This is a genomic window from Halorubrum gandharaense, assembly GCF_054654575.1.
In genome coordinates, this window is the sequence record NZ_BAAIET010000001.1 from 844,049 (window position 1) to 1,298,117 (window position 454,069).

Here is a 454,069-nt window from a genome sequence, read left to right on the forward strand (position 1 = left end):
CCCGATGAGCGGGACGGAAAGCGCCTCCGCGGGCGAGAAGCGCGCCGCGCTCGCCACGAGCACGGCGGGGATGACCGCGTCGCCGAGCCCGATGAAGAAGGCGTCCCGGGTCGGGTCGTCCTCGCCGTCTGGGGTCTTGTCGGCGTCGGGCGTCTCGTCGCTCTCGGCGGCTTCTGCCTCCTTGCCGTCCGCCTCCGTGCCGGCGTCCTCGTCTTTCCCTTCGTGCACGTCGGCCGCGCCCTCGAAGTCGTCGTCGAGCAGCGAGTACGACAGCGTGAGGGGGATCACGAGCACGACGGGGATGTTGAGGTCCATCACGCCCTCGGCCAGCGACAGCATGTGCTCGGTGCCGTACACGGAGATGGCGTCGTAGACGGCGAGGAACGTCAGGAGGATGAGCGCCGGCAACAGCCCGAACGAGATGCCGAACAGGCCGGCGGCGCCGGCGCCCATCAACACCCCGGCGGTGTCGAGGACGTACCACTCGGGGTGGACCAGGAGGCCGACGCCGACCGCCGCGGCGGGGAGAACGGCGACCGCCGGCGACACCAGCGCGGCAAAGACGTACCAGGAGAGCCACGCGGAGACGCCGATGATCAGCAGCCGGATCGCCCAGTCGAAGTCGTACTTGAAGGCGGCCAGCATCAGCCCGGTCATCACGATGATCGCGAGAATGTAGATGAAGCTGTTTGCCGGATTCTCGGGGTCCTCGACCGGCTGGTAGCCGCTGTCGGCGAACTCGGGGACGAGCGCCAGCGCGCCCAACTGGACGACGACGAACAACACGACCGCGAACGCGACGCCGCGGTACTCGCGGGGGAACATCTGCCCGAGCGTTCGACCGCGGGGGGTTTCGTCCTTCCGTTTCCCCGTGACGGGCCGTGGTGCTCCCCGAACCCGCCACCACGTATAAACGGCCTCCATTCGACAGTTTCGCTACATGTCGGACGTGATATCCCACATACCGGACGGACCGTCCTCCTCGCAAGGAGGTGAGCGCTCGTGACCGACGGCGATCCCTCGGCTGGCGCCGACGCGTCACCCGATGCCGGCGTCGGCGGCGCGAACCGCGCCGGCGAGTCGCCGGTCGCCGAGTCGCCGGTCGAGACCGGCGCGGAGGTCGACGTCCACGACGACGACGTCGAGCTGGAGCGCACCATCGGCTTAAAAGGCGGCCTCGCCATCGGCATCGGGACGATGATCGGGGCGGGGATCTTCGTGTTCCCCGGACTCGCCGCCGAGCAGGCGGGGCCGGCCGCCGCGCTCTCGTTCGCCATCGGCGCCGTCGTCGCCCTGCTCGTGGCGCTGCCCGCCTCGGAGCTGGCGACCGCGATGCCGCGCTCCGGCGGCGGCTACTACTTCATCTCGCGGGCGATGGGAACCGCCGCGGGCGCCGTCGTCGGCCTCTCGCTGTGGCTCGGGCTCGTGTTCGCGACGGCGTTCTACCTCGTCGGATTCGGCGAGTACTTCGTCGCCGTCCTCGCCGAGATGGGGATCGACGGCTCCGGCGTGCTCGTCCCCGTCGCCGTGATCGCGGGGATCCTCTTTACGATCCTCAATGCGACCGGGACCGAAAACGCCGCGAAGCTCCAGAACTACGTCGTCGCGCTCCTGCTCGGGATCCTCGTGACGTTCATCCTGTACGGGAGCCTCGACGCGCTCGGCGTCCTCGGCGAGCAGTCCGTGCCCGAGGCGTTCGCGCCCGAGGGCTACTTCCCCGTCCTGACCACCGCCGCGCTGGTGTTCACCAGCTACCTCGGCTTCGCGCAGGTGGCGACGGTCGCCGGCGAGATCAAGAACCCCGAGCGGAACCTGCCGCTGGCGATGGTCGGCTCCGTGATCGTCGTGGGGATCCTCTACGTCTCGGCGATCTTCATCGCGACGAGCGCGTTCGGTCGGGTCCGCCTCGGCGAGTTCGGCGAGACGGCGATGGTCGAGGTCGCCCGCCACTTCTTCGGCCTGCCTGGTGCCGTCGTCATTCTGCTCGGCGGCCTGCTGGCGACGGTGTCGTCGGCAAACGCCTCCGTGCTCTCGACCTCGCGGGCGATCTACGCCACCAGCCGTGACGCCATCCTGCCGGCGTTCGCGAGCCGCGTGAACCTGAAGTACGGCACGCCCCACGTCGCGCTGGCGATGGCCGGCGGCCCAACGGTCGTGCTCGTCTTAGTGGGCCGCGTCGACATGCTCGCGGAGGTCGCCTCCTTTCTCCACCTGATCATGTACGGGCTGATCTGCGTGGCCCTGCTGATGCTCCGCCGGAACCCGCCCGAGTGGTACGACCCCGACTTTGTCGTCCCCGGCGGCCCCGTGATCCCCGTGCTCGGCGCGATCTCGAGTTTCGCGCTCATCGGGTTCATGCAGCGGGAGTCACAGGTGATCGGCGTTGCCATCATGCTCGGCGCCATCGGCTGGTACTACTACTACGCGCGGGACGTGACGCTTAAGGGTGAACTCTAATGTCCGACAACCACACTGACGCTCCGACCGAGACGGCGATGACGCACAGTCTGGCGACCGACGGCGGTCAGTCCGGCGAGCGCGAGCGGGTGCTCGTTCCCCTAAAAGTGCTCGAAGGCGACACCGTCGTCGAGGGACTCGCCGAACTCCTCTCGACGGCCGACGTGGTCCTGCTCGGCTACCACGTCGTGCCCGAGCAGACGCCGCCCGAGCAGATGCGCGAGCAGTACGAGAAGCGGGGACTGAAGTCGCTCTCCGAGCTCGCCGAGACGTTCCGCGACGCCGGCGGGGACGTCGAGACGCGGCTCGTCTTCGGGCGCGAGCGCGAGGCGATCGTCGACCGGGTGCAACGGGAGACGGGCGCGACCGCCGTGCTCCACCCGCACACCGTCGCCGGCGTCGACTCGCTGCTCGTTCCACTGTACGGTGACGTCGATCCCGTGCGGATCGCCCGGTTCGTCGCGAACGTGCGAGGCGACCGCGACATTTCCGTCACCCTCCTTGGCGTCGCGGAGGACGGCGACGAACGTGAGGGCGAGAGCCTCGTCGACACCGCCGCGGCGACGCTTGTGGACGCCGGCGTGCCGGACGCCGCCGTCGAGCGGCACACCGTCGCCGCCGAGTCGCTGTTGGGTGACGCCTCCGTCGACGCGATCATCGACGCCGCCGCCGACCACGACGCCGTGGTGCTCGGCGAGCGCGCCAGTGACTGGCGCTCGCTCGTGTTCGGGGAGTTTCACGAACGAGTCGCCGCCGAGTCGCTCGGCCCCGTGCTGGTCGTCCACCGCCGCGTGCAGGACGTCGAGGAGTAGCGGACCCGCGGATTCACCCATTTTTGCAGAGAGCGAGGCCCGTCGCGCTCACGCGCCGCTCTCGACGGGAATATTTGAATGTACGGAGCGCCGTCGCTCAAAGAGTAGCTGTGTTGAAAAACCGAAAGCACGTCCGTCGCTACAAACGACGAGAGTGTCGCGGTATTACTGTCGAACGACGTTCGTTGCGCGGGGGCCCTTGGGCGAGGACTCGATGTCGAACTCAACCTCAGTACCTTCCGTCAGGTCCTCTCCACCGACGTCTTCCATGTGGAAGAACACGTCTTCGTCGTCGTCGAGGTCGCCGTCGTCAGTCGAAATGAAACCGTAGCCGCCAGTATCGTTGAAGAAATCAACCTTTCCGTTTGCCATTGCAAACAAACATAGTTCCCGCCAAGGGATAACACTTCCGCGGGTCGCGGTATCACGACCCCTGTTCCGGTCGAAGCGGCGCCCCGCGGGTCCACGCAGGACCGCAACGGCGCCGAGACGCCGTCACACCCGGCGGATCCGGTCGGCGGTCACCTCGACCGCCTCGCTGTAGTGGACGATGGGGTCGCCGCCGGGATGCTCGAAGCCGTTGGCCTCGAACAGCGTGTTCGTCCGGAGCGTGGCCTCGCCGCGCTGGAGCGGCCACGGCGCGTGGTCGATGACGCCGGCGTACAGCCGGTTGCCCTGCGCGTAAAACCGGTAGTTCTCCACGAGGAAGGCGTCCAACGAGTCCGGCTCGGCCTCGTACACGTCGCCGACGGGCTCGTAGGTGGCGTCGAACTCTGCCGAGGGAACGCCGGCGTGAACGCGGTCGCTCCGGAAGTGGACCCGGTAGGCGGGCCCGTCGCGCTCCAGCTCGTCGCGGTCGGCGGCGACCGGCTGGCGGCGCACGTCCATCTCGGCGCGGTAATACGGCAGCGCGAACAGCCGGCGTGCGACGGGGACGCCGATCCGGTCGTCGGCGTCGAGGTTGTAGAAGTAGACGCCGGGGCCGTCCGGGCCCTCGACGTACGTCCGTAGGTTGAGCTCCGGAAACGAGAGTCCGAACGGGGCGCCCCGCGGGCGGATGTCCTCCATCTCGAAGGGGACGATCCCGAGGTAGGCGTCGCCATCGTGGGTCGCGACCGACAGCCGGTCCGGCAGCGTCTTCTCGACGACGGCGGGCTCGACCGGCCAATGACAGAACAGTCCGTCGCGCCACGTCATCTCCAGATAGCGGCGACCGAGCATGCCGGCAGTTGGGGCGCCGGCGTGTTAATGACGCGGGCCGTGGATGCCGGTCACGGGCAGCGGATGACGGTCACGGGCAGCGCACTGCCCACTGGACCGGTGGCACAAACGCCCGTTTGTCTCTTGCGACCTTTTACCACAACTGGGTGTGTAGTCGTCGCCGATGAACACGAGACGACTCCTCCTCGTCTGTGCCGTCGCCGGCATGCTGGTGCTCGCCGGCTGTACCGGGGCGGATGATGGCGCTGACGTGGGCGATGCAGGCGACGATGTCGACCGGTCCGCGCTCGACGCGGACGCGGACGCTGAAACCGCCGAAGACGAGGCCTACTCGTTCCAGGACGGGAGTGCCGACGGCGAGCACGTTGCCGCCGTCACAGCAGCCGAGCGACAGCTCATCAGAACCGGCGAACTGGAGACGACCGTTGACGACGCCGCGGAAGCCGACGGAACGGTTCGCGACATCGTCGACGACCACGACGGCTTCGTCAGCGACGCGAGCCGGGAGACACACGAGCGTCGAGGCGAGCAGTTCGCGACCGCCGAGCTCGTGGTGCGCGTCCCCAGCGACGACTTCGACGCCGCGATGGACGACCTGGAAGACATCGGAGAAGTGGAGCGCTCCGCCGTCGAGAGTGAGGACGTCTCCGACGAGCTGACCGACCTCGACGCCCGGCTGGAGAACCTCCGCGTTGAGCGCGACCGCCTGCGCGACCTCTACGAGGAGGCCAACGAGACGGAGGACGTCCTCGCCGTCCAGTCGGAGCTCTCCGCCACCCAGGAGGAGATCGAACGACTGGAGGCCCAGCAGGCCTCCCTTCAGGAGCGGGTTGCGCTCTCGACGATCACCGTCTCGCTGCGCGAGGAGCCGCCCGAACCGGAGCCGGCGGAGACCGAGTCGTGGTACGACACCGGTGTCGCCGCCGCCTTCCTCGCGTCCGTGAGCGGCGTCGGCACGCTCGCGCGGGCGACCGTCGTCGGGGCCGCCTACGTCGCGCCGTACGTCATCGCCGTGGGCACGCCGCTGGCGCTCGTCGGCGTCGTCGCCCGACGGCGGTACGCCGGCGGGCTCGGGGAGCTGGGGGACGGCGGAGCCGGTGGTGAACCGGGCGACGACGACACCGACACTGAAAAGTGAGGCTCGGCCGGCGGCCGGTCAGGGTGCCACGATGTCGACGACCGTCTCGTCGTCGACCACGACGTTGTAGGCGCCCTCGTCGTCGTTCCAGAGGACGAGCCCGTTCTCGACGAAGAGCACGGCGCCGTAGTCGGCCCGCCGGAGGTCCTCGTTGAGCGACGTTTCGCGGGTGCAGACGAGGTAGTGCTCCAACTGCTGGGAGCCGTCGCCGATCTTGTACAGTGGATTGCCGCCGTCGCTCAAGTCGTGGCTGAGCTTTACGGCTAGCAGGTTGACGCGGTCCGTGACGTGGTCTTCCGACTCCGCCATCCGGGCCACGCGACCGGGGCTCGCCCGCACGTCAGCCCGCCGGGCGCCGTCCCGACGGAGGATCGAGTAGGCGTACTGCACGTCGACGTTCAGGAACTCACCGGGCTCCTCGTCGGGGCCGCGGTCGGCGGCCTCGTCGAGCCGGCGCTGGAACGGCGGGACCGCGAGGTCCGGCTTGACGTCGAACGACCAGCCGCGGTCCGTCGGAGTCGCACCCTCCCAGAGCCGGAGCGTCGGTGAGTAGACGGTCGCGTCGTCGCGACGCCCCTCGACCGCGCGCTCGACGTCGCGGAGCCCCGTGGCGGTGTTGAGGTCCGCGGGCGCCAGCGAGACGACGCTGCCGTCCTCGGCGAGCGCGTCCATGGCCGCCTCGACCACGTCCGCGGGATCCTCCAGCTCGGAGAGCACGTTGCCGAACAGCACGAGGTCGAAGGGGTCGTCCGTCGGATGTGCCGGCTCCGGCTCCTCGCCCGGCGGGTGGCCGACGCTCACGTCGCCATCGTCGTCGCCGCCCTCGCCGTCGATATCGGAGGTGTCACCCGCCGGCACCGTCTCGTCCGTTTCCAGTCCGAGGAACTCTTCGACCGTCTCCCGGTGGATGCTCGCCCGGAAGTTTCGCCCCGTGGCCTCCAGCATGTGGTCGAGCACGTCCGCGGCCGCGCTCGGCTCGACGGCGTGGTAGTCGACGACCGCGTCGTCGGGCAGGTAGTCGTGGAGCCCGAGCGCGGGGCCGCCGACGCCGGCGCCCACGTCCAGCACGCGGACCACCCGGTCGAGGTGCGCGTTCTCCGCGAGGTCGTCGAGGACGTAGCCGACCGCCGCGTAGTAGTCCGGCAGGTGGTAGACCGCGTAGCCGAGCGCGGCGTCCTCGCCGTACGCCACGTCGTTGGCGTACAGGTAGTCCGTCTTGAGCCGGCGTACGACCTCCCGGAGCCGGTCGCCCGACTCGTCGACGTGCCAGTTGGCGCCGAACTCGCGGACGAGCAGGTCCTCCAGCTGGAAGGTGTACGCGTCGGGGAACGCGTCGGGCTCCCAGCCCGGCGGGGAAACCGTCTCCTCCGGAACCGGGACGAAGGTTCCCTCCTCCGTCTCACGCAGGCGGAGATCGAACGCCTCCTCGCGGAGGGTCTCGCGGACGACGGCGGGGTGGGCCCCGCCCTCGATGTAGTCGGCGATCTCGTCGGGGTCGATCGGCCGGACGTTGCGCAGATAGTTGGCGTTGTTGCGGACGGCGTCTCTGTCGATCATCGTGGGTCCTTCTGGGTCATCAGTGGGTCCTGTTGGGGTGTCGTGTGTGGTTCGTGGTCGTTCGTGGGCGGTTCGACCGGCTGCTTGGCGCTCACTCGTGTCGCTCCCGGGGCTCGCCGTCGCCGCGCTCGCGGGCGGCCTCGTACAGCGCGGCGAACGCTTCGGGGTCGGCGTCGGCGATCTCGCGGGCGGCGTCGGCCACGTCGTCCGCGCCGTCGAACGCCGCCTGGATCTCGGCGTACACCTCGGGGGCGCCCTCGGTCACCGTGTCGGCGATCTCGTCGAGCGCCGCCGAGACGGGGGTGTGGAACTCCTCGCGGATGTCGTCGCCGGCGAGCCGCCACGCGAGCACGGCGGCGTGTGCGCCCGCCTGCACGGTCTCCATCGCCTCGTCGTGTTCGGCGGGAGTCGTCTCGAACACGTCGTTGCCGCCGGATTCGATGGCCCCCGAGACGGCCGACACGGCCGGCCCGTCCGCGTCGACCACCGCCGCGACGTTGCCGGGAACGCGCGGGGGTGCGAACAGCGGGTGGTAGCTGGCGCGTTCGAGATCTGGCGCGTGCTCGCGGAGTGCGGCGACCGCCTCGGTCATCTCGCCGGAAACGTCGAAGATCGCCGACTCCGCGTTGTCGGCGTAGTCGGCGGCCGCGGCCGGCACTGCCGACATCGGGATGGCGAGACACACCGCGTCGAACGTCGCGTCCGTGTCGGGGGCAACCACGTCCGCGTGCCGGGAGCGCGCGGCGTCGAGCGCCACCTCACGGTCGCGGTCGGCGAACGTGACGGCCGCGTCGACCGGCGAGGCGTCGGCCGTCAGGGTGTCCGCCACCCAACGGCCCATCTCCCCGGCGCCCACGACGAGTAGCTCCATCTGTCATCGGAACGGAGGGCACGAGTGCCTTAAAAGCGTTCGATGCGGCGGCTCCAGCCGTCGTTGGGAGGTGCGATGCTCGTTTTCACGGAACTGGAATCAGCTTCCAAGAAATCGGTTCAGTTCGGCAAACTCGTCGGGTGACAGAATAACCTCGGTCTGGAACTCATCAAATCGTTCAAAATCATCGTCGATCGTCAACACCGTATTTACTCCTTCATCGATCGCAACCTGCGCATAATACCCATCCCATCCATCGATGTTTGCCTCACTCGACTGTGAAAGGCCACCCCGGACTACCGCTTGGGGCATTCGGTCGTACCAATGGATTCGCTTCGCATCCATGAAATTCCGGAGCAAACGCGAAGCATCCGTGTTTGAATATCCATAATACGTCGTGAGAACAGTGTGAGCTCCGAACAGCGCGGCGTACGGAACAACAGCATCGATCTCGCCAGCGATACCCTCCCGAACGTACGAGAGTGCAGCATCACGAACCGGGGCCGTTGAGTGTGCAAGAGCAATCACACCAACGTCGAACAGATACGGACCGCCTGCGTCACTCATTATTGTGGTTCTCCGCTCCTCGCTGGACGGCATCTCTATGCTTTTGCGCAATTGGATCGACTCCGTCAGGAAGCGGCGTCGTCTCCTCTCGGTTTGCCGTCGCTTCCTCAACGAGTTGCTCCATTCGTTCGAGGATTTCGTTGGGGCTGTCTTCAGGTTTCACAACCGCTTTTCCGTCCTCTTCGTGGACATCTACCTCCGTACCGGGGGTAATACCGAGGCGTTCTCGCACCTCCTGCGGGAGAACAATTCGCCCCTTTGAATCCACTTTGGTCATGTTCCCACATACAGTGGGAACGAGTATATCCGTTTTGGTCGACAATGACGCTACTGGTCGAAACACTGAAATGACGCTACGCAAGCTCGCGTGCGCGACCGCCTACTCGTCCAACAGCTGCTGGGCGATCGTGTTCCGGAGCACCTCGCTGGTCCCCTCGTAGATCTCGTTGAGCTTGGCGTCGCGGTAGAACCGCTCTGCGGGGAAGTCCTTGGTGTAGCCGTAGCCGCCGTGGATCTGGATCCCCTCGTTGGCGACCTCGCGGGAGATCTCCGAGGCGTACAGCTTCGCCTGTGCGGCCTCCTTGATGAAGTCCTCGTCGCGGATCTTCAGGTCGGCCGCCTTGTGCATCAGCAGCTTCGCTGCTTGCACTTTCGTGTCCATGTCCGCGAGCTTGTGCTGGATCGCCTGGAAGTCCGCGATGGGGCCGCCGAACTGCTCGCGCTCGGTGGCGTAGTCGGCGGCCTCGTCGAGCGCGGCCCGCGCGATGCCGACGCCGCGCGCGGCGATCGTGATCCGGCCGCCGTTGAGCGTCTTGAGCGCCTGCACGAACCCCTCGCCCTCCTCGCCGAGCCGGCGCTCTTTGGGCACCCACAGGTCGTCGAAGCGGAGCTCGGCGGTCGGACAGCCCTTGTCGCCGAGCTTCTCCTCGGTCCCCTCGACGACGAAGCCGTCGTCCTCCTCGGGCCGGACGACGAACGAGGAGATCCCCTTCCGGCCGGCGTCCGGGTCAGTCTTCGCGAAGACGACGACGGTGTCGGCGACCGAGCCGTTCGAGATCCAGAGCTTGCCGCCGGAGATGGTGTAGCCCTCTCCCTCGCGTTCTGCTGTCGTGGTCATCGCCGGCACGTCGGAGCCGGCGCCCGCCTCCGAGAGCGCGAACGCGCCGATGTCGGACCCCTCGGCCATCGGGGTGAGGTACTGCTCCTTCTGCGCCTCGTCGCCGAACTCGTACACCATGTTGCCGGCCAGCGAGGTGTGCGCGGCGACGACCGTCCCGAGCCCGCCGGAGCCGCGGGAGATCTCCTCCAACCCGATCGCGTAGCTGTGGTAGTCGAGGCCGGCGCCGCCGTACTCGACGGGGAACGGCATCCCCATCAGCCCGAGGTCGGCCATCTCCGCGACGAGGTCGGCGGGGAACTCGTCGGTCTCGTCGATCTCGGCGGCGCGGGGAACCACTTCCTCGTCGACGAACTCCGCGACCATCTCGCGGATCTGCGCTTGCTCAGCGGACAGCGAGAACTCCATGGTCGGACGTTCCGGGCGACCGCCTTAGCCGTTTCCACACGGTTGTACACGCCCACGGCGTTTCCGCGTCGTTCGCCCGTCGACGGAATCGTGTCCGTGTCCGGTTTTCGAGCGGCGACGCGACGGAGTGGCCGCATTCTCGGCGAAAGACGCCCCGCGAGGCTTTTTTATGCGTCGTGCCGTAAGACAGGATATCCGAATGAGCGGACGAGCACACGCTTCAGCCGAGCCCGACCTCGCGTGGTGTCACGAGGCCGTCCAAGGGGTGTCCCGCACCTTCGCGTTGACCGTCGACGTGCTGGACGAGCCGATGGACTCCCACATCTGTCTCGGCTATCTTCTCTGCCGAGTCGCCGACACCGTCGAGGACGCGGGCCACATCCCTCCGGCCGAACAGAGCGCGGTCCTTCGCACGTACAGGGACGCCGTCGACCCGGACACCGCGGCCACCATCGACGACTTCCGCGCGGAGGTCGACGAGTGGCTGCCCGCGCCCGACGAGCGCAACGCCGACTGGGAGGTCGTCGCCGAATCCCCGACGATCATGGCGACGTTCGAGCAGCTGGAGCCCGAGGTGCGGACGGCCATCGTTCCACCCGTCCTGGAGATGGTCGACGGGATGGCGATGTTCGTCGAGCGCCACGCCGACGAGGGCGGGCTCCGCATCACCGACGAGGCCGAACTCGAACAGTACTGCTACTACGCCGCGGGCACCGTCGGCAACCTGATCACCAACCTGCTGACGCGCGACGACCTCGATGACGGCCGCGCACGGCGGCTGCGCGAGACCGCCGAGGAGTTCGGGCTCCTCCTCCAGCTGGTCAACGTCTCGAAGGACGTGTACGACGACTACACCGAGGAGAACAACGTCTACCTCCCCGCCGAGTGGCTGGAAGCTGAGGGCGTCTCCCAGGAGGAGATCATCGCCCCCGAGAACCGCGAGTCGTCCGCTCGCGTCGTCGACCGCACCGCCAATCACGCCCGCTCGTTCCTCGACGACGCCCAGCAGTACCTGGAGGCGATGCCGCTCACCCACGGCAACACGATGGAGGCGTGGTCCGTCCCCTACCTGCTGGCGGTCGGCACCCTTCGCGAGCTCCGCTCGCGTCCCGAGGACGCGCTCACCGAGGCGGGGGTGAAGATCTCCCGTCAGGAGGTGTTCGCGGTCATGTCCGCCGCGGGCGACGCCGGCCGCGACTCGCTCGCCGAGCTCAGAGAGACGATCGCCCGGACGCCGTACCACCGCGCCGTCGGCTCGGCCGACTGAACGCGGCGGCCTCTCGAACACGAGCGACCCTTTTAATGCGAGCGACCCTTTTGAGCGCTCTACGGAGACCACCCGTGGTGGGCCCCGCCCCGGATCCGCGCGCTTTTAGGCGTCCCGATGGAAGGGCGACCATGAGCTTCGAGAAGGAGGACGAGGTCGTGTTCCACGACAAACACAGCGAGTACGACGGCGAGACGGGCACGATCACGCAGGTGATGGAGACGATGTTCGGCGAGGCGACCTACACCGTGAGCTTCGAGGACGGCCAGGAGACCGGCGTCCCCGAGGACGCCCTCGAACTCGTCGCCGAGGAGGAGTAGCGCGCCCACGTCGTCGATGCCCCGAATTCCCTTCCACTACGTCGACCTCCGTACGTTCTGTTACGCCACTGAGGACGAAAAGCGCGTCACGGAGGCGCTACGGACGTTCCTCCCCGAGGACACGGAGATCGAGCGCGCCGAGAGCGTCGGCCACCACGGCGACCGGATCGTCGTGCTGTCCGCGCGCGTCGAGCGCGCCGACGAGATGCGCCACGTCCTCGACCGGCTGGCGGACCTCGACGAGCTGGACCGGGTGCTCGGCGAGCTTGACGAGCGCGTCGACGACAACTGCGCGCTGTTCCTGCGGCTGGACAAACAGGCCGCCTTCCGCGGCGACGTGCGGCTCGGTCCGGGGATCACCCTCCGCTCGAAGGTGGAGGCGTATCCCGCGAAACACGAGGCCGCCGTCGAGAACGCCCGCGAGACGCTCGAACGGCTCGCGGACGACGACGGGTGAGTGGCGTTTCCGCGGCCGAACCCTGTTTTTCGTCCCTGCTCGCAGATGAACCACTGTTGAAGGCTGCTTGTTGAGCGATATCGGGAGTAAGTAGCGCAGATCGGTTGTGATGTCGTTTATCAGTGAGTAAATAGTGTTGCTGACGGCTGTTTATAAGCGACCGACGATACTGCGGTGACCGCCTGCAAAGCCCCAGCCGGCTCCGGTCGATGCGCTCGCTGCGCGCTCAAAAGGGCTCGCACGGCTCGCCCTTTTGAGTGCTTACGTCGGCCGTCTTCCCGGACCACGGGCGAGACGGTCCGATGGACCGACTCGCTGTTTCCCGCCTCCGGCGAGAACGGCTGCCCCTTTGAGTCCCACCCCGCACCGCTCCGCACAGCACCTCACGCCTCCCCAGCCTCGTCGTCGCCTGCGGCGACGACTCCCTCGCGCGCCGGCGAGCACCCGCTGGGCGCTCGCCGGGCGCCTCGCGTCGGCTTCGCCGCCGCGGCCCGCCGGCGCGGGGCGCCGGCGACGCCACCGCACCGCGCTACCATTTATAAGCCAGACGTTACTGCTACTCTCGACCGTTTATATACTACCTCACCACCGACGATCTGCAACACTCACTCCCGGTATCACTCATCTAGGGGTAGCGTTGAACAGCACCGTCGCCGAAATATGTCCCCTGCTGAGGATCGCAACTGAGCCGGTCTCTGTCACTCGGACGACTCGTCCGGCCACTTGATCGAACAGCCCTGCGAGGGGCGGTCCGGGATCTCCACTTCGTCGCCGTCGAGGACCGACTCCACCGCGCCGCGGATGTAGAACTCGGTTGCCTCCTCGTCGGGACTCAGCGCGTCGTCGAGCCGTCCGTGGTATCGGAGCGTCCACTCGTCGTCGGCGTCGCCCGCATCATCATCCACCCGGCCGAACAGGAACGGGTCGGGCGTGCAGACGGCGCCGTACGCGCGGGCGACCTCGGCCGTCTCGTCGCGGAGGTAGGCGTCATAGGCGATCGTCCCGTCGGCGACGTACTCCTGCATCGCCGCCATCGAGTCGTCCGCCTTCTCGGACGCGTCGTTGGGGTTGATCCCGACGACTGCGAGGTCGTCGTAGTCGGCGGCCAGCTCGTTGAGCAGGTCGAACTTCGCTTTCGCGTACGGGCAGTGGTTGCAGGTGAACACGACAAGCAGCGCCTCGGCGTCGAACGAGTCGAGGGTGTACGTCTCACCGTCCGTGCCGGGCAGCGAGAAGCTGGGAGCAGCGTCGCCACGGTCGAGCTCGGAATCGGACTCTTTCAGAACCATGCGATCACGTACCGCGGCATCTCCCTAAGGCGTTTTCCTGCGAGCCGGAGTCCCTCCCCGCGCCTACCGCCCGCCACGAGTGCGGAGGCCGACCGACAGCGCCACCCACCCGCCGACGAGTGCGGCGACGCCGGCGGCAAACACTGCGCCCAGCCGGACCGATATGGCGAGCTCGGCGACCGCGCCGTGGAGCGCGGGGAGCAGCCACACATCGGCGGGAGCACTCCCGGCGTGTTCCACCAGCGTGCCAGCGCTCCACATCCCCGTAACGGCGAACACGGCGGCACCGACGGCGAGGTACGCCAGCCACCGCCAGCGAAGCGCGTCGCCGTCGCCGTGGCGGGCGGCCGCCGTTCGCCGATGGCGCTCGGCGCTTCTGTCAGCCGGTCGGTCGCTCCGGCGAGGGCCGAAGCTCGCGAATCCGGGTGGGTCGTCGTCCTCCACCGGTGCGTCTTCGGTCTCGTCCGGCTTCATTTTGTATTACTGCCTCCGCATTCGCATTTAAGATTTCACGAAGATGAGTAGACCCCGCCAGTTAATCCGTGGCCGGCCTCCGACGGAGGCCGGCGGCCGCCGACCGCGAGCGGCGGCGGGACGACGGCACGGCGACGAGACCCGCCACGCCGACTGACGGGTTTTTGTCCCCGGGGCGGAACTCCCCGCACATGGCGGGATCTCCCGACCCGAGTTTTCGCACCCTTCGGTTCCTCTGTGGCAACGCCGTCGCGATGGTCGCGTTCCTCCTCGCGTACGTCGCCGTCGGCGACTACCTGCTGGCAATCGCGGCCGCGGTCGTCGTCGGCGCGATCGGCTACGCGGCGTCCTCCGTCGTCGTCGACTACGCGCGCGGCGGGTGAATGGAATGTGCCGGGTAGATGCGGCGGGTGACCGCTACAAGTGAGTGCGCCGCGCCCCGAGTTGTATCGTATCCCCGAGGGCGCCGGCGGCCCGTCGAGATGCGGCTCCCGATGTCGGAAACGCCGTCGCCGCTCGGAGGGTGACGCGGGACGAAAAGCGGGCCGAACGGTGGGGAGATTTTAAGGGGCGAGCCGCCGCTCAGTCGTCGCTCTCGACGACGTGCGCGTCCGCAGGCTCGTGGAGCGCGCCGGCGCGCTCCAGCTCGGAGAGGTACTCGTCGGCGTCGATGGCGGCTTTACACCCCATGCCGGCGGCGGTCACCGCCTGCTGGTAGTGGTAGTCGACCACGTCGCCGGCGCCGAAGATCCCCTCGACGGCGGTGGCCGTCTGGTTCGCGCCGTGGCCGTCCCGCGTGCCGAGGTAGCCGTCCTCGTCGAGCTCGACGCCCGTCCCCGCCAGGTACTCCGTGTTCGGGGTGTGGCCGATGGCGAAGAAGACGGCGCCCACCTCGAAGGGGTACTCCTCGACCTGCTTTGCCGTCTCGGGGTCCGTGAGCTTCTCGGTCGGGTGGCCGTCAGGGTGCTCGACGAGCGTCACGTGGTCGACGCCCGTTTCGGGCGTGCCGTGGAGCTCGGTGAGCTCGGTGTTCCAGAGGATCTCGACCTCGCCGTCCTCGACCTTCTCCATGATCCGGTCGATCCACACGTCCTCCGCGCGGAACTCGTCGCGGCGGTGCGCGATGTAGACGGTGTCGGCGAACTTGGTGAGGAAGTTGGCCTCCTCCATGGCGGCGTCGCCGCCGCCGACGACGAGCATGTCCTCGCCGCGGAAGAACGCGCCGTCACAGGTCGCACACGTGGAGAGCCCGTACCCCATCAGCTCCTCCTCGCCCGGGACGCCGAGGGTACGCGCGGAGGCGCCGGAGGCGGCGATGACGGCGTCCGCGGTGTACACGTCGCCGTCCTGCAGCTCGACGCGGAAGTGGCCGCCGTCCTGTTTTTCAACGTCCTCGACGATCCCGTTGCGGGTGTCGGCGCCGAACTTCTGCGCCTGCGCTTTCATGTCGTTTATCAGCTCCGGGCCGGAGATGCCCTCGGGGAAGCCCGGGAAGTTCTCCACGTCGGTGGTGAGGGTGAGCTGGCCGCCCGGCTCGTCGCCCTCGATGATCAGCGGGTCGTTGCTGGAGCGGGCGGCGTAGATACCGGCCGTGAGCCCGGCGGCGCCCGTGCCGGCGATGATGAGCCGGCGGTGTTCGACGACGTCCTCGGTCATAACCGGTGGTTCGCCAGCCCGAAGTATGAGGGTTGCGCTGTCGCGAGCGACTGCCGGTGATACGGTGTCCGGGCGGCGGGACTCCGAAGCTGTCATCCGACGGCGATGTGGCGCCCGTCGGGCGAAACACTCAATCCCCCGGGCGTGGCGGATCCACCCATGCGACTCCACGTCATCGGCCTCGGCGGCGCCGGCGGCCGGATCGTCGACCGGCTGGCCGCCGACCACGACGACCGCTTTCTGACGGGGCTCAACGCCTTCGACACGGACGCGGAGGCCCTCGCAAGCCTCGACCACGTCGGCGAGGAGCGCCGCTACCGGTTCGGGGACGCCGCCGGCGGCGACGGGCTCGGCGGCGACCTCCATGCGGGACGGCAGCTGGGCGAGGCACACGCCGGGGAGCTGAGCCGCGCGATGGACGACGAGAACCCGTCCCGTGCCCAGGCGTTCCTGCTCGTCGTCGGCCTGGGCGGGGCGGCCGGCGCGGGCGTGGCCCCCTCGCTCGCGGCCGAACTCGACCGCACCTACGATGTCCCCGTCTACGCCGTCGGCGTGCTTCCCGCGGCGAGGGAGTCCGAATCCCGAGACGCGGTTCCGGGCTCGGCCGAGGAGCGCCCGCCGGAGCGCCCGCTGGCGACGAAGAACGCCGCGCGGACGCTTGACGCGCTTGCCGACCACGTGGCGGCGATCTTCCCGTTCGACAACGAGGCGTGGCTCCGTGGCGACGAGCGCGTGGAGAACGCCCGCGACCGGCTCAACGAGGCGCTTGTGACCCGCGTCGCCGCCCTCTTCGGCGCGGGCGAGGTGGGCGAGGGCGCCTCCACTCCCCAGCAGGTGCTCGACGCCAGCGACGTGGCGCGGGCGGTCGGATCGGACGGCGAGCTCGCCGCGATCGGCTACGCCACGCAGGCGGTCGAGCCCCCGGAAACGGAGTCGAAGTTCGGACTTGGGCTGTTCGGCTCCTCGGAGCCGGCGAGCGTGGACACGAGCGCGGCCGTCAGCGCGGTCGAGACCGTCATCCGCAAGGCGGCTCGTGGAAAGGGCACCGTCGAAGTCCCCGACGGACGCGCTGACCGAACCCTACTCGTCGTGGGCGGCCCGCCCGAGTGGCTCAATCGCGAGGCGATCGCCGACGGACGGCGGTTCATCGCGGAGGAGACGGGCTCCAGCGCCATCCTCAGCGGGGATGCTCCGGTCCCCGACGGGGAAGAGGTGTTCGCGCTCGTCGTTCGCTCGGGGATCGACGAGCCCGAGCGGATCCGTGCGGTTCGGGCGTCGATCACGTGAGCTAGCGCTCCCGCTCTCGCTCTCGCTCGGTTTCTCGGTCGTGCTCGCGCCGCCGCCAGTCCGCCGCATCCTCCGGCGTCTCCGTCTCCAGCAGGCGGTCGAGCTTGTTCTCGAACTGCTCGTCGGTGAGTTCGCCGGCGGCGTAGCGGCTTCGCAGCCGCTGCAGGGCGTCCGTGGTGTCGGTGTTGACCCCGGCTGTGTCGTTGCCCGACGCTTCCTCATCCGAGTGCTTGCGCGTCATGCCGAGCGTCTCTCGGACGGCGTTCTCGATCTCACGCTCAAAGGAGTCCTCGGCGGGGTCTTCCTCGTCGAACAGCATGGCGACGACCGGGACGATCACGACGTAGCCGAACAGCATGAACGGGAGCCACCAGTCGACGCCGGCGAGCATCAGCGCGAGCCACGTGCCAGTGACGGCGACGGCGGCGATGCCGCTGGCCTCGCGTTTGGCGCGCTCGATGGTGGAGGGAGAGTCGCTCATCGTGTTCCGGTCCACGTCTCACCTCAAAAGGGTGTCGTCGGTGCGGGAGTCGGCGGGCGCCGGCGTGGCCGGCCGCTCACTCGTTCACTTCGACGGTCACGTCGTCACGCGGGACCGCGAGCTTGAACGTGGGAACCGTGCGGTAGACGACTTCGACGACGTTCTTTCGACGCAGGCTCTGGAGCGCGCGGCGCACGTCGCCGGCCTCCGGGTCGACGTCGAACTCCTCGCGGAGCTTGGTGAGGACGCTGACGACGGACTCCGAGCGCTCGTCGTGGTCCGCCACCACCCTGAACACCTGCGATTCGAGCTCCGGGACGCGGATCGTGTCCGGGACGCCGCCTTTCGCGACCTCGTCGGCCTCGATGCCGGGCTCGACGTCGACGAGCTCGTTCGCCTCCGCGGTGGAGCGGATGAGGCTGTCGTCGTCGCGGTAGTAGTACTCCTTCAGGTGGTTTTCGAGGTACTGGTGGACCTCGCTGCCGCTTTCCATCTCCCACGCCTCCTGCAGCTCCGAGTTCTTCGTCGGCTGCAGGCGGACGACGTCCGACAGGTGTTCCAGCTCCTCGTCGCTCAGGCCCATATAGTTGCATGCTCAGGTGCAGGGAGTATGGGCGTTGCGGATTGCGAGGGCGACCGGAGGGAGGGCGAACGAAGTGAGCCCTCGGAAAGCGAGCGGCGCAGCCGCGAGCAGGGAGCCCTCGAAACGGTGAGGGGCGCAGCCATGCGCCCGCCGGCGAACTACCTCCCGCCGCCGTCTCCCCCCCCCCCCTTGGCTGTCCTCCTCTCCCTGGCCTGTCCCACCCGCCGCGTTGGGGAACGGTTTTGTCGTCTCCGGGCGACGCCGCGACCATGACGTGGGAGACGATCACGCTCGACATCGACGACGACGTGGCGACGCTCACCGTCGACCGGCCCGACCAGCTCAACGCCCTGAACGTGGAGACGCTCCACGCGATCGAGGAGGCGCTCGACGAGGCGGCGGCGGCCGACGCCCGCGTGCTCGTGGTGACGGGCGCGGGCGAGGACGCGTTCGTGGCGGGCGCGGACATCTCGAAGATGGTGGAGATGACGACGCCGGAGGCGCAGGCGTACGCCGAGCTCGGTCACCGGGTTGCCGACCGGATCGAGACGTTCCCGGCGCCGGTTATCGCCGCGATCAACGGGTACGCGTTCGGGGGCGGCATGGAGCTCGCGCTCGCCGCCGACCTCCGGGTCGCCTCCGAGAACGCCGTGCTCGGGCAGACGGAGATCGACCTCGGGATCATCCCCGGCTGGGGCGGGACCCAGCGATTGACTCGCCTCGTCGACGACGAGACCGCCCGCCGGCTCGTCTTCTTTGGCGCTCGCGTCGACGCCACCGACGCTCACGAGCTGGGGCTCGTCGGCGAGCTGGTCGCTCACGACCAGCTCGACGACCACGTCGCGGAGCTCGCCGCCGACCTCGCGAGCCAGCCGAAATTCGCCCTGCAGGCGGCCAAGGAGGCGATGAACGCGGTCCATGACGGCTCTCAGACCGTCGGGCTCGCCTACGAGAAGCGGGCGTGGTCCGGCCTGTTCGGGACGCACGACCAGCGGGAGGGGATGCAGGCGTTCCTCGACAAGCGGGAGCCGGAGTTCGAGTAGTTTCGTTTTTCGAGCACTCCGCCCTCATACCTCCTCGCGTGCGTCGATGCCGGTGTAGATGAACCAGGCGACGGCGTAGACGCCGACGAACAGCAGGTACCCGGCGACGAACCCGACGAGCTGACGGCGACCGAGCCCGCCGGGGAGCGTTCGTGCGAGAACCGCGAGCGCGACGACGAAGACGACGAGCGAGAACAGCCCCGACAGCGCGTAGACGCCCAGGTCGGAGGTGAGGCGGTCGCGGAGAGTCACGCGTCGGGGTATGTGGCCCCCTCGAATCACTCCATCGGTCGCGGCGGGCTCTTCGGCGGTCACTCCTCGTGGGGCGAGTCGGGGTCGTGGTGGTCGGGGTTGGTGGGGTCGCCGGAGTCGGCGGGCTCAGCGCTCGCTTCGCCGCCGTCGCCCGCGGTCGCGTACGCGCCCTGCTTCCGGAGTCGGCCGGCGCGCGCCAGCACCTCGGGCGTACGGCAGACCCCGGCTTCGCCGGCGGCCTGCGCGACCGCGCAGTTGTTGCAGTTCTCACACACCACCCGCACGCCAGGATCGCGGCGCTCGCCGAGCAGCCGGGCGGGGAGTCGGGGCTCGGCGTAGAAGGGCCGGGCCATCCCCACGAGGTCGGCGTCCGTCGCGAGCGTGTCGTCGAGTTGCCCGCGCTCGCGGAGCCCGCCCTCACACAGCACGGCGGCGTCGACGCGCTCGCGGACCCGTCGACAGAGGTCCCTGTTCCACCCGGGCTCGAAGTCGTAGAGGTGCGACTCCACCCAGTTGCCGGCGGCGACGCCGAGCGCGCGGGGGAGCGAGCCGAACGCCTCGCGGTAGCCCTCACGGAGACGTTCGTCGCGCCACGCGCGGGCGGGAAACTCCCCGCGGACGACTGACTGGTCCCAGAAGACGCTCGTCCGGACGGGGACGACGGCGTCGTACTCGCCGTCCGGTCCGGCGAGGCGCTCGCAGGCGCGGACCGCGGCGTCGTCGTCGAGATGCGGGCGGATGCCGGGGAGGGATGGGGTTTCAGAGGGCACCTTCGTGAGCAGCGGCACGTCTCCCGCTCGGTTTCGGACTTCCTCAGCGACGAGTTCGAGGAAGGCGACGCCGGCGCCTACCTCGGGGTCGATCCCGAACCGGTCGTCGCGACGGTTGTAGTACGGCGACAGGAACTGCTGGACGATCCCCATGTTGGCGCCGGCGATGTGGACCGCGTCGTAGCCGGCGTCGACACAGCGGGCCGCCGCGCGCCCGAAGTCGGCGGCCAGCTCCTCAACCTCCGCAGTGGAGAGGACGTGTGGCGAGAGGTCGAGGAACCCGAGCCGGTCGAGCGCGCGGAGGAGTTTGGGTGGTCGGGAGACGGCCAGCTGGTCGAGGTCGGGGTTCGATCGGCGATAGCCGGCGTGCCACACCTCCATCGAGCGAAGCCCACCATGTTCGAGCTGGACCGCGATGTGGCTGCCGTGAGCGTGAATCGCGTCGGTGAGCCGGGCGAGCTCGGCGACGAACTCGGGGTCGTGGACTCGCGTCATTCCGGGTGCCGCACAGCCGCCCTCGCCGCGGACGATGGTCGCGCCCTGGTGGATGAAGCCGGCGCCCGCGTCCGCGGCGGGTTCGAGGTCGGCGACCAGCCGGTCGACCGCGTCCGGGCCGTTGCCGGCGTGCTCTAAGAGGGGCGCGCGGTAGAGCCGGTTGGGGAGGCGGAGCCCGCCGAGCTCGACGGGGTCGTCGAGGGTCGGGGCGTCAGGTGGAGCCATCCTCCCCGCCACCGAACGCCGCCTCATTCACGTCTTTGCGGCGCAGGCGCTCGGACGGCTCCAGCTCGAAGACGGCCTCCTCGTCGATGTCGGCGTCCGCGACGAGGTCGGCGACGCGGTCGGGATCGAACGTCTCCGCCTCTCGGGGGTCGATCCCGGCGCCGAACAGCGCGCTCCGGACGGTCTCCTCGTCCTTTAGCGACCGACGCGTGGCGGTCGACCGGGAGACCGAGCCGAGCTCACCGGCGAGCTCACCCTCCTCGCGCACGCGGTCGACGATGACGGATTTCAGCTCCGACCGGACGCTGCTCGCCTCGCCCGAGAGCACGGAGAAGGCGACGTAGCAGTCGACGAGCGCCTCGGTGTCCAGGGCTGCCGGATCGTCGACGTCCGCGGCGTGCTCGCGGGCGACCGCCGCGGCGTCGAAGACGGGCTCCGGGTCGAACGCGTACTCCTGGTCGACGGAGTCCTCCGAGTTGGCGGAGTCCTCCGAGTCAGCGGAGGTCTCCGCATCGGCGGTGTCGCCTGCGTCGCCGCGCACCTCCGCGAGGAAGTCCCCCGGGCCCTCGTAGGGAAGACGGAGCCAGTCGTGTTCGTGCCCTGTCGTCCCGTTCACGTGGGCGGCAACTAGGGAGGGAACATCGGTGTAGTCGCAGTCCGGAGCCGGACACTCCGTCGAGCGCTGGGTCATACGCCACCGTTGGGCGGCATGGGATTTGACGGTTCGCCCCGATTGGGAGACCGTTGCGGATCACGGTGAAGCCGACCGTTCGTCCGGTATCCGTGTCGTCACGCCGTCGGCAACCGTTATTACGGCCCTCCTCGACTCCACCATATGACCGACGACGGGACGGCTGCGGACGACGGGACGGCCGCGGACGACGGGACGGCCGCGGACGACGGGACGGCCGCGGACGACGAGCACGTGACCACCACCGACCGCGCGGGGGCATTCCGGTTCGAGCGGGAGGTGCCGCCGGGCGAGAAGCGGCACTTCAGACAGGCGGTGTCCGAGACGTACCTCGGCGACTCGGTGGAGGTCCCCGTCACCGTGGTGAACGGCGCGCACGACGGGCCCGCGGTCCTGATCACCGCCGGCCTCCACGGCGACGAGCTCAACGGCGTGAAGGTGGCCCAGGAGGCCGCCGCGCGCTACGACCCCGACGACCTCCACGGCGCGCTCGTCGTGGTCCACGTCGCCAACGTGCCGGGCTTCATCGCCCAGCAGCGCGACGTTCCGATCTACGACCAGGACCTCAACCGCTCGTTCCCAGGGAAACCCCGGTCGAACACCGCCGAGCGGATGGCCCACGTCATTCACGAGCGGTTCGTGACCGCTTGCGACTACGGGCTCGACCTCCACACCTCGACGCGCAACCGGACGACGATGTACCACGTCCGCGCGGATATGGCGAATCCCGAGGCGAACCGGATTGCGCGGGCGTTCGGCTCCAACCTGATCCTCGCGGGCGAGGCGGATGCGGGAAGCCTGCGCTCGGTGGCGACGACCGGCGGCACGCCCACGATCACCGTCGAGATGGGGAAGGCCCACCGCTTCCAGCGTCCCCTCATCGACCGCGCCGTCGAGGGCACCGAGTCCGTGCTCGCGGAGCTCGGCGTGCTCCCCGCCGAGCCGGTCGACTGGCCGGGCTGGCTCCGGATCGTCGACTCCGCGAAGGAGAAGACGTGGCTCCGCGCGGACGAGGGAGGGCTCGTCGAGATGGCGTACGACTCCCCGCTGGTGTACGAGGACGACGCCGTCTGCCGCGTCACCGACCACTTCTCGCGTGAGGAGTCCGTCGTGTGCGCGCCCTTTACCGGGCTGCTCGTCGGCGTGCTCCAGAACCCGGTTGCGGCGCCCGGTCACCCCGTGGCGCATCTCGTGAGCGTCGCCGGCGAGACCCTTGACGAGATCGAACGCGAGATCGCAAGCGGGGAGTTCTCCGAACGACCCTGGTCATAGAAGACGGTTGATGACGGCGTTTTAAATGGGCGCCTAGGTGAGGTCGACGGCGAGCGCCGGACGGGTCAATGGCAGAACCTTCTCGTCGCTCCGGTCGTCTCACACCTGTTCTCGATCTCACCCGCACGTTTATTATACGCCTCTCTGTCCGGGAATATGTGAAGCGCAGACGCTACCTCGCGACGACGGCGGCTCTGGCGAGCGTCTCCCTGAGCGGGTGCTCGATGCTCGGCGACGAACTCGACTTGGTGTCGCCGAGCGTGGATCGTGGTTCCGAGCTGGTCCAGCTCACTCACGAGTACGATGGCGACCCGGTTGCGCACGTCTCGTTTGCCGACCGGCCGAGCGCGGCGTCGACACGCCGTCTGCGAACGACGATCGCGCAGCCGGCCAACACCACGATAGCGCGCACCCGTTTCCAGTTCAGGCCGGCACCCGCGGACGGCGACAGCGACTCCCTGTTCGTTCGACCGCTTCGGGCCCGCCGCTCCGACGAGATAGAGACTTTTCGGGAGGACGGGTGGACGGTCATCGAAGGTCGCGAGCACGGTCAGGGGACGGTGAGCTACGAGCTGCTGGCCGACTTCTCGACGGCGGGCGCCGAGGTGGAGCCGTTCACGGTCGAGTACGAAGTCGAACTTGCCGAGCAGGGCCGGTTCGGTGACACGCTTATTGCCCGATATCGGACGACTCTCGCGTTCGAGTGAGACGGCTCTTTGGCTGCTTATAAGGAGATGTTGTGGTGACTGGGACGGCGAGCGCCTCCAAAGACCCAGCCGACTCCTTATAAGCGGGTTTTGCGGAGAGTTCGACGGCGAACGCCTCCAAAGCCACAGCTGACTCCTTATAAGCGGGTTTTGGGGGAGAGCTCGACGGCGAACACCTCCAAAGCCCCAGCCGGCCCCTTATAAGCGGTTGATGCGGTGAGTGCGATGGCGACTACGGAGAACACGACCGCCAAAGCCCCAGCAGGCTCCTTTTAACCGGTAGGTGCAGGGAGTGGGCCGGCGAACACCTCCAAAGCCCCAGTCGGCTCCGGTCGAGGGTTCCGGAAGACGGTCCGGCTCGCGCCTTATCAGGCGCTCGCGGGCTGCGACTTCCGTCGTCCCGCTCGCATACTCGCGGGACACTCGCTGCGCGCTCAAAAGGCCTCTCCGCACCGCTCGGCCTTTTGAGTGCTTGCGTCGTCCGTCTTCCCGGAGCCGGCTGCCCCTTTGAGTCCCACCCGCCCAGCACCGCAACCGCACCTCACACCTCCCCAGCCTCGGCAGACGGGCGCCGGCGGGAAACCGCGCCGCCGGCGACCGCTGCCTCCCTCGCGCTCCGCTCGCGCCCGGTGGGCGCTCGCCGGGCGCGCCACGTGGGATGGTGGGTCGGTCGTCGCCCACTCCCCCGCCAGCTCGCGCCGGGACGCCACCTTATTTACCCCCGCCGTGGGAAGGCTCACGCAATGCTTCAGGGGGTCAACGTCGCGCTCGGGGTGTCGGGCAGCATTGCGGCGGTGAAGGCCGTCGAGCTCGCCCACGAACTCCGCCGGCAGGGGGCGAGCGTCCGGGCGGTCATGTCGCCGGCGGCGACGAACATCATCCACCCGTGGGCGGTCGACTTCGCCACCGACGAGCCGGTGGTGACGGAGATCACCGGCGACGTGGAACACGTCGAAATCTGCGGATACGAGGGCTGGGCGGACGTGTTGTTGTTGGCGCCCGCGACCGCCAATACCGCGGGGAAGGTGGCGGCGGCGGTCGACGACACGCCCGTCACGACCTGCGCGACGACCGCGCTCGGCGCGGACGTGCCCGTGGTGCTGGCGCCGGCGATGCACGAGCCGATGTACGACCATCCGGGCGTGCTCTCGGCGCTCGACACGCTCGAAGCGTGGGGCGTCACGTTCGCGGAGCCGCGCATCGAAGAGGGGAAAGCGAAGATCGCGGCGGAGGAGGCGATCGTCACGGCGGTGGCGCGGGCGACGACGCCGCACAACCTCGCTGGGAAACACGTGGTCGTCACCGCCGGCGCGACCAAAGAGCGGATCGACCCGATCCGGATCCTGACGAACCGGGCATCGGGGAAGACCGGCCGGGCAGTCGCCCGCGCGCTCCACGTCCGCGGCGCGGACGTGACGCTGGTCCACGACGGGCCCGATGTCGAGTACGCGGACGTGATCGCGGTCGAGTCCGCCGACGAGATGATGGCGGCTTCGCGGGAGGCGGCGACGACGGCCGACGCGTTCGTCTCCGCGGCGGCGATCGCCGACTTCACCGCGGACGCCGTGGGCGAGAAGATCCGGTCGGGCTCCCCGCTCTCGCTGGATCTGCGCCCGACGCCGAAGCTGATCGACTCCGTACGCGAGGCTCACCCTGACCTCCCCATCGTCGGGTTCAAAGCCGAGACCTCCGGCGACGACGCGAAGATGGTCGCGGAGGCGGAGCGCATCCGTGACCGCGTCGGCCTCGCGTTCGTCGTCGCTAATGACGCGAGCGTGATGGGCGCCGAGGAGACGCGCGTCCTGCTGGTCGGTGACGATGACGAGGAGGTCGAGGAGGCCACCGGCACCAAAGATGCGGTCGCCGGCCGGATCGCGGACCGCCTCGCCGCGACGCTTGATGCCGGGATGTGACGGGCGCGCCGTCGTTCGAACCCACCCGAGATTGCCGGTGTCTCCACCCGTGACCGGCGGGCATCGAGTTGGGACCCTCACGTGCTGGACCGCTCAGTGGACGTTTGTCCGGGTTTGATTTTGAAAGGCGGATGAACGTCCGAGTGTGTTTGAGATCTGCGAAAATATCGCCGCTAAATTGCCGGAGTGGCGGAATACGAAATAGTTTTCCTGCGGGTGATCCATGTCACGGACAACGAGAGACACCTATGACTGACATTCAACGTCGTTGTGAGACTGCCGACCGTTCCGGGTGGCGACGGGACGGCACTGACGGCACTGACGGCGCGGTCGGCGCGGGCGCCAGGGTCGTCGCAGCCGGCGCAGCCAGCGGGAGGTGGTCGACGTGACCGGGCTGCTCGTGCCCGTATCGCCGTCGCGCACGCTCCGTGCGACGGTGACTCACGCCGTTCACGAGGCGCTCGACGACGGCGTCGATCTCCACCTCGTCCGAACGGTCCCCGGTCACCACGTCGGCGGCGAACCGCCGGATGACGTGGTGGAGTCGCTGGAGGAGGCGGCCGAGTACGCCCGCGAGGCGGCCGCGGACGCCGGCGGCGATCACGTCGTCGAGACCGCGGCGCTTGGCTCGGACACCTACATCGCCGGTCCGCGCGAGCACGTCGAGCTGTTGGTCGACTACGCGACGGAACACGATCTCGATCGCGTCGTGGTGGACCCGTCGTTCTCGCTCGACGCCACCGCGCCGACGCTGTACTCCTTCGAGCGCGTGTTCGAGAGCTCCCCGCTCACCTACGAGCTCGCGCCGGTCGAATCCGGGAGCCGACTCCCGACCCGCGAGGAGTTCGTTCGGGGCGGCATCGTCGGCGCCATCGCCTTTCTGTTCTACATCGCGCTCGGCGGCCCGACGTACCCGTTCGCGCTCGCAACGGGTGTCGTGACTGGCCTGATCGCGGCGATCCTCCTTCGCAACGTCTCCTTCGAATCGACGCCGCCGATCGGCGCGTCGCTCGGGATCGTCGCGCGAGGGTTCGTCTTCGTCCCGTTCCTCCTGTGGGAGATCACGAAGGCGAACGTCATCTTCGCGTACATCGTGTTGCATCCCTCGCTGCCGATCGACCCGTATCTCGACGAGGCGGAGATCGCCGTCGGCAGCGGCATGTCGGTGACCGCCGTCGCCAACGCGATCACCCTGACGCCGGGGACGCTGACGGTCGACGCCGACGGCCACCACGTGCTCGTCCACTCGCTCAACGGCGACGCCCGCGACGACTTCCTCGACGGGCTCCACGAGGGCGCCGTCCGCTACCTCTTTTACGGCAAGGAGGCCAGCGAGGCGCCCAGTCCGCGTGAGCGAGGCAACTACCACCTGATCGCCGGCCCGGATGAGGCGATGGCGACGGATGGGGGCGTGGACGAGACGAACTCGGAGGACTCGACCGGAACGACCGAGTCCGACGAGGTGACAGCATGACCGACCTCGTCAACACCGCGCTGCTGGCAGCCGCGGCGATAACCGTCCTGCTGGCCGCCGTCGTGCTCTACCGCGTGCTCGTGGGGCCGACCACGCAGGACCGCGTCGTCGCGGTCAACGTGATCGGCACCACCATCGTGATGGTGCTCGCGCTGCTCGCCGCCGGCCTCGACCGGCCCGAGTACCTCGACATCGCCATCGTCTACGCCCTGCTCAACTTCGTGTTGAGTCTGGTCGTCGGACGTGCCACCTACGACGATGAGGGGGTGAGCTGGCGTTGGTCCTGAGCTCGTTGACGACGCCGCTCGTGATCCTGTTTGCGGCCATCGGCGTGTTCTTCACGCTGGTGGCGGCGGTCGGCGTGATCCGGCTGCCGGACGTCTACTCGCGGTCGCACGCCGCGACGAAGGCGGACACGCTCGGTGCCGGCTTCGCCATCCTCGCGTCCGCGGTGTACTTCGGCACCCTCGCGGAGGCGTTCCGCGCCGCCGTGCTCGTCCTGTTCGTCTACTACACGAATCCGACGGCCGCCCACGCCATCTCGCGGGCCGCGTACAGTCAGGGCATCGAGGTCTGGACGACTGACGGCGACACGGGCGAGGACGCCCGGGAGGAGGCACAATGAGCCCCCTCGAACTCTCGTTGGTCGGGTTCGTCGTCATCAGCGCGCTGGTGCTGGCGGTCACCCGTGACCTCGTCGGCGCCATCGTGATGTTCGGCGTGTTGACGCTCGGAACCGCCGTCATTTGGGTGCTGCTCGCGGCCCCCGACGTGGCGCTCATCGAGGCCGCCGTCGGCGCCGGCGTCATCTCCGTGCTGTTCGTCATCACGGTGGTGAAGACCACCGGGTTTGCCGACGCGGACGACGAGCTCGAATCCGACCGGCTGTTCAGGCCGGTGAACCTACCGGCACTGACGCTGGTCGGCGCGCTCGCGATCCCGCTGGGCTACGCGTTCCTCGCGCTCGACCCGGTCGGCGCGGCCGACGCGCCGGCGGTTTCCGAGACGTTCCCCACCGGCGAACGGACGCCGTACGCCTACTATCTGGAGGAGACGCTCGGCGAGGCCGGCTTCCCCAACGCCGTGGTTGCCGTGCTCGTGGTGTATCGTGGACTGGACACGCTGGGTGAGCTCATCGTCGCGTTCGCCGCGGCGGTGAGCATCCTGATCGTCCTCGGACGGGAGGACCTGCTATGACCGACGACACTGATCCCACCACGGATAACGGCGACTCGGACGACGACATCGTCGAGGAGGTCGGCAAACCGCAGAAGCGTCGCACGGAGTCGACCGTCTCCGAGAGCCCCGTCGTTCGAACCGCCTCGCGGACGGTCACCCCGTTCGTGATCGCGTTCGGGGTGTACCTCACCCTGTTCGGAACGAGCCTGCCCGGTGGGGCGTTCCAGGGCGGCGTCGTGATGGCCTCGGTGGTCGTGCTCGTCGCCATGGCGTTCGGGTTCACGCCCACCCAGGAGTGGCTCGACGAGCGCGCGCTCGCCGGGCTGTTCGTGCTGGGCGCCGCCATCTTCGGCACCGTGGCGTTCGGCGCCGTCGCGCTCGGCGGCGGCGTACTGGAGCTGTTCGTCTTCCCGCTGTCGGTCGAGAACATGGTGAAGCTGGTCGAGGTCGCCATCGCCGCGCTCGTGGCGGGCGTGATCATCGGCCTGTTCATCTGGCTCGCTGATGGCGTGAAGGGAGGGAAATCCGCATGATCGAAGCCTACCACTACTACTTCGCGTCGTTCACGCTCTTTCTGGTTGGACTGTACATGATGATCGAGAACCCGAACCTGATCCGGAAGATCATCGGGCTCAACCTCTCGCAGATCGCGGTGTACCTCATGCTCGTCACCGTCGGCTACGTGGACGGCGCCTCGCCGCCCATCCTCGCCGCCGGCTTCGAGGAGCCGTTCGCCAACCCGCTGTTGCACGTCCTCGTGCTCACGGCCATTGTCGTCGGCGTCGCGCTCACCGCGCTGGCGCTGGCGCTGACGATACGGCTGTACAAGGAGTTCGGGACGCTCGACGCCCGCGAGATAGAGGCCGCCATCGCGGCCGACGAGACCGGGGGTGGGACGGATGACTGACGCCGTGCTCGCGAGCACGACCGTTCCGTCGATCCGTCCGGCGCTCGTGCTGCTCGTCCCCATCGTCGGGATAGCGCTCATCTTCCTCTCGAAGAACCGCCCGAACGTTCGCGAGGCGTGGACGCTGCTGTCGGCGGCCGCGATGTTCGCCGTCGTCGCCAGCATGGTGCCCGGCGTGCTCGACGGCCAGGTGTACGAGACGAGCTTCGGCGAGTTCGTCGTCGGCATCGAGCTGATGCTCCGGGCCGACGCGCTCGGCATGGTGTTCGCGCTGGTGGCCAGCGGCCTCTACGTCGTCACGGGGCTGTACAGCATCGGCTACATGCGCGGCCACGACGAGCCGTATCAGACGCGCTTTTTCGCGATGCTGCTCGCCAGCGTCGGCGCCGCGCTCGGCGTCGCGTTCGCGGCGAACGTGTTCATGCTGCTCGTCTTCTACGAGATCCTCACGCTGGCGACGTACCCGCTCGTCGCCCACGACGAGTCCGAGAAGGCACGCACCTCCGGCTACAAGTACCTCGCGTACGCTCTCTCGGGCGGGCTCGCCGTCTTCGGCGGGATGGTGGCGGTGTTCGTCCTCACGGGCAGCATCGAGTTCACCCGCGGCGGCATTGAGGGACTCGCCACGGTGGCGAGCGAGGACCCGTGGGCCGCACGGGTCGCGTTCGCGCTGATGGCCGGCGGCTTCGCGGTGAAGGCCGGCGTGATGCCGGTTCACGCCTGGCTCCCCAGCGCGATGGTGGCACCCACGCCCGTCTCCGGGCTGCTCCACGCGGTCGCGGTCGTGAAGGCCGGCGCGTTCGGCGTCGCCCGCACCGTGATCGACGTGTTCGGCCCCGAAACGGTCGCCGCCATCGGGATGGGCGTTCCGCTCGCCATTCTGGCGGGGACGACGATAATCGTCTCCAGCCTGTTCGCGCTCCGGCAGGACAACCTGAAGGCGCGGCTGGCGTACTCCACCATCGCTCAGCTGTCGTACATCGTGCTCGGGATGGCGCTGTTGGCGCCCGAGGCGCTGATGGGCGGACTGCTGCACATCCCCGCCCACGCGTTCGCGAAGCTCACGCTGTTCCTCTGTGCGGGCGCGCTGTACGTCCAACTGGAGGTGAAGTACATCAGCGAAATGGCCGGGATCGCCCGGCGGATGCCGGTGACGATGACCGCCTTCGCGCTCGGCAGCCTCAGCATGGCGGGGATCCCGCTCCTCGCCGGCTTCGTCAGCAAGTGGCACCTGCTGTGGGGCGGCGTCGCCGGCGGCAACCTGCTGGTCGTCGCCGTGCTCGTCACTTCCGGTGCGCTCAACGTGGCGTACTTCTGGCCGATCATCTACACGGCCTTCTTCGAGACCGCCGGCGACCACGGCGGCAAGCCCGTGCTCGCAAACCCGTTCGGTGGTCCCGACGCGAAACCCGTCGGCGACGAGTTCCGGACGGACGGCGGGAAGTCGGGTGACGCACACGATGATGACGACGAAGCGGACCACGACGACCACGATGACCATGGAGACGACCACGATGACCATGGAGACGACCACGATGACCACGAAGAGGGTGACGACCACGGCCACGGACACCACGTCGAGCTCCCGCCGGCGGACGGCTGGGACCGCCCGACGGGGCGCTTCTCGGAGACCACGCTGTTGATGCTCGTTCCCCTCATGACGACTGCGACGCTCATGCTGCTGTTCGGCATCGTTCCCGACCACATGGTGTTCTTCGAGCTGATCGGTGACATCGTCGCCGGCTCCGGTGCCGAGGAGGTGACGGCGCCATGAACGAGCTGCTCGCCGTGCCGCCGGCCGTCTTCGCCGCGCTCGCGCTGATCGGGACGCTCCTCTTACCGCGCCGGGCGGCCCACGCGACGGCGACCGCCCTGCTGTTGGCGGTCGTCGGCTGGGCGCTGCTCGTGCCGGAGGGCACCGGCCCGACGCTCACGTTCATCGGGTTCGAGGTGATCGTCGTACAGGTTGACCAGTTCACCCGCCTGATGGCGATCATCTTCGGCGCCTTCGGTGCCTCGGCGGTCGCGTACGCCTACTTCGCCGATGCGACCAACCGGCACCTGCTGTGGGGGCTCGGCTACGTCACCGCCTCGCTGTGGACGGTGATGGTCGGCGACTGGCTCGGCCTGATCGTCGGCTGGGAGGCGATGGCGATCGCCAGCACGGTGTTCGTCTGGTACTCCGGCGGCGCCGCGATCCGGACGGGCTACCGCTACGCGCTGGTTCACGCCATCGGCGGGAGCCTGCTGCTCGGCGGGCTCGTGCTGTACCTCGTGTCGGTCGGCCCGAGCCCGACGGCGCTCCACTTCGCGGAGACGAACGTCCACGGCTTCGACGTGGGCGTCGGCGGGCTCACGTTCTCGCTCGCAGCGTTGCTGGTCGGCGTCGGCATCGGGCTGAACGCCGCGATCATCGGGTTCCACAGCTGGCTTCCGGACACCTACCCGGCGCCGCACGTGGCGACCTCCGTCTTCTTGGCGTGTTACACCACCAAGACCGCCGTCTACGCCGCCTACCGCGCGTTCCCCGAGGGGAACGTCTACTTCGCGTACATGGGCGGCGCGATGGCGATCTACGGGGCGGCGTACGCGCTCGCCCAGAAGGACATGCGCCGCCTGCTCTCGTACCACATTCAGGGGCAGGTCGGCTTCATGCTGGCCGGCATCGGCGTGGGAAGCTACCTCGGCGTCGCCGGCGGCTTCGCGCACCTGTTCAACCACATCCTCTACAAGGGGCTGCTGTTCATGGCGGCCGGCATCATCATCATCAAGGTCGGCAAACAGAGCCTCGACAAGTTCGGCGCGGCCGGCACCTCCGCGCCCATCGCGCTCACGCTGTTCCTCGTCGGCGCGCTCTCGATTTCGGGCGTCCCCGGCTTCAACGGCTTCGTGAGCAAGGGGCTGCTCACCGAGGCGGTGATCGCCGCGGAGATGGAGACGCTGGAGTGGATGCTGTACGCCGGCAGCGTCGGCACCTTCGCGTCGTTCATCAAGTTCGGCTACTTCGCGTTCCTCGAGGGGGAGTCCTTCGAGATGCCGGACGCCGACCTCGGCCACGCGCTCACCGGCGGCGCGGTCGCCGCCGGCTGTGTGGCGCTCGGCGTCTTCTACCAGCCGCTGTTCGCGATCCTGCCGTTCGCCGGCGAGTGGAGTCTCGACCCGTTCACGGTCGAGAAGTTCACCAAGACGGCGTGGCTCGCCGGCGGCGGCGTCGCCGTGTTCGTGCTCGGCAAGCCGATCTTCGGCCGGCTTCACGGCGGCATCGACGTGAACCGGCTCCACGACCCGGTCGCCTTCTACGGCACTCGCGCGCTGTCGGGCGGCATCGGCGGCCTCTACAACGCCGTCGACCGCCGGGTCGTCTCGGGCGGCTGGTCGCTGGTGGCGGCGGCGGCGACGCCGTCGACGGCGATCAAGCGGGTGTTGCCCGCGTCGCTACACGACCGGTACGAACGCCGGCTCTCGGCGATCCCCGGCAAGACCGGGGCGAAACTCGGCATCGGCCACACGATCTACGTGACTGCCGGCGTGCTCGCGCTCATGCTCGGGTTCGCGCTCTTCCTCTAACAATGACGGGTACTACTCACATTCACACGGACGAGGTTCGGACGCAGGGTCGCGACGAGCACACCGCGCCCGCCGGCATCGGCGGGACGGGGGAGGTGGTCTGATCGTGGAGCACCTCGAGTGGCTCGTGGTCGCCGTCGTCCTCGTGCCGCTGCTGTCGGCCGTGCTACCGGTTGCCGCCAGCCTGCGCTGGAAGCAGGTCGGCTGGTCGATGGCGGTCGCGATCACGGGGGCGACGTTCGCGATGGCGCTCGCCGTCGCGCGGCTCGTCTACGAACACGGCACGATCGCGTACGTCGTCGCCGGCATCGACGGCCGCTCGTTCGGGATCGAGTTCTACGTCGACGAGTTCTCGATGGTCGTCATCCTGCTGACGCTGCTCATCAGCCTCGGCGTCCTCGTGTACACGCGCGTCGGGGGCCCCCGCGGGAACTTCTTCTACGCGGGGTTCCTGCTGCTCGTCGGCGGGATGCTCGGCGTCATCTCCACTGGCGACATCTTCAACCTCTACGTCTTCCTGGAGATCATGGCGATCTCCTCGTACGCGTTAGTCTCCTCCTCGAAGTACCGGTGGTCGACGTACGCCGCCTTCAAGTACCTGCTCGTGGGCACCGTCGGCGCCTCCTTCTACCTGCTCGGCGTCGCGCTCACGTTCGCCGCGACGGGGACGCTGAACATGCAGGACCTGTCGATCCAGATCGCGGAGGCCGGCTACACCGACCCCGTCATCATCACGGCGTTCGTCCTGATGGGCGTGGGGCTGGCCGTGAAGATCGCGCTGTTCCCGGTTCACACCTGGCTGGCTGACGCCCACGCGTCCGCGCCCGACGGCATCAGCGCGGTGATCTCCTCGCTGATGCCCGCGGTCGCCGTCTACGCGTTCGCCCGCATCGTGTTCACCACGTTCACGCCCGGCTTCCTCGAGGCGAACCCGTTCATTTCGCAGGTGCTGCTCGCCGGCGCGCTCGCCAGCCTGTTCGCGGGGAGCCTCTTCGCACTGCTTCAGGACCACATCAAGCTCGTGTTGGCCTACTCGACGGTGTCGCAGTTCGGGCTGATCCTCGTCGGCATCGCCGTCGCCAACGAGACGGCGCTGTTCGGCTCGATCCTGCAGATCTTCGGGCACGGCATCGTGAAGGCCTCGCTGTTCATCCTCGCGGGCATGTTCGCGCTCCGCTTTGGCGGCATCCGCACCGTTGACGAGTACGCCGGCCTCGCGAAGCGCGCGCCGGTGATGGCCGGCGCGTTCGCCGTGCTCGGCATCTCGATGATCGGCCTCCCGCCGACGGTCGGTTTCGTCGGCAAGTGGTACATCGCGCTCGGCGCGTTCGAGGCCGGCCTCCCGATCGTCGCCGGGCTCGTGCTCGTCTCCAGCCTGCTGTCGGCCGGCTACATCCTGCCGTTCATCAACCGGATCTACTTCCACCCGTTCGAGGGCGAGGACGTCGACCGGGCGGCGATCACGAAGGGGATGCTCGCCGCCGTCGTCATCGGCGCCGTGCTCGGGATGACGCTCGGGTTCTTCTCGGCGTCGTTCCAAGCGGTGCTGGAGAGCGCCATTCAGGACCTGATGGCGCACTAGGTGGTGGTTGCTTTTTAAGTCGCTGTGCCGAAATCCGTCGGCTCTGACAAGAACCGCGTGCTGAATACAGGGCGCGTATCTTGCACAGAGGGTTCGAGGAAGATCGGCGGTTCGGATCGGTCTATACAGATAATACGGTACTCACTACGTGCAGATGAGAGGTAGCGTTCACCCTACTTCTTGGTGGCGTGTCTGTTTGAGAGATCTCACCGAGCAATAAACGCCGCCCGCTCCATGACTCTTCCATGATACTCTACGTCGGTCGTTGGAGTGACGTGAACTCAACGTCGTTCTCGATCATGTACTCGCGGAAGTCGTCAATCATCGACCCGAGGTCAACTAATATCCCACGCTCGAATGTCGCTACCACGACTTCGTCCGCTATGAATCCCGTGAACACCACCATCTCGTCCGCGACCTTGATGATGTGAGTTACATCGCCCGCGTCCATATGCGCTTCGTAGGATTTCTTCGCGGTCAACTCGAATAATTCGTCGTCAAATGCCCGCGCCCGCTCCTCGGTCCACTCCAAGTCGTCCCGCTTATACAGCACGGTCTGCTCTCGCGTTTCCGGGTCCATTTCGATGAAGAACCGCAGTCGCTCTCCCGTGTTCTCCCGAACGATCTCACCCATATCTTCTGCGACAGACATACTCACACAATATACCCAAACAATAAAATGATACTGGCGGCACAAGTTCACAGCGGCACAGTTGTCTCCACGACCGATGACGCGCCCAAGATAGCGCCTACGAACAGCAATGCTTGTTTCGCACTTCGAGTAGCACAGATGATTCGGCAAGTCTGAGATGGAATCAACACGACCTCTGTGCTGCATTGACCCTCTATATTCAGCACGACAGCAGAAACATATCACCGCTTGAGGATTTCAACAGAGCCTTTTGAGTAGGTCGTCGTGAGGATGTGCCGTTTTTGCGGATGTAGCGAGGTTGTAAGTGTTCGTGATCGGCCTGTCGGTCGGCTTTTGAGTGGTTGTGTGGTGAGTGCGCCGGCGAACACCGCCAAAGCCCCAGCCGGCTCCTTATAAGCGAGTTGAGCAGTTTAAGCGGCGAGCACGCCGGCAAACACCTCCAAAGCCCCAGCCGGCTCCGGTCGAGGGTTCCGGAAGACGGTCCGGCTCGCTGCTCACGGCTTCGCCGTTCGCTATCGAGAGCTCCCTCCGGTCGCTCTCGCATTGCTCGCGGGCTGCGACTTCCGTCGTCCCGCTCGCAGGCTCGCGGGACGCTCGCTGTGCTCCTCGCTCTCGGCACCGCCCGCTGCGGTGCTTACGTCGCCCGTCTTCCCGGAGCCGGCTGCCCCTTTGAGTCCCGCCCAGCCCCGCGACCGCACCTCACGCCTCCCCAGCCTCGGCAGACGGGCGCCGGCGGGAAACCGCGCCGCCGGCACCCGCTGCCTCCCTCGCGCTCCGGCTCGCGCCTTAGGCGCTCGCCGGGCGCCTCGCGTCGGCTTCGCCGCCGCGGCCCGCCGGCGCGAGGCGCCGGCGACGCCACGTGGGATGGTTGGTGAGTCGTCGTTCAGTATCCCAATCCCAATACGCGGTTCGCCGTCAGCGTTGCGAGCCCGAGCGCCATCACGCCGGTGAGCAGCGCGAAGGCGACGCTCCAGCCCGCCACGTCGGAGACGGCGCCGACGACGACGCTGCCGGAGGCGCCCATCACCATGTAGACGGTGCGGACGAGCCCGAAACCGGCGCCGCGCTCCTCGGCCGAGAGGTGGTCCATGAACCGCGACTGGACGGGCGCACCCCACGACATCGCGAGTCCGACGAGCGAGACGGCGAGGACGACCGGGACGAGCCCGAGTCCGGCCTCGCTGGCGAGGTCGCCACGCGCGACGACGACGAGGGTGCCGTAGCCGAGGACGCCGGCGGCCATCGTCACCATGGCGGCGGCGTCGCGGTCGAGGCGGTCGGACAGGGAGCCAGTGAGCGGCTGCGTGGCGCCGTGGACGAGAAAGTACAACGAGAAAAGGAGCGCCGACAGCGCCGCGGAGAGCCCGCCGCCGATCGAGAGGAACGTCGGCAGGAACGAGGCGGTCGCCTGCCAGGAGAACGCCCCCATCGTCGCCAGCGCGGTGGTGTACATGATCGGGGGTCGCGAGAGCAGCTCGCGGAGCGCGCTCACCTGGAACCGCTCGCGCATCGGCTGGTCGGGCCGGTTCGGCGTCGTCGGCTCGATGCGCCACGCGAACAGCACGAACACGGGGACGGCGACGATCGTCCCGAGCAGGATTCCCGTTCGCCAGCCGTACTGGGCGCCGACGACCGCCGCAAGCGGTGGTGCCGCGAGTCCCGCGATCGGCCCGCCGGCGACGTGGACGCCGATCGCGCGGCCGATGTCGTCGAACTGCTTGGCGAGGAAGGTGGTGGCGACGGAGTAGTGGAGGCCGGCGCCGGCGCCGAGCACGATCGTGAAGACGACGAACGCGCCGATGGTGGGCGAGACGGCGATGAGGACGGAGGCGACGGCGGTGGCGCCGACCGCGGCGAGGATCACGGTGCGCTCGCCGTAGCGGTCGCCGAGCACGCCCGAGGGGAACTGTGCAAGCGCGTAGGCGGCCCACATCCCGGAGAGCGCGACGCCGACGACCGTGTTACTGGCGCCGAAGTCGGCCGTGATCTCCGGCACGAGCGGGCTGATGACGAGTCTGGCGACCATCGTCGCCATGAACGCGAGCGTACAGCACGCAAGCGCCGTGTGGGCGTACCGCCAGTTCACGCCGACGCTTCACGGGGCACGGAAAAGCGGTTTCCGATCCCGGCCGAGCCGGCCGGGTTGAGCGGAGGGTTAGGTGAACACGTGAGAGTGCTGTTCCGTTAGCTCGTCGGTGAACACTGCTTGTTGATCGAGATCGGGAGTGAGTATTGCAATTCGTCGCCGGCGATGCAGTATATAAACGGGCGGGAGTGGAGGTGACGCTCTCCTTATAAATGGTGGTGCGGAGCGGTGGCGCGCCCGGCGAGCGCCCAGCGGGCGCTCGTCGGCGCGCGAGGGAGTCGTCGCCGGAGGCGACGACGAGGCTGGGGAGGCGTGAGGTGCGGTTGCGGTGCTGTGCGGGGTGGGGCTCAAAGGGGCAGCCGGCTCCGGGACGACGGGCGACGTAAGCACTCAAAAGGGCGAGCACCGCGAGCCCTTTTGAGCGCGCAGCGAGCCCCTCGACCGGAGCCGGCTGGGGCTTTTGAAGGCGGTCTCCGTCACCGAATCATCAGCAACTCACCGAACAAACACGACTTATAAAGAGAAATCAACCCCACCAACGCCCTACTTATAAACACCAACACCAACCTCGTACAACTCCTACTCCCGACATCACTCGTTCAGGTGCCGGAGTAAGAGTCCGAGCATGCGAAAACCTGCAGTTGCACAGGGGCCGCTCCTCGTGCCATGAGCGTCGATCGCTACTCGTCGTCGATCAGCGACTGGACGCCGTCGTTCACCTGGGTGACCATCGCCGCCTGGTCGACCACGGCGTCGCGGATGCCGGCGGTTTCGTCGTGGATTTCCTCGGCGTTGCGAGCGGTCTGGTCGACCATCGCGGCGACCTCCTCGGTGCTCGCAGCCTGCTCGTCGGTCGCGGTGGCGACCTCTTCGATGCCGGCGTTGAGCTCCTCGACGGACTCGTCGATCTCGGAGAGGCGGTCGAGCGAGGATTCGACTTCCGTCACGCCGCGCTCGACGGCCTCCTCGTTGTCGTCCAGCTCCTCGACGGCGCTGTCCGTGTGGCGTTCGATGCGGTCGACGAGCGACTCCACGTCGCCGGCACGGTCCTGTGACTCCTCGGCGAGCGTCTTGACCTCCTCGGCGACGACCGCGAAGCCGGCGCCGGCCTCCCCGGCACGGGCGGCCTCGATGGAGGCGTTGAGCGCCAGCAGGTTCGTTCGCTCGGCAATGTCGGTGATCATCTCGACCATCTCGTCGATCTCGGCAACTGCGTCGTCGATCCGGCGGACCTCGTCGCCGACCGCCTCGGAGCTCTCGTCGATCCGGTGTATCGCATCCCGGGCATCTCGCGCGGCGCTTCGCCCTTCGCCGGCGAGCTCGTTCACCTGCTGTCCCTCGGCGGCGACCTCCTCCGCGGAGGAGGCGATCTGCTCGACGGCGGCGCTCATGTTCGACACTTCCGACTGCACCTGGTCCATCCCGTCGTACTGCTCGCTGGCGAGCTCGGAGATCTCGCCCGTTCGGTCGGCCACGTCCTCGGAAGCGTTCTGGAGCTCGACGAGGCCGTTCGCGGCCTCACGAACCTCACGATCGGCGCCGGTTTGCTCGGCGACCGCGACGGTGTCGTCGAGTTCGTCGTTCACGTCCGTCACCGTCCCCTCGAACTCGTCGCTGATGTCCGTTACTGTCTCGTCGCCGTCACCCATTTCCGCGGTTCCCGTCACTTCCCCTGTCTCGGTGCTCTTCATGATACTTAAAATGAACACACGATCATGGATAATGGTTCGCACGTGGCTATCGGCCGTGATAACCTCGGGAAACCGTGATGGCGCCGACGTGGGGCTGGCGAACGGCGAACGCTAGTCGACGCGGAACTCGATGGGGTAGTCCGTGAGGTTCTCGTAGTCGTCCTCGGTGACGACCACGAGGTCCTCGATGCGGACACCACCCACGTCCGGGTCGTAGAGGCCGGGCTCGACGGTGACGATGTGGCCGGGTTCGAGCGTGCTCCCGCCGTTCGAGAGCCGCGGCAGCTCGTGAACATCGAGGCCGATGCCGTGTCCGGTGGAGTGGATGAAGCCGGTTTCCGTCTCCGGGTCGGTGCGGAAGGTGGGCTCGCCGGCGTCCTCGTACACCTCGCAGGCGGCGGCGTGGACCTCTTCGCCGGTGACGCCGGGTTCGATGGCGTCGAGCGCAGCGTTGAGCGCTTCTTCGGTGAGATCGTACCACTCCGCGATCTCCTCGCCCGGCTCGCCGACGCAGAACGTGCGTGTCATGTCGGCGTTGTACTTCGAGGCCTTGTGGCGTGGGAAGATGTCGATGATGATCGCCTCGTTGGCGCGGAGCGGACCGGAGCCGCGGTCGTGCGGGTCCGCCGCCTGCGCCCCGCCGGCGACGATCGTCTGGTCGAGCGCACAGCCGTGCCGGAGCAGCGTCACCTCGATCTCCTCTTTGACCCGCTCGCTCGTGAGCGGGGCGCCTTCGTGAACCAGCATGCCGGGCTCGCCGGCGCCGTCGGTGCCGCCCCCGACCTCCGCCACGTCGTCGACGGCGACATCCTCGCCTGCCACGTCGGCGCTGGCGAGCAGGTCCTCGGCGGCGCGCATTGCGGCCTCGTTGGCCTCCTGAGCGACCCGGACGTGGTCGATCTCCGCGTCGGTCTTCACCGCGCGGATCTCCGTGAGCACGTCGTCGGTGTCGACGCCGACCGCGATGTCGCGGTCGCGGAGCGCATCCGCGGTTCCGACGGGGCCGCGGGAGGGCATGACGAGCGACTCGACGTCCTTGTCCGCCACGAAGTCGGCGTACATATCGTAGCGGGCGTCGGGGCCGCCGTACTCGTAGTCGTAGTCGGAGTGGCGGTCGACCACGTCGGCGTCGGCCTCCTTTTTCGCGCGGCCGTACTCCAGCCCGCTGACGAGGACGTGCACTTCGCCGTCGGCGTACAGCGTCAGAAACGGGTCGGGGCCGGTGAACCCGGAGAGATACAGCTGGTTGGCGTCGTCCTGGTCGGCGTCGATCAGGTAGCCGTCGACGCCCACCTCCGCCAGATAGTCGTCGAGTCGGGAACGGTCCATGGCGAGGGTCCTCGCCCGACGGACAAAGTGATTGTCCTCGCGGAACCGGGGCCTCCGCGGGCCCCCGGTCTGCGCCGCGTCCGCACCACGTTCTGGCCGCGAAACGAATATATATTCGGCAGGTCGCACGGGGTGAAAACGGAGTAACGGATCCGTAACTACCCTGATCCGCCGAAAAATCAGGATTTGGGACGGCTGGATGGTGTTTTCGGCGGCGAGAATAGCCGCCAGCCTTAAGTATTCTCCCTCCTTATCAGGAGGTGAGGAACAGAAACCGAGACCCTTCTCTCGGTCCCGCGATTCCATCCCCTCGATTCCAACACAATGAGCGAAAACGTCCGAACCTATACGGCCGAGCGCGTCGACGAGGACGAGAGCGAGCAGTCCTCGTCAGCCGAGGAGTTGAGCTGTCCCGAGTGTGGCGGCCAACTCGCAACCGACACTGAACACGGCGAGACGGTCTGTGCGGACTGTGGGCTCGTCGTCGAGGAGAACGAGATCGACCGCGGGCCGGAGTGGCGTGCGTTCGACTCCTCCGAGAAGGACGAGAAGAGCCGCGTCGGCGCCCCCACGACCAACATGATGCACGACAAGGGGCTCTCGACGAACATCGGCTGGCAGGACAAAGACGCCTACGGGAAGTCGCTGTCCAGCCGACAACGCGAGAAGATGCAGCGACTCCGCACGTGGAACGAGCGGTTCCGCACGCGTGACTCGAAGGAGCGCAACCTGAAGCAGGCGCTCGGCGAGATCGACCGCATGGCGAGCGCCCTCGGGCTCCCGGACAACGTCCGTGAGACGGCCTCCGTCATCTACCGCCGCGCGCTCGACGAGGACCTCCTGCCCGGGCGGTCCATCGAGGGCGTCTCGACGGCGTCGCTGTACGCCGCCGCGCGCCAGGCCGGCACCCCCCGCAGCCTCGACGAGATCGCGAACGTCTCCCGTGTGGAGAAAGATGAGATCGCCCGCACCTACCGCTACGTCGTTCGCGAGCTCAAACTGGAGATCCAGCCGGCCGACCCCGAGAGCTACGTCCCCCGGTTCGCCTCCGACCTCGGTCTCTCGGACGAGGCGGAGCGCCGCGCGCGAAAGCTCCTCGAAACCGCCAAAGAGCAGGGGATCCACTCGGGCAAGTCGCCCGTCGGCCTCGCCGCGGCCGCCGTTTACGCGGCGTCGCTGCTGACCAACGAAAAGGTGACCCAGAGTGAGGTCAGCGACGTGGCCAACATCAGCGAGGTCACGATCCGCAACCGCTACCACGAGCTGCTCGAAGCCGAAGAGCAGGTCGCGATGCCCTGAGACGGCCGACCCGCAAACTCGCAAACCCGAAGAACCACTGCCCTGCGGAACTGCAAACCCGCAGACTCGACGCGCTCCACCCGCTCGTTTTCCGCTTTTTCGACCGCGTAGCGCCGGCGCCGTTCTCGTCATCGAGGCCCCACCCGTCGCCCGCATTCCGAAGGACCAAATCCGCCCGTCACGAGCCCCACGTATGGAGACGACACGCCACTTCACGGCGACGACGTACGTCGTTCACGACGGCGCCACCGCGCTCCACGAACACACTCGGCTCGGCATTCACCTGCCGCCGGGCGGGCACGTGGACCGTGACGAGCTTCCTCACGAGGCGGCGCTCCGCGAGGTCCGTGAGGAGACGGGACTGGACGCCGAGCTGGTCGCCGCCGAGAGCGACGTGACGGGGCCGAACACCCGTGGCCTCCCCGAGCCGGCCCACCTGCTGCTCCACGACATCAACGTCCACCCGGACGGCTCGGTGGGCCACCAGCACATCGACCACCTCTATTTCGCGCAGGTCGACGAGCGCGCCATCGAGCCCGCCGGCAACGACGAGGCGACCGTCGACGAGTGGGACTGGTACACGCCGGCGGCGCTCCGCGCGGGCGAGTTTGAACCGGATGTCGTCGAGCTTGGCTGCGAGGCGATCGACGCCGTGCGCGACGCGGAGTAGGGCTCCGGTCGGCGTCGACGCCGGGAAGCGACGTCTCGGCCCCGCTTCGTGTCAGACGCGCGTCCTACGCCTCCGGAAAGTATTTGCGTCGGTGCCGGCGACGTAACCTCATATGGACGCACAGCGAATCGAGGACGTTACCGAGTGGGACGCCCGGAGCTTTGCCGACGGCTTCGACGGGCTCCGGCGTCTCGCTGACCGGGACTTCTCCGGTGCGGTGACGAACGGGACGGCGTGGCTGTTCCTGTTGAACGGCCGCATCGTCGGCGTGTTCGACGGCGAGCTCGACGCCTTTGCCGACGCCTCCGGCACCGCCTACGAGGCGCCTCACGACTCGCTGCCGCTGCTTTTCGCCATGCAGGAGCAGGGTGGCACCCCTCGGGCACAGTACTACACCAACGACACGAAGCTCTCCGAGGCGGACGAGAAGCTGACCGCCGGCGGCTTCACCGGCTACGTCGAGCTCTCCGAGAACGTGCTCTCGGGCGACTACTACGTCGCCTACTACGGCGGCGAGTCGCTGTCGGCGGCGTACGTCGGCAACTCCCGTCGGCTGGAGACGGGCGAGACGGCGTTCGAGCTCGCCGACGAGGAGGTGGGAATCTACACCGTCTACGAGGTCGACCTCGACGTTCACGAGATCCCCGAGTCGACCGGCTCCACGTCGGCGGTCGCCGGCGCCGGGACCGACGCCGAAGCCGACGAGGCGGATGCAGGCGACGACGAGTCCGCAGACGACGAGTCTGCAGACGACGAGCCGGCCACGAACGACGACGCAGCGGTCGACGGGACGCCCGTCGACGATGCGGGCACCGGTGCGGAGGGTGACGCCGTGAACGACGACACCGTCGACACCGACGACACCGACGCCGACGCCGGTGCCCCCGAGGATGCCACACCGACGACCGCTGACACCGCGTCGGCCGCGGACACCGACACGCCGCGAGAGACGGGGGATCGCTCGTCCACCGAGGAGCCGGACGACGGGTCGTCGGACGGCACGGATCCGCGGCCGACGACGGTGCAGTCGGCTGAGTCGGCGGACCGGACGGCGTCGTCGGATGGGCAGTCGTCGGATGGGCAGTCGTCGGATGGGCAGTCGTCGGCTGGGCAGTCGTCGGATGGGCAGTCGTCGGCTGGGCAGTCGTCGGATGGGCAGTCGTCGGACGACCGACCGACGGATCAGCCGACTGCACGGGAGCAAACGACGACCGAGGCGTCGAAACGAGAGGCCGGCGACCGGTCAGGAACGACGTCCGGGATTCCGCGGCCGGAGAACGGCGCCTCGGCCGTCGACGAGGACGTCTTTTCGGAGGAGGCGGAGTGGCGGGAGGCGAAGTCGATCCCGGCACTCGACCCCGAGAAGGCGTCCGACGCACCCGAGGAGCGCGCCCCCGAAACCGCCGCGGGCTCCGAGGCGTCCGCCGGTGGCGACGCTCGCAACCGGAGCGCCGGCGGCAAGACTCGTCAGGGTGGCGCAACCGCGGGGAGCGGAGAGTCGTCACGCAGCGCCACGACGGCCGACGAGTCGCCCACGCCCAGCACGCCGAGTGACGCGAATCGCGAGGCGGTCTCCGAGCGACCGTCGGTCCAACGGAACGAGCTCCAACGGCGGGTGCAGCGACTCGAGACCGAACTGGAGGAGGCGGAAGCGGCACGCGAGAGCGCGGCGTCCGAACGCGACGAGGTCGCCGAGCAGCTGGAGTCGACGACCGCCGAGCGCGACCGTCTGGAGTCGGAGCTCGCGGAGCTTCGCGAGGAGCTGGACTCCGTGCGGACCGAGCTCGCCGAGGCGCGGTCACAGCTGCCCGACGGCGACCGGGTGATCTCCAGCGAGGAGGCGCTCGCGGAGACCAACCTGTTCGTGCGCTACGCCTCACAGGGCGGGGCGACGCTGGAGAAGGCCCACGACGGCGGCATCGACCGCGAAGCGCTTCGAGAAAACCTCCAACTGGAACACCACACCAGCTTCGACACCGAGGACGTGCTCGTCGAGGGCGAGCCGTTCGAGGAGTTCCTCCACGGGACGATGGAGTACGGCTTCACGCGCTGGCTCGTCGAGGAGTTCCCCTTCGAGGTGCGCGAGACGGGCAACGAGAGCGCCTTACGCGACCTCTACGACGCACTTCCGGAGGTCGACCGCGCGGAGATCGGCGGCTCCGTCTCGACGACGGTGCAGGAGAACGGCGAGGAACACCGCGAGCAGCGGACGTTCGACCTCGTCTTACGCGACCGGATGGGGAACCCGCTTTTCGTCGCGGACCTCAACGACAGCCGCGACCCCACAGAGGAGGGGACGCTGGAGTCGCTGGCGTCGAACGGCGGCGTCATCGCGGAGTCGAACGACGCCTTCGCCGCCGCGTTCGCGGTGACGGCGAGCTTCTTCGAGCCCGGCGCGCTCGAAACCGCGAGCGACGCGGTCGGCGGCGGCCTGTTGAGCCGCGGCAAGCGCAAGAGCTTCGTGAAGCTCTCGCGCAAGCGCGGCTACCACCTCTGTCTGGTGGAGTCGCGCGACGGCGGCTTCCACCTGACGGTGCCGGACCTCTAGGCCGTCCACAGCGTACTTGCTTCCGGGTGTTGCTCTCCGGATACCGCGCGCTCGCCGGCGCGACGCTCCGGTCGCTCTCGGGGGCGAAAACAAAAGCCGACCAACCGACGGGCGAAACGAAACGTGTCTCTGAAACGGGTTAGTTCTCGACTTCGGCGGCGTCGTCGATCCGCATCGTGCCGAGCTTGTCGATGGTCTCGTCGAGCTTCTCGTCGAGCTCGTCGACGAACTCGTGGGTCCGGTCGGTCGTGATGGCGCCCTGACTCGACGGCTCGATGAGGTTCTCCTCCTCGAGGACGCGCAGCGAGTAGCGGACCTTGTGGTGCGGGTAGCCCGTCTCGTTCGACATCTTCACGATGCCGATCGGTTCGTTCTCGATGACCATCTTCAGCACCTGCAGGTGCCGTTCCAGCATATCTACTTCTTTCTCAAGTCGGTCTATCATGCCACATGTTAACTTGTCATGGCCCCCTTTAAACGTTGCTGTCGGCGGCGACCAAAAACGGGTGACTTGAAGCTTTGACGTGGGAGTAGTTAACGGTTCGGTTTGCCGACGGGAACGCGCCCGCCGACAGGCGTGTGTCACCGAGACGATGCACCACGCCGTTTTCCCTGTGAGCGGCACGAATGGAGATATTTGATGGACGTTTCGATCACTTTGATGCACATCGGTGGATCGCTAGCGGGGGCGGACCGTAATCGGTTTTACCCCCCGTCCGGTATCGGTGCGTGGTATGACAGTCACCATCGTCGGCTCCCAGCTGGGAGACGAGGGCAAGGGCGCGCTCGTCGACCGGTGGGGAGGGGACGCGGACGTAGTGGTCCGTTATCAGGGCGGCGACAACGCCGGCCACACCGTCGTCGAGGGCGGCACCGAGTACAAGCTGTCGCTGGTTCCCAGCGGCGCCGTCCGGGACAAGGTCGGGATCCTCGGCAACGGCTGCGTGGTGAACCCGCGCACGTTGTTCGACGAGCTCGACACCCTGCGCGAGCAGGGGCTCGACCCCGACGTGCGCGTCGCGCGCCGGGCGCACGTCATTCTCCCGTATCATCGGGTGCTCGACGGCATTGAAGAGGAGGCAAAAGCGGACGACGACGCCGGCCAGGAGGTCGGCACCACCGGGCGCGGCATCGGGCCCACCTACGAGGACAAGGCCGGTCGTCGCGGCGTCCGGGTTGCCGACCTGCTCGACGCCGCCGCGCTCCGCGAGAAGCTGGAGTACGCCGTCCCGCACCACCGCGCAATCGTCGAGGACGTGTACGGCATCGACCTGGAGGCGACGGACCGCGCCGAGGCGTTCGACGTCGACGCCCTCCACGAGGAGTTCGTCGCGATCGGCGAGCGCCTGGTCGAGGAGGGGATGACCGTGAACTGCTCGGACTTCCTCTACCGACGGAGCAAGGCGGGCGACCGCATCATGTTCGAGGGTGCCCAGGGCACCCACATCGACATCGACCACGGCAACTACCCGTTCGTCACCTCCTCGAATCCGACCGCGGGCGCGTCCGCCGTCGGCTCCGGGCTCGGCGTGACCACGGTTGGAAAAGGGGAGGTCGTCGGCATCGTGAAGGCGTACCTCTCGCGTGTGGGGTCCGGCCCGCTGCCGACGGAGCTGGACAACACCGACGAGGAGGAGGAGCTTGCGGACTTCATCCGGGAGAAGGGCGGCGAGTTCGGCACCGTCACCGGCCGACCCCGGAGGATCGGCTGGCTCGACGTGCCGATGTTGCGCCACTCCGCGCGCGTCAACGGCTTCACCGGACTCGCGGTGAACCACGTCGACGTGCTCGCCGGCTTAGAGGAGCTGAAGGTGTGTCACGCCTACGAGCTCGACGGCGAGGAGCGGGACACGGTCCCCACCACGACCGAGCGGTGGAACCGCTGTGAACCCGTTTATAAGGAGTTCGAGACGTGGGAGGAGGTCGACTGGTCGGCGGTCGCCGCCGAGGGGTACGAGGCGCTGCCCGAGGCGACGAAGACGTACCTCGACTACCTCGCCGAGGAGCTCGACGCCCCCGTTTACGCGGTCGGCGTCGGCCCGGACCGCGAGGAGACGATCGAGCTCGCGAACCCGTTCGAGAAGTCCGGATAAGGCGAGTATCGGATGTGGAACGAGCCGGCGCTCGCCGGCGTTTCACCCCGACTCGGGCGCTGAACACCTTTTTGAGACACTTATAAACGACCAGCCGGCGCCCCGATTAGCAGCGTCTTTGTGAGGCTGTGGCGTCGCCGGCGCCACGCGCCGGCGGGCCGCGGCGGCGCAGCCGACGCGAGGCGCCCGTGAGCGCCCAATGGGCGCGAACGGCGCGCGAGGGAGGCAGCGGGCGCCGGCGGCGCGGTGCGGAGCCCGCGGGCGCCCGTCTGCCGAGGCTGGGGAGGTGTGAGGTGCGGTTGCGGAGCTGGGTGGGACTCAAAGGGGCAGCCTGCTCCGGGAAGACGGCCGACGTAAGCACTCAAAAGGCCGGGCGGTGCGGAGAGGCCTTTTGAGCGCGCAACGAGGCCCTCGACCGGAGCAGGCTGGGGCTTTGGAGGTGTTTGCCGTCGTGGTTAGCCAGACGGCCGCTTATAAGAGCCGGCTGGGGCTTTGGCGGCGTTCACCGTCGTGCTCCCCCTCAACCCCGTCATCCAAATCCGCTTATAAGCGCCTTATGCCTCCCGTCCGTCGACCACGTCGTCGAAGGCGGTCTCGGGGAACAGCGCGTCGAGGTCGGCGTCGGGCTCGACGAGGTGGTAGGCGTCGCCGCCGTGCGTCCCGGTACCTGGCTCACACGCCACCACGCCGGCGTCCGCCAGGTGGTCGAGGTGCGCGTACGCCTCGCCGGGGCCGTGGAGCACGTGGATCTCCGAGAGCTCGCCGAACAGCTCGGCGGAGACCTCCCAGGGGGTGAGGCCGCCATCCACCCCCTCAAGCACGTCGACCACCTTCCGCGTGCGGTGGCGATGGTGGTCGAGGATGATCGCCGCGCGCCGGCTGGGCTCGTCGATCCGCTCACGATGGCCGGGGTGGGCGGCGTCCCAGTTCCGCCCGACCATCCGCGCGAGGCTGTCGGCGTAGGCGGCCAGCGGCGAGTCGACGCGGGTGTCGGCGCCGCCGACGTTCGGCGTGTAACGCGGCAGGAGCGCGTCGCCGGTGAACGCCTCCACCGGCTCCCCACCCCCATCACCGCCGACCGGCTCGTGGTCGGGGAAGTTTCGCGGGTCGAACTCGTAGGCGACGAGGCCGGCGGTGTGGCCGGGAAGGTGGACCGCCTCCAGTTCGGCATCGCCGAGGACGATGTGGTCGCCGTCGGAAACCGCGGTCACGTCGGCGGGCGGCCCCGCGAGGTCCGCGCTGACGGTCTCGAAAAAGCGCATCAGGCCCTCGCGCTTCGCGTCCGGGAGGCCCCACTCGCCGAGGACGCGGCGCTGGGCCTCCGGGTCCTCGGTGAAGGGCGTCTCGCTGCCGTCGACGAGGGGCGCATCGGCCTCGTGGGCGAAGACGTGCGCGTCGCTTTCGGCCTGTACCGCGCCGGCGAGCCCCGAGTGGTCGGGGTGCCAGTGGGTGAGGAGCACGGCGTCGATGTCGGCCATCTCGATCCCGTGGTCGGCGAGGCCGGCCTCGAACTCCTCGCGCACTTCCGGGAGGGCGACGCAGGTGTCGACGAGCGCCGTCGTCTCGCCGTCGTCGAACAGGTACACGTCGTTTTCCCCCTCGAAGACGGTGTTCCCGAGCTGGATCCGCTTCATGGTCGTCCGTGGACCGGGGACGGTTTCAGGGTTGCTACCCGTCAGCGCGAAGGGCTGCGGGGGCGGCCGTCGGACGCCGTGAACGACTGCCGAGTCGCCGACCCTTTTGAGGGATGATGCCCAACACCGACTATGGAGTATCAACCCGGCGTCTGCAACATCGGTCCCGGCGAGCAACGGAAGCGGCTCGCGCTCGGCGTTCTCTCGCTGCTCGGCGCCGTCGTGCTCGTCGCCGGTATCCTCACGATCGGCTGGCCGACGTGGACGCTGCTGTTCACGCTGTTCCCGCTGTACGGCGCGGCGATGGGGTTCCTGCAGTACCGCGAAAACTTCTGTGTCGGCTTCGCCGGCATCGGCGTCTTCGACGTGGGCACCGGCACCCACGACGTGACCGACCCGCAAGCACTCGAAGCCGACCGCAAGCGAGCCGTCCGGCTCAACACCAAGGCGCTCGCGCTCGGCGCGCTCGGCTCGCTCGTCGTCTACGGCGGCGTGCTCCTGCTGGTGTAGCTGCTGCCGGCCAGACCCCGAGAGTAACCACAAACGTGCACATGGAAAAGCATTAGAACCGGCGAGATAACCACACAAGTGAATGAGCCTGCCCGAGACGGACCACGAGCTCGTGACCGCGGAGCTCGGCCGGGAGCCCACGCCGGCCGAGGCCGCGCTGTTCGAGAACCTCTGGAGCGAGCACTGCGCGTACCGCTCCTCGCGCCCCCTGCTGTCGGCGTTCGACAGCGAGGGTGACGGCGTCGTCATCGGTCCCGGCGACGACGCCGCCGTGCTCGCACTGCCCGAGCCCGACGCCGCCGACGTACCCGCCGGCGACCGGACCGCCGACGACTACGGCGACACCTACGTCACCTTCGGGGTCGAGAGCCACAACCACCCCTCCTACGTGGACCCGTTCGACGGCGCGGCGACCGGCGTCGGCGGCATCGTCCGCGACACGATGAGCATGGGCGCGTACCCGATCGCCTTACTCGACTCGCTGTACTTCGGCGGCTTCGACCGCGAGCACTCGCGGTACCTGCTGGAGGGCGTCGTCGAGGGTATCTCCCACTACGGCAACTGCATCGGCGTCCCCACCGTCGGCGGCAGCGTCGCCTTCCACGACGACTACGAGGGGAACCCCCTCGTCAACGTCGCCTGCGTCGGCCTCACGGACGAGGAGCGGCTGGTGACGGCGGTCGCCCAGGAGCCCGGCAACAAGCTCGTGCTCGTCGGCAACGCCACGGGGCGAGACGGTCTCGGCGGCGCCTCCTTCGCCAGCGAGGACCTCGCGGAGGACGCCGAGACGGAGGACCGGCCCGCCGTGCAGGTGGGTGACCCCTACGCGGAAAAGCGGCTGATCGAGTGCAACGAGGCCCTCGTCGACGAGGATCTGGTGCGCTCGGCGCGGGACCTCGGCGCGGCCGGCCTCGGCGGCGCCTCCTCGGAGCTGGTCGCGAAGGGCGGATTCGGCGCCGAGATCGCGCTCGACCGCGTCCACCAGCGCGAGCCGAACATGAGCCCGCTGGAGATCCTCCTCGCGGAGAGTCAAGAGCGGATGTGCTACGAGATCGCGCCCGAGGATGTCGACCGCGTGCTCGAACTCGCCGAGCGCTTCGACCTCGGCGCCTCCGTCATCGGTGAGGTGACCGAGGGGAACTACGTCTGCACGTTCGCGGAGGGCGGTGAGGATGGCGAAGGGGACGAGGAGACCGATGAGGGAGACGACGCCGACCGCGAGGTCGTCGTCGACGCGGACGCCGACTTCCTCGCGGAGGGCGCCCCGATGAACGACCTCGACGCCGTCGAGCCGAGCCAGCCCGACCGGGACCTTCCGGACCCCGACCTTGCGGAGACGGTCGAGGCGGTCGTTGGCGACCCCACGACCGCGAGCAAACGCTGGGTGTACCGGCAGTACGACCACGAGGTCGGCACGCGGACGGCACTCAAACCCGGCGATGACGCCGCCATCATCGCGGTGCGGGAGGCGGCGGCCGAGAGCGGGGACGATCCCGCCACCGATCCTGCCGACGACGTTTCCGGCAACGGCGTCGGGCTCGCGCTCTCCTCGGGTGCGGTGCCGGCGTGGACGAGCGTAGCCCCGTACGAGGGTGCCCGCGCGGTCGCACTGGAGAACGCGACCAACCTCGCCGCAAAGGGCGCCGTCCCACTGGCGGCCGTCGACTGCCTGAACGGCGGGAACCCGGAGAAGCCCGAGGTGTACGGCGGCTTCAAGGGGATCGTCGACGGGCTCGCGGACGCCTGTTCGGCGCTGGACACGCCCGTCGTGGGCGGCAACGTCTCACTGTACAACGACAGCGTCGCCGGCCCCATTCCGCCGACGCCGACGCTCGCGCTGATCGGGACGAAGCGGGGGTACGAGGCGCCGCCCGCGGCCCTGGATGACGAGGTCGGGGCCGAGGTCGAGGCCGACACCCCCGCGGACTCCGAACTACTGCTCATCGGCCATCCGGGCGACGCGCTCGGCGGATCGCGGTATCTGGCGGCCGCCGGCGGCACCGACCGGTTCCCCGAACTCCCCGAGAATCTCGCGGACGTTGTCGGCACGCTCGCGGCGGTCGCGCGCGACGACGCCACCGTTGCGACCCACGACGTTAGCGACGGCGGGCTCGCGGTCGCGCTCGCGGAACTGGTGACGGACACGGCGGGCGCCGACGTGGAACTCCCCGATCACGTCGCCGCCTTCGAGGAGACGCCCGGACGGCTGGTCGTCCAGACCACCGACCCCGAGGCGACCGCCGAGCTGGCAGGTGACCTCCCCGTCTACCGACTGGGCGAGGTCACGGCGGACGGGACGCTCTCGCTGACGGTGGGCGAGGAGACGGCGACACTCTCGGCCGACGAGCTCCGCGAGCTCCGCGGGGTCATCACCCGCGAACTGGCCTGAGACGCCCCAGAATCGCCTTTTGGAAGCGAAACCGGCGCCCTCGTTGCCGAGCGACACGCTTTAGGCGCTCCTAAAGCAAGTAGGGGTAACGACGGGACGCCGGCAGGACCGGCGCCCGCACCCTTCACTCATGGCACAGACGGACACCGTCTCACGGAACGCGCGTACGACGGAGCGAACGCGGGAATCGTCACGCGAGGAGGTCGACACCGCCGCGGACGCCGGGACGGTGTTGACGCTGGAGAACGTCTCCAAGCTCTTCGGCGAGGAGACCGCGGTCGACGGCGTTTCGCTCGATGTCGAGCGCGGCGAGCTGCTCACCTTCCTCGGCCCCTCAGGCTGCGGGAAAACGACCACGCTGCGAATGATCGCCGGGCTGGAGGAGCCCTCCGACGGCGAAATCACCCTCGCCGACGAGTGTGTCGCCGACGACGGCGTCTTCTGTCCGCCCGAGGAGCGCGACGTGGGCATCGTCTTCCAGAACTTTGCTTTGTTTCCGCATCTTACCGTCCGCGAGAACATCGCGTTCGGGCTCTCGGACCGCGACGGCGAGGAGGCCACCGCGCGCGTCGACGAGCTGCTCGACCTGGTGAGCATGCCCGATCACGGCGACAAGAAGCCCGACCAGCTGTCGGGCGGCCAGAAACAGCGCGTCGCGCTCGCGCGCTCGCTGGCGCCCGAGCCGGACGTACTCCTGCTGGACGAGCCGTTCTCGAACCTCGACGTGCGCCTCCGCGTGGAGATGCGCGAGGAGGTCCGGCGCATCCTGAAGAAGGCGGGCGTCACCGCCATCTCCGTCACCCACGACCAGGAGGAGGCGCTCTCCATCTCCGATCGGGTCGCCGTGATGAACGACGGGCAGATCGAGCAGGTCGGTCGCCCGGAGTCCGTCTTCGAGCAGCCGGAGTCGAAGTTCGTCGCCTCCTTCCTCGGCCGCGCGGCGTTCCTGAAGGGCCACCTGCGGGACGGCAAAGTCGAAACCGGCGTCGGCCGCTTCAACGCGGCGACGCTGGAGGGGTACGACACCGTCTACGACGGCGCGCCCGTCGATGTGCTGATCCGGCCAGACGACCTGCGCGCGACGCCCGCGAACGCCGACGTGGCGGACGGCACGGTCGTCTCCCGGCAGTACGTCGGCCCGTCGTTCATCTACCGCGTCGAGCTCGACTCCGGCGAGTCGGTCCACTGCCTGCACAACCACGTCGAGGAGTTCGAGCTGGACCAGCCGGTGAGCGTCGACCTCGTCGCCGACCACCCGCTGGCGTGGTACCCGCGGTAGCGGATTTCAGCTCCCTCTTGGCGACCCTTTTAACCCGTCAGCGCGCCCAGCGACGCACGTGATCCTCGCGCCCGCCGGCGACGGGCTTCGGCTCGTCACCCAACCCGAACACGCCGTGCTCGCCGGGAGCCTCGCGGAGGCGTGGGGCAGAGAGGTGTTCGCCGCGCCCGACCCGGGTCCCGCGGTGCGGCTGACCGTCCATGCCCACGACGACGGGTGGCAGCCGGTCGACCGTCGCCCGACGCTTACCGACGACGGCACGCCCCGGAACTTCCACGAACAGCCCGCCGACGCTGGATCCGGTTGTACCGCCGCGGCATCGACGAAGTGGCGCGGGCCGACCGCTATGCGGGGCTGCTCGTCTCGCTGCACGGCTCCGGGTTGCGCCGGCGCCGATACGGGCTCTCGCCCTCGTGGGGCGACACGCCGCCGGCGTTCGCGGAGTTCGTGCGCGCGGAGGAGCGTCGCCAGCGGTCGCTCGCGGCCGCGATGCGCGACGACTCGGACGACGACCGGGTGACAGCGGGGGACGCGCGGCTGCTCGACGCGCTTCACGAACACGGAGAGCCGCCCGGATGTTCCTCGGCAGAATTCGAGAGTCGACTCTGGCACAACTACCGGGTCCTCCAGGCGCTCGACGCGCTCTCGTTGCGGATCTGCGGGATGCCGTTCGGGGCGGAGGCGGCGGATTCAGCGGTCGAGTCGTTCAGTGTCGAGCGGGTGCCGACTACGCTTGATGAGGAGGACGTGACGCTTACCGTATCGCCGGCAGCGGATCTCCACGGCGACGACGAGGCCGAGGCCGTCTTCCGCGTCGACCCGTTCCCGTTTGGAGGAGACGCGGTGCGGACCACGCTCCGAGCGCGGCGGCTCGCAAGCACGACGTTCGCGGACGACCGCGCGCTCCGTGAGGCGTACCACGGCGCGGAGACGGAGTCGCTGTCGCTCGTGCTGTTACCGGTGCCGTGAGCAGCTTCAAAACAGTCCAACCCCGTTGCAATGCAATTCTTCCGACGCCGCGGCGAGTCACCTGCTTTGTGGGCCCCGTTGGTTCTTGGTGAAACGCCCGGTCGATGGTGACTGCTTGTTGAGCGATGTCGGGAGTGAGTGTTGCAGCTCGTCGCCGGCGAGATAGCATATAAAGGGTCGAGACCCACAGTGACGCCCACCTTATAAATGGACGCGCGGTGCGGTGGCGCGCCCGGCGAGCGCCGATAAGGCGCGAGCCGGAGCGCGAGGGAGGCGGCGGGCGCCCGCGGCGCGGTGCGGAGCCCGCGGGCGCCTGCCCGCCGAGGCTGGGGAGGTGTGAGGTGCGGCTGCGGTGCTGTGCGGGGTGGGACTCAAAGGGGCAGCCGGCTCCGGGAAGACGGGCGACGTAAGCACTCAAAAGGCCGGGCCGTGCGGAGAGGCCTTTTGAGCGCGCAGCGAGCCCCTCGACCGGAGCCGGCTGGGGCTTTTGAAGGCGGTCGTCACCAGTGCAGTCCCAGCGACTCACCGAACAAACTCTGCTTATAAACGAGAAACAGAACCATCCACAGCTCACTTATAAACACCGCACCAGACTCCGTGATACACCTACTCCCGATATTGCTCACCGAGGATCCTGCATTGACCGCAGAGAGGCTGAAACTCGTCGCTCTCGACGGGCTTCAACGGTACCAGAAATCCGGCAACGATGTCCCCGAATCAGAGCGTGAGGACGGTCGGGATGACGTACGCGATGAGGAGGCCGACGGCGAGGACGGCGACGCCGATGCCGACTTCGCGGCCGCCGAACTCCTGCATGGGGGAGGTTACGCGCGCATCCGGATCGGGCTCGTGCGAGTGGTCTGCCATACGCGAATCGTGCGGGCGCGGGTACAAAAACGCACCTGAAGCGTCGCGGTCGTGACGCGCTCGACGGCGAGGGCGAACGGCGTCGCACCTCGGCGGTACTTTTAAGATGAAGTGTAAAGTTCCCTTTACTGTAAAGCGAGCTTTTCGTCAAGCTGCCTTTACAACCGCCATGACCGAAACCTCCACTCCCGCGACGAATCGGCTCTCCACACGCAAACGCTACAAGCGCCTCTCGACGGCCAGCCTGCTGGTCGGCATGGCTGGACTGTTCGTCGGGGTTTTCCTCGATCAGGTCGTCGCCGGCGTGCTCGTCTACTGGGCGGGCTTCGTCGGGATGATCGTCGTCTGGCGCGTCAGCCCGGTCGAGTTGTACGACGAGCGCGACACGGCCATCGAGCGCCGCACGAGCGAGATCACCCTGAACGCCTTCGGTGTGCTGTTCGTGGCCGCGGCGCCCGGCGGCGTCGCGCTCGAAGCCGCCGGCGTCGTCGAACTCCCGCCCGAGTTCGGCGGCGCGATGTGGACGCTGTTCGCCATCTACGTCACGTTCGGCGTGGTCTACACCTACCTCTCACGACAATGACCGGACAATGAAAAGCGACCTCCGCGAGCGCCGAGAAGCGCGCGGCGAGAGCCAGGCGGACCTCGCAGCCGCCGTCGGCGTCACCCGACAGACGATAAACGCGATCGAGCGCGAGCGCTACGATCCCTCGCTGGAGCTGGCGTTCAAACTCGCTGCCCACTACGACTGTCGGATCGAGGAGCTGTTCGACCCCGAACTCGGCGAGACGTTCACGGACGAGTAGCCCGGACTGCCGGGCTTCCGAAACCCTTACTCCCGCTCCGGCGGGACTGGCTCGTATGAGCGACACGTCCGAATCCGACGGCGAGAGGGCGGCGGTCGACGGCGCTGAGGCCGCCGACGCCGCCGTCGACGCCGACGCAGTCGAACACGTCGCGGAGCTGGCCCGCGTGCACCTCGACGAAGCGGAGATCGAGGAGTTCACCGAGCAGTTCGGTGAGATCCTCGACTCCTTCGAGGCGCTTGACGAGGTGCCCGAGACGGAGCGCGAAGAGGAGCTCGTCAACGTGATGCGCCCAGACGAGGTCGAGGAGGGGCTCACACAGGAGGAGGCGCTCGCGAACGCCCCGGAGACGGAGGGCGGCTTCTTCAAGGGCCCGAAGGTGTCGTAGATGTCGGCAGACGACCCCCACAACGTCTTCATCACCCGCGAGACGGTCGCGGGCGATTCAGATTCCGAGACCTCCATTGCGGGCAAATCGGTGGCGGTGAAGGACAACATCTCCACCGCGGGCGTCCGGACCACCTGCGGCTCCGAGATGCTCGCGGAGTACGTCCCGCCGTATTCGGCGACCGTCGTCGAGCGCGTGCTCGATGCTGGCGCCGACGTGGTCGGCAAGACGAACATGGACGAGTTCGGGATGGGGACGACGACCGAGACCTCCGCGTTCGGCCCGACGGAGAACCCTGTCGACCCCGAGCGTGTTCCCGGCGGCTCCTCGGGCGGCTCGGCGGCCGCCGTCGCCGCCGGCGAGGCCGACCTCGCGCTCGGCTCGGACACGGGCGGCTCCGTCCGCTGTCCGGCCGCCTTCTGTGGCGTCGTCGGCATCAAGCCCACCTACGGGCTCGTCTCGCGCTACGGGCTCGTCGCGTACGCCAACTCCCTAGAGCAGATCGGCCCCATCGCCCCCACCGTCGAGGAGGCCGCCGCGCTGCTCGACGCCATCGCCGGCCCGGACCCGAACGACGGGACGACCCGACCGGAAGGTGAGAACTCGGACTACGCTGCGGCCGCCGACGGCGACGTGGACGGGCTCACCGTTGGGATCCCGACGGAGCTGTTCGAGGGCGCCGACGAGCGCGTCGTTGAGACGGTCGAGGCCGCCATCGACGACCTCGAGGCGCAGGGTGCCGAGACCGTCGAGGTGTCGCTGCCCTCCGTCGAGCACGCCGTGCAGGCGTACTACGTCATCGCGATGTCGGAAGCCTCCTCGAACCTCGCGCGCTTCGACGGCGTGCGCTACGGTCACCGCGCGGAGTCGGAGGGGAACTGGAACGAGGCGTTCGCGGAGACCCGCGAGGCGTTCGGCGCCGAGGTGAAACGCCGGATCCTGCTCGGCACCTACGCGCTCTCGGCGGGGTACCACGACAAGTACTACAAGAAGGCGCAGGACGCCCGCGCGTGGATCCGTCAGGACTTTGAGGACGCCTTCGAGGAGGTCGACGTGATCGCCTCCCCGACGATGCCCGTCCTCCCGTTCGAGCTGGGCGAGAGCCTCGACGACCCGCTGCAGATGTACCTCGCGGACGCCAACACGACGCCGGCGAACCTCGCGAACCTCCCCGCGATCTCCGTCCCCGCCGGCGAGGCCGACGGGCTCCCCGTCGGCCTCCAGCTCGTCGGGCGGAAGTTCGACGAGGAGACCGTTATTCGGGCTGCCAGTGCCGTCGAGGAGTAGGGTTATGAGGGAGTGAGGATGGGCGGTTTGTGGATGTGTGTCACGGTTTTTGTGCAGTGGAATCTGGTGAATCGCTAGACTACACTGCTCTCCGGTGAGAAATCACGTCGTTCGAGGCGTCACGTTGGGACGAATTTGGCTGTGATGTCACTGATTCTGTCAGTGGCGAAGCAGGTGGGCGTTCTCACAACTTCATCAAAACATTAGGCTCCGACACAGTGTGGCGATTCACTAGAGCCACACATTGTGTTGTCTCTGTTGAAATCCTCTTGTACTTGTGCAGTTTGCTGAGAAGCCTGTTTCGCATCGGATCTGTAGAATCCGATAGGCAGAATAACGTTAGATAATATATTCAACCATTTCAGAACTACTATATTTCTACATCTTTTTACAGAGTGATACTAATCTTTATATTCTCGCATGAATATATTGTTTTATGGGTCAGAAAGATCCTGTTGGAGCGAATAGGAGAAAAGTACTCTCAAGTATTGCTGCTCTTGGGTCCCTCGGGACAATTACAGTAGCGCCAGTTTCTGCAGACGAAGACTGGAACGAAGAGCACCGAGATGAAGGAGAATACCCGAAGGGACCGGTAACGGTTACGCACAGCAGACAAGCTGAGAACCAGATTACATATGACGAATACCGGGAAGTTCTAGAGGGGCCCAATAACGGTGATGTTAGACTCAGCGATGGGAGAGTGAAAAACGAACGGATCTACGTAGGTGACGACCGTAACGTCACAGTGAATGAGATTGAAAAAAGGTTCTCAAGTATTCGTTCCGATGCCGATTCCGGAACATGGGAGGTTGACTGTCGTACGCTCCCTCTTATTGGTACGGAAGTCTGTACCGAAATCACATTTGATGTGTATACTTGGGGCATTGAGGTCGATCTTATCATTTATGGGTATCCTCTCTGGGGCGGAGGAGTCGAGTTTGCGGATGGCGCCGCCACTCCCAAATTCAACATTCCGGGGGTTCCGGTCAAAGGGGAAGCCACGATCGGAGCCCGGCAACTCGGCGGATGCGATGCCGAACTAGAAGTTGAGATTGAGTTGGAGGTTCTCAATCGACGAAGTGTTGGGCCGTTCGGCGGTACCAGAGACGTTGACTACTGCTGAAAGAGAACGGAATTCTCCAGATGGTAATTTGTTAACAGTATATAAAATAAAGACACTCAGAAGAAGGAGTCTGTCGTGTCATCGACGCTGAGTAGTTCAGTGATGCCCATTTTTCCATCACGGCAATGAACAAGGTACTTTCCGTCATATGCGTCGATTTCGCACTCTGCATGCCAGTCTTGGAAGCCGTTGCCGGCAATGAGGGACTGAAGATCACGTTGAGTGATTGAGGAACTGGCATGAACTGTTAGGTTCATCACCGCCAAACACTGGCCGGGATTTCTCTTTTGGTGGTAAATTTATGTGCCTAGAGGCTGTATATCATGTATGGCATCAGTACCCTCCCAACCTGATAGCACACAAAATTCGCCTTTGGCGACCGGCGTCCATCTGATCGGGATATTTACTGGATTGGTTGGAGCGGGGTTAGTATACTTTATATCCGATAACGAATTTACGAAACGTAATGCAAAAAACGCCCTCAATTGGCAGATCTTCTTTACTGTTTCTTTCATTGTGTTGCTACTGGTGGCTATGCTAGATACCTTTTTTACCGTCTTGATTGGAATTCTTGGTATTACTTTGTTGTTCTTTATTCTTAATCCCGCTTTCTGTATCTGGGCGGCATACATGGCGAACCAAGGCAAGGACTGGAAATATCCGATAGCGCCACAGTTCATTTAATTTCTGGAGTCACCGTCTTCTGGTCTGTTAAACCTCTCTTGCAGTCGTGTGGTTTGCTGAGATACCACCTCACATCGGGCCTGTAGAATCCGATAGGCAGCGTGGCCTTGAGAAATGCCGGTCTTGAAGGGTTTCAGCAAATCTACATGGCGATAACATCGAGCTTGCACCACCTCCAAACTCGCGCGTCGACTCGCGCTTTTATCAGGTGCTCACCGGGTGCGCCACCGCTGTCACTGCGGTGGTCTCCTCGCCGTCACCTTATAACAGCGACCGCGAGGAGTTCGAGACGACGAGCAGGCTGGAGAGCCCCATCGCCACGGCGGCGAACAGCGGGTTGAGCAGGCCGGTGATGGCGAGGGGAATCGCGATGGCGTTGTAACAGAACGCCCACCCGATGTTCCCCTTCACGCGGCGGCCGGCGGCCCGCGAGAGCCGGAAGACGGTGTCGACCTTCGAGAGGTCGTCGTCGACGATCGCCACGTCGGCGGCGTCGGCAGCCATCGCCGTGCCGCCGCCGAGCGCGACCCCGAGGTCCGCGGCCGCCAGCGCGGGCGCGTCGTTGGTGCCGTCGCCGACCATCACGACCTCGCCGCGTGCGCGGAGGCGGGTGACCGTCTCGGCTTTCCCCTCGGGGGGGACGCCGGCGAACACCTGCGATACGGCGGAATGCTCCTCGAAGACGGTGGCTGCGCGGGCGTCGTCGCCCGTCAACACCACCACTTCGACGCCCGACTCCGAGAGGGCCGTGAGGGTGTCCTCCCACCCCTCGCGCAGTTCGTCGCCGACGACCACGACGCCCTCGGCGGCGCCGTCACGCCCGATCGCGACGGGGACTCGTCCCACGTCGCGGGCGTCCGCGACCGTCTCGCGGATCCGGTCCGGGACGGTCCACCCCTTCGCGTCAAACAGGTCGGGGTGGCCGACGACGACCTCGACGCCGTCGACGACGCCGGAGACCCCGCGGTCGTGGCTCTCGAACGCCTCGATGGTGGGGGTTGGCGCGGCGTCGGCATCACCGCTTTCTGCAGTCTCGCTGTCCGCCTCTCCCGCCGCGACGGCGCCCCCGTCCGCGAGGGGTTTCGGGTGAGCAGCGGCGACCGCCTGCCCGACCGGGTGCGCGGAGCGGGATTCGAGCGCGGCGGCGAGTTCGAGCAGGTCGTCGGGCACGTCCCGGGAGACGACTTCCATCTCGCCCGTCGTGAGCGTCCCCGTCTTGTCGAAGACGACGGTGTCCGCGTCCCGCAGGCGCTCGAAGACGGTGTCGTCGAAGACGACGATCGACTGCCGGAGCGCGTCGCGGATCCCGGCGGCGACCGCCAGCGGCGTCGCCAGCCCGAGCGCACAGGGACACGAGACGATCAGTACGGTGAGCGCGACCAGCATCGCCGTCCCGATGCCGTTGCCGAGCGCGAGGTTGGCGCCCGCGGTCGCGACCGCGAGCACGAGCACGAGCGGGACGAAGATCGTCGCCAGCTTGTCCGCGAGCTTCTGGATGCCGTGGTTGCCCGACTGGAGGTCCCACACGAGCTCGGAGATCCGGTCGAGACTGGAGGACGCGTCGGCGCCAACCGCGACGGTGAGCGCCCCGTCCGCGACAACGGAGCCGCCGACCACCTGCTCGCCCGGCGTCTTGCGAACCGGGAGCGACTCGCCGGTGATCACCGCCTCGTCGACGGCGGCGTCGCCTTCGACGACCTCGCCGTCCACCGGAACGCGCTCGCCGGCGCGCACGAGCACGTGGTCGCCCGGTTCGAGCGCCTCGATGGGGACCGTTTCGGGATTCTCGCGGCCGGCGTTTCCGCCGTTTTTGGTCTCAGCCTCCGCCACGTGCACCCGCCGAGCGGAGTCGACCTGCACGGCCGTGAGATCCGAGAGCATCTCCGTCGCCCGCCGCTTGATCGAGGACTCGTAGTGGTTGCCGACGGTGACGATCACGATGATCGCGACGGTCACGTCGAAGTAGATGGAGGGGCTGTCCAACAGCGCGACCGCGAGGATGCTGTAGAGGTACGCGCTCACGGCCGCGATTGCGACGAGCAGGTCCATGTTCGGCGACCGCGTTCGGGCGCTGACGTACGCGCCTCTGAGAATCGGCTTCCCCGTGAACAGCAGGACGATGGTGGTGAGGATGCCGATGACGATGAAGAAGTAGTTGCCCGAGCTGGACGCCATCGCCGTGTTGAGATACTCCAGCGTGCGCTCGTCGTAGAAGGGGAACGCGAAGTACGTCGGGTAGATGATGACGATGTACTGGAGCATCACGGCCATCCCCACCATCACGCCGGCGGCCAGCCGCGCGGTCGCGAAGTTGTTCGACTGCCGGCGCGCGAAGGCGTCGTCGCGGGGGTACGCGGAATAGCCGAGCCCGGAGACCGCCTCGGAGAGGTCGTTCTCGCTCACGTTCGGACCGTGGTCGATCCGCACCGTGTCGGTGACGTAGCTCGCGCTCGCCGCGCTCACGCCCTTCTCGCGGGTGGCGGCCGTCTCGATGAACGCCTCGCAGGTGGCACAGTGCATGCCGTCGACTTCGAGGAACGTCGCCTCGTGGTCGGCGGGTATGTTCGACTCGTCGTCGGGGCTACCCGACTCGTCGCCGCCCTCACTCTCCTTCGCCTGCCGGGCATCACGCACGTCGGCGGCGTCCACGTCCACGTCGCCGAGCGCGTCGTGCACGTCCCGACAGCCGGCACAACAGAACTGGTTGCCGTCGTCGTCGACTACGTCCGCGCCGGCGACGGGGAGTTCACAGAGCGTGCAGTCGGATTCCGCGGTGGTCGTCGAGTCGGTCATAAGTGGTCAGTGGGAGTAGTGGCAGGGGATGGGTGGTTAGTGGGAGTGGTGCCAGGGGATGGGTGGTCAGTGACCCCCGTGGCCGCCGGCGTCGCCGGCGACTCCGTCGAGGGGGTTCCAGAACGGCAGTTCGGGGTGTGGGACGTGGATGCCGAAGCTCATCAGCCCGTGCGCGAACAGCACGTAGCCGAGCGCGACGAACGCCAGCCCGAGCAGGCGGTGGACCCGCCGGCGCTGGACGGCGTCCACGCTCTCGATGACGGTGCCGTACGCGAAGACGGCCGGCATCGTCCCGATACCGAGCGCGGCCAGCGCGACGCCGCCCGCGACGGGCGACCCGCTGGCGAACGCGTAGAGGTAGGCGGGGTAGAGGATGGGGCAGGGGAGCAGCCCGTGGAGCGCGCCGAGCCCGACGATTCCCGGACCGGCGGCCAGCCGGTCGACGTAGCCCGTCAACCAGCCGGCGACGCGGTTCAGCCCGGGGAGGTGGACGCCGCCGGTCGTTCCGCCGAGCAGGTAGCGGACGCCCACGGCGATAACGAGGCCGCCGACCAGCAGGCCGACGCCGCCACGAACCGTGTCCGCGGCCGCGGTGAGCTCGCCGGCGGTGACGATCACTGCACCCCCGATCGCGCCCAGCGTCGCCCCGATGAGGGTGTAGCTGGCGGTGCGCCCGAGGTTGAACAGCGCGTGTTGGCGCACTTCGTAGGTGGTGAGGTGGCTCCCGCGCCGGCCGTCGGTCGCGTCCGCGGCGGTCGCGGTGCTGCCACCGTCGGTCGCTGTGGCGTCGCCGTCCGACCCCCCGCTCATGCGGTCGGCGTACACTGTCACGAGGGGGCCACACATGCCGATGCAGTGGGCGCCGCCGAGCGCCCCGATGGCGAGGAACAGCAGCACGTCGGCGGCGACCAGCGTGGCGGGATCGAGAGGCACGGGTAGTTCGTGTTGGAGTTACGGTCGTGTGCGGTAATGGGTTTCGTCGTCGGACGGACTACGGGGCGTCCGCCGACCGCTCACGGACTAGAAGGACGGCGAGCACGCCGGCGAGCGCGGTCTCCGCAAGCTTCGAGGTCAGCGCGAGGGAGTCGTGTCTGAGGTGAGTAAGCACGACGGAGACGGGATCGGCGTCGTGACCGTGGGCGCGAATCCCCGGCCAGAACGCGCCGTGGTCGAGAACGGTGTGCCAGGCGACGTAGCCGGCGATGAAGGTGACCATCAACAGGATGCCGCCGACGTACACCGGCGTGGGGTCGAACCCCTGTGCGACCAGCATGATGCCGACAAAAATCCCGACGGTCGCCAGCAGGAACACCGCCGGGCGCGGGTCGGGAACCTGCCCGTAGTGGAGCTGTCTGGCCATCTCGGGAAGCGCCCAGTAGAGGTGGGTGCCGGCGACGACGACCGCGAGAACGGCGGCGGCCCGCCGGAGAAGCGTGTCGGGATTCACTGGTCGGGGCTACGGAACCGACGAATAACACCCTTCTGGTGGAGGCGTCGAACGCCGGCGTCGGATGGTGGCGGTGGTGCGGACGACGACGCTTCGCTTCGCCCACGCCATCTTCCGGGAGGTGAACCGTTATCGGCGGGTGGGGTGAAACGCCGGCGTGGTGGTCCTCGCGCCGGCGCTCGTGCAGCGCCGATTCGTCCGGGTGTGGAAGCGGGTCTTCGCCCTGTCGTGGCCCGTGATGGCCGAGCAGGTGCTCCGCACGCTGATGCGTACCACGGACCTGATCGTCGCCGGCTTCTTCTCGCCGGCCGCCATCGCCGCTGTCGGGCTCGCGGACATCTACGCCCGCTTTCCGCTCCGGTTCGGGATCGGTGTCGGCGACGGCGCCATCGCGCTCTCCTCGCAGGACACCGGCGCCGACGCCACCGCGAACCGGGACCAGGCGGTCACGCAGGCGCTGCTGCTCGGCCTGCTCGGCAGCCTCCCGTTCGTCGCGTTCGGGCTGACGTTCAGCGAGGAGGCGATCGCCGTCCTCGCGGTGTTGATGGAGGAGGGTGCCGCCGGCGACGTGGTCGCGTTCGGCAGCACCTACCTCACCGTGATCATGGTGTCCGCGCCGGCGATCCACGTCAACTTCATCGCCGCCCGCGCGATCCAGGGGACGGGCGACACCCGGACGCCGATGGTCGTCAACGGCGCCGTCAACGCGTGCAACATCGGTGCGACCGTCGGGCTCGCGTTCGGGATCGGCCCCCTCCCGGAGCTCGGCGTCGTCGGCATCGCGCTGGCGACGGCGGTCGCCGACGGGTTCGGCGCGCTCGTCTTCCTCGCGGTCATCCGGAGCTCGCTGTCGCCCATCGCGTACGTCCGACCGGCGGGCCTCGTCATCACCAAACAGCTGGTCGCGATCAGCTGGCCCCGCATCGCGGAGGGGCTCTCGGAGATGATCGCGGAGTTCCCGTTCAACGCCATCCTGCTCGGGTTCGGCGCGGAGGTGAACGCGGCCTACCACGTCGGCCGTCGGATGTACCAGCAGGTGGCCTCGCCGCTCGGCCGCGGGTACGGCGTCGGCGCGAACGTCCTCGTCGGCCAGCTGCTCGGCGAGGGGAAGGCGGACGAGGCCCACTACACGGGGTGGGCCGCAACCGGCCTCTCCGTGCTCACCGTCGGCGGGCTCTGTGCGGCGCTGTTCGTCTTCGCCGAGCAGTTCGTGCGCGTGTTTACCCGTGATCCCGCAACGGTCGGGTACGCCACTGCGTTCGCGCAGGCGTACGCCATCGCCGCCGTCCTCATCTCCGCGTACATCGTGCTCGCCGGCTCGCTCCGCGGCGGGAGCGACACGATCACGCCCTTTATCGCCCGAATGGTCGGCACCTTCGTCTTCCTGCTCGGGTTCACCTACGTGGCCGGCGTGCACCTTGGGTGGGGGCCGACCGCGGCATACGTCGCCATCGTCCTCGACTTCGTCTTCCGCGTCGCCTTCGTCGGTGCCGTGTTCTACCGGCGCCGCTGGGTCAAGCGTGGGACGTCGATGATGGCCGACCGGGGTTCGATAGACGGTGGTGGCGGGGAGTCAGCCGGTGACGAGTAGGGAGTCAGCCGGTGACGAGTAAGGAAGGGAGGCTGCCGGGAGGTCAGTCCTCGGTGTACTCGCTTTCGATGCCACCCTCGACCCCACGCTCGATGTGGCGCCGGCGAGCGGCCTCGACGAACTCCTCGGGAAGCTCGTCGATCTCGCCGGCCTGCACGCCCCACAGCTTGGCGTAGAGACCGTCGCGCTCCAGCAGGTCCTCGTGGCTCCCGCGTTCGACGATGGCGCCGTCCTCCAGCACGAGGACGGTATCGGCGTCCTTGATGGTGGAGAGCCGGTGCGCGATGGTGAACGTGGTACGGTCCTCGGAGAGGCGGTCGAGCGAGCGCTGGATCAGCATCTCCGTCTCGGTGTCGACCGCCGAGGTCGCCTCGTCGAGAATTAAGATTGCCGGGTCCTGGAGGACGACGCGGGCGATGGCGACGCGCTGGCGCTGGCCGCCCGACAGCTTCACGCCGTTCTCGCCGATCCGGGTGTCGTACCCCTTCGGGAGCGAGTCGATGAACTCGTGGGCCTCCGCGGCCTTCGCGGCCTCGACGACGCGCTCGCGGAGCTCGCGGTCGCTCACGTCGTGGTCGACGCCGGTGAACCGGCCGTACCGGATGTTCTCGGCGATGGTGCCGTCGAACAGCGTCGTGTCCTGTGAGACGTAGCCGATCGAGGAGCGGAGGCTCTCGACGGTCACGTCGCGAACGTCGTGGCCGTCGACGCGGACCTCGCCGTCGGTCGGCTCGTACAGCCGAAGCAGCAGTTTGAGGAGGGTGGACTTGCCGGCGCCGGTCGGGCCGACGAACGCGACGGTGTCGCCGGGATCCGCGGTGAACGACACGTCGCGGATCACCATCTCGTCGGCGTCGTCGGGGTCCTGAAGCGCGTTCTCGACGTAGCCGAACGACACGTCGTCGTAGACGACCCCCCCGTCGACCCCGCCGTCCACGTCGCCGAGCGCGACGGCGTCCTCGGCATCCGTGATCCGCACCGGAATGTCGCGCAGGCCGAACACGCGTTCGGAGGAGGCTTTGGCGTTCTCGTACTGGTCGACGATGTTCGACACCTCCGCGAGCGGCGCGACGAACTGCTGGGTGAGGAAGATGAACGTGACGAACGTCCCGACCGTGAGCGTGCTCGTGAACGGGCCGGGCGGCCCCTGTGAGAGCCAGTAGCCGCCGACGAGGAACGTCGCGGCGAACGCGAGCCCGGCAAGGAGCTCCATCCCCGGCCGGTAGACGTAGTTGAGCCGAAGGATGTCCATCGTGCGCTCGAAGTAGTTGCGCGAGGCGGTCTCGACGCGGTCGCTCTCGTACGACTCCGTGTTGGAGGTCTTCACGAGCTCGACGCCCGAAAGCGCGTTCTCCAGTACCGTGTTGAGGTCACCGACGATCGCCCGCTGTTCGACGTAGCGTGGCTCCACCGCGCGCATGAACCACAGGGTAAAGAGGACCATCAGCGGAATGGCCGACAGCGTGACCAACGCGAGCTCCCAGTTGTAGTAGAAGAGCACGCCGGCGATGCCGGCCACCATCACGCCGAGCCGGGCGGAGTTCTGCAGCGCGTTGTCGAGGAACACCTCCAGATTCGAGGCGTCGTTGTTGAGCACGGACATCACCTCGCCCGTCTGCTTGTCGTCGAAGAAGGTCATGTCGAGCCGCTGCATCCGGTCGAAGGAGTCGGTCCGGACCGCGTGCATCACCCGATGAGCGAAGTTGTTGGCGGCGATGCCGTAGATGAAGGTGAACACGCCCGTCACGACGAAGGCGCCGACGATCAGCACCACCGACAGCTCGAACTGTGCCGCCGAATCCGTCGGCAGCCACGCGTCGGGGACCACCGGGAAGGTGAACGCGCCCTCCTCCTCGCGGAACACCGAGTCGATGGCGACGCCGAGCACGACGGCGGGCACCAGACTCGCGACCCGTGCGATCACGTTGGCGACCATCCCGACGACCAGCCAGTGGGCCTCGTCGGCCGCATACTCGCGGAAGAGTCTGATCAGCGGCCGCTCCACCCGGTCGCGGTACACCTCGAACGCGTTCGGCTCCTCGGCACCCATTCACCCGGTCGATGACCCCAGGGGCTTTGGGTCCGTTGGCTCCGGCCGAACGTTCCGGATCGGGCGGAACTGCCGGGCGGTGGGGGTGCCGAGCAGGGCCGTTCGCGACCGCCGCCCTCCCCTCTCCCGACGGACACCTTTTAAGCCGCCGCGGCCGAACGTGCCGGCGTGGACGAACTCGTCGTGAGCACGGAGGTGTACGCCGAGCCGGAGGCGGTGTACGCGTTTCTGCTCGATTTTCCGCGGTACGGCCGCTACTCCGAATACCTGCGTACCGTCCGGACGCTTGCGGGCGACGGCGACCCCGGAACGCGCTACGCGCTGGAGTTCGCGTGGTGGAAACTTTCCTACACCGCCCACTCCGAGGTGACCGGCGTCGAGGAACCGGAGCGGATCGACTGGCGGATCACGAAGGACATCGACGCCGCAGGCTGCTGGCGGATCACTCCGCTTGCCGGCGCCGATCGTGACGCGGTCGCCGGCGATCTGGGTGCGGACGACGACGGAGACGCGGAGTTCGAGGGCACCGCGGCCGAGACCGACGACCCCGTCTGTGAGGTCGCCCTGGAGGTCGAATTCGACCCCGGCTCGGCCAGCCCGGACGCCCTCGATCTCCCCCGGCTTGTCTCCTTCGACTGGGTGCTCAAGAAGACGCTACCCCTTATCAAGGACGAGGCAAAACGCGTCGTTCAGAGCGCGGTCGCCGACCTCGAGGGGAGCGAACGCCCCGTCGACCTCAACGTGTACGTCGACTCCGACCGGATCTGAGCGCTCGGGAGCGGGCGCTTGCCGGCGCCCGCCGGCGTGCGCGAGGAGTGGTTCGGAGACCGCACCGTCGTGTGGCGACGTGACGGGGAGGCCACGAGTCGAAGGCCTTAATATACGGACGGAGAAACTGATGAATGCGAACGAGGGCTCGTAGATCAGTGGTAGATCATCCCCCTGGCACGGGGAAGGCCCGGGGTTCAAATCCCCGCGAGTCCATGTTTTTGCGCCGCGAGCAATATCGCGAGCGGCGCGACGCTGCAACGAGTGGGTATTTAAACCCTACCAGTCGCGCGCAGCGAGCGAAACGAGCGAGCACGTCTGGTTTTGGTTCAAATCCCCGCGAGTCCACTTCCTTCCGCTCAGTTCATCCGCTCCAGTCAGTGGACTCGCTTGGTCCTGTGAGCGGAGAGGGATGTCCCCCTTTCCTTCCAATTATCAGGCAGCGAACCGTTGGTGGAAGCCTTTTTGCCGGCTGGGAGAGTTACTCGGACAATGGCTACCGAGGATCCCGAGGACGTTCCTGCGGACTCGCCGGATGATGGCGAGCCGGCGGGCGCCGCGGAGTCGCCGGCGTCCGGCGGCGGCGCAACCGTGGGATCGTACTCCTGGCGGGAGTTTCTCCGGGAACACGGGCACGCGGATGCTGTTGAGGCGCTGTATGCGGAGATCGGCGACCGTGATGTCGTCGACGAAGAGGACGTGGTTCGTCGCGTCGAGGGTTCGGTCGACGACGCGGAACTGGCGCCGACGGAGACGACGCTTGATGCGGATGCGGTCGTCGGGGAGACTCCCGATGAAGACGACGCGGGCGACACTCCCGAGCGTGTCGTCGCCGCCGAGCGTGACGTTTACCGGGCACCGGAGCGCCGGCCGACCGCCGCGGACTGGGACCGGGCGGGACTCGACCCTGCGGACTTTCTCGGGTTCGATCCCGACGATTTGGGCCGTCGGCTGTGGGCCGGCGACCTCGTGGGCGACGAGCTGTTCGAGCGGTGGGAGGCGCGCTACGACCCCTATTCCGTTCCCGTCCTGAAGGACTACTACACGTGGGACGACTACGAGGCGGAGTTCCATCGCGATGAGGACGGCGAGCTCCCGACCACCGAGGACGAGGACGGGAACGAGGTGCCGGTCGAGTTCACCCACGAGGACAAGACGGAGGCGCTGGGCTTCGACCCCGACCGGATCGAGAACGCGCTGGCGTTCGGCGCCGCCGCGGACGACCACCTCGTGGACGTGGTCGACGAGCGCACCGTGGACGTGAACCCCGAGCTCGACGAGGATGCGTTCTTCTCGACGCCGGAGGGTCACACCACGCTGGCGAACCGGTACGACCTCGAAAAGGCCGTGCCGATGGAGAAGAAGCGCCACTTCCGTGAGGAGGAGCGCTACTGGGTGAACGAGCCCTACGCGTTCATCGTCATCTTCCACTCCACGAAGGAGAACGAGAAGAAGTACTACGCCATCCAGCCGTACATGACGGCGATCGACGCCGACCTCCAGGAGTTCCTCACCGGGAAGCTCCGCACGTCGATCAAGTACTCCGACGAGTCGATCGCCGGCGGCGACGAGGAGTTCCGCGCCGGCGTCATCGCCGACGAGACCCACTCGCTGCTCGAACGCTACGACCTGTACGAGCACGATGCTGGCGACGACGGCGGGATCGCCGCCGACCTCGTCGACCGGTTCGAGATCGACCCTGACGACGGTATCGCGGGCCGGATCGCGCAAGCACTCGGCTACGAGCCGCCGACGCCCTCCACCGCGGAGCTCTCCGGCGTCAGCGCCCGTCCGGAGCCCGCCGTGCTCGAAGAGGACCGCGACACGCTCACGGAGTACCAGGTCGAGAAGCTGCTCTACTACCTCAAACGCGACTTCATCGGGTACGAGCGCATCGACCCGATCAAGTACGACATCAACGTGGAGGACATCTCGTGTGACGGCTACAACGCGCCCGTCTTCGTCTACCACTCCGACTACGAGCAGATCATCACGAACGTCTATCATGGCACTGACGAGCTCGACGACTTCGTGGTCAAGCTCGCCCAGCGGTCCGGGAAGGGGATCTCCAAGCGCCGACCGCAGGTCGACGCCACGCTCCCGGACGGCTCCCGTGCCCAGCTCACGCTCGGCAAGGAGGTGTCCGACCACGGGACGAACTACACCATCCGCCAGTTCAAGGACGTCCCCTTCACCCCCGTCGACCTGGTCAACTGGAAGACGTTCTCGCTCGACGAGATGGCGTTCCTCTGGCTCTGTATCGAGAACCACAAGAGCCTGATCTTCGCCGGCGGGACGGCGTCCGGAAAGACCACCTCGCTGAACGCGGTGTCGCTGTTCATCCCCTCGAACGCGAAGATCGTCTCCATCGAGGACACGCGCGAGGTCGAGCTCCCCCAGCGCAACTGGATCGCGTCGGTCACGCGCCCGTCGTTCTCCGACGACGACAAGGGCGACGTGGACGAGTTCGACCTGCTGGAGGCCGCGCTCCGCCAGCGCCCCGACTACATCGTGATGGGCGAGATCCGCGGCGAGGAGGGGCGCACGGCGTTCCAGGTGATGTCGACGGGACACACCACCTACACCACGTTCCACGCCGACAGCGTGGGCGAGGTGCTCAAGCGGTTCACCACGGACCCGATCAACGTCTCGAAGACGATGTTCACCGCCCTCGATTTAGTCTCCATACAGGCGTCGACCCGGGTGCAGGGGAAGAAGGTGCGCCGGAACAAGTCGCTCACCGAGATCAACCACTACGACGCCGAGAACGACGAGATCAACGTCCAGGACGTCTACCAGTGGCAGGCGGAGACCGACGAGTTCCTCCAGATGGGCGACTCGAACACCTTAGAGGAGATCATGTTCGACCGCGGCTGGAACCGGTCGAAGCTCGACGAGGAGCTCCGAAAGCGCCAGCTCGTCTTGGCGTACCTCATCGACCGCGGGCTCAACTCCTACGCGCAGGTGGCGGCGACGTTCCAGGCGTTCATCAACGACCCGGAGACGATCCTCGCGCTGCTGGCGAACGACGGGCTCGAACGGTCCCTGGAGGACCTCCGGGAGATGGAGTCGGTCCTCATCAACGTCGACCCGGAAAAGGAGAAGATGGTGCCGCGGCCCGACCCCGACGAGGAGGGTCGTGAGGAGGCCGAGCGAATCCTCCGTGATTCCGACGACCTGCTGGAGGAGTACCGCGGGTCGGTGCCCGACTCGGTCGCCGACGCGCTCGTCGACGTGCCGCCGGCGGCCGACGTGGAGGCACGCCCGGACGAGCCACACGAAACCCTCGAAGAGACTGCACAGGAGGCGGAAGCGGTTTCGGGTGAGGTCGCCGGGGCTGAACCGGCGGAGTCGGCGGGGTCGGCGGGGTCAGCAGAAGCGGCGGGACCGGCGGAGCCGGAATCGGGTGTCGACGACGGGACGACCGACACACCCGACGGGACGGCCGGCGTCGACGCGGACGAGGCGTCGTCGGGCGGGCCGCCGGGGCTCGACGCCGCAGCGACCGACGAGGCCGACGGCACTGTGCCCTCCGAGGAGGCCGACGGCTCGGGGATCGACTTCGACGAACCGTTCGGGCAGGGAATCGACGTGACGCAGGGGGTCGATGTCGAGGACTCGTCCGCGGAGACGGAGGAGTCGGCCGTCGACCCCGCTGACGTGGACGAACCGGACCCGTTCGTCGATCCGGAGCCGGAGGATGCGGGCGGTGGTGGGGAGGCGGACGGTGGAGACGGTGACGATGAGGCGGGGGGCGCCGAGGACACCGAGGACACCGAGGACACCGAGGACGCCGAGGACGCCGAGGACGCCGACAACGGTGACGCCACGGAGACCGACGCCGACGAAAGCGAGGCACGCATCGACGAGTGGGGCTTCGGCGAAGTCGAGGACGATGACGCGTAGCGCCGCGGTCGTGTGCGGGGTGGAGGCGTGAGCCTCGACACCGGCGTGAAGGGGGACGGCGACGGCGACGTGCTCGCCGAGCTGTTCTACCCGCTGTTCCAGCTGCTGTTCGACCCGGAGGGGGACTTCATCGACGACGTCGAACGGAAACTCGTCGAGGCGCGAATGCCGGACACCGTCGAGATGTACGTCTCGCGCGCGCTGGCGCTCGGCGTGCTCGTCGGGCTCGCGCTGTGGGCGGTGGGGACGTTCATCGGCTGGGGCGTGTTCGCGGTCGGGCTGGTCTCGCCCGAGACGCTCTCGATCGGGATCCCGGCGCCCGATCCGGCGGTCGCCGAGCTGTTGCGGTCGCTCGTCGTCCCCGTTTCCGTGCTGGTCAGCGGACTCGTGTTCGGCTCCCTCGGGTTCGCGCTCGGCTTCGGCGCGTTGCTGGCGATCCCCTACTCGCGGTCGTCGTCCCGCGAACGGGAGATCAACATGCTGCTCGCTGACTCCGTCTCCTTCATGTACGCGCTGTCGGTCGGCGGGCTCAACCAGCTGGAGATCCTGCGGGCGATGGCGGACGCCGAGGACACCTACGGCGAGGTCTCAAAGGAGTTCCAGTCGATCATCAACGAGACGGAGTACTTCGGGACGGACTACCGGAACGCGATCCGCCAGCAGTCGATGGAGACGCCCTCCGACGAGCTCTCACAGTTCCTCGCGGACATGCTCTCCATCGTCAACTCCGGCGGCGACATGGAGCAGTTCCTGAAGGACAAAAAGGAGAAACACCTCAGAACCTCGAAACAGGAACAGGAGATGACTCTGGAGACGCTGGAGCTGTTCGGCGAGATGTACATGACGCTCTCGCTGTTTCCGCTCCTGCTCATCATCATCCTCGTGATCATGGGGATGATGGGCGAGGGAGACGACACGCTGCTGTACGCAACGGTCTACCTGCTGATCCCGCTCGTGGGCGTCGGGTTCCTCGTGTTGGTCTCGACGGTGAAACAGGACGAGCCCGGCGACGGCTACCTCCAGCCGAAAGGCGGAAGCGAACGGCTCAAACAGTCCAGCCAGGAGAGCCTGATCCACCTCGGGCTGATCGAGAGCTTCGTCGGCACGTTCTCGGTGTTCGACCGGATCAAGAACCGCGAAGGGACGTACAAGACGAAGGAGCTCCTCTCCGCGCCCCACCTGTTCTTGAAGGAGAATCCGCTGTACACGCTGGCGCTGACGATCCCCGCCGCGCTCGTCCTTATCGGGGTCGCCGTCGCGGCGGACGTGGCGCCAATGACCTTCGACGAGTGGGTGGCGCGACCGATCTGGTCGACGTTTATCTGGGTGTACCTGCCGGTGTACCTCACGCTGATTCCGCTGGCGTTCTTCCACGAGTGGCACGAGCGTTCCCGCCGGGCCGTCACCGGAAAGCTCTCGGAGAACCTCCGGAAGCTCTCCTCGGCCAACGACACCGGTCAGACCCTGTTGGAGTCGATTCAGACCGTCTCGGACACCTCCTCGGGCAAGCTCGCCGACGAGTTCGACGTGATGTATGCGAAAGTGAACTACGGGATGAGCCTCCGGGACGCGATGGTGGAGTTCAACAACAAGTACGCCGTCCCGCGGCTCGCCCGGACGGTGAAGCTGATCTCGGAGGCCCAGGAGGCGTCCTCGCAGATCACGGACGTGTTGACGACGGCCGCGCAGGCCTCCGAGAACCAGGACGATATCGAGCGCGAACGGGTCTCCCGCACTCGGATGCAGGTGGCGATCATCCTGATGACGTACATCACCCTGCTGGGCGTGATGGCGATCCTCCAGACGCAGTTCATCGACGTGATGGCCGACCTCGTCGAGCAGGGCGACAACGGAAACGGAGCCGGTGACCAGCCCGGCGACATGGACTTCGGCGGCGGCGTCGACCCTGCAGTGCTCTCCATGCTGTTTTTCCACGCGGTCACCATTCAGGCGGTGCTGTCCGGCTTCATCAGCGGCTATATCCGTAGCGCCGACATCATCTCCGGCGTGAAGTTCTCGGTGATCCTGATGACGCTCGCATTGGGGGTGTGGATCTATGTCGGGTGAGCGTGGTGCCGGTGTGCGCCGAGACGCGCCGAGCGGGGACGACCACGCAGCGTCGGCAACCGCGCCCACCGATCGCGGCCAGACCGTCCTCGACTTCGTCGTCGGGATGTCCGTCTTCCTGCTCGCGGTCGGGTTCACGTTCGCGTTCGTTCCCTCGCTGCTTGAGCCGTTCACGGCCGGCGAGGGCGCGAAGATGGTCGTCGCCGAGCGGAGCGCCGCCCATCTCGCAGAGACGTCGCTCGCGGCGGGCTCCACGCCGGCGGTGCTGTCGACCGAGTGCACGCGCGACTTCTTCGATGAGGTGCCGAACGACGACTGCAACTGGGAGCACAGCGCGGCCGACCTGTCCGCCGAACTCGGCGTCGTGGACCATCACGGACTGAACGTGACCGTGGCCAACAGCAGCGGGTCGCACTCGATCGACTCGGTTCCGCTCGTCGCCGGCGACGAGCCGCCGCCAGGCGCAAGCGTCTCGACGGGGAGCCGGATGGTTGATCTTGATGGGGAGACGTACCGCCTGACGGTGCGGGTGTGGTGACGATGTTCGTCGAACATTTCCCCGACCGGGGACAGGCACATACGCTGGAGGCGTTCGTCGCCGCGCTCCTGCTGGTGGCGGGGCTCATCTTCGCGACGCAGGCGACCGCCGTCACGCCGCTGTCGGCGTCGACCTCCAACCAGCACATCGAGAACCAGCAGGCGATCGGCGCCCAGGACGTGCTGACGACGACGAAGGAGCGCGGCGACCTGCAGGCCGCGCTGCTGCTTTGGGACTCCGAGGACGGAGCGTTCTTCCATCCAGAAGAGGGGAGATCGGCGCCGTACACCAGCGTGAGCGACGTGCGGGACTGGGAGGAGCACGGCGTTGACGACCACCCTCTCGACGCCACGCTCACCGAGGCGTTCGACACCCGGCGGGTCGCGTTCAACGTTGACGTGTATTACCCGGATCCGGACCCGGAGGAGGGTATGGACCAAGAGTCGATGTTCGACATGGGCGACCCGAGCGACAACGCGGCGACCGCGAGCACGCGCGTCGCCCTCTACATGGACGACGAGTTCGGACCTGACGGGGACCGCACGCTCGGGGAGGCCATCGAGAACGGGGAAAGCGACTTCTTTGCCGATCCGTCCGGTGAGGGAAGCGACACGCTGTACACGGTCGTGGAGGTGCGCATCACTGCATGGCAGATGTGAGCGTACCGGTCCCCGCACCGTTCGGGGACGGCGACGACGCCGATGATGTCGAGAGTCGCGCCCAGCTGATCCTGATCACGGGGCTGACGCTGGCGGTGCTGTTCGTCGCCGTCGTGCTCCTGCTCAACACCGTCATCTACACGGAGAACCTCGCGACTCGCGGGATCGACGCCGGCGGCGGCGAGGCCGTCGAGTTCCGGGAGGGGACCGTGGAGGAGGTGTCCGCGATCATGCACCGTGAACACCGCAACGAGGACGGACCGGACGGGGTCGCCGCCGACTTCGAGAGGAGCGTCGGCGCGTACGCTGACGCCGTCCGGGACCATCGCATGGGGGACGGCGTCGTCGTGGACGTCGATGCCACGGTCACGGAGGAGGGACACTTCATCGCACAGGACGAGGTCGACGACGACTACCGTGAGCTGGTTGCGCATGAGAATGCGACCGCCGACGAGGACTGGACGCTCGCGAGCAACGCCACTCGGACGCGGAACTTCCAGCTGACGGTCGACTCCGACTCGCTTTCCGACGAGAGCGACGCGTTCTCCGTCGTCGCGGACGGGTCGATCGTCGGGCCCGGGAGCGTCTGGGAGATGTCGCTCTCGGAGGCGTCCGGAGACGCCGTCAACGTCACCGTCAACCGCGACGGCGACGAGCGCACGCGAACCTTCGACCAGCCGGCGGACGAGGACCTCCACGTCGACGTGACGGGCGGAACCGTGAACGGCGAGTCGTGGGATCCGCTCGTGTGGGCGGAGGGCGTCGAGGACGGCAGTGCGGACTACGACCTCGAATACGAGAACGGCGACAACGCGGACGGCACGTATCATCTCGTCGTCGACCAGCGGGACGAGCCGTCACCGACCGAGGCTGACCCGTTCGACGATGAGTACTCGGACCGGTCCTCGCAGCCGTACGTCGTCGACGCGGTGTACAGCGCCGACGTCGACGTCCACCATCGAACACCGGAACTGGAGTACCGCGACACGGTCGAGGTCGCCCCGGGTGAGCGCGATGACTGACCTGAACGCCTTGGTCGCGGGCGACGACCGAGCCGCCCCCCGCGGAGACGAGCGCGCCGTCTCCGTCTCCGTCGGCTACGTCCTCAACCTCGCCGTGGCGACTCTGCTGCTGTCAGGGCTGTTCGTCGCCGGCGGCTCGTTCGTCCAGGGGGAACGGGAGGCCGCCATCGACGGTGAGCTCACCGTCGTCGGCGAGCGCGTCGCCGCCGACCTGATGACGGTTGACCGGTTAGTGGCGAATGCCGAGGAGCGGTCGGAGCTCGTCGTCGAACGACACGTCGATCTCCCACCACGCGTGTCGGGGAGCCAGTATCGGATTGCGGTCGAGTCCGAAGAGGGGGCGACGAACGGGACGGTCCAGCTACAGGACCAGCGAACGGATGCGGTCGTCGAGATCCCGTTTCGGACGGATAAGAAGGTTAACATTCAGGGCGGGACCGTTGACGGCGGCGATCTAACGATCCGGTGGGACGCTGAGGAGGGTGTGGTGGTGGTCGAGTCGTGATCCCGTTCGACCGCACCCGGGCCGGCGACGACCGCGCGGATTCCGGCGGCCGTCCCGGCGACCGCCCCACGGAGTCCCGCGCCGTCAGCGAAACCGTCGGGTTCGTGCTCGTCTTCGGGCTGATCACGACGACGATCGCCGTTACGTTCACGATGGGGCTCGGCGGGCTCGACGCCGCCCAGACCGCCGAGCGCGACAACAACGTCGAGCGGGCGTTCGACGTGCTCCACGACAACTTGCAGGACATCTCCCGGGACGGCGTCCCGAGCCGAGCGACCGAGCTCCGGCTGGCTGGCGGACAGCTCACGTTCGGGGAGCGGCACGATGTCGAGGCGTACTACGGCGATGATGAGGTGGGATCGATTTACACTCGTTCGCTCGCCTACGCAGGCAGTGGCGACACCGAGATTGCCTACGAGAACGGCGCCGTGTTTCGGAGCGACGGAGACGGATCGGTCATGCTCAACGAGCCGGACCTGATCGTGGGCGACACGATCGTGTTCTCCGCGGTCGACGTCGGAATCGGGTCGGCCACGCGCGTCGTCGGCGGCGACCGGACGGTCCTCGTGGTGGCTGAGCGCGGTGACAGGGGGCCGCACGTCGCGAAAGACGAGACAGTAACTGTCACCCACAACGGTACCCAATATCCGGATGCCTGGGAGCGCTACTACGAGGATTTCGACGACGACCGTGTGGTCGATGTCGAACGAGACGGCGACGAGGTGGTCGTGACGTTCGATGTCGACCGCTTCGTCTTTCACGAGACGGGCGTCGATGTCTCACTCAGTGACTGACGGACTGTCGGGCTACTCGTCCTCGACGTGAACCGGGTGCCTCGTTACGTGGAGGTGGTTGACGCGCGATATCGACTCCCGGTCGACGAAGGGGTCGTGCTGTCCGGCCGCCTCGTCGAACCGGACCTCGAGTTCGGCCTCGTTGAGGTCCATGTCGTCGACGACGAGCGCACCGTCGACGCTGGCAGTCCCCTGGATGTCGGCCTCCGCGTTCGGCGCGTAGAGGATCCCGTTGAAGTCGACGCTCCCCTCGTCGCCGTCCATCTCGATCTCCTCGGTCTTGCTGAAGAACCAGAAGTTCCCGGCCGGGCCGGGGGTATTCCCATCTCCGGTGGTCACCCTCACGGGGGAGCCGTCGGTCCCGAACTCGACGTTATCGTCCGCGTCGTGGTACGTCTCCACCGTCGCGCTCTCGGCGACGGAGATCTCCGCCGGGCTCCCGTCGATCTCGATCCCCTCCTGGAAGTACAGGGTCGCCTCACCCTCGCCGACGACCTCGATCTCGGCGATCGATCCATCTCCGTCCATCTCGAAGTCGTCACGGACCATCAGATGAATTTCGTCACCCTCGTTTCCGGTGTCAAGCGTCATCTCAGCCGGGCTATCGTCCGACTCCATGTCCAGGCCTCCCGAGACCTCCACCGCCAGGTCACCGTCGGACGCGAGGTCAAGCGAGCTCTCCTCGATTTCGACGTCGCCGTCGACGTACGTGTCCTCGCTGATAGTCTCACCGTCCGCCTCAAGATCGTCCTCCTCTCTCGTGGCGGTCTCCGAGAGATTCCGGTCGTCGAACTCCGCGATCCGGTCGTCGACGATGCCGTCGATCACCTCGGAGCCGTCGACGGCGGGCTCGTTGAGATCGTCGCCATTATGATTGGCTGTGTGAACATCCCCCTCGACCCAAATCCCGTGCCTCCCGTCGTCCTCCCAGGAAGATGGGTTCGGGGTGCTCTGGCCGCTCGCGTGGAGGTCGCCGTACACCCATATCCGCTCGTCTGAACTTGAGTCGGCGCCGACGTCGCCGTCGAACCAGACGGTCGCGTTGCTGGTGTTGTACTCGTCTTCGGCGGAGTCGTACGTGCTCACGTTCAACTCCTCGACGTCGCTGTTCGAGAGGTCGAATCCGCTCCCGGCGGTGATGGCGCTGATGGAGTCGGTGACGTCGGACGTCGGAGCCTGTGTGGGGAGCTCGACGCGCACGCGGTCGCCGTCGAGTCGCTCGACGTCGGTCTCGGTGCGGTCCTCGAAGAAGTCGCCCCACGCCTCGTGATACTCGCTCTCGACGGTGATCGTCACGTTACCGCCGACGATCGGGTTGTCGACCTCTCCGTTGGGGAACGTGCGCATGGGGTCGCCGGCGTCGGAAATCTGCACCTCGCCGTCGGTCGTCCCGGACTCGGCAACGGTGACGAGCGGGAGGGAGAGCGTCTCACTACGGTAGTGGAACTCGGGTGGTGATACCATGCGGCTGGTCTCGCCGTCGCCGCGCCAGACGCCGCCGCCCTGATAGGTGACGGTCTCCTCGTCGTGTTCGAGGGTTACGGCACCGAGCGGGACGTTCCGGTTCGTTTCGCTGTTCCCGTCGCTGACGCTGATGTTCAGCCAGCCGGCATCCTCGTCGACGCGCACCTCGGTATCACCGTCGCCGTCGGTTACGGTCACCGACTGACTCGTCGATTCGCCGTGGGCCACGAGACTGGCCTTCGAGTCGACCTGCGTCATCGCGCTCTCGGCACGTTCGAGCTCGGCGGTCGACTGGGCGTCGGAAAGCGCAACGGAGCCGATCGCGACCGTCGACCCGACGACCATCACCGTGATGCCGAGAAGCAGCACTACTCCCAGCACCTCGCTTTGGCCGCGGTCGCCGCGAATCATGCCGGAACTGCGGCGGCACGACACTTGAATCTTGAGGCGGCGGTTCGTCGATGCTGTCCGCGCTCGTGGAGGTGTACCAGGACCAGTGCCGGCGAACAGTCGTCCACGGCGAGGGTTAGCCGTCCGCCACGACTACCGGCGTCCCCGTCACGTGCAGGAACGTCACGCGGGGCAAGTCGGCGCCGAACAGGGGGTCTTGCCCCGTCAGCGCGCGGTCGTAGTGGACGGTCCCGCCGGTTCGGAGCACGGTTTCACCGCCCACCACTGCTCCCTTGATCGTCCCGCCGTTTCGGACTCGAACCGTCCCGGTCCCGCGGGCGTCGCTCGGGGCGTACACCACGCCCGTGAACGTGGCGTCGTTTACCTCGACGGCGGCGTTGCGGGAGCCGTACACCCACAGACGCGTGGCCTCGTCGCCCGGCGTCGTCACCTCGGAGCCGTCCGTGACCTCGATATCTCCGGTGACGAACACCCTGGCCGACCCGCCGTCACCAACCACGCGAACGCGGTCGTTCGACAGTGACAGGTCCCCGTCGACCGCCAGCCGCACGTCTCCGTCGGAGACGTCCAGCCGGAGCGTCCGACCGTCGAGGGTCGCGTCGTCGAGGTAGTACTGCCCCGCTGCGAGCGTGAGCGTACTTCTCGTCTCGTTGAACGTGGTGCCGTCGATGGCGGCCGTGCCGGCGTTGTCGTTGTCGGTCAGCAGCGATGTTCGTTCGGCGTGGATGAACGAGTCGATGGGGGCGGCCTGCGCCACGCTCGCGTTCGCGGCCGTCCAGCCGTCGACTGCCGAGTTGCCGCGGAGCGAGACCCCGTCGCCGTAGGCGGCGTTCCCGGTGACGCGCGAGCCGCCTCCGAGGTCGACGCTCCCACCGACGTTCACGTCGCCGCGGATCTCGGCGGCGCCGCGGAGCCGGAGATCGCCGACGGTCGACACGTGCCCGACACTCGCTTCGGTCTCGTCGTAGGGCCCGACCGTGGAGTTGTAGCCGTCGACGAACGCGGGGGAGCCCGCTGCGGCGATCACCTCGAAGCGGTCGGTTGCGGTGCCGACGGCGGCGTCGTCGATCCGGCGGTCGGGGTCGTCGGTGGCTAGCCTGAGGGTGACGCGCTCGGCGGCGTGGTCGTACGCCACCGTGCCGCCCGTTCGCGCCTCGAAGAACCGTCCCCACGCCAGGTAGTAGTCGCTCTCAACGACGACGTGAACGGTCGCCGCGGACAGCGGGTTGCGGCGGTCCGGCTCATTCGGGACCGGGTACACCGGGGTCGCCGGACCGGCGCGGGTCACCGTTGCGCGCCCGCCGTCGGCGTTCCCGCTCTCGACGAACGGGATGGGCATCGTGAACGTCGTCCCGCGGTAGTGGACCGGCGGCGGCGACACCATGCGGCTGGTCTCGCCGTCGCCGCGCCAGACGCCGCCGCCCTCGTAGGCGACGGTCTCACCCGCCCGGGCATAGGTGACGCGCCCGAGCGACCGGTCCAGCAGGACGCCGTCTTCGGCTAGGTCGCCGGCTTCGTCACGGAGCTCGACGCGGAGGTGGCCCGCATCCGGGTCGACGGTCGTGGTCCCCGAGCGCCCACCGGGGATCGACGCCGACCGCGAGTCGGACGCGCCCGACGACACGAGCGCGGTCTGTGAGGCGAAGTTGGTGAGGGAGGTTTCGGCGCTTCGGAGGTCGGCGTCCGCCTGCCGGTCGCTCAACACGACGGCGCCGACCGCGACGGTCGCCGTGACGACGATCACCGTGATGCCGAGGAGCAGCACCGTCCCGACGAGCTCGGACTGACCGCGACTCTCGGGGGATCGCGGCCGCTGCGAACGGGGGGCGTGGGCGCTCGACGGCGGATCACGGCGCATTCACCTGTTCTAGGCTCGGCTTGGTATATAAGGGGGTCGTGCGGGTGGTCGTCGCCCGCGGCGTCGCCGTACTCGCGAGCGGAGCGAGCGAGGGTCAGTCGCGCCCGTGGGCGAAGCGAACGGGCACGGCGGGATTCGAACCCGCGATCGAGAGGTTAGGAACCTCTCGCCCTGTCCGCTAGGCCACGCGCCCAAACAGGAGAAAACGTCGGTCGTCGTCAGTTGCGCTCGGTTTCGGTCTCGGTTTCCGTCTCCGTCTCTGCTTCCTCGTCCTCCTCCTCGTCGGTCGTGGCGGTCGACGTGGACTCGGATTCGGCCTCGCCGTCCTGCATATCTTTCAGCTCGTCCTCGATCTCCTCACGACCCTTCTTGAACTCGCCCATCGCCTGTCCCGTGGAGCGGGCGAGCTTCGGGATCTTGTTGGCGCCGAACAGCAGCACGAGCACGAGCAGGATGATGAGGACTTCGGGGCCGGCCGGAATGCCGCCGAATAGTGGAATCGCGGTTGCCATCTCTACCCCAGCGTAACCTTGTGGCGATTATAGTCTTTTTGGACCGGCGAATGTTCCCGAAAGAGGCCGCCAAACCGGTCGAGAAGGCGGATACGACCGGCTGCGGGTCCGCTTTCGGCTTCGATGTGGGCGCTCGTCGGCGTTCCCGAGTCGGACCGGTGAGTTCTCGCGGCGGTCGCCGGGCTGTTTCCGCTCGTCATTAGCGCTCGGGGCGGTCATCGCCGGCGTTTTGGACCAACCTGCGGCTCGTGCTCGCGGTGCGCACGGCGGGCGCGGCTCAGGAAGGGTGGGGTAACGGCTCGACGGCCTGCACCAGCTCGTGGTCGCGAACGGGGTCACCCTCGCCGGCGTGGGAGACGACGAGCCGGTCCGGGCCGAGCAGCCGCTCGATCCGACAGCCCGTCATCGCCGCGAACGCGAGGATCTCGTCCACGTCGGTCGTCGCGAGCTCGACGCGCAGTCGCGTGCGCTCGCCATCTCCCCTCGTGGACGGCGCTTTCGGACCCTCGTTCGTCTGCGTCGATCGCAGGGACATCTCAGGAGGAAGAACGTGTCACGGCGGCATGGGTGTGTGTGGGTGTAACACTCATGGTGGTGTCGAAACCGTATTGTTCGTCCGTGTTGAGTGGCCGATATGGTCGATGTCGACGACGACGCCCCGGAGTTCACCGCCTCGCTCGCACACGACGGCATCGAGCCGTTCCGGCTCTCGGACGCGCTTGGCGACGGGCCCGTCGTGCTCGCCTTCTTCCCGGCCGCGTTCTCGAACACCTGCACGACCGAAATGTGCACGTTTCGGGACCGGCTCGCCCGCTTCGAGGAGGTCGGCGGCACCGTGTTCGGCGTGAGCACGGACCTGCCACACGCACAGGAGGCGTACCGCACCAAGCACGATCTCCCGTTCGGGCTCGTGGCGGACGCCGACCACAACGCGATCGAGGCGTACGACGTGGCCGACGACGGCTTCACCCACTACGGCATCGAGACGGTCGCCCAGCGCTCCGTCTTCGTGGTCGACGGCGACGGCGTGGTGGTGTACCGGTGGCTCGCCGACAACCCCGGACAGGAACCCGACTACGACGAGGTCGCCGCAGCTGTTGACGAGGCCGTGTAAGTGGGTGCTTGTGGGAGCGCGACGGCGACCACATCCAAAGCCCCGGCCGACCCCTTATAAGCGGTTGACGGAGTGAGTGCGCCGGCGAACTCTTCCAAAGCCCCAGCCTGCTCCTTATAAGCGGTTGACGGAGTGAGTGCGCCGGCGAACTCTTCCAAAGCCCCAGCCTGCTCCGGTCGAGGGTTCCGGAAGACGGTCCGGCTCGCGCTTTGTAAGCGCTCGCCGGCTGCGACTTCCGTCGTCCCGCTCGCTGCTCACGGCTTCGCCGTTCGCTATCGAGGGCTCCCGTCGGTCGCCCTCGTCCCGCTCGCGGGACCCTTGCTGCGCTCCTCACTCGCTTCGCTCGTTCCGGTGCTTGCTACGGCCGTCTTTCCGGAGCAGGCTGCCCCTTTGAGTCCCGCCCCGCCCGGCACAGCACCGCCGCCTCAGTCCTCCCCAGCCTCGGCGGAGAGCACGCCGGCGGACCGCACCGCCTCGCCGGCGTGCTCCCGCCTCCCTCGCGCGCGTTTCTCGCGCGCGCCGACCTCCCTGTGGACTTTTGTGGGGCGACTTCCGGGGAATAACGCGCTGAGAGGATTGCCGCACCCTTTTAGGTCGGCCGGTCGTGGTCTCCGTGTAATGGCCGACGCAGCAGATGACGCCCACGTCGAGAGACGCGAGTACGACCCCGAGGCGGACCACGCCTTCCCGGACGAGCGCCTCAACGACGTGCTGGCGACGATCGAAGCCGACGAGGAGATCACGACGTATCTGGAGGCACAGAACGTCAACGCCGTCACGCGCAAGGGGTACAACGATCACGGCACGAAGCACATCGAGATCGTGCGCGACCGCGCGCTCCGCCTGTACGACCTGCTGAAACGCGGCGGCGTGGCGTTCAACGGCGCCGCGGACCAGGGACTGGACGAGGCCGACGAGCCGGTGATCATCGCGCTCGCCGCGACGCTTCACGACATCGGCCACGTCGTCCACCGCGACGACCACTCCTACTACTCGATCCCGCTGGCGAGCGACCTCCTCGACCGGTTCCTCCCGCAGTTCTACGACGTGCCGGATCGGGTGCGGGTGAAAGCCGAGGTGCTCCACGCGATCCTCTGTCATCACACCGAGGAGCAGCCGCTCACCCGGGAGGCGGGCGTCATCCGCATCGCCGACGCGCTCGACATGGAGAGCGGCCGGTCGCGCGTCCCCTACGAGGAGGGCGGACGCGGGATCAACACCATCTCCTCGCAGGCGATCGAACAGGTGATCCTCCGGGAGGGCAACGGGAAGCCGGTCGAAGTGGAGATCCGAATGACCAACGCCGCCGGCGTCTACCAGGTCGACTCGCTGTTGAAAGCGAAGGTCCGGGACTCGATGCTGGAGCAGGACGTGCGCATCGTCGCGGTCAACTCCCACGACGGCGAGGACGAGCAGCTCGTCGAGCGCATCGAGCTCTGAGGTCGTGCCGCGCCGTCGTATCACCCGATCGACCGTCTTCTCCCGCCTGGGTCCGGCGTCGTCCGTCGGCCGCGGCACCTCCTCTCCCTTCCACTTCCTCTTCTCCTTCCCCCGCAGGCTCGGAGCGAGCCGTTCCGCGCCGAGTCGCCGGTCGCCGACCCGTTCGGCCGGTGCGGTCCGGCGCGACCCGGGTTACGGGAACAGACCGCGGTACTCGTGGGCGCTCGCCGTGCGCTCCAGCGCGAGCGTGTACGCCGCGGTCCGCAGGTCCGGAATGTTCCCCTCGTCGTAGCGCGCGATCGTCTCGTCGAACGCCTTCCCGATGCGGCGCTCCAGCTCGGCGTTGACGGTTTCGAGCGGCCAGGAGAACTCCTGAGCGTTCTGGACCCACTCCAGGTACGAGACGATGACGCCGCCCGCGTTCGCGAGGATGTCGGGGACGATCTGCACGTCGCGCTCCGAGAGGATCTCGTCGGCAGCGACCGTCGTCGGGCCGTTGGCGGCCTCGACGATGGCCGACGCCCGGATGTCGTCGGCGTTGTCCTCGGTGATGACGCCCTCGACGGCGGCGGGGATCAGCACGTCCACGTCCAGCGTCAGGAGGTCGTCGTTGTCGAGCGCCTGTCCCTCGTCCCAGCGCGTGCGGTCCTCGCTTGCACCCTTGAGGTCGCCGTCGGTGTACTCCTCGATCGTGCCGCCGGCGTCGACGTGCGCCGCGAGCGTCGGCACGTCGAGGCCCTCCTCGTCGTAGACGGCGCCGGTCACGTCGGAGGTCGCGACGATCCGGGCGCCCGCGTCGTCGAGCAGGCGCGCGGCGTGCGAGCCGACGTTGCCGAAGCCCTGGATCGCGACGGTCGCCTCCGAGAGGTCGCGGTCGAGGTACTCGAACAGCCGCTCGGTGATGATGGAGACGCCGCGGCCCGTCGCGGCGACCCGTCCGGGGGTGCCGCCGATCTCCAGCGGCTTGCCGGTGACGACCTTCGGGACCGTGTAGCCCTCGTACATCGAGTAGGTGTCCATCATCCACGCCATCGTCTGCGGATTGGTGTTCATGTCCGGGGCGGGCACGTCGGTCTCGGGCCCGATCATCCGGCGGATCCCCTCGGTGTACCGCCGGGTGAGACTTTCGAGGTCGTTCTCCGTGAGGTCCTTCGGCTCACAGATGATCCCGCCTTTCGCGCCGCCGTACGGGAGGTCGACGAGCGCGGTCTTCCACGTCATCCAGCCGGCGAGCGCCTCGACCTCCCGCTGGGTGACGCTCGGGTGGTAGCGAACGCCGCCCTTGAACGGGCCGCGCGCGCTGTCGAACTGGCAGCGGTACCCCTCGAACACCTCCACGCCGCCATCCTCGAGTTCCACCGGGAGCGTCACCTTGAGGGTCCGCTCCGGGTATTTGAGCCGCTCGAAGATGTCGTGGTCGACATCCGCGTACTCCTCCGCGCGGTCCATCTGTGCGAGCATGTTCTCGAACGGGTCGTCGTCGGCCATCGTCGGGGGAGTCACGGCGGGCGCCCATATCGGTTTCGGCAAAAATCGCCATTGGTACCATGACACACGAACGAACATGAGGGACCGTCGCGTCTCGATGAGCGATCGTCGCGTCCCGCCGAGATATTTAAGCGGGGGGCGATAACGACGCCATATGACTTCACGAATCCCTCCGGAGGGTCGCCGATGACCACCCAGACGCTCCACCCACGCGTGCGGATCGTCTGGGCCGTGCGCGCGGCGATCCTCGCGCTCGTGCTCACGACGCCGTTCGTCGGCGCGTACGTCTACGACTACGTCCCCGTCTGGGTGCCCGCCGCCGCCGGCGTCGTACTCGTCACGCTCGGCGTCGTCCACGCGCTGCTCCGCTACCGGCGCTGGAGCTACGAGATCCGCGAGGACGCGCTGTATCTCGACCGCGGCGTGGTGACGGAGGTTCGGACCACCGTCCCGCTCGTCCGGATCCAGCACGTCGACTCCCGCCGCGGGCCGATCGAGCGCGCCGTCGGACTCGCCTCCTGTGTCGTCTACACCGCCGGCTCGCGCGGCGCGGACGTGCGCATTCCGGGGTTGACCCGGGAGGGCGCCGACGAGCTGCGTGAGGAGCTGAAACGGCTCGCGATCCGCGCTGACGGGGAGGACGCGGTGTGAAACTCGCCACACAGTCGGTGCCGTACCGGACGTTCCAGAAGGTCTCCGGGCTCCTCGTGCTGCTGGTGTTCCTGGGGATCGCCGGGAGCTGGAGCCTCCCCGCGGCCGCCGGGCTTGCGGGGGCCGCGGTCCTCGCGGCGGGCGCCTACGAGGTGGCCTACTGGCAGCGGTTCGACTACGCGCTCACCGACGACACCCTCGACATCGCCTCCGGCGTGATCTCCCGACGAGAACGGGAGATCCCCTACGGCCGGATCCAGAACGTCGACGTGAGCCGCAGCGTCGTCCAGCGCGCGCTCGGCATCGCCGCCGTCGACCTCGAAACCGCCGGCGGCTCCAGCACCGAGGGCTCCATCCGCTACGTCACCCCCGACGAGGCGACCCGGATCCAGCGGGAGGTGCAGCGGCGCAAAGCCGCGGCCAAGCGGGAGGGCGACGCCGACGCGGCGACGGCGGAAGCCGGAACGGCCGACGGTCGGGTCGACGACCGGGACGCCGCACTCGACGAGATCGAGGAGGAGGAGCTGTTCTCCATCTCGCCGGGCGAGCTCGCGCTCGTCGGCGCGCTCTCGTTCGACGGGCGGCTGCTGGGGCTGTTGGTGTTCGGCGTTCCCCTGGTCGCCGGCGGCTCGTACTCGCTCGGCGCCGTGCTGCCCGAGGGGTCGGCCACGCTCGTCACGGCCACGGCGCTGGTCGGGCTCGGCCTCCTGCTGTTCGCGTCGTGGATCCTCGGGGCCGCGGTCACCTTCTCGAACTACTACGGCTTCCGGCTCTCGCGGGCCGGCGACGAGCTCCGCTACGAGCGCGGCCTGTTCCGGCGATACAGCGGCTCGATCCCCACCGAGAAGGTCCAGTCGCTGACGATCACCGACAACCCCGCCAAGCGGCTGCTCGGCTACGCCTCGCTCTCCATCGAGACCGCCGGCTACGCCCCCGGACAGGGCGGCGACTACGGCAGTCAGGCGGCGGTGCCGATCGCCAGCCGCGAGCGCGTGCTCCGCCTCGCCCGCGAGGTCGAGGCGTTCGAGGAGCCCGACTACACCCGACCGCCGGGCCGGATCCGGCTGCGGTACGCGTTCCGGTACACGCTGGTCGTCGCCGCGCTGGTCGGCGTCGCGTTCGCCGTGAACTGGTGGGTCGGCGGCGCCTACCCGTGGTACGCGACCGCCGGCCTCCTGGTCGGGGTTCCGGCCGCGGCCCACCTGAAGTGGAAACACCGCGGCTACGACGCGGGCGAGGACCACCTGCTCACCCGCGACGGCTTCTGGAGCCGGCGCACGAAGGTCGTCCCCCACTACCGGATCCAGAACGTCATCGACACCCGGTCGTTCTTCCAGCGTCGCTGGGGCGTCGCGACCGTGATCGCGGACACCGCCGGCACCGGCTCGCTGACCGGGAGCGACGCCGTCGCCTACGACATCGAGACCGCGGACGCCGAACGCCTCCGCGAGGACCTCACCGACCGCCTCCAGGAGGCGCTCGTCGAGCGCCGCGCGGAACGAACCGGCTTCGAGTGGGGCGACGGGGACGGCGGGGACGGCGGGGACGACGCAACTGTGGACGACGCAACCGTGGACGACGGGGCTGTGGCGGGCGGTTCGCCACCCCCGGAGTCCGCGGAAGCGGCGGACCCCGAAGCCCCCGCGAGTGGCGACGAGGCCCCGACGACCGACGAGGGGACGGCGGTCTCCGAGGCCGAGGAGGCCGAAGGGGTCGACAAGGAGACCGAAGAGGCCGACACGGGAGCTGACGACGAGACGACGGCGATCCCCGAGGCCGAAGGGGCCGAGGGGGTCGAGGCAGCCGACGAGGAGCCCTCGGACGTCGAGGCACCCCCGGAGGGGGTCGTCACCCCGGACTTCTCGACGAGCGACCGCGACTTCTCCGAGCCCGCGGAGACGGTCGACACCGGCGACTACGCGGTCGACCACAAACCCTCCGACACGGACGTGGCACACGGCGTCGGCGCGGCGGACGAGGGCGAGAACGGGGAGGACGACGCGGACGCAACTGACGAGAACGGGGAGGACGACACGGACCGATAGCGACGGCGACGTGCTGTCGGTGCGGGCCCTTCTCGGAGGACCGGCCGGCCACCACGCTTTCCCGCCAGCCGTGAAACCCGTTCACCTGCCATGTCCGCAGTTCCAGCGTCCGAATCCGAGGTAGCGGAGTGCATTCAGCGCTGCTTCGCCGTCGTCGAGCAGTGTGAGTGCTGTCTCGACGACTGCGGCGCGGAGAAGAGCGACCACGACCTCTCGACGTGTCGTGACGTCGCCGACCTCGCCACCCTGTGTGCCCGCCTGCTGGCGCGGGATTCCCCGCGTGCCCCGGGCGTCGCACGGGAGTGTCTGAACGCCTGCAAGGAGTGCCTCGAAGCGTGTGACCACTGTGACGCCGAGTGTTGTCAGGAGTGCGTGAGCCTGCTCGAGGAGTGCATCGAGTCCTGCGAGGCCTGTTGTTGAGCGGTCGTCGTTCGGCCAGTCGCTTTTTCTGACCGCCGAACGCCACCCATCGTCATGAGCGCCGATTCCTGTCCCACGTGCGGAGAAACGTCGACCCCGACCGACGTGGCGACGCTGTTCCACCTCGTGGAGGCACCCACGAACCGGAACGTCGACGACCAGCAATCGTACCGGGTCTGCTGGACGGAAGACTGCCCGACGGTCTACCACGCCGAGTCCACGGACCGGACGTTCACGCGAGGCGACGTTCGCGTGCCGGTGAACTTCAAACTCGACGACGACGCCCAGCCGTACCCGTTGTGCTACTGCTTCGGCGTCACGAAAGCCGACATTCACTACGACCTTCGCCAGCACGGGGACACTGACCTTCACGAATGGGTGGGCAGCCGTGGCGAGCGCGATCTCTGTAAATGCACCTACAAGAGTCCACGCGGCAGCTGTTGTCTCGGCGTGGTGAACGCCGCCGTCGAGGAAGCAGCCGACGACCTCGGCATCGCGGGCGTCGACGCGAACGCGACCTGTGGGCGTGACGCATGCGGAACCTGCGCGGACGAGTGACCCGACGGATCACGGGTTCGCTTCCGCAAGCTGTTCGACCCCATCGGCGATTCGCTCAACGGCGGCGAGGAACCGAGACATGCAGTACGCGCACAGGACCATCCACACGCCCCCGAGAACGGGAAGCACGTACCACCAGCGGACGCGCGACATGTCTGCACTCTCGAACCGCGCTCGGATAAGCGTCCTCCCGAGCTCGTCCCGCCCCCCTGTACTGGCCGCGGAACGACGAACTCGGTTCCCTGTGACGGGGGGCGACAGTGCCGCTGCTCCTCATGGGGCGCCGAACGGGCGCGACCGGCACGGCGGGCGCTCGACGGCGCGGTTCGCTGAAAAAGCGGTGTGGGAATCGCGGGAATCGAGCGGCTACGGCTCGCCGCCGAACGCCTGTGGCTCCTCCCAGCCGTCGCGGCCGGCGACCGTGCGCTGCGGGAAGGGGATGGTGATCCCCTCCTCGTCGAAGCGCTCCTTCACGTTCTGGACGTACTCGGCGCGGATCTTCACGAAGTCCGCACGCGAGGGGTTCTCGATCCAGACGCGCGACTGGAGCCCGACGTACGAGTCGGCCAGCTCGTTCAGGCGGACGGAGGGCGCGGGGTCACGCATGATCCCGTCGTGTTTCTGTGCCTCCTCGATGATGATGGTCGTCGCCGCGTCGATGTCGTCGTCGTAGTCGATGCCGAAGACGAACTTCAGCCGGAGCGTGTCCTTCGCGACGGGGTTCTTCACGACGCCGCTGGTGAGCGTGTAGTTCGGCACCGTCAGCAGCTCGTTGTCGAAGGTTCGCACACGAGTGACGCGAAGCGAGATGTCCTCGACGATCCCCGAGTTGTCGTCCCACTCGACCCAGTCGCCGATGCGGAACGGCTTGTCCGTGTAGATGAACACGCCCGCGACGAAGTTGCGGATCACGTCCTGGAGCGCGAAGCCGATGGCGAGCGTCCCGGCCGCCGCGATGGTCCCCAGCGAGCGCAGGAAGTCGTTCTGTCCGGCAAAGCCGAACGCGACCGCCAGTCCGGCGAACAGGACGATAAACGACGCGAGCTTGTTCAGCGGCTTCCGTGCGTGAACGTCCAGTCCACGCCGTTCGAGCAGGCGCTCGACGGCCGGGCTGATCGCCGACTTGTTGAGCGTCCACACCGCGAAGATGACGAGGACGAAGACGAGGGCGGCCGCGAGGTTCGAGGAGAGCCCGCCCGGTAGCCCGAGCGTGGTCTCGAAGAACTCCTCCAGCGACTGCACCTGTCCCGGTCCCGGTGCCAACGCGGCGCCAAGCATTAGTGGAGCACCGCCGTGTTGCCTCGCGTCTCGACGAGGTCGGCGTTCACGGCGTCGGCGAGCTCGTTGGCGAGCTCGTCTGTCGAGGTGCCGCCCCGGGCCGCGCGCAGGAACTTCACCTTCACCAGTTTCCGGTCGTCGAGCTGGTCCGCGAGTTCGTCGACGACGGCGTCGATGCCGGCCTTGCCGACCCAGACGGTCACGTCCAGGTCGTGTGCCTCCTTCCGGAGCTGCTGGTCGCTCATACGCGTCCAACACGGCCGGGCGCATTGAAACTTGAGGGTTCGACCGTCCCGCGGTAGTCGCACCCACGGGGGGCGTCGTCGCCGGCGTCGCCGACGGTCAACTGCCCCTCAGTCGTGCGGGTATCGCGCCGTCTCGCCGCACTCCAGACAGCGGACGACGACGTGACCGGGCTGGAGCCGGACGCGGCCGGTTCGACCGGGGCGGAGATACACGTCACAGCGCTCGCAGGTCTTTCGCTCGAACTCGCGGGGGACGCCACAGCGGTTGCGCTCGGCGATCCGGCGTGCGAGCCGGACGTACTCGCGCGAGCGGTCGAGCTCGTCGTCGACGACCGCCTCGCGCGCCAGCCCGAACAGGCGCTGGATCCGCTCCTCCGGAATGCCCATGCGGGAAGGCCGCGGGCGGGTGCCAAAGGCGTTGTGAATGTTTGGTGGCCGCCGTGCGCAACGCTCGTGGCTCGTCGTCCGGATCTCGTGTCGACCCCCGCGGGCGACGCCCTTAATCGCCGCAAACCCCAATCTTGGGGTATGTCGGAAGTGTCGGGGATGGACGCGTTCACGCACCTCGGCAGCGAGGTGCGCGACGCGCTCTCCGAACAGGGGTTCACCACGCCCACGGAGCCACAGCGCGAGGCGATTCCGCCGCTCGCGGCGGGGCGGAACGCGCTCGTGCTCGCGCCCACGGGAACGGGCAAGACGGAGACGGCGATGCTGCCGGTGTTTGACGCCCTGGCGCAGGCGCGGCCCTCACCAGGGGATCCGCCGCGGCAGGGAATCTCCGCGCTGTACATCACACCGCTGCGGGCGCTCAACCGCGACATGATGCAGCGGTTGGAGTGGTGGGGCGACCGCCTCGACGTGGAGGTCGCCGTGCGCCACGGCGACACCACGCAGTACCAGCGGAGCAAGCAGGCCGACGACCCGCCTGACGTGCTGATCACGACGCCGGAGAGCCTGCAGGCGATCCTGACCGGATCGAAGATGCGCGAGGCGCTGGCGGACGCGAACCACGTCGTCGTCGACGAGGTGCACGAGCTGGCCTCCGCCAAGCGCGGCGCCCAGCTCACCGTCGGGCTCGAACGCCTCCGCGAACTGGCCGGCCCGTTCCAGCGGATCGGCCTGTCGGCGACGGTGGGGTCACCCGAGGAGGTCGGCCGGTTCCTGGTCGGCTGTGGCAAGCGCGACCCGGAACGGGAGGGCGACCGCGAGTTCGAGACCGTCGAGGTCGCCGTCGGCACCCGGACGGATGTGCGGGTGGTCGACCCCGCGATCACGGAGGCGGACTCCCGGCTCGCCGGGAAGCTCGCCGTCGACGAGACGACCGCGAGCCACGTCCGGACGATCCGGGAGATCGTGCGCGACCACGAGTCGACGCTCATCTTCGTCAACACGCGCCAGACCGCGGAAGCACTTGGCTCGCGGTTTAAGACGCTCGCGGGGGACGGTGAGGACTCCAGGTCCTCCGCTGACTCCGACGACCCCGACGACGACACCGGCCCCACCATCGAGGTCCACCACGGCTCCCTCTCGAAGGACGTGCGGATCGACGTGGAGGACCGGTTCAAAGCCGGTGAGATCGACGGGCTCGTCTGCACCTCCTCAATGGAACTCGGCATCGACGTGGGGCGCGTCGACCACGTCGTCCAGTACGGGAGCCCGCGCGAGGTCGCACGCCTGCTCCAGCGCGTCGGGCGCGCGGGCCACCGCCGCGACCTCGTCTCCGAGGGAACGGTCGTGACGCAGGGCGGCGACGACACGCTGGAGGCGATGGCGATCGCCCGGCGCGCGGAGGCCGAGCTGGTCGAGCCCGCCAGCATCCACCACGGGAGCCTCGACACGGTCGCCAACCAGGTCGTGGGCGTCGTGATGGACCTCGGGGAGGTCCACGCCCGGAAGGCGTACGAGATCGTGACGAACGCCTACCCGTTCCGTGACCTCTCGGAACCCCCGTTCCAGGAGGTGGTTCGCGAGCTCGACGGCAACCACCTGCTGTGGCTCGACGAGGAGACGGACACGCTCTCGAAGTCGGGCGGGACGTGGCAGTACTTCTACGCCAACCTCTCGATGATCCCCGACGAGGCCACCTACGAGGTGTACGACATGTCCTCCCGGCGGGGGATCGGGACGCTCGACGAGCGCTTCGTCGTGGACTTCGCCGGCCCGGGCGAGACGTTCATCCAGCGCGGCGAGATGTGGCGGATCACCGAGGTGGACGAGGAGGAAGAGCGCGTCGAGGTGACGCCCGTCCCCGATCCCGCCGGCGAGATCCCGTCGTGGACCGGCAGCGAGATCCCGGTGCCGACGCCGGTCGCTGCCGAGGTTGGGCGGATCCGCGGGGAGGCCGCGGAGGCGCTCGCGGCCGGGAGCACGCGCGCGGCGGTCGCCGGCGACCTCGCGGAGCGGTATCCGGTCGATCAGCGGACGGTGGAGCAGGCCTTAAAACCCGTCGAGGACCACGTCGAAGCCGGTCATCCAGTTCCCACCGACGAGCGCGTGGTGGTCGAGGGGCAGGCACGGACGATCGCCGTCAACGCGGCCTTCGGCCACGAGGTCAACGAGACGTTCGCACGGTTGCTCTCCGCGCTGGTCGGCCAGCGTGCCGGCTCCTCGGTGGGGATGGAGGTCGACCCCTACCGGATCACCTTCGAGGTGCCCGCCGGCGTCGACCCTGGGACGTTCCTCGACGTGTTGGAGACGACCGATCCCGAGCATCTGGAGGCGTACCTCGAGATCGCCGTCAAGAACTCCGAGTCGCTGAAGTTCACCCTCGCGCAGGTGGCGGCCAAGTTCGGGTCCGTCAAGCGCTACAAGGAGGGTCGGGGGCGGTTCGGCGGCGACCGTCTGTTGGCCGCCCTGGAGGGGACGCCCGTCTACGAGGAGGCACTCCGCGAGGTGTTCCACGCCGACCTCGCGGTCGCGGAGACCGCCGACCTGCTCGCGGCGATGCAGGCTCCGGACGACGACCCGGACGCGATTGAGCTGGCGACTGCCCGTGGCCGGACGCCGCTCGGCACCGCCGGACGCTCGGCGGGCAAGGAGTTCCTCGTCCCGGACAACGCCGACGCGGACGTGATCGAGACGGTCAAAGAGCGGATCCGCGAGGACCGCGTCCGGCTGCTCTGTCTCCACTGTGACGACTGGAGCCACCGGACGAAGGTGCGTCGGGTCCGCGACCAGCCGGAGTGTCCCGAATGCGGGTCGACGCGCATCGCCGCGCTCAACCCGTGGGACGAGGAGACGGAAGCCGCCGTCCGCGCCGCCGAGAAGGACGACGAACAGGAGCGACTCACGAAACGAGCCCACCGCTCGGCGAGTTTGGTGCAGACGCACGGCAAGCAGGCCGTCATCGCGATGGCGGCGCGCGGCGTCGGCCCGCACAACGCCGCGCGGATCATCAACCGACTCCGGGAGAACGAGGAGGAGTTCTACCGGGACGTGCTGCGTCAGGAGCGCGAGTACGCCCGTACGCAGTCGTTCTGGGATTAGACCGGTTGCCCGTTGATCGATGTCGGGAGTACGTCTACCAGATCGTCGCCGGCGAGGTAGTATTTAAACGGCTGAGAGCGGCAGCGACGCTTCCTTATATACGGGGTGCGGTGCGGTGGCGCGCCCGGCGAGCGCCCAGCGGGCGCGAGCCGGAGCGCGAGGGAGGCGGCGGGCGCCCGCGGCGCGGTGCGGAGCCCGCGGGCGCCCGCCCGCCGAGGCTGGGGAGGCGTGAGGTGCGGTCGCGGTTGCGGGGCGGGGTGGGACTCAAAGGGGCAGCCGGCTCCGGGAAGACGGCCGACGCAAGCACTCAAAAGGGCGAGCAGCGCGAGCCCTTTTGAGCGCGCAGCGAGGCCCTCGACCGGAGCCGGCTGGGGCTTTTGAAGGCGGTCCTCACCAGCGTAGCACCAGCAACTCACCGGACAAACTCTGCTTATAAAAGGCGAACAACACCACCAACGCCCCACTTATAAACGCCGCACCCGCTCAGGTGATACACCTACTCCCGGTGTCACTCATCCGGGGATCCTTCGTCGATCTCAAAAACGGCGTTTCAACGAAACCCGTGCCGACTCTCTCGTCGCTAGTACTCCTCGTACGCGAGGTTCATCAGCCACTGCGAGAAGGCGTCGGACTGCGCGTCGATCTCCTCCTCGCCGATGAACGGCGACAGCATGTCGCCGGCCATCAACAGCGAGAAGTCGAGGTCGCGCGCGGCGGGTTCGAGATAGTAGGTGTTGTGCCCGTTGTACACCGTGTCGGTCCGCTTTATCAGGCCGGACTCCTCTAACGCTTCCGCGATGCGACTTCCCTTCCGCGAGGAGACGTCGAGCTCCTTCCAGAAGTCGCTCTGGTGGATGCCGCCGGTCTCGCGGATGAGTTCGAGGCCGGCGTGCTCGTCGTCCGACAGCTCGGCCTCAAGTTCGGACACGCTCATACCCGATGTGGCGCCCGCGAGTCGCTTAAAACTGGCCTTCCGACCGTCGGGGGCGTCGGCGATCCTCACGCTCCGTCAGCTCTTCTCACTCCCCGTCGCCGGCGAATCCCGCCGGGAGCTCGACGGGCTCCGCAGCGGTTTCGCAGGGTGGCCCGTCGGCATAGGCGAACGCGGGCGACGCCCCGGTGCGAATCCGGGTGAACGACCGCGTCCCGAAGCCGTTCTCGTGGATACAGGCGCCGTAGTCGTGGTCGGCAAGTAGGTCGCTCGCCCGGTCGAGCCAGGCGTCCACGTCCTCGCCGGGCTCCGGGTGGACGGCGGCCGCGACGCGCCGCGCGGTCTCGACGCGGTCCTCGGCAATCTCGCGCCGGCGCTCGGGCACTGAAAAACGGGGGCGTCCGTTGATCACGCCGCCCACGTTGCCGACCACGTGAACGCCCGGGTCGAGCCGCGTCACGCTGAGCGCGCCGTCGTATTCGAGGAGGAACGCCGCCCGCGCGTCCGCAAGCACGAGATTGAACCCGTCGTACTGCCGCTCATCAAGCTCGCGCTCGACGCCCCGAACAGCGGCCTCCGCGGTCGGCGCACGCAGGCAGTCGGCGACGAGCAGCCCTCGGCTACGGTCTCCCTCCCGATCCGCGTCGAGCCAGCGATTGGTGACGGCGACGGTCAGGCCGTCCTCGTTCACGCCGATCCACGTGCCGCCGGCGCGAGCGTCGCGTGGAGCGACGTAGCGACGCGGCGCGTCCGAATCACGGTCGCCGGCGTCCGCGTCGGAGGGCTCACGGAGCGCAGGGAGCTCGGCCGGCCGGCCGAGTGCCTCGTCACGGTTGGCGGCGAGCGCGACGGGCGCGTCCGCGAAGACGCGCCACGCAAGCGTCAGGGTGCACACGGGTTGCTCGTCGACCGCGCCGGGGAAAAACGCGCCGCTCGCAGTTACCACTTGTCGACAGGGTGGTCCACGTAAAACCGGACGACGACGGGGAGTGATGGCTGGCCCCACCGCCACCGCGTGAACGACCGTCTCGGAGGCTGAAACCCGGACGGAACGGCATTCAATACTTTACTCGATATAGAATAAATCTTTTGGTGACCCGGCTCTTCCGGTGTCGTATGAAAGCGATCGCGGTGTACGACGACGGCGACGAGCCGGTCGTGGTCGAGAAGCCACGGCCGGAGCCGGACGACGGCGAGGCGCTGGTGCGGACCCTGCGGGTCGGCGTCGACGGCACCGACCACGAGGTGATCGCCGGCGGGCACGGCGGCACGCCCGCCGGCGAGGACCACCTCGTGTTGGGTCACGAGGCGGTCGGCGTCGTCGAGGACCCCAACGACACGCCCTTCGAGAAGGGTGACGTGGTCGTCCCGACCGTGCGACGGCCGCCCAACGGCGCCAACGAGTACTTCGCGCGAGGCGAACCCGACATGGCGCCGGAGGGCAAGTACCACGAACGCGGCATCGTCGGCGCGCACGGCTTCATGGCCGAGTACTTCACCAGTCCGGCAGAGTTCCTCGTGGAGGTCCCGCCCGAACTCGCGGAGTGGGGATTCCTCGTCGAGCCGGCGTCGATCACTGAAAAGGCGGTCGAGCACGCCCGGGCCAGTCGCTCGGCGTTCCACTGGGAGCCCGAGGTCGCGCTCGTGCTCGGCAACGGCTCGCTCGGACTCCTCACGGTGGCGATGCTCGATGACGAGTTCGACCGGCTCTACTGTCTCGGCCGGCGCGAGCGTCCCGACCCAACCATCGACGTGATCGAGTCGCTGGGGGCCACCTACGTCAACTCCACGGAGACGCCGGTGCCCGAGATTCCCGACGTGTACGAGCCGGCGGACTTCGTCTACGAGGCAACCGGTTACGCCCCGCACGCGTTCGAGACGATCGAGGCGCTCGCGCCGAACGGCGTCGGCGCGCTCCTCGGCGTCCCCGGCGACTGGGAGTTCGAGGTCGACGGCGGTGCGCTCCATCGGGAGTTCGTGCTCCACAACAAGGCGCTCGTGGGGAGCGTCAACTCCGGATTCGAGCACTTCGAGGCCGCCGTCGACTCGCTGTCCGCCCTCCCGACCGCGTTTTTCGAGGATCTCGTCACGGGGATCCACCCGCTCGACGAGTTCGAGGCCGCGTTCGCGGATGACGACACGACTATTAAAACGGCGGTCGAATTCGACAGCTATGAAGAACGTTGACGACCTGATCGACAGTGCGGCGGAGCTCGCGGAGCGAGGGCTCTCGAAGGGAGAGATCGCGGACGAACTCAACGTCTCCCGCGAGACCGCCAGCTGGCTCGTCGAGCGCGCCGGTGCCGAGGAACCCGCCGAGGAGACGACGGCGCCGACCGCGACCTCCGACATCCACGTTGACTGGTCGGCGATCGGCCGCGACTCCTCGCGACTGACCTTCGCCGCGAAGGCGATGGCTGACCTGCTCTCAAAGGAGGGCGAGGACGTCGACCTCACGGTGGGCATCGAGAAGGCGGGCGCGCCGCTCGCCACCGCCATCGCCCGCGAGCTCGACACGGACATGGGGACGTACGCCCCCGCGAAACACCAGTGGGAGGAAGGTGACATCGCGGAGCACGGCGGCGGCTTCTCGCGCAACTTCGCCGGAATCCGCGACCGGGACTGCTACCTCGTCGACGACATCATCACCAGCGGCACGACGATGCGCGAGTCGATCGAGGCGATCCGCGCGCAGGGTGGCGAGCCCGTCGCCTGCGTCGTCCTCGCCGACAAGCGTGGCTACGACGAGATCGAGGGCGTTCCCGTCCACTCGCTGATCGACGTGGTGCGCGTCGACCGCGAGTAGACGCCGACCGAGACGGGAGTCTCACGATCCAGCGCAACCCCTTTGCGTCGCCCCGCCCTACTGGCTCCCATGACGTTTAGCCCTGAGGGCGAATCCGACACCGACGACGTACAGGCGCGGGTCGACGAGGCGATCGCCGACAACGACGTGGTGCTGTTCATGAAGGGGAACCAGCTGATGCCCCAGTGCGGCTACTCGAAGAAGGCGCTGGAGCTGATCAGCCGCCACGTCGAGGAGTTCGAGACGGTCGACGTGCTCCCCGCGCTCGCCGAGTATCGCGCGGCGCTCGAAGAGCACAGCGGCTGGGAGACGATCCCCCAGACGTACGCCGATGGCGAGTTCGTCGGCGGCAGCGACGTGCTCGAGGAGCTGGAGGAGCGCGGCGAGCTTGCCGCCGAGCTCGGCGCCGAATAACCCGACGGCGCCGGGGATGTGGTCTCCCTCGCCGGCGACCCATCTCCCGTGTCATCGACTCGCAGTGAAAAAAGGGCAGGCCCTATAAGGCTACGCCCCCTACATCAGGCAGGTACGTTCGCTGCCCCACCGTCGCATCGAACCGGTTGCACCCATCCCACCCACCCCACCCACCACAAACAATGTCAGGCCGCGTGTTCCGACTCCATTCGACGCTTGAACTGCCACTCGAAGACGTAGAAGACTATTTCGAGGACGACCCCGACCTTCCCGCCGAGGTCGACGACGTGGACATCACGCGTCGCAACAACACCCTGATCATCAAGGCCGTTTCCTCCGACGAGGACATCAGCAAGTACACCCCTACTGCACAGCTGAAAGCCTCCGTCACGGAGACGCGCGTCTACGAGGAGGAGCCGCCGCGCGCCGGCGGTCCCCAGTGGATGGACGACGAGGAGGAGGAGATCCCCTCCGAGCTCGTGGAGTTCGCCTGTTTCAAGGGCGACCGCGAGACCGTCCTCCAGAACTCGGCGCTGCAGTACCCGATGTTCCTCGTGTTGCGGGAACTGGCGACGATGGCTGAAAAGGGCACGCTGACCGCGATCACCGAGGAGGGTGGCGACCTGCAGGCGACCCGCATCGTCGAGGGCGAGGAGCGCCCGGCGAGCGTCGAGGTCGTCGAGAGCCCGCAGGGCAACGGCGAGGGCAACGGCGGCGTCAACTGGCGCGACAACGAGTTCATCAGCGACTGAGGCTGTCGGGCGTTTCCCCGGCTGTTCACTGCCGACGAGCGTTCGTTCTCCGACTACTCCTCGCCCGTGAGCACCGCAACCGGCTACTGCTCGCCGGTGATCGTCACCGGACGGTCGGTCTCCTGCAGGAGTGACTGGGAGACGCTCCCGAAGAGGAGCTTCCCCGCCGCCGAGCGCTTGCGCCCGCCGAGCACGATGCTGTCGACGGCCGCCTCGTCGGCGACCGCGAGGATGTCGGCGACCGTGTCGCCGCTGCCGCCGTGGACCTCGACGTCGACGCCGCGTTCCTCGAGGTGGTCGACGGCGCGTCGCACCGACTGGACCCGAGCCGCGGTGCCGAACTCCCGGAGTTCCGCCGGCATTTTCTCGGTCTCACCGTGGAACACGAACAGCACGATCACCTCGACCGACGACGCGGCGTCCGGGAGGGACGCGACGTGTTCCGCCTGTGCGAGCGCCCGGTCCTCGTTCGTGTCGATCGGCATCAACACGCGGTACATGGTCGAGGATTCTCACGCCAACAAGTTAACGTTGGTAGCCGGCGCCTCGCCGTCGAGGGCGGCGACGGGGGTCCGGTGGCCGGCGACGGCGCCACCGCCGGCGGGCGCTTCGGGCGCGTGACGCCGTGGGGTCCCGGACGCTGGGCGCCGGCGTGCCGATCCGGGAGAGGGCGTCACTCCTCGTCGTCGAAGTCGCCGAACGACTCCTCGAACCCTCCCGGGTCGCCGGCGTCGAACGCTTCCGCCAGCTCGTTCGACGCCAGCTCGGCGCGGATGAGGGTGTAGAGTCCGACGGAGATGACGGCCGCCGCGAGCGCGTGGACCGCGTGGATGAGCTCGACGGCGAAGAGGTACACCACGGGCGCCGTCGCGACGAACACGAGCAGGCCGGCTGCGATGATCCTGAAGAACCTCGTGTAGTGAACGACGATCGTGTCGACGTACAGCAGGTACGCGGCGCCGAGCGCACCCAGTAAACCGGAGACCAGGACGAGACTCCAGAGGACGACCTCAACGCTGCCGTGGCCCCCGAATACCGTGGGGACGATCGCGGGCGCCATCGCGTCCATCCCCGTCATTCGTCGGCCCCCTCCTCGTTCACGCGAAGCCCGCGTCGATGGAGCTGCATCATCTTGAACGCAAACACGACGACGAGCAGAAACGCCAGACTCTCAACCGCCAGCACGGAGACCGGCAGGGCAGGCCACAGCGCGAGCGCAGCGTGGTAGATGGTGAACGATGCCATGAACAGTACGAGCACGAACAGCGCGTCGCCGAACGGAGCCCCCCGGAAGATCTGCCACGCAAGGACCGAGAGGACGAACCCCGCGCTCCCGGTGGCAACCGCGAGCAACGTTCCGAACAGGAACAGTGTGCCGCTCATACGGAGGGCATTAATGACACACAGTTAAATTCGTCCCTCCGCACTCCGCCCTGCCCGGAAACACGTTCAAGCGCGCGAGAAACGGCCCGGTCGACGGGAGCCGCAGGGACGATAGCGGCGGGACGAGGCCAGTCGGTCGCTCCGACATCCAGGCGCTGATCGAGACGGAGGTGTCACCGGCGACGGCTGGCGGACTCGTTGCGGCCGAACCCGTCCCCGACGCGCTCGCCGCGACGACCCCTGCGGCGGTCCACGAAGCGGTCGTGGAACGCCACGAGTCGGCAGCCAGTGACCGCAAGATAGCGGCTTCCCCCCGACCGGAACGCCCGTTAGCTGGCGGCGTCGCGGGTCACCGCGGACCGCCGGCGCTTTAGCCACCGACTTCCTTCCACCGCCAATGACGGACACTGACGACTGGGTCAGCCTCTTTTCGGGCGGGAAGGACTCCTCGTGGGCGCTCTACCGCGCGATGGAGGCGGACCTGAACGTCTCGCGACTGTTAACGGTCCACCCGGAGGGGGACTCCTACATGTACCACACGCCCGCGACCCACCTCGCCGCGCTCGCCGCCGAGAGCGTCGGGGTCGAACTGGTCGAGGTCTCGCCCGACGACTTCGGCGCGGACGACGTGGACGACGCCGGCGCGCAGGGCGACGCCGAACTGGAGCCGATGGAGGCCGCGCTGCGCGAGCTGGCGGCCGACGACGGGCTCGACCTCGCGGGCGTCACCGCCGGCGCCGTCGAGAGCGAGTTTCAAACCTCCCGGATTCAGGGAATGTGCGACCGGCTCGACATCGACCTCTTCGCGCCGCTCTGGCAGAAGGACCCCGTCGCGCTCGCCGAGGCGATGCTCGATGCCGGCTTCGAGATCGTGATCGTGCAGGTGGCCGCCTACGGACTCGACGAGTCGTGGCTCGGCCGGACGTACGACCGTGAGGCGCTCGCCGAGCTCCGCGAGCTCAACGCGGAGTACGGCGTCCATCCACTCGGTGAAGGCGGGGAGTTCGAGACGTTCGTGGTCGACGGCCCGCACATGGACCGGCGGATCGCGCTCGACTACGAGACGGTCTGGGAGGGCGACCGCGGGCACATCGACGTGACTGACGCGCGGTTGGAGTAGCGCCGACTACTCGTCGGAGCGGTACGACACGGGTTCGGCATCCGCGTTGTCGATGCCCTTCCGGACCTTCACGCCGACGCCCGAGTCGAACGCCAGGAGCTCGGCGCCGGAGAGCTCCGCACGGCCGACGGCGAACAGCGTGTCGGTCTCGTCGACGACCAGCACCTCGTCGCCGGGGCGGATCTCGTCGTCGGCGGCGTCGACGAACTTCGCGAACGTGTTGCGTCCCTCCCGGACGAACGGCTCGCTCTCTTCGCCGACGACCACGCGGTGGGTCGGCGGGTCGAAGGCGGCCTGGAGTCGGCGGCCGCCGGCGACGCCGACGGTGAACCGGCCGTCGGTGCCGTAGGAGACGAGGCGGTCGCCCTCGGAACTGCCGGGCGTGTCGCTCACGTCACCGACGAGCACCTGTCGGGGTCGGCCGCCGGTCGACTGCCGGACGGTGAGGGTCTCGTCGGGGGGAAACAGCGCGGCACCCGCGCCGGCGCCGAACTGGTAGTCGGCGCTCGTGCGCAGGTCCGCGAGCGTCTCGTCGTCGCTCATGGCCGTTCTTCCCCGGGGAGGTGGAAAGCGGTTGCGACACGCACCGGGGACCATACCGGACTCGGCCGGCTACGTCGGGAGGTACTTCAGCCGGAGGAACGCGTAGGCGCCGAAACAGGCGGCGCCGATGGCGATTCCCAGCGGGAAACTCCCGACGGTGCGGCCCAGCGCGAGCCCGGCGGCGGCCGCGACGACGAACGGAAGCGCGAGCACCTCCAGTGCGTCCACGACGGGATCGCCGTCCAGCTCGTCGTCCCCGCGCGAACGGCGCGCCATTACAGGAGGAACGTCTCCTCGCGCTCGGCGAGGTCGACGAACTCGTCGGCGGCCGCCACCAGCTCGTCGGCGGTGGAGCTGCCGAACCCCATCGCCTCGACGCGGACGCCCTCGTGGCGAAGGTGGGTGCAGAGTCGCGCGAAGTCGCCGTCGCCGGTGACGAGCACGACGGTGTCGACGTGGTTCGCGAGCGAGACGGCGTCGAGGCTCATGCCGAGGTCCCAGTCGGCCTTCTTCGTGCCGTCGGCGAACGTTTTGATGTCCTTGATCTTCGTCTCGAAGCCGATGTCTCGGAGCGCGTCGAAGAAGGACTCCTCCTCGGGGGAGTCGGCGCGGATCACGTACGCGATGGCCCGGACGAGCGTCCGGTCCCGAACGGCGCCGTCGAGCAGCTCGCCGTAGTCGACGTTTCTGGAGTACATGCTCTGTGCGGTGTGATAGAGGTTCTGGGAGTCGGCGAGCACGGCAACTCGCTGACCCGGGTGAATGTCGGTCATATGCTGTTCATCCTGCGGCACGAGTTAGGTGCTTTGGGATCCACGGGGCGCTCGGCGGGCGCACGACCGGGAGCGAGGAGGCCGTGCGTTGCCCGGCGACGACGCGAAATAGCTAACTTCGCCGGCCGATACTCCCTTGGACGGTGTCCCTCTCACGCATGGACCTGCCCGTTTCCCTTCGATTCGTCGGCGCCGCCGTCGCCACCGCGGTCGTCGTGTTCGTCGGCGCGCTCCTGATCGGCTCCGGGATCCCCGGCGTCGTCGACGGGTTGTTCCTGATCGGCGTGGTCGCCGCGCTGATCGCCGTGCTGTTCACGCGCCCGTCCGTCTTCCGGAAACGGTCCATTCGCCGGGCCGAGGAGACGGACGACGAGCGCGAGGACGTGCGCTCGGCCGCCGTCGATGAGGGCCGTTCGGATGACGGTAAAACGAGTCACCGGTCGGCGAGGAACGACCGTGCATCCGCGTCGGCGTCCGCCGGCGGACGCCGGCAAGCGGAAACTGACGGGAGCGATTCGGCGAAGCGTGATCCTGCACGAACGATCCGGATCGGGATCGGACTCATCGCATACGCCGGCGTCCTCCTCGGGATTTCGGTGGTTCTGCAGCTTCTTGCGCTGTGATCGAACGTCCGTCCGCTCCGTTCGATTCTAACGGAATATTTGTTGTCTATACTCTCTAATCTTAAATAAGTGGTTATTGGTTAGAAAGGCTTAAATACGACGTTCCGCATCCATGTGTATGCGCCCCAATGGCGAAGGCGGGAGTGCCGAGAGACGGACTGTGTTGAAGACGGTCGCCGCCGCAGGCGCGGTCGGCGTTGCCGGCTGCACTGGTGACGGCGCACCTGCCGAGAATAGCGACCCCAGCGACCCCGCCGGCGACGACGGCGCCGAAAGCCCGGACACCGAGGGGCTGTCGTGGGTCGGTGCACAGTCGAGCGAGGCGCCGAACTACAACGTCTTCCGCGTCACCGACACCACCTCCGGCAACCGTATCACCCGTGTGCAGGACCCCGCATACGCGTTCGATGAGGACAACGAGTTCGTCCCCCGTCTGGTTCGCGACTACGACGTCAACGACGACTTCACCGAGTTCACGTTCACGATCACCGAGCACGGCGAGTGGAGTGACCCGTACGGCGCGATGACCGCCGAGGACTGGGTGTACTCGATCAGCGAGGTCATTCAGGGCGAGGACAACTGGGCTGCCGTCTCGATGGCCGACGACTTCCGAATGCCGATGGACGAGGTTCCGGACGGCTTCGACGTCGCTTCCGAGCCCGAGGAGGAAGACGGAAGCTACGACGTCTGGTTCAACGTGGAACGGACCGGCGAGTACGAGTTCACGATCGAAACTCCCGACTCGTACCCCGCGTTCATCGAGGAGCCGATCCTCTGGGGATTCCAGGAAGTCGTTCCCAAGGACCTGCTCGAACCGTACGTCGAACAACGGGATGGTGCAGGGATAAACGAGGACGACGAGATCCAGTCCCTGTCGTACACCGGCAACCTCGGCGCGTTCGACATCGAGGTGCTGGAGACCGAGGCCCGCATGTTCGCGGTCGCCGACGACGACTACTACCTCACGAACCACGAGGGCTACGAGGACACGCCGTATATGGACGACTGGACCTACCAGGTCATGCGCGAGGAGTCCACCCGCCTCGCGGCGATCCAGGCCGAGGACATCACGGCCACCGGTATTCCTGCTGCACGCGCCGAGGAGTTCGAGGAGCACGACGAGATTCAGGTCATCGGAACCCCGACCGTCTACTGTCAGAGCATGTTCTACAACATGCGTGACGACGGCTGGGAAGCGCTCAACGTCACGGAGGTCCGGCAGGCGCTCACGATGGCGATCGACCGCGAAGAGATCGTCAGCGACATTCGGGAGGGGTACGGCGACGTGGCGCACACCCTCCAGCCGGAGTACTCCGAGTTCTACGACGACTCCGAGGTCGTCGTCTGGGAGTACGACCCCGACGCCGCCCGCGAGCGCATGGCGGAGCACCTCCCGAACCCCTTCCACTACGACGGCGGTCGCGTCGTCGACGGCAACGGTGAGGAGGTCGTGCTCAACTTCGTGTACGGTGACGCCGCGGAGTCGACCGACCTGATGGCCCGCTACATCCAGCAGGAGCTCGACGAGAACCTCGGCATCGACGTCGAGCTCGACCCCGTTCCGTGGAACACGATGCTCGACGAGTACCTGTACAGCACCTCGCGTGAGTGGGCGTTCATGGCGGGTATCGGCCGGAACTCGTATCCCCGAGCGCCCGAGGCGACGGAGGGATACTGGCGGCCCGGCGAGTCCGCGAACGGCTACGGCTACGATGACCCCGAGGGCGTCGCCGACCTCCTCGCGGAGGCCCAACGAATGACCGACCCCGAGGCGCGTCAGGAGAACCTCTCCGAGGTGTACGGCATCCTGAGCGAGGAGCAGCCGTGGGCGTTCCTCTACTTTCCGCAGGACCTCAACGGCTACCGTCACCACGTCGAGCCGACCGAGGACCCGAGCATCGCGTGGGGATACGATATCACCAACTGGGCGATCGAGGACGAGCAGTAACGACGCCCACGAAATAGCCCCGATCGCCGACTAACACCCCGCATGCTGCGGGTCGCCACCAGACTACGACGACTCCCACCGCACACGAATCATGAAAGCATACATCGCAAAGCGGCTGGCGTGGACCATTTTTGCGACGTGGGTCACGCTGACGATCACGTTCCTCCTCCTGGACTTCTCTCCCATCTCCGCCGGCGGAGCGACCTTCATCGACCAGCAGGTCCAGCAGGGGATGGACTACGAGGATGCGGTCGCGCTGTACGAACAGCAGCTCGGCCACGGGGACACCGCTTTGGAGCGGTACGTCTCCTTCCTCACCGGACTGGCCACCCTCGATTGGGGGCTCTCGACGACGTACAACCAGCCGGTGTTCGACGTGATCGCCAACTCGTGGGTCTACTCGTTCCAGTACGCGGTCCCGTCGACGATCATCGCCGTCGTCCTCGGCTTCGCGATCGGCCTCTACTCGGCGACCCACCAGTACACCAAGGGGGACTACGCAGCCACCCTGTTCGCGTTCACGGGGATCAGCCTCCCGAACTTCTGGTTCGCGATCATGTTGATCCTCGTTGGCGGCGTCTGGCTCGGGTGGTTTCCCACCTACTACACGACCGACGTTCCGGGCATCCTCTCGCTCGCGAACGCCCATCAGCTCATCCTGCCGACGGTCGTGTTGACGACGGCGGCGATCGCCTCGCAGATGCGGTACGCGCGTGCGGAGTCACTGGAGTATGTCCACGCCGACTTCGTGAAGACCGCCCGCGCGAAGGGGCTCAGCGAGAACGAGGTGACGATCAAGCACATCTTCCGTCCGGCGATGGTGCCGCTCATCACGATCCTCGTTGGGGACATCCTCGGGCTGATCTTCGCGGGATCGTACATCGTGGAGGTCATCTTCCAGATTCCCGGTCTCGGACTGGTTAGCTATGAGGCCATCATCCAGCAGGACACGCCCCTCGTGCTGGCGACGACGCTGATCCCGGTGTTCATCGCCATCATCGGCAACCTCTGTCAGGACATCGCCTACACGATGCTCGACCCGCGGATCTCCTTCGGTGATCGCTAATGAGTTTGGACACTGACAACGACGTCGGATTCGAGGACATCGACTGGGAACAGCACGAGGAGGCTATCGGCACCTCGAAAACCCGGCTCGGGTTCTTCCTCACGACGGCCGCGACGGTCCTCGGGTGGGTGCTCGACCACCTGTACGGGAATCACCGGCAGCCGATCTTCGAGCTCGATTTGGGCCCGTTCACGTTCGGCCCCAATCCCGGCAACGTCGACTGGCTGTTCATGCTCACACTGGTGGTGATGTTTTTCTTCGTCGTCCTGCCGCTGTACCGCAACCCGCGGATGACGAAACACTACTGGACGGAGTTCAAAAAGAACAAAGCCGCCGTGGTCAGCCTGGCGTTCCTCATCGGCATCTTCGTGCTGGGGGTCATCGGCCCCTTCATCTTCGGGCGGCCGGAGATCGACATCACGAACTCCCACGTGCCGCCCATCTTCATGGATGGGGGCACGTGGGCCCATCCGTTCGGGACGACCCAATCCGGTGAGGACGTCCTCCAGATCGTCGTCGTCGGCATGCGCGTGAGCATGCAGGTCGGGCTCATCGGCATGTTCATCATCATCGTTCTCGCCAGCGCGGTGGGGACGACGGCCGCCTACTTCGGCGGCATGGTCGACGAGGTGCTGATGCGGTTCGTCGACATCATGCTCACCTTCCCGACGTTCTTTTTGATCCTGTTCGTCGTCTACCTGTACGGGGGTGACCTGTTTACGATCATCCTGATTCTCGGGTTGACCACGTGGACGGGCACCTCCCGGCTGGTGCGCTCGGAGGCGCTCCAGCGCAACGAGGAGCAGTATATCACGGCCGCCGAGAACGTCGGGGCAAGCGAGCGCTGGATCATCACCAGACACCTGATCCCGAACGTGTCGAACACGATCATCACGGCGGCGACGCTGGTTATCCCGTCGCTGATCCTCTATGAGGCCGTGCTGGCGTTCCTCGGGTTCGGAGATCCGAACGTCTGGTCGTGGGGACGGGTCATCTCGGAGGGTCGCGGTGACCTCCAGCCTGCCCCATGGATCGCCACGATCCCCGGGATCTTCCTGTTCGTGACGGTATTGGCGTTCAACTTCCTCGGCGACGCGCTGCGGGACGCGCTCGACCCCCGCCACGAGTAACACCATGAGCGAACCACTCCTTTCGATAGCGAACCTGCACACCCAGTTCCACACCGACGAGGGCACGGTCAACGCGGTCGACGGCGTCACGTTCGACATCGACCGCGGCGAAACCGTCTGTGTGGTCGGCGAATCCGGCTCCGGCAAGTCCGTAACGGCCGAGTCGATCACGCGGTTGATCCCGATGCCGCCGGGCGAGATCGCGGAGGGCGCCGTCTACTTCGACGGGCAGGACGTCACGCAGCTCCCGGAGTCGGAGGTGCGAGCGCTTCGCGGCGGTCGCATCGGCCACGTGTTCCAGAACCCGCAAGGGGCGCTCAATCCCGTCTACACGGTCGGCTATCAGATCCGTGAGGCGATCAACGCCCATCAGGACGTGACGAAGGAGGAGGCACGCCAGCAGGCGATCGACCTCCTCGAATCGACGGGTATCCCGGAAGCCGCGACGCGCGTCGACGACTATCCCCACGAGTTCTCCGGCGGGATGAAACAGCGGGTCGTCATCGCCATCGCGCTGGCGTGTGAGCCGGACCTGCTGATCGCCGACGAGCCGACGACGGCGCTCGACGTGACCATCGAGGCGCAGATCCTCGACCTGTTCCGCGACCTCCAAGCGGAGTTCGACATGAGCATCGTCTTCATCACGCACGACCTCGGCGTCGTCGCGGAGATCGCCGACACGGTCGTCGTGATGTACGCGGGGAAGGTGATGGAGGCGGGTGACGCCCACCGCGTCTTCGAGAATCCGGCTCACCCGTACACGAAGGCGCTACTCGAGTGTCTTCCCGGTACGGAGGGCGAGCTCCGGCCGATACCGGGAACCCTCCCGAGCGCCATCGACCCGCCGGACGGCTGCCGATTCGCCGACCGGTGCAACTACGCCATCGACGAGTGCCGAACCGGCGAGCAGCCGCCGCTGCACCACGTCGACGGCGAGGCGCACAATGTCTCGTGTGTCCACTACGGGGGCAGCGCCGGCGGGCTCCCGCCGGTCGACGAGCTCCCGCCGACCGACGAGACGGACGGCGGGTTCGGGCCCACGGGGGTGAGCGATGACTGACCCGATTCTGGCGGTCGACGACCTCAAAAAGCACTTCACGATGACCGAGGGAATCCTCAAAGACGAAGTGGGGACGGTGAAAGCCGTCGACGGGATCACCTTCGAGATCCGCGAGGGGGAGACGTTCGGCATCGTCGGCGAATCCGGCTGTGGAAAGTCGACGGCGGCCCGGTCGATCCTCCGGCTCGACGAGCCGACGGCGGGCGCCGTGCGCTTCGACGGCACCGACATCACGGCGTACGACAGGACGCAGCTGAAGCGGTTCCGCCGGGAGGCGCAGATGATGTTCCAGGATCCGGAGTCGTCGTTCGACCCCCGGATGTCCGTCGGCGAGTCGCTGTCGGAGCCGATGCGCATCCACGGGATGACCGACACGGAGCTGCGCCGGAGCGTCATCAAGCAGCTGTTGGAGCGTGTCGGCCTGCAGGCCGACGACATCGACCGCTATCCCCACGAGTTCTCCGGGGGGCAGAAACAGCGGATCGGGCTGGCTCGCGCGCTGGTGTTGAACCCGCGGCTGCTGGTCGCCGACGAGCCGGTCTCCGCGCTCGACGTGTCGGTCCAGGCGGAGATCCTGCAGCTGATGGGCGACCTGCAGGACGAGTTCGGCCTGTCGATCCTCATCATCAGCCACAACCTCGGCGTCGTCCGGGAGATCTGTGACCGCGTGGGCGTGATGTACCTCGGCGAGATGGTGGAGGTCGGTCCCACGGAGGAGCTGTTCAGCGACCCACAACACCCGTACACGCGGGCGCTCATCTCCGCGATTCCGTCGGCGGACATCACCGAGGAGCGGAGCCGGGTCCACCTGAGCGGCAACGTGCCGGACCCGTCGAACCCGCCGCGCGGCTGCCGGTTCCACACCCGGTGTCCGGAGGTGGTCCCGCCCGAGGAGTACGCGTTCGAGGAGGGGGTCTGGCGGTCGGTGCTCGACGTGAAACGGGGCGTCGAGATGCGTCGGTTCACCGTCGACCGACTGTACGAGCTCGTACACCCCGAGGAGGCGGCCGCCGAGGATGCGGAGATCGCCGAGACGCTGCCGGTCGGCGACGTGGACGAGAGCCTGCGCCGGGAGTACGGCGTTCCGGCGACGCTGTCGGACGCCGACGCGGAGACGGTGTTCGCCGACGCCATCGAGGCGCTTGCGAACGGCGACGTCGAGCGCGCCGGCGAGCGCCTCGACGCGTTCGAGACGGTGTGTCAGCGTGAGCAGCCCGACCTCGTCGAGGTGGGCGACGACCACGTCGCCTCCTGTCACCTCACGGAACAGGCCGAGGACGAGCGCCCGGTTTCGGAAGTCGGCGTCTCGGACTGACCAGCCGCCGATTTTTCTCCTCTCCCGTCGAACCGGACCGACGAGGCGCAACGGTTAACTTTACGACGGCCACACCATCGGGTGTGACTCACTCCGCGTCCCTTCGCGGCTCGCCGCTCGGGCCAGCGACGCGGCTCTTCTCGAAAAAACGCGCGTGATGCGTCCGACGGCGGGAGTGGCGACCCCGTCCCGGACGACCCCCGACACGCGCCGTTTTCCGACCGACGACGGCCGGCGTCCGCGATGACGCCGGTCGCGCGCGGCGGCACGCGCTCACCGTCGCACAGGACGTTCCGACACGACATCCTGACCACGTCCACCAGACCACATCGACCACACCACATCCACCAACCATGCCAAACACCAGCACGACAACACCGTACACGACCGACGACGCAGCCACTGACGAAGCGACCGACGAACCGTTCGAGGGGGTCTACCCTGCGATGACCACTCCGTTCACGGCCGACAACGAGGTCGACCACGAGCAGCTCGCCGACAATGCCCGCTATCTGGAGGCGGCCGGCGTCGACGGGCTCGTCCCGGTCGGCTCCACGGGGGAGTCGGCGACGATGAGCCACGACGAGCACGTCGACGTGATCGAGACGGTTGCGGCCGCCGTCGAGGACGTGCCCGTCATCGCCGGAACCGGCTCGAACAATACGGCCGAGGCGCTCTCGCTGTCCGAGCGCGCTGCCGACGCCGGAGCCGATGGCCTGCTGCTCATCTCGCCGTACTACAACAAGCCGGAGCCGCAGGGCTTCCTCGACCACTATCAGACCGTGGCCGACGCCGTCGACCTGCCGCAGATCGTCTACAACGTCCCCTCGCGGACGGGGCGGTCGATTCCGGTCGACGTGACGGTCGAGCTTGCCGAGCATCCGAACATTCAGGGGTACAAGGCGGCCTCCGGCGACCTCGGGCTCATCAGCGAGGTCGTCGAGCGCACGCGTGAGGAGACGTTCTCCGTCCTCTCGGGTGACGACCCGCTCACGCTCCCGATGGTCTCGGTCGGCGCCACGGGCACGATCAGCGTCGTCGCCAACGTCGAACCGGAGCGCACCTGCGCGATGGTTGGCTCGGCGCTCGCCGGCGACTACGACCGCGCCCGCGAGCTCCACCACGAGCTCGCGCCGCTGTGTCGCCAGCTGTTCGTCGAGACCAACCCGATCCCGGTGAAGGAGGCGATGCACCTCCGCGGGATGGGCGAACCGCACGTCCGCTCGCCGCTGACGCGCCTCTCCGAGGAGCACCGCGAGGACCTCCGTGAGACGCTTGCGGAATACGAGGGCGGCGAGCCGGAGCCGGTGGAGGCGGAACGATGACCGCGGCCGACGGCGACGACGGCGGCGACGGCGAGACTCTCCGCGTTGCCGTCACCGGCGCCGGCGGGCGCATGGGGCGTGAGGTGATCGAGGCGGCGACTGCGCGACCGGGCGTCGAGGTCGTGCTCGCGGTCAACCGCACGGAGACGGAGCCGGTGGCAGGCGTCGCCGTCGACGACGCCGACCGGCTCGACGAGCTGCTCGCGGACACGGACCCGGACGTGCTGGTCGACTTCACGGGCCCCTCGTCGGCGGCCGCCTACGCCGAGGCGTGTGCCGAGGCGGGCGTGCCCGTCGTGACGGGAACGACCGGCTTCGACTCCTCCGGCACGGAGCGGCTTCGAGCGGTCAGCCGGCAGGTACCCTTATTAAAGGCGTCCAACTTCGCGCGCGGCGTAGCCGCGCTCCGGCGAGCGGTCCGCGAGGCGGTCGCCGCGGTGCCGGGCTACGACGTGGAGCTCACCGAGACGCACCACAACGGAAAGCGGGACGCTCCCTCAGGCACCGCGAAGACGATCCTCGGGGACGTAGAAGACGTGCGTGAGGGTCTCGACGAGCGCGTCCACGGCCGGGAGGGCGACGCCCCGCGGTCGGCCGGCGAGGTCGGCGTCCACGCGCGACGCGCCGGCGACGTGACCGGCGAACACGAGGTGCTGCTCGCGGGTAACCGCGAGACGCTGGAGTTGACCCACCGTGCCGGCGACCGCGGCGTGTTCGCCGAGGGGGCGCTCGACGCCGCGTCGTGGCTCGTCGGCCGGGACCCCGGTCGCTACGACTTCGACGACGTGCTCGACGGAGATGCACGCGAATAATCACCGAACCGAATCCTAAATACCACCACTCATCCACATACGACACAATGACGCTACAATCCGACGTATCCGACCTTTGGCGACGCTATCAGCAAGGACTTTCGGCCGACCAGACGACGACTGACGACGAAGCCGTTCTCGAGGCGTTCCTCGAGGAGCTTGAGGCGGGCGAGGTGCGCGCCGCCGAGAAGACCGGCCGCGACGTGACCTCCTGGGAGGCGAACGAGTGGGTGAAGCGAGGAATCCTCCTCAACTTCGGCCTTCGGAAGACGGAGGCTCGCGAGTACGGCGGAGTCACCTACTACGACGTGCTCCCGCTGCGCGACACCGAGGACCTCGGCGCGCGCGGCACCCGAAACACGCCGGACGGCACCGCGATCCGCCGCGGCGCCTACCTCGGCTCCGACTGCATCATGATGAGCCCCTCGTTCGTCAACATGGGCGCGTACGTCGGCGACGGCACCCTCGTCGACTCCTGTGACACGGTCGGCTCCTGTGCACAGCTCGGCGAGAACGTCAAGCTCGGCGCCAACACCCTGATCGGCGGCGTGCTCGAACCCGTCGAGGACGCCCCCGTGATCATCGAGGACGGCGTCTCGCTGGGTGCCGGCTGCCGGGTTACCTCCGGCTTCCGTGTGGGCGAGAACTCCATCGTCGGCGAGAACACGCTGCTCACCCCCCGAATCCCCGTCTACGACCTCGTCGAGGAGGAGGTCGTCTACGGTCACCTCCCCGCCGAGCGCCGCGCGTTCACCCGGATGGTGGAGTCGTCCGTCGGCGACCACGAGCTGTTCGAGGGCGGCGCCTACAAGCCCGCCGTCGTCGCCACCCACGTCGAGGAGGAGACGCTGGAGGCGACCCGGCGCGAGGACGCGCTCCGCGAATGAGCGATCCCGACTCGAACGGAGCGTCCGCTAACCCCCCTGTCCGTCGGCTCGCCGACTGGGACGCCGAGCGTCTCTCCGGGCTCGCGGCTGAACATGGCACGCCGCTGTACGTCCAGGACCTCGACCGCGTCCGCGAGAACTGCGAGCGTCTGCTGTCAGCGTTTCCCGACGCCGACGTACGCTACGCGGTGAAGGCCCACACCGGGCGGGCGGTGCTCGAAGCCGTCCGCGAGGCGGGCCTCGACGCGGAGTGTGCCTCCGCCGGCGAGGTGGACCGCGCGCTCGCCGCCGGCTTCGGCGGCGACCGGCTCCACTACACCGCGGTCAACCCGCCGGCGCGCGACCTCGACTACGTCGTCGCGGCCGCCGAACAGGAGCCCGACCTCACGGTGACCGTCGGCGCCGCCGATACCCTCGACCGACTGGCCGACCGCGGATTCACCGGACGGGTCTGCCTCCGTGTGAATCCGGGCGTCGGTGCGGGCCACCACGAGAAGGTGCGGACGGGCGCCGCCGCGAAGTTCGGCGTCCCCTACGACCGCGCCGCCCGAGTGGCTCGCGAGGCCGCCGAGCGCTTCGACGTGGTCGGCATCCACGCCCACGCCGGCTCGGGAATCGACGCCGACCAACTGGACAGCCACCGCGAACTGGTCTCCCGGATGGGCGATCTGGCGCGGTCGCTGACGACGCCGTCCGATGGTGACGGGGCGGACGCCACTGACGCCGCGAGCGCCGACCCGCTCTACTTGGAGTACGTCGACGTGGGCGGCGGGTTCGGCGTCCCCTACGAGGAGGATGCCCCCGCGCTCGACCTCCCCGCGGTCGCCGAGGCGACGCGGGAGGCCCTCGGCCCGGTGCCGACCGCCGACGGCGAGGGGGAACTCGACCTCGCCGTCGAACCCGGGCGGTACGTCGTCGCGGACGCCGGCGTGCTGCTGACTCGGGTCAACACGACGAAGCCGACGCCGGGCGAGGACGTGGTCGGCGTGGACGCCGGCATGACGGACCTGCTCCGCCCGGCGATGTACGACGCCTACCACCCGATCCGGAATCTTGGTGGGGCTGACGACGAGCCGGCGCCCGCGGAGCGCTCGGCAACCCCTGTCACGGTCGCCGGACCTATCTGTGAGACCGGCGATACCTTCTGTGAGAACCGAGCGATCGCGCGACCGTCCCGTGGGGACCTCCTCGCGGTCGGCATCGCGGGCGCGTACGGATACGAAATGGCACACCAGTACAACTCCAGACCCCGGCCAGCGGAGGTCGTTCTTGACGCCGGCGACGCCCGCGTGGCCCGACGACGCGAGAGCCTCCCCGACCTCGTGGAGGTGGAACGATGAGCATCCACGCCGTCCCCGTCGAGAAGTACCACGGCACGGGCAACGACTTCCTCGTCGTGGACGCGAGTGAGATGATCGCCGACCGCGCCGCCTTCGCGGAGGCCCACTGCGACCGGGAGACGGGTGCCAACGGCGCGTATTTCGGCGCGAACGGCGGCGCCAACGACGACGACCGCCTCGGCGCCGACGGCGTCCTCTTTTTGAGCATCGAGGAGCGCTACCGCCCGACTCGGGTCGTCATGACGCTGGTCCAGCCGGACGGCTCCACGGCCGCGATGTGTGGCAACGGCGCCCGCGTCGTCGCCCGATGGGCCCACGACCGCACCGGCGAGACGGAGTTCATGATCGACACCCAGGCGGGCACCCGTCGGGCAACGGTCACGTCGGACGGCAGCGAGGCGACCATCGAGATGGGCGTCCCGCGATTCGCACCCGGCGACGTTCCGGTCGACACCGACGAACCGCTCGTCGAAGCGCCCGTGGAGGGGCTTACCGTCACGGCCGTCAACACGGGCGTCCCCCATGCGGTCGCGTTCGTCGAGGACGTGGACGAGATCGACCTGGAGACCGCTGCGCCGCCGGTTCGGCACGCGCCGATCTTCCCCGATGGCGCGAACGTCAACCTCGTGACGGTGGTCGAGGACGGGTTCGGAAACACGCCCAAGTGCGATTCGGAAGCGGGTGAAGACGCCGACGTGACCCCCGTCATCGCCCAGCGGACCTTCGAGCGCGGCGTCGAGGGTGAGACGCGTTCTTGTGGTACGGGTGCGGTGGCGGTCGCCGCCGTCGCCCGCCGACTCGGACTGGTCGACGGGGAGACGATCCGCATCCGTCCGCCGGGCGGCGAACTGGCGATCGAGGTGCCGGAGGGCGAAGCCGCCACCCTCACGGGACCGGTCACCCACGAGTTCTCGGGTGAACTGCCCGCTGATCCGCGATGAGCGGAGGGTCATCCGACCCCGCCGAGGCGTTCGATCCCGTCGCCTTCCTCGCGGACGCCGTGCGCGTCCCCTCGAATGAGGACGTGATAGACATGCGCGACCTGCTCCTCGCCACGCTTGCGGAGTACGGCGTCGACGCCGAGGTCGTGGACGGCAGCTGCGTGGTCGCCGAGAAAACGTCGCCGAACCCCGAGGCAGGACCACACCTCGTCTTCAACACCCACATCGACACCGTCAGCCCGCACATCCCGTTCGAGCGCGGACCGTGCGAGGGCGGCGAGTGTCCGCCGGCGGACGGAGCGGCGGACTCCGATTCCACCGCAGCGACCGAGGTGATCCGCGGTCGCGGTTCCTGTGACGCGAAGGGGCCGCTCGCGGCGCTACTCGCCGCGTTCCTGCGAGCGGAGCCCGAGAGGGGGCGGGTCACCCTAGCGATCACGCCCGACGAGGAGGTGCTGTCGCTCGGCGCCGCCGAACTGCTCGGGCTGCTCCCCGGCAGCGAGAACCGGCTGTCCGACGCCGATTGCGTGGTCGTCGGCGAGCCGACGGGGCTCGACGTTTGTACGGCCGCGAAGGGGCGCTTTCAGGGCACGCTTCACCTCTCGGGCGTCGCCGCCCACGCCGCGGAGTTCGCGGGCGTGAACGCGGTCGCGGCCGCCGAGGACGCGCTCTGCGCGGTACGGACGTTCGACGACGATGCCGAGACACACCCACAGCTCGGCGACCCGAAGCTCACGCCGACCGTCATCGAAGGTGGCGAGTCCACCAATCAGGTGCCGGCCGACTGCGAGCTCGTTCTCGACCGCCGGAGCGTTCCCCCGGAGACCGCCGAGGGGTTCCGGTCGTCATTGGTGGACGCCGTGCGCGGAGAGGTGGCCGATGGGGTTGGTGTGGAGTTCGCGCTCACCGACCGCGAGTCCCCGTTCTTCGAGGCGTTCTCGACCGACACGGACCACGAACTGGTCCGGACGATGGCGAACGCCGCGAGCGCGGCGGTCAACGACCGGGACGCACCCGGCGTGTCCGCCGACGGGGGCGGCGACGTGCGCCCCTTCGGCGCCGCCACGGAGGCCTCCTACTTCGCGCCCGTGCCGACGGTCGTGTTCGGGCCCGGCGATCTCGCGGACGACGCGGGCGCCGTGGCGCACGCCGAGCGCGAGTACGTCCGCGTGCCGGCGGTCGAGGCCGCCGCCGCCGCCGTGACGCGAGCGGTGGACGGGCTGCTCGGATAGCGGGCTTCTGGGCGTCGTCTACCTGACCGTGGTTCAACCTCGCAAGGTTCGTCTGAAACCACCCGTGTCGAGATCAGCCAGCTCGGACGCTGGTATGCTCCAACCCACAAGGGTTCGTCTGAAACGCCCGGTCGCCGTCCCGCTCTCTGCGCCCTCCTCGCTGCTTCAACCCCACAAGGGTTCGTCTGAAACCGACAGCGCTCCCTTCGTCTCGCCGTTGAGACGGTCGCTTCAACCCCACAAGGGTTCGTCTGAAACCGGCGGCCCAGTTGTTGCTCTGAGCGACGACGACGCTTCAACCCCACAAGGGTTCGTCTGAAACTCGATCCCGATGTTGCTGCTGAGCAGTTGGACGTTGCTTCAACCCCACAAGGGTTCGTCTGAAACTGTTGATGACCCGAAGCGCTCACAACGATGCGATGCTTCAACCCCACAAGGGTTCGTCTGAAACGCCGAGCAGCTCGACGAGCACCAAGAGAACGGTGACGCTTCAACCCCACAAGGGTTCGTCTGAAACACGTCGCGAGGCGAGGTGACGAAGGCGCTCAGAGAGCTTCAACCCCACAAGGGTTCGTCTGAAACGCCAGCGTCGAGGACGACGGCGACACGCCAGAACAGGCTTCAACCCCACAAGGGTTCGTCTGAAACGGGGTCCACATCGAGGGCCGGCTGTTCATCGACGGCGCTTCAACCCCACAAGGGTTCGTCTGAAACCGACGAGGAGATCCCGAACATCCAGATGGTGCGGGTGCTTCAACCCCACAAGGGTTCGTCTGAAACCGCTTGGTGTTTGTCGTGTGCGACGACCCGCGCCCGCTTCAACCCCACAAGGGTTCGTCTGAAACTCCGCTCCTCAGGCCCGAGTTTGGCGAGCGGCTGCTTCAACCCCACAAGGGTTCGTCTGAAACGTGTGCTCAGTTCGTTCTCCATCGGCGGTGACGTGACGCTTCAACCCCACAAGGGTTCGTCTGAAACACCCCCCCGACCCGGATGCGGGGTTGGTCTCAACCCGCTTCAACCCCACAAGGGTTCGTCTGAAACGACCTGGAGGGCTTCGAGCGCACCGGCGAGCTCGAAGCTTCAACCCCACAAGGGTTCGTCTGAAACACAACTCGAACGGGTCGATCGTCGTCTTCTCTGGGCCGCTTCAACCCCACAAGGGTTCGTCTGAAACCTCCACGAGTACGTCCGCGCCGTCGTCGTCGGGGACGCTTCAACCCCACAAGGGTTCGTCTGAAACCTCACGTTCCTCTTCGGTGAGTTCCTCGTTGGCCGGCTTCAACCCCACAAGGGTTCGTCTGAAACAGCGAGCTCACCTCGCCGATCTGGTACTGCTTGCGGCTTCAACCCCACAAGGGTTCGTCTGAAACGCCTTGATCGTCGTGGTCGTGTGTCGTGGTCATGCGTGCTTCAACCCCACAAGGGTTCGTCTGAAACCTGCCTACGGCTCTATTCCCTTCGGCTTCGTATCCGCTTCAACCCCACAAGGGTTCGTCTGAAACCGCCGGCGCCTGACGGCTTGCATCAATGCCTGTCTGGCTTCAACCCCACAAGGGTTCGTCTGAAACTTGTCGCAGGAGTCCGTACGGCTCCGTGATGGCGTGCTTCAACCCCACAAGGGTTCGTCTGAAACCAGGCCATCCGTTCTTGGATGCCGCTCTTGGTCATGCTTCAACCCCACAAGGGTTCGTCTGAAACGAGAGAGGGCGACTACGACGGCGTCGAGGAGTTCCAAGCTTCAACCCCACAAGGGTTCGTCTGAAACTCCGCTGCTGACTCCATGCTCGACCGTCCCCTGGAGGCTTCAACCCCACAAGGGTTCGTCTGAAACAACCGTCGATGGGGTCGGGCCGTCACGGGCGGCGGCTTCAACCCCACAAGGGTTCGTCTGAAACATGCTGAGATCGAGAGGACTCACATTGACAACCCCGGCTTCAACCCCACAAGGGTTCGTCTGAAACTGGAAGTCGCTCAAATCGCACGTGAGCGGCCTACAGGCTTCAACCCCACAAGGGTTCGTCTGAAACCAGGAGAACGATAGGCACCAATTCCATGGCGCCCCCGCTTCAACCCCACAAGGGTTCGTCTGAAACGAGCCGGTCGCTCGGTGGTCCGATGGCTGAGACGTGGCTTCAACCCCACAAGGGTTCGTCTGAAACCGTTCCCAGATGTTGGGAATGCTACAGATGGCCTACGCTTCAACCCCACAAGGGTTCGTCTGAAACTGGCCCAGTTTACTCGGCCTTCCAAGACTAACTGTAGCTTCAACCCCACAAGGGTTCGTCTGAAACATGGGTGTCCTGAATGCGGTAGCTTCCAAGTCGGAGCTTCAACCCCACAAGGGTTCGTCTGAAACTGGTCGGTCTTCTGCTCGGTGACAGCGAGCTCGCCGCTTCAACCCCACAAGGGTTCGTCTGAAACGCTCGTCGGGTTCCTGGTGCTCGGCTGGCTCCGGTCGCTTCAACCCCACAAGGGTTCGTCTGAAACCGACGCGGAGATCCTCGAGACGAAGGCCGACGCCGAGCTTCAACCCCACAAGGGTTCGTCTGAAACTACCGCTGCCATCATGACGACGCAAACACAGACGGAGCTTCAACCCCACAAGGGTTCGTCTGAAACGCCGACGAGCTGGAGGACCGCGAGGTGGTGGAGGCGTGCTTCAACCCCACAAGGGTTCGTCTGAAACATGGCCGACTGCGGCATGACCCAGAGCGAGATCGGGGCTTCAACCCCACAAGGGTTCGTCTGAAACTCTCCCAGAGCTACCGCCGAGCCTTCGGTGACGAGCTTCAACCCCACAAGGGTTCGTCTGAAACAATCCCTTTCGCCATCACCTTGTTGATGAGCACCGCGCTTCAACCCCACAAGGGTTCGTCTGAAACGAGTATCTGAACCGTCTCGTCACGGGTCGGGACATGCTTCAACCCCACAAGGGTTCGTCTGAAACCCTTTCGCCCGACGTCGACGCAGCTCGGATTGTGTGCTTCAACCCCACAAGGGTTCGTCTGAAACACGACGGCGTCCACGACGACACGTCCGTCCCCGGAGCTTCAACCCCACAAGGGTTCGTCTGAAACGTCATGGGAGGCGATCAACTTCGGGGCCGGATCGGTCGCTTCAACCCCACAAGGGTTCGTCTGAAACTCGGCCAGCGGCCCGGTCGCGTCGGTGTCGTAGTCGCTTCAACCCCACAAGGGTTCGTCTGAAACTCGCCGGCGCGCTGTGGGTGCTCGTGGCCTATCTCACGCTTCAACCCCACAAGGGTTCGTCTGAAACTGCGGCGTCGCCGAGCACGGTCATCGTCTGGCCGATGCTTCAACCCCACAAGGGTTCGTCTGAAACTGGCCTGGCTCCGCGCGAACGACGGCCTCTATCTGCTTCAACCCCACAAGGGTTCGTCTGAAACGTTGTTGACATCGAACCGTGTCGCTGGCCGACGCCCGCTTCAACCCCACAAGGGTTCGTCTGAAACGCATGTGTGAGTTGCGACGTGTGAAGTATTAAGTATGCTTCAACCCCACAAGGGTTCGTCTGAAACAGAGCCGGCGAGATGACGGTTCAGTATATCGACGGCGCTTCAACCCCACAAGGGTTCGTCTGAAACGAGATGTACACCGGGTGCGACTCCATGCTCACGCCGCTTCAACCCCACAAGGGTTCGTCTGAAACGACCCGCAGATGGCCGCGAAGACGGTCGGGATGCTTCAACCCCACAAGGGTTCGTCTGAAACCTGCGCTACTTCCGCGACGCGCACCTTTCGAAGATGGCTTCAACCCCACAAGGGTTCGTCTGAAACTCGCCACGCCCGAGGGTGGCGTCCAGATCATCAAGGCTTCAACCCCACAAGGGTTCGTCTGAAACGATGGCCTGCGACGGTGCGACGGCCGCGCGGATTAAGCTTCAACCCCACAAGGGTTCGTCTGAAACGTGTTCTACGTCCCCGGGCGGAACGTCACCAAGGCTGCTTCAACCCCACAAGGGTTCGTCTGAAACCGCCGACACCATCGCCGACGGCGTGCTCGGCGTCGGCTTCAACCCCACAAGGGTTCGTCTGAAACCCGATGCTGTTTCTCTATACGCGTATCATGTACGAGGCTTCAACCCCACAAGGGTTCGTCTGAAACGCTCTGAAAGACTCGGCAGGGCGTCGTTCGGGTCGTCGCTTCAACCCCACAAGGGTTCGTCTGAAACACCACGGTTACACCTCTCAACAACACTGTAACCAGCTTCAACCCCACAAGGGTTCGTCTGAAACGACCTCGTACAGCGACTCGACTACACGATCACCGACGCTTCAACCCCACAAGGGTTCGTCTGAAACTCCGAGTACCGCCGAGAGCATCGAAGAGTGGTACGAGCTTCAACCCCACAAGGGTTCGTCTGAAACTTGGTCCGCCGTGGTCGGGATAAGGCGCTCGACGAGCTTCAACCCCACAAGGGTTCGTCTGAAACCCACGTCCGCAACCCCGGCCGCGGCCGTCGCGGCCGGCTTCAACCCCACAAGGGTTCGTCTGAAACCGCGCGTACAGCGCCGGCCGCACTCCGGACACCGGCTTCAACCCCACAAGGGTTCGTCTGAAACCGCTATCATGCTCGAATCGGATGTCCTGGCGGTATTGGCTTCAACCCCACAAGGGTTCGTCTGAAACCACTTCGACACCATCGTCCCGGGCGCGCAGTTCGCTTCAACCCCACAAGGGTTCGTCTGAAACTATACCGTGCGTGCGGCGCGTCTCTCGTCGTGAATTTGCTTCAACCCCACAAGGGTTCGTCTGAAACCACCACGTACGTGGACGAACAGGGCGGAGAGATCATCGCTTCAACCCCACAAGGGTTCGTCTGAAACTGCCCACGCGGTCTGCGTCATGTCCGCAACCTCGAGCTTCAACCCCACAAGGGTTCGTCTGAAACGGTGGCCCTATCTGTCTTACTGTTAACTGTTAATGGGCTTCAACCCCACAAGGGTTCGTCTGAAACTCCCCGCACGGTACCCCCCGATTCAGTAAGTGGGCTGCTTCAACCCCACAAGGGTTCGTCTGAAACCCGGCGAGCCCTGCTTCCGGCACGGGGGTGACGGCGCTTCAACCCCACAAGGGTTCGTCTGAAACTCGTCTTTTTTGAGTTCTCCATCGACCGCTTGTCGAGCTTCAACCCCACAAGGGTTCGTCTGAAACAAGTCCTCGGGTGAAGTCCACAGCAACGCGGCGACCATGCCGCTTCAACCCCACAAGGGTTCGTCTGAAACCGTGTTGTCGTCACTCCCGCCGTATGCGACGTAAGCTTCAACCCCACAAGGGTTCGTCTGAAACCACACCCGCGCATGTGGTCGCCGGTAAACGTCGCGCTTCAACCCCACAAGGGTTCGTCTGAAACAGGTCACACGTCGCAACTCACACGTATGCGCGTGTGCTTCAACCCCACAAGGGTTCGTCTGAAACTGACTGTCAATTTCGTGAGTGCTACTCTCGTCATGGCTTCAACCCCACAAGGGTTCGTCTGAAACTTGTCCTTGTCCATCGTCTACCTCACCATAGCGAGGCTTCAACCCCACAAGGGTTCGTCTGAAACCAGGCACACCAAGAATCCCGCTAATCCACTCGTCGATGCTTCAACCCCACAAGGGTTCGTCTGAAACCGTCAGACCACCTCACACGGCTGCTCTTCGGAAAGCTTCAACCCCACAAGGGTTCGTCTGAAACCACATCCGAGATACGCTCGCGCATGGAGTCGGTGATGCTTCAACCCCACAAGGGTTCGTCTGAAACGTCGGGGACGTCGTCTTCGTCGAGCCAGATCATCGGGCTTCAACCCCACAAGGGTTCGTCTGAAACGAAGCTGATCGCGGGCCCGGCGCCGGTGAAGATGGTGCTTCAACCCCACAAGGGTTCGTCTGAAACTCGTCCTCGCTCGACGAGCGCTCTATCGAGATGAGCGCTTCAACCCCACAAGGGTTCGTCTGAAACTCGTCGAACTCCGGAACGTGGACGTCCACCTCCGCGCTTCAACCCCACAAGGGTTCGTCTGAAACTGTAGTTGTCGTCGCTCTGCGGCTCGCTCCGCGTGCTTCAACCCCACAAGGGTTCGTCTGAAACCAAGAGGCCGTAGTGAACGCGCAGGCCGAGGCGTCCGCTTCAACCCCACAAGGGTTCGTCTGAAACCGATGTAGTACACCGTCTCCGCGAACGGTTCGGCGGTGCTTCAACCCCACAAGGGTTCGTCTGAAACGGCGGTCACCGAACGATCTCTACCATCGTCAAGGCGCTTCAACCCCACAAGGGTTCGTCTGAAACTCGACGCGTTCACGTATAGCGTGTCGCTCGGGGCGCTTCAACCCCACAAGGGTTCGTCTGAAACGAGCGTGGGACTGAGGGGTTCATCATGCACCCACAGGCTTCAACCCCACAAGGGTTCGTCTGAAACCCGGCGCGACCGCCTCAATGCTCGGTGCTGACTTCGCTTCAACCCCACAAGGGTTCGTCTGAAACGCGGAGCCGGTTGAGATATCGGTCGAAGCGTGGGTCGCTTCAACCCCACAAGGGTTCGTCTGAAACCGAGGACATTCCCGGAGAGACCTACATTTGGACACGCTTCAACCCCACAAGGGTTCGTCTGAAACCGACGAGGAGGACATCACGACGCACTCCTTCAAGGAGCTTCAACCCCACAAGGGTTCGTCTGAAACAGCTCGGGATCTCGGCCAGCGGTTGTACCTCTCGAAGCTTCAACCCCACAAGGGTTCGTCTGAAACCGTGCTTGAGTGTGAGAGGTACGAGACATGATCGAGCTTCAACCCCACAAGGGTTCGTCTGAAACGATGGCCGGCGGGCTCCCGGCCGCCTCGAACACGGGGCTTCAACCCCACAAGGGTTCGTCTGAAACCCATCGCCTCTGGACCCACATCGCGTATCAAGCCCGGCTTCAACCCCACAAGGGTTCGTCTGAAACGGTGGCTAATTTGGTCGCCACACACCCTGTATGGCCCGGTTACACTCAAGCGTTTCCGTCGACCCTCAATAACCCCGGAGCCCCCGGGGGGTCGACGGCGCCCGCCGTCGACACTCAGAGAAACCGGCTGTCTTCGGCGGGGTCCTCACCGTAGACGGTTCGGTCGACGAGCGTTTCGGAGGACAGCTCGTAGATGATCGTACTTTCGCCGTCGATCAGGAGGTCCTCGATGGCGTTTCGGAGCGCAGCGAGGTCACCTTCGGTGATGTGCCCTTCAAGGACCGAGTTCTGTACGTGCGTGAGGTACCGGCGGCAGAGCTTCAGCATGAGTTGGGTTCGGTCCGCCTCCATGTCGTACACCAACACCACGTACATTACCACCACCTCCGGAAGCCTTCGTAGCGCTCGCCGGCGAGGAGGTGCTTTTTCAGTTTGTACGCTTCGAGTCGGAGGAGGTACTGGTAGCTCACGTTCCTGTTCAGCTGCGGATGTTCGACGGTCTCTTCTAAGGTCCGTTCAAACTCCTTCGTGTACGTTTTGCGTCCCGATTCCGAGAGCAGACAGGCACCAACCTCCGAGCGGAAGTCGGCGTCCGAGAGCTGCTGCCGGTTGAACAACCGGAACATCACTCTATCGGCGATCACCGGTTTGAACAGGTCCGCGATGTCGAGCGACAGCGAGTAGCGGCGGTCGCCGGGCGCGTGAAGGTAACTCACGGACGGATCGAGCGCAGTCGCGCGGATCGCGGAGACGCAGTTGGCGTACACGAGCGAGTTCCCGAACGAGATGACGCTGTTGACCTCATCCGTCGGCGGGTCGAATCGGCGACCGGTAAACGGGTAGTCGTCGGGGAGGATGGCCGAGAAAGTGCCGTAGTAGGCCTTCTTGGCCGTGGCTTCAACGCCCATCAGCTCGGAGATATCGTCGGCATCGTCCACGCGTTCGGCGGCCGCGTCGAGGTCGTCGAGCGCGCCGGCGAGGTCGCGTCCCCGACTCTCGTAGTACGACACGTTTGCCCGCATGTTGTGAATGCTTCCCGCGACGAATTGACGGGCGATCCGGAGGCGTTGCTCCTCGTCCTCGTAGGCGTTGACCTGGGCGACGACCGTTCGGCCGGACGTCTGTCCCTTCTCCGGCATGACCGACCCGGCGTAGTAGTCCTTCCACCCGAAAACGTGTGCAGCCACACCTTCGTCGTTCAAAAACGAGACACATCGTGTGTTAAAGTCGATCTGCCCGTGCAGGAACACCGCCTCGGCGTGCTCGACCGGAATGTGTTTTTTGTCACCATCGTCGGTGACCACGCGGAGCGTGTCGTCACGTCGTTCGATGCGTCCGTCGGAAAACACGTGATAGTTCTTGTCCATGTTAACACCAACAGAAGTCGTGATACGCACACGACGAGCAGAACGGCTTCTCCGTCGCTTCGGGTGGCGTCTCCCTCGTGACGACGCCGTGTATCCCGCGGATCGCTTTCTCGACTTTCTCGCGACGAGCGTCGTCGAGCTCGACGGGCTGGCGCCGGCGTTCGGTCGGGTGCACGAGCACGCCGTCGCGCTCGTCGTCCGCGAACTCCTCGAGGTACCAGAGGTAGTAGGACAGCTGCATCATGGCCGGCTCCTCAAGCGAGGACGAGGGTTTGATCTCGACGACTCGCCCGTCCTGCAGCAGATCGAGTGAGACCATCCCGAGCGAGAGACTCTCCCGTTCCTCCTCGTAGGCCGAATCGTCGACGTGCGTTCCACGAACCACGGAGGGGTTCTCACGGTCGATCTCCAGATGCCGACTGGCGAACCAGAGCTCGCGCTCACAGACGAAGTAGTACTGCATCATCACCCCGGTTACCCGAAAGGGGTCACCTTCGCGTTCGCCGGCGGCGGTTTTACGGAGACGGTCGACGGGGTCCGTCCCGCCAACTCCCTGGCCGCGGTCGCCGTCGTCGGGTGAATCATCGGAATCGGACCCGGATGCGGTCATAGGAGGCGTGCCTCCACGGTGTCGTCGGGCGTGACGACGCCGTCGGTCTCGTCGAAGTAGCCGGCGAACCGCTCCCTCCGGGCGTCGATGTGGAGTCGGTCGTCGCGATCGTGGATCGGCTGGCAGTGGCTGAACGTCTCCTCCTCATCGTCGTCGTACATCGGCACCGAGACCTGCAACGGCTTCAGCGAGCCGAGTTTCTCCTCGACCGTCTCCCAGTCGTGTTCGCGGTAGGCCATGCGGAGTTCGCGAACGCGGGCTGCCTCCGCTTCCGTTCGGGTGACGATCACCTCGGCGGCCGGCCGTTCGTCGATCAGCGACAGGCGCCCGAGCGTCTCGGCGTTCGCCTGCTCGACGTGGTCGACGTACTCGGGGTCACCGACGCCACGCTCGTCGAGGATCTCGAAGTACGAGTTGACGGCGGTTCGCGTCACCGTGTGCTCGTCCATCGGCGCTCCCTCGTACACGTCGGCGAGCGCGAGCGCGGCGATCTTCGTCAGACTGTCCCCGCCGTAGTCGTACACCGACGTGGACGGCGTCCGCTCGTGTCCTTCCGGCGGTTCGAGCACCCACGTCGTCACGAGTCCGGAGTCCCGGTCGAACGAGCGGTTACATCGGCCAGCCGCCTGAACGATACTGTCGAGCGGAGCGAAATCCCTGTACACGCGGTCGAAGCTCACGTCGACGCCCGCCTCGACGAGCTGCGTCGAGACGAACGTTATCGGGAGGTCCCGCTTCGTCAACTCGACGGCGACGTCGATCAGGTGTCGACGGTCGACTGGACGGTGCCGCGTCGTGAGGTGTACGAGGAGCGGTTGGTCGCCGACCCGACGGCCGACCGCTCGCTCCACCGTCGTTTCCGGTGAGACATCGGCGCTGACGCCCTCTTCATCGGGGAGTATCCCGTCGTATACGTCGTTGACCACGATCGGGTCGCTTTGCTGTACCACCGACTCGGTCAGCTCGCGAGCGCTGTCGATGGTGTTGCAGATGGAGAGAACGGACGACCCGCTGGTAGCGGCATCGACGATTTGAGCGCCGGCGGCGTCGTATCCGACGGGTTCCGGCTCGCCGTCAAGCGCAGCCTCGACGGACGGGTGAAGCGCGAACCGGACGCGGTCGAGGTCCTCGTAGTAGCGCTCGGGGTCGGGCACGAGATCCGGCGGGTCACCGTCGTCGAGGTCGGTGAACAGCTTCGGCTGCGTGGCCGTCATGGCGATCACCGTCGCGTCGTACTCCTCGACGAGCAGGCGAGCCAGTCGCTCGACGAGCGCCCACCATCGGTGTGGTAGCGCCTGCGGCTCGTCGAGCACCACGACGCTGTCGTACAGCGACGGGAGCTTCATCGACTGCACGTTTCCCGGCCCGGCAAGGCTCTCGAACAGCTGCACGAACGTCGTGACAACCATCCCAGAGCGCCAGCTCTCTCCGAGCACCGACTCCGCGTCCGCGAGGGCGTCGTCGGAGACCTCCTCGGGGTCGTTGATTTCGTCGGGCAGGGGGACGCTCGTCTCCGAGAGGTGGTGGTCGACAGTTAACACGTCGCTCTCGGCGTGATCGACGGCGAACACGTCCTCACTCTCATCGGCGACCTGGTCGATGATCGACGTGAACGGGAGCGCGTACACGATCCGACCGTTTCCGGACTTCCGGTCGAGGACAGTCAGCCCGGCATCGAGTCCGGTGAGCGTCTTCCCCAGCCCAGTCGGAAGCGTGAGCGTGGCGACGGATCCGCCGGACGCCGCGAACGACTCCGCCTGCGAGCGCGCTTCCCGTCGGGCTTTCTCCCGATCCCGGTTTAGTTCCTGTGTGCGCTCATCCACGCCCTCGCGCTCGGCGTCACGCTGGAGCGACCGTACCTTCGCGTCGATGGCCGTCCGTCTCGGAGTGGTCGCCTCGTAGGACACCGGCGAGAGATCAACCGGTTGCGTCAGGTGGCGAGCGCTCGTCTTGTCGGCGAACACGAGGCTACTCCACACCTGAAGCGCTCCGTCGTAGAACTCCGATTCGAGGGACTCCGGAGACTCGAACGAGAGTGCACGTCCCTCGAGGACGTGCTCGGCGACCGCCAGAATCTGTCCCCGTTCACGGGCATCCTCGGTCCATTCTCGGAATCCGTCCCAGGATCCCGCGCCGTCGGTTGCTCGGTCGATCAGGGCGTCAGCGACACCAGCCTCCTCCAAGTCGATGTCGTCGATCTGCTTGAACGTCTCCTCACGAAACAGACGATGGAGTGGCCCGACATCGCGTTCCGCAGTCGCCCTTCGAACGTACTCCGCCGTGTCAGGCAGCCGTCCATGGTGTCTCGCGACCGCGAGGAAGCCGACCAGCGGATCGTCACCGTCGAATCCGGCGGCCTCAAGCGCGTAATAGGCAACGAGCGCACCAAGCGGCGCGTGGTGAGACGGTCCCTCGACCGGGGGAGAACCGTCGGGCGCGTGCAGGTGCTCCTGGAACCACGTGGTGAGCTTGCCGATGTCGTGAATCCACGCGATCCGTCGACCGAGTTCGACGACCGAACTCCCGTCGGCGGTCGTGGCGTCGTCGGAAGCGACCGCGCCGACGCGCTCGGCGACATCCGCGAGGTGGACATCCAACGGAACGGGAGCGGCGTCGTCTTCCCGAATGTGCGACGGCGGAGCGTCGATATTGAGTCCGCTCAACTGAACATCACCCGGCGACCGTCGACGCGTGCTGTCTCCACGTCGTGAACGTGGACCGGTTCGCCCTCCGGCGAGTAGGCGATCGAGGTAAACTCGGTCGTGGTTCGCCCGCCGCCGTCGGTCTCCATGAAACCGGGCGATCGCTCGACTCGGACTGGTGCTTCAGGACGGAGCTCGACGTCATCGACCGCCTCAACGACGACCGACTGGACATCGACATCGGCCCGCTCGCACGGCTCGACCTGGTGGGTGCCGAGATACTCGACTTCCGCAAGGTGTTCCGACAGCCCGAGGCTCGGCGGATAGTGGCTCGTCCCCGACTCCAAGCGGCTCCGGAGCTCGTCGAACAGCGACCCGTCGGAAAGCTGGAGATCGACCCGGTACGCGGGATCGACGAGCACCTCGTAGTTGTGCTGTTGGCGAAGCTCGGTCGGGTCGGGCATCGAGACCCGCGCGTGGCCCCGCGTCGGCACCGTCTTCATGTGCTCTTTGGCCGTGGAGAGCGTGTTCTGTGGCATGTTCATCGTCCGCAACTCCGTCAGCGGCTCGATGGCGACGGCGGAACGGTCGGGCGCGAACGTGTCGTAGTAGCTGTCCCTGTCGAGGCCGAGTATCGCCGCCACGATTCCCGCGACCGTCGTCCGCGGCGGAATACGGTAGGTCTGCTTGACGATGTTTCCCTCGACGCGCCGGAAGTGCCCCCATTGACCGCGGAGCTCGAAGGAGAGGCACTCGTCGGCCTCGCCGGCGGCGTCCCCGCTCCAGTCATCGATGGAGCGTTGGCTCATCAGTCGTCCGCAGCGGCCGGCATCGTCTTCGCGGCCTCCTCGTAGACGTCGACCACGTCGACGGCGTCGTCGCCGACCGCCTCGCAGAGTGCGTCGTGGAACCCGTGGTCGCCCGCCTGCTCGCCGGCCGTCAGGCGCTCGCCGTCGACCGTCAGGTCCAGCACGTCGCTGATGGCGACGTGCACGCGCTCGATCCGGTCGCTGTGTCGGGTGAGGCGCTCGATCAGATCCGTGACATCGACGGTGAGACCGCGGACGTTCCGGATCTCCTCGACGGGCTCGGATGCAGACTCGTCGACGCCGATGTCGCGGGTGAGGCCGCCGATGTGGTACCCCTCGTCGGCGTACTCGACACGCAAGTAGAGGCGTGGCTCCTGTCCGACCTTACTCCGACTGATCGTCTGGTTCTTGATCGCCCGCCAGCAGAGCGTGTCGAGCCGCTCGACGTCCGCCGGCGACAGTTTCGTGTCGTCGGACCCGTGCTCGTCGACGAGTCCGTGGAAGGCGATGAACCCGTACTGGATGCGGTGGTCGTCGAGGTCGAAGCCGCCCTGCTCTTTGTCCTCTCCGGTCGCGATGACGCTCGTCAGGCTGTTGTACTCCTCGTTCTCATTGACCGGGTGGATCGTCTTCCCCGGCGAGAACTGCACTGGACCCGTAAAGTGGTCCGGAAGGTAGTCCTCGAATCCCGCGTAGCTCCCCTGCATGTCCATGCTCATCGTCGCGCCGAAGTAGCGCACGTCGGCGGCATCGTCGAGGAAGGCGCCGAAGACCGCCTCGCGGAGCTCCGCTTCGGCCTCGTCGTCGAGGTCGTCGAGATCCCAGTCGTCGGGATCCAACGACCTGAGACAGTTCTCCAGGAGCTCCCATCGTTGGGCCTGGTTCCCCTCCTCGCCTTTGACGTTCCGGACGTAGACGCCGTGTCCGTCGGCGTCCAGCTGGTCGCGAAGATACCGCTTGAGACGGACGTCGGTGACGATCGCCTGTTCGGTCCGGGGGTCGATGCGTGGTCGGTTCGCCCCGCTCAGGGGGTTGCCGTTGGGGTTGGCGTCGACGGCGTCGTAACAGAACACGATCTCCGAGCGGTTCTCAACGGGTTCGTACTCCTCGTCTGCGTAGGCGTGTTCACTCATCGGTGGTAGTGGTGGTGTCCGCGTCGTCGTCAGTCTGTTCGGCGTCCTCGTCGTTCGGGATCCAGTTGTTCATGCCGTAGGCGACCCCGAGCGCGTAGTAGTAGCGCAGCTCGCTCGTGTCGATGTCCCAGCCGCCTTCCGTTTCGGCGCGTGGCAACGTCGTTACGAGTTCGTCGACGACCTCCGCGTACATCGTCGAGGACATCCGGTTCTCGCGGGAGTACACGACGTTTTTGTCGAGCACGTCGCCCGCGAGACGCTCGATCTTCGAGCCCGTGACGGACTTGATCGAGTACTGGTCGACGAGCGTCGTCGACCGATTCTCCGACGACTGCTGGTAGCTGGAGACCTGCCCCACGAGGACGCCGAGCAGGAATCCCCCGCGGCGCTGTGGGTTGTCCGGCGATAGCGCCGGCGTCTCGTCGAGGAACTGTTCGAGTTTCTGCGCCCGCTTGACGGCCTTCGATCCGCCGTCCGTGCGTGCGCGTGATAGTGTATTGTCGTTCGTCATCTGAGGTTCCGCGTAGTTCGGCGCTTCCGTCAGCGATTCGTCGTCGCCCGCAAGCAGGTCCGCCGCCGCGAACGCACTCAGCTGTGCGTGTTGCATCGAGACGAACACCGACGGGAACTCCTCGTCCGCCTCCTCGATCAGCCGGTCGGCGTACTCCTCTAAGAGGCGGTCAACCGGGATCGAGCCGCCGGTGAGCGCGGCGACGAGCGCCTGGATTCGGAGGTCGTCGGCGGACACCGTGTCGTCGTCGTCCGGGTTCCCGAACGTGGTCCGGAAGTAGTTGCCGCCGGCGATAGTGCCGACCGTCGTCTCCACGTCCTGGCGCAACAGCGGCCAGTTGTCGAAGGTCGGCAGCGCCGGACGCACGTCCGGGTGCGGGAGCTGCGCCTCCTCGTCGAAGGCCCACGACTCCAGAACAGTCGTATGCTTGCGGGCCAGTTCGACCGGGTACATCAGGGAGGCGTTCAGGTCGTCCCCGAACACGTCGTACCGCTTGGTCTGGTGCTGGAGCACGGCGGCGACGTAGAACTGCAGCCGCTCGGGCTCCTGCACGCGAGTCTTTTCGTGCGTGTAGTCACGGTACATTCGCTCGACGGATGTTAATTTCTCATCATCGACAACCCGATACAGCGCACGGTAGAGTTCTCGTGCGTCCGTTGGTGTCGGCCGTCCGAAGAAGTACGGGAGATAGTAGACGTTTGACCCCAACGTGTAGTACGAGCAGGCGTCCACGAACGTCGAGGCGTTCATCAGCGTGACCGCGACATCCTCCGAGACCGGATGCGAACGCCACGCCTCGTCCGGATCCAGCCCGGGGAACTTCTCCAGCTGCTTGCCGAGGAAGTAGTTCAGCGGGTCCTCGGCGGTTCCCACTGTCGGCCCGTCACGACCGGTCACGAGGTCGGTCGCATCCCCGATGGAGTTCGTGGCCGCGTTCTTCGAGACGAGCTTCGAGCGTTTGCGCGCCTGCATCGCCGCGTTGAACACGTCGCTTCCGCACGCGCCGGGGAGCTCGTACTCTCCGTCCGGTTCGAGTTTGACTGCGACGGTTGTCAGTGCGGTCGTCGAGCCCTCGATCTGCTCGGTGACGGCGTCGACGATTGCCTCCTCGACGCCGTCCTGCTCGCCGAGCGCGGCGAGCGCCTCGATGATCCAGCCGTCCTCGTGGTCGGCGGCGGCCTCCTGAATGACCTCGTCGGCCGCCCAGTACGTGAGCCGCTGATACAGGTATTCGGCCACCTTCTCCGGCTCCTTTCCGGCTCCCGTGCGGTGTGTGATACTGTGGTCGAATCCTCGGGCGGCATCATACCAGGCGTGGGCGACCGACGCCACATCATCTCGCTGATAGCTGCGGAATACGACCGGTCGTTCGTCGTCCAGCGTCGGCTCCTCACCCGTCAGGTCAACCCGGAGGATCGCCAAACTCTCCGGCTCGCCGAACAGGTCGGTGGACTTCTCGGGTGTGAGGTAGGACGCGTAGTCGCCACCGCCGGTGGTCGCCAGCGTGTAGAGACGACCGTAGAGGTACTGGAGGTCACGAAGCGACGAGATCGGCCGGTCCGGGAGCGCGGCGGCGAGCTCCTCGTCGTCGTCGTACTCCTTGTTGAACTCCGATGGCGTGGGAAGCAGGCTCACGTGCCGTGCACCTCCGATGCCGGCTGGCCGTAGGGGTCTCGCTTCTCGGTGATGTTCATGAATCCGAGGCCGAGCGCGTTCCGCTCCCCCAGCCCGCACGACAGCGCGAGGTTGAGGTGCCGTCGGTGATGGTCGTCCCGTACCGTGTACGGCAGCCGCCACTTGCTCAACACGTACGTGAGCTCCTGGCCTTGCGTCACCTCAACCGGAACGGCAAACGTCTTGAGGAGTTCGAACTCCTCGAACAGCTCCCCGGGCCGGTCGCTGGGACCCGGCAGATGGTCGGGAGCGTGCCGACCGTGCTTGGCGTCGAGGTTCGACTCCAGCTGTGACCGGAGTGGTTCGGTCCCGTACTCCGGGCGCCAGTACGCGGCCGTGTCGCCGCCGGGATGGTCGATGCCGTAGTCCTCACAGCGCCACGGCGGAATCCGAACCAGGAGCCCGGTTCCGCTTTCGAGCACGCCGGCGCTCCCCGGTTCGCCCACGTCGGGCTCGAGCACGGAGAGGTCGTCGACAGTAAAGGGCATCTCGCCGACATTGAGCTCCGGTTCGGCTTGGAAGTCGCGCGCGACGTGTGTCAGCAACTCCTCGTCGGGCGACGCGACGAGGAGCGTGCGCTCGTCGCCCTCCTGCATGTCGCCCGGCGGAAACGGGTTCGAGAACGTGAACCCCGGCGGGTCGTTGCTGTCGTGGACCGCCTCGTACTCGGTGTCGTCGAGCGCCCGCCACATCCGCCCGCGAAGCTTGTGGTGGTAAGCGTTGTCGTAGGCGGCGTCCGCCCGCGCGGATAAACGGGCTACGATGCGCATCGCGGAATTAACGGCAAGTGTGTCTTGTTTACTATGTTCATTTCATTGCAGTTTCTCGTACTTCAGTCGGATGTATAAAATTACCCCGCGGAGCGGGGTCATCTGGAACTGTCTTTGATCTACTCTCCGTCAGGAGAGCATACTACTTCGACCTCGCATGGATTCGTCCGTAACACGTGAACACCAACTGTCTTCCTCTTTCAGGAGATCAGACCAGCGACTCCGCCCCACCTTTTAGGTCGCCGCCGGCCGACCACTCGCACATGTTCCAGGACCTCTCGCAGGTGGTCGAATCCGGCATGCCGACGTACCCCGGCGACGGCGACGTGTCGGTCTCGCGAACCGCGACCAACGAGGCCGACGGCTACGCCTCCAGCGAACTCCGGATGGGGACGCACGCGGGCACCCACGTCGACGCACCGCGGCACATGGTCGACGACGGCGGGACGATCGACGACCTCCCGGTCGGGCGGTTCGCGTTCGACGCGCTGTTGGTCGACGCCCATCCACTCGGCCCGCGCGAGGCGATTCCGGCGTCGGCGCTGCCCGCGCCCGGCGACGCGGTCGCCGCCGAGGTGGACCTGCTCGTGATTCGAACCGGGTGGGCGCCCCACTGGGGGACCGACCGCTACCGTGACCACCCGTATCTCTCCGTGGAGGCCGCCGAGCGCTGCCGGGAGTTGGAGTGCGGCGTCGCCCTCGACGCCTTCTCTCCGGACCCGACGCCGCCCGCGGACGGCGACGCGCCCGACGACGAGCCCGACGGCACCCCCGCACACGACGTGCTGCTCGGCGCCGGGCTCCCCATCGTCGAGAACCTGACCGAGCTCGGGAGTCTCCCCGACCGCTTCCGACTGTACGCCTTCCCGCTCCGGATCTACGACGGCGACGGCTCCCCGGTGCGGGCGGTCGCCGAGTGGCGGGAGTAGAAGGTGGTGTGGGGTTCGGGTGGCGGCTTATAAACGGAAGATTTGGTGGTGTGTCATTCTCCGGGCACAGGTCGAACGCTCTGATCAGTGAACGAAGACTGCTTGTTGCTTGATGCCGGGAGTGAGTGTTGCAGATCATCGCCGGCGACGTGGCATATAAACGGTCGAGAGAGTGTGACGCTCCCCTTATAAACGAGATGCGGTGCGGTGGCGCGCCCGGCGAGCGCCTGAGAAGGCGCGAGCCGGAGCGCGAGGGAGGCAGCGGGCGCCGGCGGAGCGGTTTCCCGCCGGCGTCCGTCTGCCGAGGTTGGGGAGGCGTGAGGTGCGGTTGCTGTGCCGTGCGGGGTGGGACTCAAAGGGGCAGCCGTTCCCGCCGCAGGCGGGAAACAGCGAGACGGCTCCGACCGTCTCGCCCGTGGTCCGGGAAGACGGGCGACGTAAGCACTCAAAAGGCCGGGCGGTGCGGAGAGGCCTTTTGAGCGCGCAGCGAGCGTCCCGCGAGTGTGCGAGCGGGACGATGGAAGTCGCAGCCGGCGAGCGCAGCGAGCCGGAGCGTCTTCCGGAACCCTCGACCGGAGCCGGCTGGGGCTTTGAAGATGTTCGCCGGCGCAGAACCACCGACTCACCGGATAAATTCTCCTTACAAACGAGAGACAGAACCCTCCACGTCCCACTTATAAACGCCACACCAACTCACGTAATACACCTACTCCCGATATCACTCACCGAGGATCCTGCACAGACAACTTAGCGGGGAACGGGTCTCTTATAAAGGATTCCAACGACTCAAAGGCGGTCAGACTTCAGGCCAACCCTCAAAAGGCGATGGCAGTCTCCCACCTCCGTTAAAAGGCGATCGCCGGCGCCCTACAGCAGGTCGTTCGCGACGAGGCGGTCGACGGCCTCTCGGAGTCGCTCCTCGCTGGCGGCGTAGGAGATCCGGGCGTGCCCGTCGGCGTTGAACGCGCTGCCGGGGACGCAGGCGACGGAGGCCTGCTCGATGGCGCGGGTACACCAGTCCTTGTCGTCGTCGTCCACCGGGATCATCATGTAGAAGGCGCCGTCGCCGACGTCCACGTCGACGCCGTGCTCGTCGAACAGGTCGACGAGGAGGTCACGACGCTCGCGGAAGGCGTCGCGCATCTCGGTGACGGACTCCTCGGTGTTCTCCAGCGCCTCGACGCCGGCCTGCTGGACGAAGTTGGTCGCACACGAGACGGAGTGCGAGTGGAGCTTGCCGGCCTCCCCGACGAACTCCTCGGTGGCGTGGAGGTAGCCGAGCCGCCAGCCGGTCATCGAGTACGCCTTCGAGAAGCCGTTGATCGTGATCGTCCGGTCGGCCATTCCGTCGAGGCTCGCAAGCGAGGTCGGCTCGACGCCGTAGGTGATCCGCTCGTAGATCTCGTCGGAGATGACGGCCACGTCGTGCTCGACGGCGAGGTCGCGGACGCCTTCGAGTGCCGTCTCGGAGAAGACGGCGCCGGTGGGGTTCGACGGGGAGTTGACGACGAGCAGCTCGGTGTCGTCGGAGACGGCCTCGCCGAGTTCGTCGAGAGCGGGCTCCAGCTGGAAGCCGTGGGGCGCGAGGTCGACGCGGGAGAGCTCGCCGCCGGCGAGCTTCGCCATCGCCTCGTAGGAGACCCACGCGGGGTCCAGCAGGACGACCTCGTCGCCGTCGTCGATCAGCGTCTGGAACGTCTCGTACAGCGCCTGCTTGCCGCCGGGGGTGACGATCACCTCGTCGGCGTCGGCGTCGACGCCGTTGTCGCGGAGCTTCGCGGCGATCGCCTCTCGGAGTGCGGGAATCCCGTTCGAGGAGGTGTAGCCGGTGTGGCCCGCGTCGAGCGCGGCCTTGCCGGCCTCGACGACGTTTTCCGGCGTGTCGAAGTCCGGTTCGCCGACCGAGAGGTCGATCACGTCGGCGCCCTCGGCCTTCTTCTCGGCGGCGAGGTTGGAGATCGCCAGCGTCGCGCTGGGGGCTACACGTCCGATTCGGTCTGAAAAGTCGTATGCGTCGCTCATTGAAGTTCCTCCGCGAGGTCGATCGCGGCGTCGACCGCGTCCGCACCCTTGTCGATCCGCTCGCGTGCCTCGGCGCCGGACATTCCCGGGCCGCTCACGCCGAAGGTGACGGGCGTGTCGCGGTCGAGGCTCACGTCCGTCAGCTTCGCGGCGGTCGCGTCGGCGATGACGCGGTCGTGTTCGGTGTCGCCGGTGACGATGGCGCCCACGACGGCCACGGCGTCGATCCCGTCGCGCCGTGCGAGCCGGTCGGCAGCCAGCGGGCTGTCGTACGCGCCCGGCACGGCGAGTTCGTCGGCGATCACGGCGTCGCGCTCGGCGGCCGCCTCGCGGGCGGCCTCGGCCATCGGTGCCGTGACGCGCTCGTTGAACTGCGCCACCACCAGTCCCAGCGTTACCATAAGCGTTCCTCGCTCGGGCGTGGTGAAAGATGTACCGTTCGCTGGCAAGGTTGCCGGCCGACGACCGCCAGCAGTCGCCGACGCGCCTTTATCCGGGCACCACCAACGCTGCAACATGAGCGAAACCGAAACCGCGACGCTCGGCGGCGGCTGTTTCTGGTGTACCGAGGCGGCCTTCGAGGAGGTGCCCGGCGTCCGCGATGTCACGTCCGGCTACGCCGGTGGCCATACCGAGGATCCGACCTACCGGGAAGTCTGCTCCGGCGAGACGGGACACGCGGAGGTCATCCAAGTGGAGTACGACCCCGACGAACTCTCGTACGCCGACATCCTGAAGGTGTTTTTCACCGTCCACGACCCGACACAGCTCAACCGGCAGGGCCCCGACGTAGGGAGCCAGTACCGGTCGATCATTCTCACCCACAACGAGGAGCAGGCGCGCGTCGCCCGCGAGTACGTCGAGGGGCTCGAAGACGAGGACGTGTACGACGACGAAATCGTCACGGAGATCGAGCCGCTGGAGACGTTCCACCGGGCGGAGGAGAAACACCAGAACTACTACGAGAAGAACCCCGGCGACGCCTACTGCACGTTCCACGCGGACCCGAAGATCGAGAAGGTGCGGAAGCAGTTTGCGGCCGCGGGGGAGTAGCGGGTCGACCGGAGGGACGCCCGCGATCAGCGGAATTTCTCAAAAAGGTGGCTCCCCTCAGGGGACACCGTCCGCGGACTGTGGCGCTCGCCGTCGTCGGTCGCACCGCTCGGCGGTCTTTTAAAAGGGGAGAAACGTCGCGAGGTGGCTGGTTAGTGCGAGTGGCCGATCGCTTCCTGCAGGGAGACGCCGAAGCGCTCCTCGAACAGTCGCTCGGCGGTCTCGTTCATCTCCGCGATGTCGGCGGGCACCTCGCCCTCGCTGTGGTGGACGAGTGCGTGCGCCTGCTGTGCCATCGCCTGCAGCACGACGTCGGTGAGCACCTTCGTCGGCTCCTCGCCCTCCTCGGCCATCGTGTCCACGAGGCCTGCAGGAAGTTCGACGGTGTCCTCGTCGCCGTCCGGTCCGGTCACGGTGTAGGTCTCGGTGTCTGCCATAGTCGTGAGTGTCGTTGGCGCCTTAAGGGTCTGTGGAAACGGGGCGAAACTGGCGCTCGCCGGCGGGCGCTTGGTGGGGTTGGGGGCTCGCGGTTTCACCGCTCGCTTTCGGGGCCTCACTTCGTTCGGCCCCGCTACCTGAATCAAGGAGAGAGTCCCGCCCTTTAGGCGGGCGTGAATCCGACACTCTACTTCACGGACCACGCCCGATGCTCACTCTGGGGTATCCTCCCTAACTTTCTTCTCGCCTTCGAGAAGCAGCCCCTTCCACGTCAATCCACGATGCTTCTTCAGTTCCTTCAATCGCTCGTACTGTTCATCGTCATCGAACTCGATACGGACTTCGACCATATTGTAACACATAGAACACACTTTTATGTGTGTTCCGATACAACCCGTAGTTGATGAAGCGAGCCAACACATTCGAAGTGATTCCCCAGTCCGACGAGGACGAGGAGTTGCTTCGACGTCTGTTGGACGCTTCTGCCGCTCTCTGGAACGAAATCAACTACGAACGCCGCGAGAACTACGCAGACCCAGACGGCGACGTGTGGGACATCAGCGAGTATCGCGGTCGCTACGGCGGAACACTCGGCGCATCCACGGTTCAGCAACTCGAACGAAAGAATCGCGAAGCGTGGAAATCGTTCTTCAGCCTCAAAAAGAAGGGTGAAGCCAACGGCAAGCCCGGATTCTGGGGTAACGCAGATGAGGGGCGAGAACTCCGCACGTATATCCGAAACACATCGTACTCGGTCGAGTGGGGTGAATACTCCCGACTCGAAATCCTCGTTGGCAAAGACCTAAAAAACGAGTACGGGCTTGGACACTGCGAACGTCTCCGACTCGAAGTTCGAGGCAACCCCAACTGGAAGGGGTACGAGAAGCAGGGGCGGTTAGAGTTCTTCTACGACGAGCAAGCACAGACGTTCAGGGCCTTTCAGCCAGTCACTATTGATGATTCTCGACTGGCACAACCACTGGCTTCGGAAGAAGCCGCTCTGGACATCGGTGCGAACAATCTCGTCGCCTGCACAACCACGACCGGCCAGCAACTCCTGTACGAAGGGCGCGAGCTGTTCAAACGATTCCGCGAAACGACGCGAGAAATCGCCCGGCTCCAGTCGCTTTTGGAGGACGGTCGATACAGTAGTCATCGCATCCGACGCCTGTACGACCGGCGTACTAAGAGACGTGACCACGCCCAAGACGCACTCGCAAGAGACCTTATCGAACGCCTGTACGATGAGGGGGTTGAGACAGTGTACGTCGGGGCGTTGACGGATGTACTGGAAACCCACTGGTCGGTGGAGACGAACGCGAAGACGCACAACTTCTGGGCGTTCAGGGCGTTCGTGAATCGACTGGCGTGTACCGCCGAGGAGTACGGTATCTCGGTGGAAGTACGGTCGGAAGCGTGGACAAGTCAAGAGTGTCCCAACTGTGGTTCGACAGAGGACACGACGCGCCACCGGGACACGCTGACGTGTCCGTGTGGGTTCGAGGGTCACGCAGACCTCACAGCGTCGGAAACGTTCTTGAGACGGCAGACGACGGTAACACGGTCGATGGCACGGCCTGTATGCCTCAAGTGGGACGACCATTCATGGTCAGAGTCACCACGCTCAGTTCTCAACGAGGAGCATACGAACCCGCAAGTTGCCTCCGTGGGTCGGTAAACAATACCCCCAGCGAGAGGAAACCTCGCCGTTCATGGCGAGGAGGATGTCATCCGTGCGTCGAGATCGCCTTCACCGAGAAGCCCGAGAGGGCAATGGCGCCGAGGTAGAGGGCGATCGCGGCGACCACGATGGAACCCCCGGAGGGGAGCCCCTGGCTGATCGAGAAGGCGAAGCCGACGATCACCGAAATCTGCCCGAAGATCACGGAGAGGTACATCGTCTCCCGGAAGCTCCGAGCGAGCTGCGAGGCGGCGGCCACTGGCACGACGATCATCGCGGCCACGAGGATGACGCCGAGCACCTGCATCGCGCCGACGACGACCACCGCCGTCATCACGATCAGCAGCGTGTTGTAGCCGGTGACGTTGAGTCGGGCGACGCGGGCCGCCTGCTCGTCGAACGTGATGAACAGCAGCTGCTTGTATGTCAACGCGATGGCAACGACGACGACCAGCGAGAGCGCGGCCATCAGCCGCGCGCCGAACGGCGAGACGATCGCCAAGTTTCCGAACAGGTACCCCTCGATGTTGATCGCCGTCAGCCCGCGCCCGTAGCTGATGATCAGGGTCCCAACGGCGAAGCTCCCGGAGAGCATGATCGCGATGGGAACGTCGCCGTAGCTGTTCGTCCGTTCCGTGAGCCACTGGACGGCGAGCGCGCCGACCACGGCGACGACGAGCGCGGTGACGAGCAGCGATCCGTCCCACCCCGTCACCGCGTTGAACAGCAGGCCGATGGCGACGCCGGCGAACGCGGTGTGTGCGAGCGTCTCGCCGATCAGCGCCATCTCGCGGTGAACGAGGAAGGACCCGACAAGCGGCGCGACGATGCCGATGAACACGCCGGTGGCCATCGACTGCCACATGATCGGGTGCTGGAACACGTTCGTCCCGAGATAGAAGTCCATCACCAGTCCGGCGGTCCGGAACGAGGCGTACAGGTCGGCGGCGATCGGCAGCTCCCGTGCCCAGTAGAGCAGCACGAACGCGAGCATCACCGTCGCGAGGACGCCGGTAAGCCCGATGCCGACGAGCTCGGCCGTCCGGCGGAGGTCCCGGGTGTCGGACTCCGTGGCGCGTTCGGACTCGTCCTCGGCGACGCCGCTTGCAGAACCGTCGACAGTGCCTGTCGAGCCGTCTGCCCGGGCAGCGTCGTCGTTCCCGGTGTCGTCGTTCCCGGTGGTGGTGCGGTCGTCGCTCATCAGTGGTGGTGGTGGACGACCTGACCGGTCGCGCCGTAGGCTTCCTCGAGGGCGTCGCTTTCCACGAACGACTCGGTGTCGCCGTGGTGGAACAGTTCGGTGTTGACGCAGGCGATATGGTCCGCACGGTCGGTGACGACGCCGATGTCGTGCTCGATGAGGATGATCGTGATCCCGCGGTCGTTGAGGTCGTCGAGCAACGCGTAGAACGCGTCCCGGGATTCAGCGTCGACGCCGACGGTCGGCTCGTCGAGCGCGAGCAGGTCGGCCTCCGACGCGAGCGCGCGGGCGATGTACGCCCGCTGTTTCTGGCCGCCTGAGAGCTCGTTGACGAGGCGGTCGGCGAGCGGCTCGATGCCGACCGTCTCGATCGCGTCCTCGACGATGCGCTTGTCGGCCTCGCTCAGCTGTGAGTGGCCGGCGTGCGCGAACCGCCCCATCGTCACACATTCGCGAACGGTGACGGGCATCGTCCCGCCGCGGTTGGTCGCCTGCTGTGAGACGTAGCCGATCCGGCCGCCGTCGTCGAACTCGTCGACGGACTCGCCGAACAGCTCGACGGTTCCGGAGTCGGGCGTGTGGAGTCCCAACATCAGATGGAGCAGCGTCGTCTTTCCGGAGCCGTTCGGTCCCACGAGCCCGAGAAAGTCCCCGGACTCGACGGTGAGAGAGACGTCTCTGACGGCGACCGTGTCGCCGTACGCGAACGTGACGTCCTCCAACTCGACTACGGTGCTCACTGTCGTTGGTCCTCTTCGGTCGTGGGGACGTTTAGCTCTTGTAGTTCGCTCATGGGTGCGTGGGGGCGTCACAGGGTGATGCGGGAGTGGGAGGGCCGGCGTATCAGCGGTGGTGGACGGTCGGCTGGCTCGCAGGACGTTCGGCGCGGGCTCGGTGCCTACTCGCCGCCGAGCGCGCGGCGGAACGCGGGAACGTTGACCTCCAACATCTGGTCGACGTAGCCGTACCCCTCCTCGTTCCACGCTTGGGTCGTCCCTTCGGCGGGCGTAACGGCGAGCACCTCGGTGGCGTCGCTGTTCTCGACGATCGCCTCGGCGAGGGTCGGGTCCTCGAAGCGGTCGTACAGCACCACGTCGATGTCGTGCTCGTTCACGAACTCGATCGTGTCGGCGATGTCGTTCTGGCTCGGCTCGTCGTGCGGCGAGACGCCCACGGGCGAGTGGAGGTCGAACCCGTACCGCTCCTCGAGGTACTGGAAGGAGTCGTGGCCGGCAAGCACCCCCACGTCGCGGGGTGCGTCGGCGACCGCCTCCTCGAAGGCGGCGTCGATCTCGTCGAGCTCCGCGTGGTACGCCTCGGCGTTGTCGGCGTATGCCTCGGCGTTGTCGGGGTCGAGCTCCGCGAAGGCGTCGGCGATGTTGTCGACCACGTCCTTCGCGAGCACGGGGTCGACCCAGACGTGCGGGTCGAAGAAGCCGTGGTCGTGTTCGCCCGCTTCACCCTCCGGAACCACCGACACCGCCAGCGGGGGCGCCTCCCAGTCGGCGTGGTCGTCGTGGTAGAGCTGGAAGACGAGCTCCGTGCTCCCTTCCTCCTCGCCGGTGACGTGGATGTGGTCGCCGTGGCTCTCGATGGAGACGTTCTCGTCCGCGTCGTCGGCGACGCGGGCGTTGAGCTGGTACTCCTCGTCCTCGCCGAGGTGGATGTGGTCGCCGTCCTCGTCGACGAACTCGGCGCCGAGCGAGAGGTAATCGTCGACCTCGACATCGGGGAGCCCGCCGTGCCAGTGGTCGCCGTGCACGTCGGCGATGACCTCGTCGGTGTCCCGGTTGATGATGTCCAGCTCACCGACGTGGGCGTGACCGTGGTCGTCGCGCTCGTCGTGCTCGTCCTCATGTCCGTCCTCTCCGTCCGCGTGTTCGTCACCGACATCGACCTCGAGCGCCGGCGACTCCCAGTCGACGTGGTCGTCGTGAACGATCTGGAAGACGACGTCGACGTGGCCGTGGTGCTCGCCGTGGACGTGAACGTGGTCGCCGTGTGAGTCGAACGAGACGACGTCGTCGTCCTCGCCGTCCGCGACGCGGGCGTCGAGCTGGTACTCCTCGTCCTCGCCGAAGTGGACGTGGTCGCCGTCCTCCGTCTCGGCGTGTGCGCCGAGCGAGAGGTAGTCGTCCTCGGCGATTGCGGGAAGGCTGCCGTGCCAGTGGTCGCCGTCGACGGAGGCGGCGACCTCGTCGTCGCTCCGGTCGATCAGCTCGAACTCCTCGACGTGAAGGTCGTGGTCGCCGTGGTCGTGCTCTTCCTCGCCGTGGTCGTGACCGTCGCCGACGTCGAGATCGAGCGGCGGCGACTCCCAGTCGGCGTGGTCGTCGTGGTAGAGCTGGAAGACGAGCGCGGTGTGGCCCTCCTCCTCGCCGGTGACGTGGATGTGGTCGCCGTGGCTCTCGATGGAGACGATGTCGTCCGCATCGTCGGCGACGCGAGCGTTGAGCTGGTACTCCTCGTTCTCGCCGAGGTGGATCTGGTCGCCGTGGTCGTCGGTGAACTCGGCGCCGAGCGAGAGATAGTCGCCCTCCTCGACGTCGGGCAGGCTCCCGTGCCAGTGGTCGCCGTGCACGTCGGCGACGACTTCGTCGTGGCCCCGGTCGATGATCTCCAGCTCCTCGACGTGCGCGTGGCCGTGGTCGTCGTGGTCGTCGTAATCGTCGTCGTGGTCGTGATCATCCTCGTGGCCGTGCCCATCACCAGCGTCCCAGTCGAGGAAGTCGTCTTCCATCCCCTCGAGGCCGTTGATGACGGCGATATCGTCGTAGTCGGATTCGAGCGAGTCGGCGAGGTCCTGTGCCCACGAGAACTCCGGCGTGTCGAGATAGACGAACGCGTCCGTGGCGGCGACGTCAGCGGTGAGGTCGCCGTGTGGCTCCCAGCCGTGGCCCATCTGTCCGACTTCGACGGGGTTCTCGAAATCGGCGTGGTCGCCGGCGATCTGGTTCGTCCAGTCCGCGAGCGAGAAGAAGGCGGCGTACCCGCTGTCGAACTCGCCGACGGCCTCTTCCGCCTGGTCGATTGCGTCCGAACAGCCGGCGAGACCGGCGGCGGTTCCCGTCCCGAGGAGCGCGGCGCTCCGCTTCAAAAGGGTGCGACGTGATTGGCTCATACACGTATTCAGCGCGGGTTAACACAAAAGGATTGTTATTTACTAAATCTAAGTTAATAACTCTCCCTACTTCTCGGGTGGGGTCTTAACAACCAGGCCTCGGAGGGGTCAGCCTCACTCCGTGAGGTCGACGACGGTCGCGCCGGCGAGCTCCGCGAGGCGATCGGGGGCGATCGCGAACATCGAACTCGGCGTGCCCGCGGCGCCGTACACCGTCTCGTACGTCTCAAGTCGGGGATCGAGCACCGTCGGGAGGTCGCGATCATGGCAGATCGGCGGGACGCCGCCGATCGACCAGCCGACCTCCTCCCGGATCTCCTCGGGGTCGCCCATCGACGCGGAATCGGCGCCGAAGTGGTCTGCGACTGCGTCGAGGTCGAGCCGGTTCGCGCCGCTCGTGATCGCGGCGACGAGCTCGCCGTCGCGGTCGCCCCCTTCGAGCTCGACGATGATCGTCGAAGCGATCGCGGCCGTCTCACAGCCCACCGCGTCGGCGGCTGCGGCCGCCGTCTTCGTCCCCTCGTCGAACTCCACCACGTCCGGGTCGAGGTCGTAGCGTTCCCGGGCCGTCTCCGCGAACTCGCTCGCGCGTGCGTGCATGGGCCGGCTGTCGGCTTGCTGCCTCATAAAGTCGGAGTCACCGGCGACGGTTGCGACGAGGACGCTGGAAGTCGGCTTGGCTCCGGCTCGTTGCCGGGGTCGCCGCCACGGCCGGCAAACAGCTACTTCCGCGTCGCGACCAAGCGTCGGACATGGATGGGACGGCGGCGCTCCTGTTGGTGTTTCTCGCGGGACTCGTCACCTGTCTAGCGACCGGCCTCGGCGCGCTCCCCTTCTTTTTCGTCGAGGAGCTTTCGGCGCGCACGACGGTCGCGATGTGGGGTGTCGCTGCCGGGATCATGAGCGCCGCCTCGGTGTTCGGGCTCGTCTTCGAGGGGCTGGTGTGGGGGACGCCCGCGGAGCTCGGCGTCGGCCTGCTCGTCGGCGCGGCGGTGGTCGTCGCCGGCCAGCGGCTTCTCGACGGCCGCGACCTCTCGCCGGCACAGTACGAGGCGGCCGACTTCCGGACGCTCGTGCTCGTGCTCGGCGTGCTCACGGTCCACTCGTTTCCGGAGGGGGTCGCCGTCGGCGTCGCGTTCGCCGAGCTCGGCCTCGTGGAGGGTGTCGACCCGATCGGCCTCGGGTTCGGCGTGCCGGTGCTCGCCGTCTTCATGACCGTCGCCATCGCGATCCAGAACGTCCCCGAGGGGGTCGCCGTCTCCATCCCGCTCCACGACATGGGCGCGTCCCGCGCGAAGATGGTGTGGTGGGCGGTGTTCTCCAGTCTCCCGCAGCCGGTCGCCGCCGTCGTCGCCTTCCAGTTCGTGCGCGCGGCGGAGACGCTGCTCCCGGTCGGATTCGGCTTCGCCGCCGGCGCCATGCTGTACCTCGTGGTCGACGAGCTGATCCCCGAAGCGCGCGAGCGCGGCGCGTCGCTTCCCGACGGCGGCACTCGCGCGCTGGTCGCCGGGTTTGCTGGCGGGGTGGGGATCATGGTGCCGCTGTTGTTCGTGTGAGGGTTCGTGTGGGGGCCGGTGGCGTCTTCGCACCACCACCGCTCCGGTGAGGTTAACCGCACGGGACGCCGGTGTTCGGTCGTGACTACGCTTGCCGATCTCGATCTCGACGTGGCCGACGCGGACGCGGTCGCCGCGCGCCGCGACGAGGTCGTCGAGGCGGTCCGCGACCACGCCGGCGAGATCGCCTACGCGCTCGCTCGGCTCCAGGGCGGCGACTACGGCCGACAGGAGCTCTCGACGGCCGGCGGCACGTGGACGGTCAAACACGAGGCCGGCGCGCTGGAGTTCCTGCTGTTCTCCCCGAAATCCGGGTCGGACACGTACGTCGTCTCGACCAAACAGCCGCCCGACCCGCAGGACCTCGCGACGGCGCTCAAGGACTATTCCAACTTCGTCGAGGCGTGGAACGACTACGTCGCCTCGCTGTCGGGAGTCCTCGACGACGTGGAAACGGACTTTCCGGAGCCCGCCTCGACCGCGGACGCGGTCGCGGAGCGCGACCGCGTGCTCGATGCGGTTCGGGACGCGTGCTCGGTCATTGCGGGTGAGCTCTACCGGTACGAGGCCGACGACTACGGCTCCTTCACCGCTCGTGTTGACGGCGTTCGGTGGGAGCTGAAGTGGGAAGAGGGGTCGGTCTCGTACCTCCGGGCGGGTGGGAGCGGCGGCGTCTACCTGCTCTCACAGTATGAGGACCCCTCCGCGCCCGACGTGCGCGAACTCGCCGAGCCGTTCCGCGGGTTCATCGAGGCGTACAACGAGCACGTCGCGGAGCTGGAAAGCGACCTCGCAAGCGTCGAGCTGTAGCGCTCAGCGGTTCTCGTCGGCGCGCTCTCGCTCCGCTAACTCCCCCCACGCCCAGTAGAACCGCTGGAGCGCGGTGATGTGGCTCAACACGACGAGGACGACGAGCCCCCACTCGACAACGGTGAAGCCGTAGATCGGGGGATTGGCGAACGCCGCGACGATGCTGACGCCCCCGACGAACGCGAGGATGTCCGCGCGCCCGAGCACCCCGCCGTAGATCCGGCCGAGGTCGAGCGCGTGCCCCTGCGTCCCGAGATACGCCGTGAGGAGCACCCCGGCCAGTACCGCCATGCCGAGGACGGGGCGGTCGGCGCCGAGCGCGAAGCCGGCGAGGATCACCACGTCGCCGTAGCGGTCGAGGACGTGGTCGAGGAAGTCCCCGGAGTCGGCGGCGAGTCCGGTCTCGCGGGCGAGCGCGCCGTCGAGCACGTCCAGGAACCCGGTGAACAGGACGAGGGTGGCGCCGACCAGGTACCACGTGGGCGCGTCGCCGGCGAGATACAGCGCGTATCCCGCAAGGGCGGCGACGACGACCGAGAACGTCGTCACCATGTTCGGCGTGACGCCGAGCCGGTCGGCGCCGGCGACGAACGGCCGGATCGCCTTGCTCGCGAGCGGCCGGAGTTTGTCCAGCGTCATGGGACGGTCGCCTCCTCGCCTGACGGGAGCATTCGTGACCGACGACGGCGGGGGCGGGCTTATAAGCCGCGGTCGGCGGGGATTCGGGAGCGACGGGGGCGTCCGGAACGAAAAGAGTTGTATCCCAGCGGCCGGTGTCTCCGGGCATGACACGGCGCCGTCCGCTCGGGGGACTGCTCCCGTCCGCGGACCGCCTCCCGCGGTCCCTCCAGCTCTCGCCGGACGGGCAGACGGCGCTCGCGCTCGTCGCGGTGACGCTGTTCGCGCTCGCCGTCCGCCTGTACGACCTCGGCGGGCGGGTGTTCCACTGGGACGAGGGCCGGGTCGGCTACTGGACGCTGCGCTACGCGGAGACCGGCGAGTTCGCCTACGCGCCGATCATCCACGGCCCGTTCCTGCGGATCGTCAACGCGAGCGTGTTCGGCGTGCTGCCGCCGACCGACGCCACTGCGCGGCTCGTCGTCGCGCTCGTCGGCGGGCTCCTCCCGCTGTCGGCGTGGCTGTTCCGCAAGCATCTCGACCGCGCGGAGGTGGTCGCGCTCGGCGGCTTCCTCGCGTTCACGCCGCTCCTGGTGTACTACTCGCGGTTCATGCGCAACGACGTGCTCGTGGGCGGGTTCGCGCTGGTCGCGCTCGGCTTCGCGGTTCGGAGTCTGGACACGCGGCGGGTGTGGTCCCTCTATCCGGCCGCCTTCTTTCTCGCATTGTCGCTGACGACGAAGGCGAACACTCTGCTGTACGTGCTCTGTTTCGCCGGCGCGGCGACGCTGGTCGCGGACCACCGCTTCCTGCGTGACGTGCGCGCGTCGGGGTCGCCGCGCGCCGCGCTCGGCTCGTGGTGGTCCCGGCTCCGGAAGGGCGCTCGTGAGGCCGCCGGCGACTGGCCCCCGCTGGCCGCGCTTGCAGTTCACCTGCTCGGGCTGACCGTCGTCTTCCTCGGCGTGATCGTGTTCTTCTACGCGCCGCGGCCGATGCTGTACCAGTCGCTCGGGTCGCCCGGGATGTGGAGCGCGGTGGTCCACGAGGCGACGGTCGGCTCCGCCCGCGAGCTGGTTGACCTCTGGATCGCCGGCGACATGCAGGAGGGGAACCCCTACTTCGAGTTCCTCCGCCACGAGATGGAGACGCTGTCGTACGGCGCCGCGGTCGTCTGCGTCCTCGCGCTCGTCGGATTTGTGGTGGACGGGTACGGCACCACGGCGGAGGCCGGTCACGACGCCGGTTCCGATTCCGAATCCGGTGGCGGAGCGCGGGGCGGCGGAGAGGCGGGCGGCGCGCCCGCCGGGCGCAACCGCGCGTTCGTCGCCTTCGCCGTCTACTGGGCGCTGGCGAGTCTGGTCGGCTACCCGGCCGCGACCGACATCAACGCGCCCTGGTCGGCGGTCCACGTCGCGCTCCCGCTGACGATTCCCGCAGCAGTCGGGCTCGTCTACGTGATGCGCGAGGGACTCGCGGCGTGGAGCGCCGCCGACCGCGAGACGGCGGTGCTGGCCGCGCTCGTCCTGCTCGTCGCGACCGGCGGGCTGTTCGCGCCGACCGCCACCTACTGGAACTCCGCGGACCCCGACCAGACGGAGGTGGTCCAGTGGTCCCAGCCGCACAACGACCTTCGCGAGTCGCTGGACGATACGGAGGCCGCCATCGCCATCCACGAGGGCGATCCTGACACCCCCGACATCCTGTTCGTCGGCAGCGAGGTCCGCGATGGCGCCTTTTACGTGGCCGACGAGTCGGTGGCCGACGACAAGGGGGCAACGGGTGGGTGGTACGACCGGCTCCCCTTGCCGTGGTACTACGAGCGCGCGGGCGGCGAGGTGACCTCCATTCCCGCGGATGCCGACCGCGCCGCCGAACTCGCGGACGCGCCGCCGGTCGTGGTCGCGCACGCCGACGACCGCGAGTCGGTCGACCCGCATCTCGACGGCTACGTCGCTCGGGAACACCAGATCCGACTGTGGGACTTCCCGATCGCCATCTACGTCGAGGAGGGTGCGTTGGAGGACGTGGAGTGAGCGAGTTGCGGTGGTAGAGACCGGTGTGCGAGTGAGTGACGCTCCCGTGTCAGGACCAAGCCGGCGCGGGATTCCCGTTCCGGTATGCGTGTTCGAGAGGCGACGCCGGACGACGCCGTCAACGACCGCTTCGTCCGTGAGGGGCATCGTGGCGAGGGTCACGGCACGCGACTGTTGTCCGAAGCCGAGGAGCTGGCCGCGGCCGAGGACTGCGATTTCCTCCGGCTATCCGCCGAGTGGGAGAACGACGGCGCCCGCCGGCTGTACGAGCGCGAGGGCTACACGCCGAAACAGGCGACATACACGAAGCGCTTATAAGTGGTTCGTGGGGTGGATGATCTCGGTGAGGCCGTCGGTCGCTTATAAGCGGTTCTCGGAGTAAGTGCGACGGCGAACACTTCCAAAGCCCCACCCGACCGCAACTGCACCGCACCTCACGCCTCCCCAGCCTCGGCAGACGGCCGCCGGCGGGAAACCGCGCCGCCGGCGACCGCTGCCTCCCTCGCGCGCCGGCTCGCGCCCGGTGGGCGCTCGCCGGGCGCGCCACCGCAGGAGTTCAAAAGGACGACTCCTTCCTTTCCCTACCATCTTATAAGCGCGCGGCGCCCGCCGTTCGATCCACGCCCACGGATCGAACGCTGGTAAAGTTGGCAACGTTTATGCACCGATGTTCGGTACTGGCGGGTATGTCAGTGACCCTTCCCGGGCCGACGCTCGGCGTCGTCGGCGGGGGACAGCTCGGCCGGATGCTCGCGGAGGCGGCGTCGCCGCTCGGCGTGGAGATCGTCGTGCTCGACCCGACGCCCGACTGCCCGGCGGCGCCCGTCGTGCGCGACCAGATCGTCGCGGAGTTCGACGACCCCGAGGGGATCGACGCGCTCGCGGCGCGGGCGGACGCGCTCACCTTCGAGATCGAGCTCGCGGACCCCGACCTGCTCGCGGAGGCGGCGGCCGAACACGACGTGCCGGTTCATCCGGACCCCGACACCCTGCGGACCATTCAGGACAAACTGGTTCAAAAGGAGGCGCTCGCGGATGCGGGAATTCCCGTGCCGGAGTTCGCGGCGGTGGCGACCGCCGACGGGCTCGAACGCGTGGTCGAGGAGTTCGGCGGCGCGATGGTGAAAGCCCGTGAGGGAGGGTACGACGGCCGGGGCAACCTTCCAGCCCAGGAGCCGGAGGAGGCCGCCGCCGTCCTTGACGAACTCGGCACGCACGCGATGGCCGAGGAGCTCGTCGACTTCGAGCGCGAGATCGCGGTGATGGGCGTGAAAGGCGCCGACGGCGAGACGCGCACCTATCCCGTGACGGAGACGGTCCATCGCGAGGAGATCCTCCGCGAGAGCGTCACCCCGGCGCGGGCGGACGACGACGTGATCGCCCGGGCGCAGGAGGTTGCTGAGGACGTGCTCGACTGGCTCGACGGTCGCGGCGTCTACGGGATCGAGCTGTTCGAGACCAGCGAGGGAGCAGTGCTGCTCAACGAGATCGCCCCCCGGCCGCACAACTCCGGCCACTGGACCATCGAGGGCGCGCGCACCTCCCAGTTCGAGAACCACGTCCGCGCGGTGCTCGGCTGGCCGCTCGGCCCCACGGAGCAAGTCGCGCCCGCCGTCACCGCCAACCTGCTCGGGGACGTGGACGAGACCGAGCCCGCGACGCTCCGGCACGTCGAGTCCGTGCTCGCGGCGCCCGACGCCGACCTCCACTGGTACGGGAAAGACGACGTGCGCCCCCTCCGGAAGATGGGGCATTTGACGGTGACCGATGGCGATGAGACGACTGAAGAGGGTGACGACGACCGCGAGCGCCTCCTCTCGCGTGCGCGAGACCTTCGTGACGGCGTCACGTTCCGGGCGGAGTAGCCGTTCTCGGACCGGCCCACGCTGACCGTTGTCCGCGCCGACTGCCCCGTTCGTCAGCTACTTTTCATCGCGCCGAGAGCACCGCCCATGACCGAACGGTACGACGCGGTCGTCGTCGGCGTCGGCGGCATGGGGAGCGCGGCGGCGTACCACCTTGCCGACCGCGGGCTCGACGTGCTCGGGCTCGAGCGCTATGACGTGCCACATGAACGTGGGTCCTCACACGGGATCACCCGGATCATCCGCAAACCGCAGTACGAGGACCCCGCGTATGTGCCACTCGTCGAGCGCGCCTACGACCTGTGGCGGGACCTGGAGGCGGAGACGGGGCGAGACCTCCTCCACGTCACCGGTGGCATCGACGCCGGTCCGCCCGACAGCGAGATCGTGGAAGGATCGCTCGCCTCCTGTTCGGCCCACGATCTCGACCACGAGCTGCTCACGGCGGCCGAGTGCAACGAGCGGTTCCCGGGGTACGACCTGCCCGAGGGGCACCGGGCGGTGTACCAGCCGGACGGCGGGTTCGTGGTGCCCGAGCAGTGTATCATCGCCCACGTCGAGGCGGCCCAGCGGGCGGGCGCCGAGATCCGCGCTCGCGAGCCGATGGCCGACTACGCGACGCTCCCGAACGGCGGCGTCAGGGTGACCACGCCGAAGGGGAGCTACGAGGCCGACCGACTGGTCGTCACGGCGGGCGCGTGGGCGCCGAAACTCGTCCCCGAGCTTCGCGGCGTCGCCGTCCCCGAACGACAGGTACTCGCGTGGCTCCGGCCGAACCGTCCGAAAGCCTTCGACCCCGAGAAATTCCCGATCTTCGTCCACGCGGCCGACGACGGCCACTACTACGGCTTCCCGCGGCACGACGTGCCCGGGTTCAAGTTCGGGAAGTTCAACCACCTCGAAGAGTCCGTCGACGCCGACGACGGGCTTCGGGAGCCGGGGCCGGCCGACGAGGAGCTGTTGCGGAGTTACGCGGAGCGCCACTTCCCCGCCGGCGCGGGCCCCACGCTCCGGCTGGCCACCTGCATGTTCACCAACACGCCGGATTCGCACTTCGTGCTCGACCGACTGCCGGACGCACCACAAGTGACGGTCGGCGCGGGCTTTTCGGGTCACGGGTTCAAATTTGCGAGCGCCATCGGCGAGGTGCTCGCCGACATCGCCGTCGACGGCGAGACGGACCACGAGGTCGGGCTGTTCGGACTCGACCGGTTCCAGTAACGGGGTCGTCGTCCTGCGCTCGCCCCATCCGGGAGTTCCTTAAGCGTCTCCGCCGAACGCCCGTCCATGACCTCGGTGCAGGACCTGATCGACCGACTCGAATCGGAGGCCGACGCGGGCGCGGACCCCGACACCACCCCGGACGTGGGGATCATCATGGGGTCGGACTCCGACCTCCCCGTCATGGAGGGCGCCTACGAGGCACTCGACGAGCTCGGCTTCGCCGAGCAGACCGACTTTGCGGAGCCGCCGGACGCCCGGTTCACCTACGAGAGCTACGTCGTCTCCGCACACCGGACGCCGGAGCTGATGTACGCGTACGGCAACACCGCGGCCGCCCGCGGGCTCGACGTGATCGTCGCCGGCGCCGGCGGCAAGTCCGCCGACCTGCCGAACATGACCGCGTCGCTGGCGTACCCGATTCCCGTGGTCGGCGTGCCGGTCCAGGAGAAGTCCGTCGACTCCGTCATCGGGATGCCGACGGGCGCCCCCATCGTCGCGGTCGACGCCGGCAAGTCGTTCAACGCCGGGCTCTCCGCCGCACAGATACTCGCGCGCGAACACGAGACGGTCGAGGAGCGGCTGGTCGAGTATCACGAGGATCTCAAGGGTGGTGTTGCGGGGGTCTCCGCGGACCTCCACGACCTCGGCATCGACGGATTCCGCGAGAAACACGGCGAGTAGCCCGGTATGGGTGCGTAGGACGAGTCCACGCTCACCCTTTCACGCGCGACTGGGAGCCGCTCGGTCCCTCACGAACGTTCTCCCGTACCGGCCGAGTTTCCCGGTACCCGACTCCGTTTATTCGTACCGTTCGACGGTCCGACCGTTACAGTGACCTCTCCGATCGAACGCGCCCGGACCGGCTTTACGACCCTTCGTAGCGATCCGCGTACACCCATTCTCATCGTCGTTGCGCTCGGCTGGTTCCTCTCGTTGGGCGTCCGGCTGGTGTACCCGGCCGTCATCCCGCACCTCAGGGAAGCCGAGGGGATCGGCCTCGGGACCGCCGGGCTCCTGTTGTCGACGCTGTGGCTCGCGTACGCGCTCGGTCAACTCCCCGGCGGCGTCCTCGCCGACCGGTTCGGCGAGCGAGCGGTGCTCGTCGTCAGCACGTTCGTCTCGGGGGCGATGCTGGGGCTGGTCGTGGCCTCCGGTTCAGTCACCTTGCTGTTCGCGGCGACCGCCCTGTTCGGGCTCAGTACGGCTCTGTACGGCGTCTCCCGGTTCACCATTCTCTCGAACGTCTACCCGGAGAACGACGGCACCGCAATCGGCGTGACGATGGCGGCGGGCGACCTCGGTAACGCCCTGCTTCCGCCGCTTGCTGGATTTCTCGCCGTCACGCTCACGTGGCAGGTGGGGCTCGGATTCGCGATCCCGCTTTTCGTCATCGCGGGGGTCGGAATCCTGGTGTGGGTGCCGAGCCCGGACGCCGACGACGAGTCGAGCGCGGAAGGGGACGCGGCGGTGGACGGCAGGAGCTCCCCGGACGTGTCGCCGCTCTCGCGGGTGACTTCGAGCGCCCGTGACGTGGCGATGTCGCTGCGGCGTCGTCCGGTGCTACTGGTCACCGCGATCCAGACGCTCGGCTACTGCGCGTGGCAGGCATTCACCGGCTTTTACCCGACGTACCTCATCGACGAAAAGGGGTTCTCGGCGACGGCCGCAACCCTGCTGTTCGGCGGGTTTTTCGCGATGGGCGTGCTCGTCAAGCCGATGGCGGGGCGAGCGTACGACGCGGCCGGCATCCGGCGGACGCTCCCGGTTATCCTGTTGACGGCGACGGCTGCACTCGCCGCGCTCCCGTTCGTCGACTCCGTCGGCGGACTCGTCGCGCTTACCCTGTTCTTGAGCAGTCTGCTCGGCTACGCAACGGTGACGCTGACGTATCTCACCGACTCGCTACCGGCCGACGTACAGGGGTCCGGGCTCGGCGCGCTCCGGACCGGCTACATGGTGATCGGTGCCGGCAGCCCGATCGTGGCCGGCGCGCTCGCGGAGGCGAACTACTTTGACGAGGTGTTCCTGCTGCTCGCGGGGCTCGTCGCCGCCGGCGCGGCCTGCTGTGTGCTGCTCCCGCGACAGCCGGAGCGGGCCCATACGGACTGAAGCGGGCGTTAGCGACCGCGGGCCCGCACGGCGGGCCCGCACGCACGAGAATCAACGCTTATGAGGGGGCGGGTCAAATTCGCGCACGTTACGGAGACCTATATGAGCGATTGGATAGCGATCGGCGCACTGGCGGTCGTCGGCCTGTTCATCCCGCTGGGGATGATGGCAGTGTCGGCGCTCATCCGTCCAAGCGTGCCGGAACAAGGCAAAAGCACCATTTACGAGTCCGGCGAGATCCCGACGGGCAACACGCGCATCCGGTTCAACATCCAGTACTACATGGTTGCGCTGCTGTTCGTCGTGTTCGACATCGAGACCGTTCTCCTCTTCCCGTGGGTCGTGATCTACCGCCCCGCGCTGGAGGCCGGCGTCCCGATGATCGACCTGCTCTGGCCCATGCTGGCGTTCGTGGGTATTCTCACGATCGGGCTCGTGTGGGCGTGGCGGACGGGTGCAGTACAGTGGAGTAAAAGCCCCCGTGCGACCGCGCGGAAGACGGAGCGTGAGACCAACTATGAGTAGCGACCAACCCTTCATCACCGACGAATCACAAGTCGTAACGAAGACCCGGGATAGCCGCATGAGCGGCCAGGGAGACCGGTTCAACTCCCGACTGCGCGAGGCGTTCGGCTCCTCGCCGTTCATCCTCACCAAGTTCGACAAGTTCATGAACTGGTGTCGTGGGTCCTCGATGTTCATGCTGCAGTTCGGGATCGCCTGCTGCAGCATCGAGATGATGCACACCTACGCGGTGAAACACGACCTCGACCGCTTCGGGTCGGGTGTCCCCCGCGCATCCCCGCGACAGGCGGACGTGATGATCGTCCCCGGGACGATCGTCTCGAAGTTCGCCCCGCGGATGAAGCGCGTCTACGACCAGATGCCCGAGCCGAAGTTCGTCGTCGGCATGGGGTCGTGCACCATTTCCGGTGGCCCGTTCCAGGAGGGGTACAACGTCATCAAGGGTGCCGAGGAGGTCATCCCGATCGACATCCACGTCCCCGGCTGCCCGCCCCGTCCGGAGGCACTCGTGTACGGCGTCGCCAAGCTGCAGGAGCGCGTCGCCAACGGCGAGGCCTCGCCCGTGACGGTGAAACCCTACGAGCTGGAACAGTTCTCCGATCTCGACCGCGACGAGCTCGTCAACCACCTCGCCGACCAGGTCGACGACGACGACCTCGTGATGCGATACAACTTCGCTGATTCGCCATGAGCCTGAAAGACCCCGAGGCCGACGGCGCCGTCGAGCGCACTCCCGAGGAGCTGGAGGCGCTGCTCGGCGACCGCGTCGTCGCGCGCGACGACCACCTGAACGCGCCCGCGTTCGTGATCCGGCCGGACGCCGTCCAGGACACGCTCTCGCTGCTCAAACGGGAGGCCGGTTTCGACCACCTCTCTTTAGTCTCCGCACAGGAGTACGACAACCGCTACGAGTCGATCTACCACCTCAAGCAGTTCGACGACCCGACCAACGAGGTCAGCGTCGTGGTGCCCGCCGACAAGGACAACCCGGTCTCGGAGTCCGCCGAGCCCGTCTTCCGGACGGCCGACTGGCACGAGCGCGAGGCGTACGACCTGATCGGCATCGACTACGACGACCACCCCGACCTGCGCCGGATCCTCCTGCCGGAGACCTGGCAGGGACATCCGCTGTCACGGAGCTACGACAAGGACCAGCCGCAGATGGTGGCGCTCTCCGAGCACGCCAACCCGCTTGCGGACCATCACCAGGACTCCGACTCCGACACGATGTTCCTCAACATCGGGCCCCACCACCCGGCGACGCACGGCGTGCTCCACCTGAAGACGGTGCTCGACGGTGAGCAGGTCGTCGACGTGGAGTCGGACATCGGCTACCTCCACCGCTGTGAGGAGCAGATGGCCCAGAACGGCACCTACCGCCACCAGATCATGCCGTACCCCGACCGCTGGGACTACATCTCGGCGGGGCTGCTCAACGAGTGGGCGTACGCGCGCGCCGCGGAGGACCTCGCGGAGATCGAGGTGCCGGAGTACGCGCAGGTCATCCGGACGATGGGCGCGGAGATGTGCCGTATCGCGGCGCACATGCTCGCACTGGCGACGTTCGCGCTCGACGTTAACGGCGACTTCACGGCGACGTTCATGTACGCCATCAACGACCGCGAGCGCGTGCAGGACCTGCTGGAGGACCTGACGGGCCAGCGGATGATGTTCAACTACTTCCGACTCGGCGGTGTCGTCTGGGACCTGCCGGAGCCGCGCGAGGAGTTCTTCTCGAAGACGCGCGACTTCCTCAACCAGCTGCCCGGCTCGGTCGAGGAGTACCACAACCTCATCACGTCCAACGAGATCTTCCAGATGCGGACGATCGACACCGGCATCCTGCCGCCGGAGGTCGCGAAGAACTACGGCGCCACCGGCCCCGTCCTTCGGGGCTCCGGCGTCGACTACGACCTTCGCCGTGACGACCCCTACGGCTACTACGACGAGCTCGACTGGGACGTGATCACGGAGGACGGCTGTGACAACTACAGCCGCCTGCTCGTACGCATGCAGGAGGTCGAGGAGTCCGCCAAGATCATCGAGCAGTGTATCGACCTGCTCGAGGACTGGCCCGAGGAGGAGCGGACGATCCAGGCGAACGTCCCCCGGACGCTTCGCCCGGACGACGACACGGAGATCTACCGCGCCGTCGAGGCCGCCAAAGGCGAGCTCGGCATCTACATGCGTGCGGACGGGACGGACAAGCCGGCCCGCTTCAAGATCCGCTCGCCCTGCTTCTCGAACCTCCAGACCCTGCCGGAGATCGCCAACGGGGAGTACATCCCCGACGTCATCGCCGCGCTGGGCAGCCTCGACATCGTGCTCGGGGAGGTGGACCGCTGATGGCAGCGGCCCCGGCACAGCTGTTCCCCGAGTTCATCGCGGACACGCTCGGGCTTCCCGGCGTCATCGGTGAGGTCGTCGCCGCGCTCATCGCGGCGTTCGTCGTCGGGAACATCATCCTCGCGTTCACCGGCGTCGCTGGTCCGTGGGCGAAACGGAAGATCACGGCGGCGTTCACCGACCGCGTCGCGGTCGACCGGATCGGCCCCTTCGGGCTGCTCATCATCCCTGCGGCTGCGGTCCAGCTCCTCGCGAAGGAGCTGATCATCCCGGAGAACGTCGACCGCCCGACCTGGGACATCGCCCCCATCGTGCTGCCGGCGTCCGCGCTGCTCGGCTTCGCCGTCATCCCGATGGGCCACCTCGGCCCGGTTAACCTCCAGCTTGCCGACCCCGAAGTTGGGCTGGCGCTGGTGTTCGCGTTCGCCTCCATCGCCTCCGTCTCGCTGGTGATGGCCGGCTACGCATCCAACAACAAGTACTCGTTCCTCGGCGGTCTTCGGGCCGTCGCGCAGAACCTCGCGTACGAGATCCCGCTCATCGTGACGGCGATGTCCGTCGTCCTCTTCGCGGGCACGCTCCAGACGAGCGGGATCGCGGCCGCGCAGTCCGAGACGCTGTTCACGATCGGCGGCTTCGCCGTTCCGGCGTGGTACGCCCTCGTGAACCCGTTCGCCTTCGCGCTGTTCATGGTCGCGAACCTCGCGGAGATCGGACGGAACCCGTTCGACATTCCCGAGGCGCCCACCGAGATCGTCGGCGGGTACCAGACGGAGTACTCCTCGGCGTACTTCGTGCTGTTCTACCTCGGGGAGTTCGTCCACATCTTCCTCGGCGGCGCCATCCTCGCGTTGACGTTCCTCGGCGGCGCCGCAGGCCCCGGACCGGAGTCCATCAGCTTCATCTGGTTCGTGGTGAAGGTGTGGGCCTTCTTCCTGTTCACCCAGTGGTGCCGCGCGGCACTGCCCCGGGTGCGCATCGACCAGCTCATTGAGATCGGCTGGAAAGGAATGCTCGTGCTGTCGTTCGCGAACCTGGTGCTCACGGCCGTAATCGTGGGGGTGATCGTCTAATGATCGGACTCATGAAATCCATGGCGACGACGATGAAGCACGCGCTCGACGGGAACACCTTCACCGTGAAGTACCCGGAGGAGGCTCCCGACGTGAGCCCGCGCTTCCGCGGCGTCCACAAGTTCAGTCAGGAGCGGTGTATCTGGTGCCGGCAGTGTGAGAACGTCTGTCCGAACGACACGATCCAGATCGTTCAGGACGACCAGCGCAACGGCGAGCAGTACAACCTCCACATCGGGCAGTGTATCTACTGCCGGCTGTGTGAGGAGGTCTGTCCCGTCGACGCCATCCTGCTCACCCAGAACTTCGAGTTCACCGCGGACACGAAAGACGACTTCGTGTACAACAAAGAACAGCTCAAGAACGTCCCGTGGTACAAGGGTATCGACCCCCTCGAATCCCGCAATCCCGACCGGAGCGCGTGGATCGGCGAGGGCGACGGCGAGGTCGACTACCAGTAGCGCGACGTCTCGAAATCTACAAAGGCACTCTCAAAGGAGACAACTACAATGGTCTATGAAACCATCGCGTTCGCGCTGTTCGCCGCGGTTACGCTGGCGTTCAGCCTGGGCGTCGTCCTGGCACGCGACGTGTTCCACGCCGCGTTGCTGCTCGGCGGCGCGCTCACGAGCGTTGCGGTCCATTACGTGATGCTGCAGGCGGAGTTTTTGGCCGCCATGCAGATCCTCGTCTACGTGGGCGGGGTCCTGATTCTGGTCACGTTCGCCGTGATGCTCACGCGATCGGACACTGACGAGACGGAGGTGAACAGCGTATGAGCAACGACGACATCGGCGGCCGGCTCGTTCCGGGGCTGACGGTCCTCATCCTCTTCGGCGTGATGGCCGCGACGGTCCTCACGTCGGAGTTCGGCGAGGCCGCCGGCTTCCCGGAGGGCGAATCGGTCGTTCACAACATCGGCTACGCCCTGTTCAACCTCGGCGACCACGGCGTCGCGACGATCCCCTCCGAGGGGTTCCTCGCGGCGTTCCTGATCGTCGCGGTTGCACTCGACGTCGCGGTCGACGGCGCCATCTACCTCGCGCGACGCGAGGAGGACGAGTCGCTCGCTGCGACCGTCGGCGAGGCGTTCCCCGGCGGAGGTGACCGGTAATGGTGCCCGTCGAGTGGTACCTCCTGTTAGCCTCCGGCGTGTTCTGTATCGGCCTGTTTGGCGTGCTCACGCGGCGTGACGCGCTGTACTTCCTGATGAGCGTCGAGCTCATGATGAACGCCGCAAACATCAACCTGATCGCGTTCGCCGCCTACTACGGCGACCTGACCGGGCAGGTGTTCGCGCTGTTCGTGATCGCGCTGGCCGCCGCGGAGGTCGCCATCGGGATCGGCATCATCCTCGTGCTGTATCGTAACTTCGGTGATACTGACGTGACTGTTCCAACGGAGATGAGGTGGTAAGATGGTAGACGCGTTCGCATACGTGCCGGCCATCGTGCTGCTGCCGTTCTTCTCGTTCCTGGTGGCGCTCGGCGCCGGCAAGTACCTCCCCAAAGGGGGCGCATTCGGCGGCATCGCCGCGGCCGCAGGGTCGTTCCTGCTGTCGATCTGGGTCGCCGTCACCGTCCTCGGCGGGCGCACGTACAACGAGACGATCTACACGTGGGCGGGCGGCGACCAGTTCGAGCTGACGTTCGGGCTGCTCATCGACCCGCTGTCGGCGCTGATGCTCGTCATCGTGACGCTCATCGCGCTGCTGGTCCACGTGTTCTCGCTCGGCTACATGAACGACGAGGGCGAGACGGGCCTGCCGCGCTACTACGCCGGCCTCGGCCTCTTTACCGCCTCCATGCTCGGGTTCGTCGTCGCCGACAACCTGCTGATGGCGTTCATGTTCTTCGAGCTGGTGGGACTCTGCTCGTACCTGCTGATCGGCTTCCACTTCCGTCAGGAGGGGCCGCCGTCGGCCGCGAAGAAGGCGTTCCTCGTCACCCGCTTCGGTGACTACTTCTTCCTGGTCGGCGTCGTCGCGGTGTTCGCGACGTTCGGCACCGCGCAGTTCGCCGGCGACGGGTCGTTCCCCGTCCTCGCCGAACAGGCGCTCAACGGCGAGTTCGACGCGTGGACGCCGCTCGGCCTCGGCGTCGAGCAGTGGTTCACGCTCGTCGGCCTCCTCGTGCTCGGCGGTGCGGTCGGCAAGTCCGCCCAGTTCCCGCTGCACACCTGGCTCCCCGACGCGATGGAGGGTCCGACGCCGGTCTCCGCGCTCATCCACGCTGCAACGATGGTCGCGGCCGGCGTCTACCTCATCGCCCGGATGTTCGGATTCTACGCGCTGACACCCACGACGCTCGCGATCATCGCGTTCGTCGGCGGGTTCACGGCGCTGTTCGCGGCGACGATGGGCGTCGTCAAAGACGAGCTGAAACAGGTGCTGGCGTACTCGACCATCTCGCAGTACGGCTACATGATGCTCGCGCTCGGCGCGGGCTCGTACGTGGCCGCGACCTTCCACCTGATGACCCACGCGTTCTTCAAGGCGCTGCTGTTCCTCGGCGCCGGGTCGGTGATCATCGCGATGCACCACAACGAGAACATGTGGGACATGGGTGGTCTGAAGGACAAGATGCCCGTCACCTACTGGACGTTCCTCGCGGGGTCGCTGGCGCTCGCCGGCATCTTCCCGTTCTCGGGCTTCTGGTCGAAAGACGAGATCCTCTACGAGGCGTTCATCCACGGTCTCAACGAGCCGCTGCTGCTGGGCGGCTGGATCATGGGACTGCTCGCGGTGCCCGTCACCGCGTTCTACACGTTCCGGATGGTCTTCCTGACCTTCCACGGCGAGCCGCGCTCCGAGACGGCGCGTGACCCGCACGCCGTGCGCTGGAACGTGAAGGGACCGCTCTCCGTGCTCGGCGTGCTGGCGGTCGTCGCCGGCTTCGTCAACATGGTGCCGGTCCAGAAGCTGCTGGGCGTCGAGGGGATCGACTTCCTCACCCAGTGGCTCGACAACGGCTGGGGCGGCATCGACGGCGTGAGCTACTCCCACTACAACGACCTGCTCGCCACCTACGCCGGCTACGACGCCGGCACGATCGGCGGCAGCGAGGTGACGACGCTGCTCGTCGCCGCCGGCCTCGGGCTCGGCCTCGCCGTGCTCGGGCTGCTGGTCGCGTGGAAGCTCTACAACGTCCCGGAGCCGACCGAGCACACCGAGAAGCTTGGCGGCGCCAAGGACGTGCTGTACAACAACTACTACCAGGACGAGGTGCAGGTGTGGCTCGGCTACCGCACGCAGGACGTTGCGGGCGGCGCCGACACGTTCGACCAGGGGGTCATTGACGGCGTCGTCAACGGCACCTCCTCGGTCGCGCTCGCCGCCGGCCAGCGGGTCCGTCGCATCCAGACCGGCCTCGTCACCCACTACGCGGCCATGCTGACGCTCGGGCTGATCGCGTTGATTCTGATCCTCGGGGTTACCGGGGGGTGGTTCCTGTGATACTCGAAGCGCTCATCGCATTCACGTTCGCGAGCGCGCTGGCCGTCATGCTCGCTCCGGACGAGTGGGCCGGCCGGCTCGCGTTCGCGCTCAGTCTGGTTCCCTTCGTCGGGAGCATCTACCTGTGGTCACAGTTCGACGCGGTCGGTAACGCCCTGCATGCGGGCTCCACCATCGCGTTCGAGTCGCAGTTCGAGTGGCTGGAGGTCGGCGGCCGCTCGCTGTCGTGGTACGTCGGGCTCGACGGCATCAGCCTGCCGCTCGTCGTGCTCACGACGTTCCTGATTCCGCTGGCGATCGTCAGCGCGTGGACGCCCATCGACGAACGGCAGAGCCAGTTCTACGGGCTCATGCTGTTCATGGAGGCAAACCTCCTGGGCGTGTTCACCGCGCTCGACTTCTTCCTGTGGTTCATCTTCTGGGAGGCCGTCCTCGTGCCGATGTACTTCCTCATCGGCGTCTGGGGCGGTCCGCGCCGGAAGTACGCCGCCATCAAGTTCTTCGTCTACACGAACGCCGCGTCGCTGGTGATGTTCATCGGCTTCATGGCGCTGGTGTTCGGGCTGCCCGTCGAGTCGTTCTCGCTGCCGGAGATCACGCAGGCGCTGCTCGCCGGCGAGCTCGGCTCGTTCGCCGGGCTAGCGCCGGGGACGCTGGCGATGGCCGCGTTCCTCGCCATGTTCGCCGGATTCGCGGTGAAGGTGCCGATCGTCCCGTTCCACACGTGGCTGCCTGACGCCCACGTCGAGGCGCCGACGCCGGTGTCCGTGATGCTGGCCGGCGTGCTCCTGAAGATGGGGACGTACGCGCTGCTCCGATTCAACTTCACGATGTTGCCCGAGCAGGCGTCGATGCTCGCGATCCCCATCGCCATCATCGCCGTGATCAGCGTGATCTACGGCGCGATGCTGGCGCTGGCTCAGAAGGACCTCAAGCGCATCGTCGCGTACTCCTCCGTTTCGTCGATGGGGTACGTGATCTTGGGTCTCGTCGCGTTCACCGAGTACGGCGTCGGCGGCGCGACGTTCCAGATGATCGCCCACGGCCTCATCTCGGGGCTGATGTTCATGGCGGTCGGCGTCGTCTACAACGCGACGCACACGCGCATGGTCGACGATATGGCCGGCATGGCCGACCGGATGCCCGTCGCGGTGGGGATCCTCGTCGCCGGCGCGTTCGGCTACATGGGGCTGCCCCTGATGGCCGGCTTCGCGGGCGAGTTCTTCATCTTCGTCGGCGCGTTCGGCGCGCCGGCGCTCCCGTATGCCCCCGTGTTCACGGCGCTGGCGATGTTCGGCATCGTCATCGTCGCCGGCTATCTGCTGTTGGCCATGCAGAAGACGCTGTTCGGGCCGTACCGGCTCGAAACCGACTACGAGGTCGGTCGCGCCCCGCTTCACGACGTGGCGCCGCTCGCCGTGCTGTTAGCGGCCATCATCGTGCTGGGCGTCGCGCCCGACCTGTTCTTCGAGATGATCCGTGACGCTGCTCTGCCGGTTGTCGAGGAGGTGCCCATCAATGGTTGAAACACTCCCCCAGTGGGCCGCACTGGCGCCGGCGCTGACGCTGGTGCTCACCGGCCTCGTGCTGTTGTTAGTCGACACGATCAACCCGCACGGCCGCTCTAACACGTCGATGGCCGTCGTGAGCGCGCTCGGCGCGCTCACCTCGCTGGCGTTCACGGCGTGGTTCGTGATCGCCGGCACGGGCAGCGAGTCGACCGGCGGCGCCGTCTACCTGTTCGCGGACGCGATCAAGGTGGACACGATGGCGCTGTTCTTCACCGCCATCTTCGCGTCGGTGACGGCGCTCGTCGTCGTCGCCGCCCACGACTACTTCGACGACCACCACAGTCCGGCGGAGTTCTACTCGCTGGTCCTGTTCGCGGCGAGCGGCATGGCGTTCCTCGCCGTTTCCAACTCGCTTGCTGTCATGTTCGTCGCGATGGAGATGGCGTCGCTGCCGTCGTACGCGCTCGTCGCCTTCCTCAAAAAGAACCGCGGCAGCGTCGAGGCGAGTTTGAAGTACTTCCTCGTCGGCGCCGTTTCCTCGGCCATCTTCGTGTTCGGCATCTCGCTGGTGTACGCCGCCACGGGCTCGCTGATCCTCAGCGACGTTGCGGACGGGCTCGCCGGCGCTGACGGGATGGTCGGCATCGCCGGGCTCGGCATCGTGATGATGATCGGTGGCGTGGCGTTCAAGACGGCCTCCGTCCCGTTCCACTTCTGGGCGCCGGAGGCGTACGAGGGTGCGCCCGCACCCGTGAGCGCGTTCCTCTCGTCGGCCTCGAAGGCCGCCGGGTTCGTGCTCGCGTTCCGCCTGTTCACCGAGGCGTTCCCGGTCGACGTCGCCGTCGGCCTGGGCATCGACTGGGTGCTCGCGTTCGGTATCCTCGCCGTCGTCACGATGACGGTCGGCAACTTCGCGGCCGCCGTTCAGGAGAACGTCAAGCGGATGTTGGCGTACTCCTCGGTCGGCCACGCCGGCTACGTCCTCATCGGTCTCGCCGCGCTGCAGGCTGGCGGTGCGCACAACGAGGCCGTGATGGGCGCCGCGATGGCGCACCTGCTGGTGTACGGCTTCATGAACACGGGTGCGTTCCTGTTCGTCGCGCTCGCCGAGCGCTGGGGTGTCGGCCCGACGTTCGCCGACTACGCCGGCCTCGCGAAGCGTGCACCCATCGCCTGCGTGGCGATGGCCGTGTTCATGTTCTCGCTGGCCGGTCTGCCGCCGTTTGCCGGCTTCTTCTCGAAGTACTTCCTGTTCATGGGAGCGATCGAGAACGGCTTCGTGTGGCTGGCGGCGATCGGCGCGCTCAACAGCGTACTCTCGCTGTACTACTACAGCCGCGTCGTCAAGGCGATGTTCCTCGACGACCCGGCCAGCGAATCGACGCTCGATGTCGTCGACTCGCGGCCGACCGCGCTGTACGGCGCCGTCATCTTCGCCGCCGTCGGCACGGTGCTGCTCCTGCCCGGCTTCGGTCCCGTCATCGAGACGGCCGAGGCCGCGGCCGCCGCGCTCCTGTAGCGCGGCCGTCGCTCACAGGGCTCCGATTTCGCGGATCGACGTTTTTGCCGGTGGACTGTTGCTGATTGACGCACCGGAGACAAGAGCTGCAGCGCTCGGCGGCGAAGGGTGGCCCGTCACATGACAAGAGTGCGGCGGCGGACGGCTCGGGTCCAGAGGCGATTCGCGCGTGGACACGCCATGGGCGTGATGCCCGCGATGGCCGCGAGGCCGTCGACGGTGAGTGGTCGCGCCGCGGTGGGGGACGTGACGCGACCGATGTCCGAACGGGCCGAGTCGGACCGTCGCCGGCGCCCGGCAGGGTGGTGGGCGCAGCGGTGTCGACGACATCATATGAAGATGTAACCACGTATTTAGCGTTTGTCCTTATACTCCTTTGAGGATGTCTGGGATTGGGTGTTGATCGTCCACTTATCTGCGCGACAAACACCAACATCGACAAGTACTGGTGGCAGGGCTCTCTGAAAAGGGTCACCCCGCGAGCCCGCCGGCGATCGCTCGCTGCTCGTCCGCCGGCGTGTCGGGCCGACGCACGGTACGGCTCGCCACCGTCGGCCGATTTCGGAACCCTTATTTCCGTCATCGGGGTACAAGTGAATGCGTGCCGGAGTAGCTCAGCTGGCAGAGCGATTCCTTCGTAAGGAATAGGTCGAGGGTTCAAATCCCTCCTCCGGCTTTCTACCGAACGTTTCAATTTCGACCAGCGGCGCGTCTGTGACCATCCCCGGGTGACGGAACCGTCCGGGTCATCCACGCCGTCACCCCTTCCTCACCGCGGCCGCCGGCGTTTAGTGTGCGCCCGGCGGCCTCCCGACATGGAGACCCTACGCCAGCTGTTCGACTCGATCGAGGACCGCGACTGGCAGGAGTCGGCCGACGACGCCGGACCGGTGCGGTTCGCGCTCGTCGGGCTCGGCGGGTGGACGCGGAACCGGGCGATTCCCGCGATCGCGGAGTCGACGTTCTGTGAGACGAGCGTCGTTGTGAGCCGGTCCGCCAAAAAGGCCGAGCGTGTGGCTCGCGAAGTATCCGAAACAGAGACGCCGACGGCGCTATCGGGCGACGCGTTTCGCGACGGAGCGGCGACCGACGAGTACGACGCGGTGTACGTCTGTACACCCAACGCGGTCCACCTGCCGTACGGCGAGGCGGCCGCCGACCACGGGAAGGCCGTGCTGTGTGAGAAGCCGCTGGAGGCGTCGCTGGAGCGCGCCGAGCGCCTCGTGGCGGCCTGCGGGTCGGCCGATGTGCCGTTGATGTGCGCCTACCGGATGCAGACGGAGCCGCTGGTGCGGACGGCGCGCGCAGCGATACGCGAGGGGCTGGTGGGCGAGCCCGCACAGGTGCACGGCCACATGACCCAGCCCGTGTTGTCGTTCGGCGGTCCCGATCAGTGGCGGCTCGATCCCAATATGGCCGGCTACGGGACGAGCGTGACGGACCTCGGCATCTACCCGCTGAACACCTCGCGGTTCCTGCTCGATGCGGATCCGGAGACGGTCACCGCCGAGTTCCGGGGCTCGCACCAGGCGTTCGCGGACGTGCCAGACGAGCGCGCGACGTTCTCGCTGCAGTTCCCGAACGACGTGGTCGCGGAGTGTGCCGCCAGCCAGAACCTCGCGCGCTCCGGCGAGCTCCGCGTCGTGGGGACCGAGGGGACGCTGACGCTGTCGCCGGCGTTTTTCGAGGACGAGCACCGAGAGCTGACGCTCCGGCGGGGGAACGTCGACGCGTCGGTTCGGACGCGCCACGTCGACCAGATGGAGGCGGAGTTCGACTACTTCGCCGACTGCCTGCTTGCGGGGCGAGAGCCCGCCCCCGACGGGGAGGAAGCGCTCGTCGACATGCGCGCGCTCGACGCGATCTACGCGGCCGCCGAGACCGGCGGCGAGGAGTCGGTCGCCGACCGGTAGTCGCAACCCGGCTCGCCGTTCACTCGACGCCCGCCTCTCGCTCGGCTCGGGCCTCCGCGAGCAGGTCCGGCCACGTCCACATGCCCGTGGAGTCGGGCTCGGACTCCACGAACCCCCAGCGCTCGTAGAAGCCGTCGATGTCCGCAAAGAGGTTGGCGTAGCCGCCGCTTTCGAGTTCGGGCTCGATCCACGCCATCAGCGCGTCCATCATCGCCGTGCCGAGCCCCTGGCCCTGATGGGGCTCCGCGACCGCCATATCGGAGACGTGGTAGACGCAGCCGCCGTCGCCGACCACCCGCGCCATGCCGACCGGGTGCGGCTCCTCGCCGGTGACGTCGACGACGTGAACGCCGTAGAGGGTGTTCGGCAGTCCGGCCTCGGCGGCCTCGCGGCTCCGCTCGGCCATCCCGGCCTCGCGTCGGAGCCGGAGAAAGTCGTCGACGGCGGGCGTCGTCTCGCGGAGCTCGTAGCCGTCCGGAAGGTCGGCGTCGCCTGCACGACCCACGGGGCCGCGGTCGTCGTCGGAATCGACGTGATCGCCGGCCTCCGCCGGCGCGTCGCTGTCGCTCATGTTCCTGAGTGAGACGGCGTCGGCCATGGCGGTTTCGGAACGGCCCGGGTCGGTGAAAAATCGGGGCGCGTCGGTCGCTTACTCGGCGGACTCGTCGTCCGCGTCGCCGTCTGCGTCCTCGTTCTCCTCCTCGTCGTCCTCGGTCGCGAGCAGGTCGTGGTCGTCGAGGATCGTCTCGATCTCCTCGTCCGACCGCTTGTGGTACTGCTCGTCGTCGATGGTGACGGTGGCGACGCCGACGCCCTCGGGGGTGAGCTCGCCGTCGTTCGCCTCCGCGAGCGCGTCGAGCGCGAGGCCCATTGCCTCGTCGGTGGAGAGCCCTTCCTCGTAGTGTTCTTCGAGGTAGTCACGGAGGTCGTTGCGGTTCGAGCCGATGGAGAGCGCCTTCCACTCGTAGGGGGTGCCGGACGGGTCGGTCTCGAAGACGCGGGGCTCGCCGTTCTCGATGCCGCCGACCACGAGCGCGACGCCGAAGGGACGCGCGCCGCCGACCTGCGTGTACTGCTGGATGTGGTCGGTGATGTTCTTGGTGAGCGTCTCGACGCCGATCGACTCGCCGAAGCGCAGGTGGTTCACCTGCCCCTGTCGGCGCGCGAAGTCGATGAGCTGGCGCGCGTCGGCGACGTGGCCGGCGCTCGCGATGCCGATGTGGTCGTCGATCTTGTGGATCTTCTCGACGCTGGCCGGCTCCATCAGCGGGGAGCGGGCGCGCTTCTCGGCGGCGAGGACGACGCCGTCCTCCGCACGCACGCCGACGCTCGCCGTGCCGCGTTTGACTGCCTCCCGCGCGTACTCGACCTGGTAGAGTCGACCGTCGGGGGAGAAGATGGTGATGCCGCGGTCGTACGCCTGTTGTTGGGATTGGCCCTGCATGATTTCACTCGGTGTCGAATTTCGTCGCGCCGACGACGCCGTCGTCGGTCCGCACGTCTCGCTTGGCTTCGCGCGCGACGGCCGACCGCTCGGCGCCCGCGAACGCGACGTCTCTCTGGTTCGAAGTGCCGCCCGCGCGACCCATATATCTTTCCTCACAGGCACGCACCGTCCCCGAAATTCCACGAACGTGCACGCGGACGGACCGGTCGTCAACCTCGCTCACGCAGGCGATGGCAGCGCGCGCATCGTCAACGTGCCCGTGCCGGGCGCGGACGACGGCCTCGCCCGCTCCGTCCGAAAAGGAGAAGGAGAGCAGCGTGAGGTCGGTGTCCGCGCTTCCCGTATCGCCGAGCAGGTTGCCGGCAGCGTACCAGAGCGCGCGCTGGAAGCCGCGTCGCGAGAGGTCGGCGTCGGGCCACGCTTCGAGCCCCACCGCGATGTAGCGCCACCGCGGTCGGAGGTGTTTCGGGAGGTGTTTCATCGAGAGCGTCCCCCTACTCCGCCCCCGGAACCTCGTCGCCGAAGCCGATGCGCTCGGCGACGAGCACGCCGACCTGATCGTGGACGCGCTCGGCGACGACGACGGCGAACCCCACGCTCGTGAACGCCTCGACGAGCGAGCCCACCGTCGACGGGTCGTCCACGTCGGGGTTGTAGAACGGCTCGTCCGGATCGGGGAGACCGAAGAACATCACGTCACCGAGCACGATCCGCCGGGCGCCCGTCTCGGCCATCACGCGGATCGCCTCGTGCTTTTCGGCATCCGAGAGGTGGTGGAGCGCGAAGTTGCTCGTCACCACGTCGATCGGCCCCTCGTCGCCGATTTCGGGGTTGCGGAACTCGCCCTGGCCGAACGTCACGTTCTCGATGCCCGCCTCGCTCGCCTTGCGGCGGGCCTCGTCGAGCATTCCGTCGCTGATGTCGCGCCCGACGACGCGTTTCGCGTTCGGTGCGAGCGCGAGCGCGATGGCACCGGTTCCGGTGCCGAGGTCGAGCACGACATCGTCGTCGTCCGGGTCGGCGTACTCCACGACGAGTTCGGCGCAGGCGTGGTACTCGTCGCTTTTCGAGTCGTCGTACTCCGTGGCCTTCTCGGAGAAGCGCGCGGCCATCTCCTCAACGGTCCGTTTCATATGGTCCACGTCGGACCCCCGGCGCAATGAAGCCCTCGGAGCGACGCTCCCGGTTGCGTTCGGCGAGCGCGCCCCATGCCGCCAGCCCCTCGCGGATCCAGTCGGCGTCGAAGCCGGCCTGCTCGGCGACCGCGACCAGCTCTCGGGGGGCCCGCAGTTCGAGGTGCGACTGTGGGCTCGCGCTGACGACGTGCGGCGCGTCGTAGTAGGTGACGATCTCCCGGAGTTTGCGGAGGTCGGCGAGCGCCTGCACTCGGCGTCCGCCGGAGGCACGGAGCACGGGCCCGAAGTCGAACTCGACGTGCACGTCGTTGTCGCGGGCGGCCTTCGCCAGCACGTGGTTGAAGTCGCCGGAGCCGTCCATCGGGTGGGTCACCACGTCGACTCGGGGCTCCTCGACCGCGAACCGGTTCAGCGCGTTCGTCCCGCCGCCCACGAGCAGGAGGGTGTGGTCGGGCCGGTGGTTGCCGACCGCGCCGCCGGCGCTCGACGGGCTCTCCGCATCGATCTCGACGGCGTCGACCACGTCCACGCCGTACTCCTCGCTGATGGCGGCCGCGTCCGCGCGGGGGGAGTCGTCGCCGCCCGCGGTCTGCGTGAGCGCCTCGCTCGTGCGGACGACGACGCCGTCGAAGCCGCTCTCCGCCGCGGTGTGCGCGTAGCGCGCGACGGTGGCGTCCCCGTCCGGATGCGCGTGAACCGCCTCGTACATGGACGAGAGTAGACCACGGGGGGCTTTGGCCGTTGTGTTCCGCCGGCGGCCTCGTGGTTGGTGAGGTCGCCCTCCCATCGAACGCCACAAACCCCTTGGCGGTTCGAGATGAACGGCAGGTATGACGCCGACCAGACGGCGACTGCTGACGCGAACCTCCCGGATCGCGGGCGCCGGGGTGCTCGTCGGCGGGACGACCGGCCTCGCCGGGTGTCTCGACGGGAACGGGGACGGCGAGGGGACGCCCGACCCGACCCCCGAGGAGCCGGACCCACGGGTGGAGGACCCGCCACACGACATCGAGGAGCCGGATCCCGGCTCGGGCGAAGGAGACTGGGACGAGAACTACCTCTGTGAGGGGATCGACGCGGACCCGACCGTCGAGTTCGAAGAAGCCGTCGCCACCGGCCCTACCTCACTCGGCGAGGCGCTCGGCGGGCTCGACTATGAGGACCGCGGGGCCGGCGAGGAGTACTTCGTCGAGCTGTTGGGGACGCCGGCGGAGTTCGAGGCGGTCGACGACGGACTCCGCGAGGAGCTCGGGACGCCCGACTTCGACGAGGAGGCCGTCCTCGTGCTCCAGACCGGCTGGGGGTCCAGTTCGGTGCGACCGAAACCCGTCCGCATCGAACCGGTCGATGGGGGCATCCACGCCCACGGCTGTCACGTCGTCCCGTTCGTCCAGACCGACGACGTGACCGTTCGGACGCTCGTCGTCCGGTTCGACCGGCCGGACGACGGGCTGGAACGGGCGACCGTCTCGCTCACGGTTGCGCCCGATAGGCGGGTCGCGCTCGTCGCCGGCGAGGGCGTCGTCTCCTTATAAGTGGTAAGCATCACGGAACGGTCCAGATACGCGTTCTCAAATACAGTTCCGGTCCGTGATGAGTGATGTCGGGAGTGAGTGTTTCAGATCGCCGCCGGCGACGTGGGATATAAACGGTCGAGAGTGGCTGTGACGACTCTTTTATAAGCGGACGCGCGGTGCGGTGGCGCGCCCGGCGAGCGCCTGATAAGGCGCGAGCCGGAGCGCGAGGGAGGCAGCGGGCGCCGGCGGTGCGGTTTCCCGCCGGCGGCCGCCTGCCGAGGCTGGGGAGGCGTGAGGTGCGGTTGCGGTGCTGGGTGGGACTCAAAGGGGCAGCCGGCTCCGGGACGACGGCCGACGTAAGCACTCAAAAGGGCGAGCACCGCGAGAGCGACCGTAGGGAGCTCTCGATAGCGAACGGCGAAGCCGTGAGCACTGCGAGCCCTTTTGAGCGCGCAGCGAGGCCCTTGACCGGAGCCGGCTGGGGCTTTGGAGGTGTTGGTCGTCGTGCTCACCGCATCAACCACTTATAAACCACTAACACCCCCACCCACGCTCCACTTATAAACGGCACACCCGACCTCATGATAGACATACTCCCGATGTCGGTCGTTCTATAACGCCCTCAAAAAAGGCCGGACCGACGAGACCGCCTCGCCGGCGCTCGCACCCCGCTATTCCGCGTCCCACGGCTCCGTCTCGACGTCGACGAACTCGAAGAGGTCGTCGTAGTCGGCCGGGAGCTGAGCGCGGAGCTGGTCCGGCTGACCGCCCGGGAGCTGGGAGACGACGAGCGCGACGACCGCCTTCGACATGAAGTCGGCGTCGGCCTCATCGATGGCGCCGCCCTTGCCGAACTCGACGTCGAGGTCGTCGTAGTTGGCGCGGGCCGTCACTCGGTCCACGAACTCCCCATAGTCGAATCGCTGGCCGTGTTCCGGACGGAGCACGTGCCGGTCGACCTCCATCGGCAGCGGGCTGGCGACGTCTGTCGCGCCGCCGGCGTCGATGCGCTCGCCGAGCGTCGTCAACACGGCGCGCGTGGCGCGGACGGCCTCACCCTGCGAGGGGGCGTCGATGCGGTGCTGCACTTCGCCGGTAAACTCGTTGTAGTTCATGGATGTCCCTCCCGGCGGCGCGAGGCCGCCGCGAACGATCGATCGTGCGTCCACCGGCGCGGTAAAAGTGGTGGCCGGGAAGAGTGAACACGGCAGCCGTGACGAACGCTCCGTACCCGTCGAAACTGAGCGCAGTGTGTGCTCATACCGCACGTTTCACTTTCACCCCGTTCCCGGTGAGCTTTTAGGTGCCACGGCGAAAGTACCTGCACTGAATGACGTCCTTCCAGTCGGAGCTCGGCGACGAGGAAGGGATCGCGGACGAACTGGCCGAGAGCCAGCGCGAGATCTCCATCGCCGAGTTCTTCGAGAAGAACAAGCACATGCTCGGGTTCGACTCGGGCGCCCGCGGGCTCGTCACCGCCGTCAAGGAGGCGGTCGACAACGCCCTCGACGCGACCGAGGAGGCCGGCATCCTCCCCGACATCTACGTCGAGATCGAGGAAGTGGGCGACTACTACCGGCTCATCATCGAGGACAACGGGCCGGGCATCACCAAAGAGCAACTCCCGAAGGTGTTCGGGAAACTGCTGTACGGCAGCCGGTTCCACAAGCGTGAGCAGTCGTTGACACCGGACCAGCGCGTGCTCGTGCGTCGTGACGGTGAAGTGGAGTTCATCCCCATCGGTGTCCTCTGTGACGCGTACCTCCCGACCGACGGGGGCGGGACGGCGCCGATTCCGGATGACATCGAGGTCCCGTCGTTCAACCGCGAGTCCAAGGAGCTGACGTGGCAGCCGGTCACGCACGCAATCCGCCACGAGACGGAGGAGCGAACGTACGAGATCCAGACCGAAAAGGGTCGGAGCGTCGAGGTGACGGGGAATCACAGCGTCTTCAGCGTCACCAAGAACGGGGAGACGACGGAGGTAAAAGCCGACGAGTTGGCGCCCGGAGACGCGCTGCTCACGCCTCGACGACTCCCGTCGACGGCCGATACCGTCGAGGAGGTCAATCTGCTGGAATACCTCTCCACGGAGCAGTTCGCCGACCGACGCGTGTACGTGTACGGCTTCGACCGGGAGACCCTCGAAGAGATCCGGACGGGTGAGACCATCCGGAAGAAGCCGTCGGCAGACAGCAACCGGGAGCGCTACTACTACCGGTACGACGGCGTCGACGTCCTCCGCGACAGCCTCGAACAGAACTATCTCGAAAAGGGGTACCTCCCGGCCGAAACCGTGCTCGAGCTCGGCTGGGAGCAGAAGGCGGCCGACTGCGAGTTCAAGACGTATCAGGTCGGCGGCGACGAGACGACGATACCGGTGTCAGTGCCGGTCGACGAGTCTCTCGTCGAGACGCTCGCATACTACATCTCCGAGGGCCATGCCGGCCCGCGACAGGTCGGATTCACGTTCGGGTCACACGAGGGCGACCTGATCGAGACTGCCGAACGCGCGGTGCAGGCAGTCGGTGGAACGACGAAGACCGTCGAACGAGATCGGAACTCGACGCGCGTGAAGGCGTTCGGATCGCCACTTGCACTGTTCTTAAAATCCGTCTGCGGTGACGCGGCGGCGAATAAGCGGATTCCAGGGTTCGTCTTCGACGTCGAATCGGACCTCCAGCGGCGCTTTATCAGTGCGCTGTACGAGGGTGACGGGTCGGACAGTCATCCCAGCAACGAACTCTCACACACGACGAAAAGCGAGACTCTCGCTCGGCAGCTCTCGACGCTCTGGAACATGCAGGGAGTGCTCGCGAGCGCGGAGACCGTCGAGAACGCCGACGGATATGCCGACGGAGCGACGACCACCTACCGGACGAAGGTGTACGGCGCCGACGTCGACGTGCTCGACGCGTTCGCGGACGCCGAATCCCCGAGTCCGCAGGGGTACAAGCGCGTCCCGACGACGCTCCTCGACGACATCCGTGTCGACGAGGTCGACGCCGAGACGGTACCGGATACACTCCCCGGGCTTCTGATGGGTGCCGGCATCGGGTCGAAGCGGGAGCACGCAGAGACGTACGAGAGTCTGATCCGACGAGCGTGTGACGGGGAACGCGTCGCCGAACCGCGCTACGCGCACAACCTGCAGGAGTTCGGGCTGCTCGACGATGCGGGACGGGCGACGGAACGGCTGGAAACGCTCTGGGAGACGGTTCGGAGTCTCCATGGGATCACGGACACGGATATGTGTCTCCTGCCCGTCGAGAGCGTCGAGGAGACGGAGCCACCCGAGTACGTGTACGACATCTCGGTACCCGGCGAAACCGGGTACGACGAGAACTTCGTCGTCGCTAACCAGGGGGCACTCAGCGTCAAGAACAGCCGCGGCCAGCAGGGGATCGGCATCTCCGCCGCCGTGCTCTACTCGCAGCTCACCTCGGGGCAGCCGGCGAAGATCACCTCCCGGCCGAAGGGCCACTCCGACGCCCAGTATTTCGAGCTGATCATCGACACTGACACCAACGAGCCGGAGATCAAGGTCGACGAGACCACCTCGTGGGACCGCCCCCATGGCACCCGGATCGAACTGGAGATGGAGGCGAACATGCGGGCCCGCGGGCAGCTCCACGACTACGTGAAGCACACGGCGGTCGTCAACCCGCACGCACGGCTGGAGCTTCGCGAGCCCGGACTCGACGAGCCGATGAAGTTCGAGCGGGCGACCGACGAGCTGCCGGCCGAGACCAAGGAGATCCGGCCGCACCCGCACGGGGTCGAGCTCGGCGCGCTGATCAAGATGCTGGAGGCGACGGAGTCGTACTCCGTCTCCGGATTCCTGCAGGAGGAGTTCACCCGCGTCGGCAAGAAAACGTCCGACTCCGTTGTGGACAACTTCCGTGACGAGTTCTACGGCCGCGAGCTAGCGTGGTCGCCGCCGACCGCGATCGACGACGGCGACGTGGGTCGTGCGGTCCAGCAGGCCGTCTCGAACAAGGGGAAGGAGGCGACCGCCGCCTTCGCGGACGGCGTCGCTGAGACGGTCGCCGGCAACGACCACCTCACGCGGTCGGAGCTGCGGACCATCGTCGACAACATTGCCGACGGGGTCGAGGAGGACACTGGAAAGACGTTCGGAAACACCGTCCGCGAGAAGGCGACGGAGGCCGCGTGGGCGGCGATCACCGGCGTGGGTGCGGTCACCGGCGTGGGTGCGGTCGACCCCGACGCCGCCGACACTGACGCCGCCGAAACCGGCACCCAGCCGGGTGCCGACGGCGCGGACGTCGACGAGGCCGTCCTCGTCGCGGACCTGTACACGGTCGTCGACGAGGCGACCTCCACTCGGAAGGACGACGAGACGGTCCAGGCGATGGCCGACGCGCTCGCCCGCCGGGTCGCCAATCTGGAGGGTGACACGTTCCGGATCACCCGCGACGACCTCGAACGACTCGTCGCGGACGCCGCGAACTTCGTCTCCGAACAGCATGACGTGTCCTTCGGCGAGACCGCCCGCGACAACGTCGTCGAGGCGGTCTGGGAGCGCGCCCGAACCGTGCCGGACGACCCACCGAAGGTCCGCGACGTGGCCGCCGACCGCGACGCCGCGGCGAACCTGCTGGAGGCGATGCGCGCCACGAACATCCTCGCGCCGCCCACCGACTGTCTCGCGCCGATCACGGCCGAGCTGGTCGAGGCCGGGCTCCGCAAGGAGTACGACGCCGACTTCTACGCGGCGGCGACCCGCGACGCGGAGGTCCACGGCGGCGACCCGTTCATCGTCGAGGCCGGCATCGCCTACGGCGGCGAGATTCCCGCCGAGGGGTCGATCGACCTCATGCGATTCGCCAACCGCGTGCCACTGGTCTACCAGCGGGGCGCGTGTGCGACCACGGACGTGATCAAGTCGATCGGCTGGCGCAACTACAACCTCGACCAGCCCGGCGGCACCGGCATGCCGAACGGCCCCGCCGTGCTCATGATCCACGTCGCGTCGACGAACGTCCCGTTCACCAGCGAGTCGAAGGACGCGCTGGCGAACATCCCCGCCATCGAAGACGAGATCGAGCTGGCGGTGCGGGAGGCCGCCCGCGAGCTCAAATCGTTCCTCAACAAGCGGCAGTCGATGCAGCAGCGCCGCGAGAAACAGGACGTGCTCGGCCGCATTCTGCCGGAGATGGCCGACAAGGTGTCGGAGGTGACGGGGCGACCCCGTCCCGACATCGACGGTGCGCTCGCACGCATCATGAACAACGTCAGCGTGGAGCGCGAGGTCGACGACGGCTCAGTGACGCTCGCCGTCGAGAACCACTCGGACCGCAACGAGCAGCTGGAGATCACGGACATCGTCTCCGTGGAGCCGACGGATCTCTCGGACGGGACCGTCGTCGACATGGACGACGAGTGGTTCGTCCAGTGGAAACCCGAAGTGAAGTCGGGTGAGACGCTCGAACTAACCTACTCGGTCGACGACGACGCCGACTTCGACGTGAGCGTCGGCGGCGTCGAGACGGAGAAACTCACGGTGAACGCCTAATGACGAACGAAGCCGAAGCACGCGAGGAGCTTATCGACCTGGCCGCGGACTTCTACGACCAGTTCGCGGACGGAAATATCCCGGAGATGGAGCTCCCCACGAGGACGAAAAGCAACATCGAGTACGACCCCGAAAGCGGCGTCTGGAAGTACGGCGACCGCACGTCGACGCGGAGCGCGAACTCCGTGCGCGGCGCGCGCAAGCTGTTGAAGGCCGCCTACACGATCGAGTTCCTCGCGGACCAGCTGGAGGAGGACCGCTCGTCGACCCTGCGTGAGCTCTACTACCTCTCGGAGTCGTGGGACAACACGGAAGCGCAGTTTGCCGACCAGGACGAGTCGAACGACCTCGTCGAGGACCTGGAGGTCGTCACGGGCGTCACCCGCGAGGACTTCCACATGCGGCCGGAGGAGTCCGGCGCCACCCTGATGGGGCCGCTGGAGCTCCGCGAGCAAACGCGCCGCGGGGAACGCGAGATCCACTGTCAGAAGGACGTTGGGGAGGGGGGCTACCAGATCCCCAACAACCCGGACATGATCGAGTTTCTCGACCACGACATCGACTTCGCGCTCGCCGTCGAGACCGGTGGTATGCGCGACCGGCTGGTCGAGAACGGGTTCGACGAGGCGTACAACTGTCTGGTCATCCACCTGAAGGGCCAGCCGGCTCGCGCGACCCGCCGGATCACGAAACGAGTTCACGACGAACTTGACGTGCCCATCGTCGTTTTCGCCGACGGCGACCCGTGGTCGTACCGCATCTACGGCTCCGTGGCGTACGGCTCGATCAAGTCCGCACACCTCTCGGAGTACCTCGCGACGCCGGAAGCCGAGTACATCGGCATCCAGCCCGAGGACATCGTGGAGTACGACCTCCCCGCCGATCCGCTGTCGGACTCCGACATCAACGCGCTGGAGTCGGAGCTGGACGACCCACGTTTCCAGACCGACTACTGGGAAGAGCAGATCGAGCTCCAACTGGAGATCGGCAAGAAGTCCGAACAGCAGTCGCTCGCCTCCCGCGGGCTGGACTTCGTCACCGACACCTACCTCCCCGAGCGGCTCGACGAGATGGGCGTTCTCTAGCGGCCGGCGGTGTGGCTGACGGCGGTCGACGAGCGCGCCCATGGGCTCGCCGGCGGGCTCGTCGACGGCACAACCCCCTTGTTCTCTCGACCCTTAGCTCCGGTATGAGCGACGCCGACGCTGCAGCGGAGACGGAGTCCCCCGAGGAGTTGACCGACGCGGAGTGGCGCGAGCGCCTCTCCGACGAGGAGTACCGCGTGCTGCGCGAGAGCGGGACGGAGGCGCGCTTCTCGGGCGAGTACGTCGACCACAAGGGCGACGGGAAGTACCGGTGTCGGGCGTGTGGCGAGGTGCTGTTCGACGGCGAGACGAAGTACGACTCCGGCTGCGGCTGGCCCGCCTTCTACGCCGCCGAGGAGTCGTCGGTGACGACCGAGGTCGACACCAGCCACGGGATGCGCCGCACGGAGGTGCGATGCGCGAACTGCGACTCCCACCTCGGCCACGTGTTCGACGACGGCCCCGAGCCCACGGGCAAGCGGTTCTGCATCAACTCCGTGGCGATGGCGTACGACGACGACGCCTGACCGGACCGGACCCCGCCCCACAACGGCCGGAACGCCCCGGCTACAACACTCGCTTGCCGAACGCGCTCGCCGCCAGCTCGGTGGCGAGCTCCGCGGTCTCGTTGTGCTGGTCGAGCGTCGGATTCACCTCGACGAGCTCCATCGACCGCAGGCAGTCGGCCTCGTTGACCAGCTCCATCGCGGTGTGGGCCTCGCGGTAGGTGACGCCGCCGCGCACGGGCGTCCCGACGCCGGGCGCCTCGTGGGGGTCGAGCCAGTCGAGGTCGAGGCTGACGTGGACGCCGTCGAGGCCGGCGCTCGCGACCGCCATCGCCTCCTCGGTCACCGTGGTGATCCCGCGCTCGTCGATGTCGGACATCGTGTAGGCGGTGAAGCCGCGTTCGCGGATCAGCTCCACCTCGGCGTCGTCCACCGAGCGGAGTCCGACGAGAACGACGTTCTCCGGCGAGAGCCCGGGGGCGTTCGCCCACTCGACGCCCTCGAACTCGCCGACGCCGAGCGCGGCTGCGAGCGGCATGCCGTGGACGTTCCCGGACGGGGAGGTCGACGGCGTGTTGAGGTCGGCGTGGGCGTCGAACCAGACGGCGCCGATCTCCGCATCGCGGGCGGAGCCGACGAGACAGCCGATGGCGATGGAGTGGTCGCCGCCGAGCGCGAGCGGCACCTCTCCCGCGGCGAGGGTCGCCGCCACCTCGTCGCCGAGTCGCGCACAGACGTCGGCGGTCTCCCGCAGGAACTTGGCGTTGCCGGCACCCAGCTGTTCGGCGTCGGGGTCGCGCTCCTCCGCGCGGGGGACCAGCAGGTCGCCCCCGTCGGTCGTCTCAACGCCGGCGCCGGCGAGCTCCTCGGCGAGCCCGCCGTAGCGGATTGCTGAGGGGCCCATGTCGACGCCACGTCGGTTGGCTCCGTAGTCGGTCGGCGCGCCGATGATTCGGACGGTGGTCATGGTCGTGGAGGCAACGCCTGCCGGCTTCAATCCCACTGATCCGTCACGGTTTCGTTCACGTGGCTCCTTTGGGGACCATGACAGACGACCGCGACCCCTCGGAGCCGCTCGACGACCCGACGGCGGTCGAGCCGCAGGACATCGGCCCCATGGGTGCCCTCATCGTGGTGGCGTTCACCGGTGCCCTGATCATGGGCGCCGGCTTCGCGCTCGTGGCGGTCGCCGGCGACGCCGCGCTCGTGTTCGTGATACTCGGGCTGGCCGTCGTCGCGTCCTGTCCGGTGGCGTACCTCCGATTTCGCGACCTGTGAGGCCGCTCTGCTGAACCCCCCAACAAGGGGACTTTCGCGGGCGGTTCCGACCAGAACAGCCACCTCGATGAGTGAGATCGGGAGTGGGTGTCGTACGAGGTTGGATGCGGCGTTTATAAGTGGGGCGTTGGTGGAGGTGTGTTTTGTTTATAAGGTGCGTTTGTTCGGTGAGTCGCTGGCTCTGCGCACGTGAGGACCGCCTGCAAAGCCCCAGCCGGCTCCGGTCGAGGGGCTCGCTGCGCGCTCAAAAGGCCTCTCGGCACCGCCCGGCCTTTTGAGTGCTTGCGTCGCCCGTCGTCCCGGAGCCGGCTGCCCCTTTGAGCCCCACCCCGCACGGCACCGTGACCGCACCTCACGCCTCCCCAGCCTCGGCGGAGAGCGCGCCGGCGGACCGCACCGCCACGCCGGCGCGCTCTCCGCCTCCCTCGCGCGCCGACGAGCGCCCGCTGGGCGCTCGCCGGGCGCGCCACCGCACCGCATCTCGTTTATAAGGAGACCACTACCGACACTCTCGACGGTTTATATACTCTATCGCCGGCGGCGATCTGCAACACCCACTCCCGATCTCGATCACCAAGCTGTCTCCATCAACTGTGTGGTCCTTCCGGCATTGGCTCCGAAAGCAGGGATGAGGCAGGCTGTGGGGCTGTTGAGGGCCCACATCACGTTTTCGTCCTGACCGTTCCGAACGGGTCGGAACTTCCACCGGGTTTAAGCGGGCCGGCCGACTATTCGGACGCATGTCATCGATCGAACTCACATCCAGCCAGAAAACCATTCTGACGGCGCTCATCAATCTGTACGGTGAGCAGGAGGACGCCGTCAAAGGCGAGGACATCGCCGAGGAGGTCAACCGCAATCCCGGCACGATCCGCAACCAGATGCAGAGTCTGAAGGCCCTCCAGCTGGTCGAGGGCGTCCCCGGCCCGAAGGGGGGCTACAAGCCGACGGCGAACGCCTACGAGGCGCTCGACATCCAGCGCATGGACGAGCCCGCCGACGTGCCGCTCCAGCACAACGGCGAGCTGATGGCGGGCATCAACGTGGACGGGATCGACCTCTCCAGCGTCCACCACCCCGAGCTCTGCCGTGCGGAGATCCACGTGCAGGGGTCCGTTCGCGACTTCCACGAGGGTGACTCCGTCACCGTCGGCCCGACGCCGCTCTCGAAGCTGCAGATCGAGGGCACCGTCGACGGCAAAGACGACACCTCGAACGTCCTCATCCTGCGGATCGACGAAATGCGCGCGCCCGCCGAGGAGCCCGCACACTAACTCGTCGACGCTCTTTTCTCACTCTCTCCAACTGCTTCGCGCGCTGGCGTCCCCCTCTCGTGAGCCGTGGTGTCATTGACCCGACTGAAAGAGCGTGCGCCGGCGCCGATGCTCGTCGAGCGCGTCGGCGTCCGCAAAAAGCGGTCGTCGTGAAAGCGGTGGGTCGTTCGGCCGGCGTTACATGTCGCCGAACGCGTTGAAGCCGCGTCCGGCCGAGGAGACCTTCGCGATCCAGCGGGTGGCGATCGCCTTCTTCAGCAGCTTCGCGCCGGTGCCGCCGAACGTGGAGATCGGCATCCCCTGGACGCCGTGGGCGACGGCCGTGTCGCCGACGGAGACGACGGTGCCTTTGTCCTCGTGGGTCCACGACTGGAGGGGTGCGCCGCGGACGGCGCGCGCGAGGTTCTCGCCGGCGACCTCCGCGGCCTGCCAGGCGGCCTGGGCGGTCGGCGGGGCGACCTCGTCGTCACCCTGCTCGACCAGGGCGGTGTCGCCGATGGCGAACACGTGCTCGTCGCTCGTCGTGAAGTCGGACTCCGCAAAGACGCGATTCGAGCGGTCGTCCTTCTCGACGTCGACGTTCTCCAGTTCGGGCTGGCCCGTAATGCCGCCCGTCCAGATCAGCACGTCGTGGGCGAGCTCGTCGGGCTCCTCGTCCTCGCCGCCGCCGAGGTAGACCGTGTCCTCGTCAGCCTTCGAGATGAAGTCGCCGGTGAGGATCTCCACGTCGGCGTCGAGTAGGCGTTTGCGGAGTGCGCCCTGGATCTCGGGGTCCTGTCCGGGGAAGATCTCGTCCATCCCCTCGATCAGCTTGATCTCGATCGGGGCGCGGTGTTTGTCGCGGTACTCGGCGATCTCGCCGGCGGTCTGGATGCCGGAGAGGCCGGCGCCGCCGACGAGCACCTGTGCAGGCTCCGACTGGGTGGCGTCGGTGGCGGCCTCGCGCAGGTCGTCGTGGATCGCCTTCGCGTCGTCGAGCCCCTTCAGCTGGTGGGCGTGCTCCTCGAGCCCCTCGATGCCGAAGAAGGCGGTCGAGGAACCGACGGCGAGCAGCAGGTAGTCGTAGTCGACGGTCGTCCCGTCGTCCGTTTCGACGACGCGCTCGTCGGCGTCCACGTCGACGACGCGGCCCTGCACGAAGTCGGTCTCCGGCGACTTGATCTCCTCGACGGGGATGGAGATCTTCTCCTCGACGGCGGGATTGCGGATCGCCCGGTGAACCTCGTGAAGAACGAGGTGGTAGTCGTGTTCGGACACCCACGTGAGCTCGGCTTCGCCCTCGCCGATCGCCGATTCGAACGCCTTCACCGTCCCGGCGCCGGCGTACCCGGAGCCGACGACGACGACCTGACTAGTCATGTGTGAGCGTCTGCAGGCCGTGGATAAAGTCGCTTTGGAACTGCCCGCTCGGAAAGGTCACGAACGGGATGCGCCCCGATTCCGTGACGACGCGGACTGTCGGGCGGACCGGTAGGACGTGTCGGCTACTCCAGCGAGAGGCCTGCGTGCCAGCGGTCGGCGCCCGCCTCCCGTTTCACCTCGTCCATGCGCGCGAGCAGTTTCACGGCGAGGCTGGCGGTCTCGGCCGCCCGCGACTCGCCCTCGGTGCGGAACTCGCCGGTGATCCGGTTGGCGTACACCGAGCAGACGGCGCCGGCGCGGAGCCCGTACACGTTCGCGATGGTGAGGATGGCCGACGCCTCCATCTCGATATTCTTCACGTTGGCGTCCTGGAGCTCGGCGACGAGCTCGTCGGAACCGGCGGCCTCGAACCCCTCGAAGCCGGGACGGCCCTGCCCGGCATAAAAGGAGTCGGCGCTCATCGTGACGCCCGTGTGGTAGTCGTAGCCGAGTCGCTCGGCGGCCGCGATCAGCGCGGAGACGACCTCGCCGTCGGCCGCCGCGGGGTAGTCCTCGCGGACGTACTCGTCGCTGGTTCCCTCCTGCCGGACGGCGCCCGTGGTGATCACGAGGTCGCCAACCTCCATCTCCGGCTGGATGGCGCCACACGAGCCGACGCGGATGAACGTGTCCACGCCGACGCGCGCCAGCTCCTCGACGGCGATGGCGGCCGACGGCGACCCGATGCCCGTGGAGGTGACGGAGATGTCGGCGCCGTCGTAGGTGCCGGTTGCCGTCCGGTACTCGCGGTGGGACGCCCGCTCCTCGTGGTCGTCCCACAGCGCGGTGATCTTGTCGACGCGTTCGGGGTTGCCCGGGAGGAGCACGGCGTCGGCGACGTCGTCCTCGCCGACCTCGATGTGGTACCCTACGTCGGCGTTGGGGTCCTCGCTGTCCTCTGTCATGGCCGGTGGTTGACGTGCGCCTTTTAAAATACTTCAGGAACGGGTCGGCGAGCCGTTCCCGCATCGTTCATATCGGGGGCGGCCAACATCGGCATATGTCACGACCAGTCACCGTCGTCGGGCACCGTCAGCCCGACGTCGACTCGATCTGTGCTGCCGTCGCGTATGCCCGACTGCTCTCCGCCACCGGCACCGAGGCCGTGCCGGCCCGCGCCGGCGAGCCCAACCCGGAGACGGAGTTCGTCCTCGACTACTGGGACGTCGACGCACCCGAGCGGATCGACGCCGTCGACGCCGGAACGCCGCTCGCGCTCGTCGACCACAACGAGTACGGGCAGGCCGTCGCGGGCGCGCCGGATGCCGATCTCGTCGCGGTCGTCGACCACCACCGGATCGGTGACGTGACGACCGACCAGCCGATCCGCTTCCGCAACGAGCCGGTCGGCTCGACGGCGACCGTACTCGCGTCGATGTACGACGAGGCGAACGTGGAGATACCGGAGTCGACCGCGGGACTGCTTCTTGCCGGCCTGGTGAGCGACACCGTGCTGTTGCGCTCGCCGACGACCACCGACGAGGACCGCGAGCTCGCCGAGCGTCTCGCCGACCTCGCGGGTGTCGACCTCGAGGAGTACGGTAAAGCACAGCTCCGCCGGAAAGGCGAACTCGGAACGAAGGCGCCCCGCGAGGTCGTGCTCGGCGACTTCAAGGAGTTCACCTTTGGGGAGACGCACGTCGGCATCGGCCAGGTGGAGACCGTCGACCCCGCCGGCGTGCTCGACCGCCGGTCGGCGATGCTCGCGGCGATGGACGAGGTTGTGGCCGAACGCGACTACGACGCGCTCTTACTGCTCGTCACCGACCTGCTGGAGGAGGACTCCACGCTGCTGACGGCGGGTCCGGCCGCGGAGCGGGCTGCGACCGCGCTCGACGCCGAGCTTGACGGCCGGTCGGCGTTCCTGCCGGGCGTGCTCTCCCGGAAGAAGCAGGTCGTGCCGCCGCTCGGCGACGCGTTCGAGTGATCGCGTCGTCGGGGGAGCGGGGGAGAGGTGGAAGGGATGGAAGAGAGCGATCGCACTGCAGTTGGCATATGCCAACCGTGCGCTCTTGTACGACTCCGGCGTAACGCGGGTATGCAGGAGTTCGATTTCACCGTCACCTACGAGGAAGGTGCCGACGACCTGATGGACGTGTTCATCCAGCATCCAGGGCTCTACTCGCGGACGGTGTCGTGTCACGCAAGCGCCGACACGATGTGGCGAGTCGACGAGGTAACCGGCCCGCCGGACGCGCTCGACGCCTACGACCGCCACCTCCAGGGGCTTCCCCGGTGTTCGAGTCTTCGCGGGATGGGCGGCTGTCAGCTCGACTGGGACCACGAAGTGCTCGCCGAGCGGCCGACCAGCCGGCTCATCTACTCCCGGCAGTCCGAGGGGGAGGGCTGCCGCTCCGTTCCGTATCTCGTCACCAAACGGCTCGGCGACGGCGCGCTCTGTCGCGCCCAGCAGTACGGCAACACCTACGAGTGGAACGTGCTGGTCGACGACGACGCCGCTCTAAGCTCGGTGTACGAGGAGCTGGCGGCGAACCTCCGGCCCGGGCTCGAACTCTCCTTCGAGCGTGTCGACGGCTCCCCCGACTGGACGACCGACCGCCCGGACGCCGACGACCTCCCGCCGGAACAGCGCGAGGCACTCCGGGCCGCCATCGAGCGCGGCTACTACGACACTCCACGACGCAACTCGCTGCAGGAGGTCGCGGAGGCCGAGGGAATCCCGGTGTCCACGCTGCAGTACCGGGTCACCCGCGCGGAGGCGTGGCTCGCGAAGAACTACCTCTCCGGCCGACCGGAACTGGCCGAGGCGTCCGCCGAACTCGGCGAGAGCGCGCCGTAATCGGACGCCGACTTTCTCGACCAGCGTTCCCGAGGCCGACGGGGAGCGTACGTTATCGCCGGCGAGCGCCCGCAACCGCCGGCGAGCGCCCGCTATCTCGGGGGATTCTCACCCGAGTTGGAACATACCGAACAAACGTCCACGGTGCCCCGGCGCCTCCCTTCAGGTACCGACGATGCGACGACGCAACACCCATTCGGACTCGAACGGCGTATCGCGACGAAGCTACCTCGCAGGCGGCGTGGCCTCCCTCTCGCTCCCCCTTGCGGGCTGTCTCGGCTCGCTTGGCGGAAACGGCGACGGCGGAAACGGCGGCAACGGCGAGACGGACGGTAGTGCCGGCGAGGACCCTGACCGGCTGCTCGTGCAGGACGGTACTGTGGTCTCGGTCGACCCCGAAATCGGCGTGCTGGAGCACGGCGACGTGTACGTGGAGAACGGCCTGATCGTCGAGGTTGGTGAGGGGCTGACCGCCGACGACGCGACCGTGATCGACGCCGAGGGCAGCGTGGTGGCTCCCGGCTTCGTCAACTCCCACCTCCACACGTGGCAGGCCGGCGTGCGCGGCGTCGCCGGCGACTGGACGTTCATGGACTACCTCGACACGATGCTCGGCGAGGTGAGCAGCCACTACGAGCCCGAGGACGCCTACCTCGGCAACCTGTTCGGCGCCGCCGAACAGCTCAACGCGGGCACGACGACGATCCTCGACTGGTTCCACATCGCCAACTCCCCGGACCACTCCGACCGGGCGATCGACGGGCTCGCGGACGCCGGCATTCGCGCGGTCTTCGCACACGGCCCGCCGGGAGACGACGGCGACACGTGGTGGGAAGCGAGCACGGAGTCCCACCCGGACGACATCGAGCGACTTCACGAGGAGCGGTTCCCGGCGGCCGACGACCGCCTTACGCTCGCGATGGGGATCCGCGGTCCGGATTACGCCAGCGACGAGGTGGTCGAGGAGGACATCACCCGCGCCCGCGAAATGGGGATTCCGGTGTCGATGCACGCCGGGTCGCTCGGCCCGGGAACGGTGTACTCGCTGGAGGAGCTGGGGCTGCTCGGTGACGACCTCAACTACGTCCACGCAAACCGGTTCGAGGAGGAGGAGTTCGCGCTGATCGGCGACTCCGGCGGCTCCGTCTCCATCACGCCGGAGGTCGAACTTCAGATGGGGATGGGGATGCCCGCCCTCGGCGAGACGATCGAGGCCGGCGCCACGCCGAGCGTCGGCGTCGACATCGTCTCGAACGTCAGCGGCGACATGTTCACCCAGACCCGCACGGCGGTGCAGGTCCAGCGAGGCCGCGACAACCAGCCGGCCGTCGAGGCCGGCGAGCAGATCGGTGAGGTGTCGGTCGACGCCCAGCGTGCATTGGAGTTGGCGACGATCGACGGCGCCCGCGCGCTCGGCCTCGACGACCGGATCGGCTCGATCACGCCCGGCAAGCGCGCCGACCTGACGATCATCGACGGCGACCACGTCAACACGGCGCCGGTTCACAACCCCGTTGAGACGGTCGTCTTCCAGGCGGGGGTCGCCAACGTCGACACGGTCGTCGTCGACGGCACCGTCGTCAAGCGCGACGGCGCGCTTCTGAACGACACGCTCGCGTCGGAGCACGACCGGTTCGTGGAGTCCGGGGAACGCGTGCTCCGCGAGAGCGGCCTGCTGGGGTGAGCGTCACCCGAGCGTCGGCGTTAACCGCGTGCGACACCTTCGTTCGACCATGACCGGGAAACAGCCCGAGACGACCGACGGCGACCGCCCCCGGGTGGTCCCCGGCGGCACCGTCCAGCACGGCACGGGCGTCCAGTCGACGCGCGCGTTCCCCTCGGAGGGGTATCCGCACAACCTCGACCCGTTCGTGCTGTTCGAGCAGTTCCACATCCAGCCGGACGACGGCTTCCCCACCCATCCGCACCGCGGGTTCGAGATCGTCTCGTACATGCTGGAGGGGGGGATGGAACACGCCGACTCCACCGGCGCCGAACACGTCGCGCGCCCGGGCGACGCCATGCGGATCACGGCCGGCAGCGGGATCCGGCACTCCGAGATGCCCGCGGACGACGCCTACTGCACCGGGCTCCAGCTCTGGGTGAACCTCCCCCGCGACCGGAAGGACGCGGAGGCGGAGTACGTCGATGCGGACGCCGACGAACTGCCGACCGAGGAGCACGACGGGGCGACGGTCACCACCGTCCTCGGCGAGGGATCGCCCCTCTCGCTCGTCACGCCGATGGAGTATCTCGACGCCGAGATCGCCGGGACGTGGACGTGGGACGTTCCCGACGACTGGGCCGGCTTCGCCTACGTCGTCTCCGGCACCGGGACGGTCGCGCCGGCGGACGCGCCCGACGACCGCGAGCACCTCGAACCGGGCGACGCGCTCCCGGCGCCCGACGGCGGCGCGTTCACGTTCCGTGCGTCCGAGGACGGCGATGCGGAGACGGCGGAGACCCTTCGCGTCGTCGTTGTGAGCGGTGAGCCGCACGACCAGCCGATCCGCCAGCGCGGCCCGTTCGTGGAGTAGGTCGGGGTAAAACGAGGATCCGGCCTCGGCGAACTTCCTCGTCAGACGGGAACGGCGTGCTGTCTCACCGATCTCATCGACAAGCCTCGGGGCGTGACACCGAGGCAGTTGACGGCGGCGAGTTCGTCCGCCCGGGTCACCCGATCAAGCGATTATCGATCGAATTCGACGGTGTACCCGTTGTTCCGAAGCGCTTCGACGAGCTCGTCACCGGGCTTGATTTTGAATTCATGGAACGAGTTGGTCGGAACATCCGTCGAGTACAGCTCCGAGTCGATATTCTCCGGGATTTCGTTCTGATGGGTATCCTCTTGAACGACGACCGGTTGACTGGGAACGTGTTTGGAGTCGTTACTTTCTGTCATTTGGAGATATCTCCTCTTACAACCATTCGGCTATTTGTATTTCGATCTCAGTTTCGGCTGCGCTGGCCGACCCGGACAGCCGATTCCCCGCAGAGCGCTTCTGCCAGCTACGCGCCACGGCTCCTCTCGCGATTTCGAAACCTCCCGATCTGCTGTCAGCAGTCCCGTGCGGGATGCGGAGCGTGACTTCACCGAGCCCTGAACCAGCATCCCCCGACTACTCGGCGGACGCCACCGGATCAGGTGGGAAGCGTTTTGGCGGCGCCGGTACTGTTCCAGTTCGTGAGCCAACGCTCGGCGATCGTCGTCCTTGCGCTCGGTATCCTCGCCGTTGCGGCGGTCGGCGTCGCGCTCCCAGCGACGGCGGACGCCGCCCCCGCCGGCGAGCCGGCCGTCGTTCAGGAGGTCGACCTCGACGACGTGCTCCTGTCGATCAGCGTGGACGCCGACGGGAACGCCGCGTGGACCATCGAGTACCGGACCAGATTGGACACCGACGACGACGAGGCCGCGTTCGAGGAGTTCCGCGAGGACGTGGAGGCGGATCCGGACGCGTACGCCGGCGAGTTCCACGACCGCATGACCGCCACCGCCGCGGACGCGGAGGAGGCCACTGGCAGAGAGATGGCCGTGACGGAGATGACCGTGAGCGTCGAGAGACGTGAACTCCCCCGAGAGTACGGCATCGTCACCTACTCCTTCCACTGGTCAAACTTCGCCGTCGTCGACGGCGACCGACTGACGATCGGCGACGCCATCGACGGACTGTTCCTCGACGACGCCTCAGAGCTCCGGATCGCGTGGCCCGACGGCTACGGGCTGGTGGAGGCGAGCCCGGCCGCCGACGAGACGCGGTCCGGATCGGTCGTCTGGCACGGCCCCACAAGCTTCGCGAGCGGCGAGCCTCGCGTGGTGGTCAATCTGGCGGCCGAGACCACGCCCCTCGCCCTCCTCGTCGTCCTGCTCGCGGTCGGCGTGGCTGCCGCGTACGCCCGCCGCCGCGGTAGCACCCTCGCGCTTATCGGCGCTTTCGGCGGGTCGGCCGGCGACGGGAGCGTTGAGCCCGGAGCGGCGGCCGCCGGCGAGGAGTCGGATGACGAGGCCGACGGCGCGAAAGGCGAGGCTGCCGCCGGGACGGACGAAGCCGACGGCGAGGCGACGGAGGACGCTGCCGACGAGAGCGGCGCGGACGCCGGCGCGGGAGCCGCCGACATCGACCCCGAACTGCTGAGCAACGAGGAGCAGGTGTTACGGCTGATCCGCGAGAACGGCGGGCGGATGAAACAGAAACAGGTGGCCGAGGAGCTCGACTGGACCGCCGCGAAAACCAGTCAGGTGACGAAGGGACTGCGCGAGGAGGGCGAACTGGAGGGGTTCCGGCTCGGCCGCGAGAACGTCCTCGCGCTCCCCGAGGCGGATCCGCGGTAGGCCCTCCGCGGGAACACGACCGGCGCCTTCCTTGCCGTCAGATCAGACTCGCGCCGTCGAAGTCGGTGCGCTCGTACTCCACGTCCATCAGCGTCAGCAACGTCGGCGCCACGTCGAGGAGGTCGGCGTCCGACACGGAGGCGTCCGGATGGTCGACGAACAGCGCGGCGTCGTCGAACGTGTGCATCCCGGTTCGGGGGCCGTCGGCGTCGAAGACGCGGTCGCGGGGTTTGAACCCCGCCTTGAGGTCGTACCCGTCGTTCGGGACGGCGACCAGGTCGGGAGCGATCTCGTCGTGGTCGCCGCGGAAGGCGGTCTCGCGCTCGACGACCCGGTCGACGACGGGCTCCCCGTCGGGCCCCTCCATCGCCTCCAAGTCGGCTTTGAGCTCCTCACGAACGTCCTCGTAGTCGGATTCGGGGACGCTTCCGCGCGGCTCTCGTCCCTCCACGTTGAGGTAGAAGCGGCCGGGAACCAGCGAGTACGCGCGGGTGTCGTCGTCGATGTCGCCGAGCTCCGCATGGTCGCCGTCGTCGTAGGCGAGCCACCCCCGATCGCGGAGCCACTCGTTGCAGTACACGTCGTGCTCCAGCGTGGTGAACCCGTGGTCGGAGGCGACCACGAGCGTGACATCGTCGGGGAGTGCTTCGCGTATCTCGCCGATGTAGGCGTCGAGCTGCGCGTAGAACTCCAGGAACTCCTCGTGGTAGGTGCCCTCCTCGGCGTAGTCGCGCCAGAGGAAGTGGTTGACCCGGTCGCTGGTCATGAAGACGCCGACGAAGAGGTCCCAGTCGTCGCGGTCGACGTACTCCTGAAACGCCGCCGCTCGCCGGTCGAGCGTTCGGTGGGCGTGTTCGAGGAAGTCGGCTTTGTCCTCGCGATGGCCGAGTTTGGCGTTCACGTCGAGGACGTACTCCAGCTCCTCCAACCGCGCGCGGAGCTCGTCGGGGTGTGCGGCCGTGTCGAGCTCCGGCGAGAGGAACCCCGACACCATCCGCTGGACGTTCCGCTGGGGCGGGAACGTCACGGGGACGTTCATCACCGTCGCGTCGTGGCCGGCCTCGGTGACGCGGTCCCAGATACGGGTCGCCTGCACGTCCCGCCCCATCGGCACGTACGTGTCGTACGTGCCGATCTCGCGGTCCTGAAAGCCGTAGACGCCGGTCGCTCCCGGATTCATGCCGGTCGTCAGCGCCGGCCACGTAGCGGTCGACTCCGCCGGGAGGATGCTCTCTATCGCCCCGGCGGACCCGCGCTCGGCGATCGCCGAGAGCGTCGGGAACGTCTCGGGGTGGTTCGCGACGAGGTCGTGTGGCACGCCGTCGATCCCGACGAAGGCGACGCGTGGGGTGTCGCTTCCCCGCAACCGGTCGAATAGGCCCATGCTGTACCCCTGCCGCCGGGACGGCAAAAAGGGTGGAGATCCGACCGGGTTTCCGGTGGGTCGCCGGGCGGCGGTGGTGAGACGACCGCCGACGTGACGCCGGCGGAAGCGTCCGCCGACTCCAGCGTCGACTTGTGGTGCCCGGCCACGTGGCGGGCGACGCCTCGCGGATCCGCACGTTGCTTGGGAGGACGAGGGACCGGGCTTTCCGGCCGATGGGGGCTCGCCATCGTTCGCGAGATCGCCGCGGTGCATGGGTGGGAAGTGACGGGAGGGAACGCCGGGACCGAGGACCCCGAGCGCGGGAACGCCCACGTGACGTTCATCGTGGCGTCGGCCGACTCACTGGGAGTCGGAGACCCTTTTGTGCCCGGGTTGTGAAGGACGGACATGGAGACGCGACGCACGCTGCTGGTCGACGCGTTCACGAGCGAGCCGCTTGCGGGGAACGTTGCCGGCGTGGTGCCGGACGCCGACGGGCTCTCCGACGAGCAGATGCAGCGGATCGCCGCCGAGCTCGGCGCCTCCGAAACGGCGTTTCTCGGGGAACCGGCGCCGGGTGACGACGCCGACCGCCGAGTGCGCTACTTCACGCCGACGACGGAGGTCGACCTCTGTGGACACGCCACGGTCGCCGCCTACGCCGCGCTGTTCGCGGACGACACCGTCGACGCGGGGACGGAGACGCTCGCGACCGCCGTCGGCGACCTGCCGATCACGGTGGCCGAGAACGGAACGGTGCGGATGCAACAGGAGGCGCCGACCGTCCGTCCCGTCGAGGTCGACTACGACCGACTGGGTGAGACGCTTGGCATCGACCCCGCCGCCCTCCGGGACGTTGGCGCCGACCTCCCGGTCGCGGTCGCCTCGACCGGCCTCCCGTTCCTCGTCGTGCCCGTGAACTTCCTCGAACACCTCGGGGGGGCCTCGCCGGAGATGGACGCGGTCGAGGCGCTCGCCGACGAGCACGACGCCGCCGGCGTCTACGCGTTCACCTTCGACGCGATCGACGCGGAATCGACGCTTCACGGCCGCGCGTTCGTACCCGGCGCCGGCATCCCCGAGGACCCTGTGACGGGTACCGCGAGCGGGGCGTGTGGCGCATACCTCGACTCGGTGGCCGCCTTTGACGGCGAGCTCCCCGAGCGGATGCGGTTCGAGCAGGGCCACTTCGTCGACCGCCCCGGCCACGTCGACGTCTGGGTCGACGGCGACGAGGTGTCGGTCGGCGGCGAGGCCGTCGTCTCGCTGGAGGGCGAGCTCCGGGTGCCGGAGGATGACGACGACGGGATAATCGAGGCCTGAGCCGGGCGTTAGCGAGGACATCGCCTCGAACAGACCGCGAGCTATCGTTCGGCCTCGGAGTCGCTCTCGATGACCTCCTCCAACGTCTCCGTGCCGACGTCGCTTGCCACCTTGACGCCGACGACGGAGACGACGATGCCGCCGAGGATGAACGCCGCGAGCCGTTGGCCCGGAGAGACGGCGACGCCAGCGAGAACCAGCGGGTCGAGCAGCGTCTCCTGTTCGAGGAAGTAGCCGGCGAAGCCGCGAACGACGAGCCCCACCGCAAGGATGACGAACGGGAGGTTGAGAAACGGCGAGCGGATCCCCTCGTCGCGGATCAGCTCGTCGAGGAGCCGGCCGACGGCAGCGGTGAGCCCGGCGACCGTGAGCCACGGAACGGCGGCGTACGCGAAGTCGGTCACCTCCACGAGGACGGGCGGGTCGCCGGCGAGCTCCGAGGCGGAGAGCACTCCGAAGAAGGATCCGACGAGCGTGAGCCCGGCCGCGACCACGTAGGTGACGATGGACACCTGGCCGGCGTACAGCGCCTCACGAGTGCGCTCGGGGACGCCGGCGACGAACCGGTCGATCGAGAGCCCCTTGTAGAGGAGCGCGGCACCGAGCAGCCCGGCAACGCCGGCGAGCGCCTCGGCCGGGGAGAGCCAGTAGAACAGTGCGGGCAGCAACAGCAGCGCGACGCCGAAGGGGACCATCACGGTCGAGCGCAGCTCCTCGTCGGCGAGGAACTGCTTGAGCAGGTAGTAGGTGGATTCGAGGTCGCGCGCCTGCCGCACGACGACGCGGTCGACGGCGTCGACGGGCATCCGGGACTCCACGATGGGGACGACCCGCTCATCCTCCGCGGAGTCGACGACGACCACCGCCGAGGAGGGGTCGTACCGGTCGACGAGGTCGTCGAGTTGGGCCGCGATCGAGCGGTCGGCGCCGACGGGCGCGTCCGTGGTGCCGGAGACGACGGCGACGACCGCCTCCTCGCGTTCGTCACGGAGGTCGCGGGCGATCCGCAGCGCCTCCAGCAGACAGTTGACGCTGGCGTCCTCCGGATCGGCGAGCCCGACGTCGGTGACGAGGGACCTGACGGCCTCCCATCCCGCGACGGGCATCGGCACGTTGGCGGCCCGCCCGATCGCCCCCGAGCGGTCCACGCAGATGACCAGCGTCGTCACGTGCGAGACCACACCACGCCGGCGTAAAAACCCTCCCGGTCGGCGGCGTGGCCGACCGGACGGCGACCACACGGGCGGTCGCTCGGCTCTTTTGGAGCCCTCAGTAGGTGAGAGAACCCACCCCGGATGCAGTGTATCCGGCACTCTCGAAGAATGATGCCGTGAGTAGAGTGTCCAACCGGCGTCATCGGCGAGAACTGATAACCGACCACGAGTGGTTCCGCCGCTCCCTTATATATCCAGACTGCGGTCGGCGCGCGCGAGGAACGCGCGCGAGGGAGGTCGCCGGCGGCCGCGGAGCGGTCCCGCGGCCGCCGTCGACCGAGGCTGGGGAGGGCTGAGGCTGCGGTGCTGGCGGGGTGGGACTCAAAGGGGCAGCCGTTCCCGCCGCAGGCGGGAAACAGCGAGACGGTCCCCGACCGTCTCGCTCGTGGTCCGGGAAGACGGGCGACGCAAGCACCGCAACGAGCGGAGCGAGTGAGGAGCGCAGCGAGCCCCTCGACCGGAGCCGGCTGGGGCTTTGGAGGCGTTCGCCGTCGTGCTCACCACAGCAACCGCTTATAAGGAGCCGGCTGGGGCTTTGGCGGCGTTCGCCGTCGTGCTCACTCCAGCAACCGCTTATAAGGAGCCGGCTGGGGCTTTGGCGGCGTTCGCCGTCGTGCTCACTCCAGCAACCGCTTATAAGGAGCCGGCTGGGGCTTTGGCGGCGTTCGCCGTCGTGCTCACTCCAGCAACCGCTTATAAGGAGCCGGCTGGGGCTTTGGCGGCGTTCGCCGTCGTGCTCACTCCAGCAACCGCTTATAAGGAGCCGGCTGAGGCTTTGGCGGCGTTCGCCGTCGCACTACCCCCACCACCCACTTATCAGGAGCCGGCAGGTACAAACCGCCCACCCGTCCAGATGCGGGCATGATCCACATCGACGGCAGCGACGGCGGTGGCGGCGTCCTCCGGACCGCCCTCGGGCTCTCGCTCGCGACCGGCGACCCGGTCCGGATCGAGAACGTTCGGGGGTCCCGGCCGACCCCGGGGCTCAAACCCCAGCATCGCGCCTGCGTCGAGGCCGCGCGGCTCGTCGGCGACGCCGCCGTGACCGGCGCCGAGCAGGGGTCCGAGACGGTCACGTTCGAGCCCGGGAGCGGGACGCCCACCGAGTCGGAACGAGCCGACACCGACCCGCGTCCACGCGAACACGCCGTCGACGTGGGGACTGCAGGGAGCGCGACGCTCGTCGCCTCGACCGTCCTGCCGGCCGCACTGACGACCGACCGAACCGTCCGCCTCCGGATCGCCGGCGGCACCGACGTGGCGTGGTCGCCACCGGCCGACTACTTCGGCGGCGTGACGCTGGCCTGCCTGCGAGCGCACGGGCTCGCTGCGGCCCTCGACGTGCCCGAGCGCGGATTCTACCCCGCCGGCGGGGGCGTCGTTCGTCTCACGCTCGGCCCCTCCACGCTGGCTCCTCTCGAACTCGATGGAGAGGCCACCATCGAGCGAACGCGGGTGTCCGCGGTCGCCACGACCGACCTCCTTGATGCGGACGTGGCCGACCGACTCGCTCGGGAGACGGGCGCAACGCTGGAGGAGTCGACCGACGTGACGGTCGCCTCCCGAGCCGCCCGCTACGCCGATGCGCCCTCGACGGACGCGAGCGTCGTGGTCCGTGCGGAAGGACACGTGGGATCGTCGGACCAGCACCCGGACCGTCCCCAACGGCCCATCCCGCTGGCCGGCTTCTCGGCGCTCGGCGAGGCCGACACGCCGGCCGAGGCGGTCGCCGACGAGGCCGTCGAGGCGTTCCGCGAGTGGCGACGGGGACCCGGTGCCGTCGACCGCCACCTCGGGGACCAGCTCGTCCCGTATCTGGCGCTCGCGGGCGGCGCGGTGCGGATCCCCGAGGTGACCGACCACGTCGAGAACGCGGTCATGGTCGCCGACGCCTTCGGCTTCGACGTGCGGATCGACGAGGCCGCCGCTCCGGGAGATGGAGCGGTGGTACGGAAAATCGAGGAGCACTGAGGACGCGACGACTGCGGACGGCCGCGGACGGCTACCGGAGCTGCACGTCGAGCTCGGCGCCCTCGTCGGTGAACACGCTGGCGACGCCCGCGCCGGCGGCGAACGCCACCGACCGCGCGCCGACGCCAACCCGCTCGACGAGCCCGCGCTGGGGAGCGAACTCCCGCATCTCGACCTCCGCGTCGAGCCGGGACGCGATCCGGTCTTCCACGTCCTCCTCGGTGCCGATGGCGTCAATCAGTCCGACCGCCTCGGCGTCCGTCCCGAGATAGACGCGCGCCTCGGTGTCCCGCACGGTTTCCGGGTCCATCTCCCGACCCTCGCTCACCGTCTCCACGAACCGGTCGTAGAACCCGTCGATGATCCCCTGGAGGTACTCGCGTTCGTGGTCCTCCATCTCCTTGAGGGGCATGCCGGCGTCCTTGAACTCGCCGGCGGTGAACTGCTCGTAGCTGACACCGAGCTTTTCGGCGAGCCCGGCGGCGTTCGGCCGGGAGCCGATGACGCCGATGGAGCCGACGAGGCTCACGTCGTGAGCCCACAGCTCGTCACAGCCGCTGGCGATCCAGTAGCCGCCGGAGGCACAGACGTCGCCGGCGTGTGCGACCGTCGGTCCGTCGAAGTCGGCCGCGGCCCGCCGGATGTCGTCGCTCGGCAGCACCTCGCCGCCGGGCGTGTCGAGTTCGACCAACAGCGCGTCCACGTTCGGGTCGTCGTCGGCGCGCTCGATGCAGTTGACGACCTCGTCGGCGGTCGGCCCGATCGGCGCCGACAGCGGGGAGGGGCGGCCGCCGTCCCGCGAGATCGGCCCGTCGACGGCGACCGTGGCGACGTTGTAGTCGTCCATGTAGTTCCCGACCGCCGAGACGACGACGCGCCCGACGGCGAGCGCAACCAGCGCGACCACCAGCATGCCCGCGAGCTCGCCCGCGGTTCGCGGCTCCGCGACCAGCACCCGCCACCCAAGGACGGCGACTGCCGCCACCGCGAGCAGCCCCGCAAGGAGGGTGACCGGTCCGCCGAATCGTGATTTGAGGCTCATATCCGTGCGTGGCTCGCCGTGGACTTAAAAGCGGGCGACGGCAGGCGGGTGGTGGCGCTGGGGCTGGGGCTACTCGACGTGGCGTTTCGTAAAAAGACCGCAACCGCAAATCGTCGTGTGTGCTGCCGGACTTAGAGCAGGCCGGTCTTCTGGAGCTTCATCAGGTCCTCGGTGTCGAGCGTCTCGCCCTCCTTGAACTTCTGGTAGATCTCCTCGGCCTCCTCCTTCTCCTCCTCGCGCTTCTCGGCGCGCTCGTCCTTGCGCTCCTCCTCCTCCTTCTTGTCGAGCTCGCGGAGCCGCTTCTGAACGCGCACGAAGTCCTCGTGGTGCTGGTCGGCGGCCTCCTGGGCCTCGACGAACAGCTCGTGCATCTCGTCGGCCTCGTCACGGATGTCGTCGGCCTCGCGGTAGGCCTCGATCATCTGGTTGTGGTGCTCCTGGGCCTTGTCGGCGAGCTCCGTCACCTTCTGGTGGTGCTGGGACGCCTCGGAGCGGACCTCCTCGGCCTCCTCGACGAGCTCGTCGAGCTCGCTGGAGTCGTCGACCTTCTCCCTCTTCTCGGCGAGCTTCTCGCGCTTGTCGTCGATCTTCTCGATGAGTTCGCGCTCGTCCTCGGCGGACAGGACCTCGGTCTGCTGGCGGAACTCGAGCTGCTCGATCTCCTCTTCGAGCTCCTCGATGGACTTTCCGGAGCCGAGCTCCATGTCCTCTTTCATCTCCTCGACCTGGTCGAACAGCTCGTTCGCGTCCGCGTTGAGCTCGTTGCGCTTGTCCTTGTGTTCCTGGACCTGCTCGTTGAGCTCGTCGCGCTTCTCGCGGTGCTCCTGTGCTTCGTCGACCTTCTCGCGCGTCTTGGCGTTGAGGTCGTCGCGCTTGGAGGCCCGCTCGGAGGCCATCTGGTTCAGCTCGTTCCGTCGGTCACGCAGCTGACCGGCTCGCTTGATAAGCTGCCCTTTGGAACCGTTCTCGAGGTCGTCCTCGGAAAGGTCCACGTTGTCCTCCGCTTTCATCGGCTCGATGTCGTACTGTTCGATGACTTCGTCTTTCGTTACCATTTTTCTATCTCTCCATCACCGCTCCGGACATGGCGGTCGCTCGGCCATCTTGCGTCGACCGTTGATAAGAACTCCCGTTCATTTCAGCGTGCGATCCATCCAGCGCCCGGAGGCGTTCTGGTGACTCCATGTAGATGGTTGCGACATATAAATACTTCGGTGAGGCGGCGGGTGAAACAAGCTACCATGACCCGCGTAGAGGGCGTGAACTGCCCACATACGCCAAGAGCACACACAACGTCGAAATGGCGTTGAGACGCCGGACCGGCCGTCTTCGAGCGCGATGCGCGCGCCGACCGACATATAGTCGACTCGAAACGACGGCGTCGTGGAACGTCACCGCTTAGCCGCTTCGCGGTCGACGGCCACGCATGAACGCACGCGACCCGAATGGGGCGTCGGACGCCGGCGATGGCGCCGATCGCCTCGTGGAGACCGTCCACGCCAGCGGCCACGAGAACGTCACCGCCGAGCACGCGAGCACCTTCGAGTTCACGACGGACGACTGGCTCACGCCGGCGGGCGACTGCATCCTCGGCGTCGACGCAGATACGACACCCCGCGAGTTCGACCCCGCGTTCAAGGCGGCTTGTCGCGACCCCAACGCCACGGTCACCGCCACGATCCGCGTGGAGACCGACGACACAACCCACGAGGAGACGATCACGGGGCGAGGCGACCCCGACCTGGCGCTCGTCGACGACCGGTCGATGGTCGGGCGCACCAGCGACTACACGGACGACGAGCGCACGATCATGGTCGACGCCGACAAGGCGGCCGCCGACCTTGACCGCGACCTCGTCGACGCGCTCGCCGACGGCGCACCCGCGACGCTCCGGCTGGCGGTTGAGCCGTCCGAGCCGTCCGAGTGACCCAAGAGGGACCGGCTCCAACCCTCACGCATGCCCGACGAACCCGGTGGACCCGACGAGCTCGGCGGACCCGACGGACCCGGCGTATCCAGCGAACCTGCCGAACCCGACGAGCCCGCGGAGAACATCAGCGGCGGCGCGGCCGGCGGCGGCGTTGCCGACGAGTTCGCGCCCGGTGACGGCGACTCCCGCGCGGAGGCCGTCGTCGACGCGCTCGGCGAACGCTACTGGCAGAAGACGTACGGTGGCAAGGACGGCTTCGAGTGTCTGGTGCGGACGATCCTCTCACAGAACACCTCGGACGTGGCGAGCCAGCCCGCCCACGACGACCTGATGAACCGGTACGGCCCCGCCGAGGAGTTGGCCGAGACGCTCGCGGACGCCGACCGCGACGAACTTGCCGAGACGATATCCGCCGCCGGCCTCTACAACCGGAAGTCCGAGGTGATTCGCGAGGCGGCCCGGTGGGTGCTCGACGAGTTCGGCTCCACCGCGGCGTTCGACGCGTACGTCCGCGAGAGCGATCCCGACGAGGTACGCGAAACCCTGCTGTCGGTCGACGGTGTCGGCCCAAAAACCGCCGACTGCGTGCTGCTGTTCGCCGGCGGGCGTGGCGGCGTCTTTCCCGTCGACACGCACGTCCACCGGATCGCCCGCCGGATGGGGTTGGCGCCGGCGGACGCCGACCACGAGGGCGTCCGGGAGGCGATGGAGGCCGCGGTCCCGCCTGAAAAGTGCGGCTTCGGTCACACGGCGATGATCCAGTTCGGCCGCGAGTACTGTACCGCCCGCAAGCCGGCGTGCCTGGAGGGTCCCGAGGCGTGCCCGCTCTACGATCTGTGTGACCGCGTCGGGATCGACGAGATCGACGGCGAAGCGGTCGACCCCTCGGAGGTCGCGTGAGACGCCGGCGGTTGTGCAGGTAGTGAGCGACCCGCCTCAGCAGGGCACCGTTCCCGCCGCCGAGCCGACGGGCGGCGAGTCCTCCTCGTAGGTCGTCCGGTCGACGTGCCCCTCGAACATCGGGAGGTTGAACGCGTAGGTGTACACCAGATCGAAGGCAGCGAAGGGGTTGATGCCGGTCGTCAGCAGCCCGATACGGTTGAGCTGGACGCCGGCAGCGAGCGTGATGATCGGGTCGTCGTCGAGCGTTCCGGCGAGCTCAACGCCGAACTCCCCGCCGTTCTCCCGGTCGGTGAGCACCGAGACGTGAACCAGTGCGTCGATGGTCGCCGGCGGGTCGCCGATCGCGAGCGGGTAGCCGTCGCCGACGAAACATTCGGTGATGGGGCCGACGCGGTCACTTCGGTCGGCAGTTCCGTCACCATCCTCCACCGCCGCGACGCTCCCGGCGCCGCCCGCGAGCGGCCCAGTTGCGATCAGGGCAACCAGCAGGAGGGCGGCGAGCGCGACGGCCGCGAACCGCGACCGCGGGTGGTGGCTCATTGCCCCTCCGTACACGGGTCCCCGGGATAACTCCACGCCCCTGACTATCCTGGCTGATAACGCCGCGGTGGCCGCCCGGACGGCGCGCTCCCCCACAGCCTCCCGCTCGCCGGCGTGCTACCCGCCGTCCTCCTCGGCAAGCCGGCGGCGCGGCTCGGTCATTCGCCGCGTGTCGTCGTCCAACAGTCCCTCCACGAGCAGTCCCTCCACGAGGAGCTCGGCGGACGCCAGGTTCGTCGCCAGCGGCACATCCATCACGTCACACACCCGGAGGAGCGCGGCGACATCAGGCTCGTGCGGCTGGGCAGTGAGCGGATCCCGGAGGAAGATGATGCCGTCGAGCGCACCGTTGGCGACCATCGCCCCGATCTGGAGGTCGCCGCCGAGCGGCCCCGAGGACTGTCGGTCGACATCGAGGTCGGTCGCCTCCTGAATGCGCTTGCCCGTCGTCCCCGTCGTGACGACCGTACACTCGCGCAGCTCCGTCTCGTACGCCGTCGCGAACTCGACCATCTCGTCTTTCAGCTCGTCGTGTGCAATGAGTGCGACCTGCATATTCGAGACACCACCCGATGGCGCTTAAAAGCAGGTAACGGTGCGAAGATACCGTGGGGGAGCTCCGGGCGCCCTTAGACCACGCCCTTCTCGACCGGCGCCGTCCCGGCGGACTTCCCGGCCGTCGAGGCGAACTGGAGCGCCTCACCGAACTCCGCCATCGAGAGCACGCCGACGGCCTCCCCATCGGCGTTCTCGACGATCGCGTACTCCGCGCGAGCCTCGTTGACGGCGACGAGCGCCTCGAACGCCTCGGTGCCCACGTCGACGCGGACGGGGGACTCGGACATGATCTCCGCGACGGTGGTCGTCTCACGGTCGGCCTTCTTCGCCTTCTTCAGTCCCGAGAGCGTGACGACCCCGACGATCTCGCCGTCGCGCGCCACCGGGAACGCCGTGCGTCGCGTGGCGAACATCCGGTCGGAGAACTCCGCGAGCGTCGTCTCGGCGGGCAGCGTCTCGGGGTCTTTCGCCATCAGGTCGCCGGCGGTGAGCCCCTCCAGCAGGTCGGCGACCCGCGTGACGCGCGACTCGTTTTTCGCGGCGCTGTAGACGAACACGCCGATGAGGATCAGGATGAGGTCGAACCACAACACGCCGAGCACGATGAACAGCACCCCGAACGTGGAGCCGATGCCGGCGGCGATCCGGGTCGCGGAGGCGTGCGGACGGTTGCGAGTCAGCAGCGCTCGCAGCACGCGCCCGCCGTCCATCGGAAACGCCGGAACCAGGTTGAACACCGCGAGCACGAGGTTGACGACGCCGAGCCAGCCGACGACGAACAACAGCACGGGCTGGTTCACGGGGACGAACTGGAGCACGACGAGGAACACCGCGCCCACCGCGACGCTGGTGATCGGGCCGATGATGGCGATCCAGAACTCCCGGTCCCACTCCTTCGGCATGCGCTCTAAGGCGGCGACGCCGCCGAAGATCCACAGCGTGATCGACTCGGTGCCGATGCCGTAGCGCCGCGCCATCCAGGCGTGGCCGAGCTCGTGGACGAGCACGCCGACGAACAGCCCGAGCGACGCGAGCACGCCGATGGTCCACCGGGCCTCCGCGAGCGCCGCCGGGTCGATCGTCGTCCCGGCGAACGTCCCGATGACGCCGGCGTACACGCCGATCAGCTCTCCGCTCCCGATCAGCCACGCGAGCAGCGGGAGAAACACCAACAGCGAGATGTTGATCCGGATCGGGATGTCCCAGATCCGCCCAACGGTGAAGCTTCGCATGCATTCGACGGCGGGTGCGAGCCGTAAAAACCCTCGTTGTCGAATGGCGTTCCGCCGGCAACCCCGTCAGTGGAGCTGTGTGTTGGCACTCAGTGGACGGCCCCCGCTCAGTGAACGGCTCCCCGGCTCTCAGTCGACGTGCTCGGCGGTCGACACGCGACGTTCGAGCTCCTCGATCCCCGACCGGTTCGCCCGTGAGACGATCAGCGTGTCGTAGCTCCGGTCGCCGGTCACGTACTGGCCGACGGTGATCTTGCTGGCGATCCGGCCGGCGTTTTCGCTGCCGAGGAAGACGATGCTGGCGTCAACCTTTCGGGCGAACGATCGAAGCTTCGTCGCGATCGTGCCGCGCGTCTCCGAGCGTCCCGCAACCAGATACTCGAAGGTGGCATCCGGTGCGATCGCGGCGACGGAGTCGCGGAGCGACGTGACGATGCGCTCGGCGTCGAACGCCTCGTCCGTGGCGATCCACCCCTTCTCGCGTGCGTATCGGGTGTTGTTCGTTGGAATGACGGCGACGGCGACCACGTCCACGTCGAGCACCGTGGAGAACTGCGCGGCACGGACGAGCGCCGTCTTCGAGAGGTCGGAGCCGTCGAACGGAACGACGAAGGTCATCGTCGAGATGGGGGTCGCCCGCCGGCGAAACGGTTTCGGTACGGCCCGGCGACTCAGTCGCCGCCCCACGGCTCCCACCCGAGCCCCTCGCGTACCACGAACTCCAGCGCGTTGATCACGTAGTGAGCGACGATGACGAGGATGAGGCTCCCCGTGACGACGAACAGCGCGGCCAGCACGAGGCCGAGCGTGGCGGTGACGAGGACGCCGAGTCGTCCCTGAGCGCCGTGGCCGAGCCCGAACGCGACCGACGAGAGGACGGCGAGCAGCCACGGGTCGACGCCGAAGCCGAGCGCGAACGCGCCGATCAGCGCGCCGCGGAACAGCGCTTCCTCGAAGACGGCGATGGTCGGGAGGACGACCCCGAGCAGCAGCGCCCACCCGCGGGCGTCCCCCGGCGCCATCGCCTCGCGGAGCTGCTCGGGCGCGGCCATGCCGAACCGCTTGCCGAGCCCCGCGGCCGCCTCGTTGGCGAGGTAGAGGCCGATGCCGGCGAGGGCGCCAATGAGAAGCACGTCGCCCGCCAGGTCGCCGCGCTCGACGCCGAAGGCGTGGGCGGGCACGCCGGCCCACCAGGCGACGCCGGCGAGCGCCGCGAGCGCGACCGCCTGCGAGACGAGCACGTTCGCCAGCAGGGCAGTCGTGCTGATGGTGGGGCCCGGAGCTGGCGTGGGCTCCGCCGCCGTGTCCGCACCGTCGCCGGCGCCGCCGCTCCGACCGTCGTCAATGTGGAGCCGTTCGAGCGTGCGTGCTGAACGGCGAGTGGCGGCAAGAAGCAGCACCGTGAGGACGGCGGTCGCGAGCGCGAACGCCGTCCAGTCCGTCATGTGGTGTGTCGTGTGTCGGGTCGAAGCGCTACTGCGGGCTCGGGTTCGAGGGCTTCGAGACGCCCTGCTCGTTGAGCGCCGAGCCGGTGATCGACTTGAGCCGGGCGACCAGCGAGTCCTTCTCGGCTTCACCCTCCAGCGCGATGTCGAGCACCTCGCTGATGTGTGAGACCGGAATGACCTCGATCATGTCCTCGTACTCGTCCTCGATCATCACGTCCTGCTCGTTGGCCTTCGGGATGATGACGCGAGTACAGCCGGCCTTCGCGGCCGCCTCGATCTTGTGGGTGACGCCGCCAACCGGGAGCACGTCGCCCCGGACGGACAGCGAGCCGGTCATCGCGAGGCTCTGGTCGACGCCCACGTCCTCCAGCGCGGAGATGACGGCGGTCGCGACCGTGATCGACGCGGAGTCGCCGTCGACGCCCTGTTGACCGGTCTGGATGAACTGGATGTGGATGTCCATCTCCGAGATGTTCTCGTCGGAGAACTTCTTGATGATCGCCGAGACGTTCTGGACGGATTCCTCGGCCATCTCCTTCAGCTGGCCGGTGGCGATCACCTGTCCGCCGCCCTGCGTCGGGGTCACTTCCGCCATGACGGGGAGCATGATCCCGGAGTCCTCGCCCATGACGGCGAGGCCGTTGACGCGCCCGACGACGTAGCCCTCGGACACCTGCAGCTCGTAGTCCTTCCGGCGCTCGATGAAGTCGTCCGCGAGCTGCTGTTCGATGGAGCGCGAGCGCCCCTTCGCGGACAGCACGTGCTCGCGGGTGGTGAACTCGGCGTCCTCGCCGCGGGCGATGTCGCCGGCGACCCGCACGAGCCCGCCGAGATTCCGGAAGAGGAGCGTCAGGTGGCCCTTCCGTCCGGAGCGGCGCTTGGCCTCGAGGATAACCTCCTCGATGGCCTCCGCGGTGAACTCCGGCAGGCGGCCGTCCTTGGCCACTTCCTGCGCGATGAAGCGCACGTACTTCCGGCGCATCTCGGGGGTGTCCTCGATGGTGTCCTCCATGTACACCTCGTATCCGTACCCCTTGATCCGCGAGCGGAGCGCCGGGTGCATGTTCTCCATCGCGTCGAGGTTCCCCGCCGCGATCATGACGAAGTCGGTGGGGACCGGTTCGGTCTGGACCATCGCGCCCGAGGAGCGCTCGGACTGGCCCGTGATGGCGAACTCGCCCTCCTGGATCGCCGTCATGAGGTGCTGCTGGCTGCGGATGTCCAGCGTGTTGATCTCGTCGACGAACAGCACGCCCTTGTTGGCTTTGTGGATGGCGCCCGCCTCGACGCGGTCGTGGCTGGGCGTCTCCATGCCGCCGGACTGGAACGGGTCGTGGCGGACGTCGCCGAGAAGCGCGCCGGCGTGCGCGCCGGTCGCGTCGCGGAACGGCGCCGATCCCGTGTCACCGTTGTTGATGAGCAGGTTCGGCACCATCGCGTCGGAGCCGCGGTTGAGATAGCGGAAGACGAGGTAGACGACCCCCGCCGCGATGATCCCGATGAGGATCTGGCCGACGATGATCAGTGCGTAGCCGAGCACGACGGCGACGATGATCCACATGAGCAGCGAGCGCATCTGGTTGCGCTTGCGTGCCTCCTCCTTGTGGGCGTCGACGATCTGTTCACCCTTGCCGGCCGGCACCGTCCGGACCTTCGGCTTGTTGCCGTCGTCCGGGTTGTGGTAGACGAGCACGTCCTGGAGCTCCTCCTTGGGGAGCAGCTCGGACATCGCCTTCGCGAGCATCGACTTCCCGGTCCCGGGCGAGCCGATCATCATCACGTGGCGGCGCTGTTTGGCCGCCTTGATGATCACGTCGCGGGCGTGCTCCTGGCCGATAACCTGGTCGACCAGCCGGTCGGGGATCTCGAGCTCCGCGGTGGTGTCGATCTTGAGGCCGCCGAGCAGGTCGTCCTCGTCGGGATCCTCCTCGATCTCGGCGCCCTCGACCTCGACGGTGCTGCCGAGCTCGTCGATGGTGCCGCCCTCCTCGTCGTCGCCGGCGGCCCCCTCGTCGGGAGCCTCCTCGATGGGTGGCTCCTCGTCGAGGGTGGCCGGCGCTGCGGGCTCCTCGGCGCCGTCGGAAGACGGTCCGTCGGCATCGGCCGACGATCCGTTGGCGTGGGGGTCCGACCCGTCCCCGATGGCGTCCTCGCCGATGTCGGCCGGTTCCTCGGCCGGTTCATCCGCGCTCCGGTCGGCGTCGTCGGCTCCGGAGTCGCCCGCCTTGGATGCGGGCCGCTCCTCGGAACCGGACTCCTTCTCGGGAACGGGGTCCGTCGAGTCGGGGTCGTCTTCGCCGTGCCCCGCCGGGTTGGCGTCCTCGCCGGCGGGGTCGTTGGTGTCCTTCTCGTTGCTCATATAATCGATAGTCGCTATGGAAAACGAAGGGAGGACGATTGATATACTTTCTCCCCGAGGGCGACGACGCCCGATCGGGTAAAACACCCAATACCGCGGCTCTAACGCCGTTGCGTCGGATTCGGGGCGTCTCGCCGGCTTTATAAACGCTGCGCGCGCTACGTGCAACCATGCGGGGGTTCTACATCGGCCGGTACCAGCCGTTCCACAACGGACACCGCCACATGGTCGAGGAGATCGCCGAGGAGGTCGACGAGATCGTGCTCGGCATCGGCTCCGCCGGCGACTCCCACAGCACGCGGAACCCCTTCACCGCCGGCGAGCGCGTGATGATGGTGACGAAGGCGCTGGAGGACCTCGACGCGACGACGTACGTCGTCCCCATCGAGGACCTCGACCGCAACTCCGTTTGGGTGAGCCACGTCCGGAGCATGACGCCCCGGTTCGAGGTCGCCTACTCCAACAACCCGCTCGTGATCCGGCTGTTCGAGGAGGCCGGCGTCGAGGTGCGCCAGTCGCCCATGTTCAAACGGGACGTACTGGAGGGCACGGAGCTGCGCGAGCGCATGATCCACGGCCGCGACTGGGCCGACCTCGTCCCCGAGCCCGTTGCCGACGTGATCCGCGAGATCGACGGCGTCGAGCGCATTCGCCGGATCGCCGAGACGGACACCAACTCCGACTGACGCCGTGCCGCTCGTTTTCGAGGCCCTGAACGCGGTCGGGCTGCTGGCGTTCGCCGCCGTCGGCGCCTTAAAAGGTGCCGACGCGGAGCTCGACCTCTTCGGCGTCGCCGTCCTCGGCATCCTCACCGCACTCGGCGGCGGCATCATCCGCGACGCGCTCGTCGGGCGCGTGCCCGTGGCGCTCACCTCGATGACGGACGTGGCGGTGGTGCTCGTCGGCGTCGCGGCCGCCGTGCTGGCGGCCCGCCGGCTCGCGGGTCCCCTTTTGAGCAACCCCGTCCTGCTGACCGCCGACGCGGCCGGGTTGGCGGCGTTCGCCGCGACCGGCGCGCTCGTGGGGCACGAAGCCGGCGTGTCCTTCTTCGGGGTCGTCGTGCTGGCGACGCTGACGGGCGTCGGCGGGGGGAGTCTCTCGGACGTGCTGCTCGCGCGTGTTCCGGTCGTGTTGCGCGAGGACTTCTACGCGACGCCCGCCGTGCTCGGCGGGGTGCTGTTTCCGGTCGTGGTGTGGGTCGGCGTGGGAACGGGGATCGCCTCGTTGCTCGTCGCCGGCGTCGTCTTTGCGATTCGGCTGTTGGCGCTGCGATACGACTGGCACCTCCCGACGGTTTAGGGGGTCGTGAGTGAGGTGGTGACTGGTGGGAGGCGCTTATAAGCGGGCGATGCAGGGAGAACGACGGCGAACACCGCCAACGCCCCAGCCGGCTCCTTATAAGCGAGTTGAGCGGGTTATAAGGTGAGGACGACGACGAACGCCGCCAAAGCCCCAGCCGGCTCCGGTCGAGGGTTCCGGAAGACGTTCCGGCTCGCTGCGCTCGCGGGCTGCGACTTCCGTCGTCCCGCTCGCACGCTCACGGGACGCTCGCTGCGCGCTCAAAAGGCCTCTCCACACCGCCCGGCCTTTTGAGTGCTTGCGTCGGCCGTCTTCCCGGAGCCGGCTGCCCCTTTGAGTCCCACCCCCGCCCCGCACAGCAACCGCACCTCTGCCCTCCCCAGCCTCGGCGGAGAGCACGCCGGCGGAACCGCACCGCTCGCCGGCGTGCTCCCGCCTCCCTCGCGCGTGCGCCTCGCGCCACAGTGGGCGCTCGGCGGCACGCGCCACAGCAACCGCTCGTGGGTCGCCCGGCGGTCGACGAGCGTGTCGATGGGGTCGGCGCCGGCGTGCTCCGTGAGGGTGCGTGGGTGCGCGTTTGGTGAGCGGTCTGCAGATTCCGCAGCGCGCCCGCGGGCGCTATCGACGTTAGTATTCGGACCGACAGGCACATGTGCGCGCAACGGAATCTCCGACCATGCTGGGGCTGGAACACGACTTCCGGATCGTCGACATTCAGGCGACGCTGGACCCCGACGAGGAGTCCGTCGCGGCCCACGGCCGGGACATCTCGCCGGAGCATCTGGAACGGGAGATGCACCAGGCCGGCGTCGTCCGCACCGTCGCCAGCCCGGGACGCCGACCCTCCGGGCGGAGCTATCTCCGGGGGAACAACGCCGTCGCCCGGCTCTCCGTGGACCGCCCCTTCCTCGCGTTCGCCCGGCTCAACGGTCCCCGCGACCCCCGGGACACCCACGTCGCCCGCCTGCGGAACCTCCGAACCGAGCGGGCCGACCACCACACGCGTCCGGACGACGTCGAGCAGTACTCCTACGACGACCGGTTCCACGGGTTCACGCTCGACCCGACCTACGACGGGCTCCCCGAGGCAGACGTGTTCGAGCGGCTCGAAACCGCCGGGCTGCCGCTTTTCGTCCGCGCCGGGCGCCGGTTCCCGCCCCGGATGGTGGAGTCGGAGATCCTCCCCTACGACCTCCCGGTCGTGCTGGCGAGCTTCGGCGGCTATCCCCTCGACGCCGACATGATGAACCGGACGCTCGACCTGCTTGACGACCACGACGACCTCTACGTCGACACCAGCGCCGTGCGGTACCGCGAGGTGCTGGAGCGCGGCGTGCTCGAACACCCCGACCGGGTGCTCTTCGGCTCCGGCGCACCCGACGTGCACCCGAACGTGGGCGTGATGGAGGTGTTGACCCTGGACGTGAGCGAGGACCTGATGCGCCGGGTGTTCACCAAGAACCCCTCGCGGGTGATCCCGGGACTTGCGGTCGGCGCTAACCTCTAAAAGCCCGTTTCCCCAAACCGCGTTACGCGTCGTCCGCGCCGACGACGAGCACCGGCACGTCCGCGCCGCGCTGGACCCGAACCGGCACCGTCTCCGGGTTGACCAGCCGGTCCAGCCCCGTCCGCCGCGCGCTGCCGACGACGATGAGGTCCACGTCGTGGGCGTCGGCGTGCTCCAGAACTGCCTCGTGTGTGCTGCCGTAGCGGAACCGCTTGTGCACGTCGACGCCGGCCGCTTCCCCGCGCGCCGCGGCCTCCTCGACGGCTGCCTCGCCGGCGCGCTCGCGGCGCTCGACCGCCATGTCCCAGTGTTCGGTCGTGTCGACGACGAACAGCGCGTCCACGTCGGCATCGTGTGCCGCCGCGAGCCCGATGCCGGCGTCGACCGCCGCCCGGCCCGTCGCCTCGCCGTCGGTCACGACGAGCACGCGGTCGAACGTCGCTGCTGCGGCAGCCGGCTTCGCGGGGTCGCTCCGGACGGCCGCCTCCGTGGAGTCCTCCGCCCCTTCCGTGGCGGTAGTCGTGGACGATTCGGCGGCGTACGTGTGGTTGGTGTCTGCGGACATGGCGTGTTTCGGCGACCCGGTGTTCTCGGCACGGCTCGCTCCTCTTGAGCGTATATTACGCCCAAGCCCACTTAACAATTTTTGAGAGGATCGACGATTATCATTATCTATCCATTCTAACTACACGATCTGGACGAAGAACGGACGAGTGTTGGTGTATCGTCACGCAGATCGTGTGTCGAGCTGTCGTTCGCCACGTGGCGGCGAGGCTGCCGGAGGAGGGACCGAACGCGCTCGCTGTCAGCGCCCGCCGCCGACGTGCTCGTCGAGGAACGCCGCGATCCGCTCGAACTGCTCGACCTTGTTCTCCCGGCTGGTCGTGTGGTGTCCTTCGTCCTCGAAGATGCACGTCTCGACCGGGACGCCGCGCGACTCGACCGCCTCGGCGATCTGCTCGGCCTCCCCGACGGGCACTCGCGGGTCGTTGGCGCCGTGCTGGACGAACAGCGGACATTCGATCCGGTCGACGCGGTGGATGGGGCTGATCCGCTCGAGAAGTTCCGTGTTCTCCAGTTCGCCGTACTCGGCTTCGCGGTGCGACCGGCGCCAGTCGCCGGTGTTCTCGAGAAACGTCTCGAAGTCCGCGATCCCCACGAAGTCGACGGCGGCCGCCCACAGGTCCGGATACTCTGTGATTGCCGCGAGCACCATGAACCCGCCGTACGAGCGCCCGTAAACGACGAGCCGGTCGTCGTCGACCGCCGGCCGGTCGTGGAGCCACTGGACGGCGGCCTCGATGTCGGCGACCGAGTCCATCCGCTTCTCCTTGTCGTCGAGCTCGGTGTACGCCTTCCCGTACCCCGTCGACCCCCGGACGTTGGGCTCGAGGACGGCGTACCCCTGCCGAAGGTAGAACTGCTTGGTGGGGTAGAACCACGGGCGGCGCTGGTGGGTCGGCCCGCCGTGGATGTCGACGATGACGGGTACCGACGCGTCGGGGTCGTCGCCGTCGACGCCCGGCGGGAGCGTCCAGTAGGCGGGGATCTCGCGCCCGTCGAACGTCTCGTACCGGACCGTCTCGGGCGCGAGGAAGGCGTCGGTCGGCATTCCGAGGGTGCCGTAGTCGGCCCACGCCGCCACGTCAACCTCGGGCTCACCGTCCAGGTTCGCCATCGCGTCGGGGCTGATGTCGACGACCAGCGCGCGATGCGGACGGTCGCTCGCCGAGTGAGTGACGGCGAGGCGTTCGGCGTCCGGCCCCCACTCCAGCGCGGCAACGACGCCGGCGTCGGCGGCATCCGCGGCGAGGTCGGGTTTTGCAAGCTGGTGGACCGTGGTCGGATCGGCGAGTTCCCCCACGGTCAGGTCGGTGTAGCCGTCGACGTTCGTGGCGTACGCCAGCCGCCCCGTCTCGCGGTCGAGCGCGTAGTCTTCGACGTTCCACCCGTCGCGAGCGACCACCACATCGAGTGCGGGATCGTCGTCACCCGTGGGCCGGTCCGCGGATGCCGTCGCCGCGACCGCGTCGAGGTCGAACCGGCCGAGAACGGTGTGGTCGTCCGGCTGATTGGTGAGGACGTAGAGTCCGCCGTCGGCACCGAAACTCACGCCATCGTATGTGGCGTCGTCGTCCGCGTTCACCTGTATGAGCGCGGGCGCGTCGGCGTCCGAGTCTGCAGCCGCCGTCAGGTCGAGTACGTAGAGATCCTGTGCAGCGCTCGACCGGGCGTTCACCAGTGCGAGACGGTCGCCGTCCGGACCCCACGCCGCCACCGAGAGAAAGCCGCCCGGGCCCTCGTAGACGACCTCGCTGTCGGCCGCGGTCTCGTCACGCCGCTGGATGTGCACATCGAAGGTGTCCGCCTGCCGCCGGTTGGCCGCGTACGCGAAGCGGTCGCCGTCCGGCCCCCAGCCGCCCCACGAGTGGATGGCGTCCGGATCGCGTGTGAGGTCGGTTTCCGCGCCCGTTTCGAGGTCGTACAGGAAGAGCTGGTCGCGCTCGTCGCTTCCCTGGTCCATCCCGAAGACGGCCTCGGCGCGGGTGGGCGACGCGGCGACGAACGAGACGCGCTGGTCGTGGCCCGTGAGGCGTTCCGGGTCGGCGTCCGTGCCCGGCCGGCGCCACACGTCCGGCGAGCCGGTGGTGTCCGCGAGGTACAACAGCGCCCCGTCGTCGGTGAACGACGGCGACGAGACGGCGTCGATGCCCAGGTAGCGAGCCACCCCGTAGTCGGGGAGCGCGTCGGCGTCCGAGTCGGTCATACGGCGACCACCTCGCGGCGCCCTCATAAGTGGTCGCCCCGCGGAAATCCGGCGGAGAAAGCGGCAGGGGAGGGTGTCGTGGACCGCGGGTTGGCTGTTATAGAACGGGCCCCTATCCTCGTCTCCTCAGTACTGCATCAACGGTGAGAGATATCGGGAGTGGGTGTTGCAGATCGTCGATTGGGGCGTGGTATATAAACGGATGAGAGTTGCAGTGACATCTGTCTTATAAATGGACGCGCGGTGCGGTGGCGCGCCCGGCGAGCGCCCGCTGGGCGCTCGGCGGCGCGCGAGGGAGTCGTCGCCGCAGGCGACGACGAGGCTGGGGAGGCGTGAGGTGCGGGGCAGTGCGGTGCGGGGTGGGGCTCAAAGGGGCAGCCGGCTCCGGGACGACGGGCGACGTAAGCACCGCAGCGGGCGGTGTTGAGAGCGAGGAGCGCAGCGAGCCCCTCGACCGGAGCCTGCTGGGGCTTTGCAGGCGGTCCTCACCACCGTCGAACCTGCAACTCACCGACCAAATTCTGCTTATAAAGAGCGAACAACCACACCAACGCCCCACTTATAAACGCCATCTCCACCCACGTACCACACTCACTCCCGAGGTCGACCAACGAGGGCATCGACCATCACCGAGAACGCCGCGCGTTCGGCCGCTACCCGTACCCCTTTCCGGGCGCGTCACGCCTCACGTCGTATGCCAGAGACCGACGACGACCTGTTCACGATGACGTACGAGGAGGCCGACGACGCCATCGCCGAGGCGGACTTCGCCGTGCTCCCGACCGGGAGCATCGAGCAGCACTCCACGCACCTGCCCGTCTCGACGGACACCCTGCGCGCGGACCACTTGACGGCCGAACTCGTCGAGGCGGCGCCCGAGCACGACCTCGACCTCCTGCGGCTCCCGCCGCTGCCGTTCGGCCACTCCGAACACCACATGACCTTCCCCGGGACGATTTCCTTATCAGTGGACACCTACGTCGACGTGCTCCGCGAGATCGGCGAGTCGCTCGCGGAACACGGCGTTGATCGCCTGCTCGTCGTCAACTGCCACGGCGGGAATCAGGACTCCATCTCCGTCGCCGCCGACCGCCTCGGCCGCGACACGGATCTGACCGTCCACTTCGTCCACTGGACCGACTACGCCCGTGAGGCCCTCGAAGAGGAGTTCGGAGACGGCTGGGGTCACGCCGGCGACCACGAGACGAGCTTCGTGGAGCTCTACCGCCCCGACCTCGTGCGGACCGACAAAAAGGAGCCACAGAACGCGAAGGAGATGCCGAAAACCCGGTCGTACGAGTACTTCTCCGACGTAACCGAGCTCGGCGGGCTCGGCGATCCGACCAACAGCGATCCGGAGGCGATGGAGGCGATCGTCGCCGACGCGACCCACGACATCCTCGACGCACTCGTTGACGACGTGGCGGCGGGATGGTAGGGCGGAGTGGTAGGGCGGGGTGGTAGGGCGGCGGCGCCCGCCGAGCGATCCGCCGTATCGAAGCGATTAAGCGCCGAAGCCGCAAACGGGAGACCATGCAACACCTCATCGTCCGCGGGGACCCCGGTATCCGCAAGGACGCCGTCATCGAGTACGAGGGTGAGGAGCTGGTCTGTTTCGGCATCAACAAGCAGGGCGACTGGCACGGCCCGGACGAGCCACAGTTGTGGTGTACCGTCGGCACGCCCGACGAGCGCGAGACGTACGAGAAACGCGAGTACGTTCCCCACTGGCTCGACGTGGACACGATCGACGCCGAGGCGCTCACCGTCATCAAGGCGAAGGGCGAGCTCTCCGTCTGAGCCGGCCCGCTACCCTCCCGCCGCTTTTTCCACCCGGCTACGGAGAGAACGACGCCGCACACTCCCGGCAGGTGAACTTGAACCGTCCTTCGGCCGTGAGCTCGCCGGCGGCGACACGAACGGAAGTGATCGGCACTCCCGCCGACGATCCCTCGGAGATCGGTCCAATTAGCCGAGGGTCGTTCGGCTAAAGCTGTCACAACCCGTCCACTTATCAGTGTGTGACGCCTCGGCACGGATACGAATGACACGAGACGCTCGTGGCAGTTCGGAGGATAGAGGAAGTCGCCTCACGGCGGCTGGCTGCGAAATTCTCCGGTAACAACGCCACTCACACGCACGACCGCGATATCTGCGACAGTTACACCCACGACGACACGGACGGATCTACGACGACCAACCCGACGCCGCTCCGCACGGACGGCGGCGCAAACCCGACCAGGGAGCCCCTTTTGACCCACCAACTCACCGACCTCGACGAGGTACAGCTACTCGACACCACCCTTCGCGACGGCGAGCAGATGCCGGGCGTCTCGCTGACGCCCGCCGACACGCTCGACCTTGCCCGCGAGCTCGACGCCGCCGGCGTCCACGTGATCGAGGCCGGCTCGGCGTGCACTTCCGACGGCGAGCGCGAAGGGATCCGCCGCGTGGCGGATGCGGGGCTCGACGCAACCGTGACGAGCTTCGCCCGGGGGGTGAAATCCGACATCGACCGCGCGCTCGACTGCGGTGTCGACGGCGTGAACCTCGTCGTCCCCGCCTCGGACAAACACGTCGAGACGAAGGTTGGCTCGTCACGGGACGAGATCGTCGCCAACACCGTCGAACTCGTCGAGTACGCCAAAGACCAGGGGCTCTGGGTCGAGCTACTGGGCGAGGACGGCTCGCGGGCGGACCTCGACTACCTCGAACGACTGATGGGCGCGGGCCTCGACGCCGGCGCCGACCGCGTCTGCTACTGTGACACCGTCGGCGCCGCGAGCCCCGAGCGCACCGCGGAGGTCGTCGCCCGGCTCGCGGAGCTCGGTCCAACCGGCCTCCACACCCACGACGACCTCGGCTTCGGCATGGCGAACGTCCACGCCGGGCTCAAAGCCGGCGCCGACTTCGTTCACGGCACCGTGACGGGGGTCGGCGAGCGCGCCGGCAACGTCGCCCTCGAGGAGATCGCCATCGCGCTTGACCGGTGTTACGATGTCGAGACGATCGAGCTCTCACGGCTCTACCGGCTCTGCCGGGCGGTCTCCGAGACGACCGGCGTCGCGCTCCCGCCCAACAAGGCGGTGTGTGGCACCAACGCCTTCGCCCACGAGTCGGGCATCCACACCGACGGCACCCTGAAGGACGGCGCGATGTACGAGCCGTACCCGCCGGAGACGGTCGGCCGCGAGCGCCGGCTCGTGCTCGGGAAACACGCCGGACGCGCAGGCGTGGCGGCCGCGCTCGCTGAACATGACGTGGCGACCACCGATGAGGAGTTGGGCGCCGTCGTCGAGCGCGTCAAGGACCTCGGCGACCGCGGCAAGCGCGTCACCGACGCGGACCTGCTCGCCATCGCGGAGGACGTGCTGGGCCGTGAACGCGAGCGCCACGTCGAGTTGCTCGACCTCTCGGCTACCTCCGGCGGGAACCTCCCGTCCGCCTCCGTCCGGCTCCGCGTCGGTGACGAGGAACGGGTCGCCGCCGGCACTGGCTCCGGCCCGGTCGACGCCGGCCTCGAAGCCGTCCGCGCCGCTCTCGGCGCTGAGGGAAGAGGCGAGACGGACGCCGGCGAGTCGGTCGCCTTCGAGCTGGACTCCTACCACGTCGACGCGATCACCGGCGGCACGGATGCCGTCGTCACCGTCGAGGTCGACCTCTCACACGGCGACCGCTCCGTTTCGGTGTCGGCCTCGGACGCCGACATCACGCGCGCAAGCGTCATCGCGATGGTCGACGGGCTCGACCGACTGGTCGGCGGCGAGGTCGCCACGGCCGGGTCGGCACCGGTCGCGGACGACTGAGTGGCAGCGCCGCGGACCGTCGCGCCGTACAGCGCCGGGCAGCAGACCGTCGCGCCGCACAGCCCCGCGCCGCGTCTGACGAGGTTTTTAAGCGAAGCCGACCGAAGCCGGGATGTGAGCGTCGTCGTCGCCGTCAAACCGTCCGCCCGCAAGCGGAACGCCAAAGTCGGCCGACTGGTGTTCGAGGAGGGGTCACACCACGACTTCGAGCACCGCGCGGCCGCCGAGCGCTGGGCCGAGGACCTCTCGACCGGCGACGGCCACGTCTGGATCGCCAGTTCACATCCCGAGGACGAGGACGAAGCCGACCTGTATCTGGTGTCACGAGCCACGAACGCCAAACTGGAGGCGGCCTACGACAAGCGCCGGCGACGACTACGGGGTGGCGACGGCACCGAACAGGAGTCGCTAAACGGGCGCTCTTAAGCGAGCTTTTAACGGCGCTCTAACACGGAACTGCGAGAAGGCGGACGATGGCGCGGCGGCTCGACGGTCGAAAAACGAAGAAGCGCCGAGGCGGAGATTTGAACTCCGGTGTCCGAATGGACAGTAGATTTCGAATCTACCGCCTTGGCCAGGCTAGGCTACCTCGGCTCACTCGCTCGTAGGCCGCTGGCAACTTTAGGGGTTTCGATCACGGCCCGACTGGGGGTCGCGGAGCGAACGCTGTCGCCGGATCGCGTGGGTCGCTGACACCCGACAACTCTTTTAAGTACGCACCGTTTGCCCGCCGTATGGATGTCCCCGAAGCGGCAGACGCCTGCTCCAGCGTGATCGACGAGGTTGGCGGCGCGGTCGTCGCCGACCGCGAGTTCCTCGAACGGGTCACCCTGGGCATTCTCGCGCGCGGCCACGTCCTGTTGGAGGACGTGCCGGGCACCGGCAAAACCCTCTCGGCGCGCTCGTTCGCCACCGCGCTCGGCCTGGAGTTCTCGCGCGTGCAGTTCACGCCCGACCTTCTCCCGACCGACGTGACCGGCACCAACGTGTTCAACGAGGGGGACGGCTCCTTCGAGTTCTCGCCCGGTCCCATCTTCGCCAACGTCGTGCTCGCCGACGAGATCAACCGCGCGCCGCCGAAGACGCAGGCGGCGCTGCTGGAGGCGATGGAGGAGGGGCAGGTGACGGTCGACGGCGAGACCCACCAGCTCCCGAAGCCGTTCTACGTGATCGCCACGCAGAACCCCGTCGAGAGCGAGGGCGCGTTCCCGCTGCCGGAGGCCCAGCTCGACCGGTTCATGGTGAAGACGACCATCGGCTACCCCGACGAGGCGGGCGAGATCGAGACCCTCCGCCGGCGTGCCGGCCGCGTCGAGCAGAGCCCCACCGTCGACACCGTGCTCGACCCCGAATCGGTGACGGAGCTCCGGGAGGTCCCCGAGACCGTCCGCGTCGAGGACGACCTGCTGGCGTACATGGCGTCGCTCGCGCGGGCGACCCGGGAGGACCGCCGCGTCGAGGTCGGCGTCTCCCCGCGCGGCACCCAGCGGCTGTTCGAGGCCGCCCGCGCGGCCGCGACGATCGACGGCCGGGAGTTCGTCACGCCCGACGACGTGAAACGCGTCGCGGAGCCCACGCTCGCCCACCGGCTCGTGCTCACGCCCGACGCGACCGTCAACGACGTGGACAAACGCGGCGTGGTCGCCGACGTGCTCGACCGGGTCGCCGTCCCGACCGTCGACGCGCCCGAGGCGTAGCGCCGGCGCTGTCGGAGCAGGGTTCGGATCTTCTTAAAAAAGCGATCGAGACGTAACTGCGCTACCGCGCTCAGTCGTCGGCCGCGTACGACTGCGTCTCGTCGTGGAGGACGCACTTGGCCTCCTGGGTCTCGGTGACCTGATGGGTCTCGATCGGCCCCTCCTCACACGGCGTGGCGAACGCCTCGCGGAGCCGGTCGCGGGCCGCGTCGGTCTCGCCGGCGACCACGTCGGCGAGGGTCTCCGAGAGCACCGCGTCGGCCTCGGCGTCGGTGAGCGTGGCCGGTACGTCGTACGCCTCACGGATCGCCGCCGGCGTGAACTCGGCGTCGTCCACGACGGACACGTCGTCGTCGAGCACGTCGCGACGGAGGTTGACCACCGACCGCCAGTGGTCCTGGTCGAACTCGTAGTCGGCCGGCTGGACGATCTTCGGACAGCGCGGGTGGAACCGGCAGCCGCTCGGCACGTCCACCGGGTCCGGCACCTCGCCCACGAGCTCGATCCGCTCGCGCTCCTCGCTCGGGTCGATGCGGGGGACCGACGAGACGAGCGCCTGCGTGTACGGGTGCTGCGGGTTGTTGATGATCTCGTCGGCCGGCCCGACCTCGACGAGCTCGCCGAGGTACATGATCCCGATCCGGTCGCACATGTGTTTGAGCAGCGAGAGGTCGTGGCTGATGTAGACGGCGGTCAGCCCGAGATCCTGCTGCAGCCGCTTGAACAGGTCGAGAATGCTCGCGCGGATCGACACGTCGAGCATGGAGGCCGGCTCGTCGGCCAGCAGGAACGACGGTTCGAGCGCGAGCGCGCGGGCGATCCCGACGCGCTGGCGCTCGCCGCCCGACAGCTCCGAGGGGTACTCGTGGGCGTACGCCTCGGCGGGCTCCAGTCCCGACTGCTCGATGACCTCGTACACGCGGGCGTCGCGCTCCTCTTTGGTCCCGATGTCGTGGACGTCGAGCGGCTCCTTCACCCACTGGTACACCGTGAATCGCGGGTTGAGCGACTGGTACGGGTCCTGATGGATGATCTGCGCCTCGCGACGGAACGCGTTGAGCTCCGCGCCCCCCACATCCGTGATGTCCTTCCCATCGAACGTGATCTGGCCGCCGGTCGGTTCCAGCAGGCGAATGGCGGACTTCCCGAGCGTCGTCTTGCCGCAGCCGGATTCGCCGGCGAGCCCGAACGCTTCTCCCTCCCTGATCCCCAGCGAGACGCCGTCGACCGCCTTCACGGCCTTGTTGCTCTCGCCGCGGAGGATCCGTGAGACGATCCCCGTGTTCACCGGGAAGTGCTTTTCGAGCCCGCGGAGCTCCATCTTGTAGTTCTCGTCGGCGTCGAGCTCGCGTTCGGGGTTGGCGGCGGGGTCACTCATCGTCAGCACCTCCGTGGTCGACGGTGGCGGAGTCGTCCACGCCACCGTCGGTCGCGGCGTCGCGCTCGCCGGGCTGGTTCTCCTGCCACGTCGACTTTTTGCCGGCTTCCTCCTGGAGGAAGTCGATCTCGTCCGCACGGTGACACTCGACTTTGTGCCCGTCACCGTACTCCTGCGGCTCCGGCGTCACCTCCCAACACTCCTCCTCCGCGAAGGGACATCGAGGGGCGAACCGGCACCCTTCGTCGGGGTCGACCAGATCCGGGGGCGTCCCCGGGATCGAGATCAGGTCCTTGTCCTCGTCGGAGATGTCCGGGAACGCGTTCCGGAGACCGAGGGTGTAGGGGTGACGCGGGTTCGTGATGATCGTCTCCGCGTCCGCGATCTCGACGATGCGGCCGCCGTAGACGACGGCGATCCGGTCGCACGTCTCCGAAACGACCGACATGTCGTGGGTGATCATGATCATCGCGCTGTCGATCTCCACCTGTTTCTCCTTCATCGTGTCCAGAATCCGGTCCTGGATCACCACGTCGAGCGCCGTCGTCGGCTCGTCGGCCAGAATCAGGTTGGGACCGAGCGCGAGCGCTAAGGCGATCATTGCCCGCTGGGCCATGCCGCCGGAGAACTGGTGCGGGTAGTCGTCGACCCGACCGGGGTCGATCCCCAGCTCGTCGAACAGGTCGCGAGCGCGTTCGCGAGCCTCGCCTTTGGTGGTCTCCTCCTCGTGGTGGGTGATCACCTGAACGATCTGGTCGCCGACGGTGTAGACGGGGTCGAACCCGTTCATCGCGTTCTGCGGGATCATCGAGATCTCCTGCCAGCGGATCTGCCGGCGCAGCTCCTTGTCCGTGAGCTCCGTGATCTCGGTGCCGTCGTAGTTGATCGACCCGCCGGCGATCTTCGCGTTGTCCGGGAACAGCCGGATGATTGACTTCGCCAGCGTCGTCTTGCCGGAGCCGGACTCGCCAACCAGTCCGAGCGTTTCGCCACGGTCGAGCGACAGCGAGACGCCGTCGGTCGCACGAACCCAGCCGCCCTCAGCCCCGTAGTACGTCTTCAGATCGCTGATTTCGAGTAAACTCATTCTTTGTGTCTCAGTTCGGGATTCACCACTTTCTCCAGCGTCCGGCCGATGAAGAACACCGACATCACGAACAGCGTGATGGCGATGCCCGGCGGGAACACCCACCACCAGGCCTCACGGATCGCGTCCGCGGAGTAGACGTTGAAGATCATCTCGCCCCACGAGAGAAGGTTCGGGTCGCCGAAGCCGAGGAACGAGAGGCTCGCCTCGGCGATAACGGCCCAGCCGACCGCGAACGCCGCGTAGAGGAACGCTAACGGCAGCACGTTCGGCAGGATGTGGCGGTACATGATCCGCACGTCGCTCGCACCGATCGCCTCGGCGCTCTCAACGTACGGCCGATTCTTGTGTGAGAGCACCTGTGACCGGATCACCCGCGCCGTCGAGCGCCACAGGATCAACACGATCGCGCCGATGATGTTGATGATGCTGCTCCCGGCGATCGCCACGAGGACGATCGCAAAGGGCAGGAACGGCACGGCGTAGACGACGTCCGTGATCCGCATCAGCACGTCGTCGACCCAGCCGCCGAAGTACGCGGCGATCAGCCCGACGTTCGTGCCGATGAACACCGCCATGAACGCGGCCAGCGAGCCCACCAGCAGCGTGACCTGCGTACCGGCAACGAGCTGTGAGAACACGTCGCGACCGAGCACGGTCGTGCCCAGTGGGTGGTCCCACGACGGCGGATCGAGGCGCCCGCCGACCGCGGTCTCTCCGGGGTCGTACGGCGCGATCCCCGGAATCGTCACGTTGAGGAAGTCGATGGTGATCGGACGGGCGAAGATCCCGACGAAGACGAACGTCGCGAGCAGCACGAGCCCGACCTGTCCGAGGCGGTCGCCCTCGAACGCTTCCAGTTTGTTCCGGAGCGATTCGAAGCCGCTGCCGACGCTCTCCATGACCCGTTCTATCGGGGAATCAGTGTTCGTGCTCATTCGTATTCCACCCGCGGGTCGAGGTAGACGTACGCCAGGTCGGCGATGAAGTTCATGAGGATCACGACCGATCCCATGAGGAAGAACGCGGCCATCGCGACCGGGTAGTCGTTGTTGTTTACGGAGCGAACCATCTCACGGCCCATGCCGGGCCAGTTGAACACCGTCTCGATGACGACGGAACCGCCCATCGCGGAGCCCGTCGCGATCGCCATCACGGTGACCAGCGGCAGCACGGAGTTACGCGCCGCGTGCTTGTACAGCACGGTCATCTCGGGGAGTCCCTCAGCCTTCTTGATCTCGATGAAGTCCGACTGCAACACGTCGAGCATCGTCGAGCGCATCAACAGCGCCGGCGTCGCCAGGTAGACGATCGCCCCGGTGAGCGCCGGCAGGAAGAGGTGGCGCAGGAAGTCCACCGAGCCGTATCTGGCGACGAAGCCGCCACCGAGCTCACCCCCGGTCGTGCGCATGCCGCTGGACGGGAACCACCCCAGCCAGAACACGAACACCGACAACAGCACGATCCCCACCCAGAACTCCGGAGAAGACCGCGCCACGAGGGTGACGACGATACCGCCGCGCTCGCCGAGCGAGCCGCGGTACCAGCCCATCAGCGCGCCGAACGTGACGCCGATCAGATACGCGACGAACAGCGCCGTCCCCATCAGGACGATCGTGTTCATAAAGCGCACCACGATGATGTCGATCACCGGCTCGCGGTAGATGAACGATTGGCCGAAGTCCCCCGTCAACAGCTGTTCGAGGTAGTTGACGTACTGGATGTGCAGCGGCTGGTCCAGCCCCAACTCGGCGATGCGTTGTTCGCGCTGTTCGGCCGTCATCCCGTCGAGGAGGAACATCGTCGTCGGGTCACCCGGCATCATGCGGAACAGCACGAAAAGCAGGGTGAAGAACGCCCAGAAGGTGAACACGAGCTGGACGAGCCGTCGAACCACGAACTCTCTCAGCCCCACGTCAGTTCACCTCCGCGGGCAGTAGCCGTCGTTGTATCATGGTGGTTTGTATCACGAAATGGTGAAAAGCGGAGTTGCTTCGTTACTGGTCTGCGCCGTGGTGGAGGACGCCGTCGTCGTCCCAGCCGTAGCCGGCGTCGGCGAGCTCCTCGCGGCCGGCCTCGAGGTCCTCGCGGAACTGCTCGACGTCGGGGTTGTGCCAGAACTCGTTGTGTTCGGAGATGGTCGAGTCGGTGACCGTCCCCATGCCGTCGCGGATGAACTCCACGTACTGCTCTTTGGGCACGCCGTACGAGAGCGCGCGGCGGACGGCCACGTCGTCGAGCGGCGAGCGACGCGTGTTGTACTCGATCATCGCGTAGCCGATCGCCTCGAACTCCGCGAGGTCGAGGTCGTCGTCGTCCTCGACGCGGTCGAGCGCGGTGGGCTGCGGGACGGCGCCGAGGAAGTCGACCTGACCGGCTTCGAGGTCACCCATCAGCTGGGAGACGTCGGCGCCGGGGATGCGGATGAACCGCTCGGTGTTCGGCGTGTTGAAGTGGTCGTCGAACGCCCGGAGCTGGAGCTCCGCCTGGCGCTCCCAGTCGTCGAACTGGAACGGTCCGCTGCCGACCCAGTTTTCGTCCTCGAAGTCGGCGAGCTCGTCGGGCTCGACGTCGCCCCAGATGTGCTCGGGGAAGATGTACACCTGTCCCAGCACGTTCGCCACGAACGGAGCGTACTGCTCTTCGAGGTGGAACGTGATCTCGTTGCCGTCCGTCTCGATGTCGTCGATGACCTCGACGAGACTGCCGTAGGTCGGAGAGTCGGCGTACAGCTCGTAGCTGAACACGACGTCGTCGGCGGTGAGATCCTCGCCGTCGTGGAACGAGAGGTCGTCACGCAGCGTGACCGTGTAGGTCATGCCGTCGTCCTCGATGACGGGAGCGTCCTCGACCATCCACGGCTGCGGCAGCCCGTCGGGGCCGATCCGGAACAGCTGGTCGTAGATGAGCCGGACGAACTGCCGGTCGGGCGTCGCCAGGTCCTGCATCGGGTTCAGCGAGATGATCTCCGAGGGGTACCCCATCGTGACCGTGTCGTCGTCGGTGGGCGTCACGTTGATCATGTTCCAGAAGGAGTTGAGCCCCTCACCCAGCGTGGGGTCGATCTCCTCGACGCGCGCGCTGGCGTACGGGTGGTACCCCCCCTCGTTGGCGATGTACGTCCGCGGCTGGTGCTCCGCGATGATCTCCTGGGCCTCGTATACGGTCTGCTGGCGCTCGTCCTCGTCGGGCTGGGTCACCTGGAGCTCGGCGAGCTCGTCGTACTCGTCGTGCTCCCAGCCGGGCGTGTTGCGGGCGCCCTCTCCGGTGTTGTCGGAGTGGTGCATGTCGTAGATGAACGTGTGGGGGTCGATCCGCTCGGGAGTCCCTCCCCAGCCGAGCAGGGAGGCGTCGAAGTCCTGCTGGACGACCACCTGGTCGACGTGGGCGTCGAACTCCAGCACCTCGAGTTCGACCTCGAAGCCCATCTCCTCCCAGTTGTCGACGACCATGCCGCCGAGCTCGTTGCGGAACTGGTTGGCGCCGGACGTCGGGATGACGAGGTGGATCTCGTCGAGCTCGTCGCCGAGCTCGTCGGTCCCCTCGACGTCGCTGCCGTCGTCGTCCGCACAGCCCGCCATCGACACGGAGAGTCCTGCCGCGCCGGCTGCACTAGCCGTTTTAAGAAAGTTTCGTCTGCTTTGGTCACCGGATGACATACCACATGCTCATCGAATCTCACTCATAAGCGTATCGGTGCGCTTCCGGAAACGTGCAGGATCGTCCCGGGAGGGCGAAAAACATCCACCTTTTCCGACGTATCTTCCGAATGTCGGTGGAATAACACCAGAAACCCGACCATTTCATGTGTGTAGATACCACGACACGGGGCGGCTGCCGGTGCAGTCGTCGGAGACAGCGTTGTGATACGCTGGATGGCCCACGGCTCCGCCGCCGAGTCCCTGCCGTGCAGGACGTACTTGATCCCCTGGGTGCCGTGGCTTGGTAGGCCGGGGGCGGGCGGTTACTCGGCCGGAAGGTGGAGCATGCCGTCGTCGTCCCACCCGTATCCCGCCTCCTCGAGCTCGGCGCGCGCGGCGGCGAGATCCAGGTCGAACTGCTCGACGTCGGGGTTGTGCCAGAACTCGACGTGCTCGGAGATGGGCGAGTGCGTCACCGTTCCCATCCCGTCGCGGATCAGGTCGACGAACGTCGTCTTGGGGACGCCGTACGACAGCGCCCGTCGGATCGCCACGTCGTCGAGGGGGTCACGCCGCATGTTGTACGCGATTTTCGCGTGCCCGATGGCAGCGAACTCCGCGTTCGCGAGGTCGTCGTCGTCCTCGACGCGCCGGATGGCAGTCGGCTGCGGGACCGCCCCGAGGAAGTCGACGGAGCCGGATTCGAGGTCGCCGACCAGCTGCGAGACGCTCGAGCTGGGGACGCGGATGAACCGCTCGGTGTTCGGCGGGTTGAAGTGGTCGTCGAACGCCCGGAGCTGGAGCTCCGCCTGGCGCTCCCAGTCCTCGAACATGAACGGGCCGCTGCCGGTCCAGTTCTCGTCCTGGAAGTCGGCGAGGTCGTCGGGCTCGATGTCGCCCCAGATGTGCTCGGGGAAGATGTACACCTGCCCCAGCACGTTCGCCGTGAACGGAGCGTATGCCCCGTTGAGCGTGAAGGTGACGTCGTTGCCGTCGGCCTCGACGCGCTCGACGATCTCGACGAGCGAGGCATACGTCGGAGAGTCGGCGTACAGCTCGTAGCTGAAGACGACGTCCTCAACCGTGAGATCCTCGCCGTCGTGGAACGAGAGGTCGTCACGCAGCGTGACCGTGTAGGTCATGCCGTCGTCCTCGATGACGGGAGCGTCCTCGACCATCCACGGCTGGGGCAGCCCGTCCGGCCCGATGCGGAACAGCTGGTCGTAGATGAGCCGGACGAACTGCCGGTCGGGCGTCGCCAGGTCCTGCATCGGGTTCAGCGAGATGATCTCCGAGGGGTACCCCATCGTGACCGTGTCGTCATCGGTGGGTGTCACGCTGATCATGTTCCAGAAGGAGTTGAGCCCCTCACCGAGCGTGGGGTCGATCTCCTCGACGCGGGCGCTGGCGTACGGGTGGTACCCCCCCTCGTTGGCGACGTACGTCCGCGGCTGGTCGCGAGCGAGCATCGCCTGCGCCTCGTACACCGTTTGCTGGCGCTCGGCCTCGTCGAACTGCGTGACCTGGAGCTCGGCGAGCTCGTCGTAGTCCGGGTTCTGGTAGCCGGGCGTGTTGCGGCCACCCTGGCCGGTCGTGCTCGAGTGGTGCATGTCGAAGACGAACGTGTGGGGGTCGATCCGCTCGGGCGTGCCACCCCAGCCAAGTAGCGACATGTCGAAGTCCTGCTCGACGACCGCCTTGTCGACGTGCGCGCCGAACTCCAGCTCCTCGAAGTCGACCTCGAAGCCGAGTTCGCGCCAGTTGTCGACGGTCATCCGCGCCAGTTCGTTGCGGAACTGGTTGGCACCGGAGGTGGGGGCCACGAAGTTGACTTCGCGAACCCGCTCGCCGAGTTCGGCGCCGTCGCCGTTGTCGGACCCGCCGCTGCCGCCGTTGCCGTCGTCGGAACAGCCGGCGAGTCCGGCCGTCAGGCCGACGGCGCCGGCGGCCCCGCTCGCTCGAAGGAAGTCACGACGTGAACTGTGATCGGATGACATACGATTCCCCTCCAGCGACCACCCGATATATACGTATCGCAAATTACACTAAATCGCAGAGAGGGTTGTTAGCGTTACCCAGTACTGAATAACGGTAACCCGGCGGACGGCGCCCGAAACGGATCCGCCACGATTTTCTCGACAACGAGGGGGAATACCGGCTGCACGCGCGCTACTGTCCGGTCTCCGACGGTACGGTGAACCGCCGAAAACACGGCGCTCGTCGATCGTGTCGGAGCGTCTCCCGGCGATGTCGAGGCCGGTCTCGACCTGAAACAGGAGTTCTCCTGGAACTCCGCAAGCGGGCGACAGAAGGGGGACGGAAGTGGAGGGGTCGGCGGCAGCTCAGACCAGCCGTTCGGCGATGCGCCCGGCGCCCTCCGCGGCGGCGGTCGCGGGGTCGTCGGGAGAGACGACGGTTACGTCACGGTCGAGTTCGGCACTGAGGCGCTTCTCGAACTCCTCGACGAGGCCGGGGATGCAGGCCATACCGCCAGTGACGGCGATCGGCTTGCCAAGCGCCAGCTGGTACGGTTTCATGTGGTCGTTGGCGAGTTCCGGCAGGAACTCGTTGGCAACCGCCTCGACTGCGTCGTCGATGTAGCGGTCGACGGGGTCGCGGACGCCGCGGTCGACGGTGAACTCGTGGCTGCCGCCGCCGGGCTGTTGGACCACATCCGTGAACGGCTCGAAGTCGTACACGTCAGCGTGGGTCTCCTTGTACTCCCGGGCGGTCGTTCGGTCGATGTGGACGCGGCCCTGGCTCTCCTCCTCGACGGCGGCGACGATCCAGCGGTCGACCTCGTTGCCCGTCACCGAGCCGGTCGAGAACGGGGTGAGCTGCTCGCCGCGCCGGTAGGCGCAGGCTTCGAGCGTGGTCGACCCCATGTTGACCGAGATGAACACCTCGTCGATCGCCTCCAGCCCGTCGCCGTAGGCGGGAATGGCACCGCACAGCGACTCGGGGAAGCTCCGCGTCTCGGCCGCGCCGATCGCGGAGCCCTCGATCACGTGTTTCAGGTTGTCGACGCCCTCCTCGTTGTCGATGGTGGGGACGGCGTAGACGACCGCGCTGTGTTCGGGGACGTCGTGAGCGTCCACCAGCTCCTCGAAGAAGCGCTCGGCGTCGGCAACGCCGTCCTCGTTCTCCGGGAGCCCCGAGCGGAGCATGTAGCGGACCGTGTCGGGGTACTCGACGGCGGCTTCCTCGCCGAACAGCGCCCTCTCCGCACCCGTGATGGCGTCCTCGTAGGTCGCCAGACAGGTGAGCGTCGAGTGGAGCGAGCGCTCGCCGCGCTCGTCGGGATAGTCGAGCACCGTCCGGGTGCTGCCGAGTTTCACGCTGACGGGGGTCGGGGTGTCGTTGCCTTCGAAGTCCGTGGAGTCTGCTTCGCTCATGGGTGGTCACTCGTACACGAAACGAGTCGGAGGATCGAGACGAGGCTGATCCGGTGGTCGGCCGGCGTCAGGGCCCGCGCGTGGCGCGGTTCCGTGAAGCCGGGGAGCCGCTCCGCCAGTCGGTCGGCGACGGCCGGCGCGAGCCAGCCGATCTCCGCGTAGTACGACAGCGCGTCGCGGCTTCGGTCGTGGCCGCCGGCGTCGACGAGGTAGCCGAGCCACTCGCCGATCTCGTGTTCGGCCGCCGGCGTCGCCGGAACGGCCCGGAGATACGGGCGCGTGCGATCGATCGTGCCACGCAGACCGCGCTGACGCTGTAGGGTTTCGACGAAGGTGGCGGACCGTGCCGCCGCCTCCGCACGACTCCGATTCGGCGAGCGAGGCGACCGCTCCCGTGGCGCCTCGTCACCGGCCGCGCGGGGTGTGCCCGCGAGCGCCCGGAGCTCCGTCACGTCGTACTGCCGTGGATTCAGGCTCATGTGATTCCGTCCGTCGTTCGCGTCCGTACCCGAACCGTTTCGCTCAGGGTATATGAAGACCGTGCCGTAGTTATCAGCGGCGAGAACGAGGGGGCGGACGGCTCACTTGTTCGCGGTGTTGCCGCCGCCGGCGTCCTCCTCGGCCCACGGCAGCGGCTCGGTACACCAGTGACAGAAGTCGATCTCGGCGTCAGTGTCCCGTCCACAGTGGGGACACTGGACCGTCTCCGGCTCGGCGGCGACTGCATCCGGAGCGTCGACGCCCTGTTGGTCGGCGTGTTTTCGGACCAGTTCCGCGGCTGCGGCGGCGCGGTCGGCGGCCGCCGCCTGCTCGCGACCGACGAGGTAGGCGTCGACCGCCGACAGCGCCACAAGGAAGGCGATCGGCACGGAGATCTCGGGCGGGATGGCGGCTGCGAATCCGGTCGGCGATTCGAGGGGATCGACCGGATCCACGTCGTACATCGTGTACAGCGCCACGGTGCCGCCGACGATGGTGACGTGCCAGACGAGCGCCCGGCCCCAGCGACGGAGGATCACGTGGCCGAGTCCAGGCAGCGCAACCGCGAGAAGCGCAGCCAGAACGGGGCGGAGACGGTCTCGCATGCGCCTCCGTTTCGGTGGGTGGTACTTACGGCCTGCGGTGTGGCTCAGTTCGGCGTCGGTCGGGATGACAACCGTTAATCGGTGGCTCCCCGTGCCACCGACCATGAGTGGAGAGCGCGCGACCGCGTTCGTCCCGGGCCACATCACCGGCTTCTTCAGCGCCCATCCGGCCGAGAAGCCGGCGGCCGCCGGGTCCCGCGGCGCCGGGTTCACCCTGACCGACGGCGTGGAGGTCAGCATCGTGGGTGACGGCGAGCACGGAACGGACGATAACGGCGAATCGGCCGACCGACCGACACACACGCTAGACGGTGAGACGACCGCGATCGGCGCCGTCGACGACGTGCTCGACCGGCTCGGTGTCCCCGAGACGGCACACGTCGCGGTGGAGAGCGAGCTCCCGGTTGGCGCGGGATTCGGCGTCTCCGGCGCCGCCGCGCTCGGCACCGCCCTCGCGACCAACGACGCCTTCGACTGCGGACGCTCCGAGAACGACCTGATCCGGATCGCCCACGAGGCGGAGGTGTCGCGCGGCACCGGGCTCGGCGACGTTGTCGCGCAGGCGCGCGGTGGCATTCCCATTCGAGTCCAGCCCGGCGCACCCGGCTACGGGGAGCTCGACGGCATCCCCGCCCGCACCCGGATCGAGTACGTCTCCTTCGGTGAGCTGTCGACGGAGGAGGTACTCGCCGGCGACACGACCGCGCTCTCGGACGCCGGCGAGTGGGCACTCACCCGGCTACAGCGCGATCCGCGATTACCCACGCTGATGGGCGTCTCGCGGGAGTTTGCCGGCCGCGCGGGGCTGCTCGTGCCGGAGGTGTCCGAGGCGATCGCCGCCGTCGAGGACGCCGGCGGCGCCGCCTCGATGGCGATGCTCGGTCGGACGGTGTTCGCGACGGGCACCGGTCTCTCGGATGCCGGCTACGACGCCACCGCGTGTCACACCCACGCCGCCGGCGCCGGGCTGGTCCGCGAGGAGTAGGCGTTTAAAAGGGCTCAGTCGTCGACCAACGCCACGTCGTCGCCGACCGTCACCTCGTCGGCGGCGCCGGCGGGGAGCTCGACGACGGTGTCGGCCGTCGCACGCCCGAGGCCGACGAACGGCTTCAGCCGCTTTTTGTGGACGACCTCGGTGCCCGACAGCCAGAGGGCGTCGATGGCGAACGGGACGAACAGCATGTGGAGGTCCCGCACCTTCGGCCGGTCGAATCGGAAGACGAGCGCGGAATCGTCGGGAAGGGACCGCCGAAACATCAGCCCGCGCGCCTGTTCGAGCGTCGAATCCGCAAACTCGACGGTGGTCGCCAACACGCGCTCCTCGCGGTCCTCGGGCGGGCCGCGTCGATGGACGAGTCGCACATCGGGTCGTCGCCGCGCCGGGTTAAATAGTCTCGCCACCCGCCTCGGGACGATCCTCGCCACGTGCGGGCTGTGATCGGACGCACCCTGCCGCCGGCGGCCGGTCTCACGCGTGCGCGCGAAGTCCATTCACGAAAGCTTTAGGCCGGCCAGCGGCGTACCGGTCGCCAATGAGCCGGGGTCCGGAGCTGATCATCACCGAAAAGGACAACGCCGCGAGACGCATCGCCGACATTCTGAGCGGCGAGTCCGCGGAGTCCGAGCGAGTAAACGGCGTCAACGTGTACAAGTGGGGCGGCAAGCGCTGTATCGGCCTCTCCGGGCACGTCGTCGGCGTCGACTTCCCCGCGGAGTACAACGACTGGCGGGACGTCGAGCCCGTCGAGCTGATCGAGGCGCCGGTCACCAAAGAGCCAACCCAGGAGAACATCGTCCGGGCGTTGCGGCGGCTGGCGCGCAACGCCTCGAAGGTGACCATCGCGACCGACTACGACCGCGAGGGAGAGTTGATCGGCAAGGAGGCGTACGAGCTGGTCCGCGAGGTGAACGAGGATGCGCCCATCGACCGCGTGCGCTTCTCGTCGATCACCGAAAACGAGGTGCAGGAGGCGTTCGCCGACCCCGACGACCTCGACTTCGATCTCGCGGCCGCCGGCGAGGCCCGTCAGGTGATCGACCTGATGTGGGGCGCCGCGCTCACGCGGTTCCTCTCGCTGTCCGCCCGTCAGCTCGGCGACGACTTCATCTCCGTCGGCCGGGTGCAGGGGCCGACGCTCAAGCTGATCGTCGACCGCGAGCGGGAGATCCAGGCGTTCGACCCCGAATCCTACTGGGAGCTGTTCGGCAACCTCACGAAGGAGGGCGGCGACCCCTTCGAGTCGCAGTACTTCTTCCTGGACGACAGCGGCAACGAGGCCGAGCGCGTCTGGGACGAGGACACCGCCGACGTGCTCACCGAGGCGCTCGCCGCGGCCGACGAGGCGACCGTCGACGACGTGAACCGCCGGACGCGCACCGACGAGCCGCCGGCGCCGTTCAACACCACGCAGTTCATCCGCGCGGCGAGCTCGCTGGGCTACTCCGCCCAGCGCGCGATGTCGATCGCCGAGGACCTCTACACCGCCGGCTACCTCACGTACCCCCGGACGGACAACACGGTGTATCCCGACGATCTCGATCCCCGAGAGCTGATCGAGGCGCTCGGCGAGGCGGGAACGTTCAGCGAGGATGCCGCGAGCCTGCTAGAGATCGAGGAGATCGAGCCCACGGAGGGCGACGAGGAGACCACCGACCACCCGCCGATCCACCCGACGGGCGAGCTCCCCTCGGCGTCGGACCTCTCCGACGACGAGTGGCAGGTGTACGAGCTGGTCGTCCGGCGCTTTTTCGCCACCTGCGCCGAGCCGGCGACGTGGGAGCACCTCAAAGTCGTCGCGCTCGCGAACGGCGAGGCGACGGAGATCGCCACACAGGCCGACCCGATGGCGGCGCTCCGGAATGCAGACGAGGCCGAGGGGACGCCGGCGCTGGTTGCGGATGGCGGCACCGCATCGAACGACGATGGCGACGACGGTGGCACCGCCGCGAACGGCGGGGCCGCAACCGGCGGCCTCCGACTGAAGGCGAACGGCAAACGCCTGCTGGAGGCGGGCTACCACGACGTCTACCCCTACCTGTCGAGCGACGAGCGGATCGTCCCCGACGTGGAAGTGGGCGAAACCCTCGCGCTCGACGAGCGCCGGACGGAGGCGAAGGAGACCCAGCCGCCCCGCCGCTACGGCCAGTCGCGGCTGATCGAGAAGATGGAGCAGCTGGGGATCGGGACGAAGGCGACCCGCCACGGCACCCTCGAAAAGCTGTACGACCGCGGCTACATCGAGAGCGACCCGCCGCGTCCGACCCGGCTCGCGGAGGCCGTCGTCGAGGCCGCCGAGGAGTTCGCGGACCGCGTCGTCAGCGAGGAGATGACCGCCCAGCTGGAGGCGGACATGCAGGCGATCGCCGGCGGCGAGAAGGGGTACGACGAGGTGACCGCGGAGTCCCGCGAGCTGTTGGAGAGCGTCTTCGAGGAGCTGATCGCCTCCCGCGACGAGATCGGCGACCACCTCCGGAAGTCGCTGAAGGCGGACAAGACGCTGGGTCCGTGTCCGGAGTGTGGCGAGGACCTGCTCGTGCGCAAGTCCCGGTACGGCTCCTACTTCGTCGGCTGTGACGGCTACCCCGACTGCGAGCACACGCTCCCGCTCCCTTCGACGGGCAAACCGCTCATCCTCGACGAGGAGTGTGAGGAGCACGGCCTCAGCCACGTGAAGATGCTCGCCGGGCGCAAGACGTTCGTCCACGGCTGCCCGCAGTGCAAGGCCGACGAGGCGGACGAGGCCGACGACGAGGTGATCGGCGAGTGTCCGGAGTGTGGGGAGGGCGCGGCTTCGCCGCGAGACGGAGGCGGTGAAACCGCCGACGAGCACGACGGCGAGCTCGCGATCAAGCAGCTCCGCTCCGGCTCCCGGCTGGTCGGGTGTACCCGCTACCCCGACTGCGAGTACTCCCTCCCGCTGCCCCGCCGCGGCGAGATCGAGGTGACCGACGAGGTCTGCGAGGAGCACGACCTCCCGCACCTCCGGGTCCACTCCGGCGACGAGCCGTGGGAGCTTGGCTGTCCGATCTGCAACTACCGGGAGTTCCAGGCCCGAGAGGAGGGCTCCGAGCTGGAGACCGTCGAGGGGGTCGGCGAGAAGACCGCCGAGAAGCTCCAGTCGGCCGGCATCGAGGGCGTCGAGGACCTCAAGTCGGCCGACCCTGACACGCTGGCGGACGACGTCGACGGCGTCACCCCCGACACCGTCCGCGACTGGCAGGCGAACGCCGACTGAGCGGCGGCGTTCAGTTCGCCTCTCCGTCGGGGACCGTCGCTTCAACCTTCCGTGGCGGATCGCACTCGGTGAGTGCGCTTCCTCGGGGTGTTCGCCGGCGCCGGCGCCGGCGTTACCGCTCGGCGCGGTTCCGCTCGGCCTCGTCGAGCGTCCCCTCGCTGATCGTGTTCGGGAGGAGCTCGCCGAGCGTGTACTCCGACACCTCGCCGTCACCCTCGTCACAGACGACCACGAGCGACTCGTCGGCGAACTCCGCGAGCGTCTGCCGGCACATCCCGCAGGGGGTGACGCCGTCGAGCGCGGCCGAGGAGACGGCGAGCCGGTCGAAGTCGGTGTGGCCGTTCTTGACGGCCTCCCCGACCGCGACCCCTTCGGCGTGCATGCTGTTGGAGTAGTTGGCGTTCTCGATGTTACAGCCGGTGACAACGGTGCCGTCGGCCGTGCGGAGCGCGGCGCCGACCGGATACTCCGAATACGGCACGTGCGCGTTCTCGTGGGCCTCGCGGGCAGCCTCGATCAACGGGTCCATGTCGGGACGGTCGCCGGGCGCGCCGATAAGTGACCGGTTCGCGGCTGGATGAGGTGTGGGCTGGTCGATGACACTTTTAAGGGGCGGTTGAACTCCGTTGAACTCCGCAGAGCGTGATCTGGTTGGCTCCAGCCTGCGTTCGGTACGCGATCGTCGATGAGTGAAACCGGGAGTGAGTGTTGCAGATCGCCGCCGGCGATGGGGTATATAAACGGTCGAGAGCGGCTGTGACGATCCCTTATTAAACGAACGCGCGGTGCGGTGGCGCGCCCGTGAGCGCCCGTCGGGCGCTCGTCGGCGCGCGAGGGAGGCGGGAGCGCGCCGGCGTGGCGGTGCGGTCCGCCGGCGCGCTCTCCGCCGAGGCTGGGGAGGCGTGAGGTGCGGGTGCGGAGCGGTGCGGGGTGGGACTCAAAGGGGCAGCCGTTCCCGCCGCAGGCGGGAAACAGCGAGACGGCTCCGACCGTCTCGCCCGTGGTCCGGGACGACGGGCGACGTAAGCACTTATCAGGGCGTCGGGTGGTGCGGAGAGACGCCCTGATAAGCGCGCAGCGAGCTCCTCGACCGGAGCCGGCTGGGGCTTTTGAAGGCGGCCCTCACCAGCGTAGCACCAGCAACTCACCGACCAACCTCGGCTTATAAAAGGCGAACAACACCACCAACGTTCCACTTATAAACGCCGCACCCGCCCACATGATACACGTACTCCCGATCTCGCTCAGAAACGCCTCCTACTCGTCGTCGTGCTCGCCGTGTTCCGCGCGCCATTCGGCGGCGCGGGCCTCGGCGGCCTCCACGTCGTCGTAGCGCTCGCGCTCGTAGCGGCGGCCCTCGGGTGCCTGCTCCATCACGTCGAGGCGCACGACGACGCCGCCGTCGACGCGCTCGCGGATCCGCACCGTCGCGTAGCCGTCCGACCGCTCCCACTCGCGTACCGTCTCGTCCTCGCGGCTCACGTCCCAGTCCATACGGAAACGGGTCGCCCGCGCGGCTAAAACGACGCGGTTCGCGGACGGCGGAATGCGGGCGCGGTCGTCAGGGGCGCTCCATCGCCGGCGACCGCGCTTCATCGCCGACGAGTGCTACTCGACCCCGGCGGAGAACGCGCAGTCGGGACGCCGGCGACGATGTCGTCGCGCGGAACCGCCGTCGACGGCGCGGTCGTTCCACGGTCGGGACAGGCGAACGTGGCCGACTCTCTGATTCCCATGGTCCACGATACCACGTCTTTCCACTTAGGTAAGCGCTGCCTGATGGTGCCTCATTCTCGGCCTGTTTATAAGGGTTCGACGCCCATACTGCGTCCATGGCTGACGACCCACACGCCGACCGCCGCGACCGCGCCCGGGCGCGCCTCGACGGGCTGGACGCCGACGGGCTGGTCTGTTTCCCGAGCCGCAACCTGCAGTACCTGACGGGGTTCGCCGAGGAGCCCGGCGAGCGCCACCTGTTTCTCGTGATCCCCCGTGAGGGGGAGCCGGCGTTTCTGGTGCCGGAGCTGTACGAGACGCAGGTTCGTGACGCGACCACCGTTGATGAGGTCCGGAGGTGGGCCGACGGCGATGACCCGACGGCGGCGACCGCCGACCTGCTGGACGACCGCGGACTCCGCAACGGACGCCTCCTCGTCGACGACACGATGTGGGCACGGTTCACCCAGGACCTTCGGACGGCGGCCCCCGACGCCAGCTGGGGGCTCGCGAGCGAGGCTGTCGCCGACCTCCGCGTCCGCAAGGACGACGCCGAGATCGCCGCGATGCGCGAGGCCGCCGCCGTCGCGGACGCGACCGTCGAGGACCTTCGCGAGCTGGGGGCGAACGCCGTCGGCATGACCGAAGCGGAGCTCGCCGACTACATCGCCGACCGGCTCGCTGCAAACGGTGGCGACGGCACCTCCTTTGCCACCATCGTCGGCGCCGGCCCGAATGGCGCCAAACCGCACCACCACCGCTCGGACCGGACGATCGAAGCGGGCGACCCCGTCGTGCTCGATTTCGGCACGCGGGTGGACGGCTACCCCTCCGACCAGACCCGGACGTTGGTGTTCGACGGCGAGCCGGCCGACGAGTACGCGACGATCCACGAGGTCGTCCGCGAGGCACAGGCGGCCGCCGTCGATGCGGTCGAGCCCGGTGTGGCCGCCGAGTCCGTCGACGCCGCCGCCCGCGAGGTGATCGAGGATGCGGGATACGGCGACGCGTTCATCCACCGCACCGGCCACGGCGTTGGCCTCGATGTTCACGAGGAGCCGTATATCGTCGCGGGCAACGACCGTGAACTCCAGCCGGGGATGGTGTTCTCCGTCGAGCCCGGCATCTACCTCGACGGGCGCTTCGGCTGCCGGATCGAGGATCTCGTCGTCGTCACCGAGTCGGGCGTCGAGCGCCTCAACACGACGGATCACGGCTGGGGGGTCTGAGCGGCCGGAACGGGCAGGGGTAGGGGCAGGGAGCGGGGCTCGCGTCGTTCGCCGCGGGGACAACGGCTACGTCGCTGGCCTCACACCGTCGCCCATGGAGTTCTCCGAGACGCTTGCCGGTGTGACGCCACCGCTCGTCACCCCCTTCGAGGGGCCGAACGCCGAGTCGGTCGACCACGACGCGCTCGCCGCTGTCGTCGATCACGTCGTCTCCGGCGGCGCCGCCGGCGTGTTTCCGAACGGGACCACCGGAGAGTGTGCCAGTCTCACCGCCGCCGAGCGCGAGGCAGTCGTGAAGACGACGGTCGCGAACGCCGGCGACCGGCCGGTGCTCGCCGGGATCATCGACACTGCGCTGCCGGACGTGGTGGAGCACGCCGAGCGCGCGGCGAGCGCGGGTGCGGATGCCGCCGTCGTCACGCCACCGTACTTCCACGCGGAGAACCGGGCCGGCGGGAATCTAGCGTTTCTGGAGCGGGTGGCTGACGAGTCACCGCTGCCCGTCTTCGTGTACGACATTCCGTCGTGTACGGGCAATCCGCTCGCGGCCGCGGACGCCGTCGCGCTCGCGGACCACCCGAACGTCGTCGGCATGAAGGACTCCAGCGGGGAGTTCACCGACTTCTGTCGGGTGCTCCGGAACACGCCCGACGACTTCGTGGTGCTTCAGGGATTCGACGCACTGCTGCTCCCCTCCCTTCGCATGGGTGCGGACGGCGGCGTCCACGCCCTCGCGAACGCGGTTCCTGACGCGTTCGACGCCATGTTCCGGGCGGCCGCCGCGGACGCCGGGGAGGTCGAGAGTGGCGCGAGTGACGCCGCACGCGCCGACCGGATCCACGACGCGATCAGCGAGCTGTTCGACGCCTGTCTCGATGTCGGATTCGCGCCGGCGACGAAGGCGGCGCTCGTCGAGCGCGGCGTTCTCGACCACGCGACGGTCCGGCCGCCGCTTCAGGCCGCGGATGCTGATGCAGTCTCAGAAGCGCTCGCTGGCGTTCTTGCAGTGACGGAGTGACCGGCGACAAAGGGGGCGAAGACGAAGCCGGGGCTCGCCGGCGAAGCGAACCGCATCGCCCCGAGGGACGATACGAAAGCGGGATCGATGTGTGCCTCGGTCCCAAACGAACGACTGTAGGACATACACTTAAAAATGATACCGAATTGTTTCGCCCCGTACCCACCGAAGATTCCTCACATCATCGTTCACGATGATTCGACGATTCGTGAGCGTGTCCTTCAAGAATCCTCCTGAATCGTGAATGGGCCTACAACAGCCGTTCCACGTCGACGTGGGCGGCGAGCAGTTCGCCCATCACGTCCACGGTGCGGGCGTCCCGGGTGCGCCCGCCGCGCACCACGGCCTCGGCGCGCTCCACGGCGGTGAGCGTGTCCGTGTTCACGGCGAGCACGGGCTTGCCGGCTTCCGCGGCCTTTCCGAGCACGGCACCCGAGGGACGGTGGCCGCCCGTCAGCACGAGGCAGGCGACGCCGGACGCCTCCAGCGCCGCCCGCTGCACGTCCGCGCGGTCGCCGCCGGTGATCACCGCGGCGTCACGGGCACGCCGGAAGTGGCGAAGCGCCTCGTCGCCGCTCATCGCGCCGACGAGGAAGCGCTCGACGAAGGCGTCGGTGGGCGCGTCGGTCAGCAGGTCCGCGCCGAGCTCGTCGGCGAGCTCGCCGACGGTGACGCCCGCCAGCTCCTTTTCGCGTGGCACCGCGCCGAGCACAGGGATTCCCCGTGATTCGAGGAACGGCGTCACGTCACTTCCTAGCTCGTCGAAGGCGGCGTCCGGCACCTTGTTGAACACGACGCCGACGAGCCGGTCGCCAAGCGCCTCGGCGGCCGCCAGCACCTCGTCGAGGTCGCCCGGCGTCTCGTACTCCGCGACGAGGACGGCGCGGGCGTCGAGCAGCTCGGCCACGTCGGCGTCCGTGAGGTCGACGACGCCACCCGTGGTCCACGTGCCGCCACCCTCCACGAACATGCGGTCGCGGTCGGCTGCGAGCCCGTCGAACTCCTCACGGATTCGGGCTTTCAACGCCTCGGGGTCTTCCGTGCCGCGTACGGCCCCCTCCACGAACGTCGGGGAGTAGACGACGGGCTCCATCTGGTGCATCTCGGCGTCGAGCCCGAGCAGCTCGCGGGCCAACATCGGGTCCTGGTCGAGCGTCTTGCCGACGTTCGACTGGAGTCTGGTTCCCTTCGGCTTCATGTAGCCGACGGACTGGCCGCGGTCGGCAGCCGTGCGGGCTAACGCGAGCGTGATGGCGGTCTTGCCGACGTGTTCGCCCGTCGCGGTGACGAGGATCGTGTCGGTTGCTGTCTCGTCGTCGGTTCCGTTCTCGGTGTCGGTGTCGGAGTTGGTGTCGGTCATTGGAGTTTCTCGGGGTCGACGGTGAGTCGGACGTCGACGGCGGCGGCGTTCGCCCCGTCGGCGTCGGGCAGTGCGACGAGCGGGTTGATGTCCAGCTCCACGATGGCCGGGAAGTCGGTGACCAGCTGGGAGAGCCGGCCGATGGTGTCGACGATGGCGTCCACGTCGACCGGGTCACGCCCGCGGGCGCCCCGCAGCAGGGGCGCAGAGCGGATCTCCTCGGTCATCTCGCGGGCCTCGGGTTCGGAGACGGGGGCGACGCGGAAGGTGGTGTCCTCCATCACCTCCACGAAGATGCCGCCCAGTCCGAACATGAGCAGCGGGCCGAACTGCGGGTCGCGGTTCATCCCGACGATGGTCTCGACGCCGGCGTCGAGGTCGACCATCTCCTGAACCTGCACGCCGAGCAGGTTCGCGTCGGGCTGGTAGTTGCGGGCACGGGTGACGAGCGTCTCGTAGGTGTCGGCCACGTCGTGGTCCGCGACGCCGACCTCGACGCCGCCGATGTCGGATTTGTGGAGGATGTCCGGCGAGACGATCTTCATCACCACGTCGCCGTCGACGCCGGCGGCGACCTCGCGGGCGCGCTCCGGCGAGTCGACGATCTCCCCCTGTGGCGTGGGGATCCCGTAGGCGTCGAGGAGGTCCATCGCCTCCACGCCGAGGCGGTTGTCGTCGCGCTCGTGGACGGATTTGAGGATCTCGCGGGCGCGCTCGCGGTCCACGTCGAACGACATCGGGGGCGCGTACTCGCGGCGTTTCACGTCGCGGTACTCCGCGAGCGTGTCGAGGCTGTCGATGGCGCGCGCGGGGTCGAAGTAGCAGGGGATCCCCGCCTGCTGCAGGCGGCGTTTCGGATCGCGAGTTCGGTCACCGCCCATCAGACAGGCGGCGACGGGAGCGTCCGTCGCCTCGGCGGCCTCCGCCATCGCCTCGGCCAGCTCGTCGAAGGGGAGGACGGCGGTCGGGGCGGCCATCACCATCGCGGCGCCGACGCCCTCGTCGGCGAGCACGATCTCCAGCGCCTCGCGGAAGCGGTCGACGTCGGCGTCGCCGATCACGTCGACCGGGTTGTGGACGTTCGCCTCCTCGGGCATCGCCTCTCGGAGCCGGTCGGTGGTCTCCCCTGAAAAGGACGCCATCTCCAGACCGGCGTCGCCCACCGCGTCCGTCGCCATCACGCCCGGGCCGCCGGCGTTGGTGACGACGGCGACGTTGTCGGTGTCGGGCAGCGGCTGGCTCCCGAGAATGGTGGCGGCGTCGAACAGGTCCTCGACGGACTCCGCGCGGATGACGCCCGCCTGATCGAGCCCGGCCTCGTAGGCGCGCTCGGAGCCGGCGAGCGTGCCGGTGTGCGAGGAGGCGGCCTCCGCGCCGGCGCTGGTCCGGCCGGACTTCACGAGGACGATCGGGGTGTCGGCCGTCGTCTCGCGGGCGGTCTCGATGAACTCGCGGCCCTCCTCGATCCCTTCGAGGTAGCCGATGATCACGTCCGTCCCCTCGTCGCCGCCCCAGTGGTCGATGAAGTCGGACTCGTCGAGGACGGCCTTGTTGCCGAGCGACACCACGTCCTTGAACCCGATCCCCTGGTCGTTGGCCCAGTCGAGCACGGCGGTGACGAACGCTCCGGACTGGCTCATAAAGGAGAGTCCGCCGGGAAGCGCGTTCTCCGGGCCGAACGTCGCGTTGAGCCCGGAGGGCGTCGACATCACGCCGAGGCTGTTGGGGCCGACGACGTCGAGGTCGTACTCCGCGGCGAGCTCGGCGAGGGTGGCCTCGCGGTCGGCGCCCTCCTCGCCGGTCTCGCCGAACCCGGCGGTGATGACGACCACCTCGTCGACGCCGCCCTCGCCGCACTCCTCGACGACATCGAGGACGATGCTCGGCGGGACGACGACCACGGCCACGTCGGCGTCGGACTCGCGCACGCTGTCGAGACAGGGGCGGTCGAACACCTCGTCTTTGGTCGGATTGACCGGGACCATCTCCCCGTCGAAGTCGTCGAGCAGGTTCGTCGTGACCGCGCGACCGACCGAGCCCTCGCGCTCGGTCGCGCCGACGACGGCGACCCGGTCCGGGTCGAACAGGTCGGTGAGCGTACCCATCAACAAGTATCTTGCACGCGCTGGGGGTTAAAGCCGGGTGGGAGGATCCTCCGAAACGGGGTCAACGTCGAGGGGCTCGTCGTCGTCCCCGACCGCGGGCAGCGACACCGTCACGACGTTCCCGTCCGGGTGGGTGTCGAACGAGAGGTCGCCGTCCGAGCGGTCAACCGCCCAGTACACCAGCCACAGCCCCATGCCGACGGTGTGGTAGAGGTCCGTCATTCGTCGGCGGTCGGTGACGACGAGATACTCCTCGGCCGGAATCGGCGGGCAGTTGTCGCGAACCGCCACCTCGACGGCGTCATCCGTGTCGGTGACGCGTACCCGCACGTCGGGGTCGTCGGTTGCGTGCTCGACGGCGTTCCCCAGCAGCTCGGTCAGGGCGGTCTCCATGCCGGGGACCGTGAACGCGCGCCCGCCGGCGTCCCCCTCGACGGTCACGTTGGCGTTCGGGTGAGCGTCCCGTGCCGACGCGACGGCGTCCGCCACGAGACTCCCGATCCAGTACGGCTGGGGTGAGCCCCGATGGTTGAGGAGGTCGATCACGCTCCGCTGTTTTTCCGCCGTCGTGAGCAGCTCGTCACCCACCCGCTGGATCGTCTCGGCGTGGTCGATGACCGACTCGTAGTCGGGCGATTCGCTCCGGGTCCGATCACGCTCCCGGTCCTGCTTCGACTCCCCCCAATCGGCGATCTCCTGAGCAGACCCCAGCATGACGTTCAGGTCGTTGCGGATCGTGTGACGCAACAGGGTGTCCATCACGACGAGCTGGCGGTTGCGCTTGTACTCCTCGGTCACGTCGCGAGCGACGCCGACGATCCGCTGAACCGCCCCGTTCTCGACGATTGGCTCCGCAGGGACACGAACCCACCGGCTGTACGCCTCGTCGGGGTTCACCCGATAATCCAGCTCCGTTGACTCCCCGGCGGAGAGGCGCCCCATTGCGCGCTCGACGTACGGGCGGTCGTCGGGGTGGACGCGTTCGAGGAACGCCGTCGGGCGCTCGGCGAGCTCGGACGAGGCAATGCCGTACACGTCCTCGACGGCGTCGTTGGTGAACAGCAGCTCGCTCCAGTCGCCGTCGAACATCCAGAGCACGTCGGGCGACCGTCGCGTAATCTCCGAAAGCGTGCGGCTCGACTCCTCGGCGTCGGTCACGTCCCGCGTGCTCACCACGTAGCCGTCGACGCCGGAGTCCGCCGGCGGATGGATGATCGACTCCAACCACACCCAGCCGCCGTCGGCGTGTTCAAACCGGTACCGGAGCGGCTCGTCGAACGACCCCGTGTCGACGACCTCGCGGAACGCCGACCGAACGTGAGCCTCGTCGTCGGGGTGGACACGCTCGAACGCGTCGGTTCCCACGAGCCGGTCGGCGTCGAAGCCGAGCACGTCCTCGACGGCAGCGTTGAGGAACCGAAACGTCCCGTCCGCATCGAGTACTGCCACCTTCTCACGGACGAGATCGAGGAGCCGATCCGCGTCGGGTGGCGCGTTCATATACACACACGGCTCCGGATGGACATATAAATTTGTGGGGGACAATATCACAGATGAAAACGCGTGGCTGCGAATCCGGGTCCGTTACGCCTAAGCGAGGCCACGCCGACGCTCGGCGTATGCACTATCAGGAGGCGGCGTCGTTCCTCTTCGACCTCCGCCGGTTCGCGGTCAGCCCGGGCACGGAGAGCGTGCGGGCACTGCTCGACCACCTCGGCAACCCCGAGACGGAGCTGGCGTTCGTGCAGGTGGCCGGCTCGAACGGGAAGGGGAGCACCGCACGGATGGTCGAGTCGACGCTTCGCGGGGCGGGGCTGTCCGTCGGACTGTACACCTCGCCGCACCTCGAATCGCTCTCGGAGCGGATCCGGGTCGACGGCCGGGAGATCCCCGACGATGCGGTCGCCGACTTCGTCGCTGAGGTCGAGCCGTGGCTCGTCGACCGCGCGGCCGCCGGCGAGCCGCTCACCTTCTTCGAGGTGGTGACCGCGATGGCGATCCACGACTTCGCCCGACGGGACGCCGACGTGGCGGTGCTCGAAGTCGGGATGGGCGGCGAGTACGACGCCACCAGCGCCGTCGACCCCGTCGCGACCGCCATCACCAACGTCTCGCTGGAGCACACCTCCGTGCTCGGCGACACCATCGGGGAGATCGCCCGGACGAAAGCGCGCATCGCGGGTGAAGACGTTCCGCTCGTCACCGCCTGCGACGGCGAGGCGCTCCGGGTGGTGGGGGAGGTGGCCGCGGACGCGGGAGCGCCTCTCACGAGCGTCGCCGGGCCGGGCGTCGAGCGCGACGATGAGGAGACCAATGGAGGGGTGGACACGGTCCCCGATCCGGCTTTGACCGCGACCTACGAGGGACGGGTGTCGCCAACCGACGCGGCCGTGCGGTTCGAGGGCGATGTCGACGGGACCTTCCGGATCCCACTCGTCGGCGCCCATCAGGCGACGAACGCGGCGATCGCGGCGATGCTGGCCCGGAAGACGACGGACGTGCTCGGCGTCGACCTCTCGGAATCCGCGCTCGCCGACAGCCTCGCGCGAGCGACCTGGCCCGGGCGGTTCGAGGTGATGGAGACGGACCCGCTCGTCGTGCTCGACGGCGCCCACAATCCGGCCGCCTGCGAGACGCTCTCGGGGACGCTCGCGGAGTACGACTACGACGACTGCCATCTCGTGTACGCGGCGATGCACGACAAGGACCACGCGGGAACCGTCGACGCGCTCCCCGATGCCGCGAGCGTGACGACCTGCCGCCCCGGGCTCGACCGCGCCGAGGACCCCGCGGTGCTGGCGCACGTCGCCCGCGAGGCGGGCGTCCCGACCGTCGAGACGGTCCAGGACGTGGCCGACGCGCTCGACGCCGCCCGCGAACGGGCCGACGCCGACGACTGCGTGCTCCTCGTCGGGTCGCTGTTCGCCGTCGCGGAGGCGCGGGCGACGTACACCCGGACGGTGACGCCGAGGCGGGTTCGGAATGCCGAGGAGGCCGCAACCGCGCTCGAACGGGGCGGGATTCGGATTGGCGATGCCGAGAACCGGGACGCACCCGACCGTGACCTGCCGGCCGCGGTCGACCACCGCACCGTCACGCTGCGACTTCGTATCGAGCAGGCGAACCGGCTGGAGACGGAGTGCCGGGCGCTCGGCGGTGCCTGTGCGGTCGGCGGCGCGCCCGACGGCGGGGAGCTGGTTCCGGTCACGCTCGCGGCTACCCGCGCCACGTTCCGCGATCTGGTCGCCCGTCTCCGCGCGCTTGCCGCCGCGGGGCTGGCGGGTGTGGCCAACGACCTCGTAGCGCAGCTGGAGGGGCCGAGTGACGAAACTGCTCCCCACGACGACGCCCACTACCCGTGGGAGGACGGCACCGCCGTGATGGGCGTGCTCAACGTCACGCCGGACTCCTTCCACGACGGCGGGCGCCACGAGGCGTTCGCGGACGCCGTCGCGGGCGCCGAGCGGATGGTCGCGGCGGGAGCGGAGATCATCGACGTGGGCGGGGAGTCCACGCGACCGGGGGCCGACCCCGTTCCCACCGAAGCGGAGATCGACCGCGTCGTCCCGGTGGTGGAAGCGGTCAACGAGGTACCCGCCGTTGCCGATGGCGAGGTACTCGTCTCCGTCGACACGCGCAAGCCGGCGGTTGCGGAGGCCGCTCTCGACGCGGGCGCGGACGTGATCAACGACGTGACCGGGCTGGAGGACCCGCGGATGCGGGAGGTCGTCGCCGAGGCGGGCTGTCCGGTGGTGGTGATGCACAGCGTGGATGCGCCCGTCGACCCCGACAACGACCCGGAGTACGGCGACGTGGTCGCTGACGTGATTGCCGACCTCCAAGAGCGGCTCCTGCTCGCGGAGACGGCGGGGATCCCCCGCGAGCGCGTGGTCGTGGACCCGGGGCTCGGCTTCGGCAAGTCGGCCGCCGAGAGCTTCGCGCTGCTCGGGCGGACGGACGAGCTCTCCGCGCTCGGCTGCCCGGTGCTGGTCGGCCACTCACACAAGTCGCTGTTCGGCGCGGTCGACAGGGGGCCCGACGAGCGCGAGCACGCCACCGTCGCGGGAACGACGCTCGCCGTCGACCGCGGCGCCGACGTGGTGCGCGTCCACGACGTCGCCGAGAACCGTGCCGCGGTGGCTGTCGTCGAGGCTGCAAATGACCCCGAGGGGCTGGGATCCGGGTCGGGCGACTGACCGCTCGGCGACTGCCCGCCGCGCGGACGGCAGGGTTTTGCGTCGGGCGTTCGGAGTGGGCCCGTACATGGTGCGACGGCTGCTGCTCGGCTGTAGTTCGATCGGCTACACCCTCGTCGAGCGCATGCAGTCGCTTCGCGGCGAGCTCTACGCGATCGTCGACGACCCCGGGTGGTCGTCGACGCTTCGCGAGGAGAACGTCTCGACTGCCGAAGCGGATCCGACCGACCCCGCGAACTACCCGGAGGATGCCGAAATCGTCGTCGTCGCGAGCGACGACCCCGGCCGAAACGTGGCCGCGGCGCGGGCCGCCCGCGAGCGCTACCCGCAGTCGATGGTCGTCGCACACGTCGGCACGGAGTCGGAGCCGCGCCACCGCGAGGCGCTGGCGTCCGTCGCCGACCACGTGATCGACCCCGTCCGGGCGGTCGCGGGACGCGCGCTGGAGGCGGTCGGCGCCGACGCGCTCGAACGTCCCGTCCGGCTGCTCGACGCCCTTCGCGGGCTCTCCGGGCCGCTGTTGGTCGTCGCACACGACAATCCCGACCCCGACGCCATCGCGAGCGCGCTGGGGCTCGCGCGGGTCGCCGAATCCGTGGGAGTGCCCGCGGACGCCTGCTACGGGGGCGAGATCGCCCATCAGGAGAACCGGGCGCTGGTGAACCTGCTCGACCTGCAGCTCTCGACGTTCGAGGAGATCGAACTCGACGACTACGGCGGGATCGCCCTCGTCGACCACTCCCGAGCCGGGATCAACGACAGCCTGCCGGAGGGAACGCCGGTCGACCTCGTCGTCGACCACCACCCGCCGCGTGGCCCCGTCGACGGCACGTTCGTCGACGTGCGCCCGGAGGTCGGCGCGACGAGCACGCTGATCGAGGAGTACCTCTCGCGGCTCGGCATCGAGCCCGACCGCCAGCTCGCCACCGCGCTGCTGTACGGGATCCGCATCGACACCAAGGACTTCACCCGCGAGGTGTCGATCCCGGATTTCGAGGCGGCCGCCAGCCTGACCGAACGCGCCGACGAGGAGACGCTGGAGCGCGTCGAGAGCCCGAGCATGAGCCCCGAGACGTTCGACGTGCTCGCCCGGGCCATCGACCGGCGGGACGTGCGCGGCGAGACGGTCGCCTCCTGTGTCGGCGAGATCGGCGACCGGGATGCGCTCGCACAGGCGGCCGAGCGCCTGCTCGACATGGAGGACGTCGCGGTCACGTTCGTCTACGGCTACATGGAGGGCGTCATCTACGGCTCCGCGCGAGCACGCGGCACCGACGTGGACGTTGGGGAGGTGCTGCGGGACGCGCTCGACCCGGTGGGGTCCGCCGGCGGCCACGCCAACATGGCGGGCGCGCAGGTGCCGCTGGGGCTGTTAGAGGAGGTGTCCGCCGACGAGTCGCTCGCCGACGTGGTGGAGGCGTTCGTCGCCGAGCGCTTCTTCGAGGCCGTCCGGGACCCGCCGTCGGCGCCCACCGGCGAGGCGACCGAGTTCCCGACCTGAGCGCGGCGGTGTGGCGCGCCGAGCGCACGGCTGCCTGCCCTGTGGTCCACCGGCGTGTGACCCGTCCGCACTCGCTCCGGCAACCGCCACGCTTTATTAACCCGCGCGAGTACCCGCGACATGGACCAGTTGCGGCAGTCGCTCCTCGACGCGCCGATCATCGAGAAAGGCGAGTACCAGTACTTCGTACACCCGATCAGCGACGGCGTCCCCATGCTCGAACCGGAGCTGTTGCGGGAGATCGTCATCCGCATCATCCGGAAGGCGGAGCTGGAGAACGTCGACAAGATCGTCACCCCTGCGGCGATGGGGATCCACATCTCGACGGCGCTCTCGTTGATGACCGACATCCCGCTGGTCGTCATCCGCAAGCGCCAGTACGGTCTTGAGGGGGAGGTCCCGCTGTTCCAGGAGACGGGCTACTCCGAGTCCGAGATGTACATCAACGACGTCGAGGAGGGCGACCGCGTGCTCGTGCTCGACGACGTGCTCTCGACGGGCGGGACGATGAAGGCGATCCTCGACGCGCTCACCAACGAGATCGGTGCCGACGTGGTCGACGTGGTCGCCGTGATCAAGAAGGCGGGCGAAAACGAGCTCGACGCCACCGACTACAACGTGAAGACGCTGATCAACGTCACCGTGGAGGACGGTGAAGTGATCATCGTCGACGCGCACGGCGACGACTGACTCCGACGGCCGTTTTTAAGACGCTCCAACCGCTCCGACCGCGCCGGACGAGGATGCAAAAACCTCGCGTCGCCCCGGTTCCCCTGCCGGGCGCGCGCCCCTTTTCAGGCTGCCGACCGAAGCCGGACACACATGACTAGTGCGCTGTTCGTCGTGAGCGAGGAAGGCTACTGGGCCGAGGAGTGTATCGAGCCGCTGACCCGACTGGAGGACGCGGGCATCGCCGTCACCGTGGCGACGCCGTCGGGCGCACCCCCGGTCGTCGACGAGCGCTCGCTGGACCCGGAAGCCGCGGGCGGCGAGGAGGCGGCCGCCGAGTACCGCGAGGTCGACGAGACACACCCCGAACTTGGAGACCCGACGCCGGTCGCCGAAGTGAGCGCCGAGGGGTACGATGCAGTCGTCTTCCCCGGCGGGCACGGCACCGTCTGGGACGTGAATCAGGACCGTCACGCCCGCCAGCTGCTCGTGGAGGCGGTCGCGGGCGAGGACGGCGTCGCGCTCGTCGTCTGTCACGCCGTTGGGATCCTCGGCTTCACGCGAGAGGCCGACGGCTCCGCGCTCGTCGAGGGGCGCGAGGTGACCGGATTCCCGAACGCGTGGGAGGAGGGGATCGTCGACGAGAACGATCTGCTCGACGACGGTCGTAAGCTCCCTTACTGGGTTGAAGACGAGGTCAAGCTCGCCGGCGGCGAGTGGGACGCCGAGCTCGACGCCGACACGAGCGTGACGATCGACGGCGACCTGATCACCGCCCGCGGTCCGGAGTCGTCGGTGGCGGCTGCGGAGACGCTGCTCGACGCGCTGTAAGACGAACGGCGGCTACCGGATCACGAACGCCGGCTCCTCGATCCGCTCGCTTTTGCACTCGGGACACCGCGACGGGTAGTTGACGGGGTCGTCGAAGCCGTCGAAGCCGCACTCGCGGCACTCCGGCGGCGCGACGAGGAACTCCTCGTCGCCGCCGACCGACTTCGAGACGTGTTCGAGATGGTCGTAGACGACGGGTGTCGGCAGCGACAGCGCCTCCGCGAGCGCGCTCGCCGTCGACGGCTCCTCGCGCAGTCGGTCGGCGATCCGCTGACGGGTGGTTCCCTCCATGCTGTCCCCGTCGAGCGCCGCGGCCAAAACGGCGACGGCTCCCCATTGCCGTCATATAGAACATTTGATACGGGCACAAGAGGTATGGTGTCGGCCTCCGGGGATAGTGGTATGAAGGCTGTAGTACTCGCAGGGGGGTACGCGACGCGACTCTGGCCGATCACGAAAGACCGGCCGAAGATGTTCTTGCCCGTAGGCGAACACACCGTCATCGACGAGATCTTCGCGGACTTGGAGGACGATGACCGCGTCGACGAGGTGTTCGTCTCGACGAACGAGCGGTTCGAGGAGACGTTCGCGGAGTATCTCGCAACCAGCGACTTCGAGAAGCCGACGCTCTCCATCGAGGAGACCGTCGAGGAGGACGAGAAGTTCGGCGTCGTCGGCGCGCTCGCCCAGCTCGTCGAGCGCGAGGACGTCGACGACGACCTGCTGGTCGTCGCCGGCGACAACCTGATCAGCTTCGATCTGGCCGACTTCGCGGACTTCTTCGAGACGAAGGGGACGCCCACGATCGCGGCGTACGACGTGGGCTCGCTGGAGCGCGCGAAGTCCTACGGCCTCGTCGAGCTCGACGGCGACCGCGTCGTCAGCTTCCAAGAGAAGCCCGACGACCCGAAGAGCACGAACGTCTCCATCGCCTGCTACGCGTTCCCGGCGGAGACGCTGCCGGACCTCTCGACGTATCTCGATGACGGGAAGAACCCCGATGAACCCGGCTGGTTCATCCAGTGGCTCCAGAGCCGACAGGCAGTTCACGCGTTCACTTTCGACGGCGCCTGGTACGACATCGGGACGGCCAGCAGCTACCTCGACGCCGTCGAGTACGCGCTGGAGGGCGACGCGCTCGTCGCTGACGGCGCGACCGTCGAGAACAGCGATCTCGGCGAGGTCGTCCACGTGATGGACGGCGCGACGGTGACCGACGCGACGCTGGAGCGCGCCGTCGTCTTCCCGGAAGCAACTGTGACGGATGCGAGCGTGACCGAGACGATCGTCGACCAGCACGCCGAGGTGGCGGGCCACCGGCTCGATGAAGCGCTGATCGGCGAGTACACGAAGATCCCGGATCCGGACGCATAGTCGCTCTCTGGCCGGCAAGTGTCCTCCGCGTCCGAGGATTCGACTCGCTTTTTAACTAACAGTTACGACCAGTCGCGGAGCGACGCCTGGCCGTCGCGCGTCGGACTGCAGTCACGCTCTTCGGGTTCTTCGGCTCCATCCGCACTTGCGGACGCCGGCTCCCGGCCCACCCAGTCGGTGAGTTTGCCGCCGTCGCCCTCGCGGTCGTCGGACGTGGGCGGGGACCGCTGGGTGTCGGTCGCCCCCTCCGCGTCCTCGAACCCGCCGAGCGTCGACTGGTCGCTCTCGCCGAAGTCGAGTTTGGAGACGCGGACGCCGAGTTTGCGGGCGCGGTCGCCCGCGAACTCCTCGAGCAGCTCCAGCGCCACCTCCTCGACCAGATCCGGGTCGTCGACGGGGCCGGGGAGGCTGTTGGCGCGGGTGTTCACCTCGTAGGGCGGTTCGACGACCTTGATCCCGATGGTCCGGTAGAGACAGCCCCGCTCACGTGCCCGGCGGGCAACGTCGGCGGCCAGCGCGCGCACCGTCTCCCGTTTCGTCTCCTCGTCGGCGGTCGCCGGCAGCGAGGATTCCCGCGAGAGGCTCTTGGGGAGCCCGGTGGGGGTTACCTCGCGGTCGTCCTCTCCCCGAGCACGTTCGTACAGCTCCCGACCGCGGTCGCCGAGCGCCTCCGTCAGCGCCTCCGGGTCCGCCGCCGCGAGGTCGCCGGCGGTCGCGACGCCCATGTCCGCGAGCGTCTCCGCCGTGACCGGGCCGACGCCGTGGACCGCCTCCGTGGAAAGCGGCGCGAGGAACTCCCGGACGCGGCCGGGCGGCACCACCACCAACCCCTCGGGTTTGTCGTGGTCGCTGGCGATCTTGGCCGCAGACATGTTCGGCGCGACGCCGACGCTCGCCGGGACCCCAGCCTCGCGCTCGATCCGCGATCGAACGTGGCGGGCGTATCCCTCCGCGAGCGTGCGGGCCTCGGCCGGTCCCGCCGCCTCGCTCTCGGCCGGGTCGTCCGGATCGCCGGCGAGATCCCACGTCGTGCGGTCGGTCACGTCGAGGTACGCCTCGTCGATGCTCACCTCGCGAACCACGTCTGCACAGTCGTGGAGCACCGCCTTCACCTCCGCCGCGACCGTCTTGTAGTAGTCGAGGTCGACGGGGACGTACCGCGCGGTCTCGGCGGGATCTGGCGCATCCGGGTCGTCGGGATCGGCGTCCACGCGGCGGGGGAGCTTTTGAAGGGCCTCGGAGATCGGCATCGCGCTGTCGACGCCGAACTCGCGGGCCTCGTAGCTCGCGGTCGCGACGGCGCCGATCGTCTCGCCGGGCTCGTACCCCATCCCGACGACGACCGGCTCACCGTGGAGCGCGTCGTCGCGCCGCCGCTCACAGGACGCATAAAAGCAGTCCATGTCGACGTGGAGGATCACCCGGTCCTCCCGGTCGCCGTCCGCGGTCGCGGCTCCGGGAAGCGTGCCGCCATCCATCGTCACGCAGTCCGCGTCCCGCGGCCTTAAACGACCGCCTCGCGCGGCGGAAGTGGTTGTGAGATCTCAGCTCTCGCATGTAGAACCGCGATGTCCGGGAACGCGCGTCGTGTAAGCGTCACCCGAGAATCCCTCCGGCGCTGCCGCCGTCGCAACCGCGGTCGTGGGGCTCGGGGTCCCGGTGGCAACCGGCCGCCACTTCTGGGTCGGTGACGGTCCCATCGTGGCCGGGACGTGCCCGCCGTCGTACTCACGGTCGCGGCCGCGCTCGGCACCGGCGGGGAACCGGGCACCCCCGTCGCTTGGCCCCTGACGGGCTACTTGAGTCGCTCCTGTAGAAAGGACGGATGCGCCGCGGTGACCCCGTCGATCGCGAGCAGCTGTTCGCTGATCACGTCGCCGAGCTCGTCGCCGTCGGCGGCACGCACCTCGGCCATCAGCATGTGGTCGCCCGAGGAGGTGTACAGCGACTCGACTTCGTCGAGACTTTTCAAGGCGCGCGTTGCTTCCACGTACTTGCCCGAGTCCACGTCCATGCCGACCATCGCGATCGACTGCGAGGAGAGCTTCTTCGGGTCGATGTCGGCGGAGTAGCCGACGATGACGCCCTCCTCCTCGAGCTGACGGACGTACTTGCGGACGGTCGGCTTCGAGACGTCGGCCCGGTCCGCGATCTCGGCACAGGAGGCCTGCGCGTCCTCCTCCAACACCGAGAGGATTCGTTCCTCGGTCGAGGCGATGCTCATACCAGTTCGTTTGTCGGCACGGAAAAAATACCTTGCGAACCCGAAAACACGCATCACCGAGCACCGAATCACTCGCTTCCGGGCGTTTCCGGGTGTGTACACGCGTTTCCGGGGCGTTCGAGACGTCCGACTACGCGTGCTTGTCGAGGAAGCGGTCGTAGCTCCGCTCCCACTCGTAGTCGTCGTCCCAGTAGCGCTCCGCCAGCGGCTCGTCGGGCATCTCGCCGAGCGCCTGCTTCTCCTGCTGGTAGGAGGGGCGGTCCTCGTCGACGTAGAAGCGTCCGGTCAGGACTTCCCCGTCGTGGAGCGCCTCCTCCGTCTCCCGCATCATGGCGGCGGCCTCGACGCTGTCCGTCTTGTCGAAGTCGTAGTCGTCGGACTCGTTGACGTCGATGTACGGGACGTACTGGCGGGCGTCCTTGTTCCAGGTGGGACACTGCGTCAGGAAATCGACGTGCGCGAAGCCGTCGTGCTCCATCGCCTCCTGGAGGATCTCCTTGGCCTGGTTCGGGTTGACGGCCGCCGTGCGCGCGACGTACGAGGCGCCCGCGTTCAGCGCCAGCGAGAGCGGCTTGAGCGGCTCCTTGGCGCTGCCGGAGGGCTGTGTCTTCGACTTGTGACCTTTCGGGCTGGTCGGGGAGGTCTGTCCCTTGGTGAGCCCGAAGATCTCGTTGTTGAAGACGATGTACGTCATGTCGTGGTTCTCCCGGGCCGTGTGGATGAAGTGGTTCCCGCCGATCCCGTAGCCGTCGCCGTCGCCGCCGGCGGCGACGACTTCGAGGTCCGGGTTCGCGAGCTTCGCGGCGCGGGCCACGGGCAGCGAGCGCCCGTGGATGGTGTGGAAGCCGTAGGAGTCGAGGTAGCTGTTCAGCTTCCCTGAACAGCCGATCCCCGTCACCAACAGCGTCTCCTCCGGCGAGCGTCCCATCTCCGGCAGCGACTGCTTGAGCGCCTTGAGGACGCTGAAGTCGCCACAGCCCGGACACCACGTTGGCTGGGGCTCGACGCCGGGGGTGTACTCGTCGCTCTCTACCTCGCGTTCCTCACCGATGGCTGAGAATGCGCTCATTGTTAGTCACCCGCCGTGGGCACGAAGGTGGTCTGGTCGTTGGGAACGTCGGGCTCGCCGTCGACGACGACGGCCTCGAAGCCGTCGACGATCTCGGCGGGCTCGAACGGGTTCCCGTTGTACTTCAGCAGGCTCGACAGCTTCTCCCCGTGGCGGCCGAGGTTCTTCTGGACGAGTCCGCGGAACTGGCCGGACGCCGTCATCTCGACGACGAGGACCTCGTCGACGCTCTCGATGAACGCCTCGACCTCGTCGCTCGGGAACGGCAGCATGTCCGAGACGCCGAGCGACTGGACGGAGTGGCCGGCGTCGTTGAGCCGGTCGACGGCCTCCTCGACGGTGCCCTGCTGGCTGCCGAACGTCAGCATGCCGTACTGGGCGTCCTCGTCGCCGTGGTACGTGGCGGTCCCCTCGGAGTCGAGGTCCTCGCGGATCGCGGCGAGCTTCTGTGCGCGCCGGTCGATCTGCGCGATGCGGTTCTCCGGCGACTCGCTGATGTGGCCGGTCGGGTCGTGCTCGTTGCCGGTCGCGAGGTAGCGACCGCCCTTCTGACCGGGGATGGAGCGCGGCGGCACGCCGTCCTCGACGTCGTGCTGGAAGCGGTGGAACTTCCCGTCGGCCGAGTGCGGCTCCTCCGCGAGCTCGTCTTCAGTGAGCGTGTTCCCGAGCGTCGGGTTGGGCGCCTCGTTGAAGTGCTCGCGGCGGACGTTCACTAGCTCGCCGCCGAGCTTCTGGTCGTACAGGAGGATGACCGGAATCTGGTACTCGTAGGCCAGCCGGAAGGCGAGCCGCGACTGGGTGTACGCCTCCTCGACCGTGCCCGGTGCGAGCACGACGCGCTGGGAGTCACCCTGTGAGGTGTACAGCACGTGTTCGAGGTCGGACTGCTCCGGCTTCGTGGGCATCCCCGTGGAGGGACCCGCACGCATCGCCTCGACCAGCACGAGCGGCGTCTCCGTCATCTCGGCGAGGCCGAGCGGCTCGGACATCAGCGCGAAGCCGCCGCCCGAGGAGCCGGACATCGCCTTCACGCCGGCGTGTGAGGCGCCGACCGCGAGCGCGGCCGCCGCGATCTCGTCTTCGACCTGCTCGGAGATCCCGCCCAGTTCGGGCAGGTTCTTGGTCATGATGGTGAACACTTCCGTCCACGGCGTCATCGGGTAGCCCGCGATGAAGCGGCACCCCTCGTCGATGGCGCCGTAGGCGATGGCGTCCGAACCGGACATCAGGAGCTGTTCGTCCTCGTGTTCACCGGACGGCACTGCCACGTCGGGGGCGTCGGTGTCGTACTCCTCGTTCACCTGCTCGTAGGCGATGTTGAGGATCTCGATGTTGGGTTCGAGGATCTTCTCCGGCATCGCGTCGCGCATGAGGTCCTCGACGTAGTCGAGGTCGAAGCCGGCGATCGCACAGGTGGCGCCGACGCCGGCGGTGTTCCGCATGACCTCACGTCCCTGATCGCGGGCGAGCCCGCGCAGGTCGAGCGGATACACGTGCCAGTTGTTCTCCTCGGCGCGCTCCTCGAAGTCCGGAATCTCGGAGGCGTCGAGCAGTCCCTCGTCGTAGATGATAACCCCACCCTCCCGGAGCTCGTCGAGGTTCTCCGAGAGCGGCTTGATCTCCTCGTTTCCGTAGACGGCGCCCTCCTGTGGGTTGCGGGCGAACGAGTCGCCGAGCGCCAGCAGGAAGTTGTAGCCGTCGCCTCGGGATTTGACAGGCTCCGAGGACGCGCGGATCTCCGTGTACGTGTGTCCCCCACGGATCCGCGACGGATAGTGCCGATGCGTGAACACGTTGAGCCCCGACCGCATCAGGGCTTTTGCGAAGTTCTGGCTGGTGGAAGCGATCCCGTCACCGGATCCTCCCGAAATCCGCCAGATGAGTTCGTCGTCAGTCATATTGGCAATCTGGGCCCGAGTGTGGGCCTAGTGTCTGAAGATTGCGACGGACACCTCTTAGGGCTTGCTATGGAATCACAATTAACGACCATTAGGGACCCTGTGTGTCTTGGCCTCGTGATCGCTCTCCTGCTGGCGATTCGGGCGATGTTGCCTTTTTAGACCCCCACCAGACAACGGAACTGCTCAGCCGAGCTGTCCCCGGAGCTTGGCGTCGAGCTCCTCGCCGTCGACCGGCTTCACGACGTAGCCGTCGGCGCCCGCCTTCACCGCCTCCATCATCCGCTCCTCCTGGTCGACGCTCGTACACATGACGATGACCGTCTCCGGTGACCGCTCTTTGATCGTCGCCGTCGCCTCGATACCGGTCATCTCCGGCATCACCACGTCCATGGTGATGGCGTCGGGCGCCAGCTCCTCGAACGTCGCCACCGCCTCCTCGCCGTTCGCCGCCTCGTCGACGACCTCGAACTCGTCGTCCAGCGCGTCCGTGATGACGGTCCGCTGGAATGACGAATCGTCGACGACGAGTACCCGCTTGCTCATGAAGTCATTTCAGCGCACGTGATATAAATAAGACACGAGGCGTCCCGGCTCAACTGGATGCGCCGGCGGGGACACCGCCGTCCCACCAGGCCACCGATGCGGAAATCTCTGCGCCTCCGGCGCCCGCCGGGCTCCCTACTCGCTGTCGGGGCGCTCGGCGTGATACTCGGTGTCGTACTCGCCGGGCCGCCCGTCCACGCGGTCGGGATTGATGCGCCCGGCGAGCAGCATGAAGTCGAGGACGGTGCAGTACAGCATCGCCTCGACGACGGGGACCGCACGCGGCGGGAGCACGGGGTCGTGGCGCCCGACGACCTGTATCTCCTTCTCCTCGCCCGTCTCCCAGTCGGCGGTCCGCTGCTCCTTGGGGATCGACGTGGGCGCGTGCCAGGTCGCCTCGCCGTAGATCGGCTCGCCCGTCGTGATCCCGCCCTGGAGCCCGCCGTGGTCGTTGCCGACCGGCACCGGATCGCCCTCCTCGCTTTCGACGTGCTCGAACGACTCGCCGTCGTCGAACGTCCAGTCCTCGTTGCGCTCCGTGCCGGTCACGTCGACGGCGTCTTTCCCGAGCCCGAACTCGACGCCCGTGGTGGCGGGAATGGAGAACATCGCCTGTCCCAGCCGGCTGGGGAAGCCGTCGAAGCGCGGCGCGCCGAGCCCGCGCGGGACGCCACGACACTCGAAGTAAATGGAGCCGCCGATGGAGTCGCCCTGTTCCTGATACTCCTCGATGAGCGCCTGCATCTCGTCGGCGGCCTCGGGGTCGGCACATCGCACGTCGTTCTCCTCGGAGTGTTCGAGGATCTGCTCGAAGCTCACGTCGTCGGCCTCGACGCTCCCGATCCGGTTGACGTGGGCTTTGATCTCCACGTCGTACTCGGAGGCGTCGAGCACCTGCTCGGCGACCGCGCCGGCAGCCACCCAGTTCACGGTCTCGCGCGCCGACGAGCGCCCGCCGCCGCCCCAGTTCCGGGTGCCGAACTTCGCGGAGTAGGTGAAGTCCCCGTGGGAGGGGCGCGGCGCCGTCACGTACGGCTCGTACTTGCCCGAGCGCGCGTCCTTGTTCTGGATCACCATGCCGATGGGCGTCCCGGTGGTGTAGCCGTCCTGGACGCCGGAGTTGACGGTCACCTCGTCGGGCTCGCCGCGGGACGTGGTGATCATCGACTGGCCGGGTTTGCGGCGGTCCAGCTGTGTCTGGATCGCCGCCTCGTCGAGCTCGACGCCGGCGGGCACGCCCGAGACGGTGACGCCCATCGCCTCGCCGTGGCTCTCGCCGTAGGTGGTCAGCTGAAAGAGCCGACCGAATCGGTTGCCGTTCATACGCACTCCTGTGGCTCGGGGGGTTTTATGATTTGCAATCGGTCAAGGGGTCGGCGACCGACCCCGGGCCCGGAACTACCGCCACAGCGCTCCGGCGGCCGACCCTACGGCGTCGGTCGTGCGCCGAGCGCGACGGTAACGGTCTCCTCGCTCCCCTCGCGCCAGACGGTCACGTCGATCTCGTCGCCGGGACGGGTTTCTAACGCGAGGAACCGCGACAGGTCGGCGTCCGCACGGATCTCCGTCTCCTCGAGCGCGACGATCGTGTCGCCGCCGACGGGGACGGTCGCCCCCTCGACGGTGGTCTCGTCGTCGGCACCCTGGAGCGTGTCGGCGGCGGGACCCGACTCCGGAACCTCGGCGACGTAGACGCCGCGCGCTTCCGGGAGGCCGTTGGCTTCCGCGAGCAGCGGCTCCACTTCGAGGATCTGCACCCCGAGATAGGAGTGGTCGTAGCTCCCCGAGCGGATCAGCTCCGGCACCACCCGGTTTGCGAGCCGCGCGGAGACGGCGAAGCCGAGGTTCTCCCCCTGCGTGGCGGTGGCGACGCCGACGACGCTGCCGTCGAGCGTGACCACGGGTCCCCCGCTGTTGCCGGGGTTGAGCGCGGCGTCCGTCTGGACCGCGTCCGCGATGGAGAAGTTCCCCCCGGCGGTGACTGCCGCGGGAATGGTCCGGTTGCTGCCGCTGACGATCCCCTGTGTCGCGGAGCCCTCCAGCCCGAGCGGGGAGCCGACGACGAGCACCTCCGTGCCCGTGCGCGGGACGGACTCCAGCAGGTCGAGCGGCTCGCCGGGCAGACGCTCCTCGGTCTCCAGGACGGCGAGGTCGCTGTACGGGTCGCGGCCCACTACCTCGGCGTCGGTCCACGAGCCGTCGGCGGTCTGGACGCGGACGGCGTCGGGCGCCGCGAGCACGTGGTCGTTGGTGACGAGGTAGTCCTCGGTCACGCGGAAGCCGGACCCCTGACCGGCCTCGCCGCCGAACTCCTCGCCGAACAGGTCCTCCTGTTCCTCGACGTACGTCTGGATCCGCGCGACCGACGGCGAGACGGCCTCGTACACGTCCCCGTACGGCGTGTCGGCGTCGATGGTTGACCCGTCGCTCACGCCCGGCCTGGGCGAGTCGTCGACGCCGACGCGCCCGCCGTCGCTCGTCGGGGCGAGACACCCCGCACTCACGCCGGCGGCGGCAAGCGCGCCCGCGGTCGCGAGCAGCTCGCGTCGTGTGCGCTCCATGTAGGGGCGTAGGAAGGGCTGCTGATAAACCCCCGGACGACCTCGAACGGGGCGACGGCGTCGGCCACGAGTCGTCCCGCCGGCGCGGCCTTTTTGCCCGTCGGCGGACATCTCCGAGTATGAGCCTCGACGTGGAGCCGCCGGAGCCGCCGAGCCTGAGCGCCGTCGACCCGAACGAGTACGAGGACGCGGAGGTCGTCGGCGACACCGACTACCGTCGCGAGGAGCTGGAGGCGTTCCTCCAGGAGGGTGCGTGGGAAGAGGCGTTCGCGGAGTGGGCCGCCGGCGCCGACCTCGACGCCGAGGACTGGCGGATCGTCGAGGACCTGGAGCTGGTCTCCCGCTTCGACTTCTTCTGGGACGGCTTCGCGGACCGCGTGGGCTATCACGCCCCCGGGCTCCCCGAGGACTGGAAGGAACGGGAACTCCATCCGGATCTGGAGTCGTGGGGGACCGTCTCCGCGATCAACGCCGGACTCACGGAGCTTGGACAGACCGTCTGTGAGGTGCTGAAGGAGCGCTATATCGACTGGGAGGCCGAATACGAAGCGCCCGACGACCTGCCGGACTTCGAGGCCTGAGCTCGACGACCGCTGGAGGGAGACGCCGGCGACCGCCGCGGCGACACGCCGGGGCGTCGACGTGCGAGCGCGTCCCGCAACTCCGCCGTATTCAAATACGCGCGCACAGACGGTCGAGTATGGAGCAGATCGACGACCAGTACACCCCGGCGGACGTCGAGTCCACCGTCGAGGGATACTGGGACGAACACGACGCCTACGAGTCGGCCACGGAGGCCCACGCCGACGACCCGCCGTTCTTCTTCGTCGACGGGCCCCCGTACACCTCCGGACAGATGCACCTGGGAACGGCCTGGAACAAGACGCTGAAGGACGCGATCATCCGGTACAAGCGGATGACCGGCCACCGCGTCACCGACCGCCCGGGCTACGACATGCACGGGCTTCCGATCGAGGTGAAAGTCGAGGAGGAGCTCGGCTTCGAGAACAAGCGGGACATCGAGGAGTACGGGATGGAGGCGTTCATCGAGGAATGCATGGAGTTCGCCGAGACCAACCGCCAGGCGATGGACGAGGACTTCAAGTCCATCGGCGTGTGGATGGACTGGGACGACCCCTACCGCACCGTCTCGCCGGAGTACATGGAGTCGGCGTGGTGGGCGTTCTCGCAGGTCGCCGACAACGGGCTCGTCGAGCAGGGCAAACGCTCGATCTCACAGTGTCCGCGGTGTGAGACCGGCCTCGCCAACAACGAGGTGGAGTACGAGCACGTCGACGACCCCTCCATCTACGTGAAGTTCCCGCTCGCCGACCGCGAGGGGAGCCTCGTCATCTGGACGACGACCCCGTGGACGATCCCCGCCAACACGTTCGTCGCCGTCGACGAGGAGCTCACCTACAACGCCGTCCGTGCCGAGAAGGACGGCGAGGAGGAGGTCCTGTACGTCGCCGAGGAGTGCGTCGAGGGCGTGCTCACGGAGGGGCGCTACGAGGACTACGCGGTCGAAGCGGAGCTGTCGGGCGCCGACATGCTCGGCTGGGAGTACGACCACCCCCTCGCGGACCACCTCGCGGAGTACCCCGACTTCGAGGGCGCCGGCCAGGTGTACGCCGCCGACTACGTCGAGGCGGACCGCACCGGGCTGGTCCACTCCGCGCCCGGCCACGGTGAGGAGGACTTCCACCGCGGCTCGGAGCTCGGCCTCGACATCTTCTGTCCCGTCGAGCCGAACGGCGAGTTCACCGAGGCCGCCGGCGAGTACGCCGGCGAGTTCGTCCGCGACGCCAACGACGAGATCATCGCCGACCTCGTCGCCGAGGGGAACATGCTGTCCCACGGCACCGTCAACCACAGCTACGGCCACTGTTGGCGGTGTGACACGGGGATCATCCAGCTGGTCACCGACCAGTGGTTCATCTCGATCACCGACGTGAAGGAGGACCTCCTCGACAACATGGAGGAGTCCGAGTGGCACCCGCAGTGGGCCCGCGACAACCGGTTCAGGGACTTCATCGAGGATGCGCCCGACTGGAACGTCTCACGACAGCGCTACTGGGGGGTCCCGATCCCGATCTGGGTGCCCGAGGACGCCGAGGAGGGCAACCTCGACGAGGAGATGGTCGTCGTCGGCACCCGCGAGGAGCTCGCCGAGCGCGTCGACCAGGAGATCGACCCCGACTCGATCGACCTCCACCGACCCAGCGTGGACGACCTCACGATCACGGAGGACGGAACGACCTACCGCCGCGTGGAGGACGTCTTCGACGTGTGGCTCGACTCGTCGGTCGCCAGCTGGGGGACGCTCGACTACCCCGGCGAGACCGACGCCCACGAGGAGCTGTGGCCCGCCGACCTCATCGTCGAGGCGCACGACCAGACCCGCGGCTGGTTCTGGTCACAGCTCGGCATGGGGACCGCCGCCGTCGGCGAGATTCCCTACGAGGAGGTGTTGATGCACGGGTTCGCCAACGACAGCGACGGCCGGAAGATGTCGAAGTCGGTCGGCAACATCGTGACGCCCGAGGAGGCGATCGAGCGCGCCGGCCGCGACCCGCTCCGCACCTACCTCCTGAGCCACGACCAGCAGGGCGTCGATCTCGCGTTCGAGTGGGACGGACTCGGCGAGATCCAGGGGAAGCTCAACATCTTCTGGAACGTGTTCCGCTTCCCGCTGGAGTACATGGAGCTGGACGGCTACGACCCCGCCGACGCTGACCTCTCGGACGGCGAGCTCGCGGTTGTCGACGAGTGGGTGCTCTCGCGGCTTCAGTCCGTCGAACAGGAGGTCGCCGACGCGTGGGACGACTACCGCGTCAGCGACGCCGTCAACGCGCTCGTGGAGTTCCTCACGCAGGACGTGTCGCGCTTCTACGTGAAGGCGGTCCGCGACCGGATGTGGGAGGAGTCCGATTCCGCCTCCAAACGCGGCGCCTACGCGACCCTCGCGACCGTCCTCGACGAGACGGTTCGGATGCTCGCGCCGATCGCCCCGTACATGACCGAGCGCATGTACCAGACGCTCGACGGCTCGGCGACGACGGTCCACGAGCTCTCGTATCCCGAGCCGGACGAGGGGCTGCTCGACGCCGACCTCGAACACGACGTGGCGGTCCTCCGCGACGTGGAGGAGTCGGCCGCGAACGCCCGCCAGCAGGCCGGCCGGAAGCTCCGCTGGCCCGTTCCGCGAATCGTCGTCGAGACCGGTGACGAGGCGGTTGCCGAGGCCGTCCGCAATCTGGAGGACCTCATTCTCGACCGCGTCAACGCCCGCACACTGGAGGTAACCGACGGCTTCGAGGAGCTGGTCGAACAGGCCGAACCGCAGATGTCCGAAATCGGCCCGGCGTTCGGCGCCGACGCCCAGAAGGTGATGGCCGCGGTGCAGGGCGCCACGCGTGCCGAAGTGGAGAACGGTGAGGTCGAAGTCGACGGCGAGCCCGTCGATCTCGACGACTCGATGGTCGAGTACGTCGCGGAGCCGCCCGAACACCTCTCCGCCGCGGAGTTCGACGGCGGCGCCGTCTACGTCGACACCTCCCTCACCCCGGATATCGAGTCGGAGGGCTACTCACGCGACGTGATCCGCCGCATCCAGGAGATGCGCAAGGAGCTCGATCTCGACGTGGAGGCGCGGATCCGCGTCGGCGTTGACGTGGACGACGAGCGCATCGCCGGCTTCGTCGAGGAGCACGCCGACCTGATCGCCGAGGAGGTACGAGCCGACGAGTGGCACGACGATCCGGAGGCGGCCGCCGGCGACGATGGCCTGCTGGAGGAGTGGGACGTCGAGGACGTGACGGTGACCATCGGGATCGCTCCGGTCGCCTGAGTGCCGGCGAATAAACTCACTTTCGAGTAGTCGTTTCCGCCGAGGGCGCGGAGGTTGCCAGCCCCGAAAGCTATACCCGGCTCCCTCCACTCCACTCGGTCACAATGCGAGTCCGACCGGCGCGTCCCGGCGATGCCGAGGCGCTACGGGCGGCGGTCTCCAGAGCGCGCGAGACCACCGTTTTCGACGATATCGGTGCACCGCTACTCGACGTGTCGGCCGCGGGCGTCCGCGAGGCCGCCAGCGAAGCCGACTGCTGTTATCTGGTGGAAGATGACGGCAAACCCGTCGGGATCGCCGTCGCCCATCCCGATGCCGACGGGAAGGAGGCAGAACTCCTCGCGCTGTGGATCCACCCCGAGTACACCGGCGAGGGGATCGAGGACCGCCTGTTGTCCCGCGTCGCGGAGTCCCTCGCCGAGCAGGGCGTCCGGCAGATCCGCGCCAACCTCGGCGCCGACCAGCCGAGCGCCCGGGAGTTCTACCGCTCGCAGGGGTTCAGCCATCGCGCCACTGCACAGGGGCGTGACGGACAGGAGCTCGTCGTCGTCGCGCCGGTTGAGTCGTTCCGGTAGTCGGTCGACGTTCCTTTTCCGCGGCAACCAGCCATTTAGGAGTCGGGGATGTCCCTCCGACCATGGGCGAACACGTCGACAGCGACCGGGTAGTCTCCGTCGACTGGCTCGCCGACCGGCTGGATCGCGCGCGCTCGCCGGCGGCTGACTGTCGTGTCCTCCGGGTGAACCGTGCGAGCTACGACGAACACGTGCCCGGGAGCGTCCCGTTCGACTGGGCGAGCGACCTCCAGCGTCCCGACGGACGCGGACTCCCTGACGCGAACACGCTCGCTCACAGACTGGGACGGGCCGGAATCGCTCCCGAAACCACCGTGGTCGTGTACGGCGACGACCACAACCTCGTCGCGGGGTTCGCCTACTGGCTGCTCCGGATCGCGGGCCACTCCGATGTACGGCTCCTCGACGGCGGCCGCGAGCGCTGGCTGGAACGGGTTGGCCGGACTGTGGAGGCCAACGTTCCCAGTCGGAACGCCGACCCACCGGCGGTCGACTACGACGCCGATGCTCTCCATGACCCGACGTGGGAGCATCCCGCCAGAGCGGGACGGGGTGACGTTCGCGACGCGCTCGACGCGGGCCATCCCGTCGTGGACGTGCGGACCCGTGCCGAGTTCCTCGGCGACCGCGTAGCACCACCGGGATTCGACGCACACGCGCTCGTCGGCGGCCGTATCCCGAGTGCGAAACACCTCCACTGGGAGCGGCTCCTGACTGAGGACGGGACGTTTCGACCGGCGTCGGAGCTCGCAGACGCGTTCCGAAGCGTCGAGGTCTCGGCCGCCACCACAGACCGCACGACCACCGGCGACGCAGATCCCGTAGTCGTCTACTGCAAGCTCGGGAAGCGCTCCTCGACGGCGTGGGTCGCTCTCACCGACCTGCTCGACCGGGAGGCCGTTGCCAACTACGACGGCTCGTGGACCGAGTGGGGGAACCTGATCGGTGCGCCGGTGGCGGTCGGTCCGCCGAACGTGGAGCCGCCGGCGGGGACGCAAGCGGAGTCGGGAACGGAGCCGCGGTAGCCCGACACACGCTGCCGGCCGAACCACAAGACACGAAACCCTGCGGGTTCTGTGACCGGTATGAGCAACTACTTGGTCGCGATGGAAGCCGCCTGGTTGGTTCGTGATGTCGAGGAGACCGACGACGCCATCGGCGTCGCGGTCAGCGAAGCTGGGAAGCGACTCAATGAGACGGACAAGCAGTACGTCGAAGTCGAACCCGGCGTCACCGGCTGTCCGGCCTGCGGTGAGCCGTTCGACGCCGCGTTCCTCGCGGCGAACACGGCGCTGGTCGGCCTCCTTTTGGAGATCGACATCTTCAACGCCGACAGCGAGGAGCACGCCGAGCGGATCGCCAAAAGCGAGGTCGGCGGCGCACTCCGTGACGTTCCCCTCGAGATCGTCGAAGTCATCGAAACCGAAGCGGACGAGGACGAGGACGACGACGACGGCCGATAACGTCGCCGACACGCGGGATCGGTGACGACACGCAGGATCGGTGACGACTCCCGAGGCGGTGACGGTTCACCGTGAACGGCGAACCCGGCCGGCGCCGAAAGCTTTTCTAATAACCCCTAGTTATTCCCGAGCATGGAACTCCCGACTCCGCAGGACCTGCGCGAGCGCCGGACGACGCTCGGGTTGACCCAGAGCGCGCTCGCCGACGCCGCCGGCGTCTCACAGCCGCTCATCGCCCGAATCGAGGGCGGTGACGTCGACCCGCGGCTCTCGACGCTCCGACGGATCGTCAACGCGCTCGACGAGGCCGAAGGCGAGGTCGTCCGCGCCCGCGACCTCATGCACGAGGAGGTGATCAACGTCGCGCCCGACGACGCCGTCAGCGAGGCCGTCGAGCTGATGGAGCGGGCGGCGTACTCCCAGCTCCCCGTCCTCCAGAACGGGATCCCCGTCGGGTCGATCAGTCAGGGCGACGTGGTCCACGCCGGCGAGAACGTCGGCGACCTCCCCGTCAGCGAGGTGATGAGCGAGTCGTTCCCGACCGTCGCGCCCGACGCGACGGTCGACGAGATCCGCAACCTGCTCGACCACTACAAGGCCGTGATGGTGACCGACGGCGGCGAGACCGTCGGCATCATCACCGAGGCCGACATCGCGGCGCACCTGTCGTAGTCGCGGCTTACGCACCCGATTTTTATAACGGATTCCGCACCAGACGCCCCGTGGTCTGAGAACCGCCCACGGCGGTCGAGACGGGAGTTCGGCGCGCCGCCGTGTTTCCGGAGCGACGCGTCCGGCGAGGGCGACGCCGCGCTCCACGCGTCGGCTGTTCGCCACTCGTCGCCAGCGGCGGGGCCACTCTCCCCCGGACCGCCGCCTACAGCTCCAGCCCGCGGACCGCCACGCCCTCGCCCGCCTCGACGCGGCCGATCACGCGCCCGTCGGTCGCCTCCGCCAGCGACGCGGCCGCATCGGGGTCGAGCGCGGCGACGAAGCCGGTCCCCATGTTGAACGTCCGGTGCATCTCCGCGTCGGAGACGCCGCCCTCGGACTGGACGAACTCGAACACGGGCTGGGCGTCGAACGGGTCCTCGACGACGTAGCGGTGGTCGCCGAGCCGCTCGAGGTTGGTCCAGCCGCCGCCGGTGACGTGGGCGGCGCCGCGCACGCCGTGCTCGCGCATCGGGTCGAGCAGGTCGGTGTAGATGCGGGTGGGCTCCAACAGTGCCGCGCCGAGCGTGTCGTACCCCTCGAACGGGCAGTCGTCGGTGTAGTCGTGGTTCCGGGTGACCGCCTCCCGCGCGAGCGTCAGCCCGTTGGAGTGGATCCCCGACGACTCCCACCCCACGAGCGCGTCGCCGGGCTCCGCCTCGCCGTCGAAGACGGCGTCCTTGGCGGCGAGTCCGGCGCAGGTCCCTGCGAGGTCGAGCCCCTTCACGACCTCCGGCATCACGGCGGTCTCGCCGCCGACGAGCGCCATGTCCGACAGCTCGGCGCCGCGTGCGAGCCCCTCGCCCACCTGCTCGGCGAACCGCTCGTCCGGCTCGTCCACCGCGAGGTAGTCGACGAACGCGACGGGGCGCACGCCGGCCGCCACGAGGTCGTTGACGTTCATCGCGATGCAGTCGATGCCCACCGTGGAGTAGTCCTCCAGCGCCTCCGCGACGAGGAGCTTGGTGCCTACGCCGTCGGTCGCCAACGCGAGATAGCGGTCGCCGATGTCGAGCAGTCCGGCGTAGTCGCCCTCGCTGTCGCCGACGGCGCCGATAAGCGCCGCCGTCGCGGCCTCGCTCGCCTCGATGTCGACGCCCGCCTCGGCGTACGTCAGCTCCTCGCCGTCGGCATCCTCGGTCATACGTGAGAGGCTACGCCCCCGGAGCAAAAGCGCGTCGTTTGAGACACCGGGCGGATCTCGGACGCCGTGAGTGAGCCGGCGCCCGCCGCCAGTTCTCAGAACGGCCCGCCGAAGCCGAACCCGAGCAGGAAGACCAGAAGCACCGTCAGCGCCGCGGACGGGACGAACAGGGCGACCCACACGCCCTTGTGCCAGCCAATGACGGTCTTGCCGTCGAGCGGGCCGTACGGAATCAGGTTGAACGCGGCGAGCAGCACGTTGATCGCGATGCCGCGCTCGCCGACGAGCGCGAGGGTGCCGCTCCCCAGCGCGACGCCGGCCACGAGCACGGGGACGAACGCCGCAGTCAACACGAGGTTGACAACGGGCCCGGCGACCGCGATGTGGCCGTGTTCGCGTGCCGTGAGCCGCCCGCGATGGTGGACGGCGCCCGGCGCCGCGAAGATGAACCCGGTCAGCGACACAGCCACTGCAAGCGCGAGCATCGACATGTTCGCGCGGAACTCCGCGATCTGGTCGTAACGAACCGCGACGACCTTGTGGGCAACCTCGTGGAGCAGAAAGCCCACGCCGGCGGTGACGAGACTCACAGCGAGCGGGAGGACGACGCCGGCCGCGACCAGTCGGTCGCGGCCGCCGCCGTCGAGCCCGCCGACGAAGAAAAACGTGAACGCGACGCCGAGCGCCAGCCACGCGACGAGCAGATCGCGGAGCTCGATGCCGCTGAAGTAGAGGCCGGCGATCCGCCGGCCGCGGAACGTTCCCCCCATGGTCACAGCGTCGTGATGAGCCCGCGGATCAGCTCGGCGCTGTTGCGGGCGCCCTCGATCATCAGCCGGGTGACGCCGTCGACGCCGCCGATGTCGGCGCTGCCGAACATGGCGGGGATGACGTACACCGCGAACAGGAAGCTCGCGATCATGCTCCCGACGTTCGTCATCGCGACGACCATGATCAGCTTGAACAGCGGCACGTTGAGCATCGCGGACACCAGCTCGGAGGGCGATTTCGTCTCGTCACCGAGCAGCTCGTTGAGAGTGCCGATGTCGCTCACGTTCACGGTGAGCTTCCGGAGCTCGACGTAGCCCGCGAACCAGCCGGGGGCGAGCATGGGGTTGATCGACGTCATCCACGCGACCGCCCCGCCGACGGTCGCGGACGACCAGCGCGCACCGACGAGCTTCGCGAACGAGAACGCGAAGACGGCGTTGATCAGGAACCACGCGCCGAACAGCTGGAGCAGGAACGCGCTCTGGACGCCGGCCATCGCCACGAGCACGAAGAAGGTGATGAACGCGATGGCGACCGCGTAGCCGATCGCCTTCCCCCACGGGAACGAGCGGCTGGACTCCTCCCCGACGAGCGACTCCATCGGCGGGAGCGTCTCGGGGTTCGCGAGATAGCCGTCGATGCCCGCCTTGTGGCCGGCGCCGACGACGGCGACGACGTGGTGGCCCGCGTTCCGGAGCGCGACGAGCCGGTGGGCGATGAACGCGTCGCGCTCGTCGATGAGCGCCTCCGCGCCGCCGGGCGAGAACTGTCGGAACTCCTCCATCATCATCGTCACCACGTCGGTGTCGGTGAGCTCCTCCATGTCGAGGTCGTCGATGCCGCCGTACTCCTCATAGTCGCTCTCGCGGCCGCCGAACACGCCGAGCAAGCCGGCGGCGATGAGGCCGACGACGAGCCCGACGGAGATCCCGATTCCGAGACTGCCCACCGCGCTCACGACGAAGCCGCCGAGGTAGGTGGTGACGAGGTCGTCCGCGACGCCGGTGACGGCGACCGCCAGCCCCGTTCCGACGCCGAGTCCGGCGGCAGCGTGGAGGCGGGCGTCGGGCGAGAGGAGGGTCTTGCCGACCTGGTCGACGACGAGTGCGACGACGAGTGCAGCCAGCACGCCGGCCGCGGCGCTCGTGAGCACCGCATCGGTGATACCGACGGCGCCACCGAACAGGCCGATCGCGGGACCGGCGAGGATCCCGACGATCAGCCCGGCCATGACGCCAACGACCCGTGAGTCAGTGATCCCAAATGCGAGCCCGCCGACCATCCGGAGCTTCTCCGAGATGGTCATCCGCGCCCAGAAGCGCTGGATCGTCGTCTGAATGTCGCGGTCGACGAGCGCAACGTCGATCCCCAGCCGCTCGGAGAGCTCGACGGCGGCCTTCATGTCGGCGCCGGGCTCGATGTCGAACCGCTCGCCGAGCTGTGTCTGGACGTACGACAGCATCCAGTAGGCGAGAAACTGGAAGACGGTGTTGCCTTTCAACAGGTCGCTCGCGTCGAGGTCGTCGGGCGTTTCCCCCTGCATCTGCCGGTAGCGCCCCTCGTCGAGCTCGACGGCGACGACGTCCGGGCGCTCGCGCTCGATCGTCTCCTCGACCTCCTCGACGGAGTGTTCGGAGACGTGCGCGGTGCCGACGACGGTGACGGACCCGTCGTCGGGCTCCCGGCTCGCGGGGGCGTTCGCGGAGGACGCGGACGGCGGGTCGCCGGCGTCCGCGGGCGTCTCGGTCATTGGAGGTGGTACTTGGCCCCCGCGTTTAGGGTTTGTGAGTCAACGAGACACACCCCGCGTCCGCGGGCACCCGATCTTGCGCCCTCTCTCCCTTATAAGGGGTCTCGCGGACTGCCGGCGGTCGTCGAGTAGGCGTCGCCGTGGACGTGGTGTTCGGTGGCAGTGACGATCCGCAGGCGCTCGCCGGCGACGATCCGCGCCACGTAGCCCGTACTCGCTAGGTCGTCGGTGCAGCCGAGTGGCACCGGTAGTGTGCGGTCGTCGGCGGGCGCCACTAACACGTCGAGCCGACCGGTTCGCTCGTGGTACCGCGCGTGTGCCAGCTCCAGCGTCGAACAACTGCTGGAGCCGTACCACGCGGTCCCTTCGACGACGACCGTATTGTCGTCGGTCGAGATACGCGGTGGCTCTTCGGGCTCGATCGTCGGACTCGTGAGCTCGAAGCTCGTTATCGGGCCACGATCGAGACAGCCGGCGAGTCCGGCGAGCGATCCGAGTCCTGCGATACCGCAGAGAACGGCGCGTCTGGAGGGCATGCCACCCTCTAGGTCGACGGATCCTCATAAACGTAGGTCACTAGATGGTAGCCGATCGCCGCGATCCCGGCGAGGAGGAAGCCGTAGCCGGTGAACAGTGGGGACTCCAGACCCGCGAGGTTGTGAGCGCCGAGCGCCGCGAAGGTCGCGCCGGCGAGCACGTTCCACGCCCGCGTCTCGCGAGCGGGGCGATACGGGAGGGTGAGAACGACCGCCGCCATCAGCACGAGCAGCACGAAGGTGGCCGGGCCGTGCAGGTCGAGCGCGTCGGGCCTGGCGACGGCGCCGTAGCCGACGACGGCGACGGCCAGCAGCGACGCGACGAGTCCGAGCGGGTCGATCTCCTCGGGGAGGGGCATGACTGTTGGTGTTGGGTGGTTCCCAAAGCGCTTCCGCCGCCGCGTCGCCCGCCCGCCCGCCCGCCCGCTCGCGACGCCCTTTTCAGGGGCGCCGGCGACTCCCCCCACATGGCCGCCGACTTAGAGGAGAAGACCGACCGCTACGGCCGGATGCTCGCGGACGCGCTGGCGGAGGCCGAGCCGCGCCCGCCGGCGGACACCCCGCTCGGCGAGGCCGCCGCCGAGGTGTTCGAGATGGCCGAGTCGTACCTCGACGACGGGCGCCACTTCCGGGAGGCCGACGATCCGGTGAACGCGCTCGCCGCCTACTCGTACGGCTACGGCTGGCTGGACGCCGGCGTCCGGATGGGGCTGTTCGCGGTGCCCGACGACACGGAGCTATTCACGACCTGATAGCCGACCAGTCGGCGAGCCGTTGACCACCGACCTCGTCGTCCGGCGACCCACGCCGCGACCGTCAGCGTTTTTGAGGACTCCCGCATCCAGTCGCGTAGTGAGTTCTCTCGCCGGACGGATCCCCACGTTCCGCTACCGGGACCGGGTGCTGGCGCTGTGTACGCTTGCGTTCCTCGTGACGATGGTCGGGCGGCTGGCGATCAGCCCGGTCGTTCCCCGGATCACCGAGGAGTTCGCGGTCTCGAACGCCGCCGTCGGACTCGCGCTTTCCGGAATGTGGCTGGCGTACGGCCTCGCACAGTTCCCCTCCGGCGTGCTGGCTGACCGCTTCGGCGAGCGCCGGGTGATTCTCGTCTCCGTCGGCGGGACGGGAATCGCCGCACTCCTGATCGCCGTCGCGCCCGTCTTTCCTGCGTTCGTGCTCGCGACGGTCGTGCTCGGCGGCGTCGCCGGCCTCCACTACAGCGTCGGCACGACGTTTCTCGCGCGCATCTACGAGGACGTGGGCACCGCCGTCGGCATCCACAACACGGGCGCCACCATCGCGGGGCTCGGCACGCCAGTCGCCGTCTCGTTCGTCGCGGTTCGATACGGCTGGCGGCCCGCCGTCGCGCTCGGTGCGGTCGTCGGGCTGGTCGGGTTCGTGCTCTTTGCCCGCGGCGTCCGTCCCACGGAGCCCCAGCGTCCCGACCAGCCGCTTCGCGAGCGGTTCCGGGTCGGCCCCCTCGCGGAGCTGCTCTCGCGGCCCGCCATTGGCTTCACCGTCGTGCTCGCCGCGCTCGGCGAGTTCGCGTGGCAGGGGGTCGCCTCCTTTCTGCCGACCCTCCTGATCGAGCATCACGGCTACTCGGCGACCGCCGCCGGAATCGCCTTCGGCGGCTACTTCGTCGCACAGGGCGTCGGCCAGGTGCTCGTCGGCATCGCCTCGGACCGGTTCGGGCGGGACAGCGTCACCGTGGCGTGTATGGTCGTCGGCGCCGCCGGTATCGGGCTCGCGCTCGCAACACCCTCCATCGCCGCCATCGCGGTCGCGATGGTGCTCATCGGCGTGGGGATGAGCTTCGGCGCCGCGCTCATCCCGCGGTTCCTCGACAACTTCTCGGAGACTGAACAAGGCGCCGGATTCGGGCTGGTCCGTACCGTGTACATGATGATGGCGGCCTCCGGCAGCGTTGTCGTTGGCTTCCTCGCGGATCTCGCTGGATGGGTGGTTGCGTTCGGTACCGTTCTTGGCCTCTTGCTGGTCGTCGCCGCCGCGCTCGTCATCAACCGCGCGCTGGGGCTCGGGCTCTGATTCGCTCGTCCGCGTTCGGCGTCGGGATCGCCGATTCCAGAACGCCGTGCCGGGGAGCGAGCCCTTACGTGGCCGGGTGTGGTTGGCTATCGCATGACCAGCTACGACCCGGCCGACTCGCCGATCGGCGGCGCGGTCGGCGCTGACCCGCTGACGTTCGCCGCCGTTCGTACCCGGTTCGGTGACGGTGTCGCCGACGAGCTGGCCGCGGAACTGGACCGTTTCGGCGTGGAACGCCCTCTCGTGGTCACCGACGAGGGGGTCGCCGACGCCGGCGTGCTCGATCGTGTGGTCGGCGGCCTCAACCGGCCCGCCACGCGCCACTTCGCGACCACGGAGCCGTCGACGGCGGACGTGGACGACCTGCCGCTCGGGGACGCTGACGGGGTGGTCGCGGTCGGCGGCGGCTCCGTCATCGACACGGCGAAACTCGGGTCGGCGGTGGCGGCACACGGCGGGAGCGCCGGCGACTACATCGGCGTCGACACGCTTCCGGGGCCGACGCTGCCACTCGTGGCCGTTCCCACTACCAGCGGAACGGGATCACAGGCGACCCAGACTGCGGTCGTGAGCCACGACGGCGTCAAACGCGGGGTGAGCGACGAGCGGCTCCGGCCCGACTGCGCGCTCGTTGACCCGACGCTCACGTTCGGGCTGCCCGCGAGCGTGACGCGCCACTCCGGGTTCGACGCGTTCGTCCACGCGCTGGAGTCGCTCACCGCCCGAGACTACCGGTGGGTCGACGAACGGCCCATCACGTATCAGGGGGCGAACCCCGTCTCCCGGGCACTGTCCGCCCGCGCGCTCCGGCTGGTGCACGGGTCGCTGGAGCGCGCCGTCGTGAACGGCGACGACCGGGAGGCTCGCCGGCGGTTGAGTCTCGGATCGCACCTCGCGGGTGCGGCCTTCTCGCTGTCCGGGCTCGGGGCAGTCCACGCGCTCGCGAGTTCCGTGGGCGGGATGGTCGACCGTCCACACGGCGCGTGTCTCGCGGTCTCGCTGGAGCCGGGGCTCCGGTACAATCTTCCGGCACGGGGCGAGGAGTACGCGGCCGTCGCCCGGTGGCTGGGCATCTCGACCGCCGAGCACGACGCGGCGGCCGCCGCCGACCTGATCGACGAGTGTGTGCGGCTCCGGGATTCCGTGGGGCTGCCGGCGTCGATGGAGGCCTTCGGGCTCGGCCCGGACGACATCGACGCGCTCGTCGAGAACACGCTGGTACAGGAGCGGCGACTGGTGACGAACCCGCGGGACGTGCGCGCAGATCTGCGGGAAGTGCTGGCGGAACCGCTCGGGGACGAGTGAGGGGGTCCACAGCTTCGGGGCGGTCTTAGTCGCCGTCGGCTCCCCCGGTCGCCTCGACGCCCTCGGGGTCGACGACCTCCTCTAACGTCTCGACCACCTGTCGGGCCTGATAGGCGTCCACCAGCCGGAGACAGATGACGTAGCTCGGCACGGCGGCGACGACCGCGAGGATCAGGTTGCCCACGAGCAGCCGGGCGACGATCTCCGGACCGGCCGACAGCGACACCTGGGTGGCCGAGACGCCCTCGACGGGGCCGAGGAGGAAGACCCCAAGCGTGAAGCTCGCGGCGTAAACTCCCCACTTCACCACCGGATTGAACACGATGACGGAGGCGAAAATCGCCACCTTATTGATCCGGTCGAACAGCCAGGCGAGCACGACGAAGACGGCAAGCCCGGTCCCCAGCGTTGGCAGCATCGTGATGAAGACGCCCAGCGCGAAGCTGCCGGCGGTCTCGCGGGAGCTGTGTTCCTCCGCGAACGAGCGCTGAATCCCCTCCTTCGCACGGGCGGCCCACGCCTCCATCCGACTCACGATCATTGAGAACTGGTAGCCCGCCACGAGGAAAGTAGCTGTCGACGGATGTGGTCGCTCCGTTCGGCGTTTTCTCGAACTACTCAAACCGGTACGTGGCGCCGTCCGGGCTGTCCTCGACCTCGACGCCCACCTCGGAGAGCGCGTCGCGGAGCTCGTCGGCGCGCTCGTACTCGCCCGCCTCGCGAGCCTCCTCGCGCAGTGAGAGCACGAGTTCGACGAGCTCGCCGGCAAGCTCCACCTCGCCGTCCGTCTCGGCACCGAACTGGAGGCCGAGCACGTCACCGCCCAGCGTCTCGAACGTCTCGACCGCGCGTCGGAGTCCGCGGTAGTCGTAGTCGTCCGCGGCGTCCACATGGCGATTTACCGCATCGGTGAGATCGAGGAGGGCGGTCGTCGCCTCACGCAGATTGAAGTCGTCGTTCATCGCCGCGGCGAAGTTCTCGCGGGTCTCCTCGACGCCCACACGGAGCGCCTCGTCGGTCGCCTTCGTGTGGGCGTCCGTCGAGTCGAGCGCGTCGACGGCGCGCTCGTAGGTGCGTGAGAGGCGATCCCAGCGCTCCTTTGCCTCCGCCATCGTCTCCTCGGTGAGCGCCTGCTCGGAGCGGTAGCCCGCGCCGGCGTAGAACGTCCGGACGACGTTGACGCCGAGCTCCTCGAGGGCGTCCGGCACCGTCCAGAAGTTGCCGATCGACGACGACATCTTCTCGCCCTCCATCGAGAGGAGGCCGACATGGAGCCAGTGGCGGGCGAACTCGTCGCCGGTGGCCGCCTCCGACTGGGCGATCTCGTTTTCGTGATGGGGGAAGACCAGGTCGCGGCCACCCATGTGGATGTCGAGCGTGTCGCCGAGGTGCGTCGTCGACATGGCCGAGCACTCCACGTGCCAGCCCGGTCGACCCTCGCTCCACGGGGAGTCCCAGGTCTCGCCCGACGGCGTCTCCGCGCCGTGGTCGTGTTTGGCGTGCTCTCGTGCAGCCGTCTCGCTCACGCCGCCGGCCTTCCACAGCGCGAAGTCGGCCGGGTTGCGCTTCTCGGAGCGCTCGTCCGCCTCGCCCTGTGCCTCCAGGTCCTCAACCTGCTGGTTCGAGAGGGCGCCGTAGTCGTCGAAGCAGGTCACGTCGAAGTAGACGGAGCCCTTCGACTCGTAGGCGTACCCCTTCTCGACGAGCGTCTCCACCAGCTCGACGATCTCGGGGACGTGTTCGGTGACGCGGGGATACACCTCGGCGCGTTTGAGGTTCAGTCCGCGCATCGACTCGAACACCTCGGCCGTGAACGTCTCGGCCACGTCGCGCTCGGCGTCCCAGTCGTCGCGCTCGCCGACACGGGCCGTGATCTTCTCGTTGACGTCCGTCACGTTCTCGACGTGGCGCACGTCGTAGCCCAGATGCTCCAGCCACCGGTGGACCACGTCTGCGTGGAACCAGAGCCGAGCGTGGCCGAGATGGGGGTCGTCCGACACGGTCAGCCCACAGACGTACAGCGTCACGTCGCCGTCGGCCGTGAACTCCACGCGCTCGTCCGACAGAGTGTCGGTTACGACGAGGCTCATTGGAGTTCCGTAGCCGCGGACGGACTTTTAAACCGTCGAAACGGGGAGTGGCTCGACAGTCGAGCAAGCGGCGTCCCGACCACGCCACCATCCACCCGGCGCGCCCGGCGAGCGCCCACTGGGCGCGAGCCGGAGCGCGAGGGAGGCGGGAGCGCGCCGGCGTGTGCGGTGCAGTCCGCCGGCGCGCTCTCCGCCGAGGCTGGGGAGGCGTGAGGTGCGGGTGCGGTGCTGTGCGGTGCGGGTGGGACTCAAAGGGGCAGCCGGCGAGGACGAAGCACGGCGACGCAAGCACTCAAAAGGGCCGGGCGGTGCGGAGAGGCCCTTTTGAGCGCGCAGCGAGCCGCGCGAGTTCTCGCTGGCTGGGGCTTTGGAGGTGTCTACCGTCGTGCTCACCTCACCAACCGCTTATAAGGAGTCGGCTGGGGCTTTGGAGGGGTTTGTCGTCGTGCACACTCCACGAACCACGTAAACCGCCGTCTCCTCGCCACCCTTCACACCAACCCCTTATAAGGCGGTCTCCCGATATCGCTCGGGGTCGTCGTGGAAGCAGTCACCGACGACGATGGCGTCGGCGCCGGCCTCCAGAATCTCCCGGCTCTGCTCGCCCGACCGGATCCCGCCGCCGTACACCAACTGCGTCTCGTCCAGGTACTCCGCCGCGGCAGCCACGTCCTCGGGGCCGCCGTAGGTGCCGGAGTACTCCACGTAGAAGACGGGGAAGCCGTAGAACGACTCGGCGGCGAGCGCGGCGCCCGCGACCTCCTCGGGCGAGAACGCCGCCTCCACACCCGTCCGCTTGGCGGCCTTCGAGTCGAGATTCTGGATCACGTACCCCTCGCCGACCATCTTGTCGGCCACGTCGCCGACCGCCGAGCGCGCCTTCGAGGAGACCAGGTCGCCCACGAGCGGAACGCTCGACCCGATCACGTCGTCGGGCTTGCTCGCGAGGTGCGCGAAGTGGTCGAGGTGCTTGCCGACGAAGTGGTCGCGGTCGCCGTTGAACACCGCAGCCAGTCCGACGGCGTCCGCGAGTTCGACCGTCTCCCGCGAGACGTGCTCGGAGCGATACGGCTCCTGTATCACGCCCATGTCGGGAAACGCGTCGCGGATCGCGCGGATCGCGGCGGCGGTGTTGTCGGCGGTGACGGCGTCGGAGCCGCCGACCATCACGAGGTCGGTCGCGTCGAGCACCCCGAGGTCGCCCGGCAGCTCCTTGGCCGGGTCGACCTTGGTGATGTGGGAGACCTCCTCCCAGTCGAGTCGCGTCATACCCGCTACTACCCGGGATGTGGGGTATATACTCCACGATGTGCGACGGCGTGCGCTCGGGGAAGCACGGGAAAGCACCGAACGCACGGAGACGCGCCGGCGAGCGCTCAGTGCGCTTCCGCGTTGCGGCCGCTGTATTCGAAGACTACGCGAGGATCGCCGCACAGAACGTCTATATCGGACGAAGGCACCCGATCATCCGTCACTTCGAGAGTCCCGTTGGACGGAGGTACTCCGCTCCCGACCAGCCTCGACGGCGTCCTCCAGCGTGTCGGCCTCCGTCTGTGAAAGGACGCCGGCGACCTCCGTCCACGAGCGCTCATCGGTGAGCCGCTTGACGACATCGGAAAACGACTCTCCCGCCCGTTTGTGAGCCGTGAGCCGATTGTAGGCTTCCTCGTCGAGTGGGACCGTTTTCCTCGTCATTACGAACGATCGTTGGACGTATTCGCATATAAAACCGGAGCCGGACGGGCCTTCCAACCGCGTGGCTCTGTTGAAACCCTTAGCGCGTGATACGCTTGTCTCCCATGTGGTCAGTACAGCCGGTTGGGAGATCCTGTTGTTCGACCTCGGGAGTGGGTGTATCACGTGATCGGATGTGGCGTTTATAAGTAGGTCGTAGATGGTGTCGTACTTCGTTTATAAGGTGTGAATGATCGGTGAGTCGTCGGGAGTTCGCCGGTGAGGACCGCCTGCAAAGCCCCAGCCGGCTCCGGTCGAGGGGCTCGCTGCGCTCCTCGCTCTCAGCACCGCCCGCTGCGGTGCTTGCGTCGCCCGTCTTCCCGGAGCCGGCTGCCCCTTTGAGCCCCACCCCGCACGGCACCGCACCCGCGCCTCAGACCTCCCCAGCCTCGCCGCTCGCTCCGCTCGCGGCGTCCCTCGCGCGCCGACGAGCGCCCGTTGGGCGCTCGCCGGGCGCGCCACCGCACCGCAACCTCGTTTATAAGGGAGGCGTCGCTGCCTCTATCGACCGTTTATATACTACATCACCGGCGTCGATCTGAAACATCCACTCCCGAGATCAATCAACAAACAGGTCTCACCGCCCGGCCTACTTCGTCCTCACCTGCCCTACTTCGGCGTCGCCACCACGCCGAGATGGTCCTCGTGGAACCGGTCGAGCCGACGCGTCTCCAGCACCTCGTAGGTGCCCCGCAGCTGGTCGCGGACGCGCTCGAACACGTCGTCGGGATCGGCAGTCACGTCCTCGCTTCGCGCCTTCACCGCCAGCAGGAGCCGGCCGTCGTCCGCGAGGAACTCCGCGTTGCGGACCGCCACGTCGGCCTGCCCGCGGGTCGCCACGTCCTGCACGATGACGTCGACGCCGGCCTCCACGACGTGCGCGTACGTGTCCGGTTTCCGCGCGTCCTTCAACAGCGGGAACAGTCGGTTGCGGCTCTCCGCGGCGTCCAGCAGGTCGCGGGCGGGCCGCGGCGCGAACTCGACGGCGTACGTCGGCCCGGCGAAGTCCGCGACGTGGCTCACGGTCGTCCCCGCCGCAGCACCGAGGTACAGCACCGTCTCGCCGCCGGAGAGCCCGGTGTCGAAGCCCAGCTCGAACATCCCGCCGAGCTTCGAGCGCTCGGGGTCCCACGCGCGCCACTCACCGTCGGTCGGCTCGCCGTACACCGGCTCGCCGCGGGTCGCGAGGCGCGTCTCGCCGCCGATTTCGCGGCGCTCGACGCCCGCGGGGAGGTCGGCGTCTTCGACGGAGGTCTCGCTCATGCGTCGTCACCTCCGGTTTCGTCGGCAGCCGCATCCGCACCGCCATCCGCTCCCCCATCCCCTTCCGCCTCACCGTCCTCCGCCCGCGCCCGGATGGTCGCCATCCGGTCTGCGAGGTCGTCGTGGAGTTCCTGTTTGAACTCGCCCGAGTAGTGGTCGACGCGCGCGGCGAGCGTCAGCTTGCCGGCGAACGCCCGCGCGGCGGAGCCGCGGTCCTCGGGACGCGTTCCTCGGACGAACTCGTGCGTGAAGATGACCCCGTGTTTCGGCGAGGGCGCCCCGCCGGTGAGGTGCGCGAACAGCGCGTCCTCCGCGCCGAGCACCTGCACGGTTCCGGAGGGCTTCTTCGCCAGCGACTCCAGCCCGCCCGCCAGCTCGATCAGCCGCGCGGCGAGGTCCGCGCCCGCCATCGCCGACAGGTTCGGCGCCACCGCGGGCGCCGTACGCTCGACGTAGGCGGCCAGCTCGTCGCGCTCGTCCGCGAGCGACGCCGCCCGTGACGCCAGCGAAACGGCACGGCGCTCGGCGTCCCCTTCGGGCTCGCGCTCCGCGATTGCGCGCGCACCTTCGATGCCGGGCTCGGCGTCCGCAAAGAGGCTCCCGGCCCACTCCGTCGCTCGCTCGGCCAGCTCGTTGGCGGTGCGCTCGCAGTCGTCGCGGGCCCGCACGGCGTGGATGAGCTGTTGGTCGTCCGCGCGTTCGCGCTCGGCGACCGCCGCGCCGGTCGCGGCCGTCGTCGCCGCCTTGAGGGCGTCGTAGTAGTCGTCCTCGTCGTCGGCGAAGCCGGCGTCCACGGCCCGCGCGGGCCAGTCGGCCGGCGACTCGGCGCTCCCCTCGCGAACCCGCGTCGCTCCCGTCTCGGGGTCGTCGGCGTCCGCACCGACGAACCATCCGTCGTTCATGCACCCGTCTTCCGGCTCCGGCAAAAGGAAGCTATCGGTCCGCGGATGAGATTCCGATCCACGGAGCCGCTCGTTTAAACCTCGGGAGTTCCAATTTCGAGCATGAAACGTGCAGACTCGGAAACGACGCCGGACGCGGGTTCGGGTGCGGACTCGGCGCCGGACACGGATTCGGATTCCGACTCCGAGGCCGGCGCGCCCGTCCTGATCTTCGACGGCGACTGTCCGTACTGCTCGGTGGCGGCCGTCGCACTCCGTCGGCTGGATGGAGTGGTCGCAGTGCCCTGGGACGCCGACCCGGTCGGGCCCTTCCTCGACGCGCAGTTCGGCGCGCGCCCCTTCGCGATGGTGTTCGTCGACCCGGCCGAGTCCCGGGTGTACGCGGGTCGCGCCGCCGCCGAGGAGCTCGCCGAGCGCGCCGGCACCCCGGGAATCGTCGGCGGGCTCGTTCGCGACAACTACGACCGGATCGCGAGCGTCGTCGGGACGCTCTCGGGACGGGACCGCGACCCGGACGACTACCACGAGGCGTATTCGCTGGCGGCGGATGCGCGGGAACTCCTCGGTGACCTCCGCGCGGCCGCGAGCGACCCGCCGGCTCCGCCGAAGGATGCGGGCGGTTCCGAGAATGGGGAGGACCCGTCGCCGTGACCGGCGGCACCTACACCCTGCTGGTCGAGCTGCCCGAGCCCGCGACCGTCACCGTCGGCGCGCTCGGCGAATGTCGCTTCCCCGCCGGCGCATACGCCTACACCGGCAGCGCGCTCGGCAGCGGCGGCTTCTCGCGTGTGGACCGCCACCGTCGCGTGGCCGCCGGCGAGCACGACGTGCGCCACTGGCACGTCGACTACCTGCTCGGCCATCCGGCGACCCGTATCCGCGGCGTCGTGACCACCGACGAGCTCGACGTGGAGTGTGCGGTCGCCGGACGCCTCCCGGAGGGGCCTGTCGCGGAGTTCGGCGCCTCCGACTGCGACTGCCGCTCGCATCTCGCCGGCGTCGAGGCGGCTGCGGGTGACGCGGCTACGGGGGACGCGGCTGCGAGCGGCGAGGATGCGGACGGCACCGCCGATACCGGTGCTGTCGTCGCGACGCTCCGTGAGCAGGTCGCGCAGGCACACGAGGGGGCGAGCGCCCCGTCTCGGACGGAGTGAAAAGGGGTGCCGTGCGTTCGCCGAGCGCGCTACAGGTCGTACCGCTCGACTACGTCCCGAAGCTGCTCGCGCCGACCGGTGATCGCCTCGTCGCGAAGCGCCGCTTCGCTGTCAGTTGGGCATTCGAGATCGGGCACCTCGCTCGGCTTGCCGGACTCGTCGAGCGCGACGAACGTGAAGAAGGAAGTGGTCGTTCGGCGCTCCTCGCCGGTTTTGGGGTTTTCCGCGCGCACGTCGACTTTCACGTCCAGACTGGTGCGACCGGTGTTGAACACGTACCCTTCGACGACGACCACCTCGCCGACTTCGATGCTGGAGATGAAGTCGACGTGGTCCATCGAGGCGGTGACCACCTGCTTGCTGGCGAAGCGCATCCCCGCGATGGCGCCACAGATGTCCATCCAGTGGAGCACCGAACCACCCAGCGCGCGCCCGAGGTTGTTCGTGTCGTTCGGGAGCAACAGCTCGGTCATCTCTGTGTACGACGCCGCGAGGCTGGCGGTCTCGTCTCGACCGCTGGCGGGTTCGGCCATACGCGGTCTGTGCGCGCCGGCGTTTAAGCCGTGACGATGCGGGACGGGGATCCCCGTTTTCCGCTACCCCTCGGGCGGATCCCGGTCGTCCTGCCGGTCGTCCCGTCGGTCTTCCGGCCGTTCCCGGTCGCCGCCGAACGAGACGGCGTCCTGCGGTCGACCCGCTTCGTCGATCACCTCGTCGGTGACGACGATGGGACACTCGACCCGAACGGCGAGCGCGAGCGCGTCGGAGGGGCGCGCGTCGAAGACGAACTCCTTCGGCCGGCCGTCCTCGTAGCGCTGGGCGTCGATCTTCGCGTAGAAGGTGCCGTCGGTGAGGTCGTCGATCCGCACGCGGTCGACGGCGCCGCCGAACTCAGTCACCACCTCCAACAGCAGGTCGTGGGTGAGCGGGCGCTCGAACGGCTCGCCCTCCAGGACGAGGCCGATGGAGCGCGCCTGGTCGCCGCTGACGAAGATGGGGACGTACTCGCCGCGCGCGGAAAGGACGACCGCGGGGACGTCGCCGCCGGGCGCGGAGCCGGCGCCGACCCCAACGACCTCGGCTTCGTGTTCCATACTCGCCGATGGACGGCGTGGCTTGAATAGCTATCCCCGGCCCGCTCCCTCGCGTCGGGCTACTGCAGTTCCCGCGGGTGACTACCGCAGTTCCCGCCACTCGCTCCGGTACCAGTAGACCCACGCGAGCGTGAACACGAGCCCGGCGCCGAGGAAGAAGACGACGCCGGGCTCCACGAGCGAGAGCGCGTACTCCGCGGCCATGTCGGCGCGCTCGGCGGCGTCGCCGTCGAAGCTCACCTCGAAGCCGTCCGCGTCGGCGTCGTCGGTCTCCGCGGCGGGCGTCTCCGCCTCGACGGCCTCCCCGGTCGCGTCGGCATCGGCGTCCGCCACGTCGTCCTCCGCCACCGTCGGCCCGTCGGCCGCGTCGTCGCCCCCCTGTTCCACGGCGTAGCCGTCCGCGCCCGTCGTCCCGTCAGGGGCTGCCACGCTCAGGAGGCGCTGGGCGGCGAGCGCGGCCAGCCCCAACACCGCGTACCCGCCGAGCAACCGCTTGAGCGCCGTGCGGATCCCGCCCGAGGAGGTGGAGCCGCCGGCGAACAGCACCAGCGGCTCGTCGGCGGGCGCGTACACGTTCATCTCGCGCCCCTTCTCGGAGTAGGCGGTGTCCACCACGTCCACGAGGTCGGCGTCCGTGAGCTTCCCGAGATGGTACTGGACGTTCTGCAGCGAGGTGTTGAGCTCGTCGGCGATCTCCGAGGTGGTCGCCGGCTCCTCGTGGAGCGTCGTCAGGACGTTGCGTGCGGTTTCGGAGCCAAGCGCCGCGATGAGGTCGTCCGCCTCGTCGTCGTCGACGCCCACGACCCTCGGGTCGCGGTCGTCGGGCGTCAGATCCGGCGGGGAGGGCAACAGCCGGGACATATCGGTGTCTGGGAGGTCGGAGGATACAAATCTGTTGGGTGACGGAGGTGCCGAGCGCGTCAGCGGTTGCCCGAGTCAGTCCTCGCGTGCCGTCTCGACTACCCGAGAGAACTCCCGTGCGGTCTCGGTGATCGTCTCGAAGTCGCCGCGCGCGGCGGCCTCGTAGTCGACGAGCGCGCCGCCGGCGCCCACCGCGAACGCGCCGGCCTCGACGAAATCGGCGGCGTTGTCCGGCCCGACGCCGCCGGTCGGCATCATCGGGATCTGCCCGAGCGGCCCCTTCATCGCCGCGAGGTGGCCCGGTCCCACCGTCGAGGCGGGAAACACCTTCACGAAGTCGGCGCCAGCCTCGTACCCCCGCACCGCCTCCGTGGGCGTCATCACGCCCGGTGCGGAGACGGCGCCGTACCGGTTACACGTCTCGATCACGTCCTCGTGCAGGCTCGGCGAGACCACGAACTCCGCGCCGGCCATCAGCGTGGTCCGGGCGGTCTCCGAATCGAGCACCGTCCCCGTGCCGACGACGACCTCACTGTCGTCGAACGAGCCGGTCACGTCCGACAGCAGGTCGCCGACGTTCGGGGTGTCAGCCGTGATCTCGATCGCGGTGACGCCTCCCTCGCGGAGCGCGTCGGCGATGCCGATCAGCTGGTCGGCTTCGACGCCGCGGAGCACGGCGACGACGCCGCTCTCCTCGATCCGAGACAGGGTGTCGTCCATACTCACTCGTTGCCGAGTGAATACTTAAACCCATGTGGCGTCGGAGGCGTCTCGCTCGACCGACCGAGTCGCGATCAGTCCGTCCGGGGGAGCGCGTACGCCCCCGCCGCGAGGAAGCCGACGGCGAGCGCCGACAACACGAGGAGGTCGCCGAGCCAGGGGCCGCCGTCGTAGGTGATCGCTCGCGTGCCCCGCGCGAAGTAGGTGAGCGGCGAGGCGGCAACGGCCGGGAGGAACCACCCGGGCAGCAATTCCGGTGGCACGAACGTTTCCGAGAGGAACAACAACGGCAGCGCCACCGTGTTGCTGGCGGCGATCACGCCGTCCTGCGAGTCGGCGAGTGCGCCGAGGATCGCACCGAACCCGCAAAACAGCGCGACGCCCACGGCGACGAAAACGGGAAGCACGGCGAGCGCGGGCGAGACGACGACCGTCGCGTCCGTCACCGCCAGCACGAGCCCGAAGATCAGCAGGCTCGCGGCACCGATGATCCCGACGTTCACGAGCGTGTGCGCGACCAGCCACTCGACCCGCGTGAGCGGCGTCGTGGCGAGCTTCTCGAACCGGCCGCCCTCGCGGTGACGCGCGATCTCCGAGCCGACACGCGAGAGGGGGGTAAAGAGCACGACGACCGCGAGATACCCGGGCAGGTAGTAGCCGGCGGGCTCCGCGAAGAGGCCGCCGCCGGTCGGCTGGGTCCGCACCAGCGCGCCGAAGATGATGACGAGGATGACGGGGAAGAAGAACGTGAAGAACACTGCCGTCCGCCGGCGGAGGAACGACAGCGCGGCCGCCCGCGTCTCCGCGCGGATCCGCCCGAGGCGGCTCATCGGTCGTGCTCCTCCTCGGTGTCCGGGGCGCCGATCCCAACCGTCTCGTCGTCGCCCCGGGGAGAGTACGTTTCGCCGGTAAGACGGAGGTACACGTCCTCCATCGAGGGTTCCGTCCAGGTAAGCGACTCGAAGGTGACGCCGGCCGCCTCCAGCGCCGACACCGCGTCGGCGATCCCCTCCGGCCGAATGTCCGCGAACCGGATCCCGCCCTCAGTCGTCGTCACCTCGACGCTCGCCGCCTCACGCACGGCATCGAGCGTGGAGTCGTCCAGCGCCGCATCGAGCGTCACTTCCAATCGGGGGTCGCCGCCGTGCTCGTCGACCAACGCGTCGGGGTCGCCGACCGCAACCACCGCGCCGTCACGCAGGAGCGCGACGCGGTCGGCCAGCCGCTCCACCTCGTCCATCGCGTGGCTGGTGAGGAAAACGGTCGTCCCCGACGCCGCGAGCCCCTCGATCAGCCGGTGGAGCGACCGGCGACCCGCGGGGTCGATGCCGGTCGTCGGCTCGTCGAGAAACAGCAGGTCCGGGTCGTTGACCAGCGCCGTCGCCACGCAGGCGCGGCGCTTCTGTCCCCCCGAGAGCGTCTCGTACCACGCGTCGGCGTCGTCGGCCAGCCCCACGTCGTCGAGGACCGCGTCCGTGTCGCGCGCCTCGTCGTAGAGGCCGCCGTAGTAGTCGACCAGCTCGCGGGCGGTCAGCCGGTCGGGCGGGCCGAACGACTGCGGGAGCAGCCCGATCCGTGCGGGGTCGACGGCGTCCGGGGCGGCCCCGAACACCGACACCTCCCCCTCGATCTCGGTGGTCCCCGTGAGCGCGCGGACGAGCGTCGTTTTCCCGGCGCCGTTCGGGCCGATGAGGCCGAACACCTCTCCCGCCTCGACGGTCAGCTCTGCGCCGTCGAGCGCGACCACGTCGCCGTACGCCTTCCGCACGTCGCGCGCGACGACGGCGGGGGGCGTGTCGCCGTCGGCCGCCGCCCCGGCGTCGTCCGTGCCGCCCGCGGCTTCGCCGCCCCCGTCCGTCACGGCCGCGTCCGCGGCCGCCGTCTCGTTCATGTCCCCGACTCCGGGGGCGTCCGGCCTAAGGGTTGCTTTTCGGCCGAACTCCTCGCCGACCGGGAGCCGGATCAGGGGCGTTCCGGAGTCGGCGGCACCGGCACGCGGTCGCCGGTTTACGCGCCGACGGACGGCTTCACGGCACGGACGATCGCGTCCACGTCGTAGTCGTCCTCGGTCTTGTCGAAGACGACCTCGTCGTCGACGCGGACGACGAACACGCCGTCGTCGCCCGTCACGAGCGCGACCTCGTCGATGCCCTCGCCGAACTGTTCGAGGACGGCGCCGGCGACGTCTTGCGCACGATTCAACATCCCACACGGCACGCAGTACTCGACTTCGACTCGCGTCATATGCGAATCGTTGGCGCGGATGCGGTTAAAAGGCCGGCTCCCGGTACTGCCCTGTGTGGAGGCGGGGTCGCGGACGCGATCGCCGTCGCGGACGCCGCGCTCCGGGCCGGTTCAAGCGGGCGGCGGGCGCCGGCGGTCCGCCTCTTAAAAGGTGGCACGGCGCCGTTGAAACCCTCAGCAGGTGACGAACGTTGACTCGGCTGTGGTCTATACAGGATCCTCGGTGAGTGACCTCGGGAGTACGTCTATTACGTGAGTGGGTGTGGTGTTTATAAGCGGGTTGGTGGTGGTGATGTGGATGGTTTATAAGGAGTGTAGGGTCGGTGAGTTGCAGGTGCTACGCTGGTGACGGACACCTCCAAAGCCCCAGCCGGCTCCGGTCGAGGGACTCGCTGCGCTCCTTGCTCTCGGCACCGCCCGCTGCGGTGCTTGCGTCGTCCGTCTTCCCGGAGCCGGCTGCCCCGTTGAGTCCCACCCCGCCCCGCACAGCACCGCAGCCTCAGCCCTCCCCAGCCTCGGCGGGCGGGCCGCCGCGGGACCGCTCCGCGGCGGCCCGCCGCCTCCCTCGCGCGCGTTCCTCGCGCGCGCCGACCGCAGTCCGGGTTTATAAGGAAGCAGCGGAATTCACCCATCACCGTTTATAAGCACTCACCGATGACGCCGATTGAAATACCCACTCCCGATATCGCTCAACAAGCACTCCCATCGACCGGCTGGTCCGTCCATTTCGCCTCTGAAGAACCGGGTTCAACGGAGCCGGCCCTCTCAGAACCGCCCGAATCCGGGCCGCCAGTACAGCAGTCCGACCGTCACGACGAACACGAGCGTCGAGAGGTCGTAGGAGGCGTCGAGCGCGGTGGCCGCGAGAATGCTCCCGCCGCCGAACAGCGCGGAGGCGACGAGCGCGAGGACCGGGAGCGTACAGGAGAGACAGGAGAACAGCCCGAGCACGCCGGCGACGACCGACCCCGACGCCTCCAGCACGGTGATGTACACCAGCTTCGCGAGCGCGAGGTAGCCGATCAGGTAGGCGGGCACTAAGACGAGCGTCAGGTACTCGCTCGCCCAGACGACCGTCGGTCCCCATCCGGGGGGAAGCCACGCCACCCGGAGGTCGACGGCGCGCTCGGGGACGCCCGTGGAGACGAGCCCCGCGAGAAAGACGAGCACCGCGAAGTAGGTGGCGGCGATCCCCAGCGCTCGCCGTCGGGTTCGGAAGTCGTAGCCGGCCGGCGGGCGCACCCGCCAGAGCACGAGTCCGCCGACGTTCAGCCACACCAGCCCGTAGAAGACGTATCGGGGCGTCGTGGGGAACGACCCGAGGTAGCCGTAGTAGGCGACCACCAGCACGAGCTGCGTGTTCGCGATCAGCGCGGCCCACGCAAGGGTGCGTTTCGAGGGCGCACGCTCGCGGAGCGCGGCGAGCGCGGACGAGCCGTCGGAGCCGGCGGTGGGACTCTCGGTCATCGTGTGTCACCTCAGAACCACAGCGCGTCGAACACGACCGCGAACAGCAGGCAGCCGAGGTAGGCGTTCGAGGCGTGGAACGCCCGGAACGCCGCCGACTCGTCGCGCTCGTAGTGGAGCCGAATGACGGCCCACAGGAAGACCCCGCCGAGAATGACCGCCACCGTCGCGTAGAGCCCGCCGAGCGGGTCGGCGACGAGCGCCAACACCGCGGCCGCGACCAGCGTCGCGCCGAGGTACCAGACGATGTGCCGGCGGGTCGCCGTCTCGCCGTGGACGACGGGCATCATCGGGAAGCCGCCGCGCTCGTAGTCGGACTTGTACGCCAACGCGAGGTTGTAGAAGTGCGCGGGCGTCCACAGGAAGATCACCAGCGCGAGCAGGAGCCCGCCGCCGCCGATTTCGCCTGTCACCGCGGCCCAGCCGATGAGCGCGGGGAGCGCGCCGGCCGCACCGCCGAGCACGGTGTTCTGGACCGTGTTGGGCTTCAGGATGAGCGTGTACACGACGCTATAAAACAGGATGGCGGCGAGTCCGAGCGCCGCCGTCAGGGGGTTGATCGTCCAGAACAGCCCGAGCGAGAGGGCCGCCAGCAGGAGGCCGAACGCGACGGCGTTCCACAGCGGCACGAGGTCCGTCGCCAGCGGGCGGTCGCTGGTGCGCTGCATCCGCTTGTCCACGTCGCGTTCGAGTACGTGGTTGAACGTCCCGGACGCGCCGATGGCGAGCGACCCGCCGACCAGCGTGGCCGCGACGGTGTACGGCGTGAATCCGGCCCCTCCTGCGAGCGCCATCGCGGCGGCGGCGACCAGACAGAGCAGCCACATCAGCCGCGGCTTCATCAGCCGGAAGTAGGCGCCGGCGGTCGCCCGGATCCGTGGGAGGGTCGCGGTGGGAATATCGGGCTCAGGCGCGTCCTCGACCGGCGGGAGGTGGTCCGTGCCGGGCTCGAACTCCTCGGGGGCGTCGTCGGCGGAGCCGGTCTCCGCCTCCAGCCACCACGCGAGCGCGGCGAGCGTGCCGCCGAAGATGACGACGCCGACGAGTAGGTGAACGAGACCGGCGGTCGCGGACGCCGAGCCGACGGCGACCAGCGCGCCGAGTCCGGCCTGCGCGGGGTACAGCAGCAGCGCGACCGCGAGCGCACCGCGAACCCGACGGCTCTCGGAGCGACGGAACGCCAACGCGGTGCTGGCAAGCACGAGGAGTCCGACGACGACCGCGAGCACCCGGTGGCCGAGCGCGACCCAGCCCGCGCTCTCAGTCGGGAGCGAGAGCCCGTCTCCGCAGGCGGGCCAGGCGGTGCAGGCCGCCGTCGCCTCGGTGACGGAGGTCGCCGCTCCGACGATGAGCAGGAGATACACGCCCATCGCCGTCGCCGCGAGCAGCGCCGGGAAGCGGTCGGAAACTGACACTGACGGAGCCTTGGGAAGGGGTGCATATAGGTGCCGCGCTTCCTCCCGCGATGTCGGAACCGGTCGTCGGCTTTTGGCGTCTGATCAGACCTCGCCGCCGTCCGCCTCGCGCCGCCCTCGCCGTTCGAGGATCCGGTGGACGATGTCGCCCGTCGAGAGCAGCTCGTCGTCGTGACGCGCCTGGCGTCCCGAGGCGCGCTCGACGGTGCAGTCGATACCGCGCTCGGCGAGCGCCGCGGCGATGGCGTCGGCGTCGTGATGTTGGTCGTAGCCGAGCACGATCGTGTCCGGTTCGATCTCCTCTATCGGGACGAAGATGTCCGACTCGTGGCCGAGGTGGGCCTCGTCGACGGCGTCGAGTGCGGCGACCATGTCGCGGCGCTGGCGGTCCGAGAGGATCGGCGGCTCCTTGTGGGTGACGTTCGCTCCGCGGGCGACGATCACGTGGAGCTCGTCGCCGTAGGTGGCAGCGTCCTCCAGATAGTGGACGTGTCCCGGGTGGAGCAGGTCGAAGGTGCCCTGCGCGACGACCCGCGTCATCGCCGGAGCCACGAGAGGAAGCCGCCGCGGTCGTCGTCCTCACCGTCGCCGCTGTCGTCCCGGTCGCCCCGTTGGTCCCCCTGGTTCGGCCCCCCAAAGCGCTCGTCGCCCGGGAACGTCACGCCCTCCCGGTCGGGGTCCTCACGGACGACGCCGCGGTCGTAGCCGTCCTCGACGAGTTCGGCGTCGATGTCCTCCTGAGTGAAATGGAAGAAGTGCTCGTCGGGCACCTCCACGTCGAGCACCTCCAGCGTGGTCGGCTCGCCCTGATTGTCGAACGCCTTCCAGTCGCTCCAGCCGTAGGGGGCGCCGGCGATGATGTGGACCTCCCCCTGTCCGAAGGTGGCGAGGTCGGCGGAACTCGGCCGGAGCGCGCCGTTCGGGTGCGAGTGGACCGACCCCACCGAGCGCATGTCGTTCGGCTTCATGTGTGAGCGCACGCTGGCGCTCACCGGATTCGACTCCGTTCCCGGGATCACGAGCACGTCGGTGATCACCTGCCCATCCCGGTCGATGTCGAGCTTCCGCGCGTCGTCCGCACGGAGGAACCCCATGTACTCGTTGGGGTGGGTCTCCTCGCTGGCCTCGAGGATGAACTCCATCGTCTCCCGAGCGATCCCGAGGAGTTCGTCCGACCGGAACAGGCGCATATACCCGAACGAAGTCGCCGTCGCCTCAAAGGGATTCCGGATGGACGCGTCCATCCCCATGTGCGGCCGTCGACGGCGCCGGCGGGCACGATAGAACAGCCTTAACACCGCTCACGCGCGAAACGTCACACATGAGTGAACCTTCCGCCGGGGATTCCGGCACGCGGGACGATTCGAGTCCCGAACCCGACGCCGACGAGGCCGAGGGGACGACCGACGACCGAACGGTCGTCTACGACCTGGCACCCGACTGCACGCTCGAGGACGCCGCCGTCGACGAGCTGTACCACGCGACGGTGAACGGCGTCGTCGACTACGGCGTCTTCGTCGACCTCTCCGACTCGCTGTCCGGACTCGTCCACGAGTCCAACCTCGACGGCGAGTACGAGGTCGGCGACAAGCTGATCGTCCGACTCACCGAGGTGAAGGAGAACGGCGACGTGGCGTTCGACGACGAGACGCCCGACGACTACACCACCGAAACCGTCGAGCACGAGCCCGAAATATCGCGGATCCGCGGGATATCGCCCGGTGATACGGTGACCGTCGAGGGCGAAGTCGTGCAGGCCAAACAGACCGGCGGCCCGACCATCTTCGGCGTCGCGGACGCCTCCGGGATCGTCTCCTGTGCCGCCTTCGAGGAGGCCGGCGTCCGGGCGTACCCCGAGATCGAGGTGGGCGACATGGTCCACGTCGCCGGGACGGTCGAGACGCGCGAGGACGCCCTCCAGCTGGAGGTCGACTCGCTGAAGCGACTGGACGGCGAGCGCGCCGAGGATGCCCGCGAGCGCTTCGAGGACGCACTGGACGAGCGCGCCGAGCCCGCCGACCTCGACCCGCTCGTCGAGTGGGAGGAGTTCGAGTCGATCCACGAGGATCTGCGTGACCTCGCGCGCCTGCTCCGCCGAACCGTCCTCTCCGGCCGCCCGATCCGCGTCCGCCACCACGCCGACGGCGACGGGATGTGCGCCGCGATTCCGGTCCAACTCGCGATGGAGAACTTCGTCCGCGACGTGAACGAGGACCCGAACGCGCCGATGCACCTCTTCAAGCGGCTGCCGAGCAAGGCGCCGTACTACGAGATGGAGGACGTGACTCGGGACCTCAACTTCGCGCTTGAGGGCCGTGCGCGCCACGGCCAGAAGCTCCCGTTCCTCCTCATGCTCGACAACGGGTCGACCGAGGAGGACGTACCCGCCTACGAGAACCTCGCACACTACGACATCCCCATCGCGGTCGTCGACCACCACCATCCGGACCCGGAGGCCGTCGATCCGCTGCTGGACGCCCACGTCAACCCGTACCTCCACGACGAGGACTACCGGATCACCACCGGGATGATGTGTGTCGAACTCGCCCGGCTCATCGACCCCTCCATTACGGGCGATCTGGAGCACGTCCCGGCGGTCGCCGGACTCTCCGACCGCTCGAAGGCGGAGGCGATGGACGACTACATCGCGCTCGCAGACGAGGCGGGCTACGGCAAGGACGACCTCCTCGACATCGGGGAGGCGCTCGACTACGCCGCCCACTGGCTGCGCTACTCCGAGGGGAAGACCCTCGTCAACGACGCGCTCAACGTCGGCTGTGACGACGAGCAGCGCCACGCGGAGCTCGTCGAGTTCCTCGCCGAGCGCGCCGAGCGCGACGTCGACCGCCAGCTGGAGGCCGTCTCCGAACACGTCGAACACGAGCGACTCGCCTCGGGCGCACACCTTTACCGGATCGACCTCGACGAGTACGCCCACCGGTTCACCTACCCCGCACCGGGGAAGACGACCGGCGAACTCCACGACACCAAGGTGCAGGAGACGGGCGACCCCGTCATCACCATCGGCTACGGCCCCGACTTCTCCGTGCTTCGGTCTGACGGCGTCCGGCTCGACATCCCGAACATGGTCACCGAGCTCAACGAGGAGCTGCCCGAAGCCGGCGTCTCGGGTGGCGGCCACCTCGTGGTCGGCTCCATCAAGTTCGTGAAGGGCCGTCGTAGCGCGGTGATCGAGTCGCTGGTCGAGAAGATGGCCGACGCGGAGATCGACGAGGCGCTCTCCTCGACGGTCGCCATCGACGACGACTGAGCAGGCGGACCGCTGCCGCGGTTTCCCGTTTCCTACGCGAACTCCACCTCCCGGCGAGCGACGACGCCGGCGCCGGCGACGACAACTCCGAGCGCGAACAGGAGCCCGATCGGCAGGTGAACGCCACCGCCGCGCCAGTCGGCCGCGTACGCCCGTGCGAGAAAGTCCGCGACTCGTGCGCTCTCGACCGCGAGAAGCACCTCCCGGTTCTCGGTTGCCGCCTGCTCGTTCCAGTTGAGACTTCCAACGACGGCCACGTCGTCGGCAACGACGCCTTTCGCGTGAAGCGTCCCGTAGCGTCCCCGCGGCTCGGCCAACGACACCGCGAGCGGGTCGTCCGCGAGGGCTGTCGCGAGTTCCTGGTTCTCCTCGCGGTCGTACCACTCGCCGGAGACCAGCAGTCGCGCGTCGACGCCGCGCTCGGCAGCCCGTCGGAGTGCACGGACGATCCGCCCGTCAGGGCCGTCCGTTCGGGGCACGACGGCGAGCGCGCGGTCGTCCGCGGCGTCGATCCGGTTCACGATCCCGTCCTCGGCGTTGCCGGGTGCCGTCAGGAGGCTCACGTTCCCGTCAGGGTCGGGTGCGGGCGGCTCGAACCGCGTCGGGTAGCTGCCATTCGCGGCGCCGCTCTCGTGAACGTCGGCGTCCGCCCGATAGTCGGCCCAGGCCACGGCGTCGTCCGCGGCGGCGTCGTCACGGTAGAGCGCGGCGAGGTCGTCGGCCGCCCGGGAGTCGTCGACCGCGACCCCCCACCCCCGGTTCGAGCGTCCACCCGTTCCCGACCGCTTCCAGTTCTCGGTGAGCACGACTGCTTGGTCGTCCGCCACCGCGTACTTCGCGTGGTGAAACCGGAACCGGTCGGGGTCGCCGTCGAGCACCCGAACCTCCACGCCGGCAGCGTCGAGCCGGTCGCCGACGACGGCACCTCGCTCGGAGAATCCACCGACCGGCGTCCCCTCCACCACCACGCGGACCGTCGCCCCGCGCTCGGCGGCCGCGACCAGCGCGTCGGCGACGCGCTCCGACTCCAGCGTGTAGGCGGCCACGAACACCCGGTCGGTCGCCGTGTCGATCGGCGCGACCGGCACGTCCGGACTGTCGGGCAGGAGGAACGGCTTAACGGGGATCGACTCGACCGAACGCGGCGACCGTGGCACGTAGCCGTCCGGACGCCACTCCCCCCACCCCGCACGCCATCGCCACCCATCTCGAACTCGGTCGTAGGCTACCGTGTCCACGGGCTCGCCCGCGTAGCGCAGCTCGATGCGGTCGCCGGTCGCCGAGAGCGGAAAGTGGTCGTCGAGCTCGTGGACCGGCGGTGGATGTGGACCGGCCACCGCGGCGTCGTCCCGCTCGCCGTGACCCAGTTTCCCCGCAGTCAGCTCCGGGTCCGCCGAGAGTGCCACCGTTCCGGTGACGTTCGCCGGGATCGTCGCCTCGTGATAGCCGTCCCACAGGGTCCAGTCACCTGCGACGGGGAGATGGACGACCAGATACTCGCCACGGTTTCCCTCCGTCGTCGGATTCGGATAGAGCTCGACGACGCCGGCGATCGCACCGGTCGCGTCGGCGGGAGTGTCCGCGGGAGTCCCCCCGGCCGCACCCGTTTCGGCTCCCGAGGTCGCGCTCGCAATCGTCGCCGAGATGGCGACGGCACACACCAGCGCGACCGTCAGCGTTGCGACGCCGATCAGGAGGAGTCGGGCGATGACGAGGAACCGTGGCCGTCGCGTGTTCGGCCGCGTGCGGGTTTCGTCACGTCGCGAGGAGCCGGATGGCACGGCGGGTTTGGCCGCGCTATCGCTGATAAAGGTGAGCCTGTGAGAAGTGGCTGCGTCTCAAAAGCGTGTGTAGTACTCGACTTACGCGGTCGGGGCGGCGTCGTCGAGCGCGGCGGCGGCCTTCTCGCCTTCCGTCCCGACGATAAAGGAGTGTTCGTCGGCGTATTCCGCGACGGTCTCCAGCGCCTCGCGGGTGCCGATCTGGCGGAGCGCCCAGCCGGCGGCCGCACGAACGTCGTCGGACTCGTCGTTCGCGAGGGCATCCGCGAGCGGGTCGACCGCGCGGGTATCGCCGATCAGGCCGAGCGCGCGGGCGGCGAGCGGCCGAACCTCGTCGTTCTCCATTGCGAGTTTGTTCGCGAGCGGCTGGACGGCGTCGGCGTCACCGATCTCGCCGAGCGCGCGGAAGGTGACCTTCTGGAGCTGCGGGTTCGAGTCCTCGTCGGCGTAGTCGACGAGCGTCTCCGTTGCCTCCTCGGCGGCCATCTTGCCGAGGATGCGGATCGCGGGCTGGTCGCGCTTGCCCGCGCGGCCAAGCAGGACCTCCAGCGACTCCTCGGTCTTGCCGCGTTTGCCCATCGCCTCCAGCGCCTCCAGCGCGTGGCGCTCCATGAACTCCGAGCCGAGCGAGTCGAGCGCGAGCAGCACCATGTCGACGTTGCCGCGCTGGGTGTGCTCTTTCAGGGCCGACCACTCCGGCGGGTAGTCCTTGTAGTGGCCGAGCACGTCGTAGAACCCCTGCGCCTGCAGCTGTTCGTTGGTTTCGAGGTCGTCCCACTCCTCGGCGGCCTCCAGCGCGTCCGTGAGCGCGTCGGTCGCCTCGACGAGCGCGGCGAGCTCGTCGGCGTCCGCGTCGGGGTCGAGCCCGGCGCCCGACACCGCCTCGGCGACGGCCTCCAACGCAGCGACGACGGACTCCACGTCGTCGTCCTCGGGGTCGTAATCCACGTCGATGGCGTCGGTCGCCTCGGCCGCGCTCGTGGAGAAAGCGTCGGTCGCTTCGGCCACGTCCGTCACGCCGCGCTCCGTCCACTCCGTCTCCTCGACCGTGGCGATCGCCGACTCGACGGCCTCGACGACATCCTCGCCGTAGGGGCCGCGCTCGCTTTCGACGGTCTCACGAAGCTCCGAAATACGGGATTCGAGGTCGGCCCGGGGGTCCTCGGCGTCCTCGTCGTCCTCGTCCGGCTCCGGAAGATCGGCGCCCTCAAGGGCGTCCTCCGCGTCGTCCAGCAGCGCGTCCACGTCGTCGAGGTCCGCCTCCGTCTCGGCGCCGTCGAGCAGCTCGGCGATCTCGTCGAGATACTTGTTCAGGGACTCCTCGGTCGCCTCGTCGGGGCGGGCGGGTGCGGCGGTCTCCTCAGACTCCGCCGACTCCTCCGTCTCCTCCGCCTCGACGGCCTCCTCCGGTTCCTCCGCGGCCGTGTCCTCCTCGGGGGCGTCGGCCGGGTCATCGCCGTTGCTCATATACCCGAAACTGCGCGCGTGTTCCATTAAGGCGTTTCCCTTCGCGCGCGTGTCGCCGGCGAGGGGCGACACCGACGCCAGTTCACAGGGCGTCCCAGTGTTCCTGTATCCGGGCGTAGACGGCGACGACGCCGTCCTCGTTCACCCACTTCTCCGCCTCTTTGGTCGTCAATCCGAAGACGGCGGCTGCCTCTCCGATCACCCACTCGCGGTCGAGGTCAGCGGCGGTCACGCCGAGCTCGGCGGGCGCTGCCGGTTCGTCGAACGTTCGGTCGACGCTCGGTGGATCGACCGTCACGTGTGCGCCCTCATGCGGGTCATAATGGCGGTAAAGGGGCCAACGAAATTGAATCCGACGGCCACTCCCCCGTCGCTTTATCAGGGAAGCCGCACCAGACGGTTCCGTGAGCGACGCCTCCAGCCCCACCGTCGCGGCGTGTCAGACCGAGGTAGCCGACCTCGAGCCGGTGCGGAATCTCTCGCGGCTCCGCGAGCGCGTGGCTGTACTTCCCGACCGCGTCGATGTCGCACTGTTTCCCGAGTACGCGCTGACCGGGTTCGTCGACGACGAGGACGAGCTGCGGGAGGTCGCCCTCACCGAGTCGTTCGTGGCTGATGAGCTGTCGGCCGCCGCGCGCGAACACGGTGTGGCGGTGTTGGCCGGGTACGTGGAAACGGGCGAGGGGGACTCCGCTGACGACGATGCCCCGCTCCACAACGCCAGCACCTACGTCGCGCCCGACGGAGCGACCACAACGTACCGGAAACGGCACCTGTGGGGGGCGGAGACCGACCACCTCGAACCCGGGACGGAGCGCGCCATCGTGGAGACGGCTGCGGGGACCACCGGACTGCTCACCTGCTACGACCTCAACTTCGTCGCGGAGAGCGCGTGGTTCACGGAACGGGGTGTGGACGCGCTGTTCGTCACCGGCGCCTGGCCCGCAGCACACACTGCTAACTGGCGACTCCTCCTCCGGGCGCGGGCGCTCGACGGCGTTCGGTGGGTGGTCGGCGTTGGCCGCACGGGCGAAAAGGAGGTCGGCAGCGGGGAAACCACGCGCTACGCGGGGAACTCCCTCGTGGCACGTCCTGATGGCCAGGTTGGCGCCGCGCTCGGCCGCGAACCGCGCGATCTGGTGGCCACGCTCGACCAGGAGACATTGCGTGAACAGCGGGCGCTCGTCGACGTGAATGTTGGGTAAATGGAAAGTCTCCTTTCAATTTCAAAAACTCTCGTTTTGTGGGCGGCAACGTTTAAGTGCAATGCGACCGAACATTGAGTTGTTATGAGCACCCAGAAACACGCCCGTCAGCAGTACGGCGACGTTCACGAGAGCGAGGCGATCCGCATTCCCGAGGAGAAGGCCGAGCAGCTCGTCGACGCGCTCAACACGGATCTCGCGGCGACGTACGTCCTCTATCACCAGGTCAAAAAGCACCACTGGGTGGTCGAGGGCGCCGAGTTCCGCGACCTCCACCTCTACCTCGACGAGGTTGCGGCCGACCTCGAGGAGGGTGCCGACCTGCTCGCCGAGCGCGCGCAGGCGCTCGGCGGCGTGCCGCTGTCCGGCGGCGCGAACTTCGAGGAGCACGCGCCGGTGACGCCCGAGGGCAAGGACGTGTACGACATCCGCACGTCGCTGGAGAACGACCTGGAGATGTTCGGCGACATCACGGAGACGCTCCGGGAGCACATCCAGCTCGCCAACAACCTCGGCGACTACAACACCGAGGAGCTCCTCCGCGACATCCTCGCTGACGTCGAGGAACACGGCCACCACCTCGAACACTACCTCGAGGACGACACGCTCGTCAGCCAGGGCACGCTGGAGTAGTCGACCGGACGCTCGACGCTCCACGACCTCGGCCGCGTAACCCCGCTTTTTTGAGACTAACCACCCAGTGAGCGTCTCGCTCGTCGAGCGGAGATCTGGTTGAAACGGACTGAAAAACCAGCTACCGTTCGAGCTCGACGGCGAGATCCGTCGCGATCCAGCCGTCGGTGTTGCCCGTCTCGGTGAACACGATGCGGTCGGGGGACGTTCGGTTAGCAGCCACCCGTGGCGACTCGAATTCGGGCTCGTCGGCAGCCTCGTTGTCGGCGCCGATGCCGTCTCCGGTACTCATTGACAGGGAGTGGGCGCCACGCACCATTATACGTTTCGGTCGGCCTAAACCCGAGAGTCAGCGGCCGATGCCGCATCCCGATATCGTCGTGCACTCCACGCCGTGCTCCTCCAGCGCGTCGATGAGGACGTTGAGCCCGATGGCGTCGCTGGCGATGTGGCCGGTGACGAGCAGGTTCTTGTCGGGGAACTCCTCGCGGAGCGTCTTCGTGTCCGCGTGTGAGACGTGGATGTAGAGGACGGTGTCGACGCCGGCCTCGAAGTAGGCGCGCGCCACGTCGGCGCCGCCGTTCGTCCCCGCGGCGTGGTGGACGGCAAGCTCCCCGAGCGGGTTCGACTCGTCGCCGACGCGGAGCTCGATGTCGGTGAGCGCGTCCGCGAACTCCGGGAGCTCGCCGAGCGCGTCGGCGTAGTCGCCGACGGTCGCATCGGCGGGCAGCTCTGCTGCGACCTCGGCCATGATCCGCCGACCGATCTCGTCGGGGGCGAGGTGGATGTTCATGTACGGCTGGTCCAGCAGCTCCGCGATGGAGGGGTCGTGCCGGTAGTTCCCCACGTGTGCGCCGTGTTCCATCCCCTCGACGAGGTCGGCGACCGCGTCGCGGGCGTCGGCCTCGCTCACGCCGTGGTCGGTCATGAAGTCGACCTGCACCTCCAACACGTCGGTGAACTCGACACGGGCTTCGTCGCCGGTCGGATGGTGGGCCAACGCGAGGTCGTACCCCTGGTCGTGTGCCAGCTGGATCTCCGGGCTTTCGAGGTCGATGCCGACGAGCGCCGTCTCGATCCCCTCGCCGGGCACGTAGACGGTCGAGTCGGCGGGGACCTCGTCCCAATCGACGAGCTCCAAACTCAGCTCCATGATCTCCTCGGTGGAAAGCGTCATGTCCGTTCGTGGCTCCGTGGGGAGTAAAAGGGGAGACAGTCGGCAAGCCGCACGGCTCGCCGCCCGCGGGTTCGTCGGTCGCCGCGTCGGCTCCGGTACTGGCAATCCCGTCGGGCTATCGGAGCGGCTTACCCTTTAGAGGCCAATCGTCCGACGATGACTGACTCGCTGTTCTCGCCGCTGACCCTCCGAGAGACGGAGCTGCCGAACCGCATCATGCTCTCGCCGATGTGCCAGTACTCCGCCGAGGATGGCGTGGCGACCGAGTGGCACCACGTCCACCTCGGCACGCGCGCGACGGGCGGCGCCGGGCTCGTAATGGCCGAAGCGACCGCCGTCGAACCCGAAGGCCGGATCACGCCGGGCTGTCTCGGCATCTGGTCGGACGAGCACGCCGAGGCACTCGCCCCCACGACCGACTACATCAGATCGCAGGGCGCGGTCCCCGCGATCCAGCTCGCCCACGCCGGGCGGAAGGCCTCTCACGCCCCGCCGGCGGAGGGGAGCGGAGCGATTCCGGCTGACACCGAGCGCGGGTGGGAGACGGTGTCCGCAACTGACGAGCCGTACCCGCACGCGGAGGGTGACGAGGCCGCCACGCGCCGACTCTCCACGGCGGAGGTCGAGGGCGTCGTCGACTCGTACCGTGCGGCCGCCGAGCGCGCACTCGACGCCGGCTTCGAGGTCGCGGAAGTCCACGCAGCCCACGGCTACCTCCTCCACCAGTTCCTCTCGCCCGTGACCAACGACCGCGACGACGAGTACGGCGGGAGCTTCGAGAACCGCACGCGCGCGCTCCGCGAGACCGTCGCCGCCGTGCGCGACGTGTGGCCGGACGACAAGCCCGTCTTCGTCCGCATCTCCGCGACCGACTGGATCGACGACCGCGACTCCTGGACCGTCGAGCAGTCCGCCCGCCTCGCGCCCCTGCTTGAGGAGGCCGGCGCCGACCTGATCGACGTCTCCGGCGGCGGCATCCACCCCGACCAGGAGGTCCCCAGTATCGGCCCCGGCTACATGGTGCCGAACGCCGAGCGCATCCGCGAGGAGAGCGGCGTCCCCGTCGCAACCGTCGGAAAGATCACGGAGGCCGAGCACGCCGACGCCCTCGTGCGCAACGACCGCGCCGACCTCGTCGCGCTCGGCCGGGAGATGCTCCGGAACCCCTACTGGCCGCTGGAGGCCGCCCACGAACTCGGCGAGGACGTGGAGTGGCCGGTGCAGTACCGGCGCGGAACGTTTGATTAAAAGGCTGTGTTGAAACCCTATTCGTCAGATATATTCTCAATTGAAACAGCCGGTCGATAAGAAGTGCGAATGTATTGCCGTCTATAGGCCGACTCTATATTAGAGGAAAAATACCGATGGGAAATAAGATTATAGATGTGAATAGAACACGTCTGTATTATGCATCGATAGTCGTCGGTGGTGCTATTCTTGGAGGGATGGGCCTCTCTAGTGTCGCATCTGGGAATATGGCTCTTGTCCCAGTGCTTCTCTCAATTGGCGGCATTGGAATGATTGCGGGAGTGGTCTATGAAGTATTCATATCGTCTAACTCTACCGACACTATTCCCGATGATAGATGAGTGTGGTTTACGGAGAATCGAGGAGAAAGCCTCTCCCTTTAGGGCGAGGATGAATCCGACAGCCCCTACACAATCCACGGTTCGATGGCACGGCAGGATATTCCACGCCCTATAAACAACCACTATTAAGTAGGATTCTTGTCGTAGGTTACGTATGGCAAAACAGGTCGTCACGCGCACCTATACTGCTTCCATTCGGAATCAGTCACAGGTGTCGGACGATCTTGATGCCCTCGGGTTCGCAGCCTCAAAACTCTGGAACGTCGGGCGGTGGACGTGTGACCACGTGTGGTCGGAGATCGGCCACATCCCAAACCACAACGAACTCACCACGTACCTCAAGACCCACGAACGCTACGATGACCTGCATTCTCAGTCAAGTCAGCGAGTCCTTCAAGAACTCGCTGAGGCGTTCAACGGCTGGTACGGCAAACGACAAAACGGAGACGCGAGAGCAAACCCGCCCGGCTACCGCAAACGCGGTGACGATCATCCGCGTTCGACGGTCACGTTCAAGGCCGCTGGCTTCAAACTTGACACCCAGTACAATCGCGTCCGACTCTCACAGGGATCGAATCTCAAAGAGTATTGGTCGGACTTCATCCTCTGCAAATACCAAACTCGCCCCGACGTTGACCTCTCTGCCGTGGAGAACGTCCAGCAAGTGAAGGCGGTTTGGACAGGGGATGAATGGGAACTCCACTTCGTTTGTAAGGTGGCGATTGAGGTGTCTAAGTCACCCGGCGAGCAGACCGTCGGCATCGACCTCGGTATCAACAACTTCGCCGCACTCGCCTACGAAGACGGCTACAGCGAGCTGTACCCGCTGAACTGTCTGAAGCAGGACGACTACTACTTCAGCAAGCGGCTTGCTCGGTGCGACGACTCAAACTCTGAACAAGCCACGCGGCTGAACCAGCAGAAATCGGCTCGCCGCACCCACTACTTCCACACCCTCTCGAAGCACATCGTTCAACGGTGTGTTGAGGAGAGTGTAGGAGCGATTGTGATCGGTGATCTCTCCGGAATCCGCGAGAAGGACGAAAACGGAGAGTCGAAAGACTGGGGCACACACGGCAATCTCGACTTGCACTCGTGGGCGTTCGACCGGTTCACGGAGTTGCTCACCTACAAAGCCGAGATGGAGGGAATCACCGTTGAGGAGGTGTCCGAGCGTGACACGTCGAAGTCGTGTTCCTGTTGTGGTCGTAAACGGGAGGCGAACCGTGTCGAACGCGGATTGTACGTGTGCGATGAGTGCGGGACGACGGCGAACGCGGACGTGAACGGTGCTGAGAACATTCGACAGAAAGTATCTCCGAGTTCACCGAATCTCTCGGTGAATAGGAGTAACGGCTGGTTGGCACAGCCATCGACGTACCTGTTTGACAAGGAAACTGGCGCATTCGCGCCTCAAGAACAGGTCACGTCGTAAACCACAATATCCCAACTCAGCGGCGCGGTGCCGTGGGAATCCTCGTCCCCAGACTACGTCTGGCGGGCAACCAGAACGCTGTGCGTTCTGGTGACGCCCTTCACAGTAGTTGCCGAATCGGATTCTGCTCCGCACTGAGCAAGCTGCTGTGATTGGAGATCTCGCCGTCGTGTCGAATTGCGCTGTGACAAATTCACTGAGGGAGCGACGCGCCAGCGGCGCTCCCGAGCGATGCCTCTGGATAACGGGGCGCACTCACCGGTCATCCCGGTCGGAATCGAATGGGTATTCAGCCGTACTCTGTCGAGAGAACGAATCTACGGAAGATTCGTGTAGAGATCGGCGGTGTCTGTGGAATTTTGTCATCTGAAGCTAACACGTTGGCTAACACCCAGAGATTGTACAGCGACACCGCGAACAGAAAGTAGAACAACCGAACCGAGAACGTCGGCGACGACGTTCTCGGGAGGAAATCACCGATCTGCCGATATGACGTTTCGATCCCCCAGCGGCGGCGGAACGCCGCCGCGTACGCTTTCGCTGTCGAAGCATCGACGTCCAAATTCGTCACAAACCATACGTGCTCATCGTCGGTTGTACGGTGCGGAACCGCGAAGACTGTAACATCCACTGCCGCCGTTGGCTTGCGCTTGCGTTGCATTGTGTACTCATCGGCGACCGTCTCAGCGCCGGCGCTGAGACGGTCTTTCATTCCACTACTCGGACGTGCTCGCACGATATAATCGACACCCAGCTGTTCTAACTCTTCGACGACGTGGACTTGGTAGAACCCACGGTCGAGGTACACGTGCCGAATTGAAACGTACTGCTGGGCCGTTTCGAGCAAGGAACGAACGGCGTCGCGCTTGGCGCGAAAGCCGTTCGCGTCCATCGGCACTACCTCAAGCGTAAACCGCGTGTGTGGCGCAACGATACACAGCGTTGCGAAACAGAACGCTTTGTTCGTACCAAGGTCTGGATACGTCGTTATCACGTGATCAGTCTCGGCAGAGCCGTAGTACCGCCACTCGTGGAGATCGATGGCAACATCGACGAACGCGGGAAGTCGCCGCTGAGATCGAAGGACTTCGAACAACCGATCTCGGACGCCATCGAACTGGTTGTCGATGGCGTCCGTCGAGAGGTTTCGCAAGTGGTACAGTAGCGATTTAGCGAGCGGGTTCCGAGCAGCGGACGTGACGTTCACTTGCTCGCCACGCTCAAGTTGAAGCGTCTTCCCACCCGTATTTGCAAACTCGTGATCGAAGGCGATACGAGAGAGGATTTCGTGGAAATCCTCTCTCGTGTACTTCCCGCACGGTTTGACACCGAACTCTAATTGCGGATACAGCAGCGTCGAAGCGGCACGACACGCTTGTTTCGCTTCAGCTGTCTGGACCATCTTTCAACCAACGTCGCCCAGCGTGAAGAGTCTCAGCTAGGTTCGGCAACTACTGTAAAGGGAGAGGCTTTCTCCTCGATTCTCCGTAACTACGGAATGTCGGGGGAAACGGGCATCCGCTTTGCTGGATGCGCCGCTTGCTGGGTGAAACGTTTTTCACGACCGCACGGAGTGGTCAGCATATGCGACGCGCCCTCCAGACGCGATTACGCAACGCTAACGACCGGCTGATCGGTGGGGTCCTGATCCTCGTCGCTACAGGGTGGGTCGGGCTTCAGTGGTCGGCGACGGCGGTGTCGCTGCCGACCACGCTCTCGATGGTCGCGTTCGGATCGGTCGGCATCGCCGCGGTACACGCCGTGTTCGGGCTGTACCTCGTCGGTGCCGCGTGGGTGGAGCGTCGGCGCTCGTTTTCGGACGCCGTGGTCGTCGCCGTGCTCGCGCTCGGTGTGAGCGGCGGGGCGCTGCTGTACTGGGAGTTCCTCCAGAGTGGCGCCGTTCGTGCTGAGATGCTCGTTTCGTTCCCGTTTTTCGCCAGCTACGTGGCTGCGTGGGCGTTCCCCCTCGCGGTCGCGACCACGCGCCGCCACCGGCTGATGGCCGCCGGCACAATCTGTGCGGTCCCGCTCGCCGCCCTCGTTGCACTCCCAGTGCTGTTTCTCGCCGGGGGCGGATGGCTGATACCGGTCGTGCTGTTTTCGATCCCAGTCGTACTGGCACTCATCCCCGTAATGCTGGTGTTGGCCGCACCACTGGTCGTCGCCGGGTGGAGCGCCCGCCCATCCCCGATGGGGAGAGCGGAGTGAGACACGGCAGTCCCCTCTCCGCTTCCCGGAACCCCGTTCCGCGCCCTTTTAGGCGCGTGCTGCCCGACTCCGGGTATGCTCACCTTCATCGGACTCGGTCTCTATGACGAGCGGTCGATCACCGTCGAGGGCCGGGAGGCCCTCCGCGAGGCCGACCGCGTCTTTGCGGAGTTTTACACCAGCAAGCTGGTCGGCGCAAGCGTCGCGGACCTCGAAGCGTACCACGACACCGAGATCGAGGTTCGCCCCCGGGAGGGCGTCGAGCAGGATCCCGAGGCGATCCTTGAGGCCGCCGCGGACGGCGACGCCGCCTTCCTCACCGCCGGCGACACGATGATCTCGACGACCCACGCCGACCTCCGGCTCCGCGCCGAGGAGCGCGGCATCGACACGCGCGTGATCCACGGCGTCACCGCCCAGTCGGCCGCCTCCAGCCTGACGGGACTCCAGAACTACCGCTTCGGCAAGGCCGTCACGCTCCCGTTCCCGTACGCGCACGGCGGCGAGGACGTGCCCGCCAGCGTGATCGAGACGATCGAGGCGAACCGCGAGCGCGGGCTCCACACCGTCTGTTATCTCGACATCAAGGTTGGAACCGGTCCCACGGGGCCGGACCCGGACCACGAGGAGTACATGACCGCCGACTACGCCGCCGAGCTCCTCGCCGCAGGCTGGGCCGACGAGTTGGCGGTCGTCGTCGCACGAGCGGGGTCGCCCGACGCCATCGTCGCCGCCGACCGCCTCTCGGCGCTCGCCGAGCGCGACTTCGGCGACCCGCTCCACCTGCTCGTGATCCCCGGCGACCTCCATCACGTCGAGGCCGACGCGCTGGCAGGGCTGGCGGGGGCGCCCGCGGAGCTGCTTCCGGAGGAGTAGAGGTCGCCGAATCGCGCGTCATCAAGCCGGCCACGTCAAAAGTCCGCCCGACCGTCACACCCAATAGAGCTGGTACCAAGTAACACAACATGGACCCAGACAAGCGAACGCGCGTTCAAGAGGTCATGTCAACTCCGTTAGAGACGATCGGCCCTGACGCCCCGCTTCGGGAGGTCGCTCGGCGGATGACCGACTCGGAGATCAGCGCGCTCGTCGTCACCGGCGGCGACCGCGCGATCATCACCCAGAGCGACGTGATCCGCGCGGTCGCCACGGGTAGGGACGCCGACGAAACTGTCGTCCGCGACGTGATGACCACCGAGGTGGAGACGGTGACGCCGGACCTCCTGATGGAGGAGGTGGCGGCGATGATGACGATGTACGGGATCAAGCACCTCCCCGTCGTCGACGACGACTACGTCGGCATGGTCTCCTCGACCGACGTGACCGCCCACCTGTCGTAGTCGCCGGCGAGCACGGGGATCGTCGTCGAGCCCGGGGCCCGGGCCCCGGAGCTCGGCAGTCACCAGAGCAACACCGGCACGCCGACGAGAACCCCCACGGCGATCAACACGAGGTTCCACATGAGGACCGGCCGGACGAGCTGTCGGGAGATCGTCGCGGCGAACACCGTCTTCACGAGGATGCTCGCGGCGGTGCCGGCGACGACGCCCATCACGGCGGTGTCCACGGTTATCTGCCCGGTGCCGAGCAGCGAGACGGCAGTGGTCGTTGCCGTCCCCGAGGAGACGAGCCCCGCGAGGAACGCGGTGGCGACGAAGCCGGTGGCGCCGAACATGCGCTCGGCGCCGACGGAGATCAGGAGGACGACCAGAAACAGCCCGCCGAAGGTGAGCGCGTTCTGGAGGCTGAACGGGGAGGTGAGGTCCGCCTCCAGCTGGGTGCGCCAGTCGCTCTGCCAGATCGCGATCGCGATGCCGGCGATCATGATCGCGCCCAGCGGCGCGCCGACGACGAGCGCGGCGTCGGGGACGAACGCGGCGACGATCACCGCGTTGCGGAACGCCATCGCGGCGTTCGCCAGCAGGATCGAGCCGACGGCGATCGACAGCAGGTCCGACTGGCCTTTCGCCCGCTTGGCCATCTCCGCGACGACCGCCGTCGAGTTGACGAGGCCGCCGAAGAAGCCGGTGAACGCGTAGCCTCTCCCCTGGTACTTCTTCACGAGGACGTAGTTGACGAAGCCGATGGCGCTGATGGCGATGACGAGCGACCAGATGAGCCGCGGCTGGATCGCGCCCCACGGGTCGACCGTCTCGGCCGGGAGCAGCGGGTAGACGACGAACGCGAGGATGGTGAACTCGACCGCCGAGCGCACCTCCTCGCGGGAGAGCCCCCACGCGAACTGGTGGAGCTCGCGTTTGAGCACCAAGAGGAGCGAGGAGAGCACGGCGACCGTCACCGACTCGATGAAGAGGCCGTTGGCGACGAGCGCGCCCAGGCTGTACGCGACCAGCATCGAGACGCTGGTGGTGAGCGAGAGCCCCTCCACCTCCTCCTCGACGAAGCTCTGGACCGCCAGGAGGACGGAGCTGGTGATGATGAGGACGCCGCCGAGCACCAGCAGGGGGACGCTGTCCAGAATCGAGAAGACGGCGGCGAGCAGGCTGATCAGCGCGAACGTGCGGATCCCCGCCGTCTTCTGGGACCACTCGCGTTCGAGCCCGAGGAACATCCCGAGCAGGGTGGCGAGCACGAGCTTGACGACGTTCTCCTCGAGGTGGACGAGCAGGTCGAGTTCGCTCAGCGGCATCCGCGCACCTCCGTCCCGAATGGTCCGCCATCGACGGCGCCCGCGGGCGCGGCGCCGGCGCCGGCGCCGCCGCCACCGACGCTGCCGCCGCTTCCCGGTCCGCCCTCGTCCCCGTGCCGGCCGTCGCCTCGCGCGTCCTGCATGCGTGAGTGTTGACGAACAGGTGCCGTCGGCCTATACTTTGCCATATGGTGGGAGATAAGCGTGTGCAACATCCGCGTGACCGAGATGCCGTGTCCGATCAAACGGTATCACGGGAGCGTAGGTCTCGCGAACGGACAAATCGGGACAACAGTCCACTTGCGACGTCCGCGGTCGATTACACAGCCCAGAAAGCGGTTGACTTATCAGACAAACAATCAACAATTGAGATACCAAAATCATGGCCCTCCGACCACAGCAGGAGACACGCCAAGCAAACGGGAAAAGTCGCCGCCAATTGCTCATTGGAGTAGGAGCTGGGACGGCTGCACTCGCTGGTTGTCTCGGCCAGACCGATGATGAAGAACCGGTTGAGGACGAGCCAGTTGAGGACGAGCCGGTTGAGGACGAGCCGGTTGATGCCGAACGATCGCTTCCGGAATACGCGGAGTGGATACCCGCCAGCGACGATACACTGGTGTTTGCATACGTGGACCTCAATATTGAAAGTGCAAATGGTGGTGATGAGACTCCCTTCAGCTTGCGCGACTCCGTCAACGACCCACTCGTGACATTCCCATTTGATATCGGTGGGGGAACCGTCGGCCTCTATTCCTTTTCGCTGGTTGGTGCGGATCTCTATGCGATTCTCGATCCGGAAGTAGAGACGCAGTCAACCGCCACCGAGGTACTGGTGATCGACGAAACCGTCGTTCTTCTGGGGACGTTCGACAGTGACGAACTCGACGAGCGGTTGACTAAGGATACGGATCAGTTTGCAGCCACCTACGATCAGGTCAGCGACATCGACGAATATACCCGATACAAACCGACGGATGTCCCAGACGGACTTGAGGATGCACCGATGGTTGCAACGAGTGAATCAGCAATCATTGTTGCCCCCGACGCCGACCAGCTGGAACGGGCCGTCGCCACTGAACAAGGCGACCACCCACCAATAGCGGAGGAAAATGAGGATGTCGCGTGGCTTTTGAAACAGGCTGGTGCTGGTGACACGGTATTCGGAGCGATCGGGCCGGTTTCCGAGCACGAGTTCACATTCACTGACGTAGCAGCAGAAGAGCCGCCATTCGAACCAGAGCCGGATGAGGATGTGATTGCATCCGTCGATATCGACCTATCGGAAGACACCGTCAGTTCACGGTTCGGGCTACTCGCAGACACGATAAGCGAGAAAACGGAAGCGACCGTGGAATCATCGTTCGGAACGGCAGCAACGGACACGACTCTCGACATCGATGGAGGTCAGATCGTCGCACACGGAACGTACGACGCTGAAACGATCGGGTTAATCGGGGATGACGATGGCCGTGGCGAGCTCTCTCCCGAAGAAGCTCGGGAGCTCGTTCCCGATGGTGCACTACGATTCCGGTACGAACCTCCAATAGAAGGGGAATTTGGTGAGTTCTGGGTTGATGTTGTGGAGGAGACGCACGCAACCGGCATTCGGATTGCGGCCGAATCGGGCGGCAGAAACGAAGTCACCAGACAGGATGGAACCATCAGATCGGGCGATGGAATCCCGACACAGGCTGATCCGGACGGTGACGAGGTAACAGTGTTCGCCGTTGATGATGATGAGGCGATCGGTCAGCTTGCGACTATTAGGGCCCCGACTGACGAGCTCACTGACGAAGCGGCAACGGAAGCTGTGCCGGAAGAGGGACTTGCCTTTGAGTACGACCCTCCGGACGCAGGCAATCTCGGGACCCTCCAAATAACGGTCATTGATGACGTGGGAGCGTCGGTGCTTGTTGCACAACCCACGGAGGCGCCAGGATCATTTGCCGATCGTGTTGGTTCGGTCAACGCGGAGACGCCGGTTGAGACTGGAACGACGCTCCGTGTCGCCGTCGACCCTGACGGTGACGAAGTGATTATCAATGCTACTGTCGATGGAGCAACCGGAGAAGTAACACGGTGGCGAGGGCCTTAACAGCGAGATCGCCGAACGGAAGCGGCGTGGCAGGGGGCCGGGCGGCGTCGGCGACCGCGAGAGGGCGGAATCCCGCCGTCGGGCGCGGGTGAGCGGACGCCCGCGGGCGCGTCGGTACCCCCGTCAGCGGTTCGTCGGCTCGCGCGGGAGGTCCACCGACTCCGTCAGGTCGTGTTCCTCGCCGGTGAGGATGTAGAGCACGTCCTCTAACACGACGACCAGCTCGGGGAGCTCGCGGGCGACGAGGTAGGTGATCGCGATGAGCGCGACGACCGCGAGCAGCTGGCTCATGATGCGGTCGGAGACCAGGAAGGAGACCCGGTAGGGGTCGGTGGCGCCGAACAGCGCGAGCACGAGGTCGGGCTGCCAGTGCATGTACTGGTTGCCGGCCACGATGGAGATGAACGACGTGCGGATGATGTTGAGCACGTAGATGAGCGGGATCGAGACGGCAAGCGCGCGGAGTTTGCGGTCGAGGGGGGCTTTCACCGCGCCGATGAGCCCGCCGAAGATCGCCATGCTCCCCAGCCCGGTACAGGCGAGCACGACGTGGATGCGGACGGTGTGGCCGTCGTCCAGCGCCCACGCGTAGGCGGCGTCGTACCCCTCGTGGCTGGTGACGCGCTCGGGGGCGTAGCCGAGCAGGTCGATGAGCATCCCGGTGTGGGTGGCGACGACCTCGATGAGCACCTGGCGGGGCTCCGGGATCGCGAGGCCGGCGACCGTGACCGCCGAGATCGTCTCGAACGGGAGGTAGATGAACAGCATCAGCGCGACGGCGCGGGTGAGCACGAACAGCGACCCGCGGCCCTTGTGGAGGAGGTAGCCGGCGTACGCGCAGGCGGGGGCGCCGGCGAGCGCGAGCAGCGCCTCGACCCAGCTCTGGTGGTCGAACGCGAAGAAGGGGACCATCGACAGCCAGAACAGCCCGAACAGTCCCCAGGTTCCGGCCGCCAGCGTGCGGCCCGCCGGGCTGCCACGGTGGTCGAGCACCCACGCCGCCGCAAAGAGGAGCGCGACGATCCACGCGAACGTGAACGTGTCGGGGAGGGCACTCAGGATCGCCGGGACGCCCGAACCGAGCATGGTCGAACAGTCGGTCGCGGCGGATAAAGCCCTTATCGTTGTCCACGGGTGCCGCCGGCGTTCGACGGGTGGGTGGCCGGTGGCAACAGGATGGCAGGAGGTCGTATCGCGTCCGACGAGCGAGCTGGCTCACATGACCATCGGAACGCGGAGGAGTGCTTTTCACCCGTCAGCGAGTGGCGGGAATGTAATACGAATCAGATATTCCGGAGTGTCATGGCAGGAGATCGTCCGGGAGATGCTGCGAGCAATCTACCGAGATCGCATCCCATGCTGCCTGAATCGCTTGATACCCTGTCCAGCCTTCACCTCGAAGCATCTCTCCACAGGCCTGACAAAACTCCGCGACAGTACACTTCCCTTCGTCTAGCAACAGATACAACAAAAACGTGGGAGCAACTGCCTTCCCAGTTGTCTCTTCTGCGTCACCGAATACTCGGTTAATAGCACGACGTCCGTGTTCATCCATCAAAATTGCGAACCGATACAGCTCTGTATTCTGTTCGATTTCAGTCTGCAAGGACTTCTCCCCAGCATCCTCTCCATGCGGTCGAGGAACACACGGAACCGTGGTGAACGACTCATTCTCGTCGTCGAACGGCTCTAGCGCCCTCTTGCTTCCAGTATGAACCCACCGCTCTCTCGTTCCTTCGGGCGCGTACTCGGACATCTCCCGAACATGGCGCTTGAGTTCGTGGTGACAGACGTTGGTGGTCGTCAGCTGTATATTGTCGATGATTCGAGACCAGAGACTCGTGTTCGCCACAGCGATTACTGCGTCTGTATCAACAATAACTGGATGGCGAACAGCATCGTCCACCATCTTCACTTCTGGAAGACGCCACTCGTATCAAGTTCCGCAGCCTCCTCAAAGGCCTCCCGCTCCCGCTCAATTTCTTCCAAGGTATCACCGAGAAGGATCTCTGCAACATCGTCAGAAAGCTCTCCTTGCTTGTATCGCTGGTGGAGGGTGATCTTCTCCTCGTCCGAGAGAACTTCTTGGAGCTTCTCTTGAAGACCCTGTCGAGCAAGCTCACTGATGTTGATCCCACCGAGACGCATCTGATCGACAATTTGAGTCGCCTTCTTTTCAGTTTCTCCCCGGAACTGGATCTTGTCGTTGTTTGTGGCCATCTTACTTTCTCTTCTCCCGCCACCGTAATAGGTGTTGTGACGCGCCATCCATGTCATCACAGTCCGTCTCGATCGGCGCCCGCAAGGACCTTGAGGACGCCGCCCACCTGTATACGCTATTCGGAGAAAGCCTTTCGACCCGTCGGCTCGAACAGTGGGTTGACGCCCTTGACGTCCACGACGCCTATGAGCGACTCACCAGACTCCGAGACTGACGGCCGCCCCTCGCGAGCGCCGCGCTACGACGACGTGACTCGCTGGGTGGCGTATCTCCGCGAGCAGCCGGTCGGGGTGTGGGGACCACAGCAGAACGCGGTCGTCGAGGGACAGCTCGAAAGCGCGCAGCTGCTCGATCGGACCGCAGAAGAAGAACGGCAGATTCGGGCGTTCGCCGACGACGTGCTCGAAGAGGAGTGACCAACGGGTCGCGCTCAGTTCTCGTCGATCCCGAGGCGCTTCCGAGCCTCGTCCATGGACATCGTCCGCCCTGCCGCGGCATCCGCGTAGCCCTCCGAGACGCCCTCCTGTGCTCCCGATGTGAGAGTCGGGTCCGTGAGATCACGTAGTACCGCACGGACGAACGCCGACCGGTTGGTGTACCCCAGCACCTCGGTGCGGTCGTCGAGTTCCTCCAGCAGCCGCTCCGGAACCGTGACGCTCAGTGTGACCACGTCGTCGTCTTCCACATTCGGGCACATCTTTCCTGAAAAGTGGGGTGTCGCGGCCAAAAGGCCTGTCGCCCAATCGGCCGGGGGATCGCCGCCGGGCTCGTGGCCGGCCGCGAGTCTCCGTTATGCCAGCGCGTCGAACTCCGCCGCGGACAGCAGCGCCTGCACGTCGTCGTCCTCCAGCAGTTCCAAGACGCCGAGCGCGTCGCCGTCGACCAGCACTGCGCCGGCCTGCGGGACCGTCTCCGCGACCGCGATGCCGTCGATCCCGCCGACGGTCTCCTCGACGGCGCCGGTTACGTCCTGGAGGATCTCCTGTTGGGTCTCCTGCAGCTCCATCTGGGCCTCCTCCTGGTCGAGGTCCCCCTCCTCGACCTGGCTCTGGATCTCCATCTGTGCCGCCTCCATCTGCTCGTCGATGTCGACGGCGACCGTCGCCGCCGCCTCGCCGTCGAGCTCGCGGGCCGGGTCCTCGTCGGGGGACTCGTCGGCCGCCTCGGGGGCTTCCTCCCCCTCCTCCTCCGCCGTCGGGGCCTCGTCGTCGAGCGCGCTACAGCCGGCGACGGACGCGGCGGTTCCGGCGGCGGCAGCCTGCAGGACGCGGCGTCGTGGTAGGTTCTCCATGCACCCGTTATCGGTCGGGGACTGAAGTGGGTTGTGACCGTTACCGGGGTTCCGGAATGCGCGGGTGGTCGGCGGTCGCGGGGGGCGGAGCGCGGCGGTCGCGGGGGGGCGGAGCGGTCGCGGGGGGGTGGTCGCGGGCCACACCGCCGGCGCACGCCGACGCCGTCGTGCGTCGGTGCGAGTGGACGTGGGTGTGAGTGCGATTACGCTGTGATCGTACCGTCCTGGACGAACTTCCGGGTGCGAGTGGACGTGGGTGTGAGTGCGATGCCGAACCCGCCAAGAGCCGGAGCCGGCACGAGGCCGGTAGGTGAACGGGAGTGCCGAAACGCGCTCTCGCGAGTCGCTGTCGTCCGTGTTAGGGACGGCGGCGAGTCGCGAGGAGCGCGGCGGCGAGAAGGGCGACGAGCGCGGCGATGGCCCCGAAGCCGGGCGTGTCGTCGTCCGTCGGCTCGTCGGTCTCCGCAGGCTCAGGCGTGTCCGCGGGCGTCTGCGTTTCGTCAGGGGTGGGCGATGGCGTGTCCGCGGGCGTCTCCTCGGGTGTTTGCGTCTCCTCGGGGGTGGGCGTCGGCGTCTCCTCAGGGGTCGGCGTCGGCGTCTCCTCGGGGGTCGGCGTCGGCGTGCCGTCGGGGTCACCGAACTCGGCGTCGGGATCGGACTCGGAGACGCTGAACGACCCGTCGGCACTGACGGGGGCGTCGGTGAGCGCGAAGCGGAACGTGTAGCTGCCGGGGTCGACGCCGGCGAACGACACCGCGTGTTCGCGGTCGGTGATCGCGAACAGCGCGACCCGCTCATCGGCGTCGTCGACGTCGTCGGCGTAGACGACCGCATCGAAGGGGTTGGCGTCGGTGGCGATCGCCTCCGCGAGGGACACCTCGCCCGCAGCACCGTCGACCGAGACCGTCGCCGTGTCGTCGTTGATCACGATCCGTTCACCGTCCGCAACGTGGATCTGCTCTCGGAGTTCGACGAGCGCCAGCCGAACGTCCGCGACCGTTACCTCGTCGCTGGCAGCGAACGTGTCGTCGTCGATGAACCCGTCCGACGTGTCGACGTTGCGGTCGGTGACGAGCAGCCGAAGAAGCTCCGTCTCGTCGAGGTCGCCGTCGGCGGAGACGTTGAGGCTGTAGCGGCCGCGGTTGGACGCGATGTCGAGGTCAGTCACGGCCCCATCGCCGGCGTCAGTGACCTCGCCGTCCGCGAACGAGACGGAGAGCGTCGAGCCGACCAGTTCGACCGTGTTCGACTCCGCGGGGCGACGGGGGAGGCCGTCAACGTCGCCACCGTGAAGGAAGTAGTTCCCGGGGGCGAGGTCGTCGGTCTCGATCCGCACCGCCCGGTCGGACGCCGCGCGGACCGCCGACGGGTGGTTCGCCTCGGCGGTGTCGACGACGGTCAGCTCCTCGACGAACGTGCTCGAACGCACGTCGCCGCCGGAGAACGCGTCAGCCCGCCGGAGGTCGACGCCGTCACCGGGGTCCGCAGCCGCGATCGGGCCGCCGACCGCGTACACGACCTGGCCGGCGAACGCGACCCCGGCACCGTCACCGCTTCCGTCGAGGTAGTCGGGGGCGGTCGACTGCTGTGTCGTCCCGGCTCCGGCCGTGGCAGCCGCGCCGGCGACGACGAGCGCGGCGACGGCAAGGAACACGACAACGAACGGGACTCGTGAGCGTGACATACCCGTTCGGACGGGCTCCGTGGCAAAATCGGCTCCGGTCGGTGCGAGCGGACGGGCGACTGACGCGTCGCTAGCGGGTGTGGTGTGTGGTGGGGTGGAGTGGAGTGGTGTCGTCCGGTGTCGTCCGGTGTCGTCGTCCGATAAAAGAAACCGCAAGGGGTCGGCCCCGCGTGGGGCCGGTGGTTAGTCGCCTGAATCGCAGCGCGCGTCTCGCGAGTCGCTGTCGTCCGTGTTAGGGACGGCGGCGGGTCGCGAGGAGCGCGGCGGCGAGGAGTGCGACGAGCGCCACGATGGCACCGAAGCCAGGCGTGTCGTCGTCAGTCGGCTCCTCGGTCTCCTCAGGCTCCTCAGGCGTGTCCTCAGGCGTGTCCTCAGGCGTGTCCTCAGGCGTGTCCTCAGGCGTGTCCTCAGGCGTATCCTCAGGCGTGTCCTCAGGCGTGTCCTCAGGCGTCTCAGGTGCCTCGACGAAGACCGAGCTGACAGTGTCAATGGTGCTGCCGTCAGCACGGAATGACGTGTCAGCCGTGTCGCCGACGTTCTGGTTGCCGAAGTCGGCAGTCGCACTGAAGCTACCGTCGGACTCAATGTCCGAGTCTTCGGTCATGACGAAGGACGGCGAGGTGTCGCCGGTCGAGCGGAAGCGCACCGTGGAGTCCGTTCCAGGCGCGATGTTCGTCTCGCCGGTGACCTCGTAGTCGTCCTCAGGCACGAGCTGGACCTCGTCGTCCTCGTTGAGGTTGTCGAACTCAACGTCAGGCGCGACGATCGTGAACTCGCCCGTGCTGGTCATCGTGTTCCCGGCACGCAGGTACGGGAACGCTGCGTCCTCGGTTACGCCATCAGCACCACCCTCGAACGTGCCGGGACGATCATCGCCGAAGTCGTCCTGCACGTCGCTGAAGCGGTAGCGCTCGTCGTCGTCAGCTTCGTACTCGAACTCGACGTCGAAGGTGTCACCGTCGTCGATCGAGCGGTCGAACGCACTGCTGGAGCTCGTATCAACGACGATGTACATCTGCCCTTCGTCGCGGTCGGCGAGCACGAAGATGTCGTCCTCGTCGGCCTCACCGAAGTCGAGGCTGTTGGCGTCCTGATTACCGGCAGGGTCAACGCCTTCGACTTCGATCGTGACGCCGGATTCCTCGTCAACGAGGTCCTGGACCGTCTGCGGGTGGAAGCCGTCCTCGAGCGCATCGAAGTCGCCCTCAAGGTCGACCATCGCACCGTAGATACCAGTTGCCTCGGCCTGGATGACTAGACGGTCATCCTCGGCAATGTCCTCGCGCTGCGTGACGACGTCGAGCAGATCCTCGACGCTGTCGTCCTCGTCAGCGCTGTCCTCAGGTGCAACCCACGTGCTGACGTCGCCCAGTTCGGGGTCGACCAGGTCGAGGGTTGCGAGGTCGAGCTCGTCGTCGAGCTCGACTTCGTCGTCGTCGTCAACGATGAAGTTACCGTTGCCGTTGACGCCGAGCTCGTAGTCGGTCGCCTGGAGCGGCCGCACGATCGGCGACATGTCGAGCTCGTCACTGCGGAACTCGTCCAGAGTCATGCCCTCGAAATGCTCGGAGTCACCAATGTCTTCGACGTCCTCATCCCAGAACTCGACATCGTCGAAGTTGTCGCTGTTGGGTTCGTGGGTCATGCTCTCAACGATGTCGTCCTCGGAGTCGAGGACCTCATCGTTGGTCGCATCGGTACCCATCGTCCGGGTGTTGATCTGGAACTGAACTTCGCCGTCCGTGCCACCGTCATCCTCGATGTAGAAGATGTCGAAGTAGCCGGCGTCCTCGCTACCGAACTGGACGTAGGCGTCGTCAGTGTCCTCGAGTTCGACGGTCACGTTGACAACGTCACCGGCAGCCTCGGTGTAGACACCCTGGCTCCAGTCGGCGTCACGGTCCTCTTCGCGGACCGTGATTTCGGCCGTATCCTCGGCCTCGGTGTCGTCAACGTTGTAGGCGAACTCGTAGTCGCCGTCGTCAATGCCGTTGAAGTCGACGTCCGCATCCGTGTCGCGGATGTCGAACATCACGGCGATCTCGTCAGCGTCCTCCTCATCCGTGTTGAAGAGGAGCACGTTGAACGGGTTCGCTTCGTTGTCGGTCAGGTCGTCGAATGTCGTCGCGTCACTGTTTAGGTCGCCCCAGTCGACTTCCTCGTTGTCAAGCTCGACGATGTCGTCATCGTCGGTGGTGACACCGTCGCGGACCGATTCGATGTCCTCCTTGAGCTCCTCGATGGTGACCTCTTCGCCGCTAACATTGACGTTGTCACCGTCGAAGTTCTCGTTCGTCACGAAGATGTCGAGGAACTCCTCGTCGTCGAGGTCGCCGTCAGCACTCACGTTCGCGGTGTACGTACCACGGTTCGAGTCGATGTCGAACTCGGTAACGGAGTCGGCACCCTCGTCAGTCACTTCCTCGTCGTCCCACTCGGCGTCGAGCGACTGGAGCGTGACCTCGAAGGTGTCATCCTGGCTCGGGCTCGTCGGGAGACCGGTACCGCCACCGCGGACGAAGTAGTCGCCCGAGTCGAGGTCACCGGTGTCGATCTCGACGGCTGCGGTGGTGTCTTCGTAGTCCTCAGGAACGGTTGCGAAGACCTCCCCGGCATCCTCGATGGTCAGCTCTTCGACCTGCGAGCTGGACTCAACGATTCCGCTGTCGAAGCTGTCGACGCTCCGGAGGTTAACCGAATCACTGTCTGCGGTTTCAAGCTCGCCGCCCACAAGGTAGACGTCCTGACCCTGGTAGACGACATCGACAGCTCCGCCGACTCTGTCGATGTATTCAGCTTCGAGCTCGTCTGCGTCTTCAGTCTCCTCAACGTCTTCCTCGACGTTGAGAATCTCCGTTACGGAATCGTCCGCAGTGAAGACACCGTGTTCGAACGTACCGGTGTTCAACGGTGCGGTGATGGTCCACTCAACGGATACCTCTTCACCACCATCGAGGGTTACGCTCCCCTCCTCTTCAAAACGAACAAGATCATCATTATCAGCGCCGTCTTCGATATCATGTTCGATGACACCGGCGTCGGATGCCATCATGTACTGAATATCCTGCGTGTCCTCTTCGTCGCCCTGATTCACGACATCAGCAGTGACCGTGAAGTCATCGCCTTCCTCAACCTCAGTGTCTAGCTCAGGGTCAACGATCTGGAAGTTAGCGTTCTCCGTAACATACACCGAACCAACATCTTGGTCGTCAATGCCGGTACCGTCTCCGGATTCGGCGTTAGCGTTGAAGTCGTAGTCACCTGAGGTGGACGGCGTGGTGAGCGTGAGGTCGGACGTTACAGCTTCAACGTCCCACGACTCCTCACTGGACGACTCGAAGGTAATCTCGATGTTCTGACCGTCGATATTGACGTCCGGAGTGAGGTCGTTGTCCTCGCCATCGGGGTTCACCTCGGTCAGAGTCGTTTGGGACTCAATATCAGCGTCACTGTCTTCGATATCGAAGTCACCTGGAACTACCCAGACGAGTTCGTCTTCGCCTGCGTCATCCGTTACTGATTCCAGAGTGAGTTCGAGGTCGAAGTCCTCCTCAATATCCTGTGCTACTGAATCAGGCGACACATCGCCACCTGAGGAACCGTCAACCGCTGCAGCGGGTGCTGCAGCAAAGCCGACTGCAACCATGGAAAGAACCATGATCGCCGCGAAGAAGACCGCGTTGACCTTCTTGCGTGTGTTATTGTCGTTTGTCATTGTGTGTTGTCTGTTGTCTGCAACGCACAGAGACTTTCTCCGGACCTGACTGCGACGCCCGATGTTCGACGGGAACCAACTCGATTCATCGTGGTACTGCCGGACTTGGTCGCTTCGGATAGTCGTGTTCTGCGCTTCGGGTAGGGGGTATCCGTTCATTCAGGCCTTTCGTATAAGTGCTTTGTGTGTCTCCCAAACCGTGTCAAACACCCACATACAGCCGTCTGACAGGGGTCAGACGCACGATCTCGATCGGGGGAGCCCGCCGGACGAGCGCCGGCCGAGCGCCCGAAACCACCCGATGCGAGCGCCTGCGGATCCGGGCGGGGATCGCGGAGCGGTACGACAGCGCCGGGCGCCGTCCGCCGGACGCCGTCCGCCGCGCTCCGCGCGTGGCGTGTGACCGTTCCACACCACGATCCGGATCCGCAGGCGTGCCGGGTGGCGGGGGCGGCGGGGCGGCGGGGATGGCCGACACACCGCCCGCGACCGAAACACCTAGTTGCACGCATCCGGAACGGACGTGTGGGCCCGCGACGGTGGGCACATGTTTCTTTGGTAGGGGACTCCGTCCACCGCCGCACCGGTTTTCACGTGCCACCAACGTGGCGAGACGCGTCGCGATCCGCCGAGCCGCAGCGTCGCGCGCGCTCGCGTGTGCGCTTCTCTTAAGCGTCCGAGTCCGAGCCCGAGAAGTGTCCGAGCCCGACTCCGACCCCCCATCCGAGTCGAACCCGACCGCGACCGCCGCGCTCCACGAGCCGCGGCGACGCGAGGAGGTCCGGGTCCCGCCGGCTCCGCGCGACGACATCGTCGCCGGCGTGCTCGACGACGGACACGACGGCGTGCCCGACGACCGGGCGACACACGCGAACGCGCACGACTGGGTGCCCACGCCGATCGCGGCCGCCGCGCTCCGTGCCCCTCGAAAAACGCCCCGCAAAAACAGCCTCCGCAAAACAGCCTCCGCAAAAACGGTCCCGCGAAACGGCCACGCGCGTCAGCGCGACTCGTCGCCGGCGGGCGTCGACGGCCCGGTCCCGTTCCCGGCACCGGCCACATCACCGCCGGCACCGCCACCGGCCCCGGCACCGCCACCACCGGCCCCGTTCCCACTCCCCCCGTTCCGCCGCGGACCGGCCGAGCTGAACCGGTCCCACAGGAACAGCGCCGGCGGGAGCGCGACGATCGCCGCCACGAACGAGTAGACGACGCTCATCGCCATCAGAAGCCCGAAGTCGCCGAGCACGGGCGTCACCGCGAGCGCGAGCGAGCCCGTCCCGAGCGCGGTCGTGAGCATGCTCCCCGTGAGCGCGCCGCCGGTCCCGGACAGCGTCGTCTGCAACGACCGATACGTGTCGCCGTCGACGTTGTACTCGTCGATGAACCGCGCCGTGATGTGGACCGAGTAGGCGATCCCGATCCCGATGGCGATCGAGAGGATCGTCCCCGTGAGCGCGTTCAGCGGCATATCGAGATACCGCATCGTGCCGATCAGCCACGCGACCGCGATCGCGATCGGGAACACGTTGACCACGCCGAGCCCCGGCTTCCCCTCCAACACCGCATACGAGACGACGAGGAACACGGTCGTCAACACCAGCGCGAGCACCAGCCCCTGGATCGCCGACTCGAAGATGATCTGCGTGATCGCGTCGAAGATGACGATCTGCCCCGTCGCCGTCGCGGCGTACCGGAAGTCGGCCGCGTGCTCGGCGCCGTCCTCGGACACCTCCGCCTGCGACGCGCCGGCCTCGACGGTGTACTCCACCTGCGCACCGCGTCTGTCGTCGGTCAGATACCGCTCGGCCTGCGCCCCCGCCGGGGAGGCGAACAGCTCGTCGTAGATCCGGTCGAGGTTCCGGTCCGGGATCCCGTTGCCGCTGCGGTCGTTGCGGGCGACCAGCGCGGCGAACTCCTCGTCGTTCTCGGCGTGCGACTGGATCACGGTGACGATGCTCTGTGCGTCCGCCTGCCCGCCGGGCCCGACGGCGAGCGTCCCCGGCGGGTCGTCGTCGGGACTCGACAGCGCCTCCAGCGCGTGGTCCTCCTCGAAGGCCCCCTCGACGAATATCGTGATCGACTCGTCCTGGTTCGCGTCGAACTGGTCCTCCAGCAGGCCGATCGTCTCCGTGACGGTGTACTCGTCCGGCGCGAACGGCCCGGGGATATGCTCGACGTACCACGCCTCCTCCTCGGGCGGGAGGAAGTCCTCCTGCTCGAAGGAGGTGTCGACGCCCATCCCGTAGGCGCCCATCCCGCCGCCGACGAGCAGCAACACGACGACCAACAGCACGGGCGCGCGCTTCCCGATCGTCGCGAAGACGGCCAGCGCCCGCCCGAGCGTCGACTCCTCGGAGGCGATCGGCGTCGAGTTGAACTCCGGCACGCCGTACCGCTCGCGGAACCGGTCGGTTTCGAGCTTCGCCGCCGGGAGGAACAGCCCGAACGTGAGGAACGTGAACACGATCCCGATCGCCGAGACGATCCCGAGGTTCCGGATCGGGTCGAGATCCGAGATGCTGTTCGCGCCGAACCCGAACACGGCCGTCACGGTGACGATGATGAAGGCGATCACCAGCTGGTTGGCGGCGATCCGCATCGCCGGCACCGGCTCGATCCCCTTCACCGTCTCCTCGCGATACCGGTTGATGTTGTGGATCCCGAAGTCGACCCCCACCGCCAGCAACAACACCGGGACGGCGATCATCTGCTGGTCGAACGGGATCCCCGAGAGCCCGAGGAACCCGAACGTCCAGATGATCGTCATCAGCAGCGAGAACAGCCCGAGCGCGAGGTCGATCGGGTCGCGATACGCGACGACCAGGAACCCGAGCAGCATCACGACCAGCACCGGCATCACGATCGCCATCGAGTCGCCGATGATGTTCGCGAACTCCGCGTTGATCACGCCGGGACCGAACGCACGGATGTCGGCCGGCTCGTCGCCGGCGAGGTCCGCAACCGTCGTCTGCACGCCCTGCAGGTCGTCGTCGGAGAACCCCTGCGGCACGTCGTGGGAGACGATGGTGATCGTGGTCGACGCCGACGCGTGGTTCTCGTTGAAGTCGTCGGAGACGATCCCCGTGAACTGGGGGTTCGCCGAGAGCTCCCGAACCGCCCCCCGGACCTCCGAGTCCGTCGCGCGCTCGACGGCCCGGCGCTGTTCGGCCGGCGTCTCCGCCGTCGGGTCCAGCGACTGCGCCACGAGCGTCGCCGGCCCGTTCGCCGACTCCATCCGGAGGTCGTCCCGTGAGTCGATCCGTTCGAGCAGCTGCAGCATATGCAACAGCTCCCCGCGGGTGAGCACGTCGTTCCCGTCGTGGATCAGCTGTGTCGTCTCCTCGTCGGCCTCGAACGGATCGTCGAACTCGGCGTTGATCGCGTCGAGCGCCTCCTGTTCGGGGAGGTCATCGGTGAACCCGCCGGTGGCGTCCGTCTCCGTCGTCACGGCGGTCATTCCGACGGCGAACACGGCCGTCACGAGCAGGAACGCGACGATAACCGCTCTCGGACGAGAGACGATCACCTCGTTGACGCGGTAGGTGGCGTCCTCGATCTGCTCGCCGAGTCCGCTCATCTACGTCTCCCGTGCGTACAGGTAGTATCCACCGCCCGCCGCAGCGACGAGGACCAGCCCGCCGATGGCGAGCAGCCACGGGAAGCCGCCGTCGGCGGGAACGACGCTTATCGCGACCCGCGTCGTGTCGGACAGCTGGCTGCTCCCGCGCTCGTCGTCGTACCGGAAGTCGAACGAGATCGGGTACGTCTTGGCGGTCGCCCCGGCCTCCGCTTCGAGCTCGAAGGTCATCGTCGTCGACTCGCCGGCTTCGAGCGACTCCACGAACGCCTCGTCGTCGTCGCTGTCGAGCGGATCGTCCGCGAACAGCCGGGCCTCGACGTCCTCGACCGTCTGGTCGAGGTTGTTCGTCACCGCGACGTCGAACGCGACCGTCTCACCCGCGGTGATCTCGCGGTCCTGCACCTCAAGGAGGAACTGGTCGCGTTTCGGCGCCACCTCGAAGAGGAGTTCGACGTCCTCGTACGCCCGTCGTTCGAGGTCGGCGTTCCGATACTGGACGGTGATGTCGGCGGTCCTGTCCACGGCCTCCGCCTCGCCGCCGATCTCGATCGGCATGCGGAAGTCGGCGGATTCGCCGGGTCCGAGCGTGCCGACCGCGATGGAGCTCTCGATCGGGATCACGTTCTCCGACTCGTCCGCGTACTGCACGACGACGTTCCGTGCCTCGTTGGGTCCCTCGTTGGTGACCGTGCCGTACACGTCGCCGTCCTCGCCGACGTGCAGGTCGGACTCGATGTCGTCGATGCTGAAGCGCTGTTTGTCGACCGGGGTGATACCCGCACGGATCCCCTCGTCGACGCGTTGAATGCCGTCCGCGTTTCTGAACTGGACGGTCCCGTCGATCGAGAACCGGCGGGGCGGCGCGTCCGCCGACAGCGAGGCGTCGTAGGAGACGGTCGCGGCCTCGCCGGGCTCCAGCTCGTCGATCCGCGCGCTGTCGCCCGCCTCCGGCGAGTCGCCGATGACGAGCCCGGCACTCGTGGAGTCGAGGGCGACGTCGAGATCGCGTGCGGTATCCGACCCGATGTTTTCGACCTCGGCATCGATCGTTCCGGTGTCGGCGATCTGGACGTCCGTCGACGCCTCCGTGATGCTGAAGCGTGCCTCGTCGCGTACCTCGACCTCGACGGTCCTGGTGACGGTGCGCGAGCGGTCGTCCGTGACGCCGCCGCCCTGTTGGCGGGTGTGGGCGTACTTCAGCTCCACGTCGACATCGTAGGTTCCCTCCTCAACGTCCTCGGGAACGTCGATGGCGATCGGCACCGACCGCGGCTCGGTTTCGGTGACCGCACCGACCGCGCTCTGATTGGTCGTGACCGTCAGCGGATCGTCCGCCTCGGCCTCCACCCTGACGTTCCGGGCGGTCGTCACGACCTCACGCATCTCCGAGGGGCCGAGGGTGAGCCGGCCGTCGTTGGAGACCTGGAGCTCGACCTCGTTCGTGTTCCCCGGCGTGACGAACGTGTCGGGTGCGTGGGCCCGCAGACGCGGCTCCCCCCGCACGAGCGGCTGCTGTTGTTGTGTCTGGACATCGGGCGCATCGAGCGATTCCGTCTCCGCGGCAGCACTGCCGACCGCGAACGTCGAGTCGTCGTCGACCGGCGCGAAGCCGGCGGCAACCGCGCCGGTTGCAAGCAGTACGGCCGCGACCGTCAGCGTCAGCAGGGTTTTTCTCCGCATCAGGTCACCTCAGTTCACATCGGCGGGGCGACGGATGGGCTGTATGTGCAACACGAAGGGAGGATGATAGCGGTGTGGACGACAGTAGGGTCACACTCGATGTGAAACTCACGAACGCATAATTCTTTTGTTCCTGAAATCGGTGGCGTTTTGTGCATCGACCTGAAGGGATTTGTATGCAGGGACGAGAATCGGCCGGGGTGGGTCGTGTCGATCACGAACCGTGGTCGTATCGATGAGTTCGTTCAACGATGACGACCGTGACCGAATTCGTGCGGAACTCGTCGAGACTGGACGAGAGCTGTTCACACGGTTCGGGTTCGAACGAACGCGGATCAAGGACGTAACCGAGGCCGTCGGCATCGGAACGAGTACCTTCTACCAGTTCTTCGATTCCAAGGAAGCGCTGTACGTGGCGGTGCTCACCGCCGAGCGAGCGGCGATCGAGGACCTGATCGAGACGGCGGTCGCCGACGCGGAAACCCCGAAAGACGAGGTTCGGGCGCTGCTCCGGACGATGTTCACCGAGACTCGTTCGAACCCGCTCATCGCGCGACTGATCGTGGAGGGAGAGCTGCAGGAGATCCAGGACCAACTCTCCGACACGGAGTGTCAGTCGATCGCGATGCCGCCGGCCGAGGACCGGATCACGTTGGCCGAACGCTGGGCGCGGATGGAGGCGTTCAGGTACGACGACCCCGAGATGATCCGCGGGATCTTCCGCTCGCTCGTGTTCGTCACCCGCGCGCAGGAATCCCTCATCGGAACCCTCCACGTCGAGGCGTACGAGGAGGTCGAGGAACGGCTGATCGAAACGATCGTCGACGGCCTGTTCGTCGAGTGAAGGGGACCACCGCGGCACGGAGATGGCGGCGTCGCACACCACCGCCCCCCTTTTCAGGGATCCCCCTCAGTTCCCCAGCACGGGGCTACTCCCCGTCGTCGCCGCGTATTCGCCTCACGATCCCCGTGACCAGCAGCAGGAGGAGCAACAACAGGAGCCACAGGTACGTCGGCGAGGTGTCGGTCGCCGTCTCTTCCGCGGCGACCGTCAGATCGCCCGCGTCCGCCTCCCCGACGGTCACGTCGAACACGCCGAGCTCGGTCGGCTCCCAGGCGAACGTCAGGGTCGTTCGCTCGTCGCCCGCAAGCGTCACCGTCCGCTCCGCGACGGCGGCATCGTCCATCCACAGCGTGACCGTCGCGGTCGCGGGCGTGTACCCCTCGCGCTCGACGACGGCTTCCGCCTCCGCGTCGTCGCCGACGACCAGGTCCTCGTCCACGAGCGTCGCCTCCGTAACCGTCACCTCGCCGTCCGGAACGCCGACGACGTAGCTCGCCGACGCGTTCGTCGCCAGCGCGAACCGGTACGCGTCGCCGGTGTCGGTCACGACCGTGTGGTCGACCGCCTCGCCGTCGTTCCGGAACCGGACCTCCTCGGCCGGTGCGTCACCGACGGCCGACGCCGGAACGTCCACGACGAGCGTCCCGTTTTCGAGCTCCTCGTCGAGGGCGGTGTCGTTGCCGACGGCAATGCGCGCCGTGTGCGCCAGATCGTCGACCGTCGCCGGCTCGACGCTGACGTTGAACGCGAAGTCCGAATCGGTCGCCGAGACGAACTCGTAGCGGTCGACCGTCACGTCGTCGTCCGCACCCTCGTCGGAGCCCGTGAAGTTCGCCGTCAGCTCGGCGCCCGATCTCGCACAGACGCTCGTGTGGTGGACGGTGGAGTCCGCCGCGACGAGCTCGGTCTCCGCGGCCGGCTCGCACTCGTCGGCCGTCCCGCTCGACGACGACCCACCCGTGCCGCCGCTCCCCGGCCCCGAACTCGTCGACACGTCCGCGTCGTCCGACTCGCCGTCCGCCACCGCCTCGCCGTACACGTCGGTCGCGTCCGTCAGCGTCGCGTCGTAGTCCCCGTCGGCGACGCCCTCGACGGTGGTCCTGTACCGGTAGTCGTCGCCGAGGTCCGCTTCGTCGACGTCCTCGACGTCGAGCGTTCGGTCGGTGGGGCCCGACAGCTCGACCGTCATCGCGTCGAGCCGCGTCATCGACTCGACCGTCAGCGTCAGGTCGTCGTCCGACGCGTCGAGGTCGAACGTCGTGATCCCGCTCGGGCGCTCCGCGACGTCGACGGTCGCGACGGGCTCGCCGTCGTCGTCGTTGCCGTCACTGTCGACGACCGCGGCGTCGAACCCCAGGGTCGCGTCGTCCACGGCCGCCGGATAGTCGGCGTCGAACGCCACCGTCACGTCCGCGTCCGTCGTCCCGCCGCCGTCGCCGGCGTCGAGGTCGAACTCGACCCGCTCGCCGTCGACCGTCTCGTTCGAGCTGACCGTCGCCCCGTCGGCGGTGACCGCGCTCACGGCGACGGCGTCGGTCAGCTCGTCGGGGAACGCGAGCTCGACGTCGGCGGGGTCACCGTCGCGGATCAGGCCCTCGATCTCGACGGTCACCGTCCCGTCGGTGACGTTCTCGCCGGGCTCCACCTGTGCGGGGTCGGCGTCGCCGCCGACGACGGCAACGGTGTCGCGGTCGGCGACATCGACGGTCGTGACCGGGCGCTCCTCGTCGCTGGTGTCGTCCCCGTGGTCCTCCACCTCGGCGTCGAACTCGACCGTCTCGCCGCGCGCGTCGCTGTCGTACGTCGCGTCCTCGAACTCGACGACGACGTCGGTGTCGACGGTGTCGGCGGCGCCGGAGTCATCTCCGGTGTCGAGGTCGAGTTCGACCCGCTCGTCGTCGATCGACGGGTCGCTCTCCTCGACGGTCACGTCATCATCGGTGGCGTCCACGTCGGTCACGGTCGCCGTCGAAGCGACCTCCTCGGGCACCTCGACGGTGAACGCCGACTCGGCGTTCCGCGAGAGGTCCTCGAGCGAAACCGTCAGCTCGTGGTCGACCGTCTCCGCGGGCTCGACGCCGTCGTTCGTGATCGTGCCGTCGGTGACCCGGACCGCCTCGGCCGGGTCCACGTCGACGGTCGCGAGGGTATCGGCGTCCTGGCTCCCGTCGCCCCCGTCGGTGACCGTGCCGTCAACGTCGACCTCGCCCTCGTCCGGATACGTCACGTCGGCCTCCAGCGTCACCGTCGCGTCGTTGAGGTCGTCGCCGTCGTCGAGCGCGAAGGTCCCGGTTACGTCGTTGTCGGTCTCCTCGGTCGACTCCGCCGGCTCGCCGTCGACGGTGATCGTTGCGTCCTCGATGTCGCCCTCGAACCCGTCGGGGAACTCGAAGACGAACTCGTGGTCGTCGGCGTTCGTCAACCCCTCGACCTCGGCGGTGAACGCCTGACCCACTACCCTCTCGCCGGCTCTCGGCGTGTCGTCTGACGTGTTGCCGTCGACGATCGCCAGCGGGGCGAGCGTCGTCGTCGCGGTCTCGTCGTCGGCCGCGTTATCGTCGTCGTCGTCGCGGCTCGCCTCGTCGAGCGTCGCGCCGTACGTCCCGGCGTCGCCCTCGTTCACGTTCTCGGCGAGGTACTCGCCGTCGCCGAGCGCCTCGAAGTCGTCCTCGTCGAGCGTCACGTCGCGGTCGTCGAGGTCGACCTCGATCGTGTCGACGTCGTCGGTGACGGTGAGCCGGAGGTCCGCCGTTCTGTCGACGGTCTCGAAGGTGAACTCCTCGACCGCTAGCGGTTCGAGCTCGTACTCGGTCCACGCGAAGTCGTCCTGGTCGTCGTTGACCTGCACGCCCACGTCGTGGGGCCCCTCGTCGTCGGGATTCGTGACCTCGTACTCGACTATCACGCGATCGCCTTCTTCCGGCCCCTCGACCCCGCCGAAGGAGAACTCGACGAGCTGGTCGCCGTCCTCGAGCTCGACCTCGTCGAGATCCTCCGTCGCATTCTCGTCGATCTCGCCGTTGCCGTCAGTGTCGACCCCCGCGCGAACGACCTCGTCGGTCGTTTCGGGGAGGTCCGGCGCTTCGCCGTCCGAGTAGTCGACATCGACGTAGTTGAGTGAGCTCCCGGCCGTGTCGTTGCTCGCCTTCTTGTCGACGGTGTGTGTCGTCTCGGCGCCGGCGACCGGGTCCGCCACCTCGATCTCCGCGTCGAGGTCCTCGCTCGCGACCGCGCCCGACGCGCTGAACAGGAGCATCGCCACCACGACCGTCAGGACCGCGAGTCGACCGCCGCGACTCATCGTGTTCGCACCCCCCGATTCGAACGCGGATCGCGAGCCGTGCGCCGCCGGCCCGATATCCCACCGTGTACACTCATAGTAAAACCGCTCGGACGGGGGTCCCCGCCCCCGTCGTATCGTTTCAAATGACGGGGAATCGACGCATAACGTTTGAGGCCGAAATGGCGGTCGCGTTAAGTTAGAGAATGAGGCGGACGATGTCTGAGTGTCGATGGCAGAAACCGACCGCCTCAGCGAACGTATCGCGTGGATTGACTTGTCGTTTGTGGAGCGTGATCGAACTCCACGATGGGCGATTGAAGTAGGGATCCGCTGTCACTTAGCAGATATGTCGCTCTGCGAGGTAAGTAAACATCTCGAAAGATTTGGGATCAATCGAAGTCATATCGCCATTCACAACTGGGTTCATAAAGCTAATCTACAGCCGATCTCGACAGTCTCTGCGGATCAACTTGCGGTTGACGAAAAGATGATCCGCCTCCACGGTCAGAAGTTCTGGCTGTACGGGGCGGTTGATCCGTATACCAACGAAATCCTCCATCTAAGCCTCTATCCGACAGCAACGAAACAGACGACACGATGGTTTCTCACCGAGCTTCACCGACGCTATCAGCTCGATGATGTCGAATTTCTCGTCGATGACGCCGATTATCTCGGCCCAGTTCTTGCTGAGGACGGCTATCGATTACGGGTGATACGCCATGGAAATCGGAACGCTATTGAACGTGTCTTTTGGGAAATAGAACGACGAACATCTTCATTTGCAAACAGTTTCAGCAATGTCGCGTTAGAAACAGCTCAAAATTGGCTCGAATCCTTCGCCGTCTACCACAATTCTCGCCAAACTTAACGCGACCTTCTATTCTCATCATCTCCAACAGCTCCATTAGGATCAGCTTCGGGACTGTCCTGGTCGATATATTCCCAGGTTTCAGTGTCTAAACGACCCTCGAGATACGCCTCTCCGTTCTCAGTGATCACATACGTGGCATCACTAATTTCTCGAAGTAATCCCTCCTTTTTCAGCCTCTTACACCTTCTACCGATGTATGCCCGGCTGTATTTGATTGGACCTCCTTTCATCATTTCTGTAGGCGACGCTGCTTCGTTCTCATGAAGATACTCTAGGATACGATCATCAACCAGAGTCATCCAACTTCCAGAGTGCCGCAGCATAGTTGCCATTCGTATCTCTGAGAGGGTAATGAGTTCGGATAGTGCTATCCAGAACTGATATATCCTGTAAGAATCATCCGAACCTATAAGTTACATCGGATGTTACTGGTAGCTACGGAACCCGAGTGACGAAGCCCCGGCTCGTGAGAAAGTGTAGAAACCCCGACTGCGGTGCTACAACACCCAGCCGGGACGGGTTCTGTGCCGCAACACAGAACCATGCCAACCTTGCCAACTGCGGGGCTTAAGCCCTGCGAGACGGCCACCGGATCGAACAGTCACACCACCACCTGTACACTATGTACAAACCCAGCCGACGGCTACGACGCTACACTGGACGCCCCACTCTGCAGCCCATGCACTGAAACCCAGACCCTCGCGGAGGGACACGATGAGTAGTCCCGACAACGGAAGCGACACCACGAAATCGCTCGCCGATCTCCCAGCGCTCCACCGCGACGTACTCTGGAAACTCTCCAACGAGGGGCCCTGTAGCAGCCACCAACTCCACCGCGAACTCTCCACCTACTACACCACTAGCTTCGACCACAAGACGCTCCAAACCACCCTCGAACAGCTCGCCGGCGACGAGCTTGTCACCCACACCAACAACACGTACAGACTCACCGAATCGGCCCGACGCGCGCTCTCCACCCGGCAGGCGTGGCAAGCTGGCAGTGACACCAGGGAGGGACCACAATGAGCCACCCACGAGCGCTCCAGCAACTGACGCACATCCCGCTGGACATCCAGGATCCAACCTGCCAGGTCTGCAAACAGCCCCTCCAGGAGGGCGACGACATCACCGCCTACGCCTACAGAGCCGCCGGCGATCCCACCTTCGCGATCGGCTACATCATGTGTGGTGCGGACAGCCACGAACATCCGACCGTCTTCACCCACGGCGTCGACGAGTACGTCCTCACGGGGCACGTTGGGACCTGCACCAACTCCCAAACACAATCGACAACGTTCGTGCTCCTCTCGCCAAGCGCCGTCGTCACGAGCTCGACGAGGACCACTGATCCACACATACGTGAAGGCGCGGACACCCCACGGGAGCCAACCACACCACAACGAGAGGAGCCACCCTCGCTCCTTTCTGCGGTCCGCACTCGCTCCGATGGTGGGCAACCACGTGAGGACCCACGATGAGCGGCGTCCACCAGCAGGCCACCCGGTGAGCGTTCATGCACCGACGCCAGCCTGCGGCCCGTCAACGAGGGGTCCGTCTCACCAACCACACGGAGGGAATCAGCTGTCCAGCAGTCTCCCCCCGAGTAACCGAGTGGCTGCCACGACTGCTCAGCACGCTCACAGCCCACACCGAAGAGACGGTTCGCCGTCACAGTTCCCTTGAGGATCCCTGGCGGACGAGCTCACAGCTGCTCACCCGACTCCACCCGACATGGAGGGACCTCGACACACCATGGACTGACGACCTAGCCGAAGCTGTCGCGTACATCCGCGCGATCACCACCAAGGCGCTCACCGACGACTCGCCGCACACTGATCCGTCCGAGACGGTCACGGCCATCGGCACGGGCCGTGGCCCAGTGAACGCCTCGCTCGGCGCACTCGCAAAGGGGCCGGTCACACTCCATCGCGAGCTCGACACGCACCCAACTGTCTGCACGCTCCTGTTGGATGGAGAGGCGTGGACCGAACTCACGGATCGACGCACAGGCGTGCGTGCACTCGCGGCGATCGCCGTCCTCGCAGACGGGTTCGACGTTCGCCTCATTGCCTCACCCACGCTCCGACGACATCTGGCCAAACGGTACCCGAAGTGGTGTGATTGTCACCTCGATCTTACTGAGAGCCGGGATCGGTCCCCCCACACTCCCCACTCTCACACAAGCCACGCAGCCTGGGAGGCCATCCACGATCTCGACACGGAGCCAGGCAAACGCCGGCTACTCGCGAAGCTCACACAGCCGCGAAGCTACGACGACATCGCCGGCGACGACGCGATCGACATCGCAGCGGGAACCGTCAGCCGCTACGTGCTGGATCTCGAAGCACGCGGGCTCGTCACGGTAGACCGACGTGGCCACCAACACACCGTCTATCGCACCGAACTTGGAGACACAGCCGTCACACAGTGTCTCGACGACAATCACGAGCTCGTCCACCCGGATCAGCGCCGGCTTGATGGGCGTCTTACCACAACCCCTCACGGTACTGCAAGTGCAGTGTCTCCCCCGGGGATGGGGGCTCCCCCCTCGATGGACGAGTGGGTGCAAACCACGGGCGACCCGGAGACCGACAGCGAGTACGTCCAGTGGCTCACGCCACCAAACACCCATGACGACCCGCTGCACCGCCGCTTCGCCACCGTGGCACACGATGATGCCGTCACGCTCGTCGATGACCAGCCGGCCCCCTTCGAGGACGGCCGGGTGGCGTATCTCAGTCACACACCAGATGAAACGCTCGTCGTGCTCCAGTGGGGCGGGCCCCTCGCCACGTTGGGACGTCTCGCGGGCGCCTTACTGAGCGAGAAAGCGCTTACCCACATTCTCACTCCAGAGCGGCTTGGCGAGGAGTTCGAGGCCCTCTCCACGAACCACACTAAAGCGATCGCCCGCGTCCTCCGGCGTGGCCGGCAAGTCGGGTGGTACAGCGACGACGAAACCACCTACGGAGCGTGGCGTGAGCGGATCACGACCGTCCGGGACCGCTTGCTCGCCTCGCTCGCCAACCTCACAACAAGCGACAATACGGCCGCGCGCAGCGAGCTCTTCGAGGAGCTTCACGGGCTGGTCGCATCAGCCACACAGCTGTATCACGCAGCCGGGATCGACCTGACAACCACCATCCGCATCCCCGACACCACCACGCTCACACGCAACCACAGCCGTCTCGAGAATCTCTGTGAGTTCCTCGGCAAGACGGTCCCCAAACAGTCCGTCTACGGGATCCACTCGGGCTATCGCCTGCTGTTCGAAGACCGCCCGGAAAAACTGCGCCGGCGGCTCTCCTACGACGTTGAGCCCGACACCCACCTCGATCTCACGATGTCGTGGGTGATTGCTGGCCCAACAGCAACCACACTCCACGACGACATTGCCGCATCACTCTCCGAGGCGCTCGCCGGCGTGCGCCCGGCGATCGCCAACGGAACCGAGGCGGCGCCCACCCTCAAGATCCCCGTCGTCGACGCCACGACGTACCCCGCCATCCGGCGGGTGATCGACGACGTGGCATTGACTGACGACATCCAGTGGTCACCCCACCAGAAACGGCAGCTCATCCGACTGTGTCTCCAGGCGTTCGGTCCGGTAGACACCGCCCGTAGCTGTCCGTATGATGTCGTGGAGAGCCTCCTGCGTGCACATACCGAGTCACCCTGCCCGACGCCGGCCGACCTCGAACAGGCGGCCGCTACACTCCCGCCGACGCGTTTTCGCCCAGATCTCACGCCGACGGCGACCAAACTCTACGGGACACTCCTTCGAGCTGATCGCCCACTCGGCCGCAGCGAGCTGATCGAGAAGGCCGGCATTTCGGCAAGCAGCTATGACCGGCGTCTCGATGACGTGGCGGCACTTGAGGGCGTCCACGCCGTCCAGGTGGACGGCCACCGTCGGTGGAGTACAGAACGGACCACACCAGCCGGTGTCGCGGCGACACCCGACTCGCTGGTGAGACTGCCACCGCACTGCGTCGTGAGCAGCCACGCGACCCCGGAGACGCGCCGGCGTGCCGGCCACCCAGCCCTACAGCCACCGATCCAACCCACAATGAGAGACACCACACTTCCAGTGACCCGACACGAGCACAGCCACTCGACCCAAGACGACGCATCGCTCTCGAACACTGCACTCACCCACCCAAGGGAAACACCACCCCACCAGCCGACGGCACTGCCCAGCACACCACACCAGAACCACGGAGGGCGCCAATGACCGAGCCCACCCTCGATCTGGAGACGACGGTCATCCGCGATCAGCCGGTCACACGAACGACGGGTACCATCCAGGTTGGCACCGACGAACTCGACGGCTCGACGATCACCCTCGGGTTCGGCGGGCCGTGGGGGACGATGTACACGGATCTGACGCCTGACCAAGCAACCGCGCTCGCCGGCGCGCTCGAGGCTGCCGCCCAGGAAGTCACCTCGGAGGGGGATGCCGATGAGTGACCTTCTTGAAGAGCTGCGAGCAGCGATTCCCGCCCTCACAAGCCCCGACGACCAGGGTCGCGACCCCGATCACGATCCGACAAACGGCCGCTGGCTCGAACAGCGGTTTGCTGAGACACTCCAGCGGTGGGGGTATCGAACCACATGTAACGAGTACCTCTTCGGGCTCGAAACCGACGTGATCGCGCGGCGAGACGAGCTCCGCGGTGAGCCCGCGGACTTCATCGTCGGTGAGTGCAAAGACTGGCAGACGAGACTTGTCGGCCGTGACACGGTCGCGGACATCTCCCATCGGGCTGCCCTGGCTCGGGCCATGCCCGTGTTGGTCGTCGGGAGGGGCGTGACCACCGCGGCGTGGAATCTTGCCCAACGGCTCGACGTCCGCATCCTCACCTACGAGGATCTGCAAAAGGACTCGCTTCGACCCTTGACCGAACACCGGCCGCCCCGCGGAACCCTCCGCACTCGTCGAGCGCCGGGAATCAGGGAGTTTCGAGAGCCGGTTCCACTGCTTCTCACCCGGCGGGGGCCGTCCAACGTTGAGGCACCCATGTTCAACGGGCCTGCACGAGGGCCGTGTTACGTTCCCGACCGTGCCGGCAACGACGAGTACGTCACCGCATACGACTGCGAGTACGAGTTCGACTTGAGGTAGCAAGCCAGTGTCTCGGGGGTGACCCCCAGACACCTGCGGTGAAATCGAGTCTATACACGAGAACTACGCCCAGTTCCAGTGGGGGCTGGCGATGCTCAACCGGATGTACGAAGATCTTGACCGCGGCGTCGCGTATGGCGAGACTGAACAACCACAGACGAACAGAAACCGAATCCTGAAGAGGTGAGTTTGTCGGCAGACTCCCGATCTTGCGGATGCTCTTGACGAGGTGTGGACACGACAGCGCTGCATTCCCGTGGCAAACGTTTATGGTTTCGAGTTTCGTAACTCTATACAAGATGAGCTACGATACAGAACACGTACGAAACGCGGGGGATACTCCGGGGATGATCACTGGAATCCCCACATTCACAGAATTACTTGAGAACCCGTCTCTCGCGAATCTCTATACGTCGATTAGACAGTCAGGAACTGCCACGGGTCCTGAACTCGTGGAAACAGCGACTGTCTCGAAAAAGACCGTATACGACTATCTCCATAAGCTAGAGCAGGCGGGCCTAATCAGCACGGTTAATAACGATACCGGGACCACCCGATACTCTGCTGAAGAGTTCGAACTGACGGTGACGATCCGTGAGACGAAAGTCTCGATCACTCCCGAACTTATTGAAGTGGTCGCACAGAAGAACGAGTACCCAGCGATCGGGCGGGTTCTCGACGACCACGGAATCGTCACGTTTGCACTCGCATACGATCTCGTAACGGCTCACAGTGAGGGGGAGGTCACAATTCGACAGATTGCGAGCCTCACAGATTTGTCGTCAGGAACTGCGTATGATCTCGTCGAAGCACTCTACTCAATTCTTGATCTCGGGGACGACGAGTCAAGTCCGACGACGTACACACCGGCTGATTTCGATGATGACGAGAGCAAGCTTCTTGAAGAATTCACCGACAGCTAGCCCGCGTTACGAGGATGTATACTGCGAATATTGCGGACACGGTGATGTTTCGGAATCTAGGGAAGTATCCCAACCCGCGCATACAGTCGCTCAAACGTGCCGTTGAGGAGGCCGACACTGAAATTTGGGTGCCAACAGCGGTCTATCACGAGTTGGCGGATACTGGGAGTACCGATGCACCGACTAATCCGTACCTCGATACGGCTATCGAAGAGGGATGGATTCGGGTAGCCACACCGCTGCCGGGTAATCGCGCCAAAGGGTTTGATAGTAGTGCTGGACTGGTTGAGAAAGCACGGTTCCTTGCAGATGAATTTCTCAACCAGCAGAGTAAGTATCCAGAGACAAACAACTGGCAGGATGCAGCGGTAGTCGCGTTGGCGGTTCGATTGTTCGATACAAATGCCCGAATTCGTGTGATTACTCACACGGCGGACGAAAATCTGGCAGCGGCGTGTGCACGTATTCCGCCTGAATTCGGGTACTATGATATCAAGTCCCGATACTACAACCCACCCCAGACAGCGAAGGCTGAGTTCCCAACTGTTGACCGACTCACGTGGAATGAGTGATTTGGCTCTGTTGAAATCCTCAGCAAGTGATATTTTCTGAACGTCTCCGGTCAGTACAGAGACAGTACTGTTCAATCTAAGTTATTCGAATCGTTGGTCTGTCGGAGATAGGTTGAGCAACGACGTGTACCAATTGCGTTCTTCGTCGAGAACGAGTTTTTGACAATCACGGCGAGAAAGATGGTACGGCCTCGCCGGCGCAGCACCGCTCCCTCGCTCGTTCGGGTCCCTTCCGAAGGTCGCACCAAACATATATTCTATCCATCGGAGATATATTCACAGAGGGCGTAGAGCTGAGTATGCCTGATAAACCAGATACGAACACCGTGTCAAATACCTCCTCGATGACGCGAGGCGAGCGCGTTCGGGCAGCAGCCCGAACGCTCCGGACACCTCGGACGGCATCGTGGGTCGCTGACGAGACGGAAACCACGACGAAGACGGCACAAAAGTACCTCGACCAACTCGTTGAGGACAACGTGTTACAGCGAGTTGACCGGGGCAGTCAGACGCTTTATTGTGTTGATCAGCTCATGGCGACTTATCGCGAAGTTGCAAGCCTCCAACGTGAGCACGATCGAGAGGAACTTGCCGACACGCTGGAGTCGATGCAAGCACAATTGACCTCCTCCCACGCCTGAAGACATGGGAATCCCACCACGGGATTTCAGGCCGTGCGTGGCCCTCTGGTTTCAAGACGCATTCGCTCCAAGCGTCGACTGCTGGATGTCAGCATCGGCTTGGCTGTCTTGTGGGGCGGTCAAACGCCCCCCATCCTCAGCCGAGTCATCGCCATCCGTGTGTTCTCTTGAATGGCTCTCTCCACTGAGGTAGCGATCTGCGATGTTTATCGCGCCGTTTACGTCCGCTTGGTACTCGCCCATCCAGCAAGCGTCGTTCGGACACGTGAACGTCGCCTGTCGTGGACGGTATCCTACCTCACCGCACGCATGGCACTCTTTCGAGGTGTTGTGCGGGTTGACCGTCTCCACCGGAATACCTTTTTCAACGGCCTTGTAGCGTATCTGCGCGTGGAGTTTGGCGAATCCCCACCCATGGAGACGCCGATTCATGAAGTCGCCGTAGTCCATCGATTCCCGTATGTACGTCAGGTCTTCCAGTACAAGAACGGGGGTCTCGACAGATTCGGCATATTCCACGACTTCGCGGGTGACGCGATGGAACACATCGTCGATCTGGTCCCACACGTTGTCCCCGAAGGACTCCGCAATACGTTCACTCTCACGCATCTGGAGTCGGCGCTTGGCGGTGAAGTAGGTCTTCCGGAGCCGACGGACGGTTTTCCCCTCATCGGCCCACAGTTCGGGTGCGCTCGGAGACCCGTGCTCGTCGCGGTGACACACCGTGACGAGTGACGCTTCCCCGATGTCCACTCCGATGGGTGTTCGTTCTTCGGCTGACACCTCGGAGCGTTCCTCTACGTCGCGGGTGGCGGTGACATGGAGGAACCATGTCCTGTCCCGTTCGAACAGCCGACTCTCACCCATCTCTGCATCCCCTGCGTTCAACGCTTCCAACCAGTCCCGCTGTTCGGGGTTCGGTTGGGCTGGCATCCAGAGGTGGTAGTCCTCGTGGTGCGGGATTTTGACGTACCACTCGATTTCGTTCTCGGGCTTGTGGTTGAGCCGGAGCCCTTCGTTCGTGAATCGAACTGGGTGGTCGTCGTGAAGCTCGACCGCGTTGTACGTCGTCGTAAGCTGCGGGACGTACTTCTTGAGGGCGTTCTTCGCGTACCCGCTCAGGTCGTAGTTGACCACCACGTCGTTCGCTTCGGTCTGCGTGGTACACCCGGCATCAAAGGCAACTTGGAGGGCATGCTGGTACGCCTCTCGCGTCTCACGAAGTTTCTGCCGCTTGTGGGCGTTCGGCTCCACCAGCTTGAGTTCGAGCGTTTTCGTGAGCTCGGTCACGAGTCGCCCTCCTCATGCTGTTGGATGTAGTTCTCGATTGTCTCGCTTGAAACGTGTCCAGCGGTTCCTGCGTAATATCCTCGCGCCCATCCTATTTTCTCGCCGTTATGGTCGGCGTATCGGTGGTTGTACTTGCGTGAGGAGATCCCTTTGAACCAGTTGGCGAGGAGTGCCGGTTCGTTCTTGGGCGGGCTACTGACGAACAGGTGTACGTGGTCTGGCTGTACGGTAAGGTCGAGAATTTCGACGTCTTTGTTGTCGGCTATTTCGTGGAGGATGTCACGCACACGGTCTGCGACTTCGTTGACGAGTACCGATTGGCGGTACTTCGGCAACCACACTATGTGATAGTTGAGGTTATAGGTCGCGTGCCGTGTGGTCTTCATCCGTGCTGTAGACTATTGTCTATCGACGTCTTAATACCACCGGCAGAACGGTGGGAAATCCATCTATGCTGTTGTCGGTGGACTCGTAGGCTATTGTCCGCTTGACCCCCGCCTAAAGACGGGGGTATGCGCTCGTGACTTTATCATGGACTGCGGGACGTATTGAAGCGACATCCAACGGCGACGACAGTCGAATTCGAGCCGGATCGTATCTCGAAATCGTTCCTTCGAGCACAGATTGCCCCAGCACGGATCGACCCACCAACTGGTCCCGATTGTCCGGTCGTCGACGTAGAGTGGCGGTTTCGAGGGGATACGGAGTACTACCGAATCCACTACGCGGATCCAAATACAGGGTTCAACTGTGGTTGGCACCGAGACGAGGACCACCCAGAGCTCGGTTCCGTACACTTCCAGTACGAAGATCCCTCAACTGGAGATGTTGACAGTTTGCAGGCGGTAAGCCCCCTTCCTCAAGGAGCGACCGTCGGGAGCGAGTAGGGAGGGGATACACCGCCTGCAAACTGCTAAAAGAGGAAACTCGGCCCGCTTACTCGTCGGGGACGAGCAGCTCGATCTCGTGGCCGTCCTGATCCTTGGTGAACGCGTAGTTGTGGTCACAGGACTCTGGATCGCGGTAGTCGGGTGCCTCCCGCTCCATCAGCGACTCCCACGCGTCGTCGAGGTCGTCGACGCGCACACAGAGGTGGCCCCACGCGTCGCCCATCGTGTAGCTGCGGCCGTCGTAGTTGTAGGTGAGCTCCAGCGCCATCGCCTCCTCGGCGGCGCCCTCGGGTTTCATGAAGTAGTTGGCGAACGTGTCGGACTCCCACCGGCCGGTCTCGACGTACTCGAACTTTCGGGTCCAGTAGCCGAGCGCCTCGTCGGCGTCCTCGACGCGGATCATCGTGTGGTCGATGCTCCACTTCGCGCCCTGGTCGCGTTTGACGATCTCGATCTCGTGGCCGTCCGGATCCTTCACGAACGCGTAGCGGTTGCCGCAGGACTCGGGGTCGCGGTAGTCGTCGACGCCCGCCGCCATCAGCTGGTCGTACGACGACTGGAGCTCATCTTCGGGCACGCGCACGGCGATGTGGCCCCACGCGTCGCCCATCTCGTAGGTGTGGTCGCCGTGGTTGTAGGTGAGCTCGAGGACGGCGCCGTCCTCGTGCAGCTCCTCGGGCCCGAGGTAGACGTTGGTGAACGTGTCCGCCTCCCAGCGCCCCTTCTCCTCGTAGTTCAGGTGCGTCTGGTACCAGTCGAGACTCTCCTCCAGATTCTCCACGCGCATCATCACGTGGTCAAAAGTGCCGTCCATGTATGAGGGGTCGACCGCTCGGCTCAAAAGCGTACTGGACGGGGACGCCGCCGGCGACGTGGTATATGAACGGCGAGAGCGGCAGCAACGATCGCTTATAAACGGAGCTGCGTGCGGTGGCGCGCCGGTGAGCGGCCGATAGGCCGCGAACCGCCCGCGAGGGAGGTCGGCGGCGGCCGCGGCTGCGGTGCGGTCCCGCGGCCGCCGTCGACCGAGGCTGGGGAGGGATGAGGTACGGTTGCGGAGCGGGGCGGTGCGGGGCGGGACTCAAAGGGGCAGCCTGCTCCGGGAAGACGGCCGACAGTAGCACCGAACGAGCGGAGCGAGTGAGGCGCGCACGGAGGCCCTCGACCGGAGCAGGCTGGGGCTTTGGAGGTGTTCGCCGTCGTTCTCACTGCGTGAACCGTCCAACTCGCTTATAAGGAGCAGGCTGGGGCTTTGGAGGTGTTCGCCGTCGTTCTCACTGCGTGAACCGTCCAACTCGCTTATAAGGAGCAGGCTGGGGCTTTGGAGGTGTTCGCCGTCGTTCTCACTGCGTGAACCGTCCAACTCGCTTATAAGGAGCAGGCTGGGGCTTTGGAGGTGTTCGCCGTCGTTCTCACTGCGTGAACCGTCCAACTCGCTTATAAGGAGCAGGCTGGGGCTTTGGAGGTGTTCGCCGTCGTTCTCACTGCGTGAACCGTCCAACTCGCTTATAAGGAGCAGGCTGGGGCTTTGGAGGTGTTCGCCGTCGTTCTCACTGCGTGAACCGTCCAACTCGCTTATAAGGAGCAGGCTGGGGCTTTGGAGGTGTTCGCCGTCGTTCTCACTGCGTGAACCGTCCAACTCGCTTATAAGGAGCAGGCTGGGGCTTTGGAGGTGTTCGCCGTCGTGCACTCAGCCCGATTCGCACAACCCACTTATAAGGAGCCGACTGGGGCGTTAGCGTATTCGCCGTCGTGCTCCTCACCAACGTCCTCCCCAACAACGCACACCTCAACGGCCGCCTTCGGCAGCGATTTCCCGCACCCACACGTCGCGTACACCCATGGAGACCACCTACCTGCCGTACGCCCTACTCGCCATGGGCGCGTACGCGCTCGTCTCGCCGCTGATGCGCGTCGCAACCACCGGCCCGAACGCCGTCCCCAGCGACGTCGCCGTCGTCATCTCGAACACGCTGCTCGTCGTGATGTCGATCGGCGTCATTCTCTATACCGGTCAAGGATTTACGACACACCTCGGCTCCCCGAAGATGGTGCACGTGCTCGCCGCCGGCGTCTTCCTCGGTATCGGCATTCTCGCCTTATACCGCGCCCTCGCGCTCGGCCCCGTGAGCGTCGTCACGCCCATCTTCGCGATGTTCCTCGTCTTCTCGTCGGTGATCGGGTTTCTCGTGCTCGGCGAGGAGTTCACGCTCCGCAAGGCGCTCGGCATCGTCTTCGCCGCGCTCGCCGTCTACCTCGTCTCGGGGGCGTGACCGAACGCCTTCGAGCCGACACCCCACCTGAAGCCGCGGACCCAAACGAGACCGCACAGTCCGGGCAAACCGCAAGGCTGGGTGACCCACAGTCTTAAGCAGTTACGTAAGGAAATCTTACATGCATCAACCATGAGTACCGACGACCCCGAGCTGACGACGGTGACCTCGAAAGGGCAGATCACGATCCCGAGCCGCCTCCGAGAGCAGTTCGGCCTTGAGAAGGGAACGAAGCTGATGGTCGTTCCGACGGACTACGGGCTCGTGTTGAAGAAGATAGACCTCCCCTCCGTAGAGGAGTTCCAACAGCGTGTTGAGGAGCGCGCCGGCGCGACCGACCTCACCACGGACGACATCGACCAGTTGGTTCACGACGCACGCGAAGACGAGAGATGAAGGCGGTTCTCGACACCAACGTGTTGATTTCCGGCGTCATCTCAACCGGTGTTCCTCACGAGGTCGTCGTCAAGGGGTACGAGGGTCAATACGAGATCGTCGTCTCCGTTGCAACCCTCACGGAGTTCCGTGATACGCTCCTCAAATACCCGGAGCGCTTCCACATGGATCACGAGGAAGTACAGGCGGAGGTCGAGACCCTCCGGTACTTTGCGGAGTTCGTCGATCCGGGTGTCAACGTTCAGGCCGTCGAGGATGACCCGGACGACGACAAGTTCCTTGAAGCGGCCGTGGCCGGCAACGTCGATTACCTCGTCTCCGGGGATACACACCTTCTCTCGCTCGACGCGTACAACGGCATTCCGATCGTCGAACCACGAACGTTCTACGAGAACCTCGAAGACTGAACCGCCTCCATCTCACACGTTCGTAACCGAGCACCAGCCCCCACCACCCGTCGACCCGGAGACGCCTGCCGGGTGACGAAAGCCCTTTATTACGGCCCGAGAAGGAGGCACGTCCAGTGTCTCGCGTCCCCAACCTGTTCCGGCTCGCCATCCTCTATATCGGCTTCGCGCTCGCCCGCGTCGGCATCATCGACCGCGACCGCGTCGTGCGGACCACCGACCTCGCGTGGCCCCGCATCATCACCGGCATCGCCCGGATGTCGAAGAGCGCGGTCGACGTGGCGCTCGTCGGCGTCGCGGTCGGCACCAGCGCCGTCGCCGGCGTCGGCTTCGCCGGCCCGTTCTGGGGGCTCGCGTTCGCCATCGGCGGCGGAGTCGCCGGCGGCACCATCGCGCTGGTCTCCCAGCGCTACGGCGCGGGCGCGTTCGACGAGCTGGGCGACGCCGTCCGCTCCAGCGTGCTGCTCGTGCTCGTCATCAGCCTGCCCGTCACCGCGGTGTTCTGGGTGTACGCCTACGAGCTGATCTCGCTGCTGTCGAGCAACGAGGCCGCGATCCGGCTGGGCGCCGACTACCTCCGCGTCGTCGGGCTCGGCGTCCCCTTTGCGGGACTCAACCTCGTCGGCAGCCGAGTGCTCGTCGGCTGTGACGACGCCTACACCGCGATGCAGGTGCGCGCGGGCGGCGCGGTCGCCAACATCTTCCTCAGCGCCGCGTTCATCTTCGGGCTCGGGTGGGGCGTGGAGGGCGCCGCGCTCGGCACCGTCCTCGCGAACGTCGGCGTCACCGCCGGTTTCGCCTTCGGCCTCGCATGGGGCCGGTTCCCCGGCATGGGCGCGTTCCCCGTGCAGATCGACCCCTTCGGGAACTACCTCAACCCGGGGATGCTCCACGACCTCGTGGAGATCGGGCTCCCGGTCGGCGCACGCAACCTCGTGTGGACCGTCGCCGAGTTCCCCATGCTCGGCATCCTCGACATCTTCGGGGAGAACACGGTGGCGGCGTTCGTCATCGCGCGCCGCATCTGGGGCATCATGAACACCCCCGGCTGGGGCTTCGGGCTCGCTTCCTCCAGTCTCGTCGGCCAGGAGCTCGGCGAGAACCGCGCCAGCGAGGCGCAGGCGTACGCCCGTGACATCATCCGCTTCTCGGTGGCAACCTACGCCGTCAGCGCGGTGCTCATCGCCTTCTTCGCCACCGATATCGTCGTCCTCTTCGCGGAGAGCCCGGATAGCCCGGAGATCCCCATCGCCGTCAACCTCGTGTACGCCGCCTGTGCGGCCGTGATCTTCCAGGGGGTCTCCGGCGGCGCCGCCGGCCCGCTCGACGCCGCCGGCGACACCAAGGTGCCCTTTGCCAGCCAGTTCATCGGCATGTTCTGCGTCTCGATCCCGCTGGCGTACATCGGCGCCGCCGGGCTCACGATCCCGTCGGTGACGCTGCCGGTCGTCGAGCTCTCGCTGCCCGGGCTCTCGATCCCCGCGATCGGCCTGTGGGGCCTCTACCTCGCGTTCATGGCCGAGACGACCATCCCGGCCGCGATCAACTACTGGCGCTTCCGCTCGGGCAAGTGGAAGGCGATAAGCGAGGCGTACCGTCCCGAGAAGGCGACGGAAGGGGGTGGCGAGTAAACTACCCTACCCTACTTCGCTCACCCCATACGGGGTTCGCTCGTTGAGGGTAGGGCTTTGATGTGAACTCCCGGCAATCAGTCACCGGCAATAGGCTGGTGACTCTCGCCGTTCAACGTCCCACCATTTATACGCACGTCTACTGGTGCGTCTCCGTCCCCCGACTTGGGCGAGGAACGGAGTCTGTGTCGCCGTTTTCGAGCGTAGCGTACCCCGATGTTCTTCGCCGCGTTGTAGTCCGCATTGACCTCGTAGCCGCACTTCTGGCACTCGAAGTGTTCTCCGTGGCGGTTGTCCTCATGCGTGAACCCACAGTCCGTTCGAGAACAGCGTTGGGACGTGTGGTTCGGCGCAACTTGCTTTACCGTGACGCCGCACTCTGGTGCCTTGTACTCGACGTACTCGTACAGGCGACGGAACGCCCATATGTGGTGCCACTTCGCCTGCGGAAGACGGTCACGGATGTCCGATAAGTCTTCGAATACCAGAACGTCGCACCCGTTCTCAACGGCTTCCGTGACGATCTCGTTGGCGATAGTATGGATGTACTGCTTTCGCCACGCTTCTTCGCGCTTGCCGAGACGAAGAAGCGCGTTGTGCCCAGCTTGGGTCCCGCACTGTTGCATCTCACCGCGCCGCTTTTCAAATTCACGGCACCAGTGGTCGTACTCATCGCCTTGCCAGAACGTGCCGGTTGAAGCGACCGCGAGACTGGTAACGCCGAGGTCGATACCGAGGACTGTTTGGTGCTCGGTATCTTCCGAAACCTCGAACTCGTCAGCGCTCGAATCGTCCTTCCGAGTGGTGATGTGGAAGTAGAACTCGTCGGTCGCTTTGTCGTATTGAAGCGTACTTGCCCGGAACTCGTAGTCCTCCGAGAGAACGTACCGTTCGTACGGTGTCGGACTATCCGCCGGAAGTTCAAAGTCACACTCGACACGCCCGTTGACGGTCGAGAGGGACACACGGTTGCGGTAGAACGTCGCACTCCGCTTGTCGTAGACCATGCTCCACGACGTGAACTCCGGCTGGCTCACCCGTTTGCCCTCCTTCCACCGTTCAACGCAGCCTTTCGTCGCTTGTACGGCGCGTCGGATGGCTTCCTGAACGAGATTCGCGGTAAGGTCCGTCTCCTCGCGGAGTTCCCCGTAGAGCGCGTCCCGTGCAGTTGTGTTGGCTGTGACACACTCAGTGTGAGAAACATCAGACCAACAGAACTCGGCAGCACGGTTGGCGCAGTGAAGGAACTGCCGGGCAGATTCGTGGAGATCCTCCCGTCGCCCGTCGGGAACGACGAGTTTGACAGGTGCAGTACGCCGAACCTCCATATTTCAGATTAATAGCTAATGGTTCTTAAATACCTGGGAGTCGAGCGGTCGTCGTATTCCAGCTGTATCGCACCATGTCGGTTTCCTCTCCGGCCTACTCGCTCACTCCGTTCACTCCTTGAGGCCGGAGGCTCCACCTCGAAAGTGCTGAGATCCGGGTCGTCGGATGCGAAACCGACACCATCGGCGGGTGTCATCGCGCTTAAGAGCGTCAGCGTCCACTGCGGCTACATGTTCGGAACCAGCGGCGTTCGCGGACCGTTCGGCGCCGAGATCGACGCCTCCCTCGCGCTCGACATCGCCCACGCCGTCGCCGTCGATGCCGACCGTGTCGTGGTTGGGCGGGATGCCCGTGACACCGGCCGAGCGCTGACGGCAGCCATGGAGTCCGGCTTCGTCGAATGTGGCGTCGACGTCGTCACCGTGGGCACCGCGGCGACGCCGACGATCGCCCGGGGGATCGAGACGGTCGACGCGGATGCCGGCGTGGCGATCACGGCGTCGCACAATCCCGCGCCCGACAACGGGATCAAACTGTGGACCCCCTCGGGGCAGGCGTTCGACTCGGATGCGCAGGCGACCATCGAGCGGCGCATCGAGCGGGGAACCGTCCCCCACGCCGCGTGGGACGAGCAGGGAACCACGGAACGGTGGGACCGGGCGAGCGAAGCGCATCTGGACGACCTCGTCACTGCGGGCGCGGAACGGACGAGCGACGCGGGACTGTCCGGGCTCCACGTCGTGGTGGACGTCGGTAACGGCATGGGAGGAGTGACCGCCGACGCCCTCTACGAGCTGGGCGCAACCGTCGAGACGCTGAACGCCCAGCCCGACGGTCGCTTCCCCGCCCGTCCGAGCGAGCCGACAGCACAAACATGCGAGGGGCTCATCGAACACGTCGCCGCCCGAGATGCAGACCTTGGTATCGCCCACGACGGCGATGCCGACCGGATGATGGCGGTCGATGACGAAGGGCGGTTCGTAGCTGGTGACGCGTTGTTGGCGGTGTTTGCCACCGAGTTTGCAGTCGACGGCGGGCACATTGCCGTGCCCGTCGACACCAGCCTCGCCGTGGACGATGCCGTCGAAACGGTGGGTGCATCGGTCGTTCACACGCGCGTCGGTGACGTGTACGTCGCCGAGCGGGCGCGGGACGCCGACGTGACGTTCGGCGGCGAGCCGTCGGGCGCGTGGATCTTCCCCGACGAAACGTTGTGTCCCGACGGACCGCTTGCGGCCGTGATTCTGGCGGCGCTCGCCGCTTCCCGGCCGCTCTCCGAACGGGTTGACGCCGTTCCAACGTACCCGACTCGCCGCGACGCGGTCGAGACGGAGCGGAAAGCCGCCGTCATGGACGCGGTGACGGCACAGGTAGCGGACGCGTACGACGACGTAACCGGACTCGACGGCGTGCGCGTCGAGACTGCCGACGGGTGGTTCCTGATCCGGGCGTCGGGGACCCAGCCGCTCGTTCGTGTGACCGCCGAGGCTCGCGATCCCGACGCCGCCGACGCGATACACGAGGAGGCGCGTGCTATCGTGGCAGCAGCACGAAAGACGACGTAGCGACCGAGACTGGCGCCCGGCGCCGTAAGGGCTGCTGGCAGATGTACAAGCAGGCAACGGGAGTGCGGAACCTCTTTTTTCCTCCGAGAGAGTGCGGGTAGCATGCAAACCGTCGTGCTCGCAGCCGGCCAGGGAACGCGCATACGACCGCTGACCGACCAGCTTCCGAAGCCGATGTTGCCGGTCGCCGGACGGCCCCTCGTCGAACACACCGTCCGGACGGCGATCGATGCGGGGGCGACCGGCGTGACGCTCGTGGTGGGATACGAGGCGGACGTCGTGCGGGACCACTTCGAGGATCTGGACCTCCCCGTGCCGGTCTCGTTCGCGATCCAGACCGAGCAGCGTGGAACCGCCGACGCGGTTCGTGCGGCCGCGGACCGTCTCGATGAGGCGCCATTCGTCGTGCTCAACGGGGATGCGCTCTACGACGCCGACTCGCTGGCGTCGCTGTTCGAACGCGCGCCGGCGGTCGGCTCGGTGCGCGTGGACAACCCGTCCTCGTACGGCGTGTTACGCGTGGCTGACGACGCCGTGACGGGTGTGGTCGAAAAGCCCGCAGACCCCCCGTCAGACCTGATCAACACCGGGGCGTACGCGTTTCCCGCCGCCGCGCTCGACTGGTTGCGTGTCGAGAAAAGCGAGCGTGGGGAACTCGAATTAACGGACGTGTTACAACGTGTCTGTGAGGAGTATGCCGTGACGCCGATCCCGTTCGACCGGTGGCTCGACGTCGGGCGCCCCTGGGAGCTCCTGGAGGCCAACGAGTGGAAGCTGGCAGCGCTACAAGCGGTCGAGGACGGCGACGTCAGCGACGCCGCACATCTCCGTGGCCGGGTCGTCGTCGAGGAGGGTGCCACCGTAAAGCCCGGTGCGGTTATCGAGGGGCCGGTCTATATCGGCCGGGATGCGACGGTCGGCCCGAACGCCTACGTGCGCGGGTCGACGTATCTGGGACCGGAGACCAAGGTCGGCAACGGCGTCGAAGTCAAAAATGCCGTGTTGATGAAGGGCACATCCTTGGGCCACCTCTCGTATCTCGGTGATAGCGTCCTCGGGCGTCAGGTCAACTTCGGTGCGGGGACGAACGTCGCCAATCTCCGCCACGACGGCGCGAACGTCGAAATAACGGTGAAGGGAGAACGCGTTGAGACGGGTCGCCGAAAGTTTGGCGTCGTCTGTGGCGACGACGTAAAGACGGGGATCAACACGTCTCTCAATGCCGGCGTCACCCTGTCGTCGGGTGCGACGACGACCCCCGGTGAAGTCGTGACCCGGGACCGCTGACCGGCGTTCTCACGACGAACCGGCTGCGACAGCGACTTCCAGAGCTGGTGACAGACGCGGGTGTTTCCGGAGCGAATCGACCCCTCTTTGAGTCAGGATTAGAAAAGTAGCTGAACTGGGAGATCACAAATGAAGGGAGCTCAGAAAGTAACAAAAAGAACTAAGAACAAAGAGAAATAGCCATGTAACATGGGATTTGAAAAATTCGAAGAGTCAGGGAGCGGACGCGGCAGACCCGCCGGAACGGACCCGATGATCTCGCTTCGGAAGTCGGGGAGCATCGGCATCAACAAGGCGGCGTTGGACGAGTTCGTCGGAGATAGCGGCGGGGCGATAATGTACTACGATGCAGACGCCTCCCGTATCGGCATTGAACTGGTTGCGGATAAGGATGAAGACGAGGCTGCCTACTCGATCACGAAGTCCGACTCGGGCGGCACCATCGCGCCAAAGGCCTTCCTGCGGAAATACGACCTCATTCCGGACGTGACCACACAGTACGAGCCTACCGAGGAGGATGGAATGGTCGTGCTTGACCTCGACGAGCCGATCGGAACGCACGGATCCGCCGACGACGGTGACGGGTCGGAGACGACCGACGACGACTGACGAGCGTCACTTCGCCTTCGATAGCGACGAGACGACGGCTGCGCAAGCCGCCGGTCGAACGCTTCCGAACGAACGGGGAACGAGACGGCCCCATGGACGAGTTTTATAGGAGTCTGTCGAGTAGCAGTCATATCATGAATCGGCGACGATTACTGGGGATACTCCCCGCTGCCGTGGTTGGCAGCGCCGGCTGTCTCGCCACGAGGGGAAATGGGCGGAACGAGCCGGAGTCCGAGGTGCGAACTGAAGACGGCCTGGACGTAACCGTGGCGGCACCGAGACCGAGGATCATCGAGGAAACAAACAGGAACGATGTGGTGGGCACGGAGTTCCTCAACCGGGGCGAAACTGGACGCATCCGCATCGCGTTACAGGGCGTCGTTGACACGGACGAGCGAGCCCGTCCCGGCAATCGAGTGGTTCTCGAGACGACGACCGTCGCTACTGAGACGAATGAATCGGCAACAGTTCAGTTCGACACGGCGGCGATCGAGCCGTTCGACGAGTTCCTGCTCACCTACGCACCACAGTCGTTTCAGCTGACCGTGAGAAACGGCGGCCCCACGGGAGATCACGACATCCGATTGGTTGACCCGGTGTATGAAACCGTCCTCGATTCGTCGATCCTCCCGCTGGAACGCGGAGCGGAGGCCACTGTCACCTTTGACGACGGGTACCGCTTCGTCGGCAACCAGTGGGCCGTGGCCGCCCGTCGTGAGTAGCCGTCGGCCTCCGAAGAACTTCATAAGCGAGTTTCGACATCCGCGAGCACAGCCGTTTTCACGGCTGGGCAGCCTCACTCGACGGTGACGCTTTTCGCGAGGTTCCGTGGTTTGTCGATCGAACGGTCGAGTTCGTTCGCGACGTGATATGCGAACAGTTGAAGCTGCGTGTTGGCGAGGATCGGGGCGACTGAGGGATGTATTTTCGGGACGTCGAGCACGGCGTCGGCATACCGGTCGACCTCCGTTCGGCCATCCGTGACGGCGATCACCGGCGCGCCGCGAGCTTCCACTTCCTTGACGTTACCGAGCGTCTTGTGTGCCGTTTCGTCGTCACCCGTGACCGTCGCGATAACGGGGGTGTTCTCCGTGACGAGTGCCAGCGTTCCGTGTTTGAGCTCGCCGGACGCGAAGCCCTCCGCGTGTTCGTAGGTGATCTCCTTGAACTTCAGGGCACCCTCAAGCGACACTGGATAGTTGTACCCGCGGCCGATGAAGAAGTAGCCGTGCTGGTCGACGTACTCCTCGGCGAGCTCCTTTGCCCGCGACTCGTCGAGCACCTCCTGTATCCCTTCAGGAAGCGACTGCAGCGCGCCGAGCCGGTCGTGGACACCATCCGTCTCAGCGACGTGCTCGACGAGCAGTCGTAGCGACACGAGTTGAGAGGAGAACGTCTTGGTCGCAGCGACGCCGATCTCCGGGCCAGCACGGATGTACAGCGCGTCGTCGCATTCGCGAGCCGCCGTCGATCCGACGACGTTCGTCACCGCCAGCGTGTCGGCGCCGCGCCGCTTCGCGGCACGCAGCGCGCTGAGCGTGTCCGCCGTCTCGCCGCTTTGGGTGACGCCCACCACCAACTGGTCTGCCACCGGTGCGCGCTCGAGGGCGAACTCGCTGGCGATCGACGCCGATGCGGGAACGCCGTGCTCTCGAAACATGCGTGCCGCGTAGAGCGCGGCGTGATACGACGTGCCACAGGCGACGAGTTGCACGCCTGCGGGAGGCTCACTCTGGAGGCGTTCGAGCCCCTCCAGTTCGACGCGTTCCTCACGCCTTGCGACGCGGCCGGAGAGACACTGTTGGAGCGCGGTCGGCTGCTCGTAAATCTCCTTGAGCATGAAGTGGTCGTAGCCGCTCTTGCCGGTGTCTTCCACGCTCCAGTCGACCTGTTCGACCGTATATTCGAGGCCGTTTCCGTCGACGTCGGTGATGGTGGGGCCATTGGGGTCCAGCCGCACATACTCGCCGTCGTCGAGATACACCACGTTCTCCGTGTACTCGAGAAACGCCGGCACGTCGCTGCCGAGGAAGTACTCCTCGTCGGAGACGCCGAGCACGAGCGGGGAGTCGTTTCGGACTGCAAAGATCGCCTCCGTTCCGGCGATGACGACCGCGAGCGCGTAGCTGCCCTCCAACGCGGAGACCGCACGTCTGAACGCGGTTTCCGGGTCCGCGCCGGCGTCGATCTCCCGCTCGATCAGGTGCGGAACGACCTCAGTGTCCGTGTCGCTGCGGAACGTGACACCGTCGGCTTCCAGGTCGGCCTTCAGCGACTGGTAGTTCTCGATGATCCCGTTGTGCACCACCGCGACCCGTCCGGATGCGCTGGTGTGAGGGTGTGCGTTCCCGTCGGTCGGAGGGCCGTGCGTGCTCCACCGAGTGTGCCCGATACCCAACGTTCCGGAGAGCGAGCGGCCTTCGAGCGCCGTCTCGAGCGCCTCGATCTCGCCGGACCGCTTGACGACCTCGAGCTCATTGCCGCCGACCGCGACGCCTGCGGAGTCGTAGCCCCGATATTCGAGGCTGTTCAGTCCCGTCATCAACACCTGCAGCGACTGCCTGTCACGACCGATGTGGCCGATGATTCCGCACATTATCGGCGAACCTCCACCTGGTTGTCGACGTTCCGGGACACCGTGACGCCGTCCTCCAGCGTCGCCCCGCTCCCGACGAGGGATCCGCCACCGACCGTCGTGCCGCCGCCCACGGAAGTCCGGTCGGCGATCACTGCCCCGAGTCGTCGGCCCTCGTGAACGCGACCATTGACCTGCACGTCGTTGTCCCCCCCGGGAACGACGCTGCCGGCTCCGATCATGACGCCGCGCCCGAGCGCGGCATCGACCAGCGTTGCGTTCGGTCCGACCCGCGAATTGGCGTCGACCACGGTGTTCGAGATAACGGCGTTCGCGCCGATAACGGTGTTCTCGCCCACGGAGGCGAGCGGGCCGACGACCGCGCCGGCGCCGATCTCGGTGTCCTCACCGACCACCACTGGCGGTTCGAGTACGGCATCCGGGTGGATGGCTGCACTGTCGGCGACCCAACGGCGGGGTGACGTCTCCTCGACGTCGATCCACTCCATCCGAAACACCTGTTCGGCGACGCTCAGAAGGTCCCAGGGGAACGTCGCATCCGTCCAGAACCCCTCGGTGAACACGCCGGCAACGCTCCGCTCGTCGCGTTCCACGAGTGCGGAGACCAACTGCGGAACGGTGAGTGTTCCGTCCAGTCGAGGGAGCGACGACAACACCTCGAAGACGTCCGGCGAGAAGGCGTAGACGCCGGCGTTCAACAGCCCGGGACCGCCAGCGGATGGTTGCTCAACGAGGTCCGTGATATGGCCATCTTCCATCTCGACGACGCCGTACTGAGACGCCTTCTCGCTGTCCATCACGCTGAGCGTGGCGGCGGCGTCGTTCCCGTCGTGTGTGTCGATGACGTCGGCGGCGATCGACGGATCGGCGATCTGGTCGCCGTTCACCACGAGGAACGGCTCGTCGACCGCATCGCGCGCGGTCAACAGCGCGTGCCCGCTTCCTAGCTGCTTTTCCTGCACGTGATAGGTGAGATCGACGTTCCGATACGTCGGTCCGAAGTGGCTCTGTACGCGTTCCCGTTTGTACCCGACAACGAGATGGATCTCGTCGATCCCCGCCTCGATAACTGCATCAAGGACGTACTCGATGATCGGCCGGTTCGCCGCCGGAAGCATCGGCTTCGGTCGGGTTTTCGTCAGTGGCCGCAGACGACGCCCTTCACCACCCGCGAGAATGACGGCGGTGTGAATGCTCATGCGTCCATCATTTGCGAGATGACACATGAAGCTTCCCAAAGGTGTGTGTCGATCCGGTTCAGCGTCGCCGAAGCCGGCGCCCGCCGGCAAGCAGGAGAACCACCGCAAAGAGCCCTTGTACCGCGTACAGTGGCGCATCGTCGTCGGAACGATCGTCCGGGTCTTCGGTCGCCGGCGTTATCGGACCGGACTCGGTCCCGGTCTCGGTCTCAGTCGGCGTTTCGGATTCGGTCGACTCCACCGTCTCGGTCGGCGTTTCCGTCTCGGTGGGCGTCGTCGTGGGTGTCCCCGTCTCGGTGGGTGTCTCCGTCTCGGTCGGCGTCGTCGTCTCCCCGTCACCAGCGCCAGCGCCGCCCCCGCCGCCACCGCCGCCCCCGCCTCCGCTGCCGCCGTTGCCGCCGTTATCCGCCTCGTTGACGGTGAGAGAACTACTGTCGCTGAGTCCGAGGATTTCAAGCTCGTCTTTCACCTCAACCTCATCTTCTCCCCGGACCGCAACGTAGAGCTCGTAGTCCCCCTCCTCGAACTCATCATACGTTGCCGTGTAGGTGCCGTCTCCCTCGTCGGTCATCGAGAGTTCGTCCTCGCTGTTTCCGTTCCAAACGACGAGCTGGACCTCCTCGATCGGCCGCTCCTCGATCGAGGAGAGTTCGGCGGTGACCGACACCTCCTCGCCGGCCGTCATCTCGTCCGGCACGCCGTCGAGCGAGACGTCGTACGCCGCGATAACGACCGGGTGGATAGCGGCGATCGCGTTGTTGTCGTCCTCAAGCGCAGCAACGAACGTGCCGGGTGTCTCATCATCCGTCGAGAACTCGACCGGTGGGTCCCCCTCCTCCTGATTAAACTGTTCTTGTCGAATATCTCCCGCGGAATCATAGAGATACACATCATATTGTTCACCGCTCGGTCCGGAGTGTTCGATGACAATATCGTCCGGGGCCACGACACGAGCGATACTCGAGATCGTATACGAGTTCCCCTCGATCTCCACCTGCTGTTCAGGCGTGTCGATGCTGTTTTCCACGTCGATCGAGTACTCACCGGCTCCGGCAGTCAACCCGGCAAGGAGAGCGATTCCGACACATGCGGCTACGAGGACGATAACCGTTCGCGATTGCATTACTCCCGCTGGGACTTGTTCTCATAAGAAACTTTCTACAGAACTTAACGCAGGGGGCCTCGGGGGTTGATTCTGAGGGGGTGCACCCAAGACAGGAATCGTTGCAGTGAACCCCTAGTCGTCGTGAAGCCGTCGGGGGTTGCTGACGATCCGAATCAACCACAGTCATAACCAGAAATATCAACCACGGCTAATCGCCCAACGTTACCCTCTGAATCGCCAAATTCTTCGCAGGTACGTAAAGCATATATGGATCTAGTATCGATTGGTTTCCATGACATTTTGCTCACGGGACCAAGCGCGTGCCATCGCGCTTGCGTTGGTGATGCTGATCGCAGTCGTTGGTCCAGTGTCGGGAGCTGGACTGTCGGCGGCCGGTGACGCCAACAGTGGCCCACAGGTTCAGAACGTCCCCGACGACGAGAGTATCTCCGCCGGTGAGAACATCACCGTCTGGGAACGGTCGGTGCTCCGCCCCGGAAGCATTGACCGGAGCAGCGCGGAAACGACCGTGATGGACCAGGAAGTCAGAGTCGATGGACCGATTTCGGAGCGCCAAATAAACGACGATGAAATCGGGGTTTTCGGTCCCGAACAGGACGTTAATTATGAACTGCGGAGCGGTACCGGTGCGGACACTGAACAGTTCGAGAATGAGACCCTCCAGGTGCTCGTCGTGAAAGCGGACTCGAACGACGCCAACCTATCAGAGTTCACCGATGGCAACAGCACCACTCCGTCAACAATCGATGAACTCACGGAACTTCTCACGTCAGAAGACCTTCCCGTTGACGTCACATTCGATACGTTTGAGACAGAAGCGGTCGACGAGGACGGAGACGTAGACGCAACGTACGAGCTGGACGGGTCCGGTGCCTACGCCTTCATCGGACTTGTCGGTGACCCCGTTGAAGTGTCCGAGGATAGCTCGTCCGTCACCGTCACCGGTGAAACCACCGTCATCAGCGCCGATACGATCCTCGCACACGACAGTCAGTCCACCTTCACTCCCGACAGCGAATACGCTGCAGGAGAGAACGTAACGCTCGACGTGGATGCCCAACTCTCCGGCGAGAACGTCTCACACGCAGTGTTGCTCTTCGATGAGGAGGAGTACCAACAGCAATCAACGGTGATCAACGTCGACGGAGAGCTCGACGAGGAACTTCGGAGTGAGGACATCACGATCAACACCGGCTTCGCTGGCGCTAACGGGATTGCAAACGTCGATGCGGACGCGACGGTGATGGGAATCTCGTTCGCGGACCGGCGTCTCGCCGGTGAGATCGACGTCAACGAGAGCAGCGAACGGTTCTTCGGATTCCGAAACGCTGCACTCGATAGGGTCAACGTCTCCGCCGGCGATCCTGTGACCATCGAGGAGGGAGAGTTCGTCCTTAACGCCTCCATCACTGCCGTCGGCAACGCCGGCCAGTCATCGGAGATCACCGTCGAGACGTTGGAAAACTGGAGTACCGGTGACTATGCCGCCGTTCACGTCGCCGCCGACCAGGAGACGAACGAGTTCTCGACGAGCCGTGAGGACGTGACGATCACTGACGCGGAGCCGGATGACCCCGAGGGGGCAGCCTTCAACCTCACCGACACGGTCGCCGAGGAGAGGGATCTGACGGTTAACGAGACCACAAACGTCTCGACGACGGTCGAGAACGTCGGCGACGCTGCCGGTAACGTCACCGTTGCCCTCTCGGTGAACGAGACCGTTACCGAGGACGACGACCTGCGTGAAACGGTTACGGACCTGAACGATGGTGCGACTGAAACGGTTTCAGTCGAGAAGTTCTTCGACACTGCAGGTGACTACGACGTCTCGTTCGTCGCTCTCCTCGGCGAGGAGGGAGAAGAGGAGGAAGTCGCCCACTCAGCCCCGGTTACGGTCACCGTGACGGAGGCCGATGATGACGAACCGACCGATCCGCCAAGTGGTGGCGGCAGTAGTGGCGGTAGTGGGGCGCCGCCGACCCCTGACGATCCGGAGACCACCGTCACCGAGCGGGAAGGTGGTGCGTCCATCTCGACGACGAACGTTCAGGCGAACACGCCGACCCGCATTGAAACGGGGACCTCCGTGACGAGCGGTGGAACGTCGGTCAACGCGTTCACCGTCGATTCCGTTAACGACATCGACCAACTCGACATCGAGGTTGACGCTAGCGAGGAGCCGCCGGCGGAGACGGACACGCCCGACGCAGGCGACGCTCTGTCGTACATCGATGTCGACGCCGGCGAGCTCACTGACGACGACTACAACAGCGTCGAGTGGGAGTTCTCGGTGAGCCAGGAGCGGCTCGACGAACTGGACCGTGACCCCGAAAACGTCCGCCTGAACCGGTACAACGAGGCCGATGAGGAGTGGGAGACCTTCGAGACGACCCACGAAGGTGACGAGGAGTTCACCGCCGACGCACCCGGATTCTCCGTGTTCGCGATCACTGCGGCCGAACCCGCCGACATCGAGGTGACCGACGCGTCACTCTCGACGGATGCGGCCGAAGTTGGCGAGGAGTTCGACGTGACCGCCACCCTCGAAAACGAGGGTGAGGCCGACGGCGAAAAGACGCTCGAGCTGCTCGTCGACGGGGCGGTCGTCGACACGACGGCCGTGACAGTCGGCGGCGGCGAAACCGCCGAACACGCGTTCACGACGGCGCTCGACGACGAGGGGAACTACGAGGTCGCGGTGAACGACGTGACTGCCGGCTCCATCGACGTCACCGACACGGTGCAGGCCGGTGTGGTCGACGATGACGAGTCGCCGTTCAGTATCCTGATCGCGGTGCTCGTGATCGTCCTGCTGGCAGCCGGCGGCCTGGGCGTGTACTACAACCAGAACGGACGCCTGCCGTGGGAGTCGGCGCCCGGCAGCGACGAGGATCCGCTCGAGGAGTAGCCGCCTCACGAACCGGTCGACTTTTAACTTTTCCGACGCGTTCGTTCAGTATAACCGATGACGGACACCGCCGACAGTCGACAGCCGGTCGTCTGTACCGACCTGACGCGCCAATACGTCGACGGCGGCGGATGGTTCGACAGTACCGAGCGCCGGGTCGTAACCGCTCTTTCCGAGGTCGGGTTGTCGGTCGCCGACGGCGAAGTCGTCGGCATCGCCGGCCCCAGCGGCAGCGGCAAGTCGACGCTCCTCCATCTGTTGGCAGGGTTGGACACACCGACGAGCGGTCGCGTGGCGATCCGCGGCGTCGACATCTCCTCGCTGTCCGGGCGCAAACGAACCGCCTTCCGCCGCAAACACATCGGAATGGTGTTTCAGCGGTTTTACCTGCTGCCGGCGTTGACGGCGACCGAGAACGTGGCCTTACCGCTGGTCCAAGCGGGGATGGCGCGGGCGGACCGCCGGGAGCGGGCGAACACCCTCCTGGCAGACGTCGGGCTCGCCGACCGCGGGAGTCACCGTCCCGGATCGTTAAGCGGCGGCGAACAACAGCGTGTGGCGATCGCCCGGGCACTGGCCGCGGATCCGGCAGTGGTGATCGCCGACGAGCCGACGGGAGAACTCGACAGGGAGACGGGCGAGTCGGTGCTTGATCTGTTGACCGACGTGGGCGAAGACCGAGCAGTGGTCGTCGCGTCACACGATGACTACACGCTCGACCGAGCGGACCGTGTGATCAGACTGTTGGACGGCACACGACAATGAGTCGCTGGCTCCGACGAACGGCGGCAGTCGCCGGGTTAGGGGTGCGGCGCGTCATCGGCCGCCTCCGAGGTGCCGCCCCGGGACGGACCGCTGCGTGTATCACCGGGGTGGCGATCGCGGTCGCCCTGCTGTTCGTGGTGACGGGGCTCTCGATGGGACTCGCGGCGAGCGCGACGGTCGAAAGCGAGAACATCGACTACTGGATCGTCCCTGACGAGGGTGGGTCCGGCAGCGTCCCGCTCGATGCGGAGGGCGCACGACTCAGCGAGGTACACGAGGTGGCCAACGACTTGGAAGCTGACGACCGGATCGAGTACTCCTCTCCGGTCGTCCTCCAGCCGGTCCAGGTCGAGAATCCCGCGACGGGAGAGCGCGAGTACGTCATCGCAGTGGGCGTCGTCTCGGACGGCGACCACCGGCGGATCGCGGACATGAACGTGACGGCACTCGACGAGACGTACGGGTACCATGCCGGCGGGAGCTACGACGGGGCGTGGAGTGGCGACGTCATTGCCACCCCGGGCGTCGCAGAGAGCCTCGATATCGAGTCCGGCGACGATGTGCGCCTCCGCAACGATGACAGAGAGTTCACCATCGTCGACATCAACGACCGAGAGATGGCCGCCGGATTCGGCGAGGTCCCCGCAGTGGCGATGCCGCTCGCCGAGCTCCAGTCAGTCACCGGGCTGGACGCAGCCGACGAGGCCGACCAGATCCTCGTCAGTACGGATGATGCCGCGGTTCAAGAGGAGTTAGCGGGGATCTACCCGGGGACACAGGTTGTCTCACGCTCCGGGCTCATGGGCGCGGACACGACGCCCACGAACCTGCCTCTCGCGATGGCGCTCGCGTCGGCGCTCGTTGCCGGGGGAATCGGCGTCGCGTTCGTTGCGACGATGATGGGTCTCGAACTGACGGCTGGCAGACGTGAGCTCGCCGTCCTCGATGCAGTCGGCTTCTCGTGGCGAACGAGGGCCCTTGTCGTGGTGAGCGAGACACTCACCGTCGCCGCGCTCGGCGGCGTCGTCGGCGTGGGACTCGGTCTGCTTGCCACGATCGGCGTGAACGTCGGCGTCGCTTCAGCAGTCGGCATTCCCTCGATCGCGACGGTGTCTCCCCTTCTCGTGGGATACGCCTTCGTTGCAGCCCTCGTCGTCGGGGTGTGTGCGGCGCCGTATCCGCTGTATCTCGCCGCCAAAACCGAGACGCTGGAGGAGCTCACACGATGACACTTCGTGAACGAGGCCGAGCATACAGCGGAACGGTGTGGATAGCGCTCCGGCAGCTTCGAGCCGACAAAATGCGGACGGTGCTTGCCGTGCTCGGGGTGACGCTTGCCGTGTTGTCGGTCACCTTGCTCGCCGGCGTCGGTGCCGGCGTTACGGATACGGGAAGCGAGATGTTCGAGGAGTCCGACCGGGATCTCTGGGTGTCGGGCGGCCCGATCGAAGTGGCACCCGGGTCGGTCGGCGGCTTCCAGAATCCCATCCCGGACGCACACCGGCTCTCGAACGATATCTCCGCCCATCCGGACGTGGAAAACGCCGTTCCAATGGGCTTTCAGGTGGTGTACGTCAGCACCGACGGCGACGAGTTTGAGACGACGATGGGGAGCGGCGTGCCGGGCGGCGGCAGTTCCGTGTCAATCACCGAGGGTGAAGGGTTCACCGGAGGGGACACGCATTATGCCGGCGGCGACTATGACGGCGAGATGACCCACCAAGCGCTCATTGCCCCGGAAACCGCGGAGGAGTACGATCTTGAGGTGGGCGACACGATCCACGTGGGTGGAACGGTCGGGAACGCCCGCGAAAACGAGTTCGAGGTCGTCGGAATCTCCTCGACGTTCGCCAACTATCTCGGGACCGGAACCGTTACGCTCCGACTCAGCGAGCTCCAGACACTCACCGGGAACGCGTACGACGATAGCGCCACGATGATCACGATCCAGACTGTGGCGGACGCGGATCGCGAGGTCGTCCGTGACGAGCTGTCGGCGCAGCATCCGGAGTACACGTTCCGCACGAACGAGGAGCAGCTGGTCTCGCTGCTGGAACGGCAAGCCGTCGTGCTCGCCGGCGGTGTGAGCCTCGTCGTGCTCGGCGTCATCTCGGGCGCACTCCTGTCGTTGAACCTCCTCCTCTCGCTCGTGTACACCCAGCGTCAGCCCCTCTCCGTGTTGCGGGCGGTCGGCGGGACCAAGCGAAGCGTGGTGGGCGTGGCAGTGACGCAGGCCACGACGATCGCCGTGCTCGGACTCCTCGTCGGCGCGGCAGCAACGCCGGTGCTTGCCGGCGTGCTCGAGACGGTTGCGTACATGGTCACCGGATTCGAGGGGCTAGTGCAGGTTCCGCAGTACGCGTATCTCGCCGGCGCCGGCGTTGCCCTCGGGTTTGCCCTTCTCGGCGGAATCGGCGGGGCGTGGCGAGTGACTCGCGTGACCTCGGCACGAGGACTAATGCGCTAGCCGAGGGACCAAGAGGTTATCTCCTTCTATCGTCATTTGCCCTATAGGACGAAGATATGTCCATCTGACTGCACCCCTTTTTCGCCTGGCGGATCCCGCGGGGTGATGCCGGCGTGGAGTACGGACTGGCGGTGCCGCCGGGAGGGGGTGAACGAGCTGTTCGACCGGCTTGTCGACGAGTACGGCGTCGAGACCAAACACTTCTGCTCGGGCGTCATCCCGATCGGCCCGCCTGACTCCGCCACCATCGACCTCCTGATCGGCGACGCCGCCGCACAGACGAAGCCGTTCACCGGCGGCGGGACCCTCTACGGCATGACCGCGGCTGACCTCGCCGCCAAGACAATCGACCCGACGACCCTCGAGACGCTCACCGACACCTTCGACGTGTGGCGCGACGAGCGGGCGACGGAGATCCGGCTCTGAAAGGTGATACGGCCCGCTACTCGTTGCCCGAACCGATCCAGCATGTCGGGCTCCGCGCGCTCTCCGGCGAGATCGGCGTCCACATGGACAACCAACCTCGTTCTTCTCACGTAATCATCTGCAGCGCCTATCAGGCGTAAGACCGGCGGCCGGTGAACTATCTCCCCCCTGCTCGCTCCGATGGTCGCTCCTTGAGGAAGGGGACTTACCGCCTGCAAAACGCTAACCACCGCGATCGCGTCGACAGACGCGTGGGTACCGGACCGAGGTGTTTTTATTCGCCGTTCCACTCCGTTCTGGCACGATGAACCGGCGGGATCTCTGGTTACTGCTTCCCCGACCAGCCAGACGACTGCCGGCCGACCTGGCCGCTGTCGTCGTCCTCACCGTGCTCACACTGGGGACGGTCTTTCTGCCCGTCGTCAACGAGACGCCGCTCCGCGTCGCGTTCGGGCTGGTGTTCGTGCTATTCCTCCCCGGATACGCCTTCATCGCGGCGCTATTTCCGGAAGCCGGCGAGTCCCCAACCGTCGACGAGACAACGGCGAACGACGACACGGACGACGACACGGAGGATGACGGGGGCTGGAGTTTTCCCGTCCGTGACGACGACGCCGAGAAACCGGACGCGGTGGCCGAGGCGGCGGACAGGGACGACGGCCTGTTCGACGGCGACACACGCGACCGAAGCGGGATCGACGGAATCGAACGGGTCGCGCTGGCGTTCGGCCTCTCGATCGCCATCACGCCGCTGATCGGCCTCGCGCTCAACTTCACGCCGTGGGGGATCCGGCTAGTCCCCATCGCGCTTTCGGTAAGCACGTTCACGCTCGGCTGCGTGGCCGTCGCGGCGAAGCGTCGATGGGACCTTCCCGAAGATGAGCGGTTTGCCGTCCCTTATCGCGAGTGGATCGCCGCCGGCAAGGCCGAGGTGTTTGCGCCCGAGGACCGCGTCGATGCCGCGTTGAACGTCGTGCTTGCGCTGTCGATTCTGCTCGCCGTCGGCAGCGTCGGCTACGCGATCGCGGTCCCGCCACAAGGCGAACAGTTCACCGAGTTCTATCTGCTCACCGAGAACGACGACGACGAGCTCGTCGCCGACGGTTACCCGGAGCAGATGGACGTTGGCGAGACTGCCGAATTGATCGTCGGGATCGAGAATAACGAACATCAACAGACGGAGTACACGGCCGTCGTTCAGTTACAGGAGGTCACTGGGGAGGGTAACGAGACGACCGTCGTCGACCGCGAAGAAATCGACCGATTCACCGCATCGCTTGAACACAACGAGACTCGCCACGAACGACACACTCTCCAGCCGACGCGCTCCGGCGAGGACCTCCGGGTGCAGTATCTCCTGTATACCGACGGTGAGATCCCCGACGAGCCGACGCGCGAAACCGCCTACCGAGACCTCCACATCTGGATCGACGTTGAGTGATAAGCCGAGTGTCTCAAGGCTTAACCTCGAGATCGTTGCCCCATCGCCAACTTCGGAGGGCAGACACACCCTCTCAGGCGGAACGTAGTGACTCGAGTACCTGCGACATCGCCTCGACCGCATCGTCCGCGGTATCCGCAGAAACCGTGTGCGGCGCGAACACGGCGGTTTCGTATGCCTCGGTAACCGTGCGTAGCGAGTCCGAATCAGCGGTCTCGGCGGACCGACAACGGCGGTAGAACTCCCAATGTGTGTCGCTCGCGTCCGCCGATGTTTCCTCGATCAACTCTCCTCTGAGTGTCGAGTAGGCGACGACAACCGCGTCTCCCGGATGGCCGTCCGAGAGCAGCGATCGTGCTTGCGCCAATGAAGCCTTCGACGGTGGATTCGACGAGCCGTCGTGTGAGTCAGCGACACCGACGGCGTCCGGTTCAGCCGAAACACGTGATGTGTCCGTCTCCCCCCGTTGAGGAGTGCTGATGAGCGGAATCCGACCGGAGAGACGCTCACCGATCCACGTCACTCCGACGTCCGCTTCACGCCGCAGCAGCCACCCGAGTAACAGGCTGCCGAAAACGCCGGTGAGCACCCCTATCACGAGCCAAGCGTCGGCGAGCGCGGCGCCGGTGCCCGCCGACGCGGCCGGGAGTTCAACGCGTTGTTCGGCACCGCTCGCGTGCAGGTTCGTCCCCTCGCCATCGAAGGTGGCCCCGACGACCACCGCCGCATCATCTCGGTCACCGTCCAACGTCACTTGCGTGGCGTAGCGGCCCGCCGCATCGGTTTCGGTCGTCTCGAATTGGTCGCCGTCGACGGTGAGAGTCACGGGCGCTTCACTAACCGGGGCGCCCTCGTCCGTCTGCAGCTCACCACTCACCGTGACTGTATCGCGGTCGACTGCGTCGACATCGAGCGTCACGTTCGTCTCGGTCGTGTCGATCTGGAGGGGTTGGGACGCGTTGGCTGGGGCAACGGCCGCGTCTTCGAGAGCGAGTTCGGCGATGATGTCCGCCTCGGGAGGAGCGATGTGCTTGGGCAGGTCGCCAGCGATCTCGAACTCGCCGTCAGTCGTGGTCACATTCCCCAATCGTTGTCCCCCCACGGAGAGACGGATCGGCAGATCGTTGAGGTGTTCCGCATCCGAGATAGTCACCGACCCGGCCACGGATACCGTCTCGTCGAACGCTGCCGCCTCGGTCATCTCGGTGATCGTCAACGCCGATTCGGCCTGTTCGGTGATCGCCATCGAAACGGTCGTTTCGGCGGCCAGATAGGGGGCATCCGTTTCCGGAACGTACTCGATCGAGAGGGTCGACTGGTCGAGTTTGGCGAGCGTCGGCCGGTAGGTCGCTTGGAAGGCGCCGTCGGCGTCGGTAACGACAGTCATCGTGTCCGCGCCGGCTTGCAGTTCGATCGTCGCGTTGTCGATCGGATCGCCCTCCTCGGATCGGAGCTCGCCCGTCACGCCGGCCGGATTCTCAAACGAAACGTCGGTCCGGTTTGCCTCGGCATGCAGCGTCGCCTCGAGAAACTCGGCATCCCGAACCGCGTCGGATTCTTCGGTAGTACGGTTGCGATGTGCCGTGGTCGACTCGCGAGCTCCGGAGAAGTCTTCACCGGTTTGTGCTTCCAATTGGCCGTATAGCTCGTCTATTCGAGCGGTACTCTCGTCGATTTCGGCGGCGAGGTCCTGCAGTTCGCGTGCCAGTTCGCGGGCGCGCTCCTCGTCTCCGTCCTCGACGGCCTCCTCGTATGCCGCCATCTTCTCATCGAACTCAGCCGATTTCTCGGCGATCGACTGCTGTGTCTCCTGGGCTTGCTCGAAGGACTCGGCCGTTTCCTCCTGTTGTATGTCGTCGGCGACGTCGACGAATCGCTCAAGCTGATCGTCGTACTCCTCACCGACGAGCGAGCGACCCATCTCGTACTGCTGTTCGCTGATCTCGGTCGCACTATCTCCGAGCAGCTCACTCATCTCCGATGAGAGGACCGAGCCGACGCGTTCATCATCGCCGGACTCAGCGGCCTCGTCCGGGTTTTCGTGCGGCGCGGTCTCGTTTTCCTCGTCGACGGTCTGTGTGTACTCGGGACCGTCAAGTCCCCCGGCGATGGCGGTGCCGCTCGCAAGGAGGACGACGAGAAGGATAACGAGCACCACACTGACGATCGGGAAACGACTCGACACAGTCTATCTGTTGGGGCAGAGCATATATGGTTTTGTTTTGTCGTGATACGACACCGGCACCTGTTGAGACGAGACTGCCCGCAAACGGTCGATCGTGCAGGCGATCCCGGAAGCCAAGTTTCAAATCCACTGACCGAAAGGTATGGACGATGGAGGTCACGCGCCGCTGGTGGACGATCGTCGGCCTCGGACTCGTCCTCCTGGTCGTCGGGGCTCTCGCGGAGCGGCCAATACTCCTCGTCGGGGGCGCCGGAATCGGTGCCTGGCTGCTCGCGACAGCCGTCAACGCCGTTCGTGAGTTCACTCGGCTGGACGACGGCGTCACGGTCAGCTACGAGTCGTCGATGGCCGACGCGTTCGTGGACGGGCGGACGACGGCAACGCTCGCGGTCGACCGGCCGGCGTCCGCATCAAGCACGGAGCTGGACGCCCGGTGTGAACTCCCGCTCGGAGTCAGGACTCGCTTTGGCGACCGCAGGGTCAGGCTTGCTGCAGGTGCGACGGCAGCCGAGACGACGTTCGGCGTCACGTTTCCGATCGCGGGGCGGTTCCACTTTCCCACCCCACAGCTCGAATGTCGCGACCCGTTCGGGCTCTACGAGGAAACGGTCCGTCGCGGTTCATCGCCGGTCATCACGGTTCGACCGCGGACGCCAACGCTACACGTGGGGCAGGGGGGTGACGCCGTTCGCGGGGCCTACGGCGAGCATCCGACCGACCGAGCCGGACCCGGCGTGACGACCCAGGAACTCCGCCAGTACGTGGCCGGTGACGCATTGCGCCAGATCGACTGGAAAGCGACCGCTCGATTGGATGAACTGTACGTGAGAGAGACGGAGGGAGAGACGGACCGCCAGCTCGTGGTGGTCTTTGACCACCGACAGCACATGGAGGCGGGGGATGACGGGGAGACGATGCTCGATTACGCACGCGAGTTCGGGATCGGCATCGCGGAGGCCGCCGCGGACGCCGGCGACCCGATGGGGTTGTGGACGGTCGGCAACGAGGGGATCACGACGCGGATTCGCCCGACTACGTCGCCGGAGACGTACGACCGGATCACGTCCACGCTGTTCGAACTCGACGCGACGGCTGCAGCGACGACCCCGCGTGCCCGATCCGCGGGGGACGCACAACGCATCGCCGACCGACTCGACGGCGATGCCGCGTTCGACGCCGTGTTGCGCGCCTACACCTCGAACACCCAGTCGTACGTTAAACGGCTCCGTGACGACCCCCTCGTCGAAACCGTGCGTGAACTCCGAAGTCGATTTGCCGCCGACACCCTCCTCGTTCTCGTCACGACAGACGAGGACCCGGTGCGACTCCGCGAGGCCGCAAAACTCGCGACGCAGGGCGGGAGTAGTGGGATGCTATTCCTCGCGCCCCACTGTCTCTTTCAGGAGGCGGCACTGACGGACTTGGACGACGCCTACGACCGCTACCGAGCGTTCGAGGACCTGCGACGGGAGCTCGACGGGCATCCGCGTCTCGCGGCGTTCGAGATCGCGCCGGGAAACCGACTCAACGCCATCCTCGCACATCACCGAACCACACGACCGCAATGACCCGACCACGACCCACGACGCGAGACGTTCGCCTTCCTGGAACCGACACGACAGTGATGGTTTCCACCAGGGATCTGCCGAGCGCGGTGGCACTGCTCGTGTTCGTGGCCGTCGGCTATACGGCCGGCGGCGTGACAGGCGGCGTTGCGGCGGTCGCGGCCGCCCTCGTCGCGCTCGTCGCCCCGGTGACGGGAGGGTTCGCAGTCGGACAACTGGCGTTGCTTGCGATGGTCACCATCGACGACGTCCAGTGGGTGGTGGTTACACAACTGGCGCTCGTCGTCCTCCTGACGGAGCCGGCGCGTGAGCGGAACGCCACACGCGTCACCGTCGCGACGCTCGTCGCGTTCGGCTTGCTCGCCGGCGTCATTGGCGTCGGGCTCCAGCGGAGTCTCGTCGCGGCCGCCGGCGGGGTCGGCCTCGCCGTGGCGGCGGGCCTCTACACGGCGCACCGCTACGAGCGCGTGCGTCTCGGACTCGTCGACGGGGAGCCGAACGCGGAGTCGACGACGACCACTGGCGATGCCGACGGAGCGACCACTCCGACTCCGCCCGACAACACATGAGCACACCACAGACTGACTCGACGACCGCATCGAACGAGGGGGACACGGCACCGACGGACGAGGACCGCGTCGCGGCGCTTCGGACGCGGGTCGCCGTCCTCGAGGAGGAAAACCGTCAGCTGCGCGACGAATACGCCCGCGCACGCACCGTCACCTACCGGAAAACGGCGCTCGGCCTCGGCGGACTGGGAATCGTCGGAGTGCTCGGGGCACTGCTGTTTCCGGATGCCAGAGACGTGCTGTTCGCGCTCGGCGGAACCGGCCTTTTCGCGGCCGTCCTGACCTACGTGCTGACGCCCGAGCGGTTCGTCGCCGCGAGCGTGGGCGCCCGTGTGTTTCGAACGCTCGCGCGCGACCGCGATGCGGTCGTGGACGAGCTTGGTCTGGCGGGCGATCCGGTGTACGTCCCCGGTGAGGACGTCAGGTTGTTCGTCCCACGGTCCACGAAGGGACCGATTCCGGACCCGAAGGCGCTGGGCGAGTTCTTCGTGGTCCCCGACGACCCACAGCGTGGCGGCGTGGCGTTTCACCCGACGGGCGCCGACCTCCTGGCGGAGTTCACGGAGACGTCGAGTGCGACCATCGAGTCGAAGCCGACGGCAGTGGCAGCCGTTCTCGGAGAGGCCGTCGTTGAGCTGTTCGAGCTTGCGGATGGCGTCGAGTACGCCGTTGACGCGGACACCGACCGGGTCACGTTCGAGGTTGACGGGATCATGCTCGGGGATCCGACAGCCATCGACCATCCCGTCGTCTCGTTTCTTGCGGTCGGACTCGTGTCGATGCTGGATGAACCGGTCCACGTCACCGTTCTCGACGAGAGCCCGACCGTTATTTCCTGTACGGTCGGGCAAACACACACCGACTCCGGCTGATCGCGGAATCCTCAACCGAGGTCATCCGACTCCGGCTCGTCGCCGCCGTCGGTCGCCTGCGCCGGATCTGCGCCGGTTTCGGTGACCGCCATCTCCCCGCTCGGCGCGGCGATGTCGGACACGAGGTCGTCGATGATCGCCGTTTCAGGTCTGTCAGCGAGCTCGGCGTCGGTGTTGCGGATGACACGGTGGCGCAGAACCGGGAGCGTCAGCGCCTTGATGTCGTCGGGAATGACGTAGTCGCGGCCGCGGATGGCGGCACGAGCCTTGCCGGTCGCAAGGAACGCGAGCGTGGCACGCGGCGACCCGCCGTAGCGAAGGTCCGTCGACTCCCGTGTCGCGGCCACGATATCAAGGATGTACTCTTTGATCGGGTCGGCGACATGGACGGCCGATACTTGGATGGTTGCCGCGGTGAGATCCTCCGCGTCGACGACCGTTGACACCCCGTCGGCATCGATGTCGGGGTCGTCGTCGAACCGGTCGAGGATCTCCCGCTCGGCGGGTCGATCCGGGACGTCAACCGTGTACTTGAGCTGGAAGCGGTCACGCTGGGCTTCCGGAAGCTCGAAGACACCCTCCATCTCGATCGGATTCTGGGTGGCAATAACCATGAACGGCGACGGCAAGGCCATCGTTTCGCCATCAACGGTCACCGTCGCCTCCTCCATCGCCTCGAGCAGTGCACTCTGGGTTTTCGGCGTGGCGCGGTTGATCTCGTCCGCAACGACGAGATTGGCGAAGACGGGGCCTTGCTGAAGATCGAACTCCCCGGTTTCCTGCCTGTAGACGTTGGTTCCCGTGATGTCCGCCGGGACCATATCAGGCGTCATCTGGATCCGGCTATAAGAGAGCCCGGACGCCCGGGCGAACGTGTTGGCGATAGTCGTCTTCGCAACGCCCGGAACCCCCTCAAGCAGCAGGTGCCCGTCAGTCAACAGGGCGATCGTGAGCCCCTCGAGAACGTCGTCGTTTCCCACGACGACTGTGCCGATCTCGTCGCGAATCGACTCGAACACGTCGGCAGCCCTACTCATCGTCGTCACCTTCTCGCTCAGTTATCAAAACAGCTGTCATCATGGTTTCGAGTCGCTCCGTGTCCCAGTCGGGGTACCGCTCGGTCAGGACTGCCAGCATCGCATCCCGATCAACGGCCACGTCTTCGTCTCCGGTCACGGGACCGTGCACCCACGTCGGGAGCCGTGTCGTGATCGGGTCGGGCGTTACTGCGAGCGTTCCCTCACGAACCGTCTCTCGAAGACCAGGTCGGCGCCTCGTCGACCACCACACGAGCCCGATCCCGACGACGCCAACGCCGATCTGGAGTGGGGTCGACGACCGGAGGACCAACAGTCCGGCCGCGAGCGGTGGATGGTCACCCGCGTGTGAGTAATCCAGCAGCATGCGCTCGTGACCGTCGATCACTGCCGTGGCAAACGCGCGGTTATCGGGCTGGTCCAGCATCACGTTGATGAAGATGCTGGGGTCGCCGATCGTAATCACCGCACCGTCGCCGACGGACTCGACGGTGACAACGGGGAACGCAGCCATCTCCTCGTCATCCGAGAGGTCGCGAGAGCCGTCCCGGTCGAGATACGCGAACTCGGATGTGCTGACGAGCACGTCCGCGTCGCCGGGGTCGACGGCCGTCCCGCGGTTGAGTGTGAGTTGCTCGACGCCGATGGTGTACGGTGAGGCGGAGACGTTCGTCGCGACCGGGAGGTTCGGTCCCCGATAGTAGTGCCGTTCGTCCCGAAGCAGATCGCCGTCGAAGCGCGCGCTCGCTCCAACATCCGACAGCAGACTGTTGCCGTGTGGACCGAAGTTATCGGCGACGATCAGCGTCCCGCCCGACTCGACAAACGACCGAACACGTTGTGAGTCGTTTGCCGCGTACCGTTCTGCGGGTGCGAGGACGACGGCCGCAGTCCCGTTTGTGGAGACGCTCTCGTAGGTGGCCGTCTCGAGCGTTACATGGTTCTGCTCGTGTGCGTCGACGTGCTCTCGAAAGTCGCTGGTCCCGTCCCAGTCGGGATTGTACGCGCCGAACGCTGCGGTCGTGGTCCCCGCTGCGACGACGAGCGCCACCCCAAGGGTGAGTGCGAGCACAACGAGCAGGAGCTGCGGGAGCGAGAGTGACCGCATCTAGATCAGCCCCTCCGGAAGGATCTCCAGGATTCGCCGGATGACGATGACGCCGAACCCGACGAGGCCAAGCACGATGATCGGAAGTAACCGGCGGCGCCAGCGTGGGGTCACATTAAACGGTGCCGTCAACTCGACGACGATGAGCAACCCGATAAGCGAAAGCACGAAGAAGAGCTCCAACTCGAACGCTCCGAGTACCGCAAGAATCAGCGTCACGCCGAGCATCCAGGCTACGAGCCCGTGAATGAATCGCTGCCGTCTCCCGGTTCCCATCGATCAGTACTACGGGTGGGTGCGTATGAATGTTCCCGTCGTCGACAGCCTCGGGGGCAACCCCCGAGACGTCGCCGTGTCGTCCGTACCGTCCGAAAACGGCCGAACGGACGCGGACGAACCGATTCCGTTTGGCCACCATCTTTATTGTCATTTCAGGAGTGTTTCAAAACGTAACCAGTCAGGCCGCTGGCCGATACGCCGGCTGCATCGGGTGAGCGCCACCGTGGTGACGGTGAGCGGCTGTGCTGGCCGACGCCCACAGACATGTCCATCCAAGACACCAACCTCTCACGTCGAACGGTGCTCAAGAGTAGTGGAATCGCGCTCGGAGCCGGGCTCGCGGGCGGCGGCGCAGCCCTGTTCGGGTCGTCGCCCGCGCTCGCCGCCGACGTCGAGGACGACGACCTGACCGTCGAGCTCGAGGCGAACCACGTCACGTCGGTGACCGTCGCCCCGGAGATCGAGGTGAGCTGGTTCAATCTCGAAGAGCTGTCGCAGTTCGAGGTCGACATCCACGCGACGGTCGATCCGATCGAAGAACGGGACCACGTCGACGACGAAAACATCGACGCGGATCTGACCGACAACTTCCAATCTTCCGACAACAACTGGGAACACATGCCGATCGACCCAGACGACGACGTCACGGAGGAACTCCTCTCCGAAGAGTACGGCAAGGATAGCGTGGAGGACGACGACAGCGAGCAAGGGACGATCGACGTCGGAGAGCTCGGGTTCCTCGACGGCGACCATGGAGACCTCGGGGAGCTGTCTATCGGGGACGGTGAGGGTGAGGGTAACGTCGAGGAGGACGGTCCGTTCAGTCCCGCACTGTTCCCGCAGGACATCGGTGACAGCGAGTGGGCCGTGACGAGGGTTATACTGGAGATCACGGTCGAGGCGCATAGCGAAGATGACGAACTGGACACCGTCGAGTTCGACGACATCGAGTACCAGGTCGTGATCATCCCTTCTGAGGACGGTGGTGTCGACGGCGACGCGGTCACGCTCAACACCGACGCCGAAGGGTACAACACGTAGCTCTCAATGTCCCAAGCCGTGACGCGCCCCGGTCGCCACCTACGTTCACGACACCGGGCGCCCGGCGTGGGGTGTGGCGCCGGCGGGCGCCCGGCGTCCTCCTCCGCCGGGCGAGGGCCATCCGACCAGGGCGGTTCCCCCAACGAGGTGAGTTCCTGACTGGATGCGCCCGCTCGACGGGTGGCCCCTCCACGTGCTGTTCGCGTTCGTCGTCCTCGGAGCGGTGGGGACGGCGCCGATCGCCATGGCCGTCGTCGACAATGGCGAGCTGGAGGTCTCCGGGGTCGACGTCGAGGTGGCCGGCTCCGGCGACGACGACCACGACACCGACGCCGCACGGTGGGAGCTGGACACGTCGACCCCCACGGAAGACGGGGAGACGGCGACGGGTGGGGGGTCCACCTCGGGAGCCTCGGGGGCACCCACAACGCCGGCGCAAACGCCGTCGACAGCGGCGGATAGCGACGACGCGGACACACCATCCATCGAGGTCGTCCAAGCCGACCTTGCCGACGCTCGGATCACCGAAGGCGAGACGACGTCGGTCACGGCGACGGCTCACAATGACGGGTCGGCGGCCGGCGAGCGGGAGATCACCCTGTATCGGAACGGCACCGAGATGGCCACCGAGACGGTGACGCTGGCACCCGACGAGCGGACCAGCCTCGAGTTCGCCGTCGAGGGTGCTGGCCCCGGTGAGTACGCCTACACGGTCGAGCGCACCGACGCCGGCACGCTGGTCGTTGAGCGGGTTACAGCCGCTCCGGCCGTGGCGCCATATCCGGAACTCGCCTCGCTGATCCCGCTGTTGCTTGGGGTGGGGCTGATCTCCGGCTACTACGTGTTCGTCCGGCGGCGACGCTGACGCCGGGTTCGTCCGTTGCCGGGCGCGTCGTCCCCGCGGCCTGCGATCACGCCGGCGGGGTCGTCTCCCGGTCGCGCATCCAGCGGCGGTCGACCGCCCACACGACGCCGGCAACCGCCGTCACCACGACCGCCGGCCAGCGGTCGGAGCTCAGGTAGAAGCCCTCGACTGCGAAGCCGTGGGTGCGGAACGGCCACAGCAGGGGGCCCGTGACTCCCGAGGGCTTGTAGAGGAAGAAGTCGAGCGCGTAGTGTGAGGCAGCGCCGACGAACAGCAGCGCGACCGCCGCGCGCCGGTACTGCCTGGACACGAGGAGCGCGCCGAGACAGACGACGAGGAGGGTGCCGCCGGCGCGGTGCAGCGGGGTCCACGAGAAGGGAACGCCCAGCAGGGCGGCGACGGCGTCCGCGGGAAGGACCAACCCGATCCGGTTGAGATCGGGGAGCGCAGCGCCGACCATCACGACCGTGACGAACGGGTACGTGACCCAGTCGTACCGCCACGAGAGCAGGGTTCCGATCACGTAGCCGGCCAGCACGTGAGTGAACAGCTCAGCCATCGGGCGGCCCCTCCGTGTCGCGAACGTGCAGCGGCCGCTCCCGCGGCCGGAACGTGACCGATTGCGGGTCGAATCGCCAGCCGTCGACGATACGTGCGGCGACGAGCAGCGCCCCGATCACCGAAATGACGTACATGTACGTCGTCTCCCATGGCTCACGCACGACGGCGCGTTCGGGGGTCGCCACGAGCGTTCCCTCGTCGGTGAGCGTCCCGTCGACGATCAGCTCCTGTCCTTCCTCGGCGTCGGGCGCGTTCTCCACGGGCAACGGCTGTGTGGTGTCTCCGTCACCGACGTCGATCACGACCGGGTCCGTGTCGATGACCTCACCGCCCGTCTCGGCGTGCTCGCCGGCGTGCTCGTCGGGGGCGACGTCCGGGTCGTCGAGGTGCGGGCCCTCATGTGGTGCGGTGGGAGAGCCCATCCCGCCGAGCACGAACAGCCCGACGAGGAGGGCGCCACAGAGCCCGAGTGCTGCGAGTCGGCGGGGGTCATTCACCATCTTCGTCACCGCATCCGTCGCTGTCGTACAAAGGGGTGTCGCCAGGAGGCAACGGGAGACGGCGGTTGGGCGAAGCCACGCAGCACGAAACGGTTCGCTCGAACACGGAAGAGGGATGCGAATGCACCCGTCCGGGAATACCGCGACAGCCCACAGGGAGACACGATGCCGAAGGACCCGAATAGTGGGGTGGGCAAATCGGGGACCCGTCGGCAGTTGGTGACGATAGCCGAGACGAACGAGCTGTAACGGCTGCAGCTCGGCCGGCGACCAGCGCTCCGGGGGTCACCACGTGAGCCCCTCGTAGGTGAGCCCCTCGCGCCGCTGGATGATACGCCGGCCGTCGACGACGACCCGGTTCGCCATGGCGTCGAACGCCTCGTCGAGCGCCGCGAACTCGTCCCAGTCGGTGACGACGACGGCGGCATGAGCGCCCGCAAGCGCGTCGGCGGCCGAGTCGGCGACGGTCAGATCGTGGTCCGGGTAGCGGCTTCGAAAGGTGTCGGCCGCGACCGGGTCGTACGCGACGACCTCAGCGCCGCGCTCGCGGAGTCCGGCGACCACCGGCGCCGCCCGCGTGTTCCGCGTGTCGTCCGTCCCGGGTTTGAACGCCAGTCCGAGGACGGCCACGCGCTCGCCGGCGACGTCGACGTGCTCGTCGAGCAGTGTGAGCAGGCGCTCGGGTTGCCGGTCGTTGACCGCGACGGCCGCATCGAGCATGCGCGGCTCATAGCCCGCCGCACGAGCAGCAGCTCGGAGCGCGTCCACGTCCTTCGGGAAACAGCTTCCGCCCCAGCCGACGCCCGAGCGCAGGAACCGGTCGCCAATGCGGTCATCGAGCCCGATGGCGTCGGCCACCTCGTAGGCGTCGAGGCCGAACGCCTTGCAGATGTTCCCGAGGTCGTTGATCAGCGAGATCTTGCTCGCGAGGAAGGCGTTGTTGGCGTATTTGACCATCGCCGCCGTTTCGGGGTCCGTGTCCACGAGCGGCGCGTCGTGGGCGGCACGTAGCGGCGCAAACACCTCCGCAAGCCGGTCGCTTGCCCACGCCTCGTGGGTGCCGAAGACGAGCTTATCGGGGCGACGGAAGTCCGCGACGGCCGTCCCCTCCCGCAGGAACTCCGGGTTCATCCCGACGCTCACACCGGATGTGTCGCCGGCGCCCGCATGGACCCGCTCGGTGATCGTTCGGATGTGCGGCGGGGTGACGGTGCTTTTGATGACGACGAGGTGACGGTCGGTCGTGCCGGCGAGCGCGTCGCCGGTCATCTCGGCGGCCGCCGCGAGCGGCGAGACGTCAATGCTCCCGTCCTCGCGTGAGGGCGTCTGGATCGCGAGGAACGTCACGTCCGCGTCGGCCACGTCGTCGTAGCTCGTCGTCGCGGTGAGTCGGTCGCCGGCGTGTACGGCGACGAGCTCGTCAAGCCCCGGCTCGTGAACCGGGGACTCGCCGGCGTTCAGCGACTCGACGACGGCCTCGTCGATGTCGATCGCCCGAACCGTGTGGCCGAGGTCGGCGAGCGACGCCGCAAGCGTCGTGCCGACGTAGCCGCTCCCGATAACGTTGATCGACAGTGAAGGGTGAGACATACGGTCCGATTAGCCGGGATGGTCAAATGTCTGTCTCTTGGGAGCCCAACAGCCGCTCCCGGTCACAGAGACGACTGTCCGTGCGTTCAGAACCCGTCCCGGTCGTGAGCTTCGGTGACTGGAATTCGCTTCTCCCCGGTGAATTGCCTCGGGTCCGCCCGGTATCTGCGCCGAGTGTACAGTTGGGGTTCGGTGTGCGGGCGCCGTCGATACGGCGGTGGCGCCTGACGAAGGCTGTCGCTTGGCTCAAACGACCGTGCTTCCATCGACCGTGAGCGAGATCGCTTGGACGCACGTCGCGTCTTGATACTGCCCGCGTGTTCCGGTCCACTGCTCGGTGTCGCGCCACCAGCCGGACTTCTCCTCGGCAGGCTCGTACCGGTAGCGTTGTTGAGTGTTGTCCTCGTGTTCGATATCGATCGTAAATTGCCTCGGGGTCAAGCCCCGAGGCTTTCGCGTGAACTCCCGTTCTATGCCTGAGTAGAGGCAGGGGGCACGTACTCCCCACTCACGTTCAACGCCCCGCGATTCAAGCGCACATCTACGGGTGCGCCTCCGTCGCCTGCGTTTTGCCTGCGGCGGAGATACTGCAAACCAATATTCTTGGCAGCGTTGTAGTCGGCGTGGTTCTCGTACCCACACTTCTGACAACCGAACGACTCTCCCGACCGATTATCGTCGTGGGTAAACCCACACGTCGAACACCGCTTCGACGTATTGCGCGGATCAACCTGTACGACCTCGATTCCTCGTTCTTCGGCCTTGTATTCGACGTATTCGTAGAGGCGTCGGAACGCCCAGACGTGTTGCCACGTCGCCTCCGGGATGTTCTCCCGAATGTGGGTCAAATCCTCGAACACGATGTGCGAACAGTCGTTCTCGGTGGCTTCCTCGATAAGTTCGTTCGCCACCGTGTGCAAGTGTATCTCAAACCGCCCGTACTCTTTCTGTCCGACAGACTCGATATTTTCGTGGGCGTGGCGAGAACCACACTGCTGAAGCGATCCACGACGTTTCTCGTATTCTCGACGCCAGTGATTGAACTCATCTGCCGACCAGAATCTCCCCGTCGAAGCAACCGCGAGGTTGTTCACGCCCAAATCCACACCAAGGACTGTTCTGTGCTTGGAATCGGATTCAGACGGTCTCTCGTCTGCTTCGATTTTCCGCATTGAAGCGTGGAGATACCAGTCACCGTCACGGAACTGTAAGTGACCCATCCGGAACTCGAAGCCCTCGTCGGAAACGTACTTGGTCGGCGGTGTCTCCGGGTCGTCGGGGAGGATGTAGTCACACTCGACGCGTCCATCCACGGTCGAAAGAGAAACGTGGTCACGGTGGAAGGTCGCACTTCGTTTGTCGTAGACTGCGCTGTCTGCTGAGAAGTGCGGTTGTGACGTTTTCTCGCCACGTTTGAGCCGTTCGACTCCACTTTTCACGGCTTCGACAGCTCTGCGAATCCCTTTCTGAACGAGGTTCGCGGTGAGGTCGGTTTCCTCACGGAGGTGGTCGTAGAGAGCGCATTCGGCTTTCGCTTTGGAAGTGACGTGGTAGCCGCCGTCACCGTGCCAGCACCATTCGCTCGCGGTATTGGCGCAGTGTTTGAATTGCTCGACAGTCTCTCGAAGGGATGCGTCGGCTCCTTCGGGAGTGTCGAGTTTAATGACGGCGGTTCGACGGAACTCCACTGTGTTTTCACATATATGCCCGGAGTTATTTATGTGCTCGGGGGTCAGAATATCATCGTAATGTGGTTCGAGTCATTGAGTGTCGGCTTCCTCCACGGGGTCAAGCCCCGTGGCATCCGCCTTGAAATTCTGTGAAGGGGGGCGACACACACTCATTGACCACCCGATCCGCAACGGAGTGAGCGAGCTGTATCCAAATCCGTCTATTTCTCAGTAAGATCAGGACATACCGCACACAGAGTCTGCCTGCTATTGGCTCTGAAACTGATTCAGAAGTCTAGAGCCGTAACTTCATCTAGCTTGATCTGAACTCGTGGTCTTTCGACTCCGATCTGAATCAGATGTTTCACCAGGCCAGGATGTGGTCGTGGGGAAGTCGATCGTTGCGCTCGTCTAGCCTTTCACCTTCCTCATCGTAAATTCGTGAAGGATATATCACCGTGGGAGGACGTGCTCCACGCCGGCATTGAGGATGGTAAAGAGCCATTACCAGTGAGTCGAATGACTCCCGGCAACAATCTGGATACACGACACGTTTATGTAGGCTAGTACGAATTAGTCTGTAAGCAACAATTTACCTTGCCAACAGATCCCGAGTGATGAAGATGGTACTTGGGGCAACCAGTTAGAAGCTGGCTACTTGTTGACAGGGAAGGAGATGTATGAGTAAGACAGGACCAGCCGAACGGGACAGTTCGAATCGTGATAGTGCAGTGAAACGTGTCTGCGTGGTGGGGCTGGGCTACGTCGGCCTCCCCCTCGCGGTGGGGTTCGACCGGGCGGGCCACGACGTGCGCGGGTACGACATCTCGCCGGCGACCGTCGGGCGCCTGGAGGCGGGCGAGGACCCCACGGGCGACGTGGGCGACGCGGCGGTCGCGGAGGCGAGCATCGAGTTCGACACGGACCCCGCGCTCGTCGAGGGCGCGGACGTCGTCGTGATCACGGTGCCGACGCCGGTCACCGACGAGAACGACCCGAACCTCGACTTCGTGGAGGCCGCCGGCGAGACCGTCGGCGAACACCTCTCGGAAGGGGCGACCGTCGTGCTCGAATCGACGGTGTTCCCGGGCGCGACCCGCGAGGTGCTGGCGCCAACGGTCGAGGAGGCGTCCGGCTTCCGGCTGGGCGAGGAGTTCACGGTGGGCTACTCGCCCGAGCGACTCGTGCCCGGTGATGAGGCACACAGTCTCGAGAACGTCGTGAAGATCGTGAGCGCGTCCGACGACGAGACGCTCGCGGAGCTCGCCGGCTTCTACGAGTCGATCGTGGACGCCGGCGTCCACGAGGCGCCCTCCCTGGAGGTGGCGGAGGCGGCCAAGTGCATCGAGAACGTCCAGCGGGACGTGAACATCGCGCTGATCAACGAGTTGAGCGTGGCGTGTGACCGGCTCGGCGTCGACTCGAACGCCGTGCTCGAGGCCGCGGGCACCAAGTGGAACTTCCACGACTACCGCCCCGGACTCGTCGGCGGTCACTGCATCCCCGTCGACCCCTTCTTCTTCATCTACCAGTCGAAGAAGAACGGGTTCGACCCGCAGCTGATCGAGACGGCCCGGGAGGTCAACGAGTACATGCCCAAACACGTCGCCAAGAAGACGATCAAGGGCCTGAACCAGGCCGGGAAGGTGCTCAAGGACAGCGACGTGCTCATCCTCGGGTTGACCTACAAGCCAAACGTGGAGGACATTCGGACGTCCGCCATCGACGGCACGATCGAACACCTCAAGGAGTACGACGTGACCGTCGTGGGCCACGACCCGCACGCGGACGACGACGCGCTCCGCGGGGAGTTCGAGATCGACGTGGCCTCGGGGCTGGCGTTCGAGGAGTACGACGCCGTCATCCTTGGTGCGGGCCACGACGAGTACGGCGAACTTGACGTTGACGCGTTGGCGGAGGACCTGGACGGCGACGGCGTGCTCGTCGACGCCGAGGGGATCTTCGAAAGTGACGTAAAGGACCTTGACCTCCACTACGATAGGATCTAGATGTACCGGGACCACACGGTCGGCGTCGTCATCCCATCCTACAACGAGGAGGGGTTCATCGGCGATGTGGTTCGCCAGATGCCCGACTACGTCGACCGCATGTTCGTCGTCGACGACTGCTCGACCGACGGCACGTGGGACGAGGTGATGGACGCCGCGCGCGAGGACCGCGAGGAGTTCGAGCCGGAGTCGGTCGCCGAGGAAGGGAAGGTGGCAGTCGCCGACGGCGGCGGGTCGCTGTCCGGTCGGGCCGTGCGCCACGACATGCTGGGGCGCGTCGTCCCGATCAAGCACGAGGAGAACCTCGGTGCTGGCGGGGCGATCAAGACCGGCTATCTGGCTGCGCGCGACGACGATATGGACGTGACGGCAACTGTGGATGGCGACGGCCAGATGGACCTGAGCCAGATGACGAAGTTGCTCGACCCCATCGTGGAGGGCGACGCCGACTACGCGAAAGGGAACAGACTGCTGTACAAGGAGTTCCGCTCGGACATGCCGAAGTTCCGCTTTCTGGGCAACTCCATCCTGACGTTTTTGACGAAGATCGCCAGCGGCTACTGGAAGACGATGGACCCGCAAAACGGGTACACCGCGATTTCCGGGTACGCCCTGGACAACGTGGGGGTTGAGGGGATGTACGAGTATTACGGTTATTGTAACGACCTGCTCGTGAAGTTGAATGCCAAAGGGATGCGGGTCGCGGACGTCGCTATGCCGGCGGTGTACGGCGACGAGGAGTCGAGTATCAAGTACTCGACGTACATCCGAAAGGTGAGTGGGATGTTGTTGAAGAACTTCCTGTGGCGGCTCAAAGTGAAGTACCTCGTACTGGACTTTCACCCACTGGCGCTGTTCTACGTGTTCGGTGCGGTGACGGCGACACTTGGGCTGTTAGGGGGTGGCTGGTCGTTATACGCGAAGTTCGCGCTCGGGGACTCGCTGTTCGTGCGGGCGTCGGCCAGTCTGCTGTTGTTCAGCGTCGGGAGCATGTTCATGATGTTCGCAATGTTGTTCGACATGCAGGTGAACGAAGACCGGGAGATTCAGATTCGTGAGTGAAAAGCAGTTTTGCCTGACGCTGGATCTTGAGAATGACTGGTACTTCGACGAACCCGGATACGATCACCTGACGCTGGAGTATCTCGACGAGTTCATTGAGCTGATTCAGGACATTGACGTTCCTCTGAGCATCTTCGTCGTGGGGAAGACGTTGGAGAAATATCCCGAGGAGATCGACCGGCTTGACGAGGAGTTGGATTGTGAGTTTCACCTTCACTCGTATCGGCACGATACGAGCAAATCGTATGATTTCAGAGAGGAGATCCAGCGTGGTAAGGACGTGTTTTACGAACATTTCGGCGCAAATCCTCGGGGATACCGTGCCCCCCAGTGGAACATCGAGGAAAGAGAACTGGCAATTCTAGACGAGGAAGGATTTGATTTTGATTCGAGTGTCATGCCATCCTATCGTCCTGGGGTCTACCAGAACTTGGGCGCCCCGACTACCCCATATCAAATCAATGGGCCCGGAAGCCTTCTGGAGATTCCTCCCGGTGTGATGTTGGGTACCCGTGTCCCGCAGGTCCACAGTTATTCAAAACTCGTCGGGAGAGCGTTTCAGGCAGGATTATCGGTTACACCATTACCAGATACCATTGTCTATACTGTACACCTCCAGGACCTCTATCGTACGGATTCGTTCGACAACTTGTCCACGCTCAAGCGTTCACTATACGATCGTAACATGTCTCACTCAGTGGAGTTGTTGAAACAAAATATCGAAATCCTTCGAGGACGAGGATATGTTTTCACTTCGATGAATTCGATACTCCAGCAACACGTGGGATGAATCATGAGTGAGCCGAGTGTACAGACTGGCCTTCCCGATGATGAACGAGTTCTAAATCTGTTGAACCAGGCTTTCGATGAGTGGGGGAGTCAGGATCTCTTTCACTGGAAGTATCACCGTTTTCCGGGCTTCGACCCGAAGGAACACTGTTACTACATCGAGGTAGATGGCGAGCTCGTCGGGTTTCGTCGGATATTCCACAAGGAGTTGACGATAGGGAGTCGTTCAGTTCCCTTGTACATACATGGAGACACAGCCGTAAAGGAATCTCATCGAGGTCGGGGGTATTATACGAAACTTCGCGAAGCCACGACCAAATACACCGATTCAAAGAATGGCGTAGTTTGTTCGTTCAACCGGGTTGGTAGCATCACCTACGATGCCCACATCAGACAGGGGTGGAATTTTCGAGCACTCCCACTACAAATGAACATCCTCGACTATTCGAATGTAATCGGCCAATATGCGGAGACGATCGTCGAATCTGGAACGCGCGTTCACGCGCTACTCAGTACTATCGATTCATACATAACACCGAGAACTACTGGTGGCGATCCTCTCGCCTTAACTGAGCAAACGATACAGGATCCAGTTGATGATCGATCAATTCCAATCTTAATCCCGGAATCTGTGTTGGATACGTGTGTCGAGGTTGCTTCGCAACGACCCCTCAGTAATAGGGCCCTGAAGGGTGTGTCACGTCCAATAAAGTCGCTTTCTTCGAGAAGATCTACCCCTGCTGACACGGGGTTTCAGGTTCAAACGTGTAGCCGATTGAATAACGATGACCTGAACGAGGTACAGAGCCTGTATGACTCCACACCAACTCGTTTTGAACGTAATTCGGAAATAATTGAGCACATCTGTCAGTACCCGGGAGCCGAGTTTGTTCTCGTGCGACGTCGGTCCCGACTCGTTGGCTTCGGTATCCTTGTTCCAAAAGTCCAGCAGTATACGACAGAGGGTAGAGTCCTAGAACTCGTTGCAGTGTCGGAAGAAGCGGGACACCGCGTGATTAGAGAACTTGAGTTACTTGGACAACAGTCCCAGTACGATCTCTTGTTAATGTCTTCCCGGCTTGACGTCCAGAACTGGATCGATATCGACAAACAGGTATTCATGTGGGAACCAGAATCCGTAATGAGTAATCGCAGAGACGAATTGTACAAGCCGGAAATTAGCCTGTGCGATGTCCTATAGAGGTTACGCATGTCACGAGTAATATTTAGTATCCAACACCCAGCCCACGTCCATCTGTTCCGTAATGCAATCAAGGAACTCCAGCAGGAGGGTAACGAAGTTCGGGTCTATGCACGGGAGAAGGAGATGACGGGCGAACTCCTAGATCTGTACAATATTGATCACGAGATGCTCGCTCCGGCGTTCGATTCGTTCTTGGGGCTACTTAAGGTAGAATTACAGTACGAGTATCAGCTGACTCGGAAGGCGTTCAAGTTCGATCCTGATGTAATGGTAGCGATGGGTGGTGTCGCGATATCGCGACCAGCGCTCATCTCTGGTAGTCGCTGTCTAGTTTTAACGGACACAGAACACGCGACGCTTCAGAACACGCTTGCGTTTCCTTTCGCCGACCGAATACTCACCCCGGAGTGCTATCAGGGCGACATCGGATCGAAGCAGGTCAGATATCCGGGGTATCATGAACTGGCATACCTCCATCCCAATCGGTTTGACCCAGATGAGACAATTCTAGAGGAGGCCGGTGTTAACCGCGAAGATACGTTGGTTTTACTCCGTCTCGTCTCTTGGAGCGCTGTACATGATGTTGGTGATAGTGGGATCGAAAACGTCGTTGATGTTGTAAATCGTCTCGAAGATACCGGGGCCAAGGTACTCATTACTTCCGAAGGTTCGCTTCCTGAAAGCCTTGAGAGGCGGCGCCTGAACGTCGCTCCGGACCGAATCCACCATCTCATGTACTATTCAGATCTTTTCATCGGGGAGAGTGCAACAATGGCGACCGAGAGTGCTGTACTCGGGACGCCATCCGTCTTCATCTCGTCAAGTCGGAGAGGGTACACAGACGAACTTGAGGAGAAGTTCGGTTTGGTGTTCAATTACTCTGGGCCCGATCGTCAGTCGAACGGCCTCAACCGCGCGATCTCTATTCTGGAGAACTACGATCAAACCGAGTGGATACAAAAGCGTGATCGTATACTAGATACTAAAACGGATACGACCGAAGTAATCATCGACCAAGTCAATTCATTGGCGATGCAGGGTTTATCAGATTAACTTATGCGAATTTCGAGGGCCCAGTCAGATAGCCTCGCGGCCTCGTACACTCTCGCCGTCAGCGTCTCTGGGTCAGGGTTATTCCGTGCCATCCGATTCTGTTTCGGGTCCCAGCAATGCTGGAACTGACGTGAAATCCACTGCTCTTGTTTCTCGGGACTATTCTTGCAGAACACGTCGAGAGCGTATGCCAACTCAATGCCGGAGACGTTGTATGGGTATCCATATTGACTGTCCTGAAGCGCTGTTTTGAATTCTTGGGTGGCGATTCGTTGGATTGCATCCTCGAATGATGAGTTATTCCACAACTTATGATCGGGATAAATATGTTTTAGGATGGCAAATCCGTACAAGTGAAACGAGTGATACCCGATTTTCTTTTCTTTCGCTTTGTCGCTTGGTAGGGGGAGTCGGGAGATAGGTGTGTACGTGGTTATGAGATCACGAAACCGTTGTGAGTCCGGAAACGGAACCGTCGTCGCTGCCAAGACGACCAGTAGCCGTGCCTGGTCGTCCGCGACTGCGACCCACGGGTATCTGGAGAGCGGCGGCTTGACGGGTAGTTCGAACAGCCCCGTCCCGTCCACGCCGGTGTTCGACGCGACGGTGTCCATGAACCGGTGAACGCGGGAGGCGACCTCTGGATCGACATCGCAGTACTCGGCGAGGAGGCCGCCTGCGGCGGCAAACCAGAGCTGGTGGTTCAGGGTCGAGTCGAAACAGAGGATGTCGCCATCGATCTCGACTCTTTTCCACAGCCCGAGCCGCTCGTCGAACGGGTGCAGCAGGAAAACCTCCTCGGCGACCTCCACCAGTTCGGGTATCTCGAGCACACGGCTCGCTTCGGCGATTGCCTCGATCGTCCACGCCGGACCGATGGTCCCGTTAACGTGATCCTTCGAGTCGGACTCGCGGTGGTGGAACGTGTAGCCGTGTGGTCTGGCCTTGTCTGTCAGGAGGTAGTCCGCGGCATGCTCGGCCGCGTCGCGGTATCGCTCGTATCCAGTGCGCTCGTACAGTCTGGCGAAGAGGAGTAGGTAGTGGGAAGTGTTTCGTACGGGCGTTTCTGGGTCGTCGTGGGGCCCGTTGTGACCCCCGGTTATCGAACCATCCTCGCACTGATCGTCAATCGTGCTATCGGCGACGTCGATGAGAATCGACTCGAGCGTTCGGCGTGTGGTCATGCTCGTTGGTGGCTATCGGTTCGGTCGGCGTGGCGCGGTGACATAGAAACGGGGTATGTAATTCAACGACGAATGAAGCAGGTGGCCGTAGAACAACCTTCGAAGTCAGCGGCGTGATACATCTTACGTCTGTAAACTGGACATCGGAATCGTCTTAAGGCTATTGTTCCTGTCACATCCCGTATGGAGGAGGAGACGCGACGACGGTCGGTGCTGGTTATCTGCGGGTTCATTGGCTACTCACGGAAGATCGAGACGCACGTGCAACCGATCGCGAACGCATCCGGCGAGACCCACGTCATCTGTATGGATCCGTACGACGACGTCGAGGGAATTACTTACTACCACGTCCCGATTATCGGGCACAAGATCATCAGCCAGATCATCATGCAGCTGGTGGCGCTCTATCTCACGATTACGAGAGACTACGACCTGATCGTCTCGTTCTCGCTGATCCCGTACGGCACGATTGCGTTCATCGCCAGTCGGATCTCGCGGACGCCCGCACAACACGGCATCATCGGCGGCGACCTGGACGTTCACGCCGAAGCCTGGTACGGGAAGTACGCTCTGGGGATCTTCAGACGGGTTGAATCGATCTCGGTCGCTGGCGAGGAGTACCGGGAGCGATTGATCGAGTACGGGATCGATCCCACCAAGATACACACCGTGCTGCACCCGGTTGGCAACCAGTTCTCCGAGAACGAGCCAAGCGAGAACCCGGAGTACGACATCCTCTGGCTCACGAGGCTGGCCTCTGAGAAGGATCCACTGCTGTTCGTGGAGGTGCTGGCCGAGCTCCGGGACCGGTCGATCGAGTTCTCGGCCGCGATCGTCGGCGAGGGGCCGCTGTACGACGACGTTGAACAGGAGTTAGAGCGCAGGGAGCTCGACGACACCGTCGACATGCCAGGCTGGACCGACAACCCGGAGGAGTACTACCGGGACACTCGGGTGTACGTGCTAACGTCGGAACGAGAGATGCTTCCCTTGACGCTCGTGGAGGCGATGTTCGTGGGTACGGCGTCGGTCGTTCCTCCGCTCGGCGCCATCCCAGACACCGTCGACGACGGAGAGAACGGCACCATCGTCGAGTCGCGAACCGTGGATTCATACGCTGACGCGATCCAGCGATTGCTCTTGGACGACGAGCTGCGCGAACGGATGGCGACGAACGCACCCGAGGTTGAGTCCACGCTCTCCTACGAAGCCGTCACTGAATCGTGGTGTGAAATCTTAGAAAATTTGGGGGACATAGACAGTTAGCTAAGATGAGTGTGTATAGAATTCAACTCAACACTCTTTGCGGTGTTAAGGAAGAGACGGTTGGTGGTTCGAATGTTCCATGTCCGAATCTAACCGCTTCAACGAGTCTACCGAGTGGATCGACTTTGGGCTTGTGGAGCGAGAACGGACACCCCGCGAGATCATTGAAAAGGAATTCGCCACCATCTCGCAGGACTATCATTCTCGAATTCAGTTTTTCTTGAGGAGTTGGGTGTCGATCGGAGTCGTGTCGCTGTCCACAACTGGGTTTAAAAAGCCAATCTACAGCCAGCCGATGGAGAGAGTCTGGATCACGTTGCGGTCGATCAAAAGGTAATCTGGATCAATGACGAGCAGTACTGGCGGTACGCTGCTGTCGACCCGGAAACAAACAGAATCCTCCACTCACAGCTGTTTCCGACGTATACGATTCCGATCGTACGAGAGTTTCTCACTGAACTGGCTGAGAAATGGTTGACACCCTTCAAGCCATTTGTGCATCACTTTATCACCAGACTATACCCTTTTTTGGTTTCTTGAGGGAATTATCCTGTGAGAGACAGAAGCAGCCGTTAAAACATAGTGACACAAGATGCCTTGCGACTACATCGTACAGTATAAGTCAAATGCCGTACTGTACATCCATATAGACGGACTGGTTTACTCATCCAAATAAAGCCTCAGCTAATTAAATGACTGTTAAATTACAATTCAATAATTTTTCACAACTAGCCAGATTATTACTTATTGTCTCGATAGGAATATTCACGATAGGTGTAGTTTTTGCTAGAAATTCTCCTGCATCAACTTATGAAATTTCTATATATTCAGCAACCCCAAGATTATTTTGGGCAGGTATATTATTTATATTTGTGTCTTGTTTATATTTACCTATCCATCACTCATCTTATATAAGAACCTCCGTGTTAGTTCTAATTACTGCGTTTTTATCAATATATTTATTGCCTTTAATAAGAGGTTATTACTTTGTTGGGGAGGGCGATGCTTTAAGTCACTTTGGCACAGTGAACAATATAATTGAAGGAACAATTGATCCATTAAATTTATTTTATCATAACTCACATATACTATCTGCGGTTATGTCCCTCATTTTAGACATGCCAGTTAGAAGAACACTACAACTGGTGCCAGTAGTTCTTGTATTCATATTTATAATCTCTATTCTGGTGTCTGTACGTTACGTTTATGCGACAAAACATACTTTTATAATCCCCCTTTTAATAGGAATGTCTATTTTACCACTAGGACAAACAGGCCTACAATATATTCCTAATTTATTATCGAGATTATACATTTCTTTTGCAATTCTAGTACTATTAATTTTAATAGTGGATACTAATTGGAGAAGCTATATACTCAATATGTTTGCTTCACTAGGGCTCCTTTTTATGCACCCACAAATATTTATGATATACGTTATTATATTAGGTACGGTATCTGTATCTATATTATACTCTCATTTTAATCCTAGATGGAGTATTAAAATTAATAATCCCCAGTACATACCATACATATTCTTTTCTGTTTTAATCCTGTTGTTTATATGGGTTGAGTCTAGAAGAAGCTTCATCGTTACAGCAGAAAGTTTTGTTCTAACGCTAATTGATCCTTCGCCAGCATCATCCAGTCAAACTCCGGCTACATCATTGATCGAGATCGGGGGCAGCCTTACTGAAGTATTCGCTAAGCTATTTTTACCAACTTTCTTGACGATTTTCATTAGTTCTGCTATAGTAATCTCAACAGTATATAGATTCCATATTAAAAACGTGAGGAAAAATCAAAATAACGAACTAGTAACCTGGCTATTAGCTATGTCTTGTGTGAGTTTATTTGTTGTATTTTTAGTCAGCCTAATTTCGGATACATATTATATTAGGCATTTGTATGCGTCAATTGTACCAGTTGCCATTTTGTCATCATATGGAATATGCCAAATATATGATTATATATCTAAACATCGAGTTAGCCATTTAGTCACTCTAGGATTTTTAATTATATTAGTATTAAGTACAATGTTGGCATTCCCGTCACCATACATATATCAGGCAAACAGTCACGTTCCGGAGTCACAGATTGAAGGTTATTCAACCTCTTTCGAACATCGTGATTCCTCCACAGATTTTGTAAGAGTCCGTTCAAATGTGTTCAGATATGTTCATGCAACAGAAGGGCGAAATGTTGACTATAGAGATTATACAGGTGCATATCGAGCAGGCGTCCCTGATCACTTTGCCGACCAACAATTAGATACATACTATGATGAACCAAAATACTTGGCCGTAACAGGAGCTGACCGTGTGAGAGATCCTATATTATATCGAGGGCTCAGATTTACACAAGACGATTTGGACTACTTAGATCAAAACCAAAGAATTCACAAAATAAATAACAACAACCAATTTGATTTGTATTATATCGAATAATATATTCTATCTAATTAGAATTTAATATTCTGTTAAATTGAAATGCTAGTTCATATGCCGGTTTTCCCAATATTGAAATCAATATAAATGGATAAATCTTTGGTTGCCAAGGGCACAATTTCAGAGCCTTTAGGCAATGCCCTCTAGCCATTTGATAATCTTCATTGTGTATATGATTTTTTGCTAAGCTCATCTCTTTATTTGATAATGCTTTATTTTTTAATATCTTTCCCTTTGAATATAATAAGTCTTCATGTACAGAGAGTATTCTCCCGTGAGAGTCGTAGTTATGAGTAAATTTTTTACTAGATATCCTATCTTCTCCATCTTTATTGTATCTGATAAGTGGCTCTTCAACCACACCAAAATCACAGTTCTGACAAAGTCGGATGTACCATTCTAGGTCTTGCGAACTAGATAAATGAATATCAGGAAGACCAGCTTGTTTGATAGCAGAATATTTAACCATGATCTGTGAGAAACCGCCAATTCTGTTACTCCCTAACAATAGTTCTTCTAATAGATCTGGTTTTTTTGGACTCTCCGGTATTTTTATAGTCCCGTCGGTATTCTCTCTTCCAACAGTTACAACCCCCAAATAATCGTTGTCTTCAAAATAATCTACCTGTCTTCTCACTTTCGACGGATACCATAAATCGTCATCATCTAAAAAGGTCATATATTTTCCACTTGCTTTAGAAATCCCAACAGATCTTGACCAATTTGCACCTCTGTTCTGGTTGTTTACTACCAATTCAACCGCATCAGAGTATTTGTCAAAAATGTTTTCAATGTTGTAATCAGAATTGTCATCAACTACTATTATTTCAATATTCGGATAGTCCTGTTGGATCACACTTTCAACTGCACTTTTTAATTGCTCTCTTCTATTATATGTGGTTATTATAGCCGACACAAGAGGGAATGAGTGAACGGTCACAGTATATAACTAGTATACCGTCTTCTAAAGAGTTTCTAGTCAAATACTAAGTAACCATCAGATCTGAAGAGTTATATCAGTCTTAACCGGATGAAAGCCTGCTAAGTCACAGAGTATGGCGTATGAGCGAATATCGACAAGACTAATACTCCAGACTCCAAGTTGATCCGGTTGTACACTTTGTAAAACGGGCGTTGTTTGCATAGACATCTAATCCTCATCCCGCCTCTTCCTTAACTCAACACTACAGCTACTTCCAGCACAATATTTATTACGGATTTTTATATCATATTATTTTTCATCATTTTATTTAGATCGAAATTAGTTCCCTTCCATTGAGGATGTACGGCTACCACTCGAACGGGGATCTTATTCAATTCAAGAGCTTTTGCGATAGCCAAGCGATGATGACCACCAACTAATATATATTCCCCATTTCTACCGATCCCAATAGCTACATCTGTTTTAGAATTTCTAAACTCTCTCGATAATAATATATTTTTTATACTAGAGTTATGTACTTCAACTGACGGCTTAAAACCGCTCTTTTTTATTTGGTGGTATAGGCTATCGAGATCGTCTAGCCTTTCACATAAATCGTTGATATCCGAACATCCCCAACATCTATTTCCCATCTCTAATTTTGATTTGGCTTGATTATATATTTTTGTATCTTCCCACTCGATATTATATTTAAAATGTTTATAAGTCCCTATATAACCATCTGATTTGTCTAGGCTTGTAGCTTTTATATCCCAATCGCCATCCTTAATATTCCCCATATCTGTCCATTTATGTATAGTACCAGTTTTTCTCCTCAGATTCACGTTACAAGGATCAACATATATGATTTCAAATGGGTTGAATACTTCTGATGGACGTATTAAACTTCTCACTTTATAGACCATATAATAATAATATCCACGAAAATCAAGATCATACTCATCAATAAAATCAATTACATTGTTTTTCAACATTGATACTCCGTTTGAGAGGTAGCTTTTCTCAGATGTTTTCTTTTGCTGGGGCAAGCTCATCCTGTGTAAGTAATCTTACTCAGTAGAAACAAAATACATCTTGTGTCTTAGTTCCAGTCTATTCACATAAGGAGATTCTATGCCGATGATATAGAAATCTTCTTATTGTCGGAAAATAAATGTTAAGGTTAAAACATCATTATGGAAGACTACATAGGGCTTTCACCCAGCAGCCTACTGATCTGCAGAAACTATGAGGAGAACGATGGTAGAAGAACCTAGCTCGGTATTTGAGGAGTCCGAATCGGGTTTCAACAAGAGTTCGTTCCCCTACTTTTCAAGGCGTAACTCACAGAGTTCAAGTTCGTTAAGCGCCTAGCTGTACCAAGGCCTGAGATCCACGAGAACAAAAGGATCACCACGACACCGTTTCGGCACGTGCTTGATAAATAGCAGTTCCTCGAGGTGAGATTGTCCGGGAGAGACTTCGGTGAGGTCTACTCCGAAGGTTTCCACATCGGCTACCGCCCAGACGTTAACCTCGATATCTTCGGTCGTCAGATTGGTCTCGTCAATCATTAGCGGCGAGTAATAGTTGGCTCCGACTGGAACAAGTGAACCAGTCGAGATACCACTAGCGCACGTCTCAGGCGTGATCTCGATCTTCCGCGAGCAGGCGCTCGCCGGCGACCCGATCACGATCGAGGGCGACGGCACCCAGACCCGCGACTTCGTCCACGTCGACGACGTTGTCCAGGCGAACCTCCTCGCGGCGACCCACGACGATGCCCCCGGAAAGGCGTTCAACGTCGGCACCGGTACCCAGATCACGATCCGCGAGCTCGCGGAGGCCGTCAAGGACGCCACGAACTCCGACAGCGGGATCGTCCACGTGGACCCCCAAGAGGGCGACATCGACGAGAGCGTCGCCGACATCTCGCGCGCCCGCGAGACACTCGGGTACGAGCCGACGTACAACATTCACGACGGGATCGAGGCGTACCTCGGAGAGCGACAATGAATATGGAAATCATAACAGATATTATACCCGTCCAATAACTCAAATCCGAACGTGATATCTCTCGCCAATCGGGCTCTCTCTATCTACCGTGAGAGTGGACCACTCGTTTTAATAGAGAAAGCATTCCAAAAACTGTATTCCGAGAGTTACTACCGGGCGATGTCCGCACGGGGGCACTACTCATTAACTCTCAACGATCAAACTGTCGAGTTCTCAGCACCGACTCCAACTCTGGTGGAGCGGAACCAGAAACGCTTCCAATTTGAATTCGATGAAATCGGAGATTTCCTCGACTCGATTGAGGACGAAGACGTGGTTTACGACATTGGCGCGAATACCGGTCTTTACTCACTCTTTGCCGCGACGAAGTGTCCTCGTGGGAAAGTTGTCGCTTTCGAACCTTATCCGCCGAACGTGGAGGTGCTTCGACGGGACATTGCACGAAATAGTCTAAATAACATCAAGGTCGTAGAGTCCGCGATCTCCAACTCCGGCGGTGAGATTGAGTTCAATCAGCCTGAAGAGGACGACATTGGATACGGGTCTTCTTCGATAGACACCGACGGTACCGACGGATCGCTCACCGTGCCGACGACGACTGTGGACACGCTGGTAGAGGACAGCGAAATCCCCCCACCGAATGTCGTGAAGATCGACGTTGAGGGGGCCGAGCAACTCGTAATCGATGGAATGATGGAAACCCTTTCTGGTCCAAGTTGCCGGGTCCTCTACTGTGAAATACATCTACCGGGTGTTTCTAAACGTCCCTCAATCGAAGACTTTGGTGGCTCTCCAGATGAGCTCGAAGCGAAGTTAGAGGGTCTGGGGTTCACCGTACAACGGGTCCAGATGGAACGCGGCTCCGAACTCACAATTAAAGCAAAAAAGTGAGCCGCAGATCTCCACACGGAATACTCGTCTAACAGGATACGTCGAAGGCACACCAATAGTATATAATGAACATTGTCCGCGGTTTCATCTCTATTCTGGGTTCAAGAGTTGGTACGCTCCTTCTCGGAGTTCTCATAACTCCGCTCTTGGTCCGGTTCCTTGGTAGTGCGCGATACGGCGACTACGCGTTTCTCCTCTCCGTACTTGGCGTTGCGATGATCCTCGTAAATGCGGGGATTTTTGATGGAATGCGGAAATATATTGCAGAAGATAGGGAGAACTCGGCGTGGATTGGGCAGGTGTTCGGATTCTATCTACGTGTTGCTGTCCTACTTGGACTGCTCGCTGCTGCGGCCTTCGTTGTGTTCTCGTGGCTCGGGCTAGCTGAGAAGTTTCTTGGGACAGACTTTGAGTACTACTTCTATCTTCTCGCGCTTCTGATCGTCGCCCGACAAGCGAACTCCGTCGCTCGCGGTGGGTTGATGGGACTGGGATTGGAGGATCGGAGTGAACCACTAAAAGTGTTGAGACAGTTCCTGTTCGGTGTTTCGGCACTCTCACTCCTCTACCTTGGGTACGACGTGGGTGGAGTACTCATCGGGCACGTCCTAGCGACCGGCCTCTCTGCGGCGATCGCCTACGTCTTCCTTTTTAAACGGGTTGACGTCAGATCTGTCTTCACCCGTGTTCCGGACGACTTCCCGAAAGAGGAGCTGCTGTCGTTCAACAGTCTCAGTATCGTGTTGATTCTGTTGACCGCGTCATTATATCACGTTGATATCCTCTTTCTGCGCCTGATAACGGGCGACCAGGCAACGGGATACTATCGAGCCGCTCTCGTCATCGCGGAGTTCCTCTGGTTCGTCCCAAACGCACTACAGATGGTCCTATTACACTCCTCGTCAGAACTGTGGTCTGAAGACCGCCAGGGACGAATAACTGAGCTGTCCTCTCGGACGACGCGCTACAATCTCTCGTTAGTGCTCTTATTGGCCATTGGGCTCGCTGCACTCGCTGGCGATTTTCTTCCGTTGTACTATGGCTCTGAATTCGAGGCGTCCGTTCTCCCTCTTCTCGTGTTGCTACCCGGAGTGATAGGGTTCGCCCTCGCCCGACCGATGTTTGCTATCGGACAGGGAAAAGGTGATCTACGCATCTTGATTGTCGCGACCGGTGCCGCAGCAATCGTTAATCTCGTATTGAACGCCCTGCTTATTCCCCCCTACGGGGCGGTCGGTGCTGCCGCCGCAACCAGTATCGGGTACGGACTCATGGTCGTGTTACACACACGTGCTGCCCGTCAGATCGGTTTTGATCCGATTCAGGATCTGCGGCTGGCTCGCATCGGAATCGTTGCCATAGTCGCTGCCGTGGTCATCTTCGGAGCCGCCGCAATGATAGAGTCGTCCATTCTCTCACTCGTTGTCGTCCCACCGCTAGGATTCGTCGTCTACTCCCTCCTGACAGTCCGGTTCGGGGTTATTACTCCCGAAGAGCTTGAGCCGATTACAAAGCGACTGCCAGAGTCAGTTTGGAGATATCTCGAACCCCTACTGCGATTCCTTACATGAGGCCTCACGACGGGTCTAAAACGTGGTATCCCATTCGGGATGATCACAAGAGACAACAGATATCTGCGAAGCTCAGCACTATTTAAACACCTCACACATCACCCGATCAGTACACTCAGCAATCCTGTTTCGTCTCAGACATGCGCCATACCAACCTCAAGTCCTGGATCGAGAACTGTGTAGGCGGCGCTGAACGACAGTATTAGACGGCCGCGAGGGATCTCACCGGCTGGTTATCTACTCCTCAAGCGTTTACGCCCGAATATCACCATACGACGAGGAACACCCGAACGAGCCCGTCTCCCCCTACGGCGTCTCCAAGCTCGCCGGCGAGCACTACGCGCGCGTCTACAACGAGGTGTACGATCTCCCGACGGTCTCTCTCCGCTACTTCACCGTCTACGGGCCGCGAATGCGACCGAACATGGCGATCTCGAACTTCGTCTCCCGGTGTATGCGCGGCAAGCCGCCCGTGATCTACGGCGACGGCAAACAGACGCGCGACTTCACCTACATCGACGACATCGTCGACGCCAACCACACCCTCCTCACCGACGACAGTGCCGACGGCGAGGTGCTCAACATCGGGTCCTCCGACAACATCGACATCACGACCCTGGCGGAGGTCGTGCGCGACGAGATCGACCCGAGCCTCGAGATCGAGTACACGGAGGCACGGGAGGCCGACGCCGAACACACCCACGCGGACATCTCGAAGGCGAACGACCTGATCGACTATGAGCCCACGCGCGACATCCGGGAGGGCGTGCGCGAGTTCATCGACCGGTACGAGCAGAACCGCGACTGGTACGAGCCGCTGGTCGTCAACTCCTGATTCACGAGTACCGAATCTGTTAAACGGCTAATTGGAAAACTGAAACCAGATGACCGAGTACGACTCCGTCTGCATCACCGGCGGTGCCGGCTTCATCGGCAGCCACATCGCCGACCAGCTACACGACGACGCCACAGTCACGGTCTACGACGACCTCTCGACCGGCAACACGTCGAATCTCCCTTCCGGCGCCACCCTCGTTGAGGGCGACGTTCGCAACACGGCCCACCTCAGACAAACCGTCAAACAAGCAGACCTCGTCTTCCACCAAGCCGCCCAGGTGAGCGTCACACGCTCCATCGAGGACCCCGTCTCCAGTCACGAGACGAACCTCGACCCGATCCTCACGATCCTTGAGGCCGCCCGCGGCACGGACACGCGGGTCGTGTTCTCCTCAAGTGCCGCCATCTACGGCGAGCCAAAGTACACGCCGATCGACGAGGCCCACCCTAAAGACCCCAACTCCCCGTATGGCCTCGAGAAACTCTCGGCAGACCACTACTGCCGGCTGTATCACGACCTCTACGGCGTCGAGGCCGTCGCACTCCGCTACTTCAACGTGTACGGCCCACGCCAGCAGGCGGGCGACTACTCGGGCGTGATCTCCATCTTCCGTGAGCAGGCGCTCGCCGGCGACCCGATCACGATCGAGGGCGACGGCACCCAGACACGCGACTTCGTCCACGTGGACGACGTCGTACAGGCGAACCTCCTCGCGGCGACCTCCGAGGACGCCCCTGGAAAAGCGTTCAACGTCGGCACCGGCACCCAGATCACGATCCGCGAGCTCGCGGAGGCGGTCAAGGACGCCACGAATTCCGATAGCGAGATCGTTCACGTTGATCCCCGCGAGGGTGACATCGACGAGAGCGTCGCAGACATCTCGCATGCACGCGAGATACTCGGATACGATCCGAAGTACGACATCCACGACGGGATCGAGGCGTACCTCGGCGAGTAGCCCGAACCCCACCCGAGTCTCGCACGGTACCCGGTCCAGGCCTGAAGGTGCCTCCGCACGCCGAAACCCCCGTCTCTGTCACACGACGGCTGCTTGAGCAGGTGTGGGTGATTGACGCGGAAAACGGTCGAAGAGAGTCGAGCCGCCACCCACTCCACCGCTTCCACTAGGGTCAACGTGTGCCGGAAGCCTCCTCTCCTCCTCGCGGGCGCACTCCGCCGGGTTCGCGGGTAGACGGCTCCCTCCGCTAACAGCGGAACCGGTGGGGTGGATCCGTGGCCGCAGCGCTCCGGGGGGTGGACGCTAACAGCGGAACCGGTGGGTGGGTGTGTCGCCGGCGGCCTCGAGACCGGGGGCGAGTTCGGCAACGCGGGCGGACGCCGGCGTGACGGACGACCGCACTCTCGGTTGCGAACCCGGACACCCGTCGGAGAACGGCGGCCGCCGAGCGTCACCCTGAGCGGACCCGCAACCCCCCGGCTACTCCCCCCGCCAACGCGCCGGCGCGCTCGACGTCCGCGGGCCGGTTCACGTTCACCCGGTCCCCGAGACGAACGGTCGCCAGCGCGAACCCGGCGCGCGCCAGCAGCCCGCCCGCCTCGCTCAGCTGGATCTCACCCTCCGCGGACGGTCGCACCAGTTTGCAGGCCTCAAAAACGTCCGCCGGCAGCACGTAACACCCGGTCGTCACCGCGGGTCCCGGGCTTCTCGACGATCCGCTGCACCGCCCCGTCCTCAACGACGATCACGCCCGTCTCGGACGCCCCCTCCCGGGACACCTCCTCGACGGCGAGCACGCCGTCGCGCGCGGCGGCCTCCACGACCGTTTCGAACACCCACGCGAGCAGCGGGCGCCCGGCGACCGTCACGAGACCCTTCGGCCGGTCGGCGGTCAACTCACCCAGACGCGAACCCCTCCCGGCGGCAGGAATCACCGCTTGCATGCGCGAGTCACGGAGCAGCAGACACCTCAACCCACCGGTCCGAGTGGTCGTCACCTGGGAACGCGAGGGCGTCGGCGGGCGCCGGCAACCCCGCCCACGACCGTCACGGACTGCGGACCGACCGGCGCGTCCGCGTGGCAGCCCAGTCGCCGTCTGCTCAGTCGTCGAGACGCTCAAGTAACTGTGTGACGTACGGGCTGTGCTCCCAGCTCCGATGCACGCCGATGGTCGTGATCAATGTGCTCGCCGCTTTGTGAGTCATGTGTCCGTTGCGGGCGTAGTCACGGATAAGCCGGGGCGTCGGAACGAGACGTGGGCCCTCAAGCACCGCGTGAATGAGTGGGAAGTTCGTCCCGCCGAACTCGTCGGTGAGAAACCCGTCGACGGAACGCGCGTTCGCGAGGACGATCCCGTCGGTTTCGCCGTCGTCGAGGCCGAACGTCGGCCGCGACGCCGGGGTATCGTCACGCTCGTACGGGTCGTCGACCGTGTAGTGGGTGCGAGCCGCGAGGACGTTGCTCGCCGCGGCGGCGTGAACGTCCTGGTACTGCGTGATGTCGCGGAGCTCCGCGACCACGTCCGGCGGGACGAACACGTCACACGAGGTGAGCAGGTACTGCAACGGGTCCGGGGCGGCGGCGTCGCAAGCGGCGTCCGCACGGGGGACCGCGAGACTGACGAGGGCGCTGGTGTCGGCGACGGCGGTTTCCAGCCGTGGCCCGCTCATCGACCGTCGTCGGCTCCGGTGTCGACCGCCGTCGCGTCGCCATCGTACACGTCGACGTCGTCGGGAGCCGCAAGGTCGAGCGGTTCGCCCTCGAGGTCGGCTTTGAGGAGGCGGAGGCGCTGGGCCGTTTCGGCACCGACCAGCTGCTTGACCGTCTCGAACTCGAGTTGGTCGTCGTAGTACTTCGTCGCGACGAGTTCCCGGAACGTCTCGCTGTCGGCGGTGTCCTCGATGTACTCGCGGATGGCCTCGACGAGAAGGTCCGTCCGGTCCGTGTCGAAGAGCTCGGCGATCGCGTCGAGCCGGTCGACGAGGTACTCCGGGGACTGGAAATGCACTCGGCGTGGGTCGTCGCTCGCGCTCATTCTATGTGCAAGTTCTGCACACAGATGGATAACCGTTTCGCCGGCTGTGTGAATCCACAGTGCACCGGCCAGCGTTCGACGGCATCCCGCGAGCGCGAATCGAGAAGAGAGCCTCACCTTTATGAGATATGGCCTCATAGAACATAGTACGGGAGATAACCGGACACACCCGCTGGAGCTCAACCGGGCCGTTCCGGGTGGTCGCGTCGAGATGTTCGCCATCGAAGACGACGATTACCCCGGCGGGTGGTTCTATCGGTTTCAATATTACAATCCGGATGAAGGCGAAATACTGCGCTACGACAACGCGCACGATGACGACGACCTCGGTTGGCACCACCGACACGTCAGCTTTGGCGAGGACTCCGGGATCGCCTTCCAGAATATCACCACACACACCGCGCGCTTCTTTCAAGAAGTGGCGCAGCTCACCCACAACGAGGACACAGATCATGACTGACCCAACTGAGAACGGCTGGCCCGACAAGTACAGCGACCCCCGAGACCGCCCCCATCCGAGCGTGCTCCGCGTCACCGTGGAATCGTTCGACGAGACACGGAAGGGGACGCTCGACGCCGTCGAATCAGTCGCCGACGGTGAACGGCAGCCGGCAGTCGTCTCGTTCGGCAGTGTCGGGGACCTGCGGAAGATGCTTACCGACCGGCGGATCGAACTCCTGCGTGCGCTGATGGCGATTGACGGTGCAGCGGAGAGTATCTCCGCGCTTGCGGAGGAACTCGACCGCGACTACCACACCGTCCACGACGATGTCACGCTACTCGCCGACCACGGTCTGCTGTTTGTCGTTGAAGAGGGCAACTCGAAGCGGCCGTTCCTGCCCTACGACCGGATCCACCTCGACGTCGAGCTCGCCGGCGAGAAGGCTGGTGACGAGCGCGCGGCCGTGTGAACTGTCGGCACGATGGACCCTGCTGTTTCACCACCAGAACGTCCCCATCAACGTACGCCTCGGCCTGCAACACCGCGTGGCCTAGCCCGCGTCGTTCGCGCTGATGGACGTAGGTGATCGGCGTCCCTGCAAACGCGTCCCCAAAGCGGTCCACAATTTGAGCACCCTCATAGCCGATCACGACGACGAGCTCGACGCCGCCTGCCCGCTCGTGCCGCGTGTGGACCAAAACGGAAGGAGTTGTGTGGTTGAGCCGGTGTGACACGCTTGGTGCCGGCCTGTGGCGCTGGAAGCGTCTCCGGTGTGTCGTCGTCAACCGGATCGCGCCGGACCCGCGCCGATCCCAACACCACTCGTCGGCGACTGCGTCGACGCCACGTGGCCGTCGCGCTCGGCGGCGACGCGACCGGCGCGTCACACTCACCGGAACAACCGGTCGTCCGGACCGCCCATCGCCCGCCAGCGGGCGGAACAAACGCGTGTTTCGAACGGAACGAACCGGATAGGGCACCGCCAGTGGCGTTCGCGTATGAGCGCTGCGGAGAATCACCTTGTCGGGCGCATATTTGCCCGTAGATGGGGAGGGGGGTGGTCGTCGGGTGAACACGTCTGGAGGCAGCGAGCCGGCGTCGACTACCGACCGACATCCCCAATGCTACGCGGTGTGACGTCGGTCCCGAAACCCCCATCCCGGAACAGCCCACCGCTGCACGGCTCACGCCACCCGCGTCCCGAGCACGGTGGCGACGAACCCCACCACCACCACGCCGAACGTCAGTCCCACGGCCACGTCGAAGCTCCCGGTGAGCGCGACGCTCGCGGTTCCGAGCGGCGGCATCGCGAGCGCGCCGACCCCGCCGGCGACGTTGAAGATCCCGACGATGGCGGTGTCCTTCTCGGGGTCGAAGATCCCCATCAACAGCGGGATGTACAGCGTTGCACACCCGCCGAGCCCGAGCCCGACAAGGACGACGGCGACCGCGAGCAGCGCCCACTCGCCGGCAAACAGGAACACGATGCCGACGCCGGCGAGCGCGAGCGAGCCGAGAAACGCCCGCCGGGAGCCGATCCGGTCGGCGACGTAGCCGCCGCCGATCCGGGAGACGATGCTGACGCCGCCGATCAGCCCGAACGCCGTGGACGCGGCCGCCGCGGTCATGCCGCGGGCCGCGAACAGGTCGACCGCGTACGCCGCCAGCAGCTGGTACCACGCGAACGCCAGCCCCATCCCAACGAACAGCAGCTGGAACGACCGCCGGCCGGCGAGGCCACGTGCCCAGCCGAGCATCTCGCGGACGGACGCACCGGTGTGGCCGGCCCACGCCGGCCGCCGACAGACGACCGCGGCGAGCGCGAACGCGCCGGCCGTCACCCCGAGCACCAGCAGGAACCCCTCCTGAACGCCGGCGGTCGCCAGCGCGCGCTGCCAGACGGGCGGCAACACCGCGAGTCCGAGCCCGTTGCCGACGAAGATGAGCCCGGTCGCGGCACCGCGGCGGCGGTCGAACCACCGCGGGACGACGGAGGCGAGGAGAACGAACGCCGTCCCCAGTGCGAGCCCGAGCAGCGCGAACACCAGCGCCAGGCCGGCCAGCGAGGTGACGACGTACGGCGCCGGCGCGAGCAGCGCCGTGACGCCGGCACAGCAGCCGAGCACGACCCGTGCGGGAACCCGCGCGGCGACCACCCCGAGGATCCCGGAGCCGATGAAGAAGGTGAACAGCATCCCCGAGAAGACGCCCGACATCGCCACCGACGAGACGCCGTACGTCTCCGCGAAGGGGCCCTGGAGGATGCCGTACGACAGCGGCGTCCCGAAGGTGAACACCATCGCCACCGCGCCGACGACGGCGACGAGCCAGCTGCGACGGCCATCCGGCTGCTCCTCGTATGCGGACACGCCATGGCGTCGGGGCGGCGGGGACAAAACGGTTCGTGGTTCGGCGATGGTCGGGCTCGAAAGCCGCGCGGCGCTGTATCCTCCCCCTACTCGCTCGTTGAGAAAGGGGGCTTAGCGCACCGTCTCAGCAATACCTCACCGACCGACATGGTGAGAGCGTCACAAACGTCTGCGATCGAAAGTTTCACTCCCACACAGCAGTTATTTCGTCCAATGAGTCCCGAAGAGGCATCGGGTGAGAGGACTCAAACTGACCTCCGGGCATTTCAAAGCGCAGTCGAACAGGCGGGACACGCGATCTACTGGACCGACCGGACCGGATCCATTCAGTACGTCAACGAGGCGTTTGAATCCCAGACGGGATACACCGAGGCCGAGGCAGTGGGAAACAACGCGAACATTCTCCAGTCCGGGTATCACGACGACCGCTTCTACGAGGAACTGTGGGACACGATCCTCAACGGCGACGTGTGGAGCGGGGAGATACTCAACCGCCGGAAGGACGGCGAGACGTACATTGCAAAACAGACCATCTCACCCGTCGAGAACGCGGACGGCGATATCGTTCGCTTCGTGGCCGTCAACGAGGACGTGACCGATCTTCGAGAGGCCCAACAGGAACTCGAACTCCAGCGGAATCGGATCGAAACGCTGTTTGAGGCCGTGCCTGTGCCGATCGCACTGGTCACCTTTGACGGCGGCGAGCCGGAAGTCGCGATGCCGAACGGCGCGTTCGTCGAGATGTTCGGCACCGGGAGCGATGGGGTCGACGGAGGGTCAATCGACGACCGATTGGTCAACGAAGCGGACGCATCGAACGCCGAGCGGATCAACGACCGCGTCCGTCGAGGCGAGACAGTCCGGGAGGAAGTCGTCCGCCAGACGGAGGACGGGGAGTCCCGCACGTTTCTTTTGCACGCGACACCGCTGGCGGGCACCACAGGAGTTGAGGCGCTCGTTGCGTACGTTGACATCACGGCACAGAAACGGGCAGCGGCTAAATTGGAGCGAAAAAACGCACAGCTTGAGGAGTTTGCGGAAGTCGTCAGCCACGACCTCCGAACCCCCCTGAACGTGGCGATGGGGCATCTGGACTTCATCGAGGACGAAGCGGCAACCGAGCACGTCGCGGCCGTGCGTCAGGCACATGCACGCATGGGAGAACTCATCGAGAACATCCTCATGTTGGCACGAGAGGGTCGCGAGATCGACGACTGCGAGCATGTCGACCTAGCGAGTCTGGTGGCCGACACGTGGGAGGCGTTCCCGGCCGGAGACGCCACGCTCCGCATCGAGACGACGCGACACCTCCGCGCCGACAGGGCGCGGCTCCGGCAGCTGCTCGACAACCTGTTCCGTAACGCGATAGAGCACGCGGACGCCGGCGTGACGATCACCATCGGTGACCATCCCGGGGGCTTTTTTGTCGCCGACGACGGGCCGGGGATCCCCGAGGAGGACCGGCCAAACGTGTTCGAGTCGGGCTACACCACCACCGACGAGGGGACCGGATTCGGGCTCTCGATCGTCGAGGAGATCGCGAAGGCGCACGGCTGGGAGGTGCGTCTCACCGAAAGCGAGTCCGGCGGTGCACGCTTCGAGTTCCACGACGTCGAGCTGACCGATTCGGACGGCACCACGGACACGTGACCGTCGCTATCGAGCAGCCCCCCGATGAACAGCCGGCACGCCTGCCGGGACCGGTGGGTCCAAGCCCGTTCGTGTGAACGTCACACACGATGATCGACTTCGCGGACACCTTCGACCACGAGCACCGGGACTGTGAGCTGCTGTTCGGCCGGGGACGGGTCGCCGACCTCGGCGACCGCCTCGCCGCCGAGGGGCTCGACCGCGCGCTCGTCGTCTGCGGTGCCAACGTTGGCGCGAACGACGACCTGATGGACCCGATCCGCGAGGGGCTCGGCGACCACCACGCCGGCACCTTCGACGGGACGACGCCCGGCAAGCGGATCGAGGAGGCGACCGCCGCGCTCGAAGCGGCCCGAGAGGTCGACGCGGACGTGCTGGTGGGCGTCGGCGGCGGCAGCAGCCTCGACGTGGCTCGACAAGCCCCGCTGCTCGCGGCGGACGACCGAAGCGTCGCGGCCCTCCGCAAGGAGGCGACCGAGTCCGGTTCCGTCGCCGGCCTCTCGGCCGAGCCCGACCTCGCGACGGTCGTCATCCCAACCACGTTCGCCGGCGCCGACGTGTCAACCGGGGGCTCGTTGGAGCTGTTCGCGGCCGACGACTCGCCGACCGGCCAGCCGGTCACCGTGAGCGGCTCGGCGTGGCCCGTCTTCGACGTGCTCGACCCCGCGCTGTTCGAGACGACGCCGACGAGCGTGCTCGCCGGCTCCGCGATGAACGGCTTCAACAAGGGGATCGAAACCCCGTACGCGGCCGACGCCAACCCCGCCAGCGATGCGCCCGCGATCCACGGTCTCCGGTTCCTCGCCGACGCGCTCCCGAAGGTGGCCGGGGACGGTGGCGACGGCGGCGACGGCGACGGAGACGACACCGAGGCCACGCCCGAGGCGATGGAACGCGCGGTCGCCGGCATCGCCCTCGTCCAACTCGACCGGAAGGTGAGCGTGGTCCACGCGTTCGGCCACGGCTTCGCCCGCCGGTACGACGTCCAGCAGGGTGACGTGCACGCGGTCGTCGTCCCCCACGTGCTGGCGTACCTCTTCGAGGAGGTGGACGCCGCCCGAACCGCGCTCGCCGAGGGGCTGGGCGTCGACCACGCCGGCCGTGACGACGAGGCGGTCGCCGCCGACGTGGTCGCCGCAGTTCGAGACGTGCGCGACGCGCTCGACGTGCCGCGCCGCGCCCGCGACCTCCCCGAAGCGGACGCGGACGACATCCCCGACATCGCCGCGTTCATCGCCGATGATCCGCCGATGGAGCGCGCCCCAGCGGGGCTCGACGGCTCCGCCGAGCGCATCGAGGCCGTGCTGCGTGAGGCGTGGTGATCCCGAAAACGATCTCAAACCAACACATCGACCAGTTGGTCGACGAGTCCCGCCAAGTCCATCGCGTCGACGATGGACGCTGCGATCTGCAGTCACGCACCGCAAGCCTCGACAAGCGGGAGCCAGGAGACGCCTAGTCGTCGGCGGGCGCCGGCTGCTCTCCTGAGAGACGCTGCTCGGCTTCCTCGCGGTCCTCGGGATAACCAACGTCGATGCGCCACCCATCCAGTCCGATCGCGTCGATCGTCCGTCCGGATTGGATGAGCAGGTCGATCGCATCGGAGATCTCGTACTCGCCTCGGTCGGAGGGCTGCACGAGGTGACAGGCGTGGAAGATCGCCGGCGTAAACGTGTAGAAGCCGGTCATCACGAGATTGCTCGGCGGGTCGTCCGGCTTCTCAACCACGTCAGTGATCTCGCCGTACTGGTTCGTGTCACAGACGCCGTAGCGGGAGGCGTCCTCCCACGGCACCTCCTCGACGAGGAAGGCAGCATCCGCACGGTCCTCCTGCTGTCGGCGGACGACATCCTTGAGGTTCGCCTCGAAGATGTTGTCGCCGAGAATCAGCATGAAGTCGTCGTCGACGTGCTCCTCGACCGTCAACAGCGCATGAGCCAGCCCGTTCTGTTCGCGCTGGTGGGTGTACGTGATGGGGATTCCCTCGTACTCGTCGCCGTAGTGGTCGATGATAACCTCCTTCATGTAGCCGACGACCACGATGAGCTCGTCGGCGCCCAGTTCGATGAGCTGGTCGAAACAGTGGGTGATGAGTGGCGTGTCGTTTACTTCAACCATGCCTTTCGGCTTGTCTTCGGTGAGCGGGCGAAGACGTGTCCCTTTCCCTGCGGCGAGCACGACTGCTTGCATACCTGAACTGATTGGCAGACCGATATAAGAATTCCGGGGGTTCCGCTCCCGCGGGCCCAGTCAGTCGAACGCCAGCAGCGACAGCGGCGTCGCCTCACTGGGCAAGAACGCGCCCCGTACCAGCCCGAAGCACACGCCGAAGACGGTGCCGTACACCACGAAAGCGGCGAGGCTCCCGGCGTGAAACTGTGGGACTGCAGCACCCAGAAGCACGGGTATCACGGCCGGAACAGCGAGCATCCAGATGCCGATACAGGCCGTGGCGGCGACCACGCCCGCCGACAGCGGGTCCGAAACCACCGTTGCAGACAGAGCGAGTTCGAGCACGCCGGCCAGGACGACTCCCAAAACGAGACCGGCAAACACGACGACTAGCCCACCGGCAAGGACGCTTGAGGAGCCCACCAACCGGGCCACCGTCGGGAAGGCGTCCTGAACGCTGACGGCGACGCCGAGGGCGATCGTGGCGAGCGGGGTGGCGATCATCGTCGCACTCCACACGACGAACGCTCGCTCAAGCGGCCGGCGGGCGACGAGACTCGCCCGCCGGACGCGACCAGCCGTCCAGAAGACGCCGACGCCGACAACAAAGAAGACGATTGATCCGAACACGCTCTCGTAGTAGCGTGCTCGTATCGCAGGCCGGTCAAGCGTGTAGTGCAACCCGAACAGGTCAGCCCACGGCGTGTTGTGGAACGCATACAGCGTGTCCGCAAACACGGGTGCAATGTGGTGGATGTCGGGCGCAAGCCCCCAGACGCCTCCAACGGGGATGAGCCAGATTGCGTGCTCACGGTCGATCTCGTAGCGCAATACGAGCGGCACCGCCGACAGAAGGACCAGCGCCGCACCGACGAGAAAATGCGTGATCGCGGGGGCCATACCCGAACGGTCGTGCGACACCTTCTAAAAAGATGGGCGTCAAAACTCGCTCCGGCAAGGCGCGACGCCGGACTAAGGTCCGTCGTCCGACGTCCAGTCGGCCGGTCGGTCGAGACACGAGTGGTTTATTCCTGCGAGGACGAATATGCGGGTAGTGGGACTGTACGACGTGTACCTCGCGGCTCGCCACCGACGCCACGACGAGGACCCTCCACGACACGTTGCGCTATTGCTCACCGAGCGGGACTTGCTGGAACAGGGTGCGTACGGACGACTCGAAGCCTGTCTCGAATGGGCGGTCGAATACGGCGCCGAACGGATCACGGTGTCCGTCGCCGTTCTTGATGAGGCAGTCGTTCCAACCCTAAAAAGCGAGCTTCGGACGCTTGAGACGCCACATCCGGTTTCAGTACACGGCCCCGACGACACCAGCCACAGTGACGCACCGATCCGGATCGCGATCGGGCTCGGCGGCAAACGCGAGTTCGCGACCGCCGTCGCGAGCATCGCCGACGAGGCGGTCGCCGGCAGCCTCGATCCGGACGAGATCGACGAGGAGACGATATCCGACCGACTCGTCTTTCCGGACGAACCGGACATGCTGATCAAAACGGGGGCGGAGCGCCTCTCCGATTTCGCCATCTGGCAGTCGGTGTACTCGGAGCTCTACTTCACCGACGTGAACTGGCGGGACTTCCGCAAACGCGATTTCCTGCGGGCCGTTCTGGATTTTCAGAACCGACAACGGCGGTTCGGACGGTGAGCGACCGGCCCCTCTTGCTCCCATAACGCCCGAATCGCCCGCCACACACGCGTCTCGGTGAGCGCGCGCTTCTCGATGAGCGGCATGTCGAGCTGGTCGACGCCGAACCTGGAGAGGTCGTCGAGGACCCCGTTGACGACCGTCGACGGGGCGGCGATGGCCCCCTCACCGATCCCCTCCCCCTCCACGCCAAGCCCGTTGCGGCTGCTCGGCGTCACCGTGTGGGCCGTCTCGATCGCCGTGAGGATCACCGGGACTCACCAAGAAGTCTTCTCGTCCACCCGCCCCACCCGTGCCCGTTCGTCGGTGACGACGCCGTACGTCGCGTCACTCACGGTATCGGGGAGCGCGGCGTCCGTCTCCGGGCCGTACCGCGAGGCCAGCGACGCGGCGACCGCGTCCCGCACGCAGGCTCGCGTCGCTGCCCCGACCGCGGTCGCCGAGCCGGAGAATGCGGCGGGCTCGCCGTCGGGGTCACAGCCGACGACGACCGCGTCGCTCGTGGTCCCCGGCACGCCCGCGAGCGCGAGCAGCGTCGCCGCCTTCGCCTCCGCGGCGACCGCCACGAGGTTGGCGAGCGCGCCGGGCGAGCACGCCCGCGTGGTCCCGACGAGCAGGTTCACCGTGCCCGGTGAGGGGTGAGCGTCCTCGTGCGAGGGGGCGTCCGCATCCTCCTCCGTCGGCGCGGCAGCGGTCGCCGTGTCCGCGCCGGCGAGTGCGGGTGCGCCGTCGGTCTCGACCGGCAGGGCGGCCGGGTTCGAGACGCCCGCGGTGGCGACGACCTCGACCGGTCCCAGCCGGGCGCGGCGGGCGTGCGTCTGGTCGACGCCGGTGAGGAGCGCGGGGGCGTCCGAGGCCGGCTCGAAGCCGGCTCGGTCCACCCGGTCCGCGACGTAGGCGGCGAGGTCGCGGTCGCCCTCGTCGTCCCACTCCTCCGGGACCGTGATGTTGAACGCGGCGTCCGCGACTCGCGTCCCGCCGTCGAACCCCGTGGAGCAGAATCGGGTGTCCGGACGCGAAAGCCGACAGACGCCGTCGGCGAGCGTCACGTCGAACACCGGAGACGACTCCGGGGACGCCGGCGACGACTCCCGGCTCATACGCCGAGCGCCGCCAGCAGCCGGTCGTTCTCGGCGGGGCGGCGCACCGCGGTCCGAAGGTGGTTGTCCAGCCGGTCGAACGTGCGGGCATCTCGCAGGACGAGCCCCTCGCTGCGGGCTTCGTCGAGGACCACGTCCGGATCCGCGTCGCCCACGTCGAGCAGCAGGAAGGGGGCGTCGGAGGGGAACACCGTGAAGCGCTCCGCGAGACGGTCACGCATCCGCTTGCGCTCCGCCGCGACCTGCTCGCGGGTCTCCTCGACGAACGCCCGGTCGCGCATGCAGTGAACGCCGACCGCCGCCGCGGGCGTCGAGAGCCCCCACGACACCCGTGCCGTGTCGAGCCGGTCGCGCAGAGTGCCGGTCGCCACGAGAAAGCCGGCCCGGAGCCCGGGCAGCCCGAACACCTTGGTGAGCGACCGCGCGACGACGACGCCCGGTTCGCCCGCCATCGAGCACCGGTCGGCGTAGTCGAGGAACGCCTCGTCGACGAGCAGCGTCGTCCCCGCCGCCCGGCAGCGCTCGGCGAGCGCCCGGAGGTCGCCCGTCTCCGCGGCCTCGCCCGTCGGGTTGTTGGGCGTGCAGACGACGACGAGCGCGTGCTCGGACGGGTCGGCGTCGAGAATCGCGTCGTGTGGGACGCGCTCCACGGTCGCGCCCTGCAGCCGCGCCTCGTGGGCGTACTCACCGAAGGAGGGCGACGGCACCAGCACGGAGTCGTCGGCGGAGAGCACGACCGAGAACAGCAGCCGCATCCCAGCCAGCGATCCGGCGCTGGGGATCACCTGCCGGGGGTCACAGCCGACGTAGTCGGCCGCCGCTCCGCGAAACTCCCCGTAGTCGTCCGCCGGATACCGCCGCGAGGCCGGGAGCGCGGCGTCGTACACCTGCGCGACGCCCGACGGCGACTCCGGGTTCGTGTTCGCGCTGAAGTCGATGACGTGCGGGTCGTTCGTCCCGCCGTGGGGCACGCGCGTCGAGGCGTCCAGCGCATTCAGGTCCATGTCGAACACGTGAAGTCGTCAGCCTACCTAAACCTCCGGTTCCGCGAGCCGGCGCGCGGCGTCGAGGTCCGCCGGTCGGTTGACGTTGACGGCGAGCGATCGGCGACTCCACACGACCGTGGCGTCGGCGTCGCTCTCACTTTTCCCCCCCACGACGTTCAGTCCCGACGGCGCCACCGACTCACCGTGGTGGGTGAACGCGGTGTCGACGCTGACGCCGAGCGCGCGTTTCGTCGCGGCGGGGACACAGACCGTCAGCGACGGCTCGGACCGGTCCTGCCACGCGGAGAGGACGTCGTCGATGTCCCGCGGCCGGAGCAGCGGGAGGTCGGCGACGACCGTGAGCGCGGCCGGCTGCGGTTTCTCTGCGGTCGCATCCCCACACGCCGCCTCCAGCCCTCTGCCGAGGTCGGCGACGTACCCCTCGCCCGTTCCCGACACGAGCTCGACGGCGAGGTCCTCCCACTCGCCCGCCTTCCATCGGGTTCGCAGATACTCGGCCGTCTCGGGGGCGTCCGGCGCGGTGACCGCGTGAACCCGATTCACCCGACTACCCGAAAGCGCGTCGAGCACGCGGGCGACCATCGGCCGGCCGCCCACGCGGACCAGCGGCTTCTCGGCGTCCTCGCCGGCGTCCGCGAGCCGCGTCCCACGACCGCCACACAGCAGGACTGCGTCGGGGGTCGGAACGGGCTCCCCGCCGTCAGTCGGCGGTCGCTTCCGTCCGCCGTCGCTCACAGCACGGCCCACGCCACCACCCCCGCATGCAGCGCGACTGCCCGCCCGAGTTCGTTGGTCGCGCCCAGTACGTCGCCGCTGACGCCGCCGAGCCACGGGCGGACGCGGACCAGAATCAGCAGCGCGACCGCGGGGCCGGCAAGGAGAGCGGCGACGAGCGCCGGCAGCGCACCCGCGGGCGCCGCGAGCAGCACCGGTACCGACACCAGCGCGGCCGGCACCAGCGAGAGCGGTCCTACGTCACCCGCCACTGCCGATCCCAGCCCCTCGTGGGCGGGCGAGCCGAGACAGGCAAGCGTCGCCATCCCGAGTTTCGCCCCTACCTCCGCGGCGAGCACGATCCGGAAGGCGGTCGTTCCCGTCACGGATCCCGTCCCGCCCGCGCCCCCCGCGCCGCCCACGAATCCGGTGGCGAGCGCGAGCGCGCCGAGCGTCGTCACGAGCAGAGTGAGGCCAAGCGCGAGTGCGCCACCCACGCCGAGCGCGGCGTCCTTCAGCACCTCGACGCGGCGCTCCGGGTCGTGGGCGGCGACGGCGTCGCCGAGATCCGCCAGCCCGTCGGCGTGCGTGACGCCGCCGACGAGGTAGATGACCACGAGATAGCCGGCGGCCGCCGTCCACGGCGAGGGTGCGAGAAACGCGAGCCCGGCCAGCCCGCCGATCAGCGCGCCGACGACGGGAAGCGTCCACGGCGAGCGCCGGAAGGCGTCGAAGTCCGCGGGCGCTCCGCCGGGGACCGGAATCCGCGTCAGAAACGTCACCGCGCCACGGAGCGCGTGCATCGGGTTTGCGGGACGCCGGCTCATGCCGATCCGCTCACCCCCACGACGAGGACGGACAGCGCGGATAGCAGCACGGCGAGCCAGCCGGCTCGGGAGACGACATCAACGCCCTCGTCGGCCGTCGACCCGTCCGGAAGCGGGCGGTCGCCGAACAGCGTGTACGTGTTCGGTTTCTCGAACCGGCAGCCGAGGACGGCCGCCAGCGTCGCCATCGGCCAGCCGGAGTTTGGCGAGGACGGCACCCGCGCCGCCGTGCGCGCCCGGCGGAGCGTTCGCAGGGGCGTCCGGGGCGTCGAGACGGCGACGAGCAGCAGCGCCGACGCCCGCGCGGGCAACCACATCACGGCGTCGTCGAGGCGGGCTGGCGGACCGCCGGCGCCGCGGTGCGGGTAGCCGAGCATGGAGTCGAGCGTGTTGACGGCCTTCACCCACGCGGCCGCGCCGGCGGCGAGCGCGAGCGTCGTGGTTCCCGTAACCCCCGCCACAGCCGCCAGCACGACGACCACGACGAACGCCCCAAGCGGCGCCACCAGCCCGTCCGCGAGGTTCTCCGCGGCGCTCTCGACGGCGGCGGAGCGAACCTGCCCCGCGGAGAGCGCGGCGGCGTCGCGACCGGCCAGCGCACGCAGCTCCTCGCGGGCGGCGTCGAGGTTCGTGTCGGCAAGCGCAGCGACCTCCCGAGCCGTCTCGACGAGCATCCGGTGGCTGATGGCGACGGAGAGGACGAGCCCGGCGGCAACCGCCGGGAAAACCGGGTGGCCCACGCCGGCGACGACGACACCTCCAGCAGCAACGACCGCCGCAAAAAGGGGAACCAGCACCGCGAACGCGACGCCGGTTGCGGGCGTGTCGGGAAGCCGGTCGTCGAACCACGCGACTGCCGATCCGAGCCACGCCACGGGGTGGAGCCGAGCCGGCGGCTCCGCGAACAGCCGGTCGAGCGCGGCGGCGAGCGCGACGGCGCCGGCCGCCGCAAACGTCACGGCTCGGCCTCCAGATCTCCCGCGAACGTCGTCAGCGGCGTCTCCGTCACGTCGACGAACCGGCCGCCGACCTCGACGATCCCGCCGTCCGTCTCGGGGTCGTCGCCCACGTGCGTCAGCGCCGACGGCTCGACACCGAGCGCCTCGGCGGCGGCCTCGAACGCCTTCGCGTGGGGTTTGCGCCAGCCGCACGCCACGCTGGTCGTGACGGCGTCGAACTCGCCGCGCAATCCGGCGCGGATCAGCGTTCGGGGCGCGAGTTCGGGCACTGCACAGTTGGAGAGTACGCCGACGGGACCGCGCTTTCCGGCCGCCGCCACTGCCTCCGCGGCGCCCTCGCGAAGGGTTACCTTGGGGTCGAAGGCGGCGACGACCGCGTGCCGCGCGACGTTTTCGGGGGCGTCGACGCCACGGGAAGCGAGGGCGCGAGCCACGTGCGCCGGTAGGGGAACCTCGGCGCCGGCGGGCGCCTCGACGTGCATCTCGCCGTAGGCGACGTGCCAGTCGTCGGGCACGTCGACGCCGCGCGACTCCAGCTCCCGGGCGACGACCTCCGCTGGGTCCGTCGGATAGTCGACGTCGACGAGCGTGCCGAACAGGTCGAAGGTTACTGCCACGATGGCTGTAGATAGGGGAACGTCGGGATTCAACCTGTCGGTCAGTGAGGTGGGCGGATGGCGGACAAGGTGACCGGGAGGTGACGATTCTGAAGGGCTTATTGGAGGGGCCGTCGTCACGACGGTATGCTCGCCGCAGGCAGCGTGATGATCCTTGGCGTGACAGCCATCGCCCTCGTGTCGCAGGCCACGGGGCTCCGCGTCGGCGGCGTGATGGTCATCCCGCTCGTCGCGGTCTACACGTTCCTGGAGCCGTGGACGCCCATCGTCTTCCTGCTCGCATGGGGCGCCGCGTACGGCGCGCTCCACGTGGTGCGGAGCGCGACGCTCCACCACGGACGGCGGCCGCTGCTGATCGCCATCGCCGTCGGGGCGCTCACGAGCATCTCGTTCGTGGGCATGCTCGACCTGTTCACCGGGTGGTCGGTGGCGTTTCACGAGGCGGAGATCGTCGGAAGCATCTTCCCCGGCATCGCCGCGTACAACGTGATGCGGCTCGACCCCGACCGTCGCATCACCGACCTCGCGATTGCAGTCGGGATCTACGCCACGCTCGTCGTCGCCGGCGCGGTGCTGCTTCTCGCCACGCCGCGGGTGCCAGTCGAACTCCCGGCCGTGCTGTTCGCGAACGACGTTGCCGCTGTCGGGTGGCTCGGGCTCGAAGCGCCCCGGAGTCGCTTCCCGCGGATCATGTCACAGTGGCTCGTCGCCGGACTGATCCTCGGCGACGTGGTCATCTACGAGTGGGTGCGTGCCCGGTACGCCGTCCCCCTGTCGGGCGTGATCCTCGTCCCGCTGCTGGCGGTGTTCTCCGCCCGGATGGACGTGGCGTTTCTGTTGTACGCCGTGTTGGCGACGGCGACGTTCGTCGCCGTGACGGGGCTCCACTGGTTCACGCTCCTGTACGGTCGGAACCTGCTGGCGCTCGCGCTCGTCATCGGCACCGGGTTGGCGTTTCTGCTCGGGTTAGTGACGCCGGAGGCGCCGGGGCTGCTCGTCTTCTTCGTCGGGCTGTTCGCGGCCGTCGGCGCGTACAACCTCCACCGGACGTCACCGGGCCAGCGAGCCGCGAACGTCCTGCTCAGTGCCGGGCTGTTCGTGCTGCTGTACGGCACCATCCTCGTCATTGTGGAGCCACCCGCCAGCGGGCTCGCCTCCCCGTTCCGGTGGTACCACGTCGCGACCGGCGGCGTCACGCTCGCGCTCGCCGGGCGCGAACTGCTCCGACTGGAACGGGGTCGTCCGGACGCCGATGCGATCGACGACGCTTCCGTGTTCTCGGGAGGCGGATTGCGATGAGTGACGACCCCTCAGGCAGGGCGGCCTCCCCCGGCTGGCTCCGGTCGGCCGCGCGGCGCGGCGCCCGCTCGCTTCGCGGCGTGACACGCATCGTCGGCAGGGGCCCGAGCCACTTCCAGCGGGTCCACGCCGCCGACCACCGCGTCGTCGTCTCCGGTGCTCGCGGGAAGTCCACGCTGGTGCGGTGGCTTCACGACGCGCTCGTCGACGACGGCGTGGACACGTTCGCGAAGATCACCGGCGACCACCCGGCCATCCTTCGGAACGAGGAGGAGACGCCGATCGAGCGCGGTCACGTCACCCGACTGTACGAGAACGAGCGACTGTACGCCGAACACGGCCCCGCGACGGCTATCGTCGCGGAGAATCAGGGGATCCGGGAGTACACCACGCGGCTGGCCAACGAGCTCTGGGACCCGCAGGTCGTCGTCCTGCTCAACGTGCGGCGCGACCATCTCGGCACGCTCGGCGACGACCTTGCCGACCTCGTCCGGGCGTTCGCCCGCACCGTTCCCGACGACTGTCACGTCGTCTGTGGCGACCGTAATCCCGCGATCGCCGACTACCTCGAAAACCGGCTGGCCGAGCGAGGGGTCGGATTCACCCACGTCGACCCGCCCGACGAGTACGACGTGCTCGGCGCCCGTACCGCGTTCGCCGTCGACACCGTCCTCTCTGCGGTCGGCGCCGAACCCGCGGGCCGCGACTACGCCCTCGAACGGCTCTCCGAGCTCCGCACCGCATGGACGTGGCGGCGGCTTTCGGACGGCGGACTGGTCTGTAACGCCGCCGGACTCAACGACGTGGAGAGCACCGAACACCTCCGAAGACACCTCGTGGAGGCGCTCGACGAGCCGACCGTCGAGCCGGTGTGTTACCTTCGGCGAGAGCGTGCGGGCCGCACCGCCTCCTTCATCCGGTACGCCGAGTGGCTCCACGGGAACGGTCTCGTCGAGCGCGTCCACGTGACGGGAACGCACACGGACCTGTTCAAGCGGCGCGCGGACGTGCCCGTCGTCGTCCATGAGGACAAACCAGAGCGCGCCAGCGAAGTGCTCGATGCCGCGCTCGCGTACGGAAATCCCGTCGTCTACATGGCGAACACGGTCGCGGAGTTCATGCGGCAGACCGAGGAGGTGCTCGACGACCGCACCGTCGACCGCGTCGTCGCCGACGACTGGGATCTGACGGGGACGGTCGACGAGGGTGACTGACCCCCCGAGCGGCTCCCGGCTCCCGAGCTACTCGTTGCCGGAGTCGCGCGGATGGCCGGTGGCGTACACCGCCGCCTCCGAGCCGTCCGACAGCGCGAAAGTGACGACGAGGTCGGCCTCCTCGCGGGAGTTCGTGAAGCCGGTGAGCTCGACGCCGCGGTTCCAGCGGAACTGCTCGAGCTGCACCCACGAGTTCGATACGGTCCCGCTCCCGTCGAACTCGTACTCCCGGCCATCCAGCCGAAGCGGCTCGTCGGCGTCGTACACCAGTCCTGCCTCGTAGACGGAGAAGGTGTGTCCGTGGTCCGTCGAGTCAAGCCCCTCGAGGTCGTTGCGGGCATCCACCGAGAAGCCAGTCACCTCGACCGACTCCTCCGGGTGAACGCGGAAGGAGAGGTGCGTGCCGCTGGCTCGCGGATTGGAGGCGGGAAGCCGGCGCGGCTCCGTCTCCACCTCGTCGCCGAAGCCACCGGGACGCACGCGGGCGGATCCGAGGATCCGGTCCTCATTCCGGGTCTTCCCCACGAGGAAGCCGCGCTCGTGGCCCGTGGTGAAGCCGGCCTCCTGGACCGAGAACTCCGCGAGGAACCGTCCGCCCTGTCGCTCGACCGACTGGGGCTGGGCGCCGTTCCCCTCGACGAGCGCGTCGCGCGACCCGAAGTAGAGCTCCTCGGAGAGGTCCTCCGGGTCGGCTGACTCACCCTCGACCGCCGACACCTCGACCTCGATACGCCCCTCCTCCGCGTAGGGGTCGAAGACGGGCTGTTCGCCCGGCATCACCGTGGCGTCCACGTCGCGGATCGGCTGTGAGCGCGGGCGGATCGTGACGGGTCGGTCCATGTCGAGCTGGTAGCGCCGAATGGACGGCTCCTCGCCGGGCTCGTGCGGCTCCGGCTGTGAGAGTGCCACCCAGCCGCCGACGCCCGAGGAGAACTCCCGCGGGGTCACCGTGATCTCGAAGTCCTCCTCGAACCGGCCCCAGAACGCCCCGCCGTCGGTGCGGTCGGCGCCCCACCGCCAGTGGACGCGCTGTTGGTCGTCGGTCTCGAAGTCCTCGTCGATGCGCGGCGGGTCGTCACGCACCGCCCACTCGCCGCTGTCGAAGTCGACGCCGTCGATGGTGATGTCGGCCCGTCCGCCCCAGTCGGCCTCGGGATGGCCGTGGAGGAAGACGAGACTCGGGTGCATCTCGCCGTCGTACATGAACAGCCGGCTCACGTGTTTGCGGTCCGTGATGTCGCGGGAGAGCTCCGCGCTGTTCCGGTTCGCCTCGTTGTAGCCGTAGAACTCGCGGACGTTCTCGTCGGCGTGGTCGACGGGGTCGAGCGGGAACCGGAGGAGGCCCTGCTGAACCTCGTAGGCCGGTCGGTCGTTGTCGTCGTCGTCGAGCGCGAAACTGCCGAGTCCGACGGCACCGAGCCCGACGACGGCGCTCGCGGAGAGCAGCGAGCGTCGCGAGAGGGCTCTCTCGGATGTCATTGACTATTAGAAAATTGACGAGGAAAACGGAAAACGGTGGTGGCCGGCGGGGTCGTTCGCCTGTGGAACACAGGCAGGCAACCGTCACGGACGGGATTTCGGCGTGTGCCGAGCATCATTCGTCACTCGGCTCGCGGCTACGCCGCTCGCCTTTCGAGGCGCAAAGCGCCTCGCTACTTCTCGATGATACTCTCCTCAACCGCCTCGCCGAAGTGCCGCGCCACGTCCTCGTAGTAGACGAGCGCCTCGTCGCCGGCCTCCAGGTCGGTGACGGCCTTCTTGCCCGCGCTCGTCGCCACCTTCACCGTCTCGGCGTTCTGGATCAGCGTCTCCACCTGGTCGACGCCGTCCTCGGTCTCCACCTCGGCCTGGAGCCGGAACATCGGCCGCTTTTCGATCTTCACGCGCCCGACGACCGCCTCGCGGGTGTGGCCCTGCGTGTCGACGATCTGCACCTCGTTGCCCGAGGTCAGCTCCGCGAGGTAGTTGGTGCCGCCCTCGGCATTGCGGACGTACGCGTGGACCGCGCCGGCGTTGACCCGAAACGGGCGCGACTCGACGTACGGCGACTCCGCCGTCTCCGCGTGGACGAAAAAGAGCCCGCGGGACATCGAGCCCACGAGCATCCCCTCGTCGTCGTCCATCAGCGAGCCGGTGTCGATGCAGACGCGGTCGGCCATCCCCGTCTGCTCCACCTTCGTCACCTCGGCGTACTGGAGGTCGAGCTGCTCGCGGTCGGCGGCGTCGCGCGCCTCCACCGCGCCCCGGATCTCGTCCGGCGAGTCCGTGTCGAGGAGGACGCCGTCCGCGCCGATCTCCAGCGTCTCGAAGGCCGTCTGCGCCTCCGCGGCCGTCGTCGCCCCCGCGATCAGGTGCGTCTCCTCGCCCACGCGGGCGATCAGGTTCTCCAGCGGGATGATCGACCAGTCCTCGCCGACGATGACGGTGTAGTCGGCCACCTCCGCAGCCTCCTGCGCGAACGCCTCGTACTCCGTGCCGAGCACGCGAACGTACGCGCCCTGCGCGCGGTCGTCGCGCCGGCGAAGCGTCGAGAGGTCCGCCGAGCCCGAGAAGTCGTTCGGGAGGTCGATGGTGCCGTCGCCCTCGCCGTCCTTCCCGACGAAGTAGGCGTCGGCCGCCGCCGCCTCGTCGTCGCCGTCAACCACGTCGGCGTCCGAGAGGAACGCCGCCACGTTCACGTCGCCGAGCTCGCGGACGCGCTCGACGTCCGACTCGTCGACGAGCACCCAGTCGACGCCCGCCTCGATGCCGGCCGTGATGCGCCGCTTCCGCGTCTCCCAATCGCCGACGCTGCCGTCGGCTTTGATCCAGACCGTGCGTGTCATTACCGGAGCATCACGTCGCCGGGGCTTGAAAACTGCGGAACCCGCAGCGAGACGGAAACGGGCGCGACGACGACTCAACCAGCACCGTGGCGCGCCCGCGAGCGCCCAACGGGCGCGAGCGGACCGCGAGGGAGGCGGGCGCCCGCCGGCGCTGCGTTGCGGTCCGCCGGCGGGCGCTCCGCCGAGGTTGGGGAGGCGTGAGGTGCGGGTGCGGGGCGGTCGGGTGGGACTCAAAGGGGCAGCAGGCTCCGGGAAGACGGGCGACGTAAGCACTCAAAAGGCCGGGCGGTGCTGAGAGGCCTTTTGAGCGCGCAGCGAGCGCATCGACCGGAGCCGTCTGGGGCTTTGGAGGTGTTTGCCGTCGTGCTCACGCAGACAACCACTTATCAGGAGCCGACTTGGGCTTTGCGGGCGTTCGCCGGCGTTCGCACACCACCAACCGCTTATAAGGCGGCGACGGAGGCCACAGAAGCGTCCGCTGTCGCGTTCATCACGCTTACCGCTTATAAGAGGACGACCAAGCCTCAAAAGCCGTTCTCCGACTCACTCACGCCAAAACCTGTTTATAAGCCCCTTATAAGCCCTTCAACCCGCCTTATACGTCCAGAAAGCCGCCCGCCGCAAGCGCCTCGTCGACGCCCTCGTCGTCGTGGACGACCGCCGACACCGCGGTCGCGATCGCCTCGGGCTGGTCGTGCTGGAAGATGGAGCGGCCCATCGAGACACCGGCGGCGCCGCCGTCCATCGCGCCGCGGACCATCTCCACGGTCTCGCGGTCGGTGCCCTTCGAGCCGCCGGCGATGACGACCGGGAGCCGGGTCGACTCCGTGACGCGCTCGAAGGAGTCGCCGTCACCGGAGTAGCCCGTCTTCACCACGTCGGCGCCGAGCTCCTCGGCGAGCCGGACGGCGTGGCCCAGCGACTCGGGATCTGCCGAGTCGACGCCCGGCCCGCGGGCGTACGCCATCGCGAGCACGGGGAGGCCGAACCGGGAGGCCTCCTCGGAGAGCTGCGCGAGGTCCTCGATCTGCTTCGGCTCGTAGTCGGAGCCGACGTTGATGTGCATCGAGACGGCGTCCGCGCCGGCGCGGATCGCCTCCTCGGCGGTCGCCGTCATCCGCTTGTCGTTCTCGTCAGGGCCGATCGTCGTCGAGGCGTTGGCGTGGACGATGTAGCCCGCGCCGTTCTTGTTGTCGTGGACGCGCGGCGCAACGCCCTTCTGGGTGAGCACGGCGTCGGCGCCGCCGGCGGTGACGCCGTCGATGGTGGACTCGATGTCGACGAGCCCTTTGACGGCGCCCATCGTGATCCCGTGGTCCATCGGGACGATGAGGTAGCGGTCGTTGGTGGAGATGCGGTCGAGTCGTGCGGCGAGTCCTGCTGTCATGTGCGTGTGAGAGAGTGTCGTGAGAGGGTGGCCGGGAGACGGTTCATCTTGTGTGAACGTGTGGCAATGGAAGGTAAGACGGTTTCGTTCGGGGTGGATTTAGCTCGATTCGGGAGGATCGCCGGCGGTCTCCGCGCCATCCGCCGCCTCGGTGGCCGGCGTCTCGCCCCCGTCCGCCTGCGCGCGCCGTTTCTCGTAGCCGCGCTCGGCGCCCGCCTTCAGCTCACGGGAGAGCGCCTCCAGCCGGTCGGCGACCTCCTCGGTCGGGAGGTCCTCCTCGACGCCCTCCGCGACGATGTCGACGAGCGCGGAGCCGACGATGATCCCGTCGGCGCCGCCGGCGACGATGCGCTCGGCGTGCTCGCCCGCGGAGATGCCGAACCCGACCGCCTTCGGCACACCGCGGGACTCCGTCCCGCGAGCCTCCGACTGCGCGTCGGAGACGTCGTAGCCGGCGAGTCGTTCGAGACTCTCGGTCGTCTGGTCGGAGACGTCCGTCTTCGCGCCCGTCGTGCCCAGGCGGGCCTGCACGTAGACGTAGCCGGAGACCTGGCTCATGATCCGGTCGAGACGCTCGCCCTCGGTGGTCGGCGCGACGATGAAGACGAGGTCGAGGCCGAACTCGTCACACGCCTCGCGCAACGGGTCCGCCTCCTCGGCCGGGAGGTCCGGGACGACGAACCCCTCCAGTCCGACCTCGGCGGCCTTCTCGACGAAGGATCGCGGTCCATCCGAGGAGCCGTACTGGTAGATGAGATTGTAGTACGTCATGCACACCAGCGGCGCGTCGACGTCAAGCTCCTCGACGAACTCGAAGAAGCGGTCGGGGGTCATCCCACCCTCCAGCGCGCGAACCACCGCGCCCTGAATGGTGGGTCCCTCCGCGATCGGCTCGGAGAAGGGGAGTCCGAGCTCGATGATGTCCGCGCCGCCGCGGTCGAGCGCCTCGACGTACGCGAGCGACGACTCGTAGTCGGGGTCGCCCACGGCGAGGTACGGGATGTAGGCGGGGCCGTCCGCGAACGCCTCGGCGATGGCCGCCGAGTTGCCGGTGTCCGCCATTCAGATCCCCCCCGAGAACAGCGACATGTCCGGCGCGTTCGCGATGTCGCGTTTGTCCGTCTCCTCGATCACGGCTTCGAGGTCCTTGTCGCCGCGGCCGGAGACGGTGACGACGACGCGGTCGCCGAGCGCCTCGTGGTGCTCCTCGAGGTAGGCGATCGCGTGGGCGGACTCCAGCGCGGGGATGATCCCCTCGGTCGAGGAGAGCCGGTGGAACGCCTCCAGTGCGGCGTCGTCGTCGACGGCGACCGGCCGAACGCGCCCCTCGTCGACGAGGTACGCCAGCTCGGGACCGACGCCGGCGTAGTCGAGCCCTGAGGAGACGGAGTGGCTCTCCATGATCTGGCCGTGTGAGTCCTGTAGCAGCTTCGTGCGCGCGCCGTGGAGCACGCCCTCCTCGCCCGCGAACAGCGACGCGGAGTTGGGCGCGACGCCGGCCTCCTCGTCGACCTCCAGCGTCGAGCCGCCGGCCTCCACCGCGTGAAGGTCGACGCCCTCGTCGTCGACGAAGCCCGCGAACGACCCCATCGTGTTGGAGCCGCCGCCCGCACACGCCACCACGTCCGTCGGGAGCGCGCCGGTCTTTGCGACCGCCTGCTCGCGTGCCTCCTCGGAGATGACCGCCTGGAAGTCGCGGACCATCACCGGGAACGGGTGGGGACCGACGACGGAGCCGATCACGTAGTGGGTGTGCTCGACGGTCGCCGCCCAGTCACGCATCGTCTCGGAGATCGCCTCCTTCAGCGTGCCGCGACCCGCCGTGACGGAGTTCAGCTCCGCGCCGTTGAGCTTCATGCGGAACACGTTAGGGCGCTGGCGGTTGATGTCGCGCTCGCCCATGTAGATCTCACACGGCATGTCGAGGTGGGCGGCGGCCATCGCAGTCGCCGTGCCGTGCTGGCCCGCGCCGGTCTCCGCGATGATCCGCTCTTTGCCCATGTACTTCGCGAGCAACACCTGCCCGAGCGCGTTGTTCAGCTTGTGGGCGCCGCCGTGGAGGAGATCCTCACGTTTGAGGTACACCTCAGTGTCGTAGCGCTCCGAGAGCCGCCCGGCGCGCTGGAGCGGCGTCGGGCGCCCGCCGAAGTCGGCAAGGCGCTCGCGGAACTCGTCCATGAAGCCGTCCTCGTTGTTGAGGACGTAGCGCTCGTAGGCGTCGGCCAGCTCCTCGATGGCCGGCATCAGCGCCTCGGGGACGTACTGGCCGCCGTAGCGGCCGAACTTGCCGTCCTCGCGGCCGCGGATGCGGCCCGGTCGGTTCGTGGGGTCTGAAATGGTCGTCTCGCTCATGTGGGTGTCTCCGTCGTTTCGTCCGTCTCGTCGCCAGTTTCCGCATCCTCACGCTCGGCGTTGACGAGCGCGCGCGTGTTCGTCTCCACGTCGCCGTCCATGATCGCGCTGCCGACGAGCAGCGCGTCCGCGCCCGCCGCGCGCATCCGGCGCACATCCGCGGGCGTCGAGACGCCGCTTTCGGCGATCAGGGTCACGTCATCGGGGGCTTCGGGCGCCACCGACTCGAAGGTTCCGAGGTCCACTTCGAGCTTTCCGAGGTCCCGATTGTTGACGCCGATGATGGTGGCACCCGCGTCGACGGCCGCCGCAAGCTCCGCGGCGTCGTGGACCTCCACGAGCACCTGAAAGCCGCGCTCGCGGGCGGCCGCCAGCAGGTCGGCGAGGTCGTCGCCGACGAAGCGGACGATCAACAGCACCACGTCGCTCTCGACGGCGTCGAGATGGGCCTCCTCAAGGACGAAATCCTTGCGAAGGACGGGCACGTCGACCGCCTCGCGCACGCGTTCGAGGGTCTCCGTGCTCCCGCCGAAGTGCTCCGGCTCGGTGAGCACCGAGAGCGCGGCGGCGCCGCCCGCCACCATCTCCCGCGCCAGCTCGACGGGATCGTCCTCGCGCGTGCCCTCCGTCGTCGGGCTCGTCGGCTTCACCTCCGCGATCACCGGGACGCGCCCGTCCGCCTCGGCGCGCGCGAAGGCGGCTTTGAGGTCACGCGGGTCGACGGCGACGCGTCCGCCGTCGCCGCCCGACCGCGACGCGGCGGCGTCGAGGATGGAGCGCACCGCCGGCGCCAGCTCGTTTGGATCGTCCATTAGTGTACACTAATGTACTTATCTGTTCATAAGGGTTGCGCACGCGGACGGGTGCGTGGGGTTCAGTCAGGGAGCCACCGGCGGAAGATGGCATCTACTGGCAACGTTGAACTCCGATTTTTCGGAGATGAAGTCGAACGGGACAGCCGGTCGTAGTGCCTGCGTATTGACAGAGTCACTCCGAAAATGCGGATTCCAGGGGTGTGCGGTCGAGGCCAACAGTGTCGTAGTCCTGCTCGGTCGAAAGAACGGACTCCTCGCTGGTGGTGACGAGTCCGGCATGAACTGCGTCAAATGGTGTGAGCTCGTACTCATCGAGGAACGTCGCGGCGGCCAAAACCGCGTCCTCGTGTTCTTTCGGTACGATCGGAACGAGTTCGAGCAGGTTAGTGATCGCCCGCGGCGCGTCGATCTCATACTGGGCAGTCTCACGGTCGTAGAACAGCACCAGCACCTCGGCATATGCGAGTATCGATGTGTGAATGTCATCGCGCTCGTCGAGAGCGCGGATTGCGGCCTCCTGAAGCCAGTCATCATTCTTCACCAACGCGATGAGAAAGTCAGTTTCGACGTACACAGATCACTCCTCACCGGTCTGTGACCGGGGTTCTGCTTCCTCTCGAACCTCTCGGGAGATCGCCTCACGCGCGTCTGATTTTAGATCGACGGCTTCCGTCTCTCCAAACGCATCGCCAACGGCAGCTCGGAGCCCCGCTATCGGATCCTCGTCGACGGGGAAGAGGGCGACATGACTCGGGAGCTCGACGATTCGATACCGGTTACCGAACCGCTCTCGGACGTTTTTTGGGAGGTAAATCCGCCCTCGTTCGTCCGTCGATTTTGACATGGTGTACTGCCTTATTGTGTGGGAAGATTCAAAAAGTTTCCCGCAATTATACTAGATTTCACGTCTACTGTCCCGTCTCCACCTGTTCCAACGTTCTTCACTGACTGCTCGTCCCGTACTGAGCGATCCGTGAGTCCCCTGTAGACCGGAGCCACGGCAGAACAGTAGTTCACTGAACGTAGATGCCGTATTCTCGTTCCCCCGGTCGCCGTCGCCCCTTTTAACCGCCCGGCCGCCGTCGGTCGCTCATGGACAGTGCAGGCACGTCGGGCGTCTTCGCCCGCGCGTACGACTCGCTTCCGGGCGCCGTCGAGGTCGGCTTCGCCGGCGGCCGCGTCATCGCCGTGTCGTTCCCGGAGGGGGTTCCGGACGACGCGCGCGACGACCACGAGCTGCTCGACCGGATCGGCGACTACCTCGCCGGCGCCGAGGAGGACTTCACGGACGACCCCGTCGGGCTCACCGTCCCCACCGACCGCCGATCGGTGCTGGAGGCTGTGCGCCAAGTGCCCTACGGCGAGGAGGCGTCCGTGAGCCAGGTGACCCGCATGGCGGGATTGGACGACAACGACGCCGACGACCTCGATCTGGTCACGACGGCGCTCCGCGAGAATCCGGTGCCGCTTTTGGTGCCCGACCACCGCGTGCAGGGCGGGCCGTACGCCACGCCGGGCCCGGTGCGCGCGACGTTCCGGCAGGTGGAGGGTCTCTGAACGCGACTTAAAAGAAAAGGGGGAAGGGTGACTCCGCTTGCGCTCACTCGCCGCCGTCGCGGTCGCGCGCGGCGGTGACCCGCCAGGCGTTGCCGCGACGACCGTCCCGGCGGAGCTCTAACTCGAGCACCGACCCCTGTTTCGCCTCCGACAGCGCGCGCTCGGCGTCCGGGCAGTCCACGCCGACCACCTGCAGGGTCGCGTTGCGCGGATGCTCACGGAGCGTCGCGGCCCCGTGGTCGTTCCGCTCCGATACGACGGTGTAGCTGCCGCTCCGTTCAGCCATGGTAATTAGTAGCACGGTTTCGGCAATAAATGTTGGGGCCGCATCACGATCCTCGACGGCGAACTATCGGGCTTGGCGGTGACCGGCAGCGATCGACCGCGGAGAGATGACCTTTAAACGGGGCCGTCGCCAATCTCCGAGCATGACGGAGGAGACGGCGATTCCCGAGGATCATCCGCGCTACGCCTCGCTCGTGACGAGACACCGAATCGAGGCCGGCGTTGAGAAGGGAATCACCTCGAAGCAGGGGCTGATCGCACAGGGTCGCGGCGAAGCGTTCGACTACCTGATCGGCGAGCGCACGCTACCCTCAGCCGACGACGCCGAGCGCGCGGCGGCCGCACGACTCCTGCTCGCCGACCACCCGGTGATTTCCGTGAACGGGAACCTGGCCGCGCTCGTCCCCGCGAAGACCGTCGAGCTCGCGGAGGCGGTCGACGCCGACCTCGAGGTCAACCTGTTCAACCGCACCGACGAGCGCATGCGCGCCATCGCCGACTACCTCCGTGAGCACGGTGCCGACGAGGTGAAGGGACTCACCGGTGACGGGGAGATTCCCGGACTGGAACACGCTCGTGGCACCGTCGACGCCGACGGCATCGAAGCCGCGGACGTGGTCGTCGTCCCGCTGGAGGACGGCGACCGCGCCGAGGCGCTCGACGCCATGGGGAAAACGGAGATCGTCGTCGACCTCAACCCCGGGAGCCGGTCACCACAGGTGGCCGACATTCCGGTCATCGACAACGTACTCCGAGCGATTCCGAACATCACCAAGCACGCGCGCGATCTGGCGGACGCGCCCCCGGAAGAGCTCCAGTACATCGTCGACTCCTTCGATGCGGACGCCGCGCTCGCCGACGCGGAGACGGCGATCCGCGAGGGGTCGTTCAGCGACGGTGATGAGGACGATACCGGAGACGACTGACGCTCGCGCCCGCGCTCGTTGTCACGCTCACTTTCAGGCCCACTCCCGCACTCACTCCCACGCTCACCCCCACGTTTCAGCCAACACGCGCCGCCAGTTCCGGAAGGCGATCCGCTCGACTTCGTTCTCCGTGTAGCCCCGACCGCGGAGCCGGTCGAGGATCCGCCGGAGGTCGGTCACGTCCCCGATGCAGTCGGGCAGCGTCGCGCCGTCGAAGTCGGAGCCGAGCGCGACCGACTCGATGCCGGCGTGCTCGACGAACCGGTCGAGGTGGTCGACGATCAGGTCGAGGTCGACGTCCGCGACGGGGTCGTGGCTGTCGATGGAGTCGTCGCCGCCGTCCGCCTCGTCACCCGTAGGGTCGCCACCTTTCGGGTGGAGGAACGCCGCCGACAGCGAGAGCCCGACGAGCCCGTCGCGCTCGCCGATCCGCCGGAGCTGCTCGTCGGTCACGTTGCGGGCGTTGGGACAGATCCCGTGCGCGCAGGTGTGGCTGATGACCGGCGGGTCGTCAGTCGTCGCGAGCACGTCGTCGACTCCCGCAGCGTTGAGATGCGCGCAGTCGACGAGGATCCCCCGGTCGTTACAGGCACGAACGAGCGCCTTCCCGGCGTCCGTTAGCCCGGGTCCGACATCGGGACCCGTGTCGTGCGCGAAGGGGACGCCGTGCGCGAAGTCGTTGGGACGCGACCAGACGAGTCCCACCGACCGGAGCCCGGCGGCGTACCAGAGGTCGAGGTTCGCGAGGTCGGTGCGGATGCCGGCGGCCCCCTCGACGTGGGGAATCGCGCCGAGCGCCTCCCCCTCAAGGCACGCGTCGAGGTCGTCGACGGATTCCACGACCAGAAACTCGTCGCTCGCGCGGTCCCAGCGGTGGAGCGCCCCGAACTGTTCGAGAACGACCGCCTCGGAGACGCGCTGGCCGACGGCCGGTGGGAGACCGCCGGCGCCGTAGTCCACGTCGTCGGCCGGCGACTCCGGGTCCCGCTCGTTGAGCACGAACGCGGCGAACAGCCCCGCCGAGAGTCCGGCCTCGCGGGCCCGCGGCAGATCGAGGTGACCTCCCCCATGCTCTGAGCCCGCAACGGCCCCCTCCAGGAACGACTCGTCGGCCGTCACTCCCTCGCCGGCGGTCTCCGCGAGCCGGTCCGGGTCCGTACACCGGAGGAGGGTGTCGTTGTGGCCGTCGATGATGGGCGGGTCGTGATGCGTGGCGTCGTGATCGTCGCCGGCGGGGGGATCCTGCCCGGTCATCGGACGATGTTGGACTCGATGTCCCGTGGGAAGTGCGTCAGCCACTCGATGCCGTTCTCCGTGATCGCGATCGTGTCGGAGTGGCGGTAGCCGAACTCCTCGGTGTAGAGGCCGGGTTCGATGGTGTACACCTGTCCGGGCGCCATGACGGCGTCGCCGCCGTCGTAGCGGTCGCTCCAGCCGCGGTCGATGTACGGCGGTTCGTGGCCGCCGAGCCCGATGTTGTGCCCGACGTGGTGTTGGGCGAGGTCCGTAATTCCCTGCTCTTCGAAGAACTCCCAGACGACCTCGTCGACGTACGACACCGGCACATCGGGGCCGAGAGCGTCGATGGCGATGTCCTGCGCCTCCACCATCAGGTCGAAGTAGTGCTCCTGCTCGTCGGTGTAGTCGCCGACGAACATCGTCCGCTCCAGCTCCGAGCGGTAGCCGTCGACGTTGGCGGACGCGCCCGTGATCAGCACGTCACCCTCCGAGAGGCGCTCGTTGGGGGTGTGCCCGTGGGGAAGCGCCGTCTCCGCGCCGGAGATGTAGCCGGCGTGGACCGGGCCGTCGCCACGCACGCGCACGCTGTAGGTGTCACCCAGCGTGTCGAGCATCGCCCGGCTCGCCTCCATCGAGGCGCGCTGGGACACCGTCGCCGGATGCGCGCCCACCTCCGAGTGGTCCGCGAGATACCGGTGGCCGAGGTTGGCCCACTTGGCGGACTCGCGGATCAGCTCCACCTCGGGGTCCGTCTTCTCCCAGCGCATGCGGTCGACCCACGACTGGGTTTCCACGTCGAGAAACTCCGAGAGCGCCGGCCCCTCGTACCCCATCACGCCGGGCGCGCCGTCGGAATCGGCGGCGACCGCCGACACGTCCAGCCCGCGCAGCATCTCGACGGCGGTCTTCAGCGGGTCGCCGCCGGGATAGTCGAAGTAGTGGTGGACGGCGTCGATGCGGGGGTTCGGCTCGACGCGCTCGACCTCCAGCCGCGGCACCGTCAGCTCGATGCGGTCGTCGGTGACCGCCAGCACCACGGGGCGCTCCGTCTGAATGTGGTGGAATCCGGTGAGATACTCGATGGCCGTCGCGCCGAACCAGACCGCAGCGTCCGCGTCGGTGTCCGACAGCTTGCCGCGCACCTCCGCCAGCCGCGCGTCGAACTCCGTCGCGGGGAGTCGGGTTGCCATACCACTCTCTCCGACGACGAGCGGTTAAACGGTCGGGTAGCGGCCGGACGGACCCCTTCGGATCGTCACCGGCAAGCGCCGACGAGTGCCGCCGCTCGCGGGAAGTGAAACCGGAGCGAAAACCGTGCGACTACTGCTCGCGGCGGGCGAACGCGAGGTTGCCCGAGACGTTCTTGATGTACGCTTTCACCGTGTCGCCCTCCTGTGCGCCGGGGACGAAGATCGTGTACTCGCCGCGCTCGGCGACGCCGTCGCCCTTGCGACCGGTGCCGACGATCTCGAGCTCGTAGGTGTTGCCCGACTCGATCGCCTCCTCCTGACGCTGCGTCGACGCAGTGGACTGCTTGGCGACCGGGCGGAACGCCCCACACGCCTCACAGCGGAGCATCGGCGTCCGGTCCTCGGTGACGAGCCGGGTGTCCGGCAGGCCACACTCCGAGCAGGTGACGAACGACTCGACGTACGAGTCGATCGCTCCCTGGAAGTCGCGCGGACGGAAGTTGCCGTTGTAGCGGGCGCGACCGGACTCGTACTGGCCGGCGGTCCCGAGCTCCTGTTGGATCTTCGAGTGAACGTGCTCGGGGTCGCGATCGAGCGCGTCGGCGATCGCCGACAGATTGGTGAGGCGGGTGAACGCCCCGTCCTTCTGCGTCTCCGGGTCCGGAACGGTCAGCCGCTCGTCGGAGCCCTGGAGGTCCGGAACCTCCTCCATGGCGCGGTCGAGGCTCGATTCGTAGTCCATGCCTGGGAAAAAGCAACCCCGACGGAAATCGCTTCCGGGTTTCGGACGACTGCGATCGCTGCCGGGCTTTGGGCGACTGCACGGCGGAAAACCCGGCGACGAACCCGGCGGCGAACGCGGGCGCTCGCCGAGCCAACGACTGCCGGGTGAGAAAACGGATGGGAGCGACACACCTCGGCCGAAGTCGGTGTGTCGTGGAGCAGAGAAGTAGCGGGAGGTAGATTTGAACTACCGATCTCCGGGTTATGAGCCCGGCGGAATCTCCTGGCTATCCCATCCCGCTATCATATCAAAACGCGGTGTAACGGTTAAGGGTTCTGATTCGCCCGCCTGTGTGCGGTTTCCTCCCGTGGAGGACGGCGTTCGGCGCGTCGTTCGCTTATAAGCGCTCGCCGGCGTGCTCGGCGGGGTTTCGCCGGGAGTTCCGGGACCGGGAGCATGCTCACTCCTCGTCCGTCGTCACCCGCCACGTGAACAGGCTCTCGGCGACGTAGTTGACGAAGAACGCGGCGCCGATGGCGATCGGCATCGTCAGCGCGTCCCAGACGTTCGTCCCCGCGACCGTCACGACCACGTCCTGACGAGTGAGCAGGAAGACGACCGTGACCTGCACGAGAACGCCGCCGGAGCGCACGGCGTACGACCGGACCAGTCGTCGGAGCTTCGGCCCGAGACCGGCCTGCCCGTAGTTGGGAAACGTCCAGCGGTCGTTTATCAGGAACATCGTCGCGATGGCGAGCGCGGCGCCAACGACCTTCGCCGCCTCCGGCGGCAGGTCCGTCGCGAGCGTCAGGCTCGCCGAGACGGAGAGGTCGATGGTGGCGCCGACCGCCCCCACCGACGCGAACTTGCCGAGCCGTCGCCCGGTCGCCAGCTCGTCGAGGACGCCGCTCATCGCGTTCCGTCGCCTCCGGGTGCGGCGTCCGGCTCGGAAGTCTGCGTTGTCACGACGGATTGGCGGCCGATTAGCGGCGTCTCGCTTCCGCCGAGTGCAGCCCGCGTGGCGTCCAGTCGCCGGTGGATTCGTGAATCGGCAGCGATCCCGGCCCGGTGGCGCGCGGCGAGCAGTCCGGCGAACATCCCGATCGTGTCGCGCACGGGCGAGACGGTCGACCCGGGCTGGTCCTCCCACGACACCGGCACCTCGCGGAGTCGGCAGCCGAGCGCGGCCGCGACGGCCACGAGTTCGAGGTCCCACGCAAATCCGGACTGGTGGAGGTGCGGGCGGACGGCGTCCCACGCCGCCGGCGACAGCGCCTTCGCCCCGCACTGGTAGTCGTGGAGTCGCGCGCTTGAGGGGGCGCCGGCGCGTCCGCTGACGGAGCCGACCACGCGCCGGGCCAGCCACGCGAACCCGTCGCCGAGGTAGCGTCGAAGGTGCCCCTGATGGCCGGCAACCCGGGATTCGGGATGGCGGCGCGACCCGACCGCGAGGTCCGCCTCGTCCGCGAGGACCGGGTCGACCACGTCGGCGACGGAGTCCGCGGGCGTGGCGCCGTCGGCGTCGACGAAGACGAACGCGTCGAGGTCGAGTTCCCCAGCAGCGTTCGCTTGGCGGAGTGCCTCGAATCCGGCGGTGAGGGCGGCGCCTTTTCCACGCCGAGCGTCGACGGCGTTGACCTCGACCGGGACCCCCTCGTTTGCCCCCAGTTCGCGGAGGTCGTCCGCCATGGACGCGTCGGCGGCGTCCAGCTCGATCCGCACGACCTCGGGGTCGAGCCGGTCGTTGAGCACCCGGACGTACGCCGAGAGCGCGTCGACCGGCGGGCGGTAGGCGGGGACGACGATCCCGAGTGACATGCGAGGGGGTTCCAGCCGGCCGGTAAAAAGGCGTGTGACTCCGGCGGAGCCGGATCGCCGTCGATCGGGCCCGTTGAAAGATCTAGAAAGTGATGGTTTCTCTCTCTCTACGGTCAGCACAGATTCTTCGAGAAGTGACACCGGGGAGAGTGTTGCAGCTCGCCGCCGGCGATGTGGGATAGAGACGGCCGAGAGCGGTTGCGATGACCGCTTATCACAGTCCCGTTCGCCGCGCTCGCCGAGCGCGCCGGCTCCCATCACGCGAACGCCCTATTTCCGGGCGACGATACGGAGCACGTCCTCGTCGGCGAGCTCGTGCGTCTTGCCGACCTGCTGGTCCTCGTGTTTCGCGCTCGGGCCGGAGACCCGCGCGAACTTGAACCGCTCCTCGAACTCGCCGCCGATCTTCGTGCAGGCGTCCTCGACCGTCGCCCCCTCGAAGAGGATCAGCGGCTCCTCGTAGTCGACGCCGCGGCCGGGCTTGTCCATGTAGATCCGGATGAGGCCGAGCTCCTCCCAGAGCCGCTCTTTGAACCCGTCGAGCCCCCGGCCCTCCTCGGCGGAGATGAAGACCACGTCGTCCGGATCGAGGTCGCGCTCCCGGAGCTCGGATTTCACCGTCGGCAGGTAGTCCTTGTCGATCAGGTCCGCCTTGTTCACCGTCACCATCGACGGGAGATACACCCGGTTGTCCATCACGGCGTCGACGAGCTCGTCGATCGTGAGGTCGTGGGGGATCGTCACCTTCGCGTTGACGTAGCCGTACTCGCGCAGGACCTGTTTGACGGTCTCCTCGTCGAGGCTCACCTCGTCGCTCATCGTCACGCCGATCCCGTCTTTGTGCGTCTTCCGGACGTTGATGTTCGGCGGCTCCCTGTCGATCCGGATGTTGGTGTTGTACAGCTCCTCGTTGAGCCGGTCGTACTGCTCGATCTCGAAGACGGAGAGCATGAACACGACCACGTCCGCCGTCCGAACGACCGAGAGGACCTCCTTCCCGCCACCGCGCCCGCCGGCGGCCCCCTCGATGAGGCCGGGCACGTCGAGAATCTGGATGTTTGCCCCGTTGTACATCAACATTCCGGGGTTGACGTCCAGCGTCGTGAACTCGTAGGAGCCGACCTCGCTGTCGGCGTTGGTGAGGGCGTTGATCAGCGTGGACTTGCCGACGCTCGGGAACCCGACGAGCGCGACGGTCGCGTCACCGTGCTTCTCGACGGCGTAGCCGTGGCCACCGCCCGCGGAGGACTGGTTCTCCAGCTTCTCCTTTTTCTCCGCGAGCTTCGCCTTCAGGCGACCGATGTGGGCCTCCGTCGACTTGTTGTACGGCGTCGAGGAGATCTCCTCGCGGATTTCGTCGATCTCTTCCTCCAGTCCCATTATGTTACCGTGAGCCGCTCCGGTCGTTAAAACTGTTCGTTCCCGGGGCGACGACTGCGGGCGTTCCGGTGTTGGGACTTCGCCGGCGGTCGTCGGTGGTTGGCGGTGGTTGGCGGTGGTTGGCGGTGGTCGTCGTCAGTCGCTGGCGACCGTCAGGCTGTCGGCAACCACGAATTTCGGCGCTGAGAGCGGTGAACGAGCGGAGAATGGGCGTAGATGAGGGTGAGTGAGAGTACGTTTCGTGTGTTCTTCGGGAAGGGGAGGGTTGGTCGTGCAGCGTTGTGGCAGTGTGAACTACCCCATCCTACTTGCTCCCGTTGGTCGCTCCTTGAGGGAAGAGCATTCTCGCCTCAATTCTGGTAACGAGTGGACCTTCGAGGGGTCGAGGTCTGAGAAGGGCCGAGGTGTGAGAGAGTACGTTTCGTGTGTTCTTCGGGCGAGGAGGGGGTCGGGTTGGTGGTAGGGTTGGTGGTAGGGTTGGGGGTCGTGTCGGGTCGGTCGGTTTGAGCGCGCGCCGGTCGCTCCACTGCAGCCGGCGTGTGGGAGAAAGAGAGTACGTTTCGTGTGTTCTCGCCGGATTTGTCGGGGCCGCCAACGCCGGCAACCCCGTCAGCACCGCCGACCGCGGGTCAGTCCGTCATCTGCGCGATCTCGGCGCGGGTTTCGAGGACGATCCCCGCATCGAGGTCGAGCTCGTACTCGTAGTACTGGCCGCCGCCACGCCCCTGGTTCCGCTCGTGTCGAACCAGAAATCCGAGCATGTGAAGGTCCGAGAGGTGGTCCTGAACGCTCTTGAGCGTCGTCAACGGCGAGGCGCCGTAGGCGGCGGCAACCGACTCGTACGTCTCCTGTACCTCCTTCGATCGGGCTGGGAGCTCGTCGTCCTCCTCCAACGTCGCGATCGCCTCGAGGATGTACTGGGCGTGTTCGGTCTGGTCGCGGATCTTGTTCTGGAGCCGTCCGCGCTGGACGAGACTCCGCGCGGTCTCAATGTGGTCGTCGGTCACGCGTCCGTCACCCTCGCGCTCGGCGACCTCCGACCCCACACGCAGGAAGTCGATCGCCTGCCGGGCGTTGCCCATGTCCTGGGCGGCGAGCGCCGCCGCCTTCGCGATTGCCGACCGGTCACAGACGCCGTCGACGAACGCGCGGTCCGCGCGGTGTTCGAGGATCGTGTGGAGCTCGCCGGCGTCGTACGGGCTGAAGGAGATCTCCGTCTCCATCAGCGTGTCCTTCACCTTCGGTGAGAGCGACCGCCGGAAGGTGTAGTCGTTGCTGATGCCGACGATACCCACGAGCGCCTCCGTGATGTGGCCGTTCGCCCGCGCCCGCGGCAGCTCGTACAGCAGCGTGTTGGCGTCGTCCAGATGGTCGATCTCGTCGACGACCACGATGTGCGTCCCGCCGAGTCGGTCGAGTTGGGCGTACAGGTCGTCGAACGCGTCGCCCGTGCCCAGTCCGCGTTTGGGAAAGTCGCTGGCGTCCTCGGGCAGGAGCTTGTTGACGAGGTTCCGCACTACCTGAAACAGCGTCCGACCGTTGCAGTTGATCTGGTGGATGTGGAGGTCGTCGGTCTCCTCGCGCGAGGCCACCTCCTCGCGAAGCTCGTTCATCATGTACTCCGTCACAGCGGTCTTCCCGAGGCCGGCTTTTCCATACAAAAAGACGTTCTCGGGCTCCCGACCGAACAAAATGTCCTGCAGCGCGTGGCTGTACGCCTCGATCTCCTCGTCGCGTTCGAGAATCGTCTCCGGCTGGTAGCTCTCCGTGAGGACCGATTTGTCGGCGAAGATGGTCTCCGTGATATCCGTGAAGGGCCCGCCCATTCGTTACCTGACGATATCCACAGGTCACTCATAAAACCACGGTATGTCTGTTTCGTGTGAACTCGGCTCCGCGGTGTCATCGAGATCCGCCCATAGCAGGCCCCGCCATTCCTCCTCACACCAACTTCAAAACACACGAAACGTACTCTCTCACTCTCTGCCGGGCGTCGAACCGTCCGACGGTCGTTCTGTGACGGGAATGGTCTCTCAGTTGTGAACACACCTTTGGGTGAGAGCCGGCAGGTCACGTGGACTCCCTCGGAGCCAACATGAAGTGCGGAGTACAGACCGGGGTATGGTGTACAGACGAGGCTGTGCAGCGTACGCCTGCGGAACACACGAAACGTACTCTTTCACACCACTTGCCCTCCCTCGCGTCCGAATACGCGGGAATTCCGCCACGGTGTTTCGGGCCGAGCGTCTGCTTGCCCTCCGATTCACCCTGCCCATTGCTCTACCCGTCCCCTCTCCGCAGAACACACGAAACGTACTCTCACTCACCCCCGACCCCGCCCCGGCGCCGCTCGTTCACCGCTCTCGGTGACGTGTCCGCCGCCGGCGACCGCGGTCGCACGCCAATCCTCACCCTCGTACTCCCTACCCCTTCCCCTACCTCTGCCCCTACCCCTTCCCCTACCTCTGCCCCTACCCCTTCCCCTACCTCTGCCCCTACCCCTTCCCCTACCAACCGGAACACACGAAATCCACTCTCTCACACCACCCCGACCGCACGAACCACCCGACACCGAGGACGAGAAACACACGAAACGTACTCTCACTCACCCGATCACCCACCGGCGAGCTCGTTCGGCGCCACTAGGCGCCCGGCTGATTTCGACTCCGACATCCGCTCGCTGGGCGCGTTCTGGAACCCGCTCCGCGAGCATTCGCCGAGCGCCCGCAGAGCGCCCGCGGAGCGGCTACTGGATGCTTGCCGAACGCTCGCCGCCGGCATCGACTTCCCACGAAACCCTGTCAACGGAACATACGAAACGTACTCTCTCCTTCTCCCTCTCCCCGTCGCTTCCTCTTTCCCGGACCTTACCCGTCAATCCGGTAGACGCGCACGGCGTCGTTCTCGAAGACGACCACGCCCTCCTCCGCGAACGAGACGGCGCCGTAGCGCGTCTCCTCGGTGGGACCGACCCAGACGTAGTCCACGCCGTAGGCGTCGAGGACGGCGGCGCGCTCCTCGTCGTCGCCGGCGTACGCCCGGTCGACGTCCGCGACGCGGTCGTAGTAGGCCGTCTCGCCGCGGTAGCCCACCTGATGTGCCCAGCCGGCGACGGTCGGAATGCCCGTCAGCGTCGAGGCGGGATTCGCGTCCCAGGTGTACATCCCGGGATGGCCCGGATCCGCCGCGAGCCCCTCCGGCGACCGACTCGCGCCCGGCGACTCCAGCAGCACGTCCTCGTGGGTCGCTTCGGCGTCGAGCCAGTCGATCGCCTCGGCTTCGTCGGGATGCTCCGCGGCGGCGAAGGCGGTCGCGTCCAGCGTCCCCGCGTCGTGGCGGTCGAAGTGGTCGGCGAGCGCCAGCCCCGCGTACGGCGCCGCGAGCAGCACCAACACCACCACGAACCCGCGTGCGACCGTGTCCGCGCTCACGCTCGGCACGGCAACGGGACTCGCCTCGCGCAGCCGGTGGAGGCCTGACCCGCGCAGCCGGTCGATGCCTGCCGACGTGCTCCCGGCCGATGCAGTACGTCCGCCACTCCCGCCGAAGCCGCCGTCCCACAGCTCCGACAGGACGACGCCGAGCGCGACGCCCCACAGCGCCCACACCTGGAAGTACACCTTGAACACGGTGTTGAGCCGTCCGGGCCCGGCCTGCTCGGCGACGTAGACGAGTTCGACGATCCCGACGAGCCCGGCGCCCCCGACCAGCAACACCGTCTCGAAGCCGACATCGCGCCCGAGTCGGAGCGCCGCCCACCCGAGCGCGAGCAGCGGGAGCACGACGGCGAGCGCCGGGGGCCCCATCACCACACTCACCACACCGACGACCACAACCGCCCCGATGAGGGGAAGCCGTCCGCCGTCGCTGCCGATCCGCCCGACGAGATACGCGAGGAATCCGGCGAGGAACACACCGTGGACGAAGAGGAGCTCGCCCAGCCCGGAGCGGTCCGCCGCGTCGAGCAGCGCCGGCTCCTGTCCCGACGACGCACCGAGGAAGAACGGCGCACCGACGAGGAAGCCGAGCGCCCCGACCAGCGCGGTGACGACGAGCGCGCCGCCGGTCCACTCCAGCTCGCGCGCGAGAACGCCCGCGGAATCTGCGTCGTCTCCCGCTGACTCCCCTTCGCCACTCCGTAGCCGGTCACGAACGTCCTCACCGCCCGGGATCAGCGTGAGGGGGCTCGCCGGCGCGAACGCCAGCGCGAGCCAGAACACGCCCAGCACCGTCGGGAAGTCCCACGTGTGAACGAGGATCTGCGTCCCCGCAATCAGCGGTACCGCGACGAACGCCAGCGCACGCCGCCGGCGAAGCGCCGCGGCGGGCGTCCGCCAGTAGGCGAACGCGACCCCCGCCGCCAGCAGGAGAAACGGCGCGCCCATCATGTGCGCGTGGAGGTCGCCGTTGAGGAAGCCGAAGAAGGGGAACTCGTTGATCGCCCCCTCCGTCACCCGGCTGGCGTCCCAGTACCAGAAGCCGCCGGCACCCTCACGGAGGTCGGCGGGCGAGACCTGTCCGGCCGCGAGCGCCGTCGCGGCGCGGTCCCCAATTCCGCCCGGAAGCGCCCCGACGACGACCTGCATCGCCGTCACGAGGTTCCCCGCGGCCACGACGAAAAACGCGCCGGCGATTCCGGCCCGAAAGCCGTGGGCCTCGACACGCCGGTCCGCCCAGCCGCGGTCGGCGGCGAGCGCCGCGGCGACGCCACGCGCAAGCTCGAAGGCGGCGGCCGCCAGACTCGCGTAGAACCCGGCGAGCGCGAGGTTGTACGCGAATGCGGGCTCCGTGCCGGTCAGGTACGTCAACAGCCCGGCTGCGAGGTGACCGCCGTAGTAGTAGTTGAGCGATTCGCCGGCGAACCAGACGTCGTAGATCGGGACGGTGTCCGCTCGCATCACGGCCCGCAGCAGGCCGAAGTCGAGGAACTTCTCGCCGCCGGCCGCGTTGACCGCGGGATCCGCCGCACGAACCGCCACCAACAGCAGGAACGCGCCGACGAACACGACGGCGGGCGCCGCGACCGCCCGACGGTTGACGGGTCCGAGGCCGGGCGCGAGTGCCACCCGTCCCTCCCGCAGCGCCGCGCGGTCGAGCGCGAGCGCGACCGAGAGCCCGGCGAGCGCGAGCAGCGCCACCCAGAGGGTGTGTCGCCCGAAGCCGAGATACCCGGTCCAGTAGCCGACGACGATGAACCCGAACAGTCCAAGCGTCGGCGCGAAGCCGGCTCCCCCGCCGGGGAACTCCCGGAACACCCGGGCACACAGCGGGAACGCGAACGCCGAGAGCCCGGCGAACGCGAGGAGCCACCACGCGACGAGCACGTACTCCATGGAGGCACACGCGAGCGCGCGACCATACCGCTTCGGGTTCCGGTCGACGGACCCCGTTGAGATCTCCTTCTGCAGACGCACCGCACCCGCACCTCACGCCTCCCCAGCCGCGGCGGAACGTGCGCCGGCGGACCGCAACGCAGCGCCGGCGCATGCCCGCCTCCCTCGCGCTCCGGCGAGCGCCCAGCGGGCGCTCGCCGGGCGCGCCACGTTGACTGTGTCACAAAAGGGCCGAGTACTCCACGGTCGCAAGCCGTGGCGAGACGCTGCTACTTGGCGCTCCACTCCGCGCCGATCCGACCCTCGTCGGCAAGCTTTCGGAGGTGCGCACGGACCGTCGCCCGCGCGAGGTCCTCCACGCCAGTCAGGTCCTTCTCGTAGGCCGCATCGAGCACGGCGTCCACGTCGCTCGCGCCGGTCTCGACCGCGTTGAGCACACGCTCCTCCCTGCGGAGTCGGTGGTCGATCAGCCGAGAACAGCAGTCTTCGGGATTCTCGATGACCGGCCCGTGACCCGAATATAGTCGGTCGAAGCCGGCGTCCCGAACCCGTTCGAGGCTCGCGAGGTAGTCGACGAGGTCGCCGTCGGGCACTCCGACGACGACGCTCCCCTCGGCGACCGCGAGGTCACCACACAGCAGGGCGCGGGTCGTCGCGCTGCCCACGTCCACCGTGCTTCTCTCATCCCCCACACCGACTGCGAACCCGAGGTGGTCCGGCGCGTGTCCCGGAAGTTCCCACGCGACGACGCCCGTGTCCCCGACCTCGTCGCCGTCCGCGAGCGTTTCGTCGGGGGCGACGCCGGTCGCCTCCAGAAACCGGTCGGCGTGTGCGGCGTGCGCGCACACCGTCGCGTCCGTCTCAGCGGCGTACGCCGCGACGGCTCCGACGTGGTCCGGATGAGTGTGAGTGACGGCGACCGCCTCAATGTGGGGCGCGTGGTCGGCAACCGCCGCGTCCAGATCCGCCGTCCGGGCCGCGGGGTCGACGAGGAGCCCGTCCACGAGATAGGCGTTCGTCATCCCGCCGGGCGCTCGCGTGTCGACGGACACGGGCACGCGGGTGATTCGCGAGAGCGACTCCTCACCCTCCATCCACTCAGTTCCCGCGGGAAAGCTTCGAGCGCGCGCCGTCGCCCGTTCCGGATCCCTCCCGATCGCGACCCGGGATCGCCGCGCCTTCGGGGTCAACGGTCGCAAACTTCACAAAGTCGGCGACGCCGGCGTCGACCTCCTTGACCGAGGCGTACGGCCGGCCGACGATGATGTCGCCCGCCGTGTTCCGGTTGATCCCCGGAATGGCCGTCAGCTCATCCATCGACGCCGCGTTGGCGTCGAGCGGGTATGGGACGCCCGTGATCGAGCGGTAGCCGTGGTCTGTCACCGCCACGTCGATGGCGGAGCCGAGCTCGCGCTCGCCGGGCACGGCGACGAGGAGGGGGTAGGTGCCGAGCTGTCGCCCGAACGTCTTGCCGTCCTGGTGGTACTCCAGATGCACGTCCGGCAGGACGGTTCCGGGGGGCACCACCCGGTCGAGCATCGGGTTGTCGATCGTCTCGCGGACCTCCGACTTGTACGCCTTGAACTGTGTTTTGTGGTCGTTGGCGATCTCCGCTCCCGTCTCGGCCATCTCCGTGCCCGCGAACGCCATCACCTGTCGGATGTTGATCCGGCGGAGCATCAGCCCCTCGTCGTACACCTGCTGGAGGAACCGCTTGTTGTGCTCGAACGTCTCCTCGCGTTCCCCCTCCAGCCCGTGCACGAGGTTGATCCCGGGCAGGAGCTTCGGGAGGCGCGGGGCGGCGTCCGGCCCCGTCGAGGGCCCAAGCACCCGGTCGTCGCTGCCGGGCGTCGTCGCCGGCGTGTCGCCGGGGCGCCAGCCGCCCTCCTCGTTGACGACGCGAACCGCCTCCAGACACTCCTCCGCCGAGACGAGCAGGTTGTTCTTCTCGCGAACGACCGGATCCGCCGACTCCAGCCCGAACGCGGCCGTGTCGCCGGGCGTGTTGTACTCGGCGATCACCCGGATCGCCTCCCGGGAGGCCTCGGGATAGTCGGTGATCGTCACCGGGTTCATGTTGTCGAGGTGGAGCGTCTCCAGATCGGGCGCGACCTCCCGAATACCGCTGTACAGCTCCCGGAGCGCGTCTGGATTGGGTGCCTCGCCGTCGCCGCCGAACGCGAGAATGTCCGCCTGCCGGCCGAGCCGGAAGTGCTTGACCCCGCGATTCGAGAGCGCGTCGACCTCCGACACGACGCTTCCCGGCGTCCGGAACGACGGGTTCCCGTACAGCGGCTCCGTACAGAACGAGCAGCGGTACGCGCAGCCGCGGGAGGTCTCCATCTCGCAGATGAGGTAGTCCGGGTGGTTGGGATGCTGTTCGACGACGAACGCCCCCGCAGCCGCCCAGCGGTCCACCTCCTCGTTGTCGCGCATCCGGTCGCCGAACCCCTCCAACCCCTCACTGACGAGGTCGTAGGCGGCGGCTTCGATGTCACCCTTGGCGACGAAGTCGTAGTCGAGGTCGTCGCGCTCCATCTCCTGGCCGCCGGCGTTCTCCTCGCCGACGCCGAAGCGGACTGGCCCGCCGAGCAGGGTGATTCCCTCGGCGGTCCACGCGAGCTCGCGCACCTCGTCGGGCTCCGCCGGCGTCCCGCCGACGTACTTGCCCGGGACGGTCATCCCGCCGACGTAGATGAAGAGGTCGGCGTTCGCCACGTCGGCGTGTTTGCTCCGGTCCTCGCGAAGCTCGTCGATGGTGTGGTAGGTGACCTGCGACTCGGGAACGCCGGCGTCGACGAGCGCGCCGGCCGTGTACCGCGGGTACGTCGAGAGGTACGGCGGCACGCCGAAGTGTGCCGGCTCGTCGACGTAGCCGTCGACGATGGTGACGGTGAGGTCGTCCGGATGCGGCGGCCCGGAGCCGCCGGCGGACGCGGCCGAATCGGTCATGTTACCGGTCGTAGTCGGCCGACACGGAAAACGAGTGCGGATGGACGAGGTGGGAGACGAGTAGTTCGCGCAGTGCCCGAAGGTCCCCAATCAAGACAGGTACGTGACGAGTACGTCGACCGCCTGATCGAGCGGTTCGTCACGAACCCGGCACACGTAGTCCGTCAACAGTGACGGGGACAGCGACGTGACTGCGTGGGGGACGATGGAGCTGTCACGCGGGGCGGATCGATGCCGAAAGTCCCCAGATTCGAGCGGGATTCGCTCGTCGTACCACGTCCGCGTCGTCAGTCCCATCACCACGTACTGTTGGGCGTCGAACGGGTGTCGTTCGGTGTTGACAACGACCCATGGACGCGTCGCGTCGGAATCAGATTTGAACGGGTCGGGCGCCAACACGACGTGTCCACGCTTGAGCGAGTCGAACGATGGTCGGTCCTCGTTCACGCGTCGTCGTCCTCAGCGGCGTCCAACCACTCCGACCGACGCTCCTCGCCAAGCTCGTCGTCGAGAAACTCGACAATCCCGGAGAACGCCGCCGCCTCGCGGACGGCATCAAGATCGCCAATCGCCCAGTACGGAGGACGATGGCGAACGAGCCCCTGTTCTTCGAGCCTGTTTAACACCGGATGAATGGAGTTCTCGGCAACCCCAGTCTCTGAAGCAATCTCGGTCGCCCTGTACGCCTTATCCCGATTCCGCACGAGAAATCGCACCACGCGCTCGGCGTTCGTCTCCGACCGAGCTCCCTCTCCCGACTCGAACTCGTCGATGGAGATCGGCATGTGAGAACGTACAGCGTCATCGTTTAAAAATGTATTTCTGTATTTCTATATTTCTGTATTGTTATATTTTTGTATCATCGTAACGCGCCACAACTCGTACTGTCGTCTCTTTTTGATGTCGGCATTCGAGACGGGTGGTCACGGCCTCCACATTACATTCAAGGGTTCCCGGGGAGACTCATCAGCCATGTCCGCCCTCCGCAGCTACCTCACCCCGCGACGCTCCGTGTTTCTCGCGTACGCCTCCATCGGCCTGCTCGCGCTCGCCAGCGCCCTCCGGCTCCGTGCGACCGGCGACCCACCGTGGGCCGGCGTCGCCGTCGTCGCCGTGCTGACAGCCCTCATAAGCGGCCCGGGCGTGTGGCTCGCCCGCGACCGACTGCCGGACGACCAGCGCGAAACGCTGTCGGCAGTCGGGATAATCCTCGCACCGATCGCGTTCGTGCTCCTGCTCGGGATCCTGCTGGCGTTCGACCTACCGGCGCCGCCGGTCCGGATCACGTTCGACGCGATCCTCGTCGGCGGGTTTCTCGGGACGCTCGCCGCGCTCCTCGCGGAGTTGACCGTCGTCCCGAAGCGGCTGCGGAGCGAGGCGCTGTAGGGCGCGAAAGCACCCCGGTCAGGCGTAGATGTAGCCCTCGACGGCGACGGTTTCAGGATCGGCGGCGTCGGGCCCGGGCTCGAATCCGTCGCGTGCCGCACGGAACGCTCCCACGCAGGCGGCGACGGCGTCGAGCGCGTCGTCGTGACAGGAGATCCGACGCTTCGCGTCGGGATCGTCAAAGGTGACGCCGGCGTCGGTGAGCGCCTCCACGTTGTCGCGGCGCTGATCGTACGCGCTCCGCCGAACGCCCTTGTACCCGTCCCGTGAGGCGCCGTCCGTGGTGTCGAACACCGCCGCCGGATACGTCTCCACCACGACCGGGACCCCCGGACGCTCCTCCATGAACGGCGCCACCGTGGCGGCATCCGACCGGATGATCGGACGGAGCACGCCCTCGACCGCACGATAGGTGAGGTCCTTCATCCGCCAGTTTAGCGGCGGGAGCCCGCCGCGCGCGGCGTCCGTGGCGCGCATGGAGTCGGCGTCAGGCTCGAATCCGGCCTCCTTGTACGCACGGTACAGCGCTTCGGGGTCGTCGACCGCCGCCCCCTCGACGACGCTCGCGGGAAACCCCTTGACCCAGTCGACCCACGACGAGCGCGACCCTTCGACGGTCCCGATTCCGAACGGCACGTCGAACCCGAACGTCGTTTGCCCGTCGGCGTCCGCAGCATCCGCTACCGCCTGAACGAGCGCCTCAAACGTCGACTCGCGGTCGGTGCCGCAGTCGAACGCGTCGGCGGCCGTCTCGACGGCGGTGACGACGAGCCCGCCGTCGTCGCGTTCGTGAGCGCGGGCCACCCACATCCCCTCGCCGGCGTCGCGTTTCCGGACGGAGAAGTCCACGCCGATGAACGTCGGACGGTCCATGTCCGGATCGCCGCCCCCACGTCGTTTAAGACCTCCGCGAGCCAACGTGTCGGTATGCCTGCGACAAAGGAGGTCACTTGTGAGAGCGCCGACTGCGAGCTCGACATGTTCGAGAACCACTACACCTACGACGTGCCCGACGACCACACCGTGGCGGACCTGACGTGTCCGTACTGTGGCGGGAGTGACCTGGCCGAGATCGAGGTCTGAGATGAGTGGGATCGGTGAGATTCTCGAAACCGGGCGGAAGACGTTCCGTCGGGCGCTCGACCGTGCCGGGCGCAGCTGGGGGAAGGTACAGGAGCGCCGCTCGCTCTCGTACGACCTCCTCGAGAGCGACGACGCCTATCTCGTCGTCTTCGACGCGCCCGGCGTGCGCGGCGAGGACGTGGATGTGTCGTTCATCGACCGCACCGTCGAGGTGCAGCTCGGTCGCTTTCGTGAGCTGTACGACGGCTTCGAGATGGTGTTCCCCGGTCGGGGGCTCACCCTCTCGGGCTCCGCGGACCTCCCGCGGGACGCCAAGGTGACCCCTCGGGGCGCGAACGCGACGCTCACCCGCAACGGGACGCTCGAAGTGGAGATTCCCAAGGAGGGGTCCGACCGAAGCGTGAACGTCGTCGAGGAGTCCGACGAGTAGTCCCGCGGATCCCGGTTGGCTACTCGCTTCGGCTGCGCACCGACATCCCCTCCCGAATCTCGAACGACTCGTCGCCGTCGAATCGCTGCGGGTCGAACGCGTCGATCCACGGCGATGTGTCGGCCTCGCCCTCACCCGACCGTTCGAGCGACGCCAGCACGCCCTCCGCCACGTGCTCTCCGACCGCCGGCGCGCGCATGAACCCGTGTCCCTGCCATCCTGCGGCCACGACGACGCCCGGCGCCACCTCGCCCACGAGCGGGTCGCCGTCGGGCGTCGCCGTACAGAGGCCGGCCCACGCTCGCTCCACATCCGGATCGTGGTCCGCCCGCTCTCTGAGCACCTCGCTCACGTCCTCGCGGAACCAGTCGTCGGCCTCGGGATCGTATTCGTCGGGATCCGCCTCGACCGGCTCCGTTCCGTCACCGGCCAGCAGTCCGGTCGGGTGCGGCCGAAAGTAGGCGCCCGCGGTCGCGTCGTACACCATCGGCCCGTCGTAGGCCCGACGACTGGTGAGCGCCTGGACGCGATAGGGCTTCACCGGAAGCGGAACGCATGCATCCGCAAAGAAGGACTCCGTGTGCGCGCCGACGGCGACGACGACCGCATCGAACTCCCGGGACTCGCCGTCGACACGGAGGTTGGGAGTCGGTCCGGTACCGAAGTCGGTGGTGTCAGCAGCTTCGTCCCCGAGCGCCACCTCGACACCCGTCCGCACGTCGACATCCTCGATTCGGGCGCGTTCTCCCATCGCGGCCACGTACTCGGCGGGGTCACACCAGCCGGCGCCCTCCGCGACGGCGGCGACGGCGAGGTTGTCGGTCGCGAGCGGAAATCGCTCACCGAGCGCGTCGGGGTCGACGACCGAAACTTCACGGCCGTGTGCGCGCATGCGGTCGACCATCGCCGGCACCGCCTCGACATCCTCGTCCCCCTCGCGAACGGCGATGACGTACGGGCAGGGCGTAAACGAGAAGCCGGGGAGCGACTCGTCGAGGTCGCGGAATCGCTCCATCGCGCGGGCGGCGAGCGCGGCGTCGACGTCCTCCGCGTAGGCGTCGTACAGCACCCCGGCGGCCCGTCCGGAACTGCCGCTTCCGAGCGCATCGCGGTCATAGAGGGTCGTCTCCGCGCCACGAGCCGCGAGATCGGCGGCGGCCGTGACGCCGACCGCCCCGCCGCCGACGACGGCGACGCGTGGCGGATCAGTGGTCGTGACGGGTGACGTGGACGAGGGGGTTTTCGTCGACGTTGGGAGCGGGATGGAGGAGTCTCCGGGCATATGCGACACTCCGCTGGTGCGAACTTAAAACGGCAGGCAACCAGGAGGTCCTGACGCCGGGACCGACGCTACTCCAGAAACTCCTCGATGCCGCGTGCCGGGTACCCGACGACGTGGTCGGCGCCGGCCTCACGAAGGGCGTCCACCTGCTCGCGGACAGTATCGGGCGTGCCGACGAGCGCGAAGTCGCGAACCGCCTTCGAGAGCACCTCGCGGGTGCGCCCGGTCGCGTCCGCGTCGGTAGTCGGGTCGTCGGGGAGCGCGCGGGCGACGGGACGACGACGGGACGCGTACGCGCCGACCGCATCGAGGACGGCGTCCTCGTCGTCGGTTAGCACCGTGGGGGCGTAGACGGCGATCCCGCCCTCGAAGCCGGCCGCCCGAAGCGCCCGCAGGTCCCGTTCGGTCGACCGCGACAGCAGCTCGAACTGGGTGCCGCCGGCGGCCAGCGCGAGCCGCTCGACGCCCTCCGTCCCGACCCACGCGTCGGGCGCCTGTTCGCGGGCGGCACCGATCCGGGGAGCGACGGCGCGGTCGGCTTCCTCGTCCGTGAGGTAGGCGCCGTGACCCGCCACCAGCACGCGTTTCGCGTCCGCCGGCAGCCGGTCGAGCAGCGAGTCGTCGACGAGCGGATCGAACCCGTCCGCACGAACGGGCGTGGTGACGTACAGCTCCGTCTCCGCAGCGATCCGCCGAAGCGTTTCCGGATCCGGGAGATGCTCGCGACCTTCGTAGTCCACCGTCACTCGGTCGACCGGGAGATCGAGCGCGCGCGAAACGTCGCACTCCGCGGGTTTGAGCGCGACCGTGTCGATGCCGGCACGAGCGACCGCCTCCTGTCCGGTCAGCATCGGTGGGTCACCTCGGAGTGCGCCGAGTTCGACCTCACCGGCGGCGACCGCCGGCGGGTGGCTGTCAATCGTCGGGGCGGTGCTGTCGCTCGGCGGTCGGCTTGGATGTAGCTGATCGAACTCATCGAGAGGACTCCATCACGGTCGCGGAACGCGACCCATCGCCTGTGCGGCCATGTGGCAACCACTACCGGCGTCGATCGCTTAAGCCCGTCGGAACGGCAATATTGCCGTCGTTCTCGACTCCGTCCGCGGCGTTCTCGACGCCCGGTGACGTTCGTGTCCCCACCTCCGTTATGCCGCTGGCGTCCTATCAACGAGTATGAACCAGCTTGTCGACGGCGAGTGGCGCACAGACACCTACGAGGCGACCGACGAGAGCGGCGCCTTCCAGCGCGGCGAAACCACCTTCCGTAGCTGGGTCGCCGGCAGCGACGTGCCCGACCACATCGATGCGGAGCCCGACGACCGCTTCCAGCCGGAGGTGAGCCGCTACCACCTCTACGTCTCGTACGCCTGCCCGTGGGCACACCGCACGCTCGTCGCGCGCTCGCTGCTCGGACTGGAGGACGTCATCGACGTGAGCGTCGTCGACCCGTATCGCGGGGAGGGCGGCTGGCAGTTCACCCCCGAGAAGGAGGGCTGTACCGTGGACAAACTCCACGACAGCGACTACCTCCGGGAGCTGTACGTCGCCGCCGACTCCGACGCCACCTGCCGGGTGACCGTTCCCGTGCTGTGGGACACGAAGGAGGATACGGTCGTCAACAACGAGTCCCGTGAGATCCTCCGCATGCTGACGACGGCGTTCGCCGATCTCGGTGACGTACCCGGCGAGGAGCCCGCCGTCGAGCACGTCGACCTGCTTCCCGACGACCCCGAGACGCGCGACCGGGTCGACGAGATCATCACGGAGATCTACGAGCCGGTGAACAACGGCGTCTACCGCGCCGGCTTCGCCACCTCCCAGTCGGCGTACGACGCGGCGATAGACGAGCTGTTCGGCGCGCTCGACCGGTGGAACGACCACCTCGCCGACCAGCGGTTCCTCGCCGGCGACACGCTCACCGAGGCGGACATCTGCCTGTTCACCACCCTCGTCCGGTTCGACCAGGTGTATCACACCCACTTCATGTGCAACCACAAGCAGATCCAGCAGTACGAGCATCTCTGGCCGTATCTGCGCGACCTGTACGGCACGGCAGGCGTCGCCGACACGGTGAACATGGACCACATCAAGGAGCACTACTACACCACACATCCGGAGGTGACGCCGACCCGGATCATCGCCTGCGGCCCGGACCTCGACTGGGAGAAACCGCACGGACGAGCGGACCTGTAAGGCGCAACGGAGCGCGCTGGCAAGGGGCTGTACCGCCCATCCGCCGCGCGCGGCGGTATTGCTGCCAGCCTACCGGTCGGCGAACATCCGCACGACGATCTGGAGCACGTGGACGAAGACCCCGGCCACGGCGATGTAGAGGCCGATCGCCTGCAGCGAGACCGCCTGCACGCGGCCGTCGCGCACCCGCCACAGCTCCCAGCCGAGCCGGAAGAGGAACCCGGCGAAGATGAACACGAAGCCGAGCAGGAGCATCGGATCCCAGAACGTGCCGACCAGAATCGCCCCAAGCCCGCCGAGGAAGGCGTACGTCGACCACGTGCCGTAGTGCTCGAAGGTGGTCCCCGACCGACCGTAGATGTACGCGCCGATAAACGCCGTCATCAGCGCGACGATAACCGCCGTAACGCCGAGCACGGCCAACATCGCGTCCGCCGGTACGAACCGCAACACGCCGGCGCCGAACAGCCCAAAGGCGACCTGCAGGATGGCGACGCCGGCGACCGCCATCCCCACGTCGCCGCTCTGCACGCCGCTTTCGGCGACCGACTCGCCGACGTAGATCGCCGCCCCGTACACCAACACGCCGATGATCGGCGCGGCGAAGAGGTAGTCGTTGACGACGGAGAGCGGCGTGGCCGCGAACGCCGCCATCACGACGACGTTCAGCGTCATCAGCGCCGCCGCGCTCCCGACGACCTTCCAGTCGCGACTCGACAGGAGAAAGCCCCTGTCGGTCGACGTCTCGTAAGCACTCATCAACGAGCCCGTTCACCCGAGAGACACCTAAAAGGCCGGGTGACGATCGCGATGGCGAGGTTTATAAGTGGAGCCAGGCCAGGACCCTCTTTCCACAGCGGTCGGCGCGCGCGAGAAACGCGTGCGAGGGAGTCGTCGCCTTCGGCGACGACGAGGCTGGGGAGGCGTGAGGTGCGGAGCGGTCGGGTGGGACTCAAAGGGGCAGCCGGCTCCGGGACGACGGGCGATGTAAGCACCGCAGCGGGTGGTGCCGAGAGCGAGGAGCGCAGCGAGCGTCCCGCGAGTCTACGAGCGGGACGACGGAAGTCGCAGCCCGCGAGCAATGCGAGAGCGACCGGAGGGAGCTCTCGATAGCGAACGGCGAAGCCGTGAGCAGCGAGCCGGACCGTCTTCCGGAACCCTCGACCGGAGCCGGCTGGGGCTTTGGAGCTGTTCGCCCGCGTGCTCGCCACACCAACCACTTAAAAGCCGGCTGGGGCTTTGGAGCTGTTCGCCCGCGTGCTCACCGCATCACCGACCGCTTAAAAGGCGTCGTCAGTCCGCAACCAGTCGTCCAGCACCACGTCCCCACGAGCAACCAGTTAAAAGGCGCCGTCCACGAACCCCTTCCAGTCGTTCAGTCGTCGCTCGACACGTGCCCGGGCGCTTCCTCGCCCGCCGCGTTGGGCGCAGCGTCGGCGGCCGCCGGAAGCTCCGTGCGCACGTCGGCGCCCTTGCCCTCGGCGATCACGTCGGCGTAGGCGTCGGGGAAGACGCGGACGAAGTCGTCGAGCGCCGCGCTCCAGTCGTCGAGGAGCTCGGCGGCGCGCTCGCTCCCGGTGTACGCGCGGTGGTTCTCGACCATCCGACGGAGCATCGCCTCGTCAGTCTCCTCCAGCTCCGCCGACACCGACACCATCTCACGGTTCACGCGGTCCGCGAAGCGGTCGTCAGGGTCGTAGACGTACGCCACGCCGCCGGACATCCCGGCCGCGAAGTTCCGGCCGGTGTCACCGAGCACGGCGACGACGCCGCCGGTCATGTACTCGCAGCCGTGGTCGCCGACGCCCTCGACGACGGCTTTCACGCCGGAGTTGCGGACGCCGAAGCGCTCGCCCGCGACGCCGTTGACGTACATCTCGCCGGCGGTCGCGCCGTACAGACAGACGTTGCCCGCGACGACGTTCTCGGACGGGTCGTAGCCCGCATCCGTGGGCGTGTTGACGACGATCCGGCCGCCGGAGAGTCCCTTGCCGACGTAGTCGTTGGCAGCGCCGGTGAGCTCCAGGGTGACGCCTCCGGCGAGGAACGCACCGAAGCTCTGGCCGGCGTAGCCGTCGAACCGGCAGGTGACGGTATCGTCCGGAAGGCCACCCACGCCGTGTTCGCTCACGACGCGGTTCGAGAGCGCGGCGCCCACTGCGCGATCGACGTTGTCGATTTCCTTGGTGAGCGCGACGGGCGTTCCGTCGACGATCGACTCGCCGGCCTCCTCCAGAATCTCCCAGTCGAGGAGGTCGTCGATTCCGGGGTGGGCCTGCTCGCGGGTCTTGGTGCGGGCGTCGCCCGCGGGGTCGGCGATCACCGTCGAGAGGTCGAGGTGCCGCGCCTTCTCGTGGTCCGTCTCGCGCTGGGCCAGCAGATCGGGCCGGCCGATCAGCTCCTCAAGCTCCGTGTAGCCGAGTTCGGCCATCAGCTCGCGCAGCTCCTGGGCGATGAACGTCATGTAGTTGATGACGTGCTCGGGCTCGCCGGGGAAGCGCTTGCGGAGGTCCTCGCGCTGGGTGGCGACGCCGACCGGACAGGTGTTGTTGTGACACTGCCGGGCCATCACGCAGCCGGAGGTGACCAGCGACGCCGTGCCGAACACGTACTCCTCGGCGCCGAGCGCGGCGGCGACCGCCACGTCACGGCCCGTCTTGAGCCCGCCGTCGGCCGTCACGCGGATGCGGTCGCGCAGTCCGGTCGCGCGCAGCATCTGGTTCGTCTCCGCTAAGCCGAGCTCCCACGGGAGCCCGGCGTTCTTGATCGAGGTCTTCGGGGAGGCACCCGTGCCGCCGGAGTGACCGGAGACGTGGACCACGTCGGCGTTCGCCTTCGCGACGCCGGCCGCGATGGTGCCGATGCCGGCCTCGGAGACGAGCTTCACGTTGATGTCGGCCTCGTCGTTGGCCGCCTTCAAATCGAAGATCAGCTGCTTGAGGTCCTCGATGGAGTAGATGTCGTGTTGGGGCGGCGGCGAGATGAGCCCGACGCCGGGCGTCGAACACCGGACGTGGGCGATCATCTCGTTCACCTTCTCGCCGGGGAGGTGACCCCCCTCGCCCGGCTTCGAGCCCTGTGCCATCTTGATCTGGAGCTCGTCGGCGTTCGCGAGGTACGCCGCCGTCACGCCGAAGCGGCCGGAGGCGACCTGCTTGACGTTGCACTCCTTTTCGGTGTCGAACCGCTCGGGCGGCTCGCCGCCCTCGCCCGTGTTGGACTTCGCGCCGAGCCGGTTCATCGCGATGGAGTTGTTCTCGTGGGCCTCCGGCGAGAGGCTCCCGAGGCTCATCGCGGCCGTCGAGAAGCGCTCGACGATCGACTCGATCGACTCCACCTCCTCGACCGGGACGGGGTCGCGGTCGGAGTCGAACTCCAGCAGTCCACGAAGGGTCTGGAGCTTCTCCGACTGGTTGTTGACGAGCTCCGCGAACTCGCCGTACTGCTCGTAGTCGCCGCCGCGAACCGCCTGCTGGAGCGTCCCGACCGTCTGGGGGTTCCAGCCGTGGGTGACGCCCGACGAGCGGTTCTCGTACTCGCCGATCGTCTCCAGCTGCGGGTCCGCGCCGAACGCCATCGCGTGGCGCGTGCGGAGATCGTCCTCGATCGTCTCGATGCCGATCCCCTCGGTGCGGATCTCGGTGCCCTCGAAGAACTCGCCGACGAACGACGAGTCGAGTCCGACCGCCTCGAAGATCTGCGCGCCCTGGTACGACTCCACGGTGGAGATCCCCATCTTCGCCATCGTCTTCAGGAGACCGTCCTCCAGCGCCTGGCGGTAGGCGGCGAGCGCCTCCGCCTCGTCGGCGCCGTCCGGACCGGCGACCGTATCGGAGATGGAGGCGTACGCGAGGTACGGGTCGACGGCGTCCGCGCCGTATCCCACGAGCGTCGCGAGGTGGTGGACCTCGTGCGGCTCGCCGGACTCCACGACCAGCCCTGCGCGGTTGCGCAGCCCGCAGCGGACGAGGTGGTGGTGGACCGCGCCCGTCGCCAGCAGGCTCGGGACCGCGAGCCGCTCCTGACTGACATCGCGGTCGGAGAGCACGACCACGTCCGCGCCGTCCTCGATGGCGGCCGCGGCGTCCTCACGAAGCCGGGTGACCGCATCCGACAGCGAGCCGTCGTGGTGGAAGGTGGCGTCGACGACGACCGCGGAGAAGTCGTCGGCCGCCTCGCCGCCGGCGTCCGCGCCGGCACCGCCAAGCTCCTTGAGCGCCGCCGTCTCCGCGTCCGTGAGGACCGGCGAATCGGCGACGATCTGGCGGGCGTGCTCCGGCGTCTCCGCCAGCATGTTGCGCTGGTTGCCGATCCGTGATTCGAGGGAGGTGACGAGCTCCTCGCGGATGTAGTCGATCGGCGGGTTCGACACCTGCGCGAACAGCTGTTTAAAGTAGGTGAACAGCGGGCGGTCGACGTCCGCCAGTACGGACAAGGGCGTGTCGTCGCCCATCGAGCCGACCGGGTCCTTCCCCTTCTCGGCCATCGGCTCCACGAGGTGGTTCAGCGAGTCGGTGGTGTAGCCGAACGCGGCCTGATGGGCGCGGACGGTGGGTTCGTCCTCGGCGTCGTCGGGTTCGGCATCGCCGGCGTCGGCGTCGGCCGCCTCGCCGGCGTCCGCGGCCTCGGCCACTCCGTCAGTGTCGATGCCCGCCGCGGTGCCTTCGTCCTCGTCGACGAGCTCCGGGAGGTCGACCTGGTTCCGGTCGACCCACTCGGCGTACTGCTCGTCGGTGAGCTCGTCGAACACGTCGTCGTCGGGGACGATCCGGCCCTCCTCCGGATCCGCGACGAAGATCTCGCCCGGGCGGAGCCGACCGCGACGCTCGACGTTGGCGGAGTCGGTGGGGAGCGCTCCCACCTCGCTGCCGACGACGAGGCGGTTCTCGGCGGTTACCTCGTAGCGGCAGGGACGGAGCCCGTTGCGGTCGAGCACGCCGGCGACCTTCTCGCCGTCGAAGCCGATCACGAGCGCGGGCCCGTCCCACGGTTCGACCAGCGAGGCGTGGTAGTCGTAGAACGCCTGCCGAGTTTCGTCCATCAGGTGGTCGTCGCGGAACGCCTCCGGAATGAGCATCCGGAGCGCGTGCGGGAGGTCACGACCGGTCTGAAGCAGCAGTTCGAGCGCGTTGTCGACGCTCGCCGTGTCCGACTGGTTCGGGTCGTTGATGATCGGCTTCAGCGTGTCGAGTTCGGCGCCGAATGCGGGGTGTTCGAGGTCGTTCTCGCGGGCCCGCATCCAGTTGATGTTGCCACGGATCGTGTTGAACTCGCCGTTGTGGACGATGTTGCGGTACGGGTGTGCGAGGTGCCACGCGCCCAGGGTGTTCGTCGAGAAGCGCGCGTGGACTAAGGCGACGCGGCTGGCGAACCGTTCGTCGGAGAGGTCCTCGAAGTAGTCGGCCACCTGCGAGCCCTTCAGCAGGCCCTTGTAGACGACGCGCTGGCGGTCGAGCGAGCAGACGTAAAAGCGGCCGGCGCCGTCCACATCCTCCACTTCCTTCTCGATCTCGCGGCGGGCGACGTACAGCGCGCGGTCGAATCCGAGCAGCGCAGGGTCGTCGGCGTCGGCGTCCGGCGAGGCGAACGGCTCGTCGTCAGCGACGAACCGCTGGGCGAGGCCGGCGCCCTCGACGGGCGCGATGAACACCTGTTTGATCTCCGGTTCCGACTCCAGGGCGGTCGCGCCGAGATCGGCGTTGTCGGTGGGCACGTCGCGCCAGGCCAGCACCTCCAGCCCGTAGACGGAGAGCACCTCCGCGAACACGTCGTGGATCGCCGCCTGCACGCGGGGCTCCTCGGGCATGAAGACGGAGCCGACGGCGTACTCTTCGGGGAGCTCGGCGTCGACGACCTCCCGGAAGAAGCCGTCCGGGCGTGCGACCATGATGCCGGCGCCGTCGCCGGTGTTCTCCTCGGCACCCGTCGTGCCGCGGTGTTCGAGGTTCTCCAGGAGGCGTACGGCGTCGGTGACAGTGTCGTGGGTGGCGTCGCCGTCCAAGTCGACGATGCCGCCGATCCCGCAGTTCGAGCGGTCGTCGTCCAGCGACGCGAGGCCCGCGTCGCGACCCGTCGACCCAGTCTCCGGGTCGAGGGTGGTACTACGTGGCTTGGTCATACAACTCACTCTTGAGTTGTGCCTTAAAGGTGTGACCCTGATAGGGGTACGATCCCTTGTCCACACATTAGGGAATATAAGGTCATTATCCTACAGGGGTTGTCATTGGTTAGCAAGGGCTGAAGATCATCGATTGATGGAGGATATAGAACAAACCTAGTACCGAAAATGGAATATAAGTGGTCAAAAAAGGCAGAATACCTCTCGTTCTCATACGAACGTTTTACCATTACCACAGGATTCCTCGGAAGCCGGGTCAAATACCCGTCGAGTGCACGGACCGACGGTCCGAGCGCGCGGCGCCGACCGCCGAGCGCTCGCGTGCCTGCTTGCTTCGTTGGTAGTCGCTCCGCGACTACTTCTGCACGCGGGCGACGACCGTGTCGCCGACGAGGTCGCCAACGCGCTGGTCGTCGTCGGTGAGCAGAATCACGATGATCCCGACGAGGTAGACGGCGAAGCCGTCCACGATACGGAGCAGATTCCGGATCGCGGCAGCCTTGATGTCACAGGCTGAGCCGTCCTCCTTGACGACGACGATGCCGAGGATCTGCTTGCCGATCGTCTGGCCGTACGTACCTTCCATGTAGATGAAGTACGCGAAAAAGGCGACTCCGGACAGCGCAGCGAACAACGCCCCAAGCGTGTCACTAATAAAGGAGACGGCGCCGATGAGGATGCCGACGGCGACGGCAAACAGGATCACGTCGATCAGGAAGGCGCCGATGCGCGGCAGTAGGGTATCCGTGTGTGTGCCCATGTCGGGCCGTAGTCGTTCCATATTGCCGGTATCTCCGGCAGAGTATTTAAAAGGAGGGCCAACGATTCCGACCAAACCACCAGCTGTCGGACCGACCGAGGGGGTCCTGCCGGATTTTCCGTTAGAATCAAAGGTTACCCCGACCACCCACCTTTTATGAGCGCAGAACAGGAGGGACGGGCGATCCGGTGTCTGGTTGCGAAGGTCGGGCTCGACGGCCACGACCGCGGCGCACACGTGATCGCGCGGGCGTTCCGCGACGCCGGCTTCGAGGTCGTCTACTCGGGACTCCACCGGGCGCCCGACGAGATCGTACAGGCGGCGGTCCAGGAGGACGTGGACGTGCTCGGGATCTCGATCCTCTCGGGAGCACACAACACGCTCGTGCCGAAGGTGATCGAGGGGCTCAAAGAGTACGGCGCGTTCGAGGACACGCTGATCCTCGTGGGCGGCATCATCCCCGACGACGACAAGGCGGAGCTGAAGGAGCTCGGCGTCGCGGAGGTGTTCGGTCCGGGCACGCCGATGGAGGAGACGATCAAGTTCGTCCGGGAGAACGCCCCGGAGCGCGCGTAGATGGACGGGACACCCGACTCGAACGTCGGTGAAGCCGACGACTCGGACCACGAGGCCTCCGACCGCGACCCGCTCGTCGACGACCTGCTCGCCGGCGACCAGCGCGCGCTGGCGCGGGTGATCACCAAGATCGAGAACCGGTCGCCGGGCTACCGTAACCTCGTCGCGGAGCTCCACGCCCACACCGGCGACGCACAGGTGATCGGGATCACGGGCTCGCCCGGCGCCGGCAAGTCCACGCTCGTCGACAAGCTCGCGGCAACGTACCGCGAGCGTGGCGAAACGGTCGGCGTCGTCGCCGTCGACCCCTCCTCGCCGTACACGGGCGGCGCCGTCCTCGGCGACCGGATCCGGATGGCGTCGAACGTCGGCGACATGGAGGTGTTCTTCCGGTCGATGAGCGCCCGCGGCCAGCTCGGCGGCCTCTCGACGGCGACCGCCGACGCGGTGAAGGCGCTCGACGCCTTCGGAAAGGACCGGATCCTGATCGAGACGGTCGGCGCCGGCCAGAACGAGGTCGACGTGGTGAAGACGGCTGACACGGTCGCGGTGCTCGTCCAGCCGGGCTCCGGCGACGACGTGCAGATGCTGAAAGCCGGCATTCTGGAGATCGGCGACGTGTTCGTGGTCAACAAAGCCGACATGGACGGCGCCGAGCGCACCGTCGCGGAGTTGGAGGAGATGCTCCACATGCGCGAGAGCCCGACGAAGGGGCTCGACACCGGCCATCACGGCTTCGACGTGCCCGACCACCCGGACGACCCGGAAGGCAACGATGGGGACGCCGGTGACGACGGGATCGACACCAACGGCGACCACCAACCGTGGTCGCCCGAGGTGCTCAAGACGGTCGCCAAGAGTGGCGAGGGCGTCGACGACCTGATCGCGACGTTCGACGACCACCGCGACTACCTGCTCGAATCGGGCGAACTGGAGCGAAAACAGCGCCAGCGCTACGCCGAGGAGATCCGGACGCTCGTCCGCTCCGACATCGGCGCACTGGCGAACGAGGAGATCGACCGGCTCGGCGGCATCGAGGCGCTCGCCGAGCGCGTTCGCACCCGTGAGACGGACCCGTACACCGTCGCGGATGAGGTGGTGGCGCCGATCGAAGAATGTGTGATTTCGTCGCGGGAGTAAGCGTCGCGCACGCGGTTCGTTCCACCCTCCCCACGAGATTTAAGTCGCCGGCGAGCCAACAGGTTTTCATGAAGCTCAGAAACCTCGCAGGAGCGGCGCTGGTCGGTGTCGGTGCGGTTGCCGGCGCCAATCGCGGCCTCCGCTACGAGGAGGAGTTGGAGCCGGCGATCGCCGGCGACCAGGAGACGTTCCGCTGGCGGGGGATGGACGTCCACTACACGGAGGGCGGCGACCCAGACGACCCCGACCTCGTGCTTCTTCACGGAATCAACGCCGCCGGCTCCTCCGGCGAGTGGCGCGAGGTGTTCGGCGACCTCACCGCCGACTACCACGTGATCGCCCCCGACCTGCCGGGGTACGGGCTCTCCGACCGACCGCCGCTGCGCTACTCGGCCGCGCTGTACGAGGACTTCGTCGCCGACTTTCTGGAGGCGTTCGACGCGCCCGCGGTCGTCGCCTCCTCGCTGTCGGCCGCCTACGCCGCCCACGCCGCGACCGACGCGGACGTAGAAATCTCCGGGTTCGTCGGCGTCTGTCCGACCACGGTCGCGGGGCCGAGCCCGCCGAAGGCCTGGCTGCGCGAGCTGCTGCGCTCTCCGCTGATTGGCACTGCGCTGTTCAACCTCCTGACGAGCAAGCCCTCGATCCGGTACTTCAACGCCGACCACGGCTACTACGACGTGGAGAACGTCTCCGACGAGTGGGTGGAGTACGAGTGGCAGACGACCCACGTCCGCAACGCCCGGTACGCGCCCGCCTCCTTCATCGGCGGCTACCTCAACAGCGACCTCGATCTGGCAGCCGCCCTCGACGACCTCGACGTGCCGCCGACGATCGTCTGGGGCCGCGAGGCAGACGTGAGCCCGCTCTCGGACGGTCGCGAGCTGGCCGACGCGGCTGACGCCCGCTTGGTCGTCCTCGACCGGGCGCGGCTGCTCCCGCACGTGGAGTTCCCGAACCGCTTCCTGGAGGTCGTGCGCGAGAGTCTGCTCGCCGGCGACCTCTCGACGGCTGCGGAGTAGGCCGCCCTCGGCCGCCGGCGACGCCGGGCGGCAGAGCCGCCCCGCAACCGCCTACGCCGGCCGGAACACGACGACCCGCTCGCCGTCCGTCTTCCGTTTCTCGACACTCGCCTCGACCTCCAGACCGACGGGAATCTCGGCGTCGTCGGGCTCGACGCCGCGGAGCACGCCGGTGAGCCGAACGGGACCGAAGTCGACGACCGCGGTGACGTACGGCGCCTCGGCCGAGTAGTCCGGCGGTGCGACGTGGACGACGGTGTACGTCGCCACCGCACCCACATCAGGCAGCGGCTCCTCGGTCAGCTCGGTCGAGCCGGAGTGCGGGCACACCCGTCGCGGGGGGAGCGAGCCGTGCCCCTCGGGCGATTCGAGGTAGTAGCCCTCACCCGCCGCGAGCGCGTCGAGCCACTCGTCGTAACCCGCCTCCTGCGGGGCGTCGGGGTCGACCGGGGCGTTGCTATCGCTCATTCCGCCACCTCCAGTACGTGGACGACGGCACTGGCAACCGTCCCGCCAGCGTTGTGGGCGACGCCGACCTCGGCGTCCGCCACGTGGTCGCTGTTCGGGTGGTCCCCGCGAAGCAGACGGGTCAGCTCGGCGATCTGTGACCCGCCGGTGGCACCCACGGGGTGCCCCTTCGCCTTCAACCCGCCCGAAAGGTTGACCGGGAGGTCGCCGTCGGCGGTCGTGACGCCGTCGCGGGCGGCCGTGATCCCCTCGCCGGGCTCGAAGAAGCCGAGCGACTCCAGCGCGAGCACCTCCGCGATGGTGAAACAGTCGTGGACCTCCGCAACGTCAACGTCGTCGGGACCAACGCCGGCCTCCGCGAAGGCGGCGTCCGCGGCGTCGGTGGCCGCCGGCGTCCGCGCGAGGTGGTCACGGTCCTGTAACGCCATGTTGTCGGTCCCCTGTCCGGTACCGGTCACCGCAACGGGGGCGTCCACGCCGTGTTCCTCGGCGTACGCCTCGGAGACGATCACGAGCGCGCTCGCGCCGTCCGTGATCGGACAGGCGTCGTAGAGGTGCAGTGGGGAGGCGACCGGAGGCGCCTCCAGCGCGTCCTCGACGGTGATCTCCCGGCGGTACTGGGCGTACTCGTTGGGCACCGCGTTCGCGTGGTTCTTCATCGCGATGTGTGCCAGATCCGTCCGGCTGCCGCCGTAGGCGTCGAAGTAGGCGCGGGCCATCAGCGCGTACGCGCCCGGAAACGTCATCCCCGAGCGCACCTCGAACAGCGCGTCGGCCGCCGTCGAGAGCCCTTCCGTCACCCGGTCGGTGCCGAGGTTGCTCATCCGCTCCATCCCGCCGGCGAGCACGACATCCGCCTCGCCCGATCGAACCGTCCGGACCGCCTCTCGTACGGCAACGCCCGCGGAGGCACACGCCTCCTCGTAGCGCGTCGCCGGACAGGTGAGCCCCGCTGCCTCGGCCATCAGCGGTGCCTGATGGCCCTGGTTCTCGGCGATCGACCCCATGAAGTTGCCGTAGTTGAGCGCGTCGACGTCCTCGCGGGGAACGCCGGCGTCCTCGAACGCGCGGAGGGCGGCCTCCGCGAACAGGTCACGGCCGGTGCGCTCCGAGTGGGCTCCGAACCGCGTGAGCCCGACCCCGGCGACGCGTGCGTCAGTCATACATGAACGATGATCGTCGACACCCTTTATGCCTGCCGGAACGCCCGATATCGAGGCTGTTGAGAACAGTGGTAGTAAATCGGCCGGCTGAAACCAGCCAGGAGGTCGACGATCGTCGAACGGTTGTTCGTCGTAAAACGCCGACTCGACGGCTATCCGATGTACCGCAGGTCGTCGTCCGTGGGCGCGGGCCCCTCCTGCATCTCCTGGATCTTGCCGATGACCTCCTCCATCTCCTCGGCGCGGTCCTCCAGAGAGTCGTAGCCCACCTCGAAGCCGAGCAGTTCGGAGAGCGCCTCCAGCACCGTCCGCGCGCTCTTGGGGTCGACCAGGTAGCCGCTGGTCTCGCCCATCAGACACGCCGACTCGAAGCCGCGCCGGCCGCCCAGCCCGAGCACGAGTCCGGAGACGCCGACGATGCCGCCGGCGGGCTCGTCCGGCCGGAACTCCACGCCGACCGCCTCCAGCTCGTCGACCATCCCGCTCTCGGAGACCGCACCGAGCACGGTGTACTCCTCGACCAGCTCGCCCGTGGGGACGCCGCCGAGCGCGAACGCGCGATCCGCGCCGAACGACGCCGCCACGTCGAGGAACGTCGTCGTGAGCCGGTAGTGGCCCGCGTTGGTTCCGGCCTGGTGGTCCCCCGTCAACACGAGCAGGTCCTGGCCGCCCGCCTCGACCGCGTGAAACTCCGCACAGGTGAGCTCGGCGACGCCCTCGTCGTCGACGGACACCTGCGGCGGGAACTCCGTCGTGTACACCCGGCGGACCAGCTCGCTGTCGAACTCCTCCAGCAGATGCTCGGCAGCGAGCTTTCCGACGTGACCGACGCCCGGCAGCCCCTCGATCAGCACCGGGTCCTCGAGCGCCGGCGTGGCAACCTCGTCGATCTCGATGTCCTCCATACCCGTTCGTGTGCCTGGTCAGGCTAAAAGGGCGCGGCTCGCGGTCGACGGAGTTCCGGGACGCCTACGACGACTCCTCACGTCCCCGCCGGCGAGCACGACGACGATACTCGCCGTGGCGGTCCGCGGGGTCGAACGGCGCCGGCGCGGAGTTCTCGCTGTCGGCGCCACACTTCGGACAGGTTTCCGAGAGCGTGTACACCGGTCGCTCGTGGGCGGACTCCCACTCGCTACAGACGCGGATGTCGGACTTCATAAAGGGGTAAGAGGGTGAAGGGGATGCCCGAGGAGCGTTACTCGTCGTCCTCGCGGCGCTCGCGGTGGAACTCGCCGGTACCGCCCGCGGCCTCGATGGACTCGCGGGCGCGCTCGGCGGCCGCCTCGAGATGGTCCTCGGCCGTCTTGTAGTCGGGCGCGCGAACCTTGATGCGGTACTCCGGGGAGCCGACGTAGCCGACTTCCAGTTCGACCTCCTCGGGCACTTCGCCGTTGCCCTCGGCGGCCGACAGCGCCGCCTTGACATCGTCGACGCCGTCGGGCGCCGGCGACTCCAGGTCGACGTAGCCGGAGACGTTGACGTACGGCACCGAGACGTTCTCGCGGGCGGCGTCGACGACGGCCTCGGCGGCCGCCTCGTCGATGTCGACATCCGCGAGCGCCTCCTCGCCGTGGATGGCTGCCTGCTCGAAGGCGTCGTAAAGCGACTCGTACGCCTCGAGCAGCGCGTTCGCCACCTCGGTGTAGCGCTCGTCGGAGACGTCCTCGCCGAAGGCGATCAGCATCCAGTTGTCGGCCTTCCGCGCGTTCTTCCAGTCCTGAATCTTCTCTTTGCGCTGGTGCTCGTTGACGTCCTTGATCGAGAGGTCGATCTGTTGGGAGTCCTCGTCGACCTCCAGCACCTTCGCGACGACCGTCTGTCCTTCGCGGACGTGGTCGCGGACGTTCTTGATCCAGCCGGAGGCGACCTCGCTGATGTGACAGAGGCCGCGTTTGTCCTCGTACTCGTCGAGATCCACGAACACGCCGAAATCGGCGATCTCGTCGACCTCGCCGACCACCAACTCGCCGGGTTCTGGCCAGCCGCTGTACTTCATATCGGGTGAGTGAGGCGGTTACCGTGCCTCAACGGTTTCGACGATCTCGCCGTGGAGCTCGGCCTCCCCGCCGGTCGGGGTCGCGAGCGTCGTGCCGCAGACCGCACAGGAGACGACGGAGGAGGCTTTGCCGAAGACGACCTGTTCGTTCTCGCAGTCGCCACACGCCAGAAGGTGGAAGCTTCCCGCCATCTTACTCCTGGAACGTGAGACGGCCGGCGCGCCATCCTTCGCGCATGTGGGCCTTGCCGCAGTCTCCACAGCGGTACTTGAGGTGCGTCTTCTTGGTGGGCTTGTCGCCACCGGGCACCTTCGAGTATCCGCCGGCGTTGCCGATCGTCGCAAGCGCACGGCGGCGCTGGCGAGCGTCGCGTTTCAGACCGGTCTGACGACCGGATCGGACCTTCTCGACCTCGTGCTCCTGGTGGGAGTCACAGTTGGGACAGTACGTATTGAAACGACGTGGCATCTCCATGGATATCTACCTTACAGAGCGATTCGACATGGACGCTTAAAACGGGTTTGGTCTGTGTCGCCCGACGCCTTATATACGAAACCGCGGCCAGATCCGCCATCCGCTAACCGCAGTCCCCGACGGTCGAGGCGGTCGCGCGGCGCGCCGTCGGGAGCACGCCGACGGCGCGCCAAACGACGCTCCCCGCGCCCACGGTATGCGCCGCCTGTCAGCCATCCGACGCCGAACGTTGGCGACCGTCTGCGAACCGTGTGCAACCGTCGCCTACAGCGTGTAGTCGTGCTCGCCCGTCTCCGACTCCAGGAACGCCGTCAGCAGGTCGATCGTCGCCGACACGTCGTCGCCGTCGGCCGTTTCGGTCACCGTGTGAAGGTACCGGGTCGGGATCGAGATGGCACCGACGGGCTTGGCGCCGTGGGTGTTCTGGAAGCCCGCAGTGTCGGTGCCGCCGGCGGGAAGCACCTCGTGCTGATGGTCGATCCCCTCGGCCTCGGCCACGTCGGTGAGCCGTGAGTGGACCTTCGGGCTGGTGATCACGGAGGAGTCCTTGAGCTTGACCGCCGTCCCCTCGCCGAGCCGCGTCACCGCGTCCGCCTCCTCGCCGATCTGCGGCACGTCGTTGGCAACGGTCACGTCGAGCGCCACGGCGAGGTCCGGGTCGATGTCGACGCCGAGCGCCGTCGCCCCGCGGAGGCCGACCTCCTCCTGGACGGTCGCCGCGAAGTGGATCGTCACGTCGGGACTCTCGATCCGGCGAGCCGCCTCCAGCATCGCGAACACGCAGATCCGGTCGTCGAGCGCCTTCCCCGTCACGCGGTCGCCCATTCGAGTCGTCGTCTGGTCGAGCGTGACCAGATCGCCGACGCTCACGAGCCCGCTGACCGCCTCGCCGTCCCGGCCCACGTCGATGAAGACGTCTGTCACCTCGTCGTCCTTCTCCTGTTGCTCCTCCGTGAGCGTGTGCGGGGGGACGGACCCGATGACGCCCGTGAGATCCTCCTCGCCGTGGACCGTCACGCGCTGGGCCCGGAGTACGCGGGCGTCGAACCCGCCGAGCGGGTCGACCTGCACGAATCCGTCGTCGGTGACGTGCCGGACCATGAAGCCGATCTCGTCCATGTGGGCGGCGACCGCCACGGAGTAATCGGAGTCGCCCTCGATGGTCCCGACGACGTTCCCCATCGCGTCCGTGCGAACGCGGTCGACGCTGTCGGCGAACTCGCGCCGAACGATGTCGCGCACGTCGTCCTCGTAGCCCGGGACGCCGCGGGCCTCGGTCAGCTCTCGAAGCAGGTCGAAGTCGAAATCGAACGCCATGCGGCGTCTCCACCGTCCATACCTAAAGGTCCGAAGGTACCGGCACGGCCCGCCCGGTCCGATAAACCTTCACGAGGTTTTCCGTGGTTCCGCAACGCTTTTGCGGCCAGTCCGGGGATGAGCGTACATGACCGACGTCGAAGCCGAACTCCGCGCACAGATGCTCGAGGCCTTCGAGGGCGCCGACTACCCCGTCGACAACCAGATGAAGCTCGTCCCCGCGCTCCCCGACGGCCCGGCGACGAAGTTCGAGGCCGGCAACGTGAGCTTCACCGCGATGGAGCTCGCCGCCAAACTCGGCAGCGAACAGGAGTTCCCGTACGGCTCCGCTGAGGACCTCGTCGACGACATCATCGAGGGCCTCAAAAAGAAGGACCTGCTGTAACTGGGCCGACCGCTCTCCGACCGTCTCTTGGACCACGTCATCCCGCCAGCGGTCGCGACGACCACCGCGTACAGCCCATCCCGCGTTCACCGGCGGCGAGGGGTTGATACGGGATCAGACCCTACTGGAGGTGTGGTTGAGCACGTCTTCGCCGTCGTTCCTCCATGGGTGCTTCTCGGCGTCGTCGCCGGGGTCTTCGCGTCCGTCGCGGTCGCCGGCCTCTTTTACGCCGGCGACCGGCTGTTTCCCACGCCGGAGCCGCGCGGCGCCAGCAGCACACGCTCCGGTCGACACAAGCGCGGCAGTGGCGACGAGCGTCGACACACGGAAATTCGCGCATACCTGACGGCGATCGACGAGCAGTTCGAGGAGAACCACCCCGTCAGCGGCGTCACGGTTCCCTTTTTCCTCCCCGATCGCGGCGTCGCCATCACCTTCGACGCACACGACTACTTTCGGCTGGAAGAGGAGGGCGTGTTCACCGTCCTCTGTGAACACGAGATGCCCGGCCGGGGGCTTGGCCGACGACTCCCCTTCGGGGTCGACGAGTCGGCCCTCGAAGACGAGGACGCCGGCCGAGCAGGGTCCACCGACCGGCGCAGCCGCGCCGGTCGCGCCGGGCGGGCCAGCCGCGCCGGTCTCGGCGGTGGCACGCGAGCCGCCGGCCGGGCGAAAGACCGTCTCGGCGGCGCCCGTGAGAGTCCGATCGGCGACGCCTTCGAGACGCTGGGACTGCCACGGGACGCCAGTCCCGACGCAGTCAAGCAGGCGTACCGCGAGCGCGTCAAGGAGGTCCACCCCGACCGTGGCGGCAACGAGGAGACGTTCAAACGCGTCCAAAAGGCGTACGCGACCGCCAGCGAGCACGCAGAAACCGGCAGTCACGCCCCGTCCGCAGCCGCGCAGGGCCGGCGGTAGGAGCTGCCGACGGCCGGAGTCACCAGAAGTCTCCCCTACTGGCCTGGCACCCGACGAAGCTTTGTCGCCTCACAACTGACCCCGAGGACGTAGACGACGAGGAGGGGATGATGGCACCCGACGAAGCTTTGTCGCCTCACAATCCGATCCGTGGCATGGACGACGTGTCCCTTCGCGATCGGGCGGCGTTTCTTCCCGCGAGCGGCACGCTCGTCGTCGTGGACACGCATGTGGGGCGCGACGAGGCGTCCGCGGTGTCGTTTCCGCTCGGCGAGCGCGCGGACCTCGCCGAGCGGCTGGACGCGCTCGTCGACCACTTCGACCCGCGGGAGGTCGTCCTCGCCGGCGACGTGGTCCACACCTTCGACTCGGTGTCGGCAGAGAGCCGCGAGCGGCTCGACGAGCTGGCCGCCGTCGCCACGAACCAGGACGCCGAGTTCGTGTTGATCGCCGGCAACCACGACACCGCCCTCGCCGGCGCGTGGGACGGGGCCACCCACGACGAGTACGTTCTTGAGACGGCAGATTCCGACGTGGGAGGGCCCCGAACGGTCGTCTGTCACGGGCACGAACCGCCGGAATCCCCGGCGGACCGGTACGTGATCGGACACGTGCATCCGGCGATCGAGATCGAGGGAGATCGCCATCCCTGCTTTCTCCACGCCGCGGACGCCTACCGGGGCGCCGACGTGCTCGTGCTGCCGGCGTTCAATCGGCTGGCGCGCGGGGTCGCCGTCAACGACGCCGATGCCGCGTCGTTCGACTCCCCGTTCGTCACCGAAATCGGCCGGTTCACGCCGCACGTGTACGACGACGTTGCACAGGAGACGCTGTCGTTCCCGCCGCTCGCGGAGCTTCGCAGGAGGTTGTGAGGGGCGTGGGACGGTGTCGGGTCGACGAACGACCGGAACACTCGGACACGTACCGCCTCCGCTAACTCCTTGTCACCTGAGCACACACGTTCGCCAATGACCGTGGAGGGACGCACCCGATGACTGGCGCGGACCGCAACGACGGCAGCAGCAACGACGGCAGCAGCAACGACGGAGCGGCGACCGACGACCCGCTCGCCGACGCCGACGTGTATCGCGTGCTGGACGCCGACGGGTGTCCGCTCCCGGACGCGACAGTGCCGGATCTCTCCGACGAGCGGTTCCGCGCCATCTACCGCGACCTGGTGACGACGAGACGGTTCGACGAGCGCGCCGTCAGTCTCCAGCGACAGGGCCGGATGGGGACGTACGCGCCCTGCGCCGGACAGGAGGGGTCGGCCGTCGGCTCGACGCACGCGCTCGCCGACCGCGACATCGTGAGCTACCAGTATCGCGAGCACGGCGCGGTCGTCGTCCGCGACCTGCTCGCGGAGTACCTCCCCTACTGGATGGGCCACGAGTCCGGAACCGCCGCCATCGCGAAGGGGAACGTGTTCCCGCTCAACATCGGCATCGGCTCGCACGTCCCGCACGCGGTCGGCGCCGCGTGGGCGTTCGACTACCGCGACGAGGACCGGGTCGTCGCCTGCCACTTCGGCGAGGGTGCAACCAGCGAGGGGGATTTCCACGAGGGCGCCAACTTCGCCGGCGTCTTCGACGTTCCCGTCGTCCTCTGTTGTCACAACAACGGGTGGGCAATTTCCGTCCCGCGCGAGCGCCAGACCGCGAGCACGACGTTCGCCGCCAAGGCGACGGCGTACGGCTTCGACGGCGTGCGCGTCGACGGGATGGACCCGCTCGCGAGCTACGCCGTCACCCGGGAGGCGGTCGAGCGGGCGCGGTCGGACAACGGTGCGGAGGGCGCCGACGAGGACGACACCGACGGCCTCCGTCCCACCCTCATCGAGTTCGTCGAGTACCGGTACGGCGCCCACACGACGGCGGACGACCCCTCCGCATACCGCGATCCCGAGGAGGTCGAGCAGTGGCGCGCGCTGGATCCGCTCGACCGCATGGAGACGTTCCTCCGGGAGACTGGCCGCATCGACGACGCCGGCGTGGAGGCGATTCAGGCGGAGGCCGAGGCGACCGTGGCGGCCGCCATCGAGGCTGCCGAGGACCTCACGGCCGACCCCGCCGACCTGTTTACGGACGCCTACGCCGAGCTGCCGCCCGAACTCCGCCGGCAGCGGGACGAACTCCTCGGCGCCATCGAGCGGCATGGCGAGGACGCGTTCCTGCGGGAGGAGTAGCGGCCTCGCGCTCGCGGCCAGCGCCGGCGGAGCCGCTACCGACCGGGCTTATAAGTGACCCAGCGCGGCCTCGCTCGCCCGGCGCCCGCTCTCCAGCGCGCCCTGGATCGACGACCACTCGGTGTAGTCGCCGGCGAGCACGACCGGCCCTTCCGGATCGTCGGGATCGGGAAGGTTGTCGTGGATGCCCGGCGGCTGCGCGAACTGGGCGAATCGGACGCGCTGGACATCCACGGTTTCGAGCCCCTCAAAGCCGCGCTCGGGGTACCAGGCGGTGAGCGCGGCACGGGTGTCCTCGCGGAGCGCCTCGTCGTCGCGCTCGTGGGCGGCCTCGCCGAGGAACGTCGCGGCGATCAGCGTCCGGTCCTCGGGGGCGTACTCCGGGGCAACCTCGCCCATCGGCACGACCACGTTGGGCGAGTCGTCCGCCGCGTTGAGCAGGATCCGTCGGCCGGCCTCGAAGGTGAGTCCCTCGGGGAGCGTGTACCATCCGGTGACGACGCCGACTCCCTCGGTGGGCACCGACTCGACGCCGGTGAGCGTCCGGGCTTCGGGCGGGGTCGTCGCGACCACGACGGCGTCGGCGTCGACGGTCGACCCGTCCGCAAGTTCGAGGCGGACGCCGTCGGCGGTGCCGTCGGACTCGCCGAACCCGCCGGAGCCGAGCGTGAACCGGCCGCCGGGAGCGGTGTCCAGCGTCTCCACGTCCTTTCCGGTGCGGATCTCGACGCCGGCCTCCTCGGCGCGGGCAGCAAGCTGCTCGGGAATCGCGGTCATCCCGTCGGCGGGGACCGCGATGTTCCCCCGGCTCATCGCCCGAAAGGTGTACTCGAAGACGTGTTTGGAGGTCGACAGCGACCGGTCGAGGGTGATCCCCCCGTAAAAGGGCTCCACGAAGTTCCGGA

The 454,069-nt window shown here is 66.7% G+C and carries 419 protein-coding genes, 5 tRNA genes, 8 pseudogenes and 1 CRISPR repeat array (2 of these 433 cut by a window edge); of the genes and pseudogenes, 211 read left to right on the forward strand and 221 right to left on the reverse strand.

Annotated elements, in window-relative coordinates; all coding sequences use genetic code 11:
- A protein-coding gene (locus ACYQ07_RS03995; protein WP_459877685.1) for a presenilin family intramembrane aspartyl protease PSH crosses the window boundary here: on the reverse strand, positions 1–825 show its 5' portion. It extends 195 nt beyond the left edge of the window; only the first 825 of its 1,020 coding nucleotides appear in the window; its start codon is at positions 823–825; its stop codon lies off the left edge, out of view.
- Between the two features lie 177 nt (positions 826–1,002).
- Here ACYQ07_RS03995 and ACYQ07_RS04000 point away from each other — a divergent pair, with 177 nt between their 5' ends.
- Both ACYQ07_RS04000 and ACYQ07_RS04005 read left to right on the forward strand, forming a co-directional pair.
- The gene (locus ACYQ07_RS04000) at positions 1,003–2,457 is read left to right on the forward strand and encodes an APC family permease (protein ID WP_459877688.1); all 1,455 of its coding nucleotides are present in this window, start codon (positions 1,003–1,005) and stop codon (positions 2,455–2,457) included.
- Positions 2,457–3,269, forward strand: a complete 813-nt coding sequence (locus ACYQ07_RS04005) for a universal stress protein (protein ID WP_459877691.1) — start codon at positions 2,457–2,459, stop codon at positions 3,267–3,269. Before ACYQ07_RS04000 ends, ACYQ07_RS04005 begins: the two co-directional genes overlap by 1 nt.
- A 165-nt stretch (positions 3,270–3,434) precedes the next feature.
- Here the strand turns inward: ACYQ07_RS04005 and ACYQ07_RS04010 are convergent, their stop codons facing one another.
- Together ACYQ07_RS04010 and ACYQ07_RS04015 are read right to left on the reverse strand one after the other, a co-directional pair.
- On the reverse strand, positions 3,435–3,641 hold the full coding sequence (locus tag ACYQ07_RS04010; protein ID WP_076581923.1) for a cold-shock protein: 207 nt from the start codon (positions 3,639–3,641) through the stop codon (positions 3,435–3,437).
- 123 nt (positions 3,642–3,764) lie between these two features.
- Positions 3,765–4,490, reverse strand: coding sequence for a YqjF family protein (locus ACYQ07_RS04015; protein ID WP_459877694.1), 726 nt, complete (start codon positions 4,488–4,490; stop codon positions 3,765–3,767).
- Positions 4,491–4,653: 163 nt separating this feature from the next.
- Between ACYQ07_RS04015 and ACYQ07_RS04020 the strand changes: the two genes are divergently transcribed.
- Positions 4,654–5,628, forward strand: a complete 975-nt coding sequence (locus ACYQ07_RS04020; RefSeq protein WP_459877697.1) for a DUF4349 domain-containing protein — start codon at positions 4,654–4,656, stop codon at positions 5,626–5,628.
- A gap of 18 nt (positions 5,629–5,646) precedes the next feature.
- On the opposite strand, the gene ACYQ07_RS04025 is transcribed toward ACYQ07_RS04020, so the two are convergent.
- The 5 genes from ACYQ07_RS04025 to ACYQ07_RS04045 all read right to left on the reverse strand — a co-directional run bounded on the left by ACYQ07_RS04025 (position 5,647) and on the right by ACYQ07_RS04045 (position 10,148).
- On the reverse strand, positions 5,647–7,185 hold the full coding sequence (locus ACYQ07_RS04025) for a small ribosomal subunit Rsm22 family protein (protein ID WP_459877700.1): 1,539 nt from the start codon (positions 7,183–7,185) through the stop codon (positions 5,647–5,649).
- Between the two features lie 91 nt (positions 7,186–7,276).
- Positions 7,277–8,056, reverse strand: a complete 780-nt coding sequence (locus ACYQ07_RS04030) for a prephenate dehydrogenase (protein ID WP_459877703.1) — start codon at positions 8,054–8,056, stop codon at positions 7,277–7,279.
- A gap of 99 nt (positions 8,057–8,155) precedes the next feature.
- Positions 8,156–8,623 (reverse strand): hypothetical protein, encoded by a 468-nt coding sequence (locus ACYQ07_RS04035; protein WP_459877706.1) that lies wholly within the window; start codon positions 8,621–8,623, stop codon positions 8,156–8,158.
- Positions 8,616–8,900, reverse strand: a complete 285-nt coding sequence (locus tag ACYQ07_RS04040) for an AbrB/MazE/SpoVT family DNA-binding domain-containing protein (protein WP_459877709.1) — start codon at positions 8,898–8,900, stop codon at positions 8,616–8,618. Before ACYQ07_RS04040 ends, ACYQ07_RS04035 begins: the two co-directional genes overlap by 8 nt.
- A gap of 102 nt (positions 8,901–9,002) precedes the next feature.
- Positions 9,003–10,148 carry an acyl-CoA dehydrogenase gene (locus tag ACYQ07_RS04045; protein ID WP_459877712.1) on the reverse strand — a complete coding sequence of 382 codons (1,146 nt, stop codon included), beginning with the start codon at positions 10,146–10,148 and terminating at the stop codon, positions 9,003–9,005.
- 199 nt (positions 10,149–10,347) lie between these two features.
- Here ACYQ07_RS04045 and ACYQ07_RS04050 point away from each other — a divergent pair, with 199 nt between their 5' ends.
- The 3 genes from ACYQ07_RS04050 (at position 10,348) to ACYQ07_RS04060 (ending at position 12,192) form a co-directional block, all read left to right on the forward strand.
- A complete protein-coding gene (locus tag ACYQ07_RS04050; RefSeq protein WP_459877715.1) occupies positions 10,348–11,415 on the forward strand; it encodes a phytoene/squalene synthase family protein in 1,068 nt (355 codons plus the stop codon).
- Positions 11,416–11,546: 131 nt separating this feature from the next.
- Positions 11,547–11,735, forward strand: coding sequence for a DUF1918 domain-containing protein (locus ACYQ07_RS04055; protein WP_459877718.1), 189 nt, complete (start codon positions 11,547–11,549; stop codon positions 11,733–11,735).
- Positions 11,736–11,751: 16 nt separating this feature from the next.
- Positions 11,752–12,192: an RNA-binding protein gene (locus ACYQ07_RS04060; RefSeq protein WP_459877721.1), complete on the forward strand. Its 441-nt coding sequence runs from the start codon at positions 11,752–11,754 to the stop codon at positions 12,190–12,192.
- Between the two features lie 698 nt (positions 12,193–12,890).
- Here ACYQ07_RS04060 and ACYQ07_RS04065 read toward each other — a convergent pair.
- Together ACYQ07_RS04065 and ACYQ07_RS04070 are read right to left on the reverse strand one after the other, a co-directional pair.
- On the reverse strand, positions 12,891–13,481 hold the full coding sequence (locus tag ACYQ07_RS04065; RefSeq protein ID WP_459877724.1) for a thioredoxin family protein: 591 nt from the start codon (positions 13,479–13,481) through the stop codon (positions 12,891–12,893).
- A 63-nt stretch (positions 13,482–13,544) separates the two neighbouring features.
- Positions 13,545–13,955, reverse strand: coding sequence for a hypothetical protein (locus tag ACYQ07_RS04070; RefSeq protein WP_459877727.1), 411 nt, complete (start codon positions 13,953–13,955; stop codon positions 13,545–13,547).
- A 191-nt stretch (positions 13,956–14,146) separates the two neighbouring features.
- Between ACYQ07_RS04070 and ACYQ07_RS04075 the strand changes: the two genes are divergently transcribed.
- On the forward strand, positions 14,147–14,338 hold the full coding sequence (locus tag ACYQ07_RS04075) for a hypothetical protein (protein ID WP_459877730.1): 192 nt from the start codon (positions 14,147–14,149) through the stop codon (positions 14,336–14,338).
- 199 nt (positions 14,339–14,537) lie between these two features.
- Here the strand turns inward: ACYQ07_RS04075 and ACYQ07_RS04080 are convergent, their stop codons facing one another.
- Entirely contained in the window at positions 14,538–15,611 is a 1,074-nt protein-coding gene (locus tag ACYQ07_RS04080; RefSeq protein WP_459877733.1) for an NAD(P)/FAD-dependent oxidoreductase, read from the reverse strand.
- 159 nt (positions 15,612–15,770) lie between these two features.
- Here ACYQ07_RS04080 and ACYQ07_RS04085 point away from each other — a divergent pair, with 159 nt between their 5' ends.
- Complete coding sequence (locus ACYQ07_RS04085; protein WP_459877736.1) at positions 15,771–16,898, forward strand: FtsZ/tubulin family protein; 1,128 nt, start codon at positions 15,771–15,773, stop codon at positions 16,896–16,898.
- Between the two features lies 1 nt (position 16,899).
- Here ACYQ07_RS04085 and ACYQ07_RS04090 read toward each other — a convergent pair whose 3' ends face one another.
- Both ACYQ07_RS04090 and ACYQ07_RS04095 read right to left on the reverse strand, forming a co-directional pair.
- The gene (locus ACYQ07_RS04090; protein ID WP_459877739.1) at positions 16,900–17,379 is read right to left on the reverse strand and encodes an SHOCT domain-containing protein; all 480 of its coding nucleotides are present in this window, start codon (positions 17,377–17,379) and stop codon (positions 16,900–16,902) included.
- Between the two features lie 76 nt (positions 17,380–17,455).
- A complete protein-coding gene (locus ACYQ07_RS04095) occupies positions 17,456–17,962 on the reverse strand; it encodes a DUF5797 family protein (RefSeq protein ID WP_459877742.1) in 507 nt (168 codons plus the stop codon).
- 269 nt (positions 17,963–18,231) lie between these two features.
- Here ACYQ07_RS04095 and ACYQ07_RS04100 point away from each other — a divergent pair, with 269 nt between their 5' ends.
- Positions 18,232–19,005, forward strand: a complete 774-nt coding sequence (locus tag ACYQ07_RS04100) for an enoyl-CoA hydratase/isomerase family protein (RefSeq protein ID WP_459877745.1) — start codon at positions 18,232–18,234, stop codon at positions 19,003–19,005.
- 24 nt (positions 19,006–19,029) lie between these two features.
- Here the strand turns inward: ACYQ07_RS04100 and ACYQ07_RS04105 are convergent, their stop codons facing one another.
- The 3 genes from ACYQ07_RS04105 to ACYQ07_RS04115 are packed head-to-tail and all read right to left on the reverse strand — an operon-like array spanning position 19,030 to position 21,438.
- Positions 19,030–19,257 carry a hypothetical protein gene (locus tag ACYQ07_RS04105; protein ID WP_459877748.1) on the reverse strand — a complete coding sequence of 76 codons (228 nt, stop codon included), beginning with the start codon at positions 19,255–19,257 and terminating at the stop codon, positions 19,030–19,032.
- 59 nt (positions 19,258–19,316) lie between these two features.
- On the reverse strand, positions 19,317–20,747 hold the full coding sequence (locus ACYQ07_RS04110) for an oxidoreductase (RefSeq protein WP_459877751.1): 1,431 nt from the start codon (positions 20,745–20,747) through the stop codon (positions 19,317–19,319).
- Positions 20,734–21,438, reverse strand: coding sequence for a DUF7983 family protein (locus tag ACYQ07_RS04115; protein WP_459877754.1), 705 nt, complete (start codon positions 21,436–21,438; stop codon positions 20,734–20,736). The genes ACYQ07_RS04110 and ACYQ07_RS04115 overlap by 14 nt, the downstream gene beginning before the upstream one ends.
- A 144-nt stretch (positions 21,439–21,582) precedes the next feature.
- Here ACYQ07_RS04115 and ACYQ07_RS04120 point away from each other — a divergent pair, with 144 nt between their 5' ends.
- The 12 genes from ACYQ07_RS04120 (at position 21,583) to ACYQ07_RS04175 (ending at position 34,039) form a co-directional block, all read left to right on the forward strand.
- Positions 21,583–22,710 (forward strand): succinylglutamate desuccinylase/aspartoacylase family protein, encoded by a 1,128-nt coding sequence (locus tag ACYQ07_RS04120; protein ID WP_459877757.1) that lies wholly within the window; start codon positions 21,583–21,585, stop codon positions 22,708–22,710.
- 158 nt (positions 22,711–22,868) lie between these two features.
- Entirely contained in the window at positions 22,869–23,417 is a 549-nt protein-coding gene (locus ACYQ07_RS04125; protein ID WP_459877759.1) for a DUF8121 family protein, read from the forward strand.
- Positions 23,418–24,160: 743 nt separating this feature from the next.
- Positions 24,161–25,330, forward strand: coding sequence for a bifunctional phosphopantothenoylcysteine decarboxylase/phosphopantothenate--cysteine ligase CoaBC (gene coaBC, locus ACYQ07_RS04130; RefSeq protein ID WP_459877762.1), 1,170 nt, complete (start codon positions 24,161–24,163; stop codon positions 25,328–25,330).
- A 385-nt stretch (positions 25,331–25,715) separates the two neighbouring features.
- On the forward strand, positions 25,716–26,804 hold the full coding sequence (locus ACYQ07_RS04135; RefSeq protein WP_459877765.1) for a monovalent cation/H+ antiporter subunit E: 1,089 nt from the start codon (positions 25,716–25,718) through the stop codon (positions 26,802–26,804).
- Positions 26,801–27,091, forward strand: coding sequence for a cation:proton antiporter (locus ACYQ07_RS04140; RefSeq protein ID WP_459877768.1), 291 nt, complete (start codon positions 26,801–26,803; stop codon positions 27,089–27,091). The genes ACYQ07_RS04135 and ACYQ07_RS04140 overlap by 4 nt, the downstream gene beginning before the upstream one ends.
- Positions 27,082–27,429 carry a monovalent cation/H(+) antiporter subunit G gene (mnhG, locus tag ACYQ07_RS04145; protein ID WP_459877770.1) on the forward strand — a complete coding sequence of 116 codons (348 nt, stop codon included), beginning with the start codon at positions 27,082–27,084 and terminating at the stop codon, positions 27,427–27,429. The genes ACYQ07_RS04140 and mnhG overlap by 10 nt, the downstream gene beginning before the upstream one ends.
- Positions 27,426–28,001 (forward strand): DUF4040 domain-containing protein, encoded by a 576-nt coding sequence (locus ACYQ07_RS04150; protein WP_459877773.1) that lies wholly within the window; start codon positions 27,426–27,428, stop codon positions 27,999–28,001. The genes mnhG and ACYQ07_RS04150 overlap by 4 nt, the downstream gene beginning before the upstream one ends.
- Entirely contained in the window at positions 27,998–28,516 is a 519-nt protein-coding gene (locus ACYQ07_RS04155; protein ID WP_459877776.1) for an MnhB domain-containing protein, read from the forward strand. The genes ACYQ07_RS04150 and ACYQ07_RS04155 overlap by 4 nt, the downstream gene beginning before the upstream one ends.
- On the forward strand, positions 28,513–28,890 hold the full coding sequence (locus ACYQ07_RS04160; RefSeq protein WP_459877779.1) for a sodium:proton antiporter: 378 nt from the start codon (positions 28,513–28,515) through the stop codon (positions 28,888–28,890). Before ACYQ07_RS04155 ends, ACYQ07_RS04160 begins: the two co-directional genes overlap by 4 nt.
- Entirely contained in the window at positions 28,883–30,664 is a 1,782-nt protein-coding gene (locus ACYQ07_RS04165; RefSeq protein ID WP_459877781.1) for a proton-conducting transporter transmembrane domain-containing protein, read from the forward strand. The genes ACYQ07_RS04160 and ACYQ07_RS04165 overlap by 8 nt, the downstream gene beginning before the upstream one ends.
- Positions 30,661–32,457 carry a Na(+)/H(+) antiporter subunit D gene (locus ACYQ07_RS04170; RefSeq protein WP_459877784.1) on the forward strand — a complete coding sequence of 599 codons (1,797 nt, stop codon included), beginning with the start codon at positions 30,661–30,663 and terminating at the stop codon, positions 32,455–32,457. Before ACYQ07_RS04165 ends, ACYQ07_RS04170 begins: the two co-directional genes overlap by 4 nt.
- A gap of 106 nt (positions 32,458–32,563) precedes the next feature.
- The gene (locus ACYQ07_RS04175) at positions 32,564–34,039 is read left to right on the forward strand and encodes a monovalent cation/H+ antiporter subunit D family protein (protein WP_459877787.1); all 1,476 of its coding nucleotides are present in this window, start codon (positions 32,564–32,566) and stop codon (positions 34,037–34,039) included.
- 253 nt (positions 34,040–34,292) lie between these two features.
- Here the strand turns inward: ACYQ07_RS04175 and ACYQ07_RS04180 are convergent, their stop codons facing one another.
- From ACYQ07_RS04180 to ACYQ07_RS04195, 4 genes are all read right to left on the reverse strand, one after another.
- Positions 34,293–34,691, reverse strand: coding sequence for a DUF7522 family protein (locus ACYQ07_RS04180; protein WP_459877790.1), 399 nt, complete (start codon positions 34,689–34,691; stop codon positions 34,293–34,295).
- 883 nt (positions 34,692–35,574) lie between these two features.
- A complete protein-coding gene (locus ACYQ07_RS04185) occupies positions 35,575–36,777 on the reverse strand; it encodes an MFS transporter (RefSeq protein WP_459877793.1) in 1,203 nt (400 codons plus the stop codon).
- 680 nt (positions 36,778–37,457) lie between these two features.
- Positions 37,458–38,468, reverse strand: a complete 1,011-nt coding sequence (locus ACYQ07_RS04190; protein ID WP_459877796.1) for a methyl-accepting chemotaxis protein — start codon at positions 38,466–38,468, stop codon at positions 37,458–37,460.
- 111 nt (positions 38,469–38,579) lie between these two features.
- Positions 38,580–39,797, reverse strand: coding sequence for a M24 family metallopeptidase (locus ACYQ07_RS04195; protein ID WP_459877799.1), 1,218 nt, complete (start codon positions 39,795–39,797; stop codon positions 38,580–38,582).
- A 324-nt stretch (positions 39,798–40,121) separates the two neighbouring features.
- Between ACYQ07_RS04195 and ACYQ07_RS04200 the strand changes: the two genes are divergently transcribed.
- The 3 genes from ACYQ07_RS04200 to ACYQ07_RS04210 all read left to right on the forward strand — a co-directional run bounded on the left by ACYQ07_RS04200 (position 40,122) and on the right by ACYQ07_RS04210 (position 44,314).
- Complete coding sequence (locus ACYQ07_RS04200) at positions 40,122–41,096, forward strand: transcription initiation factor IIB (RefSeq protein WP_459877802.1); 975 nt, start codon at positions 40,122–40,124, stop codon at positions 41,094–41,096.
- Positions 41,097–41,289: 193 nt separating this feature from the next.
- Positions 41,290–41,766: an NUDIX hydrolase gene (locus ACYQ07_RS04205; protein WP_459877805.1), complete on the forward strand. Its 477-nt coding sequence runs from the start codon at positions 41,290–41,292 to the stop codon at positions 41,764–41,766.
- A gap of 112 nt (positions 41,767–41,878) precedes the next feature.
- Positions 41,879–44,314, forward strand: coding sequence for a DUF7527 domain-containing protein (locus ACYQ07_RS04210; RefSeq protein WP_459877808.1), 2,436 nt, complete (start codon positions 41,879–41,881; stop codon positions 44,312–44,314).
- A 139-nt stretch (positions 44,315–44,453) separates the two neighbouring features.
- Here ACYQ07_RS04210 and ACYQ07_RS04215 read toward each other — a convergent pair whose 3' ends face one another.
- Entirely contained in the window at positions 44,454–44,759 is a 306-nt protein-coding gene (locus ACYQ07_RS04215) for a hypothetical protein (RefSeq protein ID WP_459877811.1), read from the reverse strand.
- Between the two features lie 289 nt (positions 44,760–45,048).
- Here ACYQ07_RS04215 and ACYQ07_RS04220 point away from each other — a divergent pair, with 289 nt between their 5' ends.
- On the forward strand, positions 45,049–46,407 hold the full coding sequence (locus ACYQ07_RS04220) for an adenylosuccinate synthase (protein WP_459877814.1): 1,359 nt from the start codon (positions 45,049–45,051) through the stop codon (positions 46,405–46,407).
- A 554-nt stretch (positions 46,408–46,961) separates the two neighbouring features.
- Here the strand turns inward: ACYQ07_RS04220 and ACYQ07_RS04225 are convergent.
- Positions 46,962–48,041 (reverse strand): MBL fold metallo-hydrolase, encoded by a 1,080-nt coding sequence (locus tag ACYQ07_RS04225; RefSeq protein ID WP_459877817.1) that lies wholly within the window; start codon positions 48,039–48,041, stop codon positions 46,962–46,964.
- Positions 48,042–48,173: 132 nt separating this feature from the next.
- Between ACYQ07_RS04225 and ACYQ07_RS04230 the strand changes: the two genes are divergently transcribed.
- The 5 genes and pseudogenes from ACYQ07_RS04230 (at position 48,174) to ACYQ07_RS04250 (ending at position 53,188) form a co-directional block, all read left to right on the forward strand.
- Positions 48,174–48,551 (forward strand): hypothetical protein, encoded by a 378-nt coding sequence (locus tag ACYQ07_RS04230; protein ID WP_459877819.1) that lies wholly within the window; start codon positions 48,174–48,176, stop codon positions 48,549–48,551.
- Positions 48,552–48,633: 82 nt separating this feature from the next.
- Complete coding sequence (gene purL, locus ACYQ07_RS04235) at positions 48,634–50,940, forward strand: phosphoribosylformylglycinamidine synthase subunit PurL (RefSeq protein WP_459877822.1); 2,307 nt, start codon at positions 48,634–48,636, stop codon at positions 50,938–50,940.
- Positions 50,941–51,070: 130 nt separating this feature from the next.
- A complete protein-coding gene (locus ACYQ07_RS04240; protein ID WP_459877824.1) occupies positions 51,071–52,219 on the forward strand; it encodes an ABC transporter ATP-binding protein in 1,149 nt (382 codons plus the stop codon).
- A 115-nt stretch (positions 52,220–52,334) separates the two neighbouring features.
- Positions 52,335–52,448: pseudogene (locus tag ACYQ07_RS04245) on the forward strand (DUF3891 family protein); the annotation flags it as partial.
- Between the two features lie 74 nt (positions 52,449–52,522).
- On the forward strand, positions 52,523–53,188 hold the full coding sequence (locus ACYQ07_RS04250) for a DUF3891 family protein (RefSeq protein ID WP_459877827.1): 666 nt from the start codon (positions 52,523–52,525) through the stop codon (positions 53,186–53,188).
- Positions 53,189–53,905: 717 nt separating this feature from the next.
- On the opposite strand, the gene ACYQ07_RS04255 is transcribed toward ACYQ07_RS04250, so the two are convergent.
- Complete coding sequence (locus ACYQ07_RS04255) at positions 53,906–54,055, reverse strand: DUF7550 family protein (RefSeq protein WP_459877830.1); 150 nt, start codon at positions 54,053–54,055, stop codon at positions 53,906–53,908.
- Positions 54,056–54,224: 169 nt separating this feature from the next.
- Between ACYQ07_RS04255 and ACYQ07_RS04260 the strand changes: the two genes are divergently transcribed.
- The 6 genes from ACYQ07_RS04260 (at position 54,225) to ACYQ07_RS04285 (ending at position 58,343) form a co-directional block, all read left to right on the forward strand.
- Positions 54,225–54,638 carry a DUF2178 domain-containing protein gene (locus tag ACYQ07_RS04260; protein WP_459877833.1) on the forward strand — a complete coding sequence of 138 codons (414 nt, stop codon included), beginning with the start codon at positions 54,225–54,227 and terminating at the stop codon, positions 54,636–54,638.
- A gap of 7 nt (positions 54,639–54,645) precedes the next feature.
- Positions 54,646–54,861, forward strand: coding sequence for a helix-turn-helix transcriptional regulator (locus ACYQ07_RS04265; RefSeq protein ID WP_459877836.1), 216 nt, complete (start codon positions 54,646–54,648; stop codon positions 54,859–54,861).
- A gap of 55 nt (positions 54,862–54,916) precedes the next feature.
- Entirely contained in the window at positions 54,917–55,249 is a 333-nt protein-coding gene (gene gatC / locus ACYQ07_RS04270) for an Asp-tRNA(Asn)/Glu-tRNA(Gln) amidotransferase subunit GatC (protein ID WP_459877838.1), read from the forward strand.
- Positions 55,250–56,536, forward strand: a complete 1,287-nt coding sequence (gatA, locus tag ACYQ07_RS04275) for an Asp-tRNA(Asn)/Glu-tRNA(Gln) amidotransferase subunit GatA (protein WP_459877841.1) — start codon at positions 55,250–55,252, stop codon at positions 56,534–56,536. It abuts the gene before it with no gap.
- 436 nt (positions 56,537–56,972) lie between these two features.
- Positions 56,973–57,659, forward strand: a complete 687-nt coding sequence (locus ACYQ07_RS04280) for a hypothetical protein (RefSeq protein WP_459877844.1) — start codon at positions 56,973–56,975, stop codon at positions 57,657–57,659.
- A 327-nt stretch (positions 57,660–57,986) separates the two neighbouring features.
- Positions 57,987–58,343: a DUF4870 domain-containing protein gene (locus ACYQ07_RS04285; protein WP_459877846.1), complete on the forward strand. Its 357-nt coding sequence runs from the start codon at positions 57,987–57,989 to the stop codon at positions 58,341–58,343.
- 261 nt (positions 58,344–58,604) lie between these two features.
- Here the strand turns inward: ACYQ07_RS04285 and ACYQ07_RS04290 are convergent, their stop codons facing one another.
- The 3 genes from ACYQ07_RS04290 to ACYQ07_RS04300 form a co-directional block, all read right to left on the reverse strand.
- Entirely contained in the window at positions 58,605–61,136 is a 2,532-nt protein-coding gene (locus ACYQ07_RS04290) for a heavy metal translocating P-type ATPase (protein WP_459877849.1), read from the reverse strand.
- 66 nt (positions 61,137–61,202) lie between these two features.
- A complete protein-coding gene (locus tag ACYQ07_RS04295) occupies positions 61,203–62,069 on the reverse strand; it encodes a sulfite exporter TauE/SafE family protein (RefSeq protein ID WP_459877852.1) in 867 nt (288 codons plus the stop codon).
- Between the two features lie 58 nt (positions 62,070–62,127).
- Entirely contained in the window at positions 62,128–62,583 is a 456-nt protein-coding gene (locus ACYQ07_RS04300; RefSeq protein WP_459877855.1) for a hypothetical protein, read from the reverse strand.
- A gap of 238 nt (positions 62,584–62,821) precedes the next feature.
- Between ACYQ07_RS04300 and ACYQ07_RS04305 the strand changes: the two genes are divergently transcribed.
- On the forward strand, positions 62,822–64,174 hold the full coding sequence (locus tag ACYQ07_RS04305) for an MATE family efflux transporter (RefSeq protein ID WP_459880229.1): 1,353 nt from the start codon (positions 62,822–62,824) through the stop codon (positions 64,172–64,174).
- Between the two features lie 43 nt (positions 64,175–64,217).
- Here ACYQ07_RS04305 and ACYQ07_RS04310 read toward each other — a convergent pair whose 3' ends face one another.
- Positions 64,218–66,224 (reverse strand): ABC transporter ATP-binding protein, encoded by a 2,007-nt coding sequence (locus tag ACYQ07_RS04310; RefSeq protein WP_459877858.1) that lies wholly within the window; start codon positions 66,222–66,224, stop codon positions 64,218–64,220.
- Positions 66,225–66,392: 168 nt separating this feature from the next.
- On the opposite strand from ACYQ07_RS04310, the gene ACYQ07_RS04315 reads away from it, so the two are divergent.
- The 9 genes from ACYQ07_RS04315 (at position 66,393) to ACYQ07_RS04355 (ending at position 76,483) form a co-directional block, all read left to right on the forward strand.
- On the forward strand, positions 66,393–66,992 hold the full coding sequence (locus ACYQ07_RS04315) for an SRPBCC family protein (RefSeq protein WP_459877861.1): 600 nt from the start codon (positions 66,393–66,395) through the stop codon (positions 66,990–66,992).
- A 144-nt stretch (positions 66,993–67,136) separates the two neighbouring features.
- Positions 67,137–67,208: transfer RNA gene (locus tag ACYQ07_RS04320), tRNA-Ala, on the forward strand.
- A gap of 276 nt (positions 67,209–67,484) precedes the next feature.
- Positions 67,485–70,898, forward strand: a complete 3,414-nt coding sequence (locus ACYQ07_RS04325; protein ID WP_459877864.1) for a type II/IV secretion system ATPase subunit — start codon at positions 67,485–67,487, stop codon at positions 70,896–70,898.
- A 27-nt stretch (positions 70,899–70,925) separates the two neighbouring features.
- Positions 70,926–72,965, forward strand: a complete 2,040-nt coding sequence (locus tag ACYQ07_RS04330; RefSeq protein WP_459877867.1) for a type II secretion system F family protein — start codon at positions 70,926–70,928, stop codon at positions 72,963–72,965.
- A gap of 13 nt (positions 72,966–72,978) precedes the next feature.
- The gene (locus tag ACYQ07_RS04335; RefSeq protein WP_459877870.1) at positions 72,979–73,503 is read left to right on the forward strand and encodes a DUF7287 family protein; all 525 of its coding nucleotides are present in this window, start codon (positions 72,979–72,981) and stop codon (positions 73,501–73,503) included.
- 2 nt (positions 73,504–73,505) lie between these two features.
- Positions 73,506–74,162 carry a DUF7288 family protein gene (locus tag ACYQ07_RS04340; protein WP_459877873.1) on the forward strand — a complete coding sequence of 219 codons (657 nt, stop codon included), beginning with the start codon at positions 73,506–73,508 and terminating at the stop codon, positions 74,160–74,162.
- Positions 74,150–75,184, forward strand: a complete 1,035-nt coding sequence (locus ACYQ07_RS04345; RefSeq protein WP_459877876.1) for a DUF7261 family protein — start codon at positions 74,150–74,152, stop codon at positions 75,182–75,184. The genes ACYQ07_RS04340 and ACYQ07_RS04345 overlap by 13 nt, the downstream gene beginning before the upstream one ends.
- Entirely contained in the window at positions 75,177–75,689 is a 513-nt protein-coding gene (locus tag ACYQ07_RS04350) for a DUF7266 family protein (protein WP_459877879.1), read from the forward strand. The genes ACYQ07_RS04345 and ACYQ07_RS04350 overlap by 8 nt, the downstream gene beginning before the upstream one ends.
- Positions 75,686–76,483 carry a DUF7289 family protein gene (locus ACYQ07_RS04355; RefSeq protein WP_459877882.1) on the forward strand — a complete coding sequence of 266 codons (798 nt, stop codon included), beginning with the start codon at positions 75,686–75,688 and terminating at the stop codon, positions 76,481–76,483. The genes ACYQ07_RS04350 and ACYQ07_RS04355 overlap by 4 nt, the downstream gene beginning before the upstream one ends.
- Positions 76,484–76,495: 12 nt before the next feature.
- Here the strand turns inward: ACYQ07_RS04355 and ACYQ07_RS04360 are convergent, their stop codons facing one another.
- The 5 genes from ACYQ07_RS04360 to ACYQ07_RS04380 all read right to left on the reverse strand — a co-directional run bounded on the left by ACYQ07_RS04360 (position 76,496) and on the right by ACYQ07_RS04380 (position 81,263).
- Complete coding sequence (locus ACYQ07_RS04360; RefSeq protein WP_459877885.1) at positions 76,496–78,358, reverse strand: DUF7289 family protein; 1,863 nt, start codon at positions 78,356–78,358, stop codon at positions 76,496–76,498.
- A gap of 115 nt (positions 78,359–78,473) precedes the next feature.
- On the reverse strand, positions 78,474–80,216 hold the full coding sequence (locus ACYQ07_RS04365) for a DUF7289 family protein (protein ID WP_459877888.1): 1,743 nt from the start codon (positions 80,214–80,216) through the stop codon (positions 78,474–78,476).
- A 120-nt stretch (positions 80,217–80,336) separates the two neighbouring features.
- Positions 80,337–80,409, reverse strand: a tRNA-Arg gene (locus ACYQ07_RS04370).
- Between the two features lie 25 nt (positions 80,410–80,434).
- The gene (locus ACYQ07_RS04375) at positions 80,435–80,728 is read right to left on the reverse strand and encodes a Sec-independent protein translocase subunit TatA/TatB (RefSeq protein ID WP_459877891.1); all 294 of its coding nucleotides are present in this window, start codon (positions 80,726–80,728) and stop codon (positions 80,435–80,437) included.
- Positions 80,729–81,005: 277 nt separating this feature from the next.
- Entirely contained in the window at positions 81,006–81,263 is a 258-nt protein-coding gene (locus tag ACYQ07_RS04380) for a hypothetical protein (RefSeq protein WP_459877894.1), read from the reverse strand.
- Between the two features lie 99 nt (positions 81,264–81,362).
- Between ACYQ07_RS04380 and ACYQ07_RS04385 the strand changes: the two genes are divergently transcribed.
- Both ACYQ07_RS04385 and ACYQ07_RS04390 read left to right on the forward strand, forming a co-directional pair.
- Positions 81,363–81,842, forward strand: coding sequence for a redoxin domain-containing protein (locus tag ACYQ07_RS04385; protein ID WP_459877897.1), 480 nt, complete (start codon positions 81,363–81,365; stop codon positions 81,840–81,842).
- Positions 81,843–82,460: 618 nt separating this feature from the next.
- On the forward strand, positions 82,461–83,282 hold the full coding sequence (locus ACYQ07_RS04390; protein ID WP_459877900.1) for an HD domain-containing protein: 822 nt from the start codon (positions 82,461–82,463) through the stop codon (positions 83,280–83,282).
- A gap of 192 nt (positions 83,283–83,474) precedes the next feature.
- Here ACYQ07_RS04390 and ACYQ07_RS04395 read toward each other — a convergent pair whose 3' ends face one another.
- Positions 83,475–84,770, reverse strand: coding sequence for a Glu/Leu/Phe/Val family dehydrogenase (locus ACYQ07_RS04395; protein WP_459877903.1), 1,296 nt, complete (start codon positions 84,768–84,770; stop codon positions 83,475–83,477).
- Positions 84,771–84,956: 186 nt separating this feature from the next.
- Here ACYQ07_RS04395 and ACYQ07_RS04400 point away from each other — a divergent pair, with 186 nt between their 5' ends.
- From ACYQ07_RS04400 to ACYQ07_RS04415, 4 genes are all read left to right on the forward strand, one after another.
- Entirely contained in the window at positions 84,957–85,421 is a 465-nt protein-coding gene (locus ACYQ07_RS04400) for a PH domain-containing protein (RefSeq protein WP_459877906.1), read from the forward strand.
- Complete coding sequence (locus ACYQ07_RS04405; protein WP_459877909.1) at positions 85,418–87,466, forward strand: PH domain-containing protein; 2,049 nt, start codon at positions 85,418–85,420, stop codon at positions 87,464–87,466. Before ACYQ07_RS04400 ends, ACYQ07_RS04405 begins: the two co-directional genes overlap by 4 nt.
- A gap of 90 nt (positions 87,467–87,556) precedes the next feature.
- Positions 87,557–87,886: a four-helix bundle copper-binding protein gene (locus tag ACYQ07_RS04410; RefSeq protein WP_459877912.1), complete on the forward strand. Its 330-nt coding sequence runs from the start codon at positions 87,557–87,559 to the stop codon at positions 87,884–87,886.
- 54 nt (positions 87,887–87,940) lie between these two features.
- Positions 87,941–88,444, forward strand: coding sequence for a hypothetical protein (locus ACYQ07_RS04415; protein WP_459877915.1), 504 nt, complete (start codon positions 87,941–87,943; stop codon positions 88,442–88,444).
- A gap of 9 nt (positions 88,445–88,453) precedes the next feature.
- On the opposite strand, the gene ACYQ07_RS15490 is transcribed toward ACYQ07_RS04415, so the two are convergent.
- The 4 genes from ACYQ07_RS15490 to ACYQ07_RS04430 all read right to left on the reverse strand — a co-directional run bounded on the left by ACYQ07_RS15490 (position 88,454) and on the right by ACYQ07_RS04430 (position 90,354).
- A complete protein-coding gene (locus tag ACYQ07_RS15490; protein WP_487247237.1) occupies positions 88,454–88,597 on the reverse strand; it encodes a DUF8066 domain-containing protein in 144 nt (47 codons plus the stop codon).
- A gap of 213 nt (positions 88,598–88,810) precedes the next feature.
- Entirely contained in the window at positions 88,811–89,722 is a 912-nt protein-coding gene (locus ACYQ07_RS04420; RefSeq protein WP_459877918.1) for a mechanosensitive ion channel family protein, read from the reverse strand.
- Positions 89,722–89,967 carry a YhbY family RNA-binding protein gene (locus tag ACYQ07_RS04425; protein ID WP_459877921.1) on the reverse strand — a complete coding sequence of 82 codons (246 nt, stop codon included), beginning with the start codon at positions 89,965–89,967 and terminating at the stop codon, positions 89,722–89,724. The genes ACYQ07_RS04420 and ACYQ07_RS04425 overlap by 1 nt, the downstream gene beginning before the upstream one ends.
- Positions 89,968–90,075: 108 nt before the next feature.
- Positions 90,076–90,354 (reverse strand): ribonuclease P protein component 4, encoded by a 279-nt coding sequence (locus tag ACYQ07_RS04430; protein WP_459877924.1) that lies wholly within the window; start codon positions 90,352–90,354, stop codon positions 90,076–90,078.
- Between the two features lie 141 nt (positions 90,355–90,495).
- On the opposite strand from ACYQ07_RS04430, the gene ACYQ07_RS04435 reads away from it, so the two are divergent.
- Complete coding sequence (locus ACYQ07_RS04435; protein WP_459877927.1) at positions 90,496–93,453, forward strand: DEAD/DEAH box helicase; 2,958 nt, start codon at positions 90,496–90,498, stop codon at positions 93,451–93,453.
- Between the two features lie 580 nt (positions 93,454–94,033).
- Here ACYQ07_RS04435 and ACYQ07_RS04440 read toward each other — a convergent pair.
- Positions 94,034–94,387 (reverse strand): helix-turn-helix transcriptional regulator, encoded by a 354-nt coding sequence (locus ACYQ07_RS04440; protein WP_459877930.1) that lies wholly within the window; start codon positions 94,385–94,387, stop codon positions 94,034–94,036.
- A gap of 85 nt (positions 94,388–94,472) precedes the next feature.
- Complete coding sequence (locus ACYQ07_RS04445; RefSeq protein WP_459877932.1) at positions 94,473–95,279, reverse strand: NRDE family protein; 807 nt, start codon at positions 95,277–95,279, stop codon at positions 94,473–94,475.
- A gap of 221 nt (positions 95,280–95,500) precedes the next feature.
- Here ACYQ07_RS04445 and ACYQ07_RS04450 point away from each other — a divergent pair, with 221 nt between their 5' ends.
- The 4 genes from ACYQ07_RS04450 (at position 95,501) to ACYQ07_RS04465 (ending at position 98,356) form a co-directional block, all read left to right on the forward strand.
- On the forward strand, positions 95,501–96,571 hold the full coding sequence (locus ACYQ07_RS04450) for a glucose 1-dehydrogenase (protein WP_459877935.1): 1,071 nt from the start codon (positions 95,501–95,503) through the stop codon (positions 96,569–96,571).
- The gene (gene gfcR / locus ACYQ07_RS04455; RefSeq protein WP_459877938.1) at positions 96,558–97,190 is read left to right on the forward strand and encodes a transcriptional regulator GfcR; all 633 of its coding nucleotides are present in this window, start codon (positions 96,558–96,560) and stop codon (positions 97,188–97,190) included. Before ACYQ07_RS04450 ends, gfcR begins: the two co-directional genes overlap by 14 nt.
- A gap of 69 nt (positions 97,191–97,259) precedes the next feature.
- Positions 97,260–97,604, forward strand: a complete 345-nt coding sequence (locus tag ACYQ07_RS04460) for a glutaredoxin family protein (protein ID WP_459877941.1) — start codon at positions 97,260–97,262, stop codon at positions 97,602–97,604.
- A gap of 182 nt (positions 97,605–97,786) precedes the next feature.
- Entirely contained in the window at positions 97,787–98,356 is a 570-nt protein-coding gene (locus ACYQ07_RS04465; protein WP_459877944.1) for a DUF7110 family protein, read from the forward strand.
- Between the two features lie 83 nt (positions 98,357–98,439).
- Here the strand turns inward: ACYQ07_RS04465 and ACYQ07_RS04470 are convergent, their stop codons facing one another.
- The 3 genes from ACYQ07_RS04470 to ACYQ07_RS04480 all read right to left on the reverse strand — a co-directional run bounded on the left by ACYQ07_RS04470 (position 98,440) and on the right by ACYQ07_RS04480 (position 99,739).
- The gene (locus ACYQ07_RS04470) at positions 98,440–98,856 is read right to left on the reverse strand and encodes a universal stress protein (RefSeq protein ID WP_459877947.1); all 417 of its coding nucleotides are present in this window, start codon (positions 98,854–98,856) and stop codon (positions 98,440–98,442) included.
- 173 nt (positions 98,857–99,029) lie between these two features.
- Positions 99,030–99,434, reverse strand: coding sequence for a hypothetical protein (locus ACYQ07_RS04475; RefSeq protein ID WP_459877950.1), 405 nt, complete (start codon positions 99,432–99,434; stop codon positions 99,030–99,032).
- Positions 99,431–99,739 carry a hypothetical protein gene (locus tag ACYQ07_RS04480; RefSeq protein WP_459877953.1) on the reverse strand — a complete coding sequence of 103 codons (309 nt, stop codon included), beginning with the start codon at positions 99,737–99,739 and terminating at the stop codon, positions 99,431–99,433. The genes ACYQ07_RS04475 and ACYQ07_RS04480 overlap by 4 nt, the downstream gene beginning before the upstream one ends.
- A gap of 397 nt (positions 99,740–100,136) precedes the next feature.
- Between ACYQ07_RS04480 and ACYQ07_RS04485 the strand changes: the two genes are divergently transcribed.
- Entirely contained in the window at positions 100,137–100,859 is a 723-nt protein-coding gene (locus ACYQ07_RS04485) for a diphthine--ammonia ligase (protein ID WP_459877956.1), read from the forward strand.
- A gap of 6 nt (positions 100,860–100,865) precedes the next feature.
- On the opposite strand, the gene ACYQ07_RS04490 is transcribed toward ACYQ07_RS04485, so the two are convergent.
- The 3 genes from ACYQ07_RS04490 to ACYQ07_RS04500 all read right to left on the reverse strand — a co-directional run bounded on the left by ACYQ07_RS04490 (position 100,866) and on the right by ACYQ07_RS04500 (position 102,175).
- Positions 100,866–101,402, reverse strand: coding sequence for a PUA domain-containing protein (locus ACYQ07_RS04490; RefSeq protein ID WP_459877959.1), 537 nt, complete (start codon positions 101,400–101,402; stop codon positions 100,866–100,868).
- 69 nt (positions 101,403–101,471) lie between these two features.
- On the reverse strand, positions 101,472–101,678 hold the full coding sequence (locus ACYQ07_RS04495; RefSeq protein ID WP_459877962.1) for a hypothetical protein: 207 nt from the start codon (positions 101,676–101,678) through the stop codon (positions 101,472–101,474).
- A complete protein-coding gene (locus tag ACYQ07_RS04500) occupies positions 101,678–102,175 on the reverse strand; it encodes a LabA-like NYN domain-containing protein (protein WP_459877965.1) in 498 nt (165 codons plus the stop codon). Before ACYQ07_RS04500 ends, ACYQ07_RS04495 begins: the two co-directional genes overlap by 1 nt.
- Positions 102,176–102,333: 158 nt before the next feature.
- Here ACYQ07_RS04500 and ACYQ07_RS04505 point away from each other — a divergent pair, with 158 nt between their 5' ends.
- The 12 genes from ACYQ07_RS04505 (at position 102,334) to ACYQ07_RS04560 (ending at position 115,854) form a co-directional block, all read left to right on the forward strand.
- Complete coding sequence (locus ACYQ07_RS04505; protein ID WP_459877968.1) at positions 102,334–102,798, forward strand: hypothetical protein; 465 nt, start codon at positions 102,334–102,336, stop codon at positions 102,796–102,798.
- Between the two features lie 118 nt (positions 102,799–102,916).
- A complete protein-coding gene (locus ACYQ07_RS04510) occupies positions 102,917–104,746 on the forward strand; it encodes an ABC transporter substrate-binding protein (RefSeq protein WP_459877971.1) in 1,830 nt (609 codons plus the stop codon).
- Positions 104,747–104,837: 91 nt separating this feature from the next.
- Positions 104,838–105,812, forward strand: coding sequence for an ABC transporter permease (locus ACYQ07_RS04515; RefSeq protein ID WP_459877974.1), 975 nt, complete (start codon positions 104,838–104,840; stop codon positions 105,810–105,812).
- Entirely contained in the window at positions 105,812–106,942 is a 1,131-nt protein-coding gene (locus ACYQ07_RS04520; protein WP_459877977.1) for an ABC transporter permease, read from the forward strand. The genes ACYQ07_RS04515 and ACYQ07_RS04520 overlap by 1 nt, the downstream gene beginning before the upstream one ends.
- Before the next feature lie 4 nt (positions 106,943–106,946).
- Positions 106,947–108,002: an ABC transporter ATP-binding protein gene (locus ACYQ07_RS04525; protein ID WP_459877980.1), complete on the forward strand. Its 1,056-nt coding sequence runs from the start codon at positions 106,947–106,949 to the stop codon at positions 108,000–108,002.
- Positions 107,995–109,317: an ABC transporter ATP-binding protein gene (locus ACYQ07_RS04530; protein WP_459877983.1), complete on the forward strand. Its 1,323-nt coding sequence runs from the start codon at positions 107,995–107,997 to the stop codon at positions 109,315–109,317. The genes ACYQ07_RS04525 and ACYQ07_RS04530 overlap by 8 nt, the downstream gene beginning before the upstream one ends.
- 353 nt (positions 109,318–109,670) lie before the next feature.
- Positions 109,671–110,642 (forward strand): 4-hydroxy-tetrahydrodipicolinate synthase, encoded by a 972-nt coding sequence (gene dapA, locus ACYQ07_RS04535; RefSeq protein WP_459877986.1) that lies wholly within the window; start codon positions 109,671–109,673, stop codon positions 110,640–110,642.
- Positions 110,639–111,454: a 4-hydroxy-tetrahydrodipicolinate reductase gene (gene dapB, locus ACYQ07_RS04540; protein ID WP_459877989.1), complete on the forward strand. Its 816-nt coding sequence runs from the start codon at positions 110,639–110,641 to the stop codon at positions 111,452–111,454. Before dapA ends, dapB begins: the two co-directional genes overlap by 4 nt.
- A 47-nt stretch (positions 111,455–111,501) precedes the next feature.
- Complete coding sequence (locus tag ACYQ07_RS04545; RefSeq protein WP_459877992.1) at positions 111,502–112,341, forward strand: 2,3,4,5-tetrahydropyridine-2,6-dicarboxylate N-succinyltransferase; 840 nt, start codon at positions 111,502–111,504, stop codon at positions 112,339–112,341.
- Positions 112,338–113,681, forward strand: a complete 1,344-nt coding sequence (lysA, locus tag ACYQ07_RS04550; RefSeq protein WP_459877994.1) for a diaminopimelate decarboxylase — start codon at positions 112,338–112,340, stop codon at positions 113,679–113,681. Before ACYQ07_RS04545 ends, lysA begins: the two co-directional genes overlap by 4 nt.
- Positions 113,678–114,622 carry a diaminopimelate epimerase gene (gene dapF, locus ACYQ07_RS04555; protein WP_459877996.1) on the forward strand — a complete coding sequence of 315 codons (945 nt, stop codon included), beginning with the start codon at positions 113,678–113,680 and terminating at the stop codon, positions 114,620–114,622. The genes lysA and dapF overlap by 4 nt, the downstream gene beginning before the upstream one ends.
- Complete coding sequence (locus ACYQ07_RS04560; protein ID WP_459877999.1) at positions 114,619–115,854, forward strand: M20/M25/M40 family metallo-hydrolase; 1,236 nt, start codon at positions 114,619–114,621, stop codon at positions 115,852–115,854. The genes dapF and ACYQ07_RS04560 overlap by 4 nt, the downstream gene beginning before the upstream one ends.
- 95 nt (positions 115,855–115,949) lie before the next feature.
- A CRISPR array of direct repeats spans positions 115,950–122,800; the repeat unit is 30 nt; unit sequence GCTTCAACCCCACAAGGGTTCGTCTGAAAC.
- Positions 122,801–122,914: 114 nt separating this feature from the next.
- Here the strand turns inward: ACYQ07_RS04560 and cas2 are convergent.
- Genes cas2 through cas6 form a run of 8 tightly spaced genes read right to left on the reverse strand, consistent with a single transcriptional unit; the run spans position 122,915 to position 132,316 of the window.
- The gene (cas2, locus tag ACYQ07_RS04565; protein ID WP_459878001.1) at positions 122,915–123,175 is read right to left on the reverse strand and encodes a CRISPR-associated endonuclease Cas2; all 261 of its coding nucleotides are present in this window, start codon (positions 123,173–123,175) and stop codon (positions 122,915–122,917) included.
- A complete protein-coding gene (cas1b, locus tag ACYQ07_RS04570; RefSeq protein WP_459878003.1) occupies positions 123,175–124,167 on the reverse strand; it encodes a type I-B CRISPR-associated endonuclease Cas1b in 993 nt (330 codons plus the stop codon). Before cas1b ends, cas2 begins: the two co-directional genes overlap by 1 nt.
- Position 124,168: 1 nt before the next feature.
- Positions 124,169–124,777, reverse strand: coding sequence for a CRISPR-associated protein Cas4 (locus ACYQ07_RS04575; protein WP_459878005.1), 609 nt, complete (start codon positions 124,775–124,777; stop codon positions 124,169–124,171).
- Positions 124,774–127,440 (reverse strand): CRISPR-associated endonuclease Cas3'', encoded by a 2,667-nt coding sequence (locus tag ACYQ07_RS04580; protein WP_459878008.1) that lies wholly within the window; start codon positions 127,438–127,440, stop codon positions 124,774–124,776. The genes ACYQ07_RS04575 and ACYQ07_RS04580 overlap by 4 nt, the downstream gene beginning before the upstream one ends.
- A complete protein-coding gene (gene cas5b, locus ACYQ07_RS04585) occupies positions 127,437–128,228 on the reverse strand; it encodes a type I-B CRISPR-associated protein Cas5b (protein ID WP_459878011.1) in 792 nt (263 codons plus the stop codon). The genes ACYQ07_RS04580 and cas5b overlap by 4 nt, the downstream gene beginning before the upstream one ends.
- Positions 128,228–129,361, reverse strand: coding sequence for a type I-B CRISPR-associated protein Cas7/Csh2 (gene cas7b, locus ACYQ07_RS04590; protein WP_459878014.1), 1,134 nt, complete (start codon positions 129,359–129,361; stop codon positions 128,228–128,230). The genes cas5b and cas7b overlap by 1 nt, the downstream gene beginning before the upstream one ends.
- A complete protein-coding gene (gene cas8b, locus ACYQ07_RS04595) occupies positions 129,354–131,507 on the reverse strand; it encodes a type I-B CRISPR-associated protein Cas8b/Csh1 (protein ID WP_459878017.1) in 2,154 nt (717 codons plus the stop codon). Before cas8b ends, cas7b begins: the two co-directional genes overlap by 8 nt.
- On the reverse strand, positions 131,504–132,316 hold the full coding sequence (gene cas6, locus ACYQ07_RS04600; RefSeq protein ID WP_459878020.1) for a CRISPR-associated endoribonuclease Cas6: 813 nt from the start codon (positions 132,314–132,316) through the stop codon (positions 131,504–131,506). The genes cas8b and cas6 overlap by 4 nt, the downstream gene beginning before the upstream one ends.
- 263 nt (positions 132,317–132,579) lie before the next feature.
- On the opposite strand from cas6, the gene ACYQ07_RS04605 reads away from it, so the two are divergent.
- On the forward strand, positions 132,580–133,245 hold the full coding sequence (locus ACYQ07_RS04605) for a cyclase family protein (RefSeq protein ID WP_459878023.1): 666 nt from the start codon (positions 132,580–132,582) through the stop codon (positions 133,243–133,245).
- 867 nt (positions 133,246–134,112) lie between these two features.
- Here the strand turns inward: ACYQ07_RS04605 and ACYQ07_RS04610 are convergent.
- A complete protein-coding gene (locus tag ACYQ07_RS04610; protein WP_459878026.1) occupies positions 134,113–135,267 on the reverse strand; it encodes a pyridoxal phosphate-dependent aminotransferase in 1,155 nt (384 codons plus the stop codon).
- Positions 135,264–135,668: a 6,7-dimethyl-8-ribityllumazine synthase gene (gene ribH, locus ACYQ07_RS04615; RefSeq protein WP_459878029.1), complete on the reverse strand. Its 405-nt coding sequence runs from the start codon at positions 135,666–135,668 to the stop codon at positions 135,264–135,266. The genes ACYQ07_RS04610 and ribH overlap by 4 nt, the downstream gene beginning before the upstream one ends.
- A gap of 115 nt (positions 135,669–135,783) precedes the next feature.
- Between ribH and msrA the strand changes: the two genes are divergently transcribed.
- Positions 135,784–136,320: a peptide-methionine (S)-S-oxide reductase MsrA gene (msrA, locus tag ACYQ07_RS04620; protein ID WP_459878032.1), complete on the forward strand. Its 537-nt coding sequence runs from the start codon at positions 135,784–135,786 to the stop codon at positions 136,318–136,320.
- 152 nt (positions 136,321–136,472) lie between these two features.
- Here msrA and ACYQ07_RS04625 read toward each other — a convergent pair whose 3' ends face one another.
- Positions 136,473–136,757 (reverse strand): DUF7545 family protein, encoded by a 285-nt coding sequence (locus ACYQ07_RS04625; protein ID WP_459878035.1) that lies wholly within the window; start codon positions 136,755–136,757, stop codon positions 136,473–136,475.
- Positions 136,758–136,970: 213 nt separating this feature from the next.
- Positions 136,971–137,108: a hypothetical protein gene (locus ACYQ07_RS04630; protein ID WP_013440500.1), complete on the reverse strand. Its 138-nt coding sequence runs from the start codon at positions 137,106–137,108 to the stop codon at positions 136,971–136,973.
- Between the two features lie 53 nt (positions 137,109–137,161).
- Here ACYQ07_RS04630 and ACYQ07_RS04635 point away from each other — a divergent pair, with 53 nt between their 5' ends.
- On the forward strand, positions 137,162–138,436 hold the full coding sequence (locus tag ACYQ07_RS04635) for an RNA-guided endonuclease InsQ/TnpB family protein (protein ID WP_459878039.1): 1,275 nt from the start codon (positions 137,162–137,164) through the stop codon (positions 138,434–138,436).
- Positions 138,437–138,485: 49 nt separating this feature from the next.
- Here ACYQ07_RS04635 and ACYQ07_RS04640 read toward each other — a convergent pair whose 3' ends face one another.
- The 4 genes from ACYQ07_RS04640 to ACYQ07_RS04655 form a co-directional block, all read right to left on the reverse strand.
- The gene (locus ACYQ07_RS04640) at positions 138,486–139,640 is read right to left on the reverse strand and encodes a metal ABC transporter permease (protein ID WP_459878042.1); all 1,155 of its coding nucleotides are present in this window, start codon (positions 139,638–139,640) and stop codon (positions 138,486–138,488) included.
- Positions 139,640–140,380: a metal ABC transporter ATP-binding protein gene (locus ACYQ07_RS04645; protein WP_459878045.1), complete on the reverse strand. Its 741-nt coding sequence runs from the start codon at positions 140,378–140,380 to the stop codon at positions 139,640–139,642. The genes ACYQ07_RS04640 and ACYQ07_RS04645 overlap by 1 nt, the downstream gene beginning before the upstream one ends.
- Positions 140,381–140,538: 158 nt before the next feature.
- Positions 140,539–142,761, reverse strand: coding sequence for a metal ABC transporter solute-binding protein, Zn/Mn family (locus ACYQ07_RS04650; RefSeq protein WP_459878049.1), 2,223 nt, complete (start codon positions 142,759–142,761; stop codon positions 140,539–140,541).
- A gap of 114 nt (positions 142,762–142,875) precedes the next feature.
- On the reverse strand, positions 142,876–143,361 hold the full coding sequence (locus ACYQ07_RS04655) for a YbaK/EbsC family protein (RefSeq protein WP_459878052.1): 486 nt from the start codon (positions 143,359–143,361) through the stop codon (positions 142,876–142,878).
- A 152-nt stretch (positions 143,362–143,513) separates the two neighbouring features.
- On the opposite strand from ACYQ07_RS04655, the gene ACYQ07_RS04660 reads away from it, so the two are divergent.
- Entirely contained in the window at positions 143,514–144,317 is an 804-nt protein-coding gene (locus ACYQ07_RS04660) for a ZIP family metal transporter (RefSeq protein WP_459878055.1), read from the forward strand.
- 81 nt (positions 144,318–144,398) lie between these two features.
- A complete protein-coding gene (locus tag ACYQ07_RS04665) occupies positions 144,399–145,127 on the forward strand; it encodes a profilin-fold protein (RefSeq protein WP_459878057.1) in 729 nt (242 codons plus the stop codon).
- Positions 145,128–145,130: 3 nt separating this feature from the next.
- Here ACYQ07_RS04665 and ACYQ07_RS04670 read toward each other — a convergent pair whose 3' ends face one another.
- Positions 145,131–145,766 (reverse strand): CDP-alcohol phosphatidyltransferase family protein, encoded by a 636-nt coding sequence (locus tag ACYQ07_RS04670; protein ID WP_459878060.1) that lies wholly within the window; start codon positions 145,764–145,766, stop codon positions 145,131–145,133.
- A gap of 146 nt (positions 145,767–145,912) precedes the next feature.
- Here ACYQ07_RS04670 and ACYQ07_RS04675 point away from each other — a divergent pair, with 146 nt between their 5' ends.
- From ACYQ07_RS04675 to gfo6, 19 genes are all read left to right on the forward strand, one after another.
- Positions 145,913–147,778 (forward strand): flippase activity-associated protein Agl23, encoded by a 1,866-nt coding sequence (locus ACYQ07_RS04675; RefSeq protein WP_459878063.1) that lies wholly within the window; start codon positions 145,913–145,915, stop codon positions 147,776–147,778.
- A gap of 84 nt (positions 147,779–147,862) precedes the next feature.
- A complete protein-coding gene (locus tag ACYQ07_RS04680; RefSeq protein ID WP_459878066.1) occupies positions 147,863–148,096 on the forward strand; it encodes a GNAT family N-acetyltransferase in 234 nt (77 codons plus the stop codon).
- A 368-nt stretch (positions 148,097–148,464) separates the two neighbouring features.
- Positions 148,465–149,643: a 5-(carboxyamino)imidazole ribonucleotide synthase gene (purK, locus tag ACYQ07_RS04685; RefSeq protein ID WP_459878069.1), complete on the forward strand. Its 1,179-nt coding sequence runs from the start codon at positions 148,465–148,467 to the stop codon at positions 149,641–149,643.
- A gap of 87 nt (positions 149,644–149,730) precedes the next feature.
- Positions 149,731–150,864: an N-methyl-L-tryptophan oxidase gene (gene solA, locus ACYQ07_RS04690; protein WP_459878072.1), complete on the forward strand. Its 1,134-nt coding sequence runs from the start codon at positions 149,731–149,733 to the stop codon at positions 150,862–150,864.
- Between the two features lie 66 nt (positions 150,865–150,930).
- A complete protein-coding gene (gene purE, locus ACYQ07_RS04695) occupies positions 150,931–151,548 on the forward strand; it encodes a 5-(carboxyamino)imidazole ribonucleotide mutase (RefSeq protein WP_459878075.1) in 618 nt (205 codons plus the stop codon).
- Between the two features lie 150 nt (positions 151,549–151,698).
- Entirely contained in the window at positions 151,699–152,976 is a 1,278-nt protein-coding gene (locus ACYQ07_RS04700; protein ID WP_459878078.1) for an MFS transporter, read from the forward strand.
- Positions 152,977–153,078: 102 nt separating this feature from the next.
- Entirely contained in the window at positions 153,079–153,501 is a 423-nt protein-coding gene (locus tag ACYQ07_RS04705; protein ID WP_459878081.1) for an NADH-quinone oxidoreductase subunit A, read from the forward strand.
- Positions 153,494–154,192, forward strand: coding sequence for an NADH-quinone oxidoreductase subunit B (locus tag ACYQ07_RS04710; protein WP_459878084.1), 699 nt, complete (start codon positions 153,494–153,496; stop codon positions 154,190–154,192). The genes ACYQ07_RS04705 and ACYQ07_RS04710 overlap by 8 nt, the downstream gene beginning before the upstream one ends.
- Complete coding sequence (locus tag ACYQ07_RS04715; protein WP_459878087.1) at positions 154,189–155,847, forward strand: NADH-quinone oxidoreductase subunit D; 1,659 nt, start codon at positions 154,189–154,191, stop codon at positions 155,845–155,847. The genes ACYQ07_RS04710 and ACYQ07_RS04715 overlap by 4 nt, the downstream gene beginning before the upstream one ends.
- Positions 155,847–156,920: a complex I subunit 1/NuoH family protein gene (locus ACYQ07_RS04720; protein WP_459878090.1), complete on the forward strand. Its 1,074-nt coding sequence runs from the start codon at positions 155,847–155,849 to the stop codon at positions 156,918–156,920. The genes ACYQ07_RS04715 and ACYQ07_RS04720 overlap by 1 nt, the downstream gene beginning before the upstream one ends.
- The gene (locus ACYQ07_RS04725; protein ID WP_459878093.1) at positions 156,920–157,381 is read left to right on the forward strand and encodes a NuoI/complex I 23 kDa subunit family protein; all 462 of its coding nucleotides are present in this window, start codon (positions 156,920–156,922) and stop codon (positions 157,379–157,381) included. The genes ACYQ07_RS04720 and ACYQ07_RS04725 overlap by 1 nt, the downstream gene beginning before the upstream one ends.
- A 48-nt stretch (positions 157,382–157,429) precedes the next feature.
- Positions 157,430–157,699 (forward strand): NADH-quinone oxidoreductase subunit J, encoded by a 270-nt coding sequence (locus tag ACYQ07_RS04730; RefSeq protein ID WP_459878096.1) that lies wholly within the window; start codon positions 157,430–157,432, stop codon positions 157,697–157,699.
- Positions 157,696–158,034, forward strand: coding sequence for a hypothetical protein (locus tag ACYQ07_RS04735; protein WP_459878099.1), 339 nt, complete (start codon positions 157,696–157,698; stop codon positions 158,032–158,034). The genes ACYQ07_RS04730 and ACYQ07_RS04735 overlap by 4 nt, the downstream gene beginning before the upstream one ends.
- Positions 158,034–158,336, forward strand: a complete 303-nt coding sequence (gene nuoK / locus ACYQ07_RS04740; RefSeq protein WP_459878102.1) for an NADH-quinone oxidoreductase subunit NuoK — start codon at positions 158,034–158,036, stop codon at positions 158,334–158,336. The genes ACYQ07_RS04735 and nuoK overlap by 1 nt, the downstream gene beginning before the upstream one ends.
- A 1-nt stretch (position 158,337) precedes the next feature.
- Complete coding sequence (nuoL, locus tag ACYQ07_RS04745) at positions 158,338–160,374, forward strand: NADH-quinone oxidoreductase subunit L (RefSeq protein WP_459878105.1); 2,037 nt, start codon at positions 158,338–158,340, stop codon at positions 160,372–160,374.
- Positions 160,371–161,900: a complex I subunit 4 family protein gene (locus tag ACYQ07_RS04750; protein ID WP_459878108.1), complete on the forward strand. Its 1,530-nt coding sequence runs from the start codon at positions 160,371–160,373 to the stop codon at positions 161,898–161,900. The genes nuoL and ACYQ07_RS04750 overlap by 4 nt, the downstream gene beginning before the upstream one ends.
- The gene (locus ACYQ07_RS04755) at positions 161,893–163,404 is read left to right on the forward strand and encodes an NADH-quinone oxidoreductase subunit N (protein WP_459878111.1); all 1,512 of its coding nucleotides are present in this window, start codon (positions 161,893–161,895) and stop codon (positions 163,402–163,404) included. The genes ACYQ07_RS04750 and ACYQ07_RS04755 overlap by 8 nt, the downstream gene beginning before the upstream one ends.
- 603 nt (positions 163,405–164,007) lie before the next feature.
- Positions 164,008–164,080: transfer RNA gene (locus ACYQ07_RS04760), tRNA-Thr, on the forward strand.
- A 139-nt stretch (positions 164,081–164,219) separates the two neighbouring features.
- Positions 164,220–165,317 (forward strand): D-xylose 1-dehydrogenase Gfo6, encoded by a 1,098-nt coding sequence (gfo6, locus tag ACYQ07_RS04765; protein ID WP_459878114.1) that lies wholly within the window; start codon positions 164,220–164,222, stop codon positions 165,315–165,317.
- Positions 165,318–165,336: 19 nt separating this feature from the next.
- On the opposite strand, the gene ACYQ07_RS04770 is transcribed toward gfo6, so the two are convergent.
- From ACYQ07_RS04770 to ACYQ07_RS04790, 5 genes are all read right to left on the reverse strand, one after another.
- A complete protein-coding gene (locus ACYQ07_RS04770; RefSeq protein WP_459878117.1) occupies positions 165,337–165,888 on the reverse strand; it encodes a GNAT family N-acetyltransferase in 552 nt (183 codons plus the stop codon).
- Between the two features lie 78 nt (positions 165,889–165,966).
- On the reverse strand, positions 165,967–166,761 hold the full coding sequence (gene psmA / locus ACYQ07_RS04775; RefSeq protein WP_459878119.1) for an archaeal proteasome endopeptidase complex subunit alpha: 795 nt from the start codon (positions 166,759–166,761) through the stop codon (positions 165,967–165,969).
- Positions 166,762–166,765: 4 nt separating this feature from the next.
- Positions 166,766–167,245: an Rpp14/Pop5 family protein gene (locus ACYQ07_RS04780; RefSeq protein ID WP_459878122.1), complete on the reverse strand. Its 480-nt coding sequence runs from the start codon at positions 167,243–167,245 to the stop codon at positions 166,766–166,768.
- A gap of 13 nt (positions 167,246–167,258) precedes the next feature.
- Entirely contained in the window at positions 167,259–167,897 is a 639-nt protein-coding gene (locus ACYQ07_RS04785) for a class I SAM-dependent methyltransferase (protein ID WP_459878125.1), read from the reverse strand.
- A complete protein-coding gene (locus tag ACYQ07_RS04790) occupies positions 167,881–168,609 on the reverse strand; it encodes an RNase P subunit p30 family protein (RefSeq protein ID WP_459878128.1) in 729 nt (242 codons plus the stop codon). The genes ACYQ07_RS04785 and ACYQ07_RS04790 overlap by 17 nt, the downstream gene beginning before the upstream one ends.
- Positions 168,610–168,730: 121 nt before the next feature.
- On the opposite strand from ACYQ07_RS04790, the gene ACYQ07_RS04795 reads away from it, so the two are divergent.
- Positions 168,731–169,435 (forward strand): hypothetical protein, encoded by a 705-nt coding sequence (locus tag ACYQ07_RS04795; protein ID WP_459878130.1) that lies wholly within the window; start codon positions 168,731–168,733, stop codon positions 169,433–169,435.
- 653 nt (positions 169,436–170,088) lie between these two features.
- Here ACYQ07_RS04795 and ACYQ07_RS04800 read toward each other — a convergent pair.
- Positions 170,089–170,532: a DUF2267 domain-containing protein gene (locus ACYQ07_RS04800; protein ID WP_459878133.1), complete on the reverse strand. Its 444-nt coding sequence runs from the start codon at positions 170,530–170,532 to the stop codon at positions 170,089–170,091.
- A 215-nt stretch (positions 170,533–170,747) separates the two neighbouring features.
- Between ACYQ07_RS04800 and ACYQ07_RS04805 the strand changes: the two genes are divergently transcribed.
- The 3 genes from ACYQ07_RS04805 (at position 170,748) to msrB (ending at position 176,568) form a co-directional block, all read left to right on the forward strand.
- On the forward strand, positions 170,748–174,956 hold the full coding sequence (locus tag ACYQ07_RS04805; RefSeq protein ID WP_459878136.1) for an ATP-binding protein: 4,209 nt from the start codon (positions 170,748–170,750) through the stop codon (positions 174,954–174,956).
- Positions 174,956–176,041 (forward strand): DNA topoisomerase IV subunit A, encoded by a 1,086-nt coding sequence (locus ACYQ07_RS04810; RefSeq protein ID WP_459878139.1) that lies wholly within the window; start codon positions 174,956–174,958, stop codon positions 176,039–176,041. The genes ACYQ07_RS04805 and ACYQ07_RS04810 overlap by 1 nt, the downstream gene beginning before the upstream one ends.
- A gap of 104 nt (positions 176,042–176,145) precedes the next feature.
- Positions 176,146–176,568 carry a peptide-methionine (R)-S-oxide reductase MsrB gene (gene msrB / locus ACYQ07_RS04815; RefSeq protein WP_459878141.1) on the forward strand — a complete coding sequence of 141 codons (423 nt, stop codon included), beginning with the start codon at positions 176,146–176,148 and terminating at the stop codon, positions 176,566–176,568.
- 40 nt (positions 176,569–176,608) lie between these two features.
- Here msrB and rocF read toward each other — a convergent pair whose 3' ends face one another.
- A complete protein-coding gene (rocF, locus tag ACYQ07_RS04820; protein ID WP_459878144.1) occupies positions 176,609–177,514 on the reverse strand; it encodes an arginase in 906 nt (301 codons plus the stop codon).
- A 77-nt stretch (positions 177,515–177,591) separates the two neighbouring features.
- Here rocF and ACYQ07_RS04825 point away from each other — a divergent pair, with 77 nt between their 5' ends.
- The gene (locus tag ACYQ07_RS04825) at positions 177,592–177,825 is read left to right on the forward strand and encodes a hypothetical protein (protein WP_459878146.1); all 234 of its coding nucleotides are present in this window, start codon (positions 177,592–177,594) and stop codon (positions 177,823–177,825) included.
- A gap of 740 nt (positions 177,826–178,565) precedes the next feature.
- A complete protein-coding gene (locus ACYQ07_RS04830; RefSeq protein ID WP_459878149.1) occupies positions 178,566–179,099 on the forward strand; it encodes an Rrf2 family transcriptional regulator in 534 nt (177 codons plus the stop codon).
- A gap of 177 nt (positions 179,100–179,276) precedes the next feature.
- Here the strand turns inward: ACYQ07_RS04830 and ACYQ07_RS04835 are convergent, their stop codons facing one another.
- On the reverse strand, positions 179,277–180,458 hold the full coding sequence (locus ACYQ07_RS04835) for an NAD(P)/FAD-dependent oxidoreductase (protein ID WP_459878152.1): 1,182 nt from the start codon (positions 180,456–180,458) through the stop codon (positions 179,277–179,279).
- A 125-nt stretch (positions 180,459–180,583) separates the two neighbouring features.
- Positions 180,584–181,405 (reverse strand): nucleoside phosphorylase, encoded by an 822-nt coding sequence (locus tag ACYQ07_RS04840; protein ID WP_459878154.1) that lies wholly within the window; start codon positions 181,403–181,405, stop codon positions 180,584–180,586.
- Positions 181,406–181,500: 95 nt separating this feature from the next.
- Here ACYQ07_RS04840 and ACYQ07_RS04845 point away from each other — a divergent pair, with 95 nt between their 5' ends.
- The 4 genes from ACYQ07_RS04845 (at position 181,501) to ACYQ07_RS04860 (ending at position 185,837) form a co-directional block, all read left to right on the forward strand.
- Entirely contained in the window at positions 181,501–182,427 is a 927-nt protein-coding gene (locus ACYQ07_RS04845) for a manganese-dependent inorganic pyrophosphatase (RefSeq protein ID WP_459878156.1), read from the forward strand.
- A 111-nt stretch (positions 182,428–182,538) separates the two neighbouring features.
- Positions 182,539–183,300 (forward strand): helix-turn-helix domain-containing protein, encoded by a 762-nt coding sequence (locus tag ACYQ07_RS04850; RefSeq protein ID WP_459878159.1) that lies wholly within the window; start codon positions 182,539–182,541, stop codon positions 183,298–183,300.
- 175 nt (positions 183,301–183,475) lie between these two features.
- Positions 183,476–184,984 (forward strand): amidohydrolase family protein, encoded by a 1,509-nt coding sequence (locus ACYQ07_RS04855; RefSeq protein WP_459878162.1) that lies wholly within the window; start codon positions 183,476–183,478, stop codon positions 184,982–184,984.
- Positions 184,985–185,033: 49 nt separating this feature from the next.
- The gene (locus ACYQ07_RS04860) at positions 185,034–185,837 is read left to right on the forward strand and encodes a pirin family protein (protein ID WP_459878165.1); all 804 of its coding nucleotides are present in this window, start codon (positions 185,034–185,036) and stop codon (positions 185,835–185,837) included.
- A gap of 152 nt (positions 185,838–185,989) precedes the next feature.
- Here the strand turns inward: ACYQ07_RS04860 and ACYQ07_RS04865 are convergent, their stop codons facing one another.
- The gene (locus ACYQ07_RS04865) at positions 185,990–186,202 is read right to left on the reverse strand and encodes a hypothetical protein (protein WP_459878168.1); all 213 of its coding nucleotides are present in this window, start codon (positions 186,200–186,202) and stop codon (positions 185,990–185,992) included.
- A 282-nt stretch (positions 186,203–186,484) separates the two neighbouring features.
- Between ACYQ07_RS04865 and ACYQ07_RS04870 the strand changes: the two genes are divergently transcribed.
- Entirely contained in the window at positions 186,485–187,630 is a 1,146-nt protein-coding gene (locus ACYQ07_RS04870) for a helix-turn-helix transcriptional regulator (RefSeq protein ID WP_459878171.1), read from the forward strand.
- Between the two features lie 37 nt (positions 187,631–187,667).
- Here the strand turns inward: ACYQ07_RS04870 and ACYQ07_RS04875 are convergent, their stop codons facing one another.
- On the reverse strand, positions 187,668–189,014 hold the full coding sequence (locus tag ACYQ07_RS04875) for an alkaline phosphatase family protein (RefSeq protein ID WP_459878174.1): 1,347 nt from the start codon (positions 189,012–189,014) through the stop codon (positions 187,668–187,670).
- A gap of 390 nt (positions 189,015–189,404) precedes the next feature.
- Here ACYQ07_RS04875 and ACYQ07_RS04880 point away from each other — a divergent pair, with 390 nt between their 5' ends.
- Positions 189,405–190,319 carry a PhzF family phenazine biosynthesis protein gene (locus ACYQ07_RS04880; protein WP_459878177.1) on the forward strand — a complete coding sequence of 305 codons (915 nt, stop codon included), beginning with the start codon at positions 189,405–189,407 and terminating at the stop codon, positions 190,317–190,319.
- 41 nt (positions 190,320–190,360) lie between these two features.
- Here the strand turns inward: ACYQ07_RS04880 and ACYQ07_RS04885 are convergent, their stop codons facing one another.
- Complete coding sequence (locus ACYQ07_RS04885) at positions 190,361–191,488, reverse strand: DUF373 family protein (RefSeq protein WP_459878180.1); 1,128 nt, start codon at positions 191,486–191,488, stop codon at positions 190,361–190,363.
- Between the two features lie 538 nt (positions 191,489–192,026).
- On the opposite strand from ACYQ07_RS04885, the gene ACYQ07_RS04890 reads away from it, so the two are divergent.
- Both ACYQ07_RS04890 and rtcA read left to right on the forward strand, forming a co-directional pair.
- Complete coding sequence (locus ACYQ07_RS04890; RefSeq protein WP_459878183.1) at positions 192,027–192,398, forward strand: hypothetical protein; 372 nt, start codon at positions 192,027–192,029, stop codon at positions 192,396–192,398.
- Positions 192,395–193,504, forward strand: coding sequence for an RNA 3'-terminal phosphate cyclase (gene rtcA, locus ACYQ07_RS04895; protein ID WP_459878186.1), 1,110 nt, complete (start codon positions 192,395–192,397; stop codon positions 193,502–193,504). Before ACYQ07_RS04890 ends, rtcA begins: the two co-directional genes overlap by 4 nt.
- A 31-nt stretch (positions 193,505–193,535) precedes the next feature.
- On the opposite strand, the gene sppA is transcribed toward rtcA, so the two are convergent.
- Positions 193,536–194,546, reverse strand: a complete 1,011-nt coding sequence (gene sppA / locus ACYQ07_RS04900) for a signal peptide peptidase SppA (protein ID WP_459878189.1) — start codon at positions 194,544–194,546, stop codon at positions 193,536–193,538.
- 131 nt (positions 194,547–194,677) lie between these two features.
- Positions 194,678–195,601, reverse strand: a complete 924-nt coding sequence (locus tag ACYQ07_RS04905; RefSeq protein ID WP_459878192.1) for a coiled-coil protein — start codon at positions 195,599–195,601, stop codon at positions 194,678–194,680.
- A 371-nt stretch (positions 195,602–195,972) separates the two neighbouring features.
- Between ACYQ07_RS04905 and ACYQ07_RS04910 the strand changes: the two genes are divergently transcribed.
- Both ACYQ07_RS04910 and ACYQ07_RS04915 read left to right on the forward strand, forming a co-directional pair.
- Positions 195,973–196,473: a DUF371 domain-containing protein gene (locus tag ACYQ07_RS04910; protein ID WP_459878195.1), complete on the forward strand. Its 501-nt coding sequence runs from the start codon at positions 195,973–195,975 to the stop codon at positions 196,471–196,473.
- Positions 196,474–196,503: 30 nt separating this feature from the next.
- Positions 196,504–197,376, forward strand: a complete 873-nt coding sequence (locus ACYQ07_RS04915; RefSeq protein WP_459878198.1) for an endonuclease III domain-containing protein — start codon at positions 196,504–196,506, stop codon at positions 197,374–197,376.
- Positions 197,377–197,412: 36 nt separating this feature from the next.
- On the opposite strand, the gene ACYQ07_RS04920 is transcribed toward ACYQ07_RS04915, so the two are convergent.
- The 6 genes and pseudogenes from ACYQ07_RS04920 to lonB all read right to left on the reverse strand — a co-directional run bounded on the left by ACYQ07_RS04920 (position 197,413) and on the right by lonB (position 203,516).
- Positions 197,413–197,919, reverse strand: coding sequence for a DUF7332 family protein (locus ACYQ07_RS04920; protein ID WP_459878201.1), 507 nt, complete (start codon positions 197,917–197,919; stop codon positions 197,413–197,415).
- A gap of 177 nt (positions 197,920–198,096) precedes the next feature.
- Positions 198,097–198,474, reverse strand: a pseudogene (locus tag ACYQ07_RS04925) (methylglyoxal synthase); the annotation flags it as partial.
- 74 nt (positions 198,475–198,548) lie between these two features.
- Complete coding sequence (locus tag ACYQ07_RS04930; RefSeq protein WP_459878204.1) at positions 198,549–199,709, reverse strand: site-2 protease family protein; 1,161 nt, start codon at positions 199,707–199,709, stop codon at positions 198,549–198,551.
- Positions 199,710–199,838: 129 nt separating this feature from the next.
- A complete protein-coding gene (locus tag ACYQ07_RS04935) occupies positions 199,839–200,327 on the reverse strand; it encodes a universal stress protein (RefSeq protein ID WP_459878207.1) in 489 nt (162 codons plus the stop codon).
- A 53-nt stretch (positions 200,328–200,380) separates the two neighbouring features.
- A complete protein-coding gene (locus tag ACYQ07_RS04940; protein ID WP_459878210.1) occupies positions 200,381–201,154 on the reverse strand; it encodes a CPBP family intramembrane glutamic endopeptidase in 774 nt (257 codons plus the stop codon).
- A 28-nt stretch (positions 201,155–201,182) separates the two neighbouring features.
- Complete coding sequence (gene lonB / locus ACYQ07_RS04945) at positions 201,183–203,516, reverse strand: ATP-dependent protease LonB (RefSeq protein ID WP_459878212.1); 2,334 nt, start codon at positions 203,514–203,516, stop codon at positions 201,183–201,185.
- Between the two features lie 170 nt (positions 203,517–203,686).
- Here lonB and ACYQ07_RS04950 point away from each other — a divergent pair, with 170 nt between their 5' ends.
- The 3 genes from ACYQ07_RS04950 (at position 203,687) to ACYQ07_RS04960 (ending at position 206,322) form a co-directional block, all read left to right on the forward strand.
- On the forward strand, positions 203,687–204,202 hold the full coding sequence (locus tag ACYQ07_RS04950; RefSeq protein ID WP_459878215.1) for a nicotinamide-nucleotide adenylyltransferase: 516 nt from the start codon (positions 203,687–203,689) through the stop codon (positions 204,200–204,202).
- A 4-nt stretch (positions 204,203–204,206) separates the two neighbouring features.
- Positions 204,207–204,815 carry a trimeric intracellular cation channel family protein gene (locus ACYQ07_RS04955; RefSeq protein ID WP_459878218.1) on the forward strand — a complete coding sequence of 203 codons (609 nt, stop codon included), beginning with the start codon at positions 204,207–204,209 and terminating at the stop codon, positions 204,813–204,815.
- 676 nt (positions 204,816–205,491) lie between these two features.
- Positions 205,492–206,322, forward strand: a complete 831-nt coding sequence (locus tag ACYQ07_RS04960) for an amidohydrolase family protein (protein ID WP_459878221.1) — start codon at positions 205,492–205,494, stop codon at positions 206,320–206,322.
- Positions 206,323–206,344: 22 nt separating this feature from the next.
- Here ACYQ07_RS04960 and ACYQ07_RS04965 read toward each other — a convergent pair whose 3' ends face one another.
- Together ACYQ07_RS04965 and ACYQ07_RS04970 are read right to left on the reverse strand one after the other, a co-directional pair.
- Positions 206,345–206,887 carry a universal stress protein gene (locus ACYQ07_RS04965; RefSeq protein ID WP_459878224.1) on the reverse strand — a complete coding sequence of 181 codons (543 nt, stop codon included), beginning with the start codon at positions 206,885–206,887 and terminating at the stop codon, positions 206,345–206,347.
- 240 nt (positions 206,888–207,127) lie between these two features.
- Complete coding sequence (locus ACYQ07_RS04970; RefSeq protein ID WP_459878227.1) at positions 207,128–209,089, reverse strand: S9 family peptidase; 1,962 nt, start codon at positions 209,087–209,089, stop codon at positions 207,128–207,130.
- A gap of 694 nt (positions 209,090–209,783) precedes the next feature.
- Between ACYQ07_RS04970 and ACYQ07_RS04975 the strand changes: the two genes are divergently transcribed.
- The 4 genes from ACYQ07_RS04975 (at position 209,784) to ACYQ07_RS04990 (ending at position 213,321) form a co-directional block, all read left to right on the forward strand.
- On the forward strand, positions 209,784–210,527 hold the full coding sequence (locus ACYQ07_RS04975; protein ID WP_459878230.1) for a creatininase family protein: 744 nt from the start codon (positions 209,784–209,786) through the stop codon (positions 210,525–210,527).
- Between the two features lie 95 nt (positions 210,528–210,622).
- Entirely contained in the window at positions 210,623–210,889 is a 267-nt protein-coding gene (locus ACYQ07_RS04980; RefSeq protein WP_459878233.1) for an HAH_0734 family protein, read from the forward strand.
- A 452-nt stretch (positions 210,890–211,341) separates the two neighbouring features.
- Positions 211,342–212,895 (forward strand): alpha-isopropylmalate synthase regulatory domain-containing protein, encoded by a 1,554-nt coding sequence (locus ACYQ07_RS04985; protein ID WP_459880232.1) that lies wholly within the window; start codon positions 211,342–211,344, stop codon positions 212,893–212,895.
- A gap of 114 nt (positions 212,896–213,009) precedes the next feature.
- Complete coding sequence (locus ACYQ07_RS04990) at positions 213,010–213,321, forward strand: DUF8081 domain-containing protein (RefSeq protein ID WP_459878235.1); 312 nt, start codon at positions 213,010–213,012, stop codon at positions 213,319–213,321.
- 83 nt (positions 213,322–213,404) lie between these two features.
- Here ACYQ07_RS04990 and ACYQ07_RS04995 read toward each other — a convergent pair.
- Positions 213,405–213,489: transfer RNA gene (locus ACYQ07_RS04995), tRNA-Ser, on the reverse strand.
- A 140-nt stretch (positions 213,490–213,629) separates the two neighbouring features.
- Here ACYQ07_RS04995 and ACYQ07_RS05000 point away from each other — a divergent pair.
- Positions 213,630–214,592: an AAA family ATPase gene (locus ACYQ07_RS05000; protein WP_459878238.1), complete on the forward strand. Its 963-nt coding sequence runs from the start codon at positions 213,630–213,632 to the stop codon at positions 214,590–214,592.
- Positions 214,593–214,662: 70 nt separating this feature from the next.
- Here the strand turns inward: ACYQ07_RS05000 and ACYQ07_RS05005 are convergent, their stop codons facing one another.
- From ACYQ07_RS05005 to ACYQ07_RS05045, 9 genes are all read right to left on the reverse strand, one after another.
- Complete coding sequence (locus ACYQ07_RS05005) at positions 214,663–215,970, reverse strand: ABC transporter ATP-binding protein (RefSeq protein ID WP_459878241.1); 1,308 nt, start codon at positions 215,968–215,970, stop codon at positions 214,663–214,665.
- Entirely contained in the window at positions 215,963–217,057 is a 1,095-nt protein-coding gene (locus tag ACYQ07_RS05010) for an ABC transporter ATP-binding protein (RefSeq protein ID WP_459878244.1), read from the reverse strand. Before ACYQ07_RS05010 ends, ACYQ07_RS05005 begins: the two co-directional genes overlap by 8 nt.
- Complete coding sequence (locus tag ACYQ07_RS05015; protein ID WP_459878247.1) at positions 217,054–217,995, reverse strand: ABC transporter permease; 942 nt, start codon at positions 217,993–217,995, stop codon at positions 217,054–217,056. The genes ACYQ07_RS05010 and ACYQ07_RS05015 overlap by 4 nt, the downstream gene beginning before the upstream one ends.
- Positions 217,992–218,972 carry an ABC transporter permease gene (locus tag ACYQ07_RS05020; protein ID WP_459878250.1) on the reverse strand — a complete coding sequence of 327 codons (981 nt, stop codon included), beginning with the start codon at positions 218,970–218,972 and terminating at the stop codon, positions 217,992–217,994. Before ACYQ07_RS05020 ends, ACYQ07_RS05015 begins: the two co-directional genes overlap by 4 nt.
- An 82-nt stretch (positions 218,973–219,054) precedes the next feature.
- Positions 219,055–220,716 carry an ABC transporter substrate-binding protein gene (locus ACYQ07_RS05025; protein WP_459878253.1) on the reverse strand — a complete coding sequence of 554 codons (1,662 nt, stop codon included), beginning with the start codon at positions 220,714–220,716 and terminating at the stop codon, positions 219,055–219,057.
- Positions 220,717–221,021: 305 nt separating this feature from the next.
- A complete protein-coding gene (locus tag ACYQ07_RS05030; RefSeq protein WP_459878256.1) occupies positions 221,022–222,695 on the reverse strand; it encodes an ABC transporter substrate-binding protein in 1,674 nt (557 codons plus the stop codon).
- Between the two features lie 345 nt (positions 222,696–223,040).
- Positions 223,041–224,093 (reverse strand): actin-like salactin, encoded by a 1,053-nt coding sequence (locus ACYQ07_RS05035; protein ID WP_459878259.1) that lies wholly within the window; start codon positions 224,091–224,093, stop codon positions 223,041–223,043.
- Positions 224,090–224,572, reverse strand: a complete 483-nt coding sequence (locus ACYQ07_RS05040) for a FlaD/FlaE family flagellar protein (RefSeq protein WP_459878262.1) — start codon at positions 224,570–224,572, stop codon at positions 224,090–224,092. Before ACYQ07_RS05040 ends, ACYQ07_RS05035 begins: the two co-directional genes overlap by 4 nt.
- A gap of 102 nt (positions 224,573–224,674) precedes the next feature.
- The gene (locus ACYQ07_RS05045; protein ID WP_459878265.1) at positions 224,675–225,178 is read right to left on the reverse strand and encodes a DUF7575 domain-containing protein; all 504 of its coding nucleotides are present in this window, start codon (positions 225,176–225,178) and stop codon (positions 224,675–224,677) included.
- 103 nt (positions 225,179–225,281) lie between these two features.
- Here ACYQ07_RS05045 and ACYQ07_RS05050 point away from each other — a divergent pair, with 103 nt between their 5' ends.
- Positions 225,282–226,163, forward strand: a complete 882-nt coding sequence (locus ACYQ07_RS05050) for a pantoate kinase (protein ID WP_459878267.1) — start codon at positions 225,282–225,284, stop codon at positions 226,161–226,163.
- 14 nt (positions 226,164–226,177) lie between these two features.
- Here ACYQ07_RS05050 and ACYQ07_RS05055 read toward each other — a convergent pair whose 3' ends face one another.
- Positions 226,178–226,540 (reverse strand): DUF192 domain-containing protein, encoded by a 363-nt coding sequence (locus tag ACYQ07_RS05055; RefSeq protein ID WP_459878270.1) that lies wholly within the window; start codon positions 226,538–226,540, stop codon positions 226,178–226,180.
- A gap of 170 nt (positions 226,541–226,710) precedes the next feature.
- Here ACYQ07_RS05055 and ACYQ07_RS05060 point away from each other — a divergent pair, with 170 nt between their 5' ends.
- On the forward strand, positions 226,711–229,413 hold the full coding sequence (locus ACYQ07_RS05060; RefSeq protein ID WP_459878272.1) for a DNA topoisomerase I: 2,703 nt from the start codon (positions 226,711–226,713) through the stop codon (positions 229,411–229,413).
- A 112-nt stretch (positions 229,414–229,525) separates the two neighbouring features.
- Here ACYQ07_RS05060 and cdd read toward each other — a convergent pair whose 3' ends face one another.
- Together cdd and ACYQ07_RS05070 are read right to left on the reverse strand one after the other, a co-directional pair.
- Complete coding sequence (cdd, locus tag ACYQ07_RS05065) at positions 229,526–229,942, reverse strand: cytidine deaminase (RefSeq protein ID WP_459878275.1); 417 nt, start codon at positions 229,940–229,942, stop codon at positions 229,526–229,528.
- 728 nt (positions 229,943–230,670) lie between these two features.
- On the reverse strand, positions 230,671–230,907 hold the full coding sequence (locus ACYQ07_RS05070; protein WP_459878278.1) for a DUF7543 family protein: 237 nt from the start codon (positions 230,905–230,907) through the stop codon (positions 230,671–230,673).
- Positions 230,908–231,245: 338 nt separating this feature from the next.
- On the opposite strand from ACYQ07_RS05070, the gene ACYQ07_RS05075 reads away from it, so the two are divergent.
- Complete coding sequence (locus ACYQ07_RS05075) at positions 231,246–232,358, forward strand: M24 family metallopeptidase (protein WP_459878281.1); 1,113 nt, start codon at positions 231,246–231,248, stop codon at positions 232,356–232,358.
- Positions 232,359–232,452: 94 nt separating this feature from the next.
- Positions 232,453–233,376: a dihydrodipicolinate synthase family protein gene (locus tag ACYQ07_RS05080; RefSeq protein ID WP_459878284.1), complete on the forward strand. Its 924-nt coding sequence runs from the start codon at positions 232,453–232,455 to the stop codon at positions 233,374–233,376.
- A gap of 250 nt (positions 233,377–233,626) precedes the next feature.
- Here ACYQ07_RS05080 and ACYQ07_RS05085 read toward each other — a convergent pair whose 3' ends face one another.
- The 3 genes from ACYQ07_RS05085 to ACYQ07_RS05095 are packed head-to-tail and all read right to left on the reverse strand — an operon-like array spanning position 233,627 to position 238,341.
- A complete protein-coding gene (locus ACYQ07_RS05085) occupies positions 233,627–234,736 on the reverse strand; it encodes a phosphotransacetylase family protein (RefSeq protein WP_459878287.1) in 1,110 nt (369 codons plus the stop codon).
- A complete protein-coding gene (locus tag ACYQ07_RS05090; protein ID WP_459878289.1) occupies positions 234,733–236,841 on the reverse strand; it encodes an acetate--CoA ligase family protein in 2,109 nt (702 codons plus the stop codon). The genes ACYQ07_RS05085 and ACYQ07_RS05090 overlap by 4 nt, the downstream gene beginning before the upstream one ends.
- Positions 236,842–236,868: 27 nt before the next feature.
- Entirely contained in the window at positions 236,869–238,341 is a 1,473-nt protein-coding gene (locus tag ACYQ07_RS05095) for a PAS domain-containing sensor histidine kinase (protein ID WP_459878292.1), read from the reverse strand.
- A gap of 119 nt (positions 238,342–238,460) precedes the next feature.
- Here ACYQ07_RS05095 and folP point away from each other — a divergent pair, with 119 nt between their 5' ends.
- From folP to ACYQ07_RS05115, 4 genes are all read left to right on the forward strand, one after another.
- Complete coding sequence (gene folP, locus ACYQ07_RS05100; protein ID WP_459878295.1) at positions 238,461–241,037, forward strand: dihydropteroate synthase; 2,577 nt, start codon at positions 238,461–238,463, stop codon at positions 241,035–241,037.
- A 67-nt stretch (positions 241,038–241,104) separates the two neighbouring features.
- Positions 241,105–242,538, forward strand: a complete 1,434-nt coding sequence (locus ACYQ07_RS05105) for a DHH family phosphoesterase (RefSeq protein ID WP_459878297.1) — start codon at positions 241,105–241,107, stop codon at positions 242,536–242,538.
- Positions 242,539–242,658: 120 nt separating this feature from the next.
- Positions 242,659–243,228, forward strand: coding sequence for a hypoxanthine/guanine phosphoribosyltransferase (gene hpt, locus ACYQ07_RS05110; RefSeq protein ID WP_459878300.1), 570 nt, complete (start codon positions 242,659–242,661; stop codon positions 243,226–243,228).
- Between the two features lie 132 nt (positions 243,229–243,360).
- On the forward strand, positions 243,361–244,038 hold the full coding sequence (locus ACYQ07_RS05115) for a type 1 glutamine amidotransferase domain-containing protein (protein WP_459878303.1): 678 nt from the start codon (positions 243,361–243,363) through the stop codon (positions 244,036–244,038).
- Between the two features lie 12 nt (positions 244,039–244,050).
- On the opposite strand, the gene ACYQ07_RS05120 is transcribed toward ACYQ07_RS05115, so the two are convergent.
- The gene (locus tag ACYQ07_RS05120) at positions 244,051–244,329 is read right to left on the reverse strand and encodes a transcriptional regulator (protein ID WP_459878306.1); all 279 of its coding nucleotides are present in this window, start codon (positions 244,327–244,329) and stop codon (positions 244,051–244,053) included.
- Positions 244,330–244,440: 111 nt separating this feature from the next.
- Here ACYQ07_RS05120 and ACYQ07_RS05125 point away from each other — a divergent pair, with 111 nt between their 5' ends.
- Positions 244,441–245,412 (forward strand): nucleotidyltransferase family protein, encoded by a 972-nt coding sequence (locus ACYQ07_RS05125; RefSeq protein ID WP_459878309.1) that lies wholly within the window; start codon positions 244,441–244,443, stop codon positions 245,410–245,412.
- Between the two features lie 62 nt (positions 245,413–245,474).
- Here ACYQ07_RS05125 and ACYQ07_RS05130 read toward each other — a convergent pair whose 3' ends face one another.
- The 7 genes from ACYQ07_RS05130 to ACYQ07_RS05160 form a co-directional block, all read right to left on the reverse strand.
- Positions 245,475–246,890, reverse strand: coding sequence for a DNA polymerase Y family protein (locus ACYQ07_RS05130; RefSeq protein WP_459878312.1), 1,416 nt, complete (start codon positions 246,888–246,890; stop codon positions 245,475–245,477).
- A gap of 317 nt (positions 246,891–247,207) precedes the next feature.
- Positions 247,208–247,636 carry an HTH-type transcriptional regulator LrpA1 gene (gene lrpA1, locus ACYQ07_RS05135; RefSeq protein ID WP_459878315.1) on the reverse strand — a complete coding sequence of 143 codons (429 nt, stop codon included), beginning with the start codon at positions 247,634–247,636 and terminating at the stop codon, positions 247,208–247,210.
- A 130-nt stretch (positions 247,637–247,766) separates the two neighbouring features.
- Entirely contained in the window at positions 247,767–248,705 is a 939-nt protein-coding gene (locus tag ACYQ07_RS05140; RefSeq protein ID WP_459878317.1) for a thiamine pyrophosphate-dependent enzyme, read from the reverse strand.
- 2 nt (positions 248,706–248,707) lie between these two features.
- Entirely contained in the window at positions 248,708–250,603 is a 1,896-nt protein-coding gene (locus tag ACYQ07_RS05145) for a 2-oxoacid:acceptor oxidoreductase subunit alpha (RefSeq protein WP_459878319.1), read from the reverse strand.
- 186 nt (positions 250,604–250,789) lie between these two features.
- Positions 250,790–251,149 (reverse strand): response regulator, encoded by a 360-nt coding sequence (locus tag ACYQ07_RS05150; RefSeq protein ID WP_459878322.1) that lies wholly within the window; start codon positions 251,147–251,149, stop codon positions 250,790–250,792.
- Between the two features lie 135 nt (positions 251,150–251,284).
- Entirely contained in the window at positions 251,285–252,472 is a 1,188-nt protein-coding gene (gene aroC, locus ACYQ07_RS05155) for a chorismate synthase (protein WP_459878325.1), read from the reverse strand.
- A gap of 104 nt (positions 252,473–252,576) precedes the next feature.
- On the reverse strand, positions 252,577–253,710 hold the full coding sequence (locus ACYQ07_RS05160; protein WP_459878328.1) for a S1C family serine protease: 1,134 nt from the start codon (positions 253,708–253,710) through the stop codon (positions 252,577–252,579).
- A 119-nt stretch (positions 253,711–253,829) separates the two neighbouring features.
- On the opposite strand from ACYQ07_RS05160, the gene ACYQ07_RS05165 reads away from it, so the two are divergent.
- The 6 genes from ACYQ07_RS05165 (at position 253,830) to ACYQ07_RS05190 (ending at position 260,270) form a co-directional block, all read left to right on the forward strand.
- Positions 253,830–254,291: a DUF7992 family protein gene (locus ACYQ07_RS05165; RefSeq protein WP_459878331.1), complete on the forward strand. Its 462-nt coding sequence runs from the start codon at positions 253,830–253,832 to the stop codon at positions 254,289–254,291.
- 119 nt (positions 254,292–254,410) lie between these two features.
- Positions 254,411–257,560, forward strand: coding sequence for an isoleucine--tRNA ligase (gene ileS, locus ACYQ07_RS05170; RefSeq protein WP_459878334.1), 3,150 nt, complete (start codon positions 254,411–254,413; stop codon positions 257,558–257,560).
- A gap of 104 nt (positions 257,561–257,664) precedes the next feature.
- Positions 257,665–258,135 carry a GNAT family N-acetyltransferase gene (locus ACYQ07_RS05175; protein ID WP_459878337.1) on the forward strand — a complete coding sequence of 157 codons (471 nt, stop codon included), beginning with the start codon at positions 257,665–257,667 and terminating at the stop codon, positions 258,133–258,135.
- A gap of 62 nt (positions 258,136–258,197) precedes the next feature.
- Positions 258,198–259,160: a sulfurtransferase gene (locus ACYQ07_RS05180; RefSeq protein ID WP_459878340.1), complete on the forward strand. Its 963-nt coding sequence runs from the start codon at positions 258,198–258,200 to the stop codon at positions 259,158–259,160.
- Between the two features lie 60 nt (positions 259,161–259,220).
- Positions 259,221–259,598, forward strand: a complete 378-nt coding sequence (locus tag ACYQ07_RS05185) for a DUF555 domain-containing protein (RefSeq protein ID WP_459878343.1) — start codon at positions 259,221–259,223, stop codon at positions 259,596–259,598.
- Between the two features lie 132 nt (positions 259,599–259,730).
- Positions 259,731–260,270, forward strand: coding sequence for a CBS domain-containing protein (locus ACYQ07_RS05190; protein WP_459878346.1), 540 nt, complete (start codon positions 259,731–259,733; stop codon positions 260,268–260,270).
- Positions 260,271–260,475: 205 nt separating this feature from the next.
- Here the strand turns inward: ACYQ07_RS05190 and purM are convergent, their stop codons facing one another.
- The 5 genes from purM to ACYQ07_RS05215 form a co-directional block, all read right to left on the reverse strand.
- Positions 260,476–261,453 carry a phosphoribosylformylglycinamidine cyclo-ligase gene (gene purM, locus ACYQ07_RS05195; protein WP_459878349.1) on the reverse strand — a complete coding sequence of 326 codons (978 nt, stop codon included), beginning with the start codon at positions 261,451–261,453 and terminating at the stop codon, positions 260,476–260,478.
- Between the two features lie 95 nt (positions 261,454–261,548).
- Positions 261,549–262,223 carry a metalloprotease gene (locus tag ACYQ07_RS05200; protein WP_459878352.1) on the reverse strand — a complete coding sequence of 225 codons (675 nt, stop codon included), beginning with the start codon at positions 262,221–262,223 and terminating at the stop codon, positions 261,549–261,551.
- 2 nt (positions 262,224–262,225) lie between these two features.
- Positions 262,226–263,974 carry a TraB/GumN family protein gene (locus ACYQ07_RS05205; RefSeq protein ID WP_459878355.1) on the reverse strand — a complete coding sequence of 583 codons (1,749 nt, stop codon included), beginning with the start codon at positions 263,972–263,974 and terminating at the stop codon, positions 262,226–262,228.
- Between the two features lie 92 nt (positions 263,975–264,066).
- Positions 264,067–264,510, reverse strand: coding sequence for a hypothetical protein (locus ACYQ07_RS05210; RefSeq protein WP_459878358.1), 444 nt, complete (start codon positions 264,508–264,510; stop codon positions 264,067–264,069).
- 8 nt (positions 264,511–264,518) lie between these two features.
- Entirely contained in the window at positions 264,519–264,869 is a 351-nt protein-coding gene (locus tag ACYQ07_RS05215) for a hypothetical protein (protein WP_459878361.1), read from the reverse strand.
- A gap of 108 nt (positions 264,870–264,977) precedes the next feature.
- On the opposite strand from ACYQ07_RS05215, the gene ACYQ07_RS05220 reads away from it, so the two are divergent.
- From ACYQ07_RS05220 to ACYQ07_RS05230, 3 genes are all read left to right on the forward strand, one after another.
- Positions 264,978–265,262 (forward strand): DUF357 domain-containing protein, encoded by a 285-nt coding sequence (locus ACYQ07_RS05220; RefSeq protein WP_459878363.1) that lies wholly within the window; start codon positions 264,978–264,980, stop codon positions 265,260–265,262.
- A 100-nt stretch (positions 265,263–265,362) separates the two neighbouring features.
- Entirely contained in the window at positions 265,363–266,559 is a 1,197-nt protein-coding gene (locus ACYQ07_RS05225; RefSeq protein WP_459878366.1) for an MFS transporter, read from the forward strand.
- Between the two features lie 93 nt (positions 266,560–266,652).
- Positions 266,653–267,864 carry an iron-containing alcohol dehydrogenase family protein gene (locus ACYQ07_RS05230; protein ID WP_459878369.1) on the forward strand — a complete coding sequence of 404 codons (1,212 nt, stop codon included), beginning with the start codon at positions 266,653–266,655 and terminating at the stop codon, positions 267,862–267,864.
- Between the two features lie 25 nt (positions 267,865–267,889).
- Here the strand turns inward: ACYQ07_RS05230 and ACYQ07_RS05235 are convergent, their stop codons facing one another.
- The 6 genes from ACYQ07_RS05235 to ACYQ07_RS05260 all read right to left on the reverse strand — a co-directional run bounded on the left by ACYQ07_RS05235 (position 267,890) and on the right by ACYQ07_RS05260 (position 273,853).
- Positions 267,890–268,405: a DUF2062 domain-containing protein gene (locus ACYQ07_RS05235; RefSeq protein ID WP_459878372.1), complete on the reverse strand. Its 516-nt coding sequence runs from the start codon at positions 268,403–268,405 to the stop codon at positions 267,890–267,892.
- A 73-nt stretch (positions 268,406–268,478) separates the two neighbouring features.
- A complete protein-coding gene (cysS, locus tag ACYQ07_RS05240; protein ID WP_459878375.1) occupies positions 268,479–269,954 on the reverse strand; it encodes a cysteine--tRNA ligase in 1,476 nt (491 codons plus the stop codon).
- 504 nt (positions 269,955–270,458) lie between these two features.
- Complete coding sequence (locus tag ACYQ07_RS05245; protein ID WP_459878378.1) at positions 270,459–271,223, reverse strand: geranylgeranylglyceryl/heptaprenylglyceryl phosphate synthase; 765 nt, start codon at positions 271,221–271,223, stop codon at positions 270,459–270,461.
- A 195-nt stretch (positions 271,224–271,418) separates the two neighbouring features.
- Positions 271,419–271,649: an antitoxin VapB family protein gene (locus tag ACYQ07_RS05250; RefSeq protein WP_459878380.1), complete on the reverse strand. Its 231-nt coding sequence runs from the start codon at positions 271,647–271,649 to the stop codon at positions 271,419–271,421.
- Between the two features lie 648 nt (positions 271,650–272,297).
- Positions 272,298–272,951 (reverse strand): fibrillarin-like rRNA/tRNA 2'-O-methyltransferase, encoded by a 654-nt coding sequence (locus tag ACYQ07_RS05255; RefSeq protein ID WP_459878383.1) that lies wholly within the window; start codon positions 272,949–272,951, stop codon positions 272,298–272,300.
- A complete protein-coding gene (locus ACYQ07_RS05260; RefSeq protein WP_459878386.1) occupies positions 272,948–273,853 on the reverse strand; it encodes an NOP5/NOP56 family protein in 906 nt (301 codons plus the stop codon). The genes ACYQ07_RS05255 and ACYQ07_RS05260 overlap by 4 nt, the downstream gene beginning before the upstream one ends.
- Before the next feature lie 102 nt (positions 273,854–273,955).
- Between ACYQ07_RS05260 and ACYQ07_RS05265 the strand changes: the two genes are divergently transcribed.
- Positions 273,956–274,504: a DUF393 domain-containing protein gene (locus tag ACYQ07_RS05265; protein WP_459878389.1), complete on the forward strand. Its 549-nt coding sequence runs from the start codon at positions 273,956–273,958 to the stop codon at positions 274,502–274,504.
- Complete coding sequence (locus ACYQ07_RS05270) at positions 274,501–275,007, forward strand: GIY-YIG nuclease family protein (protein WP_459878392.1); 507 nt, start codon at positions 274,501–274,503, stop codon at positions 275,005–275,007. The genes ACYQ07_RS05265 and ACYQ07_RS05270 overlap by 4 nt, the downstream gene beginning before the upstream one ends.
- A 29-nt stretch (positions 275,008–275,036) precedes the next feature.
- Here ACYQ07_RS05270 and ACYQ07_RS05275 read toward each other — a convergent pair whose 3' ends face one another.
- The 11 genes and pseudogenes from ACYQ07_RS05275 to ACYQ07_RS05325 all read right to left on the reverse strand — a co-directional run.
- The gene (locus ACYQ07_RS05275; protein ID WP_459878394.1) at positions 275,037–275,540 is read right to left on the reverse strand and encodes an acyl-CoA thioesterase; all 504 of its coding nucleotides are present in this window, start codon (positions 275,538–275,540) and stop codon (positions 275,037–275,039) included.
- Between the two features lie 63 nt (positions 275,541–275,603).
- Positions 275,604–276,101 carry a bifunctional nuclease family protein gene (locus ACYQ07_RS05280; protein WP_459878397.1) on the reverse strand — a complete coding sequence of 166 codons (498 nt, stop codon included), beginning with the start codon at positions 276,099–276,101 and terminating at the stop codon, positions 275,604–275,606.
- An 81-nt stretch (positions 276,102–276,182) separates the two neighbouring features.
- On the reverse strand, positions 276,183–276,962 hold the full coding sequence (locus ACYQ07_RS05285; protein ID WP_459878400.1) for an ArsR/SmtB family transcription factor: 780 nt from the start codon (positions 276,960–276,962) through the stop codon (positions 276,183–276,185).
- Between the two features lie 75 nt (positions 276,963–277,037).
- A complete protein-coding gene (locus tag ACYQ07_RS05290; protein ID WP_459878404.1) occupies positions 277,038–277,682 on the reverse strand; it encodes a bifunctional 4-hydroxy-2-oxoglutarate aldolase/2-dehydro-3-deoxy-phosphogluconate aldolase in 645 nt (214 codons plus the stop codon).
- Between the two features lie 74 nt (positions 277,683–277,756).
- Positions 277,757–278,512, reverse strand: coding sequence for an ABC transporter permease (locus ACYQ07_RS05295; protein ID WP_459878407.1), 756 nt, complete (start codon positions 278,510–278,512; stop codon positions 277,757–277,759).
- Positions 278,509–279,573, reverse strand: a complete 1,065-nt coding sequence (locus ACYQ07_RS05300; protein ID WP_459878411.1) for an ABC transporter ATP-binding protein — start codon at positions 279,571–279,573, stop codon at positions 278,509–278,511. The genes ACYQ07_RS05295 and ACYQ07_RS05300 overlap by 4 nt, the downstream gene beginning before the upstream one ends.
- A 116-nt stretch (positions 279,574–279,689) precedes the next feature.
- Positions 279,690–279,926, reverse strand: a complete 237-nt coding sequence (locus ACYQ07_RS05305; RefSeq protein WP_459878413.1) for an Rdx family protein — start codon at positions 279,924–279,926, stop codon at positions 279,690–279,692.
- A gap of 765 nt (positions 279,927–280,691) precedes the next feature.
- Complete coding sequence (locus ACYQ07_RS05310; protein WP_459878416.1) at positions 280,692–281,393, reverse strand: DUF7546 family protein; 702 nt, start codon at positions 281,391–281,393, stop codon at positions 280,692–280,694.
- Positions 281,394–281,404: 11 nt separating this feature from the next.
- Positions 281,405–282,808: a heme o synthase gene (locus ACYQ07_RS05315; protein WP_459878419.1), complete on the reverse strand. Its 1,404-nt coding sequence runs from the start codon at positions 282,806–282,808 to the stop codon at positions 281,405–281,407.
- 84 nt (positions 282,809–282,892) lie between these two features.
- A complete protein-coding gene (locus ACYQ07_RS05320; protein WP_459878422.1) occupies positions 282,893–283,348 on the reverse strand; it encodes an FAD synthase family protein in 456 nt (151 codons plus the stop codon).
- Positions 283,349–283,518: 170 nt separating this feature from the next.
- Positions 283,519–283,998 (reverse strand): annotated as a pseudogene (locus tag ACYQ07_RS05325) (JAB/MPN domain protein-containing protein); the annotation flags it as partial.
- A 131-nt stretch (positions 283,999–284,129) separates the two neighbouring features.
- On the opposite strand from ACYQ07_RS05325, the gene han reads away from it, so the two are divergent.
- Positions 284,130–286,079: a Hef-associated nuclease gene (gene han / locus ACYQ07_RS05330; protein WP_459878425.1), complete on the forward strand. Its 1,950-nt coding sequence runs from the start codon at positions 284,130–284,132 to the stop codon at positions 286,077–286,079.
- A 32-nt stretch (positions 286,080–286,111) separates the two neighbouring features.
- Here han and ACYQ07_RS05335 read toward each other — a convergent pair whose 3' ends face one another.
- From ACYQ07_RS05335 to ACYQ07_RS05345, 3 genes are all read right to left on the reverse strand, one after another.
- Positions 286,112–287,860, reverse strand: coding sequence for a phospholipase D-like domain-containing protein (locus tag ACYQ07_RS05335; RefSeq protein ID WP_459878428.1), 1,749 nt, complete (start codon positions 287,858–287,860; stop codon positions 286,112–286,114).
- Positions 287,861–287,941: 81 nt separating this feature from the next.
- Positions 287,942–289,327 carry a HEAT repeat domain-containing protein gene (locus ACYQ07_RS05340; protein WP_459878430.1) on the reverse strand — a complete coding sequence of 462 codons (1,386 nt, stop codon included), beginning with the start codon at positions 289,325–289,327 and terminating at the stop codon, positions 287,942–287,944.
- An 82-nt stretch (positions 289,328–289,409) separates the two neighbouring features.
- Complete coding sequence (locus tag ACYQ07_RS05345; protein WP_459878433.1) at positions 289,410–289,625, reverse strand: hypothetical protein; 216 nt, start codon at positions 289,623–289,625, stop codon at positions 289,410–289,412.
- A gap of 106 nt (positions 289,626–289,731) precedes the next feature.
- Here ACYQ07_RS05345 and ACYQ07_RS05350 point away from each other — a divergent pair, with 106 nt between their 5' ends.
- Together ACYQ07_RS05350 and dpsA are read left to right on the forward strand one after the other, a co-directional pair.
- The gene (locus tag ACYQ07_RS05350) at positions 289,732–290,532 is read left to right on the forward strand and encodes a carbon-nitrogen hydrolase family protein (protein ID WP_459878436.1); all 801 of its coding nucleotides are present in this window, start codon (positions 289,732–289,734) and stop codon (positions 290,530–290,532) included.
- Between the two features lie 84 nt (positions 290,533–290,616).
- Positions 290,617–291,165 (forward strand): DNA starvation/stationary phase protection protein DpsA, encoded by a 549-nt coding sequence (dpsA, locus tag ACYQ07_RS05355; protein WP_459878439.1) that lies wholly within the window; start codon positions 290,617–290,619, stop codon positions 291,163–291,165.
- A 121-nt stretch (positions 291,166–291,286) separates the two neighbouring features.
- Here dpsA and ACYQ07_RS05360 read toward each other — a convergent pair whose 3' ends face one another.
- Positions 291,287–291,457 carry a hypothetical protein gene (locus tag ACYQ07_RS05360; protein ID WP_459878441.1) on the reverse strand — a complete coding sequence of 57 codons (171 nt, stop codon included), beginning with the start codon at positions 291,455–291,457 and terminating at the stop codon, positions 291,287–291,289.
- A 57-nt stretch (positions 291,458–291,514) separates the two neighbouring features.
- Entirely contained in the window at positions 291,515–292,342 is an 828-nt protein-coding gene (locus ACYQ07_RS05365) for a hypothetical protein (protein WP_459878444.1), read from the reverse strand.
- A 156-nt stretch (positions 292,343–292,498) separates the two neighbouring features.
- Between ACYQ07_RS05365 and ACYQ07_RS05370 the strand changes: the two genes are divergently transcribed.
- The 3 genes from ACYQ07_RS05370 to ACYQ07_RS05380 all read left to right on the forward strand — a co-directional run bounded on the left by ACYQ07_RS05370 (position 292,499) and on the right by ACYQ07_RS05380 (position 295,366).
- Positions 292,499–293,590, forward strand: a complete 1,092-nt coding sequence (locus tag ACYQ07_RS05370; RefSeq protein ID WP_459878447.1) for an NADH:flavin oxidoreductase/NADH oxidase — start codon at positions 292,499–292,501, stop codon at positions 293,588–293,590.
- Positions 293,591–293,706: 116 nt separating this feature from the next.
- Complete coding sequence (locus ACYQ07_RS05375) at positions 293,707–293,931, forward strand: hypothetical protein (protein WP_459878450.1); 225 nt, start codon at positions 293,707–293,709, stop codon at positions 293,929–293,931.
- Between the two features lie 154 nt (positions 293,932–294,085).
- A complete protein-coding gene (locus ACYQ07_RS05380; RefSeq protein WP_459878453.1) occupies positions 294,086–295,366 on the forward strand; it encodes an RNA-guided endonuclease InsQ/TnpB family protein in 1,281 nt (426 codons plus the stop codon).
- A gap of 289 nt (positions 295,367–295,655) precedes the next feature.
- On the opposite strand, the gene ACYQ07_RS05385 is transcribed toward ACYQ07_RS05380, so the two are convergent.
- Positions 295,656–296,768, reverse strand: a complete 1,113-nt coding sequence (locus tag ACYQ07_RS05385) for a transposase (RefSeq protein WP_459877670.1) — start codon at positions 296,766–296,768, stop codon at positions 295,656–295,658.
- A 182-nt stretch (positions 296,769–296,950) separates the two neighbouring features.
- Between ACYQ07_RS05385 and ACYQ07_RS05390 the strand changes: the two genes are divergently transcribed.
- The 3 genes from ACYQ07_RS05390 (at position 296,951) to ACYQ07_RS05400 (ending at position 298,914) form a co-directional block, all read left to right on the forward strand.
- Complete coding sequence (locus ACYQ07_RS05390; RefSeq protein WP_459878455.1) at positions 296,951–297,574, forward strand: hypothetical protein; 624 nt, start codon at positions 296,951–296,953, stop codon at positions 297,572–297,574.
- A 75-nt stretch (positions 297,575–297,649) separates the two neighbouring features.
- Positions 297,650–298,450 (forward strand): diphthine synthase, encoded by an 801-nt coding sequence (gene dph5 / locus ACYQ07_RS05395; protein WP_459878458.1) that lies wholly within the window; start codon positions 297,650–297,652, stop codon positions 298,448–298,450.
- A gap of 89 nt (positions 298,451–298,539) precedes the next feature.
- Positions 298,540–298,914, forward strand: coding sequence for a CBS domain-containing protein (locus ACYQ07_RS05400; RefSeq protein ID WP_459878461.1), 375 nt, complete (start codon positions 298,540–298,542; stop codon positions 298,912–298,914).
- Between the two features lie 59 nt (positions 298,915–298,973).
- On the opposite strand, the gene ACYQ07_RS05405 is transcribed toward ACYQ07_RS05400, so the two are convergent.
- Both ACYQ07_RS05405 and ACYQ07_RS05410 read right to left on the reverse strand, forming a co-directional pair.
- On the reverse strand, positions 298,974–300,224 hold the full coding sequence (locus ACYQ07_RS05405) for an MgtC/SapB family protein (protein WP_459878464.1): 1,251 nt from the start codon (positions 300,222–300,224) through the stop codon (positions 298,974–298,976).
- A complete protein-coding gene (locus ACYQ07_RS05410) occupies positions 300,215–300,367 on the reverse strand; it encodes a hypothetical protein (protein ID WP_459878467.1) in 153 nt (50 codons plus the stop codon). Before ACYQ07_RS05410 ends, ACYQ07_RS05405 begins: the two co-directional genes overlap by 10 nt.
- Before the next feature lie 239 nt (positions 300,368–300,606).
- On the opposite strand from ACYQ07_RS05410, the gene ACYQ07_RS05415 reads away from it, so the two are divergent.
- Entirely contained in the window at positions 300,607–302,322 is a 1,716-nt protein-coding gene (locus tag ACYQ07_RS05415) for a hypothetical protein (RefSeq protein WP_459878470.1), read from the forward strand.
- A gap of 123 nt (positions 302,323–302,445) precedes the next feature.
- Here the strand turns inward: ACYQ07_RS05415 and artA are convergent, their stop codons facing one another.
- From artA to ACYQ07_RS05430, 3 genes are all read right to left on the reverse strand, one after another.
- Positions 302,446–303,408 carry an archaeosortase A gene (gene artA, locus ACYQ07_RS05420; protein ID WP_459878473.1) on the reverse strand — a complete coding sequence of 321 codons (963 nt, stop codon included), beginning with the start codon at positions 303,406–303,408 and terminating at the stop codon, positions 302,446–302,448.
- Between the two features lie 214 nt (positions 303,409–303,622).
- Positions 303,623–304,231, reverse strand: coding sequence for a hypothetical protein (locus tag ACYQ07_RS05425; protein ID WP_459878476.1), 609 nt, complete (start codon positions 304,229–304,231; stop codon positions 303,623–303,625).
- A gap of 2 nt (positions 304,232–304,233) precedes the next feature.
- Positions 304,234–304,542, reverse strand: a complete 309-nt coding sequence (locus ACYQ07_RS05430; protein WP_459878479.1) for a DUF8065 family protein — start codon at positions 304,540–304,542, stop codon at positions 304,234–304,236.
- Between the two features lie 186 nt (positions 304,543–304,728).
- Between ACYQ07_RS05430 and ACYQ07_RS05435 the strand changes: the two genes are divergently transcribed.
- Complete coding sequence (locus ACYQ07_RS05435) at positions 304,729–304,959, forward strand: DUF8150 family protein (RefSeq protein WP_459878482.1); 231 nt, start codon at positions 304,729–304,731, stop codon at positions 304,957–304,959.
- A 14-nt stretch (positions 304,960–304,973) separates the two neighbouring features.
- Here ACYQ07_RS05435 and ACYQ07_RS05440 read toward each other — a convergent pair whose 3' ends face one another.
- The 7 genes from ACYQ07_RS05440 to ACYQ07_RS05470 form a co-directional block, all read right to left on the reverse strand.
- Positions 304,974–305,240: a ribbon-helix-helix domain-containing protein gene (locus tag ACYQ07_RS05440; RefSeq protein ID WP_459878485.1), complete on the reverse strand. Its 267-nt coding sequence runs from the start codon at positions 305,238–305,240 to the stop codon at positions 304,974–304,976.
- A 93-nt stretch (positions 305,241–305,333) separates the two neighbouring features.
- Entirely contained in the window at positions 305,334–305,834 is a 501-nt protein-coding gene (locus ACYQ07_RS05445) for a hypothetical protein (RefSeq protein WP_459878488.1), read from the reverse strand.
- Positions 305,835–306,192: 358 nt separating this feature from the next.
- On the reverse strand, positions 306,193–307,518 hold the full coding sequence (locus ACYQ07_RS05450; RefSeq protein WP_459878491.1) for a PGF-CTERM sorting domain-containing protein: 1,326 nt from the start codon (positions 307,516–307,518) through the stop codon (positions 306,193–306,195).
- Between the two features lie 232 nt (positions 307,519–307,750).
- A complete protein-coding gene (locus ACYQ07_RS05455) occupies positions 307,751–311,392 on the reverse strand; it encodes a COG1470 family protein (protein ID WP_459878494.1) in 3,642 nt (1,213 codons plus the stop codon).
- Positions 311,393–311,901: 509 nt separating this feature from the next.
- Entirely contained in the window at positions 311,902–312,114 is a 213-nt protein-coding gene (locus tag ACYQ07_RS05460; protein WP_459878497.1) for a hypothetical protein, read from the reverse strand.
- Between the two features lie 119 nt (positions 312,115–312,233).
- A complete protein-coding gene (locus tag ACYQ07_RS05465; RefSeq protein WP_459878500.1) occupies positions 312,234–314,813 on the reverse strand; it encodes an efflux RND transporter permease subunit in 2,580 nt (859 codons plus the stop codon).
- Positions 314,814–316,496 carry a COG1361 S-layer family protein gene (locus tag ACYQ07_RS05470; RefSeq protein ID WP_459878503.1) on the reverse strand — a complete coding sequence of 561 codons (1,683 nt, stop codon included), beginning with the start codon at positions 316,494–316,496 and terminating at the stop codon, positions 314,814–314,816.
- Positions 316,497–316,731: 235 nt separating this feature from the next.
- Here ACYQ07_RS05470 and ACYQ07_RS05475 point away from each other — a divergent pair, with 235 nt between their 5' ends.
- Positions 316,732–317,340 (forward strand): TetR/AcrR family transcriptional regulator, encoded by a 609-nt coding sequence (locus ACYQ07_RS05475; protein ID WP_459878506.1) that lies wholly within the window; start codon positions 316,732–316,734, stop codon positions 317,338–317,340.
- Positions 317,341–317,425: 85 nt separating this feature from the next.
- Here ACYQ07_RS05475 and ACYQ07_RS05480 read toward each other — a convergent pair whose 3' ends face one another.
- Positions 317,426–320,641 carry a midas domain-containing protein gene (locus ACYQ07_RS05480; RefSeq protein ID WP_459878509.1) on the reverse strand — a complete coding sequence of 1,072 codons (3,216 nt, stop codon included), beginning with the start codon at positions 320,639–320,641 and terminating at the stop codon, positions 317,426–317,428.
- A gap of 211 nt (positions 320,642–320,852) precedes the next feature.
- On the opposite strand from ACYQ07_RS05480, the gene ACYQ07_RS05485 reads away from it, so the two are divergent.
- Positions 320,853–321,491, forward strand: coding sequence for an IS6 family transposase (locus ACYQ07_RS05485; protein WP_459878512.1), 639 nt, complete (start codon positions 320,853–320,855; stop codon positions 321,489–321,491).
- Here ACYQ07_RS05485 and ACYQ07_RS05490 read toward each other — a convergent pair.
- A complete protein-coding gene (locus ACYQ07_RS05490; RefSeq protein ID WP_459878515.1) occupies positions 321,488–321,817 on the reverse strand; it encodes a MarR family transcriptional regulator in 330 nt (109 codons plus the stop codon). The two genes, ACYQ07_RS05485 and ACYQ07_RS05490, sit on opposite strands and share 4 nt — an antisense overlap.
- Positions 321,818–322,208: 391 nt before the next feature.
- Between ACYQ07_RS05490 and ACYQ07_RS05495 the strand changes: the two genes are divergently transcribed.
- The 8 genes and pseudogenes from ACYQ07_RS05495 to ACYQ07_RS05530 all read left to right on the forward strand — a co-directional run.
- Positions 322,209–322,520: a PadR family transcriptional regulator gene (locus ACYQ07_RS05495; protein WP_459878518.1), complete on the forward strand. Its 312-nt coding sequence runs from the start codon at positions 322,209–322,211 to the stop codon at positions 322,518–322,520.
- Complete coding sequence (locus ACYQ07_RS05500) at positions 322,517–322,972, forward strand: DUF8112 family protein (RefSeq protein WP_459878520.1); 456 nt, start codon at positions 322,517–322,519, stop codon at positions 322,970–322,972. The genes ACYQ07_RS05495 and ACYQ07_RS05500 overlap by 4 nt, the downstream gene beginning before the upstream one ends.
- A 35-nt stretch (positions 322,973–323,007) precedes the next feature.
- The gene (locus ACYQ07_RS05505) at positions 323,008–325,728 is read left to right on the forward strand and encodes a plasmid replication protein RepH (RefSeq protein ID WP_459878522.1); all 2,721 of its coding nucleotides are present in this window, start codon (positions 323,008–323,010) and stop codon (positions 325,726–325,728) included.
- Positions 325,725–325,964 (forward strand): hypothetical protein, encoded by a 240-nt coding sequence (locus ACYQ07_RS05510; RefSeq protein WP_459878524.1) that lies wholly within the window; start codon positions 325,725–325,727, stop codon positions 325,962–325,964. Before ACYQ07_RS05505 ends, ACYQ07_RS05510 begins: the two co-directional genes overlap by 4 nt.
- The gene (locus ACYQ07_RS05515) at positions 325,957–326,619 is read left to right on the forward strand and encodes a restriction endonuclease (RefSeq protein ID WP_459878526.1); all 663 of its coding nucleotides are present in this window, start codon (positions 325,957–325,959) and stop codon (positions 326,617–326,619) included. The genes ACYQ07_RS05510 and ACYQ07_RS05515 overlap by 8 nt, the downstream gene beginning before the upstream one ends.
- 299 nt (positions 326,620–326,918) lie before the next feature.
- Complete coding sequence (locus tag ACYQ07_RS05520; RefSeq protein WP_459878528.1) at positions 326,919–327,542, forward strand: helix-turn-helix domain-containing protein; 624 nt, start codon at positions 326,919–326,921, stop codon at positions 327,540–327,542.
- Positions 327,543–327,556: 14 nt separating this feature from the next.
- Positions 327,557–328,114, forward strand: coding sequence for a PIN domain-containing protein (locus ACYQ07_RS05525; protein ID WP_459878530.1), 558 nt, complete (start codon positions 327,557–327,559; stop codon positions 328,112–328,114).
- A gap of 344 nt (positions 328,115–328,458) precedes the next feature.
- Positions 328,459–328,740: pseudogene (locus tag ACYQ07_RS05530) on the forward strand (DUF7342 family protein); the annotation flags it as partial.
- A gap of 66 nt (positions 328,741–328,806) precedes the next feature.
- On the opposite strand, the gene ACYQ07_RS05535 reads toward ACYQ07_RS05530, so the two are convergent.
- The 4 genes from ACYQ07_RS05535 to ACYQ07_RS05550 all read right to left on the reverse strand — a co-directional run bounded on the left by ACYQ07_RS05535 (position 328,807) and on the right by ACYQ07_RS05550 (position 332,625).
- A complete protein-coding gene (locus tag ACYQ07_RS05535) occupies positions 328,807–330,045 on the reverse strand; it encodes an RNA-guided endonuclease InsQ/TnpB family protein (RefSeq protein ID WP_459878532.1) in 1,239 nt (412 codons plus the stop codon).
- The gene (tnpA, locus tag ACYQ07_RS05540) at positions 330,042–330,431 is read right to left on the reverse strand and encodes an IS200/IS605 family transposase (protein ID WP_459878534.1); all 390 of its coding nucleotides are present in this window, start codon (positions 330,429–330,431) and stop codon (positions 330,042–330,044) included. The genes ACYQ07_RS05535 and tnpA overlap by 4 nt, the downstream gene beginning before the upstream one ends.
- A 550-nt stretch (positions 330,432–330,981) precedes the next feature.
- Complete coding sequence (locus tag ACYQ07_RS05545; protein ID WP_459878536.1) at positions 330,982–331,749, reverse strand: VOC family protein; 768 nt, start codon at positions 331,747–331,749, stop codon at positions 330,982–330,984.
- Positions 331,750–332,016: 267 nt separating this feature from the next.
- A complete protein-coding gene (locus tag ACYQ07_RS05550; protein ID WP_459878538.1) occupies positions 332,017–332,625 on the reverse strand; it encodes a hypothetical protein in 609 nt (202 codons plus the stop codon).
- A 151-nt stretch (positions 332,626–332,776) separates the two neighbouring features.
- Here ACYQ07_RS05550 and ACYQ07_RS05555 point away from each other — a divergent pair, with 151 nt between their 5' ends.
- The 4 genes from ACYQ07_RS05555 (at position 332,777) to ACYQ07_RS05570 (ending at position 335,642) form a co-directional block, all read left to right on the forward strand.
- On the forward strand, positions 332,777–333,208 hold the full coding sequence (locus tag ACYQ07_RS05555; RefSeq protein ID WP_459878540.1) for an EamA family transporter: 432 nt from the start codon (positions 332,777–332,779) through the stop codon (positions 333,206–333,208).
- Between the two features lie 132 nt (positions 333,209–333,340).
- The gene (locus tag ACYQ07_RS05560; RefSeq protein ID WP_459878542.1) at positions 333,341–333,604 is read left to right on the forward strand and encodes an AbrB/MazE/SpoVT family DNA-binding domain-containing protein; all 264 of its coding nucleotides are present in this window, start codon (positions 333,341–333,343) and stop codon (positions 333,602–333,604) included.
- Positions 333,601–334,011 carry a putative toxin-antitoxin system toxin component, PIN family gene (locus ACYQ07_RS05565; protein WP_459878544.1) on the forward strand — a complete coding sequence of 137 codons (411 nt, stop codon included), beginning with the start codon at positions 333,601–333,603 and terminating at the stop codon, positions 334,009–334,011. The genes ACYQ07_RS05560 and ACYQ07_RS05565 overlap by 4 nt, the downstream gene beginning before the upstream one ends.
- A 116-nt stretch (positions 334,012–334,127) precedes the next feature.
- Entirely contained in the window at positions 334,128–335,642 is a 1,515-nt protein-coding gene (locus ACYQ07_RS05570) for an MATE family efflux transporter (protein WP_459878545.1), read from the forward strand.
- Positions 335,643–335,719: 77 nt separating this feature from the next.
- Here the strand turns inward: ACYQ07_RS05570 and ACYQ07_RS05575 are convergent, their stop codons facing one another.
- On the reverse strand, positions 335,720–336,970 hold the full coding sequence (locus ACYQ07_RS05575; RefSeq protein WP_459878546.1) for an RNA-guided endonuclease InsQ/TnpB family protein: 1,251 nt from the start codon (positions 336,968–336,970) through the stop codon (positions 335,720–335,722).
- A gap of 231 nt (positions 336,971–337,201) precedes the next feature.
- Here ACYQ07_RS05575 and glmM point away from each other — a divergent pair, with 231 nt between their 5' ends.
- The 4 genes from glmM to ACYQ07_RS05595 all read left to right on the forward strand — a co-directional run bounded on the left by glmM (position 337,202) and on the right by ACYQ07_RS05595 (position 341,154).
- Positions 337,202–338,536: a phosphoglucosamine mutase gene (glmM, locus tag ACYQ07_RS05580; protein WP_459878548.1), complete on the forward strand. Its 1,335-nt coding sequence runs from the start codon at positions 337,202–337,204 to the stop codon at positions 338,534–338,536.
- 102 nt (positions 338,537–338,638) lie between these two features.
- On the forward strand, positions 338,639–339,823 hold the full coding sequence (gene glmU, locus ACYQ07_RS05585; RefSeq protein WP_459878551.1) for a bifunctional sugar-1-phosphate nucleotidylyltransferase/acetyltransferase: 1,185 nt from the start codon (positions 338,639–338,641) through the stop codon (positions 339,821–339,823).
- 189 nt (positions 339,824–340,012) lie between these two features.
- Positions 340,013–340,432, forward strand: coding sequence for a hypothetical protein (locus tag ACYQ07_RS05590; RefSeq protein WP_459878554.1), 420 nt, complete (start codon positions 340,013–340,015; stop codon positions 340,430–340,432).
- A 92-nt stretch (positions 340,433–340,524) separates the two neighbouring features.
- On the forward strand, positions 340,525–341,154 hold the full coding sequence (locus tag ACYQ07_RS05595; RefSeq protein WP_459878557.1) for a hypothetical protein: 630 nt from the start codon (positions 340,525–340,527) through the stop codon (positions 341,152–341,154).
- A 74-nt stretch (positions 341,155–341,228) separates the two neighbouring features.
- Here ACYQ07_RS05595 and glmS read toward each other — a convergent pair whose 3' ends face one another.
- The 3 genes from glmS to ACYQ07_RS05610 are packed head-to-tail and all read right to left on the reverse strand — an operon-like array spanning position 341,229 to position 345,350.
- Positions 341,229–343,028, reverse strand: coding sequence for a glutamine--fructose-6-phosphate transaminase (isomerizing) (glmS, locus tag ACYQ07_RS05600; protein ID WP_459878560.1), 1,800 nt, complete (start codon positions 343,026–343,028; stop codon positions 341,229–341,231).
- Positions 343,028–344,227 (reverse strand): sugar phosphate nucleotidyltransferase, encoded by a 1,200-nt coding sequence (locus tag ACYQ07_RS05605; RefSeq protein WP_459878562.1) that lies wholly within the window; start codon positions 344,225–344,227, stop codon positions 343,028–343,030. Before ACYQ07_RS05605 ends, glmS begins: the two co-directional genes overlap by 1 nt.
- A gap of 58 nt (positions 344,228–344,285) precedes the next feature.
- Complete coding sequence (locus ACYQ07_RS05610; protein ID WP_459878565.1) at positions 344,286–345,350, reverse strand: hypothetical protein; 1,065 nt, start codon at positions 345,348–345,350, stop codon at positions 344,286–344,288.
- Positions 345,351–345,624: 274 nt separating this feature from the next.
- On the opposite strand from ACYQ07_RS05610, the gene ACYQ07_RS05615 reads away from it, so the two are divergent.
- The 6 genes and pseudogenes from ACYQ07_RS05615 to ACYQ07_RS05640 all read left to right on the forward strand — a co-directional run bounded on the left by ACYQ07_RS05615 (position 345,625) and on the right by ACYQ07_RS05640 (position 353,360).
- Complete coding sequence (locus ACYQ07_RS05615; protein ID WP_459878568.1) at positions 345,625–348,261, forward strand: PGF-pre-PGF domain-containing protein; 2,637 nt, start codon at positions 345,625–345,627, stop codon at positions 348,259–348,261.
- A 57-nt stretch (positions 348,262–348,318) separates the two neighbouring features.
- Positions 348,319–349,026, forward strand: coding sequence for an ABC transporter ATP-binding protein (locus ACYQ07_RS05620; RefSeq protein ID WP_459878570.1), 708 nt, complete (start codon positions 348,319–348,321; stop codon positions 349,024–349,026).
- On the forward strand, positions 349,023–350,255 hold the full coding sequence (locus ACYQ07_RS05625; protein WP_459878573.1) for an FtsX-like permease family protein: 1,233 nt from the start codon (positions 349,023–349,025) through the stop codon (positions 350,253–350,255). Before ACYQ07_RS05620 ends, ACYQ07_RS05625 begins: the two co-directional genes overlap by 4 nt.
- Entirely contained in the window at positions 350,252–351,493 is a 1,242-nt protein-coding gene (locus ACYQ07_RS05630; protein WP_459878576.1) for an ABC transporter permease, read from the forward strand. Before ACYQ07_RS05625 ends, ACYQ07_RS05630 begins: the two co-directional genes overlap by 4 nt.
- Positions 351,494–351,551: 58 nt before the next feature.
- Positions 351,552–352,145: pseudogene (locus tag ACYQ07_RS05635) on the forward strand (hypothetical protein); the annotation flags it as partial.
- Positions 352,146–352,223: 78 nt separating this feature from the next.
- Positions 352,224–353,360: a DUF1616 domain-containing protein gene (locus tag ACYQ07_RS05640; protein WP_459878579.1), complete on the forward strand. Its 1,137-nt coding sequence runs from the start codon at positions 352,224–352,226 to the stop codon at positions 353,358–353,360.
- 73 nt (positions 353,361–353,433) lie between these two features.
- Here ACYQ07_RS05640 and ACYQ07_RS05645 read toward each other — a convergent pair whose 3' ends face one another.
- A complete protein-coding gene (locus ACYQ07_RS05645; protein WP_459878582.1) occupies positions 353,434–355,545 on the reverse strand; it encodes a DUF4129 domain-containing protein in 2,112 nt (703 codons plus the stop codon).
- A 149-nt stretch (positions 355,546–355,694) separates the two neighbouring features.
- Here ACYQ07_RS05645 and ACYQ07_RS05650 point away from each other — a divergent pair, with 149 nt between their 5' ends.
- From ACYQ07_RS05650 to ACYQ07_RS05660, 3 genes are read left to right on the forward strand one after another with little or no spacing between them, the layout of a single operon-like run.
- The gene (locus tag ACYQ07_RS05650) at positions 355,695–357,113 is read left to right on the forward strand and encodes a DUF58 domain-containing protein (protein WP_459878585.1); all 1,419 of its coding nucleotides are present in this window, start codon (positions 355,695–355,697) and stop codon (positions 357,111–357,113) included.
- A gap of 56 nt (positions 357,114–357,169) precedes the next feature.
- On the forward strand, positions 357,170–357,679 hold the full coding sequence (locus ACYQ07_RS05655; protein WP_459878588.1) for a DUF8163 family membrane protein: 510 nt from the start codon (positions 357,170–357,172) through the stop codon (positions 357,677–357,679).
- Positions 357,676–358,551, forward strand: coding sequence for a DUF7982 domain-containing protein (locus tag ACYQ07_RS05660; RefSeq protein WP_459878590.1), 876 nt, complete (start codon positions 357,676–357,678; stop codon positions 358,549–358,551). Before ACYQ07_RS05655 ends, ACYQ07_RS05660 begins: the two co-directional genes overlap by 4 nt.
- A gap of 11 nt (positions 358,552–358,562) precedes the next feature.
- Here ACYQ07_RS05660 and ACYQ07_RS05665 read toward each other — a convergent pair whose 3' ends face one another.
- The 3 genes from ACYQ07_RS05665 to ACYQ07_RS05675 are packed head-to-tail and all read right to left on the reverse strand — an operon-like array spanning position 358,563 to position 360,972.
- Positions 358,563–359,588, reverse strand: coding sequence for an AAA family ATPase (locus ACYQ07_RS05665; RefSeq protein ID WP_459878593.1), 1,026 nt, complete (start codon positions 359,586–359,588; stop codon positions 358,563–358,565).
- Positions 359,581–360,696 (reverse strand): DUF4350 domain-containing protein, encoded by a 1,116-nt coding sequence (locus ACYQ07_RS05670; protein WP_459878596.1) that lies wholly within the window; start codon positions 360,694–360,696, stop codon positions 359,581–359,583. The genes ACYQ07_RS05665 and ACYQ07_RS05670 overlap by 8 nt, the downstream gene beginning before the upstream one ends.
- Positions 360,697–360,972 carry a DUF8044 family membrane protein gene (locus tag ACYQ07_RS05675; RefSeq protein ID WP_459878599.1) on the reverse strand — a complete coding sequence of 92 codons (276 nt, stop codon included), beginning with the start codon at positions 360,970–360,972 and terminating at the stop codon, positions 360,697–360,699. It abuts the gene before it with no gap.
- Between the two features lie 267 nt (positions 360,973–361,239).
- On the opposite strand from ACYQ07_RS05675, the gene ACYQ07_RS05680 reads away from it, so the two are divergent.
- Complete coding sequence (locus tag ACYQ07_RS05680) at positions 361,240–362,016, forward strand: hypothetical protein (protein ID WP_459878602.1); 777 nt, start codon at positions 361,240–361,242, stop codon at positions 362,014–362,016.
- A gap of 163 nt (positions 362,017–362,179) precedes the next feature.
- Positions 362,180–362,881 carry a CARDB domain-containing protein gene (locus ACYQ07_RS05685; RefSeq protein WP_459878604.1) on the forward strand — a complete coding sequence of 234 codons (702 nt, stop codon included), beginning with the start codon at positions 362,180–362,182 and terminating at the stop codon, positions 362,879–362,881.
- 46 nt (positions 362,882–362,927) lie between these two features.
- Here ACYQ07_RS05685 and ACYQ07_RS05690 read toward each other — a convergent pair whose 3' ends face one another.
- From ACYQ07_RS05690 to ACYQ07_RS05705, 4 genes are all read right to left on the reverse strand, one after another.
- Positions 362,928–363,440 (reverse strand): metal-dependent hydrolase, encoded by a 513-nt coding sequence (locus tag ACYQ07_RS05690; RefSeq protein WP_459878607.1) that lies wholly within the window; start codon positions 363,438–363,440, stop codon positions 362,928–362,930.
- On the reverse strand, positions 363,433–363,942 hold the full coding sequence (locus tag ACYQ07_RS05695) for an OB-like fold-containing membrane protein (protein ID WP_459878610.1): 510 nt from the start codon (positions 363,940–363,942) through the stop codon (positions 363,433–363,435). The genes ACYQ07_RS05690 and ACYQ07_RS05695 overlap by 8 nt, the downstream gene beginning before the upstream one ends.
- 285 nt (positions 363,943–364,227) lie before the next feature.
- A complete protein-coding gene (gene aglM / locus ACYQ07_RS05700; protein ID WP_459880235.1) occupies positions 364,228–365,517 on the reverse strand; it encodes a UDP-glucose 6-dehydrogenase AglM in 1,290 nt (429 codons plus the stop codon).
- Between the two features lie 485 nt (positions 365,518–366,002).
- Positions 366,003–367,220, reverse strand: a complete 1,218-nt coding sequence (locus ACYQ07_RS05705; RefSeq protein ID WP_459878612.1) for an RNA-guided endonuclease InsQ/TnpB family protein — start codon at positions 367,218–367,220, stop codon at positions 366,003–366,005.
- Between the two features lie 713 nt (positions 367,221–367,933).
- Here ACYQ07_RS05705 and ACYQ07_RS05710 point away from each other — a divergent pair.
- The 5 genes from ACYQ07_RS05710 to ACYQ07_RS05730 are packed head-to-tail and all read left to right on the forward strand — an operon-like array spanning position 367,934 to position 373,319.
- Positions 367,934–369,211, forward strand: coding sequence for a nucleotide sugar dehydrogenase (locus ACYQ07_RS05710; RefSeq protein WP_459878614.1), 1,278 nt, complete (start codon positions 367,934–367,936; stop codon positions 369,209–369,211).
- Complete coding sequence (locus ACYQ07_RS05715) at positions 369,212–370,273, forward strand: glycosyltransferase family 2 protein (RefSeq protein ID WP_459878617.1); 1,062 nt, start codon at positions 369,212–369,214, stop codon at positions 370,271–370,273.
- Positions 370,266–371,063, forward strand: a complete 798-nt coding sequence (locus ACYQ07_RS05720; protein WP_459878619.1) for a polysaccharide deacetylase family protein — start codon at positions 370,266–370,268, stop codon at positions 371,061–371,063. Before ACYQ07_RS05715 ends, ACYQ07_RS05720 begins: the two co-directional genes overlap by 8 nt.
- Positions 371,064–371,066: 3 nt before the next feature.
- Complete coding sequence (locus tag ACYQ07_RS05725) at positions 371,067–372,263, forward strand: GNAT family N-acetyltransferase (protein ID WP_459878622.1); 1,197 nt, start codon at positions 371,067–371,069, stop codon at positions 372,261–372,263.
- A gap of 9 nt (positions 372,264–372,272) precedes the next feature.
- The gene (locus tag ACYQ07_RS05730; protein ID WP_459878624.1) at positions 372,273–373,319 is read left to right on the forward strand and encodes a DUF354 domain-containing protein; all 1,047 of its coding nucleotides are present in this window, start codon (positions 372,273–372,275) and stop codon (positions 373,317–373,319) included.
- On the opposite strand, the gene ACYQ07_RS05735 is transcribed toward ACYQ07_RS05730, so the two are convergent.
- Entirely contained in the window at positions 373,316–374,503 is a 1,188-nt protein-coding gene (locus ACYQ07_RS05735; RefSeq protein ID WP_459878626.1) for an AGE family epimerase/isomerase, read from the reverse strand. The two genes, ACYQ07_RS05730 and ACYQ07_RS05735, sit on opposite strands and share 4 nt — an antisense overlap.
- Positions 374,504–374,686: 183 nt before the next feature.
- On the opposite strand from ACYQ07_RS05735, the gene ACYQ07_RS05740 reads away from it, so the two are divergent.
- From ACYQ07_RS05740 to ACYQ07_RS05750, 3 genes and pseudogenes are all read left to right on the forward strand, one after another.
- Positions 374,687–375,769 (forward strand): glycosyltransferase, encoded by a 1,083-nt coding sequence (locus ACYQ07_RS05740; protein ID WP_459878629.1) that lies wholly within the window; start codon positions 374,687–374,689, stop codon positions 375,767–375,769.
- Positions 375,770–375,848: 79 nt separating this feature from the next.
- Positions 375,849–376,240, forward strand: a pseudogene (locus ACYQ07_RS05745) (transposase domain-containing protein); the annotation flags it as partial.
- A gap of 221 nt (positions 376,241–376,461) precedes the next feature.
- A complete protein-coding gene (locus ACYQ07_RS05750) occupies positions 376,462–378,216 on the forward strand; it encodes a hypothetical protein (RefSeq protein WP_459878632.1) in 1,755 nt (584 codons plus the stop codon).
- A 10-nt stretch (positions 378,217–378,226) separates the two neighbouring features.
- Here ACYQ07_RS05750 and ACYQ07_RS05755 read toward each other — a convergent pair whose 3' ends face one another.
- The 3 genes from ACYQ07_RS05755 to ACYQ07_RS05765 form a co-directional block, all read right to left on the reverse strand.
- A complete protein-coding gene (locus ACYQ07_RS05755) occupies positions 378,227–379,156 on the reverse strand; it encodes a glycosyltransferase family 2 protein (protein ID WP_459878635.1) in 930 nt (309 codons plus the stop codon).
- A gap of 281 nt (positions 379,157–379,437) precedes the next feature.
- The gene (locus tag ACYQ07_RS05760) at positions 379,438–380,193 is read right to left on the reverse strand and encodes a ParB/RepB/Spo0J family partition protein (RefSeq protein ID WP_459878637.1); all 756 of its coding nucleotides are present in this window, start codon (positions 380,191–380,193) and stop codon (positions 379,438–379,440) included.
- A 315-nt stretch (positions 380,194–380,508) separates the two neighbouring features.
- The gene (locus tag ACYQ07_RS05765) at positions 380,509–380,712 is read right to left on the reverse strand and encodes a hypothetical protein (RefSeq protein WP_459878640.1); all 204 of its coding nucleotides are present in this window, start codon (positions 380,710–380,712) and stop codon (positions 380,509–380,511) included.
- A gap of 73 nt (positions 380,713–380,785) precedes the next feature.
- Here ACYQ07_RS05765 and ACYQ07_RS05770 point away from each other — a divergent pair, with 73 nt between their 5' ends.
- The 5 genes and pseudogenes from ACYQ07_RS05770 to ACYQ07_RS05790 all read left to right on the forward strand — a co-directional run bounded on the left by ACYQ07_RS05770 (position 380,786) and on the right by ACYQ07_RS05790 (position 385,412).
- Positions 380,786–381,154 carry an NAD-dependent epimerase/dehydratase family protein gene (locus ACYQ07_RS05770; protein ID WP_459878643.1) on the forward strand — a complete coding sequence of 123 codons (369 nt, stop codon included), beginning with the start codon at positions 380,786–380,788 and terminating at the stop codon, positions 381,152–381,154.
- Positions 381,155–381,205: 51 nt separating this feature from the next.
- A complete protein-coding gene (locus tag ACYQ07_RS05775) occupies positions 381,206–382,045 on the forward strand; it encodes an FkbM family methyltransferase (protein ID WP_459878646.1) in 840 nt (279 codons plus the stop codon).
- Positions 382,046–382,110: 65 nt separating this feature from the next.
- Complete coding sequence (locus tag ACYQ07_RS05780) at positions 382,111–383,616, forward strand: oligosaccharide flippase family protein (RefSeq protein ID WP_459878649.1); 1,506 nt, start codon at positions 382,111–382,113, stop codon at positions 383,614–383,616.
- 232 nt (positions 383,617–383,848) lie between these two features.
- A pseudogene (locus ACYQ07_RS05785) lies at positions 383,849–384,451 on the forward strand (GDP-mannose 4,6-dehydratase); the annotation flags it as partial.
- Between the two features lie 49 nt (positions 384,452–384,500).
- On the forward strand, positions 384,501–385,412 hold the full coding sequence (locus ACYQ07_RS05790) for an NAD-dependent epimerase/dehydratase family protein (RefSeq protein WP_459878652.1): 912 nt from the start codon (positions 384,501–384,503) through the stop codon (positions 385,410–385,412).
- A 451-nt stretch (positions 385,413–385,863) separates the two neighbouring features.
- Here ACYQ07_RS05790 and ACYQ07_RS05795 read toward each other — a convergent pair whose 3' ends face one another.
- The 4 genes from ACYQ07_RS05795 to ACYQ07_RS05810 form a co-directional block, all read right to left on the reverse strand.
- On the reverse strand, positions 385,864–386,049 hold the full coding sequence (locus ACYQ07_RS05795; protein ID WP_459878655.1) for a hypothetical protein: 186 nt from the start codon (positions 386,047–386,049) through the stop codon (positions 385,864–385,866).
- Between the two features lie 13 nt (positions 386,050–386,062).
- Entirely contained in the window at positions 386,063–386,308 is a 246-nt protein-coding gene (locus ACYQ07_RS05800; RefSeq protein WP_459878658.1) for a hypothetical protein, read from the reverse strand.
- A 205-nt stretch (positions 386,309–386,513) separates the two neighbouring features.
- Positions 386,514–387,083 carry a hypothetical protein gene (locus ACYQ07_RS05805; protein WP_459878661.1) on the reverse strand — a complete coding sequence of 190 codons (570 nt, stop codon included), beginning with the start codon at positions 387,081–387,083 and terminating at the stop codon, positions 386,514–386,516.
- Positions 387,080–387,448 (reverse strand): hypothetical protein, encoded by a 369-nt coding sequence (locus ACYQ07_RS05810; RefSeq protein ID WP_459878664.1) that lies wholly within the window; start codon positions 387,446–387,448, stop codon positions 387,080–387,082. Before ACYQ07_RS05810 ends, ACYQ07_RS05805 begins: the two co-directional genes overlap by 4 nt.
- Positions 387,449–387,659: 211 nt before the next feature.
- Here ACYQ07_RS05810 and ACYQ07_RS05815 point away from each other — a divergent pair, with 211 nt between their 5' ends.
- Entirely contained in the window at positions 387,660–387,908 is a 249-nt protein-coding gene (locus ACYQ07_RS05815; protein ID WP_487247238.1) for a toxin-antitoxin system TumE family protein, read from the forward strand.
- On the forward strand, positions 387,901–388,359 hold the full coding sequence (locus ACYQ07_RS05820) for an HVO_A0114 family putative DNA-binding protein (RefSeq protein ID WP_459878670.1): 459 nt from the start codon (positions 387,901–387,903) through the stop codon (positions 388,357–388,359). Before ACYQ07_RS05815 ends, ACYQ07_RS05820 begins: the two co-directional genes overlap by 8 nt.
- A gap of 715 nt (positions 388,360–389,074) precedes the next feature.
- Here the strand turns inward: ACYQ07_RS05820 and ACYQ07_RS05825 are convergent.
- Entirely contained in the window at positions 389,075–390,190 is a 1,116-nt protein-coding gene (locus ACYQ07_RS05825) for an MFS transporter (protein ID WP_459880238.1), read from the reverse strand.
- 282 nt (positions 390,191–390,472) lie between these two features.
- Between ACYQ07_RS05825 and ACYQ07_RS05830 the strand changes: the two genes are divergently transcribed.
- On the forward strand, positions 390,473–391,909 hold the full coding sequence (locus ACYQ07_RS05830; RefSeq protein ID WP_459878673.1) for a PAS domain-containing sensor histidine kinase: 1,437 nt from the start codon (positions 390,473–390,475) through the stop codon (positions 391,907–391,909).
- An 89-nt stretch (positions 391,910–391,998) separates the two neighbouring features.
- On the forward strand, positions 391,999–393,231 hold the full coding sequence (locus tag ACYQ07_RS05835) for an iron-containing alcohol dehydrogenase family protein (protein ID WP_459878676.1): 1,233 nt from the start codon (positions 391,999–392,001) through the stop codon (positions 393,229–393,231).
- A 133-nt stretch (positions 393,232–393,364) separates the two neighbouring features.
- Here ACYQ07_RS05835 and aglF read toward each other — a convergent pair whose 3' ends face one another.
- Together aglF and ACYQ07_RS05845 are read right to left on the reverse strand one after the other, a co-directional pair.
- Positions 393,365–394,099, reverse strand: a complete 735-nt coding sequence (gene aglF, locus ACYQ07_RS05840; RefSeq protein ID WP_459878679.1) for a UTP--glucose-1-phosphate uridylyltransferase AglF — start codon at positions 394,097–394,099, stop codon at positions 393,365–393,367.
- Between the two features lie 60 nt (positions 394,100–394,159).
- Positions 394,160–394,981 (reverse strand): hypothetical protein, encoded by an 822-nt coding sequence (locus tag ACYQ07_RS05845; protein WP_459878682.1) that lies wholly within the window; start codon positions 394,979–394,981, stop codon positions 394,160–394,162.
- Positions 394,982–395,135: 154 nt separating this feature from the next.
- On the opposite strand from ACYQ07_RS05845, the gene ACYQ07_RS05850 reads away from it, so the two are divergent.
- Complete coding sequence (locus tag ACYQ07_RS05850) at positions 395,136–395,744, forward strand: undecaprenyl diphosphate synthase family protein (RefSeq protein ID WP_459878685.1); 609 nt, start codon at positions 395,136–395,138, stop codon at positions 395,742–395,744.
- On the opposite strand, the gene ACYQ07_RS05855 is transcribed toward ACYQ07_RS05850, so the two are convergent.
- The 7 genes from ACYQ07_RS05855 to ACYQ07_RS05885 are packed head-to-tail and all read right to left on the reverse strand — an operon-like array spanning position 395,714 to position 400,968.
- The gene (locus ACYQ07_RS05855) at positions 395,714–395,995 is read right to left on the reverse strand and encodes a hypothetical protein (RefSeq protein WP_459878688.1); all 282 of its coding nucleotides are present in this window, start codon (positions 395,993–395,995) and stop codon (positions 395,714–395,716) included. The two genes, ACYQ07_RS05850 and ACYQ07_RS05855, sit on opposite strands and share 31 nt — an antisense overlap.
- A 6-nt stretch (positions 395,996–396,001) precedes the next feature.
- Positions 396,002–396,802: an adenosylcobinamide amidohydrolase gene (locus tag ACYQ07_RS05860; RefSeq protein ID WP_459880241.1), complete on the reverse strand. Its 801-nt coding sequence runs from the start codon at positions 396,800–396,802 to the stop codon at positions 396,002–396,004.
- Between the two features lie 38 nt (positions 396,803–396,840).
- On the reverse strand, positions 396,841–397,848 hold the full coding sequence (cobD, locus tag ACYQ07_RS05865; RefSeq protein WP_459878691.1) for a threonine-phosphate decarboxylase CobD: 1,008 nt from the start codon (positions 397,846–397,848) through the stop codon (positions 396,841–396,843).
- A gap of 27 nt (positions 397,849–397,875) precedes the next feature.
- Positions 397,876–398,586: an NTP transferase domain-containing protein gene (locus tag ACYQ07_RS05870; protein ID WP_459878694.1), complete on the reverse strand. Its 711-nt coding sequence runs from the start codon at positions 398,584–398,586 to the stop codon at positions 397,876–397,878.
- The gene (locus ACYQ07_RS05875) at positions 398,583–399,392 is read right to left on the reverse strand and encodes an adenosylcobinamide-GDP ribazoletransferase (RefSeq protein ID WP_459878697.1); all 810 of its coding nucleotides are present in this window, start codon (positions 399,390–399,392) and stop codon (positions 398,583–398,585) included. The genes ACYQ07_RS05870 and ACYQ07_RS05875 overlap by 4 nt, the downstream gene beginning before the upstream one ends.
- On the reverse strand, positions 399,389–400,351 hold the full coding sequence (locus ACYQ07_RS05880; RefSeq protein WP_459878700.1) for a CobD/CbiB family cobalamin biosynthesis protein: 963 nt from the start codon (positions 400,349–400,351) through the stop codon (positions 399,389–399,391). Before ACYQ07_RS05880 ends, ACYQ07_RS05875 begins: the two co-directional genes overlap by 4 nt.
- Positions 400,348–400,968, reverse strand: coding sequence for an HAD family hydrolase (locus ACYQ07_RS05885; protein WP_459878703.1), 621 nt, complete (start codon positions 400,966–400,968; stop codon positions 400,348–400,350). The genes ACYQ07_RS05880 and ACYQ07_RS05885 overlap by 4 nt, the downstream gene beginning before the upstream one ends.
- 126 nt (positions 400,969–401,094) lie before the next feature.
- Between ACYQ07_RS05885 and ACYQ07_RS05890 the strand changes: the two genes are divergently transcribed.
- The gene (locus ACYQ07_RS05890) at positions 401,095–402,267 is read left to right on the forward strand and encodes a poly-gamma-glutamate biosynthesis protein PgsC/CapC (RefSeq protein ID WP_459878706.1); all 1,173 of its coding nucleotides are present in this window, start codon (positions 401,095–401,097) and stop codon (positions 402,265–402,267) included.
- Positions 402,264–403,481 (forward strand): capsule biosynthesis protein CapB, encoded by a 1,218-nt coding sequence (locus ACYQ07_RS05895; RefSeq protein ID WP_459878709.1) that lies wholly within the window; start codon positions 402,264–402,266, stop codon positions 403,479–403,481. The genes ACYQ07_RS05890 and ACYQ07_RS05895 overlap by 4 nt, the downstream gene beginning before the upstream one ends.
- A 27-nt stretch (positions 403,482–403,508) precedes the next feature.
- Here ACYQ07_RS05895 and ACYQ07_RS05900 read toward each other — a convergent pair whose 3' ends face one another.
- The 8 genes and pseudogenes from ACYQ07_RS05900 to ACYQ07_RS05935 all read right to left on the reverse strand — a co-directional run bounded on the left by ACYQ07_RS05900 (position 403,509) and on the right by ACYQ07_RS05935 (position 411,704).
- Complete coding sequence (locus ACYQ07_RS05900) at positions 403,509–404,960, reverse strand: hypothetical protein (RefSeq protein WP_459878712.1); 1,452 nt, start codon at positions 404,958–404,960, stop codon at positions 403,509–403,511.
- 173 nt (positions 404,961–405,133) lie between these two features.
- Positions 405,134–406,306, reverse strand: coding sequence for a 3-dehydroquinate synthase II (locus ACYQ07_RS05905; protein WP_459878715.1), 1,173 nt, complete (start codon positions 406,304–406,306; stop codon positions 405,134–405,136).
- A gap of 595 nt (positions 406,307–406,901) precedes the next feature.
- Complete coding sequence (locus ACYQ07_RS05910; RefSeq protein WP_459878718.1) at positions 406,902–407,693, reverse strand: 2-amino-3,7-dideoxy-D-threo-hept-6-ulosonate synthase; 792 nt, start codon at positions 407,691–407,693, stop codon at positions 406,902–406,904.
- A 186-nt stretch (positions 407,694–407,879) separates the two neighbouring features.
- Positions 407,880–408,755: pseudogene (gene trpA / locus ACYQ07_RS05915) on the reverse strand (tryptophan synthase subunit alpha); the annotation flags it as partial.
- On the reverse strand, positions 408,756–410,045 hold the full coding sequence (trpB, locus tag ACYQ07_RS05920) for a tryptophan synthase subunit beta (protein WP_459878721.1): 1,290 nt from the start codon (positions 410,043–410,045) through the stop codon (positions 408,756–408,758).
- Entirely contained in the window at positions 410,042–410,857 is an 816-nt protein-coding gene (trpC, locus tag ACYQ07_RS05925) for an indole-3-glycerol phosphate synthase (protein WP_459878724.1), read from the reverse strand. Before trpC ends, trpB begins: the two co-directional genes overlap by 4 nt.
- 175 nt (positions 410,858–411,032) lie before the next feature.
- Positions 411,033–411,434: a PIN domain-containing protein gene (locus ACYQ07_RS05930; RefSeq protein WP_459878727.1), complete on the reverse strand. Its 402-nt coding sequence runs from the start codon at positions 411,432–411,434 to the stop codon at positions 411,033–411,035.
- 3 nt (positions 411,435–411,437) lie between these two features.
- Positions 411,438–411,704 carry an AbrB/MazE/SpoVT family DNA-binding domain-containing protein gene (locus ACYQ07_RS05935; protein ID WP_459878729.1) on the reverse strand — a complete coding sequence of 89 codons (267 nt, stop codon included), beginning with the start codon at positions 411,702–411,704 and terminating at the stop codon, positions 411,438–411,440.
- Positions 411,705–411,952: 248 nt separating this feature from the next.
- Between ACYQ07_RS05935 and ACYQ07_RS05940 the strand changes: the two genes are divergently transcribed.
- Complete coding sequence (locus ACYQ07_RS05940; RefSeq protein WP_459878731.1) at positions 411,953–412,417, forward strand: MGMT family protein; 465 nt, start codon at positions 411,953–411,955, stop codon at positions 412,415–412,417.
- A 43-nt stretch (positions 412,418–412,460) separates the two neighbouring features.
- Here ACYQ07_RS05940 and ACYQ07_RS05945 read toward each other — a convergent pair whose 3' ends face one another.
- Entirely contained in the window at positions 412,461–412,703 is a 243-nt protein-coding gene (locus tag ACYQ07_RS05945; RefSeq protein ID WP_459878733.1) for a DUF7999 family protein, read from the reverse strand.
- Positions 412,704–412,845: 142 nt separating this feature from the next.
- Here ACYQ07_RS05945 and ACYQ07_RS05950 point away from each other — a divergent pair, with 142 nt between their 5' ends.
- Positions 412,846–413,628 carry a 4-phosphopantoate--beta-alanine ligase gene (locus tag ACYQ07_RS05950; RefSeq protein ID WP_459878736.1) on the forward strand — a complete coding sequence of 261 codons (783 nt, stop codon included), beginning with the start codon at positions 412,846–412,848 and terminating at the stop codon, positions 413,626–413,628.
- A gap of 63 nt (positions 413,629–413,691) precedes the next feature.
- Here ACYQ07_RS05950 and ACYQ07_RS05955 read toward each other — a convergent pair whose 3' ends face one another.
- The 13 genes from ACYQ07_RS05955 to ACYQ07_RS06015 all read right to left on the reverse strand — a co-directional run bounded on the left by ACYQ07_RS05955 (position 413,692) and on the right by ACYQ07_RS06015 (position 429,049).
- Positions 413,692–414,882 carry a dipeptidase gene (locus ACYQ07_RS05955; RefSeq protein ID WP_459878741.1) on the reverse strand — a complete coding sequence of 397 codons (1,191 nt, stop codon included), beginning with the start codon at positions 414,880–414,882 and terminating at the stop codon, positions 413,692–413,694.
- Positions 414,879–416,057, reverse strand: a complete 1,179-nt coding sequence (locus ACYQ07_RS05960; protein ID WP_459878744.1) for a M24 family metallopeptidase — start codon at positions 416,055–416,057, stop codon at positions 414,879–414,881. Before ACYQ07_RS05960 ends, ACYQ07_RS05955 begins: the two co-directional genes overlap by 4 nt.
- A 130-nt stretch (positions 416,058–416,187) precedes the next feature.
- Positions 416,188–416,799, reverse strand: coding sequence for a translation initiation factor IF-2 subunit beta (locus tag ACYQ07_RS05965; protein WP_459878747.1), 612 nt, complete (start codon positions 416,797–416,799; stop codon positions 416,188–416,190).
- 208 nt (positions 416,800–417,007) lie between these two features.
- Positions 417,008–417,082 (reverse strand) — tRNA-Met (locus ACYQ07_RS05970).
- Between the two features lie 159 nt (positions 417,083–417,241).
- Positions 417,242–417,694 (reverse strand): GtrA family protein, encoded by a 453-nt coding sequence (locus tag ACYQ07_RS05975; RefSeq protein ID WP_459878750.1) that lies wholly within the window; start codon positions 417,692–417,694, stop codon positions 417,242–417,244.
- Entirely contained in the window at positions 417,691–418,599 is a 909-nt protein-coding gene (locus tag ACYQ07_RS05980; RefSeq protein ID WP_459878753.1) for a glycosyltransferase, read from the reverse strand. Before ACYQ07_RS05980 ends, ACYQ07_RS05975 begins: the two co-directional genes overlap by 4 nt.
- Positions 418,600–418,869: 270 nt before the next feature.
- On the reverse strand, positions 418,870–419,979 hold the full coding sequence (locus tag ACYQ07_RS05985) for an OBG GTPase family GTP-binding protein (RefSeq protein ID WP_459878756.1): 1,110 nt from the start codon (positions 419,977–419,979) through the stop codon (positions 418,870–418,872).
- 629 nt (positions 419,980–420,608) lie between these two features.
- Positions 420,609–421,805: an orc1/cdc6 family replication initiation protein gene (locus ACYQ07_RS05990; RefSeq protein ID WP_459878759.1), complete on the reverse strand. Its 1,197-nt coding sequence runs from the start codon at positions 421,803–421,805 to the stop codon at positions 420,609–420,611.
- Between the two features lie 1,041 nt (positions 421,806–422,846).
- On the reverse strand, positions 422,847–425,312 hold the full coding sequence (locus tag ACYQ07_RS05995) for a DUF2298 domain-containing protein (protein ID WP_459878762.1): 2,466 nt from the start codon (positions 425,310–425,312) through the stop codon (positions 422,847–422,849).
- Between the two features lie 269 nt (positions 425,313–425,581).
- Entirely contained in the window at positions 425,582–426,406 is an 825-nt protein-coding gene (locus tag ACYQ07_RS06000; protein WP_459878765.1) for an MBL fold metallo-hydrolase, read from the reverse strand.
- 4 nt (positions 426,407–426,410) lie between these two features.
- A complete protein-coding gene (locus ACYQ07_RS06005) occupies positions 426,411–428,264 on the reverse strand; it encodes a radical SAM protein (protein WP_459878769.1) in 1,854 nt (617 codons plus the stop codon).
- A gap of 90 nt (positions 428,265–428,354) precedes the next feature.
- Positions 428,355–428,711, reverse strand: coding sequence for a type II toxin-antitoxin system PemK/MazF family toxin (locus ACYQ07_RS06010; RefSeq protein WP_459878772.1), 357 nt, complete (start codon positions 428,709–428,711; stop codon positions 428,355–428,357).
- Positions 428,708–429,049 carry a helix-turn-helix domain-containing protein gene (locus ACYQ07_RS06015; RefSeq protein ID WP_459878775.1) on the reverse strand — a complete coding sequence of 114 codons (342 nt, stop codon included), beginning with the start codon at positions 429,047–429,049 and terminating at the stop codon, positions 428,708–428,710. The genes ACYQ07_RS06010 and ACYQ07_RS06015 overlap by 4 nt, the downstream gene beginning before the upstream one ends.
- A 187-nt stretch (positions 429,050–429,236) precedes the next feature.
- On the opposite strand from ACYQ07_RS06015, the gene ACYQ07_RS06020 reads away from it, so the two are divergent.
- Entirely contained in the window at positions 429,237–429,650 is a 414-nt protein-coding gene (locus ACYQ07_RS06020) for a hypothetical protein (protein ID WP_459878778.1), read from the forward strand.
- 18 nt (positions 429,651–429,668) lie between these two features.
- On the opposite strand, the gene ACYQ07_RS06025 is transcribed toward ACYQ07_RS06020, so the two are convergent.
- Positions 429,669–430,523, reverse strand: a complete 855-nt coding sequence (locus ACYQ07_RS06025) for a DUF429 domain-containing protein (protein ID WP_459878781.1) — start codon at positions 430,521–430,523, stop codon at positions 429,669–429,671.
- A 54-nt stretch (positions 430,524–430,577) separates the two neighbouring features.
- On the opposite strand from ACYQ07_RS06025, the gene ACYQ07_RS06030 reads away from it, so the two are divergent.
- Both ACYQ07_RS06030 and ACYQ07_RS06035 read left to right on the forward strand, forming a co-directional pair.
- A complete protein-coding gene (locus tag ACYQ07_RS06030; RefSeq protein ID WP_459878784.1) occupies positions 430,578–430,733 on the forward strand; it encodes a DUF7559 family protein in 156 nt (51 codons plus the stop codon).
- Position 430,734: 1 nt separating this feature from the next.
- Entirely contained in the window at positions 430,735–431,163 is a 429-nt protein-coding gene (locus ACYQ07_RS06035) for an Hsp20/alpha crystallin family protein (RefSeq protein WP_459878787.1), read from the forward strand.
- A gap of 19 nt (positions 431,164–431,182) precedes the next feature.
- Here ACYQ07_RS06035 and ACYQ07_RS06040 read toward each other — a convergent pair whose 3' ends face one another.
- Both ACYQ07_RS06040 and ACYQ07_RS06045 read right to left on the reverse strand, forming a co-directional pair.
- A complete protein-coding gene (locus ACYQ07_RS06040) occupies positions 431,183–432,445 on the reverse strand; it encodes an NAD(P)/FAD-dependent oxidoreductase (RefSeq protein ID WP_459878790.1) in 1,263 nt (420 codons plus the stop codon).
- 68 nt (positions 432,446–432,513) lie between these two features.
- A complete protein-coding gene (locus tag ACYQ07_RS06045) occupies positions 432,514–433,296 on the reverse strand; it encodes a DUF7388 family protein (RefSeq protein ID WP_459878793.1) in 783 nt (260 codons plus the stop codon).
- Between the two features lie 322 nt (positions 433,297–433,618).
- Here ACYQ07_RS06045 and ACYQ07_RS06050 point away from each other — a divergent pair, with 322 nt between their 5' ends.
- The gene (locus tag ACYQ07_RS06050) at positions 433,619–434,638 is read left to right on the forward strand and encodes a glutathione S-transferase family protein (RefSeq protein ID WP_459878796.1); all 1,020 of its coding nucleotides are present in this window, start codon (positions 433,619–433,621) and stop codon (positions 434,636–434,638) included.
- Between the two features lie 69 nt (positions 434,639–434,707).
- Here the strand turns inward: ACYQ07_RS06050 and ACYQ07_RS06055 are convergent, their stop codons facing one another.
- The 3 genes from ACYQ07_RS06055 to ACYQ07_RS06065 form a co-directional block, all read right to left on the reverse strand.
- Complete coding sequence (locus ACYQ07_RS06055; protein ID WP_459878799.1) at positions 434,708–435,397, reverse strand: hypothetical protein; 690 nt, start codon at positions 435,395–435,397, stop codon at positions 434,708–434,710.
- 616 nt (positions 435,398–436,013) lie between these two features.
- Positions 436,014–440,756, reverse strand: coding sequence for a glutamate synthase large subunit (gene gltB / locus ACYQ07_RS06060; RefSeq protein ID WP_459878802.1), 4,743 nt, complete (start codon positions 440,754–440,756; stop codon positions 436,014–436,016).
- A gap of 355 nt (positions 440,757–441,111) precedes the next feature.
- A complete protein-coding gene (locus ACYQ07_RS06065) occupies positions 441,112–441,537 on the reverse strand; it encodes an RDD family protein (RefSeq protein ID WP_459878805.1) in 426 nt (141 codons plus the stop codon).
- Between the two features lie 135 nt (positions 441,538–441,672).
- Between ACYQ07_RS06065 and ACYQ07_RS06070 the strand changes: the two genes are divergently transcribed.
- The 3 genes from ACYQ07_RS06070 to ACYQ07_RS06080 all read left to right on the forward strand — a co-directional run bounded on the left by ACYQ07_RS06070 (position 441,673) and on the right by ACYQ07_RS06080 (position 444,254).
- Positions 441,673–442,092, forward strand: coding sequence for a cobalamin B12-binding domain-containing protein (locus ACYQ07_RS06070; RefSeq protein ID WP_459878808.1), 420 nt, complete (start codon positions 441,673–441,675; stop codon positions 442,090–442,092).
- Positions 442,093–443,232: a methylmalonyl Co-A mutase-associated GTPase MeaB gene (gene meaB / locus ACYQ07_RS06075; protein ID WP_459878811.1), complete on the forward strand. Its 1,140-nt coding sequence runs from the start codon at positions 442,093–442,095 to the stop codon at positions 443,230–443,232.
- A gap of 68 nt (positions 443,233–443,300) precedes the next feature.
- A complete protein-coding gene (locus ACYQ07_RS06080; RefSeq protein WP_459878814.1) occupies positions 443,301–444,254 on the forward strand; it encodes an alpha/beta fold hydrolase in 954 nt (317 codons plus the stop codon).
- 51 nt (positions 444,255–444,305) lie between these two features.
- Here ACYQ07_RS06080 and ACYQ07_RS06085 read toward each other — a convergent pair whose 3' ends face one another.
- The 8 genes from ACYQ07_RS06085 to ACYQ07_RS06120 all read right to left on the reverse strand — a co-directional run bounded on the left by ACYQ07_RS06085 (position 444,306) and on the right by ACYQ07_RS06120 (position 449,676).
- Positions 444,306–444,722, reverse strand: coding sequence for a Zn-ribbon domain-containing OB-fold protein (locus tag ACYQ07_RS06085; protein ID WP_459878817.1), 417 nt, complete (start codon positions 444,720–444,722; stop codon positions 444,306–444,308).
- A complete protein-coding gene (locus ACYQ07_RS06090) occupies positions 444,719–445,885 on the reverse strand; it encodes a thiolase domain-containing protein (protein WP_459878820.1) in 1,167 nt (388 codons plus the stop codon). Before ACYQ07_RS06090 ends, ACYQ07_RS06085 begins: the two co-directional genes overlap by 4 nt.
- Before the next feature lie 152 nt (positions 445,886–446,037).
- Positions 446,038–446,790 (reverse strand): proteasome assembly chaperone family protein, encoded by a 753-nt coding sequence (locus ACYQ07_RS06095; protein ID WP_459878823.1) that lies wholly within the window; start codon positions 446,788–446,790, stop codon positions 446,038–446,040.
- Between the two features lie 64 nt (positions 446,791–446,854).
- Positions 446,855–447,046 carry an RNA-protein complex protein Nop10 gene (locus ACYQ07_RS06100; RefSeq protein ID WP_459878826.1) on the reverse strand — a complete coding sequence of 64 codons (192 nt, stop codon included), beginning with the start codon at positions 447,044–447,046 and terminating at the stop codon, positions 446,855–446,857.
- A 37-nt stretch (positions 447,047–447,083) separates the two neighbouring features.
- The gene (locus ACYQ07_RS06105; RefSeq protein WP_459878829.1) at positions 447,084–447,884 is read right to left on the reverse strand and encodes a translation initiation factor IF-2 subunit alpha; all 801 of its coding nucleotides are present in this window, start codon (positions 447,882–447,884) and stop codon (positions 447,084–447,086) included.
- A gap of 18 nt (positions 447,885–447,902) precedes the next feature.
- Positions 447,903–448,076 carry a 30S ribosomal protein S27e gene (locus ACYQ07_RS06110; RefSeq protein ID WP_459878832.1) on the reverse strand — a complete coding sequence of 58 codons (174 nt, stop codon included), beginning with the start codon at positions 448,074–448,076 and terminating at the stop codon, positions 447,903–447,905.
- 1 nt (position 448,077) lies between these two features.
- Positions 448,078–448,359 (reverse strand): 50S ribosomal protein L44e, encoded by a 282-nt coding sequence (locus ACYQ07_RS06115; RefSeq protein ID WP_459878835.1) that lies wholly within the window; start codon positions 448,357–448,359, stop codon positions 448,078–448,080.
- Between the two features lie 264 nt (positions 448,360–448,623).
- Positions 448,624–449,676: a M42 family metallopeptidase gene (locus tag ACYQ07_RS06120; RefSeq protein ID WP_459878838.1), complete on the reverse strand. Its 1,053-nt coding sequence runs from the start codon at positions 449,674–449,676 to the stop codon at positions 448,624–448,626.
- A gap of 127 nt (positions 449,677–449,803) precedes the next feature.
- Between ACYQ07_RS06120 and ACYQ07_RS06125 the strand changes: the two genes are divergently transcribed.
- The 4 genes from ACYQ07_RS06125 to ACYQ07_RS06140 all read left to right on the forward strand — a co-directional run bounded on the left by ACYQ07_RS06125 (position 449,804) and on the right by ACYQ07_RS06140 (position 453,164).
- Entirely contained in the window at positions 449,804–450,061 is a 258-nt protein-coding gene (locus ACYQ07_RS06125; protein WP_459878841.1) for an MTH865 family protein, read from the forward strand.
- Between the two features lie 132 nt (positions 450,062–450,193).
- On the forward strand, positions 450,194–450,979 hold the full coding sequence (locus ACYQ07_RS06130) for a J domain-containing protein (protein WP_459878844.1): 786 nt from the start codon (positions 450,194–450,196) through the stop codon (positions 450,977–450,979).
- Positions 450,980–451,134: 155 nt separating this feature from the next.
- Positions 451,135–451,851: a metallophosphoesterase gene (locus tag ACYQ07_RS06135; protein WP_459878846.1), complete on the forward strand. Its 717-nt coding sequence runs from the start codon at positions 451,135–451,137 to the stop codon at positions 451,849–451,851.
- A gap of 119 nt (positions 451,852–451,970) precedes the next feature.
- Complete coding sequence (locus tag ACYQ07_RS06140) at positions 451,971–453,164, forward strand: thiamine pyrophosphate-dependent dehydrogenase E1 component subunit alpha (RefSeq protein ID WP_459878848.1); 1,194 nt, start codon at positions 451,971–451,973, stop codon at positions 453,162–453,164.
- Positions 453,165–453,212: 48 nt separating this feature from the next.
- On the opposite strand, the gene ACYQ07_RS06145 is transcribed toward ACYQ07_RS06140, so the two are convergent.
- Positions 453,213–454,069: the 3' portion of an NAD(P)/FAD-dependent oxidoreductase gene (locus tag ACYQ07_RS06145; RefSeq protein ID WP_459878851.1), read on the reverse strand. 472 nt of this gene lie beyond the right edge of the window; 857 of the gene's 1,329 nt are visible here — the last part of the coding sequence; the start codon falls outside the window, past its right edge; its stop codon occupies positions 453,213–453,215.

Coding starts and splice junctions, on each gene's coding strand:
- ACYQ07_RS04005 (WP_459877691.1), top strand. CDS start 2,457: ATGTCCGACAACCACACTGACGCTCCGACCGAGACGGCGATGACGCAC.
- ACYQ07_RS04010 (WP_076581923.1), bottom strand. CDS start 3,641: ATGGCAAACGGAAAGGTTGATTTCTTCAACGATACTGGCGGCTACGGT.
- ACYQ07_RS04015 (WP_459877694.1), bottom strand. CDS start 4,490: ATGCTCGGTCGCCGCTATCTGGAGATGACGTGGCGCGACGGACTGTTC.
- ACYQ07_RS04020 (WP_459877697.1), top strand. CDS start 4,654: ATGAACACGAGACGACTCCTCCTCGTCTGTGCCGTCGCCGGCATGCTG.
- ACYQ07_RS04025 (WP_459877700.1), bottom strand. CDS start 7,185: ATGATCGACAGAGACGCCGTCCGCAACAACGCCAACTATCTGCGCAAC.
- ACYQ07_RS04030 (WP_459877703.1), bottom strand. CDS start 8,056: ATGGAGCTACTCGTCGTGGGCGCCGGGGAGATGGGCCGTTGGGTGGCG.
- ACYQ07_RS04035 (WP_459877706.1), bottom strand. CDS start 8,623: ATGAGTGACGCAGGCGGTCCGTATCTGTTCGACGTTGGTGTGATTGCT.
- ACYQ07_RS04040 (WP_459877709.1), bottom strand. CDS start 8,900: ATGACCAAAGTGGATTCAAAGGGGCGAATTGTTCTCCCGCAGGAGGTG.
- ACYQ07_RS04045 (WP_459877712.1), bottom strand. CDS start 10,148: ATGGAGTTCTCGCTGTCCGCTGAGCAAGCGCAGATCCGCGAGATGGTC.
- ACYQ07_RS04050 (WP_459877715.1), top strand. CDS start 10,348: ATGAGCGGACGAGCACACGCTTCAGCCGAGCCCGACCTCGCGTGGTGT.
- ACYQ07_RS04055 (WP_459877718.1), top strand. CDS start 11,547: ATGAGCTTCGAGAAGGAGGACGAGGTCGTGTTCCACGACAAACACAGC.
- ACYQ07_RS04060 (WP_459877721.1), top strand. CDS start 11,752: ATGCCCCGAATTCCCTTCCACTACGTCGACCTCCGTACGTTCTGTTAC.
- ACYQ07_RS04065 (WP_459877724.1), bottom strand. CDS start 13,481: ATGGTTCTGAAAGAGTCCGATTCCGAGCTCGACCGTGGCGACGCTGCT.
- ACYQ07_RS04070 (WP_459877727.1), bottom strand. CDS start 13,955: ATGAAGCCGGACGAGACCGAAGACGCACCGGTGGAGGACGACGACCCA.
- ACYQ07_RS04075 (WP_459877730.1), top strand. CDS start 14,147: ATGGCGGGATCTCCCGACCCGAGTTTTCGCACCCTTCGGTTCCTCTGT.
- ACYQ07_RS04080 (WP_459877733.1), bottom strand. CDS start 15,611: ATGACCGAGGACGTCGTCGAACACCGCCGGCTCATCATCGCCGGCACG.
- ACYQ07_RS04085 (WP_459877736.1), top strand. CDS start 15,771: ATGCGACTCCACGTCATCGGCCTCGGCGGCGCCGGCGGCCGGATCGTC.
- ACYQ07_RS04090 (WP_459877739.1), bottom strand. CDS start 17,379: ATGAGCGACTCTCCCTCCACCATCGAGCGCGCCAAACGCGAGGCCAGC.
- ACYQ07_RS04095 (WP_459877742.1), bottom strand. CDS start 17,962: ATGGGCCTGAGCGACGAGGAGCTGGAACACCTGTCGGACGTCGTCCGC.
- ACYQ07_RS04100 (WP_459877745.1), top strand. CDS start 18,232: ATGACGTGGGAGACGATCACGCTCGACATCGACGACGACGTGGCGACG.
- ACYQ07_RS04110 (WP_459877751.1), bottom strand. CDS start 20,747: ATGGCTCCACCTGACGCCCCGACCCTCGACGACCCCGTCGAGCTCGGC.
- ACYQ07_RS04115 (WP_459877754.1), bottom strand. CDS start 21,438: ATGACCCAGCGCTCGACGGAGTGTCCGGCTCCGGACTGCGACTACACC.
- ACYQ07_RS04120 (WP_459877757.1), top strand. CDS start 21,583: ATGACCGACGACGGGACGGCTGCGGACGACGGGACGGCCGCGGACGAC.
- coaBC (WP_459877762.1), top strand. CDS start 24,161: ATGCTTCAGGGGGTCAACGTCGCGCTCGGGGTGTCGGGCAGCATTGCG.
- ACYQ07_RS04140 (WP_459877768.1), top strand. CDS start 26,801: ATGACCGACCTCGTCAACACCGCGCTGCTGGCAGCCGCGGCGATAACC.
- ACYQ07_RS04150 (WP_459877773.1), top strand. CDS start 27,426: ATGAGCCCCCTCGAACTCTCGTTGGTCGGGTTCGTCGTCATCAGCGCG.
- ACYQ07_RS04155 (WP_459877776.1), top strand. CDS start 27,998: ATGACCGACGACACTGATCCCACCACGGATAACGGCGACTCGGACGAC.
- ACYQ07_RS04160 (WP_459877779.1), top strand. CDS start 28,513: ATGATCGAAGCCTACCACTACTACTTCGCGTCGTTCACGCTCTTTCTG.
- ACYQ07_RS04165 (WP_459877781.1), top strand. CDS start 28,883: ATGACTGACGCCGTGCTCGCGAGCACGACCGTTCCGTCGATCCGTCCG.
- ACYQ07_RS04170 (WP_459877784.1), top strand. CDS start 30,661: ATGAACGAGCTGCTCGCCGTGCCGCCGGCCGTCTTCGCCGCGCTCGCG.
- ACYQ07_RS04180 (WP_459877790.1), bottom strand. CDS start 34,691: ATGTCTGTCGCAGAAGATATGGGTGAGATCGTTCGGGAGAACACGGGA.
- ACYQ07_RS04190 (WP_459877796.1), bottom strand. CDS start 38,468: ATGAAGAGCACCGAGACAGGGGAAGTGACGGGAACCGCGGAAATGGGT.
- ACYQ07_RS04195 (WP_459877799.1), bottom strand. CDS start 39,797: ATGGACCGTTCCCGACTCGACGACTATCTGGCGGAGGTGGGCGTCGAC.
- ACYQ07_RS04200 (WP_459877802.1), top strand. CDS start 40,122: ATGAGCGAAAACGTCCGAACCTATACGGCCGAGCGCGTCGACGAGGAC.
- ACYQ07_RS04205 (WP_459877805.1), top strand. CDS start 41,290: ATGGAGACGACACGCCACTTCACGGCGACGACGTACGTCGTTCACGAC.
- ACYQ07_RS04210 (WP_459877808.1), top strand. CDS start 41,879: ATGGACGCACAGCGAATCGAGGACGTTACCGAGTGGGACGCCCGGAGC.
- ACYQ07_RS04215 (WP_459877811.1), bottom strand. CDS start 44,759: ATGATAGACCGACTTGAGAAAGAAGTAGATATGCTGGAACGGCACCTG.
- ACYQ07_RS04220 (WP_459877814.1), top strand. CDS start 45,049: ATGACAGTCACCATCGTCGGCTCCCAGCTGGGAGACGAGGGCAAGGGC.
- ACYQ07_RS04225 (WP_459877817.1), bottom strand. CDS start 48,041: ATGAAGCGGATCCAGCTCGGGAACACCGTCTTCGAGGGGGAAAACGAC.
- ACYQ07_RS04230 (WP_459877819.1), top strand. CDS start 48,174: ATGGAGTATCAACCCGGCGTCTGCAACATCGGTCCCGGCGAGCAACGG.
- purL (WP_459877822.1), top strand. CDS start 48,634: ATGAGCCTGCCCGAGACGGACCACGAGCTCGTGACCGCGGAGCTCGGC.
- ACYQ07_RS04240 (WP_459877824.1), top strand. CDS start 51,071: ATGGCACAGACGGACACCGTCTCACGGAACGCGCGTACGACGGAGCGA.
- ACYQ07_RS04255 (WP_459877830.1), bottom strand. CDS start 54,055: ATGGCAGACCACTCGCACGAGCCCGATCCGGATGCGCGCGTAACCTCC.
- ACYQ07_RS04260 (WP_459877833.1), top strand. CDS start 54,225: ATGACCGAAACCTCCACTCCCGCGACGAATCGGCTCTCCACACGCAAA.
- ACYQ07_RS04265 (WP_459877836.1), top strand. CDS start 54,646: ATGAAAAGCGACCTCCGCGAGCGCCGAGAAGCGCGCGGCGAGAGCCAG.
- gatC (WP_459877838.1), top strand. CDS start 54,917: ATGAGCGACACGTCCGAATCCGACGGCGAGAGGGCGGCGGTCGACGGC.
- gatA (WP_459877841.1), top strand. CDS start 55,250: ATGTCGGCAGACGACCCCCACAACGTCTTCATCACCCGCGAGACGGTC.
- ACYQ07_RS04280 (WP_459877844.1), top strand. CDS start 56,973: ATGGGTCAGAAAGATCCTGTTGGAGCGAATAGGAGAAAAGTACTCTCA.
- ACYQ07_RS04285 (WP_459877846.1), top strand. CDS start 57,987: ATGGCATCAGTACCCTCCCAACCTGATAGCACACAAAATTCGCCTTTG.
- ACYQ07_RS04290 (WP_459877849.1), bottom strand. CDS start 61,136: ATGACCGACTCGACGACCACCGCGGAATCCGACTGCACGCTCTGTGAA.
- ACYQ07_RS04305 (WP_459880229.1), top strand. CDS start 62,822: ATGGCCGAGCAGGTGCTCCGCACGCTGATGCGTACCACGGACCTGATC.
- ACYQ07_RS04310 (WP_459877858.1), bottom strand. CDS start 66,224: ATGGGTGCCGAGGAGCCGAACGCGTTCGAGGTGTACCGCGACCGGGTG.
- ACYQ07_RS04325 (WP_459877864.1), top strand. CDS start 67,485: ATGGCTACCGAGGATCCCGAGGACGTTCCTGCGGACTCGCCGGATGAT.
- ACYQ07_RS04340 (WP_459877873.1), top strand. CDS start 73,506: ATGTTCGTCGAACATTTCCCCGACCGGGGACAGGCACATACGCTGGAG.
- ACYQ07_RS04345 (WP_459877876.1), top strand. CDS start 74,150: ATGGCAGATGTGAGCGTACCGGTCCCCGCACCGTTCGGGGACGGCGAC.
- ACYQ07_RS04350 (WP_459877879.1), top strand. CDS start 75,177: ATGACTGACCTGAACGCCTTGGTCGCGGGCGACGACCGAGCCGCCCCC.
- ACYQ07_RS04360 (WP_459877885.1), bottom strand. CDS start 78,358: ATGATTCGCGGCGACCGCGGCCAAAGCGAGGTGCTGGGAGTAGTGCTG.
- ACYQ07_RS04365 (WP_459877888.1), bottom strand. CDS start 80,216: ATGCGCCGTGATCCGCCGTCGAGCGCCCACGCCCCCCGTTCGCAGCGG.
- ACYQ07_RS04375 (WP_459877891.1), bottom strand. CDS start 80,728: ATGGCAACCGCGATTCCACTATTCGGCGGCATTCCGGCCGGCCCCGAA.
- ACYQ07_RS04380 (WP_459877894.1), bottom strand. CDS start 81,263: ATGTCCCTGCGATCGACGCAGACGAACGAGGGTCCGAAAGCGCCGTCC.
- ACYQ07_RS04385 (WP_459877897.1), top strand. CDS start 81,363: ATGGTCGATGTCGACGACGACGCCCCGGAGTTCACCGCCTCGCTCGCA.
- ACYQ07_RS04390 (WP_459877900.1), top strand. CDS start 82,461: ATGGCCGACGCAGCAGATGACGCCCACGTCGAGAGACGCGAGTACGAC.
- ACYQ07_RS04395 (WP_459877903.1), bottom strand. CDS start 84,770: ATGGCCGACGACGACCCGTTCGAGAACATGCTCGCACAGATGGACCGC.
- ACYQ07_RS04400 (WP_459877906.1), top strand. CDS start 84,957: ATGACCACCCAGACGCTCCACCCACGCGTGCGGATCGTCTGGGCCGTG.
- ACYQ07_RS04410 (WP_459877912.1), top strand. CDS start 87,557: ATGTCCGCAGTTCCAGCGTCCGAATCCGAGGTAGCGGAGTGCATTCAG.
- ACYQ07_RS04415 (WP_459877915.1), top strand. CDS start 87,941: ATGAGCGCCGATTCCTGTCCCACGTGCGGAGAAACGTCGACCCCGACC.
- ACYQ07_RS15490 (WP_487247237.1), bottom strand. CDS start 88,597: ATGTCGCGCGTCCGCTGGTGGTACGTGCTTCCCGTTCTCGGGGGCGTG.
- ACYQ07_RS04420 (WP_459877918.1), bottom strand. CDS start 89,722: ATGCTTGGCGCCGCGTTGGCACCGGGACCGGGACAGGTGCAGTCGCTG.
- ACYQ07_RS04425 (WP_459877921.1), bottom strand. CDS start 89,967: ATGAGCGACCAGCAGCTCCGGAAGGAGGCACACGACCTGGACGTGACC.
- ACYQ07_RS04430 (WP_459877924.1), bottom strand. CDS start 90,354: ATGGGCATTCCGGAGGAGCGGATCCAGCGCCTGTTCGGGCTGGCGCGC.
- ACYQ07_RS04435 (WP_459877927.1), top strand. CDS start 90,496: ATGTCGGAAGTGTCGGGGATGGACGCGTTCACGCACCTCGGCAGCGAG.
- ACYQ07_RS04440 (WP_459877930.1), bottom strand. CDS start 94,387: ATGAGCGTGTCCGAACTTGAGGCCGAGCTGTCGGACGACGAGCACGCC.
- ACYQ07_RS04450 (WP_459877935.1), top strand. CDS start 95,501: ATGAAAGCGATCGCGGTGTACGACGACGGCGACGAGCCGGTCGTGGTC.
- gfcR (WP_459877938.1), top strand. CDS start 96,558: ATGAAGAACGTTGACGACCTGATCGACAGTGCGGCGGAGCTCGCGGAG.
- ACYQ07_RS04460 (WP_459877941.1), top strand. CDS start 97,260: ATGACGTTTAGCCCTGAGGGCGAATCCGACACCGACGACGTACAGGCG.
- ACYQ07_RS04465 (WP_459877944.1), top strand. CDS start 97,787: ATGTCAGGCCGCGTGTTCCGACTCCATTCGACGCTTGAACTGCCACTC.
- ACYQ07_RS04470 (WP_459877947.1), bottom strand. CDS start 98,856: ATGTACCGCGTGTTGATGCCGATCGACACGAACGAGGACCGGGCGCTC.
- ACYQ07_RS04475 (WP_459877950.1), bottom strand. CDS start 99,434: ATGACGGGGATGGACGCGATGGCGCCCGCGATCGTCCCCACGGTATTC.
- ACYQ07_RS04480 (WP_459877953.1), bottom strand. CDS start 99,739: ATGAGCGGCACACTGTTCCTGTTCGGAACGTTGCTCGCGGTTGCCACC.
- ACYQ07_RS04485 (WP_459877956.1), top strand. CDS start 100,137: ATGACGGACACTGACGACTGGGTCAGCCTCTTTTCGGGCGGGAAGGAC.
- ACYQ07_RS04490 (WP_459877959.1), bottom strand. CDS start 101,402: ATGAGCGACGACGAGACGCTCGCGGACCTGCGCACGAGCGCCGACTAC.
- ACYQ07_RS04495 (WP_459877962.1), bottom strand. CDS start 101,678: ATGGCGCGCCGTTCGCGCGGGGACGACGAGCTGGACGGCGATCCCGTC.
- ACYQ07_RS04500 (WP_459877965.1), bottom strand. CDS start 102,175: ATGACCGACATTCACCCGGGTCAGCGAGTTGCCGTGCTCGCCGACTCC.
- ACYQ07_RS04505 (WP_459877968.1), top strand. CDS start 102,334: ATGGACCTGCCCGTTTCCCTTCGATTCGTCGGCGCCGCCGTCGCCACC.
- ACYQ07_RS04510 (WP_459877971.1), top strand. CDS start 102,917: ATGCGCCCCAATGGCGAAGGCGGGAGTGCCGAGAGACGGACTGTGTTG.
- ACYQ07_RS04515 (WP_459877974.1), top strand. CDS start 104,838: ATGAAAGCATACATCGCAAAGCGGCTGGCGTGGACCATTTTTGCGACG.
- ACYQ07_RS04520 (WP_459877977.1), top strand. CDS start 105,812: ATGAGTTTGGACACTGACAACGACGTCGGATTCGAGGACATCGACTGG.
- ACYQ07_RS04525 (WP_459877980.1), top strand. CDS start 106,947: ATGAGCGAACCACTCCTTTCGATAGCGAACCTGCACACCCAGTTCCAC.
- ACYQ07_RS04530 (WP_459877983.1), top strand. CDS start 107,995: ATGACTGACCCGATTCTGGCGGTCGACGACCTCAAAAAGCACTTCACG.
- dapA (WP_459877986.1), top strand. CDS start 109,671: ATGCCAAACACCAGCACGACAACACCGTACACGACCGACGACGCAGCC.
- dapB (WP_459877989.1), top strand. CDS start 110,639: ATGACCGCGGCCGACGGCGACGACGGCGGCGACGGCGAGACTCTCCGC.
- ACYQ07_RS04545 (WP_459877992.1), top strand. CDS start 111,502: ATGACGCTACAATCCGACGTATCCGACCTTTGGCGACGCTATCAGCAA.
- lysA (WP_459877994.1), top strand. CDS start 112,338: ATGAGCGATCCCGACTCGAACGGAGCGTCCGCTAACCCCCCTGTCCGT.
- dapF (WP_459877996.1), top strand. CDS start 113,678: ATGAGCATCCACGCCGTCCCCGTCGAGAAGTACCACGGCACGGGCAAC.
- ACYQ07_RS04560 (WP_459877999.1), top strand. CDS start 114,619: ATGAGCGGAGGGTCATCCGACCCCGCCGAGGCGTTCGATCCCGTCGCC.
- cas2 (WP_459878001.1), bottom strand. CDS start 123,175: ATGTACGTGGTGTTGGTGTACGACATGGAGGCGGACCGAACCCAACTC.
- cas1b (WP_459878003.1), bottom strand. CDS start 124,167: ATGGACAAGAACTATCACGTGTTTTCCGACGGACGCATCGAACGACGT.
- ACYQ07_RS04575 (WP_459878005.1), bottom strand. CDS start 124,777: ATGACCGCATCCGGGTCCGATTCCGATGATTCACCCGACGACGGCGAC.
- cas5b (WP_459878011.1), bottom strand. CDS start 128,228: ATGAGCCAACGCTCCATCGATGACTGGAGCGGGGACGCCGCCGGCGAG.
- cas7b (WP_459878014.1), bottom strand. CDS start 129,361: ATGAGTGAACACGCCTACGCAGACGAGGAGTACGAACCCGTTGAGAAC.
- cas6 (WP_459878020.1), bottom strand. CDS start 132,316: ATGCGCATCGTAGCCCGTTTATCCGCGCGGGCGGACGCCGCCTACGAC.
- ACYQ07_RS04605 (WP_459878023.1), top strand. CDS start 132,580: ATGTTCCAGGACCTCTCGCAGGTGGTCGAATCCGGCATGCCGACGTAC.
- ACYQ07_RS04610 (WP_459878026.1), bottom strand. CDS start 135,267: ATGAGCGACGCATACGACTTTTCAGACCGAATCGGACGTGTAGCCCCC.
- ribH (WP_459878029.1), bottom strand. CDS start 135,668: ATGGTAACGCTGGGACTGGTGGTGGCGCAGTTCAACGAGCGCGTCACG.
- msrA (WP_459878032.1), top strand. CDS start 135,784: ATGAGCGAAACCGAAACCGCGACGCTCGGCGGCGGCTGTTTCTGGTGT.
- ACYQ07_RS04625 (WP_459878035.1), bottom strand. CDS start 136,757: ATGGCAGACACCGAGACCTACACCGTGACCGGACCGGACGGCGACGAG.
- ACYQ07_RS04630 (WP_013440500.1), bottom strand. CDS start 137,108: ATGGTCGAAGTCCGTATCGAGTTCGATGACGATGAACAGTACGAGCGA.
- ACYQ07_RS04635 (WP_459878039.1), top strand. CDS start 137,162: ATGAAGCGAGCCAACACATTCGAAGTGATTCCCCAGTCCGACGAGGAC.
- ACYQ07_RS04640 (WP_459878042.1), bottom strand. CDS start 139,640: ATGAGCGACGACCGCACCACCACCGGGAACGACGACACCGGGAACGAC.
- ACYQ07_RS04650 (WP_459878049.1), bottom strand. CDS start 142,761: ATGAGCCAATCACGTCGCACCCTTTTGAAGCGGAGCGCCGCGCTCCTC.
- ACYQ07_RS04655 (WP_459878052.1), bottom strand. CDS start 143,361: ATGCACGCACGCGCGAGCGAGTTCGCGGAGACGGCCCGGGAACGCTAC.
- ACYQ07_RS04660 (WP_459878055.1), top strand. CDS start 143,514: ATGGATGGGACGGCGGCGCTCCTGTTGGTGTTTCTCGCGGGACTCGTC.
- ACYQ07_RS04670 (WP_459878060.1), bottom strand. CDS start 145,766: ATGACGCTGGACAAACTCCGGCCGCTCGCGAGCAAGGCGATCCGGCCG.
- ACYQ07_RS04675 (WP_459878063.1), top strand. CDS start 145,913: ATGACACGGCGCCGTCCGCTCGGGGGACTGCTCCCGTCCGCGGACCGC.
- ACYQ07_RS04680 (WP_459878066.1), top strand. CDS start 147,863: ATGCGTGTTCGAGAGGCGACGCCGGACGACGCCGTCAACGACCGCTTC.
- purK (WP_459878069.1), top strand. CDS start 148,465: ATGTCAGTGACCCTTCCCGGGCCGACGCTCGGCGTCGTCGGCGGGGGA.
- solA (WP_459878072.1), top strand. CDS start 149,731: ATGACCGAACGGTACGACGCGGTCGTCGTCGGCGTCGGCGGCATGGGG.
- purE (WP_459878075.1), top strand. CDS start 150,931: ATGACCTCGGTGCAGGACCTGATCGACCGACTCGAATCGGAGGCCGAC.
- ACYQ07_RS04705 (WP_459878081.1), top strand. CDS start 153,079: ATGAGCGATTGGATAGCGATCGGCGCACTGGCGGTCGTCGGCCTGTTC.
- ACYQ07_RS04710 (WP_459878084.1), top strand. CDS start 153,494: ATGAGTAGCGACCAACCCTTCATCACCGACGAATCACAAGTCGTAACG.
- ACYQ07_RS04715 (WP_459878087.1), top strand. CDS start 154,189: ATGAGCCTGAAAGACCCCGAGGCCGACGGCGCCGTCGAGCGCACTCCC.
- ACYQ07_RS04720 (WP_459878090.1), top strand. CDS start 155,847: ATGGCAGCGGCCCCGGCACAGCTGTTCCCCGAGTTCATCGCGGACACG.
- ACYQ07_RS04725 (WP_459878093.1), top strand. CDS start 156,920: ATGATCGGACTCATGAAATCCATGGCGACGACGATGAAGCACGCGCTC.
- ACYQ07_RS04730 (WP_459878096.1), top strand. CDS start 157,430: ATGGTCTATGAAACCATCGCGTTCGCGCTGTTCGCCGCGGTTACGCTG.
- ACYQ07_RS04735 (WP_459878099.1), top strand. CDS start 157,696: ATGAGCAACGACGACATCGGCGGCCGGCTCGTTCCGGGGCTGACGGTC.
- nuoK (WP_459878102.1), top strand. CDS start 158,034: ATGGTGCCCGTCGAGTGGTACCTCCTGTTAGCCTCCGGCGTGTTCTGT.
- nuoL (WP_459878105.1), top strand. CDS start 158,338: ATGGTAGACGCGTTCGCATACGTGCCGGCCATCGTGCTGCTGCCGTTC.
- ACYQ07_RS04755 (WP_459878111.1), top strand. CDS start 161,893: ATGGTTGAAACACTCCCCCAGTGGGCCGCACTGGCGCCGGCGCTGACG.
- gfo6 (WP_459878114.1), top strand. CDS start 164,220: ATGGAGACCCTACGCCAGCTGTTCGACTCGATCGAGGACCGCGACTGG.
- ACYQ07_RS04770 (WP_459878117.1), bottom strand. CDS start 165,888: ATGAGCGACAGCGACGCGCCGGCGGAGGCCGGCGATCACGTCGATTCC.
- psmA (WP_459878119.1), bottom strand. CDS start 166,761: ATGCAGGGCCAATCCCAACAACAGGCGTACGACCGCGGCATCACCATC.
- ACYQ07_RS04780 (WP_459878122.1), bottom strand. CDS start 167,245: ATGAAACACCTCCCGAAACACCTCCGACCGCGGTGGCGCTACATCGCG.
- ACYQ07_RS04785 (WP_459878125.1), bottom strand. CDS start 167,897: ATGAAACGGACCGTTGAGGAGATGGCCGCGCGCTTCTCCGAGAAGGCC.
- ACYQ07_RS04790 (WP_459878128.1), bottom strand. CDS start 168,609: ATGTACGAGGCGGTTCACGCGCATCCGGACGGGGACGCCACCGTCGCG.
- ACYQ07_RS04795 (WP_459878130.1), top strand. CDS start 168,731: ATGACGCCGACCAGACGGCGACTGCTGACGCGAACCTCCCGGATCGCG.
- ACYQ07_RS04800 (WP_459878133.1), bottom strand. CDS start 170,532: ATGAACTACAACGAGTTTACCGGCGAAGTGCAGCACCGCATCGACGCC.
- ACYQ07_RS04805 (WP_459878136.1), top strand. CDS start 170,748: ATGACGTCCTTCCAGTCGGAGCTCGGCGACGAGGAAGGGATCGCGGAC.
- ACYQ07_RS04810 (WP_459878139.1), top strand. CDS start 174,956: ATGACGAACGAAGCCGAAGCACGCGAGGAGCTTATCGACCTGGCCGCG.
- msrB (WP_459878141.1), top strand. CDS start 176,146: ATGAGCGACGCCGACGCTGCAGCGGAGACGGAGTCCCCCGAGGAGTTG.
- rocF (WP_459878144.1), bottom strand. CDS start 177,514: ATGACCACCGTCCGAATCATCGGCGCGCCGACCGACTACGGAGCCAAC.
- ACYQ07_RS04825 (WP_459878146.1), top strand. CDS start 177,592: ATGACAGACGACCGCGACCCCTCGGAGCCGCTCGACGACCCGACGGCG.
- ACYQ07_RS04830 (WP_459878149.1), top strand. CDS start 178,566: ATGTCATCGATCGAACTCACATCCAGCCAGAAAACCATTCTGACGGCG.
- ACYQ07_RS04835 (WP_459878152.1), bottom strand. CDS start 180,458: ATGACTAGTCAGGTCGTCGTCGTCGGCTCCGGGTACGCCGGCGCCGGG.
- ACYQ07_RS04840 (WP_459878154.1), bottom strand. CDS start 181,405: ATGACAGAGGACAGCGAGGACCCCAACGCCGACGTAGGGTACCACATC.
- ACYQ07_RS04845 (WP_459878156.1), top strand. CDS start 181,501: ATGTCACGACCAGTCACCGTCGTCGGGCACCGTCAGCCCGACGTCGAC.
- ACYQ07_RS04850 (WP_459878159.1), top strand. CDS start 182,539: ATGCAGGAGTTCGATTTCACCGTCACCTACGAGGAAGGTGCCGACGAC.
- ACYQ07_RS04855 (WP_459878162.1), top strand. CDS start 183,476: ATGCGACGACGCAACACCCATTCGGACTCGAACGGCGTATCGCGACGA.
- ACYQ07_RS04860 (WP_459878165.1), top strand. CDS start 185,034: ATGACCGGGAAACAGCCCGAGACGACCGACGGCGACCGCCCCCGGGTG.
- ACYQ07_RS04865 (WP_459878168.1), bottom strand. CDS start 186,202: ATGACAGAAAGTAACGACTCCAAACACGTTCCCAGTCAACCGGTCGTC.
- ACYQ07_RS04875 (WP_459878174.1), bottom strand. CDS start 189,014: ATGGGCCTATTCGACCGGTTGCGGGGAAGCGACACCCCACGCGTCGCC.
- ACYQ07_RS04880 (WP_459878177.1), top strand. CDS start 189,405: ATGGAGACGCGACGCACGCTGCTGGTCGACGCGTTCACGAGCGAGCCG.
- rtcA (WP_459878186.1), top strand. CDS start 192,395: ATGATCCACATCGACGGCAGCGACGGCGGTGGCGGCGTCCTCCGGACC.
- sppA (WP_459878189.1), bottom strand. CDS start 194,546: ATGAGCCTCAAATCACGATTCGGCGGACCGGTCACCCTCCTTGCGGGG.
- ACYQ07_RS04905 (WP_459878192.1), bottom strand. CDS start 195,601: ATGGTAACGAAAGACGAAGTCATCGAACAGTACGACATCGAGCCGATG.
- ACYQ07_RS04910 (WP_459878195.1), top strand. CDS start 195,973: ATGAACGCACGCGACCCGAATGGGGCGTCGGACGCCGGCGATGGCGCC.
- ACYQ07_RS04915 (WP_459878198.1), top strand. CDS start 196,504: ATGCCCGACGAACCCGGTGGACCCGACGAGCTCGGCGGACCCGACGGA.
- ACYQ07_RS04920 (WP_459878201.1), bottom strand. CDS start 197,919: ATGAGCCACCACCCGCGGTCGCGGTTCGCGGCCGTCGCGCTCGCCGCC.
- ACYQ07_RS04930 (WP_459878204.1), bottom strand. CDS start 199,709: ATGCGAAGCTTCACCGTTGGGCGGATCTGGGACATCCCGATCCGGATC.
- ACYQ07_RS04935 (WP_459878207.1), bottom strand. CDS start 200,327: ATGACCTTCGTCGTTCCGTTCGACGGCTCCGACCTCTCGAAGACGGCG.
- ACYQ07_RS04940 (WP_459878210.1), bottom strand. CDS start 201,154: ATGACGGACTGGACGGCGTTCGCGCTCGCGACCGCCGTCCTCACGGTG.
- lonB (WP_459878212.1), bottom strand. CDS start 203,516: ATGAGCAACGAGAAGGACACCAACGACCCCGCCGGCGAGGACGCCAAC.
- ACYQ07_RS04950 (WP_459878215.1), top strand. CDS start 203,687: ATGCGGGGGTTCTACATCGGCCGGTACCAGCCGTTCCACAACGGACAC.
- ACYQ07_RS04960 (WP_459878221.1), top strand. CDS start 205,492: ATGCTGGGGCTGGAACACGACTTCCGGATCGTCGACATTCAGGCGACG.
- ACYQ07_RS04965 (WP_459878224.1), bottom strand. CDS start 206,887: ATGTCCGCAGACACCAACCACACGTACGCCGCCGAATCGTCCACGACT.
- ACYQ07_RS04970 (WP_459878227.1), bottom strand. CDS start 209,089: ATGACCGACTCGGACGCCGACGCGCTCCCCGACTACGGGGTGGCTCGC.
- ACYQ07_RS04975 (WP_459878230.1), top strand. CDS start 209,784: ATGCCAGAGACCGACGACGACCTGTTCACGATGACGTACGAGGAGGCC.
- ACYQ07_RS04980 (WP_459878233.1), top strand. CDS start 210,623: ATGCAACACCTCATCGTCCGCGGGGACCCCGGTATCCGCAAGGACGCC.
- ACYQ07_RS05000 (WP_459878238.1), top strand. CDS start 213,630: ATGGATGTCCCCGAAGCGGCAGACGCCTGCTCCAGCGTGATCGACGAG.
- ACYQ07_RS05005 (WP_459878241.1), bottom strand. CDS start 215,970: ATGAGTGACCCCGCCGCCAACCCCGAACGCGAGCTCGACGCCGACGAG.
- ACYQ07_RS05010 (WP_459878244.1), bottom strand. CDS start 217,057: ATGAGTTTACTCGAAATCAGCGATCTGAAGACGTACTACGGGGCTGAG.
- ACYQ07_RS05015 (WP_459878247.1), bottom strand. CDS start 217,995: ATGAGCACGAACACTGATTCCCCGATAGAACGGGTCATGGAGAGCGTC.
- ACYQ07_RS05025 (WP_459878253.1), bottom strand. CDS start 220,716: ATGTCATCCGGTGACCAAAGCAGACGAAACTTTCTTAAAACGGCTAGT.
- ACYQ07_RS05030 (WP_459878256.1), bottom strand. CDS start 222,695: ATGTCATCCGATCACAGTTCACGTCGTGACTTCCTTCGAGCGAGCGGG.
- ACYQ07_RS05035 (WP_459878259.1), bottom strand. CDS start 224,093: ATGAGCGAAGCAGACTCCACGGACTTCGAAGGCAACGACACCCCGACC.
- ACYQ07_RS05040 (WP_459878262.1), bottom strand. CDS start 224,572: ATGAGCCTGAATCCACGGCAGTACGACGTGACGGAGCTCCGGGCGCTC.
- ACYQ07_RS05045 (WP_459878265.1), bottom strand. CDS start 225,178: ATGCGAGACCGTCTCCGCCCCGTTCTGGCTGCGCTTCTCGCGGTTGCG.
- ACYQ07_RS05050 (WP_459878267.1), top strand. CDS start 225,282: ATGAGTGGAGAGCGCGCGACCGCGTTCGTCCCGGGCCACATCACCGGC.
- ACYQ07_RS05060 (WP_459878272.1), top strand. CDS start 226,711: ATGAGCCGGGGTCCGGAGCTGATCATCACCGAAAAGGACAACGCCGCG.
- cdd (WP_459878275.1), bottom strand. CDS start 229,942: ATGGACCCGTTGATCGAGGCTGCCCGCGAGGCCCACGAGAACGCGCAC.
- ACYQ07_RS05070 (WP_459878278.1), bottom strand. CDS start 230,907: ATGGACTGGGACGTGAGCCGCGAGGACGAGACGGTACGCGAGTGGGAG.
- ACYQ07_RS05075 (WP_459878281.1), top strand. CDS start 231,246: ATGGCTGACGACCCACACGCCGACCGCCGCGACCGCGCCCGGGCGCGC.
- ACYQ07_RS05080 (WP_459878284.1), top strand. CDS start 232,453: ATGGAGTTCTCCGAGACGCTTGCCGGTGTGACGCCACCGCTCGTCACC.
- ACYQ07_RS05085 (WP_459878287.1), bottom strand. CDS start 234,736: ATGACCGACACCAACTCCGACACCGACACCGAGAACGGAACCGACGAC.
- ACYQ07_RS05090 (WP_459878289.1), bottom strand. CDS start 236,841: ATGGGTACGCTCACCGACCTGTTCGACCCGGACCGGGTCGCCGTCGTC.
- ACYQ07_RS05095 (WP_459878292.1), bottom strand. CDS start 238,341: ATGAACGCGCCACCCGACGCGGATCGGCTCCTCGATCTCGTCCGTGAG.
- folP (WP_459878295.1), top strand. CDS start 238,461: ATGCACTATCAGGAGGCGGCGTCGTTCCTCTTCGACCTCCGCCGGTTC.
- ACYQ07_RS05105 (WP_459878297.1), top strand. CDS start 241,105: ATGGTGCGACGGCTGCTGCTCGGCTGTAGTTCGATCGGCTACACCCTC.
- hpt (WP_459878300.1), top strand. CDS start 242,659: ATGGACCAGTTGCGGCAGTCGCTCCTCGACGCGCCGATCATCGAGAAA.
- ACYQ07_RS05115 (WP_459878303.1), top strand. CDS start 243,361: ATGACTAGTGCGCTGTTCGTCGTGAGCGAGGAAGGCTACTGGGCCGAG.
- ACYQ07_RS05120 (WP_459878306.1), bottom strand. CDS start 244,329: ATGGAGGGAACCACCCGTCAGCGGATCGCCGACCGACTGCGCGAGGAG.
- ACYQ07_RS05125 (WP_459878309.1), top strand. CDS start 244,441: ATGAAGGCTGTAGTACTCGCAGGGGGGTACGCGACGCGACTCTGGCCG.
- ACYQ07_RS05130 (WP_459878312.1), bottom strand. CDS start 246,890: ATGGATGGCGGCACGCTTCCCGGAGCCGCGACCGCGGACGGCGACCGG.
- lrpA1 (WP_459878315.1), bottom strand. CDS start 247,636: ATGAGCATCGCCTCGACCGAGGAACGAATCCTCTCGGTGTTGGAGGAG.
- ACYQ07_RS05140 (WP_459878317.1), bottom strand. CDS start 248,705: ATGAGCGCATTCTCAGCCATCGGTGAGGAACGCGAGGTAGAGAGCGAC.
- ACYQ07_RS05145 (WP_459878319.1), bottom strand. CDS start 250,603: ATGACTGACGACGAACTCATCTGGCGGATTTCGGGAGGATCCGGTGAC.
- ACYQ07_RS05150 (WP_459878322.1), bottom strand. CDS start 251,149: ATGAGCAAGCGGGTACTCGTCGTCGACGATTCGTCATTCCAGCGGACC.
- aroC (WP_459878325.1), bottom strand. CDS start 252,472: ATGAACGGCAACCGATTCGGTCGGCTCTTTCAGCTGACCACCTACGGC.
- ACYQ07_RS05160 (WP_459878328.1), bottom strand. CDS start 253,710: ATGGAGCGCACACGACGCGAGCTGCTCGCGACCGCGGGCGCGCTTGCC.
- ACYQ07_RS05165 (WP_459878331.1), top strand. CDS start 253,830: ATGAGCCTCGACGTGGAGCCGCCGGAGCCGCCGAGCCTGAGCGCCGTC.
- ileS (WP_459878334.1), top strand. CDS start 254,411: ATGGAGCAGATCGACGACCAGTACACCCCGGCGGACGTCGAGTCCACC.
- ACYQ07_RS05175 (WP_459878337.1), top strand. CDS start 257,665: ATGCGAGTCCGACCGGCGCGTCCCGGCGATGCCGAGGCGCTACGGGCG.
- ACYQ07_RS05180 (WP_459878340.1), top strand. CDS start 258,198: ATGGGCGAACACGTCGACAGCGACCGGGTAGTCTCCGTCGACTGGCTC.
- ACYQ07_RS05185 (WP_459878343.1), top strand. CDS start 259,221: ATGAGCAACTACTTGGTCGCGATGGAAGCCGCCTGGTTGGTTCGTGAT.
- ACYQ07_RS05190 (WP_459878346.1), top strand. CDS start 259,731: ATGGAACTCCCGACTCCGCAGGACCTGCGCGAGCGCCGGACGACGCTC.
- purM (WP_459878349.1), bottom strand. CDS start 261,453: ATGACCGAGGATGCCGACGGCGAGGAGCTGACGTACGCCGAGGCGGGC.
- ACYQ07_RS05200 (WP_459878352.1), bottom strand. CDS start 262,223: ATGGGGGGAACGTTCCGCGGCCGGCGGATCGCCGGCCTCTACTTCAGC.
- ACYQ07_RS05205 (WP_459878355.1), bottom strand. CDS start 263,974: ATGACCGAGACGCCCGCGGACGCCGGCGACCCGCCGTCCGCGTCCTCC.
- ACYQ07_RS05210 (WP_459878358.1), bottom strand. CDS start 264,510: ATGCCCTCCAGACGCGCCGTTCTCTGCGGTATCGCAGGACTCGGATCG.
- ACYQ07_RS05215 (WP_459878361.1), bottom strand. CDS start 264,869: ATGCCCCTCCCCGAGGAGATCGACCCGCTCGGACTCGTCGCGTCGCTG.
- ACYQ07_RS05220 (WP_459878363.1), top strand. CDS start 264,978: ATGGCCGCCGACTTAGAGGAGAAGACCGACCGCTACGGCCGGATGCTC.
- ACYQ07_RS05230 (WP_459878369.1), top strand. CDS start 266,653: ATGACCAGCTACGACCCGGCCGACTCGCCGATCGGCGGCGCGGTCGGC.
- ACYQ07_RS05235 (WP_459878372.1), bottom strand. CDS start 268,405: ATGATCGTGAGTCGGATGGAGGCGTGGGCCGCCCGTGCGAAGGAGGGG.
- cysS (WP_459878375.1), bottom strand. CDS start 269,954: ATGAGCCTCGTCGTAACCGACACTCTGTCGGACGAGCGCGTGGAGTTC.
- ACYQ07_RS05245 (WP_459878378.1), bottom strand. CDS start 271,223: ATGACGCGACTCGACTGGGAGGAGGTCTCCCACATCACCAAGGTCGAC.
- ACYQ07_RS05250 (WP_459878380.1), bottom strand. CDS start 271,649: ATGACGAGGAAAACGGTCCCACTCGACGAGGAAGCCTACAATCGGCTC.
- ACYQ07_RS05255 (WP_459878383.1), bottom strand. CDS start 272,951: ATGAGCGAGACCTCCGTCGAAGACGCCGACCTCCCCGCGGGCGTCGAG.
- ACYQ07_RS05260 (WP_459878386.1), bottom strand. CDS start 273,853: ATGAACGACGGATGGTTCGTCGGTGCGGACGCCGACGACCCCGAGACG.
- ACYQ07_RS05265 (WP_459878389.1), top strand. CDS start 273,956: ATGAAACGTGCAGACTCGGAAACGACGCCGGACGCGGGTTCGGGTGCG.
- ACYQ07_RS05275 (WP_459878394.1), bottom strand. CDS start 275,540: ATGGCCGAACCCGCCAGCGGTCGAGACGAGACCGCCAGCCTCGCGGCG.
- ACYQ07_RS05280 (WP_459878397.1), bottom strand. CDS start 276,101: ATGGAACACGAAGCCGAGGTCGTTGGGGTCGGCGCCGGCTCCGCGCCC.
- ACYQ07_RS05285 (WP_459878400.1), bottom strand. CDS start 276,962: ATGTCCCGGCTGTTGCCCTCCCCGCCGGATCTGACGCCCGACGACCGC.
- ACYQ07_RS05290 (WP_459878404.1), bottom strand. CDS start 277,682: ATGGACGACACCCTGTCTCGGATCGAGGAGAGCGGCGTCGTCGCCGTG.
- ACYQ07_RS05295 (WP_459878407.1), bottom strand. CDS start 278,512: ATGAGCCGCCTCGGGCGGATCCGCGCGGAGACGCGGGCGGCCGCGCTG.
- ACYQ07_RS05300 (WP_459878411.1), bottom strand. CDS start 279,573: ATGAACGAGACGGCGGCCGCGGACGCGGCCGTGACGGACGGGGGCGGC.
- ACYQ07_RS05305 (WP_459878413.1), bottom strand. CDS start 279,926: ATGACGCGAGTCGAAGTCGAGTACTGCGTGCCGTGTGGGATGTTGAAT.
- ACYQ07_RS05310 (WP_459878416.1), bottom strand. CDS start 281,393: ATGACCGAGAGTCCCACCGCCGGCTCCGACGGCTCGTCCGCGCTCGCC.
- ACYQ07_RS05320 (WP_459878422.1), bottom strand. CDS start 283,348: ATGACGCGGGTCGTCGCGCAGGGCACCTTCGACCTGCTCCACCCGGGA.
- han (WP_459878425.1), top strand. CDS start 284,130: ATGAGTGAACCTTCCGCCGGGGATTCCGGCACGCGGGACGATTCGAGT.
- ACYQ07_RS05340 (WP_459878430.1), bottom strand. CDS start 289,327: ATGAGCAACGGCGATGACCCGGCCGACGCCCCCGAGGAGGACACGGCC.
- dpsA (WP_459878439.1), top strand. CDS start 290,617: ATGAGCACCCAGAAACACGCCCGTCAGCAGTACGGCGACGTTCACGAG.
- ACYQ07_RS05360 (WP_459878441.1), bottom strand. CDS start 291,457: ATGAGTACCGGAGACGGCATCGGCGCCGACAACGAGGCTGCCGACGAG.
- ACYQ07_RS05365 (WP_459878444.1), bottom strand. CDS start 292,342: ATGACGCTTTCCACCGAGGAGATCATGGAGCTGAGTTTGGAGCTCGTC.
- ACYQ07_RS05370 (WP_459878447.1), top strand. CDS start 292,499: ATGACTGACTCGCTGTTCTCGCCGCTGACCCTCCGAGAGACGGAGCTG.
- ACYQ07_RS05375 (WP_459878450.1), top strand. CDS start 293,707: ATGGGAAATAAGATTATAGATGTGAATAGAACACGTCTGTATTATGCA.
- ACYQ07_RS05380 (WP_459878453.1), top strand. CDS start 294,086: ATGGCAAAACAGGTCGTCACGCGCACCTATACTGCTTCCATTCGGAAT.
- ACYQ07_RS05385 (WP_459877670.1), bottom strand. CDS start 296,768: ATGGTCCAGACAGCTGAAGCGAAACAAGCGTGTCGTGCCGCTTCGACG.
- ACYQ07_RS05390 (WP_459878455.1), top strand. CDS start 296,951: ATGCGACGCGCCCTCCAGACGCGATTACGCAACGCTAACGACCGGCTG.
- dph5 (WP_459878458.1), top strand. CDS start 297,650: ATGCTCACCTTCATCGGACTCGGTCTCTATGACGAGCGGTCGATCACC.
- ACYQ07_RS05400 (WP_459878461.1), top strand. CDS start 298,540: ATGGACCCAGACAAGCGAACGCGCGTTCAAGAGGTCATGTCAACTCCG.
- ACYQ07_RS05405 (WP_459878464.1), bottom strand. CDS start 300,224: ATGCCGCTGAGCGAACTCGACCTGCTCGTCCACCTCGAGGAGAACGTC.
- ACYQ07_RS05410 (WP_459878467.1), bottom strand. CDS start 300,367: ATGCAGGACGCGCGAGGCGACGGCCGGCACGGGGACGAGGGCGGACCG.
- ACYQ07_RS05415 (WP_459878470.1), top strand. CDS start 300,607: ATGGCCCTCCGACCACAGCAGGAGACACGCCAAGCAAACGGGAAAAGT.
- artA (WP_459878473.1), bottom strand. CDS start 303,408: ATGCTCGGTTCGGGCGTCCCGGCGATCCTGAGTGCCCTCCCCGACACG.
- ACYQ07_RS05425 (WP_459878476.1), bottom strand. CDS start 304,231: ATGGTGGACGATGCTGTTCGCCATCCAGTTATTGTTGATACAGACGCA.
- ACYQ07_RS05430 (WP_459878479.1), bottom strand. CDS start 304,542: ATGGCCACAAACAACGACAAGATCCAGTTCCGGGGAGAAACTGAAAAG.
- ACYQ07_RS05435 (WP_459878482.1), top strand. CDS start 304,729: ATGAGCGACTCACCAGACTCCGAGACTGACGGCCGCCCCTCGCGAGCG.
- ACYQ07_RS05440 (WP_459878485.1), bottom strand. CDS start 305,240: ATGTGCCCGAATGTGGAAGACGACGACGTGGTCACACTGAGCGTCACG.
- ACYQ07_RS05445 (WP_459878488.1), bottom strand. CDS start 305,834: ATGGAGAACCTACCACGACGCCGCGTCCTGCAGGCTGCCGCCGCCGGA.
- ACYQ07_RS05450 (WP_459878491.1), bottom strand. CDS start 307,518: ATGTCACGCTCACGAGTCCCGTTCGTTGTCGTGTTCCTTGCCGTCGCC.
- ACYQ07_RS05455 (WP_459878494.1), bottom strand. CDS start 311,392: ATGAACGGATACCCCCTACCCGAAGCGCAGAACACGACTATCCGAAGC.
- ACYQ07_RS05465 (WP_459878500.1), bottom strand. CDS start 314,813: ATGAGCGGACTCGGCGAGCAGATCGAGGACGCCACCTACCGCGTCAAC.
- ACYQ07_RS05470 (WP_459878503.1), bottom strand. CDS start 316,496: ATGCGGAGAAAAACCCTGCTGACGCTGACGGTCGCGGCCGTACTGCTT.
- ACYQ07_RS05475 (WP_459878506.1), top strand. CDS start 316,732: ATGAGTTCGTTCAACGATGACGACCGTGACCGAATTCGTGCGGAACTC.
- ACYQ07_RS05480 (WP_459878509.1), bottom strand. CDS start 320,641: ATGAGTCGCGGCGGTCGACTCGCGGTCCTGACGGTCGTGGTGGCGATG.
- ACYQ07_RS05485 (WP_459878512.1), top strand. CDS start 320,853: ATGGCAGAAACCGACCGCCTCAGCGAACGTATCGCGTGGATTGACTTG.
- ACYQ07_RS05490 (WP_459878515.1), bottom strand. CDS start 321,817: ATGCTGCGGCACTCTGGAAGTTGGATGACTCTGGTTGATGATCGTATC.
- ACYQ07_RS05495 (WP_459878518.1), top strand. CDS start 322,209: ATGAGTAGTCCCGACAACGGAAGCGACACCACGAAATCGCTCGCCGAT.
- ACYQ07_RS05500 (WP_459878520.1), top strand. CDS start 322,517: ATGAGCCACCCACGAGCGCTCCAGCAACTGACGCACATCCCGCTGGAC.
- ACYQ07_RS05505 (WP_459878522.1), top strand. CDS start 323,008: ATGCACCGACGCCAGCCTGCGGCCCGTCAACGAGGGGTCCGTCTCACC.
- ACYQ07_RS05510 (WP_459878524.1), top strand. CDS start 325,725: ATGACCGAGCCCACCCTCGATCTGGAGACGACGGTCATCCGCGATCAG.
- ACYQ07_RS05515 (WP_459878526.1), top strand. CDS start 325,957: ATGAGTGACCTTCTTGAAGAGCTGCGAGCAGCGATTCCCGCCCTCACA.
- ACYQ07_RS05520 (WP_459878528.1), top strand. CDS start 326,919: ATGAGCTACGATACAGAACACGTACGAAACGCGGGGGATACTCCGGGG.
- ACYQ07_RS05525 (WP_459878530.1), top strand. CDS start 327,557: ATGTATACTGCGAATATTGCGGACACGGTGATGTTTCGGAATCTAGGG.
- tnpA (WP_459878534.1), bottom strand. CDS start 330,431: ATGAAGACCACACGGCACGCGACCTATAACCTCAACTATCACATAGTG.
- ACYQ07_RS05545 (WP_459878536.1), bottom strand. CDS start 331,749: ATGGACGGCACTTTTGACCACGTGATGATGCGCGTGGAGAATCTGGAG.
- ACYQ07_RS05555 (WP_459878540.1), top strand. CDS start 332,777: ATGGAGACCACCTACCTGCCGTACGCCCTACTCGCCATGGGCGCGTAC.
- ACYQ07_RS05560 (WP_459878542.1), top strand. CDS start 333,341: ATGAGTACCGACGACCCCGAGCTGACGACGGTGACCTCGAAAGGGCAG.
- ACYQ07_RS05565 (WP_459878544.1), top strand. CDS start 333,601: ATGAAGGCGGTTCTCGACACCAACGTGTTGATTTCCGGCGTCATCTCA.
- ACYQ07_RS05575 (WP_459878546.1), bottom strand. CDS start 336,970: ATGGAGGTTCGGCGTACTGCACCTGTCAAACTCGTCGTTCCCGACGGG.
- glmM (WP_459878548.1), top strand. CDS start 337,202: ATGTTCGGAACCAGCGGCGTTCGCGGACCGTTCGGCGCCGAGATCGAC.
- glmU (WP_459878551.1), top strand. CDS start 338,639: ATGCAAACCGTCGTGCTCGCAGCCGGCCAGGGAACGCGCATACGACCG.
- ACYQ07_RS05590 (WP_459878554.1), top strand. CDS start 340,013: ATGGGATTTGAAAAATTCGAAGAGTCAGGGAGCGGACGCGGCAGACCC.
- ACYQ07_RS05595 (WP_459878557.1), top strand. CDS start 340,525: ATGGACGAGTTTTATAGGAGTCTGTCGAGTAGCAGTCATATCATGAAT.
- glmS (WP_459878560.1), bottom strand. CDS start 343,028: ATGTGCGGAATCATCGGCCACATCGGTCGTGACAGGCAGTCGCTGCAG.
- ACYQ07_RS05605 (WP_459878562.1), bottom strand. CDS start 344,227: ATGAGCATTCACACCGCCGTCATTCTCGCGGGTGGTGAAGGGCGTCGT.
- ACYQ07_RS05610 (WP_459878565.1), bottom strand. CDS start 345,350: ATGCAATCGCGAACGGTTATCGTCCTCGTAGCCGCATGTGTCGGAATC.
- ACYQ07_RS05615 (WP_459878568.1), top strand. CDS start 345,625: ATGACATTTTGCTCACGGGACCAAGCGCGTGCCATCGCGCTTGCGTTG.
- ACYQ07_RS05620 (WP_459878570.1), top strand. CDS start 348,319: ATGACGGACACCGCCGACAGTCGACAGCCGGTCGTCTGTACCGACCTG.
- ACYQ07_RS05625 (WP_459878573.1), top strand. CDS start 349,023: ATGAGTCGCTGGCTCCGACGAACGGCGGCAGTCGCCGGGTTAGGGGTG.
- ACYQ07_RS05630 (WP_459878576.1), top strand. CDS start 350,252: ATGACACTTCGTGAACGAGGCCGAGCATACAGCGGAACGGTGTGGATA.
- ACYQ07_RS05640 (WP_459878579.1), top strand. CDS start 352,224: ATGAACCGGCGGGATCTCTGGTTACTGCTTCCCCGACCAGCCAGACGA.
- ACYQ07_RS05650 (WP_459878585.1), top strand. CDS start 355,695: ATGGAGGTCACGCGCCGCTGGTGGACGATCGTCGGCCTCGGACTCGTC.
- ACYQ07_RS05655 (WP_459878588.1), top strand. CDS start 357,170: ATGGTTTCCACCAGGGATCTGCCGAGCGCGGTGGCACTGCTCGTGTTC.
- ACYQ07_RS05660 (WP_459878590.1), top strand. CDS start 357,676: ATGAGCACACCACAGACTGACTCGACGACCGCATCGAACGAGGGGGAC.
- ACYQ07_RS05665 (WP_459878593.1), bottom strand. CDS start 359,588: ATGAGTAGGGCTGCCGACGTGTTCGAGTCGATTCGCGACGAGATCGGC.
- ACYQ07_RS05670 (WP_459878596.1), bottom strand. CDS start 360,696: ATGCGGTCACTCTCGCTCCCGCAGCTCCTGCTCGTTGTGCTCGCACTC.
- ACYQ07_RS05675 (WP_459878599.1), bottom strand. CDS start 360,972: ATGGGAACCGGGAGACGGCAGCGATTCATTCACGGGCTCGTAGCCTGG.
- ACYQ07_RS05680 (WP_459878602.1), top strand. CDS start 361,240: ATGTCCATCCAAGACACCAACCTCTCACGTCGAACGGTGCTCAAGAGT.
- ACYQ07_RS05685 (WP_459878604.1), top strand. CDS start 362,180: ATGCGCCCGCTCGACGGGTGGCCCCTCCACGTGCTGTTCGCGTTCGTC.
- ACYQ07_RS05690 (WP_459878607.1), bottom strand. CDS start 363,440: ATGGCTGAGCTGTTCACTCACGTGCTGGCCGGCTACGTGATCGGAACC.
- ACYQ07_RS05695 (WP_459878610.1), bottom strand. CDS start 363,942: ATGGTGAATGACCCCCGCCGACTCGCAGCACTCGGGCTCTGTGGCGCC.
- ACYQ07_RS05715 (WP_459878617.1), top strand. CDS start 369,212: ATGTACCGGGACCACACGGTCGGCGTCGTCATCCCATCCTACAACGAG.
- ACYQ07_RS05725 (WP_459878622.1), top strand. CDS start 371,067: ATGAGTGAGCCGAGTGTACAGACTGGCCTTCCCGATGATGAACGAGTT.
- ACYQ07_RS05730 (WP_459878624.1), top strand. CDS start 372,273: ATGTCACGAGTAATATTTAGTATCCAACACCCAGCCCACGTCCATCTG.
- ACYQ07_RS05735 (WP_459878626.1), bottom strand. CDS start 374,503: ATGACCACACGCCGAACGCTCGAGTCGATTCTCATCGACGTCGCCGAT.
- ACYQ07_RS05740 (WP_459878629.1), top strand. CDS start 374,687: ATGGAGGAGGAGACGCGACGACGGTCGGTGCTGGTTATCTGCGGGTTC.
- ACYQ07_RS05750 (WP_459878632.1), top strand. CDS start 376,462: ATGACTGTTAAATTACAATTCAATAATTTTTCACAACTAGCCAGATTA.
- ACYQ07_RS05760 (WP_459878637.1), bottom strand. CDS start 380,193: ATGAGCTTGCCCCAGCAAAAGAAAACATCTGAGAAAAGCTACCTCTCA.
- ACYQ07_RS05765 (WP_459878640.1), bottom strand. CDS start 380,712: ATGATTGACGAGACCAATCTGACGACCGAAGATATCGAGGTTAACGTC.
- ACYQ07_RS05780 (WP_459878649.1), top strand. CDS start 382,111: ATGAACATTGTCCGCGGTTTCATCTCTATTCTGGGTTCAAGAGTTGGT.
- ACYQ07_RS05790 (WP_459878652.1), top strand. CDS start 384,501: ATGACCGAGTACGACTCCGTCTGCATCACCGGCGGTGCCGGCTTCATC.
- ACYQ07_RS05805 (WP_459878661.1), bottom strand. CDS start 387,083: ATGAGCGGGCCACGGCTGGAAACCGCCGTCGCCGACACCAGCGCCCTC.
- ACYQ07_RS05810 (WP_459878664.1), bottom strand. CDS start 387,448: ATGAGCGCGAGCGACGACCCACGCCGAGTGCATTTCCAGTCCCCGGAG.
- ACYQ07_RS05815 (WP_487247238.1), top strand. CDS start 387,660: ATGTTCGCCATCGAAGACGACGATTACCCCGGCGGGTGGTTCTATCGG.
- ACYQ07_RS05820 (WP_459878670.1), top strand. CDS start 387,901: ATGACTGACCCAACTGAGAACGGCTGGCCCGACAAGTACAGCGACCCC.
- ACYQ07_RS05825 (WP_459880238.1), bottom strand. CDS start 390,190: ATGGTGTTCACCTTCGGGACGCCGCTGTCGTACGGCATCCTCCAGGGC.
- ACYQ07_RS05830 (WP_459878673.1), top strand. CDS start 390,473: ATGAGTCCCGAAGAGGCATCGGGTGAGAGGACTCAAACTGACCTCCGG.
- ACYQ07_RS05835 (WP_459878676.1), top strand. CDS start 391,999: ATGATCGACTTCGCGGACACCTTCGACCACGAGCACCGGGACTGTGAG.
- aglF (WP_459878679.1), bottom strand. CDS start 394,099: ATGCAAGCAGTCGTGCTCGCCGCAGGGAAAGGGACACGTCTTCGCCCG.
- ACYQ07_RS05845 (WP_459878682.1), bottom strand. CDS start 394,981: ATGGCCCCCGCGATCACGCATTTTCTCGTCGGTGCGGCGCTGGTCCTT.
- cobD (WP_459878691.1), bottom strand. CDS start 397,848: ATGGACCTGAATGCGCTGGACGCCTCGACGCGCGTGCCCCACGGCGGG.
- ACYQ07_RS05875 (WP_459878697.1), bottom strand. CDS start 399,392: ATGAGCCGGCGTCCCGCAAACCCGATGCACGCGCTCCGTGGCGCGGTG.
- ACYQ07_RS05890 (WP_459878706.1), top strand. CDS start 401,095: ATGCTCGCCGCAGGCAGCGTGATGATCCTTGGCGTGACAGCCATCGCC.
- ACYQ07_RS05895 (WP_459878709.1), top strand. CDS start 402,264: ATGAGTGACGACCCCTCAGGCAGGGCGGCCTCCCCCGGCTGGCTCCGG.
- ACYQ07_RS05900 (WP_459878712.1), bottom strand. CDS start 404,960: ATGACATCCGAGAGAGCCCTCTCGCGACGCTCGCTGCTCTCCGCGAGC.
- ACYQ07_RS05905 (WP_459878715.1), bottom strand. CDS start 406,306: ATGACACGCACGGTCTGGATCAAAGCCGACGGCAGCGTCGGCGATTGG.
- ACYQ07_RS05910 (WP_459878718.1), bottom strand. CDS start 407,693: ATGACAGCAGGACTCGCCGCACGACTCGACCGCATCTCCACCAACGAC.
- trpB (WP_459878721.1), bottom strand. CDS start 410,045: ATGAGCGAGACGACCATTTCAGACCCCACGAACCGACCGGGCCGCATC.
- trpC (WP_459878724.1), bottom strand. CDS start 410,857: ATGGACGATCCAAACGAGCTGGCGCCGGCGGTGCGCTCCATCCTCGAC.
- ACYQ07_RS05935 (WP_459878729.1), bottom strand. CDS start 411,704: ATGTCAAAATCGACGGACGAACGAGGGCGGATTTACCTCCCAAAAAAC.
- ACYQ07_RS05940 (WP_459878731.1), top strand. CDS start 411,953: ATGGACAGTGCAGGCACGTCGGGCGTCTTCGCCCGCGCGTACGACTCG.
- ACYQ07_RS05945 (WP_459878733.1), bottom strand. CDS start 412,703: ATGGCTGAACGGAGCGGCAGCTACACCGTCGTATCGGAGCGGAACGAC.
- ACYQ07_RS05950 (WP_459878736.1), top strand. CDS start 412,846: ATGACGGAGGAGACGGCGATTCCCGAGGATCATCCGCGCTACGCCTCG.
- ACYQ07_RS05955 (WP_459878741.1), bottom strand. CDS start 414,882: ATGACCGGGCAGGATCCCCCCGCCGGCGACGATCACGACGCCACGCAT.
- ACYQ07_RS05960 (WP_459878744.1), bottom strand. CDS start 416,057: ATGGCAACCCGACTCCCCGCGACGGAGTTCGACGCGCGGCTGGCGGAG.
- ACYQ07_RS05965 (WP_459878747.1), bottom strand. CDS start 416,799: ATGGACTACGAATCGAGCCTCGACCGCGCCATGGAGGAGGTTCCGGAC.
- ACYQ07_RS05975 (WP_459878750.1), bottom strand. CDS start 417,694: ATGAGCGGCGTCCTCGACGAGCTGGCGACCGGGCGACGGCTCGGCAAG.
- ACYQ07_RS05980 (WP_459878753.1), bottom strand. CDS start 418,599: ATGTCACTCGGGATCGTCGTCCCCGCCTACCGCCCGCCGGTCGACGCG.
- ACYQ07_RS05985 (WP_459878756.1), bottom strand. CDS start 419,979: ATGGGACTGGAGGAAGAGATCGACGAAATCCGCGAGGAGATCTCCTCG.
- ACYQ07_RS05990 (WP_459878759.1), bottom strand. CDS start 421,805: ATGGGCGGGCCCTTCACGGATATCACGGAGACCATCTTCGCCGACAAA.
- ACYQ07_RS05995 (WP_459878762.1), bottom strand. CDS start 425,312: ATGGAGTACGTGCTCGTCGCGTGGTGGCTCCTCGCGTTCGCCGGGCTC.
- ACYQ07_RS06000 (WP_459878765.1), bottom strand. CDS start 426,406: ATGGAGGGTGAGGAGTCGCTCTCGCGAATCACCCGCGTGCCCGTGTCC.
- ACYQ07_RS06005 (WP_459878769.1), bottom strand. CDS start 428,264: ATGACCGATTCGGCCGCGTCCGCCGGCGGCTCCGGGCCGCCGCATCCG.
- ACYQ07_RS06015 (WP_459878775.1), bottom strand. CDS start 429,049: ATGCCGATCTCCATCGACGAGTTCGAGTCGGGAGAGGGAGCTCGGTCG.
- ACYQ07_RS06020 (WP_459878778.1), top strand. CDS start 429,237: ATGTCCGCCCTCCGCAGCTACCTCACCCCGCGACGCTCCGTGTTTCTC.
- ACYQ07_RS06025 (WP_459878781.1), bottom strand. CDS start 430,523: ATGGACCGTCCGACGTTCATCGGCGTGGACTTCTCCGTCCGGAAACGC.
- ACYQ07_RS06030 (WP_459878784.1), top strand. CDS start 430,578: ATGCCTGCGACAAAGGAGGTCACTTGTGAGAGCGCCGACTGCGAGCTC.
- ACYQ07_RS06035 (WP_459878787.1), top strand. CDS start 430,735: ATGAGTGGGATCGGTGAGATTCTCGAAACCGGGCGGAAGACGTTCCGT.
- ACYQ07_RS06040 (WP_459878790.1), bottom strand. CDS start 432,445: ATGCCCGGAGACTCCTCCATCCCGCTCCCAACGTCGACGAAAACCCCC.
- ACYQ07_RS06045 (WP_459878793.1), bottom strand. CDS start 433,296: ATGCTGACCGGACAGGAGGCGGTCGCTCGTGCCGGCATCGACACGGTC.
- ACYQ07_RS06050 (WP_459878796.1), top strand. CDS start 433,619: ATGAACCAGCTTGTCGACGGCGAGTGGCGCACAGACACCTACGAGGCG.
- ACYQ07_RS06055 (WP_459878799.1), bottom strand. CDS start 435,397: ATGAGTGCTTACGAGACGTCGACCGACAGGGGCTTTCTCCTGTCGAGT.
- gltB (WP_459878802.1), bottom strand. CDS start 440,756: ATGACCAAGCCACGTAGTACCACCCTCGACCCGGAGACTGGGTCGACG.
- ACYQ07_RS06065 (WP_459878805.1), bottom strand. CDS start 441,537: ATGGAACGACTACGGCCCGACATGGGCACACACACGGATACCCTACTG.
- ACYQ07_RS06070 (WP_459878808.1), top strand. CDS start 441,673: ATGAGCGCAGAACAGGAGGGACGGGCGATCCGGTGTCTGGTTGCGAAG.
- meaB (WP_459878811.1), top strand. CDS start 442,093: ATGGACGGGACACCCGACTCGAACGTCGGTGAAGCCGACGACTCGGAC.
- ACYQ07_RS06080 (WP_459878814.1), top strand. CDS start 443,301: ATGAAGCTCAGAAACCTCGCAGGAGCGGCGCTGGTCGGTGTCGGTGCG.
- ACYQ07_RS06085 (WP_459878817.1), bottom strand. CDS start 444,722: ATGAGCGATAGCAACGCCCCGGTCGACCCCGACGCCCCGCAGGAGGCG.
- ACYQ07_RS06090 (WP_459878820.1), bottom strand. CDS start 445,885: ATGACTGACGCACGCGTCGCCGGGGTCGGGCTCACGCGGTTCGGAGCC.
- ACYQ07_RS06095 (WP_459878823.1), bottom strand. CDS start 446,790: ATGGAGGACATCGAGATCGACGAGGTTGCCACGCCGGCGCTCGAGGAC.
- ACYQ07_RS06100 (WP_459878826.1), bottom strand. CDS start 447,046: ATGAAGTCCGACATCCGCGTCTGTAGCGAGTGGGAGTCCGCCCACGAG.
- ACYQ07_RS06105 (WP_459878829.1), bottom strand. CDS start 447,884: ATGAAGTACAGCGGCTGGCCAGAACCCGGCGAGTTGGTGGTCGGCGAG.
- ACYQ07_RS06110 (WP_459878832.1), bottom strand. CDS start 448,076: ATGGCGGGAAGCTTCCACCTTCTGGCGTGTGGCGACTGCGAGAACGAA.
- ACYQ07_RS06115 (WP_459878835.1), bottom strand. CDS start 448,359: ATGGAGATGCCACGTCGTTTCAATACGTACTGTCCCAACTGTGACTCC.
- ACYQ07_RS06120 (WP_459878838.1), bottom strand. CDS start 449,676: ATGGCGTTCGATTTCGACTTCGACCTGCTTCGAGAGCTGACCGAGGCC.
- ACYQ07_RS06125 (WP_459878841.1), top strand. CDS start 449,804: ATGACCGACGTCGAAGCCGAACTCCGCGCACAGATGCTCGAGGCCTTC.
- ACYQ07_RS06135 (WP_459878846.1), top strand. CDS start 451,135: ATGGACGACGTGTCCCTTCGCGATCGGGCGGCGTTTCTTCCCGCGAGC.
- ACYQ07_RS06140 (WP_459878848.1), top strand. CDS start 451,971: ATGACTGGCGCGGACCGCAACGACGGCAGCAGCAACGACGGCAGCAGC.